Genomic DNA, 461,373 nt, shown 5'->3' on the forward strand with positions numbered 1-461,373 from the left:
CACTTGATCAAAGCCGATGGTTTGCAGGAAATTGGTAACCGTCTCCGCCACAAAGCGGCCAATTACATAGGCCAGCAGCAGAATAATGGCTGCAGTAAAAATTTTCGGCAATGCCGTCAGCACTTGGTTTAGCATTGCCGTTGCCGGTTCCGTAATGGCCACGATTTGTAGCGCATCAAGGCTAGCGATCGCCGTCGGAATCAAGATTAAGACATAGACAATCGTACCGATGACCGTTGCTAGGGATTCCCCTAAACTGGTTTGCCCTAGACCGAGGCGCTGACCAATGCGCTGAATTCCCATGGCCGTCATTAAGTTAATGACTAAACTGCGGACAATGCGGGCAATAAACCAACCGACAACCGCGATAATCACCGCCTTAAAGACAAAAGGCAGTGCGCCTAGAATATCATTCAAGAGATTTTGTACAGGCTGCAATGAGCCTTGCAGATCAAGCACCCCCAAAATTAGGGGCAGGAAGAAAAGAAAAACAAACCAATAGAGGGTATTTCCCAACATCTCAGCCACAGACATGGTGGCCGGCCCCTCTGAGGAACCATTCCCCTCAGATTCAAGGGGGAGTTGACGATCCAAATTCAAAGAACGGGCAGACTGAGTGACCACCATTTTCGATATAGTTGCTACTACCCAAGCTACATCCGCCAGCAGGATCGCTGCCCCCAGCTTTGGCAGGAAACTAAAAACTTGATTGAGAAACGCATTGAGGGGCTGTGACACTGTCGTCAAGCGCAGGGCATCTAAAAAGGCCACCACCGCCAGCAAAAGAATGACCCAGAAAACTACTGCTGCCAGAATCGCAGTCACTGATATGCTTTGGAGCGACTCATTTCCACCAAAGAATTGGGTCAATCGTTCATCAACCCGCATTCGTTTCAAAACCGAGCGTGTTATCTTTGCCAGAATAGTGGCAACAATCCAGCCAATGAGCAGCAAAGCAACTGCAATAATGACTTGCGCTAAAAGGCTCCCCAAATTGTTGAGATCAAAAGCTGGATTCACTGAATTTTCACCGACAATTTGGGAAGTTTCTTCAGTATTAACTTGAGCCAACAAGCCTTCAATAGGGTTCTTAGATGAAAACCTTAAAATAGCTAGGTTAAATGTATCACGCATTACAACCGTCCTCAATTCAGACACACCCTTATCAATGCAAAATTCAGTCCTAGGATATCTAAAAAGTAGCGTGATGTCATTGAAAAACGTTTTTAGGTACTGAGATATTGAGATATGTTAAAAAATCCTAACTGTGGTCACTAGCAAGGAATCAGTTGGCTCGCTCTAAAACAAGCAGCTACAACTTGTTATCAAACACAAAAATCCCCCACCTAGAGGCAGGGGAGCTGACAAAATTTAACTTAACTTAAGTAGATCAACCGAACTTGGCTGCGGTTGAGGCAATCAGGAAGGCCGCATAGGTCAAGATGTAGCCAACGCTGAAGTGTGCCAGACCCACCAAGCGGGCTTGCACAATCGACAGCGCCACCGGCTTGTCTTTCCAACGCACCAAGTTGGCCAAGGGAGTGCGCTCATGCGCCCACACCAAGGTTTCAATCAGCTCTTGCCAGTAACCACGCCAGCTAATCAGGAACATGAAGCCTGTTGCCCACACAAGGTGACCAAACAGGAACATCCATGCCCACACCGACAGGTTATTGGTGCCGAAGGGGTTGTAGCCATTGATGAGCTGGGAGGAGTTCAACCAGAGGTAATCCCGCAGCCAACCCATGAGGTAGGTGGAGTTTTCGTTGAACTGAGCCACATTGCCTTCCCAGACACCAAGGTGTTTCCAGTGCCAGTAGAAGGTAACCCAGCCAATGGTGTTCAGCATCCAGAACATGGCCAGATAGAAGGCATCCCATGCAGAAATATCGCAGGTACCGCCACGGCCGGGGCCATCGCAGGGGAAGGCATAGCCGAAGTCTTTCTTATCTGGCATCAGTTTGGAGCCACGGGCATCCAACGCACCTTTGACCAAAATCAAGGTGGTGGTGTGCAGACCCAAGGCAATGGCGTGGTGCACCAAGAAGTCCCCAGGGCCAATCGTCAAGAACAGAGAGTTGGTGCCACTGTTGATGGCATCGAGCCAGCCGGGTAGCCAGACATTGCCGTAGTTCGGCCAAGCGGTGCTAGCAATGCTATCGGGGTTCGACAGCAGCGTATCAAAGCCATAGAGCAGTTTGCCATGGGCCGCTTGAATGAACTGAGCAAACACCGGCTCAATGAGGATTTGCTTTTCGGGGGTACCAAAGGCGACCACGACATCGTTGTGGACATAGAGACCCAAGGTGTGGAAGCCCAAGAAGAGGGACACCCAGCTTAGGTGGGAAATGATCGCCTCTTTGTGTTGTAGTACCCGATCCAACACATTGCCTTTGTTTTGGGCTGGATCATAGTCCCGCACCAAGAAGATAGCCCCATGGGCAAAGGCACCCACCATCAAGAAGCCAGCAATGTACTGGTGATGGGTATAGAGGGCAGCCATCGTGGTGTGGTCTTGGGCAATGAAGGCATAGGGTGGCAGCGAGTACATGTGCTGTGCCACCAAGGAGGTGATCACGCCCAAGCAGGCCAAGTGCCAACCCAACTGGAAGTGTAGCGAGTTGTTATAGGTTTCATAAATGCCTTGGTGAGGCATGTTGAAGGGACCTTCCACCTTCGTGCCAAAGAAGTCCTTGGCATCCATCATCTCTTTAATGCTGTGGCCAATCCCAAACTGGGTGCGGTACATGTGACCCGCCACAATAAAGAGCACCGCAATGGCAAGGTGGTGGTGCGCCATATCCGTGAGCCACAGGGACTCCGTTTGGGGATGGAAGCCACCCAAGAAGGTGAGAATCGCCGTTCCAGCACCCTGTGCCGTGCCAAAGATGTGGCTAGCCGTGTCAGGGTTTTGGGCATAGACACCCCAGTTGCCCGTAAAGAAGGGCGCCAAACCAGCGGGGTGGGGCATGGTGCTCAGGAAATTATCCCAGCCCACGTGCTGACCACGGGACTCCGGAATGGCCACGTGAATCAGGTGACCCGCCCAAGCCAAGGAGCTAACGCCAAACAGACCGGCCAAGTGGTGGTTCAACCGCGATTCGGCATTTTTGAACCAAGAGAGGCTAGGACGGAATTTGGGTTGTAGGTGCAGCCAGCCGGCAAAGAGAGCCAGCGAAGCCAGAATCAGCAGGAAGATGGCACCTTGGTAGAGGTCACCGTTGGTGCGCATACCGATGGTGTACCACCAGTGATAGACACCGGAGTAGGCAATGTCCACAGGGTTAGCAGCCCCCGCTTGGGTAAAGGCATCCACTGCGGCTTTGCCAAATTGAGGATCCCAGATCGCATGGGCGATGGGACGGGTGTTGACAGGGTCTTGAATCCATTGTTCAAAGTTCCCCTGCCACGCAACGTGGAATAGGCTACCAGACACCCACAGGAAGATGATGGCCAGATGCCCAAAGTGGGAGGCAAAAATCTTCTGGTAAAGATTTTCCTCGGTCATGCCATCGTGGCTTTCGAAGTCGTGAGCCATGGCGATGGCGTACCAAATCCGGCGTGTGGTCGGATCCTGTGCGAGGTCTTGGCTAAACTTCGGAAATTTAGTTGCCATAGTTGGTTATCTCCTCCTCGCCCCTATCCTACAGAAATAATCCGAGCTAGGAAGAATGCCCAAGTAGTGGCAATCCCCCCTAGGAGGTAATGGGCTACACCGACGGCACGGCCTTGAATAATGCTCAGGGCACGGGGCTGAATGGCCGGTGCAACTTTCAGCTTGTTGTGGGCCCAAACAATGGACTCAATCAGCTCTTGCCAGTAGCCACGACCACTGAAGAGGAACATGAGGCTGAAGGCCCAAATGAAGTGAGCACCCAAGAACAACAAACCATAGGCGGATAGGGCTGAACCATAGGAGCCAATCACCTGAGAAGCTTGTGCCCACAGGAAGTCCCGTAGCCAGCCATTGATGGTGATGGCACTTTGGGCAAAGTTACCGCCCGTGATGTGAGATACCGTGCCATCGGGAGCAACAGTACCCCAGACATCCGACTGCATCTTCCAACTGAAGTGGAAAATCACAACAGAGATGCAGTTGTACATCCAGAACAGACCCAAGAAGACGTGATCCCAACCGGAGACTTGGCAGGTACCGCCACGACCGGGACCATCGCAGGGGAAGCGGAAGCCCAAGTTGGCTTTATCGGGAATGAGGCGAGAGCTGCGGGCAAAGAGGACGCCCTTCAGCAGAATCAGCACTGTCACGTGGATGGTGAAAGCGTGAATATGGTGCACCATGAAATCGGCCGTTCCCAGAACAATGGGCATCATGGCGACTTTGCCACCGACAGCAACCACATCACCACCAAAGGCAACACTAGCGGTCGCTGCTGCATTGGGAGCCGTACCACCGGGGGCTAGGGTGTGTAGGTGTTGTACCCATTGGGCAAAGACAGGCTGAAGCTGAATGCCAGTGTCGGAGAACATATCTTGGGGACGACCAAAGGCACGCATCGTGTCGTTGTGGACGTACAGACCAAAGCTGTGGAAGCCCAAGAAGATGCACACCCAGTTGAGGTGGGAAATGATGGCATCGCGATGGCGCAGTACCCGATCCAGAACGTTGTTTTGATTCATGGCCGGATCGTAATCACGCACCATGAAGATGGCACCGTGGGCAGCACCACCCACAATCAGGAAGCCGCCAATCCACATGTGGTGGGTAAACAGCGACAGTTGGGTTGGATAGTCGGTGGCCAAGTAAGGATAGGGGGGCATTGCATACATGTGCTGCGCCACAATAATGCTCAGCGAACCCATCATGGCTAGGTTGATCGCCAGTTGGGCATGCCAAGAGGTGGTCAGCACTTCGTACAGACCTTTGTGGCCGGCACCGGTGAAGGGGCCTTTGTGGGCTTCAAGAATCTCTTTGAGGCTGTGGCCAATCCCCCAATTGGTGCGGTACATGTGACCGGCAATGATGAAAAGGACAGCGATCGCCACGTGATGGTGAGCCGTATCCGACAGCCACAGGCCACCAGTAACAGGGTTCAAGCCGCCGTTAAAGGTCAGGAAATCCGAGTAGGCAGCCCAATTAAGGGTGAAGAAGGGAATGACGCCACTCAAAAAACCCCAATCCACTTTGGGATATAGGTCGGCCATCAAGCTGGGGTTAAGGATAAACTCGTGGGGCAAGGGAATATCCTTAGCAGCAACCCCTGCATCCAAGAGTTTGTTGATGGGTAGCGAGACGTGGATCTGGTGACCTGCCCAAGCCAAAGACCCCAAGCCAAGCAAGCCGGCGAGGTGGTGGTTGAGCATGGATTCCACGTTTTGGAACCATTCCAGCTTAGGAGCGCGCTTGTGATAGTGGAACCAGCCTGCAAAGAGCATTAAGCCAGCCATGACCAAGCCACCGATTGCGGTGCAGTAAAGCTGGAACTCATTGGTGATCCCAGAGGCACGCCACAGTTGGAATAGCCCCGAGGTGATTTGGATGCCGTGGAAACCACCGCCGACATCACCATTGAGAATGCCTTGACCCACAATGGGCCAGACCACTTGAGCACTGGGCTTGATACCGGTGGGATCGGCCAGCCAAGCCTCATAGTTTGAGAATTTTGCACCGTGGAAGTACATCCCACTCAGCCAGATGAACACCACAGCCAGATGGCCGAAGTGTGCACTGAAGATCTTGCGGGAAATATCTTCAAGGTCGCTCGTGTGTGTATCAAAATCGTGGGCAAGAGCGTGGAGGTTCCAAATCCATGTGGTGGTTTGGGGTCCTCTGGCCAAGGTGCGGTCAAAATGCCCGGGTTTTGCCCATTTTTCAAACGATGTGGGCACCGGGTCATTGTCAACCACGACTCTGACCTTTGGCTCTCGCTCCGGTGGACTGATGGTCATCGAGTCTCTCCTCTCTCTTAGGCAAGGAAGGAACGAGGGCATTCACCTCGGCAATATAGAAAGATCTTTAGATCAATGATTGTGAAGAATCGTGAATCTAAAGACCCAGAATGGAACGATAAAGCCCGTTCAGGAGGCGAATGCTCAATTCAGCATTATAGAAGGGGAGTACAGACTTTGCCGATAATTAACATTATTTAAGATGCTTGAATTCTTGACATGATTGTGGGGGTATAAATGCATAATATATGCGCTATCATATCCATTGATTTAATACAGGTGGCCGTGGCTCAATTCCCTGTAGAATCGGCTTTTGGGGCGATCGCCCCCGACATGTAAATTGTTTTAAGTTTTATGACAAAAGTGATTATTTGTACCACTGATGCGCCTAGGCCGGTCGGCCCCTATAGCCAAGCCGTGCGGCAAGGGGAATGGGTCTTTCTCGCAGGGCAAATTGCCCTTGATCCAAAAACGGGTGAGATTGTTGGTGGCGAAGATGTCAAGGAGCAAACCCGCCAAGTGATGGATAATCTCAGTGCTGTCCTCAAGGCCGCCGGTAGCGATTGGTCACAGGTGGTGAAAACAACCGTGTATCTTGCAGACCTCAATGACTTCGCCGCCATGAATGAAATCTATGCTCAGTACATGGATGCTGAGACAGCGCCTGCCCGTGCCTGTGTGGAAGTATCGCGCCTGCCGAAGGGAGCCAAGGTCGAAATTGACTGCATTGCCTACTGTCCTACAACGGCCTAACGGCAATCACCGAGGCACGGAAATTATACTCTTTGCCCTCTAATTCTACGGGCGTTCCCACTTTGATGGCCATATTCCCTAGCACCGGGCCATTGTTCGTGATTTGGCCTCGGCCTTCGAGGGTCAGGAGCAAGTTGCTACTGTAGGCCATCTCTGGGCGGGGATCTGGCAGCGCTTTAACCGACCCATCGGGCTGGGAAACAGTAACTGTGCGCGGCAGAACCTGGACATTTTTCACAGTAATTTGGCCGTAGGGCTGGTTGCGAATAATAAAGTTGGCGGTACTGCTCTTGGGAATTAGGTCTTGGGGAGTGGGAGTACTCAGACCCAGAACGAGAACATCTACTTCAATAGGTTGGGCAGCGGTCATTTGTGCCAACGAGGTGCCCGATCGCCCCGGCAGGAGGAACAAGCCCGCCAAAACGCACAGGAGAACAAGCCCTGCCCCAAGGTCTAGAAGACTCAGTTTGCCAAAAAGACGGCCATAGCGATCAATGAGTTTCATCGGCACTCTAGCTTAAACCCGCAGCAACATCCTACCACACGGGTTCTCCCTAACCGGCTTGCCAAACCCAGAGTTCCCCTTGGGTGCCCCCGGCGGCTAAATACGATCCCTTGGGGTGCCAAGCAAGAGTTGTGAAGTATTCTTGGGCACCTTGCAGTAACTCCTGCGGTTGAGTTTGCTGCCAATAACACAGCCATCCCTCATCGCCACTGGACACGAAGCCTTGACCTTGGGGATGAATAGAGAGGGCGCGCACAGTGCCACGGTGCAGATCCAGCACTTGGGGTTGCCAGCCGCTTGCATCCTCGCTGAGGCGCCAGAGGATAATCCCCTCTTGGGAACTGCTCAGGAGCTGGGGGGCTTGGTTGGCGGTTTCCAACCAGTGAAGATGCCGCACTTTACCGGGAAAGCCCTGCATGTGCCACGGATACTGATCGCCCCAACGCCAGACAAAAAGGGTGTGATCCATGTTGCTGGCCGCGAAATATTCCCCTGTGGCGGACCAAGCTACGCCCACTGTCGCAGACATAAACCCTAATTCTTGGGGATCGGCATCCCAATCTTTAGCCGACCACACCCGCACACCGCCATAACCGGCAACGGCCAAAGCATCACCCGTAGGTTGCCAAGCCAAAGCGAGCACTGACGAGGCCGCAAAATCAAGGGTGGCAATGACATCGGCTTGAGCCGCATCCCAAATCTGGACGTAATGACCAAGACTAAAAGCAACCCAAGGCAATGTGGGATGCCAAGCCAGTTGATCAATCCAGTGGGAACCGTAGTGGAGCACCTGAAGATTCTCAGGGTGAGCTAAGGAACCCATGAGTACCCGTCCCTGCTCTCCCGCCGCTGCCCACCACTGGCGATCGCTGGCCACCGCGAGGATCGTTAAGCTTTGATCGGTCGCCGTTTGCAAGATGAGTTGCTCACCCACCTCTGGATCAATGTGATAGACCTCTCCTGCGGCGGAAGCGGCCAACAGATGGCGATCGCCCCACGCCAAGGCGGTGACGTACTCTTGAAGTTGGGTTTGTCCTAGTGGGATCAGAGAATTCACCAGTCACGCCCCTAGTGGAGGGTGTCGAAATAGATCTGAATGCCGACAATCATGGCAAACATGAGGACAATAAACAAGCTGATGATCAGCCAGTGCCCCGCCACATTCACGTCAAAGATCTCACCATAAATGCCGTAGAGCCGGTCAATAATGCCTTCCGCTTGGCCAATGGCTTTTTCCCGCTTCAGCATCCAGTTAGAATACCGTTCCTGCCAAATCTGCAGATCATCCTTGTAGTTGGTCATCTCCTCTTGGAAGGTGGCAAAGGCGGCTGGGGTGGTTGGCGTTGCTGGTTCCGTGGGCTTTTGCGGTTCGGCCTCATCAAGGGCTGGGGTGTAGTAGCCACGAACCCCCGGGAAGTAGCAGGTCTTAAAGAGTTGGGCACCCGTGCAACGACAGCTTTCGGGGGGATGGGTTTCATTGGGTTTCGTCCAGCAGGGATCCAAAGCGACATCCTTGCCCACTTTTGTAATTGTGACAAAGGCTTCAAAGGGCCACTTGGTTAAGGTAAAGACATTCATGACTTGGCCAATCGGATTCATCTGGGAGGGGGCAATAATCCCGCCCCCAAATGTGACTTGGGGAATAATAAAGAGAATTAACAACAGGGGGGCGATCGCTGTATTGGGTGACAGTGCCGACACCAACAGCCCCATCATCATGCCACTGAAGGAGGCCAAGAACATCGTCAGCCATAACTGCACTTGAGTGAGGCTATCGCCGGGAAAATCAATGGCAATGTTTTTGAATAGGAGAAAGGCCGAGGCCTGATAAAGTGACAGCAATAGCGCCACCGTTGTCTTAGAAAAGACATAGGCACCAATTTTCAGTCCTACGAGGTGTTCGCGGCGGTAAATCTCTCGCTCTTTGGCGATTTCGCGCATCGTAGTTAAATTACCCACCATCACCGCCACCAAGGCTGTGGCAAAGAGCATCGTAATCGCTGAGGCGGCATCCCCCTTGCGAATATCAAACAGGTGGCGATCCCAAACTATCAAGTCCAGTAAACCAATAAAGAAAGGGATCGAGAAATTCAAAATTAAGCTGACGCGATCGCGCATTAAAACGGCTGCTTCCCGCTGCAACAGGATCAGGTACTGCCGTAAGCCTGAGACAGGGTGGTACTGGGGAATTTTGCTGGCACGTTTCCCTTGGGCATCTGGCGTGCGTCCCTGATCGAGGTGGCAGACTACTGCCTTCTGGCGATCGAGAACATAGGTTTTGTACTGTTTCGACTGCAAATATAACTGCTGCCATTCTTCAGGGCTGCGCTCGCGCTCAACCAAGGGATAAATGTCATTAAAGGACTTGACACCAAAGTAGTCAGGAGCTTCATTGGGGAGGCCAAAATAGGCAATGCGACCGCCAGCGGCGAGAAACAAGACCAAATTACATAGCTTGATATTTTCTGTGACGTGAGTAATCAGGACAACAGTACAGCCACCATTGGCTAAGCGCCGCAATAGGGTCATGACATCTGCCTCGGTACCCGGATCCAGACCCGAAGTGGCCTCATCGAGAAAGAACAAACTGGGTTTGGTAATTAACTCAACACCTATGGAGACCCGCTTCAGTTGGCCGCCACTGAGATTTTTGATTGGCACATCCCGCCGTTGGCTCAGCCCCAAAATCTGCATCACCTCTTCCACGCGGCTGTGGCGTTCAGTAGGTGTAATATCAGCTGGCATCCGCAATTGGGCGGCAAAGTCGAGGGCTTCCTCAACGGTGAGTTCCTTGTGGACGATGTCTTCCTGAGGCACATAGGCAAACTGAGAGCGGTAGGCATCAAAGTTGTGGTAGAGATCGTTGCCATTCACCAGAACCGTGCCACTGGAGGCGGGGTTAAATCCCGTCAACGCCCGCAATAGGGTCGATTTGCCACACCCACTGACGCCAGCAATGACCACAAATTCACGGGGCAAAATGGATAGGGAGACATCGTGGAGGAGCTTTTTATTCCCTTTGACGACTTTCTCTAGGCCAAAGGCATCAAGGCGAATACTGCCCGTTTCATTATCAACGGTGATCGTTTCGTCAACATTGATTTGCAGGAGATAGGGGCCGATGCGAATTTTGTCGCCAATTCGTAGGGCATGGGGTTTGGTGAGGCGCTTGCCATTGCAAAAGACACCGTTGGAGGAATTGAGGTCTGTAATGACAATGGAGGTGCCTTGACGTTCAATCTTGGCATGGTGGCGGGAGACTTGGGGGTGATCAATTTGAATGTCATTGTCGTCACCCCGACCAATCCGCAGAACCGTCTTGCCCTGAAAGCTAATGGCTTTTTGCAGAAACTGAGCTTGGCTTTCACGGAAGGTGATCTTGACGTTGACACCGATGTAGAAGGTATCCTCGTCCTTGAGGTCTTTTTCCTTGATGGGGCGATCGCCATAGACCAGACCGAGCTTACTGTCCAAGTCACGGATGCGATAGCCAGTGTCCGTCTTAACAATTTCAAAGTGATGCCGCGAAATGGTCGGATAGGAAATCACAATTTCGTTGTGGGGCGATCGCCCTACCCGTACCGTGGGTTGCAAGAGTGGAAACTCCTCGACGGAAGCGGGCGTACTAATTTGCAGAAAGGGGGATGATTCTTGATCCGAGGCTAAAACCGTTGCCTCATTGCTATGGGATGCCATGGGACACAGGCTCAACACACCGACGGTTCCCCTTCACGATAACAAGTGCCCTTGAGTCTTGGGGAAGGCCTAGACTAAACCGTTACGAAGTGCAACAACCGCCGCCTGCACACGGTCATCCACCGCCAACTTGTTCAAAATACCCCGCACATGGGTCTTGATAGTATTTGGACTGAGAAACAGCTTACTGGCAATTTCAGGGTTACTATAGCCTTCCACCATCAGCTTCAGGACATCCAGTTCCCGCTGCGACAGGTGATAGTCCATTGTCGGTTGGGGCGGATGCAGGTGCTGGATCACATGGCGGGCAATCTGGGGATCAAGGTAGGTGGCTCCCTCTTGGGCAGCAGCGATCGCCATCAGTAATCGCTCAACGGTTTCTCCCTTGATACAGTAGGCATCGGCACCACTAGAAAGGGCAGCAACAGCTTCAAGAGCCGATTGGTGGGAGGTAAGCATCACCACATGAATGTCAGGAAATTCTCGCTTCAGCCGTTGGGTGGCGGCAATCCCGTCTAGCCTTGGTAGGCCAATGTCCATAATGACCACTTGCGGCTGCAACTGCCGTGTCATATCAATGGCGCCATAGCCATCTTCGGCATAACCCACCACAGCAAACTGCTCTCCTAGGGCTTGTCCTAGCCCCAGTTGCATCATTGGATCATCTTCCACAATCAGGAGCCGCAGCTTGGGTGCCATGGTGGGCGGGGAAGTGCATTAACCGAGACCCGGAACGTTCAAGCCACCTGTTAACTCTTCCATCCGTTCCCGCATGGTAGCGGTGGATTTTTGGTAGGCATCGCGCATGGCGGCGGTCACCAAATCAGAGAGCACTTCAGCCCCTTCACTCAGGAGATCTGGGCTGATTTCGACGCGGCGGGGTTCTTGGGTACCACTCATAATCACTTTGACGGCACCCCCCGCTGCTTGACCCTCAATGTCCATTTTTTCGAGGTCTTCTTGCAGCTTCTTGGCGCCTTCTTGAACTTGTTGTGCTTTCTGGATGGCTGCGGCCAGCTCCTTCATTTTGCCAAGACCGAAGCCAAAACCCTGTCCCTGTGCCATAGTGTTCCTTCTATACAGTGCGGACTATTGACTGCTATCTTATCACTGTCTTGAGAAGGGATTAGCGCGCTGCACGGGCAAGGGCATTGTAGAGACCATTGAGGACGGGAGGGGAAGGGAGGGGGGGCGAGTTCTCAAAAATTTGCATTGGCGTCAGGTTAGGTCGGCCATAGAAGCGGGTACTGGCACTACGATCAAAACTAATATTGGCGCCCTCAAGGGCAACGCCGGCAAACAGACCCGCACTGCGTGTGTAGGAAAAGACTTGGGGACTCGGATCTGTAGGACTGACGACTTCGCCACCCACAGGGCCTGCCGCAACGGAGACATTGCCCCCTAGACGAAAGGACTGCGCCAAGCTGCGCATGACGACGGATTTATCCATGAAGGCCAGCACCACATCCGTGGATTGGGCACCAATTTGCAGGCCAAAGCTCCCGCCGGTCATTGTGATAAAGGCGGGCTTACTCCATTCATTATTTTCATTGCGCACAAGCAGAATACCGGCGCCACGGCGGCCCCCAAAGAGAAAGCCCGCTTGAACGACATTGGGAATAATGGCAATTCCTTGAGCGCGCTGGACAATCCTCGGTGGAATGCGGTTGTTGTTGTTAAATGTAAACTCGCCAAGGACAAATGTGGCATTCTCGACCCGTTGCACCATGCGAGAATCAGGGGCATTTTGGGCAAGGGTGGTATGGGGGATGAAAATCAGGGCGATCGCCCCTACAATTGCAGCGCCGGCTCGGTGAAATCGTGCCATAAGAAAACTCAATTCCATCGCAATTCCTCTTATTTGTGCGTCAATGTATTGTTAGACGAGCCAACCTTACCTGCCTGTTCCCTGACCTGTCATGCCTTGGTTGGTAGTAACAAACCTGAAGAAAACCTGTTTTTTGATTTTCTGCAACCGATTTCCGGCATCTGTTGTTAAAACGGATGTGGCAGAATGTAAAGGGTTTTGCCTGCACTAGTGATTCATACCTAGTTCGTTTTCCCAAGCAGGCAGCTCTCATGGAAAGTTAGGTGGCACGCATGGAACCCCTGTATCAATACGCTTGGCTGATTCCCGTTTTACCCCTCTTGGGAGCGCTGATTGTTGGCTTTGGCTTGATTGCCTTTTCAGAGACCACCTCGAAACTGCGGCGACCCAGTGCCATTTTCATCATGGCGTTGATGGCGATCGCCATGGTGCATTCTCTGATCCTTTTCTGGAGTCAAGTCCAAGGCCACGCCCCCTATACGCAAATGATTGAATGGGCAGCGGCGGGCAATCTCCACATTGCCATGGGATACGTGATTGACCCCTTAGCGGCATTGATGTTGGTCATCGTCACAACGGTGGCCTTTTTAGTCATGCTCTACAGCGATGGCTACATGGCTCATGATGCGGGCTATGTTCGCTTTTTTGCCTATCTCAGCCTGTTTGGCTCCTCGATGCTGGGGTTGGTGGTCAGTCCCAACTTGGTGCAGGTCTATATCTTTTGGGAATTGGTGGGGATGTGCTCCTACCTGCTGATTGGCTTCTGGTATGACCGCAAAAGCGCGGCGGAAGCAGCACAGAAGGCATTTGTTACCAACCGTGTCGGTGATTTTGGCCTTTTGTTGGGCATGGTGGGGCTATTTTGGGCGACGGGTACCTTTGACTTTGGTGGCATGGGCGATCGCCTGACGGAACTGGTCAATACCGGCCTACTTTCCCCTAGTCTTGCCGCCATTCTTGCCATCTTGGTCTTTCTCGGTCCTGTGGCCAAATCTGCCCAGTTGCCCCTGCATGTGTGGCTGCCGGATGCGATGGAAGGTCCGACCCCCATTTCTGCTCTGATTCACGCGGCAACCATGGTGGCAGCCGGGGTCTTCCTGATTGCGCGGATGTTCCCTGTGTTTGAGCAATTGCCCCAAGTGATGACGATCATTGCTTGGACGGGGGCCTTTACGGCCTTTATGGGGGCAACCATTGCCATCACCCAAAACGACATCAAAAAGAGCTTGGCCTATTCAACCATTTCCCAACTGGGCTATATGGTCATGGGGATGGGCGTAGGTGCCTACAGTGCTGGCCTTTTTCACCTGATGACCCATGCCTACTTCAAAGCGATGCTCTTTCTTGGATCGGGGTCAGTCATCCACAGCATGGAAGGGGTGGTTGGCCATAACCCAGACTTGGCTCAAGATATGCGCTACATGGGGGGTCTGCGCAAGTACATGCCGATTACGGGGGCAACATTTCTAGTGGGGTGCTTGGCCATTTCTGGCGTGCCTCCCTTTGCTGGCTTTTGGTCAAAGGATGAAATTTTAGGCGCGGTTTTTCATGCCAACCCGGCAATGTGGCTGCTGACGTGGCTCACGGCGGGCTTAACCGCCTTTTACATGTTCCGCATGTACTTCATGACCTTTGAGGGCAAGTTCCGTAATGTGCCCCCAGAGTTACAGGAGCACTATGATCACAATGCCCACCACGATCAGCACGCTGCTGAACCCCATGAATCTCCTTGGACAATGACCCTACCCTTGGTGGTGCTAGCGATTCCCTCGACGTTGATTGGTTTTGTGGGTACCCCCTTCAACAATCTCTTTGAGGCCTTTATCCATGCTCCCGGTGAGGAGATGGTGGCGGAGCACGCGGTGGATTTGACAGAGTTTCTCATCCTTGGCGGTAGCTCTGTGGGCATTGGCCTGCTTGGCATTACCTTGGCCTCCCTGATGTATCTCAAGGGCACTCCCAGTCCGCAGGCGATCGCCAAAGCCATTCAACCGCTGTACCAGTTCTCACTGCATAAGTGGTATTTCGATGAACTCTATGAAGCGGTCTTCATTAAAGGCTGTCGTCGCTTGGCGCGTCAGGTCTTGGAAGTGGATTACAACGTGGTGGATGGCGTGGTCAACCTCACGGGCTTTGTCACGATGGTCACCGGTGAAGGACTGAAATACTTCCAAAATGGCCGTGCCCAATTCTACGCCCTCATTGTGCTGCTGGCGGTGTTGGGATTTGTCATCTTCTCGGTGCAAGCCTAACCCCGGTCATGGTTCTTTCCCAACTGCTGGAGGAGTAAACACGACTGCCATGAGTACGTTTCCTTGGCTGACAACGATTATCCTGTTCCCAATTGTGGCTTCCTTGGCGATTCCCTTCATTCCAGATGCCACAGGCAAAGGACGCCCAATCCGCTGGTATGCCCTGACGGTGGGGTTGATTGACTTTGCCTTGATTGTCTATGCCTTCACGAATTTCTATGACCTGAACACCCCCGGCATGCAACTGTGGGAAAGCTATGACTGGATTCCCGAAATTGGCCTGCGCTGGTCAGTGGGGGCAGATGGCCTCTCGATGCCGCTGATTTTACTCACGGGCTTTATTACCACGCTGGCGATTTTGGCGGCTTGGCCAGTGACCCTGAAGCCGCGACTGTTTTATTTCTTAATGCTGGCGATGTATGGTGGCCAGATTGCCGTTTTTGCCGTGCAGGATATGCTGGTCTTTTTCCTTGCGTGGGAACTGGAGCTGATTCCGGTGTACCTGCTACTGGCCATTTGGGGGGGGCACAAGCGTCAATACGCGGCAACAAAGTTCATTCTCTACACGGCTGGTAGCTCCCTCTTTATTTTGGTGGCGGGTTTGGCCATGGCCTTCTATGGCGACACGATTAGCTTTGATATGCAGACCTTGGCGGCCAAGGACTATGCCATTGGGTTTCAACTGCTGGTTTATGCCGGCTTTTTGGTGGCCTACGGCGTCAAGCTGCCGATTGTCCCCCTGCACACGTGGTTGCCGGATGCCCACGGTGAAGCAACAGCGCCGGTGCACATGCTGCTGGCGGGGATTCTCCTGAAGATGGGCGGCTATGCCCTGATTCGCATGAATGTCGATATGCTGCCGGCAGCCCATGCCAAGTTTGCCCCCGTTTTGGTGATTTTGGGGGTGGTCAACATCATCTATGCGGCGCTGACTTCCTACGCGCAGCGCAATCTCAAGCGCAAAATTGCCTACTCCTCGATTTCCCACATGGGCTTTGTGCTGATTGGGATTGCCTCGTTTACCAATTTGGGCATGAGTGGGGCAATGCTACAAATGGTCTCCCACGGCTTGATTGGGGCGAGTCTCTTCTTTTTGGTGGGTGCCACCTATGACCGTACCCACACGCTGATCCTTGAGGAAATGGGCGGTGTTGGCCAGAAAATGAAGAAGATCTTTGCCATGTTTACGGCCTGCTCCTTGGCCTCCCTTGCCCTGCCGGGGATGAGTGGCTTTGTGGCTGAACTCATGGTCTTTATTGGCTTTGCCACTAGTGATGCCTATTCGTTGCCCTTCCGCGTGATTGTGGTCTTTTTGGCGGCAGTGGGGGTGATCTTGACACCGATTTACCTGCTGTCGATGCTGCGGGAAATTTTCTACGGCCCTGAAAACAAGGAACTGGTGGAGCATGAAGCCCTTGTGGATGCTGAACCCCGCGAGGTGTTTATCATTGCCTGTCTTTTGGTACCAATTATTGGCATTGGCCTCTATCCCAAGCTATTGACGCAAATTTACGATGCCACCACGGGGCAGGTGATTGCGCGAGCGCGGGAAGTGGTACCGACACTGGCTCAGCAGGTGGATCAACCCTTAGGGACACTGGTGGCACCGAGCCTGAACTCAAAGACTAAATGAGTTGGCTACAAGATTGGGTACTGGGGGAGTGGAGCTGGCTGCGCTTGGGGCGATCGGCACTCCTGATTTATCTGATCATTGCGGTCTATCTCTACTTTGGCGCCGATGCCCTGATCTTCCATCCACCCCGTCCTACCTACTCCCTTTCTGAGGAGATCCGGCTGATTCCAGTGGGGCAGGGCGATCGCCTTGCGGTGCGGTATGTTGCCAACCCAGACGCTCACTTTACGCTGCTGTTTAGTCACGGCAATGGGGAAGACCTCGGCATGGTGGAACCCTTTCTACAGACGCTGCGGCAGTGGGGGTTTTCCGTCCTCGCCTACGACTATCGTGGCTACGGCTTGAGTTCGGGTCGCCCTAGTGAGCGTCATGCCTACGTAGATGCTTTGGCAGCCTATACCTATCTCACAGAGGAACTGCGAGTCCCCCCAGAGCGGGTGATTCTCTATGGCCGTTCCCTTGGCGGTGGGGTGGCGACGGAACTGGCAACACAGGTTGCAATTGCGGGGTTGGTCTTAGAAAGTACCTTTACTTCAATCTTTCGGGTGGTGGTACCTTTCCCGTTATTTCCCTTTGATCGCTTTATCAACCGAGATAAACTGCCGCAAGTCAAGGTGCCGCTGTTGATTCTCCACGGTACTGCCGATAGCATCGTGCCCTTTCGTCATGGCCAATACCTTTTTGCCATTGCCCGTGAGCCAAAATTTTCCCTCTGGGTCGAGGGTGCCGATCACAATGATTTTGTTGAGGTGGCGGGCGATCGCCTGCGGATAGCGTTAGAGGAATTTGCTGCTTTTCTGAAGGCACAATCTGCCTAGGGTGTTTATTAAGGGAAAGCTGATGTTCCCAGTAAGGGACAGTTGTTGAGGTACGCTGAGATCGTAGCGCGAAAAGATTTTCTTATGGATGCTTTGGCTCTTTGGCAGCATTACCAAGACTGGTTGTACTACCACCCTGAGTTAGAGTTCTATGTGGATGTCAGTCGTATGGGGCTGACCCTAGAAGTGGTACGTCGCCTAGAGCCAGCTTTTGAGCGCGCCTTTCAGCAAATGAAGGAATTGGAAGCAGGGGCGATCTCCAACCCCGATGAGGGCCGCATGGTGGGGCACTACTGGCTGCGGGATGCCGATTTGGCACCAACTCCAGAACTGCGTGCCGAAATTCGCGATGCCATTGCCCAAGTGAAGCAGTTTAGCCAGCAAGTCCACAGTGGCGCCATTGCTCCACCCCAAGGGGGTCGCTTTACCGAGATTCTCTCCATTGGCATTGGGGGGTCTGCCCTAGGTCCGCAGTTTGCGGCGGCTGCCCTTGCCCCTGTGAATCCGCCCCTGAACATTCACTTTTTGGACAACACCGACCCTGCCGGGTTTGAGCGGGTTTTTGCGGAACTAGGCGATCGCCTGCGGACGACATTGGTGATTGTCATTTCCAAATCGGGGGGGACACCGGAAACCCGCAATGGCATGCTAGAAGCCCAAGCCCGCTTCCAACGTGCCGGCCTTGCCTTTGCCGATCACGCCGTCGCCGTCACCCTGCCGGGCAGTGGCCTTGCCCAAGTGGCGGAGTCCAACGGTTGGCTGGCCATTTTCCCGATGTTTGACTGGGTGGGGGGGCGCACCTCGGAACTGTCAACGGTGGGTCTATTGCCCGCTGCCCTGCAAGGGATTGACATTGATGCCCTCCTCGCGGGAGCAAAATTGATGGATCAGGCAACCCGCGTGCCGAAGATTCGCCAAAATCCCGCTGCCCTACTCGCCTTGGCTTGGCACCATGCGGGCAATGGTCGGGGTGAAAAAGATATGGTTGTCCTGCCCTACAAAGATAGTCTGCTCCTGTTTAGCCGCTACTTGCAGCAGTTGGTAATGGAGTCCCTCGGCAAGGAAAAAGACCTCGACGGCAACATTGTCCACCAAGGGATTGCGGTCTATGGCAACAAGGGAACCACGGATCAGCATGCCTATGTGCAGCAGTTGCGGGATGGCCTACCTAACTTCTTTGTCACGTTTATTGAGGTGCTGCGGGATGGCCAAGAACCCGCCATTGACGTGGAGCCGGGGATTACTGCGGGGGATTACCTCAGTGGCCTACTCCTCGGCACCCGCCAAGCTCTCTATGAAAAGAATCGCCCCTCCCTGACGGTGACGATTCCGGACGTGACCCCGAAAACCGTGGGTGCCTTGATTGCCCTCTATGAACGAGCGGTGGGTCTTTATGGCTTCTTGGTGAATATCAATGCCTACCATCAGCCGGGGGTGGAAGCGGGGAAAAAAGCAGCGGCGGCCAACTTGGCGTTGCAACGGCAGATTGTTAAAGTCTTAGAACAAAGTGATGAACCCCTAGACTTGCAGGCGATCGCCGACGCTGTGAATGCGCCGGATCAACTGGAGCGGATTTACCTGATCCTACGGCACCTTGTGGCCAACGATCGCGGCATCGAGCAACTGGGGGATCCAGGGCAGCCAAGTCAATTGCAGTTTCGGTGGCAACGCTAATGCAGCGGCGGCAATTTTGTCAGGGGTTGTTTGCCTTGGGGGCGATCGCCCTCAGTGGTTGTCAAGCCACTGCCAATACAGGACTCACCGTCTATTTACTGCGAAAATCCTTACCCCCCCAATTGATTCAGCGCTTTCGTCAACAGGCCGGCGTGGGACTTCAGCTGCGGCTGCGGGAAACCCCCCAAGAGTTAGCCAACACCTTTGCAGCGGGAATCCTCGGGTCAGCCGTCCTCAGTCTCGGGGATGCTTGGATAGCTCAGGCCGTGGCGCAGCGACAGATTGCCCCTATTCCCAAACCACTGATTCAAAACCGGTGGGACTGGGCTGAACCGTGGCAGCCATTACTGCAACTCATTGGCAAAGACGATGCTCTCTGGGGTCTGCCCTATCGCTGGGGGGCAACAGTCCTCATTTATCGCCGCCAGTTCTTTGCCGATTTGGGCTGGGAACCCACAGATTGGGATGTCCTATGGCATCCAAGCGTTCAAGGCCACTATAGCCTGTTAAATCAGCCGCGGGAAGTGATTGGGTTGACGCTGAAATCCCTAGGGCTATCCTACAATGCCCCACCCACCCACCCCGAATTACGGCAACGCTTGCAGCGTCTCCGCCAAGGATGTCGTTTTTTTAGTTCTGACGCCTACCTGCAGCCACTGATGCTGGGCAGTACACAATTAGCAGTGGGTTGGTCAACGGATGTACTGCCGCTGCTGAAGCGAGATCCGCAGACCTATGCCGCCGTGTTTCCCGCCAGTGGGACAGCGCTGTGGGTGGATTTGTGGGTCTGTGGCCAAAACCCCGATGCGGCAGCCTTGGCTTGGTTGAACTACTGGTGGCAACCGGAAGTTGCTGAGCAACTCAGCCAGTTTAGTGATGCTCCCTCGCCGCTGGTGAGCGATTTAAGACGCACTCTCTTGCATCGCTATATTCCCCTAGCGACTCCCACCGCCTTTGCCAAGAGTGAACTCCTGCTCCCCCTCGATGTGGCTGCCCAAAAACGCTATGACACCCTTTGGCAGGAAATGTTTTTGCCCCTCTCCTAAGTGTGCCGCGGTTGCCTTGAACCACCTAGGATTTCTGCCACATAGGCGAGGGCTTGGGGGCGATCGCGAATTTCTCCCCGCGCTTGGGCCGCTTCCACAGCTCGCAACAATTCACCCACACGCGGCCCCGGCGAGACCTGAAACACTTCTACCAGATCGGCACCCCGCACCAATTGGGGGGGATGGGCAATGGCATCCTTGGGGTCTAACCACCCTTTGACCAAGGGCACTAGATGCGCTTTGGGGATGCCCCGGCTCAGGGCAAGGGCAACAAAGGCTGGAAAATAGCTACCCGCCGCGCGGAATAGATAGAAGGCTTGCTCGCGGTTCAGGGGGTGTTCGAGGGGGACTAGCCAGTGGTTGAGCAATCGGCACAGGACTTGGACAATGCGGATTTCATCGGTGGTGTAGGTGAGGGCAGTTAGTTCCTCGGCCGCTTGGCGATCGCTGGCATTCACGAGGCAGGTGAGCTTGGCCAAAGCCACTAGGGTTCGCCGTTGGGGTTCGCCGGGGGCAGTTGTTGCGGCAATAGATGTCGTTAGCGCCGGCCAAAGGGCTGGGAAGGGAAAATTCCCTAGGGTGGATTCAAGGGCATGGTAGTGGGTAATCCGCTCCTCGGTGACCGACGGCAGCCACACCGCCAACACGCCATCGCGAAAAGCAAGGGTGAGATAGGGGGCACTCTCAAGGGCACTGAGAAAATAACTGAGTTCCACCCGCACCCGTTCTGGGGCGACTCGTCGCAGTTGGGGGGCAAGGGTTTGGATCACCTGCCGCGTTTCGGGCGTAATCGTAAATTGCAGTTGGGCGGCTTGGCGATAGGCGCGTAGGAGTCGCAGGGGATCAGCAGCGAGATTTTCTGGTGCGACATAGTGAATTTGGCGGCGTTGCAAATCCAAAAGGCCACCGAGGGGATCGACAATGTGGTGGTGGTGAATGTCGTAGGCAATGGCATTGAGGCGAAAATCGCGATCGCTCAAATCGGTCAAGAGGGTTTCTCCGTGCCGCTGGGCAATATCCACCGTTGTATTAGCAAAGACTAAGCGGGCAATCTGCCGCTGCCGATCCAAAACCACTAAACCAGCCTTGTACTTATCCGCCAGTTTTTGGGTCAGGGCAATCGCATCCCTCGGCACAATAAAATCCAAGTCGGGGCACGAATTGATCCGGCCTAGGAGCGCATCCCGCACCGCTCCCCCCACGAGGTAGGTATCGGCCGGTAAATCACTGACCGCGATCGGCCAGCGACTAAAATCAAAGGGTTGAAGGGCGACCATTAGAGCTGGTTGAGAGCGATCGCTTGCCCCCCAAGGGTGACCCTCAAGTTTTCCCCCTGCACACAGACGAGCCCTGCGGCGGTTTCAATGGTGAGGCAGTTATTTTCAAATTTGAGTAAGCCGTTCCAAGGCGGGACTGCTGGGGCAGAGGTGGTGGGCAATCCAGACGGGACACTTTCTAGCCAAATCAGCGAGGCATCCCCAGAAAAGTGGCGATCGCCCATCGCCGTTTTGATTATCAGACCACCGCCCGCCGACGGTGAAAAGGCAATATCGCAAATGGGCTGCCACTCCTTGCCCACCAACAGTTGCAATTGCTGTGGCTCCTGAGGTGTGGCAGTGGACTTGAGCAGTAACCACCAAGTTTTCCAAAGTTGCCGTGCCGTTCCCCAACGCACCACCTGTCCCGACGGAATGGCGACCTGTTCGTAGTGCCACGCCGGTACGGGTTCACTGACGTATTGTGTGGGCAAGAAGGAATGGGCTTGGAGGACACTGGCCACCACATCGGCAAAGGGCGCCTCGGCAAAAAGGGTTACTTTTTCATTGGCCACACTCTCACCTTCTACCACCGCCACCACCGTTTCCGTGACCGTGCGCAATTGATAGCAGTGATTGCCGAGGCTAACCACCTTCAAATCAGCACTTTGGTAGGTACTGGGCAGGGGGTGTTGTTGCAGGATCAGCATTTGAATCACCTGCTCATTCGTCCACTCAATCACGGTGGTTTCGTTCGCAGTGGCCATTGGCTTAGCCATTGGCGTTGGGGCGGGCAACGGAACCTCTTCCATTTCCCCAGCCTCAAAGACCACTTCGCCATTGGGCAGGATAGTTCCTGAGAGCTTGGCTTCCTCTAAGTCTTGGCGGCGGGCGATCGCCCCGGTCAGATCCGCCTCTGACAGATCTGCCCCCACCACATTTGTATCCTTCAGATTACTGTCGTGGAGCACCGCCCCCTTGAGGATGGCCCCACTGAGCACCGCCTGCTGTAAATTGGCGCGTGAGAGGTAGGCACCCACTAGGATGGCGCCACTGAGCATGGCTTCCTGCAAGTTGGCATCGGTCAGATTAGCACCACTCAGATCTGCACCAATCAGATTTGCCCCCCGCAGATTGGCATTGGCCAAGTTGGCCTTGATCAAATCCGCTCCACTCCAGTTGATGCCCTGAAGATCCGCCCCCGCTAGATCCACATGGCTCAGTTGCACCAGAGGGAACACACTGCCCGCCAAATTCACACCCCGGAAATTCCGCACCCCACGGGCAAATTCGCTTAACAAGGTTTCAAGGGTAATTGCTTTGCTCATAGCCGCTCACTAGCAGGGCACCACAGAGTTTTTCAAGCCCACTGCTATAGCTATTCTAGGTCTTGATTCCCATCCAGAGGAGCCAGTCAGCGATGCCATGGTTTGTCAAAATTGAACGCGGTATTGTGGACAAAGCCACCTTTGATCGCCACGTTCCTGCCCACCGTGCCTATGTGCGCGCCCTCATTGCCGCAGGGCATCAAGCCCGCACGGGATACTGGGCTGAGCGCGGGGGTGGCATGTTGTTGTTTCAGGCGGATTCCCGGCAAGCCGCTGAAGAAATTGTTGCCCGTGATCCCCTCGTCCAACACCAGTGTGTCCACTACGAACTCCACGAGTGGTGTATCGTCGAAGCCCCCGATTAGCCTTGGCGCAGTTTCTCCGCCCAGACACGGGTGGGTAGCCCCCACACGTAGATAAAGCCCTCGGCGGCCTTGTGATTAAATTGATCCTCGGCGCCATAGGTAGCCAAATCGGGCGTATAGAGGGAATAGGGAGAGCGTCGCCCCACCACCCGTGCGGTTCCCTTAAAGAGCTTGACGCGCACGGTACCCGTCACCCGCTTCTGGGTCTGTTGAATAAAAGCATCCAAGGCTTCCTTGAGGGGGCTATACCAAAGACCGTTATAGACCAAACGGCTGTAGGTCTCTTCAATCCCCCGTTTGTACTGCGTCACATCGGCGGTTAAGGTCAAGCTTTCCAAATCGCGGTGGGCGTCAATAAGCACCAAGAGGGCAGGGGCTTCGTAAATTTCGCGGGATTTAATGCCGACAAGGCGATTTTCAATCATGTCAATGCGACCAAAGCCGTGGCGCCCCACCCGCTCATTGAGTTCACTCACCAGCGTTACGGGATCGAGGGAGCGGCCATCGAGGCTAACGGGAATTCCGGCCTCAAAGCCAATATCCACATACTCCGGGGAGTTGGGGGTATTTTCAATGGCTTGGGTCATCAAATAGATTTCCTCAAGGGGTTCAATCCACGGATCCTCAAGGGGGCCGGCTTCAATACTGCGTCCCAAAAGATTGCGGTCAATGCTGTAGGGGGAAGATTTTTTCACAGGCGCAGGAATGCCAAAGCGTTCGCCATAGGCAATGGTTTCTTCGCGGCTCATGCCCCATTCGCGAGCGGGTGCCAGGACCTTGAGGTTGGGATTCAGGGCGGCGATCGCCACATCAAAGCGCACTTGATCATTGCCTTTCCCTGTACAGCCGTGGGCAACGGCATCGGCACCATACTCAGCAGCCGCATCCACCAAGAGCTTGGCAATCAGAGGGCGAGCAAGGGCCGTCGAGAGGGGATAGCGATTTTCGTAGAGAGCGTTGGCCTGAAGAGCGGGAAAGGCATAGTTGCGGATGAACTCAGCTTTGGCATCGACCACCAGCGAGGCACTGGCACCAGCATCAAGGGCTTTTTGGCGAATGGGTTCCAGTTCATCCCCCTGTCCTAAATCAGCGGCGAGGGTAATGACTTCCTTCACGCCCCACTCGTGCTTGAGATAGGGAATACACACGGAGGTATCCACTCCCCCCGAATAGGCCAAAATGACTTTTTCTGCACGCCCCATGATTCTTTCCTGAAATAAATGCGATCGCTACTATAGCGGATCTGTTTGCCAGAAACGTTATAGCAATAACCGTTTCGCCGAGCCTTACATCTGTTTCACTTCGTTTGCTAGGGGCAGGCCTTGCTCAAAACAGGTCAGATTTTCAATTGTCGTACGGGCAATATCTGTGAGGGCATTGCGGGTAAAGAAGGCTTGGTGAGCAGTAATCACCACATTGGGGAAGGATTGCAGGAGTTGGAAGGTGTCGTCTTGAATAATCGTGTCCGAAAGATCTTGGAAAAAGAGGGAGTCTTCCTCTTCATAGACATCAATGCCCAGATAACCAATTTGGCCACTTTTAATGCCCTCAATGACTGCTTTGGTGTCCACCAGCTTGCCACGACTAGTATTGATCAACATGACACCGCGCTTCATTTGGGCGATCGTGGTCGCATTGATCAGGTGTTCATTTTCGGGGACAAGGGGGCAATGAAGAGTGACAATGTCCGATTCAGCCAAGAGGGTTTCTAGGGTTGTGTAGGTGCCTATCTGCTCAAAGTCTTTGTTGGGGTAGGGATCATAGCCGTAGAGGTGACAGCCAAAACCATGCATAATCCGGGCAACAACACGCCCAATTTTGCCTGTGCCAATGATGCCGACCGTACAACCATACAGATCAAAGCCCATCAGCCCCTCTAGGGAAAAATTATCATCGCGCACGCGGTTGTAGGCACGGTGAAGTTTGCGGTTTAGCATCAAGATCAGCCCCACTGTATGCTCCGCTACCGAATAGGGGGAATAAGCACTGACGCGGGTAACTGTGATGCCCAAGCTGGCCGCTGTTGCCAAATCCACATTGTTGAAGCCCGTACAGCGCAGCGTCACCAGACGCACCCCCAACGCTGCCAGCCGTTTGAGGGTCTCTGCCCCCAGATCATCATTGACAAATACACAGACGGCCTCATGTCCCTCGGCAAGGGAAACTGTTTGAGGACGCAGTAGCACATCGTAGTAGGTGAGGAGATGGGGATGACCTTGAGCTTCATTGGCGGCATTCAGAAACTGGCGATCGTAGGATTTGGCACTGAAAACGGCAACTTTCATAGCATGGCTCTCCTAGCCCAAGTGACATTACAGCCCTTTTCACTAGGGTTGAACACTCTAGAATCCTGAGAACGTTAATGGCGGACAGCATGCCGATGTGTCCTGTCTGTTAACCCCATATTCCACAAAAGAGCTGTAGTTAGCTTAGCGAGTGTCAGCTTAAGGTTGTGTTAAGGGAGGACAAATACCCAGACAACTGCTTAGGGGATGCCCTTAGCGCTTGCGAAAAAACTGGCGAATGGTTGCGGCAATATGCTCAATGGTGGCATCGCTCAATTCAGGCCAAATGGGTAAGCTGAGAACCTCGCTGGCAAGGCGATCGCTCACAGGATTGGGTGGAGATTGCCCCTTATACATCGGAGAGTGATCTTGGGGAATGGGGTAGTAAATCATCGAACTAATACCAGCCGCCTTCAGGTAAGCCGCGAGCGCATCCCGCTGCCCATTGAGCACCCGAATGGTATATTGATGAAACACATGCCCTAGAGATACTGCTGGGGTCACCACCGCCTCAAGACCCGCCAAGGCTTGGTTATAGGTTTGGGCGACTCGCCGTCGCTCTTGATTCCAGCGATCGATATGGGGTAGCTTCACCCGCAGAATTGCCGCCTGTAGGCTGTCCAAGCGAGAATTGTAGCCAATCATTTCGTGGTGGTAGCGTTGACGGGAGCCGTGAACCCGCAGCATGCGCGATCGCTCGGCTAAATCATCATCATTGGTGGTAATCAGCCCCCCGTCGCCATAGGCACCGAGATTCTTGGTGGGAAAAAATGAAAAGGCTCCCATGGTACCGATCGCCCCCGTGAACCGATGAGCTAAAGCCTCTTGAGTTGCCGTTTCACATTGACAGTTCTCACAGGGCGGACAATAGCGGGCACCAAAGGACTGGGCACAATCCTCAAGAATGGCTAACCCATGGGCTTGGGCAATTTCAACAATTGCTCCCATAGCAGCTGGCCGCCCAAATAAATGAACCGGCAAAATCGCCTTGGTGCGGGGGGTAATGGCTGCGGCAACTTTATTGGGATCAAGGTTAAAAGAGTCCAGTTCCACATCCACAAAGACCGGGCGGGCACCCACCAAACTAATTGCCTCTGCCGTCGCAAAAAACGAAAAGGGGGTGGTAATCACCTCATCCCCAGCACCTATTCCCAAACTGCGCAGGGAAATCACCAGTGCATCTGTCCCTGAATTAACTGCTACCGCATGGCGCACCCCTAAATAGGCGGCTACCTCTTCCTCAAAGGCCTGTACCTCTGGCCCTAGAATGAACTGACCGGATGCCAGTACGCGGGCAACTGCGCGATCGATGTCTGCTTGCAGGAATTGATATTGGGCCTTGAGATCAAGAATAGGGATGGTATCCATGAGAGAGCGCAAGTCTTTATTATCATCCTCTCACGAGCGTAGTGTGGTTTTAGCGAATTAAGCTAGGCTTAGAGTGTAGAGCCGTTCTCAAGGGCGGGGTTCCAGACCCGTTTTTTTTGATGAATCCCCAAGAGTTGTTAAAACGCTATGCCAGCGGTGAACGGGACTTTAATCGTGCCAGTTTGACAAATGGCGAGTTTATCAACGCTGATCTACGGGGGATTATTCTCTCCCGTGCCGACATGGAGTGGGTCAACCTGAGCGGAGCCAATCTCAGTGGTGCAGTGCTGTGTGGCGCAGAAATTGTTAATGCCATGCTCATCAAGGCAGAATTGGTGGATGCCAACCTCGCTGGCGCAAACCTTAGCCGCAGTGATCTCAGTTGGGCAAACCTGACGCGAGCCAATCTCAGCCGCGCTGAACTTAGTGAAACCACCCTGCGGGGAACGGTGCTTCAGGGTGCCAATCTCTCTCGTGTGGACTTGGCGAATGCGGATCTACGGGGATTGACACTCGACGGCGTTAACCTTTCGGGGGCAAATTTACAGGGCGCGAATTTGCATGGCACGGATCTAAAGCAGGCGAACCTAACCCGTGTGGATTTAATTCAGGCGGATGTCAGCAATGCCAATCTCAGTGGTGCGAACCTCAGCGGTGCCAACCTGAGTGGCGCGAACTTAACGGCGGCGAATCTCACGGGAGCCAATCTCAGCCGCGTTGATCTCACGGAAGTCAAGCTCAGTGAAGCCAACCTTGCCAAGGCCAACCTTGTCGGCGCGGAACTGGCCAAGGCGGATCTGTCCTCCCTAGAACTTTCAGATGTCAACCTCAGTGGTGCCAATCTCAGTGGCGCGAACCTGAACCATACCAACCTTAGCCGTGCGGATCTCAGTGGGGCAAATTTACGGGGCGCCAACCTCAGCCATGCCAAACTGGTGGGCACCAATCTGCAGGGGGCGAATCTCCAAGGGGCAAACTTGCAGGGGGCATTGCTGGACAATGCGGATTTGAGTCAAACGGATCTACGCAGTGCCAATCTCAGTGGCCTCGTCTTTAATGGCGTGAAGCTGCGGGGTGCCAATCTCAGTGGTGCCAATCTTCGCGAAGTGGAGTTAACGGAAGCCAACTTTAGCCGTGCCGACTTGGTAGAAGCGAATCTCAGCCGTGCCCGCTTGGTGGGAGCCAACCTGAGTCGTGCTACTCTCTCAGAAGCGAATCTCAGCCGCGCCACCCTCAGTGGAGCTACCCTGAGCCGGGCAACGTTTAGTGGCAGCTTACTGGGAACTGTAGATCTCAGCGGTGTTAACTTGAGTGGGGCAGACTTAGGGGACGCCAACCTCTCAGGCTCTAACCTGTCGCGGGCGGATTTGACGCGGGTGAACCTGACTGCTGCGGATATGAGTGGTGCCAACCTCAGTGAAGTGGATTTGCGGGGTACGATTATGCCCGATGGCCGACGGCGAGCTTAGGCGGGGTCTTTTTCGGGGACGGTTTCTTCGGCAGCTTCAACCGGCTGGGGTCTCGGTGGTGCTTGACGGCCAAAGAGGTGCACCAAGTGCTTCAAATGAGCGGCAAGTTCAGGGGTAAGTTGACCCGCAGTTAGGCGCCACGCCCAGTTGCCTTCGCTCGTACCGGGGAAATTCATGCGGGCATGACTATCGAGACCGAGCAAATCTTGAACGGGAAGAATGGCTTGGTTGGCAACGGTTCCTAGGGCCATGCGAATCAAAGCCCAGTGGGGTTCGCTGGGGGTATAGCCCAAATAGTCAATGAGGCGCTGCTGTTCCCAGTCACTGAGGGTGCGGTACCAGCCGACAGTTGTGTCATTGTCATGGGTGCCAGTGTACACCACACAGTTGCGCTCTTGATTAAAGGGTAAAAAGGGATTATCCGAACCACCGCCGAAGGCAAACTGGAGAATTTTCATCCCCGGAAACTGAAACTGATCCCGTAGGGCAATGACATCGGGGGTAATATCCCCTAAATCCTCGGCGAGAATAGGCAGTCGTCCCAAAGCAGCTTGCAAGGTTTCAAAGAAGGCAGCACCAGGACCCAGTTGCCACTCACCGTTGACGGCTGTTTCCTCTCCTTCGGGCACTTGCCAGTAGCCCTGAAAGCCGCGAAAGTGATCCACACGGATAATGTCCATGTAGGAGAGCAGGGCACGGAAGCGCTCAATCCACCAAGAGTAGCCATCGGCAGCAAGGGCTTTCCAGTTGTAAATGGGGTTGCCCCAGAGTTGTCCTGTGGCACTGAAGTAATCTGGAGGCACACCGGCCATGAGGGCAGCCGCACCCGTTTCTGGATTGAGTTCAAAAAATTGGGGAAAGGCCCAGACATCGGCACTGTCGTGGGCAACATAAATGGGAATATCACCAATAATCTGAATCCCCTGTTGATTGGCGGCTTCCTTGAGGGCGTGCCACTGCTGGTAAAAGAGAAATTGCTGAAACTCGTACTCAAAAATGCGCTCTTTGAGAACGGCTTGGATCGCGGCAAGGGCGGTTGGTTCGCGATCGCGCAAAGGGGCGGGCCATTCATACCACGGCTGTCCCTCGTGGTGATCCTTCAGCGCCATAAAGAGGGCATAGGTGGGCAGCCAGTAGTGGGCAAGGGCTTGAAAGTCGCGAAAGGCCTGCCAGTCTTCTGGGGTGGCTTGATTCTGAAAGCGTTGAGCAGCAAGGCGGAGCAGGGGGAGTTTTTGGCTAATGACAGCCTCGAAATCAACGCGATCGCTATTCTCAAGCGTGAGTCCTGCCAAATCTGCTTCCGTTAACCAGCCCTCCTTGACCAGTTCATCCAAGCTGATCAGCAGTGGGTTGCCGGCCATCGCGGAGTAGCACATATAGGGGGAATTGCCAAAGCCCGTTGGCCCTAGGGGCAAGACCTGCCAGTACTGCTGATCACTGGCAACCAAAAATTCAAGGAACTCACGAGCTGCCGCACCCAAGTCACCAATGCCATGACCACCAGGCAGGGACGTGGGATGAAGCAGTAAACCACAGGAGCGGGGAAAGTGCATTATTAAGCCACGGGGAAACTTGAGCTAATTATCGCCCAATTCTGGATCGGCAATCTCGCTGGATTCCGCTAGAATTTCTGCTTCAAGGGCGGCTAGCTCCTCTGGCGACATCCGCGCAAGGCGATCGCTCATCACGGCCTCTTCATAGTCTTTAAGTTGCTGGTGGTAGGTCATCCGTCCTGTAAAGACCCGCAGGAGATAGGTGGAGAGCCAACCCAGAACCACCAAGACAAAAATGGCTTGACTCCAAATCCCGGCTTGAAGCGGCTCAACCCCCGCAATGCGCAACAGCAGATAAACCAAGCCGCCCGCAAGGAAAACACCAATACCAATCCCTAGAACATCAATGCGGCGCATAGCACCTAGGAATCGAGAGAGCGCGGTTGGGGACGAAAGTTAATAAAGGGAGCCAGCAGGAGTAATCCCGGAAAGAAGAACGTCACCAGAAAGTACATAAATGCCCGCTCAAAGGAGCCAGCCACATACCAGCGAGCATTCAAATAGGCATAGACGATCGCTGGCACCACCAGCAGATATAGCCCTGCCAAGGCGCCATAGACACCGAGTACCAAAAGCTCTGTTGAAACTGCCATCGATGACTACCTCTTCACCAAAACGACTAGATTATTCTGAAACGGTGCTGGTTTCCCTCACCGCTTCCCCAAGGGCAGGAACAGCAATTCCCATCGCTGCAGCAAGGGCAGGAGGAGGCGCTTGGCGACTGGGAGCATTGAGATATTGACCGGTGAGAATAGGGGGCACCGGCTTCATCTTGTGCTTGGCGGTAAAGAGGCGATGGGTTTGGGCAAGGTTGCCACGCTCACTGATATGCTCATTGGCAATTTTCTTGCGCAGCTTGACGATCGCATCCATGATCGCTTCTGGACGGGGCGGACAGCCGGGCAAATAGACATCCACGGGAATCAGCTTGTCCACACCACGCACGGCGGAATAAGAATCAGAGCTAAACATCCCCCCTGTGATCGTGCAGGCACCCATCGCAATCACGTACTTGGGATTGGGCATTTGATCGTAGAGGCGCACCAAGGCGGGTGCCATTTTCATCGTGATGGTGCCAGAGGTGATGATCAAATCCGCCTGACGGGGGCTGTTGCGGGGCACCAAGCCAAAGCGATCGAAATCGAAGCGCGAGCCAATCATGGCCGCAAACTCAATGAAGCAGCAGGCAGTGCCATACATGAGCGGCCATAGGCTCGATAGCCGTGCCCAGTCATAAACATCGTTGAGGGAAGTAAGGATGATATTTTCCGCAAGTTCTTGGGGAACTTCAGGACGAGCAATTGGATTGAGGATGGCAGGCGAGGTCGTATTGGTCATAGGGTTCCCTCAAGGGACATCGGCCAAATGTAAAAACACTTAAAATTATAGGCCTTTACCCTAACAGATGCAGCCAATTGCATTGAGCTGGCAATAAAAAAACTTGACAGCAAGGATAAATTATTTTTGGCCGCCCACCTGCAGGCCGGGGGGTAGGTCTAAGGTGTCACCAATGGTGATGCCATTCCAGTAGGCCGCCAGCAGGACATCACAGGTTTTGCCCCAGGCGATCGCCCCTTGATGGTCGAGACCAATGGCGCCAAAATCCCGTTGCCGACTCGCGGCTTCCCGAAAGGATTTTTCAAAGGCCGCCTCAAGGGAAAGCCCATCGGTGACGCGCACCACAATCCGCGTGGCCAGCGCCTCATCCAGAATATCCTCACCAATGCCAGTACAACTGACTGCTGCTAAGCTGTTGGCATAGGTGCCGGCTGGCGTTGCGGAGTCACTGACCCGCCCAATACGCTCAAAGCCCTTGCCGCCAGTGGAAGTCCCCACGGCCAAGTGTCCCTGCTGATCTAAAACCACAACACCAATCGTGCCCCGCCTTGCCTCCTCGGCCACGACTCCGGCCATCGATGTTTGGAAATTGCCTTTGCGTTCCTCGAGCCACTCGTAGAGTCGCTGATCCGTGAGGGGTTGATACACAGGAAGCTGCAATTCACGAGCGAGCTCTGCTGCTCCCACATCGGACAGAATACGGTCAGGGCACTGTTGCAACCAATGCGCAAGGTCAATGGGATTTTTCACCCGTGAGACATTAATGACACCGCTGAGGCGCTGCCGCTGCCCATCCATGAGCGAGGCACTCATGCGAATTTGACCGTCGGATTGCAGCACAGACCCCGTGCCTGCATTAAAGCGCGGTTCATCCTCTAGGAGCCGACACCCCAAAACCACTGCCTCAATCGCCGTTGCCCCTTCTTTTAGGGTCTGAACCACTTGGCTGACAATGGTATGCAGGGATTGGCGGACGGAAATGAGACCGCCTTTGTCTTGGAGCGAGCTGCCGGCGCCGCCATGGAGAATCACAGTGGGTTGGGGCATCCTGAATAGGCGAGATAGAAATCAATAGACTAAATTCACGATACCCCGCGGCGAGGGTCTAAATCCACGGGCTGCCCTAAGCAACTGCTGCCGCTGGCATGGTCTCTGTCTGAGTCGTGGCTTCCTCAGTATCCAGTAGCGCTTGTAGTTCTTGGATGGCTTGTTGGGTATCCTCCACTTGACTGAGGAGCGATCGCGCGATTTTTTCCCCAGAGGCGGTGGACTCTACAACCTCGCGAATGTGATGGCGAAAATGATTGGCCATTTCCTCTACTTGTTGGTTGGCAAAGACCACTTGGTTGGCCAGTTTGTTAATTGCCTCACTGATAAAATCGAAACCAGCCATCTGCTGGCCACTGCGACTGGCAATCAGCCCCGCCTGCACCGCAAGGTGTTTCACCTGACGGGTAATCTCAGCAATTTGATGGGTGGCTTGGTCGATAATTTCCACGTCCTGTTTCAGCCGTTCGCTGAGGCGATAAACCTCCGCTGTGTGACGGCTAATTTGGTTAACCCCGGTGAAGGTTTGCTGAAAGGCTTTGCGCCCCCGCTGGGAAAGAACTTGGCTAATGGAGACGAACCGTTGATTGAGTTGGGCAATCCGCTCCGCTTGCTCACGCACAGAGCGCTCCTGCTGCTCTAGGGCTTCGTTCATCTGTTGGGTGCGGGTCAGCTCGCTTTCAAGGCGCTTGGCATAGTCTTGGTTCCGCTCTTTTTCCAGCTTTAACTTCTCAAGGAGTTGCTGGGTGTGGAAGTGCTGCTGCTGAATGAAGAGATTTTTCTTGCTCAGCACTTGCGCTTGGGCAATCAGGATCAGCCGCATATCCACCAACACCAGTTGCTTGCCCTTACGCACGACCACGGGTTCGTAGACAAAGGCGGGGGGGCGACTCAAGGCCTGTTCCACAGCTTCTTCCACAGGAGTGCGTGCCATCAAAACAAGGGGAGGTACTTGGGGTGCAGCAACTTCTGGCAGCAATTTAATCGGGCGCGGCAAGTAGAGATCGCGACCAAACTGCTTGCTCATGCGCTCAAAAAACTTGACCTTGGAGATCATGCCGATGACGCGATCGCCTGCCACCACCAGTACCCCCGGTAGCTCAGGATAACGTTGAAATTCATCAGCCACTTTTTCAGAGATGGTTTCAGGGGAAACCTGATAGGAAAAATAGGGTAAGTCAGCCAACGTAGCGGCTGCAGACAGTTGGATATTGACTGTCTCATTCATTTGATTGTCCCCCAGAATGAGTATTCAATTGTTTTAGCGTGAAGACTGTACTCTGCTTTACCTCACTTAAATTATCTCGACTTAAGAGTAGGAGGAAATTATTTTTTGGTTATCTTTTGGTTAAGTTCGATTCCCACTAGATTTCAAAATACCCGAATTTTTCGTTTATTCCAGATTCACTGACTTCGGATTAAATTTAAGACGTATGGCAAATGAATGTTATGTAGAATACACTTTTTATTTTCGAGGCTATGAATTTTCAGCATACCACTGCTGCACCTGCTGTTGAATGGCTGCCGTTTCTGTGGCACTCAGTTTATCCAAATTTTTGAGGATAATGCTCATGCGTCCTTGGCGACTCAAGATTTTGCGGTGCCGGGCTAGAAAGTGCCAATAAAAAAAGTTAAAGGGACAGGCGCGATCGCCCACTCGTTGCTTGGGATCATAGGCGCACCCTTGGCAATAATTACTCATGCGCTGAATGTAGTTAGCAGACGCCGCATAGGGCTTGGAGGCCAAGCGTCCGCCATCGGCAAATAAGCCCATTCCCAAAACATTGGTTTGCATCACCCAGTCGTAGGCATCAATAAACACGCTGTGGAACCAGTTTTCCACTTCTTGCGGAGACAAGCCAGTAATCAGGGCAAAGTTGGCGAGGATCATCAGCCGTTGAATGTGGTGGGCATAGCCTGTGCGCTCAATTTGCTGCAGAACGTGGCGCAGACAGTTCATGGTGGTGCGATCGCTCTGCCAAAAGAACGTCGGTAAGGGGTGAGTGTGCTGAAAGAAATTATGCTGGCAGTAGTCAGCACCAAGGTAGTGATAGAGACCATACATATACTCACGCCAGCCGAGAATTTGGCGAATAAAGCCCTCCACACTGTTGAGGGGCAGCGGCCGTTCCCTATAGGCGGCTAAGACAGCATCGATCACTTCTTGGGGGTGCAATAGCCCTAGGTTCAAATAGGGGGACAGCAAACTGTGCCATAGGGTCTCTTCTCCCGCCACCATGGCATCTTGGTAGGGGCCAAACTGGGGCAAGCGGTATTCAATAAAGTTTTCCAAGACCTGCAGCGCTTGGGCGCGGGTGACTCCCCAGTCAAAGGGTTCGATGTGGCCGTAGGTGTCAAAGTTGCCTTGGCGCACTGTCTCAATGACTTCTTGGCTGATCTGATCGGGAGAAAAGCGCAGCGGTGGTGGCGGTTTGAGGCGAGTAGGCGGCGGTTGGCGATTTTCGGCATCGTAGTTCCACTTGCCACCCACGGGGGATTTGCCGTCCATGAGAATTTGAAACCGTTGGCGACCGGCGCGGTAGAAATACTCCAAGACCAGCGTTTTGCGACCCTTCGCCCAGTCCTGAAATTCTGCTTCTGACCAGAGAAAGTGATTGTTGGGCAAGAACTTAATGGTACAGGGGAGATCGAGGGTAGCGATCAGATCCCGAAAGGGGCGATCGCTGGGTGCCATAATCCGTAGTTCGTGGATATGGTGAGCTTCAATCCACTGTCGCAAGGGGGTAGCAAAGTCGGGGGCGATCGCATAGGTCACCGGCCAACCGGCTGCCTCGAGTTCTTGGGCAAAGTGGCGCATGGCCGACCACACCAGCACGAGTTTTTGGGCATGGTAGCGGCGTTGTTGCACCCATTGGCGGGACTCAATGAGGATGACGGGCACAGGGGTTGGACAGCTTTGCAGGGCTGATTGCCCTTGCCACAGTTGATCGCCTAAAACCCAAACGCCAATGGCCATCCGAACTCAGATTGTAAATAAGGACTAAGGGAGAATGGTTTAGTACAGCCAATGTGATTTATCTTAGTGTTCAACTGTTGCAACTCCATACGACACTCATCATGCAAATTCGCCGGCGTCCCCCTAATCCCGCTGTAACCGTTCGCAACCTCCACTACCAAGTACCGGTGGCCGATGAGGCTCCCCGCAATATCCTTGAGAAAATCGTTTGGCACAAGGAACAGGAGGTAGAGCAACTGCGGGAAGTGCTCCCCCTGCCGGACTTGCAACGTCAGGTACTCGATGCACCACCCGTACGCTCCTTTTTCGCCGCGCTGCAAAACCCTGTCACCCAGCCAGCACTGATTGCCGAGGTCAAGAAGGCCTCTCCCAGTAAAGGGGTGATTCGCCCCAACTTTGACCCGGTGGCGATCGCCCAAGCCTATGTTGCCGCTGGCGCGACTTGCCTTTCCGTCCTAACGGACAGTGAGTTTTTCCAAGGCAGTTTTGAGTACCTGGCTCAAATTCGCCAAGTGGTGGACGTGCCACTGCTGTGCAAGGACTTTATCATTTACCCCTACCAAATGTTCTTAGCGCGGTTGCGGGGCGCTGATGCGGTTCTCTTAATCGCTGCCATTCTCTCGGATCGCGATCTGCGTTATTTCCTGCGCATTGCCCATGGCTTGGGGCTAACCGCATTAGTGGAGGTGCACAGCGCCGAGGAGATGGAACGGGTACTTGAGCTGGAGGACGTACAGTTGGTGGGCATCAACAATCGCAATTTGACGGATTTTAGTGTTGATCTAGCCACCACTGAACAGCTTTTGGCCACCTATGGGGCGCAACTGCGCGATCGCGACATCCTCGTGGTCAGTGAATCGGGCATTCATCAGCGCGCTGATGTTGAGCGGGTGACCCAAGCGGGAGCCAAGGCGATTTTGGTGGGAGAATCCCTCATGCGACCCCCAGCAGAGATGGCGCACCTCAGCGCTGCGGAGCAACTCCAAGCACGGATTCAGCAGTTATTCCCAGAGTTGGCACACAAGTAGCGCAGTTAACTATGCCCCTGAAGGCAGTCTTATTGGATTTCAATGGGGTGATCCTTGATGATGAGGCGATCCATGCCGCCCTCATTGATGAGATTCTGCTGCAAGAGAACTTGCGACCCCAGCGGGGGGAATACGATCTCTTTTGCTTGGGACGCAGCGATCGCGCCTGTTTGGATAATCTCCTCAGTCGCCGCGGCCGGGCAGTGACCCCGGCCTATCTCGACAAACTGGTGGCACAAAAGGCAGCTGCCTACCGCGCACGCTTGGCCAATATGGAGCCTTTTCCCTTCTTTGCGGGGGCGATCGCCCTGCTGGAGAAACTCCATGCTGCGCAATTGAAAATTGCCATTGTCACCGGTGCCCTGCAATCCGATGTGGACTTGGCTCTTGAGCGGGGAAACTTGACTGGCATTGTGGACTGCATTATCAGTGCCGAAAGTGTGGAACGCGGCAAACCCTATCCCGACCCCTATCTCCGTGCCATTGCAGCCTTGCAAGCCCTAGGGGGCGATCTCACAGCCGCTGATTGTCTGGCGATCGAGGACACCTTGGTGGGGGTGCAATCCGCCCGTGAAGCTGGTGTCAAAGTCTTGGGGGTCGCGCACACCTATCCCTTTCACATGCTCCAGCGTCGTTGTCACTGGGTGCTCGATCGCCTTGATCAGTTTGACCTAGCAGAAATTGCCCCTGTTTTTAACCGTCGCGTGGCTAGGGCAACTGCCTAAAGGTGTTTGACCTCAGCAATGAGTTGATTGAGCACTTCCTTGGCATTGCCAAACAGCATTAGAGTTCTGTCCTTGTAGAACAACTCATTGTCAATACCGGCAAAGCCCGGATTGAGGCTGCGCTTGATCACAATCGTGTGTCGTGCCCGATCCACATCGAGAATGGGCATCCCATAGACAGGGCTACCGGGGTTCGTGCGCGCGGCTGGATTCACGACATCATTGGCACCAATGACCAGTGCCACATCCACATGCTCAAACTCTGGATTAATGTCCTCCATGTCCTTGAGTTGGGGGTAGGGGACATTGGCTTCGGCAAGCAGCACATTCATGTGACCAGGCATGCGACCTGCCACCGGGTGGATCGCGTATTTGACATCCACACCCAGCCGCTCCAGTTGATCTGCCAGTTCTTTGACACTGTGCTGCGCTTGGGCAACCGCCATCCCATAGCCGGGAACAATGACCACAGATTTGGCATAACCCAGCATCATCGCACTTTCTTCGGGGTCAATGGTGCGCACTGACTTCGCGGTGGCATGAACACTACCCTCAGCACTGCCTGTGGTCGAGCTACCAAAGCCACTAAAGAGCACATTGGCCAAGGAGCGATTCATGGCCTTGCACATAATTTGGGTCAGAATCAGCCCCGAAGCCCCCACCAAGGCACCCGCGATAATCAGCATACTGTTGCCAACGATGAAGCCCGCAGCACTGGCAGCCAAGCCCGAAAGGGAGTTCAAAAGGGAAATCACAACCGGCATATCAGCACCGCCAATGGGCAGGACAAAGAGCACCCCCAAAATGCTGGCGATCGCCACTAGGCCCCAGAAAATCGGCATCTGACTTGGATGCAACCACACCCAGCCACTGGCCACCCAGAAAGCCACCAGCAAGCCGAGGTGAATCGCCTGCTGCATCGGGAAAATGATCGGGGTTCCCGAAATCAATCCCTGAAGCTTACCAAAAGCCACAAGGCTACCAGTAAGGGTGACACCCCCAATCAGCACCCCCAAAAGAATGGTGATCAGCGTACTGGGGGTCAGCGGTTCACCCAACGCAACGATGCGGCAAAATTCCCCAATGCCCACCAAGGCAGAGGCCGCCCCTCCTAAGCCATTGAGTAACCCCACCATCTGGGGCATGGCCGTCATTTCCACTTTGTAGGCAGCGATCGCGCCAATGACACTGCCGAGGCCAATGGCCGCTAGGATGCCCGTATAGCTAATAATCTGGCGATCGAGGAGCGTGACCACAATCGCAATCAACATCCCCAAGGCGGCAAGGCGATTTCCTTGACGGGCCGTGGCCGGAGACCCCAGTTTTTTCAAACCGAGGATAAAGAGCGCCGCAGCACCCAGATAGCTCAATTCTTCAATGCGTGTTAGCCAATCCATGGTTCCTACCGCTTAAACATCTGCAACATGCGATCCGTGACCAAAAAACCGCCCACCACATTAATCGTGGCGAGCACTGTCGCAATAAATCCCAAGACCACCGTTAAAGTGGTGTGCCCACTCCCCGCCATCAGTAGGGCACCAATTACGGCAATCCCCGAAATGGCATTGGAACCAGACATGAGGGGAGTATGCAGCGTGGGCGGGACTTTGTTAATCACCTCAAAGCCAATGAAACTGGCCAAGACAAAAATCATCAGACCGACAAGAATGGGATCTGTCATAGAACGAATCCTCTAGGGACATCTCTAAACCGTTGTTGCCAAGGTTTGGGCAGGATGCAGCAGTTGCAGTACCCGTGGGTTGCGAACCTGCCCTTCATGGGTGACACAGGCGGCATCCACAATGTCATCGCCAAAGTTCAAGACCAATTCCCCTTGGGGGGTGAGGTACTTCAGAAGGGTCGAAATGTTTTTGGCATACATTTGACTGGCATGCACCGCCATTGTCGAGGGCAGATTAATTGGGCCAATAATGGTGACCCGCTGATGACAAATAGAGCGCCCCGGTTCTGTGCAGGCACAGTTGCCCCCCTGCTCAGCGGCTAAATCCACAATCACCGAACCCGGTTTCATGCTGGCCACCATCCGTTCTGTCACCAAAAGAGGGGCAGGCTTGCCCGGAATTTGAGCAGTGGTAATGACCACATCGGCACTGTGGACATGGGCAGCGATCGCCTCTTGGGTTTTGTGCTTCGCCGCCTCAGAAACCTCTTTGGCATAGCCGCCGGCAGCAACCGTATCCTCCTCAAGGTTAACTTCGACAAATTTGGCACCGAGGCTTTGTACTTCCTCCTTGACCGCTGGGCGAATATCAAAGGCTTCAACCACGGCTCCCAAACGCCGCGCGGTGGCGATCGCCTGCAAGCCAGCCACCCCTGCCCCAATCACAAACACCTTGGCGGGGGGAATCGTACCCGCTGCCGTCGTCAACATCGGGAAAAAGCGCGGCAAATGGGAAGCGGCCAATAACACCGCCGCATACCCTGCCACCGCTGCTTGGGAAGACAAAGCATCCATACTCTGGGCGCGACTCGTGCGGGGAATGCACTCGAGGGCAAAGGCAGTAATCTGCCGCTCTGCCAAGTGTTGCATCTGCCATGGATTGCCCAAGGGATTGAGAAAACTAATTAAGGTGGTGCCGGGTCGAATCCACTCCACCTCGCGATCGCGCAGCGGCGCCACCTTGAGCAGCACATCCACACCGCCCCAGACCTCTTCAATGGAGTAACCAATTTCCGCACCTGCTGCACGGTAGTCATCATCGCTGAAGTGAGCCATATCCCCTGCACCGGACTCCACACAGAGGTGATACCCCTGCTGCACCAGCTTGGCAACGACTTCGGGAATCAGGGCAACCCGTTGTTCACCCACTTCGCGTTCCTTAACGACCCCAACTTTCATAGGCACTCTTGGATAGGGTTTGCAGTCTTGACAGAACAATTCCTTGGTGTACTCATCCGGGCATTTTTATAACCGCCCGACACCGTCACCACACATTCACCTGCTGTCCTGTACTGATCCTCACGCTACTGCGATCCCCTAACGAATGCGAGGAAATGTCAGCATTTCATGGGGATTCTCCACAAGTCTTATGATCCCCAGTAACGTTTGTAACAAATGTTGACATTATCATTGAGTACTTTTACTTAATTTCCCCTCGTCATCCTTTTGTATGCTCAAAGGAGCTATACCTCATTTGAGGTTGCCGGTGGAATTTCCTAGTAATAGCGACTAATTGCCTTATCAAAGGGATTACGTTCAAAGCAAAACTTAAAGTAGTTATGCCAAATGTCGGGATTAATCGCGTTGTTAACTTCGGCAGCCGTGAAGTGATTATTACACTTGCGCTTAGACCCCTGATAAAAGAGAGCGAGCCAGTCTGACAACCGATAGTCAACCAAGGGAGCACGAAAATTGCGAGGCTCTGGATAACCCAATTGACGACGGATGCGCTCATCCTGCCAGCGAATCGGTGTGATGACATCCTGACTACCACAAAACTGGGAGAGGGCAATTACTGGTGCCAGCAGTTTTACGAGTTTTCAGGAAAATAAACCGATAGGTGTGGTTAATAATCATTGCGAATAGCTATCCAGAAGGGCAGTTTGACCGCTACTTGCGCTCTTGTGGCAGACTAGGAGATTGCAAGTACAGAGTCACAGGCATGTTCAAAACAATTTTAGTGGCCCTCGATACCAGTGAGCTATCGGCACGGGTGATGGCAGCGGTGACCCAGTTAAATCTTGACCCAGATGCCCAAGTGATTCTCAGTCATGTGATCTCACCGGCAGAGGCGGGTTTTGGCGTCAGTGCCGATCGCCCCTCGTTGCATCCGCAAATGGGCACCTACCGCAGTATTGAACAGCATTTACAACAGTTCCAAAGCCACCTCCCCTGTGACTCGGAAATTGAAATTGTTACCGGTGACCCCGTCGAGGAAATTTTACGCTTGGCCAATATCTATGGGGCAGACCTGATTGTGCTGGGGAGTCGCGGCCTCACGGGGGTTGAGCGGGTTGTGCAAGGCTCAGTAAGTGGCGCCGTTGTGGCGGATGCCCCCTGTTCGGTGTTTGTGGTTAAATCAGCGGAAACTTAGGGTATGACAGCACCATTGACGGGTCTGACAGCGGCGGAAGTGGCGGAGCGGCAAGCCAGAGGTCGCATTAACCGTCAAGCGAGTGAAAGCAATCGCACCTATGGCGACATTTTGCGGGAAAACCTCTTCACGTTTATCAATGGGGTTTTTGCTTTTATTAGCGTCATTTTGCTCTTTTTAGGTCGTCCGGGAGATGTGGCCGCCATCATCGTGGTGGTGTTTCTCAATGCCATCATTAGCATCCTGCAAGAAATTCGCGCCAAACGGCAGTTGGATGAAATTAGCCTCCTCACCCGTCCCCGTGTCAAGGTGCTGCGCGATCGCCAAGAGGCCATTATTGATCCCGCAGAAGTCGTAGAAGGGGATATTCTCCTTTTGGAGCCGGGGGATCAAATCGTTGCCGATGGCACTGTCGTTGGTGATGGACAGATCCAAGTGGATGAGTCCTTGCTCACAGGGGAGTCGGATCTCATCTCCAAGCAAGCGGGCGATCGCCTGTACTCTGGGAGCTTTTGTGTGCGCGGCGCCGCTGCCTATGTCGCCGAACAGGTGGGGGAAGCCAGTACCGCCCATCAACTAACTGCTGCCGCCAAAACTTACCACCACAAACTGACCCCCCTGCAACGGGAAATTAACCTGATTATTCGCGTCATCCTTGCCCTTGCCATTTTCCTGTGGCTATTGGTGTTGCTTTCGCTGTTGGTACGCCTGACCACCCTACAAATGAGTGTGCAAACGGCGGCAGTGGTGGCGGGTCTTGTCCCCGTGGGCTTGTATCTCACCATTACCCTGACCTATGCCTTGGGGGCATTGCGCATCTCCCGTGCCAATGTCTTGGTGCAGCAGGTGAATGCCATTGAGTCCCTCAGTGGCGTCGATATTCTCTGCCTTGATAAAACAGGAACCCTTACAGCCAATGCCCTTGAACTCCATAGCTGGTACGCCCTCACCGAGACACAGGAAAAGACAAAAGCGGCTCTCGCCACGTTTACCGCCAGTGTTAGTGCTCCGAACCGCACCCTTGTTGCCCTCACAGAGGCCTTTGAGGGAACTCCCCAACCCCTACGCCTTGAGATTCCCTTTTCCTCGGTCTATAAGTGGAGTGCCGCAGCGTGGCAGGACTCGGAAACGTTTATCTTGGGGGCACCGGATGTTCTCTTTACAACCGATGATCTTCCTTCTGGTACGACTGAGTTGCTGCGGCGCGGACGGCAGCAGGGACTGCGGGTGCTTCTTTTTGCCCGTAGTCGCAGTGATCCGCAATGGGATGAGCGGCAGGAGACTGCCCTCTTGCCCCCAGACCTAGAACCCTTAGCAGTGATTTGGGTGGGCGATCGCCTGCGACCCCAATCCCGTGAGGTTCTAGAACGCTTTCAGCAAGCCGGAATTCAAATCAAAATTATCTCCGGCGACCACGCGGAAACCGTTGTTGCCCTTGCGAAACAAGTGGGTCTCGATGATGGGGCGATCGCCATCTCCGGCGCAGACTTGGCCGCCATGGATGATCCCAGCTTTGATCAAATGGCCGAGAAAGCCACGGTCTTTGGTCGCATTACCCCCGAGCAAAAGGCGAAACTCGTGACTCGACTACGCGCCCTTGGGCATCAGGTGGCCATGATTGGCGATGGTGTCAATGATGTGCTGTCCCTGAAGCAGGCCAACGTGGGAATTGCTATGGAAAGTGGCAGTGCCATTACCCGGAATGTGGCTGATATTGTATTGCTTGCGGATTCCTTTGCCGCCTTACCAGCCGCCTTTCGGGAAGGACAGCGCATCTACAACGGCATTCAAGATGTCACGAAGCTCTTTCTGGTGCGGGTGTTTAGCTTTAGTTTGCTTTGTCTAGTCACTGTCATGGCAGGGCGCGCCTTTCCGCTGTTGATTAAGCACAATAGCCTGCTCACCCTGTGGGGAGTGGGTCTGCCGACCTTGGCGGTGGCTTTTTGGGCAGTGCCGGGGCCGCGTCCCCATCGATCGCTGATTCGTTCATTGTTGCACTTTGTCATCCCCGCCACCCTAAGCCTCGCACTGTTGGCCATTTTCATGTACTTGGGGGTGTTAGCACGGGAACTGACGCCCCTTGTGGAATTGCTCCAAGGACGCTTTGATCCAACGCTGTTGAATGGCCGCGAGGTGCTCTTAGAACTGGGGCAGAGTGTGGCGATCGCCCGCACGGCCTTGGTGACGACCCTGATGCTGGCCTCCCTTTGTTTAGTCCTGTTTCTCAAACCTCCCCATCCCACATGGGTTGGCGGTTCGCCTTTAGTGGGCAACTGGCGTTATGTTGCTGTGGTTTTAGCTCTGCTGGCTGCCTTCCTGATCATCAGCTTCTCGCCGACCCTACGGGCAGTGGCCGAGTTGGAACCCCTGTCGTGGTCACTATGGGCATTGATTGTGCTGATTGTCTTGCTATGGGTGGTGGTCTTGCGGGCTTTTTGGCGCTATCGGCTTTTGGATCGCTTCCTTGGTGTCGATCTCAGTTAGGCATGGGGGGCGCGATCGCGCTGAATCGAGTAGAGATGGGCATACAACCCCCCTTGGGCGAGGAGTGTCTCATGGTCTCCCTGCTCGCGAATCGTCCCTTGATCCAAAACCACAATTTGATTGGCGTCCCGTACCGTACTGAGGCGGTGGGCAATCACAATCATTGTGCGAGTGCCGGTAATGGAGCGCAGGGCCAGTTGAATTTCCCGCTCCGATTCATAATCCAGACTTGAGGTCGCTTCATCAAAAATCAACACATCGGGATCCGCCAAGAGGGCACGGGCAATCCCTAGGCGCTGCCGCTGTCCCCCCGAAAGCCGCAACCCCCGTTCACCGACAATTGTGCGATAGCCCAAAGGCAACTGCTGCACAAATTCATCCACCCGCGCAATGGCACAGGCCTCATAGACGGCGTCGGCACTGACCTCGGGGTTGGCATAGGTGAGGTTATCCCAGAGGGTGCCATTAAAGACATCCACCTCTTGGTGGACAATGGCCAAACGACGGCGATAGGCGCGGACATCGAGGGTTTGAATATCTTGGCCATCAATGAGAATCTGCCCCTGATCCGGCTGGAAGTAGCGAAAGAGCAGCTTGATCAAGGTGGATTTCCCGGAACCCGATCGCCCCACCAAGGCCACCGTTTGGCAGGGTTCAATGAGTAAGTTAATATCCCGCAGAATGGGACGCCCCGGCGTGTAGCTAAACCAAACGTGCTGAAAATCCACTTTGCCGGAAAACTTCAGGCTAGGAATCTCCTGTTGCTCCAGATCAATGGCATCGCGACCGGGGGGCAATTCCATAAATTCATGGAAGCGCAAAATGGAGGCATAGCGGCGCGCAAACACCTCCGACACCTGCGAGAGGGGGGTAATTTCGGCATAGGCCATACTGGCAAGGGTGTAAATCGTAATAAAGTGGCCAATCGAGACCCGGCCGGCGATTGTGGCTGCTAGGGAAAACCCCAACAAACTGAAAAGACAGAACTGGACTACGGTTCCCTGCCAAGTAATCAGGTGCATATAGCCGCGATGGATGCGGTCAATGACCATCTTGAACTCACGATCGAGGCGCTGCTGTTGACGAGCGAGTTCACGGGCTTCCGTGGCAAAGGCCTTGACGGTTTTGATATTGGTAATGATTTCTGAGGTGCGGCTTTCTGTGCTTTCGATGTGGCTGTCGAGAATTTCTTCCTTTTGAATGATCCGTCGCAGGGTGCGCAGGGTCAGCACCAGAATCACAGTAAAGGAGGTCAACAACCCAAGGGCGATCGGCCAATCAAGCCACCAGACAATCACGCCAATCCCCAGCACCCGTACCAGTTTGGGAATCAGTTGACCGGCAATTTCGGGATAGCTCCACGTATGGTTGGAAATCCCTTTGCTAACACGATTGGCAATGCGACCCGGGTTGTTTTCCTCAAAGAATTCTAGGGGCAGCGTCAGAATTTTCTCGACGGCTTTGCGAGTGTGGTCGCGGCGGGCAGCCAAGGCAATCCACCAGTGGAACCATACCCCCAGCCACGGTTGAATTGGGGCACGCACCACAGTGGCCAAAAAGACAATACTGCCGAGAACGGTGAGATTGACGCCAAAGGCATTGTTCCAGCCCGTCCATGTTTGCAGCGTATGGGCGATCGCCACCACTGGCGGATCGAGGGGTTGTTGCGAGAGCAGGTTGAGAATTTGACCAATGGCATAGGGCACGAGCAAATCCACCAGTTCGCAGAGACTAGCTGCGGTCATACTGGCGATCGCCATCCCCCGATAGGCGCGATAGTAACCCAGAATGGAGCGAAACGTGGCCATAAAAACAGGACAAGCACTGTTCCTATTTTAAGATTTCTTAAAATTTTCTGCCGTCGCTCTTGGGTTGAGAATGCCCTTAGACCTTCACAGAGACTGGGGTGCGATTGAGGCGCGTTTCATAGGGGGCACTGGCAATCAGCGATCGCCCGGTCATCTCAGGGGGTTGAGGCAGCCCCAAAATTTCCAGAATTGTTGGCGCAATATCCGCCAGACACCCATCCTCTCGCAGGCTCACATCTGTAGCATGGCCGGGGATTTTGCGTTTCTCCCCTTCCACCAAGATGAAGGGAACGGGGTTAGTGGTGTGAGCCGTCCAAGGGTTACCGTCCTCGTCAATCATGTACTCAGCGTTGCCATGATCAGCGGTAATCAGCAGCGTGCCCCCCACCTTTGTTGTTGCTTCCACCAATACGCCTACACAGCGATCCACGGTTTCAATGGCTTGAATTGTTGCCGCTAATTGCCCCGTGTGCCCCACCATATCGGGGTTAGCAAAGTTCACCACAATTAGGGCATATTCCTGTTTCTCAATGGCCTCCTTAACCGCTTCTGTTACGGCAAGGGCAGACATGGCTGGCGCTTGATCGTAGGTGGCCACCATTGGACTGGGGATGAGAATGCGATCTTCGCCGGGGAAGGGTTCCTCAAGGCCGCCATTGAAGAAATAGGTGACGTGGGCATATTTTTCCGTTTCCGCTGCCCGCAGTTGCTTCAGGCCATGCTCGGCAATCACTTCCCCAAGGATATGATTGAGGTTTTGGGGCGGGAAGGCGACACCACAGTTAAAGTTGGCATCGTATTGGGTGAAGGTCACGTATTCCAAAGGCGTAATTAGCGTCCGTTCAAAGCCGCTAAAGTCAGGGTCAATAAAGGCTTGGGTGAGTTGGCGGGCGCGATCGGGACGGAAATTAAAGAACACCACGCCATCGCCGGGTTCAACGGCTCCTTCAGCAATGCGCGTGGGGACAATAAATTCATCGCCAATATCTTGGGCATAGGACTTACTGGCGACATCCACCGCCCGCAGGGGTTGAATATTTTCATTGCTGGTCATGACGCGGTAGGCCGCCTCGGTACGATCCCAACGGCGATCGCGATCCATGGCATAGTAGCGACCACTCACCGTCACAATTCGTCCGCAGCCAATGGTTTTCAGGCGTTGCTCCAATTCCTCAAGGACACCTGCGGCATCGCGGGGGGGTGTATCGCGACCATCGGTAATGGCATGGATACAAGCGGGCAAGTTCTGGCGCTTGGCCAGTTCCACCAAGCCGTAGAGGTGATCAATGTGGGAATGCACCCCGCCTGCAGAACACAGACCGATAAAATGGAGCTTGCCGTTGCGTTCCCTCACCGTTTGGCAGAGGTTCACGAGGACGGGATTGGAAAAGAAGCTCCCCTCTTCGACGGCATCGGAAATACGCACCAACTCTTGGGGCACAATGCGCCCAGCTCCAATATTTAAGTGTCCCACCTCGGAGTTACCCATTTGTCCCTTGGGGAGTCCCACTGCCTTCCCAGAGGTATCAATCAACGTGTGGGGGTAGACTTGCCACAAACTATCCATCACTGGCGTATGAGCAAGGGCGATCGCATTACCGTAGGTCTCTTCGCGATAGCCCCAGCCATCCAAAATCATCAAAACAACGGGCGCAACAGGAGACGATGCCATGTGAATGCCCTACCTTAAACTTCTCTGGGAAATGGTGTAAATTGTACAACCTCGCAAATGATACCATTCTCCACCGCGAGAGACAAATTGGGTAGCTTCTGCTACACTTCCCAGGCTGGATCAATTCTGCATCAATAGATGGATCTATCCTAGCGGATCAACGATGGCCAAATGTTGAAAACTGTTACAGATGTGGCTTTTCGGGATTAAATCCTTGAAGACAAAAAATTGCCGTGATAGTATCCAAACTGTTGTTTGTTAGCCAAAATTGGGAGTCGTCCGTTGTCACTTCGGGTAGCAGTGGTCGGTGGTGGTCCAGCGGGTTCCTCAGCCGCCGAAACCTTAGCCAAAGCCGGAATCCAGACCTATCTCTTTGAACGTAAATTAGACAATGCCAAGCCCTGTGGCGGTGCGATCCCCCTGTGCATGGTCAGTGAATTTGACTTGCCGCCGGAAATCATTGACCGCCGCGTGCGCAAAATGAAGATGATTTCCCCCTCCAATATCGAGGTGAACATTGGCCATACCCTCAAAGACCACGAGTATATCGGTATGTGTCGCCGCGAAGTCCTCGATAGCTTTATGCGCAATCGGGCGGCGGATTTGGGCGCCAACTTGATCAATGGCACCGTCTTTAAGCTGGAGCAGCCCGCCACCAGCGATCAGCCCTACACCCTCCACTATGTCCAAGAGGATGGCACAGCTCAGACCCTTGAAGTGGATGTGGTGATTGGTGCCGATGGGGCAAATTCCCGCATTGCCAAGGAAATTGATGCCGGCGATTACAACTACGCCATTGCCTATCAGGAGCGCATCCGCCTGCCTGAGGACAAAATGACCTACTACAACGAGTTGGCAGAAATGTACGTGGGGGATGACGTGTCCCCAGACTTCTATGCATGGGTTTTCCCGAAATATGACCATGTGGCCGTGGGCACCGGCACCATGAAGATTAACAAAGATCGCATTCGGGAGTTGCAAGCGGGAATCCGCGCCCGTGCTGCTGCCAAACTGGAAGGGGGGCAAATTATTAAAGTGGAGGCTCACCCCATTCCTGAGCATCCGCGGCCGCGACGGGTGGTCGGTCGCGTGGCTTTGGTGGGAGATGCAGCCGGTACGGTCACCAAGTCTTCTGGGGAAGGCATTTACTTTGCCGCCAAGTCAGCCCGCATGTGCGCTGAAACCATTGTCGAGACCTCCAACAGCGGTCGCCGTATCCCCACCGAAGCAGATCTCAAGCTCTACCTGAAGCGCTGGGACAAAGCCTACGGCATGACGTACCTAGTGTTAGATCTGCTGCAACGGGTCTTTTATCGCTCCGATGCCACCCGTGAGGCTTTTGTGGAGATGTGTAGCGATATTGATGTACAGAAGCTGACCTTCGATAGCTACCTCTACAAGACGGTGGTGCCGGCTAATCCCTTAGTGCAGTTGAAAATTACGGCAAAAACGATTGGTAGCCTGATGCGGGGCAATGCCCTTGCGCCCTAAGTGAGTTGCGGATCCGCCCTCGCCCTTAGAGGGCTTGGATCCACTCATGAATGCTGTACTCTATCCACACCTGATGCTGCCAGTAGGGGTCGTTTTCAATCAATTGGCGCACGGTCTCTTCGCTATCCGCCGCGTAAATGGCAAAAAAGTAGCGCAGGTCTTTCGTAGGACCAATGGTGATGAGCACCCCTTGGGCTTTTTGAGCCGCAAGGCCGTCGAGGTGTGCTTGGCGATGGGGGGCACGCCGTTCGAGGACATCCTCACAGTAGCGTCCCCAAGCCACAAATTTGGTCATTTGATCCTCCTAGGCTTGTTCGGCAGCCAGTTGTGCCAGTTGTTCCTGCTGATCACGGCTGATGCAGGCTTGAATAATGGGTTCTAGATCTCCTTCTAGGACACTGCTGAGGCTAAAGTTCTGTCCCAAACGGTGGTCGGTGACGCGATCGTCTTTGTAGTTGTAGGTGCGAATTTTTTCGGAGCGATCGCCCGTACCCACTTGGGAGCGACGCATTGAGGTAATGGCTTCCTGCTGTTCCCGCAGCTTCATTTCGTAGAGTTTTGCCCGTAGGATTTGGAACGCGCGCTCCTTGTTTTTCAGTTGGCTACGCTCTTCGGTGCAGAAGATGCGAATACCCGTCGGCTTGTGGAAGAGGTCAACGGCTGTTTCTACTTTGTTGACGTTTTGGCCACCAGCACCTCCGGATCGCGCTGTGGTGAGTTCAATATCCTTGGGATCAATTTCTACTTCCACTTCATCCACTTCGGGCATTACCGCCACGGTGGCCGTAGAGGTGTGAACTCGGCCCCCCGCTTCGGTGACAGGCACCCGCTGCACGCGATGGACACCGGATTCAAACTTCAGCTTGCTATAGACGCGATCGCCTTTGATTTCGAGGATGGCTTCCTTGAAGCCCCCCATTTCTGCAAGGGATTCACTGACTAAGCTCACCTGCCAGCCTTGGCTTTTGGCGTAGCGGGAGTACATTCGCACTAAATCCCCTGCCCAAATTCCCGCTTCATCGCCCCCAGCACCCGCTCGAATTTCGAGCATGATGTTTTTATCATCATTGGGGTCACGGGGCAGCAGCAGAATTTTTAGGCGTTCCTCCAGTTCGGTAATGCGGCGGCTGAGATCCGCGACTTCTTCTTCAGCCATCTGGCGTAGCTCGGGTTCATTGACTGCTTCTTTAAGCAGTTGGCGGGCATCCACCAGTTGCTGATTGAGGGACTGCCATTCGTGATAGGCGTTCACCGTCTCCTCTAGGGCAGCACGGGAGCGAGCCACCTTCTGAAATTCGGTTGGGTTGACCGCCACATCGGGATCCGCCAAGCGACGGGTAAGTTCTGTAAAGGTTTGCTCGACAGTGCGAAGTTTTTCCAGAAGATAGGCTTCTGCCATAGGAAGGGCGGCGATACTCTAGACTTTGCGGGAGTAGTACTCAACCACGAGGAGTTCATTGACTTGGAGAGCAACCCATTGCCGTTCGACAATACCAGTGACTCTGCCGGTGAGGGTGCTTTTATCCAGTTCCAAGTGGCTGGGAAGATTGGCAAGACCGGGATTTTGAAGGTTGGTTTCCACCAAGCGGCGCGATCGCTCATTATCGCGGACGGTAATCACGTCCCCCGGACGGCACTGATAGCTGGGAATAGATACACTGCGGCCATTGACCAGAATATGGCCATGATTCACCAGTTGGCGGGCTGCTGGAATCGTTGGTGCCATCCCAAGGCGGAAAACAGTGTTATCCAGCCGCATTTCCAACAACTGTAGAAGGGTTTGCCCCGTGGAACCACTGACCCGACGGGCTTTGCGCACATAGCGTACAAGTTGCCGCTCCGAGACCCCGTAGTTGAAGCGCAGTTTTTGCTTTTCGTCAAGGCGCAGGGCATATTCCGAACGCTTTTTGCGGGCTTGGCCGTGTTGACCGGGGGGATAGCTCCGCTTGGGGGCTTTGCGGGTGAGACCAGCCAGTTCACCCAGACGACGGACAATTCTCAAACGAGGGCCACGATATCGAGCCATGCAACTATACCCAACCTACAGTGATGATGGTGTCCAACCAAAAATGTGCAAAAAATACACTGATTTGCCGAGGGCAACTTAATCAGCTTGCCTAGTATATCAAGGGGATGGGCGCGATCGCAACCCTAGGACGAGGATTTCTAGGGCAAACGCATAGTAGAAAAGTAAGCCAATCGTTTGTGGGAATGCCACCATGCCAACCCTCTGCCCGTCTGCTCGACCACGTCAAAACCCTAGAAGACCCCCGCGCAGAACACTTGCTAGAGCATCAACTCCTTGACATCATTGGTCTGACCATCTGTGCCGTCCTCTGTGGTGCAGAGGTGTGGGTGGCGATTGAGGACTACATGACTGGACTGTAGTGTACGAAGTGTACGATAAAGACTTAATCTCGTCCCCATCGTAGCTGGCTTTCGCGTCGCGGTGGCGAATCGATAAGTGCGGGGAGTCCATGTAGCTCACCTTTTAGGTAGAGCGCGGGACTGATAGCTCCCTGAACCCCTCATTAAGTTAGAGCAACAGGTGTAACCCAATCTCTTCGATGGAACTGATCCAAGCTGCCCTGCCGGCCTTTTTGCGGGGAGCACTAAATACACTCATTTACTATTGTCAGTGTGATTGCCGGCGTGGACTTAACCTCAGTGATGCGGGTGTGGGTGATTCGCAACAGTAGCCAGCCATTTCCTCTGTATGCGCTGGCCTTAATTCTCTACCTGCTAATGAGTTTGCCGATCGCGTGGTGGGGACGGCGTTTGGAGCAGCAGCTAAAGGCTAGAATATCTTAAGGTTTGCACATTCTGGAGCCGCTTTCCCTGTGAGCGATCGCCTGCACCTGACCCACTTACCCAGTCTCGCCACAGAACGGGACGGCCAAGATGTTATCCGAGGTCTGACTCAGCAACCCAAGTCTCTTCCCTCCTACTACTTCTACGATGCTGCGGGATCACGCCTCTTTGAGCAAATCTGTGAGCTGCCGGAATACTACCCCACCCGTACAGAATTGGGCATTTTAGAGACCGCCGCCGGGGCGATCGCCCAACTCACGGGCGCCTGTGAACTGGTGGAACTGGGCAGTGGCAGCGATCGCAAGATTCGCCTTCTCCTATCGGCCTATGCCCACATACAACCTCGGCTGTACTATCGTCCCATTGATGTCAGTGGCTCGATCCTCAAAACCAGTGCCATGGCTCTTCTTGCCGACTATCCGCAGCTCAGTATTCATGGTCTTGTCGGTACCTATCAAGTGGGATTAGAGCACCTACCGCCCCCCTTGGCACCTCGGCGCTTGCTCTGCTTTCTCGGTAGCACCATTGGCAACCTCTCCCCCAGCGAATGCCAGACCCTTTTTCAACAGATTCATCGGGTTCTTAGGGACGGGGACTATTTCCTGCTGGGCGTGGATCTGATCAAAGACACGAGTATTTTGCTCCCTGCTTACAACGATGCCCAAGGGGTGACGGCTGCCTTTAACCGCAATCTCCTCCATCACCTCAACTGGCGCTTTCAAGGAAATTTTCAGCCCGCAGCCTTTGCTCATCGCGCCATCTATAACCCGATTGCCCAGCAAATTGAAATGTATCTCGATTCACAGCAGCGGCAAACCGTTACCTTGGCTGCCCTTGATTTTCAGTGCACTTTTACTGTGGGTGAACCGATTCTCACCGAAATTTCCCGCAAGTTTGATCTTGCTGCCCTCAAGGCGGCATTAACGGCTGCTGGATTTCGATGGATCAAGGCCTTTACCGACCCTCAGCAGTGGTTTGCCCTCTGCCTCTGCCAGGTTTAGAGCGAAGGCCTTTGGAATAGGTTAGAATCAGGGAGAAAAGCCGCCTTCATGGCTCAGGTTGCGGCATTGATAGCTCAGCGTGGAAGGATTCTATGCCCATCGGAGTACCCAAAGTCCCCTACCGGATGCCCGGTGAACCCTACACCCAGTGGATTGACATCTACAACCGTCTCTATCGCGAGCGGATTATTTTCCTTGGTAAAGAAGTCGATGATGAGATTGCCAACCAAATTGTGGCGGTGATGCTCTACCTTGACTCCGAAGATCCGGGCAAAGACATCATGCTCTACATCAACTCCCCCGGTGGCTCCGTCACCGCTGGCATGGCAATCTATGACACGATGCAACATATTAAATCCGATGTCGTCACCATTTGTGTGGGTCTGGCTGCCTCGATGGGGTCTTTCCTCCTTGCAGCCGGTACCAAAGGCAAACGGTTGGCATTACCCCACTCCCGCATCATGATTCACCAGCCCTCTGGTGGTACCCGTGGCCAAGCAACGGATATTGAGATCGAAGCTCGCGAAATTTTACGGGTACGGCGACAACTCAATGAGCTATACGCCCACCATACCGGCCAGCCCCTCGAAAAAATTGAGCGGGATATGGATCGTGACTTCTTCATGTCCGCCGAAGAGGCAAAAAACTACGGCTTGATTGATCGGGTGATTGAGGAGCGTCACAGCTAGTTTGCTGGCACATTGGCTGAGAGTTCAAATGAACATGAGGTTGAACATGTTGCAATTGCTCAAGTCGGCTATCGGCATTCCCCTTGTGATAGGTGGCATCCTTGTCCTAGGAGTAGGTCAACCAGCGCGTGCCCAAGGCGCCAGCCCGTTGCCTCCGGAAATGATGAAGACCATGGTTGAGCAGCTGAGTGATTCCTTGGCAAAATATGTGTCACGGGCAAGTTGTACAGATATCGCCCAGTTGCTCAAAATGCTACCCACCAATGGTACTAACCCAGCTCCCGATTCCGGTTCCATCATCGGTGCTGCTATCCTGTCAGTCAGAAATAATCCGGAGCTGCAAGGGATCATTGTCTCGCGAGTGGGGCCACCGCTGGTCAGTAAAGTTGTGGAATGCAACATGATTTCGGCGGATCTACTGCTGAAGGCCATGAGTCAATCCCCCTCCAACCCCTAAAAGGAGCAACCCATGACTTGGCGTGCCACAACCACTGCGTTAGATCGTATCTTTGCCAGCTTAGCGTATCTGCTGCCGCTCTTCTACGTCATGCCCTTTGGTGGCTTTTTGTTTGATTTGTTTCCACCACTGCAAGCACTGGTGTTAGTGGTTTTACCGGTAGCCTTGATCTACTCCATTCCCTTTGCTGGCCTAATCGTTTTTATGCTGTTGTACCTGCTGGTGGTGCGCAACAGTCGTATCAGCCTTTTTATTCGCTATAACACGATGCAGGCACTGTTGATGGGGATTGTGCTGTTTATTGTCCAACTACTGGTACAACTGCTGATCCGCGTTGCTAGTTTTGACCTGCTGATTAAAGTGCTCTTCAACTTTGTCTTTATTGCCACGGTGATTGGCGTCGTCTATGCGGTGGTGCAGTCTGTACGCGGCATCTATGCCGAAATTCCCACGCTGTCGGATGCCACAAAAAGCCAAGTGTTTTAGGGGATGCGAGGGAGTCCCTCATCCCGTATGATCAGAAGGTGACGCTACGAAAAACGACAACATCATGGAAACACTCAAAATTACCGTTTATATCGTTGTGACCTTCTTTGTCCTGCTCTTTGTTTTCGGGTTCCTTTCGGGTGACCCAGCTCGTAACCCCAAGCGTAAGGATCTCGAGTAATCCTCGCCAAAGGGGGTGGGCATCGGGTAACGTAACTAGGCAGTGGTCGTGAGGAAGTTTGGCCGTTGTTGTTTTTACCCCTTTTTGCTAGTCTGCCCCCCCCTGCACAACCCGCAGAAATGACTGAGGTCAGCGGCGCATCACCAGCGGAGCTACTTGGAACAACGGTAGCTCCTGATCTTAGCAGTACAACGCCGATCAGCCCTAGGCCAACACCGAATTTTACAGCCCCCCTCCGTCTTGGGGAGGCCAATGCTGAAACGCCCGTTGTCCGTGATCAACCCTTAGAGGTGACGGCCGATCGCCAAGAGTTCGATCTGATGCGGCGCTTGTTTAATGCCATTGGCAATGTTTTCCTCCGCTTCAAGGAAGCTGAACTCACCGCTGATCGCATTCAAACCGATATTGACGCCCAAATTCTGGTGGCGGAAGGTAATGTGACGATTACGCGCGGCGATCAAGTCTTGCAGGGCGATCGCTTGGAATATAACCTCAGACTCGATCAAGGCTCTCTCACCAATGCTCGCGGCGTCGTCAATACCGCTAGGGTGGATCAAGACCTGAGCCTGACCCGCTCTCCTAGCCCCCCACCCCTTAGCCCTCTCCCCGGTCTTGACGAACAGGGCACAGATCTCCAAGCAGAAGTGACAGAAACCTTTGATCGGTTGCGCTTTGAGGCCGATCGCCTAGAGTTTGATGGTCGCCGCTGGTTTGCTGCCAATCTGCGGATTACCAATGACCCCTTTAGTCCGCCAGAGCTGGAAGCACGGGCTCAGGAAGCAACAGCAGAGCCCCTCAGTGCCGATGAAACCCTGCTCAAGGTACGACGGGGTCGTGTGGTCTTTGATCAGCGGGTGGCCTTACCCATTGTGCTGCGGCGGTTTGTTGTAGGTCGTCCCTATGAAGTGTTGCCCTTTGAGTTTGGCTATGATGAACAAGATCGCGGCGGCGTATTTCTCGCCTATCGGTACAGAGCAATCAATACCCCCAATACCCAAATCACCTTCCTGCCATCCATCTATTTAGAACGGATCATCAACAATGACTTTGATGTTTTTGATGCTAAAAGCTACGGGGCGGCGATCGAGCTAGGCCATCGGTTCACGCCGCAGACTCGTGTGCGCGGTTACGGCTTCTTGAATACGCTCAACCCTAACGACTGGCCGAGTACGTCACGCGCAGGGGTAGACTTGTTCCACAATTTTGATGCCCGCAATCTCCTAACGGTTTCTGCCCTTTATCGCCAACGGGTTTTTAATCGTTCCCTTGGGGAGCAGGAAATTACCAGTAGCTTTGGCGGCACGTTCAGTGGTACAGGTATTCCCTTAACTCAGGGCCTAACACTCAGTTATCTTCTGGGAGGTCAATACGTCACGGCAGCCAGTGATGATCCCTCCCTACCCCCTAAGCCAAGCCTAGGTCGTCTTCAAGCTGCCGCAAGTCTTAACTGGGTGATGCCCATTTGGCGGGGCACTCCCTTACCGCCGACGCGAACCCAAGGCCTGCGCTATAGCCCCCGTCCTGTACAACCCTTCTTGCAGTTCTATAGTCAGGTAGGCGGTGTAGCGAACTACTATACCAATGGCAGTACCCAACCCGCGTTAGTTGCAGGGGCAGGGTTTCGGGGTCAAGTGGGTCATTTTTCTCGTCATTGGTTTGACTACACCAGTTTTGATGTGGGATTTACACAGACATTGAGTGAGCCATCCTCGCCCTTTCTCTTTGATCGGATTACTGACTTTAGTGTGCTCAACGTGGGATTGTTGCAGCAGATTTACGGTCCGCTGCGAGCGGGTGCCCAAATGCAAATTAATGTGGACACAGGGAGAGTTTTTGATACAAACATTATTGTGGAATATAGCCGTCGCACCTATGGGGTGGTGTTTCGCTATAACCTCGATCGCCAGTTGGCGACGATTCTTTTGCGCATTAATGGGTTTAACTGGCGCGGCAATGCTGATCCCTTTTCCAGTCCCGGACTGGGTACGGCGACCGATGGTGTGATTCGCTCCAATTAGGATGATGCTTCTATGCCAACACCCAATGTACGTGTTTTTCCAGATTTGGCTGCCCTGACGGCGGCGGCAAAGCAGTTTGTTCTTGAGCAGGCCACTGGGGCGATCGCCCAACGGGGGCAATTTATGCTTGCCCTTGCCGGCGGCAACACGCCTAAACCGTTGTATGAAAGCCTTGTTTGTGCGGATACTCCTTGGTCACGGTGGCACATTTTCTGGGGTGATGAACGCTATGTTCCCCTCGATCATCCCGACAGCAATGCGGGGATGGCCTTTCAGGCGTGGCTCAATCATGTACCGATTCCCAAAAATCAGATTCACCCAATGCCAACGGCGGATGCGGATCCGCAGACCGCTGCCGATCGCTATGAGCAAATCCTGCGCCAAACCTTTGGCATCCGTGAAGGAGAAGTTCCCAGCTTTGATCTGATTTTGCTCGGTATGGGATCCGATGGCCATACGGCCTCCCTGTTTCCCCACACAGCAGCCCTGACGGTGGGCGATCGCCTGATTACCGTGGGCAACAAGGATGGCCAGCCCCGCCTCACCTTCACGGTGCCCCTGATTAACCATGCCCGTCAAATTCTCTTTCTTGTGACGGGTGCCAATAAACAAACTGCTCTACGTCATATTTTCTCTGGGACGACTGATCCCCATCTCTATCCGGCACGGCTGATTACTGGCAATGCCCTTTGGTTTTTGGATGCGGCGGCGGCTGAGGGTGTCGTTGCAAACACCTAGGCTGTGGGTCTGCCCCGTTCGTGAATGGCCTGAATAATTGCAGTATTGGCTTTCGGAAAGGGAAACTGCTCCAATTCCTCAGGGGTCACCCAACGGATGGCATCGCACCCCAAGGGCTGAGGACTTCCTGAAAGATGCTGGCAGTAATAGACATGGAGCGTCACCCGAAAATGGGTGTAGGCATGATCAATGTCAATCAAATGCTCACCAACACTAATCTCAATGCCCAATTCCTCACGAATTTCCCGCTGAATACACTCCTGAACCGTCTCATTGGGTTCAATTTTGCCCCCCGGAAACTCCCATAGTCCCCCCAATAGACCTGTTGGTGGCCGCCGATCAATGAGAATCTGACCTGCCGCATTCCAAATCACCGCGACACCAATCTTTTTATGGGGTAAGGGGGAACGGTTCATTTTGCGAGGAATCTCATGGGTTAACTGCTGTTGGTAAGCGACGCAATGGTGTTGCCAAGGACAAGCATGACACAGGGGTTGGTGGGGTGTACAGATCGTTGCCCCCAGATCCATCAGGGCTTGATTAAAATCGCGGGGGGCTTGGGGACACAGCAGTTGCGCCGACCACTGCCAGAGTTGGGCTTCCGCTTGCTTGGGGGGGATCGTGAGTCCATAGAGACGGGCAAGCACCCGTTTGACATTGCCATCGAGAATCGGCTGGGGCTGATTAAAGGCAGCACTGAGGATCGCACCTGCGGTACTGCGACCAATTCCCGGTAATGCCACCACGGCCTCGTAGGTGCAGGGAAATTGCCCCCCATGATCGGCCATGATCTGTTGAGCCGCGCGGTGCAAATGGCGTGCCCGTGCATAGTAGCCCAATCCCTGCCACAGTTTCAAGACGGTTTCCAAATCGGCAATCGCTAAGTCGGCGATCGCGGGAAAGGTGGCTAGCCAACGCTGATAGTAGGGAATCACCGTGGCCACTTGGGTTTGCTGGAGCATGATTTCTGAGACCCAGATGGCATAGGGATCGCGCGTGTGCCGCCAAGGTAAATCCCGCCCCTGCTGCTGATACCACTGTAAAAGTGCAAAACGAAGGGCAGGTAGTGTATACCCGCCCCCACTGTCCTGTACCGTTGGCATGGGTTATTTGCTGTCTTCCGCTTGGGCAGCCGCTTGGAGCGATCGCTCGAATTCAAGACGTTGCTCGGCACCGCGCAAGAAGTAACCGCTCATCATTGCCGAAGCCAAGAGACGCCCAAGGTGCTCCCGATTCGTGGTAATGGAAACCTCAAACCCCTCCGGTGGCAAGTAGCCCAGCAGGTTACCAATGTGGCGTTCCATCACAATGGCCATTTCTGGCGACGCGGGACGGGACAGGCGAGCCACCACTTCTGCATCCAAACTTTGCAGATAGTTCCAGAGGGAATCAGCACTTTCTTGAAGATTGCGAGGGTTCATGGTTGGCTCCATAGAGTGTCCTCCCAAAAAGGTAGTCTGGCCAACAGGTCAGCGTGCCTGTGATAGCCTAGCTTTAATCTAGCAAGGGTGAATTTTAGGTGGGGGGTGGGAGAACCGATCTCCCAAGGTCTCATTTTCCGTCCCCGTTTTTATTATTATTTAGTTAATAAAAATAGGGTTGTTCTGGGTGAATTCCTATGACGGAACGTGATTTGTTTGACCTTGCGCCCTACATTGATCATACCCAGCTTGACCCCTTGGCAACCACAGCGGACATTGAACGTTGCTGTGCTGAAGCAGAACAATGGAAATTTACCGCCGTCTGTGTCATGCCCGTCTGGGTGAAGACGGCAGTCCAGTTGCTCCACCGCACACCCGTAAAAGTGTGTACTGTTATTGGCTTTCCCAGTGGTGCCCACACCAGTGCCACGAAACTCTATGAGGCGCAAGAGGCGGTTGACAGTGGGGCAACTGAGTTGGATGTGGTCATTAACTTGGGTTGGCTCAAGGAGGGAAACACCGAGGCCGTCTATCGCGATATTGCCCAAATCTGCGCGGAAACGGGGGTGACCGTCAAGGCAATTTTGGAAACCACGGTGCTGACAGAGGAAGAAAAACAACTGGCCGTGGATATTTGCTTGGATGCGGGGGTGGCTTTCCTGAAAACCAGTACGGGCTGGCGCGGGGGTGCCACGGTTGCCGATGTGCGTCTGCTCAAGCGCCTGAGTCGCGATCGCGTGGGCATTAAGGCCTCTGGCGGCATTCGTACGCGGGAGCAAGCCCTTGAACTGATTAATGCGGGTGCCACTCGCTTAGGTACATCCCGCAGCCTCGACTTGATGCAGGTCTAGCTATTCACCGGTAATCGCAAGGGGACTCACCCACACTGGCGGACAACAACCATAGGGGGTGACTTCAACTTCAGTGCCCAGATGGAGAATACCTTTCAGCAGGCTGCGAATATCGCCGGCCACGGTGGCCGCTTCAATGCTGATGGCTTCGCCGTTGCGCAACAGCCAACCGTCAAAGGGGAGGGAAAATGAGCCTTGAAGGGCTTTCACGCCCGCGTGGAGGGCATGGAGTTCGTCAATCCAGACAAGACCATCGGCGCGATCGCCCCCTTCACCCGCTGGGACATCGTAGAAGTGACCACTCACTGTCACCTTTGCCCCTAAGTTGGCATGCCCCGTGGGCTGGGTTTGAAAGCGACGCGCCGTACCGGCACTGTGGTAGAGACCCGTGAGAATGCCCTGCTCAATCAGAGGGGTGCGGCGGGTGGGGGTACCTTCGCCATCAAAGAGGGGCTGACCCACATTCTGGGGATGGCGGGCGTCGTCGTACACGCTCAAAAGGGAGCTGGCGATCGCCTGATGGAGGGATTCTGGCGTCGAAAGGCTCTGGCGATCCAAAATGTTTTGGGCATTAAAGAGATTGCTAAAGGCACTGAGCAGGCTGAGGAAGGCAGCGGGTGAAAAAAGCACTGGGTACTGGCCAGAGGCAATCGGTTCATAGGCCAAGTGGCGAATGGTTTTGTCGGCCACTTCATCAATACAGCCCGCAATGTCTAAGTGCTCAAGATCGGGACTGATGCGAATGGCACCCGCACTGCGGGGTTTGCGACCCGCCTCATCGGTTTTGCTGTAGAGATAGAGCGTGGTTGTGGTGCTGGTTTGCTGGCGATCGGCTCCCTCGCTGTTGAGATAAAACCGTTCTATGCGCCGCTGGCTGAGACCATTGTAGGGCACACTAGCGATCGCTGGATGTCGCCCCAACAGCTCCCGCTCGGCGGCAATCAGTTGATCTAGGAGGGTTTTTGCCGAGGCAAGGGGCAGATCCGCCGTTGTAAGTGTTGTGTCACCAAGGGGGGCGGTGGCCAAGGGACTAAAGTCGGGAATATCCTCTGTAACACCAAAAGCACTGGCTTCTTTGGCCATTTCTAGAGCCGTCTCTAAACCGCGATCGTCCAATTGGGTGGTGCTGGCAACCCCTAGGGGACCCGTTGAGTTCCACACCCGCACGGTAATCCCCGATCGCTGCGAGGCCTTCACCTGTTTGGGTTCCCCCTGCTGTACTTGGACACTCACCTCATCCACATGGGAGCCACCAAGGTCAAATTTTTCAATGCCAAGGCGGCGGGCGATCGTGGCTACCCGCTCATGGAGGGTTAAGGCAGGGGTCAGGGTTACCGTCATGGTGTTCGGATCAGTGCATTAACAAATCTTAAAACTATTCTAGCCCTATCCTCGGCGTGGTGGGCGATCGCCTAGGTGGGTTAAAAATCACATCGTTTCTCGCTAAGATTTTTGGAGCAATGTTGATCGCGAGAAGAAAGCCATGGTGCAACCATCCCTAGGGGTCGATGGTGACGGTGAATGGTTGGGGGGAAAATCGCCCCAGTGGTCTGAGCGCCGCGCCCGCCTTGAAGAATTAATTGTGACACTGCGGGTTGCCGATGAATTGGCGGCTGGTAAATACTTGATTACCAGTGGTGAATTGGCAGAATTGATGGATGTGCACGCCAGTGCCGTCACCAGTCGCGGTGAAGAATGGACATGGCGCAATTGGCAGATCTCGCGGGTGCGCCGTGAAAGCAACCAAATTCTCTGGCAATTGGAACGCATTGATGTCGCCAAAGAGCAGTCCTCAGAATTGCCCCCGACGTAGTTTGCGAGCGAATCATGGAGCTGGATTTTCCCCTTGAGTGTTTTGACCACGATTTAAGTGCGACGGCCTTAGCGCACTTTCTGAATGCGGATCAGTTGGCCGTGGATACGGAAACCATGGGCTTGAATATTCCCCGCGATCGCCTGTGCTTGGTGCAGGTGTGCGACCCAGAGGGACAAGTAGCAGTGATCAAGATTGCCCGTGGCCAGAAAGAGGCTCCCCACCTGCAGCAACTCCTCGAGCACCCCTGCATTACCAAAATCTTTCACTATGCCCGCTTTGATTTGGCCACGTTGCGCTACCACTTGGGGATTCGGGTTCACCCTGTCTTCTGCACCAAAATTGCCAGCAAGATTGCCCGTACCTATTCCCCCCGCCACGGCCTCAAGGACTTGGTCTTGGATTTGTTGGGCATAGAAATTGATAAATCCGCCCAAAGTTCCGACTGGGGCAATGCCATGGCCCTGCGGGAAGATCAACTGCGGTATGCGGCCAATGATGTGCGCTATCTGATTCCCCTGCGGCAGCAGCTCACAGCCATGCTGAAACGGGAAGAACGCTTTGAGTTAGTGCAAACGGCACTGAGTTGCCTGCCCGCGATTGTGGATCTGGATTTAGCGGGGTACACCCAAGTCTTTGAGCACGGCTAGGAACGGGTCAATGGTCGAAACAGAAGTTGGCTGGCCACGCTGACACCGTTCACAAAAGGGGCACTCATAGCAGTATTTCGACACTTGGGTCTCGGAAACTTGAGGGAGATTCTGCCCCTGCTCATAGGCTGGCAGCCATTGGCGCAGTTGGTTAAGGCACTGCTCTAGGGTGTGGTGGATTTGCTCGTGGATGGCCTCACTGTAGGGAAAGGCGTAGAAATTTGCTCCCTTCTCTCCTTGGGCAAACCAGTAGGTCATGGAAATCTGGCTGGGGGGGTAGGGACTAGTGGCTGCTAGGAGATAACAGTAAAGGCGAGTCTGCCAATGACGGGCTAAGGTGTCTGGGGCGGGTGGGTGGGCATAGGTTTTCCAATCGAGAATCTGCGCTTGCCCTTGGCCAAAAATCACGTAGTCATACACGCCCACAAGGGTGAATTCCTGCCAGCCCAGACTGCGGACATGCTCTGCTTCCCCTTGACCCTCAATCATGGGCGGTGGCATGGTTTGAAAGGCCGCAAACCACGGTTGTAATTCGGGCTGCGCCTCAAGAATTGGGCGGATATCGAGTCCTTGAAAGTGCTGTTGCATCAGGCGGTGGAAGTCGCGACCCTGCTTTTGGGCAGTGGTTTCCGTTAATTGTGTGGCCTCTGGCAGCATCAAGCTGTCAAGATAGCGGTACTGATATTGCCGTGCACAGGTTTGCAGGGTGCGCAGATGGGCTTGGGAAAGTTGCATCGTCTAGATCCAACCCAATAGTGTCATGAGGCCGTAGAGAATCCAGAGCGTGGCAATGGCGATCGCCCAATAGGGGGCAGCCCAAGATTGCTTTTGCTGTAAATCCGGGGAGTGCCACTCACTCAGCTCAACAAAGGGAACTGTCCCACGTCGAAACCAGCCGCGTACCACCAGCGATCGCCCCGCCAAGGTTTTCAGATAGGCTGGCTCAAGGATTGGCCAAATCGGCCCCCAAGCTCGATGGCAGCGCAGGGGAAACAAGCCCTGATCCGTCTGCAGCCACAGGTGCTGTCCTAGACCATTGCGCAAGCCTGTCACTGCCCGTAAATGCCCCTTTAGTTCGACAACGGGACTATCAAGGGGCAAAAGACGATGAAGAAGCTGACCCAAGGTGTAGGTTTGGGGTGGCCGAGGCGGGTAGTAGGCATTCAGGCGTAAAAAGAGACCTAACCCAAGGCCAATGGGAATGAAGCCCCGTGCCAAGGTAGACCAATCCGCCAACCACCACAGAGGAAAGGCGATCGTCCCCGCCCGCAGTGCAAATTGACCAACGCCCGTGAGGATAATCGTCGTGATGACTCCCGCGATCGCCCCCCAGAAGGGAGCCAGTTGTTGCCCAGCCCGTTGACAGCGAAGGGAGGAAGTCGAGGGCAGGGAAAGCAGGGGTTCCAGTCGCCATTGCCGCGCATAGGTCATCAGGGCTTGCAGGCGTAGTCCAAGGGGACGATGGGAGGAGGTCAAGCGAAACCAATACCGCAGGGGATGGGCGGTATCCCAGCGGAGCAGCATTGGCCAATCGAGGGGTTGATTGCCCCACAGGGCAGCTTGGGTTGGATTTAGGGGTAGAAGCAGGCGCAAGGATTCTAGGGGGGCACCGATTTCCCCTTGGGCACACACCGTCGTTGCTGTGGCTGCCATGAGGCGAAACCAAGCAAGTATTAAGGTATTGGGATTACCGATCAAGGCTGCCCCTTGGCGATCGCTATAATACTGCCGCAACTGATTGCTCCAGAAGCAGAGCATCTCTAGTCCGCGGAAGAGAAGATAACTCCCCTGACCCACTATGGCACAGAGGAGATAGAGGGTACCCCTGATGATCCGCCGTCTCCAGTGCTTGCCATAGGGAGGGGCAAAGCGATCGCCCCAACGGCTGCACCAACAGTACAAGTCATAGGGCAGTTGCAATAGCAGTACAAGGGGGGTCACTAGGGTATTCAGCCCCAGCCGTAGTTGGGCAATTTCACTGGCTATTAAAGCCAGCAGTTCCTCGCCAGAGAGCGATCGCAATAGACCTTCGCTGACAATAATGCGGCGCTGCCAGCGTCCATAGCTAAAAATGATCGGTGCTGCCGTCATCAAGCAGCCTATTTGGGGACGGGGTTGCCACCACGACCACGACAAACGCCCCAAGAGCATCACCGTTTCGGGGCTATACTCCTCAAGTTCGCCAAGACTCACAGGACGCAAACCATAGCCAGCTCGCAATCGCCATGACCACAGCCAACTGCCACCACTGAGTAACCCCAATCCCAAGCAGCCCAGCAAAAACCACGCCATCACCCCTTCCCAGCCCCGCAGGAGTGCCAGTGGATCATTGGCGTAGTTGAGGAGGCCTGCAATCAAAACCTGTAGCGGTTTTTGGAGTAGCCACGCGATCAGCAGCAGTGTTGCCCCCTGACTTAGCCAGAGATAAATGCGAGGCACCGGTCGCAGTTGCATAGGCGGCCTTGAACTCGGCGCTGAAACACACTCAAGGTAGGAGGAAGTGGGTTCCTCATCCAAATAGCGTTCTAACTCTGGCAGATGTTTTTGCGCCCAAGCCTGAATGGAGGGGAGGGGCGATCGCGCTAGGAGTTGACACAGATCAATGGCCTCTTGCCACTGGCGGGTGTGGGCATAGGCTTTAATCAGGTGCAGATGAGCCTTGAGACCTTCGCGGCGTTGACCGTGGCTGGCAATGACGGCTTTGAAGGCGGCGATCGCCAGTTGATAATCTCCGCGATTAAAGGCCGCTAAACCCGCAATATAGCGAGGATCTAAGCGAAAATCGGATTCTGGATCGGGCATACTTGAGTATTCCCCAGATCACGGTTGCTGGTTACCACCAAGGGCGTGGGCTTTCAAATCCTCTAGGGAGACATACTCAAGGGCACTGACATGGGTTGCTTCCAGAATTACTGGGGGAGCTACGTCAGCCTCTAGGGCTTCCCGCCAACGGGAGGCACACAGACACCAGCGATCGCCCGGTTTCAGCCCCGGAAATTGATAGGCGGGCACTGGCGTCGAAAGATCATTGCCCCGCGAACGGGTAAAGGTGAGAAATTCGGCGGTCATTTGCGCACAGACCACATGGGCACCGACATCTCCTGCCCCCGTCCGACAAAAACCATCGCGATAGAATCCTGTGAGTGGATTTTGACAGCAGCACACCAAGGGTGTTCCCAACACATTCATTGCCGTCATTATTGATGCCCCCAAGTTTTTCACCCTAAGTCTAGCTATAGCATAAGCCTGTGCCCAAGAGGCCTATTGCAGCCAGTCCCCGGCCAATGCGCTAAACTAAAACTCAGAAATAGTATTGTTGTTGTTTTGTTTGGCCTATGCCTAGCGTTGTTCCCCAAGAGCGGCAACAGGTTATTCGCAAGCACTACCCCAACTACAAAGTCATTGTCCTCAACGATGACTTCAATACCTTTCAGCACGTTGCTAACTGTTTAATGAAATATATTCCCAACATGACCAGCGATCGCGCGTGGGAATTAACGAATCAAGTTCATTACGAAGGCCAAGCCATTGTTTGGGTGGGGCCCCAAGAACAGGCGGAACTGTACCATGAGCAACTTTTGCGGGCGGGGCTGACAATGGCACCCCTTGAACCCGCATAGGCATTGCCCTTTGTAAAGCCTGTTATCACCGCTATTAAAAACTTTGAATCCTGTTACCTTTCTTCATGTGTCACTATAAAAGGTAGTTTCATAAGGTTGAGGAACTGCCAATGGCCGTCACGACTGCCAAGCGTCCGCCGCGCTTAACCCTGCAGGTGTTGGAGATCGCCGCTGATACGACGGCAATTCGCTGCCTAGATTGGGATCGCGATCGCTTTGATATTGAGTTTGCCCTTGAAAATGGCACCACCTACAATTCCTTTCTGATCAAAGGGGAACAGATTGCCCTCGTAGATACGTCCCATGCCAAGTTTGGCGATCGCTACCTCGAGCAACTCTGGCAACGGGTGAACCCCAGTGACTTGAACTATCTCATTGTCAGCCATACCGAACCTGACCACAGTGGCCTCGTCAAGGACGTATTGGCAAAAGCCCCCCATGTAACCGTGGTGGCCTCAAAGGTGGCGTTACAGTTTCTGGGGGATCTGATCCATCAGCCCTTTAGTCAGCGACAGGTGAAAAATGGCGATCGCCTTGACTTGGGGAAAGGGCATGTCCTTGAGTTTGTGATGGCTCCCAATCTCCACTGGCCCGACACCATCCTCACCTATGATCACGGCACCCAGACCCTCTTTACCTGTGATGTTTTTGGTGCCCACTTCTGCAATGATGATCCCTTTGACACAGAACCTGAACTGCTAGCGCCAGATTTCAAGTTTTACTACGACTGCCTCATGGGACCCAATGCCCGCTCCGTCCTCTCCGCCTTCAAGCGCTTGGAACCCCTGCCCCCCGTGCAACTAGTTGCCACAGGTCATGGCCCACTGCTGCGCCATCATCTCCCGCAGTGGCTAGATTCCTACCGCAACTGGAGTCAAGAGCAGGCCAAAGCAGCAACAACGGTGGCCATTTTCTATGCTGCTAACTATGGTTATGCCAATGCTCTGGCAGAGGCGATCGAACGGGGAGCCGCCAAAACTGGGGTTGTTGTTGAAAAAATGGATCTGCTCACCGCTGAACCCCAAGATATTCGCGAACTCACCGAGATTGCCGCTGGGATCATTATCGGTACACCGCCCACCACTGCCGTTGCTAAAACTGCCCTGAGTACGATTCGTGCGGCTGCCCATGCCAAACAGGCCATTGGGGTCTTTGAAAGTGGTGTGGCCGACGCTGAACCCGCCTATCCCCTGCTGAATCAGTTTCGGGATGCGGGACTGACGCCTTCATTTCCTGTGATTCGGGTCACAGCAGCGCCCACTGAGGCACTGTTCCAAGAGGCGGAAGAAGCGGGTACTGACATGGGTCAATGGCTGTTGCGCGATCGCACCGTCAAGCAGATGAAAGCCTTGGATACTGACCTCGATAAAGCCTTGGGTCGCCTGAGCGGTGGGCTATACATTATCACCGCCCAAAAAGGTGCCATTAACAGTGCCATGTTGGCCTCTTGGGTGGCCCAGGCCAGTACCGAACCTCTTGGGGTTTCCATTGCGGTGGCCAAGGATCGGGCCATTGAGTCCTTTCTACACGTGGGGGATACCTTTGTCCTCAATGTTCTTGAAGAAGGGAACTACCAGCCCCTGATGCGCCATTTCCTAAAGCGATTCCCACCGGGCGCCGATCGCTTTGCCCATGTGAAAACCTATCCAGCCAGTAATGGCAGTCCCATTTTGGCCGATGCCCTTGCCTATATGGAATGTACCGTTGTCAGCCGTCTGGATGCCCACGATCACTGGATTGTCTATAGTACTGTGGATAATGGTCGCGTCTCAAAGCCCGATGGCATGACTGCTGTGCACCATCGCAAAGTGGGGAACCATTACTAAACTCGGGCACTCCCTACTCAAAGTGCGCTAAACTAAGTTTGCTGCGGACGTGGCGGAATTGGCAGACGCGCTAGATTTAGGTTCTAGTACCGCAAGGTGTGTGGGTTCAAGTCCCTCCGTCCGCATTCAAAAGCTTAGCAATTGAGGGCACAGTTTGCAGTTCGCAGCCAAGAAAGCATTGGCAAAAACCTTTCCCTAAATCTTTTTGGGGACTTGACTGGGATGTTTTTCTTTGAAGTGAAGATTTTAGGAGGATGGACACAACTGGACTCGAACCAGTGACCCCCACGATGTCAACGTGGTGCTCTAACCAACTGAGCTATGCGTCCTCGGAATTCCTAATATAGCATACACAAGGCTAACCTTTAAGTAGTTTGACCGTCACATTTGTATCGGTGCGATCGCTCAACGAACGAGTGGCCACCCCTAAAACCACTGGCTCAGTCACCCCCGGTTCAGGATGTTCGATGGTTCGTGCAATCACGGTCAGGCGATCGCTCCCTCGGCCGAGCCGTCCCAAGGAAAATAAATCATTCGCTGCCTGTACCAGCGTTGCCTCAAGGGTACTGCTCTCAATGTCCGGGGGCACTGTGATCACAACTTGCGTTGCCCCGTTGTCATAGACGAGGGTGTATTTGCCGGCACCGGGCACTGGGGAGTGCACAATCGGTACAATACTCAGGGCAAAGAGTCCCACTGTCACAACACCGAGAAACCCCGTAATACCAACAAAGCGAAAGCGCACACCCCAGCGAAAAACAAATGTGAGTGCGGTTAAGCCAGCCATGACAAGGGTGGCAATGCCAGCCCAGCGGCTATAGGTGGCAAAATCGGCGGGGGTCAGCACTACTCTTCCTCCTCATTACTGACAAAACCATTCACAGGGGTTTGATCCTGCTGCAACGCTGCCCGGAGGGTATGCCATGTCAATGTCGCACACTTAATCCGCACCGGGAACTGAGCCACCCCCTGCATGACATTGAGCTTGCGAAACTCTCGAGGGAACTCAAACTGCCCCTTCATCATCGCTTGGAACTGCTCCACCATTTGTAGGGCACGACTCACGGGTTGCCCCCGCAGGGCATCGGCCATCAAATCCGCTGAGGCCATGGCGATCGCGCAGCCTTCCCCCTCAAACTGAATATCCTGAATGATTGTCTCCCCCTGCTCATTGGTGCCTAGGGCAACGGTTAAATCAATGGTGTCGCCACAGGAGGGGTTATGTCCCCGCTGCTGACGATCCACAGGCTGCGTGCGGCCACGGTGGCGAGGTTTCTTGTAGTGCTCTAGGATGACTTGCTGGTAAAGCGTGCGGAGATGATCAAGAGACATTTAGAATACTCTATGCTCAGTGCATTTCCTCAAGGATTTTATAAACTATATTAACGGCTAAGGGCGGTGAGACTTTGCCAAAAAAGCGTCAAGGTGGCTGCTGTGCCGACACCAAACATGAGGGAGCGACCAAGGGGAAAGTTGGCAATGTAGCAGATGCTGTACAAAAAGCGAGCCGCGACAAAACTCAGGCTGGCGATCGCCACCGTTGCATTATCCACCCCGGCAAAAAGGGTCAGCAACACTGCTGCTGCAAAGGGCATAAAGGTTTCAAAGCTATTTTCGTGTGCCCACACTGCCCGCTGCGCAAAGGGGGGCAGTTTCTCAAAGAGGGCACGGGGAGCCGCCATATCAAAGCCCGCCTGCCAGCGCCCCACCACAACAAAAATGTAGGGGAAATAGATCAGCAGCGTTGCTGTCAGTAAACTGGCGGCTAGTAGCCAAGGGATATTGCTCAACATCACCTAGACTCGCTCCAACACTGGCAGCGCACCACTGAGCACCCCATCGCGAGGGGGCAATTCCTCACAGAGAATTTCGCAAGAGTTATTGGGACTTTCAATCAACTTCACCTTATGCAGCGTCGCCCCCAACTGGCGAATCGGTTCCTGTAACAACTGGGCAATGTAAATGGCGATGTTCTCTGCTGTGGGCACCACCGTCGCAAAATAGGGAATATCTTTATTCAAAAACGTGTGATCCAAAGGTTCAATCACCTGTTCCTTGAGCACCTCCTCGAGCTTGACCAAATCAACAATCATGCCCGTCCGCGGATGGATTGCCCCCTTGACCGTAATCTCCACGTGGTAGTTGTGGCCATGGCCGTGGGGGCGAGCACACTTGCCATAGATGCGGCAGTTTTCTTCGTAGCTGAGATCCTCAAGGGCTAGACGATGCGCCGCACTAAAGTGAGCACCAACAGAAAGATAGGCTTCCATAGGGTCTCCCGTGTAGTCCGCCCAAAGGCGGGGGTGTTCAAACAGTTGAATGCGCACAAGGGGTAAATGGGGAGAGAGTCGATCCCAAATCACCCGTGCAATATGTTCAGTCGTGGGTAATGTGGCTTGAAACTCTGGCCACACCTCATTGAGATAGGAAAAATTCAGGGGTTCAATGACTTCACGGCGAATGATGTGCTTGACATCCGATAGGTTCAACACCATGCCAAAGTCATCAACAACGCCGCCCATTGAAACAAACAACTCATAGTTATGACCGTGGCCGGGAAAGCGACTATTGGCACCAAACCGAGCCAAATTCTCTGCTTCAGACCATTCTGGCAACCAGTAGCGATGACTGGCGGCAAACTCAGCACGGCGGTGAATAATACAATTCATGTCAAGTTATGAAGATTTGCAACAATTCAGCAATCTCCCCCTATCCTAACGAATTCTGGTTCCCCCAACCATTGGCTTTTTTGGCACATTTCCCTAAAGTCCGCCAAGGATGAAAGGCTTTTGCCGTACTTGGCCAATCAGCCAGCGCAGACTGTGGTTACTGAGAATCGATAAAGGCCCCATGACCATCAGGGATTTCACCTCTGCACGGCTAATTTTAACTACCCCTCCCGGTTGCAGCATCGCCGTCGAGTGAGTGAGTTCCCGCAGGGTGGCATAGGCAAAGAGCAGCGGCAGCACGCAAAAGAGGCGAATCGGAATTGCCGCCTTGGGCACGGATAGCAAGTAGGCTTGAGCTTCATCGAGATCATGCCAAGCAAGGGCAATCAATTCCTTAATGGCGGCATGATTTTGCTGAAGATGCTCAGCACTGAGGATGGACTGGTGGCTACTGCCTTGGAGCAGCAGAGATTCATTGGGGATATAGATCGAGTTTTCGTGCTCCGCATCCCAAGCAATATCCTTGAGAATGTTCACCGTTTGCAGCGCTTCACCAAAGGCAGCGCAGCGCTTGAGGAGTACTTGGTATTCATCGGCACCAATGCTGGGGGAATGCTCGTACCACAAATCCGTCAGGAGATAGCCAACCGTACCCGCGACGTAATAACAGTACTCTTTATATTCATCGAGGGTTTGAATGCGAATGCCATTGGGATAGAGGTTAATAAACTTTTTCATCCCATGCACCATTTCGCTCACCCAGCGTTGGACGTGCTGTTGGGACGTGAGGGGCAAAGAACGGTAGAGGGCAAAGACGAGTCCCGTATTTTTCACCAGTTGCACATGGGCTGGCTCCCCCTGAACCCCCCGTGCGGTTTCACCATAGCTATTGGCTAGATCGGCACTGTCAAAACACTCCAGCAGGTGATCCAAGAGAGCGGTTTTTGCGGGGATACTGGCAACCGGATCATCCTCAACGGTATCGGCAATGCGACAGATGAGATAGGCCACCAGAACCGCCCGACCCAAATTTCCGGGGAGGAAGCGAATACTGAGGGCAAATGTGCGCGAGACTTGGGGGAGTATCTCTTGGCAAAAGCGCTCAGCATCCTTGACGGAAACTGGGTTCTCCAGCACCATTTGAATCATATGGGGGTTCACTCCTACACGCATTGATCGATAGTTGAGTCAATCCTCGACCGTTCCTCAGGCCAACACTCTAGGGCAGTCAATTCACGATTCTCCAAAAGGGTCTCGCGATCGCAACCCAGCAGGGGACGACTTCCACAAACAAGGATTGAGCAAAATCTATAGCTATCATACTCATTTTTGTTTGTCTAGGTGGCCTGTGACAGTTGCCGAGATTGCCTGAGGTACAATGGTGGATAGCTCACAATTTGCCAGAACAATAACATAGCTTCAACAATTAACAACGGTATCAGATTTGGCGGAAAATGCCTCTCGTCCACCATAGCGGACGCTTGAGTGTGACACTCTTTCCATTGGTCAGTTTCTAAATTGCCCGCGATCGGTCTATCCAAAAGTTAAGACGGTAATCAGCTCGAAAATGTGTACTCCCAGCGTAGCGGTTGTGTCAACAGGCCAGCACAGCAAAGTTCATTAACAATGACTCCATGCCTCGTCCTTGTGCCCCAAGGGGCAGAATATCAAGCGGTACAACGAGGGCTACAGGCGTCCAATGTGGTGATTATTCCGATCCGAGCAGGGGCAGCCACAGTGACCACACCGGCATTGATCAGTGCCCTTGAGGAATCGCCTGCCATGGTTCTCATTTTGGGGGTTTGTGGGGGCTTGCATCCCGATGATCGGGTGGGTGAAGTGGTTGTCTATACTACTTGTCAGGATGAAGCAGGGCAAATGTATTCTTTAGACCAGACGTTATCGGCAAAATTGGCGCCTGCGTGGCGACGGGTGAAAGGCATCACAACGGCGAAAACCGTTTCTAAGGCCCAGGAAAAACAAACCCTTGCGGCTCGCGGGGGGGTGGAGGTGGTGGATATGGAAGGGGTGCCACTCCTCAAGGCTTTAGCGGGAATGCCGGTGGTGATGGTGCGGGTGATCAGTGATGGTGGCGATCGCGACCTCCCCGATTTGAGTCAAGCCTTTGATGCTCAAGGCAATTTGCGGCCGGGGCCACTGGCTATCGCAATGCTGCGCAACCCCCGTGCGGCGGCACACTTGATTCAAGGCAGCCTCAAAGCCCTCAAGGTGCTCACAAGAATTGCCCCAGAGATTGTGCAGCAACTCAATGGCTAAGATAGGGGTAGCCAGCTTGGAGAACGCTGTGGCGCAGCTCATTGGTGAAATTTTGGGCGATCGCTATGAACTCCTGCGCGAACTGGGGTCTCATCCGGGGCGGCGCACCTATCTGGCGTTGGATCGGCGGCGCTATGAACAGGTGGTGCTGAAGCTGCTGCTTTTTGGTGGCGGCATGACATGGGACGACTTTAAGCTCTTTGAACGGGAAGCGGCTGTGCTGCAACCCTTGGATCATCCGGCCATTCCCCGCTATCTCGACTACTTTGAAATCAATACCCCTGATCTCAAGGGCTTTGCTTTGGTGCAAACCTACATTGAGGCAAAATCCCTCGCCACATGGCAAGCAGAAGGGAGAGTGTTTAGTGAAGAGGATTTGCGGTTACTGGCCGATCGCCTGCTGGATATTTTGATCTATCTCCATGGCCGTCAACCGCCGGTGATTCACCGCGATATTAAGCCGACAAATATTCTCTTGGGCGATCGCTCCGGTCATGATCTTGGCAAGGTCTATCTTGTGGACTTTGGGGCGGTACAAACCGCGATCGCAGGCAGCACCCGAACCGTGGTGGGTACCTATGGCTATATGCCCCCGGAACAATTCGGCGGTAAAACCCTACCCGCCAGTGATCTCTACGCCTTGGGCATGACCCTCATCTACTTAGCAACCGGCACTCCCCCCGATGAGCTGCCGCAAAAGGAACTGCGGGTTCAATTTCAACCCTTGGTCTCCTTGAGTCCCCCTTTTATCCGCTGGCTCGAAAAAATGGTCGCGCCCGCCCTTGAGGAGCGATTTGACTCCGCGACTGCGGCTCGCCAAGCCCTAAAGCAACTGGACACATCACCCCACGAGGCCTCACTCATAACAAAAACGCCGCCCTACGGTTCCCGCCTACAGGTGAGAGAAACACCCCAAGGGCTACTGGTGCAAATTCCCCCCGTTGGATTTAATGTCAGTCTCTTCTTCCTGATTCCCTTTGCAGTGGCTTGGAATGGGTTTTTGGTCGTCTGGTACAGTCTAGCGATTAGTTCTGGCTTTTGGCTGATGGCTGTTTTTGCTACTGGTCATCTTGCTGTCGGTTTAGGCCTCATTGGCGGCATTCTTTACATGCTATTGGGATGGCAGGTGCTGATGGTCACCCGTAAGGATCTGCGCTTCTATGAACATATCCTTGGTTTCCGCTGGCGTCGTCCTAAAGTCCTGCCGCTTGAAGTGATTGAACAGATTGAATTTCAGCCCCACAGCACGTACCGCGATCGCGAGGGCGATCGCCAAGAGCTATCGAGCAAACTGGTGATTCGTGCCGGTAGCCAAGCGATCGAACTGACTGAAAATGCCCTTAGCGTGACCTCAAGGGATCTGGAATGGTTGGCCTACACCCTTGGCCGCTATCTGGGGCGACGGGTCACACAGGCTTGTCAGGATGTCCGAAGTGCTTGAGAACATCACCACTGAGGCGGCAGATACGCCAGTCAGGTAGCACAGTCGCACCCATGCGCTCATAGAATTGAATCGCAGGAGTATTCCAGTCCAAGACGCTCCACTCGATACGGCCATAGTCGCGATCGCTGGCTAGCCGGGCTAATGCCTTCAGCAGAGCAGTGCCCACCCCTTGACGCCGATAGGCAGGAAGGACAAACAAATCCTCTAGCCAAAGGCCGGGGCGGGTGAGGAATGTGGAGTAGGTGGTGAAAAACAGGGCGTAGCCAATAACGTCTGTGGGGGTATGGGCAAGAAGTACCTCGGCGTAGGGGCGATCGCCAAACAAATGCTGCCGTAGCGCCTCCTCTGTGCCCGTTACTGCGTGGCTGAGCTTTTCATAGGCCGCAAGCGCTTGGATCAGTTGGAAGATGATTGGAACATCCGCCGGGGTCGCTGCACGAATCGCAAAGGAGAAAGACACGCTAACCCAAACTAAATTGAGCGCAGCCAACCGGCACTCAGAGCAACGGTAAGCGCCATAAACAACACTGTCAAAGTCCACGTGGCACGGTTTAAGGTCGCTTCTGCACTTTTGGTGCTGGTAAAGAGCTGGGCTTGACCGCCAATACCACCGAGGCCATCCCCCTTGGGACTGTGGAGCAAGACCAATACAATCAGGCCAACTGCTGAAAATGCCCACAGACCAATGGCAATTTTTTCAATCATCCTTAACCTCGCTGGCGATGCGAATCTATACAACTTGACCTCTCCCTCATCTTACCGCAAGCCTAGGAGCCAATGGCACAATACAAGATAGGCGTTTTGAACGTGCCCCATGAACCAGCAAAATCTGCTTCAGCAATTGCTTTTAATTGGTGTTGGCACCACCTCCCTTGTGGCCGAGAAGTTGCGTCAAGTGAGCGACCAATGGGTGAAAGAGGGACGCCTCAATGCCGATCAGGCCAAGGCAATGGTGGATGAAGTCCTTGCTCACCTCAAAGAAGATGCCGCCTCCCTCGATGAAGCGGTGCAACGACAAACGCGCCAGTTTCTAGAGAGCTTGGGTGTGCCACAACAGTCAGAAATTGATGAACTGCGGGGACGCATTGATCGCCTAGAACGGGATGTTAGGGAGTTAAAAAATCGCTCATGGTAAGACAACGGGTGCATCGAGCCTACGGCTGGCTCCTCTGTGGTATTGTCCTAGTAGTGGTATGGTTGGTGGCCGCTCCGATCGCGATCGCCAGTGTGCCGCTAGAGGCGTCAACGGAGGCTGCGGGACTTATGGGGAATCCAAAGGTGGTGACCACTCCTTCAGGTTTGCAATACGAAGATATGGTTGTCGGCTCAGGGGCGCAGCCTCAAGTGGGCGATCGGGTAACGGTGCACTACACAGGAATGCTCACCGATGGCCGCATTTTTGATAGCTCCCGCGATCGCGGTCAGCCCTTCCAATTTCAAATTGGTGTCGGTCAAGTCATCAAAGGCTGGGATGAAGGAGTTGGCTCAATGCACGTCGGGGGGCAGCGGCGGCTGATTATTCCCCCGAACCTAGGCTATGGTGCACGCGGTGCCGGCGGGGTCATTCCTCCCAATGCGACGCTGATTTTTGACGTTGAACTTTTGGGTGTGCAATAGGATTGAACTCGGCAAGGGATGCCCAAGGCCAAGGTACTGTATATCTGCCGCGAGTGTGGTGCCGAGTCTGTGCAATACTTTGGTCGCTGTCCCAACTGTGGTCAGTGGAATACCCTTGATGAGCAGGTGGTTACCCCTGTAGAGACCGCTGCTCGACCCACAACCCCCCGAAAATCGACCACTCCCCACCCCCGCAGTGCCAAGGCCCTAGGAGAGATTAGCGAACAGACACAGAGCCGTTCTGCCTCCGGATTTGCCGAGTTGGATCGGGTTTTGGGAGGGGGGATTGTGGTTGGCTCCCTCGTGTTGGTGGCCGGCGAACCGGGAATTGGCAAGTCCACGCTTTTGTTGCAGATGGCAGCCACCTTAGGGCAACAGCAGCGGGTGCTCTATGTCTGTGCTGAGGAATCGGTGCAGCAGGTGAAATTGCGATCGCAACGCTTGGGCATTGCCGCCTCCCCCTCGCTCTATCTTTTGGCGGAGACGAATTTGGAGGTGATCCTGCAGGAGCTGACCCATCTGCAACCCCATCTGGCGATTATTGATAGCATCCAAGCGGTGTATCTGCCCCAATTGACGGCTGCCCCCGGCTCGGTGTCTCAGGTTCGTGAGGGCACAGCCGCCTTGATGCGCTTAGCCAAGCGGGAGCAGATGAGTCTCTTTATTGTGGGGCATGTTACAAAGGAGGGGGCGATCGCCGGTCCGAAGGTGCTGGAACATTTGGTGGATACCGTGCTCTACTTTGAGGGCGATCGCTTTGCCAGTCACCGCCTCGTACGCGCTGTCAAAAACCGCTTTGGTGCTAGTCAAGAAATTGGCGTTTTTGAAATGGGCGCGCAGGGCTTAGCCGAGGTCACAAATCCTTCGGCGCTGTTTTTGGGCGATCGCGAGCCAACCCCCGGTACCGCCACCATTGTGGCCTGTGAAGGCACCCGTCCGCTTGTGGTTGAGTTGCAAAGTTTAGTTAGCCCCACCAGTTATCCCTCTCCACGCCGCACGGCCACGGGCATTGAGTACAATCGCTTTTTGCAAATTCTGGCCGTCCTAGAAAAACGCCTAGGGGTGCCCCTCTCGAAGCTAGATGCCTATGTGGCGTCCGCTGGCGGGCTGAATGTGGCGGAACCCGCTGCTGATCTGGGGGTGGCAGTGGCTGTTGTGGCTAGTTTTCGCGATCGCTGGGTGCACCCCCAAACGGTGATCATTGGCGAAGTGGGCTTAGGGGGGCAAGTGCGAGCCGTCTCCCAGTTAGAAGTACGGCTGCGGGAGGCGCTGAAGTTGGGATTTCGCCGTGCCATTATTCCCGAAAACCAAGCCTGTGCGATCGCGGGGCTAGAGATTTATCCTGTACGTCGTGTCACCGATGCCATTGTGGCTGCCCTTGCCCCTATGACCACTGAGGAATCCCCCTGAGGGCTATCCTTGCGAGTCCAATTTATCCCTAAGATGTCTGAGACAGATACCCCATTGGTGGAGCGGCAGTGCAAAGCCAGTTGTGACAAGATACACTTCCGCCATCAACGGACTCAATTGCTGACACAGTTCGCCAAGGCGATCGCGAAAACAGCGACCACTGGCATAGGCAGGAACAACTCCCCAGCCCACCTCTTCAGCAACAAAAATGAGTTGAGCGGCACACCCTTGCACACTCGCTAGGAATTCAGTAACGGTTGCTTGCCATTGATCTTGAGATTGATCTAGGCAATTGGCCACCCATGTTCCCAAGGAATCCACAAGGGCGCAATGATCAGGCGGCAGGTCACGCAGCAGGGCAGCTAGTTCGAGGGGGCACTCCCGCAATTGCCACTCAGCGGGGCGGCGAGCACGGTGCTGTGCAATCCGCTGCAACCATTCTGTATCCTCTGGGGGGGCGATCGCCGTCGCAACATAAATCACTGCTTGTCCGCTGTGGGTAGCAACGGCTTCTGCCCATTCACTCTTGCCACTGCGACTCGGACCGGTCACCAAGACATGATCAGGCATGATTAGGCACTGTTGGTTAACTCAACTGTCGGGGATCAAGACGTTCTCCCAAGCCCTCACCAAGGAGCGACAGACCCACGACCAGCAATGTCATGGCTAGACCCGGAAAGAGCGTCGTCCACCAGATGCCCACCGACAACCCATCCAAGGCCTGTCGTAGATCCTGCCCCCATTCGGGTACCTGCGGCGGCAACCCTAAGCCCAAGAACCCCAGCCCTGCCAAGGTCAGGATGGCATCGGCAGCATTGAGGGTAAAGAGCACGGGGATACTGGGAAGCACATTCACCAAAAGATACCGCTGTAGAATGCGGGGGGTCGAGGCGCCAAGGGCGCGGGCAGCTTCGATAAAGACCTCATTTTTTAGGCTCACCGTGTGGTTGCGCACAACGCGATAGTACTGGGGAATATAGGCGACACTAAGGGCGATCGCTGCATTAAGCACCCCCTTGCCGACCACAAAGGCCACCGTTACCGCTAGGAGTAGCCCCGGCAACGTGTAAATCGTATCCATCAAAAAGAGCAACCCGCGATCGAGCCAGCCCCCGCGGTAGCCACTCAATAATCCCAAGGGCACCCCCACCACCAAGCTCAACAGCGTTGCCACCAAGACCACCTGCAAGGCTGCTTGGGCACCAAAAATCGTGCGGGAAAAGACATCATAGCCCAAGCGATTCGTGCCAAACCAGTGCTGCGGCGAAGGCGGCGCGTGAATCGGAAAGTCAAGAAATTCTTGGGGATTGGCAATCCAACCAAGAGCCTGAGCAAGGGGAGCAAGAACCGCCAGCAGCAGAAACCCCCCACAAATAATTGCCCCCACCAGCAACAGCCGATCCGAGAGGCTATTCATGCATGCCCTATCCCAACAAACTGGCTAGCAAAGCTTTCTGCGCATGGAGACGATTTTCCGCCTGCTCCCAAACGCGAGACTGCGGCCCTTCAAGGACACTGGCGGTAATTTCCTCCCCACGGTGAGCCGGCAGACAGTGAAGAACGATCGCCCGTGGATCCGCAAGGGCTAGCAGTTGATCATTAATTTGGTAGGGCTGAAAAATGGGCTGGCGATCGCCCGCTTCTGCTTCCTGTCCCATACTCGCCCAGACATCCGTGTAAAGCGCATGGGCACCCTTAGCCGCGGCCTGCGGATCCGTGAGAACAGTCACTTCACTCTTACCGCCACTCAATGCCTTGGCTTGCGTCACAATATCGGGCAAAGGCGCAAACGGCGGTGGGGAAGCCACACGAATATTCACCCCCAAGAGGGCACAGCCCAGTAGTAAGGAATGCGCCACATTATTGCCATCGCCAATGTAGCAGAGGGTCAGTCCCGCCAATGTGCCAAAGGATTCCCGTAGCGTCAGCAGATCCGCCAAAATCTGACAGGGATGCTCGCGATCAGTGAGGGCATTAATCACCGGTATTCGTGCATAGTCAGCAAACAGTTGCAGTTCTGCCTGGCCATAGGTGCGAATCGCCACCGCATCCAAATAGCGATCCAATACCCGTGCTGTATCGGGCAACGGTTCACCACGCCCCACCTGTGTGGATTGGGGATTCAGGTCAATGACTTGGCCGCCCAGTTGGTACATCGCCACCGTAAAGCTGACACGGGTACGGGTCGAAGCCTTCTGAAACAGCAGCCCCAAGACCTTAGGACACTGGGGAGCCACCTTGCCGATTTTCATCTGTGCTGCTAAATCCAGCAGATATTCCGCCTCTGCCCGTGAGAGGTCGGCAATGCTCAGCAAATCACGCCCCCGCAGTGTTTCCATCACAAATCTCCCCACCAAAACTGGTATCCACTCATGGTAGCAACCTCAGAGGCCTTCCAAATGTACAAATACAACCCTTTTCTAAAATATGGGGGGCATTAAGGAACGCCGAACCCGTCCAAAAGTCACCTTCTAAGAGGTCTATCCTTCCGAGGCGCCCAACCGTGGCTCTGTCCCTGCAAGGAGGCGTTGGATATTACTCTGGTGTCGCCAAATCACAAAAGCACCTGCAATCACACTAAAACCGACAAACGGCCACGACTGCGTAAAGAGCCAAAACCAGAAGGGCAAGGAGATAGCAGCAGTGATTGAACTCAGGGAGACAATGCGGCTGGCCGCCAAGACCGACAGAAACACCGCAAAGGTGGCTAAGGCAGTGGGGGCATTGAGGGCAAGGAGCACCCCTAAACCAGTGGCAACGGATTTGCCGCCGCGCCAGCCCAACCAAATCGGCTTACTGTGAGCCAAAACTGCAATGAAGGCGATCGCCAGCAGGACAAATTCCAACCAAATGGTCGGTACTGTACTCCAAGATTGCCCCAGAACCCATCGCGCCAAAAGAACTGCCCCTAGTCCCTTGCCCACATCGACTAAAAACGTCACCAGTCCGGGGCCTTTGCCCACCACCCGCAGCACATTGGTCGCCCCTGTTGAGCCAGAGCCATGCTCACGAATATCAATCCCCCGCAGCGCTTTGGCCAAGAGGTAGCCCGTGGGAATTGAGCCGAGCAGGTAGCTAATGAGCGCCAGCAGTCCAAGGATGAGTGCAGTGGTCACAGGAGCCTCCCTACTCAAAGAAATCAGAACTACGGCTAGGACGCAACTGGGGTTCAGGAGCAAAGCCCAAGAGCAAGGGATATTGCAGTAGTGAAAGGCTGACTTGGGGTTGGGAATCATCAATAAGAATTAGAGGGATGTAGTCCTCCTGCTCGAGGCGATCGGCACGAAAGGCCAAGGCATCCGCAGATTCAAAGAGCGCCACCCCCTGATCAGGGCCAAAATCTTGACGGCTAATCCCTAAGCAGTCCTGCAATCCCCGTCGCCAGTCCCCCAGTCGCTCAGGGGAATCAGCCAAAACCAAAACCCGCAACATATCGCCATAGAAGTCCCGTAGAATCGAGATGATTGCCGAGGCAACAAGGATATTTTGCAACCGACTGGGGAGCGATCGCAGGGCACCCCGTCCCCCGAGATCAAAGAACCAACTTTCTACCCGCTCAGCATGAACTTGCTCAAACGTACGTCGCAACTGCCAAGGAGGGCCATAGTAATTGGGGCTACTCCGATATTGCTCTAGCAAACGGCGAATCCGATCCGCTTCCTCCTGAAATCCCTCATCAAGAACTAACTTGGGCGGCGTTGTCGCTGTTGCTGCTGGGGCAGAGGCAGTTTCCACGACAGCGGGCGTCGGGGGCAGCAATTCCATTTCCTCAACGGTGGCTGCCAACTCCTGCATGCTCTTGACGAGAAATTCCTTGAACCCCTGCACTCGAATCGCGAGTTCTTGGGAGGCACCCACAAAGTTGCGGCGGAGCTCCTGTTCGATGCGTTCCTTGCGCCGTTCTAGTTGCTCAATGGTGAGTTGCAGACTTTGTTGCCGCTCTTCAAGGGACTTGAGGCGATCGTGCACAAGACGATGAAACTCAGCATCAAGGGCTTGAATTTCAGCTTTGAGGGCATCCCGTTGAGCTTTGAGGGCAGTTAGTTCCTCTGGGGTAGGTTCAGAGGCATCAGTCACCGTAGGGTCATCCGTCATTGCGAACCGTGGAAATAAAGGCTGTGCGTGGGCAGCGTTCTTGGAGGCATTGTACTAAAGTTTTGGCGTCAAACAGAATCGGCAGAAAGTGGATATTCTTGACCTCCCGAAAATAAAAGAGCACGGGAAAGGCTGGCCAAAAGACCTCCCAATGCTGCCATTGCTGATAGGGAAAGTGGCGAATTTGTCGGCTGCCGCGATAGACATCTAGTGCTGTTGCCGTAAATTCTAGTCGCAGGGTAGCCGCCTGCACAGCCAAGAATAGCGCAAACAGGGAGATGGGCAAGCCCAGCCACCAGCGCAGCCACCACAGGGGCAGACTTAACAGCAGAACCCCCAGAGGAACAGCAAATGAGGGTTGAAGACGTACTGTGGCCAGTGAGGTTCCTTGCATGGTTTTACTCTACTCCTGAGGGGTCGTCGGTTCTTCTAATTGTGGCAAATCCTCTGGAGTGGGAGCAGCCTCCGGTTCAGTGACCTCAGGTGCAGTGGTCTCTAGAGTCGGTTGCTCCAAAGGTGGGGACGGCTTGGATGGAACTCGCGGGCTAACGAGAACAGAACGAGTCGGGCTTTCTGCTTTCTTGAAGGGATTCAGGCGCTGCCAGAAGGGCTTTTGCGGCGTGGGGGGCGGTGTCTCTTCAGCTGCTTTGACGGTGGGTTCTGGGGTTGGCTCTGGTGCAACGGGCGTTTCCTCTACAGGTTCAACGGTGCGTGTTGGTGCCTCTACTGCCGACGTTGGTGTAGGTTCCTCAGCAACGGAGGTCTGAGCGGCAGATTCTTCAACAACAGCTGTTGGCTCTGGGGTCGGCTCGGAGGGAGCGGCGGATTCCTCAACGACAGGTGTTGGCTCTGGGGTCGGTTCAGGAGGGAGGTTGCTGGGGAGATCCGGACTGAGGCTACTTTGAAGATTTTTGGCGGCCAGTTCTCCCCGCAGCAGGCGCGAGAGGACATCCTTGCCATTGGGTTGATAGGTCACGAGGCGGGTAATCGGATTGTAGGGAGAGGGAATACGCTGACCATTGCCATCCAGAAGTTCGAGCCGTACCCAGTTATCCCCCGGCTGGAGTCCAGTGAGATAGTAGGCCTGCCAGCGATCGACCGTGAAGGATTGACCATTGATCGTGCAGCGCACCTGCCAGACTTTCTCATTGTTTAATTGTTGATCCAACGGCAGGTTGCTGAGATAAAAATCAAGGAGCACTGGTTCAGCGCCATAGGTGCCGCTGGGCTGATTGTAGGTGATCAGGGGAAGACTAGCAGATCGAGTGTCCTCATCTGCAGTATAGAGATGAAAGGCCGTTTGAGCATAGGCAAGGGGATGTTTCAGACTTTCACCCCAAGGGTACACAACAAAAGCACGGAGAAGGTGCGTTCCCGGCTCAAGGTTCGTAAATTCAATGGGGGTGTTCAGGTCATAGACACTGCGGCTGGGCAGATCATCGAGCACCACCTCCACATGGGGGCCTAACCCTGTGCGCTGATCTTGAAACAGGCGTAGCCCTTGGACACTTAGCTTGACGGTGACGTTGCGGCTTTGGAGGGTTTGGTTGGCTTCGGGGGTGAGAATTTTCAGCCGCGGTTCATAGCGATCGAACCAATCCTTCATATCCTCAATGGCCACAGGAGCCGCCACCTCTGCCAGCGAGCCACTGGCTTTTGCCGCGGCGATGTCCCCCACTGACCACAGGAGAGCAATGCTGAGAACGAAAGCGATCGCCCGTTGCCAACAGACCTGCCAACCCTTCATGCACACCTCAGATGGTTGTAGTACCAAGGACAATTTTCGCAGATGGGCTACCCACTTCAGCAATCCAGATCTAGGGAGCACGATCGCTGCTGTAGAGGACATGGCCACTGCTAAATTCTCGCAACTCCCCATTGTTCAGACGTACTTGCAACGTCCCGCGATCGCTAATGCCCACACCGATGCCCTGCCACCTTTGTTCTCCTTGGACAAGAGTGAGCGATCGCCCCCGCAAAAAATCCTGCTGCGCCGTGATCTGAACCCCCTGGGACTGTTGCCAACACCACAGAAGCTCAGCGCGAATCGCCGCTAGCAGTTCCAGATCCGTAGGCACCGCTTGGGGAGAATGAAGCAGCGTGTGGAGGCTAATGGCTTGGGGAAGACCCATTGCCTCAACGTCAACACAGCGGTTCAGTCCCAGCCCCACCACCAGCCAAGGGGAACGGCCTTCACAGAGAATTCCCGCCAGTTTCTTGCCCTGAGCCATCACATCATTCGGCCACTTCAATTGCAGATGGCGTTCCACCGTTGGTCGCAGCCCACTCAACGCCCGCATCACGGCTATCCCGGCTTGGACACTGGGCGCAACGATCGCTGGCGACTGCGGCAGGATAAAGGAGGCTGTCAACACCCCCTTTGGGGATTGCCAAGTACGGTTGTACTGACCTCGCCCCCGTGTTTGTGCCTGAGTGTAGATGACTTGACCCCCATAGAGTTGATCGGCATGGTGCAATGCCCAGGTATTCGTGCTCTCACAGGTCTCTAGCCACACCAACCAAGGAAACTCCATGGCGATCGCTTACTTGGGTACAGAAACAGATGGCTCAACGAGTGCCCGCAACAGTTCTGGTTTCGGATGCGCCCCTACCCGTTCAAAAAACACCTGAAGGGTCTGATCTAGCCACTGCGCCAGTGCTGCATAGCTTGCGGGAAGGGTTGTGATTTTCGCAGCAACGAAATAGCGATCGCCACTGTGGGGAGCTGGCACAAGAATATTGGCCGCTTGGCAGTTATTCAAGGCACTTTCAATTTGACTGCGACCAATCTCCGCTGGGGCGGTTTGCTCAATCATGGCGGCCAGTTCTTCTAGGGTGGCAGCGCAATCGCGATGGTCAAGGAGCCACGCTAAAACATAGGCTAAGGCTGGGGGTTGGGCGATCGCCACCCGTTCGTGACTGAGCAAAGCGCGATAGGTTGCCAGACTATGGAGGGGACGCTTTTCAAAATTGGCCATCACCACAGCACTGGGGGGAAGATGCTCCCGTAGGCCAAGACGCAGTTGATTGGCACTGCCCTGCCGATGAAAGACGCAGAAGATCGTGTTTTTACAGACGTAGCGCAAGTATTCCGAGAACTTGACCATCCCCAACTGCAAAATGTCAAAGTTGGGCAGCAGGGCTTGTACCGCCCCTTGGACTTTACTAATGGGTAGCCCTTCCTCCCGCAGGAGCTTGCCACACTCCGAATCACGGCGGTACCAATCGAGAATCTGCCGCGTTTTGGCGATCGCCCCCTCGGCATGGCGAGCCAAACTGACACTCAAGTCCGCACACAAACGACGATTATCAGGATCTAAGGGAATGGCGGAGGGTGGGATGCTGGGCGGCGGCGCTTCAATGGGGGGAGCGGGACTGGCGACAGGTGGGCGGGGTTTTACGGTTGGATCAGGGATGTGGACAAAGGCATCACAAATGGCCTGAAAACTCTTGCCAGCCGCATCTTCGTAGGCGCAGCCAATGACTGTTTTGCCGTACTGCCGTAACTTCTTGGCAAGGGAGCCAAAGCCACCATCGCCGGAGACAATCACAAACGTATCAAAGCGGTCATCTTGAAAAATCAAATCCACCACATCAATCGCCAATTGAATATCAGCAGCATTTTTGCGATTTTCGTAGGAAAAACCAAAGACCTGTACAGGCTCAATGCCCAATTGGTGCATTTCCCGGCGCAGTGACCCAAGGCGAGCATCACTCCAGTTGGCATAGGCACGTTGCAGCAGCACCCGCTCGATGGGGTAGGCTTGGCGAATATGGGCTTGGATGGCAGCGAGGGAAATTTTGGCCACATCTGCGGCTTTGATGTTGTAGCCTTTGATCAGGTTTTCAATGTCGTAGAAAATAGCGGTACGACGCGAGCCATTCCCAGAAGTGCGGGTTTCAAGGTGTTGCAGTCTTTCCTCTAAACGTTGGAGGAGGTCTTCGATCTGGGGCGTTAGGGAATGACGTTGACGATCTTGTACCCAAGTGCCCACCAATGCCCCCGCAGAACTGACCGCCACCACAGGAAGCGGTTCACGGGTAAGGGCGACGGCGAGGGAACCCGCCACAATCGCTCCTAAAGGAGGTATGCACCAGTTCTGCCATGCCATAACTTATTTTACGAATTCTTGGAAAACTCCCTCTCAAACGCTGGTTTCTTGCAACAGTGCCATCCCGCGATCGCAAATCGTTTTTGCATAGTCTGTCCAGCGGCCACTGCCCCAATAGCGAAAACAACTGGTTTGCGATGTCAGCACATAGAGGAGCGCTTCGCGGTAGGCAGGGCTTTGGGTCACTTGCGGGTCAGCCGCCACCAAAGGATCATAGATGCGGTGAAACTCGGCACTCAGGCGTTCCATCGGTTGCAGAACGGTCTCATAGCCCTTGACCCAACTGAGGTGATTCGTCCAAGAGGCACCCTCCATGGAGAAGTGGGGATTGGTTTGTTCAAGGTGGGCGATCGCTGCCGCAACCCTTTCTGGCGTTATCGGGCTATCCCCTAAGGTCTGCCAGAGTAGATGTTGGTGTACCGCTTGACAGCGAGGAAAGCGATCGCTAGTCACTCCCTGAGCCGCCAAGAGGGCAAGGTACTCACTGCCATTGAGACCCACCACCCCCGCCTGCGGATTCGCTTTTATCTCATGCCACACCGGCATAAAATCGCGGGGATATTCATTCATCATCACACCACCGTTTTCACCATCGGCAATTTGACTCACACAGGGGGGACCGAGGGGAGCCTGCCAGTGAGTGGCCAGATGCTTAGCTTCGTGATAAGGCTGCATTTGCGCCACAAGTTTCGTATCCGAGCCTTGGGTTTTAATCAGCACCGTTATTTCCGCCACCTCTCCTTGGGAGTTGCGCGCCACAAGGACATTCGGTACATACTTGGCAGCGTAGGGTAGCGGCGACCCATCCAACTGTTCAACACTGTGCTCCTGTACCAGCAACCAACTGTATCCACAGCGTTTGAGGCAGGTCACCAAGGTAAAGAGCGTATCCGGATGGTTGGGCAAATGCATTTCTGGCAGTGAAAAGCCCTGTACCCTTTGCAGCGCTTCAACGCCAAAGAGGGCCACAAATTGATGCTGCCAAGCGCGAATATGCAACTCAATGTCAGCGATTGGAGTGGAGGGAATCACCGCATGTCCCCAGCAGGTGCCCAGCCATTCCACGTAGGGAGCATAGGCATCCACAGTAATCCGCCGCAGGGCGTCCAGTACCTCCTCCTGTCCCATCTGCTCCAGCCCCCAGAGGAGGTTGCCGGAGTAATCGAGCATAATCCGCGGTTGACAGCCCTCAGCCACCAACTGGGGAATCCAGTCCCCCATGCGCCGATAACACCAGAGAAATTGGGTCGCGTTGTGATTGTCCCCCTCGTGGGGATGCATCAGCATATACTGCAAGTGACTGATGAGGCTGCCGCCCTCCCCCGCTGGAATGGTCGGCTGGTGCATATGGAGGGCACAGGCAAAGGCCGCGCGAATAGAGGGGAGCATTTGGGGGGGCAAGGGGGGGCAACGGGGCACTTCACTCAACGCCTGTTCCCAACCACTGAGGACAGGTTCTCCTTGAGGCGGACAGGTTGACCAAGGGAGGGTAGGGCGGGGCATGATTCAAGCTCGAAAAACTTGGGCGGGATCAAGGCGCATCACTTTTTGAATCGCCAATAGGGAAGCACTGACACACATGGCGACGGTGGCACTAAAAACGGCGAGGGCAAGTTGGGGAGTAATGATAATTTGGATGGCACGGGCTTGCATGGTCCACATCCCCAGTCCCCAGCACAGGCCTAAACCGGGCAGATAACCCAGTACGGCCATCCACAGGGCTTGCTCAATAATAATGCGATACAAGTACCCGTCAGAAGCCCCCATTGCTTTGAGGGTGCCATACTCCTGTAGGCGATCGCTCACCGAAGAATAGAGAATTTGACTGACAATGACCACCCCTACAACCACGCCAACCCCTGCCCCCAGTCCTAAGATAAACCCCACACTGGTACTGGCTAGCCAATAGCGCCGCGTCATTTCAGTCAGGGCAGCACGACTGAGCACTTGATAGTTGGGAAAGGCTGCCCGTAAGCGTTCCTGCACCTTTGCTAAATCCTCCCCCGACTTGGCTTTCACCATGACATAGGTGATGCGGGTACTGGGGGACACCAACGGCAGAAATTCGGGTACCGGCTCACTGGTATCAAACCGAGGGAAGTTTAAGTAAAGGTTCGCAGTTTCCAGCGAAGTCAAGACATAGGGGCTAGAGACAATGGATTTGACACCGCGCGTCCAGCCAATGACCGTCGCTGGGTAGTTATTCACGCGACCTTGCTCCCCTAGAGCCGTAAGGGAAAGGGCATTGAGGTCAATGCGATCCACGATGACACTGTAGGGTTCTTCTAGCTCCGTCAGGGTTGCACCAGCAACTGTCGTCAAGGGCAGCAAGGTGCCTGTCGGTTCAATACCCACCACCTGCACTGGATCGATCGCCTCTGTCTCTGAACGGCGCCACATCGCTGACTGGATCAACAGAGGTTCTGCGGCTGCAACCCCTGCAACTGCCTGGGCATCGAGGACAACTTGATACTCAATAGGCAACGTTAAGCCAAAATAGCGCAACTCACTGGAGGCAATCCAGAAATCCGCTTGACTTTTGTTCACCAAGAGTGTGGCCGATCGCCCAAAGCCCTCAAGGAGTCCAGTTTGAACTGTGACCAGACTGACGGCAAACGTGATGCCTAGTTGAGCCACGAGAAAGCGGCTAAAGTCTTCTAAGAGATTTTTGCGGGCAAGGGAAACCATTTTTCTATCTTAAGTTTGCGATGGGGGCATGTCTAGACCGTGCTAGGCAGTTGGGGAAAAAACGGCCACCTTAGGCGGCTAGTAAAAAATCCCTAGTTAAAAACTCTGCTGGTACCTCTTGTTCTTGGGGCAAGTAAATAGCCACTTGAATCTGTATTTGTGAAAGATAACGACACATCAGTGGTCCTATTTCCCGCCAGTCTAGACCCCCCAAGCCACAGCCAAGGGCGGGAACAGCAAGAGATTGAATGCCTTCTGCTTGATAGCTATCCACTAACCATTGCAAACCTCGCTCAATTCCTGTAATGTCAGACGATTGTTTCCAGTGAGTTTTAGTCGGAAAGAGTAAAAACCATTTATTGGCATTCAAGTTGGGTAAGCTCAAAGGTTCATCCGCTAGATCGCTGTCTAGAGAAGCTTCACGTTTATACAAATATGGTTTCCCCATTGTAAGTTGCTTTTTCTTGCAGACATCTTGATAGACGACGTACATATCCGGAAATTGATATTTTGCCCGTGAGGCTAATCCCTTACCCATTACACCGACGGTATTGACACTGATTGTTAAGGTTTGCATTTGGGAGAAGAACATATCTCCATCCACCCAAGATAGATGACTCGTAATTGCAGCACGTCGTCGGGGTTGGAAAAACATGTGGGGTTCAACTATGACTTCAACAGAACTGAACTGTTGTCGAAGGCGCTCTGCCATCTCCTGACTTGCAACATAGATAGAATGAATCTCAGTGGGGGGAACCACTTTTGGAACCAAGCATTCCGCCATAATTTTTCGCTTTGTACCATCTTCAGTTTTCCACCAGTCATTATTGAGAATGCTCCAATAATCGCGATGGATGATTTGTAGTCCAGTTTTAGCATCGCGGATTTCAGTAACGGAGTGGGCTGCATTCCCTAAAGCAATGAAGGTTCCTTTGATATCTAGGACACGGGGTTTAATTCCTAAAATGACAACATTGTTTTTATTGATTTCACTTAATACTTTATAAAGCATGGGATTTCGGGGTTGAAAATAGAGGTTGGCATATTGCCATAGACTCTGACCATTTGGTGCGAGGCGGTGTTGCCGACGCACAACGATGTCTGCGTTATAGATAGGTGTCGGGGAAAGACCGCGTTCTACGACTTGCTCATGTGCAAGAATGCCGTGTTGGAATATAGAGGAGAGGTTGTTCACATGGGTAATGTAATATAAGCTTTTGATCTTGGGTTCAGGCATTCTTAACCTCTAGAGATTTTTTGAGTTTGTTCTTTGACCCAACTCAAGTAAGCAGGAGAACCGGCAATAATGGGTAGGGCAATGATTTCTGGAACTTCATAACTGTGTAATGCCAGCAGGCGATCGCGCACTTGCTCAAACAGGGCAGTGCGGGTTTTAATGAGCAGTTGCCATTCGGGATCGCGATGTACGGTTCCTTGCCAGCGGTATATTGATTGAATAGGCAGAATTTGCACACAGGCAGCGAGGTGCTCAGCCACGAGTTGATCGGCTAAAGAGAGTGCTTCAGTTTCCGTAGCAGTGGTAACCATCACCACACAGTACTCTGTTGCCGTTTCCAAGCCCGCTGTCCTCACGTCACGCTTGATGATGTCGATCATATCCTGAACAAATCTTGAATAAAATCGTGCAGTGAATGTTGTTATTACCGGTATTGGGCTGTGGACAGCTCTGGGGGAGAGCGCGATCGCCACGTGGCAGCGCTACTGTCAGGGGAAAACGGCACTCATCGCCACGCCTGACGGACTGGTGGGAGCAACGACCTTGCCAGTCGAGAAAATTATTGCAACGACAACGACTCAAGCGCTCAACGATGCAAAATTAACCCCTCCTCTAGACAGTGCTGGGGTAGTGGTCGGGTCAAGCCGTGGCTTTCAAGCACAGTGGGAAACATGGTTACGGCAGCCTTCTCTTTCGCGACAAACATGGTTACAAACCTTACCCGCCACTGTATCCCAGCAAGTGGCACAAATTGCCGGCACCCAAGGGATAGTTCTCAACCCCACAGCGGCCTGCGCGACGGGACTATGGGCGATCGCCCAAGGGGCACTGTTGATTGAGCAGGGTTATTGTGATCTGGTGTTGGCGGGAGGGGTCGAGTCCGCCGTCTCGCCCTTAACCTTGGCCGGGTTCCGCCAGTTAGGGGTGTTGGCTCAGGCGCGGGCGGCTCCCTTTGATCGCCAGCGGCAGGGATTTGGCTTAGCGGCCGGTGGTGCCATTGTCGTCCTAGAATCCGAGGCACGGGCGCGATCGCGGGCTGTTACACCCTATGCGCGAATTGCTGGGGTAGGTCTCAGTGCCGATGCCGAGCATATGGCTGCCCCCAGTGTCCAGCAAACCGGTGCTCTCCTAGCCATTCAAAAGGCCTTGGCTCAGGCGGGGCTAACACCGCACCAGATCGACTGTATCCATAGTCACGGTACGGGCACACGGCGTAACGATGCCGCTGAAGCCACTTGGATTCAAACCCTTTTTGGTCAAGGGGTTGCGGTCACCAGTCACAAAGGTGCCCTTGGGCATACCCTAGGTGCTGCTGGCGCGATCGCGATCGCCCTCTCCTGTCTGTCATTACGGGCACAGGAGATTCCCCCCTGTGTTGGCTGTGAGACTCCCGACTTTGACCTCGACATTGTCCAACACAGCCGCACTGCCCCTTTAGGCCACATTCTCTGCTGTAGCTACGGCTTTGGTGGTCAGAATGCCGTGATTGTTCTAGCGCATCCCTAGGAGGCAGTGACCACCCTTGGTTGAGCAACCCCAAACTTTTGCATGATCGTTTTAGCCATTTGTGGGGGTGTGAGTCCTAAGTCAGCTTTTGATTCCTCAGGACTAGCGTGCTCAACCAAGATATCCGGTACCCCCAAACGCAACACAGGCAGCAGAATATCCGCCTCTTGGAGTGCCTCGAGTACCGCCGAGCCAAAGCCCCCCATCAGGCAGCCTTCTTCTAAGGTGACCACGCGGCCAATTTGTTTCGCCAAAGGCAGAATCAACTCAGTATCTAGCGGTTTGGCAAAGCGGGCATTGATCACTGCGGCACTCATGCCGTGTTCCTTGAGGATTTCTGCCACTTGCATCGCCGGATAAACCATTGAGCCGTAGGCCACCAAGAGAATATCTTCACCGGGGCGCAGGAGTTCCCCTTTGCCGATTTCGAGGGGTTCCCAGCCTTCCTCCATGAGGGCGACACCATAGCCATTGCCCCGGGGATAGCGTAGGGCGATCGGGCCATCGGTGTAGTTGATGCCCGTTACAATCATGCGTTGCAATTCCGCTTCATCCTTGGGTGCCATCAGCACCATATTGGGTAGGCAGCGCAAATAGGCAATGTCGTACATCCCTTGGTGGGTCGGGCCATCAGCACCGACAATCCCCGCCCGATCCATGCAGAAGAAGACGGGTAGCTTTTGGATGCAGACATCGTGAACAATTTGGTCGTAGGCGCGCTGCAAGAAGGTGGAGTAAATCGCCGCTACGGGGCGCATGCCTTGGGTGGCCATGCCGGCGGCCATTGTTACGGCGTGCTGCTCGGCAATCCCGACATCAATGTATTGGTTGGGCACCCGTTTTTGGAGGATATCTAGCCCTGTACCCGTGGCCATCGCCGCTGTAATGCCAACAATGCGCGGATCGTTTTCTGCGAGTTTAGTCAGGGTTTCGCCAAAGACTTTGGAGTAGCTGGGGGGCTTGGGTTTGCTGGAGGGTTTGGCCTTACCAGTGACGAGATCAAAGGGGTTTTGCGCATGGTAGCCCACTTGGTCTTTCTCGGCGATCGCGTAGCCTTTGCCCTTAACCGTTGCCACATGAACCAAGACAGGACCGGGAATCGTATGGGCATGTTGGAATGTGGTAATGAGTTCTTCCAAATTGTGGCCATCCACCGGACCAACGTAAGTAAAGCCCAGTTCCTCAAAGACGGCGCCCACCTTAGGAACCGCAAGGCGTTTCATGCCCTCCTTGATGCGCTGCATCTCCGGGGTTAGGTTTTCACCAAAGAAGGGGATATGTTTGAACTGCTCTTCGAGGTTATCAGTAATAAATTGCACCTGCGGTGAGAGGCGGATTTTATTCAGATAGCGGGGAATCGCGCCCACATTGGGGGAAATGGACATCTCATTGTCGTTCAGCACCACCATCAGGTTGGTGTGGGGCAAGTGGCCGGCGTGGTTAATCGCTTCTAGCGCCATCCCCCCAGTTAGGGCACCATCACCAATAATGGCCACGACTTTGAACTTCTCTCCCTTGAGATCGCGGGCGATCGCCATCCCCAAAGCTGCCGAAATACTCGTGGAGGCATGACCAGCGCCAAAGTGATCAAAGGGACTTTCGCGGAGGTTGAGATAGCCAGCAATTCCTCCCTTTTGCCGTAGGGTATGGAAGTTGTTGTAGCGACCCGTCAACATTTTGTGGGGGTAGGCTTGGTGCCCCACATCCCAAATCACGCGATCTTTATCTAAGTCAAGGGTTTGGTAGAGTGCGAGGGTGAGTTCGACAACCCCCAAGCCTGGCCCAAGGTGTCCTCCCGTGGCCGCCACCGTTTCCAAATGTTTGTCGCGGATTTGGGCGGCAATTTGACTCAATTGGGCAATGGACAACCCATGCAACTGGTTGGGATGGGTGAGTTCACTTAAGTGCATAGAAACCCGACCTCGCAAGATACCTAGGAGCGATAGCCTACCGCTGACCACAGAAAAACTATCTGTTGACTGATTCTAGCAAAGTCCCCGACCGAAGTTGGGCATTATTTCGCCCCTAGACGCGGTGAAAAGCCGCAATAATCCCGAAACAGTTGATCATAAATTTCTAACGCTGTTTCATAGAGTTCGCTCAATTCACGAATTTCTTCCGTGGATTCATTGGTGTAATTTTCCACCAACCAAATCACCCATTGGTAAAATCGCTCCCGACCCCACTGTTGCCAATAGTTGGCGAGAATTCCCCGCGCAAGGTCAGTTCCCAACCGTTTGGGGTAACCGTGGCTTGTGGCCAAGTCCTGGAGATCCCCTAGGAAGCGTTCGGTCATCGCACTGAGGTGACTCAGGGACATCTGAGCACATTGACAAGCCCGCTCAAAGGCGGCGTTGGTCTCTAGGGAACTGGGCTTGACCGTTTCAGCCATCAAGCGACCATGACTATCTACCTGACGCTCGACAGCGCAGTGGGGAACTTTAGTGAGGGGGTAGCCTTCACAGGCGAGATACACCCGAAAGTTTTTCTCTAAACAATCCACTTCCTTGGGACTGAGGTGGATGTCGAGTTCAAGCAGGAGTTGACCAAAGGTACGCTCATCAGTGGTGGTGGTGGTTTGCGAGTAGGTCATCGCGAAGTCCCTCACAGGTCGTCAAAAGATTATCCTGTGATCTTTTTTTCGTTATGCACCTCAGCCAAGAAGGCAGCCTACAAAGCTCCCAACACCGTGTCCTCGAAAGTCATTAGTTCATCGCGGTGTCCCTCTAGGGTGACTTGGGTACCGATCGCATGGGGTTGCAAAGAGAGTTTGACGGTTTCGAGCCGCTGGGCACCTCGCCAATAGAACCAAGGGGCAATGGGGGTTAGACCAATGAGACCAAAGGCCAAAATACCGCGATCGGGAAAGAGGACGGTCAACACAAGGGCGATCGCTGTGGCACCGGAGACGGCAAGGCCAAAAAGCAATGCGGCCAAAAAGGGACTAGCGGCAACATTTCCCTGAAACGTCACTTCACTGCCATCAGCACTGACACTGTGCAGGCGGTAGCCCCGCTGCTGGAAATACTGCTTGAGGCGGGGAGCCAGTTCGGCAATGGGCTGGGCAATGAGCCATTCTTTGGTTTCAATGCGTTCTTTGGTGGAGGCACGAATAAAAAACACAAAGCCGACGGCCAAGAGACTCGTGAGTAAGAGAGTGGAAGGATAAGTTAAATCGCTGGACATGTTGAGGGGGTCTGAACGGATGGGCTTGCTACCCTCATTGTCGAGGATTTGTTGTGGTCTGCAAAGAGATATTGCACCGCGATCGCCCCTTGGGGTTCTGCGGAATACTAAACCCTAGCCATTGTTGTTGTGTTGCGCCATGATGCGGTCTCACACGTCTCCCCGCGATATTCGGGCACCCCGCTGCCGTCGGATGTGGTTGCGCTCAGAAACGGTCTTTGCCCTGCTGCTATTGACCAGTGACCTCGTGGGGTTGGTGTTGGCTTGGAAGTTGGGCTTACAACTCAATCGCTTCTATGCGCCGTTGCCCCCTGATTTAGCAGCGTGGTACTGGCTGGGATTGCCCAGTGTCTTTTGGCTCTTTGCCACTGGTCTATTGTTTTTGATTGCTGTGAGTGGGCTGTATCACCCGCGCGGCCATTGGAAAAATTATCTGCGCCTTGCCAAGGTGCTGAGCTTGGGCTATTTGTTGGCGCTGGCGATCGCCTACTTCTATGACCCCACCGTAGATTTACCCCGCTCGCTGTTTTTTAGTGCTTGGGGTCTCAGTGTGGTTTTCGCGGTGATCTTGCGCTTAGCCGTGAGTCTGGCGTTCAAAATTTGCACCCTACGGCAACCGATTCGCGCTTTTCTGGTGGCGCCCCCGGAGCGACAGGAGCATCTCAGCCGCCTACTAGAGCAACGCTCGAACTATAAGATTGTCGGCAGGGCGATCGCCACCATGGCCAATGAACCGGAAACCCTGACCGAGATTCTCAACTGTCAAGCCCAAGAGGTGATTGTAGAAGGCCTCCCCCCAGCCCATCTCGCTTCAGCCCTCTATTGGCAACTACGCCAACATGGCATTGCCCTACGCTTGATTCCCTCCAGCTTGGAAATGCTTTACCGCCGCGGCACCCCGGAAATTGTGGCGGCTTTGCCCACCCTGCGGGTAGATATGACGTATCTCAATGGTTGGGAATATCGGCTGAAGCGCTATTTGGACGTGATTTTGGCACTCTTTGGCATCGTGGTGCTGGCACCCCTCTTTATTGTGGTGGCGATCGCCATCAAACTCACCTCCCCAGGGCCTGTCTTTTTCCGCCAAGAGCGGGTAGGACTCCACGGCCAAGTCTTTCAGATGTGGAAATTTCGCACCATGCGAGCCGATGCCCCGCAACTCCAAGCGCAGTTGGAAGCACAAAATGAATCCGCCGATGGTATTCTCTTCAAGGTAAAAAACGACCCTCGCCGCACGCGCCTCGGCAGTTTCCTGCGCAAGACCAGCATTGATGAACTGCCGCAACTGTTTAATGTCCTTTGGGGAGATATGAGCTTAGTGGGGCCGCGTCCGCTACCCCTGCGGGATGTTGCCCGTTTTCATTCTTGGCACCATATTCGCCATCAGGTGATGCCGGGGATTACCGGGCTGTGGCAAATTTCTGGCCGCTCTCAAATTGGCAATTTTGATGAAGCCGCCCGCCTTGACCTTTACTACATCGATAACTGGTCTTTGAATCTGGATTTGGAAATTCTAGTGGAGACCGTGCACATTGTGCTCTTTGGTAGTGGGGCGTATTAGGTGCGGCAACAATTGGCTGGCAAATAACTGTTCCACCTGTTGAGCTGAGAGGGGGCGGGCAAAGAAATAACCTTGGCCATAGTTACAGCCGAGGGCTTGGAGCACACGATATTGTTGACGGGTTTCGATGCCCTCCGCCACCACCTTTAGCCGCAAAGAATGCGCCAGCATGAGAATCGTGTGCACAATTGTCGCCGAAGATTCCTCACTATTGAGGGCAGAAATAAACGTGCGATCAATTTTTAGTGTATCAATGGGAAAACGGTGCAAATAACTCAGGGAAGAATAGCCCGTGCCAAAATCATCCATATACAGGCCAATGCCCATGGCGCGAATTTCCTCAAGGGTGGCGATCGCCACCTCCTTGTTGTCAATCAAGATGCCCTCGGTCACCTCAAGGCGCAGTCGCTCAGCGGGAAATTCTGTTTCTGACAAAATTGATCTTAAGTTGAGCAGCAGATCCGCTTGCTGGAAATGACGACCGCTGAGGTTGACACTAATGCTTAAACTGCGACTGCGGGGAAACACCTTTGACCAGCGTTGCATTTGCCGACAGGCTTCTGCCATCACCCACCAACTAATGGGTAGGATCAGACCCGTTTCTTCGGCGACAGTCATGAATTCACCGGGGGAGACGATTCCCCGTTCGGGATGTTGCCAGCGCAGCAGCGTTTCAAAGCCGACAATATTGAGCGTTGATAGATCAACAATCGGTTGATAGTACACCAAAAATTCATCGCGCTCTGCCGCCCGTCGCAGATCAGTTTCCATTTGCATCAGGGCAATGCTCTGGGCACGCATCGTCATGCTAAAGACTTCATAGCGAGCTTTGCCCAAGGATTTCGCGCGGTACATGGCGGTATCCGCATCCCGCAACAAGTCCTCAGCCGTTTTGCTTTCCTCGCTGGGGAAGGCAATGCCAATACTGGCACTGGTAAAGACTTCATGCCCCTCAAGGAGAAAAGGACGGCTCAGAGCCACTAGCACTCGTTCTGCCACTTCGATCGCTTGGGCGGGAGTCGTTAACTCCTCCAAGAGAATGGCAAATTCATCACCCCCAAGGCGGGCGATCGTGTCCTCAGCGCGGGTACAGGCCGTCAGTCGCTGGCCAATGCCAATCAGGAGTTGATCCCCAGCTAAGTGCCCCAAGCTATCGTTGATCACCTTAAAGCGATCCACATCTAAAAACAGCACCGCAAAGAGGGAGTTGGGGCGCCGCACGCGACGGGTAATGGCTTGCGTCAGCCGATCCATAAAGAGCACCCGGTTGGGTAGCCCCGTCATGGCATCGTGGAGGGCATCGTGGAGAATTTGCTCCTGAATCAAGTGGTACTCTGTGACATCGGTCATCGAACCGGCCATGCGATAGGGCTGTCCCTCTTCATTGCGCAGGGCTTTGCCCCGCGATCGCATCCAACGGTAACTGCCATCGGCGTGTTTAATCCGAAACTCACACTCAAAATGGGGACGGGTACCGAGAAGATGCTCCTTCATGCTCTGGCGTAGCCGCTCTAGGTCATCGGGGTGGACACGCCGCCACCATTCCTCGATGGTGGGTTGTAGGGTACCGGGGGTTTCGCCAACCAGCAGTTCCCAGCGGGGAGAATAATACATCGAGCGATCGCTAATCTGCCAATCCCAAAGGCCATCATTGGCGCCCTCAGCTGCCAGAGCATAGCGTTCTTCACTAATGCGCAGGGCGAGTTCAGAACGTTTGCGTTCAGTAATGTCAGTAATGTAGCAGCGAATTAATTGGCTCTCCCGCAGCAGATGGATTGTCACTTCGTAGGTGCGATCGCCAACGTTGATTTCTTCAACAGAAAATCGCTTTTCCTGCAACGACCAGCTTTTGAGGCGCGATAGCAGCGGATGCTGCACATCTGGTTCCCCAAGATCGGGAAATTCCTGAATGGCCGCTGGGTTGAGATAGGTAATTTGGCCATTGGGGGCCAGTTCAATGATCGGATAGGGACTTAACTCTGGAAAGGAGGACAACCGCAGCAGTTGGATTTCGGTCACCTCAGACATTTCACTGCTGACGAAGGCACCCCCCCAAGAGGCCACGTCTTGATCTGAGATACTTGATGCTTCGAGGGCGCGGGTGTAGCGATTGAACCCGGAGTCAGAAATATTGGCGATCGCGTGGTAGCGGGCGCGCACATCACCGCCAAAGACGATCAAATCCTTATGCTGAAGAATGTGGGATTGACAGGGCTTGCCATTGACCGTCAGACCATTGACACTGCGCTTCCCTTGTAAATCGCCATCAATGAGGCGAAAGAAAAAATTACCACTGCTGGGATCCAAAACCCGTAGCAAAACAGCGTGCTGACGGGAAACCATTGGCGACTTAAGAACAATCGTATTGCTAGGATGTCGCCCAATTGTATAGGTACTGGCTTCCAAGGGAATGGTACGCCGACCCTCTTGATCCTCAATAACGAGGAGATGGCGCCACTTCTTCGGCGGATCAGACTTCACATCAATGGCCTCGGCAAATTGTCATGAGGAAACGGTTTTCACTAGAAACTCCTCAATCAAACCGGTATTGATGAAGAGACTCACTTGCTATTCTAGGACGTGAGATTTTATCCTGTTTACAGAAAATTTACTGGGTTGCAGTGCAGTCTTTATCCTGACAATACTTAGAATAAGTTAAGCATTTCTTAACAGTGTAATGTGATTTTCATGGGTGGCAGTCTTTTTCACATCGATGGAACACACTTAAAACTGTGAAAGCTGCTCTGGGAGAGGATGATATCCCCCTCACATATCCCATAATTTGGAAAACCGTTATATGTTGGCTTCATCCTATCGGATTATTTTTATTCTTTTTCTCTCGATGGCTGTCTGGCTCCAAAGACGCCGTCCAGTGGGGCGATCGCTTTGCCTTGGACTCGTAGCGGCTCTCCTGCTATGGTTGATCCCACCCTCTTTGGCAGCAGCCATGACCCCCAAGCACTACACTGAGCTGACATTTCCCCCCTTACCGGAAATTCAAGTGCCGGCCTATGAACGCCGTCAGTTGGCCAATGGGATGGTGGTCTATCTCCTAGAGGATCACGAGTGGCCCTTGGTGCGAGGCACCTTAATCTTTCGGGCAGGTAGTCGTTGGGATCCGCCGGCTCAGGTGGGTTTGGCAGAAGTCAGTGGCGACCTGATTCGCACGGGTGGCACCCAAGTTCATCGTGCCGCTGAAATTGACCAATGGCTTGAGGATCGAGCAGCAGCCATTGAATCGGGTGTCGGCAAAAGTTTAGGGCGGATTAATTTCAACAGCCTCAAGGAACACAGTGAAGCGGTTCTAAGCCAACTAGCGGAGATGCTCCAAGCGCCAGCAGTAGAACCAGAGCGATTTGAACTGGCGATTCGGCGCCGACAGGGGATCATTCAACGCCGCGATGATCAACCCAATGCCCAAGCAGAACGGGAATTTTACAAGCTGATCTACGGTGCGGAGAGTCCCTATGCCCGCACCCAAGAGTTAGAAACCCTTGCCAAGATCACACCGGCGGATGTGCAGCAGTTTTACCGCAGGTACCTCGCTCCCTCCCGCTGTATTTTGGGCTTGGTGGGCGACTTTGATGCCTCACAAATGGGCGATCGCCTTGAAGCAATTTTTGGCTCATGGCAAGATCCACCGAACTTACCTCCTTTGCCCCCCTTACCTAGGGTAACAGTTGATACGTCGCCAACAACGGTGGTGATTAATCGCCCCCATCTCTCCCAAAGCTACATCTACACGGGGCAATTGGGGGGGACGCTCAAAGATCCGGACGTGTTTAACCTCTATGTTCTCAATGGGGTTCTCAATGGCTTTGGCGGGCGTCTTTTCAATGAAGTGCGATCGCGCCAAGGCTTGGCCTATAGTGTCTATGCCGCTTGGAGTCCCGAATTTGACTATCCAGGGGTCTTCTATGGGGTGGGACAAACCCAAACCCAGACTACAGCCAAGTTTCTCAGCGCCCTACGGCAGGAAATCCAGCGACTGCAACAGGAACCCGTTAGTGCCGCAGAACTGAACTACGCCAAAGACAGTATTCTCAACTCCTTTGTCTTTAATTTTCGCGATCGCCTGCAAATTCTCAATCGTCTCCTGCGCTACGAATACTACGATTTGCCCAAGGATTTTATCTTCCGCTATCAGCGAGCCGTTAAAGCCGCAACGGCAGCAGATCTGCAACGGGTGGCACAAACCCGCCTAAAACCAGAACAGTGGCGTACCCTGATTGTGGGCGATCGCATCCCCTGCCCTACGACAAATTGCCAGCAACGACAATCTCAATCCTAAGAGCAAGATGAGCTTTCGCATTCAGAATATTGCGCGGCTGCGCCAAATCAAGCAATCATCGTTAGACTAGCGATACAGACCTTTTCCGAAATCAAGTAACAAGTTGTGAGGAAACCCTATGTCAGCTTTGCGTCTCGCTCTTTTAGTCAGCCCTACCTTTTTGGCATCCGTCCTGAGCTTGGTCCCATTGATTGCACCTGCCCATGCCCAACTCAGTACCCCCATTCCCGTGCCACCTCCAGAAAGCAGTGAGTGTGTCACCAATCCCCACCAGAAGTTTCAACTGGTCTGTACTCGCCTAGGCGCTCAGGAAACGAAACTGCAAGCTAGCCGTGATAATGGCTCGCTGCCCCCTCCTGTACTAGAGTTTACTGAGGAAGAAAGTAATACCGCGATCGCGCTATTTGGCTGTGATTGTCCCCTGTGTCTAAATGCCCTACGGCAAATGCGTGGCCAGCCTCCCCTCAATCAACTGGGTTAATACTGGATACAAGGGAGTAGGATCCAAGTATGAGCCGCTGGATTAACCTGCTTGCCCTACTCCCTAATACCATCCTCACAATTTTATTTAGTCATCCCTCGCCCCACAATCGAGAAGTGAGGTTGAGAACCGTAGGGTCAGCGTCGGGAGGATGTCACACAATCCCAATTTGGGTCTGTTGATCATTCCATATTTTCCATTTTTCGTAGATGCGGCGTAATGTGCCGTCCTTCTTGAGGATGTCGATGGCTTGATCAACTTCTGTTTTGAGGGTTTCTCCTTTGGGGTTGTTCTTATTAAAGGCAATCACATAGTTATCCAAAAAGATCGGGACACCAATTGGGCGCAGGCTATTGTTCACTGTGCCCCCCGGACCGGCACCAAGAACGTAGTAGGCCACTATCGGGAAGTCGACGAGCAGAGCATCAACATGCCCGATGGCTAGAGCATTCATAAACCCCGTTGCATCATCATAGAGACGGGTTTTGATGCGGGGGTCTTTCTCTAGAATTTCCTGCGCCTTGTAGCTCATACCAGTGCCAACGGTCATGCCAGCCAGATTGGCTAGGGTAACTTCACTGGTGGCAGTGTATTTTTCGAAGCGGGGGTCATCTGCTCGCACTACAATCTGTTGGCCGTAGCGGTAGTAGGGCTGGGAAAACCATTGGATGCGCTTGCGATCAGTGGTGATTTCCCAACCGTTAAGAATCATGTCAAAGCGATTGGCGGCAAGGGCAGCGAACAGTTGATCATAGGACACCTCAAAAAAAAATGCCCTGACTCCCATCAGGCGTGCGATTGCTTCAGCAATTTCCACCTCAAAGCCAATCAACCTGCGGCGATCCGCTGGATCGTAAAAAACGTAGGGGGCACCCTCAATCGGATCCGCCCCCCAAGTCAATGTACCGGGACTGAGCAGGCCATTGCTTGAGATGATCCCTGTCGCCGTAGATCCAGACAAGGAATCCGCCTTCCCGCCACAGGCCGTCAGCAGGCTCTTGCTGGCTGTGGCAATTATAGATATCGCGATTCCTTGAGAGACATGGCGCAAAAAGGTACGACGCTGCCATCCCATACCGACTTTCATCTTTGCAGTTGATCGGGCTTGAGGCTACCCATTGCTCAACCCCAACTCAGTTTAGCACATCGGCAGGCAGCACCCCCCGCCAGAGAATCCATGGAGGCTAAGGGGTGCTACTTTTTATCGCTACTGCCGCCAAGACTACGACGTTTTGTTACTGTTTGGAAGGCGTAAATAATATCTCCTTCCTGCCATTGTTGAAAATCATCCAAGCGCACACCACATTCGTAGCCCGCCGCAACTTCGCGGACATCGTCCTTCATGCGTTTTAGCGAACTCAAGATGCCTGTGTGAATGACACTTTGCTGGCGCAGCACCCGTACTTTGCAGTTGCGCACGAGCTTGCCATTGAGGACATAACAACCGGCCACAGCTCCTTTGCTGAGGGGGAAGATAGCTCGCACTTCGGCTTGACCCAGTTCTTCCTCGACCAGTTCGGGTTCCAGCATCCCCTCCATTGCCCCTTGAATATCATCGAGGAGCTTATAGATGATGTTGTATTCGCGAACATCAACGTTGTGCTGCTCAGCCGCTTGGCGTGCCCCTGAGGCAAGGGTGGTATTAAAGCCAATGATGACGGCACTACTGGCGGCGGCAAGGTCAACATCGGTTTCAGTAATTTCGCCGGGGGCAGCCAACAAGACTCGCAACTGTACTTGATCTTGGGGCAGTTGGTTGAGGGCCGCCAAAATCGCCTCGACGGAACCTTGAACGTCGGCTTTGAGAATGAGATTGAGTTCTTTGAGTTCCCCTTCGCGGGCTTGACTGGACAACGAGGTAAGGGAGACCCGCCGGGCGGCTGCGGCTTGGGCAAGGCGGGATTGGCGTTGAGCGGCGGCTCGCTCCTCCGCAAGGGCACGGGCGGCTTTTTCATCGCTGAGGACTTCAAATTCATCCCCGGCAGCAGGGACATCCGCCAGACCCAAGACTTCGACAGCAAAGGAGGGGGTTGCTGCCTCGACACGCTGCCCGCGATCGTCAATCATGGCGCGAACCCGACCAAAACAGGCACCTGCCACCAGAATATCGCCGACCCGCAGGGTACCGTTTTGTACCAGCAATGTGGCCACAGGTCCCCGTGCCCGATCCAAGTGGGCTTCAATGACGGTGCCTTTGGCAGGGCGATCGGGATTGGCGTAGAGATCCTCCACCTCAGCCACCAGCAGGATCATTTCTAGGAGCGTATCGAGATTTTGCTGTTGCAGGGCACTGACAGGTACCATAATCGTGTCGCCGCCCCACTCTTCGGGCACCAAGCCGTATTCAGTGAGTTCCTGCTTGACCCGCTCCGGTTGGGCAGACTCTTTGTCAATTTTGTTAATGGCGACAATGATCGGCACTTTAGCTGCTTTGGCGTGGCTAATGGCTTCAATGGTTTGAGGTTGCACCCCATCATCGGCAGCAACCACGAGAACAGCAATATCGGTGACCCGTGCCCCCCGTGCCCGCATGGCGGTAAAGGCTTCGTGACCGGGGGTATCGAGAAAGACTACCTGATGTTTTTCGCCGTTGTGTTCGACATCCACGTGGTAGGCGCCAATGTGTTGGGTGATGCCGCCTGCTTCCCCTTGAGCCACTTTGGCATTGCGAATGGCATCGAGAAGGCTGGTTTTGCCATGATCCACGTGACCCATAATCGTGACCACGGGTGGACGCCGTTGCAGGTGATCGAGGTCGCTCGACTCCAGCATTTCGGTGACTTTTGTGGCCTCGGCTTTCTGCTGTGCCGTTTCCACCGTAATCCCCAATTCCTTGGCCACGAGTTCAATTGTTTCCACCTCAAGGGTTTGGTTGATGGTGGCGGCAATTCCCTTAAAGAAGAGAATTTTAATGATTTCCGCTTCGGGGCGACGCACTAAACTGGCCAACTCCTGCACTGACATCGGGCCTTCAATCGTAATGTGATCGGGCGGTGGTGCTTCGGCTGGCTCTTCGTGACGGCGATCGCGATGCCGGGGTTGTTTTTTCTCGCTGCTTTTTTCGGTTTTCGCCGCTGGTGTAACGGGACGGGCGGGACGAGGCGCCTTGGGCTTGGGTGGCCGTTGCAGCGATTGGCTGACATCAACGGTTACTTGGTGTACCCCGACCAAACGGCTGGTGAGTTCTAGTTCTTCCTCTTCGTCAATGACTTCTTCACGCAACTTGACGACGCGGGAGGATTTCCGTTTGTTCTCCTCATCATCAAAGTCTTTGTGACGGTGGCGGTCTTTGATGACTTTGCTAACGGACTTGTCATCGAGTACCTCAACGGTTTCGGTGACGGGCTTGGGTGGATTGGGTGCCCGCAGGACTGGCGCAACGGGTTTGGGTGGCGGTTGTAGCTCTGGTAAAGCTGGCTTGGGCGCCATTTCCGGGGGGTTGACGGGTGCCGGGGGAACTGCCCGCTGGACAATTTCAATGCGATCTTGACTGCTGGGTTTCGCAGGAGCGATCGCCACCTTTTCTTTTTTGGGGGGTTCCTTTAGCTCTTTGCGGGGTGGGGGAGCCGCAGCGACTTTTTCCACTTTCTTGGTGGGGCGGGCGGGCGGAGGGACTAAAGTAGGCGCTGGACGCGGTGGTGTCGGTTCGGGTTTTGCGGGAGGTGTAGGGGGTTTGGGCGCCACAGGTTCCACTGCCTTGGTGGCAACTGGTGCAGGGGGTGTGGGTCGCGCAGGGGGCTGCGGTGCTTGGGGACGAGCGGGAGGTTGTTGTAATTGAGGCTTGGGCGCTTCTGGCGTCTCAGAGCGGGGTTGAGTGTGGACAGCAACAATTTGCTGCGTTTTTGGAGGGGCTGGGGCTTTCTTCACAGGAGGAGGTGTTTTTGAAACTTTACGGGGTGAGGCACTATGGGGTTGATAGGTTTTGGCCGCTTCGCGAATGCGATCGGCATCGGCATCGGAAATTGTGCTGCTGTGACTTTTATAGGCAATTCCCAACTGTTCACAGATCGCCAATAAATCTCGATTATCTAGGTTGAGTTCTTTTGATAGGTCATAAATGCGAACTTTACCAATGCTCATGCTGTCTCTCAAAGGCTCTGAAATCTCTACGAAGGGGCAAACGGTAGGGCGATCGCGATCGCTCAGGTAAAGGCTACCGTCAAGGTGGAATTAATGGGTTTTAAGGGATGGGTTGGGGCAACTCACTCAACAACAATCTCAAGAGTCAGGGCTAAAAAAATAGAAGTATCCCTATTATTAACGATTTTGGTAGGGATTGATCAGGGCAACAGCCCCAAGGGGGGATCAATTTCAATTCTGCGGGCTGCTAGATCAACCACCGGCACGATGGCTGGCACAAAGGGAATATACACTGATCGGGGGGCTTCTTGCGCTGGGTCGAGTAACTGCACTTCTAGTAAGTCATTGCCGGCATTGACCAAGCCCACCACTTCGCCAACTCGCTCACCTTGGTGATACACGGCAAGTCCAATCAAGTCCATGAGGTGGTATTCATTTGCGGCAAGGGGTGGGCGATCGCTGGCGGGGACTAAAATTTCTGCCCCCTTGAGTGCCTCCGCTGCGGTGCGATCGCTGACTTCGGCAAAGGTAACCACAAACTGTTCGGCACGGGGTAAAAATCGCCCGCGCACGAGGGTAACCGCATGGGGTTGGGGCTGCCGGGGCGATCGCAACCAACGAGAACCCGCCACGGTAAAGCGTTCGGGAAAATCGCTAAAGGGCTTGACCTTAACCTCCCCCCGCAGGCCGTGGGCACCGACAATTTGGCCGATACAGAGCCATTCACTTGTCTCAGGGAAGGGGGTCACCATAGGCCGTCCAAGCCAACTTGAGTAAACCGTTCATAATTGCTGTGGCAACGCTCACGCCCCCCTTGCAACCCTTAATGGAGATGTGGGGCACCCAAGACTTTTGCAGGCGATCCAAAATGGGGGGGAGAAAATTGGGGGCAGCGTCAATAATTAAGGCAGGGCGAATTTCCTGAGCCTCCACTAAAGTCAGGAGGGGTTCTAGGGCTGAATGATCACTACTGAGGACAAAAATAGCCGTGGGATGGCGTCGTGCCAAGGTTTCTATGCCAAAAGCAATGCGGGACTTTTCCTGCTGCGGACGGGTGAAGGTTTCTGCCCCACAGTAAATGGGATTGCCAAAGGTGTTTTGGGTGTAGGAGAGCACCCCCACCTGCACCATCGTCACATCCACCACAATCGGGGTATGAGCGGCAAGGGCAGCCACACCGGATTGCAGGGCCTGCTCTGAGTAAATAATCAAATTCAGATACTCTAAATCCCCCGTCGCATAAATCACACGGCGCGTAATATCGTATTGTGCTGGACTCAGGTTGTGCCCGGCCAGCAACTGGTCAATAACCCGTAGTTGTGCAACGTCAGACTGGTGCCATTCCATCAAAGGTGCCGCAAGGGAGCTAGGGAATAATCAATATACCAACAAAATTTCTGCCCCACTAGGCGAGGTGGAGCCGTGACATCCTCTAGTGTACGAGGCGATCGCCCGATTTCATGCATGGTGTGGCGATCCACGATTTCAGCGAGACTGGTATGCTGGAAACAGCGTCCTTGAACTTGTGCCACTGTGTCTCAGATTTTCTGTCCTGTCCCGGCAGATCAACGACCGATCAACGAATATCGTGACCTCAAAGCCTCTTGGTTTTTTGAATGGTCGAGTTGGCCGCGGCCGCGTTTTCAAAGGCGTTTGCTACTGCTGTGGGGGATGGCTTGGCTCATTAGTGGTCCGGTGGCGATCGCCAGCTTTTCAGTGCAAGAGGCACCCCTACATGTTTTCTTCGCTGGGGTGCTAGGAGCAAACTTCCTGCTGTTGCTGATTCTTTTGCGCCTTGTACTCGGTTGGGCTTATGTGGGCGATCGGCTGCACCGTCCCACGGTCATTTATGAGGAAACGGGCTGGTACGACGGTCAGGAGTGGCAAAAACCCGAAACTGAATTGGCTCAAGATCGCCTGATCTATACCTACGAGTTGCGCCCGATTTTACAACGGTTACAGGTAACCCTTTTGGCGCTCGTGATCTTTTCTTTGGGACTGACCCTTGCTTGGGCACTCCTGTAGCTGCTGCTGATATTGTTGCTCATTGACCTGCATGACCGAACCTATGTCCAAACGCACCCAAGCCCCTCTGCTCGATGTTTGCTTACTGCGGGAAGGGATTGTTGAGTCGCGCCACCATGCCCATGCCGTGGTCTGTGATGCCCGTGGCCGAATTCTTGCCCTTGCAGGTAATGCGGAAACCGCTGCTTTTATCCGCTCTGCCCTGAAGCCCTTTCAAGCCTTGGCAGTGACCACCACGGGAACGATGGAGCGGTTTGACCTGAGCGATCGCGACCTCGCGATTATCTGTAGTTCCCACCAAGGGCGTATTGAGCAAGTCCGCCAAGTCTTTAACATCCTCTGGCGTGCCGATGTGGATCCCACTGCCTTGCAATGTCCCGTTCCCCCCGGCCGCCAAGGGGCACTGCAGCACAACTGTTCGGGTAAACATGCGGGGATGTTGGCGGTTTGTCAACAGCGCAATTGGCCATTGGCAAGTTATCTGCACAAAAATCACCCCGTTCAGGCTCTGATCCTCTCCAAGGTGGCAGAACTACTGAAGATGCCCGCCGCAGAATTTATCTGTGCCCACGACGACTGTGGGGCGCCCACGTACTTGATGCAACTGGTGCAGATGGCCACCCTTTACGGCCAACTGGCCTCGGGCAATGACTGGGCAATGGAGCGCGTCGTTCGTGCCATGACCCACCACCCTGATTTTGTTGCCGGTCCCGGTGCCTTTGATAGCGAGCTGATGCGCCTCACGGAGGGGGAAATCCTCAGTAAGTCCGGAGCTGAGGGGATTCAGTGTGTGGGTCGTGTGGGCGAAGGGATGGGATTGGCGATTAAGGTGAGTGATGGTGCGAAGCGTGCTAAGTATGCCGTTGCCATTCAATTGTTGAAGCAACTGGGCTGGATTACTCCCAGTGTGGCGGAAGCCTTGGGGGAGCAGTTTCTGATTCCCAACCAATTTACCCGTCTCGAGGTGAATGGTGAACTGACCTTTGCCTAGGGGGCTAAATTCTAGCCTGAATAGGTTCTCCCTTGGGTTATGATTTGTATTCAATTTTAGTGAGCACGGAGGCTGTTGTGGCTGTCACAGCAAATGTCGGAACCATCTTTCCTGTGGTGTGGGCGGGCGATCGCGTGCAGTTAATTGACCAAACCCGCTTGCCAGAACAGTATGAACTCAAGGACATCACCACCGCAGCGGAGATGGCCACCGCCATTCGGACAATGGTTGTGCGCGGTGCGCCAGCGATTGGGGTTGCCGCTGCCTTTGGCATGGTCTTGGGGGCACGGGAATACACAGGGAGCGATCGCAAGGGCTTCTTGGCTCACCTAGAGAATGTCGCTTCCGAATTGCGGCAAACCCGCCCAACGGCAGTGAATTTATTTTGGGCCATCGATCGCATGCTTGGGGCAGCCCAGCAAGCCACAGCCAGCCTTGAGGAACTGCAGCAGCACCTTCTTGAAACCGCCCAAACCATTGCCCGTGAAGATGTGCAAACCTGTCAAGCCATTGGTGAAAACGGCCTTAGTGTCCTGCCGAAAACGCCCGAGAAGTTGCGCCTGCTTACCCACTGCAATGCCGGTGCCCTAGCGACAGCAGGCTATGGAACAGCGTTAGGGGTGGTTCGTGCGGCTTGGGCGGCGGGTCGCTTGGAGCGAGTCTATGCCGATGAAACTCGTCCTCGTCTTCAGGGAGCGAAATTAACCGCTTGGGAATGTGTGCAAGAGGGCATTCCTGTCACCCTGCTGGCGGATACGATGGCGGCGCACTGTATGCAGCGGGGGATGATTGATGCGGTGGTGGTGGGCGCCGATCGCATTGCCTTGAATGGGGACACCGCCAACAAAATTGGTACCTATAGTGTTGCCCTCGCCGCCAAAGCCCACAACATTCCCTTCTTTGTCGCCGCCCCCCTTTCTACAATTGATACTAAAATTGCTACTGGGGCGGAAATTCCCATTGAGGAGCGCCACCCCCAAGAAATTTATCAGGTGGGGTTTAGCCGCATTACACCCGCTGGGGTAGATTTTTACAATCCGGCTTTTGATGTCACCCCTGCCCATTTAATTAGTGGCATTATTACAGAGCTAGGGGTTTTTGCTCCTGCTGACCTTGCACAGGGTATTGGTGCAGCAGCAGGTTAACGGCGGCAGACTGCACGGGCAATATCACCCGCTATCGTACCGGGAGGATAGCTTTTGGTTCCCGTCCAATCCCAACCGTAATAATCACTCTTAACATCGTAGGGATTACAGGACGCCGTTGCCCGATGCCAGTAATCGTCGCCAAGGGTCGAGAGGCTAAAATCCACTTGGATAATGCCATTCCTATTTCTATAAAAGCGACGGGAATCCATATCCACAGTGTAAACACGGCCTCTACTGTCGCGAGCCACTTCCACTTCCATTTCTGCGAAACTAGGCGGGGCGATCGCCAGACTGAGGCTCAACGTTGCTGCCCCCACAAGGGCAACAGGTGTCCGAAACATGGTCACAAAACCTCTTTTTTTGCTAACACGATCGTAGCAACTGTGGTAGAAAATCGTTATTCCCAATTCAAAAAGCTTTATAGAAAAGATGATTTCCTCGCCATCCTCTTTAAGTACAACCGACCTCAACGCCCTTGCTGAACGGATCCGTATCGCGGCTGAGCGAGCCAATGGAAATGTCCATGACCTGTTGGCATTGCTGCGGCTTTTGGAGCAATTGCATCGCGAAATTTGTGACAATCAGTTTCAAGCGGCCTTGCCCACCAACCGCCAAGCGCTCTATCAACTACTGCGGGATATTGAAACCAATGGCGGCTGGCCCTACATTCCCCGCAAACGCCTAGAGTCTTTTTTGGGGGCAATTCAAGAGGAATCAGATAGTCATGAATGTTGAACGCTGGCTGATCCGCCAAGAGCCGCAGTGGCTAGAGCTAGAACACCTCCTCAACCGTGCTGAGACAGAGGGGATTCAAGCGCTATCGGCAACGGAGATTTGCCGCCTCAGTCAGTTGTACCGCTTGGTTAGTGCGGATTTAGCGCGGGCAAAAACTCGCCGCTTGGGCAGTAGCATCGTCAACTATTTGCAGGGTCTCACCTTGCGGAGCTACAGCCAAGTCTATCAGGGTCAGCGCTCCCAAGATTGGCGCAAAGTTTGGTGGTTTTTCCAGCGGGGCTTCCCAGCGGTTGTCCAGCAAACATGGGTCTATACGGCCTTTGCCTTGGGGGTATTTCTGGTGGCGGCGGCGATCGCTTGGTGGTATGCGTGGAGCGATCGCCAATTTTTGGAACTAGTGGTACCCGCAGACATCCTTTCCCTTGTGGAAGAGGAGGGCAAGCTCTGGATGGGATCGATCGTCGGGGTTGAACCCCTAGCCTCCAGTGCCATTATGACCAATAACCTGAGTGTGGCTTTTGCAATGCTAGCGGGAGGTATCCTAGGGGGGCTAGGGACGCTTTATATCCTCTGGAACAACGGTCTGCACATGGGGGCGATCGCTGCCTTGGTGGCTCAAAACAATCTAGGGTATCCCTTTTGGGCTTTTGTCAGTCCCCATGGTGCTTTGGAGCTGCCTGCAATTTTTCTGGCCGGCGCTGCGGGTCTGTTGTTGGGGCAAGCGATTCTCTTGCCGGGGCGTTACCGTCGCCTGAGCGCACTCAAAGGCAATGGCGCCTTGGCAGCACAACTGATGTTTGGCATTGTTCCCCTCTTGGTGATTGCCGGTATTATCGAGGGCTTTTGGTCGCCCAATCCGCTAATTCCCAACAGCGTTAAATATCTTTCTGGCTTAGGGTTATTTGCGGCTTTAGTGCTCTATTTGGCTTGGCCGCTAGAGCGATCGCCCACGGGTGAGGGAAAATAGAAGGATGCTTTATTGACGTTTAGGCCGATCGCGAGAACACTATGGCAGAAAACTGGCGCAGTCGCATCATTACAGAAGGCGTTCAACGCACCCCCAACCGAGCCATGCTGCGAGCCGTGGGCTTTGGCGATGAGGATTTCAACAAGCCGATTGTTGGGGTGGCCAGTGCCCACAGTACGATTACCCCCTGCAATATGGGGATTGCTGCCCTTGCCAGTCGTGCCGAAGCAGGCATTCGGGCAGCGGGGGGAATGCCGCAGTTGTTTGGCACAATTACGGTCAGCGATGGTATTTCCATGGGCACGGAGGGGATGAAATACTCTCTCGTCTCGCGGGATGTGATTGCTGATTCGATTGAGACCGCCTGTAATGCCCAAAGTATGGATGGGGTGCTGGCGATTGGTGGCTGCGACAAAAATATGCCCGGCGCGATGATTGCCATGGCACGGATGAACATTCCCGCCATTTTTGTCTATGGGGGCACGATTAAGCCCGGTCATTGGCAGGGTCAAGACCTGACGGTGGTTAGCGCCTTTGAAGCGGTGGGTCAGTTTAGTGCCGGCAAAATGGATGAGGCGACGCTCCATGCCATCGAGCACCATGCTTGTCCGGGGGCGGGTTCCTGCGGCGGTATGTTCACGGCCAACACAATGTCCTCAGCCTTTGAAGCCATGGGCATGAGCCTAATGTACTCGTCAACAATGACAGCGGAGGATGCTGAAAAAGCCGACAATACAGAGTTGGCGGGCAAGGTGCTGGTGGAGGCGATTCGTAAGAATATTCGACCCCGTGATATTATCACCCGCAAATCCATTGAAAATGCCCTCAGTGTGATTATGGCGATCGGTGGCTCGACAAATGCCGTGCTGCACTTTCTGGCGATCGCCCACAGTGCCGAGGTTCCCCTCACCATTGATGACTTTGAAACCATTCGCCAGCGGGTGCCCGTCCTCTGCGATCTCAAGCCCTCGGGTAAATACGTGACTGCGGATCTACATCGGGCAGGGGGCATTCCCCAAGTAATGAAAATGCTCCTCAATGCTGGCCTACTCCACGGGGATTGCCTCACGATTACGGGGGAAACCATTGCCGAGCGGCTGCGGGATGTGCCCGATACCCCCGACCCCAACCAAGAGGTGATTCGTCCGTTTGACAAGCCTCTCTACGCCACCGGCCACCTGACCATTCTCAAAGGGAATTTAGCCACTGAGGGCGCTGTCGCCAAAATCTCTGGGGTAAAAAATCCGCAGATTACCGGTCCGGCGCGGGTCTTTGACTCTGAGGAGGCCTGTTTAGAGGCCATTTTGGCCGGTAAGATCAACCGCGGCGATGTCATTGTCATTCGCTATGAAGGCCCTGTGGGTGGTCCGGGGATGCGAGAAATGCTGGCTCCCACCTCTGCCATTATTGGTGCCGGTTTAGGGGATAGTGTTGGCCTCATTACCGATGGTCGCTTCTCTGGTGGAACCTATGGCATGGTCGTGGGTCACGTTGCCCCAGAGGCGGCAGTAGGTGGCACGATCGCCCTTGTGGAAGAAGGAGACTCGATCACCATTGATGCCCATCGGCGGCTGCTGCAACTGAATGTCAGTGAGGAAGAACTGGCAGCGCGGCGGGCTAAATGGCAGCCCCCGGCACCTCGCTATACCCGTGGGGTATTGGCCAAGTATGCCAAACTCGTGTCTTCTAGTAGTCTGGGGGCAGTGACTGATCGCTTTGTTTAGAGGTGGCTAATTCCTGCAAAAAGGCCTCGATACCGGCGCGATCGCTCGTTTGGCGCGGATAGACCAGAGCAGGGCGTTGCAGGGTAATCAGCTTCACCCCCAGCTCACGGGCAAGGGTCTGCTTGATCTGCTCACTCTCGGTACCCGAGGCCTTGGTCACCACCGTTGTAATCTGCCACTGTTGCCAGAGGGCACGCTCTAACTCTCGCGATACGGGGGGGAAAATGGCAATTAAGCGCTGGCGATCGAACCCCGCCGCCAAGGCAGCCTCCAGTGCGCTTGTTGTGGGCAAAATCCGTGCAAAGAGGGTAGCCTGACGCTGGAGGGGCGCAAAAGCTGCCAAATGTTTGACTCCTAGGGTCAGCAACACCCGCTCACCCATGAGGAGATCCCCTTGCAGCAGTGTTGGCAAATCAGTATAGATGCCAAGAGCTGGCGGAAATGCTGGGCGTTCAAAGCGCAGGTAGGGCAAGCCAAATTCTTGGCTGATGGCAATGGCAAGGGCAGAGATTGCCACCGCAAAGGGATGGGACGCATCCACCACGGCTTGAATCGAATGTTGCTCGATAAACTCACGGGCACGCTCAGGGGTCAAGCGCTCGATATGGCAACTCAACAACGGATGCGCGTCATAAAGATGGCAGGCCGCCGCTGTGGTCACGCTCACCCAGCAGGGAAACCCTTGGCAGACAATTAATTGGGCAATCCAGCGACTCTCTTGGGTGCCGCCAATCAGCCAAATCGCTCCAGTCACCTAGCCCAGCAACGCTCGGCGAAAGTTTTCTCGATAGGACTTATTCATCAGTAGCGGTAGCCACAGCACGCTGAGAACAAAGCGCGATTGTGTGTAGTAGGTGCGGTGAAACCCTTGCCAAAAGCGCAGCGCAATCAAGAAGTAGAGAACAATTGCACCCAGACCGAGGAGTTCCATAAAGACGTTAGTGGATCTGAACTACCACTTCCACATTACTGGATTCTCCGGATCAAGGGTAGCAATGACCGGCCGGCTAATTTCATCGAGCATGGCCAAAATGGACTTATCTAACTGAAGGTCAGCCGCTTTGATATTTTCTAGCACTTGTTCCGGATGGCGGGCACCAACAATGGCACAGGTTTGCGGTTGATGCAGTAGCCAAGCCAACGCCAAATTCCCGACACTGCTGCCCAAGCTCTGGGCAATCGGTTTCATCAACTCAATCGCTTCAAGGGCACGGTCGTAGGTTTCTCCCTGAAAGAGCTGGTTTTTAGCACGGTTATCCTCAGGGTCAAACTGGTGGCCGGGACCAAAGCGACCCGTGAGCAACCCTTGGGCGAGAGAGGAGTAGGCCAAAACGGTAATCTCATGCTCAATACAGAAGGGGATGAGTTCTGTTTCTGCCCAGCGCCAAAAGAGGGAATAGGGGGGCTGGACACTCTCAATGCGTCCGTACTGCATCGCCTCCGCCAGTTGAGCACGGGAAAAGTTGGAGACCCCAATGGCACGGATTTTGCCCGCCACTTGCAACTCCACCATGGCTTGCATGGTTTCCTCGATGGGCACGATTTCTGAGCCAAAGGAGCCGGCAGGCCAGTGAATTTGGTAGAGGTCAATGTAATCAGTGTTCAGGTTGCGCAGCGATCGCTCGCAGGCGGCAATGACCTCCTTGTAGCGCAAGTGGTTAGCAAACACCTTTGTTGCATAGACACAGCGATCGCGCAAATCACCGACCGCTGCGGCCACAATCCGCTCTGAATGCCCATCGCCATAGACCTCAGCCGTATCAATGGTAGTCATCCCTGCTTCCACAGCCGTGCGGATCGTGCGAATGGACATCTCATCTTCTATACCGACCCACCAACGCTTGCCCGCTTGCCACGTGCCAAGAATGAGTGGCGTAATTTGGATATCTGTACGACCAAGGGGACGAGTTTGCATACAATCCTTCTCTTAAAGGAACAGCTAGGGGGGATGGTGGGAGACTGCACAATGGGTTTGACGATGACGTGATTGCGCTCTTGGTGCTTGGCTTCATAAAGCGCCTAATCCGCTGCATTAAACAGCTCTAAGGGGGAATCATTTCCCCGCGGAATCAGTAAGGCCACCCCAAAGCTCAGTCTCCCACAGCAACCCGCTGAAGAATATTCATGGACAATGTATCTCGCTTGAATCGCCTCCTGCAACTGCCACGCCACCAACTCCGCACCACCAATGTCTGTAAATGTCAATTTTTGTGACAAACCAAGAAGAGTACTGTCGTGCTGCCATAGGTTTTAATGCGTTGCTGCTGCCAGCCGATCGCCAAGATCGCCTCTAAATCTGGTGGATTTTTTGTGCGACACTCAACAGCAATTTCTCCCTCAGGGCTAAGACACTTTTGCTGCCAAATTAACTGGAGAACGGGTAGATATAAGTCACTATTATAGGGAGGATCAAAGTAGATGAAGTCAAACTGAGGCACAGGGACTTGGGTCAATTTCTGGCGCACATCTCCCCGCAAAACTAAAGTGTGCTGATGGGGCTGGGCAAGGGTTGACCAGTTTTGGCGGATGACTTGACAGGCTTGGGGAGACTGTTCGATCGCCACCACCCACTGGGCACCCCGCAGCAGGGCTTCTGCTCCCATGGCACCGGTACCAGCACACAAATCCAGCCAGCAACATCCTTGGAGGCGACCCTGCCAAATATTGAAAATGGCTTGGCGAACTTTGGCACGGGTGGGACGGGTACTGTGACCGGAAAGGGTTTTGAGCGATCGCTGGCCAGAAATTCGCAGAGGCATACGCTTAAGGTAACGGCTTTCGCCCAAAATAAAAAGCCCCGGGAGTCTTGCCGTGTTTCGACCCCAGGACTTTTGTTTGCGAATCACTCCTCACTACCTACAAGATACTCTGAGTCCTTGGGAACTCCTGTAGCGACACATGACACTTTCTGAAGCGGCACCCTTTTGGCTTTAGGCTGCGGGCGTTGACTGCATTGTCGTGGTTCCTTTGGTTTGGGCAAGCCTGCCAATTTCCTGATCAATAAAGAAGAGTCCTTGCCCCTCCGTGCCAATCAGTTCAATCTTGTCAAGGATACTCTTGAACAAAAACTCTTCTTGGTGCTGCTCGGCCACATACCACTGCAAAAATTGCAACGTCGCATAGTCAGGCTCCGTATCCGCTAACTGCACTAACTCATTAATTTTGTGAGTTACAAACTGTTCATGCTCATAAACTTTACTGAACATCTCCCGCAGGGACTGAAATGTGTGTGGGGGAGCTTCCATACCGCCTAGGATTGCCAAGGCACCGGTTTCATGCATGTAGTTCAAAAGCCGCCGCATGTGTGCCATTTCTTCATCAGCATGTTGACTGAGGAACGCCGCACAACCCTCAAGGGCTTTGTGGGCACACCAGGAACTCATCTGCAAGTAGAGATGTGCTGAATAAATCTCAAGGTTGATTTGCTCATTGAGCCGGTTGGTCATTGCTTGGGATAGCATTGTTGATTCTCCATTCGTAAAGTTCAAGAGGGTAAAAACCACACTGATGACAGCCGCCACAGTGGCTAGGGATGATTTTTTTCACCCGTCCTTTGCGGATGAGTTGGCTAAGGATCAGTTCAATCATCGCTGGCGGTACCTGAAAATGGGCAACCAATTCTTCCAAGGAAACCACGTGGTGCTTCTGAATATAGTCCTGCAGTTGCAAGAGCATAATTATGTCCCCTGTGGCGAGGAAAACCGCTGGCGATCGCCCCAATATTTCAAGGCCATGATTACCATCCCCATCACTGCCCCTAGAGCCAGTAACCAAATTAGCGAGAACATCGGATGCGCCGCAAAGGTCATGAGTTGGTAGTAAGCAGTGGCGACCCAGTAGGCCAATCCCGTTGTCCAAGCCGCTACAAAGATAGTCCAGCCCAAATTGGTTTCTCGATAGACGGCGGCAGTGGCCGATACACAGGGAAAGTAGAGCAAAACAAAGAGCAGGAAGGCGATCGCTGCCGTTGTCGTGCCAAACCGTTGTGCCATCTGGCCAAATGTTGTGTAGTGCACGCTCTGAAGTTCAGCTGCGGCTTCGGGGTTATCTGCCTCTTGCAACACATGGAACCCTAAAGGATCAAGCACCCGTTGCCCCAGCTCACTGAGATTTTTGGGAATGCTGAGCACCGCTTCCTTTAATCCCCCCCAAACTGAAAAGGGTTCTTCTGGTGTATCCCCAGCTTCAGTGCTTTGGGCTTCTTGGCGAGCTAACTCTGTATAGAGGGCATCCATCGTTCCCACCATCACTTCCTTGGCAAAGATCCCCGTAAAGAGTCCTACGGTTGCTGGCCAGTTGTCGGACTGAATCCCCATTGGCGAGAAAATCGGCGTAATTTGGCGACTAAAGGCGCTCAAAATTGATTGAGTACTATCCTTTTGGCCAAAGCGACCATCGGTGCCGACAGAGTTGAGCAGTCCGAGAATGACCACAAGGACGACAATCATCTTGCCCGCTCGACTAATAAAGGTTTTTAGCCGCTCCCAAGCCCGCAGGAGTACCCCTCTGAAGGTGGGTAAACGGTAGGGGGGCAATTCCATTACAAACGGAGCAATCTCTCCTTGAAAGAGGGTGCGCTTCAGCAAGAATCCCGTGAAGATGGCTGTGGCAATTCCCACCATATAAAGCAAAAACACGATATTTTGGCCGCTGCGGGGGAAGAAAGCAGCAACAAACAGGGCATAGACCGGTAGGCGGGCACCACAGGACATAAAGGGATTCATCAAAATCGTCATCAGGCGATCGCGCCGATTCTCGAGTGTGCGGGTGGCCATAATGCCGGGGATATTGCAGCCAAAGGAAACCATCATCGGTACAAAGGACTTACCGGGTAAGCCCAGCCAGCGCATCAACCGATCCATGACAAAGGCTGCCCGTGCTAAATAACCAGAGTCTTCAAGAAGTGTGAGAAAAATAAAGAGCAAGCCAATTTGAGGAATAAATGTTGCCGTTGTTTGGATACCGCCCCCCACTCCCTCTGCCAGAAGACCAATGAGCCAACCGGGGGCATTAAATGTTTCCAGCACTTGGGTCGGCCAACCCACGACCAGCGTTCCGACACCAATATCAAAAAAGTCAATAAAGGCACCCCCCACGTTAATTGAGATGAGAAATATCAAGTACATGACGGCCAAGAAAATGGGAATTCCCAACCAGCGGTTGAGTGCAATGCGGTCAATGCGATCAGAGACTGTTGTTGTCAGGCGATCGCCCTGTTCCAGAACCTCAGCCATTAGGTGCTGAATCCAGCAATAGCGACTATCGGCAATCACAAGGTCTATGTCTTCTCCTAGGGTCTGGTGAATCCGCTCTCGCCATTGGCGCAGTGGTGCTACAACATCATTGGGAACTGATTCAATATATTGCAGCCAAGCCAAGGCCTGTGCCCGATTTTTGAGGCCTTGAGTCAGCAAATCAGCAATAGCCTCTTCAATCACAGGGGGTTGGGGCACACTAACGCTAGAAACAGGTGGTGCTGCCAAGGCAGTGCGAATAGTTTGCCGCAGTTGAGCAAAATGCTGTTGTTGTTTGGCACAAAAAGGCAGCACCGGTAGACCTAAGCGCTGGCTCAAGGCTGGGATATCCATCTTGATTTTGGTGGCACGAGCCACATCCATCATGTTGAGGACAAGGATGAGGGGGACTCCTAGATCAAGCAATTGTGATGTGAGGTAAAAATTGCGCTCTAAGTTAGCGGCATCCAGAATATTCACTACCAAGTCATATTCCCCCGCCAATAGAAACTTGCGGGCAATCTGCTCGTCTAAGCCAGTGCTATCCTCAGCATCGAGGGCATAGACCCCCGGTAGATCCACAACTTGGACAGTGATGTCGCGATCCCGATAGCGGCCTTCCTTGCGCTCAACAGTAACTCCTGGCCAGTTCCCTACCCGCTGATTTGCCCCCGTAAGACCATTGAAAATTGTTGTTTTGCCACAATTTGGGTTACCAATTAACGCAATTGTTGCTGCCATGTCACACTCCTTTGCTAGAGCAGATGGACTTTGAGGGCATCAGCTTCATCCTTACGCAAGCTCAAATGAAAGCCTCGCACCTTAATATCTGTGGGATCACCCAAGGGGGCATGGCGGACAACCTCAACTTCGGTGCCGGGGGTTAAACCCATGGCTAATAATTTGCGTTTGTAACTGGGGGTGGTAGGGGCATAGCCGATAATGCGCAGGCGAGCACCAAGGGGGGCACTGCGTAGGTTTACAGCTGCCAATTCCAGCTCTTTGAGCAAGATGTTTTGGGCTAGCTCGTGGTTCACACAAAACCGCTTTGAGTCAAGAGCCACCATGACTGCCCCGCGATCGCCCCGATGTAAGATGCTAATTATCGCCCCCGGTGCCAGACCCATCCCCAACAGTTGCTGGGTATTGCTGCACATTAACTTCACAATGCAGTAGCGATCGCCCACCTTAGCTTCAGCAAGGGAAATCAGATTAGACATGCCTCGTCTCCATCGCTGTCTTCGAGAATGGGGGTCGGCGATATAGGTAAAGGGTGGCCACAAAGGTGATGACATATTGCATTTAATGATTTTTTGAAAGCTAGTTATTGCATATAATTCTCAATTTATAGCACAGCTTTGCAGTGGCACCGTGACTTTAGCAAGTCTTAACCTATCTCCAATCATCCTAAGAGCTGAGCCTATTTGAAAGTTTTGGTGTGAATTTTGTCTTAAGTGAGATATTGAGACTTGCAATAAGTCTTTTATTAAGATATTTAATCTCATAAGAGATTTTACAAAGAGCGTTTTTTATGGATGCGCAAAGCTCCTGCAAGTCACGGCGATCAAACCCGCTCAAAACGACGAAAGTCCCTATGGGTTTAGAAATCACCCTTGCTCATAAAGGCAGCTTGAAAATTTGCCTAAGTTTTGTCGTTAGCCAAGTTTTGATGCTGTTTTTCTGCGATTGGGTCATCTCCGCCTCGATAAAACAAATAAACAGGCCAGCGAGGTCAGAGCTTGTGATGTCCAAGTAGCGTTTGAACTCATTGGGTTTTTCAGGTCAGTGGGGTAAGGTGTCATCCCCCCTTCCCAGCGCTTTGGCAGCAACGATTAAATCGTAGTAATCGGTGTACCACACCTGCGGATCGTCCATGTCGGGAAAAAGCCGAGCGTTGTCAATCAGGTAAAGAAGAGCGACTAGGATCGTTTTTCTGGTGCGGTAGAGCTGTCTCGGCGGGCAATGTTCTGCTGTGAGCAGATGAACAAGACGAATCAGGGCAAACACGCGACTTAAGGTGATCTCGAAATCTGACCGTACTTGAGAGGGGGATGTTCTTCTCCTTAAGGTTTACAGTTGCCATCCCCAGAGACAAGCGTTGCTATTAAACCCTTGGAAAACGGCTCTACCTGACTGGTTCTGTTTGACCGATTGTGGGTGCCGCAATAGAGCAGATTTTTCAAACTCCCTTCTGAAGAGGGTTTTCACTGCCTTAGTTTGAACTATGGACTAAAACTGGACTAAATTTCCTAGGTTGTGCCAACCGCTCCATCGCCATTGAGGAAAACCCCAGCAAGTGTTATCTTAGATAAGTTGTCGGGATGTAGCGCAGCTTGGTAGCGCACTTCGTTCGGGACGAAGGGGTCGCAGGTTCAAATCCTGTCATCCCGATTGGTTAGCCTTAAACTGTTAAGATAGGTAAGAAATACCCTTGGATTTTCTTGTGCTATGACCTCGGCTGCATCCTCAGTTGCCCGTTCTGACTTAGCAGAATTGCGTCGTCTCAAGTCTCTCTTGCCACCAGAGCTGCAAAGCTGGGTGACGATCGAACCGGCCAGTGGGGTGAATCCTCCCCTCATTACCTGCGAAGAAATTGGCAAAGATGAGGTGGAGATTCAAATTGATTTAGCCCGTTGGGATCAATTGGCCAAGGATCAGCGCAATCTCCTCTTTTGGCATGAGGTCGCCCGCATTCAAAATGACACGATTCCCCGCGATGGCTGGGAGATGGCAGCACTAGCGATTGGTTTAGGGGGTGCTGTGGGAGAACTCTGGGTGCAGGATGGCCTGTTGCTGCTGCTTGCCCTTGGGCTGTGTGGCTTTTCGGGCTGGCGGCTCTACCAGCGCAATAATGGTGAAAAGGTTCTCAAGGAAGCCATTGCTGCTGATGAGCGGGCGATCGCCCTTGCGACTCGTTTTGGCTATGAACTCCCCAACGCCTACAAAAGCCTTGGCAGTGCCCTCAAGCTCCTAATTGAGCAAGCCCCCAATCGCCGCCAACGCAAACGCTATGAACTACGTCTGCAAGCCCTGAAAAAGAGTGCGGCCAAAGCCAAAGCCCGCATGCAGGCCATGCAAAACGACACTCCAGCAGAATCTTAATCATGGCTCGGCCAAAACGCCAACTGCTGCTGCCAACCCTCATTCTCCTATGGACAGTGGCCAGTCTAGGGTTTATGGCGCAGTGGGATTTACATCCTGTCCTGCGGTACTATGGCTGGGTCTTCACGGCGCAAGTTGCCTTTTTGATTTTCTTTGCGCCAGCGATCGCCCGACAGCTGAGGGGTACCAAACGTTCCCAAAAAAATGAAAGCCTGCCTTGAATTCATAAAAAACCCTCGATCGCTCTGACCGAGGGCAGCACCTATAGCTCAAGCGGAGAAATATTGCGATTAACTTTCAACAACTGGATTGAGAAAAGCTTCTAATTGCTTGAAATTAAATCCCATGGCGCGCAGAGCATGCCAAAGGTGCCCTTGAAGAAAGAAAAAGGCAAGGAAGAAGTGAGCATTTGCCAACCAAGCACGGGGAGTATGCTGCCCAAGGGGTAAATCGATGGTGTCCGCAAAGTAGGGAGCAATTCCCAGTTTCACTTCTAGGGGTGGTCCGTAAAACTCTACGGGATAGGCGAGGGTATTCACCGCACAAAAATAGGCCGCCACAAATCCCGCGAGGGCAATGCCGCCAAGGGAGTAGGAAAGGATCGCTTCAGCATTAAACATCAGCACTTTTCGCGCCCAAGTCAGCGGCGGCACAAGAATATGCCAAATGCCACCCGCAATGAGCAAGAGGGCAACATAGATATGCCCGCCCACGAGATCTTCCAAATTGTCAATAGTGGCAAAGTGGGTTTGATAGCCATAGATGACAAAGGGATCCAAGGTGGGCTGGGTGACAAGGCGTACCGTCTGCAAATTGGCATCGTACAACCCGCCCCAGATGGTTGCTTTGAGCACTAATAGCAAGGCACCAAACCCTAAAAAGAGCAAATGATGCCCCAAAATAATCCCCAGTTGTTTCGGATCGTCCCAGCGGAAATGGAAGCGCCGCGCCCGCCCTGTGGCGGTACTGAGATCGTGAGGGGCACGAAAGGTATGAAAGAGGGCACCCGCACCCAGCACGGCTGAGGAAATGAGATGCACGGCGCCAATGACAAAGTAGGGGTACAGATCCACAACTTTACCGCCCTCGCCAATGCCAAACCCTAAGGTCGCTAAATGGGGCAGCAAAATCAAGCCCTGTTCCCCCATGGGTAGATCGGGTTTGTATTGGGAGATTTCGTAGAGCGTAAAGGCACCCGCCCAAAAGACAGTTAGCGCTGCTTGCGCCACATGGGCAGCAATAAATAGACCCGACAGGTTCACGAATCGGGCATTGCCTGCCCACCAGTCGTACTTGACATTGGCTTGGCCATAGGTTTGTAAACCTGCACCTGTTGGTGGTGGTGTAGTCACAGAGGTTGGGGATTCACTGGCGATCGCCATACATTCCTCCTTCGATAAACGCATAATATCGACGCTGAACTTATTGAGGATAAATCTCAATAAAGCCTAGGCCTACTATAGCACCACTATTGAGAATTATTAGCATCTGGCAAGGATAAAATGTAAAGATATGTAACTCCCCTCCAGCGGCAATCTGTATCTCCGAGAACTTGAGCAAGATCAAGCCAAGGCAGTAGGGTAATAGCAATAGGCTGTTGGCGAGCAAGTATGGCCATTTTGCTTTATCACGACGACGTGGCAACGGCAGCAACGTTGGTCTCTATCTTGACCACTGCGGATCATCGGGTGGATGTCGTTGCTCGCTCTGAAGACCTCTGGGGACTATTGGCCAGTAGTCGCTATCACCTATTGATTGTGGATGAGTCCCATTTAGGCACGGCAGTTGAGGCCTTTTGCCAGCAGGTGCGCGATCGCGGGTTTCAAGAGCCAATTTTGATTCTTACCCGCAAGGATTGGCCAACCCAGCCAGAAACCCAAGTGATTTATTACCACTATCCCTGCTCCCCAGCAGCGCTCCTTGAAATCGTCCAGCAGCTCCTCAGCGCGATCGCCACCTCCAAGCCTGACAATCATAACGACTCAGGCCTGCCCCTTGTCCTGCACATTGATAACGACGCCGAGTTAATTCGCTCCCTTGAGGAGCACTCCGTTGATGGTGGGTTCCGCTACGTCGCAATGGATAGCTGGCCGCTGGTCAACACCTTACTTGAGGAATGCTGGCCCAATGCTGTCATTCTCAATCCTGAAGTGATGCCTGATGAGGTAACCACCCGCGAGTTCTTGCAGCAGTTGCGGCAACATCGTCCCCCCATCCCCGCCCTAGTATTTACTGCCCGTGACACCTGGCGCGATCGCCTCGCCGCCATTCGCCTTGGCTCACGGATCACCTTGAGTAAGCCTGTTGATCTTGAGCGACTCTTGCAGACTCTCGAACAGTTACTGCAACCTCAAGAAATGACCTCCGCTAGTATCCTGACCGTGGATGATGACGCCGTCACCCTAGCCATCTTGAAACGGCTCTTGGAACCCTGGGGAATGAGTGTCACCTCCCTTCAGGATCCCGATCAATTTTGGGATGTCCTAGAGGCCACCAACCCCGAATTGGTTATTCTCGATGTCCAAATGCCCGGCATTAACGGCCTAGAACTCTGCCAAGTGGTGCGCAATGATCCTCACTGGAATCAGCTGCCAATTCTTTTTCTTACCGCAACCACTGATCCAGCCCTTGTCACCCAACTCTTTGCCGCTGGCGCCGATGATTTTGTTAGCAAGCCAATTGTCGGCCCTGAGCTAATGACGCGGATCATCAATCGCCTAGAGCGTACCCGCCTCCTGAAACGCTTGGCAGAGGTAGATCCCCTCACGGGATTGAGCAATCGTCGTAAAGCCACAGAAGAGATTGAACGCTTTTTGACCCTTGCCAACCGCCAACAGCAAACTCTTTGCATCGCCGTTTTGGATTTAGACCATTTCAAACGCATCAATGACACCTATGGTCACGACGTTGGCGATCAGGTATTGGTGACCACCGCTCGAATGTTGCGACAGTCCCTACGGATGGAAGATGTCGTGGCTCGCTGGGGTGGCGAAGAATTTTTAATTGCCCTCTATGATATTTCCCTTGATGTGGCCAAACACCGCCTTGCCATCTGTTTACAGCGATTGCGCAACCATACCTTCCACGCCCCCAACCATGACAGCTTCAAGGTGAGTTTTAGTGCCGGCATCAGTCAGTTTCCCACCCACGGGGAGACCTTACTACAACTGGTGAAGATAGCCGATGATGCCCTCTATGCCGCTAAGGCAGCGGGACGTTCTCAGATTGCCACGGCGCCAAAGGAGATGTCTCCAGAGCTGGCCAATGCTTCCCCCCAACAGGAATAAGCTATCCTATAGGAGCACCCTCATTCTTAGTAAGACTTGGCGTCAGCACCGTTAACTGCTCTGAATGTATGAACCTTGAGGCGTCCCCTGCGCAAAATGCCACGATTCTACTGGTAGATGACGACCCTAATCTTGTCCTCTTGGTCAAGGATTACCTTGAGATGCAGGGGTATCGTGTACTGACGGCAGCCCATGGCAACGAAGGTCTGGCAATTCTGCAGCAGCAGACGCCCGACTTAATTATTTGTGATGTGATGATGCCCCAGATGGATGGCTATAGCTTTGTCAGTGCAGTGCGACAACAAACACACCTCAGTTGGTTACCGGTGCTCTTTCTCTCGGCCAAGGGGCAAACCCACGATCGCATCAAAGGGTTGCAAACCGGCGGTGATGTTTACCTAGTCAAGCCCTTCGAACCGGATGAACTCCTCGCCCAAATCCAAGCCCTCCTCAAACAAACGGCTCGCCTGCGGGAAGCGCAACGACTGCAATCCCCTCCTGCGCCTACACCACCCCCCGGTGTCGAACTCACTCCCACAGAAACCCGAATTCTCCAATACGTTGCCCGCGGAATGTTGAATCGTGAAATTGCGGCAGAACTACATGTCAGTCAGCGTACCGTAGAAAGCCATGTCAGCAATATTTTGGGTAAAACCGGCTGCCATAATCGCACTGAATTGGCTCGCTGGGCGATCGATTACCATTACGTGTAACATACTCTCGACGATCGCGGGGCTTCCCACCTAGTCGCTAAACCCATATCACCGCTGCATGTGTTCTGCCAATAGGGCTTGGGCGCGGGGTTTATAGAGCAGATAGAAGAGTGCCTCCATATAGCGCATCATGTCTTCGCGGTTTTCTTGGGAAGAGAAGTTCCAGAAGCCGTAGATCTTGGCAAGGGAAAGCAGGCGTGTACAGTGAATTTTCCAAGTGTAGGTGCTATAGACCCGCTGGATACCCGCTTTGGAAATTCGTTGCCACTGCTGCGGATCGCGATCGCAAGCCTCTATAAAGCGGCGGATAGTCTCCGCCATTTCTTCTAGGTGGGTTGGGTTGATATAAAAACCATTCACCCCATCTTGGATAATTTCCAGAGGGCCACCAAAGCGGGTACCAAAGGTGGGCAGACCACTGATCATGGCTTCCAAAATCGTCAGGCCAAAAGCTTCAAACAACGCCGGCTGGACAAAAATCCCTTGGCGATCGGCAATGATGCGGTAAACTTCCCCCGAATCTGCTTTCGGTAAACGAATCCCTAGCCAGCGAATCTTACCGTGGAGATTGTACTCGTGGATGATTTGATAGAGCTTCTCAATTTCGGCGATTTCCTCGCGATCGCTGGAGTCTTCGGTACGCAATTTCCCTGCCACCAAAATTAAATTACACCGCTCTTGCAGTTCTTTGCTGCGGCCAAAGGCTTCTGCCAGTCCTGTGAGGTTTTTAATCCGATCCAGCCGTGCCATCGAAAAGAGAGGGCGTTTGTTCGGATTTTCTAAGTAACCATAGATCTGCTGCGGATCCTCAAGGGTAAAGAGCAGTTCCTCCAACCGCTGGCGATCGCCCTCTAGCCGCTCCGTATAGTGGTAGTAGGGAAAGTAAACCTGTTCATTCACCCCCGGTGGCACCACATTAAATTTCGGGCTAAAGAGTTCAATGCCGTTCACCACATGGTACAGGTCAGGCATCGTAAAGGATTGATAGGACTCGTACTGGCCAATACTGTCGGGTGTGCCCACAATCTCTTGGTAGGTGCTGCTGATGATAAAGTTGGCAGCATTCATGGCAATCAGATCCGCCGTAAATTGCATTGAGAAGTGATATTTATCCTCTAAGTCCTGCCAGTAGAGGTTACTAAAGAGGTACTTGGATTTCTCGAGGGCATGGGCAATGTTGCATTGGGTCACCTTCATTCGCCGCGCCAGCAAAAAAGCCACCAAGTTGCCATCGGAATAGTTACCAATAATTAAATCGGGCACATGGCCAAATTCCGCCCGCAACTCCCGCTCCGCGTCAATGGCAAAGGTTTCCAAATAGGGCCAGATTTCAAAGCGAGAAATCCAGTTTTGGGTCACCTTGGGATTAAATTCGCGAAACGGCACCCGCAGGATCCAGGCGTTGTTGGTGCCGTAGATTTTCTCTAGGCGTTGGTTGCACAGCGTCCCTTCGGCATTGGGAATCAGGCGGGTGAGCACAATAATTTTAGGTTGTGCCGCCAGTACCCCCAGCCCGGCCAGTTCTAAATCCTCCCGCATTTGTTTTTCAAGGCTTTTCACTTGATCGAGGATATAGACCACCTGCCCGCCGGTGTCGGGTCGCCCCAGCACCCCCTCTTGGCCAAACCAGCCGTGGGGAGAAATGAGGGCAATGCGAAAGAGCATCGGAATCCGCGAGACAAAGGCCTCTAGCACTTGGTGATCGGGCGAATCCAAGAGTTGATCTAAAATTTCTAGGGTGTCGCGTACCCGTGCCGCCGTATTGCCCCAACCCGGTTCAAAGCCCAGATTTTGGAGTTCAAAGCGAAACTCACTGTAGGCCTCGTCGGAGGCGCGATCGCTCAGTGCCACTAGGGCTTGTTTGACCTGTTCTGAGAGGTGTTGAGGAGAGCGAATCCGCTCGTTAATCAGAAGTTGATAGCCGTTATAGCGGTGAATTTGCAAAAAGTTAAAGAGGTTCTGCTGCCACTGGCGCGGGTCTTGGAAAAGCTTGCTGGATAAATAGCGATTGAGAAATTCCACCCCCTTACCGATATTCTTGGCATCACGGATAATTGGCGAGTAGTCATAGAAGGGCTGGACATCAATTTCAAAAACATCCCCCTCATTGGGATGGTACCGATTGACTAGGCGATCGCGCAGATCCAGTAGCTCTGGAATTGTCATCGGCACGATCGTCAAATCCTCCACCAGTAGCCGACACACCTCCTGCTGCGCAATCCGTGGCCGAATAATCCAACACAGACTTTCGTTGTCAACAATGATCTCTTGGGTATAGAACACCAGCTTGCTGAGGCGGGATTCGAAGGGTGTGGGGACAGGGCGATCGAGGTCGCGACAGTAATCTGCAAAGGCGCCCAAAATATCATTGCGCAGGAGATAGCGTTTTTCCCCTAGTTGCAGGATGCGTGAAAATTGGCGCAGATCGGCACGTTCATCACTTTCAACAACGGATTTGAGGAGCACAGAGGTCATCGGCAAACTCACAACACGGCTTTTACCTGAGACGGCACAGCGGCTCAAGTCGTTTCTATTCTAGGGTTCTCCCTGAATGGGGTCAATTTTGCGCTAGCGATCGCCGGATTTGGCCATAGTTCCACAATCCAAACACTAACCACAGGCCTAACAGCCCGCCCGTGAGCGCCAGTACAGGCACCACACCAAAATTACGGATCAGAATTGGTGCCGCCGCCGTAAATAACCCACCGCCGACAATCGGCTCAAAGAGAATCTGTTTGTAGGCAAAACTTTCCAAGGCGCCCGATTGGTTGTGGGGATCCACCATACGAATCAGCAATAGCCCAGTAGATGTCACCCCCATCGATTGCCCCATGTCGCCAATTCCCCGCTCAAACCAGAACATGGGCAAAATTCGCGGCGCTAAATAGAGCATGACAAAGAGATTCCAAGCAATTCCCCCCACACTCAAGAGGAGAAAGGGAATGAGATTTTCACCAATGGCGGCTAAAGAGAGGGTGGCCAAGGCGGTAATAATCGTCACATCCAAGGCGACACCGCCAATACGGTTAATCAGTGGCCGGCTAATCAGGTACTGTTTGCGCCAACGGGTCAGGATGAGCTGCACAATAATGCCACCGATCAGCGCCAAGGGAAATAGGGGCACATAGGCCATGAGCTTTAAACCCGTTTGTCCCCAAGTGAGACGCTCTAGGAGTCGCAGCGCTTCAAGAATCACCCAGCCCACAATAATCGCCAAACCCACAAAACAGAAATTTAATGACAAAGGATCAATGAGTAACTCCCGCAGCAGTTGTCGCCGCCGTTGCCGTGTTTCTAGGTCATCGTGGGGATGAGGGTCGAGATTCTCCGCGGTTTCAGAGTCCACCAAGGGTTTGATCTGCAAGCGCCCTGTGCGCCGTGCCCAGTTGATCAGTGCCACTCCAAAAACCACCCCAGAGACTAAGCCCACAGTGGCCAAGCCCAAGGCCATATCAGCCCCAGCGGTAAAGTTTAACTCCCTAAAGGTATCGGCCATGCCGGCGGCAGTCCCATGCCCCCCCTCAAAGCTGATCTCAATCAGGGCACCAGCAATTGGATCCATGCCAAATACAGGAGTGAGAACGAGCAACGTCAGCAGCAGCCCCACCACGTATTGCCCCCAAGCCAAAATCTGACCAAAGGCGACCTGCGGTGAAGCTTTCTGCCAAATTTCCCGAGGGCTAGGGATGATCTCCCCTAGAAATAGACAGGCAAAAACTATGTTGATGAAAATACTGGGAGACTGTTTCCAAACTTCGCGGATGTCTTCGGCAAAAAGACCGTTCCCTAAACCGGAGTTGGGAGCAATTTGACTGGCGATCGCCCCAAGGACACTAGGGCCAAGAATGAGTCCCAAAACGCCCGCAATGACTGAACTGGGCATATAGAGCGATCGCATCAGTGCCCAACGCTGCCGCACAATTCGCCCCAACAGCAGCAAAACACCAATAAAAATAAACGCCCAGAAAACTGTAATCAGCCTAAACATCTGCCATGCCAACTCTGAAGATTGTCGTGATCATAGAGCCTGCAACCGTAGGACTCAACCCCTCCCAAGTTCGTGGCTGCGCAACCAATCCAAAAGCAACGCATTGACGCGATCGGGCTGCTCATCGTGGGGACAGTGCCCCGTGTGATCCAACTCCACCACCTGCATCCTTGGTTGTACCTGTTGAAACTGCTGGCTCAGCATTGGCGGGATGAAGCGATCCTGTCGTCCCCAAATCAGCAATAGGGGTTGGGGCACGCTCTTGAGCATTGTCTTGGCACTCGGCCCAAAGTCCGTGCGGCTCATGGCGCGAATGATTTGCCCAAAGGCGCGATCGCTATCACGGTCATAGGCAGGGGTGAGCAGGATGTCCAGCAATTCATCATCCACACAGTTGGGGTTGGCGTAGGCCAATTGTGCCCAACGCTTGACAATGAAGGGACGGCGAATCGTGTAAAAAAGGGTGCGCAGCAGCCAAGGAGCCGTAAAAATCTGTTCAATTCCGCTCACAAGGGGAGCGATCGCCCTCGGAATCAACTCCTCGCGCACCGCTGGATCCGGCAGACTTAGCATCACCACCCCCGCCGCCATCTGCGGATAGCGATAAGCACAGGTCAGGGCAATCAACGCCCCAATGGAGTTGCCAACAATCACCGCTGGCTGCCCGACAATCTTTTGCCAAAAGGCATGAACCTGAGCCGCCCAAAACTCAGCCCCATAGGCCGCAATGGGCTTTTCTGCTGCCCCCAATCCTATTAAATCGAGAGCATAGGTCGGCTGATAGTCTCCCAAAACCCGAAGATTGTATCGCCAATGCCGTAGAGACGCCCCAAAGCCGTGGAGCAAAATCACTGGAGATCTCCCCTTCTTCTCATCTACAGCAGCAGGCCACCAAAAGCTATAGCGACTCTGCCATCCTCGCCAGCACCACTCCCGCTCGACGCCATAACGATAGGGGTCTACCAGTTGTCTCATGCACCTATTCGTCCAATAATGACTTCTATCTTAGTTATGAAGTTTTGCAACAGGTTCATCCAACCCCAAAAAGGAGTTCCACATTGAGTCCATCACCGACAGTACAGACAAAGGATGCGATCGCCCCCCACGGCGGTATCCTCGTCAATCGGATTCTCTCCTCCGAACAAAAACAGGCGTGGCTCGCCCGTGCCGATCAATTGCCCCGCATTACCCTTGATGAGCGCGCTGTCTCCGATTTAGAACTCATCGCCATTGGTGGCTTTAGTCCTCTGACGGGGTTTATGGGACAGGCCGACTACGAGCGGGTCGTTGAAGAAATGTACCTTGCCAATGGTTTGCCTTGGTCAATTCCCATTACCCTCTCTGTCAGTGCGGAGGTGGCTGCTCGCCTAGAAATTGGCCAAACCATTCGCCTCGATAACGCAGCGGGTCAGTTTTTGGGTATTCTCGAACTCACCGAAAAATATACCTATGACAAACGCCGTGAGGCGCGCTGTGTCTATCGCACTGAAGATGACAAACACCCCGGTGTCAAGGTGGTCTATGAACAGGGAGAAGTCAACCTTGCAGGCCCGATTTGGCTCCTAGAGCGGCATCCCCATCCCCAATTTCCCAACTACTGCATTGATCCGGTGGATTCCCGTGCCCTCTTCCGTGAAAAAGGTTGGCGCACCATTGTGGGGTTCCAGACCCGCAATCCGATCCACCGCGCCCACGAATATATCCAAAAATGTGCCCTTGAAATCGTCGATGGTCTCTTTTTGCATCCCCTCGTAGGTGCCACCAAGGAGGATGACATTCCCGCCGATGTGCGGATGCGCTGCTATGAAATCATGCTCGAGCACTACTTCCCCAAAGATCGGGTGATTCTGGCCATTAATCCGGCAGCGATGCGCTATGCAGGGCCACGGGAAGCGATTTTCCATGCCCTCGTCCGTAAGAACTACGGCTGTACCCATTTCATTGTTGGTCGCGATCACGCGGGTGTGGGGGACTACTACGGCACCTACGATGCCCAACATATCTTCGATGAATTTGATCCAGCAGCCTTGGGGATTATTCCCTTGAAATTTGAGCATGCCTTCTACTGCACCCGCACCCAGTCTATGGCCACCAGTAAAACCAGTCCCAGCAAACCCGAAGAGCGCATTCACCTCTCAGGGACAAAGGTACGGGAAATGCTGCGCCGGGGCGAATTGCCACCTCCAGAGTTTTCGCGTCCAGAAGTAGCAGCAGAACTGGCACGCGCCATGCGACAACCGCAACTCACGCCATAGCCTAAACATAAAACGAGGGGGTCAAGCTGATGGCAGCAAGACCCCTAACGAAGTTAGCAATGACGAAAGTAACTCAACAACTAACGTGGACAAAACGTGGTTTTAGCTGGCGATCAAAACCCCCACTAGGCGATCTCAACCGATCAAGCTTGGAGCATGGACACTAGGTAATGGATTGCTGTCAACGTTGACGACCTTGGATACTAGGAGGTTACCTAGCTTTGCCTTAACTCCCATGGACGACAGGATGGGGACTTCGGCAGTAACCACACAAACGATAAGGCTGGATAAAGCGAGAGGACAACTATACAACGGTGAAGCTCAAAGGATTGGTTTTGATATTACTCGCAAGACAGGAGTGAGATTTATCTTGGAGTAACTTTGCTTTATCCCGAACTCAAGGACTGGGAGGCACAAGCCTTAAGTTCACTCTTATCGTTAACCTTTCTTTCTGTGCCTACTTTTAAGTTAGCATAGGCCTTTGGGAATGCTCAAATGTTAACGGGAAATTCAATATCTGAAATATTCCTTAACTGATTCTGAAATATGCCGTTAGATTCAGTGGTTGCAACCTTTTGGTGGTACCCTTAGCGCTGAGCGTTATTTCTAGGTTTTAACAGTTTGGGCGATCGCCCCAAGCTCATAAAAAACTGCACCAGCCCCATGATTGCCGCTATGGCGGAGCTGATGCGGAAGGAATACCAGTTATTTTTACCTGTAAAGTCTCTACAGGGATTCTGCTTGCGGAAGACAGTAACTAACTCTTACGGGAGGGTGTTCCCGTGAAGGGCTGTGCTCCTGTGGAAGGATAGTGATCATTGCGAGGGGTGAAGATGCGCCCAAATGCCTCCATCAAAAAGACCATCATACTTTGCAGTTTCTCACGTAGTGCTTTTAACATAGGTCAACTCCTAAAGAAAGCGATTTAGGCTTCAGCCTTTGGCTTAATGATTGAACACCGCAGGAAAAACTTGAAACTTGCTCTACCGGAGCAACGGAATCGGACTTTGCCTCAAGATCATTAGGTACAGCCCTTTTCACATGAATGGAACACACTCAAAACAACTAAGGCTCCTATAGAGGAGGTTCATTTCCCCTTATGCAGCCCGTACTTAGAAAAGGGCTGTAAAGGCTGTACTTTTAGTATAAAAAATCAGACCAGTGACCTGAGGGAGTTTGAGACAATTTTTTATATGCTGAATAAGAAAGTTATTCATTTGTGAAATTTTGCTCTGAATGAGATCACACCCATGACATTTATTCCCCCTCTTTCTGAGCTTTCGCTGCGGGCACAGGTGGCGCAGATGGTGGTTGTACGAGCCAGTGGCTACCTCTACGACAGCCAGATTCAGTATCCCGCTTGGGAGCCGCCCCAAAACACCTTAAAACACTGGATTAAAGACTGGGGAGTTGGTGGGGTGATTCTCTTGGGGGGCAGTGCCGTCGAAGTGGCAGAACGCTGTTGCCAGCTCCAATCTTGGGCAACGATCCCACTGCTGTTGGCTGCTGACATTGAGGAGGGGGTTGGTCAACGCTTCAGTGGTGCCACACAATTTCCCCCGCCAGCAGCTTTAGGTGCCATTGCCCAAAAGAACCGCGAACGGGCAGTTGACCTTGCAAAGGAAATGGGGGCATACACCGCAGCCGAAGCTTTAGCCATTGGCTTGAATTGGGTTCTCGCCCCGGTGGTGGACGTGAATAATAATCCGGCGAACCCAGTGATTAATGTCCGTGCCTTTGGCGAGGAGCCAGACATTGTGAGTGCCCTTGCGACCGCGTTTATTCAAGGGGCACGGGCCTATCCAGTGCTCACAACGGCAAAGCATTTTCCCGGCCATGGGGATACAGCCACGGATTCGCATTTGGAACTGCCCGTGATTCCCCACGATCGCGATCGCCTGCAAGCTATTGAATGGCCGCCCTTTATTGCTGCCATTGCTGCCGGGGTGGATACCGTCATGAGCGCCCATGTCCACCTACCCGCCTTGGATGCCGAGCGACCCGCCACCCTGTCTCCCCCGATTCTCACGGGAATCCTGCGCCAAGAGATGGGGTTTAAGGGTCTAATTGTAACCGATGCCTTGGTCATGGGGGCGATCGCCAACACCTACGGTACCGCCGAAGCTGCCGTCAAAGCCGTAGAAGCAGGTGCCGATATTCTGCTCATGCCCTTGGATCCGCCGGCAGCCATTGAAGCGGTGGTTGCCGCCGTTGAGTCAGGGCGGATTCCTCCTGAGCGCATTCAGGCCGCTGTAGCCCGCATTCAAGCCGCGAAGGCTCGCCTTCAGCCTCTAGCATTACAGTTGGACTATTTCCAAACGACACCAGCCGTTGAGGTGGCCACCACCATTGCCCAAGAGAGTCTGGAACGTGGCGGTTCAGCCTTGCAACCTGTGCCCTTAGGGGTGAATTGTCTGATCGTGGATGATGCTCTGCACGCTAGCTTTTTGAACCGTACTTGTCCCGCATTGACACTGCCCCCCACTTGGGGCTTTGACCAACGGGTGGTGATTGATCAGCAAACGCCCCTCACCATGATTGAGGGCTTCCCCAAGGCACCGACCTTAGTGCAGGTGTTTAGTCGTGGCAATCCCTTCCGAGGCAAAGCGGGTTTAAGTGCGCCAGCGATCGCCACCCTCGAACGACTGCAAGCCCAAAATCAACTGGCGGGTCTGGTGGTCTATGGCAGTCCCTACGCCTACCGCGAAATTGCCCAGCATCTGCACTCCGATGTGCCCCGCGTTTTTAGCTATGGGCACTACAGCATCGCCCAAGGTCTGACCCTAGCGTCCTTGCTAAAGGTTTCTTGATCTTTTGCGAGGGAATCGATAGGGAACCCCTATACTCTCTGTACGTCCCTAGAGATACCCCCATAGAGCTTGGTCTTTCATCACCATGATTAAGTTTCCCACTGCGGTTGGCTTGGCAACGCTCTACACAGTCACCACAACGCTGGCGATCGCCCCCATGAGTTTCGCCGCCCCCCAGTCTTGGCTCGATCAACCGCCGCGCAACTGGAATCCCAACCTTCCTATCCTAGAGATTCCCCCACGGGGCAATCCTGATCCCAGTGAGTTGAACCGCTGTCGCAGCACCCTACGTTCTCCCCAATCCATGGCCGATCGCCTGATCCAACAGCGAGGCTGGTATCTCGTGGGCACCCCCATTCGCCATCAGAATGTGGAAATTATTCTTGGCAATAGTCGCTTTGATGGCATGTGTCGCCCGATGGGGTATCAGGCCTTTGTTTTTTCCGGAGGACGTTACTTGGGAACGCTATCGCCGAATCTCATGGATTCCCGCGCTGATGGCTCATTCCTAGGCGAGGTCAAGTTCCAAAACGATGGCACCTTCACCGCAGACTTTGCCCGCTACACGCCCAATGATCCCCTCTGTTGCCCCAGTCGCATCAGTACTGTCACCTATCGCCTCGAAGGGGGACTCCTACCCCTGCCGCGCTTGGTGCCTGTGGCGGTTTCCACACAAGCAACAGCAAATAACCCTCCCTCCCAACCCCCAGAACTGAGCCTCAGCGGTCAACGCTGGCGTCTCAGACGCATTGGCAATCAAGCCGTACCAGTGGATACCGCCTTTATTGAGTTTGATAGTGCTAACCGCCGTGCCAATGGTTTTACGGGCTGTAATAGCTTTAATGGTGGCTACACCGCCAACGGCCCGCGGCTGCTTTTTGCCCCCTTAGCCACCACCCAACGCCTCTGCGGCCAAGAACCCCTTCAGAGTGTGGAAACCCAGATGCTACAGGGGCTAAGTCGCACCAATCGCTACCGCGTTCAAGGAAATACGCTGCAACTCTTTGAGGGCAATCGCCTGCTATTAACCTTTGAAGCGGGTGCGACGGAAAGTCCCCTCAGTGGCCGCTGGCAACTGCAGCGCCTAGCCAATATGCCGATGCCACCGCGCAATCCCATGAATACGGCGTTTATTGAGTTTGATAGCAATGCCCAGCGAGCAACGGGCTTTAGTGGCTGCAATAACTTTAACGGTGGTTACAGCGTCAATGGCCAGCAATTGCGGTTTTCGGCAGTGGCGACAACGCGGCGCGCCTGTATTGGCCAACGGGCACAAAGGATGGAGATGTCGTTTTTACAGACCCTTGAGCAAACGAACCGCTACCGCATTGAGGGAAATACATTGACGTTCTATGATGGCGATCGCCCCCTTGCGATGTTTCAGCGAACACCCTAGGGAAGATCTGCAATCTTAGTGACTCTTCATGACCGAGAAACCTCGTCCCCGCAAAAAAAACCGACCGACCGCGACCCGCCCTCCTCGCCCCCAGCGACGCACCCCAGCTCAACCAATTCGGAAAGCACCCCCAACTGCCGAGGATGTCCCCGAACTCCTCTATGGTCGCCATGCCGTGCTCTCAGCCCTTGAAAGTGGCCGTCCCTGCAACCGTATTTGGGTGATTCCCTCGCTGCGCTATGATCCACGCTTTCATCAACGCTTGAATGAAGCTAAACAGCAAGGAGCGATCATTGATACTGTAACCCCCGAACGCCTCGATCAACTGTGCCAAGGGGGGCGCCATCAGGGGATTGCCCTTCAGGTGGCTGCCTATCACTACTGGTCTCTTGAGGATCTCTTGGCCAAGGCCGCAACCGTGAATCAACCCGTTCTTCTAGCGGCAGATGGCATTATGGATCCGCAAAATCTCGGTGCCATGATCCGCACCGCAGAAGCACTGGGCATGCAAGGAATGATTATTCCTCAACGGCGAGCCGTGGGCATTACTGCAACAGTGGCCAAAGCCGCTGCAGGGGCGCTGGAGTATTTACCGGTGGCACGGGTGATTAACCTCAATCAAGCCCTTGAAACCCTGAAGGCGGCGGGCTATTGGATCTATGGCCTCTCGGAACGTGGCGCGGTGCCCCTACCGAAAATTACCTTCGATCGCCCCACGGTCGTTGTCGTTGGCAGTGAAGGGGAAGGGATTAGCCTACAAACCCAAAAACACTGCGATGAGATTGTCGCTATTCCCCTAGCGGGGCGCACCAATAGCCTCAATGCATCAGTGGCAGTCGGTATTGCCCTCTACGAGATCAGTTGTCAGCGATCGCCCGCTTGGGATTTGACCCAAGCATCAGAGGCCTAGGAAACCGCTACCACAGACCGCAGGGCAAAAATTTTATTGAGAACCGCCTCGACCACCTTGTCGGGAGTGGAGGCACCGGACGTAATGCCAATGGTGATTGGGCGATCGGGCAGCCAGTTCTCGGTAACGGTGAGAGCGTGATGCAGCGGTTTGTGTTCAATGCGATTCCCCGGCCCAATGCGATCGGCAGAATCAATGTGGTAGGAAGGAATCCCATGTTCAATGGCAATTTCTTGAAGGTGGGTGGTATTCGAGGAGTTGTAGCCACCGATTACCACCATCAGATCTAAGGGTTCCTTGACCAAGTTCAGCATCGCATCTTGGCGTTCTTGGGTGGCATCGCAGATGGTATTGAAGCTCATGAAGTGCTCATTGAGGCGATCGGGACCATACTTTTGGATCATCGTGCGTTCAAAGAGTTTGCCAATTTGTTCGGTTTCCCCCTTGAGCATCGTTGTTTGATTGGCAATGCCGACCCGCACCAGATCGCGATCGGGGTCAAAGCCCGCAGAACAGGCCTTGGCAAACTTGGCCATGAAGGCCTCGCGATCGCCCCCTTTGAGGATGTAATCGCAGACATAGCGGGCTTCTTCGAGGTTGAGCACAATCAAATAGGTGCCCGCAAAGGAACTGGTGGCGATCGTTTCTTCGTGGTTGTACTTACCGTGAATGATCGAGGTGAAATTGACCTTTTTGTGCTTTTCAACACTGTGCCACACCTTCGACACCCACGGGCAAGTGGTATCGACAATCGTGCAGCCCCGCTCATTCAGCAGTTGCATTTCTTGGACACTGGCACCAAAAGCGGGCAAAATCACCACATCCCCTTGGCGCACCTCACTAAAGTCCTTTGCCCCATTGACCACCGGAATAAATTCCACGGCCATTTGCCGCAGGCGCTCATTCACCGAGGGATTGTGGATAATTTCATTCGTGATCCAGATGCGCTCGGTGGGAAAGTGGGTGCGGGTTTCATAGGCCAAGGCAACGGCACGTTCTACCCCCCAACAAAAGCCAAAGGCCTCCGCCAAGCGAATCGTTACATCCCCCTGTTGCCAGCGATAGCCATTGGCGCGGATTTGTTGAATCAGCGAACTTTGATACTCCCCTTGCAGCTGCTGGTTTACTTCCTCACCGTGACCAAAGCCTTTGCGGTGGTAGTTTTCGGAACTGTGTAGCGATCGCTTGAATGCGCGGGTATCCATTGGTTTTCCTCTGAAGCAATCTGTATGGTATTTTGACACACTCTATAGCGCAATCATGGGGCTAACTCCCCGTTGTGCCAACTCCTGTACCGTTTCTCGCGCCCAGCGATCGGCGGCCAAAATGTCCTCTAGGGTAGGGTTGTTAATGTTTTGGGCAGAGTAGCGATCGCAGGTCATCTCAATCAGGCGGGGAATCTCAAGGAACGAAATCGCCTCGGCAATAAAGAGCGCCACCGCCTGTTCATTGGCAGCATTCAGGACTGCCGGCATGGCTCCCCCAGCGCGACCCGCCGCATAGGCCAGCCCCATACAGGGATACTTTTGGTGATCCGGCGATCGAAAGGTTAAATCCCCCGCCTTCACCAGATCCAGTGCCGACCAATTCGTGGGAATTCGCTCTGGCCACGAGAGGGCATACAACAGCGGCAACCGCATATCTGGCCAGCCCAACTGCGCCAGCACGGAGGTATCCTGCAACTCAATCAGCGAGTGGATAATGCTTTGGGGATGGATCACAATCTCGATATTGTCGTAGTCCATGCCAAAGAGGTAGTGGGCTTCAATCACCTCTAGGCCTTTATTCATCAGGGTTGCCGAGTCCACAGTAATTTTGGGTCCCATTGACCAGTTGGGGTGTTTGAGGGCATCGGCCACCGTCACTTGCGAGAGTTTCTCCACCGGCCAATCACGAAAAGCGCCTCCGGAAGCAGTGAGAATAATTTTCCGCAGTCCTCCCTCGGGTACCCCCTGCAAACACTGAAAAATCGCCGAGTGCTCAGAATCAGCGGGCAAGAGCTTGACACCGTACTCCTGAAGCAGCGGCAAAACCACGGGCGCACCGGCAATCAGCGTTTCCTTATTGGCCAAGGCAATATCTTTACCCGCTTTAATGGCGGCGATCGTCGGCACCAGACCGGCACAACCAACAATGCCGGTGACCACAACATCGGCATCCCCATAGGCCGCTACCGTCGCAATACCGCATTCCCCCGCCACCAGTTGTGGTTTTTGGGGCAGATCGGCCAGTGCCGCCTCTAACTCTGGCAGTTGCTTGGGATCGGCAATACTGACAATCTCCGGCTGAAATTGGCGAATTTGCGGAATCAGTCGCTCCAAGTTGCGCCCGGCAGCAAGGCCAACAATACGAAAGCGATCGGGATATTGGGCAACAATGTCAAGGGTTTGGGTACCAATGGAGCCAGTGGAGCCAAGGAGGGTGAGTGCCTTCACAGTTTTTGGGGGAGGGTCAGTGGACACCTTAATATCTACCGCAGGAGGGGACACAAGGCAAACCCATACCTATTCCGTTGAGAATAGCAAGAGGCGTTTCTCTAGTCTTTCCCAGTCATGGTGTTACCCCTTTTCCAACTGGTGCAGCAACTAAATCATAAAAAGGCCGAATTTCTCAGCTATGACACCGCCCTAGCTCAGGTGCGACAGGCCTATCAACAGGCTCTCAAGACATGGCAGCAGCAAACCATTGCCGACATCACCGCTGCCATTGATCCGCAGATCCCAGATTGGGGGGCACGTCCTATTGAACCATGGCATCAGGGGTGGCGCATTCCCTTGGGGGTACAGTGGCCCCATCGTCAGGCGGCGCGGGAGTGGGCAATGACTCAACTCATGGATGTCACCACTGTGGCGGTGGATGGTTCCCAGATTGTGCCCAGTGAAGAGCTATTTTTGCCCGTGGGTGTGGTACAGGCGGGGTGGTTTCTCAATCCCCATCGGCGCGATCGCCCCTACGCCAAGGAAATTGTCCTTGAACTAATTACACCAGCGGAACTGCGCCAAGCGGAAGAACAGTTGCGACAGCCGCAAATTTATCGCTTCCACGAACGCTATATCCACCTGCGCCGCTTTGAACTGGAACTAAAAACCCTTCGGGAGCGCATGGCCGAGGTAACCGCACCCGCATTGCTATTGTTTGATGGCTCCTTTGTGGCCACGTTTGCCGAGTCCTATGCCCCCGAGTGGCAGAGGCGATATGTGGCGGCACTGTGCCAAACCCTTGCCGCGAGCCGGCAACACCAGATTCCCTTGGTGGCCTATATTGATAGCTCTCAGGCACGGGATTTGGTGACCCTTTTAGGACATCTGGAGCAGCTGGCGCCGAGTCCCCACCTCTCGGATGCCCAACTGTTGAGCACGGTGTTGACCCAATGGGGCGATCGCTCCCCTGTGTTTATCTGCGATCGCGGCGGCATCCTTGAAAATTACGGTGCTTGGGCCAAGGGCATTGGCTTTTGCTACCTCAAGGCCCATCAAGGCTATCCCGTGCGCCTCGAACTCCCTCTCTGGCTCTACGAAGCGGGCTTACTGGATCAGGTGATTCGCTGGCTCTGCGGGGAGCTGATTACCGGTCAAGGCTATCCCTATGCCCTTGAAGCTGCCGATCAATTGGCCGTTCTCCAAGGGAGCGATCGCCAAGCCTTCCTCAAGCAATTGCAAGTCTGGGCAGAGGGCGTCGGCATGGAACTGCGCTTTAGTCGCAAATGGGTGAGTAAGCAGCAGCGGCGTTAGCTCTATTGGGACGAATTTTGCAGCGCCTTCAGTGCCTGTTCCAATTCCCCTTGCGACCTCGGCATCCAGTCTTTGCCCCGCAATCGCCGCAACATTTCTAGGGCTTCCTCACGGGTTTGACCAGTATTTTGTTGGTGCCGTTGCCAGAAGTCGTCCCACCAGCCGGGGGGTTCCTGCTTGCTGCCTGTGTATTCCGTGGGGCGCCCAGTGTCACCATCAATCACGAGGCTGCCGACATAATCGGCATTGCTATAGACCTTGGCAATTTGATCATGGATGTGGCGCATATCTTCGGCAGCAACAACGCCATTATCGGTGGCTTTATAAAATTGCACCGTGACGCGGATGGGGAAGCGGGGATCCCGCTCGATCGGCAGGTTATCAATTTCAGTGAAGGGGCCTTCCACCTTGCCATAACTAATGACTGCCGCCTCGACATTGGAGCGACCAGCGCTAGGTGCTGCCTCCATGAGGGCGGGGGCGGGCATCGAGAAAGGGGGCATAACCGATCGGGGCCGAGGGGCTTGCTTCAGGGGCACTTGGATCAGCATCACCATATTCATTCCTGCTGCCTCCGCTTGGGCAGAGGTGATCTCGCCACCGCCGCTTCTCACTCCAAAATCACTGGCGCGTTGTCCCACTAGGCTCGCCCGTTCGCCATTCTTATTGAAAAATAATCGCTGTCCCCACGTCCTGCCGGCTTCAAAGGCATCCCGCTTGTTGTCAATAACGGTGGCACTGGTACCTTGGCGCGTGACCAAAATGGCTAAGACGGCTGGGTTCTTTTCATAGCTTTGGTAGTTAAACAGCACAGGGTTAAAGGTGGCTTCCCCTTGGGAGGGAATGGGTAGGAAACAGGCTTGGGCACTGACGAGGACATGGCTATCGCGATCGGCCAAAAGGGAGCGACGATTTCCTGCCCACGATCGCGGGTTGTGGAGATACTTGCGGAAGTTACCAAGAAATTCCTTGAGGTTGACCCGTTGGAGTGGCTTGCCCTTTTCATTGCCCACAAGGATAAAGAAGCGCTCAAGGGGAATATCCGCTGTGCGATCGCTAAAATTGGGAAAGCGAATCACGGGCATCAGACTCAGTTCATAACCCTTGGTGCGTGGGTTGTACTGCTGAATTTGAATCGTCATGTCACTGATATTAGGGCCGACGGCAGAGTTGTGGTAGCGAGCGGTGTCCTCCCATGTGATGTCAAGAATGTTCAAACCATATTGCTCGGCAAGCCGCCGCGCTTCTGAGTTGTGGATCATACTGCGGGTGCGCTCAATGACTTGGCGATAGCGATCATAATCAGCCACAGAAACGCGCGGTGGCGGTTCAGGTTTAGAGAGTGGCGAGGGGTTTGATTCAATTCCCCAATTGGGTTGACCTTGGGCAGCGGACATAAAGTTTTCTCCTGGGGAGAGCAACTTCCCCGCTAAAAGGGTACCGAGAGCGAGTAAACCAATGAGGCCAAGGGAGAGTTTGAGGGGCACAGCCATAGTAGCGTTCTGAATCCTACCCTCTAGCCTAGTCAAGGAGACTGAAAATCCTGCCATGGTTTCACTTTTTGCAACAGGGTTTTAGGATCAAAAAGCATCCTTGCCCGCAAATTGCCTGTGTTATCCGCTGCTGAAATTCGCGATCGCGCCACCCACCTCAAATCAACACTTCCCCCCCATGTCCGCCTGATTGCCGTGAGTAAGTTTATGCCAGCGGCCGCGATTCGGGCTGCCTACGAAGCTGGCATTCGGGATTTTGGCGAAAGTCGCGTCCAGGAAGCAGCCAGCAAACGCGCTGAATTGGCTGACCTCACGGATATTACTTGGCATCTCATTGGCCACCTGCAAACCAATAAAGTGCGGCAGGCGCTGCAACTCTTTGACTGGATCCACACCGTTGACCGCTGGAAATTAGCCGAGCGCATCAATGCCATTCTTAGGGAAACCGACACTCCCAGTCCCCACTGTCTATTGCAGGTGAAGCTGCGCCCCGATCCCCAAAAACACGGCTGGGAAAGATCCGAACTGGAAGCAGCCCTGCCCCAACTCGATGCCCTCTCCCATCTGCGCTGCTGTGGCCTAATGACGATTCTGCCCTTGGGGTTGCCTCCCGCAGAACAATTGCAAGTCTTTCAGGAATTGCGGGCTTGGGGCGAGGAACTGCGTACAAAACCGTGGCAGCAGCTGCAGTGGCAGGAGTATTCCATGGGTATGACGCAGGACTATCCCCTTGCGGTACAGGCCGGGGCAACCATGGTGCGCATTGGCACGGCGATTTTTGGCGATCGCCAAGCAACGCTAGAAATTCACCACGAGTAATGTCCTTGGAAGGGGTTGGTTCGGGAATCATCGCCGGTGGCGGAAAGAGGGGACTGCCCGGCGACCAAAGTTCAACGCTATCGCAGTGCTGATCGTAGTACTCAGGATCAGTGGTGACCCGCACCGCTTGGGGTAGGCCGGGGGCAAGGTAGGCCACATCTTTGCTACCAAGGCCAATTTTGACGGTGACGCCCGGCGGCAGTAGGTGGGGTTGCTCAAGCAGCGATCGCAAGTCGGCCAAGGTATAGGCGGGTTCAGACTGGGGCGGTAGGCTCAAGTCCAAATCAGGGACGGGATCGAGATCAACCGTAGCCGTAGGCGAGGTGGCGGCCATGTCGGAATTCATGCCCGCGGGCGATCGCCAGTGCTTCCTCGGGTGCCAGCTTCCAGTTGGGCGAAAGCGGAATCACCCCCCCACAGTAGGGACACGTCATCGTTCGCGCCCAGAGGAAATTTGTTGGGATAGCATTTGGGTTGGGTTCGTTAGGAAAGTAAGGTAATAGTCTCTCTTCCCGTCGCTTGAGAAATTCATTTTTGAGGCGGTTAAATTCCTCTAAGAGAGCTTTGCCATATTTGGCAGGCCATTCGTAGGTGGCTTTTTGAACCAGAACAGCTACTCGTCGGGCAGAGTCAATTTTTCGTCTAGTTGCAACAGGATCGCAGCGCGAGGCCAACGAATTGATGGAGAGCGAGCGGGGAAGCGTCAGAAAAGAGAGAGTTGAGTCGCAGGACGGTATAGACACCAGAAAGACTTCATCGCGCCGATGCTGTTTTCAGGATATTTGAATGCGGTAGGGTTTGTGAGCTGGCTGAGTCAGTACTGTTTGCCAGCGTTAGAGAAACGTTCCCTGTTGATGATGGATAATGCACCGATTCATCCGAAAGGGGCGATTCAGGCAGTGGTGAAAGCGGCGGGTCACGAGGTGTTATTTTTACCGAAATACTCTCCTGATTTGAATGTGATTGAGCACGACCTCAGTGTGTTGAAGCGAGCGCGGAGGTATGCAGGGTCAAACAGTTCGATTGATGAGGTGATGCGCAAGTATTGTGCTGGATGATATCTCATGCTTTATTGGAATAGCTATAGGTTCACTTCAATAATTTGCGGCCGATCCCCTGCTGTAGAAGTGGAAAAGTTGACGACAACCCCTACAGGAATTTTGAGGGTTTCCATATACTTCTTGACTTGCTTGACTTCCTTATCGCCAATGTTCTGAACAGCCTTGAGTTCAACGACTACAACCGCTTGGCCATCGTCACGCACAATGAGATCGGGAATGGCCTCCCCCACAAAATAACCGTGAAAGAAAATCGGTACCTTGCGTTGTTCTTCGTACTCAATTTGCCGTTCCCGCAGGGCAACCTCAAAAGCTTTTTGATAGATGGCTTCGCTGAAACCACTGCCTAATTCTTGGAAGATGTCTTGGGCAATCTCCTGAATAAGCTGGATCCAGTGTCTCATAGGGACGTAGCGTGCTGACGGTACCAAGCAATTGTACGTTCTAAGCCTTCTTTGAGGGGAATTTGGGCACGAAACCCAAAGGCCTCTTTTGCCTTAGTGGTATCTAGGCAGCGGCGGGGTTGACCATTGGGCTTATCGGTTTGCCATTCAATCTGGCCTTGAAAGTCCATCAGGTCGCAGATGAGTTCAACTAAATTCTTAATGGTGATTTCTTCACCCGTACCGAGGTTAATCGGATCAGGATGATCGTAGGCTTGGGTGGCCATGACAATCCCACGGGCAGCATCTTCAACATAGAGAAATTCGCGGCTAGGGCTGCCATCCCCCCACACGGGAATCACCCTCTCCCCCTGTTGCTGAGCAATGTAAACTTTGCGAATTAAAGCAGGAATCACATGGGAACTCAGGGGGTCAAAGTTATCCCCCGGCCCATAAAGATTCACGGGCAAGAGATAGATACCATTAAAGCCATACTGCTGCCGATAGGCTTGCAATTGCACGAGAAGGGCTTTTTTAGCAATGCCGTAGGGGGCATTGGTTTCTTCGGGGTAGCCGTTCCAAAGATCGCTTTCTTTGAAGGGAACAGGGGTAAATTTGGGATAGGCGCAAATCGTCCCCACACAGACGAATTTCTCGACTCCCGCGCGATAGGCACAATCAATGAGTTGTGCCCCCATCATCAGGTTGTCATAAAAAAGTTCAGCGGGCTTGACTTGATTGAGGCCAATTCCCCCCACATGGGCAGCAAGGTGAATGATAATATCTTGGTTTTGAACGACGGCTTGGCAAGCAGAGAGTTGGCGTAGGTCGTAGTCGCGCGATCGCACCACTGTGATTTGCTCAGGCACTGCCCCGGCGTTTTGCAACTGCGCCACCACTTGGCGTCCCAAAAATCCCGCCCCACCGGTGACAAGAATCCTTTTTTTACTGAGATCCATCACTAGTCTGCCTTACTGATAAACTGCCGCTGGGCAATGAGATCCAGCACGGTGTCGGAGGTGGTTTTGGGGGTTGTTCCTTGAATCCCCACCGCATGGAGATCCGCTTCCACCATCAACGCCACCAGTTCCGGAAAGGTAACCGAGGGCTGCCAGCCCAAAACGGTTTTGGCTTTGGTTGGATCCCCCAAGAGTAAATCCACCTCTGTGGGACGCAAATAACGGGGGTCAAATTCCACATAGTCCTGCCAGTTGAGACCGACATGACCAAAGGCGAGTTCTAAAAATTCCCGCACGGAGTGGGTTTCGCCTGTGGCCACCACATAGTCATCGGGTTGCTCCTGTTGCAGCATCAGCCACATGGCACGCACATAGTCCTTGGCGTAGCCCCAATCTCGCTTCGCTTCTAGGTTCCCCAAATACAGCTTGTTTTGCTGGCCAGCCACAATGCGGGCAACGGCACGGGTAATTTTGCGGGTCACGAATGTTTCACCGCGCCGCGGGGAGTTATGGATCCAGCCTTGGCCAATACCGGCATGAAAGGTGCCAGAGGTGGTTGCCAAATCGAATACCCATCCTTCATGGGCGATCGCGTGGGCTTTAATGACTTCGTCCTTGGGTTTACAGAGATGCTGTCCCGATTGGGTGGTCTGGGGACTGTTCAAATTCAGCTTGTAGTAGGTGCGATCGCCCCGTTCTTCGAGGCCAAGGGTAATACGCTGCTCCAAGGTGGTGCTCACCAACCAATAGAGGCCTGCCGCCAATACGGGTGAAGCCGTGCAAAAGCCCTGAAATTCATAGGTACAAGGGGTAGTGCGCAAACCATCCCCAGCGTTAAAGCCCTCAAGAAACGCCAAGCGAGCCGCATGATCAGCGTTGAGAATGCGTTGGGGAATCCGCTTGTGACCCTCACGGGTATAGATTTGGGGGTAGAGGTAGCGGCCATAGTCGCAATTGCCATTGAGATGCAGTTGGGTCACAGGCTGAGCGTTTGGGAAGCTGCTCGCAGCAGTGTACTCACTGGTATATCCTGCGGCAACTTTTCGCCATGTGGCACTGACCCGCGCCAATAATTCTGGGTTTTGGCTAGCGACTTTCACTTTACCGTCAGGGGTAAGATGCCCCTCTGCAACTAGAATCCCGAGGAGCCAAGCTTCGCTGGGGCTGACATCCACTTGCTCTGTAGGGGGGGGCAGATCAATGAGGGCAAGGCGATCGCCCACCTGAACCTGCTGTGTCTCCTTCGCACAGGGCGTTTCCCTATCGAGGACAAAAACTTGATGATCAGCAGTTGTTTCGTAGAGAGCCGCCCGTGCCATGATCCGATGAACGGTTTTATCGCCGCCATTCCAAGTGGCCGTCATGCAGGTCACACTGGTCCAGCCTTGGGCATCCCAGACCTCAAAGCGATCCTCGGGTGCCAAGTCGGTTGTGTAGCGCTTACCATGCTTCGGATCCGTGCGATGGGGAACAACATCGGCAATGGGCAGAATATCCATCAGTCCCCGCCGCCGCAGAATCACTGGTGTGGTGCCAGTCACACACTCGTGGTTAAAGAGAATCCCATTACAGGCAAAAAGATTATAGGCCTCGCGATAATTCACCGTTTGCCAGTGGGCATAGACCTTGGCACAGGCATAGGGACTGCGGGGATAAAAGGGGGTCGTTTCCCGCTGCGGCACTTCCTGCACAAGGCCAAACATCTCCGAGGAACCCGCTTGGTAAAACTTCACCTGTTTGCCCGTGCGCTCTTGGTATTCGCGAATCGCCTCTAGGAGTCGCAGCGTCCCCATGGCCACCGTTTCGACGGTGTATTGCGGCGCATCAAAGCTCACCCGCACATGGGATTGCGCTCCCAAATTGTAAATTTCATCGGGCTGGCTCAGTTCTAAAATCCGCCGTAGGGTACCGCCATCGGTGAGATCGCCATAGTGCAGGCGCAGGGCCGCCCCCTCTTGGTGGGGGTCAACGTAAATGTGGTCAATGCGATCGGTGTTAAATGTGGAGGTGCGGCGAATAATGCCGTGGACTTCATAGCCCTTCTCAAGGAGTAGCTCACTCAGATAAGACCCATCTTGACCCGTGATGCCGGTAATTAATGCCCGCTTGCGATCGCCCATCCTTTATTGCCTTGCGCCTAAACGTGTTTGTTCTGGATAGCCCACAGCCCGCTTTAATGCGGCTAGGGAGCGATTATAGTTCAAAATGGCAGCAAGAAGGTTCCCTTGGGCTTGGGTCAAATTCGTTTCGGCATTGGTGACTTCTTGTTGCGTTCCTACCCCCGCTTGAAAACGCAGCCGAGCGAGGCGCAGCCCTTCAGTGGCTTGGGTAACCGCTGTCCGTGCTGTAGCAATGTTTTTCTCATTGGCTCTGAGATTGGTGTAGGCTGTTTCCACCTCTAGGCGGATGATGTTTTTCTGATTGGCATATTGTTCCTCAGCGGTTGCTGCAAGGGCTTCTTGGCGAGCCGCACTGGCGCGGGCATTGCCGCCATCAAAGAGGGCTAATTGCATTTGCAGTCCTACGCCATAGCCAAAACGAGGTGCCAGATCATCCGTGACCTTGTCCAGCAGATTGCCACTGGCAAAGAGACTCAGTTGGGGACGGGTAGCCGCCAATACTACCTGACGATTGTTCAGGGCAATCGTGCGCTGTAGCAGCCGCTGCTCTAGCTCAACACGGTTCTGATAAGCAAGGAGAATACTATCCTCAAGGGAAAGTGACCATTCTTCAGCGGGTTCAACGCGGTCAGCGATCGCCACATCCGCCGTCTGATTCACATTCAATCGCTGCGCCAACTGTCGCCGAGTGGTGATTTCCAAATGGCGCGCTTGGCTCAAGTTTTGTTGGGCATTGGCAAGGTTCACCTCGGCAGTTAACACATCCAATAGAGTGCCAATCCCGGCTTGCTCAAAGGCTTTAGCATCCCGCAGAGTCACTTGGGCGTTGGTTACCGCCGCTTCAGCAATTTGCACCTGTACCTTTGCCTGTTGTGCCAAGTAATAGTCATTGGTTACCTCAAGGATCAGTTGCTGGCGTTGACGCTGTACCTCCAGTTCACTGAAGCGCACTTGGTTGCGAGCTGCTGCAATGGCCGCCGATCGCCCGCCCCCCGCAAACAACGTATAGTTCATCACTAGGACTGCATTCGATGTTGCCCCACTCGTCGCCCCAAAAAGATTGGTGAAAAAGTTCGTAAAGTTGAGTTGATTTACTGGTGCAAGGGTAATGGGAGTGAAGTTGGAGGGGGTAGCCGCCTGACTGGCACTATTTTGCAGTTGTTGCAGTTGCTGTTGCAGCTCAAGGTTTTGCTGATCCGAAAACGCCGTGAGTTGGGGGCCTTGAAATCGCTGTTGTAGTCGTTGCACCTGAGTATTCAAAATACTGCTGGCGGCCAGTTGCTGCGTGAGAAGCTGTTGCTGCGCCTGTTGCTGTTGCTGCTGTTGCAAGGAGAGCTGCTGCTGAAAGTTGAGGGGCAGGTAGGCAGGCTGGCCACCGGGGGAGGTATTTTGGCCAATGCTGGCTTGAAACGCAAGGGTGGGATAAAGCTGTGCTTGCACCTGTCGCAGTTGTGCCCGTGCCCGTTGTAGTTGTAGCTCACTAATCTGTAGGCCAATGTTATTGCGAATCGCCACCTCAATCGCTTGCTCGAGGGTGAGGGGTTGCTTGAGATCAATGTTGAACGTTTCAGGAAGCGCCAGTTTATTGGGATTGGGGTTGAGGGGCGTAAGGACATCCGAGGCTGGCGTTTGGGAAGATGCCTGTGCCACTGGAGTCGTGGTGGGTGTAGCTTGAACCGAGCTAGACAGCGTCACGGGGGCGATCGCGAGGAGTCCGGCCATCAGCATTGTCTTGGGATTCAAGGCAAGAGCATTCATCATGAGGACTTAGACGCACAACCTACTCAACTCAGCCCCTAGAGGAATTCGCCTAAGCACCGCTAAAGCTTGCCAGCATCCAGCCATGTGCTTCACTCCCACAACACACCCATTCTGCAAAACTCTAGCATGGATTCTCGATTGCGATCGCCCCCTAGAGCAACAGCCGCAGACCACGAGGATTGAAAAGGGGGAGAAAACTGATCTACAATAAGGAACCCTCAAAAAGGAGAGGTGGCTGAGTGGTCGAAAGCGGCAGATTGCTAATCTGTTGATAGGCAGGTAACTCCTATCCGAGGGTTCGAATCCCTCCCTCTCCGTTGAAGAAAAGATCATCCAACCCATTGCGGAGACTGAATCTTGTTGCAAGTCTAACTCCAGTTGGAAGCGGCCAAGGTCAGGGGATAATAAAGGCACATGACCTCTTTGGGATGAGACAATGGCCAGCGACTTAGCAATGACAATTCTCCCCGGTATGACCGTGAAGGTCACCAATCCCAACGATACCTACTACCAATTTCAGGGGATTGTACAGCGGGTTACAGATGGCAAAGTGGCAGTGCTCTTTGAAGGCGGGAACTGGGATAAATTGGTTACGTTTCAGCTCAGTGAGCTAGAGCCAGTGGTGACCACGCCCAAAGGAAAAGCGAAAGCGAAAAAGTAAACGATGGCGCGGCGATCGCCTCCCCCCCAGCCCTTTGCGGAAATTATCCAGACAGCAACGGATCACTGCATTGCCCAGTGCCACGAACCCGCTAGCCTCGACTTTCCCGTGGTGCCCGCCTTGGGTAGTTGGGTGCGGATTCCTGAAGGCGATCGCGTCATTTATGGCGTTGTTGCTTATGTAGTAACGGCTCCCATTGACACCATTCACCGTGCCACCGCCTTGGGGCTATCCCTAGAGCAACTACGGCAAGAGCAGCCCCATATTTTTGCCATGTTGAAAACTGAGATCACGATCGCCATCACTGGCTTTCAGGAACAGGAACGCTTTTATCACCATTTGCCCCCCCGCCCACCCCAAATGCACCAGCAGGTCTATGGCTGTCCTGTTGAGGAAGTGATTGCCTTCAGTGGTACATTGACCTTTTTGCGAACACTGTTGACCCTGCGGTATGGTCCTGGGGATGCCTTGGTGGCGGCAACGCTGCGTTCCTTGTATCAACTCCGCCAGCGCGATCGCCAGTGGCTGGTGCAGGCAGCCCAATACCTGAACCGACTCCTCAAGGATGACTACGATCGCCTGCGGGGCATTATCGAGCAGTTATGATAGCGGGCAAAACAAAAGCAATCACCATCCCCAGCAAAATAACAATTTCTAGACCCAACAACACTTGATTGGAAGGCTTGAGCCTACCGCCACGCCACCAGTTCCCGATCCGCCGCTCCTCTGGAATGAAAAGCGAGGAGTGCCAAAATCGCGATCGCCCCATGGGCAAGGCGCAGCAGAAGGGGTTGATAGGGAATCGGTTTGGCCATCGTTATTGACGAGCGGGATGTAATTGCTTGACGAGGCGATCGTACTGCTGCGTTTCCGCCCAATCTAGAATTTCCCGTGCCCGCAGCACCGGTAGTGGGTGAGTCAGTTGACTGGCCTGCAATTCCTTGAAAAGGTTGTACCAACCCCGATCAGCGGCCTCATAGTCACGTGCTTGGGCAATGAAGGCATCGAGATTCAGGCGATCGCTCCACTGGGGCGAGCCACCACAGAGTTTCATCAGCACCGAGGCCACAACCCGCGGGTCTTGGGTCACCAACAAGGCCGCGCGATCGCAGGTGAGTTCAGCACAGCGCAACCAATGCATCAATTGGGTTTGCAGTCCTTGCGCCAAGAGCAAGCCCCAAGGGGAGAGTTGACTGGTGGCAAACAGCAGCAGGTTGGCGATCGTCAGATACACGCCATGCTCGCACTTGAGATGTCCCAACTCGTGCGCCAGTACCGCCTGCAATTCCTTGGGTGTCAGCAATTCCACAAGGGAGGAGTGCAGTACCACAAAGGGCTGCTTGCCCCGCATGGCAAAGGTATAGGCATTGGGGACAGGATGCTGTTTCAGATACAGTTGGGGTGGCTCTAGGCCTAAAATACGGCAAGCCTCGATATGAAGCCCGTAAATGTCTGGAAGTTGCTGTTCACTTAGGCGCAGACTGCTGCCAATATTTTCAAGATAAAAGGCCTGCTCCGCCACCGAACCTAGGAGCGATCGCACGAGAAGATCTAACCCCGGCAGTTGTTGGAGGGCTTGGGTGGCCTCGCGATCGCGGGGATGACGAAACTGATCAGCCCTCAGGCTGGAATACGCTGGAACAGGCATGAAATCGTGATTTTTACTTTGACCCCTCTACTGCCAATTTTAAGGTATGGCACAGGTTTCTCGCATCCCTGCCAAAACGTTCGGCGGTGTTGGGCATGATCTGCGACCTGAGACCAAAAAAAGCTACGGCAAGTGCACCCATCGCTTGCTCCTAGATTAGGTGCTCACCTTTACCGTAGCCTTCTTTAGTCAAGGGAGTTTTAGTTAAAAGGCGTCATCCTCCTCTTCCTCCCCATAGTCATCGTCCTCGTCTAGGAGTTCGTCCTCTTCATCGTCAGCATCACTACTGGCGAATTCAAAATCGCGAGTCCGTCCAGTGATTTTTTCAATCACGTGGGGCGCCGTTTCATCGTCAATGAGGACATCCTCACCGAGGTCAGCGGTCACATTGACCGTCATTGAGGGGGGTTCGGGTTCAGGGCTGATAACGTGGGTTTGACCCAAGCGATCTTCACCCTCTTCCCACTCTTCGTCGCCGTTGCTACTTTCCTCGTAGCTGTTGAAGCCGGTGCCCGCTGGGATGAGACGGCCAATGATGACGTTTTCCTTGAGTCCCCGCAGCCAATCGGACTTGCCTTCAATGGCTGCTTCCGTGAGTACCCGTGTTGTCTCTTGGAAACTGGCGGCTGAAATAAAGCTATCGGTATTCAGCGAAGCCTTGGTAATCCCCAAGAGGACAGGGGTATATTGGGCAGGTGCACCACCGGTGAGTGCCATGGGTTCGTTGGCTTGCTCCGCTTGGCGCAGACTCATGAGTTCCCCAGAGAGAACGATTGTATCGCCGGCATCATCAATCCGTACTTTCGAGGTCATCTGGCGGACGACCACCTCAATGTGTTTATCGGCAATCTCAATCCCTTGGGTGAGATACACCGACTGCACCTCATTGACCAAGAAGGATTGCACCTTCTCAAGGCTAATTTGGGCGGCTTTGAGCAACCCTTGGGGTTTGTAGTACTCAAAGTAAATGGAGAGGATGTCGTGGGGATCCACAGGGCCATCGGTGAGGGGGTCAGCGAGATTGACCTTTTGACCATCCACCACCAAGGGGTTTTGACCCGGCAGGACAGGGTATTCCTGAATCGTGCCATCCTCTTCAATGACTTTGATATCTACGCTGTCATCACTGTTGTAGGTGACTTGACAGGTGCCGGGGCGCACAGCCAGCACGCATTTTTCCTTAGGATGGCGCGCTTCAAGGAGTTCTTCAATCCGAGGTAACCCCTGAATAATGTCCCCCGTTTTCGCCCGCTCAAACACCAACAGGGCGAGGTTATCCCCGCGCTGCACAAGGTCACCGTCCTCAATTTGCAGCACTGCCCCCGGCGAGACAAGGTAGGGACGAGCTAAGCGCAGGATCACGTGCTCATCGGCCACCGCCATGACCGCTGCTGTTTCTGGGGCAGTCACCCCCTTGGCCAGTTCATCGCCGGGACGCACGAGATCGCCAACTTTGACCGTGGGTTTAGCCCCGTTGGTCTCGATCCGCAGGCGATCGCTCTCAGTAACGACCAGAATACGGCGAACCGATTCCCCACTGCGCAAGATCCCCTGCACTTCACCTGCCTGCTTGGCTTTGATGTCCGTGCGGGCAATCACGGCACCGGGGCCAATGTGATCGCCATCCTTGACCAAGAGGGAAGTAAACGTACTGCCTTGGGTTTGATCGGCAGCAATGTCACGGCGAATCACCAAGGATTCCAGAATCACCAGTTGGAGGCGCTGGGCTTCTGGATCCACCTCATCCGTCACAATTTCAATGTCAGCAGCCAGTTGGGGGGCTTCGCTGCCAATTTCAAGGACTAACTGTGTCCGCAGCAGATCAACGCCATCAACGGACTTAACTCGCTCATCGTGTTTGTAGGGCAACCGCTGCACAGCCCGCAGGCGAATGGACTGTCCTGAGCTATCACTGGAGTCTTGGCTGGGTACCGATGGCTCATCAGGCACGCTAAATTCTTGAACGGGGCGCAGCAGAATCGCTGGTCCTTCGGGAGTGTCCTCCAGATAATCCACTTGCGAGAGGGTTTCGACCACAAGGCCGGGGAGTACCTCTTCACCCGGACGCGCCAACACACCATGCTTCAGCCGCGCGGCTTCCGGATCATCCACAAGGTGCAGTTCGCCGGGCTTGATAATAATTTCCCGCAGGATGTCGTTTTTCTGGATGACTTCGACGACACCGCTGTTTTGACAGAAGATGTCCTTGACAACCTCCGTCCCTGCTTCGACGTATTGGTTGTCCTCGACCATGAGCAGCGAGATGTCTTTATTGACCTCATGGGTTTCTTCGGGAATCCACAGGAGCGTCCCCCCCTTGAGGACTTCGTAGCCCTGCTTGGCTTTGCCTTTTTTGGCCACTTCAATGTCGGCATATTTGAGGATACCGCCAGTCGTGGTGTGGTAGCGATCGTCAATGAGTTCGGCCACCACTTGACCATTGGCGACTTTCGTACCGGGGGCAGCTTTCAAGGAGAAGCGCTGACCAGTGGCGGTTTCAATAATGTAATGCTCGCGTCCCTGCTGGGTTTCTTTGAGCACCTTGGCTTTATCGAGCATCACCGAGGCAGTAATAATTTCCACCTCGCGACCGCCTTTGCTGTCCTGTTGCTCAGGGAGACGCACGACACCGCCATGCTCGGTTTTCACCGTGGTTTCTGCAAGCACGGCTCCGGCTTCAATGCGATCGCCATTTTTCACCACTGGCTCCGCACCGGGGGGCAGGTTATAGACTTCCCCAGACAGTACCCAAATCAAGCCACCTTTGGGGGCAATGCGCGTTGTGGTGCCTTGGCGATCGCGCTTCTCCTCTGCTTCGAGGTTGACGAACTTCACTTGACCCGCCAAATCCGAGGCCACATCCTTGGTCACTTTCTCCGTGGACTTGCGGACACTGCGGGAGGCCTGCGCCACTTCCGCCAACAATTGACCCGCTTCAACGGTTTCACCCTCTGCCACTAGCACAATTGACCCTTGGGAGAGGTCAAATTCTTGGCTTTGCTGACCACCTTTGATCACAAGCTTGCCAGCGGTTTCGACAATAAAGGCATCATCCCCGTGACGAGTGCGGTAGGGACGTACCCGTAATTTCTTGCCGTACTCCACCGTGCCAGCAAAGGGAGCGCGTTCTTGGCGAGCCACTTCCCCCGTAAACACCCCACCGGTGTGGAATGTGCGCATGGTCAACTGTGTACCAGGTTCACCAATGGATTGAGCCGCAATAATTCCCACCGCTTCCCCCATATCCACCAGTTGGGCATGGGCAAGGCTCCAGCCGTAGCAGAGACGACACACAGAGCCAGTGGCCTCGCAGGTGAGGGGCGATCGCACCACTACTTCTTCGATACCCGCATCAACAATTTTCTTCGCTAGATCAGCAGAGATGGCTTGATTTTTGGCCACCAGCACTTCGCCCGTTTCCGGATGGCAGACATCATTGAGCACCACTCGACCCAAAAGCCGATCCTCTAGCGCCAGTACCTTATCCCCCACCGTCATACTGCGCAGCGTAATGCCCCGCTCCGTTTCACAATCCTCTTCGCGGATAATCACATCTTGAGAGACATCCACCAAGCGCCGGGTCAGGTAACCGGAGTCCGCCGTCCGCAGTGCTGTATCCACCAGTCCTTTACGCGCACCGTAGGAGGAGATAATGTACTCCGTCACCGTCAGCCCTTCGCGGAAGTTGGTTTTAATCGGCAGGTCAATGATTTCCCCTTGGGGATTGGCCATTAACCCCCGCATTCCCACCAACTGGCGCACCTGCGAGAGGTTCCCCCGTGCCCCCGAGAAGGCCATCATATACACGGAGTTGAGGACATCAGTATTACGGAAGTGCCGCACCACCTCGTTTTTCAGTTCTTCGTTGGTGGTGTTCCAAGTGTCAATCACCTTCTGGAAGCGTTCCACCTCCGTAATTTCACCCCGCGAGTAGCGCTCTTGAGCGGTTTTAATTTCCTTTTCAGCAGCTTCGAGGAGTTCCTGTTTTTTCGGGGGCACGAGCAGGTCATCAACACTGATGGAGACACCGGCGCGGGTGGCATAGCGAAAGCCAAGGTCTTTGACTTTGTCGGCCATTTCCGCTGTGCGGGCGGTGCCAAAGTTGCTAAACGACCAAGCAATTAGGTTCCGCAAGCCTTTTTTGTCAATGATGCGGTTAAAGAAAACAGGCTTTTTCTCAGTCATGGTGTTGGGGTCTCCCAAATTAACTGGCTAGGGCTTCTTGAATCGTTTGGTTGTAGATGATGCGACCGGGGGTGGTGCGGATGTATTGGGAAATCAGTTGACCGTTAGCATCCTCCTTGACCCGCCGCAGGGAATACTCCAGTAAACGGGAACCATCTTCATAGGTCGTAATCTGAGGTTCACTGGTATCACCATCGTCCACCTCACCGTCGTAGCGCACCCAGACAAAGGCATGGAGCGGCAAGTGTCCCTGTTCGTAGGCCATGACCACGTCTTGGAAGTTGGCATAGTAGCGATCGCTATAATCTGGCAGCTTCGGATTTTCTGCCGTCAAGTAATAGCAACCCAAAACCATGTCTTGGCTGGGAGTAATAATCGGCTTGCCCGTGGCCGGCGACAGAATATTATTTGAGGCTAGCATCAGCATCCGCGCCTCCGCTTGAGCCTCAATCGAGAGGGGCACGTGCACCGCCATTTGGTCACCGTCAAAGTCCGCGTTGAAGGCAGGACACACCAAGGGGTGCAGTTGAATGGCACGCCCTTCCACCAGAATCGGCTCAAAGGCCTGAATCCCCAAACGGTGGAGGGTCGGCGCCCGGTTGAGCAGCACGGGGTGACCCTCAATCACCTCCTCCAGCACATCCCAAATTTGGGGGTCATTGCGCTGGATCATCCGCTTTGCTGCCTTAATGTTGTTGACAATTTGTTGGCGAATCAAGCGGTGAATCACAAAGGGCTGGAAGAGTTCAATGGCCATTTCCCGAGGCAGGCCGCACTGGTGCATTTGCAGTTTTGGCCCCACCACAATCACCGAACGACCGGAGTAGTCCACCCGTTTCCCCAGCAGGTTTTGGCGGAAGCGACCCTGTTTCCCCTCAATAATGTCGGAAAGGGACTTCAGGGGACGGTTATTGGCGCCCACTACCGTACGACCGCGACGACCATTATCAATCAGGGCATCCACCGCCTCTTGAAGCATGCGCTTCTCATTCCGCACAATAATCTCGGGGGCGAGAATCTCTTGCAGGCGGGCAAGGCGGTTGTTGCGGTTAATGACGCGGCGGTACAGGTCATTAAGGTCAGAGGTAGCAAAACGCCCGCCATCTAGCTGCACCATTGGCCGCAGATCCGGTGGAATCACGGGAATGACCGTCAAAACCATCCACTCTGGCTTTGCTCCAGTGGCAATGAAGTTGTCAATGACCCGCAGCCGTTTGATGAGCTTGGCGCGTTTTTGCCCCTTGGAGTTGAGGATTTCCTGCCGCAGTTGGTCGGCCTCCGCTTGCAGATCTAAATTCTGAAGCAGGCGTTGAATGGCTTCAGCCCCAATACCCACCTCAATACCCTCTAGCTCCGAGTCTTCGCTGTAGATCTCTTCTTCAATTTCCTGCCACTGATCTTCGCTTAGGAGCTGCTTGTAGCTGAGACCGGGGTGATTGCCCGGATCTAGCACTACATAGGAGTTGAAATAGACAATTTGCTCTACATCCCGCAGGGGCATATCCAGCAGGATCGCCATGTAGCTGGGAATCCCCTTCAGATACCAGACATGGGTCACTGGGGCAGCCAACTTAATGTAGCCCATGCGATGGCGGCGCACCCGCGATTCGGTGACTTCAACGCCACAACGTTCGCAGACAATGCCACGATGGCGCACCCGCTTGTATTTACCGCAGTGGCACTCCCAATCCTTAGCAGGACCAAAAATCCGCTCGCAGAAGAGGCCGTCCATCTCCGGCTTGAGGGTGCGATAGTTAATGGTTTCTGGTTTAGTCACCTCGCCCACCACTTGACCGTTGGGGAGCGTGCGCTGCCCCCATTGGATGATGCGCTCCGGTGACGCGAGAGACACTTTTACATAATCAAAGCGTTGCTCGATTCTGGGCATAAACTCACAAATCCTTTGGCGGTGAATGGATCAAGGGGGCGATCGCCCCCAAACAAGCTGACTCAGTTCTGAGTGTTTAGAATGTCGTTGCCCCTTCTTTGTCGTCCGTGTCGTCGAGGGCACTGTAGTCAATTGTGGGTCGTGCCGGGGTACGGCGAGGGCTGACATCCACCATCAAATCCACCTCGGGGTCAGGTTTCATTTCGCCATCGTCATCAAAGCTGGGAATACTGGCCTTGCGCACGGAAATATCCAAGCACAGGGATTGCAGCTCCCGCATCAGCACCTTGAAGGACTCTGGCGTGCCCGGTCGTGGAATGGATTGCCCTTTAACAATGGCATTGAGGGCTTCATTGCGTCCTTGCATATCATCGGACTTGACCGTCAGCAACTCTTGGAGAATATAGGCGGCACCATAGGCCTCCAATGCCCACACCTCCATTTCGCCAAAGCGCTGACCCCCTTGCTGGGCTTTACCACCGAGGGGCTGTTGAGTAACCAAAGAGTAAGGCCCTGTGGAGCGGGCGTGGATCTTATCGTCCACCAAGTGCACGAGCTTCAGCATATAGGCCATCCCCACCGTCACTGGCCGGTCAAAGGGTTCACCGGTGCGGCCATCATAGACGACCATTTTGCCCGGATCCTCAGGATTAAAGACCCAATCTTGACCCGTGACTTCTTTGGCCTCTTGTAGCTTGGCATGGACGGTTTCGCGGGATTTTTCCTTGCCGTGCATTTCATCAAAGGGAGTAATTTTGAACCGACGACCAAGGCACTCCCCAGCCCAGCCCAGCAAACACTCATAGACTTGCCCCACATTCATCCGTGAAGGCACCCCCAAGGGATTGAGGACAATATCCACGGCGCGACCATCGGGCAGGAAGGGCATATCCTCCACCGGGAGAATGCGGGAAATAATCCCCTTATTGCCGTGGCGGCCGGCCATTTTGTCCCCCACCTGAATTTTGCGCTTCTGGGCCACATAGACCCGCACCACCATATTGGCACCGGGGGGTAGTTCATCTCCCTGCTCACGGGTAAAGACGCGCACATCGACAACGCGCCCTTTTTCACCATTGGGCACCCGCAGGGAGTTATCCCGCACATCCCGCGCCTTTTCACCAAAGATGGCACGCAGGAGTTTTTCTTCGGGGGGCTGATCCGATTCCCCTTTGGGGGTGACTTTACCAACGAGAATATCGCCCGCCTCGACAAAGGCACCGATGCGGATAATGCCGTTTTCATCCAACTGTCGCAAGGCATCCTCGGACACGTTGGGCACTTCGCGGGTAATTTCCTCTGGTCCAAGTTTGGTTTGCCGCGCCTCGATCTCGTACTTCTCAATGTGGATGGAGGTATAGACATCCTCTTGAACTAACCGCTCGCTGATCAGGATGGCGTCTTCGTAGTTGTAGCCTTCCCAAGGCATATAGGCCACAAGGATGTTTTGGCCAAGGGCTAGTTCGCCCCCCTCAGTGGCGGAGCCATCAGCAATCACCTGTCCTGCCTGCACGCGATCGCCGACAAAGACAATCGGTCGTTGATTCAAGCAAGTATCTTGGTTGGAGCGCTGGTACTTTTGCAGCGTGTAGGTCATCTCAGGGCCGTTATCGGTTTTGACGCGAATTTGATTGGCATCCACATAGGTGACCACACCATTGGTCTGGCTGAGAATCACCATCCCAGAGTCCCGTGCTGCCTGAGCCTCTAGACCTGTACCCACTAAGGGACGGTGCGGTCGCAACAGGGGGACTGCCTGCCGCTGCATGTTGGATCCCATGAGGGCACGGTTGGCGTCATCGTGCTCTAGGAAGGGAATCAGCGAGGTGGCCACAGAGATAATCTGTACTGGCGAAACTGCCACGTAGTCCACCTGATCGGGGGTGGTGGTGGTGAAATCTTGACGATAGCGTACCGGCACCACATCCCCAAGGATGTAGCCGTTTTCATCGGTGGGCACGTCTCCCGGCGCCACCCGCTTATCATCCTCTTCGTCAGCGGTCATGTAGATGGGGGGGCGATCCTTCAGCACCCGACCATTTTCCACTGGATAGAAAGGCGTCTCAATAAAGCCATATTCATTGACGCGGGCATGGGTGGCCAAGGAACCAATCAAACCAGCGTTGGGACCTTCAGGAGTTTCAATGGGGCAAATGCGACCATAGTGACTCGGGTGAATATCCCGCACCGCAAAGCCCGCCCGCTCACGGGTGAGACCCCCAGGGCCTAGGGCACTCAAGCGCCGTTTATGGGTGAGTTCCGCGAGGGGGTTGGTTTGATCCATGAATTGGGAAAGCTGGCTAGAGCCAAAGAATTCCTTAATGGCCGCCACCAATGGCTTCGGATTCACCAGCGAAGTGGGCGTCAAAGAATCCGTGTCAGACACCGTCATCCGCTCGCGGATAATCCGCTCTAGGCGATTGAGGCCAACGCGCACTTGGTTTTGCAGCAATTCACCCACAGAACGGACGCGGCGGTTGCCCAAGTGGTCAATGTCATCAATCGTGCCCAGATCAAACTCGAGGTTAATTAGATAATCAATGGCCGCAAGAATATCTTCTGGGGTGAGGATGCGTACCGAGTCGGGAATATTCAGCTGCAACTTGCGGTTGAGCTTATAGCGACCCACCCGGCCAAGGTCATAGCGTTTGGGATCAAAGAAGCGCGACTCCAGAAGCTGTTGTCCCCCTGAAACCGTGGGCGGCTCCCCTGGGCGTAGTTTTTTGTACAATTCAATGAGGGCGTCTTCTTCGGAGAATTTGCCTTCTTTTTCAACAGTTTTTTGGTAGTACTCGGGGTGACGCAGCCGCTCTAGAATTTCGCTATCGGTTAACCCCAAGGCCTTGAGGAGAACATGGGCTGAAAGCTTGCGGGTTTTGTCAATGCGCACCCACAGCAAATCATTCTTGTCGGTTTCAAACTTCAGCCAAGCCCCTCGGTTAGGAATCAGGCTGGCATTGTAGGTACGGCGACCATTTTTGTCGGTTTCTGATTTGTAGTAAACACCAGGACTGCGGACAATCTGGTTGACAATGACGCGCTCTGCACCATTGATAATAAACGTGCCGCGATCGGTCATCAGGGGCAGATCGCCGATGAACACATCTTGGTCAATGATATTACCATTTTCTTTGTTAATGAGGCGAGTCGGGACATACATTTGCATTGAGTAGGTGGCATCCCGCCGCTTGGCCTCATCGACGCTATACTTCGGCTCCTTGAGTCGGTAGTCCTTGGCCAAAAAGTGCAACTCAATTTTGCCGGTATAATCAGTAATGGGGGAGAAACTCTCTAGCTCTTCAATGAGTCCTTCTTCCAGAAACCATCGGAAGCTGGCCCGCTGAATCTCGACAAGGTCTGGCAAGGTAAAAGCGGGTGGCGTGTAAATCTGATTACTAGCCATGTATATCCTCTAGAGGGTATCGCTAAAACGCGGATCTTGCATCTTAAATGAAGAGGCGTTGCCCTGTCAAGCACACCAAAAACTCCGCTTACGGCAAACACTGCCGCCGGAGACCTCTGGCAAGATGAAGCTGTTGGAAACGAGAAGAGTTGACAAGTGCCACTGCCGCGCTTGCAAGCCGCTACCTATGACCATAGCACAGAGTTCTTACAGTTAAGCGACAGTTCACTAATAGTTATGGGGTTTGCTGCAACTTCAATCCTGTGTGCAGGGTTTCCAAAACAAGCGTTAAATGACCGTCTCTTAGGGCTGGCCAGTGTAGCCACAATCCAGAGAAGTGCCCACTGCGAAAAATGCCGTGGTCATCGGGCGCTTGACGGCGGTAGCTTGTTCCTTCCCTGAGATACCAGTGAAAATCCTGCTCCCGTACCACCCAGACCAAGTATTCCTGAACCCCACAGCGACAATAAACCTCTAGTTTGTCGTGGAGATCGTAGGCGGCACTGCTACTGGCAATTTCGACAATGAGTTCAGGCGCCCCTTCAAGATAATCATCCTCGCTGATACGGGAGGTGCCATTGACAAGGCGCAGCAGGGCATCGGGTTGCACCACTGTTTGGGCATCTAAGCGGACGGTGGCATTATCGAGCACCATGACGTTGGCTGTTGCCACTTCAAAGGCCATCAACCAGCCCATGACGAGACTGTGGGGACGGCTGTGGGAATTCACCCGCACAGGGGAGGCCACGTACACGACTCCGTTAATGAGTTCAGCTTTTTTAATATGGGGACATTGGGCATATAGGCGCTCAAAGGCCTCGCGACTGAGGCGATCGCCACTCTCCAACATTGGCACTGTCCCCTGCGGAGCTGCAAACATGATCAGCGGATTTGCCCTGCACTGCTTGCCTCTATTCTAGGCTAGGCGGAAAGGCCAATTGTGGTTTCTGAGAGGCGGCCATCTTCCATGTGAATAATGCGATCGGCGACATCAAGAATACGGTTATCGTGGGTCACAATTAAAATGGTGCAGCCCTGTTCGCGGGCAAGGGTACGCATAATTTCCACCACATCGCGACCGGATTTTTTATCGAGGGCAGCCGTCGGTTCATCGGCAAGGACAATTTTGGGATGTCCCACGAGAGCGCGGGCAATCGCCACCCGTTGCTTTTGCCCCCCCGAAAGTTCATGGGGATAGTAGTCAAGGCGCTCTCCAAGGCCAACGGCACAGAGCATGGCTTCCACCCGCTCTCGAACTTCCTGTGGACTGAGGTGGGGTTGCAAATCCAGCGCCATTTGCACATTTTGGCGAGCCGTCAAGGCATGGAGCAGATTGTGTCCTTGGAAGATGTAGCCCGTTTGCCGCCGAATTTGAATCTGCTGCTCTTTTGTGGCATTGCGTAGCTCCTGACCCAGAACCCGCAGACTGCCCTCTTGTGCCGATCGCAAGGCACCGATCAGGGTTAACAGTGTGGTTTTCCCTGACCCCGAAGGCCCCGTCATGATCACAATTTCACCCGCCTCAATGCGAGCGCAGAGATCAAAGAGAATTTGCTTGCGCAGTTGCCCCTGACCAAAGTAGTGATTGAGGCCTTGAATGTGGATCACTGGCTCCATAACACTCTCCTAGAAAATATCGGCAGGATCAGCCGCTTGGATCCGCCGCATGGCGATCGCTCCCGAAAGGGTACACATTAAGACCGTGAGGGTAAAGACCAAACTGGCGCGCTCTACGGTCATCCACACTGGCAGTGACGTGGCTCTGGCAATCAGGATGTAGAGTAAAAATGACACGATAAAGCCTGGAACATAGCCCATACAGGAGAGAATCAAGGACTCCTGCATGACCACGCCATAGAAGAAGATATCGCGGTAGCCCATGGCCTTGAGGGTGGCATACTCCGCCAAGTGATCCGTGACATCGGTGTAGAGAATTTGATAGACAATCACGGAGCCAACGATAAATCCCATCAGGGCACCAAGGGAGAAAATAAAGCCAATGGAGGTACTCTTTTCCCAATAACTGCGCTCAAACTCAGCAAACTCCTCACGGGTCATCACCAGTACATCATTGCCGAGGGAAGCATTCATCCGCCGTGCCAATGCTTTCGTATTCACCCCCGGCTGCACCCGTACTAAACCCACATCGATCAGCCCCGGATGACGTTCGGGGAAAAGGCGCAAAAAGTTCAAATCACTCGTGAGCAAATTACCATCGGCACCAAAGTTGGCTCCCATGCGAAACAAGCCTGCCACGGTGATTTTGCGGCCAGAGACTTCGGTCGTGACCTCTTCCCCCTGGCGGTATAGCTCAGGAATCGGGCCAAACTCAGCGCGGGATTGGGCATCAAAAAGAACGTGATCCGCTAGCTTAATCGCATCTTGCCAGTGGGGGGTATCGGATACGGCAATGGACACCGCCAGCGGATCGACGCCAATCACCATCAGTTGGCGAGTACTTTTGTTAATGGGATTGCGCCAGAGACCAAAACTCAGGTAGAGGGGAGAAACCGACTCGACCCCTTCAAAGCCCGCTGCTTGGTAGAGTCGCCGCCGCGGGAAGCTGCGCATGGCAATCAGCGCCGTGGATTGGGGACTAATGAGGACAATATCGGTGTTTAAGCTCTCGTGGAAGCGCACTGCCGCCTTAAAGAGGGCATCGCGAAAGCCAAACTGCATCAGCATCAGCACCACTGCAAAGGCAATGCCCGCGATCGCCACCAAGAGCCGAATGCGCTCTCGAATCAGTTGTAGCCAAGCTAAGGGAATTGCAAAAATCATCCTTGAACCTCAGCGCGGATCAATGGCAATTTCCACTTGCATATTTGTTAAACCCGCCACCGGCTCACTGTTGTCAAGGCGAATTTTCACTTCCACAACCCGCGCATCGGTTTTTGCGGCTGGATCCGTATCAGTCACGTCATTCTTGGCCACCACCAAACCCACTTGCGCCACGCGGCCGGTAATGGGGGCCTTCAAGGCACGACTGCGAATTTCCGCGGGCTGACCCACCCGCACACGAGGAACATCGGTTTCATAGACTTCAGCAACGGCATACATTTGATCGGTGTTGCCCAGTTCGAGAATCCCGCGTTCGTTGATGGTTTCGCCGGCTCTGGTGTGAATCCGCAGCACCCGACCATTGCGGGGGGCGCGAATAATGGTGCGCTCAAGGCGGGCTTCTGCCAGTTGCAGATTCCGTTCCGCTGAGAGGAGCTGCACTTGGGTTTGTACCCGTCCCAGATTGGCTTGGGCGGCTTCGATCTGAGCAGTGGCGGTGGCAAGTTCCGTACGCCGTTCCTCCTGTAGGCGAACAAGGTTGGCTTGGGCGTTGCGCAGTTCTTCCTGTAAGCTCCGGACGCGAACCGTGCGATCGTCGAGATCCTGTTGCGACACTGCCCCATTGGCAAAAAGTTGGGCAAAACGCTGATATTCGCGGTTGGCGGTCTCGAGTTCCGCTTGAATGCGTTGAATCGTAGCCTGCTGGGCTTGAATGGCAGCAATGGCCGGTTCATTGGCGCGATCGCGCCGCCGCTCGGCTTCGGCAATTTGAGCAAGGGCGAGGCGGGTTTCGGCCTCATAGCGCAAGCGGGCTTCCTGCAACTGACTGACCGCCAAATCGCGTTCGGCTTTGCGCTCCGGATAGGTATCTAAATAGGCAAGGGGTTGACCGGCCACCACGCGATCGCCCTCGCGCACTAACAACTGCCCTAGCCGTTCGGTCATTGAGGGAGCACTGACGGCCACAACTTCCCCTTCGGGTTCCAATCGACCCAAGGCGGTAATGCGATCGCTCATGGGATTAGCAAGGGCTGCCTGAATTGTCTGTTCTTCATTGACCCGTTGACGTTGCTGCCAATAGTTCAAACTGAATGCCAAGCTGCCTAATCCGATGGCGATCGCCCCCCCGATCAGCCATGGACGACCAACTTTGCTGAGAAACGGCTGTCCCATGGGACGACCTCGTGAATGCAGTGCAGTCAAAAATAACAAGTGTTACCTCATCTTAATATAGACGCCCTCGGTTATTAAGGAATGCTAAGTGCTAAGCAAGTCGAGGCGGTCGCCGACCACAGGCTTGCCAAAGGGCTTGCCGTTCTTGGGGCAGAACCTCGCGCCATTCTCCGGGGGCAAGGCCACTCAATTGCAGATTGGCGATCGCCACGCGTACCAAGCGCAGCGTGGGTAACCCTACCGCAGCCGTCATGCGGCGGACTTGGCGATTGCGACCTTCCCGCAACGTTAGACTTAGCCAGTGGGTAGGAATAGAACGACGATAACGAATGGGTGGTTCCCTAGGTGGTAAAGGGGGTTCCTGTGCCAGTACCTGGACAACCGCAGGTCGCGTGCGACAGCCTTGGATGACAACGCCTTCGGCCAACTGCGTCAGAGCTGCGGGGTTGGGTTCACCTTCTACCTGTACCCAGTAGGTACGCGGATGGCCATAGCGCGGATCCGTCAAGCGGTGCTGCAACCAACCATCGTTGGTGAGAAGAACCAGCCCCTCGCTGTCATAGTCCAATCGCCCTGCGGGATAAACATCGGGAATGGGAACATAATTCTTGAGGGTCGATCGCCCCTCTTGATCTTGAAACTGACAAAGCACTCGATAGGGCTTATACAGGAGAATGTAGCGATGGTTCATGGTTAGGAAAAGTCTAACCGCGACGCCGTTTTACCTCAGTTTATGACCTAGTAAAGCCTAGGGGGGAATGCTAACCGTAGACTTAGAAGTTTCTGGCTCAATGGCCAGTCTACTGCCGCCCACAGTGTTGATTCCCAAATGTTTTGCAATTGTAGATCACAAAACAATATTGGCAGTCACCAACGTCGCAGCCAAACTAGAGCTACTATAGCACATCTACTCTGGGGGCTGGCTTTAGATATCGAGGTTTTCTAGGGCCAACTGTGGGCCATAGGTCTCGATAAATTCGCGACGAGGTGCCACGCGATCGCCCATGAGGATGGTGAAAATGCGATCGGCCTCAGCAGCATCTTCAATTTCCACCCGTTTGAGAATGCGCGTCTCTGGGTTCATCGTCGTTTCCCACAACTGCTGCGGCATCATTTCCCCGAGACCCTTAAAGCGCTGGATCGTGTAGTTGGCATTTTCCGGGAAGGCGGCAATCTGCTGTTGCAGCTCGCGATCGCTATAGCAATAGAAGTGCTGTCGCCCGCGCTCAACCTTATACAGGGGTGGGCAGGCAATATAGACAAAGCCTTGGTTAATCAATTCCTGCTGATAGCGATAGAAAAAGGTCAGCAACAAGGTGCGAATGTGGGAACCATCCACATCAGCGTCCGTATTGTGGGCACACAACCCACCGACACCGCAAATAAAGTTTTCATCCCCCTCCACTGAGAAGTCATAGACATACTCACCCACGGGTGGAATTTCCGCAACTTGCGTCACCTCTAGTGCCATTAAGTCTTCACTAATAGGGGTAAAAGCCAGTGGCTTATGGTGGGGCGAAGCCAGATAGGCCTTCAGTGATTCACTGTGGGGATGACGCTGCCAAATGGGCAACGCCGCTTCCAGTTGGGGCTTGCCGCTCAGGGTGAGGCAATAGACTTCGTGGCGGGTTTGTAGCTGTGAATTCGCCACTGCTTCTGCTGGTAAGGTTGTCCAGCTTGCTACCCAGCCCAACTGACCAAACAGGTAGAGGAGGCCATCTTTGAGGGTAGGAGAAGTGGTGGTCATAGAGATGTGGCTGCGGGCGATCGCCCCATCGCCGAGGAAATACCCCTCCAAAAAGGCCAACTGTAGCTCTAGTGGCACCCGCCACACCAAGGAGGGCAGGCACTTCTCGTGGGCTTTGCCCCCCACCCCCAAGGCTTTGAGTAAACAGGCTGCCAAGACACTGTGGAAGTAGAGTTTTTGTCCTTGACTTTCAGGGTCAGCATCGCAGTGAGGAGACTCGCCAAAGAGGGTTTCAATGATACGGCAGAGTTCAGGGATAAAGGGCTGGTCTTTTCGCCCCAAGCTGAGGCTAACTTGATGTTGACTCAGGCTTCCCTCGGCTACATACCAGCCTAAAAACCACAATAACTCCCGATTGACCTCTAAATATCGGCCAAAAGCTTTGTCATGGTGGGCATGGGGCACGAGTTGCACCTCCCCAGTGAGGCACTCTAGTTCCGCAAGGGTAAAGCTATCGAGGGGCTGATAACCGCTGATTTGGCGGTAGGGGGCATTTTTGCTGTCGTCACTTTGATGCTGCATCCTCTCAAGCCGCGACGGTAACGTTTGGTATTGGAGTGGCTGATGCCACTGAATGGCCTCTAGATAATTGAGGAAGTGCTTCAGTGTGGGCGTGGTTTGACCCCGTTCCCATTGGGAAATAGTGATGGCTTGGTTTACCCCGACTTGGGCAGCAACGGCCTGTTGACTGAGCCCTTGGACGTGACGCGCTTGCCGTAGGGGTTCCCACAGCTGGGGATCATAGGCAACACGCGGTTCTTGCCCCTCCGAGGAGCACTCAACCCGTGCTAGGAGTTGTTGGCCACACAGGGCTTTGACACCTTCCCCCTTGAGATACAGCCCCTCCGTGAGACCCGCTTGGTAAAACAAGTGCAGCAGATCAATGCGCTCAACAATTGGGGGACGCGGTAAACGACGACTGCCAACGAGGCGATCGCCCACTTGAATCTCATTTCCTTTTTTCAACTTGATCTGACCGTCTTCATAAACATAGACACTGTGGGAGGCCGTCACCTTAATGGAGCGATGGTAGCGGGTTTGAATTGCATACATTGGCTCTTCATGGGAATGGCGAATCACTGCCTTCAGGGGTTGAAAGCGAGTCTGACCCGTCTTGGGATCAAAGGACATCACCTGATAGTGCTCAGCAATCCGTTGCCCCTCAATGCACTGATCAATAAACTCGCCAATTTTGACCAATTCCACATGGCCGTAGGCATTCATAACAAGGGTGGGTTCATCCCCGGCCACACTCATAATAATGATGCGGTGATAGCGCAACTTGGCAGGATCAAACTCCTCTCCCTTCACGCCCAGACCAAGGGCAGTAATTAAGGACTGCACCTCATTGTTCTTGTAGATTTTGGCATCATCCGTTTTTTCAATGTTGAGAATCTTGCCCCGCAGCGGCAAAATTGCTTGGAAGCGGCGATCGCGCCCTTGTTTGGCACTGTTGTGAACAAAAACGCCACTGGCCAGCGCAAAGTTATGGGTTCCCGGCACTTCTAAATCGTAAACATCAATCTTTTCACCCATAACCTCAATTGAGACAATGCGATGGTTATAGTTTTTGATTGCTTCTAAGGCACGATTTGAATCGCCATCAAAGTACCGATTACAGAAAGTTTCAAAGTGTAGGAGCGACTTATCACGTGTTTGGCAACGATATTCGCGATAAGACTCTAAATCAATATTACCTTGTTCTAACTCAATTTTCTTTAGGGCTTTAATTGTCTTGTCAAAGTAGGTCTTTGATAGTGCTTCTTTCCGCTTCTGACGGCACTTCTCCTTAACTTCAGGACGATGTAAGGTTTTATCAATGTGCTGGCGATGAAGTTCAAGATGTGCATCAGCAGACAGACGAATCAGATTCGTGGGATTATTGTTTCGCTTGTTGAAGTCAACATGATGACAATGCTCACCACTTTCTAAGGCGTATTTTTCTTGCCAGCGGTTATACCAATCTGCAAGCATGTGGGTAAACAGCCAAGAATTTGATCGAGGATCCCAAACCATTTCGTAGCCATCGATCGTAATTCCCGAATCAGCGCTGCTAGATGCTTTTCGATAAAGTGGCATTAGGGAATCATCGGGAGTTAACGCCTGTGCCTCTTTATACTCACCATTGCGGAGCATGAAACGGTGATCGGGGGTGCAGATAATCACCTCGCCGTTGTCAAGGGTGAGCTTAATGACTTCAGCATTTGTTTTGGTTTTGCGGACGTTGACCAGTCGCTCAATACCAATCGTGCCATCGTGGCGAACTGTGTAGCCAAAATGCTCCTCGCCTGCCGCTTGTTCTGCCATTAACTCCACAAAACTGAGGCAACGGCCATCGGCGAGAGCCACCTTTGTATCACCAGCAAAGCAGCCACCCGCAGAATCACCTTCGACAATGAAAATTTCCGAGACAGCGGGATCCCGTGAACTGCAATCCGCCAATTTCCCCGGCAGCGTCGAAGACTCCAGCACCGACTTGCGCCGTACCATTTCCCGTGCCCGCCGCGCCGCTTCAGCCGCATTAAAGGCTTGGATGGCTTTTTCCAAGATCGTGTCGGTGACGGTCGGATGAAAGTCAAGGTATTCCGTTAGGGCTTCGCCCACAATGGCATCCACAATGCCGCGTACTTCGGTATTGCCCAGCTTGGTTTTTGTCTGCCCTTCAAATTCAGGGTTGGGCACCTTTACTGAAATAATGGCGGTGAGGCCTTCGCGAATGTTTTCCCCCGCCAAATTGGCGTCCCCCTCCTTGAGTTTATTGCGCTTGCGGCCAAGGGCATTGAGCGTCCGCGTTAGGACTGCCTTTAGCCCCTCCATGTGGGTACCGCCATCAATGGTGCGGATATTATTGGCAAAGCCTAGCAGGTTTTCACTGTAGGCATCGGCACACCACTGTAGGGCCGCTTCCACCTGCACATCGTTTTTTTCCCCCTGAATGTAGATGATCTCTGGGTGAAGGGGTTCCTTTTCCTGCACCATGTAGCGGACATATTCACGGATACCGCCTTCATAGCAGTAGGTTTCACTCAAGGGGGGCGTAACGCGCAAATCCTTGAAATCAATACGAATGCCGGCATTGAGATAGGCCAGTTCCCGCAGCCGTGTCATCAGCACCTTGGCGTCAAATTCAATCGTTTCTGTGAAAATCTGGCGATCAGGAAAGAAGGTCACTGAGGTACCCCGCCGTTCCTCACTATCGGGGGTCTTTTCGAGGGGAGTAATGGGAACCCCCCGTTCATAGCGCTGATGATGGACAAAACCATTGCGCCACACCGTCACTTCTAACCATTCCGAGAGGGCGTTGACCACAGAGACACCCACACCGTGCAACCCCCCTGAGACTTTGTAGCCACCATCGCCAAACTTGCCCCCGGCGTGGAGCACCGTCATCACCGTCTCAACCCCAGAGACGCCGGTATCGGGGTGAATATCCGTTGGAATCCCGCGCCCATTGTCGGTGACCGTGACGGAGCCATCAGCATTGATCTGAACTAGAATGGTGGAACAGTATCCCGCTAAGGCTTCATCAACGGAGTTGTCCACGACTTCATAAACCAAGTGGTGGAGTCCCTTGGGGCCAGTGCTGCCGATGTACATCCCCGGTCGGGTTCGTACGGGTTCAAGGCCTTTGAGTACCCGCAACTGGGCAGAGGAATACTCGGCGGTCATGGCAACTCCCTAACTGCTATAGAATCGAGGCAAATGCGTCTTCACTTGCCTAAATGTCAAATCTGACCTAAATTTTAGCACATAAGGGTTATAGGCGATTCTAGGAAATTTTCAGGCTGTATTTGAGTGGGGGATGCAGGGCTAATTGTTATTGGGGGGGCAACGGCCACCGGCAAAACGGCACTGGCGATCGCCCTCGCGCAGCAATTGAACAGTGTGATTTTGAGTGCCGACTCCCGCCAAGTCTATCGCGGCTTTGATATTGGCACCGCCAAGCCCACCCCCGCCCAGCAACAGCAGGTGCCTCACTACCTCATTGATATATGTGACCCCCGCGATACTTTGACCCTAGCGATTTACCAAGCCAAAGCCCAAGCCCTCATTGCCCACTACCACGCCCAAGGGATCACACCCCTCTTGGTGGGGGGGACAGGATTGTACATCCGCAGTATTACCCAAGGGCTAACAATGCCCCAAGTCCCACCGCAACCACATCTACGGGCACAGTTGATGGCGCTGGGTCAGCAGGAATGCTATCAATGGCTTCAGCAGGTGGATCCTGTGGCGGCGCAACGCATCCATGCCCACGATCACGTGCGTACCCTGCGGGCTTTGGAAGTCTATTACGTAACGGGGGTACCCCTCAGCCAGCAGCAGCGGCGCGAACCGCCTCCCTACCCGATTTGGTACTTTGCCCTGCCAGGGGGCGATCGCCAACAGCAGCGGGCACGGATTGAAGAACGCACCCAGCAAATGCTGGCCATGGGATGGCTCGATGAAATTCGGCAACTGCAAGCGCAGTACGGTGATGAACTGCCCCTATTAGATACACTGGGCTATCGCGAGATGCGCCAATATCTGCGGGGAGAACTCACCCTTGAGGCGGCGATTGCCCTCACGGTACAGCACACCCAACAATTTGCCAAACGACAGCGGACATGGTTTCGGGCAGAACCCGGCATCCATTGGCTGCAAGCCACCACCCTAGAGGAGCAACTAGCAGAGATTCAAGCACAACTGGGAATATAGCCCAGCACCACCTCAACAAAGCGGCGGATCAACTGATTGGCGTAGGGGGTAGGACGGGCTGTTTGCTTGAGTTTTTCCAGTTCGGCAGTGCCCAATTGATAGCGATCGCAATAACGGCTAATGCGGGCAATCAGGTCGCGATCGTCCACCTCGGGATGAAACTGAAAGCCATAAAAGGGCTTGCCCTCCAAGCGAAAGGCATGGTAGGGACACAACTCACTGTAGGCCAGTAAGGTCGCTCCCGCTGGCAGAGTCAAGGCGCGCTCCTGATGTCCGGAAATGGCCAAAAAGGGATTGGGAAAGCCAGCAAACAATGGATCCGCAACCCCTGCTGGGGTGAGATACAAAGGGTAGGTGCCCATTTCCATGGCCTCGCGATCCACAATCACTTGCCCTCCCAAGGCCTGCACTGCCAATTGAAAGCCAAAGCAGGAGGCCAACACGGGGATCTCCTGCTCAATACAGGCCAAAATTAAGTCCATTGCCGGCGGTACAAAGCGATAGATCTCTGGCTTGAGCACTGTGGCATCACTGGAGCCACCGATAAAAAGGGCATCAAAGCCTTGAATACAGTCGGGGGTAAAGTCAGCACACTCAAAGCCATTGAGCACTGTAAATTGCTCGGCGGCCAAACCGCTCAAGCGGATAAATTCTGCCAATTCCTCCTGCTGCGTAGTGCGATCGCCCCGTGCCTGAAGCAGTAGAATCCGTAGGGACTTCACCGTTCTCTAGCGTTTAGAAATCTCAATGGGCTGAGGGGTCGGTGGACGTTGGGTGTCCACGAAACTAAAAACCAGAGACGTTTCAAAAAGTCCCACGATTTGCTTGAGGGTTGGCTGCATCCGCGTTTTGCCCGTCATGCCATAGGCCACAGCAAGGCCACAGGCACCCTCAAGGTCATTGACCTCCTTGATCCAATCGAGGAGCAGCGAACCACTTTCGGGGTCAAAGGTATCCAAAAGCCAAAGATGGTTGGCATTGGTTTGGGCAAGGAGCATGACTATTTGCTCGGAACCTGAGAGGGGAAAGACCGTTAGATGGTGAATGCCGCCCTCCTCAGCAATTTTGGCGGCGAGCGCCTCCGCTGCGGCTTTTTTGGTTTGAATCGTCAACACGGGATAGCCCTCAAACGCCTCGGGAATCTCCCCCCGTTGATGGTAAGAGACGGCTGCTTGTAATTCCTGTAGCTCTTTCGGCGGAAACAACTTAAAGAGGATATAGGCTTCCCCCGGAATTGCTTCCGTATCAATGGGAATCTGGTGCTGTGATTCGCTCTCCTCAGGGTCACCATTGATTTCTGCCATCATCTCTGGCACTGTTGCCACGTGCACCTGATAACTAAGGGCAGAATGGCGGGGTGAAGGAATCTTGAACCTCAGGTCTAGTTCAGGGCACTCCTCCTTCTCAAACTGTTTCTTGGTCTTTTTCCAGAATTTGATCAGAGCCTCGATTGCCACATAGACCATTTCCGCTTCTTCAGGGGCGTAAAAGGGTCGCATTCCCTCCAAAGGATGGATGACACCCGGTTCAATGGTGTAAAGATGCCCCTTGAGGACAAAAGAGAGATCATTGCCTAAATCCTCTTCGTCAACCTCGGAAAAATTCAAGAAGAGACAATCGTTGCGCAGAACCGTTTCCTCTAAGCGCTCATCATCGTCTTCGTCAATGTAGGGATATTCTTGATCAATCTGCTGCCAAAAGTTGCGTAATGCCTCCTCCCCGCGGTAGAGCATTAGACCAAAGTCACGGTTGGCCCCTTGGGGGTTCACCAGTACCGCAAAGAGGGTGGAAGAGTCCCAAGCGTCGCAGTGGAGTTTAAGGGGGGTAAGACTGTCTAGGCGCCGCCAGATGTCCAGTTGAGCAAATTCCCTAATTTTCTGTTTGTACAGAGAAACATATTCAGGGGGGAGCACCTCGATATCTTCATCATCACTGGTGAGTTCCGCCGCAATGAATTCAAAAAATTCAGCCAGCAGGGGAATGTGGGCTTGATACTCCACCTGAATATCGAGGGGAGCCACCACACCGCGCAGAAAAAATTGCAACTCGCGGTCATCAACGATGATGGTGTGGGGACGGCAGGGCTGAGCTTGGGGATGGCGGGGATATTCGATCGCCTGCACCAACAGCCGCATCAGTTGCTCTGGGGTGGGTGGAAACTGACCCACCTCCATGCTGCGTACCCCCTGATCCTTGGGATCGAGCCAAGCCGCACAAAAGACCTCGCCGTTCTCGCTGTCTAGACTGCGGCCACCACCGACCCAAATGGCGGCAACTTGCGGTACATTCAACAGACGACGGATGGTCGCAGCGGGTAGGCTCACAGGGCGATCGCTCCCAATTCGATAACCTTTCCACTCTAGCAAATGACGTAAATGGGTCGCACTAAGTATTTATTGGGGTTTGATCCAGGGCGGGACAAGTGTGGGTTAGCCCTTGCCCTTGGTCAAGAAGTGGTGCGCTATGAAGTGGTGGCCAGCGATCGCGCGATCGCCCGTGTCCAAGAGTGGCATCAAGCCTATCCATTTGAACAGGTGATTATGGGCAATCAAACCACCTCCCGCCAGTGGCAGCAGCAATTGCAAGCGGCTTTGGCTGTAGAAATTATTCCAGTGGATGAGCGCAATAGTACCCTAGATGCCCGCGATCGCTATTGGCAACTCTTTCCGCCCCAGGGTTGGCAGCGGCTGATTCCCAAGGGGTTGCGCCTGCCCCCCCGACCCATTGATGATATTGTCGCCATTGTGCTGTTAGAACGCTACTGTGGTTATCCCCTGCTGCTCAGTCAGAGGCAATAAACTTTATAATTGTCAGGTTATGGTACAGCACGGCAGCCGTGGAGAAAGGCACCCTCATTGAATTTCGGGTCAATAACCAGCGTCGCTTGGCGGTGATCGATCGCCCCGAAGGTAAAAAGCATTGGATTGCCATTGATCAGCATTTACAAGCCCACACCATTCATCCGCGCCAACTGACCTTTACGGTGCCCGAGGAGCGGTTTCGTCCCCAAGAGATTCCCACATTTTGGCGGCAGGTGCAGCCGCTCTTGGATGCCGACAGTCTAGAAGTGGCTTGGGAAATTATCCGCGAGGAAAACCGCCCCATTACGCCAGCGGATCTAGCGGAGCTGCTTTTTTCGGAGCGATCGGCGGTGGCCTGCTATGCGGCCTACTATCTCCTTAGCGAGGATCGTTTCTACTTCAAGCTCAAGGGGGAAACCTATGAGGCTCGACCGGCTACCCAAGTGGCAGAACTCAAACATCAAAGCGAGCGGGAAGCCCAACGCTTAGCGGAGGAAGTTAGCTTCCGTGAACATTTGACCCAAGCCCTGAAGGGGGAAACTGTGGCGTGGTCTGCCAGCGATCGCAAACGCCTTGAGCAGTTAGAACGTTATGCTATAGCCATTGAACCCAGTCCCCAACACCAAGCGGCGATTGATCTGCTCAGTGAATTGCAGCGTCCCACCCAACCCTTGGGCGCTTTCCAACTGTTGGTGGATCTCGGCCTCTGGTCAGAGCACGAAAATCTGTTCCTGCGCCGGAGTCAAATTGACGTTGAATTCTCTGCCAAGGTACTTGCTGTGGCCCATGAACGCCTCACCTCACCCCCTACAGATATTGACGCTCCCCTGCGCCGCGATCTCACCCATCTCAAGGTCTATACCATCGACGACGAAAGCACCCAAGAAATTGACGATGGCCTCAGCCTCGAAGTCGTGGGCGATCGCCAAAAGCTGTGGATTCACATTGCCGATCCCACCCGCTGGGTGATGGTGGATGATGTCTTGGATCAGGAGGCTCGCCGCCGCGCCACAACAGTCTATCTACCAACGGGGATGATTCCCATGTTTCCCACGGAGTTGGCCACAGGACCGATGAGTTTGGTCGCGGGACAAACCTGTTGTGCGCTGAGTTTTGGCATTCTTTTAGCCGACAACGGCGAAGTGCTGGAGTACGAAATTTGCCCCAGTTGGATTCGCCCCACCTATCGCCTGAGCTATGACGATGTGGACATGATTTTGGAGCAGGGGGTGACTGGGGAAGCGGATCTGCTGGCGATCGCCCAATGGGGACAGCGGCGTAGTGAGTGGCGACAACAACGGGGAGCGATTCGCATTAATATCCCTGAACCCAACATTAAAGTGGCTGGTGAAGAGGTGGAAATCTCGCCCCTCCATGACTCCCCCGCCCGCCAACTGGTGGCAGAAATGATGATTCTTGCCGGTGAAGTAGCCGCCCATTTTGGCGCCCGTGAGGGCATCCCTCTGCCCTTTCGCAGTCAATCACCGCCAGAACTGCCCCCAGAGGAGGAATTGTTGCAACTGCCCGCTGGAATGGTGCGGGACTGTGCCATTCGTCGCTGTATGCCCCGCAGTGAAATGAGTACCCAACCCAATCCCCACGCCAGTCTGGGTCTTGATGCCTACTGCCAAGTGACCTCCCCGATTCGTCGCTACACGGATCTGCTGGCACACCGTCAGATTAAAGCCCACCTGCGGGGAGAAAGGCCGCCCCTGACACCAGAACAACTCAATGAAATTTTATTGGGACTGATGTCTTCGGTTCAGGAGTCCGCTTTGGTGGAGCGGCAGACCAATCGTTATTGGTGCCTAGAGTACTTGCGGCGGCATCGCGAAGAGGTGTGGCGGGGCATTGTGCTGCGTTGGTTGCGTCCGGAAGAGGGACTGGGGCTAGTACTGCTGGAGGATTTGGGGCTAGAACTGGCCATGCGCTTTCAACGGCAGGCAAAGTTGGGAGAATCGGTACTGGTGCGGGTGAGTCGGGTTGATCCGCGAGGCGATCAAATTTGGCTGGAGGAAGTGCCCCCAGATGCACTGACCTCAACAGAAACGGTCGCTTTATCTTCAACATGATCCCGATGAGAAAATGGCAATGCATGCAGGGGTGTGGCGCCTGTTGTTACCTTGAGTTGCGCGATCGCTCAGAAGTGCCCACCATTCTCAATGCAGAGGAATTTGCCCTCTACCAATCCCTCATTGGTGCCGATGGCTGGTGTATTCACTTTGACCCCCTCAGCCGCCGCTGCCGCATCTACGAGAATCGCCCCCGCTTTTGCCGCGTCACGCCAGAAGTCTTTGAGGATTTGTATGGGATTACGCCTGAGGAGCTAGACGAGTTTGCCATTCAGTGCTGCTGCGAACACATTCACGATCGCTACGGTGAGCGGAGTTTTGAACTGCTGCGCTATGAATATCTGGTGGGTCAGGGCGTAGATCCCCCGCAGGGGGAGGAGGCTCCCTAGGGCTGTCCTTTGTGAACGGACACCTATAATGACAGCAAATGACAACAGTTGTGTGCAGCCAGAGCCTATGGATGACTATCGGATGCGGGTGAACTTGGTCGAAGGCTCGGTGAGTTTTCGCTTCTCTCGGACAGCCGCAGAGGCCCTACGGCAAGAGATTCAGACTTTAATGGAACGCATGCGGGCGATCGCCCATGCCAAAGCCAGCGGTACTCCCCTGTCTCCCCAAGCGGCCATGGAATATCAGCACGTGGGCGAGGTCTTCCTCGAAGTGTTTTGTAATCCCAATATCTGGCCCAATCCCTATGCCGCCAAGGTTCTATTGACCGTGCGAGATGATCGCATGCGCCTGACGACAGAGGCAGAGCTAAATCGTCTCGTGGAAGACCTCAACCAGTTTCTCGAAAGCGCTCCCCCCTAGGGGGACAACATCTGTTAGGTTGAGGATATGGTTACTCTTCCTAAGGCTGGCCGCTCTGGCCGTTTGCGTCGCCTCTTGGCCTATTTGCGTCCTCACCAAACAAAAATTTGGGGGGGGATTGTTGCGCTTTTTATCGTCAACCTTTTGGGCACCTATTTGCCGCTGCTCATTGGTACTGCGGTTGATGAATTGCAGGCTAAGTTTGACTTGCAGCGGGTGGTGTTCTATGCCCTGCTGCTGATTGGCCTAGCCTCCCTGATGTGGCTGATTCGCATGGCCTCGCGCCTGTGGATCTTTGGGGCTGGGCGATTGGTGGAATTTGACCTCAAACAACGGCTCTTTGAACATCTGCTGCGTTTAGAACCCAGTTACTTTGCGGAGAATACCCCCGGGGATCTCATTAGCCGTGCCACCAGTGATGTGGATAATATTCGCCGTCTGGTGGGTTTTGCCCTTTTGAGTGCGGCGAACACCGTGTTTGCCTACGGTATGACCCTGCCCGTGATGCTGGCAATTCATCCGGGGTTGAGCTTGGGGGCGATCGCCGTTTATCCAGCGGTTCTTTTTATTGTCCAAACCTTTAGCGATCGCCTGCGGGCAGAGCAGCTCGATGTGCAACAAAGCCTCGCGGAACTCAGCGATCTCATTCAAGAGGACATGAGTGGCATTGCCCTGATTAAAATCTATAGCCAAGAAGCCAATGAACAACGCCAATTTGACCAGTTAAATCAAGACTTACTCCGCAATAACTTGGTCTTGGCTAAAACTCGCAACATTCTCTTTCCCCTCTTGGGGGGGATGGTCAGCTTTAGTTTGCTGATTTTGCTGTGGTTTGGCAGCCGCATGATTGCAGCCAATACGATTCAGGTGGGGGATTTTATTGCCCTACTGCTGTACATTGAGCGGCTGATTTTCCCGACGGCACTCTTGGGCTTTACGATTACCACCTACCAACGGGGGGAAGTGAGCATTGACCGGATTGAAGCCATCTTGAGCGTGGAACCCCGCATTACCGATGCCCCAGATGCCATTGCTTTACCCCGCGATTGCGTTCAGGGACACCTGCGTTGTCAGAATCTAACTTTTACATATCCCAATCGCCGCACCCCTGCCCTCAATCAACTTAGTTTTGAAATTCAAGCAGGGGAAATGGTGGCGATCGTTGGCCCCATTGGCTGCGGCAAATCCACACTGGCCAGTGCCCTGCCTCGACTCTTGGAGATTGCCCCGAATCAGATTTTTCTGGATGGCATCGACATTACGCAGCTGCGCCTTGCTGATCTGCGGGGGGCGATCGCCTACGTGCCCCAAGAAAGCTTTCTCTTTAGCACCACAATCAAAAACAACATTCGCTACGGCGAACCCGATGCCACGGAGCTAAAGGTGATTGCCGCCGCCAGCCAAGCCCAAATTCACAATGAGATCCTCAACTTTCCTAAGCAGTACGACACCCTTGTGGGCGAGCGGGGCATTACCCTCTCTGGGGGACAGCGTCAACGAACCGCCTTAGCCCGTGCCCTACTGGTGGATGCGCCGATTTTAGTCCTCGATGATGCCCTCGCCAGCGTTGATAACCAAACGGCTAGCCAAATTTTACAAGCGCTGCGGCAGCAACAGCACACACGCACGGTGCTCTTTATTTCCCATCAATTGTCAGCAGCGGCCACCTGCGATCGCATTCTGGTCATGGATCAAGGGCGCATTGTTCAACAGGGTACCCATGATCAACTGGTGGCAGCAGGGGGGTTATATCAATCCCTTTGGCAGCAGTATCAGTTAGAAAGCTCCCTTGGATAACTGGATCGCCTGCTGGAGAATGCCAATTTCCCATTAGAAGGGGGCAACCCTGACGGCTACCCCTAGCTTCAGTATCATTAAGAATAGACAATATCGCTAAAAGCTAAAAGGAACTACTGCCCTGGTGTTTGCGGACTGGGGGACTCGGTTGGCGTTTGGTTATCGGTACCACCGCCGCCACCACCACAGGCAACCAGCGTTGTCGAAAAGCCCACTAAAATTAACCCTAAGGCGGCGAGTTTGTAAAGAAATTTCATAGAACTCCTCACGGCAGATAATTAGGCAAGGATTGGACAGTTCTTTTCTACCAATTCTGCTCGGGGATTGGCAACTCTGTGGCAACGATTGGTCTATAGAGATTTCCCTCAAAAGTGCCACCACATCCTAGAAAGCAACTATACCCCCTATGACAACTGAGCGATTACAAAAAGTCCTTGCCCATTGGGGAGTGGCCTCGCGACGCCATGCAGAAATACTCATCCGCAGTGGTCAGGTCTTCGTGAATGGTCAGCGGGCAAAATTGGGGGACAAAGTGGATCCCACGCGCGATCGCATTGAATACAAAGGACAACCCCTGAACCCACCCCGCCCACCCCAACGGCTCTACCTGCTGCTCCATAAGCCCAAGGGGGTTCTCTGTACCTGTCACGATCCCCAAGGGCGCACCACCGTTTTGGATCTTTTGCCGCCTAGGTATCAGGGTGTGGCCGGTCTTCATCCTGTGGGTCGCTTAGATGCCGACTCTAGCGGTGCCCTGCTGCTCACCAATGATGGGGCGTTTACCTACTATCTCAGTCATCCCCGCCATCACATCCCCAAAACCTACCGCGTTTGGGTGCAGGGACAGCCTACGGAAGGGGTCTTGCAACACTGGCGAGAGGGCGTTCCCTTGGACGGGGTGATGACACTACCCGCAGCCGTTAAGCTCCTGCGCACCGAGGGCGATCGCTCCCTCTTGGAAATCATCCTGCACGAAGGTCGCAACCGCCAGATTCGCCGTGTGGCCGATCAGCTGGGTTATCCTGTTGTTGCCTTGCAACGGATCGCGATCGGCCCAGTTCACCTCGGCAATCTTCGCCCCAGAGCCGTTCGCCCCCTCAGCCGCCGTGAATTGGCCGCCCTTGCTTATCCAGCCAACCGCGAAGGCTCAGCCTGAGAGCCAGTCATTTTGGGTGGAATATGCTGCACCGGATGATCGGGATGGGTGGCTTCCCATTCGGCAAGAAATTCCTGTGTGTCTTTGACGGGCGGTAAGGGCAACGAGCCACCGGGACCCGCCAAGGGGCGCAATCCATTCAACTCCGCTAAGATGGCTGTGCCGTTGTTAATAACCACCGCCAAAATCGGGTCAAGGGCAAAGAAGACCCCCGACAGCAGCGCACCAATATTAGGAATGGCCACGATCGCTGTATTTTGCCAGACAATTTCCATCGCCTGCTTGGCAATCCGAATCGCAAGGGTCAATCCCCGCAAGTCATCCTCCATGAGCACCACATCGGCGGTTTCACGGGCAATATCGGTTGCCCCGGCAAAGGAAATAGAGACATCGGCATAGGCAAGAGCGGCAGAGTCATTGATACCATCGCCACAGAAAGCCACGACTTTACCGCTGTCATGGAGGGCACGCACCACCTCCACTTTCTTTTCCGGGAAGGCTTCGGCGTAGATATGCTCAGGGGCAATGCCTAAGTCTTTGGCCACCGCACGGGCAACGCGGCCAATGTCACCCGTCAGCATATGGGGAGTAATGCCTGCCCCCTTGAGTTCACGGATGACTTCAGGACTTTCATTGCGGATTGGGTCACTGTAGAGAATCACCCCAATCAAACGCCCATCCCCGGCCACATAGACAATTGACGCCCGCCCAGAATCGAGATCGGGGAAACGTTCATTGAGATCAATCAGGCAAATGTTTTCCTGCTCCATCATGCGGCGGCTGCCCACCCGCAGATCCACACCCCGCACTTTTGTGGCCACACCGAGGCCAACGCGGTATTCCCAGTCTTCACAGTCAAAGAGGGGCTGATGGGTTTCGCGAGCATGGCGGACAATGGCTTCAGCCACAGGGTGGGTGAGTCCCTGCTCGGCACTAGCGGCCATACTGAGAATGTCATCAGCACTGAAGCGCGGATCCATGACTTTAATATCCGTCACGCCAGCATGACCTTGGGTCAGGGTGCCCGTTTTATCAAAGACAATCGTGTCAATTTGCGCCAGTTTTTCAATCGCCCGACCACTGCGAATGAGAACGCCATGTTGGGCTGCATAGGTGAGCGCCGACAAAATCGTGGTAGGCACCGAGACCCGAATCCCTGTACCGAGGTCAAGGGTCAGCAGGGCGATCGCCCGATTGAGATCCCCTGAGAGTAAGCCAACACCTGTGCCAATGGCCAAGGTTGGAATGACGGCTTGGTTGGCCACCATGGCAGCATAGTTTTCAATGCGCGTGTCATGCACCGGTGCCGACTGCATTAAGTTCACAATCACACCTGCACGGGTATTGTTGCCTACTCGCTCCGCTAAGATCACCAGTTGCCCCTCGACCAGCAGCGTTGACGCAAAAACCTCCATTCCCTCGCTGCGCGTTACCGGCACCGACTCGCCCGTGAGTTTGCACTGATCAATGAGACCTGTACCCCGCAGGATGATGCCGTCAACGGGAATTTGATCCCCTGGATAGACAACTACGCGATCGCCCTCGACAAGGTCTTTCACTTCAACTTCAACCTCAACGCCGTCCCGTTCCACAAAGGCGGTTTTGCCGAGGCAATCCAGCAAATCAAGGTTCGCCCGCTCCGATCCCCGTGCCGTGAGGTCGCGGATCACTTCCCCCCCCTCAATCAGACCCAGCATAAAGGAGGGGGCAAAATAGTGCCCTTGCATGGTGTGGAGGGAAATGGCCAAGCCATCGAGGAAGTCAATCGTTAACTGTTTCTCCTCTTGAATCGCTTCCCATGCTCGCCGAAACACCGGCATTGCCCCGGCAATCACCACACTGGCAATCACATAGCCGGGAATCGGTACCCCCATCAGGGAGGCCACACTCAACCCCAAGCCCAGAGCCGGTAAGCCCAAGCGTTCCCAATAGTTAATTTCGTGAGCTTCCGCCGCAGGGGTGGCCTTCTCAGTACTTAGGGCGGGAAGATCTGGATTGGCCGCCACTTGAATCGACTCAAAAATTTGCCCTTGAATCGTTGCTAGGGCTTCCCCAAAGAGCTTGGGATTATATTCCACCACAAGGGAGCGGGCAGGGGGGTTAATGCGTGCCGTTGTCACCGCGGGTAAACTGCCCACAATGTAGAGCAGCCGTGCCCCATATTCAGCATCAAAGCCCAAGCGCGGAATGCGAATCCGAAAGCGACCCCTAATCCAATGCACAACTTGATAGTGAACGGTCTCTGTGGTGATAGAGTGGGTGGGTACTTCAGACTGCGGGGAACGACTTCGGGCAATAGTGGTCATAATGGATTCCTACGAATGGTCGGGCAAGTGAAGCTGGCTAAAAGTCTTAGTAATCGTTTTCCCCCAATTGTGGATGATAGACACCAAAATTGAGTCAAATTAAACCAGTCTCAGACAAGAAAGGCAATGCAATACAGGACACTTTATAGCTTAGGTCATCCTTAAGCCATTTCAGTTTTATCGGGCATCTATCGTACAATCTAGCTGCATATTGAGGAACAAGCAGATGATGGATACGGCGATCGCAACGATTCGTGCCCGCGAAATTCTCGACTCGCGGGGGCGCCCCACGGTAGAAGCAGAAGTTGAACTGGATTGTGGCATTGTTGGACTGGCGCAGGTTCCTAGTGGTGCCTCAACGGGGAGTTTTGAAGCCCATGAACTGCGGGACGGCGATCCCAAGCGCTATGGTGGCAAAGGTGTCCTCACAGCGGTGGAAAACATTGAAACCACGATTCTCAGTGCCCTTGTGGATCTCAACGCCCTTGATCAGACAGTGATTGACCAGTGCCTCTTGGAACTGGATGGCAGTGAGAACAAATCCAACCTTGGCGCCAATGCCATTCTTGCGGTTTCCCTTGCCACGGCCAAAGCAGCCGCAGAATATCTCGGTCAACCCCTCTACCGCTATTTGGGGGGGCCTCTGGCCAATGTCCTCCCCGTGCCGATGATGAATGTGATCAACGGGGGTGCCCATGCCGCCAACAACATTGACTTTCAGGAATTCATGATCATGCCCATTGGTGCCCCTAGTTTTCGGGAGGGACTGCGCTGGGGGGCAGAGGTTTTTGCCGCTCTGAGTAAAGTGCTAGCTGATAAGGGGTTACTGACCGGGGTGGGGGATGAAGGGGGCTTTGCGCCTAACCTCGACTCCAACCAAGCGGCCTTGGATATTTTACTTCAGGCGATTGAAACCGCAGGTTACACCCCCGGCACTGACGTTGCCCTTGCCCTCGATGTCGCCGCCAATGAATTTTATGAAGACGGCAAATATGTGTTTGATAATGCCAGCCGCACTGGCTCTGAGTTAATTCGCTACTATGAAGAATTGGTGAGCAACTATCCCATTGTCTCGATTGAGGACGGCTTGCAGGAGGAGGACTGGGATCACTGGGCACTCTTGACCGAAACCCTTGGCAGTCGTATTCAACTCGTGGGGGATGACTTGTTTGTCACCAATCCCAAACGCTTACAACGGGGGATTGACAATGGCGTGGCCAATGCCATCTTGATTAAACTCAATCAGATTGGTTCCTTGACAGAAACGCTGCAAACCATTGATCTGGCGACTCGCAAGGGCTACCGCTCGGTGATTAGCCACCGCTCTGGCGAAACCGAAGATACCACGATTGCGGATTTGGCTGTAGCTACCCGTGCGGGTCAAATTAAAACCGGTTCCCTCTGCCGCAGTGAACGGGTTGCCAAGTACAATCGCCTGTTACGCATTGAAGCGGAACTAGGGGATCAGGCAGTCTATGCGCCCACGGTGGGCTTGGGGCCGCGCTAGGTGATTCGTGCCCGCAAACGGTTTGGCCAGCATTGGCTGCGTAGTGAATCGGTTTTAGCTCAGATCATTGCAGCGGCTGAACTGCACGCGGGCGATCGCATCCTAGAAATTGGTCCCGGTTGGGGTGCCCTCACTCGCCCTCTTCTAGCCAGTGGTGCTGAGGTGGTGGCCGTTGAACTGGATCGGAATCTGTGCAGTAAGTTGCGGCAGCGGTTCAGCGGGGATCGATTTCAGTTGATTGAGGGGGATATTCTCAAGGTTGATTTAGCCCCCTTGAACTGCCACAAAGTGGTGGCCAATATCCCCTACAACATCACAGGGCCGTTACTGGGGCATCTGCTTGGCAGTATTGCCCGACCGCGTCGCCCGGCCTTTGAGCGGTTGATTCTACTGGTGCAAAAAGAAATTGGCGATCGCCTGATGGCCACCCCCGGTAGCAAGGCCTACGGTGCCCTCTCCGTACGGATGCAATTTCTGGCCACCTGTGAGCCGGTCTGTGCAGTGCCCCCCCGCGCCTTTCAGCCGCCGCCTAAGGTGGATTCTGTGGTGATCTGTCTGCGACCCCACGCGACACTGCCAAGGGTGCGATCGCCCCAATGGTTAGAAACGTTGCTGAAACAGGGGTTTGCCACTCGCCGTAAGATGCTGGCCAATGCCCTCAAGTCCCTTGTCGAACCCGATCAAGTGCGCCAAGCGCTGCTTCAGTTGGGGCGAGATGTCAATAGCCGCGCCGAAGCCCTTAGCTTGGAAGACTGGCTAGCCCTCAGTGAACTCCTACAGCAGCCCCACCAAGATTAACAAAATCCCCAACCCACCACAGGCGGCAGCGCCAATGGTTGAATAGAGCACGGCATTACTGGTGTCTTGACTCAGGCTGTCTTCTGATTTCAGGGAGACAAAGAACTTTTGTCCCTTGACGGTGGGACGTTCAATGCGTAGCGTGCCCGTTTGATCACTGGCGGTGCCCACGACCAACACCTGCCGATCCACTGGCGTGATCCATTCCTGATAGCGATAACCAATGGTATTGCCACTGCCAAAGGTGAGGCTGCCCACGTTTACTTGGAAGCTGCCAAAGCCAAAGCGGGCAGTGTTATTGGCGGGTCGAAATTCATCGAGGACTTGGACTGTTTCCATATCAGCCCCCCGCGGATCCACTTCAATCTCGCCGTAGCGATCGCGCACGCGGAAGGGAATGGTTTGGCTATTGCTGCTAATCGTGTCGGAGCGGCGTTCAGTGCGCCAGCGGGTGCGGCCTTCGCTATCGGTTTCGCGCACCTGTTCTTCATACTCGCGGCTGACACACATGCGGTAATGGACGCAGGGCACCTGCTTTAACTCCGAGATCAGGGGCTGATCGACAACAATCTGACCAGAGACCTTCACATATTCCCGTAGGTTGCCACCGCCAATTTCCTGCGCCACCTGCTGTTGGAGCTGATGGAGATCCGCCGTGGTGGATGGCGTGGCTAGCTTAAGACTACGCAGCTTCAGGCGATAGTGGCGCTGTACAAAAAAGAGGGCAATCGCCGCAATTAGCAAAAGGCCACCAAAAATGCCCATCGGAGACTCCGCAACAGTAGCGCCGCCAATCCCTAGTTTAGCGATGGGTAGCCCATTATGTTATGGGGCGATCGCCCGCCCTTCGGGGTCTTCAAGGACAAAGCCAGCATCGGCAATCATTTGCCAGTCTTGGTGGGGGGCTTGGCCGGGGGTCGTTAGATAATCGCCGACAAAAATGGAGTTGGCAGCATAGAGGCCAAGGGGTTGCAGCGATCGCAGGTGTACTTCACGGCCACCGGCAATGCGAATCTCCTGACGCGGCAATAATAGGCGAAACAGCACCAAGATGCGTAAACAGTGGCGCGGATTGAGGTTGTGCTGTGTCCCAAGGGGTGTCCCCGGAATGGGAATCAGAAAATTCACTGGTACACTGGTCACCTGACGCTGCCGCAGGGAAAGGGCAAGATCAATGACATCGTCATCGGATTCCCCCATACCCAAAATGCCGCCAGAGCAAGTTGTAATTCCAGCGGCTTGGATATTGGCCAAGGTCTGGTCGCGATCGCTAAAGGTGTGAGTGGTGCAAATTTCGCCGTGGAAGTTTTCCGAGGTATTTAGGTTGTGATTGACGCGATCGACGCCTGCTGCCGCTAGCCGTGCCGTTTGCTCAGCGGTGAGTAAGCCCAAGCAGGCACAGATTTTCAGGGGATAGCGCTCCTTAACTGCCCGAATAGCAGCAAGTACCTGCTCAAAGACCTTCTCATTGGGCGATCGCCCGGAAATGACCATGCAAAAGGTACCAGCCTTGAGTTGGGCAGCGCGATCGGCCGCAGCAAGAATTTTTTCCTGCGAGAGCAGGGGATACTTTTCAATCTCAGCCGTGGAGATTTTTGATTGTGAGCAGTAGTGGCAATCCTCTGGACAGAGACCACTTTGGGCATTGAGCAGATAGTGCAGCCGTACCCGATTCCCCCAGTAGTGGTAGCGCACCCGATAGGCCGCCGCCAGTTGATTCAGGAGTTCAGTATCCGCGGCTTGTAACACCGCCCGCGCTTGATCGCGGCTGAGGCATTCATCGGCAAGGGCTAAATCGGCAAGGTGCTGCCAATCGGTCGTCAATACTGTGTTCATGGTTTTTTCTTAGCTACGGAGGGTCACGGCGTATTTTTCCACAAGGCTGTCGCGAATGCGCTGATGTAATTCATTCACCTCGGCCTCGGTGAGGGTGCGATCGCTGGCGCGGTAGGTGAGGCGAAAGGCCAAACTGCGCTGCCCTTCGGGAACACCAGTGCCACTGTACTCATCAAAAACCTCGACACTCTCAAGGAGGGAGTCGCGCCCGCCTGCAGCTTTCCAAATGGTGCGGCTGAGTTCTGCCACAGTGAGATCCGCCGGCGCAAAAAAGGCGAGGTCGCGATCGCTGGCGGGATAAGTTGAAAAGGGCTGAAAGATAATCTGGCGATAGCGTTCCTCAAGGCGGCTCAGGAGTACCTCCAGATCCAGTTCAAAGACATACACCGCCGCCGGCAGGTCGAGGGTCGCCGCATACTGCGGGTGTAACTGGCCAAAAATACCGAGCCGTTCTCCATTCAAACAAAGGGCCGCCGTCCGCCCCGGATGCAAGCGTTCGTCTTGGCGATCGCTCTGATATTCCACATGCAAACCAAACCGCTGAAAGACACTCTCGAGAATCCCCTTGGCTTCATACCATGTGAGGGGTTGGGCTTGCTGTGAGCGGCGTACCCATTTCCCCTGCCACGGATCGCCACCGATGATGCCCCCAAGGCGATCGCTTTCCCAGAGACCCTCTTCATCTTGACCAAAAACACGGCCAATTTCAAAACCATTGAGGGGCGGATTCCCCTGTTCTTGGTTGTAGCGGAAGGCTTGGACGAGACCCGTAATTAGATCCGTACGCAGCGAGGAAAACTCCGCCACTAGCGGATTCACGACGGTCACTTGGTTGGGCTGACCACCTTTTACCCAAGAATAGTGCATCAATTCCGTCAGACCCGCCCCGCGAAAGGCCGCCCGTAGCTCCCGCAGTAGGGTGAGTTCCAGCGGTAGTGCTCCCAATTCCGATTGAGCGGGCAAGGTTTCCTCAAAGCGGTCGTAACCGTAGAGCCGCGCAATCTCCTCAATGAGATCCACCTCTCGCTCAATATCCCGGAAGCGGTAAGGGGGCACCGTCACCGACCACACCACTAACTCGTCCTCAAAGGTTTCTTGACGGCTGAGGTGAAAGCCAAGGCGGCTGAGTAGCTCTTCAACGGTCTCTGCGTCCAAATAGGCGACTTCCTCGCTCTCCGCTTCGTCAGCAACCACGGCCCCCAAGAGCCGGTGCACTTGTTCCAGCCGCAGGGTGAGGGTACGTTCGAGGGGCGGACGCTGATCCGCTAGTGTAGTGTAGGTCACTGTCCCTTGAGCCACTTCAGTCAATAGGGCGATCGCTTCAGCGGTGGCCGCCTCTAGTTCTGCGGGGTTCACCCCCCGTTCATAGCGAGCCGAAGCTTCCGTGCGTAATCCTTGGGCGCGAGCCGATCGCCGAATCACTGGACTGGCAAAGAGTGCCGCCTCAAGGAAGACATTCTGCGTACCCTCGTAAACTTCAGTCTCTTCGCCCCCTATTACTCCGGCAAGGGCAACGGGCACATCCCCGGCGGTAATCAGGAGATTGTCGGCACTCAGCACCCGCTGCTCACCATCGAGGGTTTTCAGGGTTTCCCCGGCCTTGGCAAAACGCACGCCGACACTCACTGGGGTTTGGGTAGCAACCCCTTGCAACCGATCCCAATCAAAGGCATGGAGGGGCTGACCCCACTTCAGCAGGATGTAGTTGGTGATATCCACCACATTATTGATGGCACGCAAACCGGCAGCCTCTAAGCGTTGCTGGAGCCAATGGGGCGAAGGGGCAATCTGGACATTGGTGATCAGTGTGCCACAGTAGGCAGGGCAGGCTTGGGAGTCGGCGATCGCCAGCTGTACAGGCACCTTAGCACGAGACTTTTTGGGGGCGATCGCCTTTGGGGCGGGTAGCGTCAGGGGAGCACCAGTAAGTGCGGCCACTTCACGGGCAATGCCTACCATACTCAGGGCATCCGCACGGTTGGCAGTTGAGGTCAGGTGCAAAATCACATCATCCAAGCCGAGGAGAGGACGTACATCTTCCCCGACGGTTACTGCATCAGCGAATGTGTGAATGCCCTCAGACGCTTTGGTTAGCCCCAACTCAGCAAGGGAGCAAATCATCCCCTCAGATTTCACGCCCCGCAGTTTTGCCGGTCGAATTTTCAGATCAATTTTGGCCAGATATGCCCCCGGTAGTGCCACAAGTACATACAAGCCTGCGGCGGCATTGGGTGCCCCACAGACAATCGTGCGGGGTTCCCCTTGACCCACATCCACTTGGCAGACCCGTAATTTTTGGGCATTGGGATGGGGTTCACAGGCCAAAATATGACCCACCACAACCCCTTCCGCCCATGTGCGCCGATCTTCAATTTCTTCGACTTCAAACCCCGCCATCGTCAGGCGATCGGCCAAAGTCATCACATCGAGATCAACAGCCACTAATTCCCGTAGCCAGCGAAGGGAAACCCGCATGGAATCCTCAACAAAACGTCATACTTTGCCATTCTTCTTCAGCCTACCAAAATTCGCCGCAGTGCTCCGCCTATACCGCAAAGCGGTTAGGTGGTAGTGAGGTGATAGGCGACCATAGGGAGCAGTCACTCAATCTCAGCTTCTTGCTGGACATATTGAGCTAGCACCGAACATCGGGCGCGACTAATAGCTATAGTCCACTCATGCTCACCCTGACGTACGAGTACAGGCTAAAACTAACCCAGCAGCAGGCTAAGCAGATCGACTACGATCTAGACGTGTGTCGCCAAGTTTGAAATGATGCGCTGAGGGAGCGCAAAGACTGGATTGCTTCGCGCAAATGTCCAGTCAATGCCTGCTCTGTGCCTAGCGAGTACATCATCCCAGCGGATGCCCCCTACCCCAGCTTCAACGTGCAGTGTCAACGATTCACCCAAGCAAAGCAGACCAACCCTGATTTAGCGTCGGTTAACGCCCAAGCATCAGCAAGTCTTGAAGCGGGTGGTTGGCCTCGATGTTGGCCTAGAATACTTTCTCTCCACCTCGGACGGACTTCAACTAGCACGGCCTAGGTTTTTCGTAGAGATGCAACGCAAGCTTCAATTGCTGCAACGCAGACTGAAGCGGAAACAGATTGGGTCAGCCAACTGGAAGAAGATTCAACGCAAGGTGGCGAAGCTGCATGAACAGATTGCCCGCACCCGCAGGGACTGTCACTTCAAGGTTGCCCACCAACTTTGCGACGGGGCTGATGTGATTGTGGTGGAGGATTTGAATCTGATTGGCCTCAGTCGTGGGACGCTGGGCAAGCACATGCTGGATGCGGGTCATGGGCCATTCCTGAACTCGGTGTTGCCTTGGGTGGCCTGCAAGCGTGGCAAGGTGGTTGTCAAGGAGAAAGCAGCGGGCACCTCTCAAGAGTGTCCCAACTGTGGCGAAGCAGTCCGCAAAACGCTATCAATCCGTTGGCATGAGTGCCCCTGTGGCTGTTCAATGCCTAGGGATATTGCCGCTGCGGAATCGATTGATAGGCGGTGGGGCGTACCGTCTTGAAAATGCCCTTGGAGAGGTTTTGGCGGGGATGACTTTCGGGTCATCTAGTCAAGACTCTGTGAACGGGGAATCTCCTGCTATACGCCTAGCGTTAGCGGGATGAGCGTCAATCTCCTGTGATGGCATTACACAAGTGTAAGTCGGTATGAAGCAAGGATTTCAAGAACGATCGCCGATGCCAAGGGGTCAGGCCGTACTGATCAAGGGCTTGACGGTGTTGGGGGGTGCCGTAGCCCACATTGCGTTCCCAGCCATACTGGGGATAACGCCGAGCTAAGCGTGCCATGAAGCGATCGCGCCGTACCTTGGCAATAATCGAGGCACAGGCAATACTATAGCTGTGGCGATCGCCCCCGATAATGGCCGTTACCTTTTCAAAGGGCGCTGTTTTTGTTAATTTGCCGTCAATCAGGGCATGATCCCAAGGGGTAACCCGCGCTAGGGCACGCGCCATGGCTCGATAGGTGGCTTGCAGGATATTCACCTGATCAATTTCCGCCACACTGGCACTACCAATGCCAATGGCGATCGCTTGGTTATAAATCTGCCCAAAGAGGCGCGATCGCTGGCGGGCACTCAACTGTTTGGAGTCGCGCACCTCTGGAAGAGGCACACAGTCTACTGGTAAAATTACGGCTGCTGCCACCACTGGCCCCGCCAAACAACCCCGACCCACCTCATCCACACCGACCACGCGACAATAGCCCTGTTGCCAGTAGGCCTGCTCATAGATCAGGCTGGGCGGTTCCATGCTTAATGGCCAATCCCCACATAGCGGAAGCCGAGTGACTCTAGCCCCTTGCGATCCAAGAAGTTGCGGCCATCAATGATCACGGGTTGGTGCATCACCTTGGCCAGTTCCCCATAATCCACCTCTTGGAACTGTGGCCAGTCGGTCACCAGCACCAAAGCATCACAGCCATCGGCGAGGTGTAGCAAATCCGTTTCCACAATCACATGGGAGAGACCCGATCGCAGACCCGACTGGGACACGAGGGGGTCATAGGCCTTGACCTTGGCACCCAAGCGATACAGTTCCTCGATCAAATTCAGGGCAGGGGCATCCCGCAGATCATCGGTGTTGGGCTTAAACGTTAACCCCAAAAGGCCAATGGTTTTACCTTTGAGGATTTTTAGCACCTGTTGTAGTTTTTCAATGACAATAAAGCGTTGCCGCTGGTTGACTTGAACGGCTGCTTTGAGCAACTGGGCATCGTAGCCGTAGTCTTCCGCCGTGTGGATGAGCGCCGAAACATCCTTGGGAAAACAGGAACCACCCCAGCCCAAGCCCGCTTGCAGAAATTTCTCGCCAATGCGGGAATCTAGGCCAATCCCCTTGGCCACTTGAACCACATCCGCCCCCACGCGATCGCAAATATTGGCAATTTCGTTGATAAAGCTGATTTTAGTGGCCAAAAAAGCATTGGCAGCGTACTTAATCATTTCCGCCGAACTGAGATCCGTCACCAACACCGGCACGGGGGGCAAGGTGGGATCAGCCGCATACTTACGTTCAATGATCGGCGCATAGAGTTCCTGCATGATTTGAATCGCTTTGCGGCTACTACTACCCAAGACAATGCGATCGGGATTAAACGTGTCATAGACCGCTGAACCTTCCCGCAGAAATTCAGGGTTGCTGACCACATCAAAATCCAACGGCGGATGGGTCGCCCCCCCTTTAATGGCATCCGCTAGATCCGGTTCGCGCTCCACCACACCATCGAGAATAATCATTCGCACCCAGTCTCCTGAGCCAATCGGCACTGTGGATTTGTTGACAATGACTTTGTACCCCAAATGCAAATGGGCACCAATACCGCGGGCAACCGCTTCCACATAGCGGGTATCGGTTTCACCATTGGGTAAGGCGGGTGTACCGACGGCGATAAAGAGCACGTCACCAAACTCCACCCCAGCGCCAAGATCACTACTGAAGCGAATGTGGTCACTGGCAATGCACCCACGGAGTAACTCCGTCAGACCGGGTTCATAAATGGGGGATTCCCCCTGTTGCAGCAGCTTAACTTTATCAATGTTGTTGTCAATGCAAATCACCTCATGGCCGATATGTGCCAAGCACACTCCCGTCACCAAGCCCACATAACCGGTGCCAATCACACATACCCGCATTCCCTGTGGCCTCCCTAAACTTCCACCATCATAGGCGTATAGGGCACGCCTAGTCGCTCGGCAAAGTCAGGAATTGTGCGCTGTAATCCCTCGAGGAGGGGGACGGTCGGTTGCCAGCCCAACACCGTGCGAGCAAGGGTAATGTCAGGACGACGGCGCTGGGGGTCATCACTGGGCAGGGGCTTAAACTGAATTTCCACCCCCGGATTAATCAGGGCTTGGATTTTTTGGGCTAGCTCCAGCACGGTGTATTCATCAGGGTTGCCCAGATTCACAGGGCCAATGTGATCGCTATTCATCAGCCGAATTAACCCTTCCACCAAGTCGCTGACATAGCAAAAACTGCGGGTTTGGGAGCCGTCGCCATAAACGGTGAGGGGAATGCCCTGCAAGGCTTGAACAATAAAATTGCTGACTACGCGGCCATCGTTGACTTGCATTTTGGGGCCATAGGTATTAAAAATCCGTGCCACCCGCACATCCACATTGTTTTGGCGGTGGTAGTCAAAGGTGAGGGTCTCTGCCACCCGCTTGCCTTCGTCGTAACAGGAGCGGATACCAATGGGGTTGACATTCCCCCAGTAGGACTCAGATTGGGGATGCACCAGCGGGTCACCATAGACTTCTGAGGTGGAAGCAAGGAGAAACCGTGCCTTTACACGTTTGGCCAACCCCAGCATGTGGAGGGTGCCCATGACATTGGTTTTAATCGTTTTGACGGGGTTGTACTGGTAGTGAACTGGCGAGGCGGGGCAAGCCAAGTGATAGATTTGATCCACCTCAAGGCGAATCGGATCGGTGACATCATGGCGGATCAGTTCAAAATTGGGGTGACCCATCCAGCGCAGAATGTTGCGCTTTGTACCAGTGAAGTAGTTATCTAAGCAAATGACCTCATGACCCGCTTCCATCAGCCGATCAACTAGATGGGAACCAATAAACCCAGCACCGCCAGTAACCAGAATACGCATTGTGTTGCCTAAATAGAGTTACGCTATTCCTTTGCCTCAGATTAGCACGAGTTCATAGGAACCCAGTAATGTCTCATTCCAGTTCGCGATCGCTCCCCGTTAGCTGCCAAATTGAAGGGGGCGGCCACGCACGTCGGTATTCACCCGCCCTTGGCTAAAAACAATCTCACCATTGACAAAGGTGTAAACTGGCCACCCCGTCAATGACCAGCCCTCAAAGGGACTCCAGCCGCACTTGGTGAGCAGTTCCCCGCGGCGCACTGGGCGATAGGTCTGCAAATCCACGAGCACCAGATCCGCATCGTAACCGGGGGCAATTTTGCCTTTATTGGGAATGTCGTAGGACGCAGCAACGGCAGTGGACATCCAACGCACCACTTGGGGCACCGTACAGCGACCGGCCATTGCTTGGGTCAACATCAGGGGCAAAGAGGTTTCCACCCCCGGCATACCCGAAGGGCTTTGGGGATAGGGCTGCGCCTTTTCCTCTAGGGTGTGGGGAGCATGATCGGTGGCAATAAAGTCAATCACCCCATCCAATAGTCCCTGCCAGAGTTTTTCATTATCTCCTGCGGTGCGTAGGGGCGGGTTCATTTGGGCAAGGGAGCCAATGTTGGCATAGGCCTCTGTGGTCAGCAATAGGTGCTGGGGGGTAACTTCCACCGTTATCCAAGGAAGCTTGTGCTCGCGCAGAAAGTCCACTTCAATTCCTGTAGACAGATGGAGAATGTGCAGGCGGCGTTCGTATTTACGGGAGAGCTTCACTGCTAACTGGGTGGCGTTGAGGGCAGCAATCTCGTCTTGAATTTGCGAGTGTACGGCCACATCGCTAATGCCAGCAAATTGTTCGCGACGGGCACGGATTCGCCCTTGATCTTCGGCATGGACAGCAATGAGGCGTTTGCCCTCACTAAAGATACGGTCTAAAATTGGCTCCTCATCCACCAAAAGGGGGCCGTGCATTGACCCCATGAAAATCTTGATGCCACAGACGGGCTGGACGCTGTTGAGGACGGCAAGATTCTCCTTAGTGGCGCCAATGAAAAAGCCATAATTAACAACACATTTGGCAGCAGCACGGGCGAGTTTATCGTCGAGGCTGGCCTGATCAATGGTCAGTGGCCGAGTATTGGGCATTTCCAAAAAGCTGGTGACCCCCCCCTTGGCACAGGCACAACTGGCAGTAAATAGATCCTCTTTGTGCTCTAAGCCCGGTTCACGAAAATGGACTTGGGGGTCGATCACACCGGGCAGGAGAGTGAGACCAGTCGCATCAATAACCGTATCCTCTGGGTGGATGGTGACAGTTTCTGCGACTTCGGTGATGCGATCGCCCTCAAGGCGTACCTGTTGTTGTCGCAGTTCTCCCTCTGGGGTACAAATCACCGCATTTTGGATTGCGATCGCCACCCTGTTCTCCTGCAAAATTGGCTCTCTCCCTTGATCCTACTGGCATCTGAGACCCAAAGACACGAGGTGTAAACTATAAACATCTGTAATACTTGTGGTGATAAAAATTTGCCCCAGATCTATCTTCGTAACGGAAATAAAACCCTTATACTGTAGAGCGTGTCTGTAGGTGGGGCGCGATCGAATCGCTATGGAATCTGGTATTGACTTACAGGGGCAGTTTATTCGTGCATTGGAATCCCTTGGCCTCTCCCATGATCTGGCCAAGTTGCTATGGTTACCCCTGCCAATGTTAATGATGCTCATTGTGGCCACCGTGGGCGTACTGGTGGCCGTTTGGCTAGAACGGAAAATTTCTGCCGCTGTGCAACAGCGTATTGGCCCGGAATACATTGGTCCATTGGGGATTTTGGCACCCTTAGCCGACGGCCTAAAACTGATTTTTAAGGAAGATGTTCTCCCCGCGAATACCGATCGCTGGCTGTTTACCCTTGGGCCGGCGGTGGTCGTGATTCCTGTCTTTTTGTCCTATATTATTGTCCCCTTTGGCCAAAACCTACTGATCTCCAACTTGGCGATGGGGGTCTTTCTCTGGATTGCCCTCTCCAGTATTGCGCCCATTGGCCTGCTGATGTCGGGCTATGCCTCCAACAACAAATACTCCCTACTGGGGGGACTGCGGGCAGCGGCACAATCCATTAGCTATGAAATTCCCCTTGCCTTGGCGGTGTTGGCAGTGGCCATGATGTCCAATGGCTTGGGTACGGTGGAAATTGTCGAGCAGCAGTCGGAGTATGGCATCCTCACTTGGAATGTCTGGCGGCAGCCCATCGGCTTTTTGATCTTTTGGATTGCAGCTCTGGCAGAGTGTGAGCGCCTCCCCTTTGATTTGCCGGAAGCCGAGGAAGAACTCGTGGCTGGTTACCAAACAGAGTACGCTGGCATGAAGTTTGCCCTCTTTTACCTCGGTGCCTACGTTAATCTTGTGCTTTCGGCACTCTTGGTCAGTGTTCTTTACTTTGGGGGTTGGAGCTTTCCCATTCCCCTAGAAACCATTGCTAATCTTCTTGGGGTGAGTGAGAGCAATCCCTTTTTGCAGATTGCCTTTGCGGTGCTGGGCATCACGATGACCCTGATTAAGGCCTACTTCTTTGTCTTTTTGGCGATTCTGCTGCGCTGGACTGTGCCCCGTGTGCGCATTGACCAACTCCTAGACCTTGGTTGGAAATTCCTATTACCCGTGGGTCTAGTGAACTTGCTGCTGACCGCTGGCTTGAAGCTCGCCTTTCCCGTAGCCTTTGGCGGTTAAGAAACTCCCCATTTCCATGAGGTGACACCATGAAATTCCTCCATCAGATTACCAACTATGCCAAAGAGGCAGTGCAGTCCGCTAAGTACATTGGTCAAGGCCTCTCCGTGACCTTTGATCACATGCGGCGGCGGCCGGTGACGGTGCAATATCCCTACGAAAAACTCATTCCTTCGGAACGGTTTCGGGGACGGATTCACTTTGAGTTTGACAAGTGCATTGCCTGTGAAGTGTGCGTGCGCGTCTGCCCGATTAACCTGCCGGTGGTGGATTGGGTCTTCAACAAAGAGATCAAGAAGAAAGAACTGAAACACTACAGCATTGACTTTGGTGTGTGCATCTTCTGTGCCAACTGTGTGGAATACTGCCCCACCAATTGCCTTTCAGTAACAGAGGAGTACGAACTGGCCACCTACGATCGCCATGAGCTGAACTACGACAGTGTGGCAATGGGACGCATTCCCTATAAAGTGACCCAAGATCCGATGGTGACCCCGATCCGCGAGTTTGCCTACCTGCCGGTGGGGGTAATGTCTGGTCATGATTTGCCTGCGGGTACCCAACGGGCGGGAGAGCGTCCAGAGGCGATCGCCAACACTGCTGAATCATCTGAGAACTAGGAGTTGTTGCTGTGGACTTAGCCACCCTGACCCAAACGATTACCTTCTTTGCCCTTGCCGCTGCAGTGATTGTTGCTGCCCTTGGCGTTGTGCTCCTGAACAATGTTGTCTATTCTGCCTTCTTGCTGGGGGGCGTGTTCCTGAGCATCTCTGGGCTGTATATCCTCATGAATGCTGACTTTGTCTCAGCGGCGCAAATTCTCATCTATGTCGGCGCAGTGAACGTTCTCATCCTCTTTGCCATCATGCTCGTCAATAAGCGTGAGGCCTATACCCCAGTGCCGGGGCGTTGGCTGCGTCAGGGGGGTGCCGCAGTAGTCTCCCTTGGCGTCTTTGCCCTGCTGACAAAAATGATTTTGCAAACTCCTTGGCAGCTCAGTTCCCTGCCGCCCACGACTGACAGTATCACAACCATTGGCCAGCACTTTTTTAGTGACTTTCTTCTGCCCTTTGAGTTGGCCTCGGTCTTGCTGTTAATGGCCTTGATTGGGGCAGTGGTGCTTGCACGGCGCGAACTGGTCTTGGAACCTGAACCCATCTTAGGGGAAGAGGTGGTACCCCCCTTGGAGTTGCCGGAACGTCCCCGTGAACCTGTAGCCTTGTCTGAAAAATAGGGGAAGACGATGCAGTTAACCTATGTTTTGATCTTGGCAGCACTGCTGTTTTGTATTGGCATCTATGGCCTTGTCACCAGTCGCAATGCTGTGCGTGTGCTCATGTCCATTGAGTTGCTTTTGAATGCTGTCAACCTCAACTTGATTGGGTTTGCCAACTATCTGGATGGCCAGCAAATCAAAGGGCAAGTCTTTGCCGTGTTTGTGATTACGGTAGCAGCCGCCGAAGCAGCCGTGGGTTTAGCCATTATTTTGGCCATCTATCGCAACCGTGACACTGTTGACATGGAGAAATTCAACCTCCTGAAGTGGTAGACTAGAAGTCGGAACTTGCTTGCCTCAATTGCCGTCTACTTTCAAGAACCAGTGTCAGCAAAAGGGCAATCACCTATGACAGTGCGTCTTGGTAAATCGGTCACTTATCTGTCGTTAATGGCATTGGGGGCAGCCGCTGCAATGTTTGCCACCCACCTAATGCCAGCGTCATCGCCCTTGGTGACCCCCAGCTTGGCGCAGTTACCGGCACCGCTACCAGCGGGAAATGACATTAACTTTATTGCCCGTGCTGTTGAGCAAGTCGGCCCGGCGGTGGTGCGGATTGATGCTTCCCGTACGGTGCAGACCCGTGTGCCCGCCATCTTTAATGACCCTTTCTTTCAGGAATTTTTTGGGCCAATGATGCCCCCCCGCAGCCGCGAGGAGCGGGGTCTTGGGTCTGGCTTTATCATTAGCAGTGATGGCTTGATCCTCACCAATGCCCATGTGGTGGATGGTGCTAACCGGGTGCGAGTAACCCTCAAGGATGGCCGCACGTTTGAGGGGCAGGTTTTGGGTCAAGACCGTCTGACGGATGTGGCCGTAGTCAAGGTGAATGCCAACAATTTACCGGTGGTGCGCCTTGGCAATTCTGATCATTTACGTCCCGGTGAGTGGGCGATCGCCATCGGCAATCCCTTGGGTCTCGATAATACGGTGACTGCGGGCATCATTAGTGCGACGGGACGTTCCAGCGGTGATATTGGCGTGCCCGATAAGCGGGTGGGCTTCATTCAAACCGATGCGGCCATTAACCCTGGCAACTCTGGTGGCCCCCTGTTGAATCAACGGGGAGAAGTCATTGGCATGAATACCGCGATTATTGGTGGTGCCCAGGGCTTGGGATTTGCCATTCCCATCAACACGGCTCAACGAATTGCCAACCAACTGATTGCCAACGGTCGCGTCGATCACCCCTTCTTGGGTATTCGCATGGCCAATCTCACCCCTGAGGTGCAGCAACGTCTCAACGCTAATCCCAATAGTCCCGTCCGCGTCCAAGAAAGTTCGGGGGTTTTGATTTTTCAAGTCCTGCCTAACTCGCCAGCCGCCCGCGCGGGTCTGCAACCCGGCGATGTGATCCGTCGTATCAATGGCCAAAACATCACCAAAGCGGATCAAGTGCAGCAAATGGTGGAAAGCACAGGCATTGGTCGCACCATGGAACTGGAAGTGCGCCGTAGGGGTCAAACGGTGACCGTGGCCGTGCAGCCGGCTCCCCTCCCTACCCAGGCTAGTCGCTGACGTGCTGACGGCCGTTCTGATCATTCCAACGGGCATTGGGGCTGCCATTGGTGGCTATGCGGGTGATGCGATTCCAGTTGTTCGTGCTTTGGCGCAGGTGTGCGATCGCCTGATTACCCATCCTAACGTTCTCAATGGGGCGATGCTCTATTGGCCACTGCCCAATGTTTGGTATGTGGAAGGCTATGCCCTTGATGAATTTGCGGTTGGCCGTTGGGGATTGCTGCCACCGCGTCCAAATCGCATTGGCCTGTTACTGGATGCAGCGATTGAAGCGGATCTCCAACTGCGCCATCGTCAAGCAGCGGCGGCCTGTTCTGCCACCTTGGGTCTAATGATGACTGAACCTGTGATTACAGATGAACCCTTGGGCGTGCAGTTGCAAACCGCTGCCTCGGGGGCAACCTGGGGGACTCTGGCGAACCCCGCTAGTTTATTGCGGGCGGCAGAAAAGCTGATTCAAGTGGCTCAGGCAGAGGCGATCGCAATTGTGACCCGCTTTCCGGATGATCCGGGCACAGACGCATTGCACCACTATCGCAGTGGCCAAGGTGTCGATCCCCTCGCCGGGGCAGAAGCGGTGATTAGTCATTTGGTTGTCCAGCACTTTCAGCTTCCGGCAGCCCATGCCCCCGCCCTGCAACCATTGCCCCTAGAGGAGACTGTGCACCCCCGTGCCCTTGCCGAAGAAATTGGTTATACCTTTTTGCCGTCCGTGTTGGTGGGGTTGAGTCGTGCTCCCCGCTATAGCCCGACTGCCCCGCAGGCGCTGTGGCGACAGGAGGTGAATGCGGTGATTGTACCCGCCACTGCCCTTGGTGGACGGGGAATTCTGGCCTTGGCTCAACAGGGCGTCCCCATCCTAACGGTGACTAACAATACCACAACCCTCAATGTTACAGCTGTCGATTTGGGGATAGAGACAATCCCTTGCCAGTCCTATGCCGAGGCCATTGGCGTGTTGAGTGCGATGAAGGCGGGCGTGTCTTGGCAAACGGTTACACTGGCAACCTGAAAAAATTTTTGCTTCTATCCCCATCGTCAAGTGGAACAGGTGTCCTTTGAACCCTATGAGGTGTTGGTGAATAGTCATCACCTGCATCGGGTCTATCTGAATGAATTGGAGTCACTTGAGACATTGCCATTGAGCCTAGCGCTGATGCAACTCACTGTGTTACCCGAAGCAAAAATGCCGACAGCAGCACGGTTGTTGGCAGAGCGAACTCGCACAGAGGCAGTGCCAAGGCCAAAAGTCATAATAGAGTTATATGGCTATTCCAATCACTGGAACGGTGGTCGGGGTGCCCCTGCTGGACAAGTGATGCTCTGAAATGTGGAAACGCGGCAAGTGGTGGGCACATGGCCTGCACGGCTGGAAAATCGCTACTATTGGGTCGTGCAACCCGAAATTGTGGTAGCGCCGGGGCGGTATGCAGTGTTGACCTCCAGCCCGCAAACGTGGTCTTATAATGCGACTTCCAAAAATGCTGGCATGACTTGGATTGAAGGGTACCCAATGCCTCGCTAGTGTCAAAGTTGGAGAAATTGTTGGCAGGGGGGCGATCGCGAGTCGCAGGGCGGGGCTTTAGACCCAATTCTTTGGTAAGCTAAAGAATGCTTTCTAAAACCGTGCTAAAACCTCCTATGGCTGCATCCGTAAGCTTTGACCTCGATGCCCTGAACCAACGCTTTGAGGGGGCACATCCCCGTGAAATTCTAGCGTGGGCAGTGGCTGAAATTCCCCAAGGGCTGGTGCAGACCAGTGCCTTTAATGTCGATGACATGATGATTACAGATTTGCTCTACCGTGATCTACGCCCCAATCCGCCGGTGCCTGTTCTCTTTTTGGATACGCTGCATCACTTTCCAGAAACCCTTGAATTTGTGCAGCAGGCCAAGGAAAAATATGGTCTGGATTTGCGCACCTACAAAACCCCCGATGTGGACAGTCGTGAGGCCTTTGCTGCTCGCTATGGCGACAAGCTTTGGGAAACCAATGTTGAGCAGTTTCACCATCTCACTAAAATTGAACCACTGCAACGGGGCTTAGCAGAACTCAATACGGTGGCTTGGATTACGGGACGGCGTCGCGATCAGGCGGTTACCCGCGCCAATATGCCCTACGTGGAACTGGACAAGCAGGGTCGTCTGAAAATTAATCCCCTCGCTGCTTGGACACGCAAACAAACATGGGCCTACGTGATGGAGCACGGAGTAATTTACAATCCCCTCCACGATCGCGGCTATGCCAGCATTGGCGATGAACCCCTCACTACCCCTGTAGCCGAAGGGGAAGACGAACGGGCAGGTCGCTGGCGTGGCATGGGCAAAACCGAGTGCGGCATCCACATCTAAGCCCATGTACTTTCAGGACGTTATTGCCACACTGCACCAGTTTTGGGCGGCTCAGGGATGCCTGATTGCCCAGCCCTATGACGTGGAAAAGGGCGCCGGTACCAAAAGCCCCCATACCTTTTTGCGTGCCCTCGGCCCTGAGCCTTGGGCAGTGGCCTATGTCGAACCCTGTCGCCGACCCGGAGATGGCCGCTATGGCGAGAATCCCAACCGCTATCAGTACTACTACCAGTACCAAGTGCTGATTAAGCCGTCCCCTGAGAATATCCAAGAGATCTATTTGGAGTCGCTACGCGCCCTTGGCATTCGCCCCCAAGAGCATGACATTCGCTTTGTTGAAGACAACTGGGAGGATGCGGCCGTTGGCGCGTGGGGTGTGGGCTGGGAGGTCTGGCTCGATGGTATGGAGGTGACGCAGTTTACCTATTTCCAGCAGTGTGGTGGCTTAGATTGTCGGCCGGTCTCCATTGAGATTACCTATGGCTTGGAACGGTTGACCATGTACCTCCAGGAGGTGGATGCGATCGCCAGTATCCGCTGGAACCCCACGCTCACCTATGGCGATGTCCATTTGCAAGGGGAAATTGAACAGTCCACCTACAACTTCGAGGCCTCAGATCCGGAACGATTGTTCACCCTTTTTAGTCTCTACCAGCAGGAGGCGGAGCAGCTTCTGGAAAAGCAGTTGGTACTACCCAGCTTGGATTATGTGCTCAAGTGTTCCCACACCTTTAACCTGCTGGATGCCCGTGGTGTGATTTCGGTGGCAGAGCGCACGCGCTACATTGGTCGCATTCGGGGCTTGGCACGGCGCGTCGCCCAAACCTATGTGCAACAACGGGAAGCCCTAGGATTTCCACTGCTGAAGGAGCCAACGCCGATCGCCCCCTAAGTCACCATCGCTCAAGGAGTATCCATGGGACGGCAGTGGTACCTGTCGGTGGTCTTGGCCTTGTTTGCAGCATCGGCAACGCTAGCAGCGGATGTGCCACGCTTTCTCAGTCCTAGCAAGTTTTGGGGGCAGTTGGTCTCTCAAGTCAAACCCTTGAAGCCCGAAAAAGTGGTGGCGCTGACCTTTGATGATGGCCCTTGGGGAACCTCAACCCGCCAAGTGCTGCAAATTCTCAAGGAGGAGGAGGTCAAAGCCACATTTTTTGTGATTGGTAAGCACGCCCTCATGTACCCCGATATCATTGCTGACATTGTCAAAGCCGGTCATGCCGTTGGCAACCATAGTTGGAGTCATCCCTATCAGCCCGTTGGTCCTGAAGTCGCCAAGCAAGAAATTGAAAACACCTCTGCGCTCATTGCCAAGCAAAGCCAAGCGCAAACGCGCCTGTTTCGGCCACCGGGGGGCAATCTGACCACGGGGCTAGTGGATTATGCCAAGTCGAAAAACTACGCCATCATCCTGTGGTCGGTGGATACCCACGACACCCGCCCCAACACCACAGCAGCGGACATTGTTGAGCGCACCCTCAAGGAAGTGAAACCGGGTAGTATTATTTTGCTCCACGATGGCGGCGGCGATCGCGCCACTACCCGCAAAGCTCTCCCCACGCTGATTCGTCGCCTGCGGCAAAAAGGTTATCGCTTTGTCACTGTGCCGGAACTGCTGCAACTGGCAGTTAAAGCCCCCACGCCGAAGCCTGAACCAACACCAACACCTCCGCCTCCACCGACAATCACACCAACACCCACCCCTGAGCCAACTGCCACCCCGAAACCCAGTCCAAGCCCAGTTCCCACCCCAGAAAGCCTGCCCAGTCCTGAGCCGATACCGACCCCTCCCGTCCCCAGTGAACCGCAATTGGAGCCGCCACGCATGCCCCCTAACTAAGGCTCTAGGGGAAATTCACTAATCTGTGGCGTCGAGGTACCATTGAGGGTTTCCCCCAGTTGATGGAGGGGTTCATAGACCGGTTCTAAACTGGCTTGGGTGTGGGCGATCGCCCGCAGGAGTTCAGCCGTGAGATATTCCAAGGGATGGGGAGGGGGCGGTTGGCGGCGGCGGTATTTGGGAGTGGGCACAAACTCACTGGCTACGGCCTGAAGCTGGTAGGCCAATGCTTTCACCTTGGCAAGGTAGGTCAGGGTTTCCTCAAGGTGCTGGGTAATTTGCTGGTGTTGGGCTTGCAGTTGTTGCCACTGTTCGGGGGCGATCGCACCCGCTGCTGGTTTGAGATCGAGGGGAGTCAAATCCTGAAACAGTGCTTCTATGTCTGGGGTTTCACTACTCACGAGTCCCTCCAACAAGGCCGCATCAAATAACTCCCCGAGCACTTCGGGAGAGACGGCTGCCCACTCACTGGGGGAAGAAAATGCAGGGTCAGGCGCTGTCATGGGCATTTACCAAGTCGCGTTGGGCGGGATTGCAGTGCATCAAAAGGGGACGGTTGCCCTAACTTTGTTAACCTTATAACGGTTTTGTTTGGTGATCGCGGTTGTGACCTCCTCTTCTTTGCCAATTGTTTTGGGTGTAACGGGTGCATCGGGTCTCATTTACGCAGTGCGTGCCATTAAATTTCTATTACAGGCGGACTATCCTATTCAATTAGTGGCATCAAAGGCCGTGCACCAGGTGTGGCAAGCAGAATATGGCCTCACCCTGCCGATTCAGCCCGAGAAGCAGGAACTGTTTTGGCGCCAACAAGCCCAAGTCTGGACGGGATCCCTCACCTGTCACCGACCCACGGATGTGGCAGCGGCGATCGCCAGTGGTTCCTTTCGCACCTTGGGCATGGTGATTCTGCCCTGTAGTATGAGTACGGTCGCTAAGTTGGCGGCAGGACTGAGTTCGGATCTCCTAGAGCGGGTGGCCGATGTCCACCTCAAGGAACACCGTCCGTTGGTGCTGGTGCCCCGCGAAACGCCTTTTAGTCTCATTCATCTGCAAAACCTGACCCAATTGGCAATGGCCGGGGCGCGAATTGTACCCGCCATCCCTGCGTGGTATCACCGGCCGCAGACCATTGAGGATCTGGTGGATTTTGTCATCGCCCGTGCCCTTGATCAGTTAGGGTTAGATTGTGTGCCGCTGCAACGTTGGCAAGGATCCCTTTCCTAATGCGCGCTTGGATTTATCTGGGGGCGATCGCCCTGCTCAGTACACTGGTCGTCCAAAATTGGCAGCCGCTGGTCTCGCTGCGCTTTTTGGGACAGCAAACTCCGGCGCTCCCCCTTGCCGCTTGGCTTGTGGTGGCAGCCCTCTCAGGAATCGTGGCGGGGCAGTGTTTACTCTGGCTAACCGCAGAAGCGCCAGTAGCGCGGCCAACCCCGCGATCGCAACCCCCTGAACCAGAACTGGATGCCTCGATGCGTCCGCCGGAGGATGAACCAGAGATCGATACCAGCGATGTGGAGGATTGGTTTAGCGAGCCTGAGCCAGCCCCCCGCGAACCAGAGATTCAAGATCGCCCCCGCACGACCTACTCGTACCAATATCGCCCTTCCCGCAAAGCCACCGCCAAAGCCCCGCCACCCCCAGAAGAGGTTGTGGATGCCGAATACCGCATTCTGACGCCGCCACCCCCCAAGGACGCTCCCCCAGAGGATGAAGAAGACTGGGATATTCCCCTATGATCAAAGGCGTTGCCATCGGAGGAACAGCTTGTGAAAGTTGCCGTGGTTGGTGCCACAGGTCGCACGGGTCATCGCATTGTGAGTGCCCTACAAGCATCTGAGCATCAGGCGATCGCTGTTGTGCGCAATCCCGCCAAAGCCCAAGGGCGCTGGCCAACGGTAGAGATTCGCACCGCTGATGTGACCCAACCGCAGACGCTGCCCCCGGCGCTCAAAGAGTGTGAAGCAGTCATCTGTGCCACGGGAGCCAGCCCCAGCCTCAACCCCTTGGAACCCCTAAGTGTGGATTATCTGGGCACCAAGAATCTGGTGGATGCCGCCAAAGCTGCCCATGTGCAGCAGTTTATTCTCGTCTCGTCGCTGTGTGTCTCGCAATTTTTCCATCCCCTGAATCTTTTTTGGCTGATTTTGTATTGGAAGCAGCAGGCAGAACGTTATCTCCAAGAAAGCGGTCTAACTTACACGATTGTGCGGCCGGGGGGTCTGAAGGAAACCGATGACGGTGGCTTTCCGATCATTGCCCCAGCAGATACCCTCTTTGAGGGGAGTATCGCGCGATCGCGGGTGGCGGAAATCTGTGTGGCAGCCTTGGGCGAGCCGAGTGCCTACAACAAAATTTTTGAGGTGGTCAGCCGTCCTGATCAAACCCCAGCCGCCTATCCAGAGTTATTCCGCTCAATTGCGGCAGTGTGAGGATCAGTTGGTGCGGTTTTCCCGTTGGTTGCTGGCGATCGCTCTTCTAGTGGGCATGGGCTATTTCTTTTTTGGGTCGCGTTCAAGTGCCCTCTGGTGGTACTGGTACCGCTGGCAGCCGGGTCAAATTGCCCCCTTAGTCATGCAGGGGGGTGATCCCTATGTACGGGCACTGATGCGCACCATTTCTGCCAGTGAGGCCAACGACGCCAATCCCTACACCCTGCTCTATGGTGGCGAACACGTCCAAGACCTCAGCCAGCATCCCGATCGCTGTATTCCCATTCGCCGCGGTCCCAATCAGCACCTATGTACCACCGCCGCAGGCCGCTATCAATTTCTCACCACCACTTGGGAAGAAAAAGCCGCCCGCTATCATCCCCAACCGCCGAGCTGGTTTTGGCAGGGCTATAGCTTTGCCCCAGAGTATCAAGATCAGGTGGTCTATCGCTGGCTGACAGATCCGGCCGCTTGGAATGCCGATATTCCCCAACTCTTGCGGGAGGGACGTGTACAGGAAGTTTTTGCCCTACTGTCGGATACGTGGACTAGTCTGGGCTACGGCCTTGAAAGCAACCTGATCACACCCCACCTCGAAGAGATTTACCAGCAACTGTTGGCTCAAGAATTAGCCGCCTCCCAGACTGCACACTCTCCGGGGAGGGATGCGTTACGCTAGTCAATTTTCTCTGCCGACGGATCTATTCGAGTGCCCCAATTTCTGATTCTTGCGTAGAATCCCTCGGAGTCGCTCTAGAAGAGGGTTTGAGTATTTTCAGTGGCTTCGTAGAAAATGATTTGACACCCCTCGCAGGGGATCCCTCGGAACAGGGGGTTGCAATCCGCTCAGGGAGAGGCTATATTGAAGATGCTCTTGCTTCCCTTCGGGGAAGTAGATTAAATGGAAACAGTCAGGTTTTGACGAAAGTCGGTTGGAACGTACAGAACTTGCTTCCCTTCGGGGAAGTAGATTAAATGGAAACATAAGTTCGGGGTGGCTTTTCAGAAAAGCCACAATAGCTTGCTTCCCTTCGGGGAAGTAGATTAAATGGAAACATAAAAGGCGGTAAAGAATCTAATGAGAGTTTTGCCTTGCTTCCCTTCGGGGAAGTAGATTAAATGGAAACTTCCAATTCTGGTTTTCTTCTTTTTATTCATAAACTTCTCCTTGCTTCCCTTCGGGGAAGTAGATTAAATGGAAACATAGCTCCTCCTTTCTTTTTCCAAAAAATAACACTACCTTGCTTCCCTTCGGGGAAGTAGATTAAATGGAAACACTTTCCCCATTGTTTTGGGGATACTGGCATTCATCTTGCTTCCCTTCGGGGAAGTAGATTAAATGGAAACATTACTATCACTGTTATTGCTATTGTTATCGCTGCCAGCTTGCTTCCCTTCGGGGAAGTAGATTAAATGGAAACGCCGATGGGCAGAAGTTTACATGGATGAAACGGTTTGCTTGCTTCCCTTCGGGGAAGTAGATTAAATGGAAACTTTATTCTTTTTTGTTTTAGTCTTTCGTACATTTCCAGTACTTGCTTCCCTTCGGGGAAGTAGATTAAATGGAAACATTTGCCGAATTGTCTGGGATTTTCCAATCCCAGGTACCCCGTCTTGCTTCCCTTCGGGGAAGTAGATTAAATGGAAACTTAATGGTTTGCTTACTGCCCCAAACTTCATCTTGACACTTGCTTCCCTTCGGGGAAGTAGATTAAATGGAAACTTTATCGATTTTTTGCACTGTGTCTACACCCAGCGCATTAGCACTTGCTTCCCTTCGGGGAAGTAGATTAAATGGAAACTTTAATTCCTTCAGGGCTCGGTAGAGGCTGGACTTCGGCTTGCTTCCCTTCGGGGAAGTAGATTAAATGGAAACAACAAGAACAGAGAAATACTGTCATCAAAAACAGGCTGAGTACTCAGTTTTTTGAAGGGGGGTGTTGAATTCTATTTTTTCTGCACCCCTAATTTTTTTGTCGCAAGAAGTGTCAAGGCCGAGCTGTCAGTTCCATCCGTGAGCAAAGGGCTGTACCGCTCCCGGAGAGATTAAAATCAGAAAAACCCTCTGGTGCAAATCGGCTGGCCTTGGTGGATGTCTATGTCGTTTCTTGAGTATCTCCATGCAGAACCGCGGCGCGTCATTGTCTTTGATGGCGCAATGGGCACGAATCTTCAGGCGCAAAACCTGACGGCAGAGGACTTTGGGGGCAAGGCGTACGAAGGCTGCAATGAATACTTGGTCATCAGCAAGCCAGAGGCGGTGGCCAAGGTGCATCGGGACTTTTTGGCAGCAGGCGCCGATGTCATTGAAACAAATACCTTTGGAGCCTCCTCCGTTGTTCTCAGTGAATACAATTTGGGCGATCGCGCCTACGAAATTAGCAAGAAAGCCGCCGAACTGGCCAAGTCCGTGGCCGCTGAATTTAGCACCCCCGAAAAACCCCGCTTTGTCGCTGGCTCAATGGGGCCTGGTACCAAACTCCCCACCCTTGGCCACATCGACTACGACACCCTCTACACAGCTTTTCGCGAACAAGCGGCGGGTCTCTTTGATGGCGGGGTTGACCTATTTATTATTGAAACCTGCCAAGACGTGCTGCAAATCAAGGCGGCACTCAATGGGGTAATGGCCGTCTTTCGAGAACGGGGAGAACGCCGCCCTCTCATGGTCTCCGTGACGATGGAGCAGCAGGGCACGATGCTGGTTGGCTCGGAAATTGGTGCTGCCCTGACGATTCTGGAACCCTATCCCATTGATATTTTGGGACTCAACTGCGCCACAGGGCCTGACCTGATGACGGAGCATATCCGCTACCTCTCGCAGCACTCCCCCTTTGTGATTTCCTGCATTCCCAACGCCGGCTTGCCTGAGAACATTGGTGGTTGTGCCTACTACAAATTAACACCGATGGAACTGCGGCTAGCCCTCACCCGCTTTGTCGAGGACTTTGGGGTGCAAGTGATTGGCGGCTGTTGCGGCACTCGACCGGATCACATTGCTGCCCTTGCCGAAATTGCTGCCACCCTGACCCCCAAGGCGCGATCGCCCCAACGGATTCCCGCGGCTGCCTCGATCTACAGCCCGCAGCCCTACGACCAAGAGAATTCCTTCCTGATCATTGGTGAGCGGCTCAATGCCAGTGGCTCGAAAAAATGCCGCGATCTCCTCAATGCCGAAGACTGGGATGGCCTCGTTGCCCTTGCCCGTGCCCAAGTGCGTGAAGGTGCCCACATCCTTGATGTCAACGTGGACTATGTGGGGCGCGATGGCGTGCGGGATATGCACGAGTTGGTGTCGCGGTTGGTTACCAATGTCACCCTGCCCCTGATGCTTGACTCTACGGAGTGGCAAAAGATGGAAGCGGGGCTAAAGGTGGCGGGGGGCAAATGCCTGCTCAACTCCACCAACTTTGAGGATGGTGAACCCCGCTTTTACAAAGTTTTGGAACTGGCGAAAACCTATGGCGCTGGCGTTGTGGTCGGCACGATTGATGAAGAGGGGATGGCACGAACGGCTGAGAAAAAGTTTGCCATTGCTGAACGGGCTTATAAAGCCGCCCTTGACTACGGCATTCCCCCCTACGAGATTTTCTTTGACCCTTTGGCACTGCCGATTTCCACAGGGATTGAGGAGGATCGGGTCAACGGTCGGGAAACCATTGCCGCCATTCGCCGTATCCGCGCTGAACTCCCCGGCTGTCATATTTTGCTGGGGGTCTCGAATATCTCCTTTGGTTTGAACCCAGCGGCTCGCCAAGTCCTGAACTCGATGTTTCTCCATGAGGCGATGCAGGCGGGCATGGATGCTGCCATTGTCAGTGCTGCCAAGATTCTGCCCTTGGCGAAAATTGAGCCAGAGCACCAAGAAGTGTGCCGTGATCTGATCTATGATCGGCGGCGATTTGAGGGGGACGTGTGTGTCTATGACCCCCTTGCGGAACTGACCCGCCTCTTTGAGGGCAAAACCACCCAACCGGATCGCTCGCAGGTGGAGAACCTGCCCATTGAGGAGCGGCTAAAGCGCCACATTATTGATGGCGATCGCCTTGGTCTTGAGGACACCCTCGCCAAAGCCCTTGAAACCTATGCTCCCCTTGAAATTATCAATACCTTCTTGCTCGATGGCATGAAGGTGGTGGGTGAACGCTTTGGCGCTGGGCAGATGCAACTGCCCTTTGTTTTGCAGTCCGCAGAAACGATGAAGGCCGCCGTCGCCTACCTCGAACCCTTTATGGAGAAATCTGCCACGGGGGACACCGCCAAGGGCACGGTTGTGATTGCCACGGTGAAGGGGGATGTCCATGATATTGGCAAAAACTTGGTGGATATTATCCTCACCAACAATGGCTATCGGGTGATTAACTTGGGGATTAAGCAACCCGTTGAAAATATCATCCAAGCCTATGAGGCGCATCAGGCAGACTGCATTGCCATGAGTGGCCTCTTGGTGAAATCCACCGCCTTTATGAAGGAGAATCTGGAGGTCTTTAATGAGCGAGGCATTACCGTTCCCGTGATTCTGGGGGGGGCGGCCCTCACACCCAAATTTGTCTACGAGGATTGCCGCGCCACCTACCACGGTCAAGTGATCTACGGCAAGGATGCCTTTGCCGATTTGCACTTTATGGATCGGTTGATGCGGGCAAAGGCCGCAGGGCAGTGGGACGATCGCCAAGGATTTTTGGATGGCACAACGGTCTCTCCCCCAGAGGCAGAGGCCACACCGGCGATCGCCCCCGAACCCCCCTCGGTGACTGAACCCGAAACGCCAGAAGTAGTAGATACACGCCGTTCTGAAGCTGTTGCGGTGGAGATTCCCCGCCCCACACCCCCCTTCTGGGGCATTCGTCACCTCAAGGCGGATCAGATTCCCCTTTCTGAGGTCTTTGCCTATCTGGATCTCCAAGCCCTGATTGCGGGTCAGTGGCAGTTTCGCAAACCCAAGGATCAAGACCGTACCACCTATGATGCTTTCCTTGCCGAGAAGGTCTATCCCATCCTTGAGGAGTGGAAACAGCGCATCCTTGCGGAAAACCTACTCCATCCTGAACTGATTTATGGCTACTTCCCCTGCCAAAGTGAGGGTAACACGGTCTATATCTACGATCCGCAGCGGGTTGGTGACAAAAGTGCCTGCATCCCTGAGCGGGCGATCGCCCAGTTTACCTTCCCCCGCCAAAAGAGTGGCCGCCGCCTCTGTATTGCCGACTTTTTTGCCCCTGCGGCATCGGGCATCATTGATGTCTTTCCCATGCAAGCGGTGACCGTTGGTGAAATTGCTACCCAAGTGGCGCAGGAGCTATTTGCGGCCAATCAATACAGTGACTACCTCTACTTCCACGGCATGGCGGTGCAAACGGCGGAAGCCCTCGCAGAGTGGTGTCATGCCCGCATTCGCCGTGAATTGGGCTGCACTCCCGATCCAGAGTCGATTCGCGATATTCTTGCCCAGCGCTACCAAGGCTCCCGCTATAGCTTTGGCTATCCTGCCTGCCCCAATATGCAGGATCAATATACGCAACTGCGACTCCTCGAGAGCGATCGCATGGGGATGTATATGGACGAGAGTGAACAACTCTACCCTGAGCAATCCACCACGGCGATCATCTGCTACCATCCCACCGCCAAGTATTTCAGCGTCTAAGCCTCAGCTTTCTTCGTGCTAAAACTAATCATTCAAAAGACGGTGCCATGGGTACACCAAGGGCATCCCCTAAACAGGCACCCAATAATCCATTGACAACATATTCAGCATTCATAGGGAGCAACCAGATCGGATTTTTCAAGAGTTCTCAAGAATTCTTATCACCCTAGGTACCCCATGTTTTAGAAAAGAACTGTCGCGATCGCCCCAATGATAAACTGCAAACGAAAGAGTGTCGGAGATGCCCTCGGTGACGCGCCCAAAAATGATTGTTCTAGATGATGACCCCACCGGTTCGCAGACAGTTCACAGTTGCCTGCTGTTGACCCGCTGGGATGTGGATACCCTCTGTCGTGGCCTCACCGATCCTGTGCCCATTTTCTTTATCCTCACCAATACCCGTGCTTTGCCACCAGAAATCGCAGCGGAGGTCACGCGCACCGTTTGCTGTCATTTGAAGGCGGCGATCGCCCAAACTGGTACCACCGATTACATGGTTGTCAGCCGTTCCGACTCCACCCTCCGCGGCCACTACCCCCTTGAAACCGATGTGATTGCCGCTGAACTGGGACCCTTTGATGCCCATTTTCTGGTGCCTGCCTTTTTAGAGGGGGGGCGCATTACCCGTGATAGCCAGCACTATCTGCTTGTTGCAGGTCAGCCGGTGCCCGTTCATGAAACGGAGTTTGCCCGCGATTCCGTCTTTGGCTATCACCACAGCTACTTACCCGACTATGTGGCCGAAAAGACCCAAGGGCGCATCCCCGCCGCAGCCGTAGAGCGTTTTGTCCTTGCCGATGTGCGCAATCCAGAGACCCTGCGCAGCCGCTTGAGTCAGTTACAAGGCAATGTCTGCGGGGTGGTGGATGCCGAGAGCCAAGAGGATTTAGACCAGTTTGCAGCAGCAGTGCTTGAGCTTGCCAGCCAAGGAAAACGCTTTTTGTTCCGCAGTGCTGCCAGTTTGCTCACGGCCTTAGCGCAGCTGCCGCCCCAGCCCACCCCCCCAGAGGCAATGGCCACCTATTGCCGCCCTGGCCGCTATGGTGCGATTTTGGTGGGTTCCCACGTGCGCAAAACCACTGAACAACTGACCGCTTTGCTGGAGGAACCCGATGTGTTTCCCATTGAAGTGCCCGTGGCTCGATTGCGCGACAGTGGGGCGGCTGAACCTGACATTATCAACGAAGTCTTGGCGGCAGTGGATCAGGCGATCGCCAGTGAGAAAACCCCCGTCATCTTTACCAGTCGTGAGGAACTCACCTTCGCGGATGCAGTGACACGGTTAGCCTTTGGGCAGCGAGTCTCGGAAGTGCTGATGGCGATCGTCCAGCAGTTGCCCGCCGATTTGCGCTACCTGATCAGCAAGGGGGGCATCACCTCCAACGATGTGCTGAGTAAGGGCTTAAACTTAGCCACGGTTCGCCTCTTGGGGCAAGTGATTCCGGGCTGCTCCGTGGTGCGCACGGGTGCTGATCATCCCCGTTTTCCCGCATTACCAGTGGTGCTGTTCCCCGGCAATGTCGGCGATCGCGAGGCATTGCGCATGGTGTATCGTCGCTTTCACAGTCCTTAGTGGATAGCTCAAGCCCTTGCTTTTGTCTAGGAATTTTTACTTAGTGGCTTGAATCTCGCTGAGCTCAGGGTTTAGAATGCAGTTGTAACAATAATAAACAATTTTTAATCTTTCCCGATAAGTGAATGAGTTTAGTCAACACGGTTGGGGTTCGATCAACGGTATGGCGCTGGCTGCTGCCTGTCTTGGTCGTGCTGGTGGTGGGTGGCGGTTGGGGGGTTTCTCTGCTATTGCCCCTGCGGGATCCCTACATTCAATCGGTACGAGCAGCGGTGGGCGATCCGAGTCGCGGCGAGCAAATTTTTATTCTCAACTGTGCGGCTTGTCATGGCATTGATGGCAAGGGCGAAGTGGGTCCTAGCCTTGTGCAGATTAGCCACCGCCGATCGCAAGCAAAGCTCATCCAGCAAATTATTAGCGGCGATACCCCTCCCATGCCCAAGTTTCAAGCCCAACCCCAAGACATGGCCGACCTATTAAGCTACTTGAAGACACTCTAAAACTTTTGACAAAAATCTCACAGGCGAAACCAGTATATTAAATTGAAAATTGTGCTACCAGAATTACGCATTTCGAGCATTCTTTGGTGGGAATGGAAGAAGCCTTTGCGGTGGGCGATCGCGTTCGCCTTGTGGAACTGCCCCCCTATGTGAAAACAGCGGAGCCAATGCCAATGTTGCGTCCCGCCAGTATCCTCACCCTCGGTGAAGAGGGGGTGATCCTCGGCCAGCAACCGGGGAACTATTGGGTCGTGCGCCTAGCGCGGGGTGCCTTTTTGCTGGAAGCCAAGTATCTCAAACGGCTGTAGTGCCTTCGCTGCTATGGCTCCGCTGCTGTCCCTGTGCATGATTGTCAAAAACGAAGCCCATCAATTACGGCGCTGCTTGCAGTCGGTGCAGCCTTGGGTGGATGAAATCATTGTTGTGGACACGGGTTCCACCGATGGGACGATCGCCATTGCCCGCGAGTTTACCCCCCATGTCCACGCCGTTGTCTGGCAAGCAGATTTTGCTGCCGCCCGCAATGCCTCCCTAGCCCATGCAAGCGGGGAGTGGGTCTTTTACATTGATGCCGATGAAGAATTGGTGGTTACAGATCCCCAATGGCGAGACCAGTTGAGCGCTGCAAGTGGGGATGCCATCAATCAGTGGAGTCTGCTGCGCCGTGAACAGGCGAGCGATCGCAACTGGAGTGAGTTTTGGAATGTCCGCTTTGGCCGCCGTTTTCCTGATCTTCACTTTGCCGGGGCACTCCATGAGCAACTCTATTACCGCGAACGCCCAGCGGTGGTGGGTCAGTTGCAGGGGGTCTATCTCATTCACCACAACCAACAGACGCCAGATCAGTTTCTGGCAAAGCTTCGCGATCGCAATATTCCCATCCTCGAAAAAATGGTGCAGCAGGGCGATCGCCGACTGCAAAACTTGGTGTGTCTTGGAGATCACTATGCCGCCTGTGGCGATGGCGATCGCGCCCAAGCTTGGTATGAACAAGCCCTTGAGCAAATTGCCCCTGCCGTGGCACAGGGAATTCTGCCTCAGGAGACGACTTGGCTGCGCCATCTTCTTTTTTGGGTGAGCTACCGTGCCTTTGAGGCCAAGGACTACGAAACGGCTCAGTATTACCTCAGCTATGGCCTACGCTTCTTTGATCGCTATCCGCCCCTACTCTATGTGGCGGGGTTACTCATCTTTGAATTGGGCTTGCATCGCGGAGCCTTGCCCTACTTTCACCGCTGTTTAGAACTCTTTGAGCAGGGAACCTACGATCGCGCTGAACCCTTCGATCGCCAGTGGATGACCACCCAACCTGCCTATAGTCTAGGTTTTACCTACATGACCCTTCAGGAGCGCGATCGCGCCATCGCCTATTTTCAAAAGACCCTTGAATTTAACCCTGACTATTCCCCTGCGCAGATGTACCTGCAACAACTGTTGACGGCATCGGCAAATCAAGGGTGATGCGAGTTCCCGCCCCTGCTGCCGAGCGAATCCAGTGCTCAACGCCTTACGGCATCAGAGGTAGAGGCACTCGTTCCGCCTCTGCTCGTCCTGCTTTTACCCCTGTCAGTGCTCAACGCCTTACGGCATCAGAGGTAGAGGCACGAAGGCCGTCCAAGCAAGGCCGTCCAAGCAAGGCCGTCGTGCTCAACGCCTTACGGCATCAGAGGTAGAGGCACATGCCCCTGTCCCTTGAGGACGACTGCCCCCTAAGGTGCTCAACGCCTTACGGCATCAGAGGTAGAGGCACAGATGATAGAATTCTGCAGGGATTGTGTAAGAATGTGCTCAACGCCTTACGGCATCAGAGGTAGAGGCACAGAGAAGGCCTAGGGAAGGCCGCTGAAGGCTAGGGGAGTGCTCAACGCCTTACGGCATCAGAGGTAGAGGCACGAGAAAGAAGAATATGCAGTAGTTCGTGCACTACTAGTGCTCAACGCCTTACGGCATCAGAGGTAGAGGCACAGGTAAAACAGCGCGCAACCCTTCTTGCTGTAAAAGTGCTCAACGCCTTACGGCATCAGAGGTAGAGGCACGGGAAAATACCCAAATTACTAATTAAAACATTTTGTGTTTGTGCTCAACGCCTTACGGCATCAGAGGTAGAGGCACGATAAATATTCCAAGAAGTACAACGCCCTGGTGGTGCTCAACGCCTTACGGCATCAGAGGTAGAGGCACGCCGGCTAACGCAACATGGGTCAGAGTTGCAGACACGTGCTCAACGCCTTACGGCATCAGAGGTAGAGGCACAGAAATCCCCATAGTATATGCCCCAAATCTTTGCGTGCTCAACGCCTTACGGCATCAGAGGTAGAGGCACTCTCGGTCAATTGTATAAATGTGCAGAACATTTAGTGCTCAACGCCTTACGGCATCAGAGGTAGAGGCACGCTCCATAAAACGCTCCGTGTCTTTTGCATCCTCTTGTGCTCAACGCCTTACGGCATCAGAGGTAGAGGCACATGAATAATTATTTCTCTAGAGGTATTCTTTATCGTGCTCAACGCCTTACGGCATCAGAGGTAGAGGCACATCTACCCCTGTTTGAATAGATTCAATGCGGTTATTGTGCTCAACGCCTTACGGCATCAGAGGTAGAGGCACATGAATAATTATTTCTCTAGAGGTATTCTTTATCGTGCTCAACGCCTTACGGCATCAGAGGTAGAGGCACCACCTTTGGCCAATTGCCGCATATGCTCAATATAAGGTGCTCAACGCCTTACGGCATCAGAGGTAGAGGCACACGTGTATCCTTATGGAACCAATCATTATACTTCAGAGTGCTCAACGCCTTACGGCATCAGAGGTAGAGGCACTTCGTTTACCAGATTGATTTAATCTCAACCATAATGTGCTCAACGCCTTACGGCATCAGAGGTAGAGGCACTAGAAATCCTCTCTAGACTGGATACGCGATTAGAGGTGCTCAACGCCTTACGGCATCAGAGGTAGAGGCACTCTTCGCCAAAATTTGACTGTGCGTCTACCCAACGGTGCTCAACGCCTTACGGCATCAGAGGTAGAGGCACTACCCTACTTTAAGCCAACGACCGCCTTGACGTGCTCAACGCCTTACGGCATCAGAGGTAGAGGCACCAAGGACAAGGACGACGTGGGACGACCTTCCAAGGAGTGCTCAACGCCTTACGGCATCAGAGGTAGAGGCACAATTCTGAAATGGCAGACTTTTTTTGGAACAGACGTGCTCAACGCCTTACGGCATCAGAGGTAGAGGCACTTTCTCATTGCGTTAAAATATCTTTTTTCTTTTATATGTGCTCAACGCCTTACGGCATCAGAGGTAGAGGCACTCCTTGTCCTCCTGTTCGCCCTAGCCATCCCTGTCCTGTGCTCAACGCCTTACGGCATCAGAGGTAGAGGCACGTGTGAGGTTCCCGATTTGAGCTTGTTCTTAGTAGTGCTCAACGCCTTACGGCATCAGAGGTAGAGGCACCTGTTCTGCGTCGTTTACGATTACTAGGTGTTCAAGTGCTCAACGCCTTACGGCATCAGAGGTAGAGGCACTCGCGAGTAACTCTTAAATCAGTTACTCGAACTACTCGTGCTCAACGCCTTACGGCATCAGAGGTAGAGGCACATTTATTGCCTTTGAAAGAAAATTTGCATCCTGAAAGTGCTCAACGCCTTACGGCATCAGAGGTAGAGGCACATCTACCCCTGTTTGAATAGATTCAATGCGGTTATTGTGCTCAACGCCTTACGGCATCAGAGGTAGAGGCACAGTTCTGATAAAGACGAAGCCTCTTTAGATGAGAAGTGCTCAACGCCTTACGGCATCAGAGGTAGAGGCACAACGCGGTTTGACGCAACACTTCACAACGCTGTGTGCTCAACGCCTTACGGCATCAGAGGTAGAGGCACGTCGAGGGCAGCAGTCGAGCGTCCCCTTTCCCCGCGTGCTCAACGCCTTACGGCATCAGAGGTAGAGGCACCCGCTAAATCTGCTGAAGTTACTGAATCTACTGGTGCTCAACGCCTTACGGCATCAGAGGTAGAGGCACCGCCCCTCTTGGGCAACCCTCTCGCCCCTCTTGGGGTGCTCAACGCCTTACGGCATCAGAGGTAGAGGCACAGTTTTAGGTAGCGCTTATGCACTGCCACGGCTTGGTGCTCAACGCCTTACGGCATCAGAGGTAGAGGCACTTGACAGGAGAGCCTTTTTTAGGTCGTTTTCATAGTGCTCAACGCCTTACGGCATCAGAGGTAGAGGCACGCCGAGAAAAAGCTTAGGCTAGAATTTGGTTACCGTGCTCAACGCCTTACGGCATCAGAGGTAGAGGCACGAGGGAGATTTATGTTAGTCAAAAAATACTTGTTTCGTGCTCAACGCCTTACGGCATCAGAGGTAGAGGCACGAAAAAGGGCGGCAAAGAGTTCAGTGAAAGTCTTGTGTGCTCAACGCCTTACGGCATCAGAGGTAGAGGCACTAGAATCAGAGTTAAAAGTGTTGGAGGTTAAACGAGTGCTCAACGCCTTACGGCATCAGAGGTAGAGGCACCAATTAAGTTTTCCCTCAAATCACGTGGGGCGTACAGGTGCTCAACGCCTTACGGCATCAGAGGTAGAGGCACCTTTATTTTCTTTACAATGGCTTTTTTTGTGGGCTGTGCTCAACGCCTTACGGCATCAGAGGTAGAGGCACGGGTAAAGTGTTAATAAACGCTTCTCCCCAATTAAAACGTGCTCAACGCCTTACGGCATCAGAGGTAGAGGCACCTGACTGGAAGGCGGATTCCATTCTCTGTCAAAGTGCTCAACGCCTTACGGCATCAGAGGTAGAGGCACGGGATCGTATACATTACCTGTTTTACGATCGACATAGTGCTCAACGCCTTACGGCATCAGAGGTAGAGGCACCCCTACTATTGCGCCGACGTCTCGGTTCTCAAGTGCTCAACGCCTTACGGCATCAGAGGTAGAGGCACCAAATGCGCACGTCCAAGCTATTGTTTAGGTATTTGTGCTCAACGCCTTACGGCATCAGAGGTAGAGGCACGCACAACGGCCAAGGAACGGCCAAGGAACGGCAGAGAAGTGCTCAACGCCTTACGGCATCAGAGGTAGAGGCACGACCACACACTAGAAAAAACTTTTTTTCGCGCCAAAGTGCTCAACGCCTTACGGCATCAGAGGTAGAGGCACAGCGGCGCCCTAGAAATGCCTCTAGGACTAGCTTAGCACAGTCACTTTTCAAGCACCTCTGGCACTTGGTTTTTTTGTGACTGTAAAATTTTTAGCCTCGGCCAGTATTCAGTTGTCAATCCCGCTCTGGGGAATAGGTTCAGAGATTTTCAAGCACCTCTAAATCTAACAAAAACTCTCAAACCAAGTCAAGGGGCTATCTTTGAATATCAGCCGTATCAGAGAATATTTGAATCCAGAGGTGCTTGCATGCGCCACAATCTTGGACAAAACTCAGCTGGCATTCTCTGGGGTCTCGCAAATTTTAGTGCTGCTGACCCGTCAGCAAGAGAAAGATTAACTGCTCTTAGCAAAACTGCAAAGCAATTGTCCCAGCGCCTCAGCGTTCTTTCTTGTGCCCCTATTCCAGAAAAGAGCAGGTTGGCAGTTTGTTAGGATCAAGGGGAAGTGAAGCGGTTGAACACTATGGCGCTGCTGGGACAGTCCGCAGTAGAGTTGAAAGCATGGGTCGAAGCCCAAGGGCAGCCTAGCTATCGGGCACAACAACTCCATCAGTGGCTCTATCAAAAGGGGGCGCGATCGCTCCAAGAGATTACAGTTTTTCCCAAACGGTGGCGTGATACCCTCGCAGGAGTAGAGATTGGCCGCTCAGAGATTCGCTATCGCCATGATGCCCAAGATGGCACTGTGAAGCTTCTGTTGACCTTAGCTGATGGCGAAACCATTGAAACGGTGGGCATTCCCAGTGGCGATCGCCTGACGGTGTGTGTGTCTTCCCAAGTGGGTTGCCCCATGGCCTGTGATTTTTGTGCCACGGGCAAAGGGGGCTATCGCCGCAATCTGGCTTGCCATGAAATCGTCGATCAGGTGCTAACGATCCAGAGTGAAATGAGGCGGCGCGTCAGCCATGTGGTGTTTATGGGTATGGGAGAGCCACTCTTAAACTTAGCGGCTGTTATCCCAGCGGTCACCTGCTTGAATCGCGATATTGGCATTGGTCAGCGGCACATTACCCTCTCAACGGTTGGTATTCCCCAACAAATTCAGCGACTGGCACAATATCAGTTGCAAATCACCCTTGCCGTCAGCCTCCATGCCCCCAACCAAGGCCTGCGAGAGCAGCTCATTCCCAGCGCCAAGCACTATCCCCTCAGACAGCTAATTGCCGATTGTCGTGCCTATGTGCAGCAAACGGGGCGCCGCGTCACCTTTGAATATACCGTTCTGGCGGGGGTCAACGATCGCCCCCAGCATGCTGAGGAGCTAGCGCAGCTATTGCGGGGCTTTCAGAGCCATGTCAATCTGATTCCCTACAATCCCATTGCAGAAGCAGCCTATCAGCGTCCCAGTGATCAGCAATTGCGACAATTTTTGGCTCAACTGCACGCCTTGGGGGTAACCGCCAGCATTCGGCGATCGCGGGGTCTGGATCGGCAAGCCGCCTGTGGCCAACTGCGCCAAGCCCAACTCAGTGCCTAAAGATTTTTTGCTATCATGATTCTCTAATTCATGTTATTCCTATCACATTTCCCTTTTGAATGAAGCCAGAGCTTTGGTTGATTGCTCCTGTTAGCGCGATCGCCCTCGGTGGTATTGCCACACTGATTCAACCCCAACAACCCTTAGCAACCCTTTTAGGGAGTGGCATCGGTGCCCTTGCAGGTGCACCCCTCATTGAAAAGAACCAACGCCGTAGCGATCGCCTCATTCGAGACATTCACACCGTCCTCTCCTCCTCCCCAGAGAGCACCGAACTCAAGGCACTTCTGCTGCAAGAACTGGCACAACAACGCCGACAACTCACTGACCTTGAACAGCACCTGCACCAAGCACTTCCTGAAGCCCTGCACCCAATTCACAACGAGATCATGCAGAGGCTGGAAACCCTCAAGGACAATCAAGGGGACGCTGCTGTTAACACGGCGACGGCGCAGCAACTTGAACCGCTCATTGAAGCCATTCATGCCCAGAGTGCGGCTCTGCAAACCATTCAGACACTCCTGCAAAGACCCCAACCCCCAGCAACCACCCTAAAAACCGCTGTCCTCTACGACATTGAGAACTTAGTCTTTAACCAAGGGCAGCGACTAGACCCCGCCAAAGTGAATGAGCTTGTTTCCCTAGACAACGTTCTGGAGGCAATTAAAAGCACTATTGATCTGGGGGAAATCGCCATCCAGCGTGCCTATGGGAACTGGCAAAATCAAATTCTCCAAGCCCTCAACGCCCAACTGGAGCGATCGCAAATCGAGCGGGTTGGCGTCTATGGTCGCAATCACAATCAGCGTAATGCAGCGGACATTCAACTTGCCCTTGATGCCATTGATCTAGCCTACCAGCATCCCGACATCAATACTTTTGTGCTCATCTCCGGCGATGGTGGCTTTGGCTCCATTGCCCTACGCCTACGGGATTACGGTAAAACCGTGATTGGCTGTGCCTACCGTAATGCCGCCAGTGATAGTTTTCAGCGGGTGTGCCACCGATTTATTTTCCTTGAGAATCCCTTCATTCAGTCCGACCCCGCCACCAATGGCAGAAACGGCACGCCTCCCCCGCGTCAACCCAATCAAGAAAATCGCACCGCGCCATTCTCACCTCGGCGTCTTCCCATTGAGCCGTTGAACTATGAACAAATTCCGCCATCGGCGATTCAACAACGGGAAACTGAAAAACTTTTGGAGCTATTCTCCTACTACACCACTGATGCAACAAGACGGCGAGAATTGGCTAGGGGTATGGTCTTTAATACCGTATTTTTAGAAATGAGATCCGTTGCCCCCCAATTGGATCCGCTGCGATTTGGCTTTTGCAAGCCCTCTGAATTAGTGGCCTACTTAACCACACACCATCAGTTACAAATTGGCGTTGCGGTGAATGGTCAATTGGGTAGAACGATTCTCTGCTGGCGCAATAACCTACCTGAGCGCTACACCCTGCGCACCTCCAGTCCCCAAACCATTCACACCGTCTCGATCTATCGTGGTATTTTTGCCGATGAAGTGGCGGCCGATTTTTTACTGACTCAGGTGGGACAGTGGTTAATTGCCCATCGTCCCCGCAATGCCCCTTTTGAGAGAATGATAAATATTATTCTTGAGCAAGCTCGTCGGCGGCAGCAGCGCATTGGTCAGCAGGGGATTAAGCGGGCGATCGCCAACTATGTCAAAGCGGGCGTTCTAACACGAACAGGGAACACCCTCACCCTCAACCCTGCCATCACGGACTTTTCTAGTTTGGCGATCGAGCTACAAATTCGCTTTCGCCAAGCCGTGGCAGAACGCCTCAGCAAGATTGGTGAAACCATCAATGAGCAGGTCTTTGCCCAAGCGGTTCCCCTCAAGCCTCTACAACTACCGACTGCGAACAACCCAACCTAGGATGCAGATGGTGGCTCAATCTGACTGGGCAGTTCCAGACAGTAGCCAGCCCCATAGACGGTTTTGATATAGCGCGGATTCCGCGGATCCGGCTCTAGTTTTGTCCGCAGGTGGCGGACGTGGACGCGAATAGTTTCAATATCATCATCGGGGTCATAGCCCCAGACTTCCTTGAGAATTTCACTGGGGGAGACCGTTTGGCCATGGCGTTGCAGCAGGCAGTGCAGGAGTTCAAATTCAAGGCGCGTCAGCTTAATAATTTTGCCAAACCAAGAGACCTCAAATCGTTCAGGCACTAGTGTCAATGGCCCATAGCTGAGGATTTCGCGATGGCCTGCCGTGGCGGGAATGCGATCGGCGCGGCGCAAGAGGGCGCGTACCCGGGCCAGCATTTCCTCCAATTCAAAGGGCTTGGTGAGATAGTCATCGGCACCGGCATTAAATCCTTCCACTTTATTATGGGTTTGGCTGAGGGCCGTCAACATCAAAATCGGAATATCTTGAGTACGGGGATCGCGGCGCAGGCGTTGGCAAATTGTAAAGCCATCCACTTGGGGCAACATCAGGTCAAGGAGAATCAGATCGGGAGAGAGTTGCACGGCGAGGGCTTGCCCTTGCATCCCATCTAAGGACTTTGTGACCTCGTAGCCCGCCATTTGCAGGTTAATTGCCAAAACGTCAGCGATCGCAGGGTCATCATCAATGATTAAGATGCGGGGCTTCATAAAATTGACAGTACTCAATCCTCACGGGCGGCCAACTACCGCTTCTGAGAGAATTATAAACATGGCAGCAAAAACCTTAAGACTTTGTTGAGTTTCTTTAGATTTTCTGAATATTTGACACCAATCTAGGGATACAGAACTTACTCTAAAATAAGGGATACCTCCAGCAGATCAGAGGCTATCCTGCATCAACTTGTCCAGTGCTGAGCGTGGCCAATCTATAGGACACTGAACAATCGAGAATTGGCCTAGACCACTTTCTAATCAGCACTTGGCGCAGTCTGAAACCCAGTTCTAGGCTGGCATTACGCGCAGCAAGCTAAACCGGAATTACGTTCATGCCGCGAGCTCTATGCGGTCTTGAGCGGATTTTCTACAAACCTAGGCTATACTTTGGGAATGCAACTTTTGGGCAGAAACGATGATCCTGTCCTGACTTTTGCGAACTGCTCACTCATGTAATGCTGTGGTTTGGATCGAATATGCTTGCTCCCATTCTTGTGGCACAAGCCGCTCTAGCAACTCCACCCCAACATGCATCCACTCTGGTACAGGGATATTCGCTTCGCTCGAATGTTGTTGTCCAAGCCAATACTGTACCCGCCAATCTAAGACCCCCTGAAGTCCCCTCGCCACCTGCGGCAACGGCCTACGTCACACCCACCAATTTTGCCTACTTCCCCCAAGACATTCGTCCTTTACCCGGCAAGTTGGACGATGTCCCCGTGTTTAACAGCAATAGTCCAGAGATGGTGCGCTCTGAGGGGATTCTCCTCTCCACCTTTCCACCCCACGGGAAATGGCAACCGGCGGCTCACCTCAACTATCCCTTAGAGGGGCGCTTTGATGTCTTTGCCCACCACATTACCCAATCCAATCGGGCGGTGAGTACGCCAACCCTCTATTTGGGGCTGCTTGCCTATAACCCAACGGATCGCTATGTCACGGTGAGATTTCATCAAGCCGCTAGTTTTTTAAGTACGCCAGATGCTCCCTTCCGCAATTTGCCCGCCATGCTCGATAACCCCACGGGCTTTGTTTTTTCAGGGCCTGGGAGTCGCGTCACCAACCAAGTGCTGCGGGGGGTACGGCAGACGTTCTTTCCCTCACAGATAACCATTCCCCCTCGCGAAGCGCGGATGCTGGCGAATTTGCCGCTGCCGTTGCCCACTCAATTTCCCAATGCGGTACTCAATCGGGTTCGGGCAGAGTTTATGCTCAATGCCGATGGCAGCGTCGGCCCCAAGTTACCCCTAATCCCGGATACAAATCCCTTTGGTGAGGTCTCCTCCTCCAATGGCCGTTCCACCCTGATGTATTTAGAAAGTAGTGGCCCGATTTACTTAGCGCAAATGTCAATGTTTGCCCGCATGAACGAGCAGGGCACCGAACGGGCACCCACCCTAGAGGAATGGTGGGCAATGCTCCATCGCGGTCAACTGGTTACCCCCCGCGACATTCCACCCACGCCCCCCAATAGTGGTCAGTTTGGGCGCTTCTTTTATGGCCGTGTGGCCGGTGTCAGTCAAGGCTCTCGCTGGCAAGCCACCCTCACCGATGGCCAAACCCATGGACAGGCTTTAACGATTCCGGCACCGGGGCGAGCCATCTCCTATGGCATTAGTACGCTGCACCGCGGCACCCTTGGCACGGGTCAAATTCAAAGTGCCCCCATGTTGGTACGCTATCCAGACACCGCCTACTACGCCCATGGCAATTATGGTGTTCACTATAGTTTGACCTTGCCCTTGGTCAACAATACCCGTCAGTTCCAGTCGGTGGTGCTAACGCTGCAAACCCCTCTCAAACAAGATCACCGCAGTGTCGTCCTCCAATTTTTGGAACCCCCGGCTCCCCAAGTGTTTTTCCGGGGAACGGTGCGTGTTCGCTTTACAGATGATTTAGGACAGAGGCAAGAGCGCTATGTCCATTTGGTACAGCGGCGGGGTCAGCGGGGAGAACCATTAGTGACATTAAATATGCGTCCAGGTGAAAAACGGGATGTTACTGTGGATCTACTCTACCCACCCGATGCCACCCCACCCCAAGTGCTGACAGTAGCGACATTGCTTGGTCCTAGCTATGAGAACACGACTCAAGTGCCGGCCGCTCCCAATTCTTTGTCCCTCACACCCGTGACGACACCCTAGGAGTGACGAGAGTGGGCGATCGCGCCGCGTGGCCAAAGGACAATCGCCTTGTTCTCATTGGGGATGTCCACGGTCACTATGAAGGCCTGTGCCGTTTACTGGATCTCATCTCACCTCGGGTGGGCGATCGCCTGTACTTTCTTGGCGACCTTGTGGATCGCGGGCCGAGTAGTGCCGCTGTCGTGGAATTAGTGCGCCAGTGTGGCTATGGTGCTGTGCGCGGCAACCACGAAGACATGATGCTCCTCACCTTCGAGGGCAAACAAATCAATGCCGCGCGGCTCTTTGTCTGGTGCAATAGTGGTGGCGATGAGACCCTTGCCAGCTACACCTCCACAGAGTTGCTTTGGCAGCACCTCGACTGGCTGCACAGGTTGCCCCTTTATCAGGATTTGGGCAATGTGTTGATTGTCCATGCTGGTCTTGATCCCAGCCTGCCCTTAGCACAGCAAACCAGTAAAGAGTGCTGCTGGATCCGCGAGTCGTTTTTAAGCCACCCCATCCCCTACTTTGTGGATAAAACAATTGTGGTCGGCCACACGATTACCTTTACGTTTCCCAATGTCGAAGCAGGACAAATCGTGCGGGGTGCTGGCTGGATAGACATTGAAACCGGTGCTTATCATCGCCGCAGTGGTTGGTTGACGGCGCTGGATTGGACGAATCAATGGGTCTATCAAGTGAATGTCCTCTACGGCGGTACCCGCCAAGGGGAACTGGAAACATTCCTTGTGGATTTGGCAGATTTCTCTTGGAGCACGAGCTAGCGCTGGCGCCATGCCGACCACAAAAGACACGCAATGCCGATATTAATGGCAATATCCGCCACGTTAAAGACGGGAAATTGAATCCAGCGAAAATCCAAGAAGTCAACGACTTCGCCCGTGAGAAAGCGATCAATGCCATTGCCTAAGGCGCCACCCAGTAAACAGCCATAGCCCACTTGCTGCCAGCGATTTAATCTCGGACCGAGCACCGCCCAAGTGATCAGACCCAAGCTCACGATGAGAGACAGCCAGCGCAACCAGACACTGCCATTGGCAAAGAGGCTAAAAGCCGCCCCAGTATTTGTAACGTAGGTAATGTGAAAGACACCGGGGATAATGGGCGTTGTTTGCGGCGGCACTGTTAGGGCATAGGTGGCCACAATCCATGCTTTCGTCAGGCGATCGCTAATTAAGGCGAGGCCAGCCGCCCACCAAAAAAGGGGATTCTTGATCTTGAGCCGCTTACTGCTCATCCCACAGGACTAAGGGCGGCCACTGAGACCCGTGCCGCCACCTGTTGGGCGATCGCCCGTAGGGCTTGAGCCGAAGCAGACTGCGGATCCGCAATGAGAATCGGTTGACCCAAATCTCCCCCTTCCCGCACGGGCAATTCCAAAGGCACCTGTCCTAAAAGGGGTACACCCATTTCCGCCGCCAAGGCTTCGCCGCCCCCACTGCCAAAAATGTCATAGCGACGATTGGGCAAATCGGGGGGAATAAAGTAGCTCATATTTTCCACTAGCCCAAGGACTGTGACTCCCAACTGCTGAAACATCCGCAATCCCCGCCGTGCATCCCCAAGGGCAACAGGTTGGGGCGTTGTTACAATCACTACACCTGCCATTGGTACCGCTTGCGCCAGTGTGAGTTGGGCATCCCCAGTGCCGGGGGGCAAATCCACAATCAGATAGTCCAATGCGCCCCAATCGCTTTGGTAGAGAAATTGGCGAATAATGCCATTGAGCATGGGACCGCGCCAAATGACCGGCTGATCACGATCAATCAGGAAGGCCATCGACACCACTTTCAAACCATGAGCTACCGGAGGTAACAGGACATCGCCTCTGGCTTCCTTGCGCACTTCGACAATGGCATCCTCTAGCCCCAGCATCGTGGGAACATTCGGCCCATAGATATCCGCATCAATAATGCCAACGGCAGCCCCCGCTTGGGCAAGGGCAAGGGCTAAATTCACCGCAACGGTACTTTTGCCGACCCCCCCTTTCCCACTGGAGACGGCAATAATGTTCTTGACTCCTGCTACATCGGTGCGATCGGGCAGGCTCTTTTGCTGCGGCGTTTCAGCGGTAACCGCCACTTGCACATCCATCACCCCCGGCAGAGTAAAGACGGCCTTCTTGCAATCCTCGACAATAAATTCCCGTAGGGGACAAGCCGGGGTTGTCAGTACCAGTGTAAAGCGAACCGTGCCATCCTCAATGGCAACATCGCGGATCATGTTGAGTTCCACTAGCGATCGCCGTAACTCGGGATCTTCCACAGGACGGAGAACGGCCAACACAGACTCAACAGTAAGGGGGGCACTCATGCAGGTGATTCGTTACATTCGCTACTTAGATAGCGATCGTACCATCGTTGGGCAGATTCCTCCGCCAGCCACAGCAGCGATACAGCCAACGATGCAAGCCAAGACCGCTCTCAGACAGGATCACACCCCCATTTGCCTACACTATATTTCAGAAAAGGGCGGTATTCTGGAAAGTATTAGCCATTTGGGATCAGAAGGATTGCAACGTTGACTCACTCCACCCTCCACCAACCCGCCACAGCCGCCGGCCAAGGCCTGCAACGCCAACTTATTGTCATTCTTGATTTTGGGTCGCAATACTCCGAACTTATTGCCCGCCGCATTCGTGAGACCCAAGTCTATTCCGAGGTCATTTCCTACCGCACCACTGCTGAGCAACTTGCCCAATTAGCCCCCAAGGGCATCATTCTCTCCGGTGGCCCCAACTCCGTCTATGACGAGAATGCTCCCCAATGTGATCCAGAAATTTGGAACCTCGGCATTCCCATCCTTGGCGTGTGCTATGGCATGCAACTGATGGTGCAACAGTTGGGGGGAACTGTGGAGCGAGCCACCGCTGGCGAGTATGGCAAGGCAGCGCTCTTTATTGACGACCCCACGGATCTGCTCACGAATGTTGAGCAAGAAACAATTATGTGGATGAGTCATGGTGATAGCGTCACCGAGTTGCCCCCCGGTTTTCGCGTCTTGGCGCATACCCACAATACGCCAATGGCGGCGATCGCCCATCCAGAGCGGAAACTCTATGGCGTTCAGTTCCACCCAGAGGTGGTGCACTCCGTGGGCGGTATTGCCCTGATCCGCAACTTTGTCTATCACATCTGCGATTGTGAACCCACTTGGACAACGGCTGCCTTTGTCGAAGAAGCGATCCGTGAAGTGCGCGCCAAAGTGGGGAACAAACGGGTACTCCTTGCCCTATCGGGGGGGGTGGATTCCTCGACACTGGCCTTTTTGCTCCACCGCGCCATTGGCGATCAACTCACCTGTATGTTCATTGACCAAGGGTTCATGCGCAAAGGCGAACCGGAGCGACTCCTCAAGCTCTTTCAAGAGCAGTTTCACATCAAGGTGGAGTACGTCAATGCCCGCGATCGCTTCCTTGCCCAACTGGTGGGCGTCACAGACCCCGAAGAAAAGCGCAAACGCATTGGCCATGAATTTATCCGCGTTTTTGAAGAAGAGTCGCAGCGGCTAGGGCCTTTTGACTACCTTGCTCAGGGCACGCTGTATCCCGATGTCATTGAATCGGCAAATACCAACATTGACCCGCAAACCGGCGAGCGCGTAGCGGTGAAAATCAAGAGCCACCACAATGTGGGCGGTCTGCCGGAAAACCTGCGCTTTAAGCTGGTGGAACCCCTGCGCAAGCTCTTCAAGGATGAAGTGCGCCAAGTGGGGCGATCGCTGGGTCTGCCCGAAGAAATTGTGCGGCGGCATCCTTTTCCCGGTCCCGGTTTAGCGATTCGGATTCTGGGGGAAGTGACCCCGGAACGCCTAGAGATTCTGCGGGATGCGGATCTGATTGTGCGGCAGGAAATTAACCGCGCCGAGATGTACCACGACTTTTGGCAAGCCTTTGCGGTGCTGCTGCCGATTCGCACTGTGGGGGTAATGGGCGATCAGCGAACCTATGCCTATCCAGTGGTGCTGCGGTTTGTCACCAGTGAAGATGGAATGACCGCTGATTGGGCACGGGTGCCCTACGATCTCCTCGAGCGCATTTCCAACCGCATTGTCAACGAGGTGCCGGGGGTGAATCGGGTGGTCTATGACATTACCTCCAAGCCACCGGGAACCATTGAGTGGGAATAAATTTGCCAGAAAGGGGAGCGATCGGTTTAACTGGGAGAGATGGTGGTGTGAGTGATGTGGCATGAATGGCAAATGGACGCTGGCCCTTGGCTTTAGTGCAGGTGTATGGCTGCCCCTCGCGGCAACGGCGCAATCTAGCCCGCCCCAATGGCAAATTGAGGCTCGGCCAATAACTCACCCCACCTTTGAAGTGGCACCAACGGTGGAAGCACTGCCCCAATGGCAAGCCGTTCCCGAACCTAGGGGCGATCGCCCGTGGCAGCCAGCGACGCCAGAAGAACTGGCGCAACCCATTTTGCCCCCTGTAGCTGAGCAGGCACCGACACCCGTCATTGCCGAGGAACCCCAGTATCGCATTCCCCCCTTAATGCGTCCGCCCACTCGTCTCTTTAACTTGGAGACCGCCAATATCCTGCCGGAGCAAACCCTTGAACTACGGGGGGGAATTCGCAACTATGATCCCCAAGTGGCTGGGGGCGGCGGCGGTCTGCAAATTTTCTATGGCTCCATTGACTATGCGATCAATCATCGCTTGCAAGTGAGCTTTAGTGGCAATTACTACGACGATCCCTTGGGACGCTTGGTGAAGGGGCTACAGCCCGACCTTCAGTTTGGGGCGATCGCTGCTGGTCTCAAATATCAAGTGCATCGCGGCGAGAATCTATCGGTGGCTGTGGCTGGCTCCCTAGAGGCAGTACGGGTGCGATCGGACAATTTCCTCTTTGTGCCGGGTGCCGCACGAGCCGGAACGTGGACGGTTGCCGCCTCCTTGCAAGCGCCAATGACCTATTCCTTTAATCCCCAGTTGCAGTGGCACTTTACGCCCAACCTCACCTATTTTCCCGACACAGTGAACAAGGGAGGGGAATTTTACGGCACGAACTTCAACTTTGGCACAGGCATCAGTTGGCAGCCCCATCCTCGCTTTAATCTTTTTGCCGATGTCAATATGCCCGTCGGTCCGGGGGGCAATGCCGTGCGCAGTAGCGATGGCGCGATCGTCAACCTGCCCGTGTGGAGTGCCGGTGTGCGCTTTCTAGTGAACCCTTCAGTGAGTATTGATTTGGCAGCCACCAACGCCTTTGGCATTACACCTGCAAGTCGTACCTTGGCTTTTTTGCCCGGTGCGGATCAAGTGGGTGTCATGGCGGGATTAAGCTATACCCCCAATATGGGGCCTGATTTTGCGCCACCCTTTTTGCCCAGTTTTCGCAGTGGGCCTCGGCAACCCCTCACGGATCGCGATCGCCAGCTTTTACTCAATGGCCTCACCCTTACCTCCCCCAGCATCCTTGATCCGGGGATGCTGCACCTGCGGGGCAATAGCGGCACCACAGGAACCGGTTTTCAGGTGGGCTTTGGTCTTGCCTACGATGCCCAATTTGCCATTGCCATTGAACAGTGGGAACGCGGCGAAACCCTCATCGAAAACATCAACTACAGCGGTAACTTGCAGTTGGGGCTAGCAGCGAAGTTGCGTTTCCTCGATCAGGCTCAAGGGGATCCCTTTTCTTTGGCCTTTCAAGGCTCATTTAATCGTGGCATTAAGCAGGGGGGAGGTGGCAGTCGTTCCCTAGGCGGCTTGGAACTGGCCTTTATGTATGAGCCAACCAAGAATGTGGCACTCCTGTTGAATCCCAAGTTGGGCATCTTTAGTCCCAGCCAAAAAATCGTCGGTGGTGTGGGGGTCGGCCTCAATGTTGAGGTAGTCCGCAACCTCCAATTCATTGCCGAAGCCACGCCGGTCTTTGGGCAAACGGGGGTCTATAGTGCCGGCTTGCGTTACGTCGTGCCCCAGTGGGGACTAGGCATTGATCTCTATGGATCAACGGCAGTCGGCAGCAGTATTCCCAATGCAGGTCTTGTCGGTCAGGGGTCGCCGGGGGTGGGGGTCAACCTCCATTGGCTGTTTGGCGGATCGCGGCCACAGGAGAACTAAAGTCATGCAAACTCAATAGTTGTTAGTCCCCCCTCAAGCGCAATGAAGGGGAAGAAGGGGCTAACGCCTAACTGCCGTAGATGCCTTTATCATCCCGTTGGAAGAGGCGTTTGATGTGCTCCCACGCCTTAATGAGGGCATTTTTTTCATCGTTGGACTCCTTCAGCGCCTCGTTGTAGGCTTCGACAAATTTAGACTGAGCGGCCTCCGAGAGATCTGCGCGTACCTCTGGGGAAATATCCTCTGGCCCAGACAACTGCCCCTCAGGCTGACGCGGAATTTGCATCTCCGTAATGGCTGCCTCTTGACCGCCAGCGGATTGCAATAGGAGAAAAATCTCGCCGGCTTTGTCCTCAGGGACTTCAACGACCAGCAAAAATTCACCTGCCTGTACCCGCGTTTGATAAATGGCAGCTTTGTCCTGCGGCATCCCCAAGGAAATCAGTGCGGATCCTAGGCCGGCGCCCAAAGCACCATAGAGCGCACCACTGGTCGCCCCCAAAAGGGCAGCCGCCAGAGGGCCAGCAGCAGCCACAACGCCAATAAAAGGAATAAACAGAACGCCGACTCCGGTCAGCAAACTCAGCAGTGAACCAAACACCGAGCCATAGAGGGCACCCGTGGTGACGCCATCCAAAATAATATCTTTCTTAGTAATAAATCCACTAATGCGGGCTTCAGACTGAAAATTGCGGCCAATGATTGAGATATTTTCCTTGAGCACACCGCGATTCAAGAGTCGTTCGATCGCCTCTTTGACTTTGGCCTCTTCCTTGAAGGTGGCCGAGACACATTTTGTTGCTGGTTGAGCAAAAGTCGTACGCATTGATGGGTTTCCTCATCAGGACATGACCCCAGTATAGATACGAGCAATTATCGTTGACACCGAACCTCCAAGGTGAGGAAACAGAACGCTCTCCCCACTCGACTAATCGCGGGCAAGGTTTTCAAAGCGAGTGTATTGGGGGTCAAAGAGGAGCTTGACGGTGCCCACTGGGCCATTGCGGTGCTTGGCAATCAGGAGTTCACAAATGCCGCGATCGGGGGTGTCAGGGTTGTAATATTCATCGCGGTACAGCAGAATCACTAAGTCGGCATCCTGTTCAATGGAGCCGGATTCGCGCAAATCAGACATCAGGGGGCGTTTATTTTGCCGTGATTCAACACTGCGGCTGAGTTGGGAGAGGGCAATGACAGGGACATTGAGTTCCCGCGCCAGTCCCTTGAGGGAGCGGGTAATTTTGGAGAGTTCCTGCACCCGACCTTCGGTAGTTTCTTCGCCACCCATTAGTTGCAGATAGTCAATCAAAATGAGGCCGAGGCCATTGGGATGCTCGGCATGGAGACGACGGGCAGTGGAGCGAATCTCCCCAAGGGTGGGATTGGGAGTGTCGTCAATGTAGATGGGCAGTTGCGAGAGAATACCGATCGCCCGACTTAGGGGTTCCCACTGGTGTTGGCTAATGCGCCCTGCGCGCAAATAGTTGCTGTCAATGCGGGCTTCGCTGGCAAGGAGACGTTGCACCAGTTGCTCCTTGGACATCTCAAGGCTGTAGATCGCCACCCCCAGATTATGAATTTCGGCAATGCGACGGGCAATCTGTAGGGCGATCGCCGTCTTGCCCATTGAAGGACGACCGGCAATGATAATCAAGTCCGATCGCTGGAAGCCTTGGGTCATGTTGTCCAGATCATAGAAATTGCAGGATAGACCCGGCTGAATATGACCGATCGCCCGCTGCTCCAATTCCGTAAACGTGCGGGTAAGAATTTCATCGGTGCGGGTCAATCCCTGCTGAATCCGATCCTGCGTCACACTAAAGATCTGCTGCTCGGCCTGATCCAAGATCACATTCAATGAGAGGCTGCTATCGTAACCCAGCTTCACCACATGGGTACCGGCTTCAATAAGCTTACGGCGCAGGTATTTTTCCTTGACCAAGAGGGCGTAGCGATCGATATTGATCGCGCTCACTGTGCGCTCGACCAGTTCCGCCAGCTTGGTGTGCCCCCCAACTCGTTCCAATAGCCCCTGATCCTGTAGCCAAGCGGTAACGCACAGCAGATCCGTGGGGCTGCCGCGACTGTGGAGCGAAACCGCTGCCCGATAGATCTCGCGGTGGGCACTGAGGTAAAAGGCCTCAACCGGCAAAATATCCACCACGCGGTTGATGGCTTCCGGGTCTAAGAGAATACCCCCCAAGATCCACTCTTCCGCTTCGAGGTTCTGGGGGGGAATCAGTTGGCTATCGGGCTGAAAACTTGGCTCCTGAACCATCAAGGAGGCTAGCCCTAATCGGCAACGACTTGGATATTGAGTTTGACACTCACTTCGGGGTGAAGCTTGATTTCAGACGTGTAGGTGCCCAATTTGCGAATCTCCGGCAGAGTTATTTCGCGACGATCGATGGTTTCACCCGTAATCGCTTGAATCGCATCGGCCACATCTTTGGGTGTAACGCTGCCAAAGAGCATATCTTTTTCGCCCACGGGCATTGAGATGGTAATGGTGGCCAGTTTTTCGAGGGTGGCTTTTTGTTTTTCAGCAACGCCTTTAAGTTCGGCGAGCCGCTGCCGTTCTTTTTCTTGGAGCCGCTCTACGCGCCGCAGGGCACTGGGGGTTGCTGGCTCGGCAATCCCTCTTGGAAATAGGTAATTACGGGCATAGCCGGGGGCGACTTCGACAACTTGACCCATTCGCCCGAGTTTATTGACGGTTTCATTCAAGACAACTTGCACCCGCTTTGCCATGGGGATCCTCTTTCATTGAACTGGATGGGTTAACAGCAAGCGTCAGCGCTGGTGGCTACGGCTGCTATTTTAGGACAAATAAGTATTCTATAGCCTCTCGGCAGCAATTGCGACAAAAAAAGGGCAGAACGCTGTTCCACCCTTGTACCGAGTTTGTTCCAAAGTTAAGGGTTCACTTAGAGGGGATGGAAGAGCAAGTCGGGATAGAAACGATTAAACTCAATCAAAATCCCAGCGGTAATCGTCATCCAAATGGCGGCCAGCACGGGCGCGGTGGAAAGATAGGTCAAAAAGTGTTTCATGGTACTCGTCCTTATGACAGTCAACAAACAGTGAAGCTAGCGAGGGGAAACGGTGATTTCGTTGTCTTTGGCGGTGAGTTCACCCGATGCCAGCTCCTTGAGGGCAGCCAATGGCCAAGCAAACCCCGTGAGCATGCATTTGATGGCAAGGGGCACATCAATAATGATTTCTTTTTCATTGGCCTCACCGCTGTTGCGCACAGCAATCAAGTAGGCGCGACCCACCCAGCCAATCCAGCCGGCAATGTACAGGAAGAGCACACTGGGAATGAGAAAATCACCGGCACGGCTGAGGCGACCATCCACAACGAGGTGGGGCAAACCATCTTGGCCGCATAGGGCTTGGCTGTAGCGCTCAAACCGTTTTTGACCGGAGGCGGGATCAGCGGTGGTATTCACAGCAGCGGCAGCACGTTTTTGAAAGGCAGGAGAATCTTTGCAGGGGACGAGTCCTGCCACATCAGCGGCGGCTAGAGGGGTAAAACCTAGCCACAGGGTCAAGACAAGGAGTAGGGCTAACAATCGACGCATGGAGTGTTGTCCTCAAATGCAGACAGGTCAAAGTGCATTCACGGAGAGAGCAATCCCTCCCAAAGCTGCCATCATTTTAGCGGATGGGCTTCAACCCAACCCTAGGGGAAAGGTTAATAATTTTTACGAGGGCAAATGCTGACTAATGCTTCCTCTGGCGATCGTTCTATGGTTGATTGGTGCTACCGCACAAACTGCATCTATTGAGCCAGACAAAGCTCCTTTGCTAGACTGGATCTATTGCTGGATTTGACTTTGAAACATCTACACATCGGTGGCGCTGGGGGGAGAGCTGACCCACGGTGATTTCGCAACCATGAAAAGTGTTTCTCCTATTTTACCCCCCATGGATGCTGACCTGACCTTTAACTTGCCCGACCAAAAGATCCTCGAGACCTTACCTGCCCAACAGTTAGTGGCGATTATTTTGCGTCAGCAGCAAATTATTAATCAACTCCGCCATACCCTCTCGCAGATTCCCGGCGCCCCTGAGGTCGTTCACCTTGAGACCCCACCCCCCTCAGAACCCCATCTGGCACTGGTGAGTGAGGACACGGTTTGTTATTTTCCCTTGACAGGGGGGAACTGCTGGACCATTGGCCGCAGTGAAGACAATTCCATTGTGCTCAGCGATCGCTGGATGTCACGGAACCATGCCATGATTCAGCGCATGGGACAGGGGGAGTTTTATCTCATTGATCTCGGCAGTCGCAATGGCACGTTCGTCAATGGTCGCCGCGTCAGTATTCCCGTGGCCTTGCACAATGGCGATCGCATTACCTTTGGCCAAACGGAACTGGACTTTTTTAACGAACCCTTTGCCTCCCTATTTGCCGAAAATGCCACTCTGTCTTTGCCTCAATCCGAAGGCTCCTCCACAGCACTGCTCCATGTCCGCCGCCTGTTGACGGTTCTGGTGGTGGATATTCGTGACTTTACCAAGCTAACGCGGCAACTCGAAGAGGAGCTACTGTCGGAGCTAATTGGCACGTGGTTTCATCGGGCGGGCGAGATTATTCGTCAGTACGGCAGTTGGGTTGATAAGTACATTGGCGATGCGGTCATGGCGGTTTGGATCCACGAAAGCGAGGAGATTGGCTATCAAGAAATTTGCCACACCCTCTCTGCCTTAGAGGATTTACGGCTGATGACGGGAGAACTGCACCAGCACTATCCCTTGCCGTGGCCACTGCGCATTGGTTCTGGTTTGAATACGGGCTATGCCATGGTGGGTAATACGGGGAGTGGCGATCGCCCCGACTATACTGCTCTGGGAGATACCGTTAACGCTGCCTTTCGCCTTGAGAGTGCCACCAAAACCATTGCCGCTGATCTGGCTATGGGGGCAACCACCTACCACTACCTTGTGCAGTCTTGTCCAACCGTTGTCCCCTTTCGACCCCAAGTGCTGAACCTCAAGGGCTATGATGCTCCTGTACCCGCCTACGTGGGCAGCTTTGATGACCTCCATCGGTTTCTTGCCCAAGCCATCAAAGGTAGGGACACCCTGCACTAAACACCTGAAAAAAGGGATTAAGGGACGGCCTCCCTCTGATATTATTGAATCACCTGTAGGGGGCAGTCTAGACATCAGTCTATTGTGGGCGTGATGCCTCAGTTTCCTCTGTCACCCTGCTGGCGATCGGCTACCGCCGCCTGCGCTCGCTGTGCGATGTGGTCAGTTCTTTGCTTTGACTCTTAATGAACCGCTGTTTTTTGTAATGACCTGTGAGATTTGGGAGGTAAAGGAATTATGCAACGTTTGGGCCGCTGGCTAGCACTGGCTTACTTCGTGGGCGTTAGCCTGTTGGGCTGGATCAACTGGAGTGCCCCAACCTTGGCGGCAACTGCATCCACCGAGGAAGAACTGGTCAATGTGATAGATGAGAAACTTGGCACTGCCTATGGTGAAAAAATTGACCTTAACAATACCAACATTGCCGCCTTTATTCAATACCGGGGGTTATACCCAACCCTAGCTAAGTTAATCGTTAAAAATGCCCCCTACCAATCCGTTGAAGATGTCCTGAATATTCCCGGCTTGACGGAGCGGCAAAAGGAAATTCTGCGGGAAAACTTGGATCACTTTACCGTGACCGAGGTGGAAACGGCTCTCGTTGAGGGTGGCGATCGCTATAATAATGGGCTATACAAATAACTACCCTCATTAGATCAATTTTGGGTTAGCGTTGACTCCCGCAACTTCTGGATTTGATGTCTTAATCATTGGCAGTGGTGCTGCGGGTCTCAGTGCTGCCCTTGCCCTTCCCCCTAGCTATCGCATTGGCCTGATTACCAAAACTGACCTTCGACAATCTGCCAGTGGCTGGGCACAAGGTGGTATGGCTGCGGCCATTGACCCGGCGGATTCTCCCCTACTCCATGCCCAAGATACCCTTGCTGCGGGGGCTGGCCTCTGTGATCCAGTGAGTGTCCAGTTTTTGGTTGAGCAGGCACCGGCACAGGTGGAGCGGCTCTTGGCGATGGGGGTAGCTTTTGATCGCGTGGGCGATCGCCCGGCTCTGACCCTCGAAGCGGCTCATTCTCGTCCTCGGGTACTTCATGCCGCTGACACCACAGGTCAAGCCCTGATTACAACACTGCTCGAACAGGTCACTGCTGCACCCCATATCGCGCTTCTGCCCAATAGCTTTGTCTTTGATCTGTGGCTAGAGTCGGGACGATGCTGTGGGGTGTGTCTGTTGCGTCAGGGACAACTTCAGTGGCTGCGCTCGGGGGCAGTTGTTCTCGCCACAGGGGGCGGCGGTCAAGTTTTTGCCCAAACCACGAATCCCCCCTTAAGCACTGGCGATGGTGTGGCAATGGCATGGCGGGCAGGAGCACACATTCGGGATGTCGAGTTTTTCCAATTTCATCCCACCGCTCTTGCCGTTGAGGGAGCACCGCGATTTCTGATCAGTGAAGCAGTGCGCGGTGAAGGGGCACATCTCATAGACCACACAGGGCATCGCTTTGTGGCGGACTACCATCCTGCTGGCGAGCTGGCACCACGGGATATTGTCAGTCGCGCCATTTACCGTCACCTTCAGCAGAGCCATGCCCCCCATGTCTGGCTGGACTTACGACCGATTTCTCGCGATCGCCTGCACTACCGTTTTCCGAAAATCATTGCTGTCTGTCGGCAGTGGGGCATTGATGTTGAACAGCAACCCATTCCCGTGTCTCCAGCAGCCCATTACTGGATGGGAGGAGTCGTCACCGATTTACAGGCCAAGACCAGCCTTGCCGGCCTCTATGCCGTTGGTGAAGTTGCCAGTACTGGTGTCCACGGTGCCAATCGCCTTGCGAGTAACTCCCTTTTGGAATGCTTTGTCTTTTCAGCTCAACTGGCACATCTGCACCCTCAGCCCCTTCCCTTGGCGGTGTCCCCTGTTAGCCAGCAAGCCCTTGAAATTGAGCCAGTGAGTTTTCGGCAGTGGCGCCAAGATCTGCGGGAACTCCTGTGGCAAAGTGCTGGCATTTGTCGCGATGCTCCCACACTGATGGCCGCTCTTTCCCAAGTGAAAGAATGGCGCCAAGAATTGCTGGCTCATCCGATTGCGATCGCCCTTCGTGAACTCAACCCCAATCACTGCTATACCCTCAGCAATACAGCCGCCCAGACAACTCTTTGGGAATGGGGCGAGCTACGCAATCTCTTGGACATTGCCTACTTAATTCTCAAAAGTGCCCTCTTTCGGGAGGAAAGCCGCGGAGGCCACTACCGTCAAGACTACCCCCAACCCGATCCCAATTGGCAAATGCACACCCTAATTTGGGGAGAGCACTGGCAAAAAGCGGCAATTCAAGGCGTCCAGAGTAAACTATAGTTGCTATAGATTCCAAAAATTTTTTGCGGTGATCTATCCCTATGATGCAGTCACGGCGTGTGCAGGAAAGTTTGGTGGGTCTGGTGATCCTTGCGGGCTTAGCCACATTAGGGGTCGGCCTACTCTGGTTGCGGGGCAACCTTGCCGGTACCAATAGCTACACCCTTGAGGTGGAATTGGATACAGCACCCGGCTTAGCGGTGGGGACACAGGTGCGCTATCGCGGTGTCCAAGTGGGTCGCGTCACGGCCATTGGGTTTGACGCCAATGGTGTCCAAGTGAGTGTGCGCGTCAATAATGTGTTGATTCCCCGTAGTGCTGTACCGGAGATTCGCCAGTCGGGCTTTATTGGTCAGGCTTTCTTGGACTTTACCCCCAAGGAGCGAGTACCGGAGATTCCCGAGGGCGTCACTGCCTTTGCCCCCAAGTGCCAACCAGACTTGATTTACTGCAATGGCGATCGCGTGACGGGCGTCCGAACAGCCAGCCTCGAAGACCTCATACGGGCAGCTACCCGCTTTACCCTAGCGCTGGAAGAATCAGGGATTATCAATAACGCCAATACCCTCATTCTGGGCGCAACCCGCACCGTCAATCGTGCCGATCAATCCCTGACGAAGGTGACCACTGCCCTCGATAGTTTCAACGCCCTCAGTAATGAAGCCCGTGCTGAACTACGGAACTTTAGCACAGCCTCGCAAGCGGTGACCCGTGCGGCCAACCAGATCAGTGAAATGGTTGAGGTCAACCGCAACACGATTAACTCCGCCTTGCGCAACATTGATGGCGCGGCCCGCGATCTGAGAACCACGCTTCATGCCCTTCGTCCCCTGACCAAGCAGCTGGAGCAGGGGGAATTATTGGCCAATTTGGATGCCCTCATTAAAAATGGTGCTGAGGCAGCAGCCAATCTCAATAAAGTCTCTGGGACACTGAGCAGTCCTATCATTATGCTGTCGATCGCCCAAACCCTAGATGCAGCACGGGCAACATTTATCAATGCCCAAAAACTCACGAATGACTTGCTCAAACTCACGGGCGATGAATCGTTCCAGTCTGATTTGCGACGCCTCATTAAAATCCTCAGCCGCCTACTGGCTTCGAGTGAGGAGCTTGAGCAGCAATTCTTGGCACTCCATGCCACTTCCCTAGGAGAAACTCAGCCACCACCCCCCAACCCTGCCCCGAGTCCAAGTGTGGCTGCGACGCCCCCCAAAGAGGAAGAAGCTGCCGTGACCAGTGATCCCTAGGTTGGCAATTGGTTGAGCGGGCGGTTTCTGTGCTACCCATACAGGTAAAGCGCACTTCGCTACGACGACGGGAAACATCTGGATTGCGGTTTACTGGTGCGAGTTGACCATTGAGCCAGTAGAGCTGCCCCGCAGAGTAGGCGCGAAATTTCAGGCCAGCCAGTTTGGGTTGTTTTGCTTGGGCCTTGCGCAGTTCGTTGGCGATCGCCAGTGCCCGCATCAGACCGAGATCAGCATTCGAGCCGGGGGTCAAGCGGTTCAATGTATTACTGGCTGCCGCCTGCTCTAGCAAGGCAAGGATTGGCGTTTAGTACAGCCCTTTTCCAAAATATCCCGTGCCCAATCCCGACGTAAAAATCCGTAACGTTGATTTTAACGAGCTGTTCGGGTTTCTCCTGTGCGGGTAAAGCGCACTTCGATACGACGCCGGGAAGCATCTGGATTGCGGTTCGCTGGTGCGAGTTGACCATTGAGCAAGTAGAGCTGCCCCGCAGAGTAGGCGCGAAATTTCAGGCCAGCCAGTTTGGGTTGTTTTGCTTGGGCCTTGCGGAGTTCGTTGGCGATCGCCAGTGCCCGCATTAGACCGAGATCAGCATTCGAGCCGGGGGTCAAGCGGTTCAATGTATTACTGGCTGCCGCCTGCTCTAGCAATGTATCGAGATTACTGCCACTGCCTTGATTGGGCTGGCCGTCGGTATGGCCAATGATTTCCACGGTGTCAATACCATACTTTTCACGGGTATCCATAACCATTGAGGCTAAATTTACCCAAATGTATTGGCGAAACGGTTCAGAGAGTTGCGCACTGCCCGCAGGGAAACGAAATTTTTCATTATCTGGAATAAAGAGAATCGGCGGCGGTCCTTGGACAGTCTGTTGGGTTTGAAGCTGTTTTCTCAGTTCATTCACTTGTTTTTGATTAACAATCATAAAAATCATCATGAAAAACGTGATTAAGCTCAAAATCAGCAAGCTGCCAGACATCAGATCCGTGTAGGACATCCAAGGGTTGAAGTCCTCTGATTCCTGTTGCCAAGAGCGACGGAGTGGGCGCATAGACAATTACCTAAGTTTGCGTGGGAGCGGGTGTAATTTTTTGGGAGAGAGTCACCAAGTTGCCATTGATTTGCTCAAGGGATTGAACGGCTTTGGTCATTGATTGGCTAGAGTCTTGGCTGTGTTTCTTCAATTGGCTTAACTGCTCGTTGACCACTTGGGTAATTTGATCCGTCACTTGCTCTAGGCACTTCTCAAGGGCTTTGATCTGGCTCTGGCGATCGCCATCGCTTGCGGAGCGTTGCTTGCGATAGTTTTCAAAGCTATTTCTGAGAGTTGTTAACTGGTCGGTGAGGGATTTATATTGCCGATCCAACTGCTCTGTGACACGGGAAATTTGGTTTGCGGCTGTACTCAGTTGTTCGACATGGGAGGTATTCTTCCTCAAAAGAGTGAGCAACTGCTCTTGACTGGTTTTGTTCTGCTCAATAATATTGGACACTTCCGTGCAAAACTTGCTAACACCAAAACGCACTTGCCGCAGTTCCTCATTCCCTTGGAGGAGGTGTTGGCCAACATCATTACTAAGTCGCTCTATAGAGCGCAGCATCGTTAGGAGTTCCTGTTGATTTTGGCTCAGGGTATTTTGTGATCTTTGGGCGATCGCCAGCAGTTCCGTCAGTTGATCTGCGACTTGTGCCAGTTCCGTGGACTTCTGCGCCACTTGCCGATTCACCTGCTCAATCTGGTTGACCAAGCCCAAAACCATGTCGTGAATATGTCTAAAGGTGGTCGTGGTGGTGCTGAGATCGCTGGCAATTTCCTCAAAATTCACGTGGGTGCGATTGACCCGCTCTAGGGTTTCTGAAACCTTGGTGGTCAGGGCAATCACTTGACTATTCAGTTCTTGCGATCGCGCCGCCGCTGTCGTCAACTGATCAATAAACTGCGCAAGTTGCTGTGTTGCCGTACTAAATTTCTCCGCAAACTCGCTATTTTCCAATGTCTGCACTGCGGTCTGAAAGATATTTGCCCCAGACACAAGATTGCCCGCTGCGTTATCGATTCTGGCAAAGACCCTCTCCGCTAGCTCAATATTCCTGCTGTACATTTGCCTAAGATTGGCCAATTCCCGCTCGAGGGGTTCTCTAATTGCGCTAGTGACAGTTTCATGGAAGTTCTCTAAAAAGATAGAAAAGTTGTCATCAATGGATTTAATCAACCGTCCAGTGGGGTTTCGTTGTTCACTAGCTAGTTCATGATCCAGATACAGTTCTACAGCTGTGAAAAAGTGCCGCCGTGCCAAAGTGGTATTCCAAATAGAATTGATAAAGGTTAGCAAAATTCCCAGCGAAAGGCTGACCAAACTCGACACAAAGGCCAGCGCCATTCCCCGCAGCGGCTGACGGAACCGAGTGAACAATTCCTGAATCACAACATTCTGTTGGGCAGGATTTTCCCCTTGAAGGGCAGAAATATCCAGTGTTCCCAAGTTGTCGATGATGCTAAAGACATTGATCGTGATTCCCAAAAACGTGCCCAGCAACCCAATCGCAATCAGTAAGTTGGGGGTTACCCGTGTCAGGTACTCAATTTGTTCTAGGGACATGCCCCACAGCCGTTCTTGGCCAAGCATGTAGTCCACCAAGGTAACTGTATTGATCTCGTCGTACTTTTCTAAGCAGCGCGTCATCCGCTGCCGCAGGTTCTGAATGAGAACGGGCGCTTGTGTCGTCTCACTGGCCACAGCCCACTGCCAGCGGATAAACTCCATTAACCGTAAAAAAAGGCGCCACCGCAGCACAGCACTCATAAAGGCAATGAGGATCGGCGTGCCAATAAAGAGTTGGAGGATGGGCGAACCCTGCACCTCTTCTAGAAACAGGCTAAACAGCTCCATTCTTTTTACCTCAGGGAAAACAATGCGTTATTGCTCTAGTTTGTCTTGATCATCCTCATCTGCCGCGTCAACATCTTGTTGCTCAGGGGGTGGTGACTGATTGAGTAGGCGATCGCTCCGAGTTGTACCCGAGGTCAATGTTTGGCTCCAGCGATCCTCAATGCGTTTGTCCAGTTCCTCAATCAACTCCTCAAGAATGCCCTTTTGGGCAATCTCCGTGAGGCCTTGAATCTCTGTCCCTGCCACAATTGGCACCATGGCAAAGTTAATGTGATCGGGTGAGTAGGCGCGAATTTCCTCAATGAGTGTCATCACATGTGGCCGATAGTCCTTTTGCCATTGCGGGGGATTACTCACTAGAAGCTCAATTACCCCATTCAGTTGTTGGTGAAGGACATCTGTTAATGTCATGGTACGTTGATCTTGGTTGCGAATCTGCACCCAAGTTAATTGATCAATAACGACTGACCAATCATTCCCAAAGGTAATTTTCCTGCCCTTGTTTTTAGGATCAAAGACAAGATTATCGCCCTCTAGGGCAAACATTCTCAAGCCGAGGCACTTAAAGAACAGCTCCTGCACTTCCCGCACCACTTCTGGCGGGGGCGGCAAAATATCCGTGAGCGTAATCGTTTTATTGGTATGCAGGGCGTCAAAATTGCCCGCGTCGCCTCGGTTTTCGTAGGCATACTGGAAATTCTTGGCCGTCAAATCATTGATCAACCGCAGGGGAAAGCCGGCATACTCCGTCATGAAAATCACTTGATGCTGTTCTGACGCCGGCAATTGCACCCGCTGTGCATTCCCCAGTATCCCTGTTTCCGTCAGCAGTTGGGTAAAGGCCTGCACATAGGCATCCTCTGTGGGGGGTTGGTGATAGGCAATGAAGACCGTTCGCTTATGGGGGGCGTTGTTAAAATAGCCGTCATTAAGATTCAGAGGCAGCAGAATGTCCGACTGATTCTTCAGCGATGTTAAATACGCAATCAACTGCTCGCGGCTGCCCATTTCCATAAAACGCTGAATTGCCGATCCCCGCAGTGCCAGCATCAAGGTCGAAATCCGTCTGTCCACCACTTGATCAAGGGCAATGGGAACTTCCGCTGTAAACTGGGGTTTGAGGAAGCGTTCTAAGCTCGGTGGCGCCTCTGTGCTGACAACCACTGCTTTTTGAATCACCTCAGTAGAAAGCTGTTCCAGAGCCAAGCGCCGCTCCCCTTCCTTGGGGGGCAACACCGCATTAATCGCATTTTCGGTGTCTTGGGGATTGACAATGGGCAAGCCAATTCGCTCTTGAACATTGACTTCCGAGAGCTTTTCACCCCGCCGTTGCAGTACGAGGATATTTTCTTGGATGAAGTTGCGTAACTGCACCAACTGGGCAATTTTTTGATTCGTAAATACAATCAGGTCTTCTGTAGCCACCCGGGCTTGACGACTCACCTGCGATTGGTAATTTTGGCGAGCGAGGGTCAGCACTTGATCCACAGCCACCCGAAAGGCAGTTTGAATTTTTGCCGTTTTGCCAAAGGGAAGAAGCTGCCCCTGAATTGCCTGCACCTCATTTTGCAGTTGGGTAGTGATATTGCGCAGTTCCGCATCAGCATTTTGGGGACGATTCGCCTCGTATTGAGCACGGACACGCTCGAAGTTAGTCTTGAGTCCCTGTAGCCAGTTAATGGCATTGTCGAGGCCAAAGAATTGGTGATCTGGTTGCAGGATTTGCTCTAGAAATTTTTCAATACTGGCTTTGATGTCATTGGTCACGTCTGACGTGTGCTCAACAATTGGCGTGAGCCAAACCCCCCGTTCTTTGCTGTTCTCTGCAGGGCGCACATAGTTCAGCAGTGCCATGGCATTCTGGGGAAATTGCGTTTTTAACAGATCTTGTTGCCCACGGGATTGGGCTGCACTAATTTGACTATATTGATCGTTGCGCCAGCGTTCTAAATTGGCACTTAGCGTTCCTCCCTGCACGGGGACTTTTTCTAACCGTTGTTTCAGCAGTTGCCCTAGATCATCCGTCCCCCAGTCAAATTGACTTGTATAGAACTGCTGCATTTGGCTGTTAGTGGGGGCTTGACCAAGACCATTTTTCCAGAACTCTAACACTTGAATTTTGATTTGGTTGGCGGCCAGCAAATTGATCTTGTCTTGGGGGAAGTAAATGCTCGCCAGTCCAGTGGCCATGTAGCGCTGGCGATTTGGGCGGGGGTGTTTATCGTATTCTTCGGTGGCATCAATGGAACGCAAATTGTCACGGGCAGAGATTGCAGCGGCAGCCGTCGCACTACTACTCAAAAAGAGGCAAATTTTCTGAGCAATGGTGTTGGCGATTTTGCCCTTGGCGTTGGGATCCGTTGGGGGAATGATGAATGTGCCGCCGGGGGTGGCGTTGGACATCAAGTAGATGTAGTCGTAGGGCGGGCGAGACTCCCCTAGACGGCGTTCGCCGGGGTATTGGGCATTAAAAATGGTGCCCTTGCGGGTGTAATAGTCCAATTCCTTGAGGGCAGCGTAGCAGTTGGCCTTGACGACATCGTTGCCACCGTAGAGATCGGGACTGACGACAAAGTAGCCGTAGGTTTCAAAGTTGGGCACACTTTCGGCAAAGAGCCGCCGCAGAATGTAGCCGATATCGAGAAACAGGCCGCTACCGGTACCGCCGCACAGGGAACCCGCCACAAAAACCCGTAACCCCGGCCTGACTTCGATGCCACGGGCAATCAGGGCACCCGCATCAGCACCAACCACACGGCCATGGGCTAAGTTCAAGGTTCTCACCACCCGATCATAATTTTTGAAGAGGGCAAAACGACCCACTGCCCTCACGGCACCTGCTCCCTGCTCAATGGCGCTGAGGTTGCGAATCAGTTGATCGGGAAACCATTCAAGGATATGGTCGTCGGAATTTTGCACATAGGTATTTTTTTTCCGCCGTTCGTAGTTCTGCTTAAATTCATTGACTTCGTTGAGGGAAACGCGGATATGGACTTCCTCAGCCGGGGTAAATTCAATGCTTTGGCCTCGGTAACTGGGAATGGGCCCCCCGCGATCGGTATCAATTTGCACAAAACTGACGATGGGTAGATCGGCCAAGGAACCAAATTCTTCAATGATATTTTGGCGAATGCGTACCAGAACATCTCGCCCGGTGCCCCCTAGCCCTACGCAGATAACGGGCATAACGGTCAAATTATTGTTTTCTGCGGTATCTGTGGTAAACATCCAGCCCCCTATGAGTCTGCTGCTAAACGAAAGAGATCAACCTTAAGGAATCACTTTATAGGGTTATCCTGATGATTTTATCCTTGTATGCAAGGAGAGCAAAGCTACGCTGTTTAGGAATGGTGATCGAGCCAAAGATTGGCTGACCATCACAGGTGAGTTCTCCTGATTCTAGGGCATGAATGATCAGGTTTTGATCTCGCCGTTCAAGGATGGCGATCGCCATCATACTGGGCAAAGGCACCACCAAGAACGTACCAGCGACACTACCGCCGACACCAATTTTTTGGCCATGCTTGAGGGCAAAGCGATACTCTTGATCCCCCACCTGAACAGTGACAGACCAAGGAATTTGCTGCCGCAGCCAATGCACAGCGAACCACAAGCCAGCCCCAAGAACCAACACCCCCAAGACACTCGCCAGCAGAATCTGCCACCCCAGTTGTCCCCGAAGATAGGCGTCCACTAGACAGATGTCGCCGCCGCCGGGTTTAGGGGTACAAAATTCCTGCACTGTGGCTGGCACATCGACAACGGTTAGCTGAAAGTTGCCGGGCTGAATACTGCGCTGCTGCATTGGTAGAGCCGCAAACCATTGGCTGCGCTCTTGGGCTTCTGGGGTATCGGCTAGACCACAGACACTATTGGGGACTTCTATCCATTGATCCGCTTGCCCTTGGGGAAGGTTGAGGGGAGCATCCGTAATCCAAATCACCGACTGGTTTTTGATCGGTTGCTGATTGTGGAGGCGGTCTTGGTTGAGTTGCGCCAAATAGCGATAGACAAAGAGTTCGGCACACATAATATCGGTACCCTGCTCAGTGCCGGCATTCATGGGCACCGCTTCTAAAATTTTGGGAATATCCACAGACCCTTGGTATTCAAAGACCACGGGCGATCGCACCGTCATGGCAAAGGGCAGAATATGAACGGTGTCCCCCTTGGTTAAGGTTTTTTCAATGATCTGCCGTAGGTGGAGCCGCCCTGGATCATTGAGGCCGACACTTTCCGTGAGGTCGATCGCCAGCACCACATCCCGACCGCCCCAACGCCCAACCCACGCCAACCCGTCCTTTTGCTGGGGGGTGAGGGGACGATTGCCGGGAACCACAGGTGGATTCATAGTCAGTGGCTTAAATTGCGAGATTTCTAGGGTTAAAGGGGTCGCCTCTGTTTATCATAGACCTAAGGAATAAATGCGTAGAGCCTCAATTTTAGAATGATCGGTTGTTACTGGGGATACGACTTACCATGGAGAATGCCTTACCTGCGGTTTATTTAAGTGTGTTGATTATTCTACTCGGCGTCTCAGCTTGGTTTGTGGTCAAACAAATCCTCAAAACCCGCCGCATTGAATCTACTTTGGCACGCCTGCAACGAAAACTCAAGCAGGAACCAGGGACCACTCAAGAATACTTTGAACTCGGCAGCATCTACCTGACAAAGAAACTGGCCAGTCAAGCGATTCCCCTGTTTCAAAAAGCCCTGAAGGCGGCTGAAAGTGAAGGTGAAACCTATGTGGCTCCCATCTACAATGCCCTTGGCTATGCCTATTTCATGCAGGAGCAGTATGATCTCGCAATTCGCCAGTACAAGGAGGCTCTGAAAAATCAGCCTGAGTACATCACGGCTGCCAACAACCTAGGCCATGCCTATGAGAAAAAGAATCTAGCCCAGCCAGCCCTTGAGGCCTATCAGCACACCCTGAAATACGACCCCAACAATGCGATCGCCCAACGGCGGGTGAATTCCCTGAAAAAACGGCTGAGTGGCGCGGCGGCTTGAGGATCCCTCGTCAAGCAAAAACTGGTTAACAATAAAAAACTGGCTAGGACATTCCCCAACCAGTTCGCAATTCACTCTGTGTATTTAGCTGGATAAGCTACCCCTCGGTTTAGGCGTCTCCTTCGATGTAGAGGAACAGCAACCCCATCACCACCGTGGGCATCAGCCAGCACACCACGGGAATAAAAATCCAAGGCAAAAAGGATGCAGCGTAAGATCCCATCATAATCAGCGGTTCTCCTTCTGGGTGATCAAAAGTAAAGTGTGACCAAGACCCTAGTTAAAGAGGCCGGTCATGATGCCATCCACAACAGCAAAGTTTTCGAGGAGGAAGAAGGCAACAAAGGCACCACCCATAGCCCCCACAAAGAAGCCAGCCGTAAACTGACTCCAACCCTCACCGGTTTTCAGGGGATCGCTGCTGCTGCCACCCTTTTGAAAACTCACAAGGCCATAGGCAGCTAGGCAAGCTGTGGCAATCAAAATCAGGGCGATACCAGAAATTAAACCGCCCAAGTTGGCCACATCGGAATCCCGCAAGGGACCGAGCTTGACCCAAGGACCAATGAGAAAGTAGCCATGGGCCATCCCTACTTCTAGCCCCCGCAGAATGGGCGAGAGGCCTTGACGATAGGCGGGGAGATTGCCAATAAAGGTCTTGACTAGGCCAGAGTCAGAAATGGGTGTAGATAGGTGACCGATAAAGGGATCACCATTGTATGGCTTAACCAGTTCTTCTGCCATGATTTTTATTTCCCTAGCATTCCGTCATGTCCGCGCACAGGCACGAACCTAAGTGGTTATTCTAGGCAAGGGCGGGCGATCGCGCGAGAGAGAGCGTTCATCTCTTTAAGAAAGTTCATGTATCGCAACATCCCCTTACGCAGCCCCGCCCTCAAGTTGGGGTTAGTAGGTGGGTACGCTGGGATCGACTTCCTGACTCCAAGCGTTGATGCCCCCTTTGATATTGATCCCCTCAATGCCAGCCTGTTTCAGTATGCCCAAGGCTTTGGCAGAGCGACCCCCCATCTTGCAGTGCACCAAGAGGCGATGGCCATTCACCAGATTGCGGATTTTCTCCACACCGGGGCCATTTTCAATCTCCGAGAGGGGAACGAGTACAGCGCCGGGAATCCGAGCAATTTCGTACTCGTTGGGGTTGCGCACATCCACAAGAACGTAATCTTGGGCACCGCTGTCCATGAGGGCTTTGAGTTCCTGGACGGTCATTTCGGGAATTTCTGCCATTTGGGCGGCCTCCTGTGCTTTGGCTTGGCGAATACCACAAAATTCTTCGTAGTCAATGAGCTTGTCAATGACTGGCCGTTCGGGGTTTGGGCGCAGCTTGAGTTCACGGAATTTCATCTCTAGGGCGTTGAAGAGCAAGAGGCGACCACTGAGGGTTGTGCCTTTGCCAAGAATAATTTTAATCGTCTCCGTGGCTTGGATGACGCCAATAATACCCGGCAGAATCCCAAGAACGCCCCCTTCCGCACAGGAGGGCACTAGGCCCGGTGGCGGCGGTTCCGGATAGAGATCACGATAGTTGGGGCCGCCTTCATAGTTAAAGACCGTGGCTTGGCCCTCAAAGCGAAAGATGGAGCCATAGACATTGGGCTTATTCAGGAGCACACAAGCATCGTTCACCAAGTAGCGGGTGGGGAAGTTATCGGTGCCATCCACCACAATGTCGTAGTCCGCCATAATCTCAAGGGCATTGGCGGCGCTCAAGCGAGTTTCGTAGAGATCCACTTGGCAGTAGGGATTGATCTCAAGGATGCGGTGCTTCGCCGATTGAATTTTCGGCTTGCCCACCCAAGAGGTGCCGTGGATCACCTGCCGTTGCAAATTGGAGCTATCCACCACATCAAAATCTACAATGCCAAGGCGGCCAATACCGGCAGCGGCGAGATAGAGCAGCAAAGGCGATCCCAATCCACCCGTGCCAATGCAAAGCACGCTGGCAGCTTTGAGGCGTTTTTGACCCTCAACACCCACCTCTGGCAAAATCAGATGGCGGGAATAGCGTTCATAGTCGTCTTTCGTGAGTTCAATCGTAGAAAGGTCTGGATTTAGCATGGTAGCCCTTCATAACAAATGCGGCTGATCTAACCCGATCAGCAAGGGTGAGGGGATTTTCTTATTTTACTTAGGGGCGCGACAGAGGATCTGCCAAGGTTTCAATTGTCAACACTTGCGGGGGGGTGGCATCCGGCGGATAGAGCAGGGTGAACTGTACCCAGCGGATTTCTTGGGGTTGTAGCGTGAGCCGCACCAGATCGTCCCCCTGCTGGCCTTGGCGTTGGACAAGGTGAATGATCCGACTTTGGGGGGTGCCTTGATCATCGCGGAAGCGCAATCGGACACTGCCTCGGAAAAAGATGCGGTTGGGTGGTTCAGCAAAGAACCGTAAGCCCCTGGCGGGGGCGTCGAATTTGATGGGGGTTTGGAGGGCAAGGCGCAGGGTCTGGGGGCGATCGCTGGTGTTTTGTAGCGGTAGCACCAGATCATATTCAATGCCATAGTTGCCATGGGCAGCATAGGCCGTATCGGGATAGCGCACCACGAGGGGAGCCGTTTGCACTTGTCCTGTGCCCAAGCGCCCTGCCACTAACGAACTAATGGGATAGGAGAAGGCGGTCCCCGCGGCGGGAATCGGAATTGGTTGTTGTTGGGGATTGTGCCAGCGGGAGCCAAGGGCGACACCCGCCACTCGGCCATAGATAATGCTGCCCCCTTGATCGGGGGGGGTGGGGGCGCGATCGCGGGGGGTGACCAATTCCCCTGCCGTCAGTGTCTGCTGCCATTGCTCTAGGGTCGGCGGTTCATTGCCAAAGCGGGCTAAACTGGCGAGGTAGAGGTTGCCACTACTGCGGGCACGAATCAGCAGCGAACGGCCATTGAGGGGGGGGTCGAGTCCCTTGACCGGAATCGGTAAATTGGCGATCAGGGCATAACTGCGCGGGGGAATCATGATTTGTGCGGGCCATCCCGATTGCCGCCGTTGTCGCAAAATATCCAGCATGACGCGATCGCCCGGACCAGCAAAAACTTGGCCGAGATCATTGGCCTGCTGATTGGGCAGAGGACGAAAGGGCGCATCCGGCTGACTCAAGTAACTGGCGGCATGGATCAAATTCACCGTTACCGGTTCAGAACTGGGGTTGTAGGCGAGAATCCCTAGGTAGAGGGTCGTGAGATCCTGTGGGTCGAGGGGCTTCGCAATATGGTGGGCAAAAATATCAAAGCGATCGCGAAAAGCAAAGTTCAAGTGGGCACTAGGAGTTGCTTTGCCCTCTGGCGGAAATGTGGACAGGAGAATCCCTGATCGCTGCACCACCTCTGGGCTATTGCTATTCAACACAGGCACCTGATCAAGGGCACCCGGTAAAGGGAGCACTTTTTGCGGTTTTTCAATTGTTGCCGGCGCCTGAGCTAGCACTGGGGAAATGACAACCAAGGCCGCACCGCTCGCCAACCACCAACGGAAATCAACAGACATTACCGAGACCTAGTAGCTCATTTGCAGCGTTACACTCGCCTCTACCTGTAATTCCCCGGACACCACAGGGGTGCTATCGGCCATGTTTGCTGCGCGAACGGCAAGGGGTCTTGGCGGGGGTGCCGCCTGATTAATTTGAATGCTCACCACTTGGCGCGGTTGGAGATTGAGGGCACTGAGTACCGCTTGGGCTTGACTTTGGGCATCTTGGGTCGCGCGCTGCAGGGCAGTGCGTTGGGCAGCGGCAATCGTCGCCTCTGGTGCGGTGAAGCTAATATTGTCAATCGTGGTTGCGCCAGCTTGGACAGCAGCATCAAGAAGGGGCCCCACGCGATCGCTAGCAATGCGAAAACTCACCGTATTGCGCCCGATATAGCCCACCAGTATCCGCTGATTGTTGGTGTACTGATAATTGGGACTGAGGCTCAGCCCCGTGGTTTGCAGTTGACTGACTTCCCGTGCCCGCAGAACCGCCAAAACGGCATTGGCTCGCCGCGCCACCTCTTGCTGTACCTCTTGAGCCGTGCGACCTTGCACCTCGACCCCTAGGCTGACTTGGGCAAGAGTTGCTGAAATGGCTTCTGTCCCTCGACCTGTAACCGTCAGGGTACGTTGGGCTTCTTGGCTCACGGCGGGTCGCTCAGCAACCACCACAGATCCCCCAACAAGAAGCGCGGCAAGACTGAGGGTATAAAAAGGCGTTAACGGATGTTTCACAGCGGTATTCACCACAGCTCAGCAAAAAACTCATGAACCTTGTTTCTCTCCAGACCGCCTCCCACTCGGATTCTGTTCCCCTTTAGGCGCTAATGGTATGAATTTTAATAAAATTCGTTCCTTGGGGAGTTTGGGCAGGAATGCCGCCCAGAATCAAAATTTTATCGCCCTCAGTGACCATCTGGCGCTCCTTGAGTTGGTTTTCAGCCACGGCAATCATCCCTTCAAACGTCATAGGCAGCGTTTCCAAAAGAATCGGCTTCACACCCCAGAGCAAATTCATCCAGTGATAAACGCGGGGGCGATCGGTAAAGGCGACAATCATGGGTTTCACCCGTTCCCCAGAGGCAATGGTTGCGGTATAGCCCGTTTCCGTAAAGCAGGCGATCGCCCGCAGATCGAGGATTTGAGTAATGGTGGTTAAGGCTTCACCCAGGGCATGGGTCTCATCATTGCGGTAGGCGGGCATATTGTCAAACTCAAGGTGCGGCTCCACATCCGCTGCAATCCGCGCCAACATCTTCACCGCCTGCCCAGGAAAAGCCCCCACAGCAGATTCGCCCGACAACATCACCGCATCTGTACCATCAAGAATGGCGTTGGCGACATCACTGGCCTCTGCCCGCGTCGGACGGGGATTGTGAATCATGCTCTCTAGCATTTGGGTTGCTGTAATCACAGGAATACTGCGGTAGTTGCACTCGCGAATAATTTGCTTTTGCAGCAGCGGCACCTTCTCTACCCGCATCTCCACACCGAGATCGCCCCGCGCAACCATGATTGCATCGGCCACCCCCAAAATCGCTGAGAGATTTTCCACTGCTTGGGGTTTCTCAATTTTTGCCAGCACGGGCATATCACTGGCACCGTGGGCCGCCAAGTACTCCCGCAACTCCCAGAGATCCTCAGCTCGGCGCACAAAACTCAGGGAGATAATATCAACCCCCTGCTCAAGGCCAAATTGAATATCCTGCTTGTCTTTGTCTGTGAGGGAAGGCAGCCGCAGATTGAGATCCGGCAAGTTTACCCCCTTACGACTTTTGAGCGTGCCCCCCTGCACCACCCGGCAGGTGACCCGATCTCCCGCAATGGCCTCGACCACCAATTCCAAGAGGCCATCATCCAAGAGCACCTGCATCCCCGGCTGCGCCTCTTCGGCAAGATAGGGATAATCAATGCCAATGCCTTGTGTCTCTTCCTCAGTGAGCGGCACGAGGTGGACTTGCTCCCCTTCCACTAATTCGATGCTCCCTTCAGGAAGCTGGCCAACGCGAATCTTCGGCCCTTGCAAGTCTTGCAGCAGGGTTAAGGGGGTTGCTGCTTCATTGGCCACTTGTCGTAGCAGAGTAATGGTTTCGGCATGATCTTTATAGTCACCATGGGAGAAATTTAACCGTGCCACATTCATGCCGGCGGTTAGCATCTGCTGAATCACTTCCCGCGATCGACTGGCAGGGCCAATGGTGGCCACAATTTTGGTGCGACGAAACAGCATAGGAGAGGGGGATAACTTCCTGCTCTCCTAAATCTTAGGCATAGGTCAGGGAGTCCGGTGGTGTTCTGGCTTGCATTGGACATTAACTTTTGTGGCTACAGGGATGTGGCTATAATTTGCCTCGTGGAGACTACCGCTGGAGGCCGCGATGGCACGCCCCCTTACCCCCGATAATCAAACGCTGAATCGTGCTTGGACTTGGCAAGATGGCCTGATTATTTTGGCCTTGATTGCCCTGATCTTTTGGATTGTCAACACGGCGGCGCAGTTTACAGGACAGTATGACCCCACGATCACCATTGAGCTGAGTCCAGCGGTCTTGCCCAGTTACACCGCTCAAACGCTGCTGCGGATGCTGATTGCCTACATCATCTCCTTGGTGTTTAGCATCCTCTATTCCTATATTGCCTACTACAATCGCACTGCTGAAAAAATCCTGCTGCCGCTGCTGGATATTCTGCAATCGATTCCCGTGCTGTCGTTTTTGCCGGGGGTGGTGCTGGCACTGATTGCCCTCTTTCCGGGGAGCCGTATTGGCGTGGAATTGGCGGCCATTATCCTCATCTACACGGGAATGGCTTGGAATATGACGTTTAGCTTTTATCAGTCTTTGATTAGCGTGCCTCGAGAGCTGCGGGAGGTGGCAAAAATTTATCGGCTGGGGTGGTGGCAGCAGGTGTGGACGCTGGATTTGCCAGCGGGTGCCATTGGCCTGATCTGGAATAGTGTGATGTCAGTGGCGGGGGGCTGGTTTTTCCTGATGGCAATCGAGTCCTTTACCATTGGCGAGAAAACCTTTACGTTGCCGGGGTTGGGTTCCTATCTGGCGGAAGCAGCCAACCAACAGGACTATGCAGCATTGGCCTACGGTCTGGCGGTATTAATTGGCATCATTATTGTAATTGATATTCTGGTGTGGCGCCCTCTCATTGCTTGGGGCGAAAAATTCAAGATGGAAATGGTCGAGGCGGAGAATGTGCCTAAATCCTTCGTTCTTGATTTCCTGCGGCGATCGCCCACGTTGCGAGCCTTCCACCAAAATATCTTTGCCCCCGCCTGGGAACGACTGGATGAGCAGTTGCGCCCCAAACACCCACGTCAATCTGTTGCCCCCCAGAATGACCAAGGCAACTGGCCGATAACCCCCATCATTTTGCTGATTTTTGCCGCCTTCGTGGGTTGGGGAGCGATCGCCTTTTTGCGGCAAATGTTTGGTGTCAGTTGGCAAGATTGGCAGCAAATTGGTCTAGGGGCGGTTCTGACCACGGTGCGGGTAGCGGTGGCACTGGTTCTCTCCCTACTGTGGACAGTTCCAGTGGGGGTGGCGATCGGTCGCAATCCCCGTGCTGCTCAAGTGTTGCAACCCATTGTCCAAATTGCGGCATCGGTACCGGCTACGGCGCTGTTTCCAGTGCTGCTGTTGGCGCTGGCCAATGTGGGTGGGGGTTTGGAGATTGGCTCTGTGGCGCTGATGATGCTGGGCACGATGTGGTACATCCTCTTTAATGTCATTGCCGGTGCCCAAGCGATTCCCACGGAATTATTTGAAGCAGCGGTGATCTATCAACTCTCTTGGTGGCAGCGGTGGCGCACCCTGATCCTGCCCGGCATTTTTCCCTATTTGATTACGGGCATCATTACGGCGGTAGGCGGCGCTTGGAACTCCAGCATCGTCAGTGAATATGTGGAATTTCAGAATCAAACGGAGCAAACCCTTGGCTTGGGGGCCACGATTTCTGAGGCTAGCGTTCGGGGGGATTTTCCCCTACTGATGGCCGCCACGGCAGTCATGTCACTATTGGTGGTTTTGACCAACCGCTTGGTTTGGCGCCCCCTCTACCGCTTGGCGGAAACCAAGTATCAACTGCTGTAGGCGGTGAAGATGCGCGTTATTGGCCTCATGAGCGGTACCTCGGTGGATGGCATTGATGCGGTCTTAGTGGAGCTACAGGGGGGCGATCGCGACCTTGAGGTACAGGTGCTGAATTTTTGTACGGTGCCCTATCCCACAGCCCTACGGCAGCAGATTCTCGACATTTGTGGCGCAAAACCCTTGACCCTTGCAGCGTTGGCGGAGTTGGATGAGGCGATCGCCGAGGCCTTTGCTTTGGCAGCACAAACGGTTCAACAGGGATATCCCCGCGCAGATCTCATTGGCTCCCATGGCCAAACGGTCTTTCATCGCCCCCCCACGGGCGATCGCCTCGGCTACAGCCTACAACTGGGACGGGGAGATTGGATTGCTTGGCGCACGGGGATTACCACCATTGCTAACTTTCGTGCTCAAGATATTGCCCTAGGCGGCCAAGGAGCGCCCCTTGTGCCTCGGATCGATTGGTGTCTTCTCAGTCATCCCACGGAAGTCCGCTGTGTGCAAAACATCGGTGGCATCGGCAATGTTACCTACTTGCCGCCTCAACGAGAGGATCCTGAGGGCAAAGGGGTCATGGGTTGGGATACAGGTCCCGGCAATGTGCTGCTTGATCTGGCCGTAACGGAGTTATCGGGGGGTGAATTCACCTACGATGCCGATGGGGCATGGGCGCGGCAGGGCAAAATTATCGATCCCCTAGTAGAGCACTGGCTGCAAGACCCCTTCTTTCAGCAGCTGCCGCCAAAGTCCACAGGGCGAGAATACTTTGGTCTGCCCTTTTGGCAGCGATGCCGCACTGAGGCTGCTGGTCTGGCGCCTGCGGATCTGCTGGCCACACTGACGGAATTTACGGCTCGCAGTATGGTTGAGAGCTATCGCCAATTTTTGCCCCAAAAACCGCAGCGGCTCTTCCTCTGTGGCGGCGGTGCCCACAATCGTTTTCTCAGGGAGCGCCTTCAGGTGCATTTAGGAGACATTCCCGTGGAAACCACTGCGACGGCGGGCGTACCGGTGGATGCCAAAGAGGCGATCGCCTTCGCTATTCTCGCCTACTGGCATGAGTTGGGCTTGCCGGGGAATTTGCCCCAAGTCACAGGTGCGCGCCAAGCGGTTCCCTTGGGTCAGTGTTGGGTGGGACAGTCATGAAAACAACCTTTCCAGCCATTGTCACCACGGCTGAAATGCAGGCAATCGAAGGGGCGATGTTCAATGCCGGCTTTCCAGTGGCTGCCCTGATGGAAAAGGTGGGACAACGCCTCAGCGACTTTCTCCAGCGTCAGTTTCCACCGTATTCCCGTGTTGGGGTTTTGGCCGGTCCGGGGCACAATGGCGGCGATGCTCTGGTGGTGGCGCGGGAACTATGGCACCGCGGCTATGGGGTGAAGGTCTGGCAGCCCTTTGAACGTTTGAAACCCCTGACGGCAGATCATGCCCGCTATGCCCGCTTTCTCGGTCTGCCCTTTGTCGAGACAGTGGACAGCTTGCAAGAGGTTGACCTGATCGTGGATGGTCTTTTTGGCTTTGGCCTAGAGCGGGAACTGACGGGTGAACTTGCCGCTGCCATTGACCAAATCAACACGTGGCGGCAACCACGGGTGAGTATTGATGTCCCCTCGGGGCTACACAGTAATACCGGGGCAGTTTTGGGTACGGCAATTCAGGCCGATCGCACCCTCTGTTTAGGACTCTGGAAGCGGGGGCTACTGGTAGAGGAAGCACAGCCTTGGGTGGGGCAGGGGGTGTTAATTCCCTTTGATGTTCCCTCGACGCTGATTGAAGCGGTGTTGGCGACTGCGCCTCGGCGATATTGCTTAGATGCTTCCTGTTGGCAAGAATTGCCCCTGTCGCGATCGCCCATTACCCACAAGTATCAGCAGGGACAACTGTTACTCATTGGCGGCTCTGCCCAGTTTGGCGGCAGTATTCTCCTCAGTGCCCTTGCTGCACGCTGTACGGGTGTGGGAATGCTGGTGGTGGCGGTGCCCCAGTCCCTGAAGTCCCTTGTGCTCTCACGAGTCCCCGATGCCATTGTTGTTGGCTGTCCAGAAACAGCGAGGGGGGCGATCGCTGGCTTGCCGGAACCACTAGACTTGAGCAAGTTCTCAGCCATTGCCTGTGGGCCGGGGCTAACCCCTGAGGCGGTGCCCGTTGTGGAAACCGTTCTCGATGCCGGGCAACCCCTTGTCTTGGATGCCGATGCTTTGAATGTCCTAGCGACGCTCTCGCCATGGCCGCTGCCAAGTCCGACCATTTTGACCCCCCACTATGGCGAATTTCGGCGGCTCTTTCCAGACCTTGTCACCGGCGATCGCCTTGATCAAGTGACCGCCGCCGCGAGCCGCAGTAATGCCATTGTTCTTCTCAAGGGCGCACGCACAGCCATTGCCTCTCCGAAGGGTGAGCTTTGGATCAACCCCCACAGTACCCCTGCCCTTGCCCGAGGGGGTAGTGGGGATGTTCTCACTGGCCTCATTGGTGGCCTTTTGGCGCAGCAGGAAGCCCTCAGCGCCACCTATGGTGGGGTTTGGTGGCATGCCCAAGCCGGCCTTCAGGCAGAACGAGAGGCCACTGCTCTAGGGGTCTATCCTGAACAACTGATTGCCCACCTGTTACCGACGCTGCACGCTGCTCTAACTGCTGGCGTTTAGCTTTTTGGCCAAGAGTTGATTGGTCAGCTTCGGGTCGGCTCGCCCTGCTGTTTTCTTCATGATTTGGCCAACAAAGAAGCCCTGAAGTTTCGTTTTGCCCGCGCGGTATTGTTCCAGTTCATTGGGGTGCGCTGCTAGCACTTCATCAATCATTGCCTCTAGGGTAGCCACATCGGAGATTTGACTGAGGCCTTTTTTCTCGACAAGGGCTTTCGGGGAGCCACCTTGAGCCAGTAATTCCGGCAGCAGATCCTTGGCCATTTTGCTACTGATAGTGCCCGCCTCAATGAGTTGGATCAATTCCGCCAATTCAGCAGGTTTCAGAGGTAGTGCCTCGATCGCCAGTTTTTGTTCCTTGAGATAGGCGGTAATATCCCCCATGATCCAGTTGGCCGCTAATTTCGGGGGTGCCCCGGCGGCAACGGTGGCTTCAAAGTATTCGGCAACGGCTCGCTCATCGGTGAGGACACGGGCATCTTGGGGGGGCAGGCCCCACTCGGTCTCGTAGCGGTGCCGCTTTTGCGCTGGCAGTTCAGGCAGATCCGCACGCCAAGTGGCCAGTTGCTCCGCACTGACTTCAATGGGGCCGAGATCGGGTTCAGGAAAGTAGCGGTAGTCACTGGAGCCTTCCTTGACCCGCATGGTGCGTGTTTGCTGCGTGGCCTCATCCCAGAGGCGGGTTTCCTGAACAATCGGTTCACCGGCCTTAAGGGCAGCCACTTGCCGCTCAATTTCATAGTCAATGGCGCGCTGGATGGCACTAAAGGAGTTCATGTTTTTAATCTCGACCTTGGTGCCAAAGGTGGTGCTGCCCACGGGGCGCACGGAGATATTCACATCGCAGCGCAGCGACCCCTCCTGCATATTGCCATCGCAAACCCCCAAGTAACGGAGAATACGCCGCAGTTCTTGGGCATATTCGGCAGCTTCTTGACCCGTGCGCAGATCTGGCTCAGAGACAATTTCCACAAGGGGCACCCCTGCCCGATTCAAGTCCACTAGGGAGTAGGTGGAGCCAGACAGGCGATCGCTCCCCGCGTGAACCAGTTTGCCGGCATCTTCCTCCATGTGCAGGCGAGTAATGCCAATTTTTTTACGGTGGGCGGTGCCGTTGTCATCCACCAGTTCAATCTCAAGGTAGCCATGCTGGGCAATGGGCAGGTCGTACTGCGAGATTTGATAGTTTTTCGGCAAGTCGGGATAAAAATACTGCTTGCGATCGAATTTGCTGTAGGGGGCAATCTGACAATTGAGGGCTAAGCCCGCCTTCACGGCATACTCGAGCACCTTTTCATTCAAGACGGGGAGTGTCCCCGGCAAACCCAAACACACTGGGTCAATGTTGGTATTCGGGGGTGCGCCAAACTGGGTTGAGCTGGACGAGAAAATTTTGGTTTGGGTACTCAGTTGGCAGTGAATCTCTAGGCCAATCACCGCCTCGTAGGTGAGACTGGCGGGATCCACAGGGGTGGATTTCGCCGTTTTTGATGTTTTTGAGGTTTTCGATGCTTGCCGTTTGCTTGATTTTGCCTTTGCCATCAGAAACTCCACAAGGGTACCGCCACTATAAAGCAGCTTACAGCCCTTTTCCCAAGGATGGAACACGCTCAAGGCTGTGAAAGCAAGTACAGGAGAGTATTTGATTGCCCTAGGTCTATATGCATTTTCAGAAAAGGACTGTCTTCAGGGGGGGGAATTGAGGATCAAGAGCTAGGGGCGATGATTGCGCTCCTCCATGGGCACATAGGGCTGATTGTGGGCACCCGTATAGACTTGGGTGGGGCGATAGATGCGATTGGCCTCCAGTTGTTCTTTCCAGTGGGCTAGCCAACCGGCCACGCGGGCGATCGCAAACACCGGCGTAAACAGATCACTGGGAATGCCCAACCGCCGATAGACAAGCCCCGAGTAAAAGTCCACATTGGGATAAATCCCCTTGTAACTGAGGTATTCACCCACCACTTCTTCCAGTTTCAGGGCAATGTCGTAGTAGCGATCGCCACCAAACTTATCAAACAACTGCTCCGCCAGCTTCTGCAAAATCGTGGCACGGGGATCCTTGACCTTATACACGCGGTGGCCAAAGCCGGCAATTTTGATCTTATTCTGAACGCACTTTTCCACATAGGGACGCACATTCTCGACACTGCCGATTTCCTCGAGCATATTGATCACCTCTTCATTGGCGCCCCCGTGGAGCGGCCCTGCCAGTGTACCCACCGCTGAAGCAACCACAGCGTAAGGATCTGTCAATGTCGAGGCCGTCACCCGCGCCGAGAAGGTAGAGGCATTCATCGTGTGCTCGGCATGGAGAATCAAGCAAATATCAAATACCCGTGCCGCAAAGGGATCGGGACGCCGCTCATTGAGCATGTAGAGAAAGTTGGCCGCATAGTCCAGCTCATCACAGGGCATGACCGGATCATTCCCCTTGCGAATCAGTTGAAACGCCGCCACCATCGTTGGAATTTTGGCCAGCAGCCGCACAACCGCGGATCGAATGTAGTCAGGATCATCGAGGGCTCGCCGCGAGTAAAACAACCCCAAGGCGCCCGCCGAGGCCTGTAGGGCATCCATGGGATGGCCACTGTCGGGAAAGCATTTCATCATGTCGCGAATGCGATATTTCACGCGACGGTGGTAGGTAATATCGTGCTCAAAAGCGGCCAGTTCTTCCTTAGTGGGCCAGTAGCCCCAAATCAACAAAAAGGCGGTTTCCAAAAATGTGCTTTTTTCCGCCAGTTCCTGAATTGGGACACCGCGATACTCCAGAATACCGGCTTGGCCATCCACATAGCTAATGGCCGACTGGGCAATGGGAATCCCTTCAAGACCAGGGCTAAATTCGCAAGCAACCATGCGTGGGTGTCCTTAAAAGGGGGCAAACTGAATCGCAATTGCAACATCTATCAATTTTAGGGGAGAGGGGAAAGATGTTGAGATGTTAAGCTGCATTCCCGCTTCCTTGAAGTTTTCCAACGTTTTGTCGGGCAACAAAAGGAACCTCGCTACGATCGCGATCGGACATCAAAATGCCTTTGCCCAAGGAGTTGACGCGATGAAACTTGCCTACTGGATGTATGCAGGGCCGGCCCACATTGGTACTCTGCGCATTGCCAGTTCCTTCAAAAATGTTCATGGCATTATGCACGCGCCCCTTGGAGATGACTACTTCAACGTCATGCGATCGATGCTCGAGCGAGAGCGCGACTTTACGCCTGTCACCGCCAGTATTGTCGATCGCCATGTCTTGGCACGCGGCTCCCAAGAAAAAGTGGTGGACAATATCACCCGCAAAGACACTGAAGAGCACCCTGATTTAATTGTGCTCACCCCCACCTGCACCTCTAGCATTCTTCAGGAAGACTTACAAAACTTTGTCCAACGCGCCAGCCTCAGCACCACTGCCGATGTCCTCTTGGCGGATGTCAATCACTATCGCGTCAATGAATTGCAAGCCGCCGATCGCACCCTTGAGCAAATCGTGCAGTTTTATATTGACAAAGCCCGCCGCCAAGGCACCTTAGTGACCAACAAAACCCCCACCCCTAGCGTCAACATTATTGGCATCACCACCCTCGGCTTCCACAATCAGCATGACTGCCGCGAGCTGAAACAACTCATGGCCAACCTTGGGATTGAGGTGAATCTGGTGATTCCTGCGGCGGCCAGCGTCCACGACCTTGCCCGACTGCCCCAAGCATGGTTTAACCTTGTCCCCTATCGGGAAATTGGCGGCCTCACCGCCCAGTACCTAGAAACCGAATTTGGTTTGCCAAGCGTCAGCATTACGCCGATGGGTGTGGTGGAAACCGCCCGCTGTATCCGTGCCATTCAAGCGGTGCTCAATGCTCAGGGGGCCAATGTGGACTATGAGGCCTTTATTGAGCACCAAACTCGCGAAGTGTCCCAAGCTGCTTGGTTTTCTCGCTCCATTGACTGCCAAAACCTGACCGGCAAAAAAGCAGTGGTCTTTGGGGACAATACCCATGCAGCAGCGATGACCAAAATTCTCAGTCGGGAAATGGGCATCCACGTTGTTTGGGCAGGTACCTATTGTAAATACGATGCCGATTGGTTCCGCGCAGAGGTGGCGGGCTTTTGTGACGAAGTACTCATTACCGATGACCACACCGTGGTGGGGGACGCGATCGCCCGCGTTGAACCCGCGGCCATCTTTGGCACCCAAATGGAACGCCATGTGGGCAAACGCCTCAACATTCCCTGTGGCGTCATTGCAGCGCCCATCCACATCCAAGACTTTCCCGTGGGCTATCGCCCCTTCTTGGGCTATGAGGGCACGAATCAACTGGTGGATTTAATCTACAACTCCTTTACCTTGGGCATGGAAGACCACCTGCTAGAGATTTTTGGTGGCCATGACACCAAGGAAGTGATTCACAAGGGGCTTTCCGCCGACTCGGATTTGACATGGACCGCGGATGGGCTAGCGGAATTAAACAAGATTCCCGGCTTTGTGCGCGGCAAGGTGAAGCGCAACACCGAAAAATTTGCCCGCGAACAGGGCATTACCGAGATCACGGTGGAAGTGCTCTACGCTGCCAAAGAAGCTGTGGGGGCTTAAGTTTCACCTCTGGAACCTGCATGAACCTGACCCTTGCAGCGTATAGCGATTGGCATTTAACAAGCAATTGCTATGGTATTGCTGAAACGTTTCATTGCCCTTGGTTTACTGGCAGCAGGGGTTGGCTTTGCGCCGAGTGCCCTTGCGCAGCGGGTGCCGCGTTTACGCCAAGGCATGAGCTATACCGATGCCCGCCAACGCCTCCTTGATCGGGGTTGGCAACCCGTGGTTAATCCGGCAATGGTGAATCCGACAACAACGACCCCGATTGTGGCCTATCTCCTCAGTCAAGGCTATAGCGAACTGATGGGTTGTCAACTAATGGTGGGGGTGGATATCTGCACCTTTCAGTTTCGCAATCGCAAGGGGCATCTTTTGGAAATTGGCACCGTGAATTTGCTCATTTTCCCCGGCGGCACGGTGACCAGTTGGGTATTGCGGAAGAATTCCCCCTAGGCGATTCTTGCGTATAATGGGGAGCCGTAACCTTTTTTAAGGAACCGCAGTATGGTGTCTTCTCCGATTAAATCTGAAGCCCCTGTTCGTCACGATGTCAAAGACTTGAGCCTTGCACCCTTAGGGCAGCAGCGCATTGAGTGGGCCAGTCGGGAGATGCCGGTACTGCGGCAGATTCGCGATCGCTTTGCAAAGGAAAAGCCCCTTGCCGGTATTCGCTTGGCCGCCTGCTGCCATGTGACCACAGAAACCGCCAATCTAGCGATCGCCCTCAAAGCCGGCGGTGCTGACGCGGTTCTTATTGCCAGTAATCCCCTCTCCACCCAAGACGATGTCGCCGCTAGCCTAGTGGTGAACTACGGCATCCCGGTCTTTGCCCAAAAAGGGGAAGACACCGCCACCTACAGGCGCCATGTCAACATTGCCCTTGATCACCGTCCCAACATCATCATTGATGACGGCTGTGATGTGGTTGCCACCCTTGTCAAAGAACGCCAGCACCAACTCAGTGACATTATTGGCACCACCGAAGAAACCACCACTGGCATTGTCCGCCTCAAGGCCATGTTCCGCGATGGCGTCCTCACCTTCCCCGCCATTAATGTCAACGATGCCGACACCAAACACTTCTTTGACAACCGCTACGGCACTGGTCAATCTACCCTCGATGGCATCATTCGGGCAACGAACATTCTGCTTGCCGGTAAAACCGTTGTCGTGGCTGGCTATGGCTGGTGCGGTAAAGGGACAGCGCTGCGGGCACGGGGCATGGGTGCCAATGTGATTGTGACGGAAATTGATCCTGTGCGTGCCATTGAAGCAGTCATGGATGGCTTCCGGGTCATGCCCATGCTTGAGGCGGCGCCCCTTGGGGATATTTTCATTACCGTGACGGGGAATAAGCATGTGATTCGCGCCGAGCACTTTGCCGTCATGAAAGATGGGGCAATGGTAGCCAACTCTGGTCACTTTGACATTGAAATTGACCTTGCCACCCTAAAAACCCTCGCCAAGGAAGTCCGCGTCGTGCGCAACTTCACCGAGGAATACATTCTCCCCAGCGGTAAATCCATCATTGTTTTGGGTGAAGGCCGCCTGATTAACCTTGCGGCTGCCGAAGGCCACCCCGCCAGTGTGATGGATATGAGCTTTGCCAACCAAGCCCTTGGCTGTGAGTATCTTGTCAAAAATAAAGGTCAGTTGGCAGCCGGCATCCACCCTATTCCCGCAGCAGTGGATCAAGAAATTGCCCGTTTGAAACTCCAAGCCATGGGCATTGCCATTGACACCCTCACTCCCGAACAGGTGGAGTACATGAACTCTTGGACCTCTGGCACTTAGACCCCCCATCCACCTGCAAAATCATTAGAACGTTGCGTGCTGCGTCCTAGCTAGGGCTAACCTCAGGGTGCAGCTTTTTATTTATCGCTTAATTTATTGTCATCAACAGCCTTTTTCTAAAATAGTGGCTACCGCTACCGGCTGTCATCTTGTTATAGAGCAATTTGGGCTGTTTTAGTTGTTTGGGCAGATTTAATCTCCCGCCCTGAAGTTAAGGTTAGATACAGTTTTGGCATATTTTTAATACGGAAACTGTATAGCGACAAAGAAAATGTAGCAAAATTTACAAATGTTCATGATTGACCTGCCTAAATTGGGTGTTCAAGTAACCCGTTGAAACCAAGGGCAACAACCGTGAGCAACAAAATTGAAGCCATTAAAAAAGAGAAAGATGTTTTAGCGGTTAAACAAGAGCTAGAGAAATTCGCAGCCATGGGCTGGGAAAACATTCCTGAAGCTGACCGCGATGTTCGCCTCAAGTGGCTTGGGATTTTCTTTCGCCCCGTTACCCCTAGCAGGTTCATGATGCGGCTGCGGGTACCCAATGGGATTCTCACCAGTCAACAACTGCGAACCCTTGGCGAAATTGTGGATCGCTATGGTGAGAACGGCAATGGTGACATCACCACCCGTCAAAACATTCAGATTCGGGGTCTGCCCATTGAGGATATTCCTGAAATCATAGAGCGGCTGCAAGCCTGTGGCCTGACCTCTGTGCAATCCGGCATGGACAATGTGCGCAACCTCACTGGATCGCCAGTGGCGGGCATTGATGCGGCCGAACTCATTGATACTCGCCCCTTGATTATGAAATTGCAGGCCATGATTACCAACAATGGTCAGGGGAATTTGGAATTCAGCAATCTACCCCGCAAATTCAACATTGCGATCGAGGGGGGGCGGGATAACTCTGTCCATGCGGAAATTAACGATGTTGCCTTTGTGCCTGCCTATCGGCAAGGGCGTTTGGGCTTCAATGTTTTAGTCGGTGGTTTCTTCTCTGCTCGGCGTTGCGCTGCCGCTATCCCCCTCAATGCTTGGGTGCCTCCCGATGATGCTGTGGTGCACCTCTCACGTGCCATCCTTGAAATTTTCCGTGACCATGGCCTACGGGGCAATCGCCAAAAAGCGCGGCTCATGTGGCTGATTGATGAATGGGGTATCGAGAAATTCCGGGCAGCAGTCGCCGCTAAACTCCCCTTTGAACTCCTCAGTGCCGCTCCCAAGGATGAAATTGACTGGGACAAGCGAGATCATCTGGGGGTGCATTGCCAAAAACAGCGGGAGTTGAACTATGTGGGACTGCATGTGCCCGTAGGGCGCCTCTATGCCACTGATTTTTACGAGTTGGCACGGCTAGCTCAAGTCTATGGTCAATCGGAAGTGCGGCTGACCGTGGAGCAAAATCTGATCATTCCCCATGTACCTAGCGCTGTTTTACCAAGCCTGCTGCGCGAACCCCTCCTCACTAAGTTTCGGCCGGAACCACCGCCTTTAGAACGTGCCCTCGTTTCCTGTACGGGTGCTCAGTTTTGCAACTTTGCCCTCATTGAAACCAAAAATCGTGCCCTTGCCCTCGTCCGCTGGCTGAATCAACAACTGGTGCTCTCTCAACCGGTGCGCATTCACTGGACCGGGTGTCCCAACTCCTGTGGTCAACCCCAAGTAGCCGATATTGGCCTAATGGGTACAAAAGCCCGTCGTAACGGCGAAACCGTGGATGCCGTGGATTTGTACATGGGTGGCAAGGTCGGTAAGGATGCCAAGCTGGGCACCTGTGTGAAAAAAGCGATTCCCTGTGATGAACTGCCGGAGGTACTGCGCCAACTGTTGATTGATCACTTTGGTGCTCAGCCCATCAGTTCACATACGCTGCAGGTTCCGATACACGCTGAATTAGCCTTGTCGATTGTTTAGGAATTAAAGGATTTGTAAACCAATGGTGACTTTCTCCCGGCGTCACTTTCTCGTGACCGCTGCGGCTACAACGGCCGTGACATTGATCTCCCACGGTTGTGGTAATAGCCAGCAAACTAGTGATGTTGCCCAACCCACCACCCTAGCGGAAACTCCAGAAGTGATGGGAGCGAAACTGGGCTTTATTGCTCTGACGGACGCGGCTCCCCTGATTATTGCCAAGGAAAAGGGCTTGTTTGCCAAGTATGGGATGCCCGATGTGGAGGTGATTAAGCAGGCTTCTTGGGGCGTGACCCGCGACAACTTGGTCTTGGGTTCTGCCGGGGGTGGCATTGATGGTGCCCACATTCTCACACCAATGCCCTACCTGATGACCGTGGGAACCATTACCGGTGGCAAACCTGTACCCATGTATATCTTGGCGCGGTTAAACACAAATGGTCAGGGAATTGTCTTGGCTAATGCTTACAAGGATCTCAATATCAGGACTGACAGTAGCCCCCTGAAGGAGGCCTTTGCTAAAACCCGTGCTGAACGGCGTGCCCAGAATCAGCAAGAGCAGATCAAAGTGGCAGTGACATTTCCAGGGGGCACCCATGATCTGTGGATGCGCTACTGGCTGGCTGCCGGCGGCATTGATCCTGAGAAGGACGTTTCTGTGATCGTTGTGCCTCCTCCGCAAATGGTGGCCAATGTGAAAACTGGAACCATGGAAGCTTTCTGTGTGGGTGAGCCATGGCCACAACAAGCGGTGAATCAAAAGGTGGGGGTTGATGCTATTACCACGGGTGAATTTTGGCAGGATCATCCTGAGAAATCGCTGACTTTGCGGGCGGATTGGGTTGATCAGCATCCGAAGGCCACTAAAGCTCTATTGATGGCTGTGATGGAAGCACAACAGTGGTGTGACCAACCTGAAAATAAACCAGAAATGGTCAAGATAATTGCCCAGCGGCAATGGTTGAAGGTACCCGAGAAGAATATTTTGGATCGCTCCCTCGGTAAGTTTGACTTTGGCAATGGCCGTACCTTTGACAACCCCGATCTAGCGATGAAGTTCTGGCGAGACAATGCCTCTTATCCCTACCAAAGTCATGATCTGTGGTTCCTGACGGAGGACATTCGCTGGGGGTATTTGCCGCCGAATATGGACACTAAAGCTCTCATCCAAAAAGTGAACCGTGAGGATCTGTGGCGCGAAGCCGCTCAAGCGATGGGGGTGCCGGCAGCGGAAATTCCCACCACCACCTCTCGGGGCGTGGAGACCTTTTTTGATGGTGTGGCCTTTGATCCCCAAAATCCTCAGGCCTACTTGAGTGGTTTGGATTTGAAAAAAGTTTAGAGGTAAAGAGCAATGGCAAGTTCTTCTATGGGTTTCACTCAATCTCGACGGCGGCGCTGGTTAAAGCATCTCAAGAAGTCAGCGATGTTCCGCAAAGTGGTACTGGGTAGTTTGGGGGCGCTGTGTTTCTTGGTCATTTGGCAGTTTGTCTGCATGGCGGGGCTACTTCGCCTGCCAACGCCCCTCACTGTTATTACTGAAACTTGGGGGTTGATAGTTGATCCCTTTTATCAAGGGAGTGGCACGGATGTGGGGTTGGGGTGGCAAATTCTCTCCAGTCTGCGGCGGGTGGCCGTTGGCTTTTCCTTGGCAGCAGTCATTGGGGTGGGGCTGGGGATGCTGATTGGCTCTAGTCGAGTGCTCTACGATGCAGTGGATCCCATTTTGCAGGTGTTGCGTCCGGTGCCCCCCCTTGCGTGGTTGCCCATTTCCTTGGCGGCTCTGCGGGACAATGAACCGGCAGCGATTTTTGTGATCTTCATTACCGCAATTTGGCCGATTATCATCAACACAATTGTTGGTGTGCAGCAAATTCCCAAGGACTACAAGAATGTGGCACGGGTGTTGCAGCTTTCCCGCAAGGATTATTTCCTGAATATTCTCGTACCAGCAACGGTGCCCTATGTGTTTACGGGGCTGCGCATTGGCATTGGGCTGTCTTGGTTGGCGATTGTGGCAGCGGAGATGCTCATTGGCGGTGTCGGCATTGGCTTCTTTATTTGGGATGCTTGGAACAGTTCTCTGATTAGTGAAATTATTGTTGCCGTGATCTATGTCGGCATTGTCGGCCTGGTTCTGGATCGCTCGGTGGCCTTTGTGGGTCGCCTGCTCAGCCACGGTGAAGAGGCGCATTCCTAGCTCCCTCACGTAACCCATCCTCCCCTCTTTTCCCCTTACTGTCGAACATTAGGTTGTTTAACCCTATGGCCAAGTCTTTACCGTTTATTGAAATTGACCATGTGGATCAGGTTTTTGATCTGCCCGGGGGCGATCGCTACATTGCTCTCAAGAATATCCACCTCGAAATCCAAAAAGGGGAGTTTATTTCCCTTGTCGGTCACTCTGGCTGCGGCAAGTCCACGCTCTTGAATATCATTGCTGGCTTTCAGCGGCCTAGCAGTGGTGGCGTGGTGATGGCAGGACGGCAAGTGACGGAACCGGGTCCCGATCGCATGGTGGTGTTCCAAAACTATTCGCTGTTGCCTTGGAAAACGGTGTACCAGAATGTGGCCTTGGCGGTGGCAGCGGTGCTGGGGCATTTGAGCAAGGCAGAGCAACGACAGCGGGTAGAGGCGGCGCTGGAACAGGTGCACCTCAGTAAAGCCCGCGAGAAGTTCCCTGCCCAACTGTCGGGGGGGATGAAGCAACGGGTGGCGATCGCCCGTGCCTTGGCGATTCAACCGGAGGTGCTCCTGCTGGATGAACCCTTTGGTGCCCTTGATGCTTTGACGCGAGGCTCTTTGCAGGATGAGTTGATGCAAGTGTGTCAAGGCAGTCAAACCACCTGCATTATGGTCACCCATGATGTGGATGAGGCACTACTGCTCTCTGATCGCGTGGTGCTGCTCACCAATGGCCCTGAAGCCCACATTGGCCAAATTCTCAAAATTCCCTTTGCCCGTCCCCGCAATCGCCATGACGTGCTCAACCATCCCAGCTACTATGGCCTGCGCAATGAGATGATTGCCTTTCTCAATCAGCAGAAACGCCGCTGCCCGCCTTTGGAGGTGCCCATGGTTGCACCAACAGTGCCGGCAGGTCTGACCCTTGGCTTTATGCCCCTGATAGACAGTGCCCCCCTCATTGTCGCCAAGGAAATGGGCTTCTTTGCTAAGTATGGTTTGGAGCCAGTCACGCTGCATCGCGAAGAAAGCTGGCAGGACTTGGTGATGGGGGTGATCGCGGGTCGCTTGACGGGCGCTCAACTGTTGGCGGCCATGCCCTTAGCCATGACCTTGGGGTTAAACGGTCAGCCTTCACAACCGCTGATGACCTCGTTGGTACTGAGTCGCAATGGCAATGCCATCACCTTTAGTCGCCAGTTGTGGCAGCAGGGGGTGAAGACTGCTGAAGATCTGCGCGCCTATATTCAGCGCACGGGCGATCGCCCCCGGCTGGGAGTGGTTCATGCCGCATCAATGCACAACCTCCTGTTGCGGTACTGGCTGGCCGCCGCTGGCATTGACCCCGATTACGATGTCGAGTTGTTGGTGATTCCCCCCTGCCAAATGATCTATCACCTCAAGGCCGGCCATATCAGTGGCTTTTGTGTCGGTCAACCGTGGAACTCCCATGCAGTGCGCGAGGGTATTGGGGTGATTGTCGCTACGGATTTGGATATTTGGTCGGGGCACCCGGAAAAAGTTGTGGGTATGCGTTCCGATTGGGTGCAGGCCAACCCGCAGCTACACCAAGCGTTGGTCAAGGCATTGATCGAAGCCTGTGAGTACTGCGATACGATCAAACATCGCCCCGAAATTGCCCAACTGCTTTGTCGGCCAGAGTATGTGGGGTGTACTCCTGAGGATGCCTATGCCGGCTTTGTGGATCCCCTTGATTGGGGGGATGGCATTGTTGCTGCTTTTCAACCCCGGTTTCACCAGTTCTACGTGGATCGCTCTCCCTGTCCTGGGCGGTTGGAAGGGCTGTGGATCATGACCCAATTGGCTCGCTGGCAACTTACGCCCTTCCCAAAAAACTGGCTAGAAATTGTTGAGCAGGTGCGGCGGGTAGATCTCTTTGGGGCGGCAGCGCGGGAACTGAAGGTTGTAGATAATGAGCCAGATCGTTCTGCCTTTGCTCTTTTCGATGGACTGCCCTTTGACCCCGATAATCCCCTTGGCTACATTGAGGCGGCTGCGATTCGCCGTGGCCTTGATATTCGCACTGTTGATCCCCAAGAGGTTGTTGCTGTCTAGGTATTTTTGAGAGAAGTCTATGGAAACCCTCTATCGTCTTGACCCCCATTTAACGGCCACCCAGCATCTACGCATTGATGGGGTGAGCAAAGCCTACCCTACGGCTAATGGCGACCAGGTGGTACTTGAGGATATTCACCTTGAGGTGAGCAACGGCGAATTTGTCTGTTTCATTGGCCATTCCGGCTGCGGCAAAACCACACTCTTGAATATGGTTGCGGGTTTTACAGCGCCAACACGAGGGGAAATTACTCTCAATGGCGTGCCCGTGCGCCGTCCGGGGCCGGATCGCATGATGGTGTTTCAAAACTACGCGCTGCTGCCTTGGTTGACGGCCTATCAAAATATTGAGCTAGCAGTGAAGTCTGTCTATCCCCAGAAAACTCGCCAACGCCGGCGCCAAATTGTCGAGGAGCACTTGGAACGAGTGGGGCTAACAACGGCTGCCCACAAACGCCCTGCTCAACTGTCGGGGGGCATGAAACAACGGGTGGCGATCGCCCGCGCCCTCGCCATTCGCCCTGAAGTGTTGATTTTAGATGAACCCTTTGGTGCCCTCGATGCCATCACGAAGGAGGAGTTACAGGATGAACTCTTAAAGATTTGGCGCAGCCACCGACTGACGGTACTGATGATTACCCACGACATTGATGAGGCGCTGTACCTCGCGGATCGGGTGGTGATGATGACCAATGGCCCTGCCGCCCGCATTGGCGATATTGTGAAGATGCCTTTTCCGCGGCCACGGCGGCGATCGCAACTCCTTGAGGATCCGCAGTACTACCATCTCCGCAACCAAGTGGTTGACTTTCTGTACACGCGGTTTGGGCACTAAGTAGCGTATGAGTACCCCACGGGTTGGCTCGTTAGCCGTTCAGTCCAGTCGTTACCTCTGCTACTACCGCAATACCAGCAAGAGCGTTCAGCAGATTTATTTGTCAAATCAGCCCACTTGGCAACGGGTAGTGTTTCCGAGGCAAGAGCTTTTTTTCCATGGCGATGCTACAGCGGATCTGATCATTTGCTCAGAGCAAGGGGTCAGGTGCTGTTCCTGTGAATTCCTGCGGTTTGAGGAAAAAGGGCGTGCTGTGCCTGAACCAAGTGAGCCAGTGTCCTCGCTGTGTCCCTACTGTGGGGTGGGCTGTGGCTTAGAAGCAGTCCCTCAAGGCAAGGGAGCCTATAAAATTCGGGGCGATCGCCAGCATCCCTCCTCCCAAGGAATGGTCTGTGTCAAGGGGGCAACTATTCTAGAAGCCCTTGATCGCGATCGCTTGGTTTACCCCCTGTGGCGGGAGCGTTTGGATCAGCCCTTTACGGTCATTTCGTGGGACGAGGCCATGACCCGCCTTGTGGAACGCATCCAATGGGTACGCCGTGAGCGGGGCGCCGATGCCATTTGTATGTACGGTTCCGGCCAATTTCAAACCGAAGACTACTATGTGGCGCAAAAGCTAATCAAGGGCTGTTTGGGTACGAACAACTTTGATGCCAACTCGCGGCTATGTATGTCCTCGGCAGTGTCGGCCTACATGGCTAGCTTCGGCGCTGATGGCCCCCCCTGCTGCTACGACGATTTGGAGGCTACCGATTGTGCGTTCCTTATGGGTACTAATACTGCCGAATGCCATCCCATTGTCTTTAATCGTCTGCGCAACCACCACAAGCGCGATCGCCGCGTCAAGTTGATTGTTGTGGATCCGCGGCGCACCCCGACAGCGGAAGTGGCGGATCTGCACCTTGCCATCCGACCCGGCACGGATATTGATCTGCTCCACGGCATTGGCCATTTGCTACTGCAATGGGGACAGATCGATGCTGAGTTTATAGAGGAGTGTACCCAAGGCTTTGCCCAGTATGTAAAGCTGCTGGCGGCCTACACCCCAGACTGGGTAGCGGAACGCTGTGGCATTGCTCAAAGTGATCTAGAACAGGCGGCTCGCTATTGGGGGCATGCCCAAGCGGTACTCTCCCTTTGGTCAATGGGCATTAACCAGTCTGCTGAAGGGACGGCCAAAGCTCGTTGTCTCATCAATCTCCACCTGTTGACGGGGCAAATTGGCCGCCCAGGGAGTGGTCCTTTTTCGCTGACGGGGCAACCCAACGCCATGGGGGGGCGCGAAGCCGGCGGCTTGAGCCATCTGTTGCCCGGCTATCGCCAAGTGACCAATCCACAGCATCGCCAAGAGGTAGAGGACTTTTGGGGACTGCCGCGAGGGCAAATAAGCGATCGCCCCGGTCGCACGGCATGGCAAATTGTCGAAGGTCTAGAACAGGGAGAAGTGGGTCTGCTGTGGATTGCGGCCACCAATCCTGCGGTTAGTTTTCCCCATTTAGAGCGTGCCAAGGCGGCCTTTCTCAAATCTCCTTTTACCGTCTATCAGGATGCCTACTTTCCCACTGAAACAGCAGCCTATGCCCATCTGATTTTGCCGGCGGCGCAATGGAGTGAGAAAACAGGTGTGATGACTAACTCTGAACGCCGCGTCACCCTTGCCCCCGCCTTTCGATCGCCCCCCGGTCTGGCTCGCCCTGATTGGGAAATTTTTGCTGAGGTGGGGCGCCGCTTGGGATATGGGCATCTCTTCCCATTTGCCGATGCCGCTGCCGTCTATGCCGAATTTGTCCAACTCACTGCCGGTCGCCCCTGCGATCAATCGGGTCTGAGCCACGAACGCCTTGCCCGTTTAGGCGCCTTGCAGTGGCCCTGTCCTGCCGGTATGGATGATGAAGAAGCCCGCAAACCCAAACGCCTCTATACTGACTGGCGATTTCACACACCCAATCAACGGGCATATTTTTGCCTTGCCCACAGTCAGGGCGTGGCGGAACCCACCGATCACATCTATAGCTTTACCCTGACAACGGGTCGTCTCTACGGCCACTGGCACACTCAAACCCGTACCGGTCGCATTGCCAAAATTCAAAAAATGCACCCCGATCCCTTTGTGGAAATGCACCCCGACGATGCCGCAAACTTACATCTCAAAGACGGGGATTGGGTGGAGGTGCGATCGCGTCGCGGTCAAGTGTGCCTGCCGGTCATCCTCACCAAGGCCATTCGTCCGGGCACTCTCTTTGTACCCATGCACTGGGGCTTTCTCTTTGCTGATAGCGGTGAGGCAAACCAACTGACCCATCCCATTGCCTGTCCGGTCTCAAAGCAGCCAGAACTCAAAGCCTGTGCGGTGCAGGTGCTGCCCCTGAAGTTGCGGCAGACGCCCCATACCCCCACCATGCAGGAAAGCGGCACTGCCCTCAAGCAATAATAGAATCTGATTCCCTGTGGAGGGTTATGGCTATTGATGTCCCACTTCTTTGCGTTTGAGGCTGAATTCACGGCTTCGTTACGCTGTATTCCAATGATTGTTCGCTATAAACTAGATTTATGTGGGGTCAAGCTGAAGCTGCTCCACTGGCATCAACTTTCCCAAGAACAGCGACAATGGCTTGTGGTGACTCCCTGCGACACCCCCGAAGCTCAGGCAGACTATCGTCAGCAACTGCGGGATTGGGTGACCCATACCCATGGAACCCCACCGAGTGATATAGAGATTCGCCAACCCTACCCTTGGGACATCACCACTGAACTGCCAGAGACAGTGCAGCAACAACTGACCAAGGTACCTCACCACAGCCTGACGGTGGAAAAATGGTCAGCCCTGACCCCCCTCCAACGCTTTGCCCTTGTGAAGCTCAGCCAGCCCGGCCACGAGAATCGCAATTTTTGGCCAGCATTGCAGGAATTTGGTCTGGCCTAGAGGGCTAGGAGAGTTGTAGTGGCATTTTTCTGCTGAGGTAGTACAGAGTTGTACCAACAAGGGTGCCCACTAAGAAGCCTTGGGGCACACTGAGGGCGATCGCCCCCACTAAGAGGGTAATCATCCAATTTGCGGGCATGGCGGCTTGATCTTTAATAAAGCCCATGAGTACCCACGCTTCAAACAAAAGAATGACCCCCAAAATCGAGAGGGGAAAAATTTCCAGCAGCTTATCCACACTGGAACCAAAAAAGAGACCCAAGAGAAGGTAGAGACTGCCATAGATCACCACCGCCCCACCTGTGCGGGCACCAAGGGCATAGTGTCCTGCCAAACCGCTACAGCCATGGCAGAGGGGGACACCACCAAAGAAAGGCAGGATCAAGTTGGTGAGGCTATACGTGAGGCCAATTTGGCGAATCGAGAGGGGGCGATCGGGAAAGAGATCGTGGGCAGTTTGCTGGGTTGCAATCACTGCATTGGCGATCGATAGGGGTAACTGCGGCAGTGCCAATAGCACGAGTCCGGGAATCAAGGCCTGAGGATCTAAAGGCTGCAGGTAGGGAAGCTGCCAAGCAATGGTTAACTGCAATTCTGTCTCAGCCAGAACACGGCTAATCGCTACACCCACCCCCAGCAACACCACCAGTAACCCTGCGGGAACTCCCCGTTCCTTGGGTAAAAGGAGCAAGATCAAAAAGCCCATGGCACCCAACAGATAACCAAAGAGGTCACCCGCGGGCAAGTAGGTCTTGAGGGCAACGGCGGCTAGAGACAGTCCCAGTCCCAATTGACAGCCCCGCACCACGGGTTGGGGAATCCAGCGAGCCAGTCGGGTCAGGATTCCGGTGGACGTTAACACCAACATCATCGCTCCTACCATCAGTCCCCCTGCCCAAAGGATAGATCCAGTGAGTTTTTCCGTCATCACAATTACAGCCATTGCCTTTAGGGGTTGCATCGGCATGGGAAGGCCATAGAATACCCCCGTGAGAATTTGTGCCACGCCAAACAAAGTGAAGACGTTAGCACTATCCAACTGGGCAGCCATGATCATCCCCACCAGTAGGGGCAAATCCGTACCCAAATCACCAAAACTGCCACTGAGTTCTTGCCAATTAAAGCGCAGTCGCTCCCGCAACATCTATATCTTCTCCAACATGGTTTGCAATTTCTGTAGGTGTTGAGCCACCCGACCACTACGGAGGAGTTCGCTGCTGAGTGCGAGTCCGGAATTGAGACTATCGGCTTTGCCCCCCTGCCACAAGTAAAACCCACTGTTCCAGATAACGGAGGTGGTGAGGGGCTGCTCCTCGGCAGCTAAGACGGCAGCCATCATTTTTGCAGCAGTTGTTGTGTCCGCTGGCCAAGGCACATTACTGCTGGCCATACCATACTCTTGGGGATGGAGACGCAGGCGTTGCCAAGGAGGGTCTTGATCACGGGCAAGGCCGATAATGGCGGTGCGTTCGCGGGGCAAATCACAACTGCCTTCAAGACCTTTGACGGTAGTAAATTCATGAACACCGTGGAGATAGAGGGCATCGCGCATGATCCCTTCCGTCGGCGGATGAACAAACCCTGCTACGAGGTGACTGCGCCCTTGGTAAGGATTCCAGATTAATTCCAATGTGGCAATGGGGGGACGTTTACCAATTTGCTCCCGGTAGGGGACTAGCCCTTGGGCTGCTGGAAAATGACGCGGGAGATAGACAAAACCTAAACCCGTTTGCTCTAGGCAGTGGGTGATTTGTTCTAGGGTTAGGGTTGACCAGTCCACCCCTAAACATCGCCATAGCTCAATGAGGGGAATGCCTTCTTTGGTGGGTATGCGATCGCCCCCGTGTTGAAGTACTGGAATCCCAGCAGCCGCCAAAACCAATGCTGTTAATGGACTCAGGGGAAACGTGCGATCGCGACCATCATAGGGCTGACTGAGGATGATCACGGGGCAACTGGTCTCAACTGCTGGAATCTTTGGCCCTAGCTCGTTGTAGGCATCGAGCATACCCGCCATCTCTTCCGAGGTGGGTCGCTTAATCCGATGAGCAATCAAAAACGCCCCAATTTGGGCAGGGGTTGCCACCTGCTCCAGCATGAGTTGCAACGCCAAGGCTGCCTCGGCGCGGCTCAGGTCTTTGTGGGTGTGGGCACCACTGCCGACTTTTTTAAGGAGATCACGAAAAAGAGGACTCATGGGCAGCCTGCTGGCGGATCAACGTAAGCAACTGGGCAACGGGCGGTAAGGTCAGGCGATCGCGGGTGGTAATGGCCAACACCTGACGCAGGGGCAGTGGCGTGGATAAATCACGAATCCCTAGGGCAGGATCGTGGAGCGCTTCCTTGAGGGCAGAGCGCGGCAGCAAGGCAACCATCTCACTTTCGCGGATCACAGCAATAAACGCATCAGGCGTGTTGAGTTCAAGAGCGGGTTGCCAAGGTAAACCCCGACGGCTAAATTCTTCAGCCACCAAGCGGCGCATGCCATAGCCATCCTTAAATACCACATGGGGAAAGCGAGCTAGTTCTTGCCATGTCAAGGTCTCATTAACAGCGAGGGGATGTTCAGCCGCCATTAGCACTTGCACAGGCTCACTGTACAGCGGTTCAATCACCCATTCCGCCTGTTTTAAGAGGTGGCGATCGCCCATGACAATTGCTAGATCTACTAGGCTATCCTGCAAGACTTTGAGGGCGCGATCGCTCCCTAGGGCAGTCACCCGCAACTGCATTTGGGGAAATGCTTGGCAAAACGTCGGTAACAGCGTGGGCAAAAAGTAGCGGCAAATGGAGTGAATAGCGGCAATGCAGAGTTCCTGCTGCTGGCCATTTTGCATGGCTTTGAGTTCAGCATTGGCGGCCTGCCACTCTTGCCAGATGCGATGGGCACGGCGCAAAAACAAGTCCCCCGCCACAGTTAACTTGGCGCGATTCGAGCGGTGAACAAGTTGCATCCCCAAACTTTCTTCTAGAGCTTGAATTTGCCGACTAATTGTGGGTTGCGTCACCCCACACCGCCGCGCTGCCGCTTGAAAACTCCCCGTTTCAGCAACAGCTAAAAAAGATTGAAACTGATCAAGTCGCATAATACTTGCTGTGTTCTCCCTCTGCGTCTATGTCTATTGATGCAATTGTGGCTCTTGTGGCTCTTCATCTTATGCAACTTTCGGATAGTAAAGGGTGTTAATTGATACAGTTTCTTGAGAATGTCCTACAGCATACCCTCTTGGTTCCAGCGCTGAATGAGGTAAACTGATTGGTCATACTTGCCCTCCCATGCCAGTTCTGTTTCTTCTGTGCGCATTTGAGAGGTTAGGCTATACTCAAAGCGTCATGAATGTTACTCAAGAATATGAGCTATAGCTTGGACTGACGAGAGCGGGTTGTCTCCTACATCCAGCAAGGTGGCAAAATTAGTGAAGCAACTCAAATCTTCTAGGTCAGTTGCGCCACTATCCATCGCTGGCTGAAGCGAGACGACTTAGCCCCCACGGTTGTCCCCCGTCGTCATCAAACAGACCGTAATGGTGATGCTCACGGCAATACACCCAAGTAGCTGGCTCATTTAGATAGTATTCCTTTTTCCAAATGGGTAGGCGGTGTTTAATTTCATCAATGATGTAGGCCGCACCAGCAAAGGCTTGTTGGCGATGAGGCGCCGTCACCCCTACCCACACAGCAATCTCGCCAAGAGTTAGCGTTCCATAGCGATGGCTGGCGATCGCCCCCAGCAAGTCAAATTTCCCAATGGCTTCTGCTAGGATCTGTTCTCCTTCTTTAAGAGCCAAGGCAGGATAGACCTCGTATTCTAGGGCAGTGACGATCTTGCCGTGGTTGTGATTGCGCACCCAACCCTCAAAGCTAACAAAGGCACCGGCTCGCAAGTTGGCTAGGGGCTGCCACAACTGAGCTGGCTCTAGGGGAGTATTGGTTAGGGAAAATTGCTTGATCACCATCGCTTAGTTAACCCCCGGCAACAGGGGGAATAAAGACGACCTTATCTCCAGCTCGTAGGGGTTGATCCAGTGTCACAAACGTATCATTAGCCGCAACCTTAACATGGGTCAGATCAAGGGTAAACCCGTACTGGGTCTTTAGTTCTTGGTATAGCTCGCCATAGGTTTGGGCGGTGGTCACTCGCTCCTCCTGTTCCCGTTGGCTTTGCTCGCGTAACTGGGCAAAGTAGTGTAGATGAATAGTTTTAGGGCTGTCGGACATGGTGTAGGGCTTCCAGATAATCTTCAGGGGTGTTGATGTTGGCAGTAATGGTCGGCTGGGGTGGGGCAATCCGCTGGCAGGGCGATCGCTGGAGAATTTTCACAGGGCAGTAGATCCCTTCTGCATAGGCGGCCTCAAATACCGGCAGAGCTTGGGGGGTATAAATGGCACACAATGGCTCTGGGAAACCCTCTTGGGGATGGTGATAGCAGGTGGCCACCACATCTTCGCGGTAATGGTGCAACAGGGGCGCAAGGGTTTCTGTGGTCAAATAGGGCAAGTCACAGGCCACCACTAACCAGTTCACGTGGGGATAGGCACGTAAAGCTGTTAGGATGCCGGCAATGGGGCCAATCTGAGGCAGGGTATCGGGGAGGGTTGGCAAATCGGCAAGGGGAGTCCCCTGCCATTGATTGGGTTGCGCTGAGAGAAAGACTTGTTCGCAGGATTGAGCCAACAAATTGTAGAGGTACTGGGCATGGGGTTCGCCGTAGTAGTCTAGCAGGGCTTTGGCCTGACCCATGCGCTGACTCTGGCCGCCAGTGAGCACAAGGCCGTAGAGGGGATATTGGCCGAGGGTTTTCTTGCCACCACTTTTCGCCAGCAGGCGCACCTCGCGAATCACAATATGGGGGCTGAGGGCTTTGGCCATGTCGTAGATTGTGAGGGCTGCGATCGCCACCCCATGCAGGCTTTCCATTTCCACCCCGGTGCGATCGCGGGTTTTGACCTCACAGCGCAGGCGAATTCTAAGGCCACTCTCAAGTGACTCGATATCCGTCTCAAAGCGACAACTAGTAATCGGCAGCGAATGGCAAAAGGGAATGACTTCAGCGGTGCGTTTTACCGCCATTGTGCCAGCAATAATCGCCGTTTGCACCACAGGCCCTTTCGTGAGAAAGAGATCTCCCCCTTGCACATAGGCCTGAAAGACTGGTGGCAATTCAATCAGGGCTTCTGCCACCGCTCGGCGATCGCTCACGGCCTTCTCGCTAATATCCACCATCTGGGGTTGTTGGTGCTCATTGATGTGGGAGAGCATCCTCCTAGCCTCCAATCTGGTGCATCGCATGGTGAACTTCTGCTCCGCGCAAGCTGGGTTTCATGCCCAACACTTGCTCATAGGCGACATACCGTTCCCTTTGACTTAAGCCCCGTAGGGACACCCCCGCCTCCTTAAACAGGCACGCTCGCAGGACACCATCCGCAGACAAGCGCCAACGGGAGCAGTGGCCACAAAAGGGTTGGGATTCTGAAGCGATAAAACCAATCTGCCCGCCACAGGCCGTCTCAAAGTTAAACGAAGTGGAATCCAAAGGACGTGGCACAGGTCGCAGATCATAATGCTGACGCAAGCGCTCAATCATCGTGGCAGCACTAACAAAGCGATCGCCCCCCAAGTGGCAAGCATAGCCAATGCGCATCAGCTCCAAAAAGCGCACCTCAATCCCCAACCCCTTGGCGTACTCCACCATCGGCACCAGTTCGTGATCATTGACACCCGCCATAACCACCATGTTCAGCTTCACCTGAAACCCTTGGTGAACCGCAGTGGCCACCGCCGCCTTCACCGTTTCCAAGTGGTGGCCATGACTAATGGCGGCAAAGGTTTCGGGGTCTAGGCTATCCAGACTGATATTCAAACGCCGTACCCCATATTGTTCCAAGAGGGGCAAAAAGGGCACCAAGCGAATCCCATTCGTGGTTAAGCTTAGCTCTGGCACCCCCACTGCCACCAAGGCTGCGACAATCTCAGCAAACTCGGCTCGCAGGAGCGGTTCACCCCCCGTTAGGCGCACCGACTCAATCCCCAGTGCCACCAGTTCAGCCACAATCGTGGCATACTCTGTGGGGCTTAAATAGGTCTGGGGGGGCATAAAGGCGGCATCCACGGGCATACAGTAAGTACAGCGCAAATTACAGCGATCGGTAACCGACAGGCGCAACTTGCGAATGTGTCGCCCTTGGTTATCCAGCAAACGTTGGCTAGGGATAGCTGTGGTGACAACCATCCGCCCTAACTCCACGGAAAATAGCGATAGCACTCCCCAGCGGCAAATATCCCTTGCGAGGCAGGTAGTTCCAAGAAGCCATCACTGTCAGCCAAGGCCAAAAAATCACCAGAGTTTTGCATCGGACGGGGGTGGGCAATCAGTTCAGCAGTTTTCGTGGTTTCTAGTTTAACGGGTAAAAAGTAGGTTAAGGGCTTCTCAAAAGAGAAGGGAGTGGCCAAGCGGGCATAGAGGCGTGGCATGTCCAAAATATAGCGGTGTAAACACACCAAACTGGAGACGGGGTTCCCCGGCAAGCCAAAGACTGCCGTTTGCTGCGTGTGATCCACCCCAAACCAGAGGGGTTTTCCGGGGCGCTGAGCGACACCGTGGATATATTGCTGCACGCCATGATCGCGCCACAGTTGCGGTAAATAGTCAAACTTGCCCTTGGAAACGCCGCCGCAATAAATCAGGAGATCGTACGCTTGGCTCGCTTGGCAGTAGTGGGTTGCCAGTTGCAGCGGATCATCGGGTAAATGGGTGATGCTGACGTGGCTGTACCCTTGGCGCTTGAGGGCAGCCATTAGGGCGTAGGCATTGGAGAGGCGCAGTTGATGGGGTTGAGGGACGTGGTCTGGCGGAATCAGTTCATTGCCGGTGGCAACAATTTGAGTGCGGGGGGTGCGCTGGACACAAACTTCGCTCTGCCCCACAGAGGCAAGAATGCCCCAAGCCGGACTGTGTAGAGGGGTGCCTGCCGCCAGCACCTGTTGACCCGCCGGCGCATCACTGCCACAGCGGTGAACAAATTGATAGGGCGACCACAGTTCGGCGTGGCGGATATGGGCAATGCCGTCACGAATTTCCAGAGCCTCGTAGGGAATGACCAGATCGCAGTTCTGGGGCAACGCGGCACCAGTCATCACTTCCAAGCAGGCCTGTGGATCCGTCAACGTGGGGGGTACCTCACCAGCAGGGACAACCCCCAGAATCGGGAAGGCACGCTGACCAGATTCATAGGCGGCCCACCGCAGGGCAATACCATCCATCATGATGCGGTCAATGGGTGGGTAGGGGCGATCGCTGGTAATGGCTCCTGCTAGTCGGCTGTACTGAGGCTCAGTCAAAGAGATGGTCTCTGTGCCCCAATCGGGCAAATGCTGCTGAATCAGGTCAACGGCTGTTTCGACGGAAATCATTTTCTAGACAGGATTAACTGCGAAATAGGCGGCAGTAGAGCGTTTCGTGCTGCATACTGGCGAGGGCTAAGCCCAAGGTACAGCTTTCTAAATCATTGTCAGTCACATTTAAGCTCTGCTGCACGGTTTGCTGAATCTGGGGCTGAAGTTGGCGCAGAAGCACTTGACCCGCCGTCTGACCAAGGGGAATCAGTTTCACCGCTGCATTGATCAGAGTAGTGACCCAACTATGGAGATAGCCTAGAAGTGCGGTTTCTAGGGGAATGTCGGCAAGGGCAGCGGCAATGCAAAAGGCAACACTGACATTCCAAGGGTAGGGCTGACCAGTCTGAAGTTCTGGCGGTAGGCGATCGAGGGCAGCGACGAGGTTGATCAATGCTGTTCCCATTTGCCAATTTTGGGCACGCAGTTCGGCGCTTTCGCGGGCAGCCGAGAGCCACGCATTCCACTGGTGAACAGCGTCAAAATCGCCCTTGGCGATCGCCCCATAAACCCGCCCCATCACTGCTGTTTCCAAGTGAGCACTGCCAAAAGCCAGTTCAAAGGTGAGCCAATCCTGTACGGCGGCTGCTGAGGTGATCTTGCCTTGGGCAATCAGGGTCTCCAAGCCCTCGGAGTAGTTAAAGCCGCCAATGGGCAAAGCGGGACTCACCCACTGCAACAAGGTTAACAGCGCTGACTCAGTGAACATGGTAGGCACCGCGCTCGGGACAAAAGGGCGCGACTTCAAACGTTACTATTAAGCCCCGCTGTTCCAGCATGGTTTGCAACACGGAATCTGCCCCCCAGCGAAGATAATCGGTGTGAATTTCCAAGGGGAGGTGGCGATTCCCAAGGTGGTAGGCGGCCTGTAGAAGGTCAAGGGGAGTGGTAGCCATCACCTTTAGCGTGGGTTCGGGTTTGGCGTGAACCGTGACGACTACTGTGCCGTCCTCGTCCTGAAGGCGATCGCCCGGCTGTAACGTCATCCCGCGCGGCAACTTCAGATAGAGAGATTCCCCCTCATCACTGTGGCAATGGAGACGACTGCGACAGCGTTCCTCTGCGGTCAATGAGAGGTGCAACTGACGGGCATTTTCCAATGTTGTAGGGCAAAGTTGCGTCAGCCTGAACATCAAACCAGCGTCAACTCGACAATTTTATCAAAGCGGAATGTTTTCACCAGTTGCTGAAGGCCTGCAATCAAGGCGGCTTCTTCGGATGGGATTTCAGCAATCAGTTCGCGAATGCGCTTGGCATTGAGCTTTTTGGCCGCTTCTTGGAGTTCAGCAATCCAAGGGCGGGGCATCACCATTAGGGCGGCTGGATCCAGCACCTCAGGACGGGGAGCACTTGCGGGGGGCAGAGCATCCTCGTAGGCATACTCTAGATTTAACTGGGCGGCGAGTCGTTCAAAAATCGTTTGCGGACGGAAGGGCTTGGCAATGTAGTCATCACAACCGAGATTCAGCAGTTCCTGTTTGTCCTGCTCAAAGCCACTGGCGGTCACCGCAAGAATTTTCGGGGCGCAGACGGCTTCGCCGCGTCGGAGGCGATCGCTCACTTCTTTCTTGATCTGTCGCGTTGCCGTTTTACCATCCATCACGGGCATGCGAATATCCATGAGAATTGCATGGGGCTGCCATTCTCGCCAGATCTGCACCGCCTCTTGACCATTGCCGGCTTCTCGACAGCGAAAGCCCACGGGTTTTAGGAGTTGGGTGAGCAGTTGGCGGTTTTCGGGAATATCATCTACCACCAGAATGCGGACTGCTGAGGTGGGCGATCGCAGGCCAACAACGGTTTGTGCCCTTTCCTCCTCTAGCGCTTGGGGATCGCCAAGGCCAATGTTGATCTCAAAGTAAAAGTGACTTCCCTGCCCCTTGGTGCTGCGCACCTGAATATCCCCCCCCATCAATTGCACAAACTGGCGACTAATGGCCAACCCCAGCCCAGTGCCTTCACTGACTTTTTTACTGCTATCGGTTTGGACAAAGGGCTGGAAGAGCATTTTCAACTCTGCCGCGGTCATGCCAATACCCGTATCACTGACTTCAAAGGCGAGTCGCGGGGGTTCTTGGGCTTTATAGCTGACCTTGAGGGAGACGCCCCCCTCTTTGGTGAATTTAATGCCATTGCCCAAGAGGTTCACCAATACTTGGCGCAGCTTCATTTCATCAGTGGTTACCGCCACCGGCAGATTGGCGGGCAAATCAAAGACCAGACGCAACCCTTTAGCTTCAGCTCGCACCTTGAGCATTTCTTCGAGGGTTTGCAGCATCCGCCGCAGATCAAAGGTGGTTTCCTGAAGCGTGATACGCCCAGCTTCAATTTTGGCCATGTCAAGGACATCGTTAATCAAACCCAAAAGGTGTTCACCGCTGCGGTTGATCTTTTCAAGGGTTTGCCGATGCTGCGGTGCAAGGGTGCGATCGCTGAGCAAAATTTGACTAAAGCCGAGAATGGCATTGAGGGGGGTGCGCAGTTCATGGCTCATGTTGGCAAGGAAAATACTTTTGGCTTTGTTGGCTGCCTCTGCTGCCTCTTTGGCCTTGAGTAACTCCCGCTCCGCTTGATGACGTTGATGGGCTGCAAGGGCGATTGTGACAATATCCGCCACATTGGAGACAAAACTGCGTTCCTCCACCAGCCAAACCCGATGCTCGCCAATACTCTCAACACAGATCACCCCCAATAATTGACCATTGAAGATGATCGGCGCATCAATCCGAGAATACACCCGCTGAAGTTTGGCATAGTCCCGCAGTTCGTGGGTGCGCGGATCCGTGAGTAAATCATTGACCACGAGGGGTTCCCCGGTGCGCAGCAGTTTCAAGTACTCTGGATAGGGGGGCTGGGTGAGGTAGGTGGATTGAGTAGGGTTGTTGGCGGCAGGGTCGTACTGGACAACACATTTGAGGCGATCGCCCTGGAGTTCCCATGCCGAAGCCCGCTGGACGCGCAGTGTTGTTGCCGTCACTTGGATAATCTCCTGCAACGCCATACGAAAGTGTCCCTGTTGCACATGGGGAGATTGGCTCAGCTGCACCAAAGCAACATTGTGGTCATGAAGTACCCGTTCTTTTTCGGTCAGTTGTCGATTGGCCGCCTCAAGGGCAGCCGTCCGGTGCGCCACTTCCTCTTCGAGGCGTTGATTAAAGCGGTGGAGTTCACTAAAACTTTCCTCTAATTGCCCTGCCATATCCACAAAGGTGCGACCGAGGTTGCCCAACTCATCCTGAGTTGCGGTGTCCACCTCAGCGGCAATGTCTAGATCACCCACTGCAATTTTGTGGGCTGCAGCATTTAGCCGCTTCAGGGGGCGCACGATGTAGCCTGTCACTCCCCAAGTCAGCAAACTAATCAAGCCAAAGGACATCCCCAAAATCCACAGACCCGCCCACGTTTCTTCATGAATAAAGTCAAGCAGTGTGTCTTCATTGATACGAATGGCCAGACTCCAGCGTGCCTCGGGAATCGGCGCATAAAAGACCCATTGGCGCTCTTGGGAAAGCCAATCAGTGACCCATTGCTGTCCCCTTTGACCCGCCACCATTGCTCTGCCTAGGGCGGCAAGATCGCCGTGGTTGTTTTCCTTGGCAATGTAAAAAATAGATTGACCAATGAACTGGACATCGTTATGAAAGATAATCCGTCCCTTGCGATCCAAGACAAAGAACTGGCCTTCTTGGAGGGCTTGAATGTTCATGGTCTGCTGCAGGCTTTCTAGAGCCACATCCACCGTGGCGACTCCCCGAATTTGACCTTGGCGGCGGAAGGGCACCGAATAGGTTACCATCCAACTATCCCCCGCACCCCGATCAAAATAGGGATCACTCCAGCGGGGCTGACCGCTTTGAATTGGCTCTGTGTACCAGTTCCATTGGGGTTGGGTGTAGTCGTAAATTGTTCCCGTATCCTTTTGCCGCCATGTGCCCCCCTGCCGATAAATATAGGGGCAAAAGAGGCGCTTGCGGGGAGAAAAGCTATAGGGAGTAAAGGCAATCGCCGATCCATAGACCAAGGGATTGACAGTGACATTGCGGCGCAAAAATGCATACAGCTGCTGTTCATCGACCTTGGGGAAGGTTTCTAGGGCATAGGCAGTGGTGGTTGCCAGTTGCGCCACCTGCGCCAGTGAGTCGTTAAATTGATCGGCGTAGAGGGACACCAGCGTTCCCTGCCACTTTTCATAATCGGCAGTACTGCGGCCAATCAGGCGCGCCCGAATGTAGAGGAAAAGGCCGGTGTAGATGACAACAATCGGCAGGAGCGTCCCCAGCAAGAGCTTATGGCGAAAGGATAGCTTGCTGAGCATGGCGGCCTCGACCTCCCTAGGCTTTCCCCTTAATTTTAGGCTGCCTAAAAAGACCAATCCTCTAGGAAAGGGGACTGAGTACTTTGCTGTCGCTGTCAGTGGCCACTTCACCCACCACTTCCGGGGTATTGGCTTCCGAAGGCGGCACCACCTGCCAGAAGAGGGGTAAATAGTGCTCCCACTGCTCCAGAATCATTGCGGCCTTGGCACTCCCCGTGCGCTCGTGGTGGGCAGTAATCAGTTGTTTGAGTTGGGCGGCACCAATGGCAGAGGTGACCCGCTGGAGTTTGACAACTTCGGGGTTGACCTTGGCGGGGAAGTTACCCGCTTCATCCAAGATGTAGGCCAAGCCACCGGTCATACCGGCACCCACATTGCGACCCGTAGTGCCCAAGACCACGACCACCCCACCGGTCATGTATTCGCAGCAGTGATCCCCTGTGCCCTCGACAACGGCAGAGGCTTTGGAGTTGCGGACAGCAAATCGTTCACCGGCGCGGCCATTGGCAAAGAGAAACCCCCCCGTGGCGCCGTAGAGACAGGTGTTGCCAATAATCACATTCTCCGCAGCCGCATAGGGAGCATTGGCCGGCGGCTTGATAATGATTTCACCCCCATGCATCCCTTTGCCGACATAGTCATTGGCTTCGCCGGTGAGGTTGAGGATCATCCCCGGCAGATTGAAGGCGCCAAAGCTCTGGCCAGCGCTGCCTCGGAAGTGGAGGGTAATCTGACCTTCAAAACCCGTGTTGCCATACTTTTTGGCAATGGCACCCGCGATGCGTGCCCCGACAGTGCGATCGGTGTTGACAATGGGCAGCTCTAATTCAACGGTTTGCTGCTTCTCAATGGCGGCTTGCACCTCTGGGCGTGCCAAAATTTCATCATCGAGAACGGCACCGTTACTGTGCACTGTTTCGTGCTGCAACCACTGGCGATCGTGCCGCGTGTCGGGCAGCTTCGTCAAGCAATCCAGATTTAGGGGTGCAGTTTTTGCAAGGGTAACATCTTGGCGCGGTACCAGCAAATCCGCCCGGCCAATGATCTCGTTCAGGCTGCGGTAGCCCAGTTGAGCCAGAATTGAGCGCACCTCTTCGGCAATAAAGAGGAAGAAGTTCACCACATGCTCAGGCATACCGGGGAAGCGCTGGCGCAGTTCTTCTTTTTGGGTGGCCACGCCCACGGGACAGTTATTGGTGTGGCAAATCCGCGCCATGATGCAGCCCTCGGCAATCATTGCCACCGAGCCAAAGCCAAATTCCTCGGCACCCATCAGAGCCCCCATGACCACATCCCAGCCACACTTGAGGCCACCATCCACCCGCAGAATCACGCGATCGCGCAGTTGATTTTCCAAAAGAACGCGGTGCACCTCCGTCAGCCCCAATTCCCACGGACTGCCAGCATGCTTAATCGAACTCAGGGGCGAAGCACCGGTGCCACCATCGTGACCGGAAATTTGAATCACGTCGGCGTTGGCTTTTGCCACCCCAGCAGCAATCGTACCAATACCAATTTCGGCCACTAGTTTCACGGAGACTTGCGCTTGGGGATTGATCTGGTGCAGATCAAAGATCAGTTGCGCCAAATCCTCAATGGAGTAAATGTCATGGTGGGGCGGCGGCGAAATTAAGGACACGCCCGGCTTTGATCGCCGCAGCATAGCAATGTAGGGGCTGACTTTCGTGCCCGGCAGTTGACCGCCTTCCCCCGGTTTCGCGCCCTGGGCAATCTTGATTTCAATTTGCTGGGCATTGATCAGGTACTCTGGAGTAACGCCAAAGCGCCCAGAGGCCACCTGTTTAATGGCGGAACTGGCGGTATCACCGTTGCGCAAGCCCCGCAGATGGGGAAATTGGGGAGAGTGCCCCTCACCATCCACATCCGTCAGCACTTGGAAGCGAATCGGATCTTCGCCCCCCTCGCCAGAGTTGGATTTACCGCCAAGGCGGTTCATAGCGATCGCCAGCACCTCATGGGCTTCCCGCGAGAGGGCACCCAAGGACATCCCCCCGGTGCAGAAGCGTTTGACAATTTCACTGGCGGGTTCAACCTCTTCGAGGGGAATACTGGGGCGATCGCTCTGGAAGTCCAGCAGATCCCGCAAGGCTGTGGGTACCCGACCGGTGAGTTGACGGCGATAGACCTCGTAATGGTCATAGCTATTGCTGCTCACGGCTTTGTGGAGTGCCTTGGCCATCTCCGGATTATTCATGTGGTACTCGCCACCGGGACGGAATTGGACAAAGCCAAAGTTCTCCAGTTTCTTGGCGGTGAGTTCGGGGAAGGCCTTGTGGTGAAAAGCAATGGTTTCTTGAGCCAAGTCTTGAAGCGTCAGACCCCCCACCCGCGACGTAGTGCCAATGAAGGCCTTGTTGAGCAGGTCATCACCAATACCAATGGCCTCAAAAATTTGGGCACCGCGATAGCTAGCAATCAGAGAAATCCCCATCTTGGAGAGGATTTTTAGGAGTCCCTCCTCCACGGCTTTGCGATAGTTGGCCTGCACCTGTTGCAGTGTCAGTTGCGGCAGTTTGCCCTTGGCCATCAGGTTTTGGGTGCGATCGCTATGCCACCACTGGCGAATTGTTTCCCATGTCAAGTAGGGACACACTGCTCCGGCGCCATAGCCAATCAGGCAGGCAAAGTGATGGGTACTCCAGCATTGGGCTGTTTCCACGACAAGGGAGACGCGACGGCGAATGCCTTGGGCAATCAAATGGTGGTGCACTGCCCCCACCGCCAATAGGGGTGGGATATAGGACGTGTCGGCATCCAAAAGATGGGGTTCGCCAGCAAGGTTGTGGCGATCGCTGAGCACAAGGATTTCGGCGCCTCCTTTGACGGCGGCAGCGGCCTGTTCACAGAGCCGATTCACAGCGGCCTCAAGCCCCGCAGGCCCTTGGGCGATCGCAAACTGTGTCGAGAGCCGAGTGGTACCAAAGGGAGCCTTGAGAATTTCCTCTAGCTCTGCTTCATTAATGAGGGGAGAATTGAGTTGCAGCAGGCGGGCATCTTCTGGGCTTTCAACGAGCAAATTCCCCCGCGCACCAAGGCGAGTCACCAAGGACATCACCAGTTTTTCCCGCAGCGGATCAATGGCCGGATTGGTGACCTGGGCAAAGCGCTGCTTGAAGTAGTCGTAGAGTAGGTGGGGTTGTTGCGACAGCACCGCCAAGGGAATGTCATCCCCCATGCAGAAGGTGGGTTCCTTGCCATCCTTGGCCATGACCTCAATGATCATTTCCACATCTTCGGCGCTGAAGCCAAAGGCCATTTGCTGTTGTAGGCAGGTTTGGCTTTCGAGGGTGGGGGTTTCGCCATAGGGTTGAGGGGCAAGTTCTTGGCGATAGGTTTTCAGCCATTCGCCGTAGGGTTGCTGCTGTGCCACCCGCTGTTTGATTTCCCAGTTGGTGAGCAGCTCTTGGTGTTCTAAGTCAACGGCAATCATCTGCCCAGGGCCAAGGCGGCCTTTTTCAATCACCGTTGCTTCATCAATTTGAATGCTGCCCGCCTCGGAAGAGACAATCACCAGATCGTCATTAGTGAGGGTGTAGCGTGCAGGTCGCAGGCCATTGCGATCAAGGGTGGCGCCGACAATTTTGCCATCAGCAAAGGCCACTAGTGCTGGACCATCCCACGCCTCTTGAAGGCCACTGTAGTATTCGTAAAAGTCCACCACCTCGGGGTGATCCGCCAAATCGGGCTGGTTTTGGTAGGCCTCGGGAATCAGCATCATCATTGCCTGCAGGGGCTGCCGTCCCGATTGCACCAGCAATTCCAGCACATTGTCGAGGTTGGCGGAGTCGCTATTTTCGGCATTGACAATGGGCATGAGATCCGCAAAGGCTTCGCCCCAATAGGGATGGCTCAGTTGGGCGGCTCGTGCCCGCATCCAGTTGATATTCCCCAAGAGGGTATTGATTTCGCCGTTGTGTCCCAGCATCCGCATCGGTTGCGCCAAGGGCCACTTAGGCATGGTGTTGGTGCTAAAGCGGCGGTGATAAAGGGCAAAGGGGGTGATGTAGTTGGGGTTGCGCAAATCCTCATAAAACTGGGCCAGTACTGCCGAGCGCACCATGCCCTTATAGACAATGGTGCGGGTGGAAAAGGAACAGATATAGAAGTCCTGTCGCCAGTCCGCCTTGATTTGGGCGATCGCCCGCTCAATGCGCTTGCGCGCTAAGTAGAGCTGCCGCTCCAGTTCATCACCACTGGCTTTACTGGAAGCCACAAAGAGCTGTTCAATTTGGGGCTGATTTTGCCTTGCTTGGCGCCCTAAAACACTGGGATTCACGGGCACTGCTCGCCAGCCCAACAGGCGCAGTTCATTTTCACTGAGCACCCGTTCCACAATCCCCTTTGCCGCTGCCGTTGCCGCCCCTTGGGGCAAAAAGATCATCGCCACCCCAATCCGCTGGCGGGGAATGCCAAACTCCGGCAACAACTCCCACGGAATCGCCGTCATGATGCCAGCCCCATCCCCAGAGTCGCGATCGGCACTACAGCCCCCGCGGTGTTCAAGGCAGGTCAATCCCTCAAGGGCTTGGGTCAAGATGCGATGACTAGCTATCCCCTTGCGATGGGCAACAAAACCCACACCACAGGCATCTCGCTCGGCCACAAGCCAAGGCTGTCCATGGTAACCAACTTGATGCACGGGGGAAGAAAAGGCAGATTGTTGCATGGGTCTGAAAGCGTTCAATCGACTGAGGGGTCTAACGTTGTCTTGACAACAGCAACCAGCTCTAGGGACTGAAAAACGCCACGACTCGAAGGGAGGAGCCAAGGCGACAGTATACAGAGATTAGAGAGTGCTGGTGATGGAGCAACGTATAGGGTCTTTCGCTATTATAGGGGCTTCGCTTGGATCCAGAAACGCCAAAGCAAGAGATTGTTAAGGTTTGGCCATAGGAGCCGGCAAACCAGCGATCGCTGAGGCTGACTTGAGGGCTAGAACGCCGCAGCAGAGAGGGGTTAAGGTTGGCGTTCAGGCTGGCGTGATATCATTAAATTTTCCAACTGAACAACAAGGCTTCCCGATTAATTGCTTGGTAAAACACGCCCATGAGCTTTGCTGCTGATTCTTCTCGGATCATTCCCACTGAGTTGCGGGACGAAATTTCGCGCTCATACCTTGAATATGCCATGAGCGTCATTGTTGGGCGTGCCCTTCCCGATGCCCGCGATGGTCTCAAACCCGTACACCGCCGCATCCTTTATGCCATGCATGAGTTGGGGCTGACCAGCGATCGCCCCTTCCGCAAATGTGCCCGTGTGGTGGGGGAAGTGCTAGGGAAATATCACCCCCACGGCGATTCAGCGGTCTATGATGCCCTCGTGCGGATGGCGCAGGACTTTTCTATGCGTCACCCCCTCATTGATGGCCATGGCAACTTTGGCTCGATTGACAATGATCCGCCGGCCGCGATGCGCTACACCGAGTGTCGGCTGCAAGCCCTAGCCACAGAAGCCCTCTTGCAGGACATCGAGCAGGAAACCGTTGACTTTGTTGATAACTTTGACGGCTCGCAGCAGGAACCCCTAGTTTTACCGGCGCGGATTCCCCAGTTGCTGCTCAATGGCACCTCCGGCATTGCCGTGGGGATGGCGACGAATATCCCACCCCATAATTTGGGAGAACTGGTGGATGGGCTGGTGGCCTTAATTCATAACCCCCAGATTAGCGATCGCGAGCTAATGCGCTACATTCCGGGGCCAGATTTTCCCACTGGGGGGCATATCCTCGGCCAAGGGGGCATTGAAGAGGCCTATACCACCGGTCGCGGCTCGATGACGCTGCGGGCAGTGGCCACGATTGAAACCCTTGAAGCACCGGGTCGCCAACCCCGCGAGGCGATTATCGTGACGGAGTTGCCCTACCAAACCAACAAGGCAGCGCTGATGGAAAAAATTGCCGAGTTGGTCAACGAGAAAAAAATTGAGGGCATTGCCGATCTGCGGGACGAAAGCGATCGCGATGGCATTCGGGTGGTGATTGAGCTAAAGCGGGATGCCTACCCACGGGTGGTACTCAACAATCTCTACAAGCAAACCCCCCTACAGGTGAATTTTGGTGCCAATATGCTGGCGATCGTCAACGGCGAGCCGCAATTGCTGACCCTCAAACGCAGTTTAGAGGTGTTCCTTAGTTTCCGTGAAGCGGCGATCGCCCGCCGTACCCGCTATGCCCTGCGCAAGGCTGAAGAACGGGATCACCTGCTCCAAGGGTTGCTGGTGGCGCTGGCCAATCTCGATGCCGTGATTCAACTCATTCGCAGTGCGAGTGACACGACCCTTGCTCGTCAGCAATTGATGCAAACCTATGCCCTCAGTGAAGCCCAAGCCGATGCCATTTTGCAGATGCAACTGCGGCGCCTCACGGCCTTAGAGGCGGAAAAAATTGAGCGGGAGCACGCAGACCTTCAGCGGCAAATAGCCGATTATCGCGATATTTTGGCCAATCGCCAGCGGGTACTGGAGATTATTGAAAAAGAAGTCACCGACCTCAAGGCCAAGTTTGCCACGCCCCGCCGATCGCTGATTGTGCAAGCGGATGGCGAGATTAGCGACACCGATTTAATTGCCAACGATAAATCCGTCATTCTCGTTACCCAGCAGGGCTACATCAAGCGGATGCCCGTGGATACCTTTGAAGCCCAAAGTCGCGATGGGCGGGGACGCAAAGGGGCAGAGATTAAAGAGGATGATGCCGTTGAGCACTTCTTTAGCTGTAATGATCACGATCGCATTCTTTTCTTTAGCGATCGCGGTTTAGTCTATGCCTTGCCCGCCTACCAAATTCCCAGTGGCTCGCGCCAAGCCCGCGGCACCCCCATTGTCCAACTGCTGCCCATTCCCCGCGAGGAAAAAATTACCTCCGTCATTGCCGTCCAAGAGTTTAGGGAAGATGAGTATCTGGTGATGCTCACCCGCAAGGGCTTCATTAAGAAAACGGCGCTAGCGGCCTTTAGCAATATCCGCACCAATGGCCTGATTGCCATTTCCCTTGAGGAGGGGGATCAACTGCGGTGGGTGCGGCGTACCCGCGAAGAGGACACCATTATCATCGGCTCGCGGCAGGGCATGGCGATTCACTTTCGCGCCAGTCACGATCAACTGCGCCCCCTTGGCCGTGCCACGCGGGGGGTCAAATCCATGAGCCTGCGTCCGGGGGATGAACTAGTGGGGATGGATATTCTGCCGGCGGCGATCGCCAACCGTTTTGCTACCCCCCCGGAGGATGACAGTGCCGAGATGGAAGACGTTGAGGAGACGGTGGCGCACAGTGAAGGCCCTTGGGTACTGGTGATTACCACCAATGGCTACGGCAAGCGGGTACCCGTGCAACAGTTTCGGCTGCAAAACCGCGCCGGTATGGGCATTACCGCCACCAAATTCAAAGCCAAAAGTAACGAGGATCAACTGGCGGCTCTGCGGATTGTCAATGCCGAGGATGAATTGATGATTGTCACCAGTCGCGGCATCATTATTCGCCAAAAGGTCATGGATATTTCCTCGCAGTCGCGATCGGCCACGGGCGTCCGTCTGCAACGCCTAGATGAGGATGATGTGATTGTCACGGCAGCCGTCTTGCCCCCCGGTAGCATGGAGGCCGAGGAAGATTGAGCACCACCGCCTTTCTCACGGGTGCCAGTGGCTTTGTCGGTACCCATGTGGCACAAGTCCTTGCCGAGAGGGGGTATCGTGTCCGTGCCCTTGTGCGCCAACCGCAGCAGGCTGCCCATCTCAAAGCGTGGGATGTGGCGTTGGTGCAGGGGGATCTCCGCACCAGTGACTTAGTGCCCTTGATGCAAGGGTGCCAAGTGCTCTTCCATGTTGCCGCCCATTACAGTCTGTGGCGGCGCGATCGCCCCCTCCTCTATGCCGTCAATGTAGAGGGCACCCGTCGCATCTTAGCTGCTGCCCGTGAGGCTGGCATTGAGCGCACCGTTTACACCAGTTCCGTGGCCGCCATTGGTGTGGATCCCAGTGGCCAACCCACCACCGAAGCCTACCAAAGCCCCCCCGAAAAGCTGATTAGCGAGTACAAGCGCTCCAAGTACTGGGCAGAGCAGGTGGCTCACGAGGCAATCCGCCAAGGGCAAGATATTGTCATTGTCAATCCCAGTACCCCCATTGGCCCTTGGGATGCGAAGCCCACCCCCACTGGCGAGATGATCCTGCGTTTTTTGCGGCGACAGATGCCCTTTTATGTCAACACGGGGTTGAACCTGATCCATGTGCGGGATGTGGCGATCGGTCATCTCTTGGCCTTGGAAAAGGGCAAAACCGGTGAACGCTACATCCTTGGCCACCAAAACCTCACACTGGCAGAAATTCTAGGACGCCTAGCCACGATGACTGGATTGCCGCGTCCCCTTGGCGAAATTCCTGTGGTGATTCCCCTCGTAGTAGCCTGGTTCGATGAAGTGGTGCTGGGGGCTTTGGGAAAACAACCAACCATCCCCGTTGACGGAGTGCGCATGGCACAGCAAAAAATGTTTTACGATGCCCGCAAAGCCGTGGCCGAATTGGGACTGCCCCAGACGCCGATTGAGGAGGCGCTCCGAGACGCCGTGACTTGGTACCGTGAACGCGGCTACTGCCCCTAGGGTTTGCGATATAGTGAGGAATGGAAATTATGAAGTTTAGTTAAGAACTATGCTGGTTGCGCCCTTTACCTCGCAGTTGCCGCTTGTGGAAGAGACGCTTCATCGTGGCTACCAAGCCCTGCAATGGGGCAAAAACATTTTCGCGATCGCCCACAAAACCCTGAGTGCTCGTCTTCTCAATACTCTCTTTCCCACCGAAGAGCGGACGCAACCCCTCAGCCCTGAGTTGCAAGCATGGCTCAAGGAACGTTATGAAGCCCTACTCCAGCAGGATTGGCAGGATGCGGTGGCTGGCTTGTATCCCCCCACACTTCTCTTTGATGCCCCTTGGGAAGAATTTTTGCGCTTTTATCCGGTACTGTGGCTAGATTTGCTGCAGATGTGGCAGCGGGCGCGATCGCGCCAATTTCAGGAATTTGCCAAGGACGTGCGCCTTGAGGACTATCCGCAGTATTATCGCCAAAACTTCCACTACCAAACCGACGGCTACCTCAGTGAAACCTCCGCCAACCTCTACGATGTTCAAGTGGAACTGCTCTTTGGCGGTACGGCAGATGCGATGCGGCGGCGCGTGATTGCTCCCATTGCCCAACATTTCGCCACTCATCCTCCTACGCCACCTGTACGCATTCTCGATGTTGCCTGTGGCACTGGTCGCACCCTAAAACAACTGCGCTATGGTTTCCCGGCCGCAGCCCTCTTTGGCATTGATCTGTCGCCCACCTATTTGCGCAAGGCCAACTCACTTCTTGCTACCCAGACCGGGGATTTGCCACAACTCATTCAAGGGAATGCCGAGACCCTACCCTACGTGGACAACTACTTTAGTGCCATCACCTGTGTCTTTCTCTTCCATGAACTGCCCGCCCCAGTGCGCCAAAACGTGATCAATGAATGCGCCCGCGTTCTCCAGCCGGGGGGTGTCTTTGTCATCTGTGACTCGATTCAAGCCCTGGATTCCCCAGAGCAGCGCCCGATGATGGAAAACTTTGCCAACCTTTTCCACGAGCCCTTTTACCGGAATTACATTGAAGATGATCTCAACATCCGCTTAGAAAAAGCAGGCCTAGTGGTCAAAGAGGTGCAGCACCACTTTATGAGTAAGTATTGGGTGGCCGTTAAGGCTTCTTAGCCCAAAGGTACCAGTCCGCTACACTTTGTAACGGTGCCCACCTCCTGCGATGTGGGGCTGCTAGGCTGAACACAGTACGTCAAAATGTCTTTTCCCTGTGGCAGTCTGGAGGGTTAATTGATGGATGGGCTGGCATGGCAAGCGGAGTTTGTCTCTGGCTTGGCGGAAATCGATCAGGAACATCAGGCACTGCTGGCGATGTTACAGCAGTTACGCTCGGCGATCGCTGAGGGAGCAACCTTTTCGCAAGTGAAGCCGCAATTACTAGAGTGCGCCAGCGAAACGGAACGCCACTTCCAGCACGAAGAAACTCTGATGGCTGCTGCCAACCATCCCCTCTATCTCTCCCACCGTGCGGCTCACCAAAATCTGCTACGGGATTTGAGTGGGGTGCTTGAGCAGGTGCAGGGTCATCCCGAAAAGCTGACGCCAGAGACGATTGAGGCGATTGGTGCTCTAGTCGTGCGCCATATTCGCGAAGAAGATCTGCCAATGCTCTACCTGCTCACCCATCCCGAGGAGCTAGCACAGCAACAAGCGGCTGAGTTGACGGCGGAAACTGCCTTTTAGATCTCGGGACTAACCACTGGTTTTGCGATGTTGGATGGCCGTTAAGCCACTGGTTTGCAGCAATTCACCACTCTCGACCACGGCATAGATCAGCGAGTGGTTGCCACAGTTCATGCGGGACTCTACCGTACATTCCAAATAGGCAAGGGCATCGAGCAAAATCGGGGCACCACTCTCAGCGCTTTTGAGGCCAAGGGTGGCTAATTGTTGCTCACCAAGGCGTTGTGCCTGCTGAAATTGGCGAACGAGGGGACTGCCTTCCTTGAGAATATTCAAGACAAAGCGATCGCCCACCAAGCAGAGGCTTTCTGCCCATTCCTGCGGCAAGGACACTGTGATACCGGGGGGATTAAACGAGGCTTGGGAGACCGACGACACCAAAATCGCTGCCGCTTGGGTGAGGTGAAAACACCCTTCCGGTAGGGTGGTCAGAACACACAGGGAACCCACGACCCGATTCACTGCCTGCTCGGTGCGATCCACCTGTGCCTCGACGAGACTGGGGGGGCGGACGGTGCGACTCTTGCGCAGTTTCTTCAGGGCTTGGGCAAACTCGTTGGCGGCAATTTGGCATTTTTCAAGATCGCTCGCCGTGGGGGTAAACTTCACCCGCAGCGTTTCAAAGCCAAGGGTATAACCAGCATCAAGCAACTTTTGTTCAATGTCATCAATGGCCTCACCACTCCAGCCGTAGGAGCCAAAGACCCCCGCCAGCTTGGTTTGGCTGCCCTCCGCCAAAATAAACCCCAAAGCGGTCTGCACCTGTGTCGGCATGTGTCCCCCTAGGGTGGGCGAGCCAATAATAAAGCCGTCGCTACTGTGGATCAGGGCTTGCATTTCTGCTGGGGGTGTGGTTTCACAGTTAATGGCCTCCACTTGCACACCGGCTGCCGTTAGGGCTTGGGCGATCGCGTTGGCTAGAATTGCTGTATTGCCATAGGCAGAGGCATAGAAAAGTGCTACCTTGGTGTCCTGTTCCGTTTGGGCTTGGCACCAGTCGCGATAGTCCTGAAAGAGGCGGCTACGGCTAAACTTGACGATCGGGCCGTGGGCGGGGGCATAGAGGCGCGGTGGCGGTGTCAGTTCTACCAAGCGATCCAAAATGCTTTCCACTTGGCGGGTTTGCGCCGCATGCAAACATTCAAAGTAGTAGGCACGATCCGCATCGAGTTTTTTCCACTGCTCATCGTAGAGGCTATCGCCACAGACATGGGCACCAAAGAGCTTATCGGTAAACACAATTTGATTCTGAGGATCAACGGTAATCAAGCCATCGGGCCAGCGGGGCGTAGCAGCAGCAATAAACTCCAGTTGGCGATCGCCCCCTAACTCTAGGGGTGTTTCCGCACGGGGAATCCAGAGATTCAATTGCTCGCCAAGGGTGGAGCGCAAGGTTACTGCCCCTGCCTTAGAGCAGACGATAATGATCTGGGGCGCTTTTTCCAGCAAAACCTTGACGGTCGCCAGACGGTTGGAGTTGACATGACTGAGAATCAGGTACCGCAGTTGACTCAGATCAATGTGCTGCTGGAGTTCCTGCAAATAAATTTGGGTAAAGGATTCCCCTGGCGGATCCAGCAGGGCGGGTTGGGGTGCTCGGATCAGGTAGGAATTGGAGGTGGTTCCCTGCTGACGGCCGTACTCCACTTCAAACTTCAGCCGATCCCAAGTGCGCGATCGCAAGACCAAAACCCCGGGCGCAATTTCTGCGACTTGAACATCACGGGGACGAGTTTCCGTGAGCATTGGACACCTCCTGAAAACCTATCTGCGGTACTGCTATCGAAAATATTGAAATAGCACTGCCACTATAACGTAGTTTAATCGCATAGGGAATTACCAGTAAAACTTTTATTCTTGATCATTGATGTTTTATTTGATGATTTTTCAAATCGCAGGGTTATTAAGAAGGCTATTAAGTAATTGGAATTCAAGAAATTGGTTAACGCTTAAAAACTTTAATAATTTTTTCTAATCTTATCAAATAAAGAGATTCAATATTATGGTTTTTAATCTTTGTTTTTATATTTGCTTTATAATACCAATTCAATTTGAAGATAGGGTTAATAAAGGCTGTGTAAAGAACGAATCACTGCCGTCGTCAGTTGTAACAATACAGCTTGCAGGTTTTGACGCAGGGCTTCCAGCGTCTCGAACGACTGCCATGCTCATGCTGCTCCATGGGATTGACCTTGGGGGCAAACACAGGCACAACATTCCGTGGCTTCTTGAGTGATATTCATGAATTTTTGAGTATAGCTTATCCCTCTTAAAAATATCTCACTCCCTTTCGAAATAGCCATAGGTGACAACCAGCAGCTCGCTAATCTTACCGCGTTTGTGGCGATTGGAGTTGATCACACGGCTGGCCTTGAGTTCAATACAGCGCCAAGAGCGATACAGGTGCAGCATGGGTTCAACCCAAGCATTGCTAAGCATGACGTAGCATCCCCGTTGAGCCAACTCAGCGACAACGTTGGCCAGGGCAATCTGTTCTGCCTCGCCAAAGGGCTGATCAGTGTAACTGGTGAAGCTGGCTGTTTTAGAAAGAGGATAGTAAGGTGGATCAAAGTAGATAAAATCCCCCGCCGTTGCCCAAGTTAAGACCTCTTGAAAATCCGCCACACTCAATGTCACCTTTTGCAGAGCAAGGCTCGCTTGGCGCAGAGCCTCTGGATCAAAAATTTGGGGATTGCGATAACGACCCATGGGAACGTTGAACTGCCCGGCACGATTAACACGATAGAGGCCGTTAAAACAGGTTTTGTTCAGATAGATGAAGCGAGCTGCTCGCGTGAGGGGATCAAGTTGCTGCTGATCTAAGCTACGAATGTGGTAGTAAAAAGCTTCGCTGTGCTGTTGGCGATATGCCGTGAGTTCTTGAATTAAGTCCTCCACGCGATCGCGCACAATTTGGTAGCAGTTCATTAGTTCAGGGTTGCGATCGCTCAACCGCACCTGCTGAAACTGAAATTCCCCCTGTTGGGCTTGGCCAAAGAGATACCAGTAGAGCGCTGCACTGCCACAAAACGGCTCAGCATAACAGCGACATTGATGGGGTAAATAGGGAGCCATTTGGCTCAACAATTGCGACTTGCCCCCCGCCCACTTGAGAAATGGCTTCGGGCTGAGGATTGTTGTTGTCCCCACTAGACCGGTGGAAACAGGATGAACAACAGTCCCTGCTGCCCCACGAGCAATTCCCGTAGGAGCGTGACAATGCCCACCCAGATAATGGGACTAATATCCACTCCCCCAAGGGGCGGCACAACGCGGCGAGTTGGTGCCAGCACAGGCTCTGAAAGCCAGTAAATCACTTTCAATGGCCCTTGGGTGAGGTTAATCTGGGGGTACCACGTGAGGACAATCCGCACCAGAAAGATCAGGGTAAAAATGGCGAGGATGATTCCCAGTACCCAATTGATGACAACAACCACAGGCATTGGCATCGCTTACACTATCCCAAATCATTATCCCAAAAAATGATCAAGGGCAGCTTTAAGTTCTGCGAGTTCCTGATCAATGCGTCCCTCTTGAGCGGCACGAGTCACACATTCATTCAAATGCTCATCGAGAATCAGCCGTGCCACCCGATCCAACGCTCCCCGCACTGCGGCAATTTGAATCAGTACCTCTGGGCAAGGGCGACTATCCTGCACCATCGTTTTGATACCACGCACGTGCCCTTCAATGCGCGAGAGCCGATTAACGATCGCCCGCAGCGATTCCTCACTGTGATGATGGGGATGGGAATGCAGGGAAGGAGAAGAATGGGAATGGAATTCAGTGCCCACGGCAAATAGTCCTAAACAATCAGTACAACAATCAACCTATTCAACAGAATATTCAACAGATTAGGAACTAGGGTTGTGTTGCTCCCTGTTGAAAATAATTTCTTAAATTCACTAAGCGTTGGCGATTCATAGCCGCCGGTTGTTGGCGCTGAGCAGGGCTGAGAACTTGTTGGACTTCTAAAGCAGCCGCAAAATGTGTTCGTTGCAGCATCTCCCGTAAGCTCATCACCAATGCCGCCGCTCAAACGCTTGGTCTAGCCGCTTCAAGACTTGCTGCAATGCTTGGGCGTTAACCGACGCTAAATCAGGGTTGAACTGCTTTGCTTCAGTCAATCGTTGGCACTGCACGTTGAAGCTGGGGTAAGGGGCATCCGCTGGGATGATGTACTCGCTACGCACAGAGCAGGCATTGACTGGACATTTGCGCGAAGCAATCCAGTCTTTGCGTTCCCTCAGCGGATCATTCCAAACTTGGCGACACACGTCTAGATCGTGGTCGATCTGCTTGGCCTGCTGCTGGGTTAGTTTGAGTTTGTACTCGTACGTCAGGGTGAGCATGAGTGCATTATAGCGATTAGTCACGCCCGATGTTCGGTGCTAGCTCAATATATCCAGCAACAAGCTGAGATTGAGTGGCTGCTCCCTGCGGTCGCCCGCCGCCTCACCACCACCTAACCGCTTTGCGGTATAGACGGAGCACTGCGGCGAATTTTGGTAGCAAACTTGCTAGCTGCGCTTGGTTTTGGCCATGAATGTGACGGCTCTTTCCTAAATTTTCAAGTGGGCGTTTGCCTTGGGCGTCACTCCCGTAACTGTTGTCCCTAGGAAAGTCGTGATAGTATCGGGACACATCCCCCGCAGGATTCAGTGGACGAACCAACGTGACAGAACCAATTTTTTGGTTGGCGGTGTCACTGGTATTAGTGGCCGTATGCTTGGCAGCCGTTCTGGTTGCTGCGATTCCGGCGTTTATGGAATTGGCACGGGCGGCGCGCAGTGCCGAAAAGCTCTTTGATACCTTGGGGCGTGAATTGCCCCCTACCCTAGAAGCAATTCGCTTGACGGGTCTAGAGATTAGCGATCTCACCGACGACATTAGCCAAGGGGTAGAAAGTGCAGGCAATGTCGTCAAGCAGGTGGATCAAGGAATTGCAGCGGCAAAACGCCAAGTTCAAGAGGCGAAAGTGACCACCCGTAGTGTTTTTGCCGGGGTAAAAGCCGCATGGCAAACGTGGAATCGTCCCAGTCGCAAACCTTCGCGGTTGCCGCCGAGTCAATTGTCACCGCCGCCCGAGCGATCGCCCCAAGAACGCCGTGAGCAGGCCAAGGAAAGCTGAATCATCCCTTGGCGTAGAGTCGCCACTGGCTCAGCCCCTAGCTTGAGTTGATACTCCGTGGTTAAGAGAATCTGCAAACAGGCTTGAAGGGCCGGCAAAGCAACAGCGTTCACTTCTTTTTGCAGGAAATAGACCCGTTTCGGATTTCCCACTTCGGCGAGCTTGGCAATGCGTTGATGGTCGCGCTCATGGCTGAGCAACTTGACCCACAACCAGGTGCGAAATTGTTTCGTCAGGGTGGCCAAAAGGCGCAAGGGGGGTTCATTTTGGAGTAGCAAGTCCTCCAGTTGGCTCAGGGCAGTGGCTGTGTCTCCCCGCAGCAGCGTACTGGCAAGGGTGAGGCTACTTTGTTGGGTGGCATGAACAAGGGTGGTGATGTCTTCAGCGGTAAGGGGGCGATCGCCCGCAAACAAGGCCAATTTTTCTAATTCATTGTGGAGTTGGCGACTGTCATTGCCCACGGCTTCGGCAAGGAGTTGTATTCCTTCTGGGGGCAGGCGAACTGGATAGTGTTGAGCTACCTCACGGATTTGCTGTTCAATCTCAGCGGTTTTCCAAGCGGCAATCGGACTAAATTCCTGAATCGTGCCATGCTGTTGCAGCAGCTTGACGGCTTTACTGCGGCTGTCGGGCTTTTGGCGACTGGTAAGAAGAAAATGACAGTTCGGGGGAATTTGTGGCAAGGTGAGTTCTAAATCTGCGAATAGTTCCGCACTACAGCGTTGACCTAGCGTTGTATTCACTAGCCACACCAAGCGATCGCCTTCTCCAAAGGGCGGCGTCATCACCTGCGCCAACGCGGCTTGAACGGCCTCAGCATCCTCCCCAGCAAATTTCTCGAAGTTAAAACTCTCCCACAGGGGATCGACCACTTGTTGCCGTAGGTCTTTCACGGCCTGCTCGAGTCGGAATTGATCCTCCCCCCAATAGAAGTAAACGGGCATGATGCGGAAATTTTCCCTTATCCACTAGGATAAAGACATTGTGGCGGAGACTTTAAGGAAATGTTGCACTCTTGTTCCCGATGGCCATCCCGCCTTTTGGCGCTGGGTACACTGGGGGTAGGGTTAGCAATCGCTCCCCTCTTCTGGCAGCCCGCAGACTCCCAAGAAACGCCTTCCCAAGCACTTACCATTTTGGCCGATGTGCAGCAGGCGAATGCCGTCACAGGCGTGATCACGGCACGGGGCAATGTGCAACTGCGTTATCCCGCCCGCCAAATTCAGGCCACGGCGGCACAAGCACAATACTTTAGCCGGGAGGGGCGCATTGTCCTCAGTGGGAATGTGTATGTTTTGCAACAGGGGAACAGTCTCCGCGCTGACACCATCACATATCTTATTGAGGAAGCAAAATTTGTCGCTCTGCCCGCCCCCAGCCGCCAAGTCGAATCTATTTTAATGATCCCCGATGACCCTAACCAACAAATTCTTACACCTGTGCAGCCCTAATGGGCGGTTTGCGCTACCGACCACGCTTCGCCTAGAGAGGGTATGTAAACGGTATGGCAGTCGTTGGGTGGTGGATCACGTCAGTCTCTCGGTGGCTCGCGGAGAGGTGGTGGGTCTGCTGGGGCCCAATGGTGCAGGGAAAACGACAACCTTTTACATGGCAACGGGGATTGAACGACCGGATGATGGCCGAGTATGGCTGGATGATGAGGATATTACCCAAGCTCCCTTACATCAGCGAGCACGGCGGGGCATTGGCTATCTGCCCCAAGAACCGAGTATCTTTCGCCAGTTGACGGTTGCTGAAAATATTCTCTTGGTTTTAGAGGAGACGGGAGTGCCGCGGCGGCAGTGGCGCGATCGCTTGGATCAACTACTCACGGAATTCCGCCTCACCCACATTGCCCACACCCTCGGTCGGCGAGTCTCAGGGGGAGAACGGCGGCGCACCGAATTAGCCCGTGCCTTGGCAGCAGGTAAGCAAGGACCCAGTTTTTTACTGCTCGATGAACCCTTTGCGGGCGTGGATCCCATTGCCGTGCATGACCTTCAGGACATGATTGCCAAGCTGCGCGATCGCCAAATGGGCATTCTCATTACCGATCACAATGTGCGGGAAACGCTGGAAATTATTGACCGCGCCTACATTTTACGGGAAGGGCAGATTTTAGCCGCAGGGAATAGCTGGGAATTGGCCCAGGATGCCAAAGTGCGGCAATACTACCTCGGTGAGGATTTTCGCTTCTAGACATGATCAGAGCACTGCGGCGGATCTGGTTGCCGACCCTTCCCAAGTTAGATCAGTATCTTCTCTCGCTACTGCTGCCGGGGTTTGTTTTTGGCGTTACAATCTTTACCACTTTGGCGCTGACCGTCGGCACGATTTTTGATCTGGTGCGACAAATTGCCGATGCTCAACTGCCCCTAACGATTTTGCTGCAATTGATTGGCTATCAACTGCCCAGCGTCTTGGTCTTGGTGTTTCCGATGGCCGTGTTGCTCGCGGTTGTGGGGGCGATGAGTCGGCTCTCAGAGGAGGGGGAGTGGATTGCGCTGCGCAGTGTGGGGATTTGTCTGCGCCGTGTCCTCGTCCCTGTAGTGGTTTTTGCATTGTTTGTGAGTGGGTTGACCCTTGCGCTCAATGAAATCGCCGTACCCATCGCCAAGTATGAATCGCAAAAACTCATGCGGGAGTTACTGCAACAGGAGCGTACCCTCGGCTCAGGCACCGATATTTTCTACCCTGAGTACGATCGCCAAGGAGATGTGCGGCGACTGTATTATGGGCATCGCTTTGATGGCAGCCGCATTCAGGGAATCACGGTTTTGGACTTTTCACAACCACAGGTGACTCAGGTCATTAGCGCTGAATCCGCTGAGTGGAATGTGCGTGAGAGTCGCTGGTTACTCTCTCAGGGGGTAGCCTATTTGATTAGCCACACGGGAGTCAGCCGCAATCTCTTGCAATTTGATCAACAGGAGATCCGCTTGCCGCGGCCTGCCCAATCTCAACAACTGCGGCCAACAGATGTGGATGAACTCTCGATCACCCAAGCACGCCGTGCCCTGCAACGTCTCGATCCCAATCAAGAGCCAGAACTGGTGCGTGCCCTCAAGGTTCATCTGGCTCAGGCCTATGCCCAACCCTTCTTGGCGGTGGTCTTTGCCCTTTTGGGGGTGGGGTTTGGCCTCAGTCCCTCCCAACGACGGGGGCGCCAAGGATTTGGCATTAGTGTGGCAGTGGTGTTTGGTCAGTACGTGCTCACGTTTTTTCTCGGTGCACTGGGGACGATTGGCACCCTCTCACCCTTGGCAGCAGCGTGGTTGCCCCACGGTATTGGCTTGGTGGTGGCGATCGCCCTACTGTGGCGCGCGGATCGTAGCTAGAGAGGTATGATGAAAAAAGTGCTGATTGCTGATCCATGCCGCAAACGTTTGATCTTCACGTTGTTGAGACGCGACCCTTGTTGACGCCTGCTACCCTGCTGGCGGATTTACCGCTGACCGAATCCCAAGCCACCCTTGTGGCCACAACCCGCGATCGCATTCGTGACATTTTTAAGGGGCGCGATCGCCGACTGCTGGTCATTGTGGGGCCTTGTTCAATTCACGATGTCAAGGCAGCCTTGGAATACGGGGAAAAGTTGGCGCGGCTGCGCGATCGCCTGCGGGATAGTCTTGAAATTGTCATGCGGGTTTATTTTGAAAAACCCCGCACCTCTGTAGGCTGGAAAGGGCTGATCAACGATCCGCACCTCGATGGCAGCTATGATATCAACACCGGCTTACGCCTCGCACGGAAGCTGCTGCTGGATTTGGCCAACTTGGGGATGCCCGCCGCTACAGAATTGCTCGATCCAATCATTCCCCAGTACATTGCTGACGTTGTGAGTTGGACCGCCATTGGTGCTCGTACGACGGAAAGCCAAACCCACCGTCAAATGGCGTCGGGTCTCTCGATGCCCGTAGGCTTCAAAAATGGCACCGATGGTCACTTAGATTCCGCAATTAATGCCATGATCGCGGCACAGCAGTCACACCATTTTCTGGGAATTAATGCTGAAGGCCGTGCCAGTATTGTTGCCACCACTGGGAATCCCGATACTCACCTTGTACTGCGCGGCGGCAAAGAGGGCCCTAACTATTCTGCCGCTCACATCGAAATGGCGGCTGCCCTCCTAGAGCGTAAGGGACTCACCCCCCGCCTGATGGTGGATTGTAGCCATGCCAACGCTGCCAAAGATGCCCAACGCCAAGTGCTAGTGTGTGAAAATCTTGCCCAGCAGGTACAGCAAGGTTCCCGTTATTTGGCGGGTGTGATGATCGAGAGCCATCTCAAGGCGGGTAATCAACCGATTCCCAAGGATCTCTCGCAATTGGTCTATGGCCAAAGTATTACCGATCCCTGCGTGGACTTTGCGACAACAGTAACGATGCTCGAACAATTGGCTAGTGCGGTGGGGTCACAACTGGTTGCCAGATAACTGAATCGCCTATTGTAGCAGGGGAAGCTAGTTACTTGCCCCTTGGGAAGGTAGATTCAATGAAAAGAACTCTTCCTCATTTTTGAGGATGTGAAAGACCTTATCCATGCTCGTGAGTTCAAAGAGCATCATCATCTGCTTGGGAATATTGCATAGGTAAAGCTGTCCCCCACCTGCCCGGACGGTTTTTAGGGCAACAACAAGAGCGCCTAAGCCAGAACTGTCAATGAAGGTGACCTCACCACAATCCAGCAATAGGGCTTGAGTCCCCCCTTGAACCAGCTCACCAATGGTTTGACGAAATTCCTGAGCTTGGGGGCCACCAAAGACCCCAGACAGCTTAATCACTTCGACAGTATTAGCCATAACAGGATGATGGAAAGGAGTTCCCCGCTAGTATACAGCCTTTTTTTCACCGAGATTCGTCACGCGACCAACCCATAACCGCCCTTTGCTGGGTTCCAGAGATGGGGTGCTCTGTGAAATTTTGTGGAGTGAGCGTAACAAGCCGTAGTAGTCATAGTAGGCTTAACTCTAGCCGTTGAGAAATTTTTAGGACGATAACTCATGGTGCAACGTGGTTCTAAAGTCAAGATTCTCCGCCCTGAATCCTACTGGTACAACGAAGTGGGCACCGTCGCCTCTGTGGATCAAACCCCCGGCGTCAAATATCCTGTGATTGTGCGCTTCGACAAAGTCAATTACACCGGCTACAGCGGCAGTGCCAGCGGTGTGAACACCAATAACTTTGCGCTGCACGAAGTGCAAGAAGTGGCTCCGCCCAAAAAAGGTAAATAGTTTCTCAGACCGTGCCGGAATTACCGGAAGTTGAAACCGTACGTCGTGGGCTAGAGGTGGTCACCCTTGGGCAACCCATTGTGGGGGTGGAGGTGCTTCTAGCCCGTTCTATTGCGCTTCCTGAAGAGCCGCAAGCGTTTATTGATCACCTGCGCGATCGCGCCCTGCAACAATGGCAACGGCGCGGCAAGTATCTTTTAGCCACCCTAGATGACGGCAGCCACCTCGTCATTCATCTGCGCATGAGTGGTCAGTTACTGTGGCTCACTGATCCGGTGCCCCTTTGTTCCCATACCCGTGTACGCTGGTTTTTCGCAACGGGGGCGGAACTCCGCTTTGTGGATCAACGGACGTTTGGTCGCTGTTGGTGGATTCCTGCACACTGCCGCCCCGAGACGGCGATTCCCACACTGGCCAGCTTGGCACCAGAACCCCTGAGTGAGGCCTTTACAGTTTGGTTCTTGGCGGAGCGGTTGGTGCATTATCGTCGCGCGCTAAAAACGGCACTTTTGGATCAAACCGTTGTTGCCGGCATGGGGAATATCTATGCCGATGAAAGTCTTTTCTTGAGTGGTCTGCACCCCGCCCTACCCACCTACACCCTAACGATTGAGCAGATCGTTCACCTCCATCAGGTGATTCGCCAAGTGCTGAGGGAAGCGATTGCAGCAGGCGGTACGACAATTCGTAGCTTCGTCACTCCGGCGGGGGTGAATGGTCGCTATGGGGGTCAAGCATGGGTCTATGGTCGCAAGGGGGAAGCCTGCCGCGTCTGTGGCACAACGATTGAACGGCTGCGCTTGGCAGGACGCTCCAGCCACTATTGTCCCCGCTGTCAGCCGCTGTCTTCAGCAATGGGCAAATAAAGGGTGAGAATTTCGCCCGCTTGGCGATCGCGCCGTTGAATGACCTTAGCGCCGACTGCTTCTATTAAGAGTTTTGCCGCCTGAAAGTTGAGACTCAGTTGGCCGGTTGCGGGATGCCACAGGAGCAGGTGCCCCAAGGCGGCCAGATCGCTGCGGTGTTTGTACTGGGGCGATCGCAATTCTAGCTTCACGTGCTGCCCTGCCCGCTGCACCACCAATTTCAGTTCACTCTCTGGGGCAAGGGTTTGGCTATAGTATTCCACTAACCCAGTCAAGACCTGATCCAAAGACGCTGGATCACTGAGAACAAGGGGTAAATTGGGCGGATAGTCGAGAACCAATTTGACTTGACGACGCGCCGCCTGTTTTTGCCAGCGAGCCAAGTTGGTCGTGAAGAGTTCCGTCAAGTGGGTTTGCCCAAACGCAAGGGGGGGTTTGGGGCTAGGACTAGTGAAGATTTCGGCGGCATCACTCAGGAGATTAAAGCGGGTGATTTGATCCTGAATCTCTTGACCAATCTTTTGCAGATACTGGTACGTGCGCTGCGGTAGATTCTCTTGCCGTTGTAGCAATTGGATAAAGGTATTGATGGTGGTGAGGGGAGTGCGCACCTCGTGGGAAAGGGCTTGCAGCAGGCTAATATCCGCAGCCATGGGGGTAGAAGTCACAGTCAGGGGCGTGGCCGCCGGTTGACTATAGTCCAGCAGCCATTGAGCAAACTGACTCACCAAACGATAGCTGGGGGGCACCATCTCGACACTGGCCAGCCACTGATCAATGGGGTCGAGATCAGCTAAGGGAAGTTGCTGCCGCAATTGCTGCCAAAAAGCATGAATTTCCTCAGGAGCAAAGGAAAAGTGCAGTCCGCGCTCCCCTTGATAGATCAGTAAAAGATTGACCTCTGGACTCAGAAGCAGGCAAAAGGGATTCATGCCTTCTCGCGCTGCGGGCAAAAGGGTCATTGCTGGCAAAGCAGGATTGGCGTCTGTAGGAGGCAGGTAGGGCAGCGATCGCCCTTGGGGCATGAGGACATAGGTTTTTAGGGGACAATCTTGAAGAATGAGGCTGGGGAAGGAGACTAAAAAGCCCTCAATGGGATGCGTGACTGCCAATAATCTTTCTAAGGCAGCAACCCCCGCTTGCCACTGCCAAAAGCGATCGCCAGCACGGGTATCATACCGATCAATGGTGGAATGAGAGCGTCCCATAGCAGCCGATGCAACGTCCCCAACTGCCTTGACCATAGCCCCAATAATTCCAATCTGCCTAGGAGTAAAACCGAACTTAGGCGGGGATGATGCCGTACAGATCGTAAATATCAGCAGCGGTGATTTCTACGGGGACAATTGTGCCCAAGGTGGCTCTTCCCTTCACATAGACCACACCATCAACATCGGGGGCAAATCGGGGCGATCGTCCAATCAATTCCCTAGTTTGCGGGTTTTCCTGCTCAATGAGCACAGGCATGGTTTTGCCCACTTCAGCGGCATTTTTGCGCTGGGCAATGGGTTGTTGCAGTTGCATCAGGCGATCGCGCCGCGCCATTTTGATTTCCTCTGGAACCTGATCCGGCAGATCATAGGCGGCAGTCCCTTCCTCAGCGGAGTAGGTAAAGACCCCCACATGGTCAAATTCATGGCGCTGCACAAACTGGCAAAGATGCTCAAAGTGGTGCTCAGTCTCACCGGGGAAGCCAACAATAAACGTCGTCCGCATCACTGCTTCGGGTAATTCCTGCCGTAACCGTTCAATCAGGCGATCGTTCACCCCCGCTTGCCACGGCCGATTCATCGCGCGCAGCACCTCTGGATGGGAATGTTGCAACGGCAAATCGAGATAGGGCAAGATATTGGGGGTTTCTCGTATCGCTGCAATCACCTCAGGCGTTAGCCCCGTAGGATAGGCGTAATGCAACCGAATCCAAGGTACATCCACCTCCCCAAGGGCACGGATCAGCGCCGCGAGTTGGGGTTGACCATAGAGATCAATGCCATAGTTGGTGGTAATTTGCGAAACAATAATGATTTCTTGGACGCCCTCGCTGGCGAGTTGATGGGCTTCCTTAACAATGGACTCAATGGGGCGCGATCGCTGGTTGCCCCGCAGATGGGGAATGATACAAAAGGCACAGCGATAGTCACAGCCCTCAGCAATCCGCAGATAGGCCACCGGTTCCGGCGTGGTGCGGTAGCGAGGAACGGTTTCATCGGCAATGTAGGTGGGCACAGCACTAATTTGTTGCACCCGCTCACCCGTTTCTACCCGCTCAATCACCTCAACAATGTGCTGGTAATCGCCACTGCCAACGACGGCCACCGCCTCAGGAAGCTCCGCCAAGAGTTCCCCTTGAAAATGCTGCGCTAAGCAGCCTGTGATCACAATCTTCTTATTGGCTTCTGCCAGTTCTACCAGTGTGCGCACCGACTCTTCGCGGGCGGCTTGGATAAAGCTACAGGTATTGACAATAACGTAGTCGGCTTCGGTTTCATCGGTACCCACCCCATAGCCCGCTGCCGCAAGGAGACCAATCATGTGCTCCGTATCCACGCGGTTCTTATCACAGCCAAGGTGGGCAAAGGCAATTTTCGGTTTGGTTGGGTTTGGCATCTAAACGGGTCAGCACCATCTAACAGTAGGGGGTAATATCTTCACCACACTCGTCGGCCAAATAGCTGAGCGAGCGAAAGCGCAACCCCACTAATTGATCATAAAGGGGATTGAGTTTACAGAGGGGGGGAATATGGACAATCTTGCGACCAAAAAGGGTAATGTCGCGCTCAAAGGGGCATTGGGGGGGAATCAGGCGGCAGAGAAAGCGAGCTACCTTGGCATCTTTGACCTCTAAACCATCCAGCCAGTGGCGCACGGGATCCAATAGGCGCAGGGTTTGTTCATTGCTCTCGTGCTGACCATCAAGGGTGTGCTTCAGGGACTCAAGGGCAGTAATTTCCAGTCCCAAGGCGTTGCAGAAGCGTTGCAGTTCGGCATCCTCCGATTGGGAGTAAATGCCATTGGCAAGCGCCACCATCACGGCTGTACGCACGAAATTTTCCGCAAGGGCGCGATCGCCGCCAAAGGTGGCCACCAGTTCTTCATTAGTGACTGGAGCAAAATGTTCAAGATCTATTTCTGGGGCAATTTCCTCGCGAATCAGGCTCGCAATCAGTTGCTTCTCTTCGGGATCAAAATGACCATCGGCGCCGGCAATGCTCAAGAGACCCTTAATCCAAATGGCCGTTTGTTCGGGTGTTAGTTCCAAGGTAGATGCTGCAGTGGTTGCCATAGAGATTGCCCCAAGATTGCTGCTCACTACGACTGTACTTTAGGTCTGGGTCTTTCGTGCCATCCTGAACCACAGATAAAATCCTTGCTACAATTGACGAAGTTTTGTTAAGCACTGTGTCCCGTCCTTGACTGTTTCGCTGTTGCCCTCCACCTGCTCAACCCCTTGGTATGCCCTTGATCCCATTTGGCAGGGGGATGCGGCGGCGATCGCCCAAGGATTACCTCATGATCTTTTAGCGCCGGCGTGGCAAATCCTGATTCTTGGGGATGGCTCCCCCACCCGCCACCTGCAACTGCTGACGGGTGAAACCACGGAAGTGGACGTGATAGATATGTCCGCCATTGGCCATGCCAGCGATCGCGCCCCGGCGCAACTGCAACTCATTCCCGGCCCGCGGCTGCGGCGTCAAGTGTGGCTACGCACCGCTTCAGGTCAGCGTTTGGCCTATGCCACCTCTTGGTGGGAAGCGGCTCATGTGGATGAGTATTTGCAAAACCGTGCCATGCCCATTTGGACGAACCTCGCCCAACGCAAGGTGGAGCTTTATCGCGACATTCAGGCGGTGTATCTCGGGCACTCTGAAACCTTGGCGGCAGCCTTTGGCGAGGCGGGGCCTTTTTGGGGGCGGCATTATCTCTTTTGGCACGATCGCCGTCCCATTACGCTGATTTATGAAGTCTTTTCGCCCTACCTCTGCCGCTACCTTGGTCCGATGGGAAGTACGGCCTATTTGGCAAATTCAGGCTCAACATTAGCCTAAAGCGGCTGCCTCCGTAACGTTTTGTAAATATAATATGAACAGCTTTTTGTCCCCCTAGGGGGTTGCGTTCATCTTCGTCAGTTAGGGTAGCGTCATTCATGCGAGTTGCAATTGCCGGTGGTGGCTTAGCGGGCTTAGCTTGCGCCAAGTATCTAGTGGATGCAGGACATACCCCCATGGTGTTTGAGCGTGCCAATGTCCTTGGTGGCTTGGTGGCGGCATGGCAGGATGCCGATGGGGATTGGGTGGAAACAGGCTTGCACGCCTTTTTTGGTGCCTACCCCAATATGCTGCAACTCCTAGCGGAATTGGGGATTAGCGATCGCCTGCAATGGAAACGCCATGCCCTGATTTTTAACCAACCGGAAAAGCCGGGGGTGCTCTCGTGGTTTGATGTTCCCGATATTCCTGCGCCTTTTAATGTACTGCTCTCCATTTTGCGCAACAACGATATGCTGACGTGGGAGCAGAAATTCCGCTTTGCCTTGGGGCTGTGGCCAGCGATCGTGCGCGGCCAAAAATACGTCGAGGCAATGGACAAGTACACCCTCCTCGAATGGCTGCAACGCCAAGGGATTGATGAGCGGGTAAACTCCGACATTTTTATTGCGGCCTCAAAGGCACTGACCTTCCTGAACCCCGATGAGGTCTCGGCCACGATTCCCCTGACGGCGATGAACCGCTTTCTGCGGGAACGCTATGGTTCAAAAATTGCCTTCTTGGATGGGGCACCCCCCGAACGGTTGTGTCAGCCCATTGTGGATTATGTGACCGCGCGGGGCGGTGAAGTGCACACCAATGTGGCTCTGCGGGAGATTGTCCTCAATGAGGATCTCTCGGTGCAGTCCTTTGTCATGGCCGATCGCGAGGGACAACAGCGCTTTGAAGTCACAGCGGATGCCTATGTCTCAGCAATGTCGGTGGATGCCATTAAACTGCTGCTGCCGAAGCCGTGGCAAGACCTATCCTTTTTCCAGAAACTCAATGGCCTCGAAGGCGTCCCGGTGATTAACGTCCAAATCTGGTTTGATCGCAAATTGCCGACAGTGGATCATCTCCTCTTCTCGCGATCGCCCCTGTTGAGTGTTTATGCCGACATGAGCGAAACCTGCAAGGGCTATGCCGATCCCGACAAGTCAATGCTAGAGCTGGTATTGGCGCCTGCTGCGGAGTGGATTGGCCGCAGCGATGAGGAGATTGTTGAGGCGACCCTTGCGGAACTGGCCAAACTCTTCCCCAATCACCTACCGGAACCTGCTAAAGTGCTGAAAACGGCGGTGGTGAAAACCCCCCGCTCAGTCTATAAAGCCACCCCCGGTCGCCAAGCCTTTCGTCCGGATCAGGCCACACCCATTCCCAACTTCTTCCTTGCGGGGAGCTACACGATGCAGCCCTACCTAGGGAGTATGGAAGGTGCGGTACTTTCTGGTAAGCTGACAGCGCAGGCGATCGCGAAGCGGCTCGCAGAGAGCAACGCCCCGCAGCCCCCTAAAACCTCTATTCAAACTGCCGCCAATGCTGCAACTGCCTAGAGCCGAGTACGTCCCTCCCCTGATTTCCCTCGACGAGGCCTACGAGTTGTGTCGTCAGGTCACTGCCGCCTATGCCAAGACGTTTTACCTCGGCACGCTGTTGATGCCCCCCGCCAAGCGCCGCGCCATTTGGGCAATTTACGTCTGGTGTCGGCGCACCGATGAACTGGTGGATGGCCCCCAAGCCGCAACGACAACCATGGCCACCCTTGATGAGTGGGAAGCGCGCCTTGAGGATATTTTTGCTGGACGTCCCCACGATGGCATGGATTTAGCTCTAACGGCAACGCTGGAACAGTACCCCCTCGACATCCAGCCCTTTCGGGACATGATTGCTGGCCAGCGGATGGACTTGCACCGCAGTCGCTATGAAACCTTTGCTGAATTGGAACTCTATTGCTACCGCGTTGCCGGTACCGTCGGCCTCATGTCCCTTGAGGTAATGGGGGGAAACCCCTACAGCGATCGCCTGTGTTCCCCTTGGGTGGATCCCTATCAGGCTAAAGGTACCCTCAAGGATCAAGCCATTGCCCTTGGCATTGCCAATCAACTGACCAATATCCTGCGGGATGTGGGCGAAGATATGCGGCGGGGGCGGATTTATCTGCCCTTAGAGGACTTGGCTGCCTTTAACTACACCGCAGAAGACTTGCAGCGGGGAGTGATTGACGATCGCTGGCGGGCATTGATGCGCTTTCAAATTCAGCGGGCACGGCAATTTTATCGGGAAGCCGAAGTGGGGGTGGCTTACCTAGAGCGGGATGCCCGTTGGCCCGTGTGGTCGGCATTGATGCTCTATCGCCAGATTCTTGATGTCATCGAAGCCAACGATTACGATGTCTTTAATCGGCGCGCCTTTGTCTCTGACTGGCGCAAGCTGCTGTTTATCCCTATTTCTTGGTTCAAGGCCAGCTTCTAGGCACCATGGCAGATCTGTACGTGGATTGGGACGAGTATCATCGCACCATTGAACAGTTGGCGATCGCTATCTATGAATCGGGATGGCAGTTCAATCAAATCCTCTGCTTGGCCAAGGGGGGGCTGCGGGTAGGGGACATTCTCAGCCGCTTGTTTAATCAACCCCTCGCGATTCTGGCGGTGTCCTCCTATGGCGGTGTCAATAACCAAGAGCGGGGTCGCATCACCTTTGCGCGAGATTTAACCATGACCACCGCTACCCTTGGCAGTCATGTCCTCTTAGTGGATGATTTGGTAGATTCTGGCCTTTCCTTGCAGAAAACCCTGCGCTGGCTAGAGGTCAAATATGGCTTTGCGGTGGAGGAAGTGCGCACTGCCGTTCTCTGGTACAAAGCGGCCTCTTGTATTCGTCCGGACTACTATGTTCATTACCTGCCGGAAAATCCGTGGATCCATCAACCCTTTGAACGCTACGAACAACTGACAGCGGCTGATCTTGCTCAAACCCTAACCCCCTGTCCATGACGCCTACCCTCACTCCCCCCCTCCAATGGCAGCGTCGCCACGTCCTCTCCCTGCAAGACTTTACGGTGGCGGAACTAGATATTGTGCTGCAAACAGCGCTCAGTTTTCAGGAAGTCCTGAATCGTCGCACCAAAAAAGTCCCCACCCTGCAAGCGCGGGTGGTTGCTAATCTTTTCTTTGAAAGCTCGACGCGCACCCGCAATAGCTTTGAACTGGCGGCCAAACGTCTTTCTGCGGATATTCTCAACTTTTCGCCCGGTACCTCGGCCCTGAGTAAAGGGGAAACGATCCTCGATACCGCTAAGACCCTGTGGGCGATGGGGGCAGAGTTCATGGTGATTCGCCATCAGCAGTCGGGGGTGCCCCATACGATTGCAGCAGAAATGGATCGCCTTGGCGGTCAGGTGGCGGTTCTCAATGCCGGTGATGGCTTGCACGAGCATCCCTCCCAAGCCCTGCTAGATTTGTTTACCCTTTGTCAACTCTACGATCCGCGTCAGCCCCGCTGTGCCCTGTTGCAGGGGAAGAAAATTGCCATTGTCGGGGATATTCGCCATTCCCGTGTGGCGCGATCGAACCTCTACAGCCTGAAAACGGCCGGTGCTGACGTGCATTTGGCCGGCCCCCCCACCCTCTTGCCGCCAGAATTTGCAGACTATGGAGCAACGCTCCACTGGACACTGGAACCTGCCCTTGCTGATGCCGATATTGTGATGACGCTGCGCCTGCAACGGGAACGCATGGATCAGCACCTGATTCCCAGTTTGCGGGAGTACCATCAGCAGTTTGGTATCACCCATGAACGGCTGCGCCTGTGCCGACCGGAGGTGCGGGTTTTGCATCCGGGACCGGTGAATCGCGGCGTGGAATTGAGTTCGGCATTGCTGGATGATCCGCAGTTCAGTTTAGTGAATCAGCAGGTGACCAGTGGGGTGGCGGTACGGATGGCGTTACTGTATTTGATGGGAACGTATCATGGAGGCAGGCCATGATTAAGGTCACCTTTGTGCCGGATCAGGTTTCCGTTGAGGCCGAAGTGGGGGAAAGTTGGCTGAGCGTTGCAGCGCGCGCTGGGGTCGACATTCCCACGGGTTGTTGCATGGGCAGTTGTGGCGCCTGTACGTTGGAATTGGAGGATGGCGAGGAAATTCGCGCCTGTATTTCTACGATTGCGGGCGATCGCAAGCAGGATGGCTCCATTACCGCTTATCTCTTTCGGGATCCCACATGGTAAGCCAAGGCCAGAGCTGTTAGCGCCAAATGAGAAAGCGCACAGTTAGAAAGAGTGCTGAAACCCCCAACTGCAAGGCCGTAATCGGCACCCCATAGCGCAGAAAGGTTTTGAAGCTAATGCGGCGGCCATGGAGTTCGGCCACACCCGCACCAACAATGTTGGCAGAGGCGCCCACCAGTGTGGCATTGCCGCCCAACGTTGCCCCTAGCATCATGGCATAGAACAGGGGCAGCACCTGGGGGGGCAAATCACCCCCATAACCAGGGTGGAGAATTTCTGAACCTGCTAGACCCACATCGACAAGGTATTTTTTCAGCAGTGGCACCATCGCCACCACAAGGGGGATATTGGGAATGACGCTAGAGAGAATGCCAATCGCAAATAAGAGCAGCAGTGAGCCAAAAAAGATATTTTGGCCAATGAGAATGGCGAGGAGGTGGGAGAGTTGACCAATGATGCCGGTTTTTTCTAGGCCACCGATCAAGACAAAAATGCTCATAAAAAAGATCAGGGTGGCCCAGTCCACATCCCGCAGAATGTGGGTCACCGTATCGATTTTGCTTTGATGGGATAAAAGGAGTGCAAGGGCAGCCCCCATTAAAGCGACCGCAGGGGGAGACACTTTGACGACCATGCCATCGCCAATAACAAAGAAGGTCAAGACAAAGACGATGATCACACAACCCACCGCTAGGGTGCGGGGATGATTAATTTTGGGGTGGGGCAAGTGATCAAGGGAGTTGAGTTCTTTGCGCCAAATGCGGCGAAAGAGAACCGGCAGACAAAAGACAATGACGGCGATCGCCAGCACACCCCCTAAACTTAACCGCAACAGATAATCGCTAAAGCTGAGGTTGATGGCATCCCCCACAATGTAGGTTGCCGGATCGCCCACGAGGGTGAGTAACCCCGCACTATTGGAGACAATCACCATCAAGATAATCAGGGGGACAAAGTCCACCCCCACTTCAGCCGCCATGGGGGGCAACAGGGGGGCAAGGAGCATCACTGTTGTGGCATTGGGCAGTACGGCACAGATGGGGGTTGTCAGAGCCACGATCCCCAGCAGCAGGCGTTTTCCCTGACCGCGGGCAAGCAGAACCATTTGGGTGGCCAGATACTCGAACACCTTAGTGGGTTCAAAGGCTCGCACCAGAACCATGACGCCGAAAAAGAGAGCGAGAGTACCGTGACTGCGGCCAATGTAGCTAATGGCCTCCCCAAGGGTCATAATGTTGAGAAAGACAAGGAGAATCGCGCCCAAAAAGGCTGCAATGGTAATGTTGATCCACTCGGTCATGATCAGGAGGATCACGCCTAGGAAGATCGTGCCAGCAGCGAATGTATGCCAGTGTTCAATCAGCATTGGGCTTCCTAAAAGTTTCTAAGGTAACAAATTCGGTCAACCCCACGAAACCGAATCACTGGAACACTGAGCAGTTGTGAAAAACAGCCAGTCTCCAACTGAATGCCGACGAAGTTAGCTGACGGGCTAGGATTCAGTGGTATCCTTTCTCGGTGGAGAATGCGCCCCTGATTCGTTGGTTCCTCCGCTCCAAGCTGCCAAGGCTTAGATTAGGCACAAAAAGATAAATTGCTACTCAACGTAGCATAGGCCTCTTGGGGGATTCAAGAGAAGTTCTTCTATGACGTGAATAGAAAATCTTAATGAAGGCTTTCCCGGACTATTGCTCCTTGGTTAAATGTGTCAAAATGTTTCCTGTGTCAATTGAATAGCGGCCTACCCTTGCAAACTCCTACGGCGATCGCCCTTGGCAATTTTGACGGTGTCCATCGCGGGCACCAGGAGGTTATCCGTACGCTTGTTGAAGCAGCGCCTCCCGACTGTTACCGATCAGTGATTACGTTTTCGCCCCATCCGCAGGCATTTTTTACGGGAGAAGAGCGCCTGCTGCTGACCCCAGAGGCGGAAAAACGTGCCCTTTTGAACCACTATGGCATTGAGCAGGTGATTGTCCTGCCCTTTACCCATGCTCTTGCCCAACTGTCGCCCTTGGAGTTTGTTGAGCAGATTTTGGTACAGCAGTTGCAGGCCAAGGTATTGAGTGTGGGTTTTAATTTTGGCTTTGGCCGTGGGCGATCGGGGACAGCGGCGGATTTGCGCACCCTCTGTGCTGCCTTTGGTATTCCAGTGCATATTGTGCCCCCCTATTGTCGGGGGAGCGATCGCGTCAGTAGCTCAGCAGTAAGGGCCGCCCTCGCCGAGGGAGATGTGGGCTTGGCACGGGAGCTTTTGGGACGCCCCTACCAATTGACCGGCACCGTGATTCAAGGGGAACAGTTGGGACGGCAGTTGGGATTTCCCACCGCCAATCTAGCCCTCCCCCCAGACAAATTATTGCCTCGCCACGGCGTTTATGCTTGCCGCGTTACGGGGGCAGCGTTCGCCACTGAGCAATTGGGGGTGGTGAATATTGGGATGCGACCGACGGTGACGGGTCGGCAAGTGACCACAGAGGTGCATCTATTCAACTGGCAGGGGAATCTTTACAATCAAGAGATCACACTTCATTTAGAGGCCTTTATTCGCCCAGAGGTACGGTTTCCCAGTTTGGCTGCCCTACAGGCGCAAATTGCTGCCGATTGCCAAGTAGCGGCTGATCTTCTTGAACGAGTGGTCTCCTATGCGTGAACCCCTACAGCGACTGATCAATAACCTTGGACAGGTCATGGTGGGCAAAAAAGCTGCCATTGAACTCATGCTAGTGGGGTTGCTGGCGGGGGGACACGTTTTGCTGGAGGATGTACCGGGGGTGGGAAAAACCCTCTTGGCCAAAGCCTTGGCGCGATCGCTGGCGGGTACCTTTCAGCGCATCCAAGCCACACCCGATCTCCTGCCCACGGATTTATCGGGCACCAATATCTGGAATCCCAAAACAGCGGAGTTTGAGTTTCGCCCAGGTCCTGTCTTCTGCAATATCCTGCTGGCGGATGAAATTAACCGCGCCACACCCCGCACCCAATCGGCACTCCTAGAGGTCATGGAGGAGTACCAAGTCACCATTGATGGCGTCACCTACCCCCTGCCCCAGCCCTTTTTTGTCATTGCCACCCAGAACCCCGTGGAATACCAAGGCACCTTTCCGCTGCCCGAAGCCCAGTTGGATCGCTTTGCCCTGTGTTTTAGCTTGGGCTACCCCACCGAGGAAGAGGAACTACAAATGCTGCAACGGGTGCAGGGGGGCTTAGATGTCAATCAACTGGAACCGTGCCTCAGCTTGGCGGAGATCCAACAGTTGCGGCAGCAGGTGCTACAGGTGCGGGTAGATTCAGTGTTGCAAAAGTACATTCTTGCCCTTGTGCGGGCGAGCCGCGAGAGCGATCGCATGACCTTGGGGGTGAGTCCTCGCGGTACCGCGATGCTCCAGCGCACAGCTCAGGCCTTGGCCTTTCTCAATGGCCGTGACTATGTCCTCCCCGATGATGTCAAGCAATTGGCGCCCCATGTTCTAGCTCATCGTCTGATTACAGCAGCAGGGCGCTCAGGGCGGGCCTGTGTGGCAGAATTGTTGGAAACGGTAGCCGTTCCCTAGGGAGAGTTGGCGCGACTGTTCTCTATGAACATTTCTGCGATCGCCAACCTGTCATTGTAGTGTTAAGTCTTTTTAACATCGCGATCGCCCTCGCAACCGTCGAAGGATTTAGGCATTGATGACAACGATACTCATGACACAAGCCCTCCAACGGCAGGGAGAAATTTGGCACAACATCCTCAGCAGTCAAAACCTTACGGTCATCTGGGAAAACCTTGATGCTGACATCCTTGCTGTGCTAGAGGGCATGGAGACGGCTGGCCTAGCGTTGCCCCAATTGCTGCTGTTAGATATGGGCATGATGGGCAGCGCCGCCGTCGCTATCGTGGCTCAAGTTATTAAACTCCCCAGGCTGGATTCGAACCAGCGACCAATCGGTTAACAGCCGACCGCTCTACCGCTGAGCTACTGAGGAATATTGACGATTTTTTAATGTAGCGTAGTTCACCGCTCTTGGCAAGTCTCAACCGGACTGAAGTTTTGGCCAGCGCTGCCGCAGTTCATTCACTACGCGATCCAAGGCAACGGCATGGGAGGCCTTAAAGAGGAGGCGATCGCCCGGCTGTAAATGCTGCAGCAAATAGGCCACCAATTCTTCATGGGAAGCAAATTGCTGACTGGGAACGCGCCCTGCCCCCCGCGCAAGAGCTGCTCCCTCATCGCCCTTATCGAGAATTAAAAGGCCATCGAGGTCTAATTGGGCAACCGTGGCTCCCACCTGCTCATGGAAGGCAACCGCAAAGTCCCCCAGTTCCCGCATGGGGCCAAGAACTGCCAGATGCCGCTGACCGGGGAGCGATCGCAACAGGTGCAAGGCGGCGACCATCGATTCCAAGCCTGCATTGTAGGTTTCATCGAGTAGCCAAATATCGGGTTCGAGGTGATAGCGACCGCCCCGACCACTGGGCAATTCTAACGTCAACTGTCGGGGCAGGCGATCGCTCTTTAAGTCCAAGGCTTGCAGCACCCCAAGGGCAGCCAGAAAGTTCAAGGCATGGTGTGCCCCCGCAAGGGGAACGGTGTAGGTGCGTCCAGCCACGTGGAGGGTTTGGGGCGGTTGATAGATTCCCCGTAGGGTGCCCCCCTCAAGGCCATAGGTAATTGTGGGCCCTGACCAGACCTGCGCCGCTGTCGGCAAAAGTAGGGGACTATCGGCATTGAGCACGGCTGTTCCCCCTTGGGGCATTTCGGCAAGCAGTTCGCATTTGGCTTGGGCAATGGCTTCGCGGGAACCGAGGCGGCCAATATGGGCAGTACCAACATTGGTAATCACGGCAACATCCGGTTGGGCAATCTGGCTCAAAAGGGCAATTTCACCGCGCGCCCGCATCCCCATTTCAATCACGGCAAATTGGTGGTGGGGTTCCAGTTGTAAAAGGGTTTTGGGCACGCCAATCTCGTTATTGAAGTTGGCTTCGGTTTTGAGGACGGCGCCATAGTGACTCAGAACAGCGGCAATCATTTCCTTGGTGGTGGTTTTGCCCACGGAGCCAGTGACGGCAATGACTTTGGCTGGACATTGCTGCCGCCACCACTGTCCCAAGCGTTGATAGGCACTCAGGGTATTGGCTACCTGAAGTTGCGGCAGAGCAGAAGACACCGGCACCTCGACAATTAGGGCGATCGCGCCGGCGGCGGCGGCCAGATCGACAAATTGATGGCCATCAAAGGTTTCCCCCCGCAGAGCAACAAAGAGATTGCCAGTTGCGATTTGGCGGGAGTCAGTGGAAATGCCTGTGATTGGCAGATCTGGATGAGTTGTATCTAACCCCAAAGCTTGGGCGATCGCCCCGAGAGTGGTGTTCACGATTTTGCCCCGCCAATGTGGCTACACTTCAAGTAAGGTTGCAGCACCGCTGGTACCCGCACCGTCCCATCGGGTTGTTGGTAGTTTTCGAGAATGGCTGCCATGGTTCGTCCAACGGCTAGGCCAGAGCCATTGAGGGTGTGGACAAACTGTGTCCCTTTTTGCTTGGCAGCTTTGAAGCGAATCTTGGCACGCCGCGCTTGGAAATCGCCAAAGTTCGAGCAACTGGAAATTTCGCGGTAACAGCCGGCAGCGGGCAGCCACACCTCTAAGTCGTAGCACTTCATGGCGCCAAAGCCCAAATCGCCAGTACACAGTTCAATCACTCGATAGGGCAACTTCAGGGCTTGGAGAATATACTCGGCATCGGCCACAAGGGCTTCATGTTCAGCGGCAGAGGTTTCCGGGTGAACAAACTTGACCAACTCCACTTTGTTGAATTGGTGTAGGCGAATCAGGCCACGTGTATCTTTGCCATAGCTCCCCGCTTCACGGCGAAAACAGGGGGTGTAGGCACAGTGGTAAATGGGCAATTGATCGGCAGCTAAAATTTCATCGCGGTAGAGATTCGTCACCGGCACTTCCGCTGTCGGAATCAGCCAGAGATCATCATCGGCACAGCGAAAACTTTCCTCGGCAAATTTGGGTAACTGCCCCGTTCCCGTCAGTGAGGCACTATTGACCAACAAGGGCGGCAAGACCTCCACATAGCCGCGATCGCGGTGCGTATCAAGCATGAATTGGATCAAGGCTCGCTCAAGGGCAGCCCCCATGCCCAAGAGGGTAACAAAGCGACTCTGCGCTACTTTCACCGATCGCTCCACATCCCAGAGTCCCAATTGAGTCGCAATGTCCCAGTGGGGCTGACAAGGCTGGCTCGGTTTATACTCCTCACCCCAGCGGCGTACCTCAACGTTTTCGGTTTCATCGCGGCCAATGGGGGTGGTCTCACTGGGGGGGTTGGGAATCGTTAGCAGCAGGCGTTCCAATTCTTCCTTAAGTTGCCGTTCTTGGGGTTCAAGATCACTGAGTTGCTGCTTGAGATCGTTGGCCTCGGCCTTGAGGGCTTGAATTTCGGGGTCAGTGGCGGCAACGCCGGACTTGATCTTTTTGCCAACGAGGGCACCAATTTCGTTACTGCGGGCTTGGAGGTGCGATCGCTGTTGTTCCAGCTGACGCTGTTGCGCATCCAACTCTAAAATGCGGTCAAGGTCAAAGTCACCGCCGCGCCGCCGCAGGCGATCGCCAAAGGCTTGGGGATTTTCTCGCAGTTGTTTGAGATCAATCACAGGTGAACGAAAACCAGTGCAAACCGCATTGATCCTATCACCAAGGGAGCAGATTGGCTCTAGGGGGCTGTCTTGCTGTGGTTTGCCATCGACACCGCTAAATTCCTCTATCAACCGTCGAGATTTTGATCAGGAGTGGCGTCAACAAGGGGTCGCCGTCCTCTAAAATGAGGGATGTATTAAGCGGTGTTAGCAATATGAGTGTCATTAGTCAGGTTCTTCTTAAAGCGGACGATGAATTGCGCTACCCCACCACGGGCGAACTCCAGACGATTAGTGACTTTTTCCAAACGGGTGAGCAACGCCTCCGCATTGCCACGACACTGGCCGAAAATGAGAAACGCATTGTTGAGCAAGCCAGCAAACAACTGTGGCAGAAGCGGCCTGACTTCATCTCACCGGGGGGCAATGCCTACGGCCAGAAACAGCGTGCCCTCTGTCTGCGTGACTATGGCTGGTACATGCGCCTGATTACCTATGGCATCCTCGCGGGTGACAAAGACCCCATTGAGCGCACGGGTATTATTGGGGTGCGGGAAATGTACAACTCCCTTGGTGTGCCGATGACAGGGATGGCAGAAGCCATTCGTTGCCTCAAGGACGCCTCCTTGGCACTGCTCAGCACTGAAGATGCTGAAGTGGCGGCACCCTACTTTGACTACATTATTCAAGAAATGTCTTAGGGAGACTGACGGCAGCCAATTTTGCATTCAAGGGGAACATAACCCATGACATCTCCCCTTGAAATTGTGGTTGTCAGCAATGGCCCCGGTGAACTGGCCACTTGGGTGTATCCCTTTGTAACAACGCTGCGGCAACAGGTCAGAGAGGGGCTGCGGGTTTCAGTGGTCATTGTTCCCTGTCCCCATGCCAGTGGTCAAGAAGCGGAGATTGCGCGCCGCTATGCGGGGGTGGATCGGGTGCTGCCCGCGGCAGAGTTCTGGCACCTCCTGCGCACAAAGACCACCCGTAGTAATTGGGATTGGTTTGCCCAAGGGGTTGTGGTCTTCTTGGGGGGCGATCAACTCTTTGCGGTGCTGTTGGCCAAGCGTCTGGGCTATCGTTGTGTGCTCTACTGTGAGTGGCAGGCACGCTGGCAAGGGTGGGTGGATGGCATTGGGTTGCGGCGTCCTCTCCCCGTGGGCAAAACAAGAGCTAAGGTGGCGGTGGTGGGGGATCTGATGACCGATGTGCAAGCCCTTGCCCTCGATTCTCTGCCTGATGTGCGCCAACAGTTAGGCGTTGCTGCAGATGCTCCCCTTGTGGGTCTGATGGTGGGTTCCAAGCCCAATAAGCTCAAGCTGGGGGTGCCCCTTTCGCTGGCGATCGCCGACCATTTAGCTGCTGCTCATCCCCCGATTCAGTGTGTGATTCCAGTGGCACCCACCCTGACGCTCAAGACCCTCAGTTGCTACGCCGATCCCCGCTTTAACCCCGAACTCAAGCACGTTGAGGGCACGACGGCGACACTCATCCAACCCAGTGAGGGGCTACCCTATCTGGAGACGCCGAGGGGTACGAAGGTCTATCTCTGGCAGCAGTTACCCAACTATCCCCTGCTGCGGCAGGTTGCCCTCTGTGTGACGACCGTTGGCGCCAATACCGCTGAACTGGCCGCCTTGAATGTGCCGATGATTGTTCTTTTGCCGGCCCAACAACTGCGGGTACAGCGGGCACACCCTTGGGATGGGTTAGCCGGGTTGCTGGTGGGCTTGCCAGCGATCGGGCGACAGTGGACGGCATTGGTGTTTTGGGCACTGGTGGCCAAGGGATTGGGCTGGCGGCGATTTTGGCAGTTGTGGCGATCGCCAGAGATGGATTGGGACTTAGTGAAACAGGGTCTCGGCTACAAGGCGTGGCCGAATATCTGGGCAGGCAGAGAAATTGTACCAGAACTGGTGGGTCCGATTGAGCCGGCGGTGGTTGCTGATCAGATTAAGTCTCTATTGAGCCATCCTCAGAAATTGCATCAGATGCGGCAGGATTTGCGGCAGCAGGTGGGGGCGGCGGGGGCAGCGGCAAAATTGGTGGATTTGACCCTGCAGGTGGCGGGCTGGGCTGCCAGCGATCGAGAATGTCCTTGAGCACAATTTCTGTAAACCAAATTTGACCCACAATCACCAGAGGCAGTGCCAGCAGTAAGCCCAGAAAGCCAAAGAAAATGGCAAAAATAATTTGTGAAACCAGCGTCACAGCGGGCAGTAGAGCCACCTGTTTGGCCATGACGACAGGCACCAGCAGGTATTGCTCCAACTGTTGAATCACAATGTAGGCAATGAGAACGGCCACCGCCCGCCACGGATTGTCAATAAAAGCAATGATCATCGGCGGAATCACACTCAGGGCAGGGCCAATATTGGGAATCGCCTCCAGCAGACCGGCCAAGAAAGCATTGGCCAAGACCAACCGCACCCCCAGTAGCGCAAGAGCAATGCCACTGACCACACCAATGGCCAGCATATTCAAGCCTGTGCCCGCCAGCCATGCCAAGAGCGCCTGTTCACTTTCGGTGAGAATCGTGTCAATGCGAGACCGATAAAACGCTGGAAAGAGGCGAATGAATCCCCGACGGTAGGACTGAGGATCAATCACTAGCATCACCGTCAGCACCAAGACCAACAGCGTATTTAGTAAGACCGCCAGTGTATTGGAAAAGAGGGCAAGGAAGTTATTAAAGATTTGCTCAAGGAATGGCTCTAACTGGGTAATCAGCCGATTAATGACAGGGGTATCATCAAAGCCGCTACTTGGCAAAAGGTAAGCCATCTCATCCAGCCATGCTTCCACCCGTCCTAACCCCTTGGGAATCAATACACCCAGTTGCTGCGCTTCCTGCAAAAAGGGGGGAATGATCATCCAAAAGAAACCAAAGATGATCAGGAAAGTCAAGCTAATACTGATGGCGATCGCCCGGCCTCGTTGTAGTCCCCAGCTCTGGAGTCGCAGTTGCAGCCAGTTGAGTGCCGTTGCCAAGACCACTGCCAAAAAGACCAAGAGTAACACTTGGCGAATTTCCCAGAGGATGTAGAGACACACCCCCAGTACCAGCAAGCCAATCCACTGACCAAACGTCACTACTTTGCGTCCAATTCGTGCCTCAACCCCCTATTAGAGCAGGTTTTGGGACTCTACCATCCCAACCAAAGGAATTGCGAGGTGCTAAATGACAAAGACCGTATTGTTGTCCCGCAGCTGGGGATACTCCGCTGGTGCTCTGTGGTTAAACTGGGCAAAGTAGGCGGCCAAGGGTTCAGGTAGGGTCGGTAGTGTGACTTGGGTATCTCCTTGGGCAATTTCTGGCCAGAGGGACGATAGGGCTTGGGCGAGGGGCTGGGCCTCAGTTTCCGATAAATTAAAGGGCGGTAAGGTGAGAAAGCGCACCATAAACCCCGCACCCCGCTGCAGCATCCATTGGCGGGAGAGATCACTCAAGGTGGGATAGGTCTTCAGAGATTCAATGCGGTAGGATTCCACATCCACTTGCCAGCCCCCTTGGGGATGTTGCTGCAAAATGAGCCGGCGATAGGGATGGGGATAGCTGACGAGGGAACCCGTCGTTAGATCAAACAGCCCCTGCTCATAGGCAATGTCTTGGACATGGAGATGTCCGGTTAAGACCAAGGCCACCCCCGCCGATCGCAGGAGGTTGAGGAGTTCCACCCGATTCTCCAAGAGGTAGCGCTGCCCCATTGGACTTTGGCTCTGTTGTGGCCAATGCTCAAGGACATTGTGGTGAATCATTACAAGGCGCAGTCCGGCAAAAGGTTTTGCCAATAGAGCCGCCAACCATGCCAGTTGTCCTTGATCGACTGCCCCCATCTGCTGACCTGTCGGGCTAAATTGGTTGGAATTCAGGGCAATCAGTTGTAGGTTGTCTGCAAGCAGGGTTTGATAGTAATGCTTGGCGCCCTTGCCATAGCCCGCATGGGGATACCACTGGGGAAAGTCAGCCCAACCAATACGCTTGTGATCTCCTAGCGGCAGAGGCACATCGTGATTCCCCGGAATCACATAGCAGGGAATGGGCAGGGTTTGCAGATAGCGACTGAGCCAGCGGTGGTTAACGACTTCGCCATCCCGTGTCAGGTCACCGGGCATCAACAAAGCATCAATACCCAGATCAAGAAGATGAGTGACGGCTGCTTCAAAAGCAGGAATACTCACTTCATAGAGAAAAATGGGGGGATGATCCGTCGGAATCGTCTCCGGCAGAGCAATGTGGGGATCACTGATAATACCGAGCCGCACCGCCATCGCTATTTCCTAGTGGCGGAAGTGTCGCCGGTTGGTAAAGACCATGGCAATTCCCGCTTCATTGGCTGCTTGGATAGACTCATTATCCCGCAAACTGCCCCCCGGTTGAATAATCGCCGCAATACCAGCAAGGGCAGCGGCTTGCACAGAATCGGCAAAGGGGAAAAAGCCATCACTGGCCAGTACAGCGCCGCGGGCAGCCTCACCGGCCTCCCTGAGGGCAATGTGTACAGCACCCACCCGATTCATTTGACCGGCGCCAATGCCGCGGGTTTGGCGATCGCGACTGACCACAATGGCATTGGACTTAACGTGTTTCACCACTTTCCAAGCAAAGATCAGTTCTGCCATCAACTCTGGACTGGGTGCGGTGGCGGTGACCACTTGCCACGCCTCTGGATCAATGGGGACGGGGTGAATATCTTGGACAAGAAAGCCGCCAGCAATGGTTTGAATCGCCGTCGTGGGAGCCGTCTGCAACTCAGGTAAGGTGAGAACCCGCATCTTGGGTTTGGTTTTCAGGATCGGTAGCGCTGCTTCCTCACAGGCGGGAGCCACCACACACTCTAAAAAGGTACGGGTTAAGGCTTCAGCGGTGGCCACATCCAAGGGGCGATTCAGGGCAACAATGCCGCCAAAGGCAGAAACACTGTCGGCTGCAAAGGCACGTTCGTAGGCTTCCACAAGGGTTTTGCCCTCAGCCACGCCACAGGGATTGGTGTGTTTAATAATGACGGCAGCGGGGGCACCCTCCCCTAAAAATTCACTGATCACTGCCCGTGCCGCTTCTAGATCTAGCAGGTTGTTGTAGCTAAGTTCTTTGCCCTGAAGCAGGTCGGCGGCTGCCCAACCACTGGGGTGTGCCCCACTGATGTACCAAGCAGCCCGTTGATGGGGATTTTCGCCATAGCGCAGGACTTGTTTTTGCTGCCCCGTCAGGTGGAAGACCGGCGGCAGAATTTCTGGTTCAGTACCAGGGGACGTGATTTCTTGGAGATACTCCGCGATCGCCTGATCGTAACTGGCCGTCAGCGCAAACGCCCGCTGGGCACAGGCAAGGCGAAAAGCAGGTTGAGCTTCCCCGTGTAATCGTAATTCCTGAAGGTAAGTTTCATACTGGCTGGGATCCACCAATACTGTCACATGGGCATGGTTTTTGGCAGCAGCGCGAATCAGCGTCGGCCCACCAATATCAATTTGCTCGATCGCCTCGGCAAGGGTCACGTTGGGCTGGGCAATTGTTTCGGCAAAGGGATAGAGATTGACAACCACCAGATCAATCGGATGAATCCCTTGGGCTTGCAGATCAGCCGCGTCTTCGGGGCGATCGCGCCGTGCCAAAATACCGCCGTGAATTTTGGGATGCAGGGTCTTGACCCGCCCACCAAGGATTTCCGGTGCCCCTGTGTACTCCGAGACCGTTGTCACGGGAATCCCCGCTGCCTGTAAGGTCTTTGCGGTGCCACCACTACTCAGGAGCGTAAAGCCAAACTCCTGCACCAAGGCCGTAGCCAACGCCACCAGTCCCTGCTTATTGCTGGTGCTGAGTAAGGCCATTCGCCCCATGCCTGCAATCCTCCTAGGCGACTAAGAACACCTATTTTAGCGGTTTTAGCGGAACATACTGCTCACAGAGCTATCTTCATGGATGCGCCAAATGGTTTCGCCGAGAATACTCGCCACCGACAGCACCGTGAGTTGGGGAAAGCGTTGCGTCTCCGGTACAGGAATCGTGTTGGTGACAATCACCTCTTCAAAATCGCCTCCTTGGAGTCGCTCGATCGCTGGCGGTGAAAAAACCGCATGGGTGGCACAGGCATAGACTTCCTTGGCACCTTCCCGCCGCAGTAACCGTGCTCCTTCTAAAATCGTGCCGGCTGTATCAATCATGTCATCCACGAGCACCGCTGTCTTGCCCTTAACATCCCCCACCACGTTCATCACTTCAGCCACATTGTGGGCTTGGCGTCGTTTATCAATAATGGCTAGGGGCGCATCATCAAGCTTATTGGCAAAGGCACGGGCACGAGCCACCCCACCCACGTCGGGGGACACCACCACAATATCCTCAAGATTTTTGCTGCGCAGGTAGTCAAGGAGCACGGGTGAACCATAGACATGATCCACGGGAATGTCAAAATAGCCTTGAATTTGCGCTGAGTGCAGATCCATGGCCAGAACGCGACTCGCTCCCGCTTGAGTAATCAGGTTGGCTACTAGTTTAGCGGTAATGGACTCGCGGCCAGCGGTCTTGCGATCGGCACGGGCATAGCCATAGTAGGGAATCACCGCAGTCACTTGGCGGGCTGAAGCGCGGCGGCAGGCATCCACCATGATCAGCAGTTCCATCAGGTGGTCATTGACGGGTCGGCAACAGGGCTGGATCAGATAGACATCACAACCGCGAATGGATTCTTGAATCTGCACATACAGCTCGCCATCAGCAAATCGCTTGCGCACCATTGGGCCGAGATCAATACCGAGGTAGCGGGCAATTTCCTGAGCAAGGGCAGTGTTGGCAGAACCCGAAAACAGCTTTAGACGACTATGATCAGAAATGTGAGAGGGGGTAGTCGTGGGCAATGGCGCAGTGTGAATCACAGCATCTCCCCAAGATGGCGTGCATTTTGATTTTGATCTTATCATTTCCAATTTTGGGAGCCACTACCCTAGGATTGAATTTATAGAAAGATGAATTTTGAGGTCATCACCTTTGCCAATGGCGCGATCGCAACTCCCACGATTGGGGGATGTTTTTTTGTCACCGATAGGAGTCGCTTGGTTATTCCTTTTACCTGCACTTTTGTTTCTGACAATTTTTGTTTTTTTGCCGATTTTGTACCTTGTCTATCTTAGTTTTACGACGGGGAGTTTTAGTCAAGAAGGGGTGCGTTGGGTTGGCCTGCAAAATTATCAGCAATTGCTCCTGAGTCCAGACTTTTGGCAGGTGATTGGCAATACCGTTTATTTCACAGGGGCAACGGTGCTCCCCACGATTGTGCTGCCCTTACTCTTGGCGGTGGGTCTCAACCAAGGGATCAGGGGACGGGATCTGCTGCGCACGGCCTACTTTTTGCCAACAATGACCTCGATTGTGGCGGTGGGTTTAGGGTTTCGTTGGCTGTTTCAAACCGATGGCCCCGTGAATCAACTGGTGCAAACCTTGGGGGGACAACCGATTGCTTGGCTGAGTGATCCCGCTTGGGCAATGCCAGTGCTAATTTTGCTCAGTAGCTGGAAGCAGTTGGGGTTTAATTTAGTGGTCTTTTTGGCGGGGTTGCAAACCATTCCTCGCGATCGCTATGAAGCGGCACTTCTCGATGGTGCCAATGCTTGGCAACAGTTTCGCTACATTACGCTGCCGGGGTTGCGACCCACCTTAATTTTGGTGTTTGTCACAACAACGATTTTCACATTGCGCAGTTTTGAACAGGTCTATGTGGTGACCGGTGGCGGCCCCTTAGATACAACAAACCTGCTGGTATTTTATATTTACCAACAGGCGTTTGCGTTATTTGACTTTGGCTATGCCGCTGCCGCAGCAACGGTTCTTTTGGGAGTCACCCTAGGACTGATCTGGCTACAATTGCGTACGCGCCAAGACCCCAATCTTTAGAGAGAGGAGCCAAGACCAGCGTAAGCACCGTAGAAGAACAGCCCGACAATCACAATGACCCCCATGCCAGCCACCGTGGCCACAACCCATAGGGGAATGCGTCCGCCTTCAGACAACATGATCAATTCCTCCTAAGCAGATTCAGTTATAGAGAAGAAATTTAGTTAAAGAAGTAGCTTGAAAAGAGCAACGCAAGGACGAAGATCAGCAACAACCCTAGGTACAGGGATGTGCGATTCAGTTCGACCGGCTGACGATTGGGATTCGGTTCCATGGCTGCACCTTCCTAACGTTGGATAAACTGCATAGCCGCGATCGCCCCGAGGAAGAAAATCGTGGGCACAGCAAGCGTGTGAACGGCCAACCAGCGGACCGTAAAAATCGGGTAAGAAACGGGTTCTTGATTGGGGGTATTACTGGTCATGGCAATCCTACTTCACCTGTTCTAAGAAGGTTTCAACTTGTTGTTTAGCTTGAAAGCGATCGGTCACCAGAGGAATCGACCGCTGTTCCTGAGCATAGTAGCTATCGGGGCGTGGTGTGCCAAACACATCATAGGCCAAACCGGTGCTGACAAAGAGCCAGCCAGCAATGAACAACGCCGGAATGGTGATGCTATGAATCACCCAATAACGGACACTGGTAATAATGTCGGAAAATGGTCGTTCTCCTGTCGTTCCAGCCACGTTGCGATGCCTCCAAAGTGTCTAATGTTAAAAAAAGGAAACGGTACTATCTATCATACAGCCTTTTTTCACAACGATTGAGCCGCATAAATAAGAACTGCAAGCCCCCTCTACAGCGCTAAAACTTGGGTCTATAGGCCTAAAGTCCAGCCTTGGCCAAATCGGTGAGCACCTCTGCAGCACTCTGGTAGCGATCGCGAAAGTTATACTTGATCATTTTATTGATAATGGCAACAAACTGCGGCGAAAGATGCTGTCCCGGCTGCCAAATCATATCACCCGTGTTGCGATCAGAGGGCAAATCCATCGGGGCGAGTCCCGTCAGACCTTCAACAATAACCATACCCAAAGAGTAAATATCACTGGCAATCACCGGTCGTCCTGCCATTTGCTCGCTAGGGGCATACCCACGGGTACCAATGGAGATCGTATATTTGCCGTGCTGGAGCAACTCCTCGGGCTGGACATGGCGTACCGCCCCAAAGTCAATCAAAAACAGTTGTTGATCACTGCGGCGGCGCATGATATTGGCAGGCTTAATGTCGCGATGCACCACCCCAAACTGATGCACATACTGCAAAATTTCCAGAATGCTCTTGAGAATGGTGAGGGCTTCGGCTTGGGAGAGGGTAATTTTCTTTTCAAACTCCTCCTTGAGGGATTCCCCATCCACATACTCTTGGGTGAGATAGAAATATCCCCCCTCTTCAAAGTAAGCCAGTAATCGAGGGATACGCTCATGTTGACCCAATTGGGCTAAGGTTTCTGCTTCCCGCTGAAAGAGGCGACGGGCAATGGCCAAAAAACGTTCATCCTTACGGGAGGGCACCAACTGCTTGACCACGCAGATCGGATGATCTGGCAGATGTAAATCCGCAGCCAAGAACGTGCGCCCAAATCCCCCTTCGCCGAGTTGACTGAGGACACGGTAGCGTCCCCCCACAGTTTGTGGTAAGGGTTCACTGGCTTTTTCGCTGATGTCAGAAATGACGGTGGTTTTGGGTTGGGTGCCGCTCGGTGTTTGCGTCTCTGTCGTTGGGGGGGGCGGCGAGGGGACTGTCGTGGTGGGAATCACCTCTGGCCGCTGGGTGGGATCCACAGGCGCCGCGGTTAAGGGGTCAGGGTTGGATGGCTGGGTTGCTGGTAGGTCTCCCTTGGGGGTGGCTGGGATTGACAATTGGGTTTCGGGCAAATCTGCGCTGGTTGTAAATTGGGTGGGTGGAGTTGAGGTGATGTCCGGTGCCGTCTTAGGAATGGATAGTTGCGTTTCAGGCAAGTCCACACTGGTTGCAAATTGGGTTGAGGGCGTCGAGGTCGGTTCTGGGGTCGTTAGTGGCTCAGGTAGGGTGAGTTGCGTTTCGGGTAAATCAACAGTAGGGATGCTAGGGGTCTCTGGCATCGTTGTTAAGGCTTCGGGAACCGTCAGTTGGGTTTCTGGTAAATCAGGGCGCAGTGTCGAGGGGATCTCTGAGGGAACTGTTGGCTGCGGGGTAGGAACCACCCTCTGGGTTTCAGGAAGATCAATATGGGTAGGTTCAGGAGCAGTTGTGGGAGTTTCTGGCAATTCGGTGGCGGCAGTGGCAGCGTCCTCAGGGTGAACCACTAAGAAGGTTTCCCTCTCAGTGATGGATTGTGGTGGTGTCTCGCGGATCTCTGTGGGGGGAATTTGATCAACGACGGAGGTGAGGAGGGTAGGTGCGGTGTGGGGTTGATCTCTAGGGGGTGGGGTAGGTTCGATGGGGGTAAAGGAAATTGCTGTTTCCGGTTGCAGCACCGTTGCATTGGCATCCGTCTCTAGGCGAGAGACTTCTGTTGGCGAGGTTTCGGGGATTTCCAGAATGGGGGCTGATTCAGGTGTGGTTGATTGACTGATGCCTTCAGTCATAAACTCCAAGGGAGTTGCTGAGCGGCCACTGGGAACAGCCGTCGGTGTAGAGGGGGTAGGGGTGGATTCTGCAGGACTGAAGGCACGATAGCCCAGCATCAAAACCGCCGCACTGCCAAAGCCAACCAGAGGTGCCACCAGCGGAATCCAACTCCCCTGTAAAAAGAGGAGGAATGTCAGGCCACTGAGACCCAGTCCCCCAGCAACCAGCAGCGGCACAATCACCCAGCGCTGTCCCTTGGCGATGATCAGGGCACCAAGGCCAGACCAAGCCAGAATCCAAAGGGCGATCGCCCCCTGCGGCCATGTACCCATAGGAGAACGGTTATCGAGAGCCGCTGCTAGCAAATCTTCAAGGATCGCTGCTTGAACCACAACACCGGGGGTCAGGCGGTTGGTTTGCCCCGGCAGTGTCATTGGAATCAAAAACTTATCGTTACTACTACTGCCAGTGAGGCCAATGAGGACGGCGCGATCGCGCACCTTAGAGGGCAAGACTTGCCCCTTGAGCACCTCGCTCAGGGTCACGGTTTCATAGGGCTGGGTTGGGCGGGCGTAGTTGATCAGGATTTGAAACCCGGCTGCATCTAAGTGGCTGTAGCCTCCCCAGTTACTGGTTAAGGCTTGAAAGCGAGCCGTTCCCAAGTCAAGGCGGTTCTGCGTTACTGCTTGGGGATTCACCCCTAAAAAAAGACGCGCCAAAGCTAAAGCGAAAGATTGAGGGGTAGAGCAGCGATCGCTGGCTTCGGGTTGAGTTGCCAAAATCGCCCGCCGCACCACACCATCCTCATCAATGGGAATGTCTGCAAATCCCACCTGATCATTGAGCAGTCCAGCGGGTGGGGCAATTCCGGGATCTGTTTCGCCCCCCACTTTACAGACAATAACGGTGTTGGGCTGGGTCATCATCACCCGTCCGAGGGAGGGCAGCACATCGCTTGGCAGCTTGAAGCGATCGGGCACCGGAAAATCGCGAAAAATGTCAATGCCAATGACCTTGGGTTGGTGCTCCTGCAATTCATTGACAGCTTGAATGAGCACCTCGTCGGGAATGGGGTACTGCTTGAGGGTTTGAATATCAGCCTCGGTAATTTCAACAATCAGCAGTCGCTGGGACGTGGCCGGTGTCGATCGCCAGCGCAGCCATTGGTCATAGGCTCTTAATTCCAACGGTTCGAGCAAGCCCCCCACTCGCAGCGCAAGGACACCCACCGTGGCGATCGCCGTGGCAATGGCCGCCGGTAGAGCGCGTTTAAGATAATCAGGGATGGAGACAGGGGTCATGGCACAATCTGCGGTTGTTCCACTGACGCTGAAGGATTCTAGAAGGATTCTAAAAGGAGTTTCGCTTCTATCCTGACCTACACCACGGGCGATCGGCAAATTTACGAGGACAACTTTTAACATCCTGCCCACGCTAGAGGGCAACATGATCCCCCTAGGTGGCGGAAGGTGAAACGACTATAATCATTGAGGTGATTGCTGAGCACAACAAGCGCTATGACGGAAACCCCCGATTCAACGACGACTTCAACATCCACGGAAACCACTACTGCAGCCGCACGGCAACTGCTGGGCATGAAGGGTGCCAAAAGCGGCGAGACCAATATCTGGAAAATTCGCCTGCAACTAATGAAGCCGATTACATGGATCCCCCTCATTTGGGGCGTGGTCTGTGGTGCAGCCTCGTCGGGGGGATTTACCTGGAGTCTGGAGGATGTGCTCAAGGCAGCGACCTGTATGCTGCTGTCGGGACCTTTGATGGCGGGCTATACGCAAACGCTCAACGATTACTACGATCGCGAGATTGATGCGATTAACGAACCCTACCGTCCCATTCCTTCAGGGGCGATTTCCCTTAACCAAGTGCGGGCGCAGATTATCTTCCTCGTTGTCGCAGGTTTGGGTCTAGCTGTTCTACTCGATCTATGGGCTGACCATCCCACGTTCCCTGTGACCAAAATTGCTTTGCTGGGAGGCTTTTTGGCGTATATTTATTCCGCACCGCCCCTGAAGCTGAAAAAGAATGGTTGGCTGGGAAATTATGCCCTCGGAGCCAGCTACATTGCTTTACCGTGGTGGGCAGGTCACGCCCTTTTTGGCGAATTGACACCGACGATTGTGATCTTGACGTTGATTTACAGTTTGGCGGGCTTGGGTATTGCCATTGTCAATGACTTCAAAAGCGTTGAGGGCGATCGCCAACTCGGCTTGGCTTCCTTGCCGGTGATGTTTGGCGTTACTACCGCCGCATGGATTTGTGTTCTGATGATTGACATTTTCCAGTTGGGGATTGCGGGCTACCTGATGGCGATTCATGCCAATCTTTATGCAGTGCTGCTGATTTTGCTGATTATTCCCCAAATCGTCTTTCAGGATATGTACTTCCTGCGGGATCCCTTGAAAAACGATGTCAAGTACCAAGCCAGTGCTCAACCCTTTCTCGTCTTAGGGATGTTAGTGGTGGGTTTAGCCCTTGGGCATACACTGGTGTAGTTGGGGGCATGACGACATCGCTGACCTTCAAGGTAGAACAGGGGGGCGATCGCCTCGATACGTTTCTTGCACAGCGGCATCCTGAACTCTCGCGATCGCGCTGGCAGCAGCTGATCCAACAGGGCTATGTGCGGATTAATGGCCAAGTGTGCGATCGCAAAAATCAGCCCCTCAGTGGTGGTGAGGTACTGCAGGTGGTGCTCCCTGAACCAGAGCCGTTGGATTTAATCCCTGAACCCCTACCCCTGAGTATTCTCTATGAGGATGATGAGTTACTGATTCTCAATAAACCCGTGGATCTAGTGGTGCATCCTGCGCCCGGTCATCACCACGGCACCTTGGTTCATGGTCTGTTAGCCCATTGCCCTGAGTTGACAGGCATTGGCGGTGTCCAGCGACCGGGGATTGTGCATCGCCTAGACAAAGACACCTCTGGGGTGATGGTTGTTGCCAAAACGGAGTTTGCCCTACACCATCTGCAACAGCAATTGAAAGCACGGCAAATGCAGCGCCATTACCTTGGTGTCGTCTATGGCCAGCCCCCGCAGGACAGTGGAACGGTAATTACGCCCATTGGTCGTCACCCGGTGGATCGCAAAAAGATGGCGGTGGTGCCTCCAGAAAAAGGCCGCACAGCAATTACCCACTGGTACGTGCAGGAGCGCTTCCGCCACTGTGCCCTTGTGGAGTTTCGCCTTGAAACCGGTCGCACCCATCAAATCCGCGTTCATGCCGCCCACTTGGGTTGGCCGCTGTTGGGGGATCCTGTCTATGGCCGCGGTGCACCGCTAAAAGTAAAACTGCCCGGCCAAGCGCTCCATGCCTATCGCTTAGCGTTGCAGCACCCCCGTACTGGCCAAGAGATCGTGGCGATCGCCCCTCTGCCAGAGCATTTAGAAAAACTACTGCGGATATTGGGCCAGAATAACACCTTGTGACCCGCCGCTTTGACCGCTTCCTGAATCGCCCTTTTCGGATGAATTGGTGCATTATCCATCATCAACAACGATCCCTAACGCCGGCAAACAGTATTGACTCAACCAACTCCCAAACCCTAACGCATTCAAGTATCCGCAAAACAGCATTGGGGCGATGAAGTCTTTCTGGTGTCTATACTGTCCTGCAACTAAACTCTCCCTTTTCTGACGCTTCCCTTCAGCCAGCAGTGGATGGTGACGCAGCTCACTTCAGTCAGCTTCTTGGCAAGGTAGTCGAGGCTGTGCGCGAGAGGATTCCCCGATCGCGTGCGCTTGTAGCGGGGGCGTTTGCTGCCTTTACCTCCCCGCACATAGAGGCTGCTAAGACGGTTGCCATTCATCGCCAGCCATTTGGCTTTGAGGAGAAGCTCGCAGCTATTGAGCACTAGGATTGCGAACGATTCGGTACGGTAGGGGAAGTCGGGCTTGTTGTAAAATGGCGGCCACCATGGCCGCAATGGCGCGATCGAGCAGTTCACGACTTTGATCTTTCATCCTGCAATGCCCTCCGCCCAGATTCTGATATCTCCCATATTCCGCGGGGCGAGTCTGCCTTCATCAATCCTTCAGTGACGAGATCTTTGCGGCACCATCGAGCCGTATCCCGCCAGCGAATGGATTTGGGATCCGAAGGGATCGGTTCAAGGTCGTATTTCGTAAGCTTGGCGCCTATTTTCTTTTCGACGAGATCCAAGACCTCGCCCACGGGTGCTTTTCCACCAAGCTCTACGAGCGCTTCCAGAATGGGCCGGCGAAAAGCGTCCTCTGGTGTGCGAAGACCCCGCAGGTGGTTTTTGACCGCGCGGCCTACTATTTTCGGGCGCTGTGGTCTCTTGGTCAGAAGAGAATCCCATTCTTTTTGCAGCGCCTTGACCTTCTCGCGGAATTCCGCCAGACGGGTCGCTTCTTCTATGGCGCGGCGAGCCGTATCGTAATTGCCTGCTTTACAGGCCTGAGCAGCTTCTTCGTTAAGCGCGTTCGCTACCTGCTCGATCTCCTCAAGGAGGATCTTAAAAGCCGTATGCACTTCGTTGCCCGTCACAGCTAGCTCCCTTTTTATTGGGATTTGCTCGACTTGCGACGGCGCAGGCGGCTTTTCTGGGCATAAGCCGGATACTTCGCGTAAATGGTTTCAAGCAAGGCGTTGTGTTCGAGATCGCCGTAGGTTTCGATAACGGCGGCGATGTCCTCTTTGAAGTCGTCGGGAAGCTCGGCAAGCATCTGCTCGGCTTTGGCGGGATCGGCGAGACGGATTCGGGTCTTTTCTTCTGCGCTTTCCCTGTCAACCACAATAAGGTTGTCCTGTTCCAACCTTTCGAGATCCGCGTACAGTTCCTTGGTGAAGGGGCCGTAGTGGTAGGGAACGAAGTGGTAGAGTCGCCTGCGGCTGGCATTTCCCTCCATCTGAACTAGGAAGACGTATTTCATCAGCGCCGTCACCAGCACCTCAGCCGCGCGGCGTGCGCGTTTGGCTCTTTCGGCGATGAGGGCTAGGATCAGGAGCTGCGGGAGGCGTTCATAAAACGCCTGTTGCGCTGCAATCCACTCCGCATTGGCCGCCTCCCATTCCGCGGTGAGTGCGCCGGTGAAGGCGCGGGAGAGGAGCGAAGAAAAAAGGCATTCGTGATCGTGTACGGCCGTCTCGCAATAGCTCCGTGTTGTTTCAGCCGCGGCCACAATATTAGAAAAATATTCCTGAAGTGCGATGGGAGGAACGAGTACAGGCTGAGACAGGTAGTCGCTCATCTGAAGATTGCGGAGGCCGGACGAAGTGGCATGAAGCTGCTGCAGGTTAATACGAGCAAAGTCGGAGCGTAGATAATGGAAAAGATATTCTGAGGTTACGACACCCTTCTTTGCTCTTAGCCTATGGACGAAGTTAGAAAAAAGGAACGGTCCATCTAAATACTTGGGCTGCCTAAAAAGCGATACTTTGCCGATGTGTTCGAGGCTACCGCTAGACCGATTCAGAAGAATGTCTCCATCATGCAAAGAGAACCGTGCGATCTTGGATGCATCCACCTTAATCAAGGCGACGTCGCTAAAATCTATTCGTCCGTCTAGAGGCATGTTTGTTGATCTTAGTACATAAACTCCTTCAGTTTTATTGGAAGCACGCTCTCCCCAGACTCCGCTATCCCAACTTTCGAGGACTTCGCGTAATTGCATCATTGGCCACCCCTTCGGATTCGTTGCGGGATCGCCGAACATCTCCATGAACAGCGCCGGCAGGATTTTGTCCACCAACTCTAGCGCCTGCTTGCGCTTCTGACGGATCTCGTCCGCCTTCTGCAGAATCTCCACGATCCGCTCCTGGACGGGGAGAGGAGGAAGGGGAACTTGGAGCTCATCAACTACCTTAGCGCGCACATGGGGAACAGTGGACCCTGCTGCAGTCTCTCGTAGCCTTGAAGAATTCACGGCGAGCCAATAAAAGAGAAAATCAGAAAGGAGTCGTCTATCTACAGGTCGCACTCGTGCCATCGTCGAAGCAACAACCCCAAATTGCCCGCGGAATATTTCGCCCGCGTTTGCCCCATCCCAAAGGATTAGCGTGTCAGCCTCATTGGCGAGAATCAGGGCATCCGTGTCACTGAGCGCGATAAGCTGGGACTCGGTTTGAGTGCGCAGAAATGAGGCCTCAAGATACGGCACCGCCGTCCCAGAACGCTTAGTGACAAATCTAACCGGCTTCTTGCCTTTAACGACCTCCGCAACTTCTCTCAATCGTCGCATAGGCCAAGCCGATCTGTTGCGCTTTTCAGTCATCGTCCGCCCTCCCATCCGAGCACGTTGTTGGCAACGTCAAGAAATTGCCGTGTTTCTGCTGGCTTGAGGTATCTGGCTTCGCCGTCCTCACAGAGCAGCCTGGTACCGGGTGACGCGCTGTAAACTGTCATCGTTGACCACAGGGTGGATTGTATTGGCGTCGGATTTCCTGTTCAATCGCAGAGCGCTCGGGTTGTTGCTTATTCGGCGTGTACAGGACTGCCACATGCAGTGTGCCCCTGCGACAGATCTGCCAGCAATCCTTGCGATCATGGTTCTCAACTCGTGTTTTAACCTGTGCCGACTCGCCTACGTCAACGATGTAATACCCATCTGCTTGTTTATCTAGGATCGCGTAGACCCCTGAGCGGTCTTGCAGGCGCCATGTTTCGCTTAAAGCGAATGGTCCTTCAAACGTCCAGCTCACAATCTGGATGCTCATGCTTCACCTCCATTGAGTTGTGTTTGTGATGCTTCGGCAAAATTACTTCCCGACACCATCGCCAGAAGCTGGCGCAGATCCTTGGTGATTTCCTCCTCCAGCTCCAGCAGGCGATTGATGAGCACCTCCGGCTTTTCGTGCTCGACGGCCCCGGCCTGGTGCGGGCAGTGGCGGCCGGCGGTCAGGTTGTAGTCGGTGGCGCGAATCTGGTCTACCGTTGCCCACCACGATTTTTCACTTTCGAACTGCTTGAGATCATCGGCTTTGAGAATGGCCCGCACGCCACCCTCTTTTTCGTGCCGCCAGGTGTAGGGCCAGAGTGAGACCATGTCCTCAAGGTCGCCGTCGGTTTCGACGAAATCGGGTAGCGGGCGGCGGGTGGCGCCGAGGTCACGCCCGTCGCTTTCCACCCGGTAGAACCACACCTTGGACGTGCGCACGTGGTCCTTGCCAAGGGGCTTGCGGAAGACCACGATGCTGGTCTTGGCTCCGCTGTAAGGGTTGAAGACGCCGTTGGGCAGGCTGATGACCGCCAGGACCTCGAACTGCTCCACAAGCTTGCGGCAGATGTTGCGCAGCATCTTCTTGGAGTCAAACAGCAAGCCTTCCTTGAGCACCACAGCGGCGCGCCCACCGGGGCGCAGGGCATTCATCATGTGCTGGATAAAGAGCGCCTCGTAGAGCTTGATGTGATATTCGAACTGCGCCAGCCGCTCCTGCTTAGTTGGACCAAACGGGGGATTGGCGAGGATCACGTCGTACTTGTTCTTGTGCACATCCTGCGCCTTGTTGGAAAGGCTGTCGTCGTTCTGAAGCTGGCTCGAGCCGTCTTTGTGCAGGATCATGTTCATGAGGGCGAGCTTGAAGACGAGCGGGACGTGCTCCACGCCGATGAGGTGCTTTTCCTTCAAGGCGCGCAGCAGCCGTTCCTTTTCGGTAGCGGGAATGTTTTTGCGGTGGATTTTGCTTTTGACCCACTCAAAAGCCCGCACGATGAAGCCACCAGTGCCGCAGGCAGGGTCGTAGATCACTTCCCCGATCTCGGGGTCGATGATCTGAACCATGCGGTCCACAATGTGGCGGGGTGTGAAGTACTCGGCGAACTCTTTGTTTTGCCCGAACTGCTGGAGCAGGTACTCGTAGGCGCGGCCGAAGATATCGAACCGTTCTCCTGACTCGCCTACACCGCGCAGCATGATCTCGCGCAGGTTCAGCTCGTTGAGTTTGGAGACAAGCGTCCGGATGGTGGTGGTATAGCGCAACCGAAACACGGTTCCGCCGAAGAGCCGCCGGACATCAAAGGTGATGTCCCTGCCATACTGGTCCACAACCTTGCGGGTGGCAAGATCGTCGAACATACGCCGGCAAAAATCCACGCTGTCTTCGTAGTCGTTCTGTTTGGCATAGCCATCTGGGTCGCCTACCCACTTGTGGAAGCGGTATTTGCTCGGGATGGCCAGCTCTTCGTCCTTGAGCGGGCGGCCAAGGGCTTCTTCCTGCTCCAAGGCCATCTCGTCCCACAGCTTGAGGAAAAGAAACAGGCTGAAGGTTTCCAGTCTCTCCGTGGCGTGGAGGGCATCGTCCCGAAATACGTTGGCGATTTCCCAAAGCTCCTCGCCAAACTGGTTGAAGTCAGGTACGGTTGCCATCGTTTTCCTCCTCGATAGGTGTTCCGGTTTCTATGGAAAGGGCTTCATCCGCCAGCGCGATAAGCTTATCCAAGCCACCGAAAAGCTTCCTGATGGCGGGAAGTCCGCCGGCCTGTTCGAGCAGATGGCTTCTGAGAATCTGCTCCGGTGTGATTTCTGGATTTGCCCGTTTGAAGTCCAAAACCATGAGGACCATCTCCCGCTGGGCAGCGTTGAGATTCTTGCCAAGCGCCCATTTCTCGAATTCGCGGCGACGCCGGAGCGTCTCGAAGTCCGCCTCGCCCATCGCTACCGCTATGAAATCCTCCAAGGTAGCCTCGGGTTCGCCGTAGAGATCCCGAAGGGCAGAGAGGTCGAAGCCCATGGTGGCGAGGAAGGAGTGGTCTGGTGGCGCTGCGCCTTTGAAATAGCGCCAGCACAGGAGCGTCTGCACGAAGCGGTGTTTGAGGCCCTCGCGTTCCATGCCACCCTTGAGCTGGGCCTCGACCTGGCGCCTCAGCTCTTCCAAGACGGCTGGCGAGATGGTCTCGGAGAAAACCAGATGGACGGGCACATCCGCAATGACCATCTGCTGCTCGGCGCGGGGATCCTTTTCAGAAGGTTCCTTCCCGTTTCTTTCTCCCCGTTCGCGCTGGATAAGGCTCTCTTCTTCCTGCTCGAGGGGCTCATCCACGATGCCCGGCGTGTCGTTGGTGACGACCGGCTCAAGGCGGGTGATGTCCACGAAGTCCACCAGCTTGTAAAACTCCTTGCCCGTATCCCGGCATTTGCGCGTGCCTCGGCCCTTCATCTGAACGTAGAGCACCTTGGATTTCGTAGGGCGCGCCATGAGCAACACTTCCACATCCGGGGCGTCTATGCCGGTATCCAGCATGCCAACGCCCACGAGTACGATGGGCCGGGGGGCCATGTTGGGGTCTTTGTGGGCCTGCTCGATGATGGCTTTGCGCTCCTCGGGGGGTGTGATTTTCTGAAACTCCTCGATCAGTTCTCTTGCCCCCGGCATTTCGTTGTGGACCGCGACGATGAACTTCTCGGCGGCCGCATCGTTGGGCGGTAGGTTGTTACGACGGTTGTACTCTTCGATGAGGGCGTAGCGCAAGTTCTTGGCGTGAGCGATGGACGCTGCAAAGACCATCGTCTTGACCGGCTGCCGGGTGCCGAGGATGTCTTCAAAGTACTTCTCGGCAATGAGGCGGCTGCGCTGGGGCACATCCACGGCACGACCCAACTGTTCGGGCTCGAAGTCAAAACCCATGTCATGCACACCCTCTAGATCCACGTTGGTGTGGAATTTGAAGTGAATGCACTGAGCCAAGCGCTCCCACTCTGGCACCTCGGGGTTGGTCTCAGCCTGGCGGATCGTGTAGCGGTAGATAGGGCCAGGATACTGGCCGGGGTCGGTAAAGAAGCGGTCGGTGTTGACGGTTTCCTTGTCGGCGGGGGTGGCAGTCAGTCCCAACAGAATGGCTCCGCCCTTTGCGAAATGGTCGAGCACGCCATACCACTCGCCGAAGTAGGACCTATGACACTCATCCAAGATAACCAAGCTAAAGTGGCTTGTGTCGTATTCTTGGTACCTGTTTCGCACGGCCATGTGCTGGATGGTCGTCACGAGGACATCGCGGTGCTTATCTTCTTTGCCGCCTGTCGCTCGTTCAATGTTGAAGTTATCGCCCAGATGCGTTTTGAATTTCTTGACGGTTTGAACCGCCAGCGCATCGCGGTCCACCAAAAACAACGTCCTCCGGATGAGCCCCACAGACCAAAGCTTGGCAATGATGCCGGCTGCCGTGATGGTCTTGCCCGTACCTGTGGCCATTTGAAGATACATGCGGTGCCGACCCGCCTGAACCGCCGCCAATACTTGGGAGACTGCCATGCGCTGATAGTCACGCAGAGTGCCGTGAAGTTCGACCGCCTGGGGGCGGAAGAACTCGCCAAACTCGGCTGGAGTTGGAAAGCGGGTGATTCGCTCAGGTAGGGTGTTCGCCTTGAGGTTCTGACGGAGGAAGATTTGGCCATCGCTCGCAAAGATCAGCGGTACGTTGTGCCCGGTGTTTTCCTTGTAGGTTCGTGCGTACCGCTTGGCCTGCTCCAGCGCAGCCCACAGGTCTTTGCCGGGCTTTTTCGCCTCTAGGATCGCCGCAAGATGCTCCTCGTGGAAGAAGATGCGATCTGCCTCTTCCCCGTTCAGATGCTCACGCCAGCGTTTGCGAGTTACTGTAAAGTCGGTAAGATTCCATCCCCGCTCGCGCAGGTGCTCCTCGATGAGGAGTTCAGCTTCGTCCTCGTTGATGGGCTTCATTATGTTCCTCCCCGGCAAAAAATTGTGTGCATCCCGCAATAGCTTGTCCACCTGCTAGCCGTGCCTGTGCGTTCCCGGTTGCACCGGCTCGAACTTGGCGATCATGTGCTGGAGAAAGGGCAGCGAGCCATCGTTGACGCGTGGCAGCCCAGCGCTGAAGCCCTGTTTTTCGTGCTCGCGCTTGATCTCCTTCTGCTGCTTCTTCCAGTCTACGCCGAAGGGCGGATTGGTCAAACCTGAATCTCGACCCATGGGCAACGGTTCGGCCTGTGGGTCGGTCTGGAAGGGAGGATTAAGCGCTCCTTGTTTCGGGTGGATGCGATCGCGGGTGCCATGGTTCATTGCAGTGCTAATTTGAAGTGACAGCCTATACTGACTGCACCCCTCGGTCTAACAAAAAGCATGGTTTGCGTTTCCACTGGAGCTAAGCGGATTCGAACCGCTGACCCCTTCAATGCCATTGAAGTGCTCTACCAACTGAGCTATAGCCCCGCATCAGCAGAACTTTATCATTGCGCAAAATGCTGCCCTTTGTCAACTCCTGCCCCCAAAGTAACCCTCTGCCTAGGATGGACAACCATGGTTTCCCCTCGCGATCGCCCTTTCGCTCAAAGGAAGTATCAAGTACCCAGTGTATAGTGGGTGTGAGTGCTGAGCAGGTCGGACTTTGGGAGTCTCATCGTCCCCCTTGCAGTTGATACGGGTACCAATGAATCGCGATCGCTCCCCCCTCCATCCAACGCTGAAGTATGCGGGTGTGCTGCGGCAAGTTTCCCCTGAAATGGGGCAGTTTTGGCTCTCCCAAGAGGATGTGACCATTATTGGTCGTGACCCCGCTACCTGCCACATTGTCCTTGACGCTCACATCTATACTTCTGTTTCCCGCCACCATGCCCAACTCACCTGTCAAAAGCGTGGCAGTATTCCTGTGTGGGCGATCGCTGACCTCGGCAGTGTCAATGGCACCTATGTCAATCAACAGCGAGTGCAAACATTAACTGTGCTCAATGCGGGCGATCGCATTCAATTGGGGCGCCAAGGGCCTGAATTTGTCCTAGAATATCTTCCCCTCACCGAAGTCGTGAGTACCCAGCCCGATCAACCCCTCACCCTTACCCAACTCCTGCCTATTTTTGCCATTCATCCCGACTGGGTACGCAAAGCCTATCTGGTACCGGGGATTGTTACGGTTGTTGCGGTTATCCTCCTTTTCGCCACGGCTGGCTCCCCCGATGCCTTCAAGGTCATCTTGGCGCTCTATTTGGGCAGTGCTGCCTATTACTTTATCTATCAACTCTGTGGCAAGCGCAAACCCGCATGGGTTCTACTGGGCACATTAACGCTGGAAATGTTGATTCTGCAAAGCCCAATTTTGCCAGCCATGATCTATCTCTTTCGCACCATTTTACCCGGCCAACTGCATCCGCCCCATCCTTCATTTTGGGTGTTATTCAGCCGCAACTTCATTGGTGCCGGCTTAATGGAAGAACTCCTCAAGGCGTTACCCATTGTTGTGGCCTATGGCTTAGGGCGATGGCTGCCGAGTCCGTGGAAACAAAAGGTGGGCGTATGGGAACCCCTCGATGGCATTCTCTTGGGAGCGGCTGCCGGTCTGGGTTTTACTTGGATAGAAACCCTTGGGCAGTATGTCCCTAGTATTGCCGGTCAATTTGGTAATTTAGCTGGTCTGCAAGTACTGATTCCTCGGGTCTTGGGATCCCTAACGGGGCACATGGCCTACACGGGCTACTTGGGCTATTGTGTGGGATTGAGTGTATTGCGCCCCCATCGAGCGCCCTTGATTTTAATGGTTGGCCTAGGTCTAGCGGCCTTTCTGCATGCCCTTTGGAATACGGCTGCCGCCCGTTTTGGTCCGATGGGTTTGGCAGTGGTGGGGATTTTGGCCTATGTATTTCTCACCGCCGCGATTTTGAAAGCGCGTCAACTGTCCCCGACGCGATCGCAAAACTTTGCCACCCGCTTCTATGGTTATCGCTAGGCAGGTGTATAAAATATATTCATTTTGATTCCTTCATCCACTGGCGCGATCGCAACAGCGCAGCGCAACTGTCTCGCCCTTAACTTCGATGATCTAAATGGTTGGCTATCTCATTTCCCTTGGTATCTTTACTGCCACCTTTGCCCTTTTTAGCTTGGGGCTGAATTTGCACTGGGGCTATACGGGGCTAATTAACTTTGGCCATGTTGGTTTTTTGGCTATTGGTTCCTACACCACGATTTTGTTGGGGATTGCTGGCGTCCCCATGTTCTTTGCTGTCCTTGCTGGCGTGGTGCTGGCGATGGGACTGGGCTTTTTAATGGGGATTGCGACGCTGCGGCTGCGGGAAGATTACCTCGCAATTGTGACGATCGGCATGGCAGAAATTGTCCGCTTGATTGCCCTCAATGAGGATTGGCTAACCCGAGGCGGTCGGGGGGTGTATGGGTTTCCGCTGCCCCTTGCTCAGTTCAATCCCAATCTGCCGACCAAACTGGGGATGATTGCTCTTTTTTGGGCTGTGGTGGGGGTGGCTGCAGGGCAGTGGTGGCAATGGCTACAGCGGCAGTATGGGCGATCGCACCCCCGCTGGTTACTGCCTAGCTATGCAGCTTTATTCATTGCCGGTACCCTCAGCCTTTGGGCCACGTTACTCCCCTTAAGCTTAGGCCGGGGAATGGCCATTTTTCCTCTTGGGTTGACACTGGTGACGCTGGGTGGGGCGATCGCCCTTGTGAGCTATGATTGCCATCCAGAAAAACGAGCCGTGGTTCCCATTGCCCTGAATACCTTGGCCGCTGCTTTGGTGGGTCTGGTGGTCAAAGCCCTGACCCTTGGTCTGTGGGCCTTTAGCTACCGCGCTGGGTTGTTGTGGCTGCTGGTATTGGTGCTTGCTTTGGTGGTGTGGCAGTTGGAGCGTTTGATCCGTTCTCCTTGGGGACGGGTGCTCAAAGCCATCCGTGAGGATGAAGAAGTGGCCAAGGCCTTGGGTAAAAATGTCTTTGCCTACAAAATGCAATCCTTCCTTCTGGGGGGGGCGATCGCGGCGGTGGCCGGGTCGTTTTATGCGTGGCAGCTGACCTTTATTAACCCCGACGGCTTTGTATCCCTGATTACATTTCAGGCGTGGACCATTGTGGTTTTGGGGGGCGCAGGCAATAACATGGGTACCCTCCTCGGCGCTGCCCTCTTTTGGGCCTACACTGCCCTGACCCGCTTTATTCCCCTTGATGGCGGTCGCCTAGAGGCCTTGCGGATGATGCTCATTGGCCTTGTCCTCATTATCTTGATGATGTGGCGACCCCAAGGTATTTTGGGCAAAAAGGAGGAACTCAGCCTTGGTCGATGAATCTTCTCTTGCGCCCGTCTCTAGCGGTGTCAGTCAAGTCTTGCCTTCGGATCTCCTAGTGGCCACGGGGCTGTGCAAAAGTTTTGGTGGTATTCGCGCTGTCGATCATGTGGAAATTCGGGTTGCCCGCGGCAGCATCACCGGTCTCATTGGCCCCAATGGTGCGGGCAAAACCACCCTATTCAACCTGTTGTGCAACTTCCTCATCCCCGATCAAGGCCGCGTGATCTTTGACGGCGTCCCAATTAGCCATTTGCCCGCCCACCAAGTTGCTCTCCAAGGACTCCTGCGAACATTCCAAGTGCCCCGTGTGCTCTCGCGCCTCTCGGTTCTCGAAAATATGCTCTTGGCTGCGCCGCTGCAAACAGGGGAGAAATTCTGGAATAGTTGGCTACAACCGCTGCGCATTCGTCAAGAGGAACAAAAGCTGCGGCAACGGGCGTGGGAGATTTTGGAGTCTGTGGGGTTAACCGCTAAGGCCCATGACTACGCTGGCGCCTTGTCGGGAGGGCAACGCAAACTTTTAGAAATGGCACGGGTGATGATGCACCATCCCCGCATGGTGCTCCTCGATGAGCCAGCAGCAGGTGTTAACCCCACCTTGATCCATCAAATTTGTGAGCACATTGTGCGGTGGAACCAACAGGGCGTGACATTTTTGATTATTGAACACAATATGGACGTGGTCATGTCCCTGTGTCAGCACATCTGGGTCTTAGCAGAGGGGAAAAATCTGGCTGATGGTTCCCCCACTGAGATTCAAACCAATCCTGAGGTTCTGACCGCTTACCTCGGACAGTAGTTCCTACTCCCATTAGGGGCTACAGCCTTGGGGATCGTTGGCACCCCTGAGGCTCTCCACAGCTTTGAATCCTCCCCCTCCTGAAGGGCGGCGCATTGGGCCAAAACCGCTAAAAAAGCTAAGGTCGAGGCAAATGGGCAGGCAACAGCGCCGCAAGGATCAGGCTGAGAAATAAAAATGCTGAGCCTGTTTCCAGCAAGGCAACGTTTTTTATGGCTGTGTTTCTGTACCAGTTGGCTTGCCAAACAATGAGGCCAAACTTGAGCAGTGCAATGGCAAAGGCCGCCGCTGCCAAGGGGGGCAACCACCCTAGCCACCACAAAAGACCAATGAGGAGAGCGGCAACACTGTGATAAATCAAACCAGGGAGCCAAAAGGCGGTTTTGTGCTTACGCAGCTTCACAGCAAAAATCGCACTGCCAAAGAAAAGGGTATTCAACAGCCATAATCCAACAGACAGGAAAGAGACCTCTTCAGTGGTGGCCATCTCCGTTAGGGGAGCCACCAAGCAGACCCCTGCAAAGGTGAGTAACTCGTTCCAGATGGCTTTGCGTTGACGATAAACTACGGCAATACTATCAATCGCAAAAATGGCGATCGCCCCTAGGTAAATCCAAAGTAACCGTGGCACCTCAAGGTAAAGATAAAAAGCAAGGCCAAGGGCAAGGGCACTGTAGACGCCTCCCCACATCAGGCAACGGGGTTTCCAACTTCGCCGCTGCTTGATTTGTAGTGTTAAGGGATGCTCCGCCTGAAAGGCACTAAAGGCAGTCACCAGAGCCAGCGTGGTTCTCCAACTCCAGTGCTGCGCTGCTGCTGCCCCCGTGAGAAACGCCACAATCAACATCACATAAACCCCATGTTCTGGGGAGAAGGTGGGCACGTACCAAGGTGTTCCCCTCCTTGCTGCTGATGCAGTTTCCGTAACCGCTGATGGCTCTGAAATGGTCATGATTGCATCCTCCACTAAACCAATCCCCCTAGACGAATACCAACACCAAAAATAGTCAACAGAACAGCCAGAACTGTGACCCCCATAATGTGAAACCCCAGCCGGGGCAGTGTTTCTGCTGTCAGCTTGGGCAAAATGAACCACCGAGCCTGTACAGCGAGGGCAAGGGTTGCCAGCAACAGTCCCAACTTCACGAGAACATATTGGGAGACCACAGACTGCGGTGGCCAAAATCCCACCCCGCCGGGAAAATAAATGAGGGTTAGGGCAATACCCGTCAGCAGCTGCAGCAATAATGCCCCCAGACCCAACCTTTCAAAAGGCTGCTCAAACTGCTGGATGGGCGTTGCATCCTGCTGCCTGAGGGCCTTGGGCAGAACGGTTAGGGCAAGAATAAGGTGCCCGCCCACCCATACAGTTGCGCCGAGGGTATGGAGAATCACCAGGAGTTTGAATAACATCACGACGCACAGGCTAGACGCTTGGCTTCAAGGAGGGCGATCGCCTTGGGAAACAGGAGATTGTTTTCCTTGTGGATATGTTGGTGCAAGTCCTTCTCAAGGCTCAACAGCCCTGCCAAAAGCACGCGGTACGTATTGCAGGCCCACTCAGGCGGCGTAAAACCATCGCTCAGGCGCCGCAACTGGGTGAGGGCTACGCCTGTCTCTGTATGCTCCCGTTGCATACAATCAATCGCAGCTGGGATCAAGACATCGACTGCCTGATCATAGTTTTTCTCCAACTGCCGCAGCCTGGGGAACAGAACTTGCTCCTCTTTTTGGAGGTGGGTTTTTAGCTCTGCGGCCAAGGCCACGACGGTTGCGTGCAGTTGCTGGAGACGGGCATCCCGCGAGCCGTGAACGGCCGCCACCTTCTCCGCCTGCGCCTCGAGACGGGGGAGTTCCCGCTGCAAGTAGGCATGGTGCACTGTTTCAATGTGGTCAACGAGGGCGGTCAGTGAAAGGTCAGCGATCGCCGGCTCAGGAGCAGTTTCTATGGCAGCTTCTAGCTCCTTAAGGAAGGTTTGGGCATCGATGCCCCGCTGGGCACAGGCTTCAGCAAGGGTTTGCCGACCACCACAGCAGTAATCAATCTCTGCCGTCTCAAACAAGGCCGCTAAGGAAGGGTAATCCCGCACAAGGGCACCCACCGTATCCGTCAGTTGTAAAGATGTCATGGTCAGGCCTCCAAATGCAAGGTGGAGAGAGAATCTAGCGGGTAAGGTCGAGGGAGACCGCAACACTGGGCTGCCGCCAAATCCCCCAGAGGGCGCGTCCTACGCCATAGATGAGCAGTCCGGCACCAACGGCAAAGATGACATCCCCAGGAATCCGCAGCCAGACGGTCCATTCCATCCAGGGGGAGTGAATGACGGCTCCACTGCGGGCATACCAAGTACCGTGGTTAATGGATTGCACCAGCTGATAGAAGCCATTGGGAATCAGACCGAGCACCAGCATGCCCACCAAGCCACCGTTGAGCCACCAAAATGCCCAGTTGAAGGTCTTTTCATCCCAAGCAGTTTCCGGGGTGATTTCCCGCAGAACAAAGAGCATTAAGGCGATCGCCAGCGAGCCGTATACGCCGTAGAGGGCGGCATGGGCATGAATTGGCGTCGTATTCAGTCCTTGGGAATAGTAGAGAACTATCGGTGGATTGATTAGAAAACCAAAAACCCCTGCCCCCAGCAAATTCCAAAAGCAGGTAGCAATGAAAAATCGCAGGGGTAGCCGATAGAACCCTTGGGCTTCTTGGGAAAGCTGCAGCGACTTCAGAACCTCAAACCCAATCAGGGTCAAGGGAACCACTTCCAACGCTGAGGCCACAGCGCCCAAAGCAGTGATCAGAACCGGTGTACCCGCAAAATAGAGGTGATGGAGTGTGCCAATGACACCACTGCCGAGGTAGAGAATGGTGGTCAAGTAAGTGGCCCGCAGAGCTGCGGAGCGCCTTAGGAATCCCAGTTCACTGCACAAGTAGGCGATCGCCACCGTGGCAAAGACCTCAAAGAAGCCCTCTACCCACAGATGAACCACCCACCAGCGCCAATACTCAGCCACACTGAGAGGGGTATGGTTGGTGTACATCAGCCCTGCCCCATAAAAGAGGGGAATGGTAATGGCGCTGTAAAGGAAAAAGTGGTTGAGGCCTGTCTTGCTCCCTTCTGCCTGAAGGGCAGGTCGCAGCGCCCGAAACATCAACCATAACCAAAATACCATGCCACCAATCAGCAAGAGTTGCCAAAGTCGCCCTAGCTCCACATACTCATAGCCCTGATGGCCCAACCAAAAACTCTGGGCACCCAGATAGCCCTGAACGGCTGCCCAAGCTCCCCCAAGGGAACCAAGAACCACTACGGTGAGGGCAATCAGAAGCCCCATGTTTCCCCAAGCCTGAAACTTCGGTTCATGGCGCGCAAAGCGAGGACCAAAGTATAGACCGGCCGCCAGCCAACAGGTGGCAATCCAAAAGACCGCCAGTTGCAGGTGCCATGTCCGTGAGGCAGCGTAGGGGAGATACTGCTGAATTGGCACACCATAAAATCCATCCCCTTCCACGGCATAGTGGGCAGTGACCATGCCCATGAGGATCTGCAGGAGAAACAGACCCATGGCCACCCCAAAGAAAAGGGTAGTCACTTTTTGGCTGGGGGTGGCAAGGCGGATGGCGGGGCGCTCTGTTACCGCTTGAACCGCATCCTCCCCTTGGAGCAGATAGACAACGAGAAAGCCGGCGATCGCAGCAATTAACACAACGACTGAGACAATCGACCAAATGACAAACTGCCCTGGGGGTTGGTTGCCCACCAGTGGATCATGGGGAAAATTCGCCGTGTAGGAAAAGGGCGCCAAAGGACGAGTGGCGACTGCTGCCCAAGCGGTCCAGGCAAAAAAAGCAGTCACATCGCGGATTTGCGCGGGATCAGTAAACCAGTTGCGCGGAATAGAGTGCGCCGCTGCACCTTGGGATAGCAGTGTTTTGTACTGCTCAAAGACGTGGCGCAGTCCTTGGGCTTGAGCACGGGTGAGCGTCAGCACTCCTGTTTCAGGATTGTAACGGTTGGGCTTAAATTGCTCTTGGACTTGCACCTGTAGTTGAGCCCGCTCAGAGGCAGAGAGTGCCTCCCAATCTGCTTGGCTAAAGCTCGCATCGCCGCGGTAGAGAATTCCAGCGGTGGCTAGACCCCAGCGGTGCAGCACATCCGCTGTCCAGTCTGGAGCCAGATAACTGCCATGACCCCAGATGCTGCCAATGTGCTGGCCGCCCCGTGCCAGATACAGTTCTTGACCTCGCTGTATGTTCTCACGGCTAAAAAGCACCTCCTGTTGGGGCGAGACAATCGTTGTCGGTATTGGCGGGGCATGCCGGTAAATAACGGCGCCTGCTGTCAGCAGCACACTAAAGGTAATGACACAGACTAGCACTAACCAAGCGGGTAGCCGCAAGTGCCACCCTCGCTCTAGGTGAGCTGCTTGAGTAATATTGAAGGGGACGTTTGCCATAGACACTTCCTCTCGGCAGCTATTGAGACTTAAGGTAGCTGCGGCTTGGGGGGTAGCGCCTTGACTTAGGTCAAAAGGAACCTTGAGAAATATTTAACTTTTACGGTGGGTCATGAAAGCGGGTATTGAGGAATGTCTGCGCCAGTCACCAATGTTTAGTGAACTTTCGCCACCCCAGCTAGGGCGGTTGGTTGCAATTTCGCAGTTACAGACTTGGCAACGGCAGCAAATCATTTTTAGAAAAGGCGATGCCGCTGCGGGGTTTTTTGTTGTGAAAACCGGGCGGGTCAAGGTCTTTAATCTCTCAGCGGCAGGGAAGGAGCAAATCCTGAATATCTTTGAACCGGGCGACAGCTTTGCGGAGGTGGTGGCCTTCGATAACCAGCCCTATCCTGCCTCGGCAGAAGCAATTGAATACGTTGAACTGATCTTTTTGCCGCGGTTCGCTTTTTTGAATTTGCTCCACCAAGATGCGGATCTAAGTGTTCGTTTGCTAGCTAGCTTTGCTAGGCATCTGCGTCATTTGGTGAGTCTTATAGAAGACCTTTCCTTTAGACAGGTGCCCCAACGCCTAGCAGCCTATTTGTTGCAACGATTGGCCACTAGCGATCGCCCAGATAGCATTACCCTAGATTTGAAAAAAACAGAGCTGGCCGCTTTGCTAGGCACTATTCCTGCAACGCTGTCGCGGGCGTTTTACGACCTGAATACCCAAGGCATTCTGAGGATAGAGGGCAATGAGATTACCATCTGCGATCGCCAGCGGCTACAAAGATTGAGTGAAGAATAGTCGAGCTTTTTCCCCAAGGCTCAACCGGCTCAAAACCTTCAGAAACAATTTTGGGGAGCGATGAAGGGGCTCAGTATTGAACAGCGCCAGAACTAGACCTAGGTATAGCTGCGAATTGCGGCCAACGGCGGACAGCGCTGCTGATCCAATTGCTGCAGGTATTGGCGATGCTGGTAGTAGTCACGGCGCAGTTGGGCAAGCACTTGCAGTCGCTCTGGCGCCACACCGGGGATGTCCTCAATCGCAGGTTCGTTGTCGGTGAGTAGGCGATCCAAATACTGGCGCAGGGCTTCGCTGGCAAGGGATTCACTTAAAATCAGCGCGACAGTTTCCTGCCAAGCCCGGAGAATATAGCGACATCGCTTTTCAACAGCAATGCGCTCAAGGGCTGCTGCCGCTGCTTGGATCACGAGTTCAGGACGATCCAGACTCACGGCAGTCGTTTCATCCAAATGGAGTAGTGGAGTAATGAGGGCGGCCTCCTCCGCCTCATCGAGGCGATCAAAAAGGTGCGTGACCAAATCTAAATCCGTGAGTTGGGTTCCTGTTTCCGTGGGCGAATGAAGGGGCCACTCAGTGGTATAGGGATCATCGGGCGCTGGCAGACCGGCACAGTACGCTTCTTCAATGGCCAAGATCTGCCGCCACAGCCAACGATGGTGGGAGAGGCTAAATTCAATGTCCCGCGCTTGCAGGGCTTGGCGAATCAGGGGACGATAGTCGCCGCAGTGGAGGTAGAGGCGCAGCAGTTGTTCTTCCGCCGCTTGACGGAGGTTATAGTCCGCCGGACGTTGCCATTTTTGCGATCGCCCCTGCCAACGTTGACCCCGCACCTGTTGCCGCAGGGATTCTTCTAAACGGAGAACGAAGCGACTATCATGGCCTCCCAATAGCTCAGCACAGTGGTGAATGTAGTGGCTGCGCAGTGTGGCATTGGGCAGTTTTCCCAACAGTTGGCTCAGGGCTTGGCTCGCCTGCTGAAATTGATCACTTTGCTTGAGATCGTACTGCTGCACAATGGTTTGCATTTGCCAATCCAGCCACAGGGGCGCTTGATCCAAGAGAGCTTGGTAGTGCTCCCGCTGTGCTTCACCCGCGCTGAAAAAGTCAGCCGCATCTTTGCCCGCTGGTAATGTGAGAATTCGCAGTCGCAGATCACCCCGATAGGCCAAATCGGCAGCCTCACCAATGGCGCGATCGGCCGCCCGTTCTCCCGCTGGGTCGGCATCAAAGTTGAGAATAATTTGCTTCGACTCGGTGTAGCGCAGCAGTAATTTAATTTGAGCTTGGCTGAGGGCCGTTCCTAGACTGGCCACCGCTTGGGAAAACCCCGCTTGGTGCAGCGCCATCACGTCAAAGTAACCCTCGACAACAATTGCTTGATCTTTGCGGGCGATCGCCTGCCGCGCCTTATCCAGCCCAAAGAGCAACTGCCCCTTGTTAAAAATCGGGGTTTCTGGAGAGTTGAGATACTTTGGCTCTTCGTTGCTGAGGGTGCGACCGCCAAACCCCACCACCCGTCCTTGGGCATCCATAATCGGGATCATCAGGCGATCGCGAAAGCGGTCATAGTAGCCGTCCCCTGTCCGCCGAGGGATAATCAAACCGGCCTGTTCTACCAGCTGAGGGGGATACCCTTTTTGCTCCACAAGGTAGGTGTAGAGCACTTGCCAACCCGCAGGGGCATAGCCCAAGCGAAATTGCTGAATCGTCTCCTCTTTGAGATGGCGTTGTCGCTGCAAATAGTCTTGGGCGGCTTGGCCAATGGGTTGCCGCAGGGCATGTTCATAGAAACTGGTGGCGATCGCCAGAATCTCGTAGAGTTGCTCTTGAAGGGAGAGCCGCGCTTGTAGGGCCTGTTTTTGCTCACTATCGAGGGTGCGCACTGGAATCTGATGGCGTTGGGCAAGGTCGAGTACCACCTCGGCAAAGGAGCGTTTTTGTAGTTCCATCAGGAACTTAATGGCATTGCCGCCCGCCCCACAGCCAAAACAGTAATAAAAGCCCTTCAGGGGACTCACCGTAAAACTGGGGGTTTTCTCCTCATGAAAAGGACAACAACCCACGTATTCTTGCCCACGCTTGCGTAGGACAACGTGCTCGGCCACCACATCGACAATGTTGACCGCTTGGCGCACCGCCTCAATCGTATCGGGGTGTAGGCGAGGAATTTCCATAGATTACTAGTCTAAGCGATCCCCTTAATCAGATATTCCCCACTGCAAAATTCAACGATTCCTAAGGATGTTGCAAGCTCTTAACTCAAGCAGTCAAGGGCGATTGACCTTCGCTAGGATGTTGACGGTGTCGTTGTTAGGCGCAGAGGCAGGCTTTGAGGCCATAACCGTTCACATAGGGAGCAAGGATTCATGAGTACCAGCCGCAAACGACTTGGTGTGTTTACGAGTGGCGGAGATTGCCCGGGTCTAAATACGGCCATCCGTGCTATTGTTGCCCATGCTACCTTAAGTTACGGTTGGGAGGTGCTTGGCATTCTCCACGCCACTCAGGGGTTAATTGAGCGGAAGGCGATCCCCCTCAATGCCGAGGGTCTCGGGGGAATGGATGTACTGCTCAACATGGGGGGAACCATTCTCGGAGCAATTAATAAGGGCGATACCCTTGGCCATGCCGATGAAGTCATTGCTGGGTACTATGAATTGGGCTTGGATGCTCTTATTGCCATTTGTGGCGATGGCAGCTTGAAGATTTTGCATCAACTGGCGCAAAAGGGAAACTGGAATTTCCTTGCCATTCCGAAAACCATTGATAATGACGTTGCTCTTACGGATCGCGCCATTGGCTTTGATACCGCCGTCAACATTGTGGTGGAAGCCCTGAGTCGGATTACCTCCACCGCCGCTAGCCATGATCGCGTCTTTGTGGTGGAAGTGATGGGGCGCACTGCCGGTCACTTGGCTCTGTATTCGGGGATTGCTGGGGGTGCCGATATGATCCTCATCCCAGAAATTCCTTACTCCATTGAAGGCATTTGCCAGCATCTGCAAAAGTTGCGCGATCGCTGGGGACGTAAGTTTGCCCTCATCGTCGTTGCCGAGGGTGTCAAAGAACTGGAGCAGGACGCCCACCAGCGCCGCCATTGCAGTATTGGTCAGTACATTGCCGATAAAATTGCCCAGCACAGTCCCATCCCCATTGAGCTGCGGGTTTCAGTCCTAGGTCACATTCAACGGGGCGGTGCCCCCATGGCCATAGATCGGCTGTTGGCAGCGGGCATGGGTCATACCGCTGTGGATTTAGCCGCTCAAGGGACATTTGATCGCATGGTAGCTTGGCAGGCAGGACAGGTGGTCACTGTTCCCATTGCCGATGTGGTGGCTCAATGCCCACGCCATGTAGATCCCAATAGCTTTTTAATTCGCACGGCTCAAGGGCTGGGCATTTATGTCGGGGATCAGCCGATGCTGCCCTATGTTGATCCCACTCTTTGCCGCGATGAAGTGATTTGTGCGATCTAGACCCCACGGAATCAGCCAACCAAGGAATGAGCTGTAAGAGGCACGCCACTGAGGCTAAAGGCTCGCGCCTCGGTAATGCGAACCCGCACCAGTTGTCCCCGTAGGGTCTCAATCTCACCGGGTAAGTAGGTCAGGCGGTTGCCATCCGTGCGGCCATAGACTTGTTGCGGATCCTTGGGATTGACCCCCTCCACCAGCACTACCTCTTCCCGTCCAAGATAGCGTTGGGAGCGATCGCTGGCGATCGTGGCCACTAAATGATTCAGCCGTTGCAGACGATCTTCTTTAATCTCTTCCGGTACTTGATTGTCCCAGGTGGCCGCTGGCGTATTCGGGCGCGGTGAATAGGCTGCCGTATTCAGTTGGTCAAAGCCCACCTCCGCCACCAGATCTAGGGTGCGTTGGAATTGGGCTTCTGTTTCGCCGGGAAAGCCGACAATGGCATCGGCACTAATGGCGGCATCTGGCATATAGCGGCGAATCGTTTCAATGATTTGTAGGTAACGCTCGCGAGTATAGCCCCGTGCCATTGCCCTAAGAATCTCATTATCTCCCGACTGAAAGGGAATGTGGAAATGCTTACACACCTTGGGCAGTTCGGCACAGGCTCGAATCAAGCGTTCTGTAAAATAACGGGGATGGCTGGTGGCAAAGCGAATCCGCTCAATGCCGGCCACATCGTGGATGTAATAGAGCAGATCCGTAAACGTGTGCTGCCGTCGCCCCTCTGGGGTAATTCCCGGCAAATCGCGACCGTAGGCATCAATGTTTTGCCCAAGGAGCGTCACTTCCTTGTAGCCTTGAGCCGCCAGTTCCTCAATTTCGGCGCGGATTGCCTCGGGGCGGCGGGATTGCTCTTGCCCCCGTACCCCCGGCACCACACAGTAGGTGCAGCGTTCATTACAGCCATAGATCACATTGACCCAAGCAGTGACCGTACTATCGCGGCGGGGTTTGGTAATGTCCTCAACAATGTGCAGTGGCTCCGTTGCCACCACTTGGCTGCCATTCCACACCTGCTCCAGCAGCTCGCCAAGGCGATTGGCATACTGCGGCCCCATCACCAGATCCACTTCAGGCACTCGCCGCAGCAATTGTTCCCCCTCCTGTTGAGCCACACAACCGGCCACAATCAGCGTTAGGTTGGGGTCTTGATGCTTGCGCTTGGCTTGCCGCCCTAGGTAAGAATAGAGTTTCTGCTCGGCGTTGTCGCGAATCGTGCAGGTATTGTAGAGCAAGACATCGGCCTCATCCGGCTCGGCCACCGGTTCTAAGCCCATTGCTTCTAAGACCCCGGCCATGCGCTCGGAGTCGGCCTTGTTCATTTGGCAGCCAAAGGTGGTGATGTAGTAGCGGCGTGGCATTCCCTTGAAGTGCCCCTATACGTCCGTCACATCATTGGTGGGATTCGTGTCACTGGCACTACCCTCTTCAGGAGGAGCGGCCACTTTGACCATGGCATGGCGCAACACGCGATCGCCCAGCATATACCCCCGCTTGAGTTCTTCAATCACCGTGCCTTCAGGGTGCTCATTCGTTGCTTCCCGCAGCACAGCCTCATGGAGATTGGGATCAAAGGGCTTGCCTCTGGCCTGCATCGCCGAAACACCAATGCGCTTGAGGCATTCCACCAGTTGCTTGTAAACCCCCTGATAGCTGCGGTGAATTTTTTCTTCCGCCTCTGTTTCGGTTTGAATGTGGGTGCGGGCTAGCTCAAAGCTATCCACCACCGGCAGTAAATCAGCAATGACGCTGCACTTAATCTGTAGCTCTAGTTCCTCTTTTTCTCGCTGGGTGCGTTTGCGGAAGTTTTCAAAGTCAGCGGCAAGGCGCATATATTGGCTATTGCGCTCCTCCACCACCTGCGAAAGACTAGCCTTGGCAGCTTCAAGGGCAGCAATTTTCTCTAGCAAGTCCGCTGCATCCGCAGAAGTATCCGTAGAGGTCGCCTCAGATGCTTGACCCTCTTCGCTCGTGGTGGCCTCTGCATGATTCTCAACGACATCGGGGGTAATTTCGCCTTCTTGGGCTTCAGCAGCGGGGTTGGTTAGGGTTTCATCACTCATAGGTTGACTCAGGTTATGCCCTCTAGACTGTGGATTGCGCACCGCAGTGCGTTTAACTCGTGCAATCGTTTTAGCCTATCACTTTACCCATTGTATCAATAGGGGCGAGGCATCCGTCTATTACGGACTTCTCTACTACGGCTCTTTTCCCAAGGCTGGCACGCAGCCAAAAACCTGAGGGGCACTATGGAAGAGGATTGCCTCCCCTTTATGGATCCCCTATTTTAGGACAAGGTTCATATTGGGTTTGGAACTGAAAGATTCAGTTGCTCGTCACTTAAGGGCATGACTGCCAAAGCAAAGTTTAGGAGTGGGAGTTTGCGTTGATGTCCTTTCACCCCATGACATTCAGCCTGATTCTAGCGTGCGCGTTGACAGGTATCAGTCCAGTGCTGGCACAGACAGAGCCACCACCACGGGAAAACTTTAATCCCTTTGGGGTAGATAATCCAGTCCTCCAGCGGGCACGGAATTGGGCACGACAGGCAGCAGAGCGGGCGAATGGCGGGTTGAGTCGCTACCGCGCTGAAGCATCCATGTTTGGGCCTGCGAGTCAATCCCCCTACGTGGACAATGGTGATGGTACGTTTACCTTTCGCTTTCTAGGGGGGGCACCTGCGGAACCACCAACTATTGAAAGTATTGTCACGGTCAACCCCGACCCCAGCAATCCGATGATTCGCATTGACTACAATGGCCCTATTCAGTCGGTCGCTCCTCCCCCTCAGCCGTTGCCAGAAGTGCCACCCCCAAGCAATATGGGCAGTTTCTAGTGCTATCGGTGCATAGAGATTCGCCTATTCAGGAACTCGAAAATCTCTGGCACGCTGCCCCTCGTCAGGGGATCGCTGCTGCGCTATGATAACGGAAGCCCTGCTACCTCATAACTTCTAATAAATTTGTGTTTAGGAGAGTTCGCAATGACAACGGCTACCGCTACCCCTGAGTTGGACTACCATAGCGATCGCTACAAGGATGCCTACAGCCGCATCAACGCCATTGTCATTGAAGGTGAACAGGAAGCTCACGACAATTACATTGACCTAGCCAAGCTGCTGCCCGAGCACCAAGAAGAACTCACCCGCCTTGCCAAGATGGAAGCGCGCCACAGAAAGGGGTTTGAGGCCTGTGGTCGCAACCTGAGCGTGACCCCAGATATGGAATTTGCCAAGGCCTTCTTTGAAAAACTGCACGGTAACTTTCAAGCGGCACTCGCAGAGGGGAAAATTGCGACTTGCTTACTGATTCAAGCTTTAATCATCGAGTGCTTCGCGATCGCCGCCTACAACATCTACATCCCGATGGCAGATCCCTTTGCCCGCAAAATTACTGAGGGTGTGGTCAAAGATGAGTACAGCCACCTCAACTTTGGCGAAATCTGGTTAAAGGAAAACTTTGAGAGCGTCAAAGCGGAAGTTGAAGAAGCCAATCGCGCCAACCTGCCCTTGGTCTGGAAAATGCTCAACCAAGTGGAAGCAGATGCCAAAGTGCTTGGCATGGAAAAAGACGCCCTTGTGGAAGACTTCATGATTCAGTACAGTGGTGCCCTAGAAAATATCGGCTTTACCACCCGCGAAATTATGAAGATGTCGGTTTATGGCCTAACTGCGGCATAAGGGTGGCTTAACATATCGTTACATTTTAGTCACCGCACGCTTGTATGTTTGGATTAATTGGTCATCTGACGAATCTGGAGCACGCCCAAGCCGTTGCCCACCAGTTAGGCTATCCCGAATACGCCGATCAAGGCTTGGAATTTTGGTGTATGGCACCGCCGCAGATCGTCGATGAGATTACGGTGACAAGCGTCACGGGCAAAACTATCTATGGCAAATACGTCGAGTCCTGCTTCTTACCGGAAATGCTGGCCAACCAGCGGGTGAAGGCGGCGACTCGCAAAATCATTAACGCCATGGCCCATGCCCAAAAGCATGATATTGACATTACGGCGCTGGGGGGCTTCTCCTCGATCATCTTTGAGAACTTTGATCTGGAGAAAATGTCCCACGTTCGCAATATCGAGCTAGACTTTCGCCGCTTTACCACGGGGAATACCCACACCGCCTATATCATCTGCCAACAAATTGAGCAGGCGGCGCCCCAAGTGGGGATTGATTTGCGTCAGGCAACTGTGGCTGTCTGTGGGGCTACTGGGGATATTGGCAGTGCTGTCTGCCGTTGGTTGAATACCTGCTTGGATGTGCAGGATCTCTTACTGGTGGCACGAAATCGCGATCGCCTGCTAGATCTACAGGCGGAATTGGGACGGGGGAAAATTCTAGACTTAATGGATGCCCTGCCCCTTGCCGATATTGTGGTTTGGGTGGCCAGTATGCCCAAGGGCGTCGAGCTGAGTGTTGAGCAGTTAAAACGCCCCTCGCTAATGATTGATGGCGGCTACCCGAAAAATATGGGCACCAAAATTCAGCACCCAGAGATTCATGTTCTCAATGGTGGCATTGTTGAGCATGCCCTCGATATTGACTGGAAAATTATGGAAATTGTGAATATGGATGTGCCCTCACGGCAGATGTTTGCCTGTTTTGCGGAAGCCATGCTTTTGGAGTTTGAGGGCTGGCACACCAATTTCTCTTGGGGGCGCAATCAAATCACGGTGGAAAAGATGCAGCAAATTGGTGAGGTCTCCCGTAAACACGGATTTCAGCCCCTACTGTTGAACCCTCAGTAAAACCAAAAGGAACCCAATCGCCTATGGCAAACGAACGTCGCACGCTTCTGTTGGAGTTTGAAAAGCCCCTTGTGGAGCTAGAAGCCCAAATTCAGCAGGTGCGGGATAAGTCCTCGGAGTTTGGCGTTGATGTCTCGGAGCAAATCCGTGAATTGGAAGAGCGCGCCAAGCAACTGCGCTATGAAATTTTCAGTAAGCTGACGCCGGGGCAAACCCTGCAGGTGGCTCGTCATCCGCGCCGTCCCAGCACGCTGGATTACATCCAAGCCATTAGCGAAGAGTGGATTGAACTCCATGGCGATCGCCGAGGCAGCGATGATCCAGCGATTGTCGGTGGTATTGGTCGCCTCAATGGTCAACCCGTCGTGATGCTGGGGCAGCAAAAGGGTCGCGACACCAAGGATAATGTGGCTCGCAATTTTGGTATGGCCTCACCGGGGGGCTATCGCAAAGCCCTGCGTCTGATGGAGCACGCGAACCGTTTTCAGATGCCCATCCTCACCTTTATTGATACACCAGCGGCTTGGGCTGGGGTAGAGGCGGAGAAGTTTGGCCAAGGGGAAGCGATTGCCTACAATCTGCGGGAGATGTTTCGCTTTGAGGTGCCGATCATCTGTACCGTGATTGGTGAAGGTGGCTCAGGGGGAGCCTTGGCCATTGGTGTCGGCGATCGCCTGCTGATGTTTGAGCACGCCGTCTATAGTGTGGCGCCCCCAGAAGCCTGTGCGGCGATTCTCTGGCGCGATGCCCAAAAAGCGCCCCAAGCGGCGGAAGCCCTGAAAATCACCGCCCGCGATCTGCTGAAGCTGGGGATTATTGATGAAATTGTGCCCGAGCCTGTCGGCGCTGCCCATAGCAACCCTGTAGAAGCGGCGGAAAATCTCAAGGCGGCTCTCCTGCGAAATTTGGCGGCAGTGCAAGCCCTCAGCAGTAGTGAACGGCGGGAGTTGCGCTATCAGAAGTTTCGGCGCATGGGCGTCTTTAGTGAAGCGATATGACCCAACAAGTCTTAATCACGGGCGCCAGTAGTGGCATTGGGGCCGCCACGGCCATTGCCTTTGCCCAAGCGGGGTTTAATGTCGTGCTGTTGGGGCGATCGCCCGCCAAACTTGCTGCCGTTCATGCCCAAGTGGTGGCCTGTGGGGTTGAAGCCCATACCTTTAGCGTGGACTTTAGCGATCCTGAACCCCTGCGATCGCGCCTTGATGAGATTCTCGCTCGTGTTGGCGATGTCCATGTACTGGTGAATAATGCGGGGATGGCTAGGACTGCGCCCCTGATTGATCAACCCTTGGCGGACTGGCAGCAAATTCTTAACGTCAACCTCACCAGTGCCCTCATTTGCTCGCAAGCGGTACTGCCGCAACTGCGATCCCGCCAGTGCGGTACGATAGTAAATGTTGTTTCAATTGCTGGACGCCAAGTTTTTCCCGACTGGGGCGCCTACTGTGTCTCGAAGTTTGCCCTCATGGCCTTGACCAAAACGATGGCGGCTGAAGAACGCGCCCACGGTATCCGCGTGATTGCCATCTGTCCCGGCGCCGTTGATACCCCCATTTGGGAAGACGTAGCAGGAAACTTTGACCGCACGGGGATGTTAACCCCTGAACACGTTGCTAACACGATTTTGTACACGACTCAATTGCCGCAAACGGCTTTTGTGGAAGAGCTAGTGGTGATGCCCCTTGGCGGAACCCTCTAGGCTCCCTTTGTCCTTCACTTGTCACTCTTTCTATGACAACGTTCAATATGCCCGATTCGATCATCAACGGTAAAGCGACCACTCCGGCAATTCTGCCCGATCGCAACACCCACCAAGGCAAAGAAGCGATTCCCCACCCACCCCCCCCTGAGGTTGCCAAAGAAGAAATGATGGCCGCAGTGCGCACAATTCTACTCAATGTGGGTGAGGATCCCGATCGCGAGGGGTTACTGAAAACCCCCAAGCGGGTTGCTGAAGCGATGCAATTTCTCACCAGTGGCTATAGTCAATCCCTTGAAACCCTTGTCAACGGCGCGATTTTTGATGAAGGCCACGATGAAATGGTCTTAGTGCGCGACATTAACTTCTTTAGCCTCTGTGAGCATCACATGTTGCCTTTCATTGGCAAAGCCCATGTGGCCTATATCCCCAATCAGCGGGTGATCGGCCTCAGCAAATTGGCACGAATTGTCGAAATGTATGCACGGCGGCTGCAAGTGCAGGAGCGCCTGACCCGTCAAGTGGCCGAAGCCATTGAAACCGTTCTCGATCCGAAGGGGGTGGCTGTGGTCATGGAAGCCAGCCATATGTGCATGGTGATGCGCGGTGTCCAAAAACCCGGCTCTTGGACGGTGACCAGTTCGATGCTGGGGGTTTTCCGTGAAGATCAAAAGACCCGTGAGGAGTTTCTGAATCTGATTCGTCATCAGCCGAATTTCTAGGACGTATCCTTGGGGGGCGATCGCTAGCCCCCGCAGTGGTTTTCAGAAACTTAGGTTAGGATGAGAAATAGCGGAATCCTCCTGAGATCATGGGGCAAACACTCTCCTTTTCCAGTCATCGCCAACGCTGGCAAACGCAGCCAAAATTCCTCAAGGTGGGGGTTGCCTATCTGCTGTGGTGCTTGAGCTTTGGGGGTTTCTGTGGCCTGCAACGCTTCTATGTCGGCCAGCCGATGATTGGCTTTTTGTACCTGATCACCTTTGGCTTTTGTGGCATTGGCCAATTCATTGATCTCTTTTTAATTCCGGGGATGGTAGATCACCGCAATACCTACCTGCGGGGGCGCTATCTGACCGCATGGGAACAAGCCGACCTCAACCCCACGACGCCCATGCACCGCTTACTGCAAGTGGCTAAGGAACACGGTGGCGTCCTTTCTGCCGCCCAAGCCGCACTTTATACCCATTTTGATGCCCAAACCGTTGAGGAACTGCTCTTTGAAGCCCAACGCCTCGGCTACGCCACAGTATTTAACGATCCAGAAACGGGCGCAGTGCGCTATCGCTTTGATGTCTAGTTCATGCCACGGTTAGACCAGTTTCAACCCATTGGGGCGATCGCCACCACTGCCCAAGGGCTGGCTCAACTGCAACGCCTTGTTGACACGGGGATTCCCCTGAACATCTGGGTACCCAGCCATTTAGCATCCACTCACCCTAGGGTACAAACCTACGATCGCCCCCTTGCAGCCCATTTGCAGGAACACTGGTGCCACTATCGCGCTTGGGTCTTTGCCCTAGCCTGCGGTGCGGTGGTGCGGTTAATCGCGCCCCTGTTGACCCACAAAAGACAGGATCCGGCGGTCTGCGTTCTGTCTGAGGATGGTCAATGGATCGTGAGTTTGCTAGGTAGTCATGGGGCTGGGGGCGATCGCCTGTGTCAAATGCTCAGCGCCGCCATTGGCGCGACACCCATTCTCACGGGAGCAAGTCATGCCCAAGGCTACTTTGCTGTGGATACCTGGGGAACGGCCTTGGGGTGGCAACGAGGCAGCGGCGACTGGAACGCGATCGCCCGCCAACAAGCTCAAGGAAAACCGCTGCAAGTGTATCAAACCTGCGGTAGCTCTTTGTGGCGCACGGCTCTTAGTTCAGATCACCCCCTTGAGTTTGTCAGCACCCCACCCCTAGAAAATGCGGTTTGGATTACCGAAAAAGCGTTGCCCGCCTCTTTGACCTCAGGTGTGGCTTGGCATCCACGGGTACTGTGGCTCGGCATTGGCTGTGAACGGGGAACATCCGCAGCCCTGATCCAGCAGGCCATTGATCATACCCTTGCCCAAGCCGGGTTAAGCCCGCTGGCGATCGCCGGCCTTGCCAGTATTGATCGCAAAGCCGATGAAGTGGGGTTATGTCAGGTGGCTGCGGCGCACCATTGGCCAAGCCGCTGGTTTTCCGCTCAAGAATTGGCGCCTGTTAGCGTACCCACCCCCTCAACCATTGTCGCCGCAGAAATGGGAACGCCCAGTGTGGCTGAAGCCGCAGCAGTATTAGCCAGTGAGGGGGGGCGTTTAATTGTTCCTAAGCAGATTTACCGCCAAGGGGGTGAACCCGGTGCGGTGACGATCGCCATTGCCCAGTCTGAACGGGAATTCATTCCCCGCCAAGGTGCCTTGAGCCTGATTGGCACTGGTCCGGGAGCCTTGGATCAACTCACCCTCGCAGCCCGTTCTGCCCTTTTGGCCGCCGATATTCTCGTGGGCTATGGGCTTTACCTAGAATTGCTGGCCCCCCTGCGGCGACCAGGACAGATGGTTGCTGCCTATGCCATTACCCAAGAGCGACAACGCGCCAAAGATGCCATCGATCTAGCCCAGTGGGGACTCAATGTCGCCGTGGTCTCTTCTGGGGACTGTGGCATCTATGGCATGGCGGGTCTGGTGCTAGAGCTATTGGCAGAAGCGGGTATCAGCGATTTACCCGTAGAGGTGTTGCCGGGGGTGAGTGCCGTGAATGCTGCCGCTGCCCGCCTAGGGGCACCCCTGATGCATGACTTTTGTACCATTAGCCTCAGCGATCGCCTGACCCCTTGGCCAGTGATTGAGAAGCGCTTACGGGCGGCGGCTGAAGCCGATTTTGTGACCGCCCTTTATAATCCGCGTTCGCGCGATCGCCAGCAGCAATTGGTGGACGCCAAAGCCATTTTCTTAAAATATCGTTCACCGCAAACACCCGTGGCGATCGTCCGTGCCGCCTATCGCCCTGAGGAGCAGATCACCCTCACCACCCTTGGCGCCTTGAAACCGGAAACGGTGGATATGTTCAGCTTGGTGCTGATCGGCAATGCCAGTACCCACCGCTTCCATGATTGGCTGATTACCCCTCGTGGCTATCTAGGAAAGGCATCCTAGAGCAAGCCGGCCTGACCCAGCAGACTAAAGCAAGCCCAGTTGACAATACTGAGGGCGATCGAGCCAAAAAAGGCGCTCCAAAAGCCATTGCGTAGTCTAAAGCCATCGACAAGGGCTGCTGCAAGGGCAAAAATGGCGGCATTGATAATCAGCGCAACCAAACCAAACGTCAGAAAAATAAAGGGGAATGCAAAGAATTTCAGGATAGCCCCCAACGTGGCATTCAAAAAGCCGAAGACAATCGCCGACCACAGCGCGGTTGTGAATTTATCAATTTCCACACCCAAAAATGAGAGGCGCGACACAATAAACAAACTAATACTGGTCACAATCCAAGTAATGAGTAAACCCCACATACGCAGCTCCTCACCAGTTAAACAACAATCAAAAAGAAGGGCAGTACGGGTATCCCAAAAGTCACGCTAAGCCAGTAGCTGATCAGACTGAGGAGAAGGCTCAGGAGCAGTGAGAGACACAATGACCACAGCAAATGGGAGCCAAACTCCTGCAACCCTTGCCAAAAGGAATCAAAGGACACGTCTAGGACATGGCCATTGGCAGACACCAGTACAGGGGCTTGAGACATCGCACCATCCTCTAGCAGCGTTGCCTTTATTTTAGGCCAGAGATGGGAAGGTCACGTTTTGAGACGCAAATTTTTGTAAATCATGTGTATTCAGAATCTGGGGCGATAATGGAGATAGAGCGCGATGCACTGAGGTGGGCATGGGACAAGGTTGGCAAGTGGGGCGTGTCTTTGGCATTCCCCTCTACATTGATCGGTCGTGGTTTCTGGTGATTCTGCTGTTTACCTTTCTCAATGGCAGTGACTGGCAAGCCACCTACCCGCAGTGGGGAGCACTGGCATGGGGAATGGGATTTGTCGTTTCCCTGCTGTTGTTTGCCTCAGTCTTGCTCCATGAATTGGGACACAGCTTGGTGGCACGTTCCCAAGGGATTACGGTGCGCTCGATTACCCTCTTTCTCTTTGGCGGCATGGCGGCCATTGAACGGGAATCCAATACCCCCGGTCAAGCTTTTCAGGTGGCGATCGCGGGGCCTTTGGTGAGTTTTGCCCTTTTTGCCCTGTTGCAAGGGGCAGCCGTGGTACTGCCGGGGGATCATCCCCTCCATGAACTGTTGCTCTATCTGGCCAATATTAACTTTGTCTTGGGGGTTTTTAACCTTCTGCCGGGACTTCCCCTCGATGGGGGTCAAGTGCTCAAGGCAGCCGTTTGGAAATTGACAGGCAATCGCTTTCAGGGGATGCGTTGGGCGGCGCGATCGGGGCAGGTGTTGGGCTGGTTAGCTATTAGTTTTGGGCTATTGCTGACACTCCTTGGCAGTGGTAATGGTCTGTGGTTGGGACTGTTGGGTTGGTTTGCCCTGCAAAATGCGATACTCTACCACCGTCTCAGCCAGCTCCAAGAAACGCTGCTCACTCTAACGGCTGCCGAGGCCATGACACGGGATTTTCGCGTCATTGAGGGCACGCTCTCTCTGCGGGAGTTTGCCGATTGCTATCTCCTCCTAGCTGATCGCCAGCCCACAGCCTACTTTGTCGCCACCGATGGTCGCTACCGCGGCTATTTGGATCCCCAAGCCTTGAACCATGTGGAGCGCAGCCGCTGGGAAGTGACGCCAGTCGAAGAGTTAGCCGTCCCCCTGCGGGCGATCGCCACCGTCAAAGAATCAGACTCTCTCGCCAAGACGGTTTGCACCCTAGAGGAGCAGCAACAGCGCTTTGTTACGGTTTTAACCCCTGCCGATGCCGTGGCGGGCGTCATTGATCGCGGCGATGTCCTACTGGCTCTAGCCAAACGGTTGCACTGGCAACTGGGGAAACAGGACATTCAACGCCTCAAGCAAGAAAGGCACTATCCCCCTGAACTGCAATTATTGGAACTGGCAAAAACAGCGCTGCAATTTCAGGGGAGCGATCGCGGCACACCCCTCGTCTCTGAAGTTCGCTAGGTATCGTTTTTAATGGGTAATAATGGCTACTGCAACCGCGATCGCTCGAGCAATCATCAACTTTCGGGATTTAGAGACCAAATTAGGTCTCGTTAAATCCACCAACCCTAACTTTTTTCCTGAGTGGCAATCGGAAACAGCACAGCTCAGCGATAGGGAAATAGAGGCATTAAACCGCTTATCCCAACGGTATTTACTCTACTTAGAAGAAAGTGAAGTGAGCGAGGGAACGCTAAACATTATCTTGCTATCCCCCTTACTAGACGCATTAGGCCTGTGTGACCCCCCCTATCGCATTCGCGGTGAAACATGGGTAGAAATCCAAACGGAAGTTGATAGTGAGGAGGGCAAAGTCAGCCTAGAGGGACGGATAGATGCGCTGACGATTCGGGACAACTTCTGGCTAGTCGTGATTGAAGGTAAACGGAGTGGCTTTAGTGTCTTACGGGCTGTGCCCCAAGCCCTTGCCTATATGTCTGCCTGTCCCGACCGCAATCTCCCTATTTTTGGCTTGGTGACGAATGGCTATGACTATCTTTTTGTGAAACTCATTGGCAATGAATTTGCGCTATCTCATAACTTTACTTTGCTTTCCGATAGCGATCGCAATCTCATCCGCGTCGCCCAGATACTCAAGCATTTAGTCCAGTACATCCCTGTTGCAAAGGACTTTAAGACACCAAAACCTTCAGATCAGATTAACTAACGCGCCCTGGAGGACTCGAACCCCCGACATCCGGTTTTGGAGACCGACGTTCTACCAACTGAACTAAGGACGCAAGGCTGTTTACAGAGGGCGATCGAACCGTGCTTTGATGCGCGAGGCCTTACCCACGAGGTTGCGCAGGTAGTAGAGTTTGGCACGGCGGACTTTACCCCGCTGGATTACTTTTATACTATCAATTCGTGGCGAATGTAGCAAAAAGACGCGCTCAACGCCCACTCCTTGGAAGACACGGCGCACGGTAATGGTGCGGTTAATGCCCGTGTTGCGCATGGCAATCACATCCCCTTCGTAGGGTTGGACGCGCTCTTTACCGCCTTCTTGAATTTTGACTCCGACCCGAACGCGATCGCCCACATGAATCACGGGCAAGTCAGTCTTCATTTGCTCCGCTTCAATCGAGCGAATAATCTCTTGGGCGTTCATGACAGTTCCTTAACTCGCAATCTCTTAGCATACCCTAAGCATTTAGACTTGTCTAGGCTAGTTTTTCATTTCTTGCCTTGCACATCGCCAAGGGTGTATCCCAAGCTCAGCAGCATCCGCCGCAGTAGGGGCAAGCTCAAGCCAATGACATTACTAGGAGTCCCGACAATTTTCTCGACAAAGGCACCACCTTGGCCATCGAGGGCAAAACAACCAGCACAGGCAAGGGGTTCACCAGAAGCGACGTAGGCAGCGATTTCGGCATCGCTAATATCGGCAAAAACAACTTGGGTGGACTCGACCTCAACACAGGTGCGCCCCTGTGCCAAGTCAATCAAGGCATGGCCTGTCAGCAATTCTCCCGTTTGACTGCGCATTTGTTGCCAGCGGGCGATCGCCACCTCTGGCGAGGCTGGTTTACCATAAATTTCTCCCCCTAGAACCAGCACAGAATCACAGCCCAAAATGAGGGCGGGGGGTGGGTAGGTTTGAGCCACTGTTTCTGCCTTACACCGTGCCAGTAATCGCACCAGTTCCGTGGGAGTAGTTGCCTGAATCACGGATTCATCAAAGTGACTGGGTTGAATAATGGGATCAATGCCAACCTGTCGCAGCAGTTGGCGGCGCGCCGGCGAGGCAGAGGCAAGAACAAAGGGCACCATAGGACTGCTTGCTAAGTAACCGATTCTTATGATCTCACATTGAAATTGTTAAACCTGCATGAGGTGTCCCATTGAGGGTTTATTATCTAGGTGTTGCGTCTGGAGCCAAACCAATGACCAGTGCGGCCTACACCTACACTCCCCCCGGCGGCCTCCCCCAAGATGCCTCGTTACCCGATCACTTTTTGGCCTACAAAACCCTCCAGTCGCTGCCGGAAATTTGGCCTCTCCTAGCGCAACGCCATGGGGAGGTGGTTGCTGTTGATGCGCCCTACGAAGAGCCGGCCACTCGCATTACCTACAGTGAACTCTATCAACGCATTCAACGCTTTGCTGCTGGCCTACAAACGCTGGGTGTCGCTGCCGGCGATCGCGTGGCCTTATTTGCTGACAATAGTCCCCGCTGGCTGATTGCCGATCAAGGCAGTATGATGGCCGGTGCCATTAATGTGGTGCGCAGTGGTACCGCAGAGGCCCAAGAACTTCTCTACATTCTCCGTGATAGTGGTTCAACCCTGCTGCTGATTGAAAACTTGGCCACCTTGCGCAAACTTCAAGAGGGTTTAGCAGAGACAGGGGTGGAAACTGTTGTGCTCTTAAGTGCAGAATCCCCAGAACTTGAGCATTTTCCCCTGCGGCTCTTGAATTTTGGTCAAGTCTTTACGGAAGGACAATATGGCACAGTGCGGGCAGTCGCCATTACCCCCGATGACTTGGCAACGCTGATGTACACCTCCGGTACCACAGGTCAACCCAAGGGCGTGATGGTCACCCATGGGGGGCTACTGAGTCAAATTGTCAATCTCTGGGCAATTGTGCAACCGCAGGTGGGCGATCGCATTCTCAGTATCTTGCCCATTTGGCATGCCTACGAACGGGTGGCCGAGTACTTTCTCTTTGCCTGTGGTTGTAGCCAAACCTACACCAACCTCCGCCACTTCAAGAATGACTTAAAACGGTGTAAGCCCCACTACCTGATTGCCGTGCCCCGCATCTGGGAAAGCTTTTATGAAGGCGTGCAAAAGCAACTGCGCGATGCCCCGGCCATGAAACGGCGCCTTGCCCAGTTTTTCCTCAGTGTTGGCCAGCAATATGTCCTGCAACGGCGACTGCTCACCGGCCTCAGCCTGACCAACCCCCATCCCAGCGGTTGGCAAAAATTGGTTGCCCGTCTGCAAACCTTTTTCCTCAAGCCTCTCTACGAACTGGGGGAGAAGCGTGTCTATCGCAAAATTCGTGAAGCCACGGGCGGTGAAATTAAACAGGTGATTAGTGGTGGCGGTGCCCTTGCCCCCCATTTGGACACATTCTATGAAGTCATCAACCTAGAAGTACTAGTGGGCTATGGCCTCACAGAAACGGCTGTGGTACTGACCGCTCGCCGCTCTTGGGCAAATCTACGCGGCTCCGCCGGCCGTCCCATTCCCGATACCGCGATTAAAATTGTGGATCCCGAAACTAAAGCCCCCGTTGAGTTTGGCCAAAAAGGACTGGTGATGGCCAAAGGGCCACAAGTGATGCGCGGCTACTACAACAAACCGGAGGCCACTGCCAAGGTGCTGGATGGTGAGGGCTGGTTTGACACGGGCGACTTGGGCTACCTCACCCCCAATGGCGATTTGGTGCTGACGGGGCGGCAGAAGGACACGATTGTTCTCAGCAACGGCGAAAATATTGAACCGCAGCCCATTGAGGATGCCTGTATCCGCAGCGCCTACATTGACCAGATTATGCTGGTGGGTCAAGATCAAAAAGCCTTGGGTGCCTTGATTGTGCCTAATTTGGAAGCGCTGGAGCAGTGGGTGGCTGCCAAGGGGTACCGGCTAGAGTTGCCGAACCGACCGGCACCAGCAGGCACGGGTGAACTGGTGACGCTGGAGAGCAAAGTGATTATTGATCTCTACCGCCAAGAACTGCTGCGGGAAGTGCAAAATCGCCCCGGCTATCGCCCAGATGATCGCATTGCCACATTTCGCTTTGTCCTCGAACCCTTTACGATAGAGAATGGTCTTTTGACCCAAACCCTAAAAATTCGTCGTCATGTCGTGAGCGATCGCTACCGCGATATGATTAACGCCATGTTTGAGTAATCTCCATGACAGACTCTATGGATACTAAACTGCTCCTGCGGCGCCAGATTATGGTGAAAGCAATCGTCACTCCCGAGTGGAAAGACGATGCCCAAAGGCAGCTTCAGACACAACTAAATCAAGTGGATAGCCAAATTCAGCAGTTGGATTTTCAATTGCAGCAGGTGATTGAGGAACTGCGCAAAAGCACTGAAGCGCCAGACGTAATCAATGCCCGCATTCAAGAGGTTCAAGGGCAAGCCAACAACCAAAAGGCGCAACTGTTGCAGCAAAAAAATCTGATTCTTCAACAATTGGATCAGGTGCAACGCCTCCAAATGGGGCAGGAAGTGGATCAAGGTCAAGTGGATAATTTCTTCTATGTCACTAAAGGAGACAACTTGATCCAAAAAATGCAGGTGGAGATTCTCCTGCGCAATGGCGTCATCGAAGAAATTCGCGGCACACTCTAACTTTTACCTTTCATTTTTAGTGAATTTGACTCCCTCTCGATTGCCAACCAAGGATAGCAGCCTCTATGATTCGTGAACTGTTCATGCCCGCCCTCAGCTCCACCATGACCGAAGGGAAAATTGTCTCTTGGGTGAAATCTCCCGGCGATAAGGTGGCCAAAGGGGAAACCGTGCTGATTGTGGAATCCGACAAGGCCGATATGGATGTGGAGTCCTTCTACGACGGCTATTTGGCGGTGATTACCGTGCCTGCTGGCGAAGTGGCACCCGTCGGTTCCACCATTGGCCTTGTGGCAGAAACAGAAGCAGAAATTGCGGAAGCAGAGGCAAAGGCCAAGTCCCTTGGGGCGGTGACCAGTTCTACGACGAGTTCTGCGGCAACGGCCTCGACTCCCGCTGCGGCCACAAGTAATGGCTCCGCAACGGCTCCTGTGGCAGTGGCTTCTCCCACCAGTGCTGTCGCTGCAACTACTGGGCGAGTGATTGCTTCCCCCCGTGCCCGCAAATTGGCCAAGGAACACAAAATTGATTTGCAGACGCTCAAGGGAACGGGCCCCAATGGTCGGATTACCGCGGCTGATGTGGAAGCCTTGATTGGTGCGCCTGCAACTCCCGTTACACCAGTAGCGACACCCCCTGTCCCCACAGCCGCCGCTGCGACTGCCCCGGTCGTCGCCAAAGAGGATCTGGTGCCCCTGACAACGCTACAAAATGCCGTTGTGCGAAATATGGTGGCCAGCCTTGGCATTCCCGACTTCCATGTGGCCTACACGATTACAACGGATGCGTTGGATCGGCTGTACCAGCAAATCAAGTCAAAAGGGGTGACAATGACGGCGCTCCTTGCCAAGGCGATCGCCCTGACGCTGCAAAAACACCCGATCATGAATGCCTATTACACAGAGCAAGGGATTCAATATCGCCGCGACATTAACATTGCTGTGGCTGTGGCGATGCCGGGGGGTGGGCTGATTACACCAGTGTTGAAGAACGCTGATCAAATTGACATCTACAGCCTCTCGCGCACTTGGAAAGACTTGGTGGAGCGGGCGCGCGCCAAGCAACTGCAACCTGAGGAGTACAGCACAGGTACCTTTAGTCTCTCCAATTTAGGCATGTTCGGGGTTGACTTCTTCGACGCCATTCTCACCCCCGGTCAAGGAGCCATTATGGCGGTGGGGGCGTCGCGTCCAACGGTGGTTGCCACCGAGGATGGCCTGCTGGGGGTAAAACGGCAGATGAAGGTGAATATCACCTGTGATCACCGTGTGATCTATGGTGCCGATGCTGCCGCTTTCCTTCAGGATTTGGCGAAACTGATTGAAACCAATCCCCAAGCCCTGACGCTCTAAACTGTGACTGCCCTGCTGGAAATCAGGGATCTCCATTTTGGCTATGGGGCAACCCCCTCACTACTCCAAGGGATTGATCTCACGGTGCAGGGGAGCGATCGCCTAGGCATCATGGGGGACAATGGTTCTGGCAAAACCACACTCCTGCTGCTCTGTGCGGCTGTTCTTGCGCCACAGCGGGGAACGATCACCTGCTTGGGACAGTCAGTGGTGGCTGGACAGTTTCAACCGGCGGTGGGGGTCGTGCTGCAACATCCAGCGGATCAGTTAATTGGGGCTACCGTGGCCGAGGATGTCGCCTTTGGCCCTGAAAACTTGGGCTGTCCGACCGCAGAAGTGCAGCAGCGAGTTGACCAAGCCTTGGCCAAGACAGGAACCAGTCACTTGGCCAATCGCATGCCCCATCAACTGTCGGGAGGCGAACAACGCATGGTGGCGATCGCGGGCATTTTAGCCATGCAGCCCCAGTTGATTCTCTATGATGAACCCACGGCCTTTTTGGATCAGCGAAGTTGTGGCACGTTGATCGAGTTTTTGCAGGCGGATACCACCCCCGGTCTCATCGTCAGTCATGACCCTGCATTTTTACGCAGAGTCTGTACTCAGATTTTTCTCCTAGAGTCAGGACATCTCCGTCCACTGGCGTTGTAACCTATGCTGCATCGTCGCGTTTGGCTGTTATTTTTTCTCTTCTGTTGGAGTTTGTGTTGGACGATTTGGCCAGTACAGGCACAAAACTCAACGCTGATTCGCGGCGTCTGGCTGACAACCAATGATTTACCGATCCTGCGCGATCGCCCGCGGTTAGAGGCAACCCTCAATGATTTACAGCGCCTGAACTTCAACACCCTCTACCCCGTTGTCTGGAACTCTGGCTATGTCAGTTTCCCCAGTGCCACGGCTAGGAATCTGGGCATTCAGCCCTTTGTCCTGCGGGGAATCCAAGACTACGACATTCTCGGAGAACTCACCCAGCAGGCGCACTGCCGTAATCTCTTGGTCATTCCTTGGTTTGAATTTGGCTTCATGGTGCCAGAAACCTCAGAACTCGCCCTTGGCCATCCAGACTGGCTTACCCAAGGGGTCAATGGTCAAACCACTCGCTTAACGGCGGCCGGGGAAGTGGCGTGGCTCAATCCCTTTCATCCGCAGGTACAAGCCTTTCTCACTAGTATTGTCCTTGAGGTGCTGCGGCAGTATCCAGTGGATGGTGTACAGTTTGATGACCACCTCAGCCTGCCCGTGGAGTTTGGCTACGATACCTATACCCGTGCCCTCTATCAGCAGGAAACCCAAAAGCCCGTTCCCGATAATCCCCGTGATCCAGACTGGATGCGCTGGCGTGCCGACAAACTCACCGCCTTTGTGCAAACGTTGCGGCAGCAGGTCAAACAAGAATTTCCCAATGCCATTTTTTCCGTCTCACCGACCACATTGCCCACCGCCTACCAGACATTTCTCCAAGATTGGCCGCAGTGGGTCGCCCTCGGACTCCTCGATGAAGTGATTGTACAAGTCTATCGCTACAATCTTGCCAGCTTTGTACAGCAGTTGACTCAGCCGGAGATGCTCCACGCCCAAGCCAAAATTCCCACCGCCGTTGGTGTCCTTACAGGGCTACGTACCAACCCTGTGCCCATCGAACTGGTGGATGCTAAGGTAGAAGCCGCGCTGCGATCAGGGTTAGGGGTGTCCTTTTTCTCCTTTGAGACGTTATGGGGGCGTGGTCCTGAACCGCGCGATCGCCGCCAAAATACACTTCGCTTCCATTTTCGCCAGCCCCTGCCAAGGCGATTGTTTGCTCAAGCCTGTCCAACTCCCTAGAGCTTACTGCCGCACTCTGGACAAAAGCGATGGGTCGAAATTGTCTTTGCCCCACAGTTGGCGCAGTAGATCAATTCGGCAGCCTTTTCCAGCACCTTCCGTTCCGGCAGCCCCAGCATTTGGGAGTTGGCCTTGCCGGGGGCCACCATCGGGTAGCAATTTTCATCGCGGGTGACATGGGCATCCAGTAGCACGGGGCCATCGTAGGCCAAAACCTCTTGGACAATTGCATCCAAATCGTGGCGATCGCTCACCCGCAACCCCTTAACCCCGTAGGCCTCCGCCAATTTCACAAAATCGGGCATCCCCTTGGCCATATTGGAATGGGAATAACGCTCCTCGTAAAAGGCTTGCTGCCACTGGCGCACCATTCCCTGCCAAAAATTGTTAATAATCACCGTCTTGACAGCAATACCGTACTGAGCCAATGTGGCCAACTCTTGGGAATTCATTTGAAAACTGGCATCGCCACTAATACAGATCACCTGTTGATCGGGTAGTGCCACCTTCACCCCCATTGCTGCGGGCATGCCAAAGCCCATCGTGCCCAAGCCAGCACTGGAGATCCAACGCCGAGGGCCATTTTTCAGGAATTGCGCTGCCCACATCTGGTGCTGACCCACATCAGTCGTGTAGTAGGCATCAGGCGCATGGCGGCCAAAGGCAACAATCACCTCTTGGGGTGAGAGTTCACCACTGGGCTGCGGCACGACAAGGGGATAGTCCTCTTTCCAGACCTTGATGCGCTCGAGCCACGCTTGGGTCTTGGGTTCAACGGCTTCACCACTGTCTTCAATGTGCTTGAGGAGTTGCTGGAGCACGGGTTTAACGCTGCCAACAATCGGCACATCAGGCACGCGGTTTTTGCCCACCTCGGCAGGATCAATGTCAATGTGAATCACCTTAGCGCGGGAGGCAAACTCATCCAGCTTACCGGTCACGCGATCGTCAAACCGCGCCCCCACGGCAATCAATAGATCACACTCACTGACGGCAAAGTTGGCATAGGCGGTGCCATGCATCCCCAACATACCCACGGAGAGGGGATGGGACTCAGAAAACGCCCCCTTGCCCATCAGGGTTGTTGTCACCGGAATCTGGAATAGCTCGGCTAACCTGAGCACCTCCTCGTGAGCACCCGCTGTAATTGCACCGCCGCCCACATAGAGCAAGGGTCGCTTGGCCTCACGAATCAGTTGAACCGCTTGGGCAATTTGGCGGACATTGCCGCGAATCGTGGGACGATAGCCCCTTAGCTTGACTTGCCCCGGCTCGATCGGTTCATACTCACAGACTTCTAGGCCGACATCCTTGGGAATATCCACAAGCACAGGCCCTGGCCGACCGGTGGTGGCAATGTAAATGGCTTCAGCAACAATCCGTGCCATGTCCTTGGCTTCGCGCACGACGTAGGAGTGCTTGACAATCGGCAGCGTAATGCCAAAGATATCCGTTTCCTGAAAGGCATCGGTACCAATGGCGGAGCGAGGCACCTGACCGGTAATTACCAGCAGCGGAATGGAATCCATGTGGGCTGTGGCAATGCCTGTCACTAAGTTCGTCGCCCCCGGCCCTGAAGTACCAAAACACACCCCCACTTGACCTGTGGCACGAGCGTAGCCGTCAGCGGCATGGGCTGCCCCCTGTTCGTGGCGTACCAGAATGTGCTGAATGATTCCCTTTGACTCAGCACGGTACAGTTCATCATAAATCGGTAAGATTGCGCCACCAGGATAGCCAAAAATATGCTTAACGCCGTGACGGCATAGGGTATCAATAAGAATGTATGCTCCAGTTGCTTGCACAGGCCAACCTCGTCAGGCAGTGGTGGTAGATGTTTCTAAATTCTAATTTTTCAATTAGGGTCTCGGCAAGAGCGCAAAGGCTTGAAAGCATTGAATTCTTGGCCTTAAACTCCTCAATGCTTAACATATCTTTGCAATTAGTAGCTGCCTCTCCTTGCTGAAAGAACGCTGTTGATTTAGTTAGGTAAAATGCGCATTAAGGTTTGGCCATACTCAATTGGTTCAGCATTTTGCACCAAAATTTCCACCACTTGGCCATTAACTTCGGCTTCAATTTCATTCATCAGCTTCATGGCTTCAATGATGCAAACCACTTGGCCTTTTTTGACTGTATCGCCCACTTCGACAAAAGGGGGTTCATCGGGAGCAGGGGCACGATAAAAGGTACCTACCATTGGCGCCACAATATCCACGGTTTTACGGTTGGCGGGAGGTGGCGTTGGTTCCGGATCGGGGGTAACGGCTGGAGGGGGCACAGGGGTGGGCGTGACGGTTGATGCAGGAGCTGGAGCCACAACCACGGGGGCGCTGCCACTGATCTGCTCACGCTTGCGGAGTTGAAGTTCCAGTTCGCCACTCTTAAGGTTGAGTTCGGTGACGCTGGTTTGGTCAAACATTAGTAGCAGTTCGCGTACTTGGTTGAGGTCAAGCTCCACACCCATTACTCCTATTCGCGGCCAAGATACGTATCTGAGCGAGTATCAATGCGAATCCGCTCGCCTACGGAGATAAATAACGGTACCATGACTTGGGCACCGGTTTCGACAATGGCGGGTTTCGATCCACCAGTGGCAGTATCCCCTTTAACCCCCGGATCGGTTTGCACCACTTCTAAAACAACGGAGTTGGGTAGCTCCACCTCAAGGACTTGCTCACCCCATTTGACAATATTGACTTCCATGCCTTCTTTGAGATACTTGGCGCGATCGCCCATTTGTGCGGGCGTGAGGCGAGCCTCTTCATAGCTTTCCATGTCCATAAAGACATAGTCTTCGCCATCTTTGTAGGTATGCTGCATGGTGCGTTTTTCAAGGGTGGCTTGGGGAACGGTCTCGCCGGCGCGGAAGGTGCGCTCAATCACGTTGCCCGTTTGCACATTCTTCAATTTTGTGCGCACAAAGGCTGAGCCTTTACCGGGTTTGACGTGCAAAAATTCGACGACTCGCCAGACGGCACCATCCAGCTCAATACTTACACCGGGGCGAAAATCATTACTGGAAATCATGTCCTACCGTGCAGTTCACCAAGCTATTATTGTATCCTTGAGCGTTGCCCTTCCTAAACATTGTTCAGCAGATTTCCCTAGAGTCAGATCCATTGCCATCCCTTGCAATTCCCAAAGGGCGATCGCCCATGGGGATGATAAACTGAAGCTGTTAATCTCATTCATGATCCAAGGACACTAACAATGGCTGCAACCCTTGAACTCAGTCAAGAAAACGTCGAAAAAGTCCTTGATGAGCTCCGTCCTTACCTGATGGCCGATGGCGGTAATGTGGAATTGGTGGAAATCGAAGGGCCGGTGGTACGGCTGCGCTTACAGGGTGCCTGTGGTGCTTGTCCCAGTTCGACGATGACACTGCGCATGGGTATTGAGCGCAAGTTAAAAGAAGCGATTCCAGAGATTGCTGAAGTCCAACAGGTGCTTTAATCTCGCTGGCTGCTGGGGAGAGATAGAACGTGGCGATCGCGATCCAGTTAACGCCAGATCAGATTGATCGTCTCGATTTATCTCCCCTGCAACAAGTCCTTGCTCCTCTGATTGCAGAGCGGCGGCTTTTAGAGCATCACCAAGCGCTGCGTTTTCTTATTGATTATCCTCGGCCAGCGGATGAACCTGATCTAGAGCTTTCGGAATTGCCAGCTGTGCGCCTGTGGTTCATTCGTGCTGATGTCTGCTACCCATGGTTGCCCTATTTACTGGATTGGTCAGCAGGTGAGTTGGTGCGCTATGGGGCAATGCTGGTGCCCCACGAATTTCATCCGCAGCAGGGCATTATCTTTAACCCCCAAGCCCTTGATATCTTTGTGATGGCCAAGGTCTTTACCCTTTGGCAATGGCTTCAGGGACAGGGCTATCCTGCTGCTGAAAAAATTAAAGGCATGGCAGCGATGTTTGGCTATGAGCTAGATACGGCTCTTTTTGACCTCCTTGAGTTTTGAAGGCTCCCTAGCGCTATGGCGGTCATCGCACTGGGGATTGATTTTGGTACCTCGGGAGCGCGGGCGATCGCCATCGATCCTGAAGGCAAGATTCTCGCCACTGCCCGTCGTCCGTTGCACCAGCCCGATCGCCCCCAAGAATGGGCGGCAACTCTGCGGGCGTTGATTTTAGATATTCCAAGCGCTATCCGTCAGCAAATTCAGCGGATTGCTATTGATGCCACCTCTAGCACCGTTTTCCTCTGTGATGCTCAGGGGCAGCCCTGCTCACCCGTTCTCCTCTACAACGACGATCGCGCCCAAGATCAGGTTCAAACGCTGCGGCAGATTTTAACCACGGATCACCTAGTCCTGAGTGCCACCAGTAGTCTCGTTAAGCTGTTGTGGCTCCAGACCCACTACCCCACGGTCAACGCTGTTTTGGTACACCAAGCGGATTGGCTGGCCTTTTTGCTCCATGGTCAACTGGGCATTTCCGACTGGCACAATGCCCTGAAGTTGGGCTATGACCCGGCAAAGGAAGCTTACCCCGACTGGTTCAGCCACCCCACGCTTGCGTCCTTGCAGCCCCTGCTCCCTAAGGTCATTCCCCCCGGTACAGTTCTGGGAAAGGTCACAGCCACCGATTTAGGCTTGTCTTTAGAGTGTGAGGTGTGTGCCGGTACCACCGATAGCATTGCCGCCTTTTTAGCGAGTGGTGCCTCGGAGGTGGGTGAGGCGGTGACATCTTTGGGGTCAACCCTTGTGCTCAAGCTCTTGAGTGCCTCTAGGGTAGAGGATTTGGCAGCAGGTATCTACAGTCATCGCTTGGGCGATCGCAGCTCGCGCGCCGTAGGCGATCGCTGGCTTGTGGGGGGTGCCTCCAACTGTGGCGCCGCAATTTTAGCCCAGTTTTTTACCCCAGCGGAACTAGAGCGCCTCAGCGCCCAAATAGATGTCAATCAACCCACGGGGTTGGACTACTATCCTCTGCTCAAGCGGGGTGAGCGCTTTCCCATCAACGATCCGCATCTTGAACCGCGCCTAGAACCCCGACCCGACGACCCTCGCCTCTTTTTGCAGGGACTTCTCGAAAGTCTCAGCCGCATTGAAGCCCAAGGCTATCAACAATTACAACGTCTGGGTGCCTCGCCCTTGAAACGGGTCTGGACGGCTGGGGGCGGTGCCCGTAATCCCGCATGGTTAGCCCTCCGCCAGCAATACCTAGGGGTTCCCGTGGCCGTTTCACCTCAAACAGAGGCCGCCTATGGAACAGCTCGTCTCGCTCAATCATAAAGTTATGTTTGTTTTTTGATAAATTACAACCCTTTTCTTAATTATTTGACAAAGATTGGATACATATAGCCATTTCGAAAGGAGATGAGATATTTTCAAGAAGGATAGGTTATACTCAAAGCGTCATGAATGTTACTCAAGAATATGAGCTATAGCTTGGACTGACGAGAGCGGGTTGTCTCCTATATCAAGCAAGGTGGCAAAATCAGTGAAGCAACTCAAATTTTTCAGGTCAGTCGCGCCACCATCCATCGCTGGCTGAAGCGAAAGGACTTAGCGCCCACGGTTGTCCCCCGTCGTCCTTGGAAACTGGATTGGGCGGCCTTAGCAGCGGATGTTGCTACCCATCCCGATGACCGTTTAATCGACCGTGCCCAGCGATCGAGTGGAGTCTGAGTATGGGTGGTCAGCGCGAGGCCAACGAATTGATGGAGAGTGAGTGGGGAGGCGTCAGAAAAGAGAGAGTTGAGTCGCAGGACGGTATAGATACCAGAAAGACTTCATCGCCCCAATGCTGTTTTCAGGATATTTGAATGCGTTAGGGTTTGTGAGTTGGCTGAGTCAGTACTGTTTGCCGACGTTAAAGAGACCGTCGTTGTTGATGATGGATAATGCACCGATTCATCCCCAAGGGGCGATTCAGGCAGTGGTGAAAGCGGCGGGTCACGAGGTGTTATTTTTACCGAAATACTCTCCTGATTTGAATGTGATTGAGCACGACTTCAGTGCGCTGAAGCGAGCGCGGATGTATGCAGGGTCAAACAGTTCGATTGATGAAGTGATTCGCAAGTATTGTGCTGGATGATGTCTCATTCTTTATTGGAATTACTATAAAAGTTGAGCACATAAAATGAATGTCATCCTCTTCTAGGGTGACTTGTGCGGTTTTGTGTGTCTTCTATCCTTGTCAAAAGAGCTGTATCAGACTTTGCGATAGTGACAAAGGATCGTCTATCCTCAAAAAAAGTAGAACTCCTATGTTCTGAAGATCATGTCTTTCCTAGAAGCTATGCGCAGAAAAATTCTGTTTGAGTTTACTGCTACCCACCTCGAATCTGTTTTTATACCTAGCTTCCTCAAACGCTGGATTGTTCACCAGCATGATTGCCCTATATTCCTTCAAGAGACCCTAGCTAGAGATACTCACTGGCAAGTGCGTCAAGCAGCAGCAACAAATCCGGAATGTTCACCTTTACTCTTGGAAACCTTGGCTAAAGATACTGAATGGCGAGTCCGACGAGCAGTTGCTGCCAATCCTAATTGCCCTCAAATCTGTCTTGAAACACTGGCAATGGATAGCTATTTTCAGGTGCGTCAGCAGGTCGCAGCTCATCCTCAATGTCCCCCCGCCATTCTCAACCGCCTTGCTCAAGATCAATACTATCAAGTGCGGCAGGCTGCTGCTAGCAATCTGCAAAAACTTACCTCTTCTTCCCTTGAGCAGCTAGCACAGGATGACTACTGGCAAGTACGAGCCACTGTTGCCGCCCATCCCAACTGTCCCGAAACTATCCTAGCTCAGCTTGTTAAGGATCAGTACTGGCAGGTACGTATAGCTGTCGCTCGAAATGCTCAATGCCCCCTTAGCCTGAAGCAGACTTTTGAACATGACAGACGAGTTTTTATTCTTCACCAAATACTAAACAGACACTTAAGTTTACTGGGTTTTTCTCTCTTTGTAAAACGGTTGCTTGCTGGGTGCAGATATTGTCCTCTTTGGATTATTGAGGAGCTAGGAAAGGATCAACATTGGAGAGTGCGTCAAGCTATTGCCAAACATCCCAAATGTCCCCTATCTGTTTTAGAGAATCTAGCCAAGGACAGCTCATGGCAAGTGCGTCAGGCTACTGCTAGTCATCCTCAATGTCTTTCTTATCTTCTAGAGACGCTTGCCCAAGATAAGAGCAGTGAAGTGCGTCAGTCTATTGCACAGCGATCTGACTGTCCAGCACATTTGTTAGAAAGACTTTCCCAAGATATTTGTTGGCAAGTACGACAAGCAGTTGCTGAAAATGTAAACTGCCCTTCTACTGCTATAGAAATTCTAGCAAGAGAACGGTTTTTATGGTTAGAGGTGTCAAGGAATCCACAGTGTCCTCATCAGCTTTGGGAAGCGATGCTCAATCAGGAAAAAACTATTCTTTTGGATCGGTTTCTACAGAAATACATCTATTCTTTTTTAAGGTGGTTACCATTTTTTCTCAAAGAAAAAGTAGCCAATTGGGTGATTAAAAGTTCCAAGGGATGGTCTGAGGCTTTGGTGAGAACATTAGCGAAAGATCCAGATCAAAGGATGCGGTTACAGGTAGTCAGAACCCTGCCCTTTTGGTCTGAAGTGCTACACACTCTTATTCAAGATAAAGACATTAACGTTCAACTAGCTGTTGTCCAGCGCCCAGACTGTCCACCGCAGACATTGGCTATAGGTGCTCAGACGAGTGACTCTTGGTTTGTCCGCAAGACTATTGCTCGGCACCTGAATTGTTCACCTTCTGTCCTAGAGATATTAGCCGCTGATACCTCTGCTAGAGTACGCTTAGCCGCTATTCAAAATCCGAATTGCCCTCCCAATCTTTTAGAGGTATTAGTTAAAGGTGCGCATCAGCCTTTAGATACAGTGATAGCGAGTGGAAATGTATCTACCCCCCATCCATTTCAGATTCTGACTGACGATGAGAAGCTGAGCTTGTATTTGGCAGTTGCTCATCATACCAATTGTCCCCCCTCTCTTCTTGAGGGTTTATCTCAGAATACTAATTGGCACGTGCGCCAAGCAGTTGCTAGCAGTTTGAATTGTCCCTTATCACTCATAGAGAAGCTAGCGGTAGATCAGGATGCCCATGTTCGAGCAGCAGTAGCTAAGCGACTCGATTGTCCTGCCAACATTTTGTTAGCCCTAGCCCAAGATAGCTGTCGTGAAGTTTGGCGAGCAGTCATTAGCAATCCGGAGTGTTCTGAGCAGATTTTATGCTCTTTTGCTAAACATCCAGATGTGGTTGTGCGCGAACTTGTAGTGAAAAACCCGAAGTGTCCTCCTCAAATTTTAGCTACTCTTACCCAAGATAAGGAAAGTCAGGTAAGGCGAGCAATCGCAGAACGAGTAGGATTCTTATCCCACCTGCTAGAGACTTTGGCTAATGACCAAGACTGGCAAGTGCGATTAGCCATAGTGAATAACCCCCAATGCCCTAGCCATCTTTTGCAGGCTCTCAGTCAGGATATTCACGCAGAAGTAAAGCGAGCAGCCACCAAACGCTTGCAAGAATGCACTAAACACTAGACTAAGCTAAATTCAAATGAGCCTGAATTTCTGACTTCAGCCGATTGAGGATATGGCGCTGATCCAACTGGCTGAGGATTTGTTGCACTACGGTTTTCGGCCCAGCAGTTCCCCAGCCTGCGCCGTTGGCAAAGTAGGTTTTGGCTACTTGCCCCATCGTATAGGAGGCAAAGCCAGCAATCCCCGCTTGGGTCATGGCGACTGAGAGGTAAGGGCCAAGGGCAATGCCGCCACTCATGGGCGTAGCTAATCCCAACAGTCCCTTGAGGGAACTGAGTCCTAAGTTGACAGCAAATTCCCCTAAACTGATGCTGCCCATGGCGAGGGCGATTGTTTGTAATAGCTCCTTGGCGCCTGCTTCTGTGAGTTCAATGCCGTAGAGGAGCGAGAGTAGTTGAATCGTGGTCAAGTCAATGACGGCACTGCTGACCATATCGAGCACGGTAACAGGGTTGAGGGCGATCGCCAGCGCCTTGGCGACAGCTCCTTTCCAAATCAGTTGGTTGGCCTCCTGATCCCGCAGTTCCAGCTTGTAGCGGGCTAATTCTTCACTGACTTTATTGGCAAAAAGCATTGAGTTCAGGGCAATCAGGGCCTTCCCTTCGCGATTGAGCACCTCCAAGATCTTTTGCTTCAGGGGTTCCACTTGGGGAGCACCGACGGTCATTTTCACCTGTACTCGTCCTTGGCGATCGCGGTTCACTTGGGGGACAAGGGGCGCTGCTGCTACCATGACAATCTCTTCGGGGGAGAGGAGTTCTTTGACGCGCTCATCGCGGATTTTGTTATAGATGGCCTCGCGATCCGCCTCTGGATACTGATCCACTTTGTTAAAGACCAGAATCATCGGCTTGCCCGCCTGCCGCAACTCACTGAGGGCTTGGTATTCCAGACGGGTCAAGTCGCCAGCAATGACAAAGAGAATCAAATCCGCTTGAGCCGCTACCTCTCGTGCTAGTTGCTCCCGTGCGGCGCCATTGACTTCGTCTAACCCCGGTGTATCAATGAGGCGGATGGGATTGCCACGCTGAGCTTCCGAAATTTGCCACAGGGCACTGGCTTCTTCTTGAGTGACGCCATGAATCGGCCCAGTCGCAAAGTAGGGTTCCCCTAGCAGCGCATTTAGTAGGGAGGACTTTCCCCGCCCCACCATACCAAAGACGGCAATTTGCACGACACCATAGTGGAGCTTGTCGAGCATTGCTTCGAGGTCAGCGATCGCGCGGGCGAGGGAGGCTTTTTCGCTGCCAGTCGCTTTGCACTCGAACAGGAGTTTTTCAAGGGCACTTTTGGCCGCTTCGTAGCTGCGGGCGCTTTGGTAGGCCTCAAGGTCATCAATCGTGCCTTGAAGTTCCTTCAGCAGAGAATTCGCTGGCGATCGCTCTATCACAGATGCAACACTGACGTTACAAAGATTTGCTTTTTATTCTAAGGGCAAGAACGGGACTGGTGCGATTTGAACGCACGACCTAGCGCTTAGGAGGCGCTCGCTCTATCCGACTGAGCTACAGCCCCAAAGAGATACCTTCTATCCTAGCGAGTTTTGATCGCCCCTAAGCTGCTGTCGCCACTGTTGCCCTCAGGGCATCAATTTCCTGAAACAAGCGCTCTAGGGGAGCATTGGGTTCTAAAAACGAGAAGAGATGCTTGTAGCGCAGCTTACCTTCCTGATCAATGAGAAACTGTGCGGGCAGTGGTGCCCCCAAGGCTTGACCCGTGCGGTATTTGCGAAAGACTTGGCAACTGGGGTCATAGAGCAGGGGCATCTTCAAGCCCATATCGTCCTTGACCTTTTGACTTTGCTGGGCATCGGTACTGGTGATCACAAGAACGGCTACTCCCTTGCCTTGGAATGTTTCATAGTGTTCATTCAAGGCCTTGAGATAGGGGTAGCACAGCGGACAGTATTGATGCTCCGTAAAGATACGAGTAAACACCAGTAGGAGCGGCTGCTCTTGCCACACCGTTGAGAGGCGCACGGGCACGGTTAGCCCTACGCCGGGTAGCTCCCCATCAGGCACTAGTGCACCCCGCTGTAGTTGATTTTGGGGCGGCAGTGGCCACGCATTCTGCCAAAACCGCTCATTAAAGAGGCCACTGAAGTTGGTGGAGGTAAAAAACGGTAATTGAACAGCCATGGCGCCCTCGCTGGTGGCTCAACATTTTCCTAGCGATCAACAGATCCCATAATCACATCGATACTGCCAAGGATAGCAACAATATCCGCCACTTTCATCCCCTTCAGCAACTGGGGCAGGACTTGCAGGTTATTGAAATCCGGTGGACGAATCTTCCAGCGCCAAGGGAAGACATTATCATCCCCAATCAGGTAAATCCCTAGCTCCCCTTTCCCCGATTCAACCCGCACATAGTGTTCGCCTTTGGGAATTTTGAAGGTGGGAGCCAGCTTCTTGCCGATGTATTGGTAGTCAAAGCCATTCCACTCTGACTTGGCACCCTCGAGCATCCGCTTGGCTTCGAGGTTTTCATAAGGACCACCGGGCAAACCATCCAAGGCTTGGCGAATGATTTTCACCGATTCGCGCATTTCTTGAATACGGACAATGTAGCGGGCAAGGCAATCACCTTCGGTGGCCACGGGTACATCCCAGTCAAAGTCGTCATAGCACTCGTAGTGATCCACCTTGCGCAGATCCCACTTCACCCCAGAGGCACGGAGCATCGGCCCCGATAGCCCCCAGTTGATGGCATCCTCACGGCTAATTTTGCCCACCCCCTGTAAGCGGCGCACAAAGATGGGGTTGTTGGTGATCAGGCGCTCGTACTCATCCACTTTGGGCAGGAAGTAATCGCAAAAGTCGCGGCACTTGGTTACCCAGCCATAGGTGAGGTCGGCGGCCACTCCCCCCATGCGGAAGTAGTTGTTGTTGATGAAGCGCATGCCTGTGGCAGCTTCAAAGAGATCGTAGATGTATTCCCGCTCACGGAAGATGTAGAAAAAGGGCGTCTGGGCACCGACATCCGCCAAGAAGGGGCCTAACCACAGCAGGTGATTGGCAATGCGGTTCAACTCCAGCATGATCACGCGGATATAGCTGGCGCGTTTGGGCACAGGAATACCAGCCAACTTTTCGGGAGCGTTGACGGTAACCGCTTCGTTAAACATCCCGGCGGCGTAGTCCCAACGACTGACGTAGGGGATGAACATAATGTTGGTGCGGTTTTCAGCAATTTTCTCCATGCCGCGATGGAGGTAGCCAATCACCGGCTCGCAGTCAATGACATCTTCGCCATCAAGGGTCACCATTAACCGCAAAACCCCGTGCATTGAGGGATGGTGCGGCCCCATGTTGATGACCATGGGTTCTGTGCGAGTCTCTATCGTGGGCATAGATGGCAGTTCCGCTAGAGGGTTGGACGCTTACTTTACAGCCCTTTTCTAAAATGTGGCATACATGAAGGAAGTGCAATTTCCTCCCATAGTGGCTTTCGCGGTTTTAAGCCTGTTCCATCTGTGAAAAGGGCTGTTCTTTTGATATGCTACACAGGTTTTCCCCGCTTGCCAATTCAAATTTGCTTATGGCTTAGATAACGGTGCCATCGGGGATCACGGCATTTTTGATAATCACCACCACCCCGCTGCGGATATAAAATCCTTGATCCTCACGGTTGGATTCTTCAACATGGTCTTTGTTGATGATTTTGACATCATGGCCAATGCAGGCATTTTTATCGACAATTGCCCCGCGAATGACACTGTTGGCACCAATGCCGATGGGAATTTTATGTTGCAACAGGAGCTGGCTGCGCTGCGCCGAGTCTTGGTAGTAGTCGGCGCCCATCAGCAGGGAATGATCAATGACACAACCGGATTCTACGCGCGATCGCACCCCCAAAACGGAACGGTGAACTTGGCATTCCTTAAGAATGCAGCCCTCGCTAATGATCGACTCTGTGATGGTGGAACTGAGAATCTTACTGGGGGGCAAATAGCGGGGACGGGTGTAGATGGGGGCGTTTTCGTCGTAGAAGCTAAAGGGCGGTTGGGGTTGTTGGGTGAGGGCAAGGTTAGCCTCGTAGAAGGATCCAATCGTGCCAATATCTTCCCAGTAGCCATTAAAGACGTAGGTTTGGACAAGATGAGAACGGGCCGCAGCGGGAATGATTTCCTTGCCAAAGTCGGTGGCATCGGCCATCTGTTGCAGCAGATCAATCAGCACTTGCCGCTTAAAGACATAAATCCCCATTGAGGCAATGTAGGGTTTGCAATGGGCTTCCTCGGCACTAAGGCCATAGCGGGTTGTGTCCACGCGCATATCCCGTAGGGCATCACCGCTGGGTTTTTCGCGGAATTCAATAACTCGCCCTGTGCCATCTACCTTAATCAAGCCAAAGCCAGAGGCGGCTTTTTCATCGACGGGCAAGACGGAGAGGGTAATATCGGCGCCCGTTTCGCGATGGCGCTGCACAAAAAGGCGATAGTCCATGCGGTAGAGGTGATCTCCTGAAAGAATCAGGTATTCATCCACGTCCCAATCGGCTAACAGCCACAGGTATTGACGCACCGCATCGGCAGTGCCCTGAAACCAGTTGGGATTTTCTGGGGTTTGTTGCGCTGCTAACACTTCGACAAAGCCGCCCGTCAAGCCGGGGAAGGTATAGGTACGAGCAATATGACGGTTGAGGGAGGCCGAGTTGAATTGGGTAAGGACGTAAATGTTATTGATTTCGGAGTTGATGCAATTGCTCACAGGAATATCAATGAGGCGATATTTTCCAGCAAGGGGAACCGCAGGCTTGGCTCGACGCTTGGTCAAGGGATAGAGACGTGTGCCGGCACCGCCCCCAAGGATAATCGCCAAGACTCGTTTCATTGAAAACTCCATCTGAACGGCCACATCAACAGTGTACGCTGTGGTGGCACTTCTCTTTGCGAAGGGGACGCTTTTTGGTAAAGAAGCCGCGCAATGGCATGATAATGATACTTGGTCGTTGATCCCAAGCGGAGAGTAGCAGCATGGGATTTGTGGATATTGCGATCGCTGATTTGGCAGCGGACTACGGCGTCTCGGTCGAAACCGTCTGTGGGTTGTGCGATCGCTTGGGTATTCGCTATACCAGTCCGCAAACGCGCCTGCCCCTTGAAGATGCCAAAGCAATCATTTTGGCTTTGACGGACTCTGCTACACCGACCGATCAACGGGACACATCACCGCACTCGTAAGACCTGCTTATTGGGAGAACTATGTTAAGAAAATCCATTTGGCTTGCGGTCGCCCTTTGCCTCTGCCTCTGGCAACTGACCCTAGGTACAGCACTGGCCGCTGAACTGACCCCTGACGTCCTGACCGTTCCCCTCAACAGTGAAGGAAAAACCATTACCCTGACGGAAAAGCAATACGTTGAGGGTAAGCGTCTCTTCCAGTATGCTTGCGCCTCCTGCCATGTGGGGGGGATCACCAAAACCAACCCCAATTTGGATTTGCGCACTGAAACCTTGGCTTTGGCCACACCGCCACGGGATAACATCGAAAGCTTGGTGGACTATATGAAAAACCCCACCACCTACGATGGTGAGCAAGAAATTGCTGAGGTGCACCCCAGTCTGCGCAGTGCCGACATTTTTCCCAAAATGCGGAATTTGAACGAAAAAGATCTGGTGGCGATCGCCGGTCACATCCTCGTCGAACCCAAGATTCTTGGGGATAAATGGGGAGGCGGTAAAATTTACTACTAGTCACAACTCAAGAAGGATCTTCCCAACTCATGCACCAACCTCACTCTCGGCTTCGGCCTGTTGTCTGGCTCTGCAGTGGCCTACTGTTCTTGCTGCTGGGCTGGGCGATCGCCCCGGCAACGGCGCTGGCGGCCTCTGGGGTAGATAACTATGTGATCCAATACCTGAAGGTCACAGATACGGTGGAACTGCCCCTCAATGACGGCGGTGAGACCAAAACCTTTACAGCCGTGGACTTGACCCGTGGGAAACGGCTCTTTGAGGAAAACTGCAAAAACTGCCACGTTGGCGGCAGTACACTCCCCAATCCGTTGGTCTCCCTCTCCCTGAAGGATCTCAAGGGAGCCACCCCCCCACGGGATACAATTACCAGTCTGGTGGCCTTCCAGCGATCGCCGAGATCGTACGATGGCAGCGAAGAGAGTTATTCCTGCCGCCGCGTGAGTGAGGACTGGTTGACCACGGAACAGCTTGAGACCTTAGCTGCCTTTATTTTGCGAGCGGCAGCCGTGGCGCCCGGTTGGGGCGTAGAAAGCTTTCCGGACAGTGTCCCCTAGGTTGGGAACTTTGCTACACTGACCTTTGGTGAACCTTGCACCCCTTGATTTTTGGGGCTTTATCCATACCCTGACGCATTCCATGAAAGGAGAACTCCGTTGAAAAAGCTATTCATTCGTGTTTGCGCGATCGCGATCGCGCTGTTTGTCAGCCTCACCCCTGCGGCCTTTGCAGCAGATTTAGCCAATGGTGCCAAAGTCTTTAGCGGCAACTGTGCAGCCTGTCACATGGGGGGTGGCAATGTGGTGATGGCCAACAAAACCCTGAAAAAAGAAGCCCTTGAGCAATTTGGCATGTACTCCGAGGATGCCATTATCTACCAAGTGCAGCACGGCAAAAATGCCATGCCCGCTTTTGCTGGTCGTCTCACCGATGAACAAATTCAAGATGTGGCTGCCTACGTGCTCGATCAAGCCGCCAAGGGTTGGGCAGGCTAAGATTGCCACCGTCTGAAAAAACGATTGATGAAGGGTGTAGGCGTAGGTGCTACATCCTTTTTTTATTCTGTGACTGCCCTCCAAGTCCTGCAAAGATAGATGTTGTGTTCTGCATCCCCTAGGGAATCCTCTCTAGAACCAGTGCAATTCATATAATGATGAAAGACTTGCTCCTACAAAAAGGCGGTACACTTGGGCTATGCCTGCTGCCCCATTGCCAGCAAATGAACCGGAACGGCAACGTGCCCTTGAGCAGTATCGAGTCTTAGATACGCCTCCGGAACCGATCTTTGATGAAATTACCAACTTGGCGGCGGCAATTTGCGAAGCGCCGATTGCCCTCATTAGTCTTGTTGATCGTCAACGGCAGTGGTTTAAAGCCAAAGTAGGCATTGATGCCTGTGAAACCCCTAGGGATGTTGCCTTTTGTGCTCACGTTATCCTGCAACCAGAACTCGTCATTGTGCCGGATGCTCGGCTGGATCCCCGCTTTGCCGATAATCCCGTTGTTACAGGGCCGCCCTATATCCGCTTCTATGCGGGGATGCCCTTGATGACGCCTGATGGCTATGGCATTGGTACCCTCTGCGTAGTGGACTATAAGCCGCGTGAGCTAAACCCCGTTCAACAGCAAACCCTGCGCACCCTTGCTCGCCAAGTCATTAGTGAACTGGAAATCCGCCATCACTTAGAGGTTACCCAGCAACAACTGGCCTACATTCAGCAGATGAGCAGCCTCCAAGAGGCGGTCTTCAATAGTAGTAATCACGCCATCATTGCCACCCGTACCGATGGCATTATCACGCTGCTGAATCGAGCTGCTGAGGAATGGCTAGGATATTCTGCCTCAGAACTGGTGGGTAAAGCAACGCCAGAACGTTTCCATGATCCTCAAGAGGTGGAGCGCTATGCCCAGATCCTCAGTGCGCAATTGGGAGAACCCATTCCTGCGGGGTTTGAGACTCTCGTGGCTCGGGCGCGGCGGGGCTTGGCCGATGAGCAGGAGTGGACATTTGTACGGCGGGATGGCTCTCACTTCCCTGTGTCTCTGTCAGTCACCCCGATTCATGATAGCCAAGAGCAACTGATTGGCTTTTTGGAGTTAGCGGTTGATATTACCGACAAGAAGCAAATTGAGGCAGAGCTGCGACTGCGGGAGCGAGCGATCATTGCCAGTACTAATGGCATTGTGATTACCGACTACCGCCAACCCGATAATCCAATTATCTATGTGAACCCCGCCTTTGAGCGGATGACAGGATACCGAGCAGCGGAGGTGATTGGCAAAAATTGCCGCTTTTTGCAGGGGCGCGATCGCCATCAACCGGGGGCTGAAGCCATTCGTAATGCCATTAAAAAAGGCCAATCCTGCCGGGTGGTGCTGCGCAACTACCGCAAAAACGGCCAACCCTTCTGGAATGAACTGGCCATCTCCCCGATTTATAACGAGTTTGGCGAAATTACCCACTACATTGGCATTCAAAGTGATGTCACCGAACGGCAGCGGGCACAGCTGTTTTTACAGCAGCAGGTGAAGCGCACGCTCCTGCTCAATCGCATTACTGAGGAAATTCGCCAGCAAATTGAACGGGAACACATCTGTCGTACAGCAGTGCAGCAGGTGGGAGCAACCCTCAATGTCAGTCGTTGCCTCTTATTTGTCTATCAGGAGAATGCCCCTTCGCCGATGGAATTGGTGGCAGAGTATTGTGCGCCGGGGGTGTCTTCCGTCAAGGAATGCCCTCTCGATTTGAGCCAGATGCGGGGACCGTTTTTGGAATCGGTTTTTGCCTCCGATGAGGTGTTTAGCTGCGAGGATGTGGCAACAGACAGTCGTCTAACCTCACTTCATGAGTACTGCGAAGCCCTGAGTGTGAAATCTGCGGTGATTGTGCGCACGGCCTATCGCAATCAAGCGAATGGTTTGCTCATTTTGCACCAGTGCGATCGCCAGCGGCGGTGGACGGCGGCCATTAAAAGTTTGCTCAAGAGTGTGGCGGCACAGGTGGGGATTGGCCTTGCCCAAGTACAACTTTTGGAACAGGAAACCCGCCAACGTCAGCAACTGCAACAGCAAATGCAGCGGGCATTACTCTTGAATCAAATTACCGAACAGATTCGCCAGAGCCTCGATACGGAAAGGGTGTTTGAAACAACCGTCACCCAAATTGGTCAGGCCTTTGGGGTCAGTCGCTGTTTAATTCATCGCTACGAGCCGGGGCCACCGCCGCGTATTCCCGATGTGGCTGAATACCTGCAACCGGGCTACCCCTCAATGAGGGGGGTCAGTGTGCCCGTGGAAAACAACCCCCACGCCTTGGAGGTTATCAGGAGTGATGCCGCCGTTGTTTCCCACGATGTGACTCAAGAGCCCCTACTTGGCAGTGCCATTGAGCTGTGTCATCAATTTCAAATCCAGTCAATGCTGGCTATTCGCACCTCCTATAAAGGCGTACCCAATGGCATTATTGGCCTGCATCAGTGCGATCGCCAGCGGCAGTGGACTCCCGATGAGATTGAACTTCTGGAAGCAGTGGCCGCGCAAGTGGGGATTGCGATCGCCCAAGCGGAACTCCTGCGCCATGAACAGCAGCAGCGCCAATTATTGGCTCAGCAAAACCAAGAACTCGAACAAGCCCGCCTGCAAGCAGAACTGGCCAACCGAGCCAAGAGTGAGTTTTTGGCCACCATGAGCCATGAGATCCGCACCCCCATGAATGCGGTTTTGGGCTTTACGAATTTGCTCTTGGATACGCCCCTCAATGAGCAGCAGCGGGACTTTTTGCAAACTCTACACCAAGCCGGCGAGGCACTCCTGACAATTATTAACGACATTCTTGACTTCTCGAAAATTGAATCGGGCAAACTGGTGCTAGAGCAGCAGCCCTTTGATGTGCGTGAGTGCGTGGAGGATGTCCTGAGCCTATTGGCCAGCAAAGCCGAGGAGAAGGAGTTAGAGTTACTTTACACCTGTACCCCCGAAACCCCTGCCCAAGTTAAAGGGGACGTGACCCGGCTACGGCAGATCCTCGTTAACCTAGTGGGCAATGGCATTAAGTTTACCCACGAAGGCCAAGTCGTCGTCCATGTGAGCGCGGTCAAGCACGAGGGCAAGGATTTTCTCCAATTTCAAGTTCAGGATACGGGCATTGGCATTCCTAGCGATCGCTTGGATCGGCTCTTCAAGCCCTTTAGTCAAGTGGATGCCTCGACGACGCGCGAGTATGGCGGCACAGGCCTAGGGCTAGTCATTAGCAAACGCCTCTGTGAGCTAATGGGCGGCGATATGTCCGTTGAGAGTACTGAAGGTCAAGGTACAACCTTTACCTTTACGATCCTCGCTGAGGGGCAAAAACCCTATGTACCGCCAACGCTTCATCCGGCTTTGGAGGGCAAGCGTGTCCTCGTTGTTGATGACAATGCCGCTAGCCGTGAGAATCTCTGCACATTACTGCAAAACTGGGGGATGGTGCCTATCGGGTATGGCAATCCCCAACTGGTTCTAGAGGCCGCTCCCCAGTGGGATTTGGCAGTAATTGATTTGAATATGCCCGAGATGACTGGGCTTCAGTTAGCAGAGCGGTTGCAATCAGAGCCGCACTTCAATCAACAGCCGATTATTTTGCTCACACCCCTGAGTTGGCTGGAAACCGCTAGTCGCAAGGAGTTGATCACAGCCCACGTCCCCAAACCCATTCGCCCTCTCACCCTACGGCAAACCCTAATTAAGACCCTTAGCAGTGAATCTGCAACTCAACCTGCCCTGACAAAAACAGGCATTGATCCCAACTTGGGCAGTCGCTTTCCGCTGCGTATCCTCCTTGCCGAGGATAATGCTGTTAACCAAAAGGTGGCACTGCATATTCTCAAGCGGATGGGCTACCGTGCCGATGTGGCGGCCAATGGCCTCGAGGTGCTTGAAGCACTGCAACAGCGCCCCTACGATGTGGTGCTGATGGATGTGCAAATGCCAAAGATGGATGGCCTCGAGACCACCGAACGCATCTGTGCCCAATGGCCTCCCAGCCAGCGTCCTTGGATTATTGCCATGACGGCAAATGCCCTAGCTGGCGATCGCGAACGCTGCTTTGCGGCGGGGATGGATGACTACATCAGTAAACCGATTAAAATTGAAGCCCTTGCCGCGGCCCTCAACCGCTGTCGCTGCCTCAGTCCCAAGACCACCTATCCGCAACTGTGTGAGCAGATCAGCTTTGAGGGTGATCAGAATACAGCAGAGTCTATGACCTAGAGATACTTAGCCAAGAGCAGATGCAGTTTCTCCTTGGTGGCTGCGGGTACCTTGTCAAGGGGAGTGAGAATGGCATTCTTTAAGGCACGGTGGGCTTTAGAGGCTGGTGGATTGGCATGGAGGCGTTTGACGGTTTCACAGATAATCGCTTGGGCATTTTTGACATTGCGCTGCAGGTTGGTCACAATCATCTCCACAGTAACGGAGTCGTGTTCTGGGTGCCAGCAATCGTAGTCAGTCACCAGAGCCAAGGTTGCGTAGGCAATCTCCGCTTCGCGAGCTAATTTGGCCTCTGGTAGGTTGGTCATACCAATCACCGTTCCGCCCCAAGAGCGGTAGAGATTCGACTCCGCAAGTGTCGAGAAGGCAGGCCCTTCCATACACACATAGGTACCTTGGCGGTGCAGAGTGACATCGGGCAGGTTGAGATCGGCGATTGCATCCGCGAGAACGCCAGCAAGGGCAGGACACACCGGATCGGCAAAGCCAATGTGCGCCACAATGCCATCCCCAAAGAATGTGGAAATGCGGTTACGGGTACGGTCAATAAACTGATCGGGCACCACCATATCAAGGGGTTTCACCTGTTCCTGTAGGGAACCCACCGCAGACGCAGAAAGCAGGTACTCGACCCCAAGGGATTTGAAGCCATAGATGTTGGCACGAAAGGGAATCTCCGTCGGCAGTAGATGGTGATCGCGGCCATGACGTGCCAAAAAGACGACTGGAACCCCAGCAATCTTGCCGCAAATAAAGGCATCGGAAGGATCACCAAAGGGCGTAGTCAGACGTACCTCTTCGACATCGGTGAGGGCCTCCATCTTGTAGAGACCACTACCGCCAATAATGCCAATTTTTGCAGTCATGGAGATTCCTAAAACACCAATCGGCAATAGCTTAGCACTAGTTGCCCCAATTTTGATGGTTTAGAGGCTACCGAGGGGGTTGAACTGGTAGTTGGAGCCTTTAGGGCCATTGGGTCCCGGTGCTGCTTGCACCAGAGGAACTCGATCAAAGGTACCACTGGCGGTTTGCCCCTGAATTTGTACCCCTTGGCGGAGCAGTTGTTGGGTGCTGGCGCGATCGCCCCCTTGAACCATCGCTTGGGCAAGGGCTTGAGTTGCATCGTAGGCAGTTGTGGTGCGCCAACTAATTTGCCCCCGCCACGCTTGTGCGGCCTGCTGCGCAAAGGGATCATTGGGGTTAGTACTCCAAGGCACTGCTAGAATCATGCCATTGATGGCGCTATCCCCCTTGATCAGTAAATCAGGGCTGTAGAGTTGATCACTACCAAACAACTGCAGGGGGGTAGTTTGGGTTTGATTGGCAATAGCAAGGGCAACGGCATCATTCACCCGGGCGCGACTCATGGCCAAAATGACCACATTGGCTCCCGCTTGCTGTGCTGTGGTCATTGCTGTATTGGCATTAAAGCCGGGGGCGGCCACATCCATCTGTTGCACCACTTGCGCACCAAACCGAGGCAGAGCAGCGACTAATTTAGTTTTCAGTTCATCACTGTAGGGACTATCGCTGTTGTAGAGAACAGCCACTTTGGCATTAGGGACTTTTTTCGCAGCGGCTTGGGCGAGGGTATTGGCGGCATTGTCAAGGTAGGTATTGAGGAGTTGTTGCCCCTTTTCACTCAAAGATAGGGTTTGCACTTGAACCGTGCCGTTGTCTTGGGGGATGACATTCGTGGTCAGGGGAGAAAGGGCCGCAATCCCCGCTTGCTCATAAACCTGTAGAGCGGCACGACTATTGGCGTCGGTGCCATGACCCAGTACCCCTTGGATTGAACTGTTGATCAAATCTTCGGCCAAACTGGTTACACCATTGGGGCTGTTTTCATTGACAATGGCGACTTCAAGGGCACGACTGGGGCCACTGGCATTAAAGCGCTCTTGGTACTGAGCGACCCCCCGCAGAATTTCCTTGGCAGTATCGGGGCTAGTACCAATGGGAACAACGGTGGCCATCGTCATCGGATTGCCGGCTTGGCGGGCACGGGCATTGTTAAGATAAATGCGCGCCTCTGGATCATTGGGATCGAGGGTGACGAGTTCTTGATACTTGGCGATCGCCTGTGCCCAATCTCCCTGATCAAAGGCAAGGGCGGCTTCTTGCTTCAGGGCTGCTCGCTGCGGATTGGGTTCACTGATCAGGATGCGCTCCCCTTGGCTAATATAGGCTGTGTTGCGGGCAGTGGTTTTGCTCACCAAGTGGTTGCCACTGGTTGTCCCTCCTATCGGCAGTGGCGTAGTGCCGTTGCGGTTGGCAATAAAGATTCGATAGCCAAGGAAACCAATACCACCCGCGAGTAATAGAACCACCCCAAGGGCAGCAGCAACTAGCGGTAGTTTCCACTTTCCAGCCCCAGCAGCACTATTACCACTGGCAGGATTCATGGCCTCACGGGGTAGTCCACAGATGTCACAGTCGGGGCCAAAGTTTTCATAGGGGGGGTGGGCACCGCTGGCATTGGGGTAGGATTTACCGTTTTTAGGTACGCCATCGCACTTCCAAGAACCGGGAGATGGTGCCATGATGCCCCCCTTTCAAGTGAATTTGGATCAGTGTACTGTCCTAAGCACGGGCAAGAACAGGATTGTCGTCTTCGGCATCTTCGGTGTCGGCCTCTTCTTCAAGGACAATCGTCATGAAGCGGAGGATGTTTTCATTGAGGCGCATAGCGCGTTCTAGGGGGGCGATCGCCGTCCCAGCAGCGGTATAGGTCATCAGAATGTAGTAGCCCTCCCGCAGTTTCTTGATCGGGTAGGCAAACCGACGCTTGCCGCGATTTTGCACCTTAAGCTTTGTCGCACCCTGTTCTTCTAAAAAAGTGCGAAATTGGCTAATGGTTTGTTCCAGTTGTTCTTCGCCCACATCAGGACGAACAATATAGAGCGTTTCGTAGTTCCGTGTAATCACTGAGGTCAACTCCCTTTGGACAAATGGCCTTTTGACGGATGCAAAAAGCAAGGCTTTATAATTTTAGCACCGCAGTTTGCCATTCTTGGCAAGGAAAAAAGGGGACTAATTCACTATGGTGGAACGGTTTGTGCGGGTACAGACCACGGGGGGACAGATTCATTACGGCACACTGCAACTCAACCGCGAAGTGATGATTTGGGATGCGGCACCGTGGCTCCACGGCCAACCCACGAACCAAGTCCTCAGTCCCGATAGCTATCAACTCTTGGCTCCCTGCTCCCCCTCAAAAATTGTTGCTGTCGGACGCAACTATGTGAAGCACGCTGCCGAAATGGGCGATAGCGTGCCCCCTGAGCCATTAATTTTTCTAAAACCGCCGACAACGGTTCAAGCCCCCGGCTGTCCCATTTGGTATCCGCCCCAAGTAAAGCGGGTGGACTATGAGGGGGAATTGGCGGTGGTCATTGGTCGTCGTACCCGTGCCTGCCCTGAAAATGAAGCTCTTGAGCATATTTGGGGTTACACGATCGCCAACGATGTCACGGCTCGGGATCTGCAGCAGCGGGAGCAGCAATGGACGCGGGCCAAGGGGTTTGACACCTTTTGCCCCCTAGGGCCTTGGATTGTGCGAGAGGTTCCTAGCGATGCGCGGTTGCAAACCTTTATTAATGAGGCCGCGCAACCCGTCCAATCAGCAACGATTGATCAAATGGTTTTCTCACCCGCCAAGTTGGTGAGTTTCATTAGCTATGTGATGACACTGCTGCCGGGGGATGTGGTATTGACGGGGACACCCGCAGGAATTGGTGCATTACAGGTGGGCGATCGCGTGCGCGTCGAAATTGAAGGCATTGGCAGCCTCCTGTCGGTAGTCACAACACCGGAGACCCCTTGGACACCCTCCTTAGGTCGCGCCTATTAGGAATATCCCTCTTTAATGACTTTAGGCGGATGAAAAGACACATTGTCGGCTCCATTGATGCACCAGTGGACAGATATAGCTATTCCAATAAGGAATGAGATATCATCCAGCACAATACTTGCGAATCACTTCATCAATCGAACTGTTTGACCCTGCATACATCCGCGATCGCTTCAACGCACTGAAGTCGTGCTCAATCACATTCAAATCAGGAGAGTATTTCGGTAAAAATAACACCTCGTGACCCGCCGCTTTCACCACTGCCTGAATCACCCCTTTTGGATGAATCGGTGCATTATCCATCATCAACAACGACGGTCTCTTTAACGTCGGCAAACAGTACTGACTCAGCCAACTCACAAACCCTACCGCATTCAAGTATCCGCAAAACAGCATTGGGGCGATGAAGTCTTTCTGGTGTCTATACCGTCCTGCGACTCAACTCTCTCTTTTCTGACGCTTCCCCGCTCGCTCTCCATCAATTCGTTGGCCTCGCGCTGACCACCCATACTCACACTCCACCCGAGAGTCAAACCCCCTCTCATCGATAGACACCACCGTTTCCTCCCCATGGCTCTCTACCCATGTGTCGAGCTGCTGTTGGTACGCTTGCCGCTCTTCTTCACACCGTTCTTGGTAACGCATCTGTTTTTTTTTCGGGTGATGCCCATCTGGGCGAGGGCATAGCTAATGGTGGAAACTTGGACGCCAAATCGCTGGGCACGGTCGATTAAACGGTCATCGGGATGGGCAGCAACATCGGCTGCTAAGGCCGCCCAATCCAGCTTCCAAGGACGACGGGGGACAACCGTGGGCGCTAAGTTCTCTCGCTTCAGCCAGCGATGGATGGTGGCGCAACTGACCTAGAAGATTTGAGTTGCTTCACTAATTTTGCCACCTTGCTTGATGTAGGAGACAACCCGCTCTCGTCAGTCCAAGCTATAGCTCATATTCTTGAGTGATATTCATGATGCTTTGAGTATAGCCTATGCCTCTTGAAAATATCTCACTCCCTTTCGAAATAGCTATAATGTTACAAAGAGCTGGTCTGAGGCCGTGGCCACCCATTTTGAACGGCAATTACAACGTCTGCGCAGTGACTTGCTGCGACTGGGGACACTGGTGGAAAGTGCCTGTCAGTTGGCCTATGGTGTCTTGATTGAGCGACATCTCCTCAGTGTCGAGCAGTTGATCCAAAGGGAGCGGGACATTGACCGCAGCGCCCAGGAACTCAATCGTGAGGCGATCGCCCTGCTGACATTGCAAGCTCCTGTGGCCGAGGATCTCCGATTTTTGGTCATGCTCTCGCACCTCTGCCGCGATCTAGAGCGGATCGGCGATTATGCCCTTGAAATTGGCCGTGCGGGTCAAACGCTGCTGCGCTATCCACCCCCACCCTACCTTGAGGACATCCGCTTGATGTTCCAGCGATCGCAACTGTTACTATCGGAAGCCCTATCCGCCATTGCCAATTTGGATCCTGAGGTGGGGCTAGCCCTTGCCAACTGCGATGATGCCGTCGATGCCGACTATCAACGTCTTTATGAGCGACTCTGCACCCCTTTGGATCCGCAAGAACCAGTGGAATTGCGCTTAATCCTCCTGCTGCTGATTCGCAACCTAGAGCGCATTGGTGATCATGCGGTAACCATTGGCCAGCGCGTCTGCTTCATTGTGCGGGGGGAAGACCCCTAGGAAAAATTGACGTTTTATGCTCGCTGTGCGCTGAATTGCGTCCACAACCTTTGAGAATAGAACTAGTCCTAATTCATAAGTGTTGTCGTGCCTGTGCTCGAATCTGAGGATGGGCCTGTTGGGAGGTAAGGCATGAGGTTAAGCCGTCGTTCTTTTTTGTACGGTGCTGCGGCACTGACACTGATGCCGTGGGTTTGGCAAACGGCAGGCGGCTCCTTGGCAGACTCTCTTCGTCCGTGGCGAGCACTCCTGATTGGCATTAACCACTATCCCCAGTTAGTGGGTGTGCCCCCTTTAGGCGGTTGTCTAACGGATGTTGAGCTAGTGAAAAACCTATTGCTAGATGGCTGGGGGCTAGCGGACAGTGACATTACGCTACTGACGGAACAGGCGGCAACCCTCGATGCGGTTCAAGAAACCCTAGGGGTGCTGGAGCACGCGGGTCAGCCCCTGTTAGTTTACTTTAGTGGCTACGGCACGCTTTGGCAGCAACAACCAGCACTGGTTTTCGCCGATGCCACAGCAGCAGGTGAGGGCATCTTACCGCTTGCTGAATTACTGCGTACCAAAGGGGTACAGGTATGGCTCGACACCCGCTTTAGCCCGCCACCCATTGAGGGGGAGATGTTGCGCTGGCGATTTGTGCCGTTGCAGCCTGTAGAGAGCCGTGGCGCAGGCCGAGTTCCCAAGGATCATCTGCTTTGGGCCGATTTGGGGGTAGAAACGCACCTGAATGGCGTTCCTATGGGACTCTTTACTGCTAGTTTGAGCCATTATCTAGCGGCTTTGGGGGGCGATCGCCCTTTGGCGACGAGCCTGATGTACACCGCCGATGAACTGCGCTGGCAAACCGGGGCAGAAATTCATCTCGTCAGCGATAGCTTGCCGGGGAATGTCCCCCTATCCCACGGCTTTGACGGTGTGGTGCAAAGTACCGGTCACGATCGCGCCCTTCAGGTTTGGTGTGGCGGCCTCAGTCCTTGGCTATTAGCCCATTGTCATCCCCACAGTCGTTGGAGCACTGCTGACGGTGCCACGGTCGTTGACATGGTTAGTTTTAATGGCATCATGGCTCAGGGGGTAAGTGGTCAGCCCCTGCAAGTGGGCGATCGCCTCTATGAGCAACAACGGCGCCTAGGGAAAAATCTGCAGGTACAAGTGGCACTAGACCCCAAGCTGAGCAAAATTGAGCGCGTAGATGCCATCAATGCCCTGACCAACGAAGAGAACGTTGCTGTGCTCAACGGCAGTGAGTCGCTGCCAGATGTGGTTCTCACTAGAAGTGCCACAGGGGGTAGCTATGGATTGGAATGGCCGGTGGGAACATTGCTTCAACACAGTTGTAGTGGTACCAATGAAGCTGCTAAAGCCGGCATCCGCCGCTTGAACCCCCTGCTGAATGCCCTGCTGGCTCAAAAATGGCTGACACTGACCTTGAACCCCACCTCTAGTCAGGTGGCCGTGTGTACAACCCTTGAGCAACTATCGCCAATGGCAAAACTCTTAAGCCGCCAATCCCCACCCCGCAGCCCCAATCCCCTGCCAGATGTCCTGAGCACCAAGCTGCCAGCCACGAACTTAGACACGCCCCTCACCTTGGCCAAGGGGGATACTTGCCGCTGGAGCCTCTACAACTATGGCGATCGCCCCCTCAACATTGTCGCCTTTGCATGGGATAGCAGTCAGGGCATTCTCCTCCTGCCGCTGCAAACACAGTCGTGGCAGTTGGCGGTTGCGCCGGGCTTGAATATTCCCCTTTATACGTGGACGCTGAATCGCCCTTGCCAATGGCTGAAGGTTTTTATCATCAGCAGCCACCGCCCCCTGACTCGTTTTAGTCAACTGAGTAGCCACCCTAGCCATTCAGAGCCATTGCTAATTTCTGGTGAAGATAGTCTTGCCTTGGTTCTCGGTCTGCTAGGGGATCTCAGCAGTGAACCGGAAGGGAATGAGTTTTGCTTGGATGTGCGGGAGTGGTGTACCCAAGGCTTCACGCTGCGGGTGGTCTAGGCCAAGCGCCGCCGCAACAGGGGTTGAATGAGTAGGCTCATCCCCACGGCAACCGCCAAAAGAATCAGCAGCGCTGCTCCCAAGCTTAGGGATCCCCAAGGCGCTACCATGACCACATCACTAAACTGCCAGTCAGGATGTAAATAGACATAGCGAATCGGTTCAATCGCCAAACTGAGGGGGTTGAGGCTGGCAATCCACTGCAACCAGCGCGGCATAAACGACAGGGGCACCAAGGCAGTACTGGCAAAGAGTAACGGCAGGTTGATCACAAAAATCACCGCCAACAGTTCAATGTGACCGGGCAAGGCAAAGGTGAGTCCCAGACTTAGGGCTGTCACACCAAAAACCAAGATTAGTACGGTGGCCAAGACAACTCCAATGCCCGCTAAATTCGGTAGCCCCGTTCCTAGCAGCACCCCTAGGCTGGCGATCGCCACCACCTGAATCAAACTCAGGGTTGTGATGAACAAAGCCGAGGCCAACACAATTGAAAACCGCGAAGCCAATGGCGCCACCAACAGCCGATTCAAAAAGCCAAACTCACGGTCAAACATCACCGGCAGCCCCGCATTGAGGGCGCCACTAAAGGCGGTAAAGACAATAATACCGGCACAGAGAAACTGACCATAATTGGTACTCTCGCCAAACAGACCCTGCGGCACATTCTGGAAGAGGGCACCAAAGAGGATCAGCCAAATCAAGGGTTGTACCACCCCCGCCACCAGTGTTGAAGGGCGCCGTTGCAGTTGGATAAACAGGCGACGGGTCAAAGCGAGCGTTTCCTGAATGAATTCACCTGAGAAAATACCGGGAACAGCCCTTGCTGAAGCGGTGGTCATAACGCAACTCCGAGATCAAACCTGTTTTCTAGGGTAGCAAGGCCTCTAAACCTTGGCGGCGCCTTTCTTTTCGCTCTTTTTCGGTTTTGCTGGTGCCACCTGCATTGCCCAGTTGCGGGTGAGGATCATGCGGGGGTGAATTAAGCGGTGCTGGTCAACCAACCACAACAGCGTGCGATCGCACACCCGCCACACTGCCTCCTGTAAATTTTGGTGAGCCACCTTGCGCAATTCCTCTAGCTCCACTGTCTGGCCTCGCCCCGGCTCCAAGCTATCCGCGAGAAACACAACACAACTCAAGGCATCCATTCCCGGTTGACCCAAGGTATGGTTGGCGACGGCTGCTAAGACCTGTTCATCGGTAATGCCAAATTGCTGTCGCGCCACAAGGGCACTCACATCCGCGTGAAGCAGGTGGGGATCCGCCTCATCCACCTCCGTAATTGGCAGCCCCGCCTCCCGTGCCATGCTCAATAGCCGCTCCGGCGGAAAGTACTTTGCCAAATCGTGTAATAACCCCGCCCACGCCGCCCGATCCACATCCAAGCCATGGTGGAGAGCCAGCTCCGCCGCCATCGTTTCTACCCGCAGGATATGTTGGAGTCGGGGTGCCGGCACATTCTCCGTCAACCACGCCAAAACCTGCTGGCGATCGCACAGCGAATCTTTAGCATCAGTTGTCACAAGCGGGGTCATAGCCAAAGCCACAGCAGGGATGATGAAGTGCTACCCTTGTATCATACCGAAGGCTCTTTTCACAAGGTTGGGAAACTCTTGAAACCGTCAAAGCAACTGTAGAGCAGGATAAACTTTCTCCTTATGCATCCCATATTTTTTTTAAGAAAAGGCTGTAAGCGTTTTGTCCAACTTCCGTAATTTCACGGATAGGGTAAGGCAAAGAAAAAAGAGTATCGTAAAAGTACGGAGTCGTCCTGTGGAAGCTATTGAATCATACTAGCGGTGGGGGCACATTCCTGTGAGCTGTGACTTGAAAACAGGTCACCCTATCACCCTTCCCCCTGTTGAACGTGCTGTTCATCCCCTTGGCTGCTTATGAGTTACTGCCTAAACCCAAACTGTGTCAAGCCAGAAAACCCCGATGATGTAGAGGTTTGCCAATCCTGTGGCAGCAAATTGTTGCTCAACGATCAATACAAAGCCATTAAAGTGCTGGGGCGAGGGGGGTTTGGCACGACCTTCTTGGCGATTGATACAAAGTTGCCCGGCAATCCCAGTTGTGTGATTAAACAATTACGGCCAGCCGCCACCGCCCCCCATATCTTGGCTATGGCGCGGGAACTCTTTTTGCGGGAAGCGACCACTCTCGGCAAAGTTGGCAACCACCCCCAACTGCCGCGTCTGCTTGGCTACTTTGAAAATGAAAATGAGTTCTATCTCATCCAAGAATATGTGGGTGGCCTCACCCTGCAACAGGAGGTCAAACGCTTTGGCCCCAAAAGCGAAGAAGAGGTGAAGCAGGTTTTGCAGGAAGTGCTGCCCATCCTTGATTACCTACACAAAAATGGTGTGATCCACCGTGACATTAAGCCTGCCAACTTGATCCGCCGTGATATTGACAACAAGCTAGTGCTCATTGACTTTGGTGCAGTCAAAGACAAAGTCACCCAGGCGATGGTGGAAAATGCCCCAGAGCTATCCACATTTACCAGCTTTGCCGTGGGAACGCCCATGTATGCGCCGCCGGAGCAAATGGCCATGCGTCCCATCTATGCCAGCGATATTTACGCTCTGGGTGTCACTTGTGTTTATCTGCTCACTGGTAAATCACCCAAAGAGATTGAGCGAGATCCGCACACGGGGGAATGGCATTGGAAGCGCTACGTCAAAAATATCTCCCCTGAGTTTGCCGCTCTCCTCGACAAAATGCTGGAGGATAGCGTTAAAAACCGTTACCAAAGCGCGATCGATGTCCTAGCCGATCTCCAGCTCCTTGATTGCCAAGAAACACCTGCGCTGGCTGCCCCTACCGTTACAGCAGAGGATGATGACCTCAGTAATGCCCTTGCAGCCCCTCCCAGCCAAGGCCGACCCCGTGGATCAGCTCAGTCCTCTAGTTATGCCTCCTCTGTGCGTCAAAATGCTGCAGCAGCTCGGTTGCGGCAATCGCGGATGACAGGATCTCCATGGGGTGGGCCGCCAGTTGTGGGGGTAGGCTCGGGTCAGCATCTGCGCCCCAAAGTCACCGTACGGATGACGGCTGCCCAAGTGCTAACGGCCTATAAGCGGGGAGAACGGGATTTTGTGGATGTCGATCTCTCCAATGTGGTATTGCGCAATGCCGATCTCTCCGGTGCCAATTTTGCCAATGCCAATTTTACCAATGCTGATTTGAAGGGTTGTATCCTCACCAATGTGGTCTTGCGGGAAGCCAATCTTCAGGGGGCCAACCTGAGTGATGCCAATCTCTGCGGTGCCTATCTGGTGCAAGCCAACTTTGAGCGGGCAAATTTGAAGGGAGCAAAATTGCAGGATGCCTCGATCTCAGGAGCCAACTTTACCGGTGCCGATATTTCTGGGGCAGACTTCAGTATGGTCTCTGGAATGGTTCAAGGCCAACTCGATCGCGCCAAAAAGAATTGGTTTACAAAGTTGCCTAAATACTAAACCCGAACTCAATCAGGGGGGCATCCCCCCAGCTGTCCTAGGATGTGAGACACTTGTCGGAGTCACAGCCGGCAGGCCCTGCTTCCATCACGGGCTGGGTATAGCGGGAAAGGGCTGCATGGAAATCATGGATCCGCTTGCGCCGAGCAACCGCAGCGACTTCTTGCTCGTACCGTTCTTTGCTAATGGGCTCAAAGGGCAGACGCGGGAATGTTTCATGGGCATCAAAGCGTGCCAAGAGCGCCGCAGAGATATACCCTTGATCCTGCTGAATCGCCGTGTAAATTGCCGTGGCAAGGGGTTCGACTTCAGGTTCCCGTAGCTCAATGGTGGCACTGGTGTTGTGGGTGGTGTAGTGCTGCTGCACCTGCATATAGAAGTCAAACTGCGCCAAGGCCGAAAACTGGCTAATATCAATCGTGTCTGCCCCCGGCAGATCTGCCCAAGAGACGGCAACGGGAATTTCCACTAGCCACTCGGTACACCGTGGATCAAAGGGATCATCAAGAAGTTTCCCTGTCTCATCCTTATCGGACTGGGAGGGAATGATATTGTAGCCAAAGTCATAGCAGGCCATGGCCACGGGGTCGCCCTTGCGGAAGGTAATCCGTCGAATAAAGCGTTGGGCTTTGGGGGGATGCCAGCCGGGAGAGGCACCCGTCAACAGGGATTTGGTACCGGAGGGTTGGACGGTGGTACAGCGATTGGGGCGCTTGAGGCCGTGGCGATCGCAATACTCCCAGACGGTCTCATGGACAATTTGCCGCCAGTGTTGTAGGAAGGCTGCCTCTTGGGCTTTGAATTCGCGCCCTTGGGGGGTATCCGGTCGTCCTGCGGCCCACCATTCCAGCCAAGGCACACCAAAGGCATGAACACAGAAGTCAAATAGCCCCGTAAAACTGACGCCAACAATGGGATCAATCGCGCGGGAGTATTGATAGCGATCGACAACAAAGCGATGGTTCAACAGCGCTGCCACTGAGACCGCACCAGCCTTGAAGGCTTTTTCCTGTGTGATCGTATCCGCTGGATCAATTTGATTCAGGTGGATTTCCGCAAGGTTGCAGTGGAAATCAGCACCAATAATTTCACCGCAATTGTGAGCAACAAAGCCATTGGCATCAAAGCAATTCGGGCCGGGCACGGTACAGTCATACACTGGCTCAATGCCATCGGGAGTAATTGACTCAACGACAACTGTAAAGCGTTCGGGAGGTAAGGAGTCATTATGGGCGATCGCCCCCAATTCCAGAACCCGAGCCAGCGTTGTGAGATTATCCCCTTGGATAACTAGGGATGATTCTGCAACCACCGAAACGATTCCCAAACGCAGTAGCATGCGCTGAATAAGTGAGGCTAGTTGTCGATCCCCCAGTGTGACATGCAGCCGTGGTATTGATGTTAACTGAGTCGTAACGAAAATCTCTCGGAGGAACCCGCAGTAGAATGCATAGCTGCCTTCCTCGATCGTGATTAGGCGAAAGTTCTTTTCTAAGCTATGGGGGAGTACAGCTATCCAGTCGTTTTGGCGGTGTTTAATCCCTGTGAAACAGCCTGCTGCTTGGGTTTGCACAGCAGCGCTTCCTATGGCAACTTGATAAAGGGCTTGAGCGGCGTAACGGCCTTCTTCCCAAGTTCCCTTACCACCCCAAGGGGTTAGATCACGGTGATTGTGCAAAAGAAGGCGATCGCCCGCGTGCAATTGACCTGCTTCTACCCATTCCGTGTATTGTCTTTTCGGGGTTTGGGCGGTCACTTTCAGCAAACGATGGTTCGCGGTGAGCCGTAGGGTATAGCCTTCACGGGTGGTAAGTTTGAGAACTGGCTGGATACCACTCAGGAAAAAGCCAGCGGCGGTGGTACTAAACAATTCGCCATTGACATAGGTGCCGTGCTGTTGGCCGATCAAATCTTTGACTTGGCGCGGCCCTACTTCTGTGAGTACCCACGTATCGCTTGTAACACAGGGATTGAGGCCATAACGACCCAAGCGGTGAGCCAGCTCCCGCTGATCGATAGTGGGCAACAGTTGCCGCAAAAACGCCTCCCCCTGTTGATTTTCATAGGCACGGAGGAAGGCCTGCTTGAGATCCGCTGTAGTCAAAAGATCGGCATTGGCGCGGGCGATCGCCTCCCCGGCCCATTGAATGGCACCTTCTCCTGAATAGAACTGACTGCGCACGGCATTGATACATTCCTCGAGACTGGGCTTGGTGTGAAAGACACGGGTGTGGTTGGCCATCCGCAGCGCATCCCGCTTCGGATCAATTCGCCAATTGCCTTGCTCATCCTGTTGCCAGAGATTTTGTTTAGCTTGGGCAAAAGCCTCATCCTCACTTGCCCCCTGACGCATACCAGCGCTGTTGTGCATCAGATAACCATCACAGTAAAAACAGTGGGCATCTTCGACCTCAATATCATAGGTCTGAACATAGTCATAGCTGCCTAGTTCTTTTACTGTTACGGGAATATCAAGACTAACTTCAGCTTCAGCAATATACCTCTTGTAATTGGTATCCACGCTTCGGGAACCTTCAAAACCCATTTCCCGCATTTGGCTATAGGTATAGGTTTCCCGCATCATAGTTGCAGGAATTGTAAAGCCATGGGCTTCCTGTCCTTGATGAATTTTGCCTTTCAAGGAATACGGTGCAATGAGACTGTTGTAGCGAGCCTTAAAAGCCGGTAGTTTAAGGTGATATTTGAGTTGCCAATGCTCTTTTTGGGGGAGTGTGACACCGATTCGAGTAGCAATTCCCAAACTAGATAAAAGAGCGCTAACTTGACGAGCAAATTTAGGATATACAGTCGTTAATAGGTAAGGTGGCCGCCCACAGGCAGAACCGTCACTATCCACTAGACCTGCTAAGTAAGCGCAACGCACCTCAACCGTTCCCTGCAAGATAAAGCTAGGGACTTCTAACGGTTGTTTAGGTTGCTTAATATAGCGGTGAAAGTATTCTGCAAGATGAATAGAGGTTACTCGCGATCGCAAGGTATTCTCACCTTCAATACACTCTTGTCTGGCTTGTACACCGAAGAGAGTAAGAGCACAGTTGATTTTAGTATGAATCTGCTGAGCAAGCTTGGAATCTAAACTGTTGTAAACCCAACAAATGCTACCAAAGGGTTTGTTGTACTTGTTGCGTCCCAAGCTAACATAACCATCCCCGTGGGTAAAGCCAATTAACCAAGCAACATCAGCCGTCAGTTCTGGAATAGTGATTGCTTGAGAAGTATGACTACCGCGTGGTCGAGAATCAGTCAAGTCTGATGGCAAATGAGTAACTGTACCGGGTAAAACTTGAGTGTTGTGAAGCAGGCGATCGCCCGGGTTTAAGGCATTGACAAATTTCCAGTGAATTCCCCCTGAAACATCCGCAAGAGTTGCAATCCGATGGTTTAGGGTAGCTCGCAGCAAGGGACCATTGGTTATTACTTCATAAGCCTCTTGGTAGCCTTGGTCAAATTTCTGGGTTACTTGCCGAAACCCTAAGGGCGTTTGCACCCAGTCCCCCACTTGGATGTCTTTGATCGGGATCAGTCCCTTGCTTGTGTGTACCAAAGCATCCTCAGGCAAACAACGCCTCACATTGCCAGCAACAACCACAACGGCTGCCTCATCAATCAGCAGACAACACTCCACAGAGGTCAACTGGCGACCCACCGCCGCATTCAACAGTGCCGCGCAGCGATGGTAGAGGTCTGGCAGCTTTACTGGATTGGCAACTCCCCCAAACCCCTTGAGCCGCTCACCGGTGGGACGCACATCACTAATGTCAATCGTCACCTGAACTAAACCACCGAGTTGAGGGTTGCTGGCGAGTTCAAGCAGCGTTTGGTAGGACTTCACCCACCCTTGGCGGCTATCCCCCACTTTGATGTGACAGGTCTGCCCCGTGAGTATTACAGTTGTTTGCTCTTGACGCGCTTCCTTGGGGGTTTGACCAATTTGACCAATGACAGTCACCTCAAGGCGATTGCAAATCGGCGGCAACTGGGAGATGTATTTCTGCTCTAGGATCGCCCCTGTACCACAGCCCTGCATGGCCAGATCCATCATCAGGCCAAAGGAATCCCAATCCACGACATTGGTGCTGGTGCAGTTGTAGGCACCGGAAAAGTTCTCGGGCTGGCGCACCCAATCCGTTCCTCCGACCCACAGCCAGCGCCCAGAGGGCAACGCCTTTAGCGCCTGCTGCATTTCCCGAAGAAGGGCAACTTCTGCTGCAGTGAGGTGCCCCACTTCCTGTAGTCCTTGCAGGGTGCGATCGCACACCTGTTGCCAATTTTCCCGCTCACCCGCTTCATTTTGGCGGCTGTAGGTGCGGTAAAACACGGGATAGGCGGTGGGAGCCGTAGCGGGGAAGCTAGTTTGAGGACGGGGAGGATTTTGCACCATAGGGGCAGGACTCAATGGCGGAATACTAGGTGTAGTGTACCGAAGCAATCCTTGGGGGTCAATAAGCACTAATTCTAGAGCGACCCGTAACTCCCCTGCCACAGCGAGAGGGAGATGCTAAGATAGCAGGAAGTTTTTGCTTTGAGTCCAGAGTCAATGGTTGCTGCTCCCCCAACGTCCTTCAGTACCGATGCCTTTGACCAAGTGGTGATGACCACCTATGGTCGTTTTCCCATTGCGCTGCTGCGCGGTGAAGGCTGCCGCGTTTGGGATGATCAAGGCCGCAGCTATCTGGACTTTGTGGCGGGGATTGCCACCTGTACCTTGGGTCATGCCCATCCGGCCTTGGTGGAGACGGTCAGTCGGCAAATGCAAACCCTGCACCATGTTTCCAATCTCTATTACATTCCTCAACAGGGGGCGCTAGCGCAGTGGCTTGTGGATCACTCCTGTGGCGATCGCGTGTTTTTCTGCAATTCCGGTGCCGAAGCCAACGAAGCAGCCATTAAACTGGCGCGCAAATATGCCCATACGGTTCGCCACATTGCCAACCCGATCATCATTACGGCACAGGCTAGCTTCCACGGACGCACCCTCGCCACGATTACTGCTACGGGTCAACCAAAATACCAACAACACTTTGACCCCTTGGTGCCCGGCTTCGCCTATGTTCCCTACAACGATTTTGCGGCATTGCAGACTCTTGTTGAGCAACTAGATCAGTCCCAGCCCCAAGTGGCCGCTATTCTGTTGGAACCGTTACAGGGAGAAGGGGGAGTCCGTCCTGGCGATCGCCCCTACTTTGAGCAGGTACGCCAACTCTGTACCGAAAAAGGCATTCTCCTGATTTTTGATGAAGTACAAGCGGGTATGGGGCGCACGGGTTCCCTGTGGGGCTATGAAACCCTCGGTGTTGAACCCGATATTTTCACCTTGGCCAAAGGCCTAGCGGGGGGAGTTCCCATTGGTGCCATGATTGCCAAGGAGTTTTGTGCTGTCTTTCAGCCGGGGGATCATGCCAGTACCTTTGGCGGTAACCCCTTGGCCACGGCAGCAGCGCTCACGGTTTGTGAAACCCTTGAAAAAGAGAATCTCCTCGAAAATGTGCGCGATCGCGGGCAGCAACTGCGGACAGGACTACGCGAACTAGCAGCAACCTATCCTCAGCTCATTGCTGAGGTGCGCGGCTGGGGACTGATCAACGGTCTGGAACTGCAACCCGACACCCCCCTCACCGCTGCTGAAGTCGTCAAAGCTGCCCTTGCTGAGGGGCTATTGCTGGTGCCCGCGGGGCCGCAGGTGGTGCGCTTTGTCCCTCCTCTCATTGTCAGTGCTGCCGAGATTGATATGGCCTTAGGGGCAGTGAGCCGAGCCTTTGCCCACTTAGCAGCCTAAAGCACATCCTTGCGTTTTTGAAAAACCCCCACTAGTCCCAGCATGAGGGCAATAATGCCCCCTAAGCGCAGGTTATTGACGGTGACATTGGCGTTGAACGTGTGCCCCTGAAGACTCCAAAAGCGATCAATAAGAGCTTCACCGCTGGCGATCGCCCGCCCCCGCTGCTCTTTCCAGAGGGCAAATTGGTCTTGCCAGCGATCCATGGCCCTCTGATAGTCTTTGACCCGTTGATTGTATTCCTCGACGCGATCGCGATAGGCCTGATCAAACTCTAAGACCGAATTGGGCAGTGGCGGTGGATCACCCGGTTCCGGAGGTTGTGGGGGTTCGGGTTCATCTACAGCGGGGTGGTACTCCTTGCGCACGCCGGGAAAGCGGCAACGTTGAAAGAGGTTATCATCAAAACACGGACATTGCTCTAGGGCTTCAGGACTGAGTTTCTCCCGTTCAGATTTGGATTGCTGCCAGCAGGCATCCCGCGCCACATCCTGACCAAAGCCGAACAGGGACACCACATTGGCATAACTCCAGCGGGTCAGGGTGACATCGCTGATCAAATTGCCCACGCCCCCTAGATCCTTCAGAGGAATAATTGCTCCAGCAAAGGTAATCTGGGGTACCAAAAAGAGAATCGTTAACAAGGGAGCCACGGTTTGCGTCGGCGAGAGGGCAGAGACCAATAACCCCATCACCATGCCACCAAAGGTGGCCAGAAACAGCGTTAGATACAAGCCAGCGATCGCCCCAATACCGAGGCTCAGATCGATCGCCAAAAACTTCACCGCCAAAAAAACCGCTGCTTGGTACAGTGCCAGCACCACTGCTGGGCCAAGCTTGGAGAAAATATAGGGCCACAGCCCCAACCCCACCATCCGCTCCCGGCGATAGATCTCCAGTTCCTTAACAATTTCCCGCATCGTCGCTAGGCTGCCCACCATCACCGCAATCAGCACAGTAACAAAGGCCATCGTAAATGCCTGCCCCGCATCCCCCTGATCCGGATCGAGAATCGTTGGCTTCCAGAGGACAAAATCCAAGGCTCCCAAAATCGGCGCGAGGGAGAGCATGAGAATGAGTGCCGCCCGATCCTGTCGCAAAATGGCCAAGTTTCGCTGAGTGAGAATCCACCACTGCCGCCACGGTGCCACTTGGGGAATCGTTGCTTTTTGGCGTTGGGGTTGGACTTGTCGGGTTGCCCCCGTATCCACGTTGAGGGGACGCTGCCGCTCCACCACATAGGTTTGATACAGATGAGACTGGCGATAGCGCTGCTGCCATACGGCTGGATTAGGTTCGCTCTCAATCTTGAGGTAAATTTCATCAAAATCTTGGACATCAAAATAGTTGAGGGCTTGATCCGGTGGCCCAAAATAGGCAAGGTGGCCGCCCCGTGCTAAAAACACCACCAAATCGCAGAGCATCACATTTTTAGTGGCATGGGTAATCAGTAAAATTGTTCGCCCCTGATCTGCCAACTGCCGCAACAGCCGCATCATCTGGGTTTCCGTGCCCGGATCCAAGCCAGAAGTGGCCTCATCCAAGAAAAATAAACTGGGGCGGGTGAGCAATTCCACACCAATCGACACTCGTTTGCGCTGACCGCCACTCAGTTGTTTCACCAGTACATTGCGGCGAGATGTTAACTCCAATTCCGCAAGGACGCGGTTCACCTGTTCCTGTCGCTCTTGATCGCTAAAATCAGCAGGTAAGCGCAGTCGTGCCGCATAGTCCAAGGCCTGAGCCACCGTTAGCTCACTGTGGATAATGTCATCCTGAGGCACATAGCCAATCTGGGTGCGATAGGTGCCAAAGTAGCGGTACAGATCATAGCCGTTGACGAGTACCGTACCCGCCGTAGCAGGACGAAAGCCGTTGAGGGCATCGAGGAGCGTTGATTTACCGGCACCACTGCCGCCAACAATCGCGACAAACTCGCGGGGCAAAATTGAAAGGGAAATATCTTGCAGCAGCTTTGCCCCCTTGGCGGTGGTTTTGCTGAGGTGGATGGCATCGAGGCGCAGATTGCCACTGTCGTTGTGGGGAACAATGGTTTCATCGGGGGTAAACAGCGAGCTATAGGGGCCAATGCGCACCAAGGCCCCCGTGGGTAAAGGCATAGGTTTGCGGGGTTCAAGGCGCTGGTTATTGATGAAGGTGCCGTTGGCAGAGTCGAGATCGACAATGTACCACTGTCCTTCCTGAAGGTAGAGGCGGGCATGAAATCGCGAGACGACCGGATGATCCAGCACCATATCGTTACTGGGGTCACGGCCAATCCGAATCTGCTGGCGATCGCGCAGTTGGAGGGGGCGCGTTTGCTCCACAACCTCCGTGGCGGGCATCAACAAGTAGGTCAGCCGCAGGAATTCCCCCACATGGATCACATCCCCCGGTGCCAAGGCATGTTCGCTAATCGTTTTTCCGCGCCAGTGGAGACCATTTTTGCTGCCCAAGTCAATAATTTTGTAATGCTCTCCCGATCGCACCAGCTTGGCATGGTGAAAGGACACAAAGGGATGGTCAATGGTGATGTCCGCCTTCGGATCCCGACCGAGAACCAGTTCCTCCTTCAGCAGCGGAAACTCCTGCAACCACTGGGGCGTCGCCACCTGCAAGATCGGCGTACTGGCAGCCCCCATCACCACCGTGCCCGGCAGTTCCGTTGTTGCTATGCCATCTGGATCAAAAATGGCTTCAAACTCACCGATTTGTAGGCGATCGCCCGCCTTCAGCGCCACAGGGGTGCGTGGCCGCAGCTTCGTACCATTCAAAAAAGTGCCGCTGGCGCTCCCGAGATCCGCCACTTGATAACCCGTCTCCGTGGGAATAATCAAGGCATGGTGGCGGGAAATCCCCTCACCGACGAGAATCACTTGGCTTTGGGGGTCGGTACCGATAAGCAGGCGATCGCGCCCCAGTTGAATTTGCTGTCGTGAACCATCAGCCGCTAAAAGGTTGAGAATGGGCACTGCCATACCGCTTGTTTAGAAACCCCACTTCATTTTGTCACTAGAGCCAGAGTAAGAATTTTCTATTACAGGAACAAGAAAAAACCCTAAAGTATTAGTCGTTACGAAATCATTGGGATTAAATTTGCTAAATTAGCATCCAATTCATCCAGACATTGCCACTCTGTTGCACCTTCTCCCAGACATGTAGAAGAAATCTCTTTTTCCTGTACTCCGCCGTTGTTGTGGGGATGTATTGATGTTGATGCACGTTGAAATTATTGAAAGTAACCCCCACCTGCGTTCCCTCCTTGGCTGGCACCTACAGCAAGTGGGGCACATCGTTCATCTTGCCAGTGGTTGTCAACAGGGGCAGGAAGTATTTCAACTGCGACATCCCGATTTGGTTGTTCTCGATCTGGACTTGAATGAGGGCAATGGTTTGGAATTATGCCGCTGGCTTCACTACCAAAACACTGTTTTGATTTTAGTTCTTTCTGGCCATGAGGATGAAGCGGATGTGGTGACGGCGCTGCGGGCGGGTGCCGATGATTACTTGGCCAAACCCTTTGGGATGCAGGAATTTCTTGCCCGAGTCGAGGCCTTGGCACGGCGAGCACGCCCCTGTTTACCCAGTGTCCTGAACTTGGGTGAGTTACAAGTCGATTTAGTGCAGCGGCGAGTGGTGGTACGCAATGTGCCAGTGGATTTGACACCGCAGGAATTTAGCCTACTCTATGTTCTGACGCAAATGGGGGGCACACCTTTGAGTCGTCAGGAATTGCTGCGGCGAGCTTGGCCAGAGAGCATTGACAACCCTCGCACCGTGGATACGCATATCTTATCTTTGCGTAAGAAAATCGAAGTGGATCCGCAGCAGCCGCGCCTAATTCAAACCGTGCGCAATGTCGGTTATCGACTGCACCTTGAGCCATTGAATGGGCGCTACCAGCAGAATGGCAATAAACCCCATTCCCGTCCCCCGCGATCGCCCCGCCACGTATTGGTTTAGACTTTGTCCAGTCTTCCTAAAATATTCTCTCTCAAATGAGCGATCCCTTTGCGTGGCTAGAACCTGCCCTAGATGCCCTGCACCGTGCCCATTGGTATCGCCAACCCCTTCTCAGTAGCGCACCGGGGGCAGTGGTGAGTGTTGGCGAGCCGCCCCGACCATTGATTAACTTTTGCAGCAATGACTATCTGGGTCTGGCCAACCATCCGCAGGTGAAAGCAGCCGCCATTAAGGCGATTGACGAATGGGGTACTGGGGCGACCGGGTCTCGCCTTCTGAGTGGTCAACGTTGTCTTCATGAACAACTAGAGCGGGCGATCGCCCAGTGGAAAGGTACAGAGGCTGCCTTAGTCTTTAGTTCGGGTACTGCCGCCAATCTCGGTACCATTGCTGCCCTTGTGGATCAACGGGACTTGGTGCTTGGGGATGCCTACAACCATGCTTGTCTCAAAAAAGGTGCCCGTCTCAGTCATGCGACGTTCTATGAATACCCCCACAACGCTGTCGCTGCCCTTGTCCAACTCCTAGAAACCCATCGCTGCCAATACCGCCGTTGTCTGATCCTCACGGATGGTGTCTTCAGTATGGATGGGGATGTCGCCCCCCTAGAGGAGATATTGGCGCTAGCCGAGACCTACACAGCCATGGTGCTAGTGGACGATGCCCACGGCACAGGGGTCTTGGGAACCAACGGTGCCGGTACCTTAGTCGCCTTGGGGCAATCGAGTCCGATCGTCATTCAAATGGGTACCCTCAGCAAAGCCCTTGGCAGTTTAGGGGGATACATTGCTGGCTCCCAAGCTCTGATCTCCTATCTGCAACACCGTGCCAGCACATGGATCTATAGCACTGGACTCTCACCGGCGGACACTGCTGCTGCCCTTGCTGCCCTTGAGCAACTACAAACAGAGCCTTCCCTACGCCAAGCCCTTGAGGAGCGCATTCAACAACTCGAAGAAGGACTGCAAGAATTGGGTTGCCCCGTTTTGCCCCGTCCGCTACCGACCCCCATCTTTTGCTTGCCTGCTCCCGATCCAGCCACTGTTCTCCAATGGGGTCAGAAATTACAAGAGGCTGGATGTTGGGTGGCGGCGGTACGGCCACCGACCGTGCCCTTTAGTCGGCTGCGCATCACCCTAAGAGCCGATCACACCCCTGAGCACATTGCGCAATTGCTGGCAGCATTGGCTGAGTTGTTAAAGTGCTGTTAAGAAGGGCTGACGGTCTCGGTGTATTTCGCCTAGGCTGGAGATAGTTCTGTGAAATCGGCAAACTGCGCCAAGGAGTGAGCGATGAGGATTTGGGTAAGCGAGCAAATTGATCCCTCTGGCCTGCTTTATGCCTGTATTGCCTGTCGTGATGAAGCTCAGGCGAGGGAGTGTGTGCAGTCTTTTGAGAAAAACTTAACAACAGAACAAAAAGCCGCCGGTTGGCAAGTGCGTCTGCGTACGGTGGCCTCTTGGGATGAGGTTCCCAGTACTGCCCTCAAGCTCTGCTAATCTTTTGGCTCAGCCCTGCATAAGAATCTCAGTGGAGCGATTAAGCCAGTGGGGACGTTGCCCTCTCTGCACCTTTGCTATCATGGGTGCGATGTGCTCATCATTGCTTTTCCTTTGGAGGATGCCGCAGAATGGAGTTTGAAGCCCTGTTACTTGGTTTAGAACCACTTACCGTGCTTGCCCTTGGGGTGGGTGCTGTTGCTGTTGCCCCCGTTGTGGGTGCCGTTGACTCAATGACTGGTCACAACTTGGCAGAGCAAGCTCGCAATGCGGCAAAATCAGGCTTGATGTGGGCGTTTGAAGCCTATGAAAAGGCACAGACGGCTGTCGCTGAAGCCAGTGAGTCTTTCCAAGACTTGGTTGCCGAAGCCCGCTCAGAAATGATGGAGCAAAAAGCAGCAAAGGCCGCCGCGCCTGAGGAACCCCGCCAAGTGACGATTAGCTAAGTTTTACTTTTAGTGCCTAATTGAAATGCCTTTGGGGTAGTTCTGCTGCCCCATCTTTTTTATTTTAATGAGCGACCAGCGGGCGGGAAATAGATCACGGGAAAGACGCAACGGCGAATGATCTCCCCGGCAAAACTAGGGATTGATAATTCCCAAATTTTACCGACGGAACCAGAGGAAACGGCAATCCCATAGATGTCGCGATCGTGGGCTGCCAATTGTGCTTCGACCACCGGACTACCAAAGCGAATCTCGGTTTCAATGCTCAGGCCATAGCCAGTGAATTCTTGCTTTAGCTCGGCAAGAATTTTTTCAGCCTTCGGACGTTGCTCGCCAACTCCCAGTTCCCCTTTGCCAGCATCGCTGATAATCCAGCAGAAGGTCAGTGCAGCAATGCTCGTTTGATCGCGCTTTTGCACGCCTTCCCGCAGTTTTTGAACAAGATGTTGGGCAGAGGGGCTGTGGTCGTAGGGCACTAGTAGGTGGCGAAAGAGATTTTGACAGCGGAGATTCAGTTCTGCGGTTGTCATCACCCACAACAGTTGCGGGCGCATAATCATCACTGGCACTTTAATCCGTTGCAGCACCTCAATGGTTGTACTGCCGAAGAGCTTCTCGTCCAAGAGATTGCGAATGGGACGGCTGGCCAGCACCAAGTCAATTTGATGCTTTTCAACGGTGTCCAGAATGGCATCGGCGGGGCGGCGGTTTTCGATGATCACTTCTGCTTTAAGATCCGCTGGAACTTTTGCGGCATCGATTTTGAGTAATTCGCGTGCCTGTTGCAGCTTTTTTTCCCGCAGCCGAGGCTTATCGCCATCCTCGTCAATGGGGCGGGCATGGAAGAAGATCAACTTGCGAGCACCCGCTGTTTTCAGTGCCTCAAGGTAGTGGGTCAGTTTGGGGAGACCATCATGGAGATCTGTTGGAATCAATATGTTCTTGAACATGCCAGTGCTCCCCAATGCCAAACTCTAATTGCAGATTACCTTAGAAGGGGGAGGCGCGCTACTCAGTTCTTTTCTCTTTTTAAGGAATAAAATAATTACCCCCTCGCAAGCCGCAGGGGTCGCTGCTGGCAAATGGCAAGGACACTGCCAAAGTCTTGGGGGCAGTTGCGCGACCCTATACAGACAACTGATAGAGAAGAAAACGGTTGCTTAGGGGCAACTTTTCGGAAAACCCCATCGTCAACTTCAACAGGAGTCACTAAAATAGGGATGGGTACAGAGTCATCATTAAATTCAATAATGTATCCATTACTACTAAATCCCTGTGAAACAAGGAGATTGTCTATCGTGATGCGATTTTCATTGAGATGTTTCTGGGATTTCGCTCCTCGCTAAGAGCTGTTAAATCAGAATCGCAACGACTTTTTTCCCATCGAATGCAGCGACACATTTGCCCTTCTCAAGAGAGGGTTTTAAGTAACTGAAATTGCCTTCTTAAACAGTTGAGGAAGGGGAGATTTCGCTGCCAACTTCAATGATTGAGTTGAGGTGTTGAGTTGATGACAATTTTGACGTTGGGGCAACGCATGCTCCGCACAATTTTGTGGCCTGTCCGGCAGTGGCTAGAGCATCTAGAAGTGCACGATCGCCAGCTTGCCCATCGTCTATGCCGCTTGATCCCCGCCCAGTGTCCCTTTGAACGCGATATCGTGGTTGCAAAATGGCATATTCACATTCCGCCCCTGTGCCACCTAAATCCTCTCTATGAGGAGTTGATGGTGTTGCGCTACCGTGCCCTCTGCTATTTGGCGGATGAGTGCCATGAGGATATTAGTGCCTACTGTTAGTGCCTAGGGGGTGTGCTGGTGTGGCGATCGCTCACCTCCTTTTTGGGGCAACAGCCCTGTTCCTGTTGTGGTCGAGCCAGTCCCCAAACGATCTGTAGGGATTGTGAACGGCGGCTGAGGTCATGGGAAGTGCGCCAACGCCAACGCTACTGGCGGGGCAGTCTCCCCCTTTTTCCCTGGGGGTATTATCAGCAAGACCTCAAGCGGGCGATCGCCACCATGAAATACAACAATCACCCCGAACTAGGTACCCTCTTTGGCCAATGGTTAGCCCTGAGTTGGTTGGAAGCAAAGATCGCCCAACGCCTCCCGTTGCAGATTGTGCCTATTCCTCTCCATCGCGATAAATTGCAGAGCCGGGGCTTTAATCAAGCAGCGCTCATTGCTGAGGGGTTTTGCCGTGCCCTTGAGCTACCCCTTGCCCCAGTGGGACTAATCCGCCAAAGAGCAACCCAGTTCATGTTTCAGCTTTCACTCACAGAACGCCAAGCCAATCTTGAGAATGCCTTTCGCCTAGGGCAGGGGCTGCAGCGACGGCGCTGGCTCCTTTTGTGCGATGACATTTATACCACGGGGACAACGGCACGAACTGCAGCCGCAGTATTACGGGGGGCTGGCTACAAGGTCTTGGGGATCATCACCGTGGCCGTGGCGCTGCCGGATCAACTGGTCGATTCCACCGTGAAGGCAACCAACATCAAGGCTTCTGTCCACTCAACAACCGCACCATAGGTATCCCCCGTGTGACCGCCCAACTGCCACTGAAACCATGCCGGGATCAAGAGGATGAGGAGCAAACCAAAAAGCAATTGTCCGAAGGGAAGCGGTAGCAGGAAGCTGAGTAACAGCACCAGTAAACCACTCGGCCAAAAATCGCGGGGAAAGGCACTACTGGCTTTATGGATCTGACCCGTGCCTTGGGGTTTCAAATAGGGATAGCGGGCGATCGCCCACACCTGAGCAAGGCGCCCGATTACCAATACCCACACCAAGACCTGACCCCTCTCTAAACTGCTCAAGGCCGCTACTTTTAAGAGCAAAATGACGAGTCCTGCCATGACGCCAAAGGCACCCGTGCGGCTGTCCGCCATCACCTCAAGGCGCCGCTGTTGATCCCTGACGGCTAAACCATCGGCCGTGTCCATGGCACCATCCAAGTGCAATCCCCCAGTTAATCCTAGCCAAAGTGCCACAACCAAGACACTGGCCACGAGGGGGGGAACGTGCAAAAATGCCAGCAGCCACTGCGCCCCCCAGAGAAGCATTGCCAACAGTAGCCCCACCCAAGGACACCACTTGGCAGCTCCCGCCAATTGCATGGGGCAGTTAGGGGGAATGGGCAAACAGGTATAGAAGGCGATCGCCCCCAACCATTCCATCCAAAGGGTCTTCATGAACGGGTTTGAATTTGCGCCACTGTCCGCTGCTGGGGTTGCAGGGATTGAGCCACCCGCTGAATGTCGGCAGGGGTAATGTCATTAATGGCCTCTAAACGGGCAAAGAGTTGCTGCCAGCCGCCGCCTTTTACAGCATACTCCGCCAAGAGCTTGGCCATCCCCTCATTGGACATTAGGTTTTGCAGCAGTTCCATCCGCAGTTGCGCTTTTACCCGATCCAGCTCTGCCGCCGTCACGGGTGTTGTTTGCAGTGCCTTGAGTTCTTGGGCAATACCTGCCGCAAGGGCAGCCGTCGTTTGACCCGGCGCCGGTGCCCCGTAGATGAGAAAGCGATTGGGGTATTTATTGCCGGGAAACCCCACGTAGGCTTGCACGTTGAGGGCTAATTTTTGCTCTAGGACAAGGGAACGGTAGAGACGGGAGGTGCGACCGCCACTGAGGAGACGTGTCAAAATTTCATAGGTGAGGTACGCGGGATCCCTCAAAGGTGGACAGGGATAGGCTTCAATATAGAGGGGTTGACTGGCCAATTCGAGGGTAATCTGCCGAGATTCCGTTTGCGGCGGTTCGGGGGGAATGGCTGTGGTTTTGCCCGTGCCCTTGGGATAGCGACTAAAATAAACCTTGGCCAATTCCTTCACCTTCTGGGGATCAACATCTCCGACAAGCACCATGGTCATTTTGTCAGGTGTGTAATACTGGCGAAAAAACCGTTCCACATCGGCGCGGCGCAGGTTTTGAATATCCTCACGGTAGCCAATGACGGGTCGGCGGTAGGGATGCTGACGAAAGCTGGTGGCCAAAAAGGCCTCAAAGAGTTGGCCAGTGGGGGAATTTTCAGTGCGTAGCCGCCGCTCCTCAAGGATGACTTCCTTTTCTTGATAGAAGTCGCGAAAGACGGGTTCCAAAAAGCGTTCCGACTCTAGGGACATCCACAGTTCCAATTTGTTGGCGGGAAAACTGTAGAAGTAACGGGTGGCATCGGCAGATGTGGTTGCATTGAGACCCACGCCCCCGGCCTGCTGGACAATTTGGCCATATTGATTGCGAATCACATAGCGATCGGCAGCCTGCTGCACAGCGGCAAATTCTGTAATCAATGCCTGACGTTGCCGCTCATCCGTCGTGGCTTGCAGTTGCTCAAAGAGGCGATCCAGTTGGGCAAGTTTTTCTTTTTCAGCGGCATAATCCGTCGTCCCAATGCGGCGGGTGCCCTTAAAGGCCAAGTGTTCCAGATAGTGCGCCACACCGGTCTGGCCTTCCGGTTCATCAACGCCCCCTACATCCACGTAGGTGAGAAATGACACTATCGGGGCTTGGTGTTGCTCCATGACAATGAAGTGCATCCCATTGTCAAGATAGAATTCACTGATTTGATCCATGGCACGGTCAATGTAGGGGCGAATCGTTTGGGCGTCGGCCGGCAAGGAGAGGGCGATCGCCCCCAAAACAAGGCAGAGGAGAATTTGCCAGAAATAAACTTGCCAGTGGCGTTGCTGCCGCATCAACAAACCTAGTTGGCCTCCAGCCAGTTGGCCGCCGCGTAAATGTCCACCGCAAGGGGCACACTCAGGGGTACTGCTGTACTCATGACTTCGGGAATTGTAGTTTGCAGTTGTTCCCACGCTTCAGGGGTCATCTCCAACACCAATTCATCGTGGACTTGGAGCAGCAGGCGGACTTCTTCAGGGGAAAGTAGGGGAGCCAGTTTCACCATCGCACACTTAATAATATCGGCACTGGAACCTTGAATCGGGGCATTGGCTGCCGCCCGCAATAGCCCCCGCTCGTAATTGCTCATTTTTAGTTTACTGGGATCGACATCGGCTAGCGCCTCTAAAGGCTTGCCCCGCAGGGCTTGCAGTTCAGAACTCTGAAATTCAAAATAGCGCCGCCGTCCCAAAATGGTTTCCACATAGCCTTGGCTGAGGGCAAGCCGTTCCATTTGCCGCAAATAGTCAAAGACGCGTGGATAGCGATCGTAAAACCGCTGAATAAACACCTTAGCATCGGCCACACTCACTCCGGCCTCACGGGCAAACCGCTGCGCTCCCATCCCGTAAATGACGCCAAAGTTAATAATTTTGCCCAAGCGTCGCTCGCTGGAACTAATGTCGGTTTTTTCTAGGAGAAACTGAGCTGTGAGATGATGGACATCCTCCCCTTTTTGGTAGGCCTCTAGTAGGGCCGGCTCTTGACTCAGATGAGCAAGGATGCGCAACTCAATTTGGGAATAGTCCGCTGCCACCAGCAACCAGCCCGGCTCGGGAATAAAGGCGCGGCGAATTTGCCGACTAAACTCGGTGCGAATGGGGATATTTTGCAGATTGGGATTAGAGGAGGAAAGGCGCCCCGTAGCGGTCACCGCTTGGTTGAATTCCGTATGTACACGGCCTGTGTCCGGACGCACCAAGGTTGGCAACACATCCACATAGGTGGATTTGAGCTTGGCGAGGGTGCGATGGTTCAAAATGAGTTCAATCACAGGATGATCTCCCCGCAGTTTTTCGAGGGTTGCGGCATCGGTGGAGTAGCCCAGTTTTGTTTTATGGGTCTTTTTCGTATCTAACCCCAAAATGCCAAAGAGCAGTTCACTCAGTTGCTTGGGGGAGGCCAAGTTAAAGGGTTGTCCCACGGCATCCCATGCTTGTTGTTGCAGTGCTGCCAGTTGCTGTTCGAGTTCTTGGGAGAGTTGCCGCAAATAGTCACTGTCAATGCGAATCCCCGTGGCTTCCATTTCCGCCAGAATGGGTTCGAGGGGCAATTCCACCTCTAGGAGGAGTTGGCGCAGGCGGGGGGGCAAGTCGGCCTCTAGTTTGTCCTTGAGAAGATAGGTGGTATAGACATCGAGGCCACAGTATTGCGCTACCACCGCAGGGGGGAGATCCGCAAGGGTTTGATCTTTGCCCACCAGACTACGGTAGGTTTGGGCTTGAAGGGGCAGATAGCGTTGACACAGATCCTTGAGGTTGTGACTGGCTTCGGGATTAATCACATAGCTCGCCAGCATCGTGTCAAATACGACACCTTGTAATTGAATCCCCTGAAACCGCAGCACCAAGCGGTCAAACTTGGCATTTTGCAAGACTTTGGGGTAGCGATCGCCCTCAAGAATCGGTCGCAAAGCGGCGAGGGTCTCTGGTAGGGGTAGGTTCTGCCCCTCTTTGTGCCCCAACGGTAGATAGGCCACCTGATCAGGCGCTGCGCCCCAACAGCAGCCCAAGCCCACCAAGGCAGCATCGCGGGGGTTCAAGGCCGTGGTTTCTGTGTCCCAAGCCACGGGATGGTTCGCATCGGTACAGGTTTCTAACTGGGCGATCAGCCATTGCAGTCGCTCTGGCGTCTCAATGAGTTGCACATTCACTGGATCGGGGGTGTCCGTCGGCGCAAAAAACCATGTTGCATCCGCATCGCTCTCTACATCCGGCAGTGTCCCCCCCAAGCGGAGGTGCCAGTCCTGAAGTTGCATCCGCAGGGTACGAAATTCCAACTGATCCAATAGCTGATCCAGCGTTGGCCAGTCAAAGGGACTCAGATGCAGTTCCTCTAGGGGGAGTTCCAAGGGGACATCGAGGATAATTTGAGCTAGGGTGCGGGAATGGCGGGCATCGGCCTCCCCATTGATCAGCTTCGTTCTTAGGCTAGGGGGCGTAATCTCATTGATGTGGGCGTAGATTTCCTCTAGCGTGGGGTACTGATTGAGTAACTGCACCGCTGTTTTTGGGCCAATCCCCTTAATACCGGGAATGCGATCGCTGGCATCGCCACAGAGGGCTTTATAGTCCACAATTTGCTCGGGCCAAACCCCCATTTTTTCCTTGACCTTGAGGGCATCAAAGACCTCCAGACCCTGCTTGCGTTGGCCAAGGGTATTCCCCAGATACAAGACCTGTACTTGACCTTCGCGATCAATCAATTGAAAGAGGTCGCGATCGCCACTGACAATGGACACCCGCCATCCTTGGGGTCGCAAGCGATGGGCCACCGTACCAATCACATCATCGGCTTCATAGCCCGGCTGACTCAACAGGGGTAGACGCAGTGCCCGCAGCAACGCCTGCAAATTGGCAATATCGGTAATAAAGTCCTCGGGCGTTTCTGCCCGCCCCGCCTTGTAGTTTTCGTCGGCTGTGTGGCGAAATGTCGGCTCCCCCAAGTCAAAAGCAATGGCCACATGATCCGGCTGCTGCTGCTCCAGAATCTCCAGCAGCGTCTTAAGAAAGCCAAAACACACACTAGTGGGAATCCCCGTGGAGGTACGCAACCCCCCCTCTCGCCCCTTACTAAAGGCGTAGTAGGCACGAAAGGCCAAGGAATGACCATCAATGAGTAAGAGATTGGCAGAAGGCATGGGGACAGGAAACGGCGGGGGATAACTTTTCCATTATTCAAAAAATTGGTCTAAAACCCCACCCCTGAAAATGGCAGCGTATCAACGGCTAAAGTCACGGCGTTTTTGGCAGAAGGGCAAAGCCACTAGCATTGCCAAGATGAGAATGCTTTGATCGCGCCAATGGCGTTGCACATCTACGGTAAACATGTAGCCTTGATCTCGTTGGAAGCGGCTGATAATGCCTTGGGCTTCATTGATGGCACGACTGCGTTGGCGGTTCCACTCAGAATATTTTAGTTCCCACTCATCCATGGCTGCCTGATAGGCTTGCAGCCGTTGCAGATAGTCTTGGAGCGCTGCTGGATCATTGGGGGGATCGCCCGGAGACTCTGGCCGCGGCGGTGCGGGTTCATCCACTTCGGGGACATACTTGGCGCGGATACCGGGGAAGTTACAGGTCTTAAAGAGACCGGGACCATAGCACAGACAAAAATCCCGCTGCATCTCCTCGGTCATTTTTTCCCGTTCCTCCTCTGGTTCGCGCCAACAGGGGTCATTGGCAATGTCATCCCCGATGCCTGTGAGCTTGACCATCGCCTCAAAGGGCCACTTAATGACCGTCAGATGGTTAATAATCTGCCCCGGTAACCCGAAGGAAGAAACGGGCTGAATCCCGCCACTAAAGATAATTTGGGGCACTAAAAACATCAGCACCAGCAGCGGCACAATGTTCTGGCTAGGGGCAAAGGCAGAGACTAAAAGACCCATCGCCATACCGCCAAAAATGGCAAGGGCAAGGGTGACGTACATGGCAAAAGTAACCCCCCAATCTCCCGGTAAATCCACCGCCAGCTTTGTCACCGCAAGGTAAGTGGCCGCTTGATAAAGAGCTAGCCCAAGGGCGATCGCCCCCTTGGAGCCAATGTAGGGCAACAGCCGCAGGCCAATCATCCGCTCCCGCCGATAAACCTCCACCTCCTTAACCAATTCCCGCATCGTTGTCATTGCGCCAATCATGACGGCAATCAGACTGGTGACAAAAATCATCGTCAGGGCTTGACCCGCATTCCCCGTTTCCGGATTAAAGAGATCCCGCTGCCAAGAAACAAAACTCAAACTCCCCAAGAGGGGGGCTATTAAGAGGGTCAGCAGCAGGTTACTGCGATCTTGGCCAAGAATTGTGAGATTGCGGCGGGTGAGAATGAGAAATTGTTGCCAAGGGGAGATTTTCGACTTGGGTTCACTGCTGCGACGGGATTTGCCCTTGGTGCGCCGTTGACTTTCATCGGGCATGTGAGCTAGCACCTGCTGTCGCCCGACCACATATTCCTGATAGAGGCGCGATCGCCGGTAGGCTTCCTCTAGTTCTGCCGAAGTGGGGGCATTGGGGTTTTTCTCTTTGTCTAGGGCACGATAGATGCCAGAAAAATCCTCGAGCTTAATGCCACTAAAGCGATCGCCAAAGGTAGCTCGGAAATAGGGCAGCAGTTGATCAGGAGGACCAAAGTAGGCCAGCCGGCCGCCCTCCGCTAGATAGATCACCAGATCACACTCCCGAATATTTTGGGTGGCGTGGGTAATGATCAGAATCGTTCGCCCCTGATCCGCCAACTGCCGCAGCAAAAACATCAGGTCGGCTTCCGTGCCCGGATCTAAGCCAGAGGTGGCCTCATCGAGGAAGAAGAGACTGGGTTGCGTGAGCAATTCGGCACCAATACACACCCGCCGCTGCTGACCGCCACTGAGGCGGGAAATGGGCACATCGCGACGATGGTTCAGTCCCAATTCTGTTAACACCTCGGTCACCCGCTGTTGGCGTTCCGCTGGGGTTGTATCGGGGGGCATGCGTAGTTTTGCCGCGTATTCCAAGGCTTGGGCGATCGTCAGTTCCTCGTGGATGATATTCTTCTGCGGTACATAGCCCAATTGCGCTTGAAAGGCCTGATAGTTGCGGTAGAAATTTGTGCCATTGACCAGTACCGTGCCCGTTGTTGCTGGCCGCAGTCCATTGAGGGCATCGAGGAGCGTTGACTTGCCGCTACCACTAGGCCCCAAGATGGCCACAAACTCCTTGGGCATGATCGATAGCGAAATATCGTGGAGAATTTGCGTTCCCTTGCCCACCACCTTACTGAGGTTGATGGCATCTAGGCGCATGTGACCCGATTCGGCATATTGGGTCAGGGTTTCATCAACATTGAGGACAAGGCGATCGCTACCAATGCGAATACTGTCCCCCACCCGCAGCAGTGTGGGTTCTTCTACCTCGCGGCCATTGACAAACGTGCCATTACTCGACCCCAGATCCGTGAGCAGGAAATCGCCATTGCGGCGCTCAATTTTGGCGTGGTGACGGGACACCGTTGGATGCTCAATCACCAGATCATTGCTTGGATCGCGGCCAATCGTGAACGTGTTGTATCCCACCAGCGAAATCGTCTTCACGGGGACAGTGGATGTCGCATCGGCCTCAGGAATCGCCAGTACTGTTGCTGTGCTCAACTCCGTCGCGGGGCTAAAGACAACGGCATGACGCTCTGTGTCAATGCGATCGGGCAACTCCTGCCCCACATAGGTCAGCGTCACAAATTCCATCAGGGCATAACTCTCCCCGATTCCCAAATGCACATTCATTGCCGGCTGCGGGTCACTGAGATCTACCACCTGCAAATGCTGATCCGCAAAGCGTAATTTCAAGTGGCAGGGCAAAAGTTCAGGGGTATCCACCACCACATCGCAGGCGGGATGGGTGCCTAAAAGCGTCGTTTGCTCCTGTAGCCCCCAGCGTTGCTGCCATGTTTTGGTGCGCACTTCAATCACAGGGACTTCAGTCTCTTTGCTGACCTCAGTGGTACGGGGTTGATAGTCGTGGTAGTGCCAGATGAGGCGAAAGCGCACAGCAGAGTTGCCCAGCGTTATCAAGTCGCCATCTTCAAGGGGAATGGGGGTATTAGGCACAACCGGTTGGCCATTGAGATGGGTGCCCGCTTTACTGCCGAGATCTACGAGGTGAACTTTCCCTTCTTGCCACTCCAAGAAAGCGTGGTAGCGGGAGACGGAAAGATCATTCAGGACAATGTCATTATCGGGGGCACGGCCAATTTTGAGGCCGCTGGCGGGTAGCTGAACCCCCTGCTCACTGACGGATTTGACAAGTTCTAACCATGCTGTTTGAGTCATGACCTTGGGGCAAAGGGGCTTGATGCCAGTCAGTTTACTGGATTCTGGCCGATCTGACAAAAGACGCCCGCCAAAGCTCAACCGGCGCAGAAACCTATCATTATTGCGAGGAGGGCAAAGAAGGCATCGGCAAATAACTCGCCACCTGTGACCATAGAAACTGTGCTTGCTCCCACAGGCGATCGGGACCAATACCAAAAAAGAGTTGCAACAGGAAAACAATCAGGGCAATTTTAATCGCCGTACCGAGAGTGACCTTGAGGACAGTGATCAGCCAGCGGAGCACGAACCAACTGATGGCGATCGCCCCTAAGGTGATCAGGATTTCAGTCACGGTCATCGCCGCACCAAGATATCTTGGCCATGGGTATCCGTGCCGCAGGTCTCCAGCAACTGGTGTTCAACGGCCAAAGCATGCACAAGGGCGGTTGTTTCAGGGGTGGGTTCCCACACATCGGGATTGCTGTAACAGTAGTAGGTTTCCACCCCATCAATCCCCCGCGCCACAGCTGCAGGAATCAATTGTTCAGCAGGCAAACGATAGCGCGCCGGGTGTGCCAAAATCGCCAAGCCTCCTGCTTCATGGAGTGCGGCAATCACCCGTTCTGCCTGTGCCAAGTCCCCTTGGGGGGCAGTGCCCATTGTATAGAGATGCAGGATCGGCGCATAGGGGTCAAAGCCATAGCCCAGAATATGCACCTCAGTACCCAAGAGTTGAGCCGTAATTTCAATGCCCGTGTAAACTTGGGGGCGATCCGTTCCTGGATAGGCTTCTACGTAGGTTCGAGCCTGAAAATAGCCCTCTAGGGCATGGTGATCGGTAATGGCAAATCCCTTGAGGCCATGGATCATTGCCTGTTGCGCCACTTGCTGCGGTGTCAGTTGCCCATCGGAGCAGATGGTATGGAGATGAAAGTTATAGCGATAGGGACAACTGGTTGCCGTCAACATCCGAAAGAGACCACGGAGAGTCTCAGCCTGCGTCACCATCAGTGCAGCAAGGGTCATAGGCATTACCAAATCTTACGCTGTTACCTCTTTAATATAAACTTTCTTTAAGAAACGAGAGATAAAGATTCCTAATAGGGCGATTTATGTACCTCGATGGGGTGTGCTAGGATACAAGTTGGCTCGGAATCATGCGATCGCAACGCCTCAACCTTGTCAGGTCCGGAAGGAAGCAGCAATACGGGATGCTTGCGGTAGGCGTGATCTCCGGGTCACCCTCTTGAGACCTGCGAACGATTCATGCCTGTCACTACCCTTAGCCTCCCCCTCGATGAGATTCGCTACGATGAACGGGGTTTAGTGCCAGCAATTGTCCAAGACTATTTGGACGGCACCGTGTTGATGCTGGCGTGGATGAATCGGGAATCGCTACAGAAAACCCTTGAAACCGGTCGTACGTGGTTTTGGAGTCGTTCGCGCCAAGAACTGTGGCCCAAGGGCGAAACCTCTGGCCATGTCCAGTGGGTCAAAAGTATCCGCTACGACTGCGATAGTGATGCCCTGTTGTTAACAGTAGAGCAAGTGGGCCAAGTCGCTTGCCACACGGGGCAGCGCAGTTGTTTCCACCGCCATGGGGAGGCCGGACAACGGGTAGAAGACCCACCAGCAGATACCCTTTCGCAAGTGTATAACGTGGTCTGTCAGCGGCGCGACTTTCCGCAGCTACAGTCCTACACTTCCAGCCTGTTCACAGCCGGTGATAATAAAATTCTCAAGAAGCTGGGCGAAGAAACCGTAGAAGTGGTGATGGCCTGCAAAGACGATGACCCCGAGGCGATCGCCGGTGAGGTAGCGGACTTGTTTTACCACACGCTAGTTGCCCTTGCCTATCATGGGGTGTCCCTGCGGCAGGTCTATGAGCAGCTTCAGTTGCGGCGGCGCTAGTTGCTTGCCGTTTTCCTTGTCAGCACTGGCTCAACGTCGTTAAAGTGCTAGATACAGGTAATTTACATAACTATACAAATGGCAAAGCAGGTGGTCGTCATTGGCGGCGGCATTGGGGGTCTGACCACAGCGGCATTGTTGGCACGACGGGGCTATCGGGTTCAGCTGTTTGAGCAGGCAGCCCAACTGGGGGGCTGTGCCTCCACATTTCAGCGGCGGGGCTTTACCTTTGATGTTGGCGCCACCCAAGTGGCTGGCCTTGAGCCGGGGGGGATTCACGCGGCGATTTTTGCTGAATTGGAGATGCCTCTGCCGGCAGCAACCCCCTGCGATCCTGCCTGTGCGGTGTATCTGCCGCAGGAAATGACGCCCATCAATGTTTGGCGCGATCGCGATCGCTGGCAACTGGAACGTCAACGCCACTTTCCCCACAGTGAGCGGTTTTGGCAAGGCCTTGAACACCTCTTTGCCATTAGTTGGCGATTTCAGCAGCGGCAGCCCATTTTGCCCCCGCGCAATGGCTTTGATCTGTGGCAATTGGTGCAAGCCCTGCGTCCGGAGACGCTTCTCACGTTGCCCTTTAGCCTGATGACGGTGACCGATTGGATGCGTCTTTGCGGTGTCGGGGGCGATCGCCGGCTGCGGCAATTTCTGGATCTTCAACTCAAGCTCTACTCCCAAGTAGATGCCAGTGAAACCGCACTCCTCTATGCCGCCACCGCCCTCTGTCTGTCCCAAGACCCCCACGGCCTCTACCATCTCCACGGCAGCATGCAGGTGCTCAGTGATTTACTCGCCAATGCCTTGCAGCGCGATGGCGGTCAAATTTACACCCGGCATTTGGTGCGTCACATTGAAGTCGAGCGGGGGCGTGCCGTCGCCGTCCAAGTGGAGAATCTGAAAACAAAAACCTTGCAGCGCGTTGCAGCGGATCACATTGTGGCCAATGTCCCTGCCCAAAACCTGCCCCAACTCCTTGGCGATGCCATTCCCACTGGCTATGCCCGCCGCCTCAAAAGGCTGCCGCCGGCCGCCGGTGCCTTTGTGATTTACCTTGGCGTTAAAGAGGCCGCCATTCCCGAAAGTTGTCCGCTCCACTTGCAGTTTCTCTACGATGCGGAAGGGCCGATTGGCGAAAATAACTCCCTGTTTGTCTCTGTGAGTCAGCCGCAGGATGGCCGTGCCCCCAGGGGCTATCGTACCCTGATTGCCTCCAGCTTTACTGAGCCGAATTTTTGGCGTCAGCCTGACTTAGACTATGCCGCCACCAAGGCGCAATACACCCAAACAGCTCTTGAACACCTCGGGGAATTCTTTGATCTGCGGCCTGAGCACATTGTCCACTGTGAAGCGGCGACCCCCCGCACCTTCTGGCGCTATACCGCGCGGCTAGATGGCATTGTCGGGGGCATTAGTCAACGCCTGAGCACCTTTGGCCCCTTTGGCTTGGCCACCCGCACCCCGATTCCTCACCTGTGGTTAGTGGGAGATTCCGTGCATCCGGGGGAAGGTACGGCCGGTGTCAGCTATGGTGCCCGTGCCCTTGTGCAGCAACTGCTCGCCAATGATGCCTAAGGGATTCCTATTTTGGTGAAAATCACTATAATAGAGAGACTCGTTACCAATTGCGAAAGGAACCCACTGCCTGTGTTTGCGACTCTCGCTGCCCCCCAACCGTCCCTGCCGTTGGATTTAATTGCGGCCATCCAAGACCTGAAGCGGGAACTGAATGCAGTGATTCTAGCCCACTACTACCAAGACCCCGCCATTCAAGATGTGGCCGATTACATTGGTGATTCCCTTGGGCTGTCGCGGCAGGCCGCCAGTACCAATGCCGATGTCATTGTTTTTGCTGGGGTGCATTTCATGGCCGAAACCGCCAAGATTCTCAACCCCGATAAGCTGGTGTTGCTGCCGGATTTGGCGGCGGGCTGTTCTTTGGCAGACAGTTGTCCTGCGGACGCCTTTGCTGCTTTTAAGGCGCAGTATCCTGACCATTGGGTGATTTCCTACATTAACTGCACTGCTGAAATCAAAGCCCTGAGTGACATTATTTGCACCAGTTCTAATGCAGTGAAAATTGTGCAGCAGTTGCCTGCGGATCAGCCCCTGATTTTTGCCCCCGATCGCAACCTTGGTCGCTATGTCATGGCACAAACCGGACGGCAGATGGTGCTGTGGGACGGCAGTTGCATTGTCCATGAAACCTTCTCCGAGCGACGCATCCTCGAACTCAAGGCCGCCTACCCCACGGCCCAGGTGATTGCCCACCCCGAATGCGAAGAAGCCGTACTCCGCCATGCCGATTTTATTGGTTCGACAACGGCTTTGCTCAACTATAGCCAACGCCAAGATCACGATACCTTTATCGTTGTCACCGAGCCAGGGATTCTCCACCAGATGCAGCGGCGCAACCCAGAGAAAACTTTTATCCCTGCGCCCCCTCAGGATCAGACCTGCAATTGTAATGAGTGCCCCTTTATGCGCCTGAATACCCTAGAAAAACTCTATTTGTGTATGCGCGATCGCCAGCCCCAGATTGAACTACCAGAAGACATCCGCCTTGCGGCGCTCAAACCCATCCAACGCATGCTGGAAATGTCCTAAACCAAGGGTGTCAGCTCCCTTAAATCTCAGCAACTGCTCGCTCAATCAGGCGACGAGCTAGGGTCTGAACGCCCGTATGGTAGTAGTAGTTGGTGCTCATGTCCAAAAAGGCTCCCAAGTAGTCGAGGTTATCCTTCGAGAGTTCAATAAAGCTTTGCAGACTATTGATCACCTTTTGCGGCGTTAACTCGTGGCTGCTGACAAATTGATGCATCCACCCCTGCACGGCATTAAAACTTTCGACAATAAAGCCCAATTGACCGCTGGGATTGCCCCCCGGCACGACACTGCCAATTGCTTTGAAGGTGGGGTTTTCCTGTAGATCATTGGGTTGCAAGCTTTGCAGTGTGCCCAAGCATTTGAGAAGAAAGTCAGGCCCTAGGGGAATCAGGCCATCAAAGCAGATGAGGGCGGCCATCCGCATCAGGGATTCACCACTGTAGTCGGCAAGGGCACGCAGGAAGTCGCCGAGGCTGTCACCGGGAATGCCATTGATTTGACAAAAGGCCAGAATTTCCACAATCAGCTTAATGCTGAGATCAATGGACTGCGCCCGCTCTGGCTTGGGCGTCATTTTATCCAAGAAGCCGAGGAAGGAAATTTTCTCGCCCACTTTGTTGGCAAGGGCAGCCGCTCCTAGGAGAGCATCGGTGTTGTCCACGGTTTGATAGAGCCACAGTGCCCGCTGATAGCCTTGGGATTTGTCATTAAAGAGCCGCACGGCGCGATCGCCAATTTGGCGAATCAAGGCAGGATCCGTTTCTCCAGTCACATGGCGGATCGTGTTATCAAAACCAACGATATTTTGCCACTGGCCGGGAATGATGAAATCCAAGGACTTGAGGGCCATAACGGTGATGCCCCCAGTGGGGAGTTGATCAACAATTTTGTAGATAGCTGCGCTCACGGTGGTCTCCTTAGGGGGCAAGTTGGGCTAAACCAGCAAGATCAAATTTTTCAATCCATTCGCGGCGATCGCTGGCGGTAAAACTGGGATCACGGGAGAGTACCTTCACCTGATAGCGGTTGGCCACCAGAATGGCCGTTTGTGTGGTTCCCACCTCTACTGCTGGATAGCCAGCAATCTGCATCGTACTGTTTTGAAACTTGGCGGCAGCCTCAGGGGTGCTAATCGTATCGGAAATGGCCAGCATCGCTAGTTCTTTGCCCTCTTTTTTCAGCTTAGCCTCGGCAAAGCCCTTTTTCTCTTGGACATAGATGCGCTCAAAGCCATTCCCCTCGGGCGGAAAGAAGCGATTAAATTCACTCCCTTGGGTGGCTTCACGACTCACTGCCGGTGGTGCATTGCGCTGAGTGCTTTCCTGTTGCACCTGCTCATAGGGAGAGGGCGGGGTAGGGGCGCAACCGGTAATGAGAAGCGTCAGGGTTAAAATAAGCGCAGTCAGCCAGCGTGCCATGTGAATCCCCAAGACAACAAGCCAATCATAGCCTAGAGGGGGAAGCCACAGCCCTAGTTTGATACTTTGTTAATTTCTGCATTAATCTCTTGCCACTCGCGATCGCTCAAGGGTTCCGGGGTCAGTTTCACTTGCCACTGCGCCTCAAAGGCGTCCAAGAGAGCCGTTTGCACCACCTCTAAAGGGGGAAGGGACTGCCGATGGGGAACACTGCCAAATACCTGCTGCCATAGATCGAGGTCAGGGGTCAGGACAATTGAACCATGCTGCAGGACGCGATCGCCCCGCCAAGCTTGGGCACTACCAATGACTTTCTCGCCCGTAGGTAAAACCAAATCGGCCACGGTGGCTTGGGCAAAGCAATTGATCGGCGCTTGAGAGGAATAGGGGTCTTGTCCCAACTGCAGAGGCCACCCTAGGCGCTCAAACCCCACCCTCAGGAATTGACACAGATCGGTATAAACCTGTCGCCGCCGTTGCCCCAACCCCCACACCACTAGACTGTAGGTGAGATCCCCTTGGTGCAAAACAGCCCGCCCCCCCGTGGGTCGCTGCACCAGTTCGATGGCTTGCCCCTGCCAGGGCAGATGTTGCCAGTGCTCTGGAATTTGCCGCTGACTGTAGCCAAGGGAGATGGCGGGCGGTGACCAAGTGTAAAACCGCAGACAGGGGCGATCGCTAGACTGCCACAACCACCGATCCACCGCCATTTGCACTTTTCCCGGCGCCCCAAAGGGGGGAATATAACGCCACTTCATTGAGAAGCTGCTTCTGCCGGATGGTAGGCTGCCGCATCCCGCCGACACCCCATATAGGCAAGGATATACAACTCCTTCAGGTCTTGAATCAGCGGATAGCGAGGATTTGCCCCCGTGCACTGATCGTCGAAGGCCAGTTCGGCCATGCTTTGCACCTGTTCATAGAAGGCTTGATCCTCACTGTTGAGGGCTTCCTTAATGGTGGCTGGAATCTCTAACTGCGCCTTCAGGTCTTCAATAGCGGCAATCAGGCGCGCCACTTTTTCCTCTGGCGTGCTACCACCCAATTCAAGAAAGTCGGCAATTTGGGCATAGCGTTCCTTGGCCTGGGGATACTTGTACTGCGGGAAGATTGCCTGTTTCAGGGGGGCATCCGTGGCGTTATAGCGGATGACATGGCAAATCATCAGCGCATTGGCAAGGCCGTGGGGCACGTGGAAGGTGGAGCCAAGTTTGTGGGCCATCGAGTGGCAGACCCCCAAGAAAGCATTGGCAAAGGCCATGCCGGCGATCGTGGCGGCATAGTGAACTTTCTCGCGAGCTTCTGGGTCAGCCGCCCCCAAGCGATAGGCACGGGGTAAGTACGTAAACAGCAGTTTGATTGCCTCTAATGCCAGTCCCTCAGTAAACTCCGTCGAGAGCACCGATACATAGGACTCCAAGGCATGGGTTAGGGCATCAATGCCGCCATAGGCCGTGAGTTTCTTGGGCATGTGCAGCACCAAGTCGGGATCCACAATCGCCATGGTGGGCGTGAGGGCATAGTCCGCCAAGGGGTATTTAATCCCCACGCGATCGTCGGTAACCACTGCAAAGGGCGTCACTTCGGAACCCGTCCCCGAGGTCGTGGGAATTGCCACCATCATGGCTTTTTGACCCAAGGGGGGCAGTTGATACACCCGCTTGCGAATATCCATGAAGCGCATGGCCAAGCCGTCAAACTCCACCTCTGGATGCTCATACAACAGCCACATCACCTTGGCCGCATCCATGGGTGAGCCACCCCCCACGGCAATAATCACATCGGGCTGATAGTCTCGCAGCAGTTCTAGGCCGCGATTCACCGTACTCAGGGTCGGGTCTGGCTCCACTTCATGGAAGATGTCGTGCTTGATGCCCAGTTCTTCGAGGGTGTGCACAATCGGGTCAGTGATCCCCAAGTCAAAGAGGGGTTTATCGGTAACCAAGAAGGCGCGTTTTTTCCCTTCTAGCTCTCGCAAGGCAATGGGTAGGCAGCCGGGTTTGAAGTAAATTTTCGGCGGCACGCGGAACCAGAGCATATTTTCGCGGCGATCGCTCACCGTTTTGATATTCAACAGGTGATGGGGACCGACATTTTCCGACGTGACATTACCGCCCCACGTCCCACACCCCAAGGTCAGCGAGGGATCCAACTTGAAGTTGTACAAATCCCCGATCGCCCCTTGGGAAGAAGGGGTGTTAATCAAAACCCGTGCCGTCTGCATGCGGTATTTGAAGTAGGCAATGTCATCTTGGTTGCGGGGATCGGTGTAGAGCACAGAGGTGTGCCCCATGCCGCCAAAATTCACCAACTGTGCGGCAATTTCCACCCCTTTATGGAACTGGGGTGCCCGATACAAGGCCAAGACGGGACAGAGTTTCTCATAGGAAAATGGCTCCTGCGACCCCACTTCACTCACTTCACCAATGAGTACCCGCGTTTCTGGCGGCACTTGGATATTGGCCATTGCAGCAATAGTGGCTGCTGATTGACCGACAATCGCAGGATTGAGGCGACCATCCTTCAGGAGGAGTTGTGCTACCCGCTGCCGTTCTTCAGGGGAGAGAATGTAGCCCCCCCGCCGTTGGAACTCCGCTTTGACCGCATCATAGATCTCATCAACAACAATCACCGCCTGCTCCGAGGCACAGATCATGCCATTGTCAAAGGCCTTACTCAGGAGAATCGAACTCACCGCTGTGGGAATATCGGCTGTGGCATCAATGAGCACCGGGGTATTCCCCGCCCCGACCCCGATCGCCGGATGACCAGAGGAATAGGCGGCCTTCACCATGCCTAGCCCACCCGTGGCCAAAATCAATTTAATTTGGGGATGCTGCATCAGGACTTGGGAGAGTTCAATGGTTGGCTCATCAATCCAGCCAATAATATCGGGGGGTGCGCCAGCGGCGACTGCTGCATCCAACACCACCTTGGCTGCGGCCACCGTACAGCCCTTTGCTCGGGGGTGGGGCGAAAAGATAATGCCATTGCGAGTTTTCAGGGCAATCAAGGCCTTAAAGATGGTCGTCGAAGTTGGGTTCGTCACCGGCACCACACCGGCAATGATCCCCACGGGTTCAGCAATTTTTTGGATGCCAAAAATGGGATCATCCTCAATTACGCCGCAGGTTTTCTCATGTTTGTACTTGTTGTAGATATATTCCGAGGCAAAGTGATTTTTAATGACTTTATCTTCGACAACCCCCATGCCCGTTTCGGCAACGGCTTGTTTGGCAAGGGGAATCCGCGCTTGGTTGGCCGCCATGGCCGCTTGGTGGAAAATGTGATCCACCTGCTCTTGGGTAAACTGAGCATACTGGGTTTGTGCCCTTTGGACGCGCTCAATGAGTGCTTCGAGATCGGCAATGGTTTGAACGGGTTGAGAATGAGTTAAGGCTTGGGCAGTCATGGGCGACTCCTTAGGAAAGAAATTTCTTAAATGGGCAAGTTATTGAACGTTGAGATCATATTCACGGAAAAGGGCGATCGCCCGTTGGACATCTTTGGGACTCGCTGCCGGCGTATCAAACAGTTCATAGGGCAACCCTAATTGCTGCCATTTGTATTCCCCCATTTTGTGAAAGGGCAACACCTCCACTTTCTCCACGTTACGCAGACCCGCCACAAATTGCGCCAATCCCCGAATATTTTCGGGATCATCCGTCAGCCCCGGTACCAAGACAAAGCGGATCCACGTCGGTTTGTGGATCTCATCTAGGTACTTGGCCAACTCCAAGGTGGGGGTAATCGTGACACTGGTGACCCGCCGATAGGTCTCCGGCAGAAAGGATTTAATGTCCAGCAGAACCAGATCCGTTGCCGCCACAACCGGTTTAGCCGCCTCCAAGACCACATAGCCCGACGTATCTAGGGCGGTGTGCAATCCTAATTCGTGGCAGCGCTCAAAAATTTCACGCACAAACTCCGGCTGCATCAGTGGTTCGCCGCCACTAACCGTTACGCCCCCTTGGCGCAGATAGGATTGGTAATGCTGAATATCGGCAATCAGTTCATCCACGGTTACGAGCTTGCCCTGATGGGGTTCGCGGCAGTCGGGATTGTGGCAGTACAGACAGCGCAGTGGACACCCTTGGGTAAAAATCACATAGCGAATGCCGGGGCCATCTACCGTGCCACAGGTCTCAACGGAGTGAATGTAACCTGTCACCTTTTGTTTTTCGGGTTGTTTTTCAGGGAGTATGGAAACCATCATTGAAACCTCGGTGACAACAGATTGCTTGAGATAGCGTTTATGGATTTAAAGAGAACTTTCTAAAAAATTTGCTAAAATTTTAATCGCTTAAGAAAGTATCCCAGTTAACAAAAACTCTGTTTTCAATTCCTCTCTACGTCTTGCCTACGGCCTAGGGGGTACATCTGTTATGTAGCCATTTTGAACGTGCTCCATTCTTGGGAAAAGAGCAGTACAGTGCTGCGCTTGGTAAAACTATAATTTCAGCATAAAAGCAGAAACACAATTTGCCCGCTGTCTTAATTAACTTTTAGGATTGGTGGTTGTTTCGCAACGTTGCCTAACTTAATAAAGAGTCTTTAAGTACACCCCTATTGGTGGGCGATCGCTTGCTCAAAGCTTGGAAAATATCAAGATTGAGGCTTTTGAGGACTTGTTCAATCTTGTCTTTATTCTACAAAATTCTCTTGATCTAGGCCAATTGTGTGATTAGTGACAAAGTAGCTCTACTCGCCCTGCGATCCCGCACATTTGCGGGCCTCAAGCACGGCTGCATGTAAGGCTGCTTCCAGTTGCTGGGTCAATTCCTGTGCCTGTTGTTTGAGGTTGCCCTCGCGCTCAGCGGGCGTCCACAGGGGCGCTCCAATCCAAAGGGCTACCCGCGCACGAAACTGCGGCTGTGGATCGTAGGCAATGCCAACGGGAAAAATCGGCAGGGGGCGATCGGCCTGCAAGACAAGACGGGCAAGACCGGGCTTCAGGGGACGTACTACCTGATCCGGCACAATCCCACCCTCGGGAAAGATCACTAGGGGCTGACCTGCATTGAGAATCTCCAGCACATGGCGCAAACTACTGGGCTGAGGACGGTTGAGGTTCACAGCAAAGGCACCCAGACGACGGATAAACCAGCCCTGCACCCCGCCAAACTCGATCGCATTGGTCATAAAGCGTAGCGGATAAGGCCACACCAAGGGCAAAATCACCGGATCCCAACGGCTACAGTGCTTGGGGGCAAGCAAGAAATGACCCTCCTTGGGCAACTGCTCGCGACCGACAATCGTAATCCGCGAAAAGTAAAGGGGCAAAAATAGGCGATGAATTGGCCATAACCCCCAATAGAGCCACGGTGAGATATGAGATGTGGTGGGTGCCGTTTTTTTATGGCGCATCCGTTCTCCTCTGTAGCTGCCCCCACTACAATAGTAGGCCTGTAGCCCCTTGCCACTGTCGAGGAACAAGCCAATGTCGCAGCCGACCCATCGCTTTAATCTCCGTGTTTGGGGGCAGTTTCTGCGGATTGCCCAACCCTATTTCTTTCCCCGCGATCGCTGGGGCAGCAGTGTGATCTTTATCCTGCTGCTTTTTCTGGTCATTGCCCTCATGTTTGGCTTCCTCTTCGGTCTGACGGCAGCCGTGACCTTTGGCCTCAATGCCCTTGCCCCCGAACTGATGGGACAAATTGCCGGTGGTCTCATGGAGATGATTCAATCCCTGTGGGCACAGCCCCTCAGCCGTAGTATTCTGCTGGGGACGGTGATTCTCCCCTTGGGCGTCTTTGCGCTGCTGCGGCAACCCCTGCTGCCTCGGTGGCAAGCGTGGGCACTCTTGGGGTTACTGCTGATGCTTTCCCTCTCCGTGAGTGGCCTCAACGTGATCATTAGCTTTGTCGGGCGCTTCTTCCAGACGGCACTGGCGGAGAAAAATGCTGAAACCTACTGGCGATTCCTCTTGGTGTATGCTGGCGTTTTTGTGGTGGGGACGCCGATTGTCGTCATTTATCGCTACGTGCGCGAATATCTAGGGTTGCGCTGGCGGGATTGGCTCACCCGTCATTTTTTGGATCGCTATTTCCAGAATCGAGCCTACTACACCATCGAAAACCAAGGCGAGATTGATAACCCTGATCAACGGATCACCGAGGATATCCGCTCCTTTACCCAAACCTCACTCCAGTTTCTACTGATCATTCTGGGCGAAATTATTGACCTCATTGCCTTTAGTGGCATTCTCTGGAGTATCTCCCAAACCCTAACGCTGACCTTGGTTGGCTATGCCATTGTCGGTACGATTGTGACCGTTTTGATTGGACAACGCCTGATTTGGCTGAACTTTAACCAACTGCGGCGCGAAGCCGATTTTCGTTATGGCTTGGTTCATGTGCGCGATAATGCCGAGTCCATTGCCTTTTATCGCGGTGAAGGCCAAGAGTCGGTGCAGGTGCGTCAGCGCTTTCTCGAGGTGCTGCGGAACTTTAACCTCTTGATTGGTTGGCAGCGCAATCTGGAGTTTTTCACCACGGCCTACAACTACTTTGTGGTGATTGTGCCAGCAGCTGTGGTTGCTCCCCGCTACTTTGCTGGTGAGATTGACTTTGGTGCTATTAGCCAAGCCAGCTTTGCTTTCTCGCAGGTGCTGGGGGCACTCTCAATCATTGTGAACCAGTTTACGAACCTCACGGGCTTTATTGCGGGTATTGAGCGTTTGGCAGAGTTTGATGAGGTTTTGACAACGCCCCCAGTGCCCCCCCAATCCCAAATTCAATTGGTGGAGAAGTCCTACATTGCCCTAGAACACGTGGCTGTGGATACACCGAACTTGGCACGGCGGCTGGTGGAAGATGTCACATTTGCCCTTGAGGCGGGGGAAAGTGTGGTGATTATGGGGCCGAGTGGGGTGGGTAAAAGTTCGCTCCTGCGGGCGATCGCTGGACTCTGGCAAAGTGGCAGTGGCCGTATTATTCGTCCCCCCGTAGATGAAGTGCTCTTTTTGCCCCAACGCCCCTATATGGTGCTGGGTACGTTGCGCACCCAACTGCTCTACCCCAGTGGCGATCGCCAAACCCCAGACGATGTGCTTTTGCACGCCCTTAACGAAGTCAACTTGGCACATTTGCCGGATCGCGTCGGTGGTCTGGATGTGGAATTAGCGTGGGATGATGTGCTGTCGCTTGGGGAACAACAACGACTGGCGATCGCCCGCCTGCTGCTGAATCACCGCCCCTACGCCATTTTGGATGAAGCCACCAGCGCCCTAGACTTAGCCAACGAAAAACGGGTCTATGAGCATATTCAGCGCACCACCCGCAACTACATTAGTGTTGGCCACCGTGAGAGCCTGATGCAGTACCACAAGTACGTTTTAGAACTCAAGGGCGATCGCGAATGGAAATTTTATGCCCTCAGTTAGGTATCGCCGTAGCGGCACACTGTTTTAATATTGACAAACTCCAACAGTCCTGCCCGTTCCAGTTCACGGCCATAGCCAGAGGTCTTGATCCCGCCAAAGGGCAAACGTGGATCCGACTTGACCATCGCGTTAATGAAGACGGCACCCGCTTCGAGATCCCGCACGAGGATCTCCGCTTCATCGCTCTCCTGTGTCCAAGCACTGGCGCCTAAACCAAAGGGTGTGGCATTGGCCAGTTCGATTGCCCCAGTTAGGGACGGTACCCGAAAGAGCATCGCCACAGGTCCAAATAGCTCCTGATGAAACACGGGGTTATCTGGAGTGACCTCTGCCAACATCGTCGGCGCAAAGAAATACCCCTGCTGACAATGGCTCGGCAGATCAAGGTTGCGGCGGTAAAAGACCTTGGCACCATGGGCAAGGGCAAGTTCAACCTGGGCGTGGAGTTCATCACGGATGGCGGCAGTAGCAAGAGGCCCCAGTTGTGTGGTGGGTTCCAAGGGATCGCCAATTACCCACGTCTCGAAGGCAGCTTTCATGCCTTCGGCAAAGGTGTCATAGACAGCCTCATGGACAATAAAGCGTTTAGCCGCAATGCAGGATTGGCCATTGTTAATCATGCGGGCTTGGACAGCGGTGGCGATCGCCTGAGGGATATTGGCACTGGGCATGACAATAAAGGGATCACTTCCCCCCAGTTCCAGAACGGTTTTCTTGAGGTGCTGACCTGCTGCTTGGGCTAAACTTTTGCCCGCTGCTTCGCTGCCCGTGAGAGTCGCTGCCTTAATACGCGGATCCGCCACCAGATCAGCAATGGCACTGCCGGGAATCAGCAGGGTTTGAAAGACCCCCGCAGGAAAGCCCGCTTCCCTCAAGAGCTGGGCGATCGCCAGCGCGCACTGAGGCACATTAGAAGCATGCTTGAGCAGAACCACATTCCCCGCCATCAAGGCCGGGGCCGCAAAGCGAAACACCTGCCAAAAGGGAAAATTCCACGGCATCACGGCCAAAATAATGCCAAGGGGCTGGTAATGAATCGCGCTGTAGCTTGCCTCTGTGGGAATTAATTCAGGCCGCAGGAAAGCTGCTCCCTGCTCGGCATAGTAACGACACACCCACGCACATTTGTCAATTTCAGCCCGCGCCTCTGTCATTGGTTTACCCATCTCAAGGGTCATGAGGCGAGCAAGCGCATCCCGCTGCTGTTGCAGGAGATTTGCTGTGTTTTCTAGCCACTGGGCACGCTGCTCAAAGGCTGTCAGACGATAGGTCTCAAAGGTCGTCGCCCCTTGGGCAATCGCCCTCTCCACTTCCTCAGCCCCTAAGGGGGAAAAAGTTTTTAAGACCTCAGCGGTTGTGGGATTAACCGACGCGATTGCCATGATTAAATTTCCCTATCTGGCTGACGCCAGCGATCGCTAGCGCCTAGGACGTGGGTTCAGTATGCTAATTCTAGCGTTTGTTACAGTCCCCATCCTCTTGATGAATGGGGCGATCGCAAACCATTGTTGTGCATTTTCATCGCAGTTGTGGGGCACGCTTTTATGGCAACCATTGTTGATATTGCAGTGAATACTCGCGGCTTTTCCACACTAGTGACTGCTGTCAAGGTGGCCAATCTGGTGGAAGCCCTGCAATCGCCGGGGCCTTTTACGGTGTTTGCCCCCAATGATGATGCCTTTGCCAAGTTGCCCGATGGCACCATTACCTCCCTTGTGCAAAATCCTCCCCAGTTAGCGCGGATTCTCAAATACCATGTGGTTGCCGGTGCCTACAAAGCCGCCGACCTGAAAAAGATGGAAATTGTCACTTCCCTCGAAGGTTCCACTATTCCGATTCATGGCGATCATCCCTTGGAAGTCAAAAACGCCACTGTCCTTGCCGCTGATATTGAAGCGGAGAACGGTATTATCCATGTCATTGACACCGTGATCTTGATGGGTCTGAATCCAGCCCACTCCTTTCAGGACACCAACATCCCCTACAAAGTCTAGGGCGTTAGCGAATTTCCCGCACCAAAAGCCCTTGGCGGATTTTCTCCTCCACAAACTGGCGGTAAAGCTCTAGCTCTTCATAGGTGACTTTGCCATCGGCGCGAATTTGTCGCTTGATTTGCGCCATTTCGTCGGCAGTCAATACGCCGTCGGCGATCGCTCGCTCTAGCAGTTGTTTGAGTTGGGCTAGTTCTGCTTTATCGGCCTCTGAGAGAGGGGTTCCATTTGGCTGATAACGTTCCATGGCACTCTCGCCTCAACAACCTCTCTACCCTATTCTCACCCTGCAACGTTGGTGTCGAGGGGCTAGGAACTTAAATCTTGATAAACTTTACTTATGGTCTAAAGAGAATCTCTGAGTCGTTCTCAAGCTGTTGGAACCAAACAATGCAAGTATCAGAAATGAAGTACGGCGAACGCGCCATTCAAGAAGGGCAACTGATTACATTTCCCAATCCACGTCCCGGTCGGCAATACACCATTGAGATTACCCTGCCGGAGTTTACCTGTAAGTGTCCATTTTCTGGCTATCCTGACTTTGCCACGCTTTACGTTAGCTATATTCCCCATGAAAAGGTGGTGGAACTAAAAGCGATTAAGCTTTACATCAACAGCTATCGCGATCGCTACATTTCCCACGAAGAAGCGGTGAATCAAGTCCTCGATGATCTCGTGGCCGCCTGCGACCCCCTCTACATGAAAATCAAAGGGGACTTTGCCCCCCGTGGCAATGTGCATACCGTTATTACAGTCGAACACCATCGCCAGCCGGACAGTTCGTGCTAAAATTATAGACTGCAAGACTGCGGACGTAATTCAGTGGTAGAATGTCAGCTTCCCAAGCTGAACGTCGTGGGTTCGAGTCCCATCGTCCGCTTTCCCTAAAAACCACCAAAATGCGGTACTCTGGAGCATTTCAGAGATTCAAAGCTGCCCTTTCGCGCTAGCGTGGCGGAGCCATGAAGGTACCCAATTGTTTGGCCACCAACCCCCTCTATCAGCAGGTATAATCTAATGATGTTCTGCCCCTGCGGTTTCACTGATTATGCCCTTCGAGATCAATCACGGTCTGGGTCGCTTTAACTCCAAACGGGATCTCCATGCTGCCCTAGGGATTCCATTGTCGGCAGCACCCGGGGAAATTCGCAAGCGGTATCTCAAAATTGCCAAGACACTGCACCCCGACAGCCGTGATGATGAATCGGGCAAAAAAATGGCCAGTGATTTGCTCTCCAAGTTTGTGAATCCTGCCTATGAGGTGCTTTCCCAAGAAAAAGAGCGGGAAGAATATCAAGTCATTTTGCGCTTGCTTGAAAAGCAACTGCTAACGGCCAATATTGTGCCAACGCCCACCTTTGATTTGGCACAGGAAGTCTTTAACGCTGCCAATGTTGAAGAAGCCTATCAAAAGGCGCTCAATACCCTTGCCCAAGATCAGTACAAAGACTTAAACAATGTCCTGAAAATTAGCGAACAAATTAGTGAACTCAATTTGATTTATCTGTGGCGATCGGCAGGCGGCAAGGCAACCACAGCCACGGTTTCTACGCCTGCACCCCCACCCAAATCAGATGAAACCCAAGTGCGTGCCACACCAGCAGCCGCCACAGGGACGACACCGCCGACAGAGGCTCCCAAAACAGAGCAATTTACAGAGCAATACTTCCGACGCGCAGAAGAACTCTTTAATAAAGGCATTTATCTGGAAGCCATCAAAGAATTGAAGGATGCCCTGAAAATTGACCCCCGCAGTGCCCGCTGCAATGCTCTCCTAGGCAAGGTGTATCTGCAACAAGGCTCCCTCAGTATGGCCAAAATTCACTTTAATCAAGCCCTGAAGCTGAATCCTCAAGAGGTGACGGCCATACAGGGACTCGAAGCAATTAGCAAGAGGGAGCGTAAAGCCCAGCAACAGCAAAAAAATACTGAGCCGCCAAAACCGGAGAAAAAGAAATCCTCCTTCTTTGGTCTTTTTGGGAAAAAATAATTCACTATGGTGTATCAACCTGCCTGTGGTGCCCGCGATATTTTGCCCCTTGATGTGGCACGGCAACGGTGGCTAGAGCAGCGCTTGGAGCGCGTCTTTCAAAGCTGGGGGTATCAAGAAATTATTACGCCGACGATCGAGACCTTGGCCACATTGACGGCAGGGGGAACCGTTCATCCAGAAACAGTTATTCAAGTCCAAGGAAGCGGTGATGAACCCTTGGGATTGCGGCCAGAATTAACGGCTTCGATCGCTCGTGCTGCTGTGACTCGTATGGCAGGCAGGCAACTGCCCCAACGGCTCTATTACAAAACCAATGTCTTTCGGCGGACAACTGTGGCAGAGTTGGGCAACCAGCAGGAATTTTTCCAAGCGGGAGTGGAGCTACTGGGGGCAACAGGTTTAGCGGCGGATGCAGAAATTCTCTGGCTGGTGCAGGAGTGCCTTGGGGCACTAGCGGTTGAGGAGGCCTATCTCTTGGTGGGGGATGCCCACCTGACGCAACAGTTGCTCAGTCCCTTTCCAGCGGAGCTGCAAAAAACGGTGCGCCAGTGCTTGGCTAATTTAGACCGCGTGAGTTTGCAGGCTCTCCCTACCCCTTGGCGCGATCGCGCCCTTGCCCTCTTTGATCTGCGGGGCACTCCAAGGGAAGTGGGGGAACGCTTAGCGCAGTGGTCTGACGTGGCAGGGGTGGCCGATCGCTTTGGGGAATTGCAACAGTTGTTGGGCTTGGTGGCTGAGTCTTTGGCGATTACCCTTGATCTCAGCCTTGTGCAGTCCTTTGATTACTACACGGGGATTATCTTTGAGGTCTTAATTCCCACGGAAACGGAACTGCGGTTGGTGGCTCAAGGGGGGCGCTATGATCAACTGCTCAGTATCTATCATCCGGACGGTGCCACGGTGCCGGGGATTGGTTTTGTCTTTAATGTCGAGGCGCTCCTGCAGGCGATCGCCATTCCCCCAGCCGCCCTCTTAGCTCCCCGTAGTCAATGGCTGGTGGTTCCCCGCACAAGCAACGCCCTCGCTGCTGCCCTCCACCATGCCCAAACCCTACGCTTGGATGGCTCGACGCGGGTGGAGTTGGCACTTCTAGATCTGACGCCAGAACAAATCCGCGCCTATGCCCGCGATCGCCAGATTCCCTATATTGCTTGGATTGAGAGTGATGCGCCACCGCAGATCGAAGCCCTCAGTGATGGGGCAACCTATTTGCAGATTCAGAGTGTTTAGGCCATGCTAACGATCGCCCTACCCAAAGGTGCCCTACTCAAAGATAGTATTGCCTACTTCCAACGGGTGGGCTTAAATTTTGAAGCGCTCCTCGAGCCGGGAAATCGCCAACTTCAGGTGCTTTCTCAGGATGGCCGTGCCCGCGCCCTTTTGGTACGTGCCCAAGATGTCCCGGTTTATGTGCAGTATGGTCAAGCGCAGTTGGGCATTGTGGGCTACGATGTGCTGCGGGAAAAAAATCCCCACGTGGCCAAGCTAGCGGATCTCGGTTTTGGTCAGTGTCGGCTATCGGTGGCCGTCAAAGCCTCTAGCCCCTACCGCAGTGCCCGCGATTTGCCCCCCCATTGCCGCGTCGCCTCAAAGTTTGTCCGCTGTGCCGATGCCTTTTTCCAGCAGTTGGATTTGCCCGTGGATATAGTGCCGCTCTATGGTTCAGTGGAACTGGGGCCGATTACGGGGATGGCAGAGGCGATTGTAGATTTGGTCTCGACGGGGCGCACCCTCAAGGAAAATGGCCTTGTGGAGTTAGAGCAAATTTTTAGCAGCACAGCCTACTTGATTGCCCATCCCCGCAGCTATCGCCTCAACCTCAATGGTCTTGGACACTACGTTCCGCAGTTAACAGGAGCGATCGCCTGATCTCATTTTTGGCCGTGCACAACCATGGCTGGCAGGGGTTCATTGATCGACCCCCGGCAGTTGCCATTGGCGCGATTGAGTTCCTGAATCTTGTGGTGGGCTCGCTGCCATGCTTCGACAAAACGGCTGACACGAATGGGGTCAATGGGTTGTTCAATCTGGCCATTGCGCTTCAGAGAACTGGCAACAATGACACCGTTGACGTAGGGCACTAATTGCTCCACATTGTCCCAAGAGGCACCACTGCCAATAAAGAGGGGTTGTCCCTTGGCGGCACTGGCGGCCACGGATAGATCTTCCTCAGTAGGCGGATGTCCCGTTGCCCAACCGGAGAGAATCACCCCATCGGCGAGTCCCCGTTCAAAGGTGTCCCGTACCGCAGTGGCGAGGTTCGGACTGTGGAGCGGCTGGGCGTGCTTTACCATCACATCGGCAAAAATTTTGATGTCTTGCCCCAGTTCGCGGCGGTAGCGCAGGAGTTGATGGGCTTGGCCTTCAATAATGCCTTGATCTGTCGCCATTACCCCAGTGAGCACATTAACGCGGATAAATTGTGCCCCGGTACAGGCAGCGATCGCCAGACCACTGAAGGCATCATTGCGCAGCACATTCAGGCCAATGGGCAAGGCCACCAGATTCTTTAACCGCTGCACCACCAAGGTCATGGCACTGACGACGGCGGCATCCACCCGATCTTTGGTGAAGGGAGCATCAAAGAAATTCTCAACAATAATGGCATTGGCGCCCCCTGAGGCGAGGGCTGTGGCTTCCTGTTCTGCGCGGTCAATAACGGCCTTCAGGCTCCCCCCCCAACGGGCAGAGGTGGGTAAGGGCAGGAGGTGGACAACACCAATGACGGGGGTTGCAGTGTGAAAGAGAGTCCGGAGATCCACAACGATTTCGGCAATAGGTGAACAGTGCAGGTATAACAGGAGGAGTGGCAGGCACTCTACACAGGCACAATGGCAGAATGCACTGACTTAAGTATATCCCCGTCTGACCCCCCCCTCGTGGCGATCGCCCTCGGAAGCAACCTTGGTGAGCCATTGCTACAACTGCGCTCAGCCGTCCAAGTGCTTGCCCAAACGCCGGGGATTCATGTCTTAGCCTGCTCGCCGTGGTATCGCACGACCCCGATAGGCCCCCCGCAACCGGACTACTGGAATGGCTGTCTGATTGCCCGAACGCAACTTTCCCCTTGGGCACTTCTGCAAACGCTGCAAAGGATTGAGACGCAGTTTGGTCGCCAACGGCAAGAGCATTGGGGATCCCGCACGCTTGATCTGGATCTGCTGCTCTATGGCGATCGCGTCATGACCACTGCCGAACTCACCCTGCCCCATCCCCGCTTGGCCGAGCGACCCTTTGTCCTTGTGCCCCTTGCAGCGATCGCCCCCCACTGGCGACACCCCCTACTGGGTGACACCATCCAAACCCTACGGGAGCGAGTGGGGGATGCGGGCATTATTGCCGTTCTCTCTGACGGTGCTGGCGAAACCACGTTTGCAACTGCTGCCGACAGGCCGCCGCCTGAACCCCGCTAATCACCTGAATCCGGTGGAACACCGCTGGGCTTTGCGGAAGTTGCAGCACTGAATCAATGGCCCCAGCTTTTGGATCGGTCGTCCCGTAGATGAGGGTGTGAATGCGGGCTTGAACAATGGCAGCGGCACACATCGGGCAGGGTTCTAGGGTCACATAGAGGCGGCAGCCCGTTAAATACCACGTACCTAGACGTTGACCCGCGCGGCGGAGGGCAATGATTTCCGCATGGGCAGTGGGGTCATGATCTCGCTGGCGGCGATTTTCCCCCGTGGCAATGAGTTCATTCTCGGCACTGACAATCACCGCGCCTACGGGCACTTCATCGGCAGCTCCTGCCTGTGCTGCGAGGGCGATCGCCTGTTGCATCCAAAAGTCATGCGGGTCTGTTTCGGATAAAGGGAGAATGTCTGGCATGGCGATCCCGTTGCCGCAGTGGCTATGGTACTATTTTTTCAGTTCTCTTGCGATCGCTGAATTCTTTTAGGAAAACACCATGATTGATGCTTTAGTTTTGGTTGCTAAACTCCCGGAAGCCTACGCCATTTTTGATCCCCTCGTGGATGTGCTGCCGGTAATTCCTGTGCTCTTTTTGGCCTTGGCCTTTGTTTGGCAAGCCGCTGTCGGTTTCCGTTAAAGATAGCTTCGATCAAAATAACCCTGTTGACTTGCCCCGTTGATTTCAGCGGGGTTCTTCTTGACTTTTGGCATGTGTTTCCCCTATGGCAGGTCACAGTAAGTGGGCAAACATTAAACGGCAAAAGGCGCGGGTGGATGCCCAAAAGGGCAAGACCTTTGCGCGGCTATCGCGAGCGATTATTATCGCGGCGCGGCATGGGGGAGGGGATCCAGCGGGCAACTTTCAACTGCGCAGTGCGATTGAGAAGGCAAAAGCCGCGGGGATTCCTAGTGAAAATATTGAGCGGGCGATCGCCAAAGGGACGGGTACGCTTGAGAGTGATGCCCCCTTAGAGGAAATTCGCTACGAAGGCTATGGGCCGGGGGGTGTGGCGTTTTTGATTGAGGCCCTCACAGATAATCGCAATCGCACGGCAGCGGATCTGCGGGCAGCCTTCAATAAGCAAGGGGGCAACCTCGGCGAAACCGGCTGTGTGGGCTGGATGTTTGAGCAGTGGGGCATTGTTACTGTTACCGCCCCTACAGATGAGGAAGCCTTCCTTGAGGCACTCCTAGCGGCTGATGTGGAAACCTATGAAATGCTAGGGGATGTAGCTGAGGTGCGCTGTCCCGTGCCTGCCCTAGAAACCGTCAGCGAAACCCTGAAAGAACACGGCTACACTGTCCTCGACACCGAAAGCCGCTGGGTCTCAATGAATACGGTAGAAATCACCGATGAAGATACCGCGCGGCGCGTCCTCAAGTTGATGGATGCTCTCGAAAATCTCGATGATATTCAAAGTGTGGCCACCAACGTCACGATGAGCGATGCCCTCATGGAGGCGATGTACGTCTAGGCATCCGTGGTTTTACGGGATTTTGGCAAAGATTTCTGCGCTGCTGAGACGCAAAAAATTGAGTGGAAACACGGTAGGCACCCAAAGGCAGCCGTGGGAGCATAAAAGTACGGTTGCAGGCATTGCACCGAGGCACGTTGTGTGTAACCAGACTGAGGCTCTCCTTAGAGCGATCGCTCTTCTTCTCTCAATCAACGTTGATTGCCTGTGTGTTCCCGCCTTTGTGTGTTTCCCCTGTCGGCTCGTGTGTGTTCCTCAGGTTCCCTGCTGAAAAAAGTTGTAGCCAGTTTTTAGTGTGTTTCCTGAAGCGCTGGGAGGGGGGCGGCGGCGAAATAGCGACGACGGAAATTTTCCTCGGCGATCGCTGCTGTGAAGGTCTCTAAGGCCACTGCCGTATGGCGGGAAGATTTCACTTCAGGTGGCCACTCACACCAAAACTCTTCTCCGCTCTGCATAACTTGAACCCCCAGTGTCTCCAGCACATTGAGGGCATAGTTCAAGGTGGCCATTTCAATGCCAAGGTGTTCCCGCAACTCCTCGCGTTGTAAAGATGTTCCCTGCTGACTGGCCTGTTGGCATAACGTCAAAAATGCCTGCCAGACTTTTAGGGCGTCCTGCTCTGGAGGGAGAGAGTAGGCCAGAATTAAAGGTTGCTGTTCCCTTTTCGCTCGCTGAATCCACTGGCGCCAGCTTTCCCGTGATGTCGGGCAAGTTTCGACGCGCAGACCCTTGCCGCTTGCCTCGTGGGGGCGATCGCGATAATCCATGAGGGACTGAAAAGAGGCCGATTGGATGACATTGGTTGCACTGGGTCGCAGCTCTTTAATGATGGCTGATAGGGACTTTTGCCACTGCTCTAGCTCAATCACCAGATCACAGCGTTCTTTGGGACAATCCGCCACTTGATGATCCCACCACTTGGCAGGAAAGGAGGACTTCCCTTGGGGATCGCGGAGCAGCATTGAGACGTATTTTCTGATGTTCTGATTCCCCCTGTTCTGGTTATCTTTGAGGTCAGTAAGTTTCACATTTCGCACCAGCAAGCGGGGGAGAGGATGGTGAGTAGAATCAAAGGGAGCCAGCACTTCTAGTTCCTTGAGCAATCGCTCATTGAGTTGATCCAAGCTCACTTCCAAGTCAATCCTCAAGGGTTTTGGTGTCGCGATCGCCGTGCCCTCTTTTTGTGCCAAGAATTGGTTGAGGGCGGCTTCCAAAAGGGGAATATGCGCCACCTTCAGCCGAAAGCCCACTGCATAGGGATGCCCGCCAAATCCCTCAAATAAGTGCCGTTGACTGTGGAGTGCCTCATAGAGATCCACAAAGCCATCGGAGCGCGCTGAACCTGCGGCCATGCCCGTTTCTGGATTGGTCTGAAGCAAAATTGCCGGGCGGCCATAGGTTTTCACGATCTCATTTGCCACCAGCCCCAAAAGACTCAAGGGCCAACTGTCATCGGTGAGGAGAATCACCCGTGATGCTGAGAGGTCCAACTGAGCCACCTTGGCATGGGCCATCTGAGCAATCTCTTTTTGGCGTCGCTGCCGTTCTGCATTCACTTTTTCAATGTGCTGTGCCAACTGCCGCGCTTGGCGCCAATCTTGGGTAGTCAACAGCGTAATCAAAGGCCGCACATCTCCCTTTACACGACTGACAGCATTGAGGCGGGGTGCGACGGTAAAACTAATCTGCCGTTGCCGAGCCGTGTCTTTGGACGCGCCCTGCAAAAGGACAGCAATCCCCGGGCGGAGGGTCTGACGCTTGCCGAGTTGTTCCAAGCCGCGCTGGGCAAGGTAGCGGCACTCATCCCTCAATTCAACCAAGTCGGCAATCAGGCCAATGGCCACCAAATCAAGGAGGTTTTCGAGGGCATACCCCTGGGTTTTCTCTGGCCACGTTGCATAAACGGCTTCCAAAAATTTGTAGGCGACGCCGACCCCGGATAAATGGCGCAGCGGATGCTCCAAAGGCAACTGCCGCGGATTGATCAGCGCCACAGCCCCCAAGGAAGCGGGTTCAAGGGTGTGGTGATCGGTAACAATCACCTCCATCCCCAACTGACGGGCAAGGGCAATTTCAGCACCGTTGGTACAGCCCGTATCACAGGTAATGATCAGGGAGACCCCCTTTTTTTGAAGCTCCTCAAGGCCATGGCGCGAGAGACCATGGGAGTCGTGCTGGCGATTGGGAATATAAAAGTCCACCAATTGCGCCCCCAAAAGGGGTTTTAGCCCTTCCCAGAGAACGGCGGTGGCCGTGACCCCATCGGTGTCAAAGTCTCCCCAAATGGCAATGTTTTCTTGATTGTTTAGGGCTTTCTGCAAACGGGCTAGGGCAGCTTGCATTTCTGGAAACTCAAAGGGAGAGGCAGGTTGGTAGTGTCGCCAATTTAAAAAAGCGGGCACTTGCCGATGAAGATCGCGATAGCCCCGCTGCCAAAGCAACTGGGCAGTGATTGCCCCCGCATCGGGGTGGAGGCTCTTGACTTGCTCGATAAACTCTAAGGGGGCAGGGTGAGCAGAACAGGATTGCCAAGGACGCTGCATGGAAGTTCAGTTTCTAGGGAAGGGCAGCAAAGATATTCTTTGACTATTCCTTTAATCATAGCGATCGCCCCCTGCGGCCAGAGAGACTTCCAAAAATTGCTGCTGCTCTCTAGCACTGAAAATTGGGGAAGGCTACAATCAGGACAGCCATTGGGGATATGAGAAACGTGAATCATACGTTTTTAGTTGATGGGGGGCGGTGGCTGCTCAAGGGAATGTGGTTAGAGGCAAATCAGGAGCCGATTCCGGTGACGGGGAGGATTCTCGTCTCCTACGGCCAAGATGACTGGTTTTCAATGGCCGCCAAGATCACCTTTCCCGATCAAGTTAAGCCAGAATTAGTGTTGCAGTCGCGGGGGAAGTTGGAAGTGGATGAGCAGGTGTTTACCTATGTGCTCCAACATAGTCTCTTGGGTCGGCTGGAGGGAGAGGGATGGATTACGCCCCATGCGATCGTGCAGCAGTTTATTTTGCTGGGGGATGCCAACCGCTGTACAGGCTTCGAGCACTACTGGCAACTGGATGCTAATCACTACACGCTGCTGAGTGGGATTCACAACAGCCATAAGCTCAAACATTTGCTCGAGGCAACGCTTGAACGGGTTTAGCGGCCTGCACGGATGCGCTGGCAATGGCGGGTGTATGAGGAACTCCTTCGAGAACCCTTGGCAACGGCGCAGGGGGTCTGGCGATCGCGCTCAGGAATTTATCTACGCCTTGAAGATGAACAAGGTCAAGTGGGCTACGGTGAAATTGCCCCCCTTCCCGGCTGGGGCAGCGAAACCCTCAGTGCCGCTATTGCCCTGTGTCAGCAACTGCCTTGTCACCTCAGCCCAGAGATCATTGCCGCAATTCCTGAGGACTTACCCGCCGCCCAGTTTGGTTTTGCCACCGCATGGCAAAGTGTCGGGCAATTGCCCTATAGGATTCACCCTTGGCCAATCTGCGCCCTTTTAGGCAGTGGTCGAGCCGCCCTTGAGCAGTGGCAGCAGCCTTGGCAGCGGGGGCAAACCACCTTCAAGTGGAAAGTTGGTGTCCTGTCCCCAAAGGAGGAGCAAGGAATCCTCACGACCTTACTGGCAGCCCTGCCTCAGGGGGCTAAATTACGCCTTGATGCCAATGGGGGTTGGGATTTGGCCACTGCAGAGCGGTGGTTTGCTTGGCTCGATCGCCATGGGAACGGCAAAATTGAGTATGTGGAGCAACCGCTACCCCCTGACCAATGGCAAGCCCTATTGAGGCTGTCTCAGACGGTGACAACCGCGATCGCCCTCGATGAGAGCGTAGTGAGTGCAAGAGAATTGCAGCGTTGGTTAGAGCGCGGCTGGCCGGGACGCTTTGTGATTAAGCCAGCGCTGTTTGGCTCTCCAGAACGCTTGAGTGTCCTGTTGCGTCAAGGTTTAGAACCGCAACGGCTGGTCTTTTCCTCTGCCCTCGAAGGGGCGATCGCCCGCACGGCAATTTTTCAGTGCTTTGAAACGTGGCAACCCTGTCGTGCCCTTGGCTTTGGCGTCGAACGCTGGCGATCGGCTCGCCTACTGAACACTCTTGCGGATTACACAGCGATATGGGATTGCCTTGACAATTATGGTAAAAATTACTATAAATAAAACATCCTTCACCTCTCAAAGCCATGACAGGTTTCACCTTGGCCGCCAGTGATTACAGTTTGCTGACGGACCTCTACCAACTGACAATGGTGGCCACCTACGCAGGTGAGGATTTGGCTTGGACACCCGCTAGCTTTGAACTCAGTGTGCGGCGACTACCCCGAGGATATACGTATTTGGTGGCCATGGGGTTGGCTCAGGTACTGGAATACCTACAACAAGTGCAATTCACCCCGCAGCAAATTGATTACTTGAAAAGTCTAGCGGTTTTTGAGCGGGCACCTGCAGCATTTTGGGACTTGTTGAGCCACAGTGAGTTTCGTGGGGATGTCTGGGCGGTTCCGGAAGGGACAGTGGTGTTTGCCCAAGAACCCCTGCTGCGGATTGAAGCCCCCCTCTGGCAAGCCCAGTGGCTAGAAACCTGTCTGCTCAATATCGTGAACTACCAAACCCTTGTGGCTACCCGCGCTTCACGGTTGCGACAGTTGGTGGGAGAAGAGGTAGATCTGCTGGAATTCGGCACACGGCGTGCTTTTAGTCCCCAAGCTTCCCTATGGGCAGCACGCTCAGCCCTCGCCGCCGGATTTACAGCCACCTCGAATGTCTTAGCAGCACAGCAGTTGGGGGTTTCCCCCACAGGCACGATGGCGCATTCCCTAGTGATGGCGATCGCCACCCTTGCTGGTACAGAACAGGATGCCTTTACGGTTTTCCTGCGCTACTATCCCGAAGGCGCACTGTTGGTCGATACCTACGACACCCTCGCTGCCGTTGCCACCCTCGCCGATCGCCAAGCGGCCGGGGAAATTGTTGTCAAGGCTGTTCGCATTGATTCAGGGGATCTCCTTAGCCTCTCCCAGAAAATTCGCCAGCTCCTGCCCCAAGCGAAAATTATTGCCAGTGGGGATCTCGATGAGGGGGAAATTCGCCGCCTGCGAGCAGCCGGTGCCTGTATTGATACCTATGGCATCGGCACGAAGCTGGTAACGGGGGATCCTGTCAACGGGGTCTATAAACTCGTGGAAATCAATGGTCAGGGAGTCATGAAGACCTCCAGTGGCAAAATGACGTTGCCAGGACGCAAGCAAATTTATCGCCGTCCCAGTGGGGATTGCCTTGCCCTTGCCAGCGAGGAAAATGTTTGGGGCAAACCGCTCCTCGAACTGGTCATGCAGGCAGGGCACCCCCTCTCTCCCCCGGAGTCCTTGGCGACAATTCGCGATCGCCACCGTGCCAGTTTGGCAGAATTGCCAGAGACGCTCCTCGATGTCACCCAGCCAGTGGTCTATTCCCCTGCCTTGGAAGCCCTGATTCAACAGTTGCGACAGCATCCATGACGATCGCCCTTTTTGGTACCAGTGCTGATCCACCCACCGCCGCCCACGGGGATATTCTCCAGTGGTTGAGCGATCGCTATGACCGCGTGCTGGTGTGGGCAGCCGATAATCCCTTCAAAGGGCAGCAAACCCCCCTGCCCTATCGCCAAGCCATGCTCAATCTCTTGGTGCGCAGCCTCAACCGTGCTAATGTCGAACATCACCCCGAACTCAGCCACCCCTACACCATCCATTCCGTGGAGCAGGTAAAGCAGCAGTGGCCGAATGAACCCCTTACCCTAGTGGTGGGCAGTGATGTTCTCGCTAAACTGCCGCAGTGGTATCAGGCGGAGAAACTGCTTGCACAGGTGCAACTGTTGGTCTTGCAGCGTCCCGGTGTTGTCATTGACCCCAAGGACTGGCAAGCCGTGCAGCCACTATGTCCCCAAGTGGAACTGGCTGACTATCGGGGGCCGGCGGTCTCCTCGACGACCTATCGGCAACAGCGGGATGAACAACAACTCCTGCCGGCGATCGCCCAGTACATTCAGCAGCAAGGACTCTACTCCCAGCCATGAGCGCCTCCCCTTTACCCCTTGCGGAATTTGTTGTTGGCGTGGACAACGTTATTTTCTCTGTGGATACGGATCAAAATCGCCTTCTTGTGCTACTGGTTCAGCGACAACAGGTGCCCTTTGCCGGGTATTGGAGCCTCCCTGGTACCCTCGTGCGGCAGGGGGAATCCCTTGAAGCCGCTGCCTATCGCACCCTAGCGGAAAAAATTCGCGTCCGTAACCTCTATCTGGAGCAACTGTACACCTTTGGCGAACCGGCGCGAGATCCCCGCGAGGGCACCTATGGCAAGCGCTATCTTTCTGTGAGTTACTTTGCCTTGGTGCGCTTTGCTGATGCGGAACTGATTGCCGCCGGCGAATGTCCCGTGCAGTGGTTTGCCCTAAGTACCTGTCCAGAACTGGCCTTTGACCATAGCAAAATCTTGGCCTATGGTCACCGCCGCCTCTGCAATAAGCTGGAGTACAGCCCCGTTGCCTTTGATGTGTTGCCTGAGTATTTCACCCTCAATGATCTCTATCAGTTTTACAGCACCGTTTTGGGAGCCAACTTCTCCGACTACTCCAATTTCCGCTCACGGCTTTTGAAACTCGGCATTTTGCAGGATACGCACCAAAAAGTGATCCGCGGCGCGGGCCGACCGGCAACCCTCTACCGTTTCGATCGCGAGGCCTTTGCGCCGCTTAAGGATAAGCCCCTAGTTTTTGTCTAAACTTTTTGAGGAGTTCCTATGGCCGTGCATCTGTGGATTGCGCAACTCAACCCCACCGTCGGCAGTCTCAAAGCCAATGCCCAAGCAATTCTCACCGCAGTCCAAGAGATCCGTAGCCAGCACCCTCTGGATTTGCTGATCACCTCTGAACTCGCCCTTTGTGGCTACCCCCCCAAGGATCTGCTCCTCAACCGCTACTTTGTTGAAGCGATTCAAGCAGAACTGCACCGCCTTGCCGCTGCCTTACCGGCTGATGTGGCGGTTTTAGTGGGCACAGTGCTAGCCAATCCCGCCGCTGGCGTCAAGGGAGAAAAGCCCCTCTACAATGGCGCAGCCCTGCTGAAGGGGGGACAGGTGCAGCAGGCCTTTGCGAAGCAGTTATTGCCCACCTATGATGTCTTTGATGAATGTCGCTATTTTGCCCCCGGCGGTACGGAGAATCTCTTTACATTAACGACGGCCAGCGATCAACTCAAAATTGGCGTCACCATTTGTGAAGACCTCTGGAACAATGAGCAGTTTTGGGGAGAGCGGCACTACCAGCGCAATCCCGTTGCTGAATTGGTGGCCCAGGGAGCAGATCTGATTGTGAATCTTTCGGCATCGCCCTACTGTGTGGGGAAACCGAAGTTACGGCAGGCGTTGATTGAACATACGGCTCGCCAATATGGCTGTCCCTTAATCTATGCCAATCAGGTGGGAGGCAATGATGATTTGATTTTTGATGGCAGCAGCTTAGCGGTGAATCGTCAGGGTGAGATCGTTAGCCAAGCCAAGGGGTTTCGTGAGGACTACCTAGCCGTGCGCTGGGAAAGGGGAGACCTCGAACCAACGGCGATCGCCCCTGCAGCCACGGGCGAACCTGAGGAAATTTGGCAAGCCTTGGTTTTAGGGGTGCGCGACTATGTCCGCAAATGTGGCTTTCAACAAGTGGTCATTGGCCTCAGTGGGGGGATTGATTCCGCCTTGGTGGCAGCGATCGCGACGGCAGCCTTGGGCAACCAACAGGTGCTGGGGGTGTTGATGCCCTCTCCCTACAGTTCCGATCACTCGATAACCGATGCGAAGGAATTGGCCGCAAATCTGGGCATTGCCACGCAGATCTTACCGATTGCGCCCCTGATGCAGACCTACAGTGAGGTGCTGGCGCCTCTATTTGCTGGTACCCCCAGTGGAGTTGCCGAGGAAAATATCCAAGCCCGTATTCGCGGTACGCTGCTGATGGCGATCGCCAACAAGTTTGGCCACTTGCTTATTTCCACGGGTAATAAATCTGAACTAGCGGTGGGCTACTGCACCCTCTACGGCGATATGAATGGTGGCCTTGCAGCCATTGCCGATGTGCCCAAAACCCGTGTCTATGAACTCTGCCATTGGCTGAATCAGCAGGCCGCCCAAGGGCATCCGATTCCCGATCTGGCGATCGCTGGTGCCGTTGTCATTCCCCCCCACATTCTCACCAAAGCCCCCAGTGCCGAACTCAAACCCGGCCAAACGGATCAGGATAGCCTACCGCCCTACGACATTCTCGATGGCATTTTGGTACGAATGATCGATCGCCACCAGTCAGATCAGGAAATTGCCGCTGCCGGATATGATCTAGACTTAGTGCAGCGGGTGCGCCGCATGGTTCAACGGGCAGAATTCAAACGTCAGCAGGCGGCACCGGGGTTGAAAGTGACCGATCGCGCCTTTGGTTCCGGTTGGCGGATGCCGATTGCCGCCCAGTGGTAAGCTACAGCAGTCCCATGGCTTGCAGTTCTTGGCTGAGGCGTTGCGCTTCTTGGGGATTTTGAGCCTGCAGTAAATGAATGGCTTGCCGCAGTTTGTCAAGGGCCGGTCTGAGTTGTCCTAAACGCAGCAGCAGGGCTCCCTGATTTTGATAGGCTAAGGCACAGGTGGGATCCACGGCTTGCAGGCGATCGTAGGTGGCAAGGGCATCGCCCCAGCGTTTCAATTGCTTTTGAGCCTCCGCCAGCCGCAGATAGGTTGCCAGATGCATCACCTCAGGGGTGGGGGTTCTGAGGGCGGTTTCATAGGCTTGGATTGCTGCCAGCCACTCACCGCGTTCGGCGTAGAGATTGCCCCGTTGATAGTGGAGTTCGTAGGCAACGGCAGGGGGGACGCTTTTGACCTTTAGCCCCTGCTCCAGACAGTGCTGAGCCTGCTGCCAAGCTCCTTTAGCCAGATACACCCCTGCCAATTTAGTCCACAGGTAGGCATCCTCAGGGTGCTGCTCAAGGTGGCGGCGCATGATCCGCTCCGCCCGTTCCTGCTTTTGTTGTCGCTGGGAACCAAGGTAGCCACTGTGCACAAGGGCCACACGGTTAACTTGACCAATTTGCCAATGGGGTTCCCGCTGCTGCAGGGCAAGAACGCTGTCATCAATCGTTTCGTGGTACGGACGCTGAAAAAAGAGGTCGGGATGGTGACGAAAGAGGCGCGACACATAAGTATAGGGGGGCACAACGCCCAATTCCTGCCGCAGCAATATCACCACCAGCCAATTCGGTTGTCGGCAGATCTCAGGCAGTACGGCGGCAAATGACGGTGTCAGCGTTTCATCCGCATCGAGAACCAGTACCCACTCGGTAGTGACATATTGCAGGGCAATGTTGCGAGCGGCAGCAAAATCCTCTTGCCAAGGAACTTCATAGACCCGTGCTCCCCACTGGCGGGCGATCGCCACCGTTTCATCCTGAGACCCCGTATCCACAATCACCGCCTCATCCACCACACCAACCACACTGGCAAGGCATTGGGGTAAGCGTGCCGCCTCATCCCGTACAATCATACAGAGGGTAATGGCCATAGCAACTAGGCAAAGTCACCAATCAGCTTCACTTCCGGCTGCAACCACACGGACCAGCGATCCGCAACAGCAGCTTGTACATGGCGAATCAAGCGATAGACATCCATCGCTGTTGCGCCGCCACAGTTGAGAATAAAGTTGGCGTGTTTTTCAGAAACTTGGGCGCGGCCAATCTGGTAGCCCTTCAAGCCCGTTTGCTCAATTAACCAACCCGCTGTTCGCTCTTGGGGATTGCGGAAGACACTGCCACAGTTGGGGAAATCGTAGGGCTGCGTCCGCAGGCGATCGCTCAGGTGTTTTTGGGTGTCTGCTTTCACCTGGGCTGGGTCATGTCCCGGTTCCAGCTGCCATGTGGCCTGCAGCACCAATCGCTGGCTGTTTTGAAGACAAGAGGTACGGTAGCCATAGCCCAATTCCCGTGCCGCCACCACCGCCAATGTGCCATCGGGTTCCAAAATCACCGCTGACACGAGTCGCTCCGCTGTACAGCCACCATGGGCACCGGCATTCATGACCACTGCCCCCCCCACCGTACCGGGAATGCCAACAATCCACTCCAGACCGCGCCAGCCCAGTTTTGCAGCATAGTGAGCCAACTTGGGCAAGGGATACCCCGCACCCACCGTCAGTTGTCCAGTTTCTAGATCACTGTTGAGATAGCGCAGATGCCTGGTGGCGATCACAAGACCCGCCACACCGCGATCGCTCACCAGCAGATTAGAGCCTGCCCCCAAAACCGTAATTGGCAGTTCCTGTTCCTGCGCCCAGATGTAGGCTGCCTGCAATTCAGCAACGGTACGCGGTTCCACAAACCATTCGGCACAGCCCCCCACATTCAGGGTCGTAAACTCGGCAAGGGAGATGTGGCGTTGCAGAGGGCACTGGGTTTGGGGCAAGCAGGACAAGGTCATAGGGCGATCGCCTCAGTGAGGGAAGAGACACTTAATTGTTCTTGATCCGCCATTACAGACGGAATCAGTTGATTGAGATTGCCAGCCCCAAGAAAGATCACCAGATCCCCCGGTTGCAGCAGATGCGCCAAGCGAGTTTGTACCGCTTCAAGGGTGGGGCAATAATCCACTGCAGCATGATACTGACGGGCACAGGCGGCCACATCAGCACCACTAATTGTGCCGGGATTGGGTTCACCCGCACTATAGATATCCGTCAAGATCACGTGATCCGCTGCGGTGAAGCACTGGCCAAAGGCCTCGAGAAAGGTTTGGGTGCGGCTATAGCGATGGGGTTGAAACACGGCCACGACCCGTTGCCAAGGAGCTTGCGTCCCCACTTGCAGGCGGGCTGCCTCTAGGGTTGCACTAATTTCGCTGGGGTGGTGGGCATAGTCATCAATAAAGCGAATCCCATTCACCTGTCCCCGTTCTTCAAAGCGGCGGCGGGCACCGCGAAACTCCAATAAAGCAGCAGCAATGGTGGCAAAGTCAATGCCAAGATAACGTCCCACAGCAATCACTGCCAGAGCATTTTGGAGATTGTGGGCACCTAAGACACTCAGTTGTAGAATGCCAAGGGAGGTGCCCCGCTCCCAAACCCGTGCCGTGGTGCCCTCAGAGGTGTATTGAATATGATCCACACAGTAGTCCACCGCCGCTTGTCGCTGCAGGCTATAGGTCAACAGGCGCGGATGATGCAGGCGATCGTGGATATTCGGACAATCGGCACAGCCAATCACAATGTCTGCCTGATCAGCAAACTGCTGAAACGTGGCCACCACCTCTTCCAAGGAATTATAGTGATCGGGGTGGTCAAGCTCGATATTCGTAATGACGCCAATATGGGGATGGAATTTGCGCAAGGAGCCATCGGACTCATCCGCTTCAGCAACAAGGTAAGGACTTTGACCCACGCGGGCGTTGCCCTGCCACGCCGCCACTTCACCCCCGACAATAATCGTTGGATCCAGCCCGGCCTGCAACAGCAAATAGGCAATCATGCTGCTGGTGGTTGTCTTACCGTGGGTGCCGGCAACGGCAATACTTTGGCTACGGTGCATCAGTGCCGCGAGCACATCGGAACGGTGAAAAATGGGACAGCCTAACCGTTGAGCCGCTTGATATTCAGGGTTATCGCTACGAATGGCGGTGGAGCAGATGACTTGAGGCAGCGGGGCAAAGGGATACGTTTCAAGGTTGGCCGCACTCTGACCAATAAAGATCTGCACGCCTAACTCAGCCAGTTGCTCGGTCAAGCGGTTGGGACGCAAATCGGATCCAGACACCCTAAAGCCCTGCTTGGCGAGAATGTAGGCAAGGGCTGACATACCAATACCACCAATGCCAATGAAGTGGAATGGACGCTCACTAAACTCCATCACTGGCTGATTTGCCACAAACAACTCCTTCGCTCCACCAAAAAGAAATACGTTGAATCAATAATTAATATCAATAGATTAGTATCAATAGGCATAAATTCTTAGGCTCATCATAGCAGGTCACCCTCAATCCTCATGGGCTAATACTGGCAGATCCAAGGCAAATATGTCACCCTGAGCCAAAAATTTTTTGCAAACAGTTTATTCAGCCCGTGGCACCCTCTTCCTTGGGGATCAGCAGTTCGACAAAGAATAAACTTTAGCAGAGACAAATTCAGTGCGGTGTAAGGTAGAAGGTTGATACCGCCTTGTCGGTGTGCCGTTATCTTTCTGAGGACTGGGAATGCTGACGAACTTGCTGGCTTGGAGTATGGCGATCGCCAGTTTAGGCTTGTATCTGTTGGGGTTCTTCCTACCGGAACTGTACCGTAGGTTTGATCTGGTGGCCAGTGGCGCGGGATTATTCTTTGCCCTGACTCTGTGGATCTATGGCGATCGCATTGGCGGTGGATTGCTCCTAGGAACAGCAGCCGCAGTGGCCTTAATTCTCTGGTTGGGTTGGCAGACCCTCAGCTATCGCTGGCAACTCACCTACCCGGGCGATCGCACCGACACCCAAAAAGCTCAAGCCCTCTGGCAAAAAGTCCAGTCTCTGCTGCCCGAAGGTACCTTTGCAAAAATCGGTGAGCAACTGCAAGGCTTCATCAGTAGCTTGCGCGATCGCCTCCAGAAACAGCCGGATCGCCCCCAGCTTCCTGTGGATACCCCACCACCGCCGATGGATACTGGCGACATTAAAGAAGATCTGTGGACAGGGGAAACCAGCACCCCCAGTACCGTTGCCGAACAACCCACCCCAGCCACTGAGGAAGCAGCCACCGTCCCAGAAGAATCTGCTGAACCAGCGCCAGTCGCAGAAACAACAGCCAGCCCCACCGCAGACACTCCCACAGACGCACCGGCTGATCTGCCGTCCGAAGGGGTTGCCGAAATGACTCCCCCAGAAACGCCTAGTGTTGAAACGCTGCAGCCGCCCACTGCCAGTACCCCAGAGGAGTCAGAACCAGCAACGGTTACTGCTTCAGAAGAACCAGCCCCTCCCGAGACAACAGTTGACGCTCCAGAACCCACAGTGACGGCCGAAGCACCAGAAGAGCACGCATCTCCTGAAACGGCAATTGAGACTCCAGAATCCACGGTGACTCCTGAGGCAGTGGCAGAACCAGCCCCTCCTGAAACGGCAGCAGTGACGCCTCCTGAGACAGTCGTTGATGCCCCAGAACCCACGGCCACTCCTGAGCCAGTGGCAGAACAGGCAGTTCCTGAAACAGTGGTTGAGACTCCAGAACCGACGGCGACCTCTGAAGGAGTGGTTGAACCGCCTCTAGTCTCTGAATCTGCTCCCGATGCTGAACCGACAGAAACGCCGCCTCCAGTGCCAGAATCGCGCACCGCTGCTGCCGATCTCCTAGGGGATATTCCCGAAAGTAGTGATATTGACGATGAGGCAACGTCAGAGGGGACAACCATCGAAAATCCAGAACATACTCCCCCTGAAGATGATGACTGGCCGCCCCCTGAAGCCCGTCTATGACCTCTCAGGCCATCGGGTACAGGGAAG

General features: G+C 53.9%; 405 protein-coding genes, 9 tRNA genes, 2 other RNA genes, 8 pseudogenes, 2 CRISPR repeat arrays and 1 riboswitch (1 of these 427 cut by a window edge). Of the genes and pseudogenes, 198 read left to right on the forward strand and 226 right to left on the reverse strand.

What is annotated here, in order from left to right:
- The 3 genes from RHH81_RS01290 to psaA form a co-directional block, all read right to left on the reverse strand.
- A protein-coding gene (locus RHH81_RS01290; protein WP_206200732.1) for a mechanosensitive ion channel crosses the window boundary here: on the reverse strand, positions 1-1,134 show its 5' portion. It extends 534 nt beyond the left edge of the window; only the first 1,134 of its 1,668 coding nucleotides appear in the window; the start codon lies at positions 1,132-1,134; its stop codon lies off the left edge, out of view.
- Positions 1,135-1,390: 256 nt separating this feature from the next.
- A complete protein-coding gene (gene psaB / locus RHH81_RS01295) occupies positions 1,391-3,616 on the reverse strand; it encodes a photosystem I core protein PsaB (protein WP_206200733.1) in 2,226 nt (741 codons plus the stop codon).
- A gap of 23 nt (positions 3,617-3,639) precedes the next feature.
- The gene (psaA, locus tag RHH81_RS01300; RefSeq protein ID WP_399364942.1) at positions 3,640-5,847 is read right to left on the reverse strand and encodes a photosystem I core protein PsaA; all 2,208 of its coding nucleotides are present in this window, start codon (positions 5,845-5,847) and stop codon (positions 3,640-3,642) included.
- 414 nt (positions 5,848-6,261) lie between these two features.
- Between psaA and RHH81_RS01305 the strand changes: the two genes are divergently transcribed.
- Positions 6,262-6,660: a RidA family protein gene (locus RHH81_RS01305; RefSeq protein WP_302678649.1), complete on the forward strand. Its 399-nt coding sequence runs from the start codon at positions 6,262-6,264 to the stop codon at positions 6,658-6,660.
- Here the strand turns inward: RHH81_RS01305 and RHH81_RS01310 are convergent.
- The 6 genes from RHH81_RS01310 to RHH81_RS01335 form a co-directional block, all read right to left on the reverse strand.
- Positions 6,647-7,165, reverse strand: coding sequence for a DUF4330 domain-containing protein (locus RHH81_RS01310; protein WP_206200736.1), 519 nt, complete (start codon positions 7,163-7,165; stop codon positions 6,647-6,649). The genes RHH81_RS01305 and RHH81_RS01310 overlap by 14 nt on opposite strands.
- A gap of 49 nt (positions 7,166-7,214) precedes the next feature.
- On the reverse strand, positions 7,215-8,222 hold the full coding sequence (locus tag RHH81_RS01315) for a WD40 repeat domain-containing protein (protein WP_225901612.1): 1,008 nt from the start codon (positions 8,220-8,222) through the stop codon (positions 7,215-7,217).
- Positions 8,223-8,233: 11 nt separating this feature from the next.
- Positions 8,234-10,861: an FHA domain-containing protein gene (locus RHH81_RS01320; protein ID WP_206200737.1), complete on the reverse strand. Its 2,628-nt coding sequence runs from the start codon at positions 10,859-10,861 to the stop codon at positions 8,234-8,236.
- Between the two features lie 69 nt (positions 10,862-10,930).
- Complete coding sequence (locus RHH81_RS01325) at positions 10,931-11,560, reverse strand: response regulator transcription factor (RefSeq protein WP_302677081.1); 630 nt, start codon at positions 11,558-11,560, stop codon at positions 10,931-10,933.
- A gap of 18 nt (positions 11,561-11,578) precedes the next feature.
- Entirely contained in the window at positions 11,579-11,926 is a 348-nt protein-coding gene (locus tag RHH81_RS01330) for a YbaB/EbfC family nucleoid-associated protein (protein WP_206200739.1), read from the reverse strand.
- Between the two features lie 61 nt (positions 11,927-11,987).
- Positions 11,988-12,689, reverse strand: a complete 702-nt coding sequence (locus RHH81_RS01335) for a lipid-binding SYLF domain-containing protein (protein ID WP_310743264.1) — start codon at positions 12,687-12,689, stop codon at positions 11,988-11,990.
- Positions 12,690-12,961: 272 nt separating this feature from the next.
- Here RHH81_RS01335 and RHH81_RS01340 point away from each other — a divergent pair, with 272 nt between their 5' ends.
- The 5 genes from RHH81_RS01340 (at position 12,962) to RHH81_RS01360 (ending at position 20,112) form a co-directional block, all read left to right on the forward strand.
- The gene (locus RHH81_RS01340) at positions 12,962-14,941 is read left to right on the forward strand and encodes an NAD(P)H-quinone oxidoreductase subunit 5 (protein WP_310743265.1); all 1,980 of its coding nucleotides are present in this window, start codon (positions 12,962-12,964) and stop codon (positions 14,939-14,941) included.
- A gap of 49 nt (positions 14,942-14,990) precedes the next feature.
- Positions 14,991-16,574 (forward strand): photosynthetic/respiratory NAD(P)H-quinone oxidoreductase subunit D1, encoded by a 1,584-nt coding sequence (ndhD1, locus tag RHH81_RS01345; protein ID WP_206200741.1) that lies wholly within the window; start codon positions 14,991-14,993, stop codon positions 16,572-16,574.
- Positions 16,571-17,392, forward strand: a complete 822-nt coding sequence (locus tag RHH81_RS01350; RefSeq protein ID WP_310743266.1) for an alpha/beta hydrolase — start codon at positions 16,571-16,573, stop codon at positions 17,390-17,392. Before ndhD1 ends, RHH81_RS01350 begins: the two co-directional genes overlap by 4 nt.
- An 84-nt stretch (positions 17,393-17,476) precedes the next feature.
- Complete coding sequence (locus RHH81_RS01355; RefSeq protein ID WP_310453157.1) at positions 17,477-19,066, forward strand: glucose-6-phosphate isomerase; 1,590 nt, start codon at positions 17,477-17,479, stop codon at positions 19,064-19,066.
- A complete protein-coding gene (locus RHH81_RS01360) occupies positions 19,066-20,112 on the forward strand; it encodes an extracellular solute-binding protein (protein WP_286625878.1) in 1,047 nt (348 codons plus the stop codon). The genes RHH81_RS01355 and RHH81_RS01360 overlap by 1 nt, the downstream gene beginning before the upstream one ends.
- Here RHH81_RS01360 and RHH81_RS01365 read toward each other — a convergent pair.
- Positions 20,109-21,389, reverse strand: coding sequence for a CCA tRNA nucleotidyltransferase (locus tag RHH81_RS01365; RefSeq protein ID WP_310743267.1), 1,281 nt, complete (start codon positions 21,387-21,389; stop codon positions 20,109-20,111). The two genes, RHH81_RS01360 and RHH81_RS01365, sit on opposite strands and share 4 nt — an antisense overlap.
- Positions 21,389-22,696, reverse strand: a complete 1,308-nt coding sequence (locus tag RHH81_RS01370; RefSeq protein ID WP_206200746.1) for a pentapeptide repeat-containing protein — start codon at positions 22,694-22,696, stop codon at positions 21,389-21,391. The genes RHH81_RS01365 and RHH81_RS01370 overlap by 1 nt, the downstream gene beginning before the upstream one ends.
- Before the next feature lie 92 nt (positions 22,697-22,788).
- Here RHH81_RS01370 and RHH81_RS01375 point away from each other — a divergent pair, with 92 nt between their 5' ends.
- Positions 22,789-23,061, forward strand: coding sequence for a YciI family protein (locus tag RHH81_RS01375; RefSeq protein WP_302677089.1), 273 nt, complete (start codon positions 22,789-22,791; stop codon positions 23,059-23,061).
- Here RHH81_RS01375 and RHH81_RS01380 read toward each other — a convergent pair.
- The 3 genes from RHH81_RS01380 to RHH81_RS01390 form a co-directional block, all read right to left on the reverse strand.
- Positions 23,058-24,263: an argininosuccinate synthase gene (locus RHH81_RS01380; protein ID WP_206200748.1), complete on the reverse strand. Its 1,206-nt coding sequence runs from the start codon at positions 24,261-24,263 to the stop codon at positions 23,058-23,060. The genes RHH81_RS01375 and RHH81_RS01380 overlap by 4 nt on opposite strands.
- 84 nt (positions 24,264-24,347) lie before the next feature.
- The gene (locus tag RHH81_RS01385; protein ID WP_206200749.1) at positions 24,348-25,346 is read right to left on the reverse strand and encodes a 2-hydroxyacid dehydrogenase; all 999 of its coding nucleotides are present in this window, start codon (positions 25,344-25,346) and stop codon (positions 24,348-24,350) included.
- Positions 25,347-25,559: 213 nt separating this feature from the next.
- Positions 25,560-26,714 (reverse strand): DegT/DnrJ/EryC1/StrS family aminotransferase, encoded by a 1,155-nt coding sequence (locus RHH81_RS01390; RefSeq protein WP_310437915.1) that lies wholly within the window; start codon positions 26,712-26,714, stop codon positions 25,560-25,562.
- A gap of 119 nt (positions 26,715-26,833) precedes the next feature.
- Here RHH81_RS01390 and RHH81_RS01395 point away from each other — a divergent pair, with 119 nt between their 5' ends.
- Entirely contained in the window at positions 26,834-28,183 is a 1,350-nt protein-coding gene (locus RHH81_RS01395; RefSeq protein WP_206200751.1) for a pentapeptide repeat-containing protein, read from the forward strand.
- On the opposite strand, the gene malQ is transcribed toward RHH81_RS01395, so the two are convergent.
- From malQ to RHH81_RS01430, 7 genes are all read right to left on the reverse strand, one after another.
- On the reverse strand, positions 28,180-29,736 hold the full coding sequence (gene malQ / locus RHH81_RS01400; RefSeq protein ID WP_206200752.1) for a 4-alpha-glucanotransferase: 1,557 nt from the start codon (positions 29,734-29,736) through the stop codon (positions 28,180-28,182). The genes RHH81_RS01395 and malQ overlap by 4 nt on opposite strands.
- 24 nt (positions 29,737-29,760) lie before the next feature.
- Positions 29,761-30,093, reverse strand: coding sequence for a DUF3007 family protein (locus RHH81_RS01405; RefSeq protein ID WP_206200753.1), 333 nt, complete (start codon positions 30,091-30,093; stop codon positions 29,761-29,763).
- 5 nt (positions 30,094-30,098) lie between these two features.
- Positions 30,099-30,329 carry a photosynthetic/respiratory NAD(P)H-quinone oxidoreductase subunit L gene (ndhL, locus tag RHH81_RS01410; protein ID WP_181495109.1) on the reverse strand — a complete coding sequence of 77 codons (231 nt, stop codon included), beginning with the start codon at positions 30,327-30,329 and terminating at the stop codon, positions 30,099-30,101.
- A gap of 31 nt (positions 30,330-30,360) precedes the next feature.
- Positions 30,361-31,074, reverse strand: a complete 714-nt coding sequence (ndhK, locus tag RHH81_RS01415; protein WP_206200754.1) for a photosynthetic/respiratory NAD(P)H-quinone oxidoreductase subunit K — start codon at positions 31,072-31,074, stop codon at positions 30,361-30,363.
- 120 nt (positions 31,075-31,194) lie between these two features.
- A complete protein-coding gene (locus tag RHH81_RS01420; RefSeq protein ID WP_206200755.1) occupies positions 31,195-32,121 on the reverse strand; it encodes an isoaspartyl peptidase/L-asparaginase in 927 nt (308 codons plus the stop codon).
- Positions 32,122-32,197: 76 nt separating this feature from the next.
- On the reverse strand, positions 32,198-33,349 hold the full coding sequence (locus RHH81_RS01425) for a hypothetical protein (RefSeq protein WP_310453160.1): 1,152 nt from the start codon (positions 33,347-33,349) through the stop codon (positions 32,198-32,200).
- Between the two features lie 249 nt (positions 33,350-33,598).
- The gene (locus RHH81_RS01430; RefSeq protein WP_310743268.1) at positions 33,599-35,098 is read right to left on the reverse strand and encodes a cryptochrome/photolyase family protein; all 1,500 of its coding nucleotides are present in this window, start codon (positions 35,096-35,098) and stop codon (positions 33,599-33,601) included.
- Between the two features lie 101 nt (positions 35,099-35,199).
- On the opposite strand from RHH81_RS01430, the gene trpC reads away from it, so the two are divergent.
- Complete coding sequence (trpC, locus tag RHH81_RS01435; protein WP_206200758.1) at positions 35,200-36,126, forward strand: indole-3-glycerol phosphate synthase TrpC; 927 nt, start codon at positions 35,200-35,202, stop codon at positions 36,124-36,126.
- A gap of 11 nt (positions 36,127-36,137) precedes the next feature.
- The gene (locus RHH81_RS01440) at positions 36,138-36,851 is read left to right on the forward strand and encodes an HAD family phosphatase (protein WP_310743269.1); all 714 of its coding nucleotides are present in this window, start codon (positions 36,138-36,140) and stop codon (positions 36,849-36,851) included.
- On the opposite strand, the gene RHH81_RS01445 is transcribed toward RHH81_RS01440, so the two are convergent.
- From RHH81_RS01445 to RHH81_RS01455, 3 genes are read right to left on the reverse strand one after another with little or no spacing between them, the layout of a single operon-like run.
- A complete protein-coding gene (locus tag RHH81_RS01445; protein ID WP_310743270.1) occupies positions 36,848-38,248 on the reverse strand; it encodes an NAD(P)(+) transhydrogenase (Re/Si-specific) subunit beta in 1,401 nt (466 codons plus the stop codon). The genes RHH81_RS01440 and RHH81_RS01445 overlap by 4 nt on opposite strands.
- Positions 38,249-38,253: 5 nt before the next feature.
- Positions 38,254-38,532, reverse strand: a complete 279-nt coding sequence (locus RHH81_RS01450; RefSeq protein ID WP_206200761.1) for an NAD(P) transhydrogenase subunit alpha — start codon at positions 38,530-38,532, stop codon at positions 38,254-38,256.
- A 24-nt stretch (positions 38,533-38,556) separates the two neighbouring features.
- Positions 38,557-39,711 (reverse strand): Re/Si-specific NAD(P)(+) transhydrogenase subunit alpha, encoded by a 1,155-nt coding sequence (locus tag RHH81_RS01455; RefSeq protein WP_302677101.1) that lies wholly within the window; start codon positions 39,709-39,711, stop codon positions 38,557-38,559.
- A gap of 763 nt (positions 39,712-40,474) precedes the next feature.
- On the opposite strand from RHH81_RS01455, the gene RHH81_RS01460 reads away from it, so the two are divergent.
- On the forward strand, positions 40,475-40,906 hold the full coding sequence (locus RHH81_RS01460; RefSeq protein ID WP_310743271.1) for a universal stress protein: 432 nt from the start codon (positions 40,475-40,477) through the stop codon (positions 40,904-40,906).
- A gap of 3 nt (positions 40,907-40,909) precedes the next feature.
- On the forward strand, positions 40,910-43,390 hold the full coding sequence (locus RHH81_RS01465) for an HAD-IC family P-type ATPase (protein ID WP_310743272.1): 2,481 nt from the start codon (positions 40,910-40,912) through the stop codon (positions 43,388-43,390).
- Here the strand turns inward: RHH81_RS01465 and RHH81_RS01470 are convergent.
- Together RHH81_RS01470 and gpmI are read right to left on the reverse strand one after the other, a co-directional pair.
- Positions 43,387-45,198, reverse strand: a complete 1,812-nt coding sequence (locus RHH81_RS01470) for an ABC transporter ATP-binding protein (RefSeq protein ID WP_302678669.1) — start codon at positions 45,196-45,198, stop codon at positions 43,387-43,389. The two genes, RHH81_RS01465 and RHH81_RS01470, sit on opposite strands and share 4 nt — an antisense overlap.
- Positions 45,199-45,274: 76 nt before the next feature.
- Positions 45,275-46,870, reverse strand: a complete 1,596-nt coding sequence (gene gpmI / locus RHH81_RS01475; RefSeq protein ID WP_310743273.1) for a 2,3-bisphosphoglycerate-independent phosphoglycerate mutase — start codon at positions 46,868-46,870, stop codon at positions 45,275-45,277.
- A 282-nt stretch (positions 46,871-47,152) separates the two neighbouring features.
- On the opposite strand from gpmI, the gene chlP reads away from it, so the two are divergent.
- Complete coding sequence (gene chlP / locus RHH81_RS01480; RefSeq protein ID WP_206200768.1) at positions 47,153-48,361, forward strand: geranylgeranyl reductase; 1,209 nt, start codon at positions 47,153-47,155, stop codon at positions 48,359-48,361.
- A 25-nt stretch (positions 48,362-48,386) separates the two neighbouring features.
- On the opposite strand, the gene RHH81_RS01485 is transcribed toward chlP, so the two are convergent.
- The 3 genes from RHH81_RS01485 to rpsD are packed head-to-tail and all read right to left on the reverse strand — an operon-like array spanning position 48,387 to position 50,387.
- A complete protein-coding gene (locus tag RHH81_RS01485; protein ID WP_302677106.1) occupies positions 48,387-48,656 on the reverse strand; it encodes a YciI family protein in 270 nt (89 codons plus the stop codon).
- A 9-nt stretch (positions 48,657-48,665) separates the two neighbouring features.
- Positions 48,666-49,760, reverse strand: coding sequence for a peptide chain release factor 1 (prfA, locus tag RHH81_RS01490; RefSeq protein WP_206200770.1), 1,095 nt, complete (start codon positions 49,758-49,760; stop codon positions 48,666-48,668).
- Positions 49,761-49,778: 18 nt separating this feature from the next.
- Entirely contained in the window at positions 49,779-50,387 is a 609-nt protein-coding gene (gene rpsD, locus RHH81_RS01495; RefSeq protein WP_181495092.1) for a 30S ribosomal protein S4, read from the reverse strand.
- Between the two features lie 185 nt (positions 50,388-50,572).
- Here rpsD and RHH81_RS01500 point away from each other — a divergent pair, with 185 nt between their 5' ends.
- The 9 genes from RHH81_RS01500 (at position 50,573) to pgl (ending at position 56,742) form a co-directional block, all read left to right on the forward strand.
- Positions 50,573-50,749: a transposase family protein gene (locus tag RHH81_RS01500; RefSeq protein WP_225901682.1), complete on the forward strand. Its 177-nt coding sequence runs from the start codon at positions 50,573-50,575 to the stop codon at positions 50,747-50,749.
- 179 nt (positions 50,750-50,928) lie between these two features.
- Positions 50,929-51,060, forward strand: coding sequence for a hypothetical protein (locus RHH81_RS01505; RefSeq protein WP_310744306.1), 132 nt, complete (start codon positions 50,929-50,931; stop codon positions 51,058-51,060).
- Between the two features lie 141 nt (positions 51,061-51,201).
- Positions 51,202-52,173 carry an L-histidine N(alpha)-methyltransferase gene (egtD, locus tag RHH81_RS01510; protein WP_206200773.1) on the forward strand — a complete coding sequence of 324 codons (972 nt, stop codon included), beginning with the start codon at positions 51,202-51,204 and terminating at the stop codon, positions 52,171-52,173.
- 92 nt (positions 52,174-52,265) lie between these two features.
- Positions 52,266-52,862: an ATP-dependent Clp protease proteolytic subunit gene (locus RHH81_RS01515; protein WP_225901614.1), complete on the forward strand. Its 597-nt coding sequence runs from the start codon at positions 52,266-52,268 to the stop codon at positions 52,860-52,862.
- A gap of 34 nt (positions 52,863-52,896) precedes the next feature.
- Positions 52,897-53,319 (forward strand): hypothetical protein, encoded by a 423-nt coding sequence (locus tag RHH81_RS01520; RefSeq protein ID WP_206200774.1) that lies wholly within the window; start codon positions 52,897-52,899, stop codon positions 53,317-53,319.
- A gap of 12 nt (positions 53,320-53,331) precedes the next feature.
- A complete protein-coding gene (locus tag RHH81_RS01525) occupies positions 53,332-53,805 on the forward strand; it encodes a Tic20 family protein (RefSeq protein ID WP_206200775.1) in 474 nt (157 codons plus the stop codon).
- A gap of 64 nt (positions 53,806-53,869) precedes the next feature.
- On the forward strand, positions 53,870-53,986 hold the full coding sequence (locus RHH81_RS01530; RefSeq protein ID WP_011056917.1) for a photosystem II reaction center protein I: 117 nt from the start codon (positions 53,870-53,872) through the stop codon (positions 53,984-53,986).
- A 119-nt stretch (positions 53,987-54,105) separates the two neighbouring features.
- Positions 54,106-56,004: a DUF3769 domain-containing protein gene (locus RHH81_RS01535; RefSeq protein WP_310744307.1), complete on the forward strand. Its 1,899-nt coding sequence runs from the start codon at positions 54,106-54,108 to the stop codon at positions 56,002-56,004.
- Positions 56,005-56,016: 12 nt separating this feature from the next.
- On the forward strand, positions 56,017-56,742 hold the full coding sequence (gene pgl, locus RHH81_RS01540) for a 6-phosphogluconolactonase (RefSeq protein WP_302678674.1): 726 nt from the start codon (positions 56,017-56,019) through the stop codon (positions 56,740-56,742).
- On the opposite strand, the gene mutY is transcribed toward pgl, so the two are convergent.
- Together mutY and RHH81_RS01550 are read right to left on the reverse strand one after the other, a co-directional pair.
- Positions 56,739-57,845, reverse strand: a complete 1,107-nt coding sequence (gene mutY / locus RHH81_RS01545) for an A/G-specific adenine glycosylase (protein WP_302677112.1) — start codon at positions 57,843-57,845, stop codon at positions 56,739-56,741. The two genes, pgl and mutY, sit on opposite strands and share 4 nt — an antisense overlap.
- A gap of 3 nt (positions 57,846-57,848) precedes the next feature.
- Complete coding sequence (locus RHH81_RS01550) at positions 57,849-58,175, reverse strand: DUF760 domain-containing protein (RefSeq protein WP_024124133.1); 327 nt, start codon at positions 58,173-58,175, stop codon at positions 57,849-57,851.
- Positions 58,176-58,360: 185 nt separating this feature from the next.
- On the opposite strand from RHH81_RS01550, the gene deoC reads away from it, so the two are divergent.
- Complete coding sequence (gene deoC, locus RHH81_RS01555; protein ID WP_310743275.1) at positions 58,361-59,014, forward strand: deoxyribose-phosphate aldolase; 654 nt, start codon at positions 58,361-58,363, stop codon at positions 59,012-59,014.
- On the opposite strand, the gene RHH81_RS01560 is transcribed toward deoC, so the two are convergent.
- Positions 59,015-60,355: a TldD/PmbA family protein gene (locus tag RHH81_RS01560; RefSeq protein ID WP_310743276.1), complete on the reverse strand. Its 1,341-nt coding sequence runs from the start codon at positions 60,353-60,355 to the stop codon at positions 59,015-59,017. It abuts the gene before it with no gap.
- Positions 60,356-60,497: 142 nt separating this feature from the next.
- Here RHH81_RS01560 and RHH81_RS01565 point away from each other — a divergent pair, with 142 nt between their 5' ends.
- Together RHH81_RS01565 and RHH81_RS01570 are read left to right on the forward strand one after the other, a co-directional pair.
- The gene (locus RHH81_RS01565; protein ID WP_310743277.1) at positions 60,498-60,827 is read left to right on the forward strand and encodes a hypothetical protein; all 330 of its coding nucleotides are present in this window, start codon (positions 60,498-60,500) and stop codon (positions 60,825-60,827) included.
- 14 nt (positions 60,828-60,841) lie between these two features.
- Positions 60,842-61,477, forward strand: a complete 636-nt coding sequence (locus RHH81_RS01570) for a ribonuclease H-like domain-containing protein (RefSeq protein WP_310743278.1) — start codon at positions 60,842-60,844, stop codon at positions 61,475-61,477.
- Here RHH81_RS01570 and RHH81_RS01575 read toward each other — a convergent pair.
- Genes RHH81_RS01575 through RHH81_RS01585 form a run of 3 tightly spaced genes read right to left on the reverse strand, consistent with a single transcriptional unit; the run spans position 61,442 to position 64,678 of the window.
- A complete protein-coding gene (locus RHH81_RS01575; protein WP_310743279.1) occupies positions 61,442-62,212 on the reverse strand; it encodes a PD-(D/E)XK nuclease family protein in 771 nt (256 codons plus the stop codon). The two genes, RHH81_RS01570 and RHH81_RS01575, sit on opposite strands and share 36 nt — an antisense overlap.
- Before the next feature lie 3 nt (positions 62,213-62,215).
- Positions 62,216-64,279: a zinc metalloprotease HtpX gene (locus tag RHH81_RS01580; RefSeq protein ID WP_310743280.1), complete on the reverse strand. Its 2,064-nt coding sequence runs from the start codon at positions 64,277-64,279 to the stop codon at positions 62,216-62,218.
- 18 nt (positions 64,280-64,297) lie between these two features.
- Positions 64,298-64,678 carry a DUF2237 family protein gene (locus RHH81_RS01585; protein WP_225901683.1) on the reverse strand — a complete coding sequence of 127 codons (381 nt, stop codon included), beginning with the start codon at positions 64,676-64,678 and terminating at the stop codon, positions 64,298-64,300.
- Positions 64,679-64,812: 134 nt separating this feature from the next.
- Here RHH81_RS01585 and clpS point away from each other — a divergent pair, with 134 nt between their 5' ends.
- From clpS to RHH81_RS01600, 3 genes are all read left to right on the forward strand, one after another.
- A complete protein-coding gene (gene clpS, locus RHH81_RS01590) occupies positions 64,813-65,097 on the forward strand; it encodes an ATP-dependent Clp protease adapter ClpS (RefSeq protein ID WP_206200784.1) in 285 nt (94 codons plus the stop codon).
- A 110-nt stretch (positions 65,098-65,207) separates the two neighbouring features.
- Positions 65,208-66,923, forward strand: a complete 1,716-nt coding sequence (locus RHH81_RS01595) for a diflavin flavoprotein (protein WP_302678679.1) — start codon at positions 65,208-65,210, stop codon at positions 66,921-66,923.
- A gap of 43 nt (positions 66,924-66,966) precedes the next feature.
- Positions 66,967-67,048: transfer RNA gene (locus tag RHH81_RS01600), tRNA-Leu, on the forward strand.
- Between the two features lie 130 nt (positions 67,049-67,178).
- On the opposite strand, the gene RHH81_RS01605 is transcribed toward RHH81_RS01600, so the two are convergent.
- From RHH81_RS01605 to RHH81_RS01630, 6 genes are all read right to left on the reverse strand, one after another.
- Positions 67,179-67,252, reverse strand: a tRNA-Val gene (locus RHH81_RS01605).
- 29 nt (positions 67,253-67,281) lie between these two features.
- Complete coding sequence (locus RHH81_RS01610) at positions 67,282-67,770, reverse strand: Ycf51 family protein (RefSeq protein ID WP_206200786.1); 489 nt, start codon at positions 67,768-67,770, stop codon at positions 67,282-67,284.
- Positions 67,770-68,255, reverse strand: coding sequence for a Fe-S cluster assembly sulfur transfer protein SufU (sufU, locus tag RHH81_RS01615; protein ID WP_206200787.1), 486 nt, complete (start codon positions 68,253-68,255; stop codon positions 67,770-67,772). Before sufU ends, RHH81_RS01610 begins: the two co-directional genes overlap by 1 nt.
- Before the next feature lie 50 nt (positions 68,256-68,305).
- The gene (locus RHH81_RS01620) at positions 68,306-68,716 is read right to left on the reverse strand and encodes an MAPEG family protein (protein ID WP_302677119.1); all 411 of its coding nucleotides are present in this window, start codon (positions 68,714-68,716) and stop codon (positions 68,306-68,308) included.
- Positions 68,717-68,719: 3 nt separating this feature from the next.
- A complete protein-coding gene (locus RHH81_RS01625) occupies positions 68,720-69,592 on the reverse strand; it encodes a 6-carboxytetrahydropterin synthase (RefSeq protein ID WP_206200789.1) in 873 nt (290 codons plus the stop codon).
- 93 nt (positions 69,593-69,685) lie between these two features.
- Entirely contained in the window at positions 69,686-70,741 is a 1,056-nt protein-coding gene (locus RHH81_RS01630) for a phytoene/squalene synthase family protein (RefSeq protein ID WP_206200790.1), read from the reverse strand.
- A gap of 477 nt (positions 70,742-71,218) precedes the next feature.
- Here RHH81_RS01630 and RHH81_RS01635 point away from each other — a divergent pair, with 477 nt between their 5' ends.
- Together RHH81_RS01635 and RHH81_RS01640 are read left to right on the forward strand one after the other, a co-directional pair.
- Entirely contained in the window at positions 71,219-71,869 is a 651-nt protein-coding gene (locus RHH81_RS01635; protein ID WP_206200791.1) for a phosphorylase, read from the forward strand.
- A 28-nt stretch (positions 71,870-71,897) separates the two neighbouring features.
- On the forward strand, positions 71,898-73,310 hold the full coding sequence (locus tag RHH81_RS01640; RefSeq protein WP_310743281.1) for a serine/threonine-protein kinase: 1,413 nt from the start codon (positions 71,898-71,900) through the stop codon (positions 73,308-73,310).
- On the opposite strand, the gene RHH81_RS01645 is transcribed toward RHH81_RS01640, so the two are convergent.
- Complete coding sequence (locus RHH81_RS01645) at positions 73,276-73,773, reverse strand: GNAT family N-acetyltransferase (protein ID WP_206200793.1); 498 nt, start codon at positions 73,771-73,773, stop codon at positions 73,276-73,278. The genes RHH81_RS01640 and RHH81_RS01645 overlap by 35 nt on opposite strands.
- Before the next feature lie 11 nt (positions 73,774-73,784).
- Positions 73,785-74,018 carry a preprotein translocase subunit SecG gene (gene secG, locus RHH81_RS01650; RefSeq protein ID WP_149821094.1) on the reverse strand — a complete coding sequence of 78 codons (234 nt, stop codon included), beginning with the start codon at positions 74,016-74,018 and terminating at the stop codon, positions 73,785-73,787.
- A gap of 109 nt (positions 74,019-74,127) precedes the next feature.
- On the opposite strand from secG, the gene RHH81_RS01655 reads away from it, so the two are divergent.
- From RHH81_RS01655 to radA, 3 genes are read left to right on the forward strand one after another with little or no spacing between them, the layout of a single operon-like run.
- The gene (locus RHH81_RS01655) at positions 74,128-74,448 is read left to right on the forward strand and encodes a phasin family protein (RefSeq protein WP_149821092.1); all 321 of its coding nucleotides are present in this window, start codon (positions 74,128-74,130) and stop codon (positions 74,446-74,448) included.
- On the forward strand, positions 74,442-74,930 hold the full coding sequence (locus RHH81_RS01660; protein WP_149821090.1) for an FKBP-type peptidyl-prolyl cis-trans isomerase: 489 nt from the start codon (positions 74,442-74,444) through the stop codon (positions 74,928-74,930). Before RHH81_RS01655 ends, RHH81_RS01660 begins: the two co-directional genes overlap by 7 nt.
- Before the next feature lie 18 nt (positions 74,931-74,948).
- Positions 74,949-76,340: a DNA repair protein RadA gene (gene radA, locus RHH81_RS01665; RefSeq protein ID WP_206200794.1), complete on the forward strand. Its 1,392-nt coding sequence runs from the start codon at positions 74,949-74,951 to the stop codon at positions 76,338-76,340.
- Between the two features lie 3 nt (positions 76,341-76,343).
- On the opposite strand, the gene cobU is transcribed toward radA, so the two are convergent.
- The 13 genes from cobU to cutA all read right to left on the reverse strand — a co-directional run bounded on the left by cobU (position 76,344) and on the right by cutA (position 88,852).
- Positions 76,344-76,910 carry a bifunctional adenosylcobinamide kinase/adenosylcobinamide-phosphate guanylyltransferase gene (gene cobU / locus RHH81_RS01670; protein ID WP_310743282.1) on the reverse strand — a complete coding sequence of 189 codons (567 nt, stop codon included), beginning with the start codon at positions 76,908-76,910 and terminating at the stop codon, positions 76,344-76,346.
- A 16-nt stretch (positions 76,911-76,926) separates the two neighbouring features.
- Positions 76,927-77,757, reverse strand: coding sequence for an ABC transporter permease (locus RHH81_RS01675; RefSeq protein ID WP_302678686.1), 831 nt, complete (start codon positions 77,755-77,757; stop codon positions 76,927-76,929).
- Positions 77,758-77,764: 7 nt separating this feature from the next.
- Positions 77,765-78,679 carry an ornithine carbamoyltransferase gene (gene argF, locus RHH81_RS01680; protein WP_206200797.1) on the reverse strand — a complete coding sequence of 305 codons (915 nt, stop codon included), beginning with the start codon at positions 78,677-78,679 and terminating at the stop codon, positions 77,765-77,767.
- Positions 78,680-78,820: 141 nt separating this feature from the next.
- Complete coding sequence (gene plsY / locus RHH81_RS01685) at positions 78,821-79,456, reverse strand: glycerol-3-phosphate 1-O-acyltransferase PlsY (protein ID WP_310743283.1); 636 nt, start codon at positions 79,454-79,456, stop codon at positions 78,821-78,823.
- 10 nt (positions 79,457-79,466) lie between these two features.
- Positions 79,467-80,435, reverse strand: coding sequence for a DUF3086 domain-containing protein (locus tag RHH81_RS01690; RefSeq protein WP_206200799.1), 969 nt, complete (start codon positions 80,433-80,435; stop codon positions 79,467-79,469).
- Positions 80,425-80,829 (reverse strand): DUF3119 family protein, encoded by a 405-nt coding sequence (locus RHH81_RS01695; protein ID WP_206200800.1) that lies wholly within the window; start codon positions 80,827-80,829, stop codon positions 80,425-80,427. The genes RHH81_RS01690 and RHH81_RS01695 overlap by 11 nt, the downstream gene beginning before the upstream one ends.
- Before the next feature lie 9 nt (positions 80,830-80,838).
- The gene (locus RHH81_RS01700) at positions 80,839-82,182 is read right to left on the reverse strand and encodes a hypothetical protein (protein WP_206200801.1); all 1,344 of its coding nucleotides are present in this window, start codon (positions 82,180-82,182) and stop codon (positions 80,839-80,841) included.
- Positions 82,183-82,252: 70 nt separating this feature from the next.
- Positions 82,253-82,969 (reverse strand): biotin--[acetyl-CoA-carboxylase] ligase, encoded by a 717-nt coding sequence (locus tag RHH81_RS01705; RefSeq protein WP_206200802.1) that lies wholly within the window; start codon positions 82,967-82,969, stop codon positions 82,253-82,255.
- Between the two features lie 9 nt (positions 82,970-82,978).
- Positions 82,979-84,505 carry an NYN domain-containing protein gene (locus tag RHH81_RS01710; RefSeq protein ID WP_206200803.1) on the reverse strand — a complete coding sequence of 509 codons (1,527 nt, stop codon included), beginning with the start codon at positions 84,503-84,505 and terminating at the stop codon, positions 82,979-82,981.
- 75 nt (positions 84,506-84,580) lie between these two features.
- Positions 84,581-86,050 carry a glycosyl hydrolase family 57 gene (locus RHH81_RS01715; protein ID WP_310453177.1) on the reverse strand — a complete coding sequence of 490 codons (1,470 nt, stop codon included), beginning with the start codon at positions 86,048-86,050 and terminating at the stop codon, positions 84,581-84,583.
- Positions 86,051-86,053: 3 nt separating this feature from the next.
- Positions 86,054-87,235, reverse strand: coding sequence for an ABC transporter permease (locus tag RHH81_RS01720; protein WP_310743284.1), 1,182 nt, complete (start codon positions 87,233-87,235; stop codon positions 86,054-86,056).
- A gap of 70 nt (positions 87,236-87,305) precedes the next feature.
- Positions 87,306-88,472 carry a DarT ssDNA thymidine ADP-ribosyltransferase family protein gene (locus RHH81_RS01725; RefSeq protein WP_302678693.1) on the reverse strand — a complete coding sequence of 389 codons (1,167 nt, stop codon included), beginning with the start codon at positions 88,470-88,472 and terminating at the stop codon, positions 87,306-87,308.
- Between the two features lie 2 nt (positions 88,473-88,474).
- Positions 88,475-88,852, reverse strand: a complete 378-nt coding sequence (gene cutA, locus RHH81_RS01730) for a divalent-cation tolerance protein CutA (RefSeq protein WP_206200807.1) — start codon at positions 88,850-88,852, stop codon at positions 88,475-88,477.
- Positions 88,853-88,883: 31 nt separating this feature from the next.
- Here cutA and RHH81_RS01735 point away from each other — a divergent pair, with 31 nt between their 5' ends.
- Positions 88,884-89,978, forward strand: coding sequence for a beta-ketoacyl-ACP synthase (locus RHH81_RS01735; protein WP_206200808.1), 1,095 nt, complete (start codon positions 88,884-88,886; stop codon positions 89,976-89,978).
- Here RHH81_RS01735 and dxs read toward each other — a convergent pair.
- From dxs to RHH81_RS01750, 3 genes are all read right to left on the reverse strand, one after another.
- Positions 89,975-91,888, reverse strand: coding sequence for a 1-deoxy-D-xylulose-5-phosphate synthase (gene dxs / locus RHH81_RS01740; RefSeq protein ID WP_206200809.1), 1,914 nt, complete (start codon positions 91,886-91,888; stop codon positions 89,975-89,977). The genes RHH81_RS01735 and dxs overlap by 4 nt on opposite strands.
- 104 nt (positions 91,889-91,992) lie before the next feature.
- A complete protein-coding gene (locus RHH81_RS01745) occupies positions 91,993-92,571 on the reverse strand; it encodes a hypothetical protein (RefSeq protein WP_206200810.1) in 579 nt (192 codons plus the stop codon).
- 77 nt (positions 92,572-92,648) lie between these two features.
- Positions 92,649-93,164: a cofactor assembly of complex C subunit B gene (locus tag RHH81_RS01750; RefSeq protein WP_206200811.1), complete on the reverse strand. Its 516-nt coding sequence runs from the start codon at positions 93,162-93,164 to the stop codon at positions 92,649-92,651.
- Positions 93,165-93,306: 142 nt separating this feature from the next.
- Here RHH81_RS01750 and RHH81_RS01755 point away from each other — a divergent pair, with 142 nt between their 5' ends.
- Entirely contained in the window at positions 93,307-94,725 is a 1,419-nt protein-coding gene (locus RHH81_RS01755) for a sugar transferase (protein ID WP_399378980.1), read from the forward strand.
- Here the strand turns inward: RHH81_RS01755 and RHH81_RS01760 are convergent.
- Complete coding sequence (locus RHH81_RS01760) at positions 94,678-97,206, reverse strand: EAL domain-containing protein (RefSeq protein ID WP_302678694.1); 2,529 nt, start codon at positions 97,204-97,206, stop codon at positions 94,678-94,680. The genes RHH81_RS01755 and RHH81_RS01760 overlap by 48 nt on opposite strands.
- 316 nt (positions 97,207-97,522) lie before the next feature.
- Between RHH81_RS01760 and RHH81_RS01765 the strand changes: the two genes are divergently transcribed.
- Positions 97,523-99,016, forward strand: a complete 1,494-nt coding sequence (locus RHH81_RS01765) for a pitrilysin family protein (RefSeq protein ID WP_225901617.1) — start codon at positions 97,523-97,525, stop codon at positions 99,014-99,016.
- 118 nt (positions 99,017-99,134) lie between these two features.
- Positions 99,135-99,497: a hypothetical protein gene (locus tag RHH81_RS01770; RefSeq protein WP_302677141.1), complete on the forward strand. Its 363-nt coding sequence runs from the start codon at positions 99,135-99,137 to the stop codon at positions 99,495-99,497.
- Between the two features lie 154 nt (positions 99,498-99,651).
- Here the strand turns inward: RHH81_RS01770 and RHH81_RS01775 are convergent, their stop codons facing one another.
- The 5 genes from RHH81_RS01775 to RHH81_RS01795 form a co-directional block, all read right to left on the reverse strand.
- Positions 99,652-100,572: an ABC transporter substrate-binding protein gene (locus tag RHH81_RS01775; protein WP_206200814.1), complete on the reverse strand. Its 921-nt coding sequence runs from the start codon at positions 100,570-100,572 to the stop codon at positions 99,652-99,654.
- 119 nt (positions 100,573-100,691) lie between these two features.
- The gene (gene infB, locus RHH81_RS01780; RefSeq protein WP_310743286.1) at positions 100,692-103,577 is read right to left on the reverse strand and encodes a translation initiation factor IF-2; all 2,886 of its coding nucleotides are present in this window, start codon (positions 103,575-103,577) and stop codon (positions 100,692-100,694) included.
- A gap of 200 nt (positions 103,578-103,777) precedes the next feature.
- Complete coding sequence (gene rimM, locus RHH81_RS01785; protein WP_206200816.1) at positions 103,778-104,329, reverse strand: ribosome maturation factor RimM; 552 nt, start codon at positions 104,327-104,329, stop codon at positions 103,778-103,780.
- Positions 104,310-104,924, reverse strand: coding sequence for a precorrin-8X methylmutase (locus RHH81_RS01790; protein WP_302677778.1), 615 nt, complete (start codon positions 104,922-104,924; stop codon positions 104,310-104,312). The genes rimM and RHH81_RS01790 overlap by 20 nt, the downstream gene beginning before the upstream one ends.
- Entirely contained in the window at positions 104,924-105,109 is a 186-nt protein-coding gene (locus RHH81_RS01795) for a hypothetical protein (RefSeq protein ID WP_302677145.1), read from the reverse strand. Before RHH81_RS01795 ends, RHH81_RS01790 begins: the two co-directional genes overlap by 1 nt.
- Before the next feature lies 1 nt (position 105,110).
- On the opposite strand from RHH81_RS01795, the gene RHH81_RS01800 reads away from it, so the two are divergent.
- The 3 genes from RHH81_RS01800 (at position 105,111) to mtnA (ending at position 107,738) form a co-directional block, all read left to right on the forward strand.
- Positions 105,111-105,602, forward strand: coding sequence for a CGLD27 family protein (locus RHH81_RS01800; protein ID WP_310437936.1), 492 nt, complete (start codon positions 105,111-105,113; stop codon positions 105,600-105,602).
- A gap of 43 nt (positions 105,603-105,645) precedes the next feature.
- Positions 105,646-106,593, forward strand: a complete 948-nt coding sequence (locus RHH81_RS01805) for an asparaginase (RefSeq protein WP_255451666.1) — start codon at positions 105,646-105,648, stop codon at positions 106,591-106,593.
- Between the two features lie 77 nt (positions 106,594-106,670).
- Positions 106,671-107,738: an S-methyl-5-thioribose-1-phosphate isomerase gene (gene mtnA / locus RHH81_RS01810; protein ID WP_310743287.1), complete on the forward strand. Its 1,068-nt coding sequence runs from the start codon at positions 106,671-106,673 to the stop codon at positions 107,736-107,738.
- Here mtnA and RHH81_RS01815 read toward each other — a convergent pair.
- On the reverse strand, positions 107,735-108,082 hold the full coding sequence (locus RHH81_RS01815; protein WP_206200820.1) for a hypothetical protein: 348 nt from the start codon (positions 108,080-108,082) through the stop codon (positions 107,735-107,737). The genes mtnA and RHH81_RS01815 overlap by 4 nt on opposite strands.
- Positions 108,083-108,170: 88 nt before the next feature.
- Between RHH81_RS01815 and RHH81_RS01820 the strand changes: the two genes are divergently transcribed.
- From RHH81_RS01820 to ilvD, 3 genes are read left to right on the forward strand one after another with little or no spacing between them, the layout of a single operon-like run.
- A complete protein-coding gene (locus RHH81_RS01820) occupies positions 108,171-108,476 on the forward strand; it encodes a hypothetical protein (RefSeq protein WP_206200821.1) in 306 nt (101 codons plus the stop codon).
- The gene (locus tag RHH81_RS01825; protein ID WP_206200822.1) at positions 108,466-109,443 is read left to right on the forward strand and encodes a stage II sporulation protein M; all 978 of its coding nucleotides are present in this window, start codon (positions 108,466-108,468) and stop codon (positions 109,441-109,443) included. Before RHH81_RS01820 ends, RHH81_RS01825 begins: the two co-directional genes overlap by 11 nt.
- A 41-nt stretch (positions 109,444-109,484) precedes the next feature.
- A complete protein-coding gene (gene ilvD, locus RHH81_RS01830) occupies positions 109,485-111,167 on the forward strand; it encodes a dihydroxy-acid dehydratase (RefSeq protein WP_206200823.1) in 1,683 nt (560 codons plus the stop codon).
- Here ilvD and RHH81_RS01835 read toward each other — a convergent pair.
- From RHH81_RS01835 to RHH81_RS01875, 9 genes are all read right to left on the reverse strand, one after another.
- Positions 111,130-111,921: a cobalt-precorrin-6A reductase gene (locus RHH81_RS01835; protein WP_206200824.1), complete on the reverse strand. Its 792-nt coding sequence runs from the start codon at positions 111,919-111,921 to the stop codon at positions 111,130-111,132. The two genes, ilvD and RHH81_RS01835, sit on opposite strands and share 38 nt — an antisense overlap.
- Positions 111,922-112,098, reverse strand: coding sequence for a hypothetical protein (locus RHH81_RS01840; RefSeq protein ID WP_206200825.1), 177 nt, complete (start codon positions 112,096-112,098; stop codon positions 111,922-111,924).
- 21 nt (positions 112,099-112,119) lie between these two features.
- Positions 112,120-113,082 (reverse strand): aldo/keto reductase, encoded by a 963-nt coding sequence (locus RHH81_RS01845; RefSeq protein WP_206200826.1) that lies wholly within the window; start codon positions 113,080-113,082, stop codon positions 112,120-112,122.
- 104 nt (positions 113,083-113,186) lie between these two features.
- Positions 113,187-113,372 carry a hypothetical protein gene (locus RHH81_RS01850; protein ID WP_206200827.1) on the reverse strand — a complete coding sequence of 62 codons (186 nt, stop codon included), beginning with the start codon at positions 113,370-113,372 and terminating at the stop codon, positions 113,187-113,189.
- On the reverse strand, positions 113,369-113,926 hold the full coding sequence (gene rsmD, locus RHH81_RS01855; protein WP_206200828.1) for a 16S rRNA (guanine(966)-N(2))-methyltransferase RsmD: 558 nt from the start codon (positions 113,924-113,926) through the stop codon (positions 113,369-113,371). The genes RHH81_RS01850 and rsmD overlap by 4 nt, the downstream gene beginning before the upstream one ends.
- A 171-nt stretch (positions 113,927-114,097) precedes the next feature.
- Positions 114,098-114,628 (reverse strand): non-heme ferritin, encoded by a 531-nt coding sequence (gene ftnA / locus RHH81_RS01860; protein WP_206200829.1) that lies wholly within the window; start codon positions 114,626-114,628, stop codon positions 114,098-114,100.
- Positions 114,594-114,842, reverse strand: a complete 249-nt coding sequence (locus tag RHH81_RS01865; RefSeq protein ID WP_206200830.1) for a FeoC-like transcriptional regulator — start codon at positions 114,840-114,842, stop codon at positions 114,594-114,596. The genes ftnA and RHH81_RS01865 overlap by 35 nt, the downstream gene beginning before the upstream one ends.
- 2 nt (positions 114,843-114,844) lie before the next feature.
- On the reverse strand, positions 114,845-117,142 hold the full coding sequence (gene feoB, locus RHH81_RS01870) for a Fe(2+) transporter permease subunit FeoB (protein ID WP_310743288.1): 2,298 nt from the start codon (positions 117,140-117,142) through the stop codon (positions 114,845-114,847).
- A 14-nt stretch (positions 117,143-117,156) separates the two neighbouring features.
- A complete protein-coding gene (locus RHH81_RS01875) occupies positions 117,157-117,696 on the reverse strand; it encodes a ferrous iron transport protein A (protein WP_399364497.1) in 540 nt (179 codons plus the stop codon).
- Between the two features lie 1,022 nt (positions 117,697-118,718).
- Between RHH81_RS01875 and RHH81_RS01880 the strand changes: the two genes are divergently transcribed.
- The 3 genes from RHH81_RS01880 to RHH81_RS01890 all read left to right on the forward strand — a co-directional run bounded on the left by RHH81_RS01880 (position 118,719) and on the right by RHH81_RS01890 (position 119,724).
- Positions 118,719-118,792: transfer RNA gene (locus tag RHH81_RS01880), tRNA-Pro, on the forward strand.
- 57 nt (positions 118,793-118,849) lie between these two features.
- Positions 118,850-119,503 carry a DUF3318 domain-containing protein gene (locus RHH81_RS01885; protein WP_310743289.1) on the forward strand — a complete coding sequence of 218 codons (654 nt, stop codon included), beginning with the start codon at positions 118,850-118,852 and terminating at the stop codon, positions 119,501-119,503.
- A gap of 2 nt (positions 119,504-119,505) precedes the next feature.
- Entirely contained in the window at positions 119,506-119,724 is a 219-nt protein-coding gene (locus tag RHH81_RS01890) for a hypothetical protein (protein ID WP_206200833.1), read from the forward strand.
- Between the two features lie 69 nt (positions 119,725-119,793).
- Here RHH81_RS01890 and RHH81_RS01895 read toward each other — a convergent pair whose 3' ends face one another.
- Positions 119,794-120,885, reverse strand: coding sequence for a chlorophyll a/b binding light-harvesting protein (locus RHH81_RS01895; protein ID WP_206201572.1), 1,092 nt, complete (start codon positions 120,883-120,885; stop codon positions 119,794-119,796).
- 228 nt (positions 120,886-121,113) lie between these two features.
- On the opposite strand from RHH81_RS01895, the gene RHH81_RS01900 reads away from it, so the two are divergent.
- Positions 121,114-122,790 carry a diguanylate cyclase gene (locus tag RHH81_RS01900; protein WP_302678701.1) on the forward strand — a complete coding sequence of 559 codons (1,677 nt, stop codon included), beginning with the start codon at positions 121,114-121,116 and terminating at the stop codon, positions 122,788-122,790.
- 68 nt (positions 122,791-122,858) lie between these two features.
- Positions 122,859-123,503, forward strand: a complete 645-nt coding sequence (locus RHH81_RS01905) for a response regulator transcription factor (RefSeq protein ID WP_206200835.1) — start codon at positions 122,859-122,861, stop codon at positions 123,501-123,503.
- 48 nt (positions 123,504-123,551) lie between these two features.
- Here the strand turns inward: RHH81_RS01905 and RHH81_RS01910 are convergent, their stop codons facing one another.
- The 3 genes from RHH81_RS01910 to RHH81_RS01920 form a co-directional block, all read right to left on the reverse strand.
- Positions 123,552-125,978, reverse strand: coding sequence for a sucrose synthase (locus RHH81_RS01910; RefSeq protein ID WP_302678703.1), 2,427 nt, complete (start codon positions 125,976-125,978; stop codon positions 123,552-123,554).
- A gap of 82 nt (positions 125,979-126,060) precedes the next feature.
- Positions 126,061-127,491 (reverse strand): sodium/glutamate symporter, encoded by a 1,431-nt coding sequence (locus RHH81_RS01915; protein ID WP_310743290.1) that lies wholly within the window; start codon positions 127,489-127,491, stop codon positions 126,061-126,063.
- 54 nt (positions 127,492-127,545) lie between these two features.
- On the reverse strand, positions 127,546-128,466 hold the full coding sequence (locus RHH81_RS01920) for an alpha/beta fold hydrolase (protein WP_310743291.1): 921 nt from the start codon (positions 128,464-128,466) through the stop codon (positions 127,546-127,548).
- Positions 128,467-128,549: 83 nt separating this feature from the next.
- Here RHH81_RS01920 and sat point away from each other — a divergent pair, with 83 nt between their 5' ends.
- Positions 128,550-129,746, forward strand: a complete 1,197-nt coding sequence (gene sat, locus RHH81_RS01925) for a sulfate adenylyltransferase (RefSeq protein WP_302678705.1) — start codon at positions 128,550-128,552, stop codon at positions 129,744-129,746.
- Between the two features lie 757 nt (positions 129,747-130,503).
- Here sat and RHH81_RS01930 read toward each other — a convergent pair.
- Entirely contained in the window at positions 130,504-130,647 is a 144-nt protein-coding gene (locus tag RHH81_RS01930) for a hypothetical protein (protein WP_181495457.1), read from the reverse strand.
- Positions 130,648-130,996: 349 nt separating this feature from the next.
- On the opposite strand from RHH81_RS01930, the gene RHH81_RS01935 reads away from it, so the two are divergent.
- The 3 genes from RHH81_RS01935 to rlmB all read left to right on the forward strand — a co-directional run bounded on the left by RHH81_RS01935 (position 130,997) and on the right by rlmB (position 134,862).
- The gene (locus tag RHH81_RS01935) at positions 130,997-132,556 is read left to right on the forward strand and encodes a glycoside hydrolase family 3 N-terminal domain-containing protein (RefSeq protein WP_310743292.1); all 1,560 of its coding nucleotides are present in this window, start codon (positions 130,997-130,999) and stop codon (positions 132,554-132,556) included.
- Positions 132,557-132,641: 85 nt separating this feature from the next.
- Complete coding sequence (locus RHH81_RS01940; protein ID WP_206200841.1) at positions 132,642-133,952, forward strand: META domain-containing protein; 1,311 nt, start codon at positions 132,642-132,644, stop codon at positions 133,950-133,952.
- Between the two features lie 28 nt (positions 133,953-133,980).
- The gene (rlmB, locus tag RHH81_RS01945) at positions 133,981-134,862 is read left to right on the forward strand and encodes a 23S rRNA (guanosine(2251)-2'-O)-methyltransferase RlmB (protein WP_310743293.1); all 882 of its coding nucleotides are present in this window, start codon (positions 133,981-133,983) and stop codon (positions 134,860-134,862) included.
- Here the strand turns inward: rlmB and RHH81_RS01950 are convergent.
- Both RHH81_RS01950 and dxr read right to left on the reverse strand, forming a co-directional pair.
- Positions 134,859-136,067, reverse strand: coding sequence for a 4-hydroxy-3-methylbut-2-enyl diphosphate reductase (locus RHH81_RS01950; RefSeq protein ID WP_206200843.1), 1,209 nt, complete (start codon positions 136,065-136,067; stop codon positions 134,859-134,861). The genes rlmB and RHH81_RS01950 overlap by 4 nt on opposite strands.
- A 42-nt stretch (positions 136,068-136,109) precedes the next feature.
- The gene (dxr, locus tag RHH81_RS01955) at positions 136,110-137,297 is read right to left on the reverse strand and encodes a 1-deoxy-D-xylulose-5-phosphate reductoisomerase (protein WP_206201574.1); all 1,188 of its coding nucleotides are present in this window, start codon (positions 137,295-137,297) and stop codon (positions 136,110-136,112) included.
- Between the two features lie 117 nt (positions 137,298-137,414).
- On the opposite strand from dxr, the gene RHH81_RS01960 reads away from it, so the two are divergent.
- On the forward strand, positions 137,415-138,593 hold the full coding sequence (locus tag RHH81_RS01960; protein ID WP_206200844.1) for a DNA double-strand break repair nuclease NurA: 1,179 nt from the start codon (positions 137,415-137,417) through the stop codon (positions 138,591-138,593).
- A 2-nt stretch (positions 138,594-138,595) separates the two neighbouring features.
- On the opposite strand, the gene RHH81_RS01965 is transcribed toward RHH81_RS01960, so the two are convergent.
- Positions 138,596-140,086: a hypothetical protein gene (locus RHH81_RS01965; protein WP_225901620.1), complete on the reverse strand. Its 1,491-nt coding sequence runs from the start codon at positions 140,084-140,086 to the stop codon at positions 138,596-138,598.
- 117 nt (positions 140,087-140,203) lie between these two features.
- Between RHH81_RS01965 and RHH81_RS01970 the strand changes: the two genes are divergently transcribed.
- Positions 140,204-140,905 carry a YggS family pyridoxal phosphate-dependent enzyme gene (locus tag RHH81_RS01970; RefSeq protein ID WP_206200846.1) on the forward strand — a complete coding sequence of 234 codons (702 nt, stop codon included), beginning with the start codon at positions 140,204-140,206 and terminating at the stop codon, positions 140,903-140,905.
- A gap of 302 nt (positions 140,906-141,207) precedes the next feature.
- Here RHH81_RS01970 and RHH81_RS01975 read toward each other — a convergent pair whose 3' ends face one another.
- Positions 141,208-141,339: a hypothetical protein gene (locus tag RHH81_RS01975; RefSeq protein ID WP_255521481.1), complete on the reverse strand. Its 132-nt coding sequence runs from the start codon at positions 141,337-141,339 to the stop codon at positions 141,208-141,210.
- A 231-nt stretch (positions 141,340-141,570) separates the two neighbouring features.
- Between RHH81_RS01975 and RHH81_RS01980 the strand changes: the two are divergent.
- Positions 141,571-141,963, forward strand: a pseudogene (locus tag RHH81_RS01980) (transposase); the annotation flags it as partial.
- A 23-nt stretch (positions 141,964-141,986) separates the two neighbouring features.
- Here RHH81_RS01980 and RHH81_RS01985 read toward each other — a convergent pair.
- The 5 genes and pseudogenes from RHH81_RS01985 to RHH81_RS02005 all read right to left on the reverse strand — a co-directional run bounded on the left by RHH81_RS01985 (position 141,987) and on the right by RHH81_RS02005 (position 147,186).
- Positions 141,987-142,367 carry a GxxExxY protein gene (locus RHH81_RS01985; RefSeq protein WP_310743295.1) on the reverse strand — a complete coding sequence of 127 codons (381 nt, stop codon included), beginning with the start codon at positions 142,365-142,367 and terminating at the stop codon, positions 141,987-141,989.
- Positions 142,364-143,305, reverse strand: a complete 942-nt coding sequence (locus RHH81_RS01990; protein ID WP_149820529.1) for a GDP-L-fucose synthase — start codon at positions 143,303-143,305, stop codon at positions 142,364-142,366. The genes RHH81_RS01985 and RHH81_RS01990 overlap by 4 nt, the downstream gene beginning before the upstream one ends.
- A gap of 2 nt (positions 143,306-143,307) precedes the next feature.
- Positions 143,308-143,817: pseudogene (locus tag RHH81_RS13060) on the reverse strand (GDP-mannose 4,6-dehydratase); the annotation flags it as partial.
- A 1,032-nt stretch (positions 143,818-144,849) separates the two neighbouring features.
- A pseudogene (locus RHH81_RS02000) lies at positions 144,850-145,425 on the reverse strand (GDP-mannose 4,6-dehydratase); the annotation flags it as partial.
- A 3-nt stretch (positions 145,426-145,428) separates the two neighbouring features.
- On the reverse strand, positions 145,429-147,186 hold the full coding sequence (locus RHH81_RS02005) for a TolC family protein (RefSeq protein WP_310743296.1): 1,758 nt from the start codon (positions 147,184-147,186) through the stop codon (positions 145,429-145,431).
- Between the two features lie 225 nt (positions 147,187-147,411).
- Here RHH81_RS02005 and RHH81_RS02010 point away from each other — a divergent pair.
- The 3 genes from RHH81_RS02010 (at position 147,412) to RHH81_RS02020 (ending at position 148,453) form a co-directional block, all read left to right on the forward strand.
- Positions 147,412-147,503: transfer RNA gene (locus RHH81_RS02010), tRNA-Ser, on the forward strand.
- Positions 147,504-147,622: 119 nt separating this feature from the next.
- A complete protein-coding gene (locus tag RHH81_RS02015) occupies positions 147,623-147,847 on the forward strand; it encodes an NAD(P)H dehydrogenase subunit NdhS (protein ID WP_225901621.1) in 225 nt (74 codons plus the stop codon).
- A gap of 3 nt (positions 147,848-147,850) precedes the next feature.
- Positions 147,851-148,453: an HAS-barrel domain-containing protein gene (locus tag RHH81_RS02020; RefSeq protein ID WP_206200851.1), complete on the forward strand. Its 603-nt coding sequence runs from the start codon at positions 147,851-147,853 to the stop codon at positions 148,451-148,453.
- Positions 148,454-148,536: 83 nt separating this feature from the next.
- Here RHH81_RS02020 and RHH81_RS02025 read toward each other — a convergent pair whose 3' ends face one another.
- From RHH81_RS02025 to RHH81_RS12975, 13 genes and pseudogenes are all read right to left on the reverse strand, one after another.
- Complete coding sequence (locus RHH81_RS02025; protein WP_302677173.1) at positions 148,537-148,662, reverse strand: hypothetical protein; 126 nt, start codon at positions 148,660-148,662, stop codon at positions 148,537-148,539.
- A gap of 2 nt (positions 148,663-148,664) precedes the next feature.
- Positions 148,665-149,495 carry a M48 family metallopeptidase gene (locus tag RHH81_RS02030; RefSeq protein ID WP_302678712.1) on the reverse strand — a complete coding sequence of 277 codons (831 nt, stop codon included), beginning with the start codon at positions 149,493-149,495 and terminating at the stop codon, positions 148,665-148,667.
- Between the two features lie 204 nt (positions 149,496-149,699).
- Positions 149,700-153,680: a DNA-directed RNA polymerase subunit beta'' gene (locus tag RHH81_RS02035; protein ID WP_206200854.1), complete on the reverse strand. Its 3,981-nt coding sequence runs from the start codon at positions 153,678-153,680 to the stop codon at positions 149,700-149,702.
- Positions 153,681-153,699: 19 nt separating this feature from the next.
- Positions 153,700-155,568: a DNA-directed RNA polymerase subunit gamma gene (locus RHH81_RS02040; protein ID WP_206200855.1), complete on the reverse strand. Its 1,869-nt coding sequence runs from the start codon at positions 155,566-155,568 to the stop codon at positions 153,700-153,702.
- A 76-nt stretch (positions 155,569-155,644) separates the two neighbouring features.
- Complete coding sequence (gene rpoB / locus RHH81_RS02045) at positions 155,645-158,971, reverse strand: DNA-directed RNA polymerase subunit beta (RefSeq protein ID WP_310743297.1); 3,327 nt, start codon at positions 158,969-158,971, stop codon at positions 155,645-155,647.
- 235 nt (positions 158,972-159,206) lie between these two features.
- A complete protein-coding gene (locus RHH81_RS02050; protein ID WP_206200857.1) occupies positions 159,207-159,851 on the reverse strand; it encodes a Uma2 family endonuclease in 645 nt (214 codons plus the stop codon).
- Between the two features lie 41 nt (positions 159,852-159,892).
- A complete protein-coding gene (locus tag RHH81_RS02055; protein WP_206200858.1) occupies positions 159,893-160,588 on the reverse strand; it encodes a DevA family ABC transporter ATP-binding protein in 696 nt (231 codons plus the stop codon).
- A 9-nt stretch (positions 160,589-160,597) separates the two neighbouring features.
- Positions 160,598-161,752, reverse strand: a complete 1,155-nt coding sequence (gene devC, locus RHH81_RS02060) for an ABC transporter permease DevC (RefSeq protein WP_310743298.1) — start codon at positions 161,750-161,752, stop codon at positions 160,598-160,600.
- 9 nt (positions 161,753-161,761) lie between these two features.
- The gene (locus RHH81_RS02065; RefSeq protein WP_206200860.1) at positions 161,762-162,925 is read right to left on the reverse strand and encodes an ABC exporter membrane fusion protein; all 1,164 of its coding nucleotides are present in this window, start codon (positions 162,923-162,925) and stop codon (positions 161,762-161,764) included.
- Positions 162,926-163,016: 91 nt separating this feature from the next.
- On the reverse strand, positions 163,017-163,616 hold the full coding sequence (locus RHH81_RS02070; protein ID WP_206200861.1) for a pseudouridine synthase: 600 nt from the start codon (positions 163,614-163,616) through the stop codon (positions 163,017-163,019).
- A gap of 10 nt (positions 163,617-163,626) precedes the next feature.
- Positions 163,627-163,813, reverse strand: a non-coding RNA gene (gene ssrS, locus RHH81_RS02075) — 6S RNA.
- A gap of 37 nt (positions 163,814-163,850) precedes the next feature.
- Complete coding sequence (locus RHH81_RS12970; protein WP_315863397.1) at positions 163,851-165,929, reverse strand: LAGLIDADG family homing endonuclease; 2,079 nt, start codon at positions 165,927-165,929, stop codon at positions 163,851-163,853.
- A 21-nt stretch (positions 165,930-165,950) separates the two neighbouring features.
- Positions 165,951-168,341, reverse strand: a pseudogene (locus tag RHH81_RS12975) (ATP-binding protein); the annotation flags it as partial.
- 126 nt (positions 168,342-168,467) lie between these two features.
- Here RHH81_RS12975 and miaA point away from each other — a divergent pair.
- Positions 168,468-169,370 carry a tRNA (adenosine(37)-N6)-dimethylallyltransferase MiaA gene (gene miaA / locus RHH81_RS02085; protein ID WP_310437950.1) on the forward strand — a complete coding sequence of 301 codons (903 nt, stop codon included), beginning with the start codon at positions 168,468-168,470 and terminating at the stop codon, positions 169,368-169,370.
- Here miaA and RHH81_RS02090 read toward each other — a convergent pair.
- Both RHH81_RS02090 and RHH81_RS02095 read right to left on the reverse strand, forming a co-directional pair.
- Positions 169,349-170,092 carry a type 1 glutamine amidotransferase gene (locus RHH81_RS02090; RefSeq protein ID WP_206200864.1) on the reverse strand — a complete coding sequence of 248 codons (744 nt, stop codon included), beginning with the start codon at positions 170,090-170,092 and terminating at the stop codon, positions 169,349-169,351. The two genes, miaA and RHH81_RS02090, sit on opposite strands and share 22 nt — an antisense overlap.
- Positions 170,093-170,098: 6 nt before the next feature.
- Complete coding sequence (locus RHH81_RS02095; protein WP_310743300.1) at positions 170,099-171,694, reverse strand: DUF6930 domain-containing protein; 1,596 nt, start codon at positions 171,692-171,694, stop codon at positions 170,099-170,101.
- 51 nt (positions 171,695-171,745) lie between these two features.
- On the opposite strand from RHH81_RS02095, the gene RHH81_RS02100 reads away from it, so the two are divergent.
- From RHH81_RS02100 to RHH81_RS02120, 5 genes are all read left to right on the forward strand, one after another.
- On the forward strand, positions 171,746-172,168 hold the full coding sequence (locus RHH81_RS02100) for a resolvase (RefSeq protein WP_206200866.1): 423 nt from the start codon (positions 171,746-171,748) through the stop codon (positions 172,166-172,168).
- Between the two features lie 38 nt (positions 172,169-172,206).
- Positions 172,207-174,243 (forward strand): ribonuclease R, encoded by a 2,037-nt coding sequence (locus tag RHH81_RS02105; protein WP_310743301.1) that lies wholly within the window; start codon positions 172,207-172,209, stop codon positions 174,241-174,243.
- 5 nt (positions 174,244-174,248) lie between these two features.
- A complete protein-coding gene (locus RHH81_RS02110) occupies positions 174,249-174,632 on the forward strand; it encodes a YkgJ family cysteine cluster protein (RefSeq protein ID WP_302678721.1) in 384 nt (127 codons plus the stop codon).
- Positions 174,633-174,699: 67 nt separating this feature from the next.
- A complete protein-coding gene (locus RHH81_RS02115) occupies positions 174,700-175,053 on the forward strand; it encodes a hypothetical protein (RefSeq protein WP_206200869.1) in 354 nt (117 codons plus the stop codon).
- 27 nt (positions 175,054-175,080) lie between these two features.
- Positions 175,081-176,850 carry an ABC transporter ATP-binding protein gene (locus tag RHH81_RS02120; RefSeq protein ID WP_310743303.1) on the forward strand — a complete coding sequence of 590 codons (1,770 nt, stop codon included), beginning with the start codon at positions 175,081-175,083 and terminating at the stop codon, positions 176,848-176,850.
- A 113-nt stretch (positions 176,851-176,963) separates the two neighbouring features.
- Here the strand turns inward: RHH81_RS02120 and RHH81_RS02125 are convergent, their stop codons facing one another.
- On the reverse strand, positions 176,964-177,107 hold the full coding sequence (locus RHH81_RS02125; protein WP_206200871.1) for a hypothetical protein: 144 nt from the start codon (positions 177,105-177,107) through the stop codon (positions 176,964-176,966).
- Positions 177,108-177,256: 149 nt separating this feature from the next.
- On the opposite strand from RHH81_RS02125, the gene RHH81_RS02130 reads away from it, so the two are divergent.
- On the forward strand, positions 177,257-178,006 hold the full coding sequence (locus RHH81_RS02130) for a pseudouridine synthase (RefSeq protein ID WP_310437955.1): 750 nt from the start codon (positions 177,257-177,259) through the stop codon (positions 178,004-178,006).
- Here the strand turns inward: RHH81_RS02130 and RHH81_RS02135 are convergent.
- Positions 177,976-180,312 carry a heavy metal translocating P-type ATPase gene (locus RHH81_RS02135; RefSeq protein ID WP_310743304.1) on the reverse strand — a complete coding sequence of 779 codons (2,337 nt, stop codon included), beginning with the start codon at positions 180,310-180,312 and terminating at the stop codon, positions 177,976-177,978. The two genes, RHH81_RS02130 and RHH81_RS02135, sit on opposite strands and share 31 nt — an antisense overlap.
- A 226-nt stretch (positions 180,313-180,538) precedes the next feature.
- Between RHH81_RS02135 and eno the strand changes: the two genes are divergently transcribed.
- Together eno and rsmA are read left to right on the forward strand one after the other, a co-directional pair.
- A complete protein-coding gene (eno, locus tag RHH81_RS02140; RefSeq protein ID WP_206200874.1) occupies positions 180,539-181,819 on the forward strand; it encodes a phosphopyruvate hydratase in 1,281 nt (426 codons plus the stop codon).
- A 3-nt stretch (positions 181,820-181,822) separates the two neighbouring features.
- Positions 181,823-182,617 carry a 16S rRNA (adenine(1518)-N(6)/adenine(1519)-N(6))-dimethyltransferase RsmA gene (gene rsmA, locus RHH81_RS02145; protein ID WP_315863398.1) on the forward strand — a complete coding sequence of 265 codons (795 nt, stop codon included), beginning with the start codon at positions 181,823-181,825 and terminating at the stop codon, positions 182,615-182,617.
- On the opposite strand, the gene RHH81_RS02150 is transcribed toward rsmA, so the two are convergent.
- The 3 genes from RHH81_RS02150 to pheT are packed head-to-tail and all read right to left on the reverse strand — an operon-like array spanning position 182,594 to position 186,928.
- Positions 182,594-183,382 carry an E3 ubiquitin ligase family protein gene (locus RHH81_RS02150; RefSeq protein WP_302677196.1) on the reverse strand — a complete coding sequence of 263 codons (789 nt, stop codon included), beginning with the start codon at positions 183,380-183,382 and terminating at the stop codon, positions 182,594-182,596. The two genes, rsmA and RHH81_RS02150, sit on opposite strands and share 24 nt — an antisense overlap.
- 60 nt (positions 183,383-183,442) lie before the next feature.
- Positions 183,443-184,453: a biotin synthase BioB gene (bioB, locus tag RHH81_RS02155; RefSeq protein WP_206200876.1), complete on the reverse strand. Its 1,011-nt coding sequence runs from the start codon at positions 184,451-184,453 to the stop codon at positions 183,443-183,445.
- A gap of 9 nt (positions 184,454-184,462) precedes the next feature.
- Positions 184,463-186,928, reverse strand: coding sequence for a phenylalanine--tRNA ligase subunit beta (gene pheT, locus RHH81_RS02160; RefSeq protein WP_310743306.1), 2,466 nt, complete (start codon positions 186,926-186,928; stop codon positions 184,463-184,465).
- Positions 186,929-187,429: 501 nt separating this feature from the next.
- Here pheT and RHH81_RS02165 point away from each other — a divergent pair.
- Entirely contained in the window at positions 187,430-187,981 is a 552-nt protein-coding gene (locus tag RHH81_RS02165; RefSeq protein WP_310743539.1) for a transposase, read from the forward strand.
- 106 nt (positions 187,982-188,087) lie between these two features.
- Here RHH81_RS02165 and RHH81_RS02170 read toward each other — a convergent pair whose 3' ends face one another.
- From RHH81_RS02170 to RHH81_RS02185, 4 genes are all read right to left on the reverse strand, one after another.
- Positions 188,088-188,732, reverse strand: a complete 645-nt coding sequence (locus tag RHH81_RS02170; RefSeq protein ID WP_310743307.1) for a ribonuclease HII — start codon at positions 188,730-188,732, stop codon at positions 188,088-188,090.
- 2 nt (positions 188,733-188,734) lie between these two features.
- The gene (locus RHH81_RS02175) at positions 188,735-190,114 is read right to left on the reverse strand and encodes a UDP-glucose/GDP-mannose dehydrogenase family protein (RefSeq protein WP_310743308.1); all 1,380 of its coding nucleotides are present in this window, start codon (positions 190,112-190,114) and stop codon (positions 188,735-188,737) included.
- A gap of 14 nt (positions 190,115-190,128) precedes the next feature.
- A complete protein-coding gene (locus RHH81_RS02180; RefSeq protein WP_149820594.1) occupies positions 190,129-191,085 on the reverse strand; it encodes a UDP-glucuronic acid decarboxylase family protein in 957 nt (318 codons plus the stop codon).
- A 99-nt stretch (positions 191,086-191,184) separates the two neighbouring features.
- On the reverse strand, positions 191,185-192,495 hold the full coding sequence (locus tag RHH81_RS02185) for a dihydroorotase (protein ID WP_310437957.1): 1,311 nt from the start codon (positions 192,493-192,495) through the stop codon (positions 191,185-191,187).
- A 190-nt stretch (positions 192,496-192,685) separates the two neighbouring features.
- On the opposite strand from RHH81_RS02185, the gene nuoH reads away from it, so the two are divergent.
- The 11 genes from nuoH to RHH81_RS02240 all read left to right on the forward strand — a co-directional run bounded on the left by nuoH (position 192,686) and on the right by RHH81_RS02240 (position 200,793).
- A complete protein-coding gene (gene nuoH, locus RHH81_RS02190) occupies positions 192,686-193,804 on the forward strand; it encodes an NADH-quinone oxidoreductase subunit NuoH (RefSeq protein ID WP_206200881.1) in 1,119 nt (372 codons plus the stop codon).
- A gap of 29 nt (positions 193,805-193,833) precedes the next feature.
- Positions 193,834-194,424, forward strand: a complete 591-nt coding sequence (ndhI, locus tag RHH81_RS02195) for an NAD(P)H-quinone oxidoreductase subunit I (RefSeq protein WP_310743309.1) — start codon at positions 193,834-193,836, stop codon at positions 194,422-194,424.
- A gap of 11 nt (positions 194,425-194,435) precedes the next feature.
- On the forward strand, positions 194,436-195,038 hold the full coding sequence (locus RHH81_RS02200) for an NADH-quinone oxidoreductase subunit J (RefSeq protein WP_206200883.1): 603 nt from the start codon (positions 194,436-194,438) through the stop codon (positions 195,036-195,038).
- Positions 195,039-195,047: 9 nt separating this feature from the next.
- Entirely contained in the window at positions 195,048-195,353 is a 306-nt protein-coding gene (gene nuoK / locus RHH81_RS02205) for an NADH-quinone oxidoreductase subunit NuoK (protein ID WP_011056517.1), read from the forward strand.
- 75 nt (positions 195,354-195,428) lie between these two features.
- Positions 195,429-196,598 carry an HhoA/HhoB/HtrA family serine endopeptidase gene (locus RHH81_RS02210; protein WP_206200884.1) on the forward strand — a complete coding sequence of 390 codons (1,170 nt, stop codon included), beginning with the start codon at positions 195,429-195,431 and terminating at the stop codon, positions 196,596-196,598.
- 1 nt (position 196,599) lies between these two features.
- Complete coding sequence (locus RHH81_RS02215) at positions 196,600-197,613, forward strand: DUF3326 domain-containing protein (RefSeq protein WP_302678731.1); 1,014 nt, start codon at positions 196,600-196,602, stop codon at positions 197,611-197,613.
- Between the two features lie 39 nt (positions 197,614-197,652).
- A complete protein-coding gene (locus tag RHH81_RS02220; protein WP_310743310.1) occupies positions 197,653-197,928 on the forward strand; it encodes a DUF2887 domain-containing protein in 276 nt (91 codons plus the stop codon).
- Between the two features lie 3 nt (positions 197,929-197,931).
- Positions 197,932-198,126, forward strand: a complete 195-nt coding sequence (locus RHH81_RS02225) for a hypothetical protein (protein ID WP_206200887.1) — start codon at positions 197,932-197,934, stop codon at positions 198,124-198,126.
- Between the two features lie 116 nt (positions 198,127-198,242).
- Positions 198,243-198,953, forward strand: coding sequence for a phosphoadenosine phosphosulfate reductase (gene cysH, locus RHH81_RS02230; protein WP_255521485.1), 711 nt, complete (start codon positions 198,243-198,245; stop codon positions 198,951-198,953).
- A 4-nt stretch (positions 198,954-198,957) separates the two neighbouring features.
- Complete coding sequence (glyQ, locus tag RHH81_RS02235; protein WP_206200889.1) at positions 198,958-199,845, forward strand: glycine--tRNA ligase subunit alpha; 888 nt, start codon at positions 198,958-198,960, stop codon at positions 199,843-199,845.
- 24 nt (positions 199,846-199,869) lie between these two features.
- Entirely contained in the window at positions 199,870-200,793 is a 924-nt protein-coding gene (locus RHH81_RS02240) for a polysaccharide deacetylase family protein (protein ID WP_206200890.1), read from the forward strand.
- Here RHH81_RS02240 and RHH81_RS02245 read toward each other — a convergent pair.
- Positions 200,790-201,296, reverse strand: coding sequence for a hypothetical protein (locus tag RHH81_RS02245; RefSeq protein WP_206200891.1), 507 nt, complete (start codon positions 201,294-201,296; stop codon positions 200,790-200,792). The two genes, RHH81_RS02240 and RHH81_RS02245, sit on opposite strands and share 4 nt — an antisense overlap.
- Before the next feature lie 103 nt (positions 201,297-201,399).
- Between RHH81_RS02245 and RHH81_RS02250 the strand changes: the two genes are divergently transcribed.
- The 11 genes from RHH81_RS02250 (at position 201,400) to RHH81_RS02300 (ending at position 219,494) form a co-directional block, all read left to right on the forward strand.
- Positions 201,400-202,020, forward strand: a complete 621-nt coding sequence (locus tag RHH81_RS02250; RefSeq protein WP_310743311.1) for a flavin prenyltransferase UbiX — start codon at positions 201,400-201,402, stop codon at positions 202,018-202,020.
- Positions 202,020-202,535: a hypothetical protein gene (locus tag RHH81_RS02255; protein ID WP_310743312.1), complete on the forward strand. Its 516-nt coding sequence runs from the start codon at positions 202,020-202,022 to the stop codon at positions 202,533-202,535. Before RHH81_RS02250 ends, RHH81_RS02255 begins: the two co-directional genes overlap by 1 nt.
- 30 nt (positions 202,536-202,565) lie before the next feature.
- Positions 202,566-203,228: an SDR family oxidoreductase gene (locus RHH81_RS02260; RefSeq protein ID WP_286668649.1), complete on the forward strand. Its 663-nt coding sequence runs from the start codon at positions 202,566-202,568 to the stop codon at positions 203,226-203,228.
- Between the two features lie 55 nt (positions 203,229-203,283).
- Entirely contained in the window at positions 203,284-203,907 is a 624-nt protein-coding gene (locus RHH81_RS02265) for a lysozyme (RefSeq protein ID WP_399364952.1), read from the forward strand.
- Positions 203,908-204,101: 194 nt separating this feature from the next.
- Positions 204,102-205,104: direct repeats of the CRISPR family, unit length 36 nt; unit sequence CTTGCTTCCCTTCGGGGAAGTAGATTAAATGGAAAC.
- 216 nt (positions 205,105-205,320) lie between these two features.
- On the forward strand, positions 205,321-208,872 hold the full coding sequence (gene metH / locus RHH81_RS02270) for a methionine synthase (protein WP_310743313.1): 3,552 nt from the start codon (positions 205,321-205,323) through the stop codon (positions 208,870-208,872).
- A 241-nt stretch (positions 208,873-209,113) separates the two neighbouring features.
- Positions 209,114-210,445: a four-carbon acid sugar kinase family protein gene (locus tag RHH81_RS02275; protein WP_310743314.1), complete on the forward strand. Its 1,332-nt coding sequence runs from the start codon at positions 209,114-209,116 to the stop codon at positions 210,443-210,445.
- Between the two features lie 125 nt (positions 210,446-210,570).
- Positions 210,571-210,945, forward strand: coding sequence for a cytochrome c (locus RHH81_RS02280; RefSeq protein ID WP_302678739.1), 375 nt, complete (start codon positions 210,571-210,573; stop codon positions 210,943-210,945).
- A 92-nt stretch (positions 210,946-211,037) separates the two neighbouring features.
- Positions 211,038-211,253 (forward strand): regulatory protein SipA, encoded by a 216-nt coding sequence (sipA, locus tag RHH81_RS02285; protein ID WP_302677217.1) that lies wholly within the window; start codon positions 211,038-211,040, stop codon positions 211,251-211,253.
- 13 nt (positions 211,254-211,266) lie between these two features.
- The gene (locus RHH81_RS02290) at positions 211,267-212,406 is read left to right on the forward strand and encodes a glycosyltransferase (RefSeq protein ID WP_310743315.1); all 1,140 of its coding nucleotides are present in this window, start codon (positions 211,267-211,269) and stop codon (positions 212,404-212,406) included.
- A 32-nt stretch (positions 212,407-212,438) separates the two neighbouring features.
- Positions 212,439-216,114: a CRISPR direct-repeat array (repeat unit 36 nt; unit sequence GTGCTCAACGCCTTACGGCATCAGAGGTAGAGGCAC).
- 465 nt (positions 216,115-216,579) lie between these two features.
- The gene (gene rlmN / locus RHH81_RS02295) at positions 216,580-217,593 is read left to right on the forward strand and encodes a 23S rRNA (adenine(2503)-C(2))-methyltransferase RlmN (protein WP_206201582.1); all 1,014 of its coding nucleotides are present in this window, start codon (positions 216,580-216,582) and stop codon (positions 217,591-217,593) included.
- A gap of 59 nt (positions 217,594-217,652) precedes the next feature.
- Positions 217,653-219,494, forward strand: a complete 1,842-nt coding sequence (locus RHH81_RS02300; protein ID WP_310743316.1) for an NYN domain-containing protein — start codon at positions 217,653-217,655, stop codon at positions 219,492-219,494.
- Here the strand turns inward: RHH81_RS02300 and RHH81_RS02305 are convergent.
- Complete coding sequence (locus RHH81_RS02305) at positions 219,491-220,219, reverse strand: response regulator transcription factor (protein WP_206200901.1); 729 nt, start codon at positions 220,217-220,219, stop codon at positions 219,491-219,493. The two genes, RHH81_RS02300 and RHH81_RS02305, sit on opposite strands and share 4 nt — an antisense overlap.
- A gap of 482 nt (positions 220,220-220,701) precedes the next feature.
- Here RHH81_RS02305 and RHH81_RS02310 point away from each other — a divergent pair, with 482 nt between their 5' ends.
- Both RHH81_RS02310 and RHH81_RS02315 read left to right on the forward strand, forming a co-directional pair.
- Complete coding sequence (locus tag RHH81_RS02310; protein ID WP_302678743.1) at positions 220,702-222,369, forward strand: DUF3370 domain-containing protein; 1,668 nt, start codon at positions 220,702-220,704, stop codon at positions 222,367-222,369.
- An 11-nt stretch (positions 222,370-222,380) separates the two neighbouring features.
- Positions 222,381-223,136: a metallophosphoesterase family protein gene (locus tag RHH81_RS02315; protein WP_310743317.1), complete on the forward strand. Its 756-nt coding sequence runs from the start codon at positions 222,381-222,383 to the stop codon at positions 223,134-223,136.
- Here the strand turns inward: RHH81_RS02315 and lspA are convergent.
- Positions 223,133-223,609 (reverse strand): signal peptidase II, encoded by a 477-nt coding sequence (gene lspA / locus RHH81_RS02320; RefSeq protein WP_310743318.1) that lies wholly within the window; start codon positions 223,607-223,609, stop codon positions 223,133-223,135. The genes RHH81_RS02315 and lspA overlap by 4 nt on opposite strands.
- Entirely contained in the window at positions 223,606-224,685 is a 1,080-nt protein-coding gene (locus tag RHH81_RS02325; protein WP_149820305.1) for an Mrp/NBP35 family ATP-binding protein, read from the reverse strand. The genes lspA and RHH81_RS02325 overlap by 4 nt, the downstream gene beginning before the upstream one ends.
- Here RHH81_RS02325 and RHH81_RS02330 point away from each other — a divergent pair.
- From RHH81_RS02330 to RHH81_RS02340, 3 genes are all read left to right on the forward strand, one after another.
- Positions 224,684-224,896 (forward strand): hypothetical protein, encoded by a 213-nt coding sequence (locus RHH81_RS02330; RefSeq protein ID WP_302678745.1) that lies wholly within the window; start codon positions 224,684-224,686, stop codon positions 224,894-224,896. The genes RHH81_RS02325 and RHH81_RS02330 overlap by 2 nt on opposite strands.
- Positions 224,893-226,500: a glutamine-hydrolyzing GMP synthase gene (gene guaA / locus RHH81_RS02335; RefSeq protein WP_304941102.1), complete on the forward strand. Its 1,608-nt coding sequence runs from the start codon at positions 224,893-224,895 to the stop codon at positions 226,498-226,500. The genes RHH81_RS02330 and guaA overlap by 4 nt, the downstream gene beginning before the upstream one ends.
- A gap of 61 nt (positions 226,501-226,561) precedes the next feature.
- The gene (locus RHH81_RS02340) at positions 226,562-228,439 is read left to right on the forward strand and encodes a hypothetical protein (protein WP_310743319.1); all 1,878 of its coding nucleotides are present in this window, start codon (positions 226,562-226,564) and stop codon (positions 228,437-228,439) included.
- Positions 228,440-228,506: 67 nt separating this feature from the next.
- Here the strand turns inward: RHH81_RS02340 and RHH81_RS02345 are convergent, their stop codons facing one another.
- The 5 genes from RHH81_RS02345 to RHH81_RS02365 all read right to left on the reverse strand — a co-directional run bounded on the left by RHH81_RS02345 (position 228,507) and on the right by RHH81_RS02365 (position 232,023).
- Positions 228,507-229,265: a ChaB family protein gene (locus RHH81_RS02345; protein ID WP_302677228.1), complete on the reverse strand. Its 759-nt coding sequence runs from the start codon at positions 229,263-229,265 to the stop codon at positions 228,507-228,509.
- A gap of 102 nt (positions 229,266-229,367) precedes the next feature.
- Positions 229,368-230,717 carry a replicative DNA helicase gene (gene dnaB, locus RHH81_RS02350; RefSeq protein WP_206200908.1) on the reverse strand — a complete coding sequence of 450 codons (1,350 nt, stop codon included), beginning with the start codon at positions 230,715-230,717 and terminating at the stop codon, positions 229,368-229,370.
- 14 nt (positions 230,718-230,731) lie between these two features.
- Positions 230,732-231,190 carry a 50S ribosomal protein L9 gene (rplI, locus tag RHH81_RS02355; RefSeq protein ID WP_302678747.1) on the reverse strand — a complete coding sequence of 153 codons (459 nt, stop codon included), beginning with the start codon at positions 231,188-231,190 and terminating at the stop codon, positions 230,732-230,734.
- Between the two features lie 176 nt (positions 231,191-231,366).
- A complete protein-coding gene (gene psaJ / locus RHH81_RS02360; protein WP_011058244.1) occupies positions 231,367-231,492 on the reverse strand; it encodes a photosystem I reaction center subunit IX in 126 nt (41 codons plus the stop codon).
- Between the two features lie 36 nt (positions 231,493-231,528).
- On the reverse strand, positions 231,529-232,023 hold the full coding sequence (locus tag RHH81_RS02365; protein ID WP_206200909.1) for a Photosystem I reaction center subunit III: 495 nt from the start codon (positions 232,021-232,023) through the stop codon (positions 231,529-231,531).
- Positions 232,024-232,339: 316 nt separating this feature from the next.
- Between RHH81_RS02365 and RHH81_RS02370 the strand changes: the two genes are divergently transcribed.
- The 4 genes from RHH81_RS02370 (at position 232,340) to RHH81_RS02385 (ending at position 237,103) form a co-directional block, all read left to right on the forward strand.
- A complete protein-coding gene (locus tag RHH81_RS02370) occupies positions 232,340-233,539 on the forward strand; it encodes an adenylate/guanylate cyclase domain-containing protein (protein WP_206200910.1) in 1,200 nt (399 codons plus the stop codon).
- A gap of 237 nt (positions 233,540-233,776) precedes the next feature.
- Positions 233,777-234,181: a photosystem II complex extrinsic protein PsbU gene (gene psbU, locus RHH81_RS02375; protein ID WP_302677231.1), complete on the forward strand. Its 405-nt coding sequence runs from the start codon at positions 233,777-233,779 to the stop codon at positions 234,179-234,181.
- Between the two features lie 31 nt (positions 234,182-234,212).
- Positions 234,213-235,853 (forward strand): L-aspartate oxidase, encoded by a 1,641-nt coding sequence (gene nadB, locus RHH81_RS02380; protein WP_206200912.1) that lies wholly within the window; start codon positions 234,213-234,215, stop codon positions 235,851-235,853.
- A 41-nt stretch (positions 235,854-235,894) separates the two neighbouring features.
- Entirely contained in the window at positions 235,895-237,103 is a 1,209-nt protein-coding gene (locus RHH81_RS02385) for an MlaD family protein (protein ID WP_206200913.1), read from the forward strand.
- 372 nt (positions 237,104-237,475) lie between these two features.
- Here the strand turns inward: RHH81_RS02385 and RHH81_RS02390 are convergent, their stop codons facing one another.
- The 4 genes from RHH81_RS02390 to RHH81_RS02405 are packed head-to-tail and all read right to left on the reverse strand — an operon-like array spanning position 237,476 to position 244,350.
- Positions 237,476-238,159 (reverse strand): hypothetical protein, encoded by a 684-nt coding sequence (locus RHH81_RS02390; protein WP_302677235.1) that lies wholly within the window; start codon positions 238,157-238,159, stop codon positions 237,476-237,478.
- A 10-nt stretch (positions 238,160-238,169) separates the two neighbouring features.
- Positions 238,170-239,999, reverse strand: coding sequence for a hypothetical protein (locus RHH81_RS02395; protein ID WP_310743320.1), 1,830 nt, complete (start codon positions 239,997-239,999; stop codon positions 238,170-238,172).
- Positions 240,000-240,026: 27 nt separating this feature from the next.
- Complete coding sequence (locus tag RHH81_RS02400) at positions 240,027-243,227, reverse strand: tubulin-like doman-containing protein (RefSeq protein WP_310453213.1); 3,201 nt, start codon at positions 243,225-243,227, stop codon at positions 240,027-240,029.
- Positions 243,228-243,282: 55 nt separating this feature from the next.
- On the reverse strand, positions 243,283-244,350 hold the full coding sequence (locus tag RHH81_RS02405) for a hypothetical protein (protein WP_302677238.1): 1,068 nt from the start codon (positions 244,348-244,350) through the stop codon (positions 243,283-243,285).
- Between the two features lie 128 nt (positions 244,351-244,478).
- Here RHH81_RS02405 and RHH81_RS02410 point away from each other — a divergent pair, with 128 nt between their 5' ends.
- A complete protein-coding gene (locus tag RHH81_RS02410) occupies positions 244,479-245,012 on the forward strand; it encodes a tetratricopeptide repeat protein (protein WP_206200915.1) in 534 nt (177 codons plus the stop codon).
- Positions 245,013-245,121: 109 nt separating this feature from the next.
- Here RHH81_RS02410 and RHH81_RS02415 read toward each other — a convergent pair whose 3' ends face one another.
- The 6 genes from RHH81_RS02415 to pyk all read right to left on the reverse strand — a co-directional run bounded on the left by RHH81_RS02415 (position 245,122) and on the right by pyk (position 250,726).
- Entirely contained in the window at positions 245,122-245,238 is a 117-nt protein-coding gene (locus tag RHH81_RS02415) for a photosystem I reaction center subunit VIII (RefSeq protein ID WP_149820283.1), read from the reverse strand.
- Between the two features lie 50 nt (positions 245,239-245,288).
- Positions 245,289-245,756, reverse strand: coding sequence for a photosystem I reaction center protein subunit XI (locus RHH81_RS02420; RefSeq protein ID WP_206200916.1), 468 nt, complete (start codon positions 245,754-245,756; stop codon positions 245,289-245,291).
- 162 nt (positions 245,757-245,918) lie between these two features.
- A complete protein-coding gene (moeB, locus tag RHH81_RS02425; RefSeq protein WP_206200917.1) occupies positions 245,919-247,091 on the reverse strand; it encodes a molybdopterin-synthase adenylyltransferase MoeB in 1,173 nt (390 codons plus the stop codon).
- 70 nt (positions 247,092-247,161) lie between these two features.
- Complete coding sequence (locus tag RHH81_RS02430) at positions 247,162-248,514, reverse strand: DUF3370 domain-containing protein (protein ID WP_310437965.1); 1,353 nt, start codon at positions 248,512-248,514, stop codon at positions 247,162-247,164.
- A 9-nt stretch (positions 248,515-248,523) separates the two neighbouring features.
- Positions 248,524-249,231, reverse strand: a complete 708-nt coding sequence (locus RHH81_RS02435; protein ID WP_302678752.1) for an SIMPL domain-containing protein — start codon at positions 249,229-249,231, stop codon at positions 248,524-248,526.
- 82 nt (positions 249,232-249,313) lie between these two features.
- On the reverse strand, positions 249,314-250,726 hold the full coding sequence (gene pyk, locus RHH81_RS02440; RefSeq protein ID WP_310743321.1) for a pyruvate kinase: 1,413 nt from the start codon (positions 250,724-250,726) through the stop codon (positions 249,314-249,316).
- 148 nt (positions 250,727-250,874) lie between these two features.
- Between pyk and RHH81_RS02445 the strand changes: the two genes are divergently transcribed.
- Genes RHH81_RS02445 through RHH81_RS02455 form a run of 3 tightly spaced genes read left to right on the forward strand, consistent with a single transcriptional unit; the run spans position 250,875 to position 255,247 of the window.
- Entirely contained in the window at positions 250,875-252,599 is a 1,725-nt protein-coding gene (locus RHH81_RS02445; RefSeq protein ID WP_310743322.1) for an ABC transporter permease subunit, read from the forward strand.
- A gap of 9 nt (positions 252,600-252,608) precedes the next feature.
- Positions 252,609-253,745, forward strand: a complete 1,137-nt coding sequence (locus RHH81_RS02450; RefSeq protein ID WP_206200922.1) for an anhydro-N-acetylmuramic acid kinase — start codon at positions 252,609-252,611, stop codon at positions 253,743-253,745.
- A complete protein-coding gene (locus RHH81_RS02455) occupies positions 253,742-255,247 on the forward strand; it encodes an NAD(P)H-hydrate dehydratase (RefSeq protein ID WP_310743323.1) in 1,506 nt (501 codons plus the stop codon). Before RHH81_RS02450 ends, RHH81_RS02455 begins: the two co-directional genes overlap by 4 nt.
- Here RHH81_RS02455 and gatB read toward each other — a convergent pair.
- Positions 255,230-256,786 (reverse strand): Asp-tRNA(Asn)/Glu-tRNA(Gln) amidotransferase subunit GatB, encoded by a 1,557-nt coding sequence (gatB, locus tag RHH81_RS02460; RefSeq protein WP_310743324.1) that lies wholly within the window; start codon positions 256,784-256,786, stop codon positions 255,230-255,232. The two genes, RHH81_RS02455 and gatB, sit on opposite strands and share 18 nt — an antisense overlap.
- A 171-nt stretch (positions 256,787-256,957) precedes the next feature.
- Positions 256,958-258,106, reverse strand: a complete 1,149-nt coding sequence (locus RHH81_RS02465; RefSeq protein ID WP_310743325.1) for a citrate synthase — start codon at positions 258,104-258,106, stop codon at positions 256,958-256,960.
- 199 nt (positions 258,107-258,305) lie between these two features.
- Between RHH81_RS02465 and bchB the strand changes: the two genes are divergently transcribed.
- The 10 genes from bchB (at position 258,306) to RHH81_RS02515 (ending at position 271,564) form a co-directional block, all read left to right on the forward strand.
- A complete protein-coding gene (gene bchB / locus RHH81_RS02470) occupies positions 258,306-259,832 on the forward strand; it encodes a ferredoxin:protochlorophyllide reductase (ATP-dependent) subunit B (RefSeq protein WP_310743540.1) in 1,527 nt (508 codons plus the stop codon).
- A gap of 72 nt (positions 259,833-259,904) precedes the next feature.
- Positions 259,905-260,288: a hypothetical protein gene (locus RHH81_RS02475; protein ID WP_310743326.1), complete on the forward strand. Its 384-nt coding sequence runs from the start codon at positions 259,905-259,907 to the stop codon at positions 260,286-260,288.
- Positions 260,289-260,339: 51 nt separating this feature from the next.
- Complete coding sequence (ahcY, locus tag RHH81_RS02480) at positions 260,340-261,629, forward strand: adenosylhomocysteinase (RefSeq protein WP_206200926.1); 1,290 nt, start codon at positions 260,340-260,342, stop codon at positions 261,627-261,629.
- A 354-nt stretch (positions 261,630-261,983) separates the two neighbouring features.
- Positions 261,984-263,546 (forward strand): ferredoxin--nitrite reductase, encoded by a 1,563-nt coding sequence (locus RHH81_RS02485; protein ID WP_310743327.1) that lies wholly within the window; start codon positions 261,984-261,986, stop codon positions 263,544-263,546.
- A gap of 22 nt (positions 263,547-263,568) precedes the next feature.
- On the forward strand, positions 263,569-264,888 hold the full coding sequence (locus RHH81_RS02490) for a CmpA/NrtA family ABC transporter substrate-binding protein (protein ID WP_310743328.1): 1,320 nt from the start codon (positions 263,569-263,571) through the stop codon (positions 264,886-264,888).
- 27 nt (positions 264,889-264,915) lie between these two features.
- Entirely contained in the window at positions 264,916-265,746 is an 831-nt protein-coding gene (ntrB, locus tag RHH81_RS02495; protein WP_206200929.1) for a nitrate ABC transporter permease, read from the forward strand.
- 65 nt (positions 265,747-265,811) lie between these two features.
- Positions 265,812-267,806 carry a nitrate ABC transporter ATP-binding protein gene (locus RHH81_RS02500; protein WP_310743329.1) on the forward strand — a complete coding sequence of 665 codons (1,995 nt, stop codon included), beginning with the start codon at positions 265,812-265,814 and terminating at the stop codon, positions 267,804-267,806.
- Positions 267,807-267,825: 19 nt separating this feature from the next.
- Positions 267,826-268,641: a nitrate ABC transporter ATP-binding protein gene (locus tag RHH81_RS02505; RefSeq protein ID WP_310743330.1), complete on the forward strand. Its 816-nt coding sequence runs from the start codon at positions 267,826-267,828 to the stop codon at positions 268,639-268,641.
- Positions 268,642-268,648: 7 nt separating this feature from the next.
- A complete protein-coding gene (locus RHH81_RS02510; RefSeq protein ID WP_310743331.1) occupies positions 268,649-271,072 on the forward strand; it encodes a nitrate reductase in 2,424 nt (807 codons plus the stop codon).
- Positions 271,073-271,108: 36 nt separating this feature from the next.
- Entirely contained in the window at positions 271,109-271,564 is a 456-nt protein-coding gene (locus RHH81_RS02515) for a nitrate reductase associated protein (protein WP_206200933.1), read from the forward strand.
- A 4-nt stretch (positions 271,565-271,568) separates the two neighbouring features.
- On the opposite strand, the gene RHH81_RS02520 is transcribed toward RHH81_RS02515, so the two are convergent.
- The 12 genes from RHH81_RS02520 to gltB all read right to left on the reverse strand — a co-directional run bounded on the left by RHH81_RS02520 (position 271,569) and on the right by gltB (position 287,959).
- On the reverse strand, positions 271,569-272,708 hold the full coding sequence (locus RHH81_RS02520; RefSeq protein WP_206200934.1) for a putative sulfate/molybdate transporter: 1,140 nt from the start codon (positions 272,706-272,708) through the stop codon (positions 271,569-271,571).
- Positions 272,709-273,761 (reverse strand): anthranilate phosphoribosyltransferase family protein, encoded by a 1,053-nt coding sequence (locus tag RHH81_RS02525; RefSeq protein ID WP_310743332.1) that lies wholly within the window; start codon positions 273,759-273,761, stop codon positions 272,709-272,711.
- Positions 273,742-274,650 carry a LysR family transcriptional regulator gene (locus tag RHH81_RS02530; RefSeq protein ID WP_206200936.1) on the reverse strand — a complete coding sequence of 303 codons (909 nt, stop codon included), beginning with the start codon at positions 274,648-274,650 and terminating at the stop codon, positions 273,742-273,744. Before RHH81_RS02530 ends, RHH81_RS02525 begins: the two co-directional genes overlap by 20 nt.
- A 366-nt stretch (positions 274,651-275,016) precedes the next feature.
- Complete coding sequence (locus RHH81_RS02535) at positions 275,017-275,520, reverse strand: molybdenum cofactor biosynthesis protein MoaE (RefSeq protein ID WP_225901625.1); 504 nt, start codon at positions 275,518-275,520, stop codon at positions 275,017-275,019.
- Positions 275,521-275,527: 7 nt separating this feature from the next.
- Positions 275,528-275,782 (reverse strand): MoaD/ThiS family protein, encoded by a 255-nt coding sequence (locus RHH81_RS02540; RefSeq protein WP_302678769.1) that lies wholly within the window; start codon positions 275,780-275,782, stop codon positions 275,528-275,530.
- On the reverse strand, positions 275,766-276,824 hold the full coding sequence (gene moaC / locus RHH81_RS02545) for a cyclic pyranopterin monophosphate synthase MoaC (RefSeq protein ID WP_302678770.1): 1,059 nt from the start codon (positions 276,822-276,824) through the stop codon (positions 275,766-275,768). Before moaC ends, RHH81_RS02540 begins: the two co-directional genes overlap by 17 nt.
- Positions 276,825-276,828: 4 nt before the next feature.
- Entirely contained in the window at positions 276,829-277,794 is a 966-nt protein-coding gene (gene moaA, locus RHH81_RS02550; protein ID WP_206200939.1) for a GTP 3',8-cyclase MoaA, read from the reverse strand.
- A gap of 5 nt (positions 277,795-277,799) precedes the next feature.
- Entirely contained in the window at positions 277,800-278,975 is a 1,176-nt protein-coding gene (locus RHH81_RS02555) for a molybdopterin molybdotransferase MoeA (protein ID WP_206200940.1), read from the reverse strand.
- Positions 278,976-278,988: 13 nt separating this feature from the next.
- Positions 278,989-279,666 (reverse strand): urease accessory protein UreF, encoded by a 678-nt coding sequence (locus tag RHH81_RS02560; protein WP_206200941.1) that lies wholly within the window; start codon positions 279,664-279,666, stop codon positions 278,989-278,991.
- Positions 279,656-280,090, reverse strand: a complete 435-nt coding sequence (gene ureE / locus RHH81_RS02565) for an urease accessory protein UreE (RefSeq protein WP_206200942.1) — start codon at positions 280,088-280,090, stop codon at positions 279,656-279,658. Before ureE ends, RHH81_RS02560 begins: the two co-directional genes overlap by 11 nt.
- A complete protein-coding gene (locus RHH81_RS02570) occupies positions 280,090-283,272 on the reverse strand; it encodes an ATP-binding protein (RefSeq protein WP_206200943.1) in 3,183 nt (1,060 codons plus the stop codon). The genes ureE and RHH81_RS02570 overlap by 1 nt, the downstream gene beginning before the upstream one ends.
- Before the next feature lie 61 nt (positions 283,273-283,333).
- Positions 283,334-287,959, reverse strand: coding sequence for a glutamate synthase large subunit (gltB, locus tag RHH81_RS02575; protein ID WP_310743333.1), 4,626 nt, complete (start codon positions 287,957-287,959; stop codon positions 283,334-283,336).
- Positions 287,960-288,339: 380 nt separating this feature from the next.
- Between gltB and gyrA the strand changes: the two genes are divergently transcribed.
- From gyrA to RHH81_RS02595, 4 genes are all read left to right on the forward strand, one after another.
- A complete protein-coding gene (gyrA, locus tag RHH81_RS02580; RefSeq protein WP_302678774.1) occupies positions 288,340-290,901 on the forward strand; it encodes a DNA gyrase subunit A in 2,562 nt (853 codons plus the stop codon).
- The gene (gene hpnA / locus RHH81_RS02585) at positions 290,898-291,887 is read left to right on the forward strand and encodes a hopanoid-associated sugar epimerase (RefSeq protein WP_310743334.1); all 990 of its coding nucleotides are present in this window, start codon (positions 290,898-290,900) and stop codon (positions 291,885-291,887) included. The genes gyrA and hpnA overlap by 4 nt, the downstream gene beginning before the upstream one ends.
- A 49-nt stretch (positions 291,888-291,936) precedes the next feature.
- Positions 291,937-293,019, forward strand: coding sequence for a class I SAM-dependent methyltransferase (locus RHH81_RS02590; protein ID WP_206200946.1), 1,083 nt, complete (start codon positions 291,937-291,939; stop codon positions 293,017-293,019).
- A gap of 120 nt (positions 293,020-293,139) precedes the next feature.
- Positions 293,140-293,589, forward strand: a complete 450-nt coding sequence (locus tag RHH81_RS02595; RefSeq protein ID WP_206200947.1) for a hemerythrin family protein — start codon at positions 293,140-293,142, stop codon at positions 293,587-293,589.
- 9 nt (positions 293,590-293,598) lie between these two features.
- Here RHH81_RS02595 and RHH81_RS02600 read toward each other — a convergent pair whose 3' ends face one another.
- From RHH81_RS02600 to RHH81_RS02625, 6 genes and pseudogenes are all read right to left on the reverse strand, one after another.
- Positions 293,599-295,335, reverse strand: coding sequence for a diflavin flavoprotein (locus tag RHH81_RS02600; RefSeq protein ID WP_310743335.1), 1,737 nt, complete (start codon positions 295,333-295,335; stop codon positions 293,599-293,601).
- Positions 295,336-295,869: 534 nt separating this feature from the next.
- Positions 295,870-296,739 carry a DNA adenine methylase gene (locus RHH81_RS02605; RefSeq protein WP_206200950.1) on the reverse strand — a complete coding sequence of 290 codons (870 nt, stop codon included), beginning with the start codon at positions 296,737-296,739 and terminating at the stop codon, positions 295,870-295,872.
- Positions 296,739-297,032 (reverse strand): YggT family protein, encoded by a 294-nt coding sequence (locus RHH81_RS02610; RefSeq protein WP_206201587.1) that lies wholly within the window; start codon positions 297,030-297,032, stop codon positions 296,739-296,741. Before RHH81_RS02610 ends, RHH81_RS02605 begins: the two co-directional genes overlap by 1 nt.
- A 27-nt stretch (positions 297,033-297,059) precedes the next feature.
- Positions 297,060-297,383: a metal-sensing transcriptional repressor gene (locus RHH81_RS02615; protein WP_206200951.1), complete on the reverse strand. Its 324-nt coding sequence runs from the start codon at positions 297,381-297,383 to the stop codon at positions 297,060-297,062.
- Between the two features lie 67 nt (positions 297,384-297,450).
- Positions 297,451-297,594 carry a hypothetical protein gene (locus RHH81_RS02620; protein ID WP_206200952.1) on the reverse strand — a complete coding sequence of 48 codons (144 nt, stop codon included), beginning with the start codon at positions 297,592-297,594 and terminating at the stop codon, positions 297,451-297,453.
- A gap of 29 nt (positions 297,595-297,623) precedes the next feature.
- Positions 297,624-297,941, reverse strand: a pseudogene (locus RHH81_RS02625) (helix-turn-helix domain-containing protein); the annotation flags it as partial.
- Positions 297,942-298,264: 323 nt separating this feature from the next.
- On the opposite strand from RHH81_RS02625, the gene RHH81_RS02630 reads away from it, so the two are divergent.
- Positions 298,265-298,720, forward strand: a complete 456-nt coding sequence (locus RHH81_RS02630) for a hypothetical protein (RefSeq protein WP_206200953.1) — start codon at positions 298,265-298,267, stop codon at positions 298,718-298,720.
- Here the strand turns inward: RHH81_RS02630 and holA are convergent.
- Positions 298,657-299,664, reverse strand: coding sequence for a DNA polymerase III subunit delta (holA, locus tag RHH81_RS02635; protein WP_206200954.1), 1,008 nt, complete (start codon positions 299,662-299,664; stop codon positions 298,657-298,659). The genes RHH81_RS02630 and holA overlap by 64 nt on opposite strands.
- 60 nt (positions 299,665-299,724) lie before the next feature.
- Here holA and RHH81_RS02640 point away from each other — a divergent pair, with 60 nt between their 5' ends.
- From RHH81_RS02640 to RHH81_RS02655, 4 genes are read left to right on the forward strand one after another with little or no spacing between them, the layout of a single operon-like run.
- Entirely contained in the window at positions 299,725-300,171 is a 447-nt protein-coding gene (locus tag RHH81_RS02640; RefSeq protein ID WP_302677271.1) for an LptA/OstA family protein, read from the forward strand.
- Positions 300,131-300,919, forward strand: a complete 789-nt coding sequence (gene lptB, locus RHH81_RS02645) for an LPS export ABC transporter ATP-binding protein (protein ID WP_225901628.1) — start codon at positions 300,131-300,133, stop codon at positions 300,917-300,919. Before RHH81_RS02640 ends, lptB begins: the two co-directional genes overlap by 41 nt.
- A gap of 2 nt (positions 300,920-300,921) precedes the next feature.
- Positions 300,922-302,058 carry an LptF/LptG family permease gene (locus RHH81_RS02650; protein WP_310743336.1) on the forward strand — a complete coding sequence of 379 codons (1,137 nt, stop codon included), beginning with the start codon at positions 300,922-300,924 and terminating at the stop codon, positions 302,056-302,058.
- Positions 302,059-302,093: 35 nt separating this feature from the next.
- Positions 302,094-303,155 (forward strand): 3-deoxy-7-phosphoheptulonate synthase, encoded by a 1,062-nt coding sequence (locus tag RHH81_RS02655; protein ID WP_206200957.1) that lies wholly within the window; start codon positions 302,094-302,096, stop codon positions 303,153-303,155.
- A gap of 27 nt (positions 303,156-303,182) precedes the next feature.
- Here RHH81_RS02655 and RHH81_RS02660 read toward each other — a convergent pair whose 3' ends face one another.
- Positions 303,183-303,521, reverse strand: coding sequence for an STAS domain-containing protein (locus RHH81_RS02660; RefSeq protein WP_206200958.1), 339 nt, complete (start codon positions 303,519-303,521; stop codon positions 303,183-303,185).
- A 201-nt stretch (positions 303,522-303,722) separates the two neighbouring features.
- Here RHH81_RS02660 and RHH81_RS02665 point away from each other — a divergent pair, with 201 nt between their 5' ends.
- Complete coding sequence (locus RHH81_RS02665; protein ID WP_011057407.1) at positions 303,723-303,953, forward strand: photosystem I reaction center subunit IV; 231 nt, start codon at positions 303,723-303,725, stop codon at positions 303,951-303,953.
- An 11-nt stretch (positions 303,954-303,964) separates the two neighbouring features.
- Entirely contained in the window at positions 303,965-304,819 is an 855-nt protein-coding gene (locus tag RHH81_RS02670) for a DNA-formamidopyrimidine glycosylase (RefSeq protein WP_206200959.1), read from the forward strand.
- Here the strand turns inward: RHH81_RS02670 and RHH81_RS02675 are convergent.
- From RHH81_RS02675 to RHH81_RS02685, 3 genes are all read right to left on the reverse strand, one after another.
- Positions 304,789-306,027, reverse strand: coding sequence for a HAMP domain-containing sensor histidine kinase (locus RHH81_RS02675; protein ID WP_310743337.1), 1,239 nt, complete (start codon positions 306,025-306,027; stop codon positions 304,789-304,791). The genes RHH81_RS02670 and RHH81_RS02675 overlap by 31 nt on opposite strands.
- Positions 306,028-306,103: 76 nt before the next feature.
- Positions 306,104-307,426 (reverse strand): 30S ribosomal protein S12 methylthiotransferase RimO, encoded by a 1,323-nt coding sequence (gene rimO, locus RHH81_RS02680; protein WP_310743338.1) that lies wholly within the window; start codon positions 307,424-307,426, stop codon positions 306,104-306,106.
- Between the two features lie 19 nt (positions 307,427-307,445).
- Entirely contained in the window at positions 307,446-308,102 is a 657-nt protein-coding gene (locus RHH81_RS02685) for a Mo-dependent nitrogenase C-terminal domain-containing protein (RefSeq protein ID WP_206200962.1), read from the reverse strand.
- A gap of 127 nt (positions 308,103-308,229) precedes the next feature.
- On the opposite strand from RHH81_RS02685, the gene RHH81_RS02690 reads away from it, so the two are divergent.
- The 6 genes from RHH81_RS02690 to RHH81_RS02715 all read left to right on the forward strand — a co-directional run bounded on the left by RHH81_RS02690 (position 308,230) and on the right by RHH81_RS02715 (position 313,074).
- The gene (locus RHH81_RS02690) at positions 308,230-308,865 is read left to right on the forward strand and encodes a chorismate lyase (RefSeq protein ID WP_302678784.1); all 636 of its coding nucleotides are present in this window, start codon (positions 308,230-308,232) and stop codon (positions 308,863-308,865) included.
- Positions 308,866-308,963: 98 nt separating this feature from the next.
- Positions 308,964-310,397, forward strand: coding sequence for a 15-cis-phytoene desaturase (gene pds / locus RHH81_RS02695; RefSeq protein WP_206200964.1), 1,434 nt, complete (start codon positions 308,964-308,966; stop codon positions 310,395-310,397).
- Positions 310,381-311,316 (forward strand): phytoene synthase, encoded by a 936-nt coding sequence (locus RHH81_RS02700; protein ID WP_206200965.1) that lies wholly within the window; start codon positions 310,381-310,383, stop codon positions 311,314-311,316. The genes pds and RHH81_RS02700 overlap by 17 nt, the downstream gene beginning before the upstream one ends.
- Positions 311,317-311,321: 5 nt before the next feature.
- On the forward strand, positions 311,322-311,840 hold the full coding sequence (locus RHH81_RS02705) for a phosphoribosyltransferase (protein ID WP_149820490.1): 519 nt from the start codon (positions 311,322-311,324) through the stop codon (positions 311,838-311,840).
- A complete protein-coding gene (locus RHH81_RS02710; RefSeq protein WP_310453237.1) occupies positions 311,837-312,832 on the forward strand; it encodes an aspartate carbamoyltransferase catalytic subunit in 996 nt (331 codons plus the stop codon). The genes RHH81_RS02705 and RHH81_RS02710 overlap by 4 nt, the downstream gene beginning before the upstream one ends.
- Positions 312,829-313,074, forward strand: a complete 246-nt coding sequence (locus tag RHH81_RS02715) for a 2Fe-2S iron-sulfur cluster binding domain-containing protein (RefSeq protein ID WP_206200968.1) — start codon at positions 312,829-312,831, stop codon at positions 313,072-313,074. The genes RHH81_RS02710 and RHH81_RS02715 overlap by 4 nt, the downstream gene beginning before the upstream one ends.
- A 16-nt stretch (positions 313,075-313,090) precedes the next feature.
- Here the strand turns inward: RHH81_RS02715 and RHH81_RS02720 are convergent, their stop codons facing one another.
- Complete coding sequence (locus RHH81_RS02720; protein ID WP_310743339.1) at positions 313,091-314,440, reverse strand: ArsB/NhaD family transporter; 1,350 nt, start codon at positions 314,438-314,440, stop codon at positions 313,091-313,093.
- Between the two features lie 87 nt (positions 314,441-314,527).
- Positions 314,528-314,666: riboswitch (cyclic di-AMP (ydaO/yuaA leader) on the reverse strand.
- 137 nt (positions 314,667-314,803) lie between these two features.
- Here RHH81_RS02720 and RHH81_RS02725 point away from each other — a divergent pair.
- Together RHH81_RS02725 and RHH81_RS02730 are read left to right on the forward strand one after the other, a co-directional pair.
- On the forward strand, positions 314,804-315,727 hold the full coding sequence (locus RHH81_RS02725) for a bifunctional riboflavin kinase/FAD synthetase (RefSeq protein WP_310744308.1): 924 nt from the start codon (positions 314,804-314,806) through the stop codon (positions 315,725-315,727).
- Positions 315,720-316,628, forward strand: a complete 909-nt coding sequence (locus RHH81_RS02730) for a MoxR family ATPase (protein ID WP_310743340.1) — start codon at positions 315,720-315,722, stop codon at positions 316,626-316,628. Before RHH81_RS02725 ends, RHH81_RS02730 begins: the two co-directional genes overlap by 8 nt.
- Before the next feature lie 343 nt (positions 316,629-316,971).
- On the opposite strand, the gene RHH81_RS02735 is transcribed toward RHH81_RS02730, so the two are convergent.
- The 3 genes from RHH81_RS02735 to serS form a co-directional block, all read right to left on the reverse strand.
- Positions 316,972-317,043, reverse strand: a tRNA-Asn gene (locus RHH81_RS02735).
- A 48-nt stretch (positions 317,044-317,091) separates the two neighbouring features.
- The gene (gene murF, locus RHH81_RS02740) at positions 317,092-318,435 is read right to left on the reverse strand and encodes a UDP-N-acetylmuramoyl-tripeptide--D-alanyl-D-alanine ligase (protein ID WP_302678788.1); all 1,344 of its coding nucleotides are present in this window, start codon (positions 318,433-318,435) and stop codon (positions 317,092-317,094) included.
- Positions 318,432-319,724, reverse strand: a complete 1,293-nt coding sequence (serS, locus tag RHH81_RS02745; protein WP_310743341.1) for a serine--tRNA ligase — start codon at positions 319,722-319,724, stop codon at positions 318,432-318,434. The genes murF and serS overlap by 4 nt, the downstream gene beginning before the upstream one ends.
- 197 nt (positions 319,725-319,921) lie before the next feature.
- On the opposite strand from serS, the gene apcD reads away from it, so the two are divergent.
- Entirely contained in the window at positions 319,922-320,407 is a 486-nt protein-coding gene (gene apcD / locus RHH81_RS02750) for an allophycocyanin subunit alpha-B (RefSeq protein ID WP_190278062.1), read from the forward strand.
- Positions 320,408-321,659: 1,252 nt separating this feature from the next.
- Here apcD and RHH81_RS02760 read toward each other — a convergent pair.
- The 4 genes from RHH81_RS02760 to RHH81_RS02775 all read right to left on the reverse strand — a co-directional run bounded on the left by RHH81_RS02760 (position 321,660) and on the right by RHH81_RS02775 (position 326,624).
- Entirely contained in the window at positions 321,660-322,799 is a 1,140-nt protein-coding gene (locus RHH81_RS02760) for an AI-2E family transporter (protein WP_206200973.1), read from the reverse strand.
- 84 nt (positions 322,800-322,883) lie between these two features.
- A complete protein-coding gene (locus RHH81_RS02765) occupies positions 322,884-323,978 on the reverse strand; it encodes a metallophosphoesterase (RefSeq protein WP_206200974.1) in 1,095 nt (364 codons plus the stop codon).
- A 9-nt stretch (positions 323,979-323,987) separates the two neighbouring features.
- Entirely contained in the window at positions 323,988-325,544 is a 1,557-nt protein-coding gene (gene purH / locus RHH81_RS02770; protein WP_310743343.1) for a bifunctional phosphoribosylaminoimidazolecarboxamide formyltransferase/IMP cyclohydrolase, read from the reverse strand.
- A 45-nt stretch (positions 325,545-325,589) separates the two neighbouring features.
- Positions 325,590-326,624 (reverse strand): ribose-phosphate pyrophosphokinase, encoded by a 1,035-nt coding sequence (locus RHH81_RS02775; protein ID WP_149820465.1) that lies wholly within the window; start codon positions 326,622-326,624, stop codon positions 325,590-325,592.
- A gap of 73 nt (positions 326,625-326,697) precedes the next feature.
- Between RHH81_RS02775 and RHH81_RS02780 the strand changes: the two genes are divergently transcribed.
- Positions 326,698-327,594, forward strand: coding sequence for a sugar ABC transporter permease (locus tag RHH81_RS02780; RefSeq protein WP_315863392.1), 897 nt, complete (start codon positions 326,698-326,700; stop codon positions 327,592-327,594).
- Here RHH81_RS02780 and RHH81_RS02785 read toward each other — a convergent pair.
- The 5 genes from RHH81_RS02785 to RHH81_RS02805 all read right to left on the reverse strand — a co-directional run bounded on the left by RHH81_RS02785 (position 327,591) and on the right by RHH81_RS02805 (position 331,449).
- Positions 327,591-327,710, reverse strand: coding sequence for a photosystem II reaction center protein J (locus RHH81_RS02785; protein WP_099798822.1), 120 nt, complete (start codon positions 327,708-327,710; stop codon positions 327,591-327,593). The two genes, RHH81_RS02780 and RHH81_RS02785, sit on opposite strands and share 4 nt — an antisense overlap.
- A 44-nt stretch (positions 327,711-327,754) precedes the next feature.
- Entirely contained in the window at positions 327,755-327,868 is a 114-nt protein-coding gene (locus RHH81_RS02790; protein WP_149820459.1) for a photosystem II reaction center protein L, read from the reverse strand.
- Positions 327,869-327,880: 12 nt separating this feature from the next.
- Complete coding sequence (psbF, locus tag RHH81_RS02795; protein ID WP_099798824.1) at positions 327,881-328,018, reverse strand: cytochrome b559 subunit beta; 138 nt, start codon at positions 328,016-328,018, stop codon at positions 327,881-327,883.
- Between the two features lie 7 nt (positions 328,019-328,025).
- The gene (gene psbE / locus RHH81_RS02800) at positions 328,026-328,280 is read right to left on the reverse strand and encodes a cytochrome b559 subunit alpha (protein ID WP_149820457.1); all 255 of its coding nucleotides are present in this window, start codon (positions 328,278-328,280) and stop codon (positions 328,026-328,028) included.
- 139 nt (positions 328,281-328,419) lie between these two features.
- A complete protein-coding gene (locus tag RHH81_RS02805; protein ID WP_310743345.1) occupies positions 328,420-331,449 on the reverse strand; it encodes a CHASE2 domain-containing protein in 3,030 nt (1,009 codons plus the stop codon).
- 216 nt (positions 331,450-331,665) lie between these two features.
- On the opposite strand from RHH81_RS02805, the gene chlG reads away from it, so the two are divergent.
- Both chlG and RHH81_RS02815 read left to right on the forward strand, forming a co-directional pair.
- Positions 331,666-332,661 (forward strand): chlorophyll synthase ChlG, encoded by a 996-nt coding sequence (gene chlG, locus RHH81_RS02810; RefSeq protein WP_206200978.1) that lies wholly within the window; start codon positions 331,666-331,668, stop codon positions 332,659-332,661.
- Positions 332,662-332,669: 8 nt separating this feature from the next.
- Positions 332,670-333,599, forward strand: coding sequence for an RluA family pseudouridine synthase (locus RHH81_RS02815; RefSeq protein ID WP_310743346.1), 930 nt, complete (start codon positions 332,670-332,672; stop codon positions 333,597-333,599).
- A gap of 188 nt (positions 333,600-333,787) precedes the next feature.
- On the opposite strand, the gene RHH81_RS12985 is transcribed toward RHH81_RS02815, so the two are convergent.
- From RHH81_RS12985 to RHH81_RS02845, 7 genes and pseudogenes are all read right to left on the reverse strand, one after another.
- Positions 333,788-334,024 (reverse strand): DUF3644 domain-containing protein, encoded by a 237-nt coding sequence (locus tag RHH81_RS12985; protein WP_310743347.1) that lies wholly within the window; start codon positions 334,022-334,024, stop codon positions 333,788-333,790.
- Between the two features lie 89 nt (positions 334,025-334,113).
- Complete coding sequence (locus tag RHH81_RS02820; protein ID WP_310743348.1) at positions 334,114-334,680, reverse strand: winged helix-turn-helix domain-containing protein; 567 nt, start codon at positions 334,678-334,680, stop codon at positions 334,114-334,116.
- Positions 334,681-334,694: 14 nt separating this feature from the next.
- Positions 334,695-336,407: a restriction endonuclease subunit S gene (locus RHH81_RS02825; protein WP_310743349.1), complete on the reverse strand. Its 1,713-nt coding sequence runs from the start codon at positions 336,405-336,407 to the stop codon at positions 334,695-334,697.
- A 438-nt stretch (positions 336,408-336,845) separates the two neighbouring features.
- Positions 336,846-338,498 carry an N-6 DNA methylase gene (locus RHH81_RS02830; protein ID WP_310743350.1) on the reverse strand — a complete coding sequence of 551 codons (1,653 nt, stop codon included), beginning with the start codon at positions 338,496-338,498 and terminating at the stop codon, positions 336,846-336,848.
- The gene (locus RHH81_RS02835; RefSeq protein ID WP_310743351.1) at positions 338,482-340,806 is read right to left on the reverse strand and encodes a DEAD/DEAH box helicase family protein; all 2,325 of its coding nucleotides are present in this window, start codon (positions 340,804-340,806) and stop codon (positions 338,482-338,484) included. Before RHH81_RS02835 ends, RHH81_RS02830 begins: the two co-directional genes overlap by 17 nt.
- Before the next feature lie 57 nt (positions 340,807-340,863).
- A pseudogene (locus RHH81_RS12990) lies at positions 340,864-341,049 on the reverse strand (N-6 DNA methylase); the annotation flags it as partial.
- A gap of 176 nt (positions 341,050-341,225) precedes the next feature.
- Positions 341,226-341,298: transfer RNA gene (locus tag RHH81_RS02845), tRNA-Ala, on the reverse strand.
- Positions 341,299-341,473: 175 nt separating this feature from the next.
- Here RHH81_RS02845 and RHH81_RS02850 point away from each other — a divergent pair.
- The 3 genes from RHH81_RS02850 (at position 341,474) to RHH81_RS02860 (ending at position 344,955) form a co-directional block, all read left to right on the forward strand.
- Positions 341,474-342,805, forward strand: a complete 1,332-nt coding sequence (locus RHH81_RS02850; RefSeq protein WP_310743353.1) for a PrsW family glutamic-type intramembrane protease — start codon at positions 341,474-341,476, stop codon at positions 342,803-342,805.
- 97 nt (positions 342,806-342,902) lie between these two features.
- On the forward strand, positions 342,903-344,153 hold the full coding sequence (locus RHH81_RS02855) for a branched-chain amino acid ABC transporter permease (protein ID WP_310743354.1): 1,251 nt from the start codon (positions 342,903-342,905) through the stop codon (positions 344,151-344,153).
- Complete coding sequence (locus RHH81_RS02860; RefSeq protein ID WP_310445728.1) at positions 344,143-344,955, forward strand: ABC transporter ATP-binding protein; 813 nt, start codon at positions 344,143-344,145, stop codon at positions 344,953-344,955. The genes RHH81_RS02855 and RHH81_RS02860 overlap by 11 nt, the downstream gene beginning before the upstream one ends.
- Positions 344,956-345,073: 118 nt before the next feature.
- Here the strand turns inward: RHH81_RS02860 and RHH81_RS02865 are convergent, their stop codons facing one another.
- Genes RHH81_RS02865 through RHH81_RS02880 form a run of 4 tightly spaced genes read right to left on the reverse strand, consistent with a single transcriptional unit; the run spans position 345,074 to position 349,410 of the window.
- Positions 345,074-345,907: a YwiC-like family protein gene (locus RHH81_RS02865; RefSeq protein ID WP_310743355.1), complete on the reverse strand. Its 834-nt coding sequence runs from the start codon at positions 345,905-345,907 to the stop codon at positions 345,074-345,076.
- A 14-nt stretch (positions 345,908-345,921) separates the two neighbouring features.
- A complete protein-coding gene (locus tag RHH81_RS02870; protein WP_206200990.1) occupies positions 345,922-346,368 on the reverse strand; it encodes a CopD family protein in 447 nt (148 codons plus the stop codon).
- Positions 346,368-347,084, reverse strand: a complete 717-nt coding sequence (gene ric / locus RHH81_RS02875) for an iron-sulfur cluster repair di-iron protein (RefSeq protein ID WP_310438007.1) — start codon at positions 347,082-347,084, stop codon at positions 346,368-346,370. The genes RHH81_RS02870 and ric overlap by 1 nt, the downstream gene beginning before the upstream one ends.
- Before the next feature lie 34 nt (positions 347,085-347,118).
- Positions 347,119-349,410: a nitric-oxide reductase large subunit gene (locus tag RHH81_RS02880; RefSeq protein WP_206200992.1), complete on the reverse strand. Its 2,292-nt coding sequence runs from the start codon at positions 349,408-349,410 to the stop codon at positions 347,119-347,121.
- 112 nt (positions 349,411-349,522) lie between these two features.
- Between RHH81_RS02880 and RHH81_RS02885 the strand changes: the two genes are divergently transcribed.
- Positions 349,523-350,200 carry a Crp/Fnr family transcriptional regulator gene (locus RHH81_RS02885; RefSeq protein WP_310743356.1) on the forward strand — a complete coding sequence of 226 codons (678 nt, stop codon included), beginning with the start codon at positions 349,523-349,525 and terminating at the stop codon, positions 350,198-350,200.
- A 98-nt stretch (positions 350,201-350,298) separates the two neighbouring features.
- On the opposite strand, the gene dnaG is transcribed toward RHH81_RS02885, so the two are convergent.
- A complete protein-coding gene (dnaG, locus tag RHH81_RS02890) occupies positions 350,299-352,377 on the reverse strand; it encodes a DNA primase (protein ID WP_310743357.1) in 2,079 nt (692 codons plus the stop codon).
- A 192-nt stretch (positions 352,378-352,569) separates the two neighbouring features.
- Between dnaG and RHH81_RS02895 the strand changes: the two genes are divergently transcribed.
- Positions 352,570-353,679: an ATP-dependent 6-phosphofructokinase gene (locus RHH81_RS02895; RefSeq protein ID WP_302677308.1), complete on the forward strand. Its 1,110-nt coding sequence runs from the start codon at positions 352,570-352,572 to the stop codon at positions 353,677-353,679.
- 11 nt (positions 353,680-353,690) lie between these two features.
- On the opposite strand, the gene miaB is transcribed toward RHH81_RS02895, so the two are convergent.
- Both miaB and grpE read right to left on the reverse strand, forming a co-directional pair.
- Positions 353,691-355,043: a tRNA (N6-isopentenyl adenosine(37)-C2)-methylthiotransferase MiaB gene (gene miaB, locus RHH81_RS02900; RefSeq protein WP_206200996.1), complete on the reverse strand. Its 1,353-nt coding sequence runs from the start codon at positions 355,041-355,043 to the stop codon at positions 353,691-353,693.
- Between the two features lie 15 nt (positions 355,044-355,058).
- A complete protein-coding gene (grpE, locus tag RHH81_RS02905; protein ID WP_310743358.1) occupies positions 355,059-355,745 on the reverse strand; it encodes a nucleotide exchange factor GrpE in 687 nt (228 codons plus the stop codon).
- A gap of 326 nt (positions 355,746-356,071) precedes the next feature.
- Here grpE and RHH81_RS02910 point away from each other — a divergent pair, with 326 nt between their 5' ends.
- From RHH81_RS02910 to cobJ, 8 genes are all read left to right on the forward strand, one after another.
- A complete protein-coding gene (locus RHH81_RS02910; RefSeq protein WP_302678806.1) occupies positions 356,072-356,518 on the forward strand; it encodes a hypothetical protein in 447 nt (148 codons plus the stop codon).
- A gap of 147 nt (positions 356,519-356,665) precedes the next feature.
- Complete coding sequence (locus RHH81_RS02915; protein ID WP_149820418.1) at positions 356,666-357,361, forward strand: aldehyde oxygenase (deformylating); 696 nt, start codon at positions 356,666-356,668, stop codon at positions 357,359-357,361.
- Between the two features lie 44 nt (positions 357,362-357,405).
- Positions 357,406-358,434: a long-chain acyl-[acyl-carrier-protein] reductase gene (locus RHH81_RS02920; RefSeq protein WP_310743359.1), complete on the forward strand. Its 1,029-nt coding sequence runs from the start codon at positions 357,406-357,408 to the stop codon at positions 358,432-358,434.
- Between the two features lie 23 nt (positions 358,435-358,457).
- On the forward strand, positions 358,458-359,432 hold the full coding sequence (locus tag RHH81_RS02925; protein WP_206201000.1) for an acetyl-CoA carboxylase carboxyltransferase subunit alpha: 975 nt from the start codon (positions 358,458-358,460) through the stop codon (positions 359,430-359,432).
- On the forward strand, positions 359,429-360,136 hold the full coding sequence (locus tag RHH81_RS02930; RefSeq protein WP_206201001.1) for an SDR family oxidoreductase: 708 nt from the start codon (positions 359,429-359,431) through the stop codon (positions 360,134-360,136). Before RHH81_RS02925 ends, RHH81_RS02930 begins: the two co-directional genes overlap by 4 nt.
- Positions 360,137-360,183: 47 nt before the next feature.
- Positions 360,184-360,858, forward strand: coding sequence for a GTP cyclohydrolase I FolE (gene folE, locus RHH81_RS02935; RefSeq protein ID WP_225901689.1), 675 nt, complete (start codon positions 360,184-360,186; stop codon positions 360,856-360,858).
- A gap of 89 nt (positions 360,859-360,947) precedes the next feature.
- Positions 360,948-361,436 carry a TM2 domain-containing protein gene (locus tag RHH81_RS02940; protein WP_225901636.1) on the forward strand — a complete coding sequence of 163 codons (489 nt, stop codon included), beginning with the start codon at positions 360,948-360,950 and terminating at the stop codon, positions 361,434-361,436.
- Positions 361,437-361,439: 3 nt separating this feature from the next.
- Positions 361,440-363,269, forward strand: coding sequence for a precorrin-3B C(17)-methyltransferase (gene cobJ / locus RHH81_RS02945; RefSeq protein WP_206201003.1), 1,830 nt, complete (start codon positions 361,440-361,442; stop codon positions 363,267-363,269).
- Here the strand turns inward: cobJ and RHH81_RS02950 are convergent.
- Both RHH81_RS02950 and RHH81_RS02955 read right to left on the reverse strand, forming a co-directional pair.
- Positions 363,266-363,625: a phage holin family protein gene (locus RHH81_RS02950; protein ID WP_206201004.1), complete on the reverse strand. Its 360-nt coding sequence runs from the start codon at positions 363,623-363,625 to the stop codon at positions 363,266-363,268. The two genes, cobJ and RHH81_RS02950, sit on opposite strands and share 4 nt — an antisense overlap.
- Before the next feature lie 17 nt (positions 363,626-363,642).
- Positions 363,643-363,855 carry a hypothetical protein gene (locus RHH81_RS02955; protein WP_206201005.1) on the reverse strand — a complete coding sequence of 71 codons (213 nt, stop codon included), beginning with the start codon at positions 363,853-363,855 and terminating at the stop codon, positions 363,643-363,645.
- Between the two features lie 140 nt (positions 363,856-363,995).
- Between RHH81_RS02955 and RHH81_RS02960 the strand changes: the two genes are divergently transcribed.
- Both RHH81_RS02960 and RHH81_RS02965 read left to right on the forward strand, forming a co-directional pair.
- Positions 363,996-365,243: a site-2 protease family protein gene (locus RHH81_RS02960; RefSeq protein WP_310743360.1), complete on the forward strand. Its 1,248-nt coding sequence runs from the start codon at positions 363,996-363,998 to the stop codon at positions 365,241-365,243.
- 22 nt (positions 365,244-365,265) lie between these two features.
- Complete coding sequence (locus RHH81_RS02965; protein WP_206201007.1) at positions 365,266-365,949, forward strand: type I restriction endonuclease subunit R; 684 nt, start codon at positions 365,266-365,268, stop codon at positions 365,947-365,949.
- On the opposite strand, the gene RHH81_RS02970 is transcribed toward RHH81_RS02965, so the two are convergent.
- The 3 genes from RHH81_RS02970 to RHH81_RS02980 form a co-directional block, all read right to left on the reverse strand.
- Positions 365,950-366,022 (reverse strand) — tRNA-Trp (locus RHH81_RS02970).
- Positions 366,023-366,030: 8 nt separating this feature from the next.
- A complete protein-coding gene (gene rplS, locus RHH81_RS02975) occupies positions 366,031-366,393 on the reverse strand; it encodes a 50S ribosomal protein L19 (RefSeq protein ID WP_149820398.1) in 363 nt (120 codons plus the stop codon).
- A gap of 65 nt (positions 366,394-366,458) precedes the next feature.
- On the reverse strand, positions 366,459-367,055 hold the full coding sequence (locus RHH81_RS02980) for a nucleoside triphosphate pyrophosphatase (protein ID WP_206201008.1): 597 nt from the start codon (positions 367,053-367,055) through the stop codon (positions 366,459-366,461).
- Between the two features lie 113 nt (positions 367,056-367,168).
- Here RHH81_RS02980 and RHH81_RS02985 point away from each other — a divergent pair, with 113 nt between their 5' ends.
- The 5 genes from RHH81_RS02985 to RHH81_RS03005 all read left to right on the forward strand — a co-directional run bounded on the left by RHH81_RS02985 (position 367,169) and on the right by RHH81_RS03005 (position 372,773).
- The gene (locus tag RHH81_RS02985) at positions 367,169-369,145 is read left to right on the forward strand and encodes a long-chain fatty acid--CoA ligase (RefSeq protein ID WP_310744310.1); all 1,977 of its coding nucleotides are present in this window, start codon (positions 367,169-367,171) and stop codon (positions 369,143-369,145) included.
- 17 nt (positions 369,146-369,162) lie between these two features.
- Entirely contained in the window at positions 369,163-369,597 is a 435-nt protein-coding gene (locus RHH81_RS02990; RefSeq protein WP_302677319.1) for a YlqD family protein, read from the forward strand.
- Between the two features lie 65 nt (positions 369,598-369,662).
- A complete protein-coding gene (locus tag RHH81_RS02995) occupies positions 369,663-370,949 on the forward strand; it encodes a dihydrolipoamide acetyltransferase family protein (protein WP_310743362.1) in 1,287 nt (428 codons plus the stop codon).
- A 3-nt stretch (positions 370,950-370,952) separates the two neighbouring features.
- Positions 370,953-371,600: an ABC transporter ATP-binding protein gene (locus tag RHH81_RS03000; RefSeq protein WP_310743363.1), complete on the forward strand. Its 648-nt coding sequence runs from the start codon at positions 370,953-370,955 to the stop codon at positions 371,598-371,600.
- Positions 371,601-371,603: 3 nt separating this feature from the next.
- Positions 371,604-372,773 (forward strand): family 10 glycosylhydrolase, encoded by a 1,170-nt coding sequence (locus RHH81_RS03005; RefSeq protein ID WP_310743364.1) that lies wholly within the window; start codon positions 371,604-371,606, stop codon positions 372,771-372,773.
- On the opposite strand, the gene ilvB is transcribed toward RHH81_RS03005, so the two are convergent.
- The 3 genes from ilvB to efp all read right to left on the reverse strand — a co-directional run bounded on the left by ilvB (position 372,770) and on the right by efp (position 375,803).
- A complete protein-coding gene (ilvB, locus tag RHH81_RS03010; RefSeq protein ID WP_310743365.1) occupies positions 372,770-374,578 on the reverse strand; it encodes a biosynthetic-type acetolactate synthase large subunit in 1,809 nt (602 codons plus the stop codon). The two genes, RHH81_RS03005 and ilvB, sit on opposite strands and share 4 nt — an antisense overlap.
- Positions 374,579-374,754: 176 nt before the next feature.
- The gene (accB, locus tag RHH81_RS03015) at positions 374,755-375,234 is read right to left on the reverse strand and encodes an acetyl-CoA carboxylase biotin carboxyl carrier protein (protein WP_206201594.1); all 480 of its coding nucleotides are present in this window, start codon (positions 375,232-375,234) and stop codon (positions 374,755-374,757) included.
- A gap of 11 nt (positions 375,235-375,245) precedes the next feature.
- Positions 375,246-375,803 (reverse strand): elongation factor P, encoded by a 558-nt coding sequence (gene efp, locus RHH81_RS03020; RefSeq protein WP_149820380.1) that lies wholly within the window; start codon positions 375,801-375,803, stop codon positions 375,246-375,248.
- A 183-nt stretch (positions 375,804-375,986) separates the two neighbouring features.
- Here efp and RHH81_RS03025 point away from each other — a divergent pair, with 183 nt between their 5' ends.
- The 5 genes and pseudogenes from RHH81_RS03025 to RHH81_RS03045 all read left to right on the forward strand — a co-directional run bounded on the left by RHH81_RS03025 (position 375,987) and on the right by RHH81_RS03045 (position 381,296).
- A complete protein-coding gene (locus RHH81_RS03025; RefSeq protein WP_206201015.1) occupies positions 375,987-376,229 on the forward strand; it encodes a NifU family protein in 243 nt (80 codons plus the stop codon).
- Between the two features lie 29 nt (positions 376,230-376,258).
- Positions 376,259-376,741 carry a CRR6 family NdhI maturation factor gene (locus RHH81_RS03030; protein ID WP_206201016.1) on the forward strand — a complete coding sequence of 161 codons (483 nt, stop codon included), beginning with the start codon at positions 376,259-376,261 and terminating at the stop codon, positions 376,739-376,741.
- A 15-nt stretch (positions 376,742-376,756) separates the two neighbouring features.
- The gene (locus tag RHH81_RS03035) at positions 376,757-378,016 is read left to right on the forward strand and encodes an FGGY-family carbohydrate kinase (RefSeq protein ID WP_310453254.1); all 1,260 of its coding nucleotides are present in this window, start codon (positions 376,757-376,759) and stop codon (positions 378,014-378,016) included.
- 186 nt (positions 378,017-378,202) lie between these two features.
- Positions 378,203-378,821, forward strand: a pseudogene (locus tag RHH81_RS03040) (transposase).
- A gap of 186 nt (positions 378,822-379,007) precedes the next feature.
- A complete protein-coding gene (locus RHH81_RS03045; protein ID WP_310453255.1) occupies positions 379,008-381,296 on the forward strand; it encodes a hypothetical protein in 2,289 nt (762 codons plus the stop codon).
- A gap of 1 nt (position 381,297) precedes the next feature.
- Here the strand turns inward: RHH81_RS03045 and RHH81_RS03050 are convergent, their stop codons facing one another.
- The 5 genes from RHH81_RS03050 to RHH81_RS03070 all read right to left on the reverse strand — a co-directional run bounded on the left by RHH81_RS03050 (position 381,298) and on the right by RHH81_RS03070 (position 386,131).
- Positions 381,298-382,686 (reverse strand): GTP-binding protein, encoded by a 1,389-nt coding sequence (locus tag RHH81_RS03050; RefSeq protein ID WP_310743367.1) that lies wholly within the window; start codon positions 382,684-382,686, stop codon positions 381,298-381,300.
- A gap of 51 nt (positions 382,687-382,737) precedes the next feature.
- A tRNA-Arg gene (locus RHH81_RS03055) sits at positions 382,738-382,811 on the reverse strand.
- A 38-nt stretch (positions 382,812-382,849) separates the two neighbouring features.
- Positions 382,850-383,434 carry a peroxiredoxin family protein gene (locus tag RHH81_RS03060; RefSeq protein ID WP_206201019.1) on the reverse strand — a complete coding sequence of 195 codons (585 nt, stop codon included), beginning with the start codon at positions 383,432-383,434 and terminating at the stop codon, positions 382,850-382,852.
- A 29-nt stretch (positions 383,435-383,463) separates the two neighbouring features.
- Positions 383,464-384,648 carry an NAD(P)H-quinone oxidoreductase subunit H gene (locus tag RHH81_RS03065; RefSeq protein ID WP_149820368.1) on the reverse strand — a complete coding sequence of 395 codons (1,185 nt, stop codon included), beginning with the start codon at positions 384,646-384,648 and terminating at the stop codon, positions 383,464-383,466.
- 193 nt (positions 384,649-384,841) lie between these two features.
- A complete protein-coding gene (locus tag RHH81_RS03070; RefSeq protein WP_206201020.1) occupies positions 384,842-386,131 on the reverse strand; it encodes a glucose-1-phosphate adenylyltransferase in 1,290 nt (429 codons plus the stop codon).
- A 143-nt stretch (positions 386,132-386,274) separates the two neighbouring features.
- Between RHH81_RS03070 and RHH81_RS03075 the strand changes: the two genes are divergently transcribed.
- The 5 genes from RHH81_RS03075 (at position 386,275) to RHH81_RS03095 (ending at position 392,241) form a co-directional block, all read left to right on the forward strand.
- Complete coding sequence (locus tag RHH81_RS03075; protein WP_206201021.1) at positions 386,275-386,481, forward strand: translation initiation factor IF-2; 207 nt, start codon at positions 386,275-386,277, stop codon at positions 386,479-386,481.
- A 21-nt stretch (positions 386,482-386,502) separates the two neighbouring features.
- A complete protein-coding gene (psbV, locus tag RHH81_RS03080) occupies positions 386,503-386,994 on the forward strand; it encodes a photosystem II cytochrome c-550 (RefSeq protein ID WP_310743368.1) in 492 nt (163 codons plus the stop codon).
- Between the two features lie 29 nt (positions 386,995-387,023).
- Positions 387,024-387,551: a photosystem II cytochrome PsbV2 gene (gene psbV2, locus RHH81_RS03085; RefSeq protein ID WP_206201023.1), complete on the forward strand. Its 528-nt coding sequence runs from the start codon at positions 387,024-387,026 to the stop codon at positions 387,549-387,551.
- A gap of 99 nt (positions 387,552-387,650) precedes the next feature.
- Positions 387,651-387,989 (forward strand): cytochrome c6 PetJ, encoded by a 339-nt coding sequence (gene petJ / locus RHH81_RS03090; RefSeq protein ID WP_302678817.1) that lies wholly within the window; start codon positions 387,651-387,653, stop codon positions 387,987-387,989.
- Between the two features lie 199 nt (positions 387,990-388,188).
- Entirely contained in the window at positions 388,189-392,241 is a 4,053-nt protein-coding gene (locus RHH81_RS03095; RefSeq protein WP_310743369.1) for a GAF domain-containing protein, read from the forward strand.
- Here RHH81_RS03095 and RHH81_RS03100 read toward each other — a convergent pair.
- Genes RHH81_RS03100 through rpsF form a run of 3 tightly spaced genes read right to left on the reverse strand, consistent with a single transcriptional unit; the run spans position 392,238 to position 395,172 of the window.
- The gene (locus RHH81_RS03100; protein WP_310438016.1) at positions 392,238-393,107 is read right to left on the reverse strand and encodes an S-methyl-5'-thioadenosine phosphorylase; all 870 of its coding nucleotides are present in this window, start codon (positions 393,105-393,107) and stop codon (positions 392,238-392,240) included. The genes RHH81_RS03095 and RHH81_RS03100 overlap by 4 nt on opposite strands.
- Before the next feature lie 60 nt (positions 393,108-393,167).
- Positions 393,168-394,787, reverse strand: coding sequence for an ABC transporter substrate-binding protein (locus RHH81_RS03105; RefSeq protein ID WP_310438017.1), 1,620 nt, complete (start codon positions 394,785-394,787; stop codon positions 393,168-393,170).
- 40 nt (positions 394,788-394,827) lie between these two features.
- Positions 394,828-395,172, reverse strand: coding sequence for a 30S ribosomal protein S6 (gene rpsF, locus RHH81_RS03110; protein WP_206201028.1), 345 nt, complete (start codon positions 395,170-395,172; stop codon positions 394,828-394,830).
- Between the two features lie 115 nt (positions 395,173-395,287).
- On the opposite strand from rpsF, the gene RHH81_RS03115 reads away from it, so the two are divergent.
- A complete protein-coding gene (locus tag RHH81_RS03115) occupies positions 395,288-396,097 on the forward strand; it encodes a fumarylacetoacetate hydrolase family protein (RefSeq protein WP_310743370.1) in 810 nt (269 codons plus the stop codon).
- A gap of 102 nt (positions 396,098-396,199) precedes the next feature.
- On the opposite strand, the pseudogene RHH81_RS03120 reads toward RHH81_RS03115, so the two are convergent.
- Positions 396,200-397,005: pseudogene (locus RHH81_RS03120) on the reverse strand (IS630 family transposase).
- A 148-nt stretch (positions 397,006-397,153) separates the two neighbouring features.
- On the opposite strand from RHH81_RS03120, the gene phoU reads away from it, so the two are divergent.
- Both phoU and RHH81_RS03130 read left to right on the forward strand, forming a co-directional pair.
- Entirely contained in the window at positions 397,154-397,792 is a 639-nt protein-coding gene (gene phoU, locus RHH81_RS03125) for a phosphate signaling complex protein PhoU (protein ID WP_206201030.1), read from the forward strand.
- A gap of 132 nt (positions 397,793-397,924) precedes the next feature.
- Positions 397,925-399,802 (forward strand): caspase family protein, encoded by a 1,878-nt coding sequence (locus RHH81_RS03130; RefSeq protein WP_206201031.1) that lies wholly within the window; start codon positions 397,925-397,927, stop codon positions 399,800-399,802.
- Here RHH81_RS03130 and RHH81_RS03135 read toward each other — a convergent pair.
- A complete protein-coding gene (locus RHH81_RS03135; RefSeq protein WP_149820969.1) occupies positions 399,799-400,644 on the reverse strand; it encodes an ABC transporter permease in 846 nt (281 codons plus the stop codon). The two genes, RHH81_RS03130 and RHH81_RS03135, sit on opposite strands and share 4 nt — an antisense overlap.
- A gap of 45 nt (positions 400,645-400,689) precedes the next feature.
- A complete protein-coding gene (gene yqeK, locus RHH81_RS03140; RefSeq protein ID WP_149820967.1) occupies positions 400,690-401,340 on the reverse strand; it encodes a bis(5'-nucleosyl)-tetraphosphatase (symmetrical) YqeK in 651 nt (216 codons plus the stop codon).
- A gap of 357 nt (positions 401,341-401,697) precedes the next feature.
- Between yqeK and RHH81_RS03145 the strand changes: the two genes are divergently transcribed.
- On the forward strand, positions 401,698-403,269 hold the full coding sequence (locus tag RHH81_RS03145; protein WP_310743371.1) for a serine/threonine-protein kinase: 1,572 nt from the start codon (positions 401,698-401,700) through the stop codon (positions 403,267-403,269).
- A gap of 37 nt (positions 403,270-403,306) precedes the next feature.
- On the opposite strand, the gene nrdJ is transcribed toward RHH81_RS03145, so the two are convergent.
- Positions 403,307-407,671: a ribonucleoside-triphosphate reductase, adenosylcobalamin-dependent gene (gene nrdJ / locus RHH81_RS03150; RefSeq protein ID WP_310743372.1), complete on the reverse strand. Its 4,365-nt coding sequence runs from the start codon at positions 407,669-407,671 to the stop codon at positions 403,307-403,309.
- A gap of 156 nt (positions 407,672-407,827) precedes the next feature.
- On the opposite strand from nrdJ, the gene RHH81_RS03155 reads away from it, so the two are divergent.
- On the forward strand, positions 407,828-409,066 hold the full coding sequence (locus tag RHH81_RS03155; RefSeq protein WP_206201034.1) for an aspartate aminotransferase family protein: 1,239 nt from the start codon (positions 407,828-407,830) through the stop codon (positions 409,064-409,066).
- Here RHH81_RS03155 and RHH81_RS03160 read toward each other — a convergent pair.
- The gene (locus RHH81_RS03160) at positions 409,063-412,044 is read right to left on the reverse strand and encodes an FHA domain-containing protein (RefSeq protein ID WP_206201035.1); all 2,982 of its coding nucleotides are present in this window, start codon (positions 412,042-412,044) and stop codon (positions 409,063-409,065) included. The two genes, RHH81_RS03155 and RHH81_RS03160, sit on opposite strands and share 4 nt — an antisense overlap.
- A 232-nt stretch (positions 412,045-412,276) precedes the next feature.
- Between RHH81_RS03160 and RHH81_RS03165 the strand changes: the two genes are divergently transcribed.
- The 4 genes from RHH81_RS03165 to RHH81_RS03180 all read left to right on the forward strand — a co-directional run bounded on the left by RHH81_RS03165 (position 412,277) and on the right by RHH81_RS03180 (position 414,974).
- Positions 412,277-413,029, forward strand: coding sequence for a response regulator transcription factor (locus tag RHH81_RS03165; protein WP_206201036.1), 753 nt, complete (start codon positions 412,277-412,279; stop codon positions 413,027-413,029).
- 35 nt (positions 413,030-413,064) lie between these two features.
- Positions 413,065-414,240, forward strand: a complete 1,176-nt coding sequence (gene bioF, locus RHH81_RS03170; RefSeq protein WP_310743373.1) for an 8-amino-7-oxononanoate synthase — start codon at positions 413,065-413,067, stop codon at positions 414,238-414,240.
- An 81-nt stretch (positions 414,241-414,321) separates the two neighbouring features.
- On the forward strand, positions 414,322-414,528 hold the full coding sequence (locus RHH81_RS03175; protein ID WP_206201038.1) for a glycogen debranching protein: 207 nt from the start codon (positions 414,322-414,324) through the stop codon (positions 414,526-414,528).
- Positions 414,529-414,659: 131 nt separating this feature from the next.
- On the forward strand, positions 414,660-414,974 hold the full coding sequence (locus RHH81_RS03180) for a DUF5132 domain-containing protein (protein WP_190278082.1): 315 nt from the start codon (positions 414,660-414,662) through the stop codon (positions 414,972-414,974).
- 59 nt (positions 414,975-415,033) lie between these two features.
- On the opposite strand, the gene RHH81_RS03185 is transcribed toward RHH81_RS03180, so the two are convergent.
- On the reverse strand, positions 415,034-415,924 hold the full coding sequence (locus RHH81_RS03185; RefSeq protein WP_206201039.1) for a universal stress protein: 891 nt from the start codon (positions 415,922-415,924) through the stop codon (positions 415,034-415,036).
- 560 nt (positions 415,925-416,484) lie between these two features.
- Here RHH81_RS03185 and RHH81_RS03190 point away from each other — a divergent pair.
- Positions 416,485-416,772 carry a Mo-dependent nitrogenase C-terminal domain-containing protein gene (locus tag RHH81_RS03190; RefSeq protein ID WP_206201040.1) on the forward strand — a complete coding sequence of 96 codons (288 nt, stop codon included), beginning with the start codon at positions 416,485-416,487 and terminating at the stop codon, positions 416,770-416,772.
- Between the two features lie 18 nt (positions 416,773-416,790).
- Positions 416,791-417,504 (forward strand): ComF family protein, encoded by a 714-nt coding sequence (locus RHH81_RS03195; protein ID WP_206201041.1) that lies wholly within the window; start codon positions 416,791-416,793, stop codon positions 417,502-417,504.
- On the opposite strand, the gene cobS is transcribed toward RHH81_RS03195, so the two are convergent.
- The 6 genes from cobS to RHH81_RS03225 all read right to left on the reverse strand — a co-directional run bounded on the left by cobS (position 417,435) and on the right by RHH81_RS03225 (position 426,690).
- Positions 417,435-418,166: an adenosylcobinamide-GDP ribazoletransferase gene (cobS, locus tag RHH81_RS03200; RefSeq protein WP_310743374.1), complete on the reverse strand. Its 732-nt coding sequence runs from the start codon at positions 418,164-418,166 to the stop codon at positions 417,435-417,437. The genes RHH81_RS03195 and cobS overlap by 70 nt on opposite strands.
- Positions 418,163-419,674, reverse strand: coding sequence for a pitrilysin family protein (locus RHH81_RS03205; RefSeq protein WP_310744311.1), 1,512 nt, complete (start codon positions 419,672-419,674; stop codon positions 418,163-418,165). The genes cobS and RHH81_RS03205 overlap by 4 nt, the downstream gene beginning before the upstream one ends.
- Before the next feature lie 8 nt (positions 419,675-419,682).
- Positions 419,683-422,520, reverse strand: coding sequence for a DNA polymerase I (polA, locus tag RHH81_RS03210; protein ID WP_310743376.1), 2,838 nt, complete (start codon positions 422,518-422,520; stop codon positions 419,683-419,685).
- Between the two features lie 81 nt (positions 422,521-422,601).
- The gene (locus RHH81_RS03215; protein WP_206201045.1) at positions 422,602-425,682 is read right to left on the reverse strand and encodes an FHA domain-containing protein; all 3,081 of its coding nucleotides are present in this window, start codon (positions 425,680-425,682) and stop codon (positions 422,602-422,604) included.
- A 100-nt stretch (positions 425,683-425,782) separates the two neighbouring features.
- The gene (locus tag RHH81_RS03220; RefSeq protein ID WP_206201046.1) at positions 425,783-426,022 is read right to left on the reverse strand and encodes a hypothetical protein; all 240 of its coding nucleotides are present in this window, start codon (positions 426,020-426,022) and stop codon (positions 425,783-425,785) included.
- Positions 426,019-426,690, reverse strand: a complete 672-nt coding sequence (locus tag RHH81_RS03225) for a PHP domain-containing protein (protein WP_225901640.1) — start codon at positions 426,688-426,690, stop codon at positions 426,019-426,021. Before RHH81_RS03225 ends, RHH81_RS03220 begins: the two co-directional genes overlap by 4 nt.
- Before the next feature lie 120 nt (positions 426,691-426,810).
- Between RHH81_RS03225 and ffs the strand changes: the two genes are divergently transcribed.
- From ffs to nadA, 4 genes are all read left to right on the forward strand, one after another.
- Positions 426,811-426,907, forward strand: an RNA gene (gene ffs / locus RHH81_RS03230) — signal recognition particle sRNA small type.
- A gap of 23 nt (positions 426,908-426,930) precedes the next feature.
- On the forward strand, positions 426,931-427,575 hold the full coding sequence (gene hisIE / locus RHH81_RS03235) for a bifunctional phosphoribosyl-AMP cyclohydrolase/phosphoribosyl-ATP diphosphatase HisIE (protein ID WP_302676836.1): 645 nt from the start codon (positions 426,931-426,933) through the stop codon (positions 427,573-427,575).
- Positions 427,576-427,653: 78 nt separating this feature from the next.
- The gene (gene crtD / locus RHH81_RS03240) at positions 427,654-429,150 is read left to right on the forward strand and encodes a C-3',4' desaturase CrtD (RefSeq protein WP_310743377.1); all 1,497 of its coding nucleotides are present in this window, start codon (positions 427,654-427,656) and stop codon (positions 429,148-429,150) included.
- A gap of 72 nt (positions 429,151-429,222) precedes the next feature.
- Positions 429,223-430,182, forward strand: a complete 960-nt coding sequence (nadA, locus tag RHH81_RS03245) for a quinolinate synthase NadA (RefSeq protein WP_206201049.1) — start codon at positions 429,223-429,225, stop codon at positions 430,180-430,182.
- Positions 430,183-430,201: 19 nt separating this feature from the next.
- Here nadA and RHH81_RS03250 read toward each other — a convergent pair whose 3' ends face one another.
- From RHH81_RS03250 to RHH81_RS03275, 6 genes are all read right to left on the reverse strand, one after another.
- Complete coding sequence (locus RHH81_RS03250; RefSeq protein WP_302676834.1) at positions 430,202-431,089, reverse strand: hypothetical protein; 888 nt, start codon at positions 431,087-431,089, stop codon at positions 430,202-430,204.
- Positions 431,090-431,099: 10 nt separating this feature from the next.
- A complete protein-coding gene (locus RHH81_RS03255; RefSeq protein WP_302676832.1) occupies positions 431,100-431,600 on the reverse strand; it encodes a hypothetical protein in 501 nt (166 codons plus the stop codon).
- A 53-nt stretch (positions 431,601-431,653) separates the two neighbouring features.
- Positions 431,654-432,358 carry a lipoate--protein ligase family protein gene (locus RHH81_RS03260; RefSeq protein WP_225901641.1) on the reverse strand — a complete coding sequence of 235 codons (705 nt, stop codon included), beginning with the start codon at positions 432,356-432,358 and terminating at the stop codon, positions 431,654-431,656.
- Complete coding sequence (gene adhE / locus RHH81_RS03265) at positions 432,355-435,012, reverse strand: bifunctional acetaldehyde-CoA/alcohol dehydrogenase (RefSeq protein WP_310743378.1); 2,658 nt, start codon at positions 435,010-435,012, stop codon at positions 432,355-432,357. The genes RHH81_RS03260 and adhE overlap by 4 nt, the downstream gene beginning before the upstream one ends.
- Positions 435,013-435,051: 39 nt before the next feature.
- Positions 435,052-435,816, reverse strand: a complete 765-nt coding sequence (gene pflA, locus RHH81_RS03270; RefSeq protein ID WP_206201054.1) for a pyruvate formate-lyase-activating protein — start codon at positions 435,814-435,816, stop codon at positions 435,052-435,054.
- Between the two features lie 485 nt (positions 435,817-436,301).
- The gene (locus RHH81_RS03275; protein ID WP_302678833.1) at positions 436,302-436,967 is read right to left on the reverse strand and encodes a 1-acyl-sn-glycerol-3-phosphate acyltransferase; all 666 of its coding nucleotides are present in this window, start codon (positions 436,965-436,967) and stop codon (positions 436,302-436,304) included.
- Between the two features lie 73 nt (positions 436,968-437,040).
- Here RHH81_RS03275 and RHH81_RS03280 point away from each other — a divergent pair, with 73 nt between their 5' ends.
- Positions 437,041-438,984, forward strand: a complete 1,944-nt coding sequence (locus RHH81_RS03280; RefSeq protein WP_310743379.1) for an ABC transporter ATP-binding protein/permease — start codon at positions 437,041-437,043, stop codon at positions 438,982-438,984.
- Here RHH81_RS03280 and RHH81_RS03285 read toward each other — a convergent pair.
- Positions 438,981-440,366: an NAD-dependent succinate-semialdehyde dehydrogenase gene (locus RHH81_RS03285; RefSeq protein ID WP_310743380.1), complete on the reverse strand. Its 1,386-nt coding sequence runs from the start codon at positions 440,364-440,366 to the stop codon at positions 438,981-438,983. The genes RHH81_RS03280 and RHH81_RS03285 overlap by 4 nt on opposite strands.
- Before the next feature lie 162 nt (positions 440,367-440,528).
- Here RHH81_RS03285 and RHH81_RS03290 point away from each other — a divergent pair, with 162 nt between their 5' ends.
- Positions 440,529-440,978 carry a fasciclin domain-containing protein gene (locus RHH81_RS03290; protein ID WP_302678835.1) on the forward strand — a complete coding sequence of 150 codons (450 nt, stop codon included), beginning with the start codon at positions 440,529-440,531 and terminating at the stop codon, positions 440,976-440,978.
- 4 nt (positions 440,979-440,982) lie between these two features.
- Here the strand turns inward: RHH81_RS03290 and RHH81_RS03295 are convergent, their stop codons facing one another.
- Positions 440,983-441,222 carry a hypothetical protein gene (locus RHH81_RS03295; protein ID WP_302678836.1) on the reverse strand — a complete coding sequence of 80 codons (240 nt, stop codon included), beginning with the start codon at positions 441,220-441,222 and terminating at the stop codon, positions 440,983-440,985.
- A gap of 143 nt (positions 441,223-441,365) precedes the next feature.
- Here RHH81_RS03295 and queF point away from each other — a divergent pair, with 143 nt between their 5' ends.
- From queF to hisG, 5 genes are all read left to right on the forward strand, one after another.
- Entirely contained in the window at positions 441,366-441,764 is a 399-nt protein-coding gene (queF, locus tag RHH81_RS03300; protein WP_149820908.1) for a preQ(1) synthase, read from the forward strand.
- Positions 441,765-441,783: 19 nt separating this feature from the next.
- Positions 441,784-441,855, forward strand: a tRNA-Gly gene (locus tag RHH81_RS03305).
- Positions 441,856-442,023: 168 nt separating this feature from the next.
- Complete coding sequence (locus RHH81_RS03310) at positions 442,024-442,965, forward strand: DnaJ domain-containing protein (RefSeq protein WP_310743381.1); 942 nt, start codon at positions 442,024-442,026, stop codon at positions 442,963-442,965.
- 6 nt (positions 442,966-442,971) lie between these two features.
- The gene (locus RHH81_RS03315; protein WP_206201061.1) at positions 442,972-444,198 is read left to right on the forward strand and encodes an ATP phosphoribosyltransferase regulatory subunit; all 1,227 of its coding nucleotides are present in this window, start codon (positions 442,972-442,974) and stop codon (positions 444,196-444,198) included.
- 3 nt (positions 444,199-444,201) lie between these two features.
- Complete coding sequence (hisG, locus tag RHH81_RS03320) at positions 444,202-444,837, forward strand: ATP phosphoribosyltransferase (protein WP_206201062.1); 636 nt, start codon at positions 444,202-444,204, stop codon at positions 444,835-444,837.
- A 2-nt stretch (positions 444,838-444,839) separates the two neighbouring features.
- Here the strand turns inward: hisG and btpA are convergent, their stop codons facing one another.
- The gene (gene btpA, locus RHH81_RS03325; RefSeq protein WP_310743382.1) at positions 444,840-445,730 is read right to left on the reverse strand and encodes a photosystem I biogenesis protein BtpA; all 891 of its coding nucleotides are present in this window, start codon (positions 445,728-445,730) and stop codon (positions 444,840-444,842) included.
- A 69-nt stretch (positions 445,731-445,799) separates the two neighbouring features.
- Between btpA and folK the strand changes: the two genes are divergently transcribed.
- The gene (folK, locus tag RHH81_RS03330) at positions 445,800-446,381 is read left to right on the forward strand and encodes a 2-amino-4-hydroxy-6-hydroxymethyldihydropteridine diphosphokinase (RefSeq protein ID WP_206201063.1); all 582 of its coding nucleotides are present in this window, start codon (positions 445,800-445,802) and stop codon (positions 446,379-446,381) included.
- Here the strand turns inward: folK and tadA are convergent.
- Positions 446,302-446,796, reverse strand: a complete 495-nt coding sequence (gene tadA / locus RHH81_RS03335; RefSeq protein ID WP_206201064.1) for a tRNA adenosine(34) deaminase TadA — start codon at positions 446,794-446,796, stop codon at positions 446,302-446,304. The genes folK and tadA overlap by 80 nt on opposite strands.
- A 79-nt stretch (positions 446,797-446,875) precedes the next feature.
- On the opposite strand from tadA, the gene RHH81_RS03340 reads away from it, so the two are divergent.
- A complete protein-coding gene (locus tag RHH81_RS03340) occupies positions 446,876-447,016 on the forward strand; it encodes a photosystem II reaction center protein K (RefSeq protein ID WP_011056031.1) in 141 nt (46 codons plus the stop codon).
- Positions 447,017-447,101: 85 nt separating this feature from the next.
- Positions 447,102-447,854, forward strand: coding sequence for a YebC/PmpR family DNA-binding transcriptional regulator (locus RHH81_RS03345; protein WP_206201065.1), 753 nt, complete (start codon positions 447,102-447,104; stop codon positions 447,852-447,854).
- 290 nt (positions 447,855-448,144) lie between these two features.
- Here RHH81_RS03345 and recJ read toward each other — a convergent pair whose 3' ends face one another.
- Positions 448,145-450,397 carry a single-stranded-DNA-specific exonuclease RecJ gene (gene recJ / locus RHH81_RS03350; RefSeq protein ID WP_310438056.1) on the reverse strand — a complete coding sequence of 751 codons (2,253 nt, stop codon included), beginning with the start codon at positions 450,395-450,397 and terminating at the stop codon, positions 448,145-448,147.
- Positions 450,398-450,555: 158 nt separating this feature from the next.
- On the opposite strand from recJ, the gene RHH81_RS03355 reads away from it, so the two are divergent.
- From RHH81_RS03355 to RHH81_RS03380, 6 genes are read left to right on the forward strand one after another with little or no spacing between them, the layout of a single operon-like run.
- Complete coding sequence (locus tag RHH81_RS03355) at positions 450,556-451,005, forward strand: hypothetical protein (RefSeq protein WP_206201067.1); 450 nt, start codon at positions 450,556-450,558, stop codon at positions 451,003-451,005.
- Between the two features lie 12 nt (positions 451,006-451,017).
- Positions 451,018-452,007 (forward strand): o-succinylbenzoate synthase, encoded by a 990-nt coding sequence (locus tag RHH81_RS03360; protein ID WP_310743383.1) that lies wholly within the window; start codon positions 451,018-451,020, stop codon positions 452,005-452,007.
- A gap of 23 nt (positions 452,008-452,030) precedes the next feature.
- Positions 452,031-453,344 carry a nicotinate phosphoribosyltransferase gene (locus RHH81_RS03365; protein WP_310743384.1) on the forward strand — a complete coding sequence of 438 codons (1,314 nt, stop codon included), beginning with the start codon at positions 452,031-452,033 and terminating at the stop codon, positions 453,342-453,344.
- Positions 453,341-453,901, forward strand: a complete 561-nt coding sequence (locus RHH81_RS03370; protein WP_302676822.1) for a nicotinate-nucleotide adenylyltransferase — start codon at positions 453,341-453,343, stop codon at positions 453,899-453,901. Before RHH81_RS03365 ends, RHH81_RS03370 begins: the two co-directional genes overlap by 4 nt.
- Entirely contained in the window at positions 453,898-454,608 is a 711-nt protein-coding gene (locus tag RHH81_RS03375; RefSeq protein ID WP_206201071.1) for an NrtR DNA-binding winged helix domain-containing protein, read from the forward strand. Before RHH81_RS03370 ends, RHH81_RS03375 begins: the two co-directional genes overlap by 4 nt.
- 18 nt (positions 454,609-454,626) lie before the next feature.
- A complete protein-coding gene (locus RHH81_RS03380) occupies positions 454,627-456,342 on the forward strand; it encodes an NAD+ synthase (RefSeq protein ID WP_310743385.1) in 1,716 nt (571 codons plus the stop codon).
- Position 456,343: 1 nt separating this feature from the next.
- Here the strand turns inward: RHH81_RS03380 and RHH81_RS03385 are convergent, their stop codons facing one another.
- Genes RHH81_RS03385 through murC form a run of 3 tightly spaced genes read right to left on the reverse strand, consistent with a single transcriptional unit; the run spans position 456,344 to position 459,752 of the window.
- A complete protein-coding gene (locus RHH81_RS03385) occupies positions 456,344-457,420 on the reverse strand; it encodes a glycosyltransferase family 2 protein (protein WP_206201073.1) in 1,077 nt (358 codons plus the stop codon).
- 5 nt (positions 457,421-457,425) lie between these two features.
- Positions 457,426-458,331: a UDP-N-acetylmuramate dehydrogenase gene (gene murB / locus RHH81_RS03390; RefSeq protein ID WP_206201074.1), complete on the reverse strand. Its 906-nt coding sequence runs from the start codon at positions 458,329-458,331 to the stop codon at positions 457,426-457,428.
- Positions 458,328-459,752: a UDP-N-acetylmuramate--L-alanine ligase gene (gene murC / locus RHH81_RS03395; protein ID WP_315863401.1), complete on the reverse strand. Its 1,425-nt coding sequence runs from the start codon at positions 459,750-459,752 to the stop codon at positions 458,328-458,330. The genes murB and murC overlap by 4 nt, the downstream gene beginning before the upstream one ends.
- Positions 459,753-460,095: 343 nt before the next feature.
- Between murC and RHH81_RS03400 the strand changes: the two genes are divergently transcribed.
- Positions 460,096-461,346 (forward strand): Ycf66 family protein, encoded by a 1,251-nt coding sequence (locus RHH81_RS03400; protein WP_310743386.1) that lies wholly within the window; start codon positions 460,096-460,098, stop codon positions 461,344-461,346.
- Positions 461,347-461,373 lie beyond the last annotated feature (27 nt).

The organism is Thermosynechococcus sp. PKX95 (assembly GCF_031583295.1).
Taxonomy (GTDB): Bacteria; Cyanobacteriota; Cyanobacteriia; order Thermosynechococcales; family Thermosynechococcaceae; genus Thermosynechococcus.

Bases quoted from the DNA above. Each gene is read 5' to 3' on its own strand.
- psaB (WP_206200733.1), bottom strand. From the start codon at position 3,616: ATGGCAACTAAATTTCCGAAGTTTAGCCAAGACCTCGCACAGGATCCG.
- RHH81_RS01305 (WP_302678649.1), top strand. From the start codon at position 6,262: ATGACAAAAGTGATTATTTGTACCACTGATGCGCCTAGGCCGGTCGGC.
- RHH81_RS01310 (WP_206200736.1), bottom strand. From the start codon at position 7,165: ATGAAACTCATTGATCGCTATGGCCGTCTTTTTGGCAAACTGAGTCTT.
- RHH81_RS01320 (WP_206200737.1), bottom strand. From the start codon at position 10,861: ATGGCATCCCATAGCAATGAGGCAACGGTTTTAGCCTCGGATCAAGAA.
- RHH81_RS01325 (WP_302677081.1), bottom strand. From the start codon at position 11,560: ATGGCACCCAAGCTGCGGCTCCTGATTGTGGAAGATGATCCAATGATG.
- RHH81_RS01330 (WP_206200739.1), bottom strand. From the start codon at position 11,926: ATGGCACAGGGACAGGGTTTTGGCTTCGGTCTTGGCAAAATGAAGGAG.
- RHH81_RS01335 (WP_310743264.1), bottom strand. From the start codon at position 12,689: ATGGCACGATTTCACCGAGCCGGCGCTGCAATTGTAGGGGCGATCGCC.
- RHH81_RS01340 (WP_310743265.1), top strand. From the start codon at position 12,962: ATGGAACCCCTGTATCAATACGCTTGGCTGATTCCCGTTTTACCCCTC.
- ndhD1 (WP_206200741.1), top strand. From the start codon at position 14,991: ATGAGTACGTTTCCTTGGCTGACAACGATTATCCTGTTCCCAATTGTG.
- RHH81_RS01350 (WP_310743266.1), top strand. From the start codon at position 16,571: ATGAGTTGGCTACAAGATTGGGTACTGGGGGAGTGGAGCTGGCTGCGC.
- RHH81_RS01355 (WP_310453157.1), top strand. From the start codon at position 17,477: ATGGATGCTTTGGCTCTTTGGCAGCATTACCAAGACTGGTTGTACTAC.
- RHH81_RS01360 (WP_286625878.1), top strand. From the start codon at position 19,066: ATGCAGCGGCGGCAATTTTGTCAGGGGTTGTTTGCCTTGGGGGCGATC.
- RHH81_RS01365 (WP_310743267.1), bottom strand. From the start codon at position 21,389: ATGGTCGCCCTTCAACCCTTTGATTTTAGTCGCTGGCCGATCGCGGTC.
- RHH81_RS01370 (WP_206200746.1), bottom strand. From the start codon at position 22,696: ATGAGCAAAGCAATTACCCTTGAAACCTTGTTAAGCGAATTTGCCCGT.
- RHH81_RS01375 (WP_302677089.1), top strand. From the start codon at position 22,789: ATGCCATGGTTTGTCAAAATTGAACGCGGTATTGTGGACAAAGCCACC.
- RHH81_RS01380 (WP_206200748.1), bottom strand. From the start codon at position 24,263: ATGGGGCGTGCAGAAAAAGTCATTTTGGCCTATTCGGGGGGAGTGGAT.
- RHH81_RS01385 (WP_206200749.1), bottom strand. From the start codon at position 25,346: ATGAAAGTTGCCGTTTTCAGTGCCAAATCCTACGATCGCCAGTTTCTG.
- RHH81_RS01390 (WP_310437915.1), bottom strand. From the start codon at position 26,714: ATGGATACCATCCCTATTCTTGATCTCAAGGCCCAATATCAATTCCTG.
- RHH81_RS01395 (WP_206200751.1), top strand. From the start codon at position 26,834: ATGAATCCCCAAGAGTTGTTAAAACGCTATGCCAGCGGTGAACGGGAC.
- malQ (WP_206200752.1), bottom strand. From the start codon at position 29,736: ATGCACTTTCCCCGCTCCTGTGGTTTACTGCTTCATCCCACGTCCCTG.
- RHH81_RS01405 (WP_206200753.1), bottom strand. From the start codon at position 30,093: ATGCGCCGCATTGATGTTCTAGGGATTGGTATTGGTGTTTTCCTTGCG.
- ndhL (WP_181495109.1), bottom strand. From the start codon at position 30,329: ATGGCAGTTTCAACAGAGCTTTTGGTACTCGGTGTCTATGGCGCCTTG.
- ndhK (WP_206200754.1), bottom strand. From the start codon at position 31,074: ATGACCAATACGACCTCGCCTGCCATCCTCAATCCAATTGCTCGTCCT.
- RHH81_RS01420 (WP_206200755.1), bottom strand. From the start codon at position 32,121: ATGCCCCAACCCACTGTGATTCTCCATGGCGGCGCCGGCAGCTCGCTC.
- RHH81_RS01425 (WP_310453160.1), bottom strand. From the start codon at position 33,349: ATGAATGAGACAGTCAATATCCAACTGTCTGCAGCCGCTACGTTGGCT.
- RHH81_RS01430 (WP_310743268.1), bottom strand. From the start codon at position 35,098: ATGGCCATTGGCGTTTGGGTTTTAGGCGATCAACTGTGGCAAGGGCAA.
- trpC (WP_206200758.1), top strand. From the start codon at position 35,200: ATGCAAATTCGCCGGCGTCCCCCTAATCCCGCTGTAACCGTTCGCAAC.
- RHH81_RS01440 (WP_310743269.1), top strand. From the start codon at position 36,138: ATGCCCCTGAAGGCAGTCTTATTGGATTTCAATGGGGTGATCCTTGAT.
- RHH81_RS01445 (WP_310743270.1), bottom strand. From the start codon at position 38,248: ATGGATTGGCTAACACGCATTGAAGAATTGAGCTATCTGGGTGCTGCG.
- RHH81_RS01450 (WP_206200761.1), bottom strand. From the start codon at position 38,532: ATGACAGATCCCATTCTTGTCGGTCTGATGATTTTTGTCTTGGCCAGT.
- RHH81_RS01455 (WP_302677101.1), bottom strand. From the start codon at position 39,711: ATGAAAGTTGGGGTCGTTAAGGAACGCGAAGTGGGTGAACAACGGGTT.
- RHH81_RS01460 (WP_310743271.1), top strand. From the start codon at position 40,475: ATGTTCAAAACAATTTTAGTGGCCCTCGATACCAGTGAGCTATCGGCA.
- RHH81_RS01465 (WP_310743272.1), top strand. From the start codon at position 40,910: ATGACAGCACCATTGACGGGTCTGACAGCGGCGGAAGTGGCGGAGCGG.
- RHH81_RS01470 (WP_302678669.1), bottom strand. From the start codon at position 45,198: ATGGCCACGTTTCGCTCCATTCTGGGTTACTATCGCGCCTATCGGGGG.
- gpmI (WP_310743273.1), bottom strand. From the start codon at position 46,870: ATGGCATCGTCTCCTGTTGCGCCCGTTGTTTTGATGATTTTGGATGGC.
- RHH81_RS01485 (WP_302677106.1), bottom strand. From the start codon at position 48,656: ATGACCAAATTTGTGGCTTGGGGACGCTACTGTGAGGATGTCCTCGAA.
- prfA (WP_206200770.1), bottom strand. From the start codon at position 49,760: ATGGCAGAAGCCTATCTTCTGGAAAAACTTCGCACTGTCGAGCAAACC.
- rpsD (WP_181495092.1), bottom strand. From the start codon at position 50,387: ATGGCTCGATATCGTGGCCCTCGTTTGAGAATTGTCCGTCGTCTGGGT.
- RHH81_RS01500 (WP_225901682.1), top strand. From the start codon at position 50,573: ATGCCACCATGCCAACCCTCTGCCCGTCTGCTCGACCACGTCAAAACC.
- RHH81_RS01505 (WP_310744306.1), top strand. From the start codon at position 50,929: ATGGAACTGATCCAAGCTGCCCTGCCGGCCTTTTTGCGGGGAGCACTA.
- RHH81_RS01515 (WP_225901614.1), top strand. From the start codon at position 52,266: ATGCCCATCGGAGTACCCAAAGTCCCCTACCGGATGCCCGGTGAACCC.
- RHH81_RS01520 (WP_206200774.1), top strand. From the start codon at position 52,897: ATGAGGTTGAACATGTTGCAATTGCTCAAGTCGGCTATCGGCATTCCC.
- RHH81_RS01525 (WP_206200775.1), top strand. From the start codon at position 53,332: ATGACTTGGCGTGCCACAACCACTGCGTTAGATCGTATCTTTGCCAGC.
- RHH81_RS01530 (WP_011056917.1), top strand. From the start codon at position 53,870: ATGGAAACACTCAAAATTACCGTTTATATCGTTGTGACCTTCTTTGTC.
- RHH81_RS01535 (WP_310744307.1), top strand. From the start codon at position 54,106: ATGACTGAGGTCAGCGGCGCATCACCAGCGGAGCTACTTGGAACAACG.
- pgl (WP_302678674.1), top strand. From the start codon at position 56,017: ATGCCAACACCCAATGTACGTGTTTTTCCAGATTTGGCTGCCCTGACG.
- mutY (WP_302677112.1), bottom strand. From the start codon at position 57,845: ATGCCAACGGTACAGGACAGTGGGGGCGGGTATACACTACCTGCCCTT.
- RHH81_RS01550 (WP_024124133.1), bottom strand. From the start codon at position 58,175: ATGGAGCCAACCATGAACCCTCGCAATCTTCAAGAAAGTGCTGATTCC.
- deoC (WP_310743275.1), top strand. From the start codon at position 58,361: ATGACGGAACGTGATTTGTTTGACCTTGCGCCCTACATTGATCATACC.
- RHH81_RS01560 (WP_310743276.1), bottom strand. From the start codon at position 60,355: ATGACGGTAACCCTGACCCCTGCCTTAACCCTCCATGAGCGGGTAGCC.
- RHH81_RS01565 (WP_310743277.1), top strand. From the start codon at position 60,498: ATGGTGCAACCATCCCTAGGGGTCGATGGTGACGGTGAATGGTTGGGG.
- RHH81_RS01570 (WP_310743278.1), top strand. From the start codon at position 60,842: ATGGAGCTGGATTTTCCCCTTGAGTGTTTTGACCACGATTTAAGTGCG.
- RHH81_RS01575 (WP_310743279.1), bottom strand. From the start codon at position 62,212: ATGCAACTTTCCCAAGCCCATCTGCGCACCCTGCAAACCTGTGCACGG.
- RHH81_RS01580 (WP_310743280.1), bottom strand. From the start codon at position 64,279: ATGCCCGATCCAGAATCCGATTTTCGCTTAGATCCTCGCTATATTGCG.
- clpS (WP_206200784.1), top strand. From the start codon at position 64,813: ATGCCTAGCGTTGTTCCCCAAGAGCGGCAACAGGTTATTCGCAAGCAC.
- RHH81_RS01595 (WP_302678679.1), top strand. From the start codon at position 65,208: ATGGCCGTCACGACTGCCAAGCGTCCGCCGCGCTTAACCCTGCAGGTG.
- sufU (WP_206200787.1), bottom strand. From the start codon at position 68,255: ATGTCTCTTGATCATCTCCGCACGCTTTACCAGCAAGTCATCCTAGAG.
- RHH81_RS01620 (WP_302677119.1), bottom strand. From the start codon at position 68,716: ATGTTGAGCAATATCCCTTGGCTACTAGCCGCCAGTTTACTGACAGCA.
- RHH81_RS01625 (WP_206200789.1), bottom strand. From the start codon at position 69,592: ATGAATTGTATTATTCACCGCCGTGCTGAGTTTGCCGCCAGTCATCGC.
- RHH81_RS01630 (WP_206200790.1), bottom strand. From the start codon at position 70,741: ATGATTCAAATGGTGCTGGAGAACCCAGTTTCCGTCAAGGATGCTGAG.
- RHH81_RS01635 (WP_206200791.1), top strand. From the start codon at position 71,219: ATGACTCCATGCCTCGTCCTTGTGCCCCAAGGGGCAGAATATCAAGCG.
- secG (WP_149821094.1), bottom strand. From the start codon at position 74,018: ATGATTGAAAAAATTGCCATTGGTCTGTGGGCATTTTCAGCAGTTGGC.
- RHH81_RS01655 (WP_149821092.1), top strand. From the start codon at position 74,128: ATGAACCAGCAAAATCTGCTTCAGCAATTGCTTTTAATTGGTGTTGGC.
- RHH81_RS01660 (WP_149821090.1), top strand. From the start codon at position 74,442: ATGGTAAGACAACGGGTGCATCGAGCCTACGGCTGGCTCCTCTGTGGT.
- radA (WP_206200794.1), top strand. From the start codon at position 74,949: ATGCCCAAGGCCAAGGTACTGTATATCTGCCGCGAGTGTGGTGCCGAG.
- cobU (WP_310743282.1), bottom strand. From the start codon at position 76,910: ATGCCTGATCATGTCTTGGTGACCGGTCCGAGTCGCAGTGGCAAGAGT.
- RHH81_RS01675 (WP_302678686.1), bottom strand. From the start codon at position 77,757: ATGAATAGCCTCTCGGATCGGCTGTTGCTGGTGGGGGCAATTATTTGT.
- argF (WP_206200797.1), bottom strand. From the start codon at position 78,679: ATGGAAACACTGCGGGGGCGTGATTTGCTGAGCATTGCCGACCTCTCA.
- RHH81_RS01690 (WP_206200799.1), bottom strand. From the start codon at position 80,435: ATGACGGATGACCCTACGGTGACTGATGCCTCTGAACCTACCCCAGAG.
- RHH81_RS01695 (WP_206200800.1), bottom strand. From the start codon at position 80,829: ATGCAAGGAACCTCACTGGCCACAGTACGTCTTCAACCCTCATTTGCT.
- RHH81_RS01700 (WP_206200801.1), bottom strand. From the start codon at position 82,182: ATGAAGGGTTGGCAGGTCTGTTGGCAACGGGCGATCGCTTTCGTTCTC.
- RHH81_RS01705 (WP_206200802.1), bottom strand. From the start codon at position 82,969: ATGGAGTTTCCTTGGTTGGTGTGGCTAGAGACCTGTGAGAGCACGAAT.
- RHH81_RS01715 (WP_310453177.1), bottom strand. From the start codon at position 86,050: ATGCCCCGCCCTACCCTCCCTTGGTCAACCTGTCCGCCTCAAGGAGAA.
- RHH81_RS01720 (WP_310743284.1), bottom strand. From the start codon at position 87,235: ATGGTTTCCCTTGCCCGCAAAAATCTCTTAGAAGACTTTAGCCGCTTT.
- RHH81_RS01725 (WP_302678693.1), bottom strand. From the start codon at position 88,472: ATGCCTGAACCCAAGATCAAAAGCTTATATTACATTACCCATGTGAAC.
- cutA (WP_206200807.1), bottom strand. From the start codon at position 88,852: ATGATCGACATCATCAAGCGTGACGTGAGGACAGCGGGCTTGGAAACG.
- dxs (WP_206200809.1), bottom strand. From the start codon at position 91,888: ATGCACTTAAGTGAACTCACCCATCCCAACCAGTTGCATGGGTTGTCC.
- RHH81_RS01745 (WP_206200810.1), bottom strand. From the start codon at position 92,571: ATGACCTACTCGCAAACCACCACCACCACTGATGAGCGTACCTTTGGT.
- RHH81_RS01750 (WP_206200811.1), bottom strand. From the start codon at position 93,164: ATGTCCAGCGATTTAACTTATCCTTCCACTCTCTTACTCACGAGTCTC.
- RHH81_RS01755 (WP_399378980.1), top strand. From the start codon at position 93,307: ATGCGGTCTCACACGTCTCCCCGCGATATTCGGGCACCCCGCTGCCGT.
- RHH81_RS01765 (WP_225901617.1), top strand. From the start codon at position 97,523: ATGTTGGCTTCATCCTATCGGATTATTTTTATTCTTTTTCTCTCGATG.
- RHH81_RS01770 (WP_302677141.1), top strand. From the start codon at position 99,135: ATGTCAGCTTTGCGTCTCGCTCTTTTAGTCAGCCCTACCTTTTTGGCA.
- RHH81_RS01775 (WP_206200814.1), bottom strand. From the start codon at position 100,572: ATGGGATGGCAGCGTCGTACCTTTTTGCGCCATGTCTCTCAAGGAATC.
- infB (WP_310743286.1), bottom strand. From the start codon at position 103,577: ATGAGCATTGGTAAAGTTCGCATTTATGACCTATCAAAAGAACTCAAC.
- rimM (WP_206200816.1), bottom strand. From the start codon at position 104,329: ATGGTGACCCCCTTCCCTGAGACAAGTGAATGGCTCTGTATCGGCCAA.
- RHH81_RS01790 (WP_302677778.1), bottom strand. From the start codon at position 104,924: ATGGAATGGCACCAGTCTGACGTTGCACAACTACGGGTTATTGACCAG.
- RHH81_RS01805 (WP_255451666.1), top strand. From the start codon at position 105,646: ATGTCCAAACGCACCCAAGCCCCTCTGCTCGATGTTTGCTTACTGCGG.
- RHH81_RS01815 (WP_206200820.1), bottom strand. From the start codon at position 108,082: ATGTTTCGGACACCTGTTGCCCTTGTGGGGGCAGCAACGTTGAGCCTC.
- RHH81_RS01820 (WP_206200821.1), top strand. From the start codon at position 108,171: ATGATTTCCTCGCCATCCTCTTTAAGTACAACCGACCTCAACGCCCTT.
- RHH81_RS01825 (WP_206200822.1), top strand. From the start codon at position 108,466: ATGAATGTTGAACGCTGGCTGATCCGCCAAGAGCCGCAGTGGCTAGAG.
- ilvD (WP_206200823.1), top strand. From the start codon at position 109,485: ATGGCAGAAAACTGGCGCAGTCGCATCATTACAGAAGGCGTTCAACGC.
- RHH81_RS01840 (WP_206200825.1), bottom strand. From the start codon at position 112,098: ATGGAACTCCTCGGTCTGGGTGCAATTGTTCTCTACTTCTTGATTGCG.
- RHH81_RS01845 (WP_206200826.1), bottom strand. From the start codon at position 113,082: ATGCAAACTCGTCCCCTTGGTCGTACAGATATCCAAATTACGCCACTC.
- rsmD (WP_206200828.1), bottom strand. From the start codon at position 113,926: ATGCCTCTGCGAATTTCTGGCCAGCGATCGCTCAAAACCCTTTCCGGT.
- ftnA (WP_206200829.1), bottom strand. From the start codon at position 114,628: ATGCTATCCCAAGCAATGACCAACCGGCTCAATGAGCAAATCAACCTT.
- RHH81_RS01865 (WP_206200830.1), bottom strand. From the start codon at position 114,842: ATGCTCTTGCAACTGCAGGACTATATTCAGAAGCACCACGTGGTTTCC.
- feoB (WP_310743288.1), bottom strand. From the start codon at position 117,142: ATGGCAGCAACAATTGCGTTAATTGGTAACCCAAATTGTGGCAAAACA.
- RHH81_RS01875 (WP_399364497.1), bottom strand. From the start codon at position 117,696: ATGTCATCACCTTTGTGGCCACCCTTTACCTATATCGCCGACCCCCAT.
- RHH81_RS01885 (WP_310743289.1), top strand. From the start codon at position 118,850: ATGACCTCGGCTGCATCCTCAGTTGCCCGTTCTGACTTAGCAGAATTG.
- RHH81_RS01890 (WP_206200833.1), top strand. From the start codon at position 119,506: ATGGCTCGGCCAAAACGCCAACTGCTGCTGCCAACCCTCATTCTCCTA.
- RHH81_RS01895 (WP_206201572.1), bottom strand. From the start codon at position 120,885: ATGGCGATCGCCAGTGAATCCCCAACCTCTGTGACTACACCACCACCA.
- RHH81_RS01900 (WP_302678701.1), top strand. From the start codon at position 121,114: ATGGCCATTTTGCTTTATCACGACGACGTGGCAACGGCAGCAACGTTG.
- RHH81_RS01905 (WP_206200835.1), top strand. From the start codon at position 122,859: ATGAACCTTGAGGCGTCCCCTGCGCAAAATGCCACGATTCTACTGGTA.
- RHH81_RS01910 (WP_302678703.1), bottom strand. From the start codon at position 125,978: ATGACCTCTGTGCTCCTCAAATCCGTTGTTGAAAGTGATGAACGTGCC.
- RHH81_RS01915 (WP_310743290.1), bottom strand. From the start codon at position 127,491: ATGTTTAGGCTGATTACAGTTTTCTGGGCGTTTATTTTTATTGGTGTT.
- RHH81_RS01920 (WP_310743291.1), bottom strand. From the start codon at position 128,466: ATGAGACAACTGGTAGACCCCTATCGTTATGGCGTCGAGCGGGAGTGG.
- RHH81_RS01930 (WP_181495457.1), bottom strand. From the start codon at position 130,647: ATGTTAAAAGCACTACGTGAGAAACTGCAAAGTATGATGGTCTTTTTG.
- RHH81_RS01935 (WP_310743292.1), top strand. From the start codon at position 130,997: ATGACATTTATTCCCCCTCTTTCTGAGCTTTCGCTGCGGGCACAGGTG.
- RHH81_RS01940 (WP_206200841.1), top strand. From the start codon at position 132,642: ATGATTAAGTTTCCCACTGCGGTTGGCTTGGCAACGCTCTACACAGTC.
- rlmB (WP_310743293.1), top strand. From the start codon at position 133,981: ATGACCGAGAAACCTCGTCCCCGCAAAAAAAACCGACCGACCGCGACC.
- RHH81_RS01950 (WP_206200843.1), bottom strand. From the start codon at position 136,067: ATGGATACCCGCGCATTCAAGCGATCGCTACACAGTTCCGAAAACTAC.
- RHH81_RS01960 (WP_206200844.1), top strand. From the start codon at position 137,415: ATGGTGTTACCCCTTTTCCAACTGGTGCAGCAACTAAATCATAAAAAG.
- RHH81_RS01965 (WP_225901620.1), bottom strand. From the start codon at position 140,086: ATGGCTGTGCCCCTCAAACTCTCCCTTGGCCTCATTGGTTTACTCGCT.
- RHH81_RS01975 (WP_255521481.1), bottom strand. From the start codon at position 141,339: ATGACGTGTCCCTACTGTGGGGGGGTGATTCCGCTTTCGCCCAACTGG.
- RHH81_RS01985 (WP_310743295.1), bottom strand. From the start codon at position 142,367: ATGAGACACTGGATCCAGCTTATTCAGGAGATTGCCCAAGACATCTTC.
- RHH81_RS01990 (WP_149820529.1), bottom strand. From the start codon at position 143,305: ATGGATCTCAGTAAAAAAAGGATTCTTGTCACCGGTGGGGCGGGATTT.
- RHH81_RS02005 (WP_310743296.1), bottom strand. From the start codon at position 147,186: ATGATGAATGCTCTTGCCTTGAATCCCAAGACAATGCTGATGGCCGGA.
- RHH81_RS02015 (WP_225901621.1), top strand. From the start codon at position 147,623: ATGGCCAGCGACTTAGCAATGACAATTCTCCCCGGTATGACCGTGAAG.
- RHH81_RS02020 (WP_206200851.1), top strand. From the start codon at position 147,851: ATGGCGCGGCGATCGCCTCCCCCCCAGCCCTTTGCGGAAATTATCCAG.
- RHH81_RS02025 (WP_302677173.1), bottom strand. From the start codon at position 148,662: ATGGCCAAACCGATTCCCTATCAACCCCTTCTGCTGCGCCTTGCCCAT.
- RHH81_RS02030 (WP_302678712.1), bottom strand. From the start codon at position 149,495: ATGCCTGTTCCAGCGTATTCCAGCCTGAGGGCTGATCAGTTTCGTCAT.
- RHH81_RS02035 (WP_206200854.1), bottom strand. From the start codon at position 153,680: ATGACTGAGAAAAAGCCTGTTTTCTTTAACCGCATCATTGACAAAAAA.
- RHH81_RS02040 (WP_206200855.1), bottom strand. From the start codon at position 155,568: ATGCCCAGAATCGAGCAACGCTTTGATTATGTAAAAGTGTCTCTCGCG.
- rpoB (WP_310743297.1), bottom strand. From the start codon at position 158,971: ATGGCTAGTAATCAGATTTACACGCCACCCGCTTTTACCTTGCCAGAC.
- RHH81_RS02050 (WP_206200857.1), bottom strand. From the start codon at position 159,851: ATGTTTGCAGCTCCGCAGGGGACAGTGCCAATGTTGGAGAGTGGCGAT.
- RHH81_RS02055 (WP_206200858.1), bottom strand. From the start codon at position 160,588: ATGGAGCCAGTGATCCACATTCAAGGCCTCAATCACTACTTTGGTCAG.
- devC (WP_310743298.1), bottom strand. From the start codon at position 161,752: ATGATTTTTGCAATTCCCTTAGCTTGGCTACAACTGATTCGAGAGCGC.
- RHH81_RS02065 (WP_206200860.1), bottom strand. From the start codon at position 162,925: ATGGGACAGCCGTTTCTCAGCAAAGTTGGTCGTCCATGGCTGATCGGG.
- RHH81_RS02070 (WP_206200861.1), bottom strand. From the start codon at position 163,616: ATGAACCATCGCTACATTCTCCTGTATAAGCCCTATCGAGTGCTTTGT.
- RHH81_RS12970 (WP_315863397.1), bottom strand. From the start codon at position 165,929: ATGAGTGTGGCCGGGGATGAACCCACCCTTGTTATGAATGCCTACGGC.
- RHH81_RS02100 (WP_206200866.1), top strand. From the start codon at position 171,746: ATGGGTCGCACTAAGTATTTATTGGGGTTTGATCCAGGGCGGGACAAG.
- RHH81_RS02110 (WP_302678721.1), top strand. From the start codon at position 174,249: ATGAGAAAATGGCAATGCATGCAGGGGTGTGGCGCCTGTTGTTACCTT.
- RHH81_RS02115 (WP_206200869.1), top strand. From the start codon at position 174,700: ATGGATGACTATCGGATGCGGGTGAACTTGGTCGAAGGCTCGGTGAGT.
- RHH81_RS02120 (WP_310743303.1), top strand. From the start codon at position 175,081: ATGGTTACTCTTCCTAAGGCTGGCCGCTCTGGCCGTTTGCGTCGCCTC.
- RHH81_RS02125 (WP_206200871.1), bottom strand. From the start codon at position 177,107: ATGAAATTTCTTTACAAACTCGCCGCCTTAGGGTTAATTTTAGTGGGC.
- RHH81_RS02130 (WP_310437955.1), top strand. From the start codon at position 177,257: ATGACAACTGAGCGATTACAAAAAGTCCTTGCCCATTGGGGAGTGGCC.
- RHH81_RS02135 (WP_310743304.1), bottom strand. From the start codon at position 180,312: ATGACCACTATTGCCCGAAGTCGTTCCCCGCAGTCTGAAGTACCCACC.
- eno (WP_206200874.1), top strand. From the start codon at position 180,539: ATGATGGATACGGCGATCGCAACGATTCGTGCCCGCGAAATTCTCGAC.
- RHH81_RS02150 (WP_302677196.1), bottom strand. From the start codon at position 183,382: ATGGGCATTTTTGGTGGCCTTTTGCTAATTGCGGCGATTGCCCTCTTT.
- bioB (WP_206200876.1), bottom strand. From the start codon at position 184,453: ATGAACACAGTATTGACGACCGATTGGCAGCACCTTGCCGATTTAGCC.
- pheT (WP_310743306.1), bottom strand. From the start codon at position 186,928: ATGCGGGTTTCCCTTCGCTGGCTACGGGAATTAGTGGCTGTTGATCTC.
- RHH81_RS02170 (WP_310743307.1), bottom strand. From the start codon at position 188,732: ATGGAACCGCCCAGCCTGATCTATGAGCAGGCCTACTGGCAACAGGGC.
- RHH81_RS02175 (WP_310743308.1), bottom strand. From the start codon at position 190,114: ATGCGGGTATGTGTGATTGGCACCGGTTATGTGGGCTTGGTGACGGGA.
- RHH81_RS02180 (WP_149820594.1), bottom strand. From the start codon at position 191,085: ATGCGTATTCTGGTTACTGGCGGTGCTGGGTTTATTGGTTCCCATCTA.
- nuoH (WP_206200881.1), top strand. From the start codon at position 192,686: ATGGAATCTGGTATTGACTTACAGGGGCAGTTTATTCGTGCATTGGAA.
- ndhI (WP_310743309.1), top strand. From the start codon at position 193,834: ATGAAATTCCTCCATCAGATTACCAACTATGCCAAAGAGGCAGTGCAG.
- nuoK (WP_011056517.1), top strand. From the start codon at position 195,048: ATGCAGTTAACCTATGTTTTGATCTTGGCAGCACTGCTGTTTTGTATT.
- RHH81_RS02210 (WP_206200884.1), top strand. From the start codon at position 195,429: ATGACAGTGCGTCTTGGTAAATCGGTCACTTATCTGTCGTTAATGGCA.
- cysH (WP_255521485.1), top strand. From the start codon at position 198,243: ATGGCTGCATCCGTAAGCTTTGACCTCGATGCCCTGAACCAACGCTTT.
- glyQ (WP_206200889.1), top strand. From the start codon at position 198,958: ATGTACTTTCAGGACGTTATTGCCACACTGCACCAGTTTTGGGCGGCT.
- RHH81_RS02240 (WP_206200890.1), top strand. From the start codon at position 199,870: ATGGGACGGCAGTGGTACCTGTCGGTGGTCTTGGCCTTGTTTGCAGCA.
- RHH81_RS02245 (WP_206200891.1), bottom strand. From the start codon at position 201,296: ATGACAGCGCCTGACCCTGCATTTTCTTCCCCCAGTGAGTGGGCAGCC.
- RHH81_RS02255 (WP_310743312.1), top strand. From the start codon at position 202,020: ATGCGCGCTTGGATTTATCTGGGGGCGATCGCCCTGCTCAGTACACTG.
- RHH81_RS02265 (WP_399364952.1), top strand. From the start codon at position 203,284: ATGGGCTATTTCTTTTTTGGGTCGCGTTCAAGTGCCCTCTGGTGGTAC.
- metH (WP_310743313.1), top strand. From the start codon at position 205,321: ATGTCTATGTCGTTTCTTGAGTATCTCCATGCAGAACCGCGGCGCGTC.
- RHH81_RS02275 (WP_310743314.1), top strand. From the start codon at position 209,114: ATGCCCTCGGTGACGCGCCCAAAAATGATTGTTCTAGATGATGACCCC.
- RHH81_RS02280 (WP_302678739.1), top strand. From the start codon at position 210,571: ATGAGTTTAGTCAACACGGTTGGGGTTCGATCAACGGTATGGCGCTGG.
- sipA (WP_302677217.1), top strand. From the start codon at position 211,038: ATGGAAGAAGCCTTTGCGGTGGGCGATCGCGTTCGCCTTGTGGAACTG.
- RHH81_RS02290 (WP_310743315.1), top strand. From the start codon at position 211,267: ATGGCTCCGCTGCTGTCCCTGTGCATGATTGTCAAAAACGAAGCCCAT.
- rlmN (WP_206201582.1), top strand. From the start codon at position 216,580: ATGGCGCTGCTGGGACAGTCCGCAGTAGAGTTGAAAGCATGGGTCGAA.
- RHH81_RS02300 (WP_310743316.1), top strand. From the start codon at position 217,653: ATGAAGCCAGAGCTTTGGTTGATTGCTCCTGTTAGCGCGATCGCCCTC.
- RHH81_RS02305 (WP_206200901.1), bottom strand. From the start codon at position 220,219: ATGAAGCCCCGCATCTTAATCATTGATGATGACCCTGCGATCGCTGAC.
- RHH81_RS02310 (WP_302678743.1), top strand. From the start codon at position 220,702: ATGCTTGCTCCCATTCTTGTGGCACAAGCCGCTCTAGCAACTCCACCC.
- lspA (WP_310743318.1), bottom strand. From the start codon at position 223,609: ATGAGCAGTAAGCGGCTCAAGATCAAGAATCCCCTTTTTTGGTGGGCG.
- RHH81_RS02330 (WP_302678745.1), top strand. From the start codon at position 224,684: ATGCAGGTGATTCGTTACATTCGCTACTTAGATAGCGATCGTACCATC.
- RHH81_RS02325 (WP_149820305.1), bottom strand. From the start codon at position 224,685: ATGAGTGCCCCCCTTACTGTTGAGTCTGTGTTGGCCGTTCTCCGTCCT.
- RHH81_RS02340 (WP_310743319.1), top strand. From the start codon at position 226,562: ATGAATGGCAAATGGACGCTGGCCCTTGGCTTTAGTGCAGGTGTATGG.
- RHH81_RS02345 (WP_302677228.1), bottom strand. From the start codon at position 229,265: ATGCGTACGACTTTTGCTCAACCAGCAACAAAATGTGTCTCGGCCACC.
- dnaB (WP_206200908.1), bottom strand. From the start codon at position 230,717: ATGGTTCAGGAGCCAAGTTTTCAGCCCGATAGCCAACTGATTCCCCCC.
- rplI (WP_302678747.1), bottom strand. From the start codon at position 231,190: ATGGCAAAGCGGGTGCAAGTTGTCTTGAATGAAACCGTCAATAAACTC.
- psaJ (WP_011058244.1), bottom strand. From the start codon at position 231,492: ATGAAACACTTTTTGACCTATCTTTCCACCGCGCCCGTGCTGGCCGCC.
- RHH81_RS02365 (WP_206200909.1), bottom strand. From the start codon at position 232,023: ATGCGTCGATTGTTAGCCCTACTCCTTGTCTTGACCCTGTGGCTAGGT.
- RHH81_RS02370 (WP_206200910.1), top strand. From the start codon at position 232,340: ATGAAAAGTGTTTCTCCTATTTTACCCCCCATGGATGCTGACCTGACC.
- psbU (WP_302677231.1), top strand. From the start codon at position 233,777: ATGCAACGTTTGGGCCGCTGGCTAGCACTGGCTTACTTCGTGGGCGTT.
- RHH81_RS02385 (WP_206200913.1), top strand. From the start codon at position 235,895: ATGATGCAGTCACGGCGTGTGCAGGAAAGTTTGGTGGGTCTGGTGATC.
- RHH81_RS02390 (WP_302677235.1), bottom strand. From the start codon at position 238,159: ATGCGCCCACTCCGTCGCTCTTGGCAACAGGAATCAGAGGACTTCAAC.
- RHH81_RS02395 (WP_310743320.1), bottom strand. From the start codon at position 239,999: ATGGAGCTGTTTAGCCTGTTTCTAGAAGAGGTGCAGGGTTCGCCCATC.
- RHH81_RS02400 (WP_310453213.1), bottom strand. From the start codon at position 243,227: ATGTTTACCACAGATACCGCAGAAAACAATAATTTGACCGTTATGCCC.
- RHH81_RS02405 (WP_302677238.1), bottom strand. From the start codon at position 244,350: ATGAATCCACCTGTGGTTCCCGGCAATCGTCCCCTCACCCCCCAGCAA.
- RHH81_RS02410 (WP_206200915.1), top strand. From the start codon at position 244,479: ATGGAGAATGCCTTACCTGCGGTTTATTTAAGTGTGTTGATTATTCTA.
- RHH81_RS02415 (WP_149820283.1), bottom strand. From the start codon at position 245,238: ATGATGGGATCTTACGCTGCATCCTTTTTGCCTTGGATTTTTATTCCC.
- RHH81_RS02420 (WP_206200916.1), bottom strand. From the start codon at position 245,756: ATGGCAGAAGAACTGGTTAAGCCATACAATGGTGATCCCTTTATCGGT.
- moeB (WP_206200917.1), bottom strand. From the start codon at position 247,091: ATGCTAAATCCAGACCTTTCTACGATTGAACTCACGAAAGACGACTAT.
- RHH81_RS02430 (WP_310437965.1), bottom strand. From the start codon at position 248,514: ATGTCTGTTGATTTCCGTTGGTGGTTGGCGAGCGGTGCGGCCTTGGTT.
- pyk (WP_310743321.1), bottom strand. From the start codon at position 250,726: ATGCTGTTTCGTCGCACCAAAATTGTGGCCACCATTGGCCCTGCCAGT.
- RHH81_RS02445 (WP_310743322.1), top strand. From the start codon at position 250,875: ATGGCACGCCCCCTTACCCCCGATAATCAAACGCTGAATCGTGCTTGG.
- RHH81_RS02450 (WP_206200922.1), top strand. From the start codon at position 252,609: ATGCGCGTTATTGGCCTCATGAGCGGTACCTCGGTGGATGGCATTGAT.
- RHH81_RS02455 (WP_310743323.1), top strand. From the start codon at position 253,742: ATGAAAACAACCTTTCCAGCCATTGTCACCACGGCTGAAATGCAGGCA.
- gatB (WP_310743324.1), bottom strand. From the start codon at position 256,786: ATGGCAAAGGCAAAATCAAGCAAACGGCAAGCATCGAAAACCTCAAAA.
- RHH81_RS02465 (WP_310743325.1), bottom strand. From the start codon at position 258,106: ATGGTTGCTTGCGAATTTAGCCCTGGTCTTGAAGGGATTCCCATTGCC.
- bchB (WP_310743540.1), top strand. From the start codon at position 258,306: ATGAAACTTGCCTACTGGATGTATGCAGGGCCGGCCCACATTGGTACT.
- RHH81_RS02475 (WP_310743326.1), top strand. From the start codon at position 259,905: ATGGTATTGCTGAAACGTTTCATTGCCCTTGGTTTACTGGCAGCAGGG.
- ahcY (WP_206200926.1), top strand. From the start codon at position 260,340: ATGGTGTCTTCTCCGATTAAATCTGAAGCCCCTGTTCGTCACGATGTC.
- RHH81_RS02490 (WP_310743328.1), top strand. From the start codon at position 263,569: ATGGTGACTTTCTCCCGGCGTCACTTTCTCGTGACCGCTGCGGCTACA.
- ntrB (WP_206200929.1), top strand. From the start codon at position 264,916: ATGGGTTTCACTCAATCTCGACGGCGGCGCTGGTTAAAGCATCTCAAG.
- RHH81_RS02500 (WP_310743329.1), top strand. From the start codon at position 265,812: ATGGCCAAGTCTTTACCGTTTATTGAAATTGACCATGTGGATCAGGTT.
- RHH81_RS02505 (WP_310743330.1), top strand. From the start codon at position 267,826: ATGGAAACCCTCTATCGTCTTGACCCCCATTTAACGGCCACCCAGCAT.
- RHH81_RS02510 (WP_310743331.1), top strand. From the start codon at position 268,649: ATGAGTACCCCACGGGTTGGCTCGTTAGCCGTTCAGTCCAGTCGTTAC.
- RHH81_RS02515 (WP_206200933.1), top strand. From the start codon at position 271,109: ATGTCCCACTTCTTTGCGTTTGAGGCTGAATTCACGGCTTCGTTACGC.
- RHH81_RS02520 (WP_206200934.1), bottom strand. From the start codon at position 272,708: ATGTTGCGGGAGCGACTGCGCTTTAATTGGCAAGAACTCAGTGGCAGT.
- RHH81_RS02525 (WP_310743332.1), bottom strand. From the start codon at position 273,761: ATGAGTCCTCTTTTTCGTGATCTCCTTAAAAAAGTCGGCAGTGGTGCC.
- RHH81_RS02530 (WP_206200936.1), bottom strand. From the start codon at position 274,650: ATGCGACTTGATCAGTTTCAATCTTTTTTAGCTGTTGCTGAAACGGGG.
- RHH81_RS02535 (WP_225901625.1), bottom strand. From the start codon at position 275,520: ATGGTGATCAAGCAATTTTCCCTAACCAATACTCCCCTAGAGCCAGCT.
- RHH81_RS02540 (WP_302678769.1), bottom strand. From the start codon at position 275,782: ATGTCCGACAGCCCTAAAACTATTCATCTACACTACTTTGCCCAGTTA.
- moaC (WP_302678770.1), bottom strand. From the start codon at position 276,824: ATGCTCTCCCACATCAATGAGCACCAACAACCCCAGATGGTGGATATT.
- moaA (WP_206200939.1), bottom strand. From the start codon at position 277,794: ATGGTTGTCACCACAGCTATCCCTAGCCAACGTTTGCTGGATAACCAA.
- RHH81_RS02555 (WP_206200940.1), bottom strand. From the start codon at position 278,975: ATGATTTCCGTCGAAACAGCCGTTGACCTGATTCAGCAGCATTTGCCC.
- RHH81_RS02560 (WP_206200941.1), bottom strand. From the start codon at position 279,666: ATGTTCACTGAGTCAGCGCTGTTAACCTTGTTGCAGTGGGTGAGTCCC.
- ureE (WP_206200942.1), bottom strand. From the start codon at position 280,090: ATGTTCAGGCTGACGCAACTTTGCCCTACAACATTGGAAAATGCCCGT.
- RHH81_RS02570 (WP_206200943.1), bottom strand. From the start codon at position 283,272: ATGCTCAGCAAGCTATCCTTTCGCCATAAGCTCTTGCTGGGGACGCTC.
- gltB (WP_310743333.1), bottom strand. From the start codon at position 287,959: ATGCAACAATCTGCCTTTTCTTCCCCCGTGCATCAAGTTGGTTACCAT.
- gyrA (WP_302678774.1), top strand. From the start codon at position 288,340: ATGAGCTTTGCTGCTGATTCTTCTCGGATCATTCCCACTGAGTTGCGG.
- RHH81_RS02590 (WP_206200946.1), top strand. From the start codon at position 291,937: ATGCTGGTTGCGCCCTTTACCTCGCAGTTGCCGCTTGTGGAAGAGACG.
- RHH81_RS02595 (WP_206200947.1), top strand. From the start codon at position 293,140: ATGGATGGGCTGGCATGGCAAGCGGAGTTTGTCTCTGGCTTGGCGGAA.
- RHH81_RS02600 (WP_310743335.1), bottom strand. From the start codon at position 295,335: ATGCTCACGGAAACTCGTCCCCGTGATGTTCAAGTCGCAGAAATTGCG.
- RHH81_RS02610 (WP_206201587.1), bottom strand. From the start codon at position 297,032: ATGCCTGTGGTTGTTGTCATCAATTGGGTACTGGGAATCATCCTCGCC.
- RHH81_RS02620 (WP_206200952.1), bottom strand. From the start codon at position 297,594: ATGCTGCAACGAACACATTTTGCGGCTGCTTTAGAAGTCCAACAAGTT.
- holA (WP_206200954.1), bottom strand. From the start codon at position 299,664: ATGCCCGTTTACTTCTATTGGGGGGAGGATCAATTCCGACTCGAGCAG.
- RHH81_RS02640 (WP_302677271.1), top strand. From the start codon at position 299,725: ATGTTGCACTCTTGTTCCCGATGGCCATCCCGCCTTTTGGCGCTGGGT.
- lptB (WP_225901628.1), top strand. From the start codon at position 300,131: ATGACCCTAACCAACAAATTCTTACACCTGTGCAGCCCTAATGGGCGG.
- RHH81_RS02650 (WP_310743336.1), top strand. From the start codon at position 300,922: ATGATCAGAGCACTGCGGCGGATCTGGTTGCCGACCCTTCCCAAGTTA.
- RHH81_RS02655 (WP_206200957.1), top strand. From the start codon at position 302,094: ATGCCGCAAACGTTTGATCTTCACGTTGTTGAGACGCGACCCTTGTTG.
- RHH81_RS02660 (WP_206200958.1), bottom strand. From the start codon at position 303,521: ATGGCTAATACTGTCGAAGTGATTAAGCTGTCTGGGGTCTTTGGTGGC.
- RHH81_RS02665 (WP_011057407.1), top strand. From the start codon at position 303,723: ATGGTGCAACGTGGTTCTAAAGTCAAGATTCTCCGCCCTGAATCCTAC.
- RHH81_RS02675 (WP_310743337.1), bottom strand. From the start codon at position 306,027: ATGGGACGCTCTCATTCCACCATTGATCGGTATGATACCCGTGCTGGC.
- rimO (WP_310743338.1), bottom strand. From the start codon at position 307,426: ATGCCAAACCCAACCAAACCGAAAATTGCCTTTGCCCACCTTGGCTGT.
- RHH81_RS02685 (WP_206200962.1), bottom strand. From the start codon at position 308,102: ATGGCAACCACTGCAGCATCTACCTTGGAACTAACACCCGAACAAACG.
- pds (WP_206200964.1), top strand. From the start codon at position 308,964: ATGCGAGTTGCAATTGCCGGTGGTGGCTTAGCGGGCTTAGCTTGCGCC.
- RHH81_RS02700 (WP_206200965.1), top strand. From the start codon at position 310,381: ATGCTGCAACTGCCTAGAGCCGAGTACGTCCCTCCCCTGATTTCCCTC.
- RHH81_RS02705 (WP_149820490.1), top strand. From the start codon at position 311,322: ATGGCAGATCTGTACGTGGATTGGGACGAGTATCATCGCACCATTGAA.
- RHH81_RS02710 (WP_310453237.1), top strand. From the start codon at position 311,837: ATGACGCCTACCCTCACTCCCCCCCTCCAATGGCAGCGTCGCCACGTC.
- RHH81_RS02715 (WP_206200968.1), top strand. From the start codon at position 312,829: ATGATTAAGGTCACCTTTGTGCCGGATCAGGTTTCCGTTGAGGCCGAA.
- RHH81_RS02720 (WP_310743339.1), bottom strand. From the start codon at position 314,440: ATGCTGATTGAACACTGGCATACATTCGCTGCTGGCACGATCTTCCTA.
- RHH81_RS02730 (WP_310743340.1), top strand. From the start codon at position 315,720: ATGCGTGAACCCCTACAGCGACTGATCAATAACCTTGGACAGGTCATG.
- apcD (WP_190278062.1), top strand. From the start codon at position 319,922: ATGAGTGTCATTAGTCAGGTTCTTCTTAAAGCGGACGATGAATTGCGC.
- RHH81_RS02765 (WP_206200974.1), bottom strand. From the start codon at position 323,978: ATGGCGGTGCGGCTCGGTATTATCAGTGATCCCCACATTGCTCTGCCG.
- purH (WP_310743343.1), bottom strand. From the start codon at position 325,544: ATGGGGCGAATGGCCTTACTCAGCACCAGCAATAAGCAGGGACTGGTG.
- RHH81_RS02775 (WP_149820465.1), bottom strand. From the start codon at position 326,624: ATGATAAGATCAAAATCAAAATGCACGCCATCTTGGGGAGATGCTGTG.
- RHH81_RS02780 (WP_315863392.1), top strand. From the start codon at position 326,698: ATGGCGCGATCGCAACTCCCACGATTGGGGGATGTTTTTTTGTCACCG.
- RHH81_RS02790 (WP_149820459.1), bottom strand. From the start codon at position 327,868: ATGGAACCGAATCCCAATCGTCAGCCGGTCGAACTGAATCGCACATCC.
- psbF (WP_099798824.1), bottom strand. From the start codon at position 328,018: ATGACCAGTAATACCCCCAATCAAGAACCCGTTTCTTACCCGATTTTT.
- RHH81_RS02805 (WP_310743345.1), bottom strand. From the start codon at position 331,449: ATGACCCCTGTCTCCATCCCTGATTATCTTAAACGCGCTCTACCGGCG.
- chlG (WP_206200978.1), top strand. From the start codon at position 331,666: ATGACGGAAACCCCCGATTCAACGACGACTTCAACATCCACGGAAACC.
- RHH81_RS02815 (WP_310743346.1), top strand. From the start codon at position 332,670: ATGACGACATCGCTGACCTTCAAGGTAGAACAGGGGGGCGATCGCCTC.
- RHH81_RS02825 (WP_310743349.1), bottom strand. From the start codon at position 336,407: ATGACTGAAAAGCGCAACAGATCGGCTTGGCCTATGCGACGATTGAGA.
- RHH81_RS02830 (WP_310743350.1), bottom strand. From the start codon at position 338,498: ATGGCAACCGTACCTGACTTCAACCAGTTTGGCGAGGAGCTTTGGGAA.
- RHH81_RS02835 (WP_310743351.1), bottom strand. From the start codon at position 340,806: ATGAAGCCCATCAACGAGGACGAAGCTGAACTCCTCATCGAGGAGCAC.
- RHH81_RS02855 (WP_310743354.1), top strand. From the start codon at position 342,903: ATGGTTGGCTATCTCATTTCCCTTGGTATCTTTACTGCCACCTTTGCC.
- RHH81_RS02865 (WP_310743355.1), bottom strand. From the start codon at position 345,907: ATGACCATTTCAGAGCCATCAGCGGTTACGGAAACTGCATCAGCAGCA.
- RHH81_RS02870 (WP_206200990.1), bottom strand. From the start codon at position 346,368: ATGTTATTCAAACTCCTGGTGATTCTCCATACCCTCGGCGCAACTGTA.
- ric (WP_310438007.1), bottom strand. From the start codon at position 347,084: ATGACATCTTTACAACTGACGGATACGGTGGGTGCCCTTGTGCGGGAT.
- RHH81_RS02880 (WP_206200992.1), bottom strand. From the start codon at position 349,410: ATGGCAAACGTCCCCTTCAATATTACTCAAGCAGCTCACCTAGAGCGA.
- RHH81_RS02885 (WP_310743356.1), top strand. From the start codon at position 349,523: ATGAAAGCGGGTATTGAGGAATGTCTGCGCCAGTCACCAATGTTTAGT.
- dnaG (WP_310743357.1), bottom strand. From the start codon at position 352,377: ATGGAAATTCCTCGCCTACACCCCGATACGATTGAGGCGGTGCGCCAA.
- RHH81_RS02895 (WP_302677308.1), top strand. From the start codon at position 352,570: ATGAGTACCAGCCGCAAACGACTTGGTGTGTTTACGAGTGGCGGAGAT.
- miaB (WP_206200996.1), bottom strand. From the start codon at position 355,043: ATGCCACGCCGCTACTACATCACCACCTTTGGCTGCCAAATGAACAAG.
- grpE (WP_310743358.1), bottom strand. From the start codon at position 355,745: ATGAGTGATGAAACCCTAACCAACCCCGCTGCTGAAGCCCAAGAAGGC.
- RHH81_RS02910 (WP_302678806.1), top strand. From the start codon at position 356,072: ATGTCCTTTCACCCCATGACATTCAGCCTGATTCTAGCGTGCGCGTTG.
- RHH81_RS02915 (WP_149820418.1), top strand. From the start codon at position 356,666: ATGACAACGGCTACCGCTACCCCTGAGTTGGACTACCATAGCGATCGC.
- RHH81_RS02920 (WP_310743359.1), top strand. From the start codon at position 357,406: ATGTTTGGATTAATTGGTCATCTGACGAATCTGGAGCACGCCCAAGCC.
- RHH81_RS02925 (WP_206201000.1), top strand. From the start codon at position 358,458: ATGGCAAACGAACGTCGCACGCTTCTGTTGGAGTTTGAAAAGCCCCTT.
- RHH81_RS02930 (WP_206201001.1), top strand. From the start codon at position 359,429: ATGACCCAACAAGTCTTAATCACGGGCGCCAGTAGTGGCATTGGGGCC.
- folE (WP_225901689.1), top strand. From the start codon at position 360,184: ATGCCCGATTCGATCATCAACGGTAAAGCGACCACTCCGGCAATTCTG.
- RHH81_RS02940 (WP_225901636.1), top strand. From the start codon at position 360,948: ATGGGGCAAACACTCTCCTTTTCCAGTCATCGCCAACGCTGGCAAACG.
- cobJ (WP_206201003.1), top strand. From the start codon at position 361,440: ATGCCACGGTTAGACCAGTTTCAACCCATTGGGGCGATCGCCACCACT.
- RHH81_RS02950 (WP_206201004.1), bottom strand. From the start codon at position 363,625: ATGTGGGGTTTACTCATTACTTGGATTGTGACCAGTATTAGTTTGTTT.
- RHH81_RS02955 (WP_206201005.1), bottom strand. From the start codon at position 363,855: ATGTCTCAAGCCCCTGTACTGGTGTCTGCCAATGGCCATGTCCTAGAC.
- RHH81_RS02960 (WP_310743360.1), top strand. From the start codon at position 363,996: ATGGGACAAGGTTGGCAAGTGGGGCGTGTCTTTGGCATTCCCCTCTAC.
- RHH81_RS02965 (WP_206201007.1), top strand. From the start codon at position 365,266: ATGGCTACTGCAACCGCGATCGCTCGAGCAATCATCAACTTTCGGGAT.
- rplS (WP_149820398.1), bottom strand. From the start codon at position 366,393: ATGAACGCCCAAGAGATTATTCGCTCGATTGAAGCGGAGCAAATGAAG.
- RHH81_RS02980 (WP_206201008.1), bottom strand. From the start codon at position 367,055: ATGGTGCCCTTTGTTCTTGCCTCTGCCTCGCCGGCGCGCCGCCAACTG.
- RHH81_RS02985 (WP_310744310.1), top strand. From the start codon at position 367,169: ATGACCAGTGCGGCCTACACCTACACTCCCCCCGGCGGCCTCCCCCAA.
- RHH81_RS02990 (WP_302677319.1), top strand. From the start codon at position 369,163: ATGGATACTAAACTGCTCCTGCGGCGCCAGATTATGGTGAAAGCAATC.
- RHH81_RS02995 (WP_310743362.1), top strand. From the start codon at position 369,663: ATGATTCGTGAACTGTTCATGCCCGCCCTCAGCTCCACCATGACCGAA.
- RHH81_RS03005 (WP_310743364.1), top strand. From the start codon at position 371,604: ATGCTGCATCGTCGCGTTTGGCTGTTATTTTTTCTCTTCTGTTGGAGT.
- efp (WP_149820380.1), bottom strand. From the start codon at position 375,803: ATGATTTCCAGTAATGATTTTCGCCCCGGTGTAAGTATTGAGCTGGAT.
- RHH81_RS03025 (WP_206201015.1), top strand. From the start codon at position 375,987: ATGGCTGCAACCCTTGAACTCAGTCAAGAAAACGTCGAAAAAGTCCTT.
- RHH81_RS03035 (WP_310453254.1), top strand. From the start codon at position 376,757: ATGGCGGTCATCGCACTGGGGATTGATTTTGGTACCTCGGGAGCGCGG.
- RHH81_RS03045 (WP_310453255.1), top strand. From the start codon at position 379,008: ATGTCTTTCCTAGAAGCTATGCGCAGAAAAATTCTGTTTGAGTTTACT.
- RHH81_RS03060 (WP_206201019.1), bottom strand. From the start codon at position 383,434: ATGGCTGTTCAATTACCGTTTTTTACCTCCACCAACTTCAGTGGCCTC.
- RHH81_RS03065 (WP_149820368.1), bottom strand. From the start codon at position 384,648: ATGCCCACGATAGAGACTCGCACAGAACCCATGGTCATCAACATGGGG.
- RHH81_RS03070 (WP_206201020.1), bottom strand. From the start codon at position 386,131: ATGAAACGAGTCTTGGCGATTATCCTTGGGGGCGGTGCCGGCACACGT.
- RHH81_RS03075 (WP_206201021.1), top strand. From the start codon at position 386,275: ATGGGATTTGTGGATATTGCGATCGCTGATTTGGCAGCGGACTACGGC.
- psbV (WP_310743368.1), top strand. From the start codon at position 386,503: ATGTTAAGAAAATCCATTTGGCTTGCGGTCGCCCTTTGCCTCTGCCTC.
- psbV2 (WP_206201023.1), top strand. From the start codon at position 387,024: ATGCACCAACCTCACTCTCGGCTTCGGCCTGTTGTCTGGCTCTGCAGT.
- RHH81_RS03095 (WP_310743369.1), top strand. From the start codon at position 388,189: ATGCCTGCTGCCCCATTGCCAGCAAATGAACCGGAACGGCAACGTGCC.
- RHH81_RS03100 (WP_310438016.1), bottom strand. From the start codon at position 393,107: ATGACTGCAAAAATTGGCATTATTGGCGGTAGTGGTCTCTACAAGATG.
- RHH81_RS03105 (WP_310438017.1), bottom strand. From the start codon at position 394,787: ATGGCACCATCTCCCGGTTCTTGGAAGTGCGATGGCGTACCTAAAAAC.
- RHH81_RS03115 (WP_310743370.1), top strand. From the start codon at position 395,288: ATGGTGGAACGGTTTGTGCGGGTACAGACCACGGGGGGACAGATTCAT.
- RHH81_RS03130 (WP_206201031.1), top strand. From the start codon at position 397,925: ATGAGGTTAAGCCGTCGTTCTTTTTTGTACGGTGCTGCGGCACTGACA.
- RHH81_RS03135 (WP_149820969.1), bottom strand. From the start codon at position 400,644: ATGACCACCGCTTCAGCAAGGGCTGTTCCCGGTATTTTCTCAGGTGAA.
- yqeK (WP_149820967.1), bottom strand. From the start codon at position 401,340: ATGACCCCGCTTGTGACAACTGATGCTAAAGATTCGCTGTGCGATCGC.
- RHH81_RS03145 (WP_310743371.1), top strand. From the start codon at position 401,698: ATGAGTTACTGCCTAAACCCAAACTGTGTCAAGCCAGAAAACCCCGAT.
- nrdJ (WP_310743372.1), bottom strand. From the start codon at position 407,671: ATGGTGCAAAATCCTCCCCGTCCTCAAACTAGCTTCCCCGCTACGGCT.
- RHH81_RS03155 (WP_206201034.1), top strand. From the start codon at position 407,828: ATGGTTGCTGCTCCCCCAACGTCCTTCAGTACCGATGCCTTTGACCAA.
- RHH81_RS03160 (WP_206201035.1), bottom strand. From the start codon at position 412,044: ATGGCAGTGCCCATTCTCAACCTTTTAGCGGCTGATGGTTCACGACAG.
- RHH81_RS03165 (WP_206201036.1), top strand. From the start codon at position 412,277: ATGTTGATGCACGTTGAAATTATTGAAAGTAACCCCCACCTGCGTTCC.
- bioF (WP_310743373.1), top strand. From the start codon at position 413,065: ATGAGCGATCCCTTTGCGTGGCTAGAACCTGCCCTAGATGCCCTGCAC.
- RHH81_RS03175 (WP_206201038.1), top strand. From the start codon at position 414,322: ATGAGGATTTGGGTAAGCGAGCAAATTGATCCCTCTGGCCTGCTTTAT.
- RHH81_RS03180 (WP_190278082.1), top strand. From the start codon at position 414,660: ATGGAGTTTGAAGCCCTGTTACTTGGTTTAGAACCACTTACCGTGCTT.
- RHH81_RS03185 (WP_206201039.1), bottom strand. From the start codon at position 415,924: ATGTTCAAGAACATATTGATTCCAACAGATCTCCATGATGGTCTCCCC.
- RHH81_RS03190 (WP_206201040.1), top strand. From the start codon at position 416,485: ATGACAATTTTGACGTTGGGGCAACGCATGCTCCGCACAATTTTGTGG.
- cobS (WP_310743374.1), bottom strand. From the start codon at position 418,166: ATGAAGACCCTTTGGATGGAATGGTTGGGGGCGATCGCCTTCTATACC.
- RHH81_RS03205 (WP_310744311.1), bottom strand. From the start codon at position 419,674: ATGCGGCAGCAACGCCACTGGCAAGTTTATTTCTGGCAAATTCTCCTC.
- polA (WP_310743376.1), bottom strand. From the start codon at position 422,520: ATGCCTTCTGCCAATCTCTTACTCATTGATGGTCATTCCTTGGCCTTT.
- RHH81_RS03215 (WP_206201045.1), bottom strand. From the start codon at position 425,682: ATGACTCAAACAGCATGGTTAGAACTTGTCAAATCCGTCAGTGAGCAG.
- RHH81_RS03220 (WP_206201046.1), bottom strand. From the start codon at position 426,022: ATGACCGTGACTGAAATCCTGATCACCTTAGGGGCGATCGCCATCAGT.
- RHH81_RS03225 (WP_225901640.1), bottom strand. From the start codon at position 426,690: ATGACCCTTGCTGCACTGATGGTGACGCAGGCTGAGACTCTCCGTGGT.
- hisIE (WP_302676836.1), top strand. From the start codon at position 426,931: ATGCCTGTCACTACCCTTAGCCTCCCCCTCGATGAGATTCGCTACGAT.
- crtD (WP_310743377.1), top strand. From the start codon at position 427,654: ATGGCAAAGCAGGTGGTCGTCATTGGCGGCGGCATTGGGGGTCTGACC.
- RHH81_RS03255 (WP_302676832.1), bottom strand. From the start codon at position 431,600: ATGGCACGCTGGCTGACTGCGCTTATTTTAACCCTGACGCTTCTCATT.
- RHH81_RS03260 (WP_225901641.1), bottom strand. From the start codon at position 432,358: ATGAAGTGGCGTTATATTCCCCCCTTTGGGGCGCCGGGAAAAGTGCAA.
- adhE (WP_310743378.1), bottom strand. From the start codon at position 435,012: ATGACTGCCCAAGCCTTAACTCATTCTCAACCCGTTCAAACCATTGCC.
- pflA (WP_206201054.1), bottom strand. From the start codon at position 435,816: ATGATGGTTTCCATACTCCCTGAAAAACAACCCGAAAAACAAAAGGTG.
- RHH81_RS03275 (WP_302678833.1), bottom strand. From the start codon at position 436,967: ATGCGCCATAAAAAAACGGCACCCACCACATCTCATATCTCACCGTGG.
- RHH81_RS03280 (WP_310743379.1), top strand. From the start codon at position 437,041: ATGTCGCAGCCGACCCATCGCTTTAATCTCCGTGTTTGGGGGCAGTTT.
- RHH81_RS03285 (WP_310743380.1), bottom strand. From the start codon at position 440,366: ATGGCAATCGCGTCGGTTAATCCCACAACCGCTGAGGTCTTAAAAACT.
- RHH81_RS03290 (WP_302678835.1), top strand. From the start codon at position 440,529: ATGGCAACCATTGTTGATATTGCAGTGAATACTCGCGGCTTTTCCACA.
- RHH81_RS03295 (WP_302678836.1), bottom strand. From the start codon at position 441,222: ATGGAACGTTATCAGCCAAATGGAACCCCTCTCTCAGAGGCCGATAAA.
- queF (WP_149820908.1), top strand. From the start codon at position 441,366: ATGCAAGTATCAGAAATGAAGTACGGCGAACGCGCCATTCAAGAAGGG.
- RHH81_RS03310 (WP_310743381.1), top strand. From the start codon at position 442,024: ATGCCCTTCGAGATCAATCACGGTCTGGGTCGCTTTAACTCCAAACGG.
- RHH81_RS03315 (WP_206201061.1), top strand. From the start codon at position 442,972: ATGGTGTATCAACCTGCCTGTGGTGCCCGCGATATTTTGCCCCTTGAT.
- hisG (WP_206201062.1), top strand. From the start codon at position 444,202: ATGCTAACGATCGCCCTACCCAAAGGTGCCCTACTCAAAGATAGTATT.
- folK (WP_206201063.1), top strand. From the start codon at position 445,800: ATGGCAGAATGCACTGACTTAAGTATATCCCCGTCTGACCCCCCCCTC.
- tadA (WP_206201064.1), bottom strand. From the start codon at position 446,796: ATGCCAGACATTCTCCCTTTATCCGAAACAGACCCGCATGACTTTTGG.
- RHH81_RS03340 (WP_011056031.1), top strand. From the start codon at position 446,876: ATGATTGATGCTTTAGTTTTGGTTGCTAAACTCCCGGAAGCCTACGCC.
- RHH81_RS03345 (WP_206201065.1), top strand. From the start codon at position 447,102: ATGGCAGGTCACAGTAAGTGGGCAAACATTAAACGGCAAAAGGCGCGG.
- recJ (WP_310438056.1), bottom strand. From the start codon at position 450,397: ATGCAGCGTCCTTGGCAATCCTGTTCTGCTCACCCTGCCCCCTTAGAG.
- RHH81_RS03355 (WP_206201067.1), top strand. From the start codon at position 450,556: ATGAGAAACGTGAATCATACGTTTTTAGTTGATGGGGGGCGGTGGCTG.
- RHH81_RS03360 (WP_310743383.1), top strand. From the start codon at position 451,018: ATGCGCTGGCAATGGCGGGTGTATGAGGAACTCCTTCGAGAACCCTTG.
- RHH81_RS03365 (WP_310743384.1), top strand. From the start codon at position 452,031: ATGACAGGTTTCACCTTGGCCGCCAGTGATTACAGTTTGCTGACGGAC.
- RHH81_RS03370 (WP_302676822.1), top strand. From the start codon at position 453,341: ATGACGATCGCCCTTTTTGGTACCAGTGCTGATCCACCCACCGCCGCC.
- RHH81_RS03375 (WP_206201071.1), top strand. From the start codon at position 453,898: ATGAGCGCCTCCCCTTTACCCCTTGCGGAATTTGTTGTTGGCGTGGAC.
- RHH81_RS03380 (WP_310743385.1), top strand. From the start codon at position 454,627: ATGGCCGTGCATCTGTGGATTGCGCAACTCAACCCCACCGTCGGCAGT.
- RHH81_RS03385 (WP_206201073.1), bottom strand. From the start codon at position 457,420: ATGGCCATTACCCTCTGTATGATTGTACGGGATGAGGCGGCACGCTTA.
- murB (WP_206201074.1), bottom strand. From the start codon at position 458,331: ATGACCTTGTCCTGCTTGCCCCAAACCCAGTGCCCTCTGCAACGCCAC.
- murC (WP_315863401.1), bottom strand. From the start codon at position 459,752: ATGGAGTTTAGTGAGCGTCCATTCCACTTCATTGGCATTGGTGGTATT.
- RHH81_RS03400 (WP_310743386.1), top strand. From the start codon at position 460,096: ATGCTGACGAACTTGCTGGCTTGGAGTATGGCGATCGCCAGTTTAGGC.